The sequence below is a fragment of the Streptomyces sp. NBC_00237 genome, assembly GCF_026342435.1.
Lineage (GTDB): Bacteria > Actinomycetota > Actinomycetes > Streptomycetales > Streptomycetaceae > Streptomyces.
In genome coordinates this window covers 2,662,455-3,107,096 of sequence record NZ_JAPEMT010000001.1, presented here as the reverse complement: position 1 = coordinate 3,107,096, position 444,642 = coordinate 2,662,455, and the positions used below count along the sequence as shown (strand labels likewise).

Below are 444,642 nucleotides of genomic sequence, written 5' to 3'. Positions count from 1 at the left end.
CAGGCGTCCTCGGCGTTCTCGATGCCCCCGACCCCGACGAGGACGAGATCGTCGCCCACACGGGCGTACAGACGGCGCAGGACCTCCAGGGAGCGCGCCTTGACCGGTGCGCCGGAGAGGCCGCCCGTCTCGCCGTACAGCTCGGGGGAGGACTTCAGGCCCAGGCTCTCGCGGGCGATCGTCGTGTTGGTGGCGATGATGCCGTCCAGGCCGAGTTCCAGGGCCAGGTCGGCGACCGCGTCGACGTCCTCGTCCGCGAGGTCGGGGGCGATCTTGACCAGGAGCGGGACGCGGCGGTCCGTGACGGTGCGGTCGGCTGCTTCCCGTACGGCGGTCAGCAGCGGCCGCAGGGACTCCGTGGCCTGGAGGTTGCGCAGGCCGGGGGTGTTCGGGGAGGAGACGTTGACCACGAGGTAGTCGGCGTGGGCGGCGAGGCGCTCGGTGGAGGTGACGTAGTCCCCGACCGCTTCCTCCTCCGGGACGACCTTGGTCTTGCCGATGTTGACGCCGACCGTTCCCCTGAAGACGGGGTTACGGGCCGCCAGACGGGCGGCCACGGCCTCGGAGCCCTCGTTGTTGAAGCCCATGCGGTTGATGAGCGCACGGTCCGCGACGAGGCGGAAGAGGCGCTTCTTGGGGTTGCCGGGCTGCGGCTGGGCGGTGACGGTGCCGATCTCGATGTGGTCGAAGCCGAGCATCGTCATGCCGTCGATGGCCACGGCGTTCTTGTCGAACCCGGCGGCGAGACCGAACGGGCCGTGCATGCGCAGGCCGAGGGCCTCGGTGCGCAGCTCCTTGAAGCGCGGTGCGAGGACCGCCGCGACGAAGGTGCGCAGGACGGGGACGCGGGCGGCCAGGCGGATCCAGCGGAAGGCCAGGTGGTGGGCCTTCTCGGGGTCCATCCGCTGGAAGACGAGCTGGAAGAAGAACTTGTACATGGGTGCCTTCGCAGAAGTCTGAGTGGGGGGCTCGCGAGGAGGGGGACACCGAATGTCTCCGGTGTCCCCCTCAGTGGCGGCCAGGGCCTGTCCGGCGGACCAGGCCCTCAGTCCTCGCGGGCCGCGGTCAGATGTTCCGCGTGTTCCTGGAGGGAACGGACTCCGACCTCTCCCCGGTTGAGGGCGTCGATGCCCTGCACGGCGGCGGCGAGCGCCTGGACCGTGGTGAGGCAGGGGACGGAGCGGGCCACGGCCGCCGTACGGATCTCGTAGCCGTCGAGGCGGCCGCCCGTGCCGTACGGGGTGTTGATGATGAGGTCGACCTCGCCGTCGTGGATCAGCTGGACGATGGTCTTCTCGCCGTTGGGGCCCTCGCCCTCGCTGAGCTTGCGCACCACGGTGGCGTTGATGCCGTTGCGGCGCAGCACCTCGGCGGTGCCGGAGGTGGCCAGCAGCTCGAAGCCGTGGGCGACCAGCTCGCGGGCCGGGAAGATCATCGAGCGCTTGTCGCGGTTGGCGACCGAGATGAAGGTGCGGCCCTTGGTGGGCAGCGGGCCGTACGCTCCGGCCTGCGACTTGGCGTACGCCGTGCCGAAGACCGAGTCGATGCCCATGACCTCGCCGGTGGAGCGCATCTCCGGGCCCAGCACCGTGTCGACGCCGCGTCCGTGCATGTCGCGGAAGCGGCTCCACGGCATCACGGCCTCCTTGACGGAGATCGGCGCGTCGGGCGGCAGCGTGCCGCCGTCACCGGTCTTGGGCAGCATGCCCTCGGCGCGCAGCTCCGCGACGGTGGCGCCCAGCGAGATGCGGGCGGCGGCCTTCGCCAGCGGCACCGCGGTCGCCTTCGAGGTGAAGGGGACGGTGCGCGAGGCGCGCGGGTTGGCTTCGAGGACGTAGAGGATGTCCCCGGCCATGGCGAACTGGATGTTGATCAGTCCGCGTACGCCGACGCCCTTGGCGATGGCCTCGGTGGAGATCCGCAGACGCTTTATGTCGAAGCCGCCGAGGGTGATCGGGGGCAGCGCGCAGGCGGAGTCGCCGGAGTGGATGCCGGCCTCCTCGATGTGCTCCATGACGCCGCCGAGGTAGAGCTCGGTGCCGTCGTAGAGGGCGTCGACGTCGATCTCGATCGCGTCGTCGAGGAAGCGGTCGACCAGGACCGGACGGTCCGGGCTGATCTCGGTGGACTCCTCGATGTAGGAGGAGAGGCGGGTCTCGTCGTAGACGATCTCCATGCCGCGTCCGCCGAGCACGTACGACGGGCGTACCAGGACCGGGTAGCCGATCTCGTCGGCGATGGCCTTGGCCTCGGCGAAGGTGGTCGCGGTGCCGTGCTTGGGGGCCGGGAGACCGGCCTCGGCGAGCACGCGGCCGAACGCGCCCCGGTCCTCGGCGGCGTGGATGGCCTCCGGCGGGGTGCCGACGACGGGGACGCCGTTGTCCTTGAGCGCTTGGGCGAGACCGAGGGGGGTCTGGCCGCCGAGCTGGACGATGACACCGGCGATCGGGCCCGCGAGGGACTCCGCGTGGACGATCTCCAGCACGTCTTCGAGCGTGAGCGGCTCGAAGTACAGGCGGTCGGAGGTGTCGTAGTCGGTGGAGACGGTCTCCGGGTTGCAGTTGACCATCACGGTCTCGTAGCCCGCGTCGCTGAGCGCGAAGGAGGCGTGGACGCAGGAGTAGTCGAACTCGATGCCCTGGCCGATGCGGTTCGGGCCCGAGCCCAGGATGATCACTGCGGGCTTCTCGCGCGGCGCGACCTCGGACTCCTCGTCGTACGAGGAGTAGAAGTACGGGGTCTTCGCGGCGAACTCGGCGGCGCAGGTGTCGACCGTCTTGTAGACCGGGCGCACCCCCAGCGCGTGCCGGACTTCGCGGACGACGTCCTCGCGCAGGCCGCGGATCTCGGCGATCTGCACGTCGGAGAAGCCGTGGCGCTTGGCGTCGGCGAGCAGCTCGGGGTCGAGCTTGTCGGCCGCCGCGAGCTCGTCCGCGTACTCCTTGATCAGGAACAGCTGGTCGACGAACCAGGGGTCGATCTTCGTGGCGTCGAAGACCTCTTCCTGGGTTGCACCGGCGCGGATGGCCTGCATGACGGTGTTGATGCGGCCGTCGGTGGGGACCTTGGCGATCTCCAGGAGTTCGGCCTTGTCGCCGGGCTCGCCGACGAAGGTGAACTGCGAGCCCTTCTTCTCCAGCGAGCGCAGCGCCTTGTTGAGCGCCTCGGTGAAGTTGCGGCCGATGGCCATGGCCTCGCCCACCGACTTCATGGTGGTGGTGAGGGTGGCGTCGGCGGCCGGGAACTTCTCGAAGGCGAAGCGCGGGACCTTGACGACGACGTAGTCGAGGGTCGGCTCGAAGGAGGCCGGGGTCTTCTCGGTGATGTCGTTGGGGATCTCGTCCAGCGTGTAGCCGACGGCGAGACGGGCGGCGATCTTGGCGATCGGGAAGCCGGTCGCCTTCGACGCGAGCGCGGAGGAGCGGGAGACGCGCGGGTTCATCTCGATGACGATGATCCGGCCGTCGGTCGGGTCGATCGCGAACTGGATGTTGCAGCCGCCGGTGTCGACGCCGACCTCGCGGATGATCGCGATGCCGATGTCGCGGAGGCGCTGGTACTCGCGGTCGGTCAGCGTCATCGCCGGGGCGACGGTGATGGAGTCGCCGGTGTGGACGCCCATCGGGTCGAAGTTCTCGATGGAGCAGACGACCACGACGTTGTCGGCCTTGTCGCGCATCAGCTCCAGCTCGTACTCCTTCCAGCCGAGGATGGACTCCTCCAGGAGCACCTCGGTGGTCGGGGAGAGCGTGAGGCCCTGTCCTGCGATGCGGCGCAGCTCCTCCTCGTCGTGCGCGAAGCCGGAACCGGCGCCGCCCATGGTGAAGGAGGGGCGGACGACGACGGGGTAGCCGCCGAGGGTGTCGACGCCCTTGATGACGTCGTCCATCGTGTGGCAGATGACCGAGCGGGCGGACTCGCCGTACCCGATCTTCGCCTTGACGGCCTCGACGACGCCCTTGAAGAGGTCGCGGTCCTCGCCCTTGTTGATGGCCTCGACGTTGGCGCCGATCAGCTCCACGCCGTACTTCTCCAGCACGCCCTGCTCGTGCATGGAGATCGCGGTGTTCAGCGCGGTCTGGCCGCCGAGGGTCGGCAGGAGGGCGTCGGGGCGCTCCTTGGCGATGATCTTCTCGACGTACTCCGGGGTGATCGGCTCGACGTACGTGGCGTCGGCGATCTCCGGGTCGGTCATGATCGTCGCGGGGTTCGAGTTGACCAGGATGACCCGCAGGCCCTCGGCCTTGAGGATGCGGCATGCCTGGGTGCCGGAGTAGTCGAACTCCGCGGCCTGGCCGATGACGATCGGGCCGGAGCCGATGACCAGGACGGACTGGATATCGGTGCGCTTAGGCACGCTGGCCCTCCATGAGGTTCACGAAGCGGTCGAACAGGTAGGCCGCGTCGTGCGGTCCGGCTGCTGCCTCGGGGTGGTACTGGACGCTGAACGCGGGCTGGTCGAGCAGGTGCAGGCCCTCGACCACGTCGTCGTTGAGACAGACGTGGGAGACCTCGGCCCGGCCGTAGGGGGTGTCGGAGACCTTGTCGAGGGGCGCGTCGACGGCGAAGCCGTGGTTGTGCGCGGTGACCTCGACCTTGCCGGTGGTGCGGTCCTGCACCGGCTGGTTGATGCCCCGGTGGCCGTACTTCAGCTTGTACGTGCCGAAACCGAGCGCGCGGCCGAGGATCTGGTTGCCGAAGCAGATGCCGAACAGGGGGGTCTTCTTGGCGAGGACCTCCTTGATGACGGTCAGGTCGACGGTGGCCGGGTCGCCGGGGCCGTTGGACAGGAAGACGCCGTCGGGGTTCACGGCGTACAGGTCGTCGGCGGTGGCCGTGGCGGGCATCACGTGGACCTCGATGCCGCGCTCGGCCATCAGGCGCGGGGTCATGCCCTTGATGCCGAGGTCGATGGCGGCGACGGTGAACTTCTTCTCGCCGACCGCCGGGACGACGTACGTCTCCTTGGTGGCGACCTCGGCGGAGAGGTCGGCGCCCTTCATCTGGGGGGCCTGCTTGACCCGCTCCAGCAGGGTGGCCTCGTCGGCCAGGGCCTCGCCGGAGAAGATGCCGACGCGCATCGCGCCGCGCTCGCGCAGGTGGCGGGTGAGGGCGCGGGTGTCGATGCCGGAGATCCCGACGACGCCCTGCTTGACCAGCTCGTCGTCCAGGGAGCGCTGCGCGCGCCAGTTGGACGGGATGCGGGCGGGGTCGCGTACGACGTAACCCGCGACCCAGAACTTCGCCGACTCGTCGTCCTCGTCGTTGACGCCGGTGTTGCCCACGTGCGGGGCGGTCATCACGACGACCTGACGGTGGTACGAGGGGTCGGTGAGGGTCTCCTGGTAGCCGGTCATGCCGGTGTTGAACACCGCCTCGCCGAAGGTCTCCCCCACGGCCCCGTAGGCACGGCCGCGGAAGCTGCGGCCGTCCTCCAGGACGAGTACGGCGGGAGCCTGTCCGGCTCCCCGGGTGGAGATCGTCATCGTGCGGTGCCTTCCGTAGTACTGATCTTGGTGTCGTTGCTCATGGAGTTGATGGCCTCGACCCAGGCCGCGTGCTCCGCAGCTCTGTCGGAGCGGAAGCCGGAGTCGATCCGCTTGCCGCCGTGCTCCCAGGTGACGACCAGGAGGCCGCCCTCCGCGAGGACCTTGCCCGCGATGCCCTTGTCGAGGCGGGCCTCGACGAGCTGGGCGCGCGGGACGAAGAAGTCGTCCGCACCGGGTCGCACGACGTCGAGCCCCTGGTCGGTCAGGGTGAGCTCGACCCTGCTGCGGGTGCCGAGGCCCCGGGCCACGATCCGGTCGAGCCACTGCCCGGCGGTCGTGGAGCCGTGGTACCGGCCGTCCATCCTCAGCTTCGCCGCACCGGGCTCCAACGGCGATTCGGGGAGCTCGGGCAGGTCTGACTGGAGGGTGGCGCGCCACTTCCAGCCCTGGCGCATCAGCCAGTAGACGAGGACGACGAAGAGGGCGAGTCCGACGAGCCAGCCGATGCGTCCGGACCAGTTCGTCACCTCGGCCGACTTCTGCTCGGCCTCCGCTGCCAGGGTGATGAGGAGTGATGTCACGCGAGTTTCCCGTCCACGACCGTTGCCCGGCCCCGCAGGAAGGTGTGGGTGACGCGTCCCGGCAGCTCACGGCCCTCGTAGGGGGTGTTGCGGCTGCGGGAGGCGAAGCCCGCGGGGTCCACCTGTCCACGGTAAGCGGCGTCGACGAGGGTGAGGTTCGCGGGCTCCCCGGCGGCGATCGGGCGGCCGTGGCCCTCCAGGCGGCCGATGGCGGCGGGCTTGGCGGACATGCGCTCGGCGACGCCCGCCCAGTCCAGCAGGCCCGTCTCGACCATCGTCTGCTGGACGACGGACAGTGCGGTCTCCAGGCCCACCATGCCCATGGCGGCGGCGGCCCACTCGCAGTCCTTGTCCTCGTGCGGGTGCGGGGCGTGGTCGGTGGCGACGATGTCGATCGTGCCGTCGGCCAGCGCCTCGCGGAGCGCCAGGACGTCCTTCTCGGTGCGCAGCGGCGGGTTCACCTTGTAGACCGGGTTGTACGAGCGGACCAGCTCGTCGGTGAGCAGCAGGTGGTGCGGCGTGACCTCCGCCGTGACGTCGATGCCGCGCGACTTGGCCCACCGTACGATCTCCACCGAACCGGCGGTGGACAGGTGGCAGATGTGCACGCGGGAGCCGACGTGCTCGGCGAGCAGCACGTCGCGGGCGATGATCGACTCCTCGGCGACGGCGGGCCAGCCGCCGAGACCCAGCTCGGCCGAGACGACGCCCTCGTTCATCTGGGCGCCCTCGGTGAGGCGGGGCTCCTGGGCGTGCTGGGCGACGACGCCGCCGAACGCCTTCACGTACTCCAGGGCGCGGCGCATGATGACCGCGTCGTCGACGCACTTGCCGTCGTCGGAGAAGACCTTCACCCCGGCGGCCGAGTCGTGCATCGCGCCCAGCTCGGCGAGCTTCTTGCCCTCCAGGCCGACGGTGACGGCGCCGATGGGCTGCACGTCGCAGTAGCCGGACTCCTTGCCGAGCCGGTAGACCTGCTCGACGACACCGGCGGTGTCGGCGACCGGGAAGGTGTTGGCCATCGCGAAGACGGCGGTGAAACCACCGGAGGCGGCGGCCCGCGTGCCCGTCAGGACGGTCTCGGAGTCCTCGCGGCCCGGCTCGCGCAGGTGGGTGTGGAGGTCGACGAGGCCCGGCAGCAGGATCTTGCCCTCGGCCTCGACGACGGTCGCGTCGCCCGCGTCGATTCCGGTGCCGACCTGGACGATCGTCTCGCCGTCGATCAGGACGTCCTGGGCCTCGCCGCCCAGCACCTTCGCACCACGGATCAGGGTCTTGCTCATGTTTTCTGGCTCTCCTCGGTACGAGCGGAATTACTGGGCGGCGGCGGACTCGTTGCCGCCGAGAAGCAGATAAAGGACGGCCATCCGCACGGAGACGCCGTTGGCGACCTGCTCGACGACCGTGCAGCGGTCGGAGTCGGCGACCTCGGCGGTGATCTCCATGCCGCGGACCATCGGGCCGGGGTGCATGACGATGGCGTGCTCGGGCATCTTCGCCATCCGCTCGCCGTCCAGCCCGTACCTGCGCGAGTACTCGCGCTCGGTCGGGAAGAAGGCCGCGTTCATGCGCTCGCGCTGGACGCGGAGCATCATCACCGCGTCGGACTTGGCGAGGACGCTGTCGATGTCGTACGAGACCTCGGCGGGCCAGTTCTCGACGCCGATCGGCAGCAGCGTGGGCGGGGCGACGAGGGTGACCTCGGCGCCGAGGGTGTGCAGCAGGTCGACGTTCGACCGTGCGACCCGGCTGTGCAGGACGTCTCCGACCAGCGTGATGCGCTTGCCTTCGAGGTCCTGGCCGAGGCCCGCGTCCCGGCCGACCAGCCGCCGCCGCATGGTGAAGGCGTCGAGCAGGGCCTGGGTGGGGTGCTGGTGCGTCCCGTCACCGGCGTTGATGACGGTCGCGTCGATCCAGTCGGAGGTGGCGAGCCGGTAGGGGGCCCCGCTCGCGCCGTGCCGGATGACGACGGCGTCGACGCCCATCGCCTCCAGCGTCTGCGCGGTGTCCTTCAGCGACTCGCCCTTGCTGACGGACGACCCCTTCGCGGTGAAGTTGATGACGTCGGCCGACAGCCGCTTCTCGGCGGCCTCGAAGGAGATCCGGGTCCGCGTCGAGTCCTCGAAGAAGAGGTTGACGACGGTCCGCCCGCGCAGCGTGGGCAGCTTCTTGATCGGCCGGTCGGCGACCCGGGCCATCTCCTCGGCGGTGTCGAGGATCAGGACGGCGTCGTCGCGGGTGAGGTCGGCGGCCGAGATGAGGTGGCGCATCATCGGGGGTTCTCTCCAGGTGTACGGAGGAGGTGGGAAGGCATGACGGCAGGCGGCAGCGTCCCTGCGGCCCGGATCGCGGGCCGCACAGGAGGCAGGGGCTACTTGCTGTCGGCCGGGGCGGTCTGCTTGACGCCGAGCAGCACGGTGTCGCGACCGTCCTCCTCCGCGAGCAGGACCTTGACCGTCTCCCGCAGGGACGTGGGGAGGTTCTTGCCGACGTAGTCGGCGCGGATCGGCAGTTCGCGGTGGCCTCGGTCGACGAGGACCGCGAGCTGGACCGCGCGCGGACGGCCGAGGTCGCCCAGTGCGTCGAGGGCGGCGCGGATGGTGCGGCCGGAGAAGAGGACGTCGTCGACGAGGACCACCAGGCGGCCGTCGAGGCCGTCGCCGGGGATTTCCGTGCGAGCGAGGGCGCGCGCGGGGCGCATCCGCAGGTCGTCGCGGTACATGGTGATGTCGAGGGAGCCGACCGGCATCGGGCGGCCGGTGATCTCTTCGAGCTTGGCGGCGAGCCTGCGGGCGAGGAAGACACCGCGGGTCGGAATGCCGAGGAGAACCACGTCGTCGGCGCCCTTGGCGCGTTCGACGATTTCATGGGCGATACGGGTCAACACCCGGGCGATGTCGGGGCCTTCGAGAACGGGCCTGGCCGCATCGCCTTCGCCGGAAATTCCGGAATTGCTCTTGTTATTGCTGATGTCGCCGCTATTGCTGGTGTCCATATGAAACGGACCTCCTTCTCCGCCTCACGGGACGGTTCTTAAAGGACGTCGGATGTACGCGTTCCACGGTACCAGGGCTCTCGAACCCGCTTCTCCCCCGGGGTGGCGAACCCCTCGGATCCCTTCTCTCCCGGGGCTCCCACCCGTTCGGCTTGACGCATCCAAGTAACGCTGCGTAACCTCACAGTGAGTTACCAGCCACGCGGCGGAGCCGCAATGTTCCAGCGTCCGGGGAGCTTTATGTCCAGCGAATACGCCAAGCAGCTCGGGGCCAAGCTCCGGGCGATCCGCACCCAGCAGGGCCTTTCCCTCCACGGTGTCGAGGAGAAGTCCCAGGGCCGTTGGAAGGCGGTCGTGGTGGGTTCGTACGAGCGCGGCGACCGTGCCGTGACCGTGCAGCGCCTCGCCGAGCTGGCGGACTTCTACGGGGTCCCCGTCCAGGAGCTCCTGCCCGGCACGACCCCCGGCGGTGCCGCCGAGCCGCCGCCGAAGCTCCGTCTCGACCTGGAGCGTCTCGCGCACGTTCCGGCGGAGAAGGCCGGTCCGCTCCAGCGGTACGCGGCCACGATCCAGTCGCAGCGCGGCGACTACAACGGCAAGGTGCTGTCGATCCGTCAGGACGACCTGCGCACCCTGGCCGTGATCTACGACCAGTCGCCCTCGGTCCTGACCGAACAGCTCATCAGCTGGGGCGTCCTGGACGCGGACGCGCGTCGCGCCGTCGGCCACGAAGAGGTCTGAACCTCGACTCGTCGGCCCTGATGCCGCAAGAGAAGAAACGTACCGCCGGGGGCGGTGGGAGCCATCTGGTTCCTGCCGCCCCCGGCGGTTTTCGCGTACCTGTGTGACACGCCTCAGCCCCCTGGGCCCCCCCAGGGCCCGTACCTCGTGAGGCGGTGGCCCAGGGCCAAGGGACTCCGGACGCGGCGAAGGGCCTGCCGTACGGATGATCCGTACGGCAGGCCCTTCGTCAGCGGCGAAAACCCCGCGCCGAGAGCGTCAGCTCTCCTCGCGGCGCAGCTTCGGCTTCAAATCCTTGAAGCGGCCGAGGAGGCCGTTCACGAATGACGGGGACTCGTCGGTGGAGAACTCCTTGGCGAGCTGAACCGCCTCGTCGATCACCACGGCGTCCGGGGTCCCGTCCACCCACACCAGCTCGTACGTAGCGAGCCGGACGATGTTGCGGTCCACGACCGGCATCCGGTCGAGGTCCCAGCCCTCGGCATAGGTCTCGATGAGCTCGTCGATGCGGGGTGCGTACTGGGCGTACCCCTCGACGAGTTCCATCGTGTATTCGGTCACCGGCGGCTGTCGCTCGTCGCTCCGCGAGTGCCGGACCCAGTCCGCGAGGACATTCTGCACGGACGTACCGCGCTGATCGGCCTCGAAGAGGATCTGGAACGCGCGCTTGCGGGCGTTGTTGCGAGCGGCCACGGTTAGCTGTTCACCCGGCCGAGGTAGTCGCCCGTGCGGGTGTCGACCTTGATCTTCTCACCGGTCGAGATGAACAGCGGGACGCCGATCTCGTAGCCGGTCTCCAGGGTGGCGGGCTTGGTGCCACCGGTGGAGCGGTCGCCCTGCACGCCGGGGTCGGTGTGCTGGATGGTCAGCTCGACGGCGGCCGGGAGCTCGACGTAGAGCACCTCGCCGTCGTGCTGCGCGACGGAGGCGGTGAAGCCCTCGATCAGGAAGTTGGCGGTGTCGCCGACGGACTTGCGGTCGACCATGAGCTGGTCGTACGTGTTCATGTCCATGAAGACGAAGTAGTCGCCGTCCATGTACGAGAACTGCATGTCGCGACGGTCGATGGTGGCCGTGTCGACCTTGGTGCCGGCGTTGAACGTCTTGTCGACGACCTTGCCGGACATCACGCTCTTCAGCTTGGTGCGCACGAAGGCCGGGCCCTTGCCGGGCTTGACGTGCTGGAACTCGACGACGGACCAGAGCTGGCCTCCGTCGAGCTTGAGCACCATGCCGTTCTTGAGGTCGTTCGTGGAAGCCACGGTTGCGGAATCTCCTGGACTGGTGGAACGACCGACAGAACGCGCGCGGCCAGCTGAGACGCTAGAGCGCGAGCAGTTCCTTGGTCGTAATGGTGAGTAGCTCGGGTCCGCCGTCCGCCTCGGGGCGCACGACGAGAGTGTCGTCAATCCGGACTCCGCCCCGGCCAGGGAGGTGAACCCCCGGTTCGACGGTGACCGGCACACAAGCGTCCAGTTTACCCATGGCCGACGGTGCCAACTGCGGGTCCTCCACGATTTCGAGCCCCACGCCGTGTCCGGTGGCCGCCGGAAGCGCTTCCCCGTACCCTGCCGCCTCCAGTGACTGCCGTGCCGCTCGGTCCACTTCGCGGTACTCGACACCGGGCGCGAGGGCCTCCCTGCCCGCCCGCTGCGCGGCGAACACCAGGTCGTACAGCTCGATCTGCCACTCCGCAGGAGCCGTCCCGATCACGAACGTCCGCCCGATCTCGCACCGGTAGCCACGGAAATTCGCGCCGAGGCACACCGACAGGAAATCCCCCTCCTCCACACGCCGATCGGTCGGCCGGTGCCCGCCCCGCCCCGAATTCGGCCCCGTGCCCACGGACGTGGCGAACGCGGGCGAATCCGCCCCGTGATCGACGAGCCGCCGCTCCAGCTCCAGTGCCAGATGCCGCTCGGTCCGGCCCACGAGGATCGACTCCAGCAGCTCCCCCAGGGCCTGATCAGTGATCTCCGCCGCCGTCCGCAGACACGCGATCTCCTCCTGGTCCTTCACGATGCGCTGCTGCTCGACGGCGGACCCGAGCTCGGCCAGCCGCACCCGGGGCGCGACCGACTCCAGCGCCCGGTACCGCGCGACGGTCAGATGATGCTCCTCGACCGCCAGCGTCCCCGTCCCTGCCGCCGCCGCGAACCCCGCGGCCGCCACTGCCGCGTCCGCACCGGGCACGGGCAGCACACTCACCCGGAGCGCTTCGTCGGGCCGCCCCTCGACGGGAGTCCCCTCGGGCGTCCTCGGACACAGCAGCACGTCGCTCTGCGGCCCATCGGGCCCGATCAGGAGTACGGCGCCGGGCGGGGCACTGCCCGCGAGGTAGCGGACGTTGGCGGGCAGTGAGACGAGAACCGCCTCGCTCCCCGCGGCGGCCGCACGGTCGCGCAGCCGCCCACGACGAATTGCATGGGCATCGGACATGCTCCCCAACGTAGGTACGGCTCCCGTGCCCCGCCGTTTGTGCGCGTCCGACCGGGGCTGCGGACCTGCCCCCAGAGGGGCGGAGCCCACGGAAGCAGAGCCGGGCCTACCAGGTCGGCGGACTCGCCATCGCCCGGGCGAGCGTCTCGTCCAGCAGCCTCGCCGTCGTCGCCACATCGAACTGCGAGTTGTCGATGATGGGCAGCCCCGACCCGTACCACCCCGCCATCCGCCCGTGGATCCGAGCGACTTCCTCGTCGCTCAACCGCCGATTCCCACTCCGCTTCGCGTTCCGCTCCAGCACGACCTCCAGCCCGGGCAGCAGCACCACAGGCAGCAGCCCCGGTCCCACGTGCCGCTTCCACCCCCCGAGCCCCACCACCGGCCAGTCCGGAAAGACCGCGTCGTCCACGATGCAGGAGATGTTGTTCGCCAGGAAGTTCCGCGCCGCGAACCCACACGTCCGCCGGGCCAGCCGGTACTGCGCCTCGGAATGGTCGTTCCACCCGGACTGCGGGTCGGCGAACCCCGAGCAGACCCACTCGCGCACGTCGTCCAGGCTGATGTGCGCCGTCGGCACCCGCCGGCTCTGCGCCCAGTACTTGGCGACCGTCGTCTTGCCCGCCCCGGCCGGTCCTATCAGCAGCACGGCCAGCGTGGTGTTCCCCGTCCCGGCGTGCGCGGGAGCGGCGGCCCCCGGCGGCTGCGGCAACGGCACCGGTCCGCCCGGCGGCAGCTGGATGTGCCCCGTGGTGTCCCGCGCCCCCGACGGCACGGGCGCGTGCTGCGGCCCGGAATGCGGCTGCGGCGTCGGAATGTGCGGCTGCGGCGCCGGGGTGTGCGGCGGCGGCCCCTGAGGGGCGGGGGGCGGCCCGACGGGCGGGTGCGGCGCTCCGTGCGGGTGCGGGGCGGCGCTCGCCCACACCTGTCCAGAACCGTGCGGCGGTGGCAGTGGAGCCCCCACTACGTGCTGCATCCGGTGCCACTCCGTCTCGTACAGGCGACTGTTGCCGGGCTTACTCGGTACTCGGCGCATCGAAACCGCGAAGAATCGAACCCGTGTTGATGCTGACCCGAAAGGACCGGGTCGAACCCTCGAACGGTACCGCCCCCGGCCCTTCACCAGGTGAACGGCCAGGGGCGATGGTAAATGCCCGTACTGTCAGACGGCACGCCGGGCCGCCCCGTTGCTCCATGAGACGGAGCTCTCAGGCCCCGGGGCCCCCGAGCTCCTCCGCCAGCGCCCGCAGCGCCAGCCGGTACGACCCGATCCCGAAGCCAGCGATCGTGCCGCTCGCCACGGCGGCGACCACCGAGGTGTGCCGGAACTCCTCACGGGTGTACGGATTCGAGATGTGCACCTCGATCAACGGAGCCGTCCGCTGGGCCGCCGCGTCCCGCATCCCGTACGAGTAGTGGGTGAAGGCCCCCGGGTTGAGCACGACCGGAATCGAGCCGTCCGCCGCCTCGTGCAGCCAGCGGATCAGCTCGCCCTCGTCGTTGGTCTCCCGGACCTCGACGTCGAAGCCGAGCTCCTTCCCGAGCCCCCGGCACGCCTCGACCAGACCCGCGTACGAGGTCGCGCCGTACACGTCCGGCTCCCGCGACCCGAGCCGCCCGAGGTTCGGCCCGTTGAGCACGAACACCCGGCGGCTCACTTGGCGATCTCCGCGTGCGCCGCCAGCAGCATCGCCGGGTCGGGGCCCTCCAGCACGACCGGCTTGGCGAGCCCGTCCAGCACGATGAAGCGCAGCAGGTCGCCGCGCGACTTCTTGTCGACCTTCATGTTCTCGACGAGCTTGGGCCACTGGTCGCCCCGGTAGGTCAGCGGCAGCCCGACCGCCTCCAGGATGCTCCGGTGCCGGTCCGCGGTCGCGTCGTCCAACCGGCCCGCGATCCGGCCGAGTTCGGCCGCGAAGACCATGCCCACGGACACGGCCGCGCCGTGCCGCCAGTTGTACCGTTCGTTCTTCTCGATCGCGTGGCCGAGGGTGTGCCCGTAGTTGAGGATCTCGCGGCGTCCGGCCTCCTTGAGGTCCCCGGACACCACCTCCGCCTTGACCCGGATGGAACGCTCGATCAACTCGGCCGTGTGCGGCCCGGCGGGCGTCCGCGCCGCCTCCGGGTCCTCCTCGATCAGGTCCAGGATCACCGGGTCGACGATGAACCCCGCCTTGATGATCTCCGCGAGCCCCGACACGTAGTCGTTGACCGGCAGCGAGTCCAGCGCCGCGAGGTCGCACAGCACCCCGGCGGGCGGGTGGAAGGCGCCGACGAGGTTCTTGCCCTCGGCGGTGTTGATGCCGGTCTTGCCGCCGACCGCCGCGTCCACCATGCCGAGCACGGTCGTCGGCACGGCGATCCACCGCACGCCCCGCAGCCAGGTCGCCGCGACGAAGCCCGCGACATCGGTCGTGGCCCCTCCCCCGACGCCGACGATCACGTCGGTACGGGTGAAGTTGGTCTGCCCGAGCGCCTTCCAGCAGTACGCGGCGACCTCGACGGTCTTGGCCTCCTCGGCGTTCGGCAGCTGGATCGCGATGACCTCGTAGCCCTGGGCCGCCAGGTCCTCGCGCAGCGCCTCACCGGTCTCGGCGAGCGCCTCCGGGTGGAGCACGGCGACCCGCTTGGCCTTCTTCCCGATCAGCCCGGGAAGCTCGCCCAGCAACTGCCGCCCCACCAGCACCTCGTACGCCTGGGTGCCGTCCGTGCCACCGACGGTGATCCGCGTCGTTGCCGTTGCCTGCTCCGTCATGCGTCCTTCAACTCCAGTGCGTCGAGGACCGCCTGCGCGACCTCTTCGGGGGTGCGTCCGTCGGTGGCGACGACCACCCGGGCGACTTCGGTGTACAGGGTGCGGCGGGCCTCCATCAGCTCGCGCCACTGCTTGCGCGGATTGACGGCGAGCAGCGGACGGGCCTGGTTGAGACCGGTGCGCTTGACCGCCTCGTCGACGTCCATCGACAAATAGACGACGGGGTGCGCGGACAGCAGCTCCCGGGTCGACTCGTCGAGGATCGCCCCGCCGCCGAGCGCGAGCACACCCGTGTGCTCGGCGACGGCGACGCGCACGGCCTCCCGCTCAAGGTCCCGGAAGTACGGCTCGCCCTCGTCGACGAAGATGTCCGCGACCTCACGGCCCTGAGCAGCCACGATGTCCGCATCCGTATCCCGGTGCGGGACGCCGAGCCGCTCCGCGACCAGCGCGCCGACGGTGGTCTTCCCGACCCCCATCGGCCCCACCAGAACGACCTTGGGCCCGGTCACCGGATCTGGAGGTTGTCGAGGTACGACTGCACGTTGCGCCGCGTCTCGCCCACGCTGTCCCCGCCGAACTTCTCGGCGACCGCGTCCGCCAGCACCAGCGCCACCATGGCCTCGGCCACGATGCCCGCCGCCGGAACCGCGCACACGTCGGACCGCTGGTGGTGCGCCGCGGCGACCTCGCCGGTCGCCACGTCGATCGTCGCCAGCGCGCGCGGCACCGTCGCGATCGGCTTCATCGCGGCCCGTACGCGCAGCAGCTCACCGGTGGACATGCCGCCCTCGGTGCCACCGGCCCGGCCGGTGGTGCGCTTCACGCCGTCCGCCGTCGGCACGATCTCGTCGTGCGCCTTCGAGCCCGGCACCCGCGCCAGATCGAAGCCGTCGCCGACCTCGACGCCCTTAATCGCCTGGATACCCATGAGCGCACCCGCGAGCCGCGAGTCGAGCCGCCGGTCCCAGTGCGTGAACGAACCCAGCCCGACCGGCACGTTGTACCCCAGCACCTCGACCACCCCGCCGAGGGTGTCGCCGTCCTTGTGAGCCTGGTCGATCTCCGCGACCATCGCCTTCGACGCGTCCGCGTCCAGGCAGCGCACCGGGTCCTCGTCGAGCTTCGCCTCGTCCGAGGGGACGGGCAGCACACCGTACGGAGCCTTCGCCGCCGCCAGCTCCACCACGTGCGAAACGATCTCGATGCCGGTGGTCTGCTTGAGGTACGAACGGGCCACCGTGCCCAGCGCCACCCGCGCCGCGGTCTCCCGGGCGCTCGCGCGCTCCAGGACCGGACGGGCCTCGTCCAGGGCGTACTTCTGCATGCCTGCGAGGTCGGCGTGGCCGGGGCGGGGACGGGTCAGCGGCGCGTTGCGCGCCAGCTTGGCCAGTTCCTCCGGGTCCACGGGGTCGGCCGACATGACCTGTTCCCACTTGGGCCACTCGGTGTTGCCCACCATGATCGCGACGGGCCCGCCCATGGTGAGGCCGTGCCGCACGCCGCCGAGGAAGGTCACCTCGTCCTTCTCGAACTTCATCCGGGCGCCGCGCCCATAGCCGAGCCGCCGCCTGGCCAGCGCGTCCGCCACCATCTCCGTGGTGATCGGCACACCGGAGGGGAGGCCCTCCAGCGTCGCGACGAGTGCGGGTCCGTGGGATTCTCCCGCGGTCAGCCAGCGCAACCTGCTCAACGATGCTCCTCATGCTCGCGCCCGGAACTGCTACGACGCAGCCCGGATGCGCGGCCCGGACCCGCCGCCCCCGATCCTCCCACGTCCCGGCGTGCGCCCCCGCCCCCGGTCCAGCACTCGGACCCGACGGTCACCTTTCGGACAGCGCCCGCTCGCCCGCCGCCCGCATCGCGGCGAGCGGTGCGACGGGCACGCCCGTCATCTGCTCGACCTGCAACACCGCCTGGTGGACGAGGAGATCGAGCCCGCCGACCACCGCTCCCCCGCGCGCGGACCAGGCCGTCGCGAGGGGCGTGGGCCACGGCTCGTACAGCACGTCGAAAAGGGTCCCGGCGGCGTCCGGCACGTCCGCGGCCAGTGCGTCCGTCGTCCCGGCCGGTGTCGTCGCGATCACCAGGGGTGCCGCGAAGGCATCCCGGGCGTCGCTCCAGTCGGCCGTGCGTACGTCGACTTCCAGCCGCTCGCCCCAGGTCCGCATCTCGGCCGCGCGCGCTGCGCTGCGTACGTACGCGGTGACCGGTCCTGTGCAGATCCGGCCGAGCGCGGCGAGCGCGGAGGAGGCGGTGGCGCCGGCCCCGAGGACCGCCGCCGACCCGACCTTGTCCACGCCGCGCTCGCGCAGGGCGGAGACCATGCCGGGGATGTCGGTGTTGTCGCCCAGCTTCCGCCCGTCCTCGGTGAGGACGACGGTGTTGACCGCCTGCACGGAGGCCGCCGTCGCGCTGACCTCGTCGAGTAGCGGCATGATCGCGCGCTTGAGCGGCATGGTCAGCGAGAGCCCCGCCCACCCTCCGTCCAACTCCCTTACGAATGAAGGAAGTTGAGCCTCATCGACCTCGAAGCGGTCGTACGTCCAGCCGTCGAGCCCCAGCTCCGCGTAGGCGGCGCGGTGCAGGACGGGCGAGAGCGAGTGGGCGATGGGCTTGCCGAGGACGGCGGCCCGCCGCGCCTCAGCGGCCCTTCTGGCTCTCATTGAACTTTTCCTTCAGCTTGAGGAACTCGTCGTGCGTCTTGGCGAACTCGGTCTTGCTCTTGCCGTCGGTGGCCACGAAGTAGAGCCAACCGTCGCTCGTCGGGTTCACCGCAGCGCTGAGGGCGTCGTCGCTGGGGTTGTTGATGGGGCCGGGCGGCATACCGGTGTGCGAGTAGGTGTTGTAGGGGTGCTTGTCCTTCGTGATCGCGTCTTCGCCAATGTTGATGTTGCTCTGACCCTTGGCGTAGTTGTACGTCGAGTCGAACTGGAGCTTCCCCACGGTCTGCGGGTTGTACTTGAGGCGGTTGTAGATGACCTCGGAGATCTTGCGGTAGTCGTCGTGCGTCTTGCCCTCGGCCTCGACGAGGCTCGCCACGATGAGCAGTTCGAAGGGCTTGAGCTTCAGCTTCGACGCCTCGCCCGTGATGTTCTGCGCCTCGTAGTGCGAGGTCGCCCGCGAGACCATCTTCTTGAGCACGTCCTCGGGCTTGGTGCCCTTGGACATCGGATACGTACCGGGGTAGAGGAAGCCCTCCAGCCGGTCCATGATCTCCGGGTCCTTGGGCACCCAGGCGGGCAGGCCCAGCTCGTTCGCCTTCTCCTTGGCGACCTTCGTGGTGGTGCCCTTGGCGAGGTCGAGGCGCTTGTCGATGTCCGCGTAAACCGCGGCGTTGCGCTGGCCGGGTTTCACCATGAGGTTGCTGCGGCTCTTGGGATCGAGCATCAGCTCGACGGCGCTGGCCGCGGACATGCCCGAGCGCAGGACGTAGGCACCGGGCTGGAGGGTACGGCCCTTGGGGTTCTTCTCCGCCGCGGCCGTGAAGGCGTCGACGCTCTTGACGACACCGGCCTTCTTCAGCGCGTTGCCGATCTCGTTGAGACCCGCCTGGTCCTTGATCTCGACCGCGACCTGGCCCGAGCCCTCGCCGGAGAAGTCCTCGGCCGGGCCGAAGCGGGCCTTCCAGAAGTCGTAGCCGAAGTAGGCGATCCCGCCGAGTCCCCCCAGCAGGACCGCCGAAACCACCAGGCAGGCGACACCGTTGCGGCTCTTCTTCTTGCCTTTGCCGCCGCTCTTGCCGCCTTTGCCCCGGCGCGAGGCGGGCTCGTCGTACTCGTCCTCGTCGTCGCGGCCGCCGGAACCGGCCCGGTTGTCGTCGGTGCCGGTGAAGAAGGGGTGCTCCTCCTTGACCGGTGCGTCCGCGTCCCACTCGGTCTCCGGCTCGGGAGCGGCCCGGCGCTGGGAGGGGGGCTGCGGCGGCGGGTAGGCGTCGGCGGTGCCGTAGTGGTCCTGCTGCTCGCCGCCGTAGCCGGGCTGCTGGCCGCTGTAGGGGTCGGCCGCGTTCATCCCGTACGGAATGGCCTGGCCCTGGCCGGTGTCCCAGTCGGCCTGCTGCTGGCCGTACCCCTGCTGCTGGTACTGGCCGTTCTGCTGCTGGGCCTGCGCGTACTGACCGCTGTCGTACGCCTGGGGGTACTGGCCGCCGTTGTCGTGGCCCTGGCCGTACTGGCCGTTCTGCTGCTGGGCCTGCGGGTACTGGCCGCTGTCGTGCCCTTGGGCGTACTGGCCGTTCTGCTGCTGCGCCTGCGGGTACTGACCACTGTCGTAGTACGGCTGCTGGGGCTGCCCCTGCTGCGGCGGGTACTGCTGCTGCCCGGCGTAGGTCTGGTCATAGGGGGCCTGACCCTGTGCGGCCTGCTGCCCGCCCCAACCCTGGTCGCCCTGGTCCCCGTACTGTTGCTCACCGGGGGCCTGCGGGTACCACGGTTCGGAGCCTTGACCCCGGCCATACTCAGTCATCGGTCCCCTAGAGCCGCGAGGCGGCGGGTGTGGCGCGCGTGGGGCACGGCATCCGTCCCGCCTCAGATCCTGTGCGGCAGCTGTTCGAACGCCGCCACGGCGCGGAACGTTACCGTATCGCGATCAGACAACCACTTCGACGCCTTCGCCGGGGAGCTCTCCCGACACCCGTTCGGACTCAAGCGCGTTCTGAAGAATGACAATCGCGGCGGCCTGGTCGATGACGGACCGTCCCTTTTTGGACTTCACGCCCGAAGCGCGCAGCCCCTGGGCGGCCGTCACTGTGGTCATCCTCTCGTCGACGAGCCGTACGCCGATCGGGGCGATGCCCCGGGCGAGCTCCTGGGCGAAGGCGCGGACCTTGGCCGCGGCCGGGCCCTCGCCCCCGTTGAGGGAGCGAGGGAGACCGACCACGACTTCGAGGGGTTCGTACTCCTCGACGAGCTGGCGCAGCCGCCGGTGGGCGGCCGGGACGTCACGTCCCGGCACGGTCTCCACCGGCGTGGCGAGGACCCCGTCGGGGTCGCACGAGGCGACCCCGATCCGGGCGTCCCCGACGTCGATCGCGAGACGGCGTCCGCGTCGCATCAGGCCGTTTCCCCGACCATGCGCTCGACGGCGTCGATGGCGTCACCGATGGCCTCGACGCTGGTGCCGCCGCCTTGGGCGACGTCCGGCTTGCCGCCGCCGCCACCACCGAGGGTCTTGGCAGCGGTACGGACCAACTCACCGGCCTTGAGGCCGCGCTGACGGGCCGTCTCATTGGTGGCGATGACGGTCAGCGGGCGGCCGTTGGCCGTGGTGAACAGGGCCACGACGACGGCCCGGTCGCCCTGGATGCGACCGCGCACGTCGAGGACCAGCTTGCGCAGGTCGTCGGCGGACGTGCCGTCCGGCACCTGGCCGGTGACCAGCGCGACGCCCTTGACGTCCTTGGCACCGGCGACGAGTCCGGCGGCGGCCTGGAGCACCTTCTCCGCGCGGAACTTCTCGATCTCCTTCTCGGCGTCCTTCAGCTTGCCGAGCATGGAGGAGATCTTCTCCGGAAGCTCCTCGGCGCGGCCCTTCACCAGCTCCTGGAGCTGGGCGACGACCGTGTGCTCACGGGCCAGGAACTTGTACGCGTCGACGCCGACGAGGGCCTCGATACGTCGCACGCCCGAGCCGATGGACGACTCGCCGAGCAGCTTCACCAGGCCCAGCTGGGCGGTGTTGTGGACGTGCGTGCCGCCGCACAGCTCCTTGGAGAAGTCGCCGATGGTGACCACGCGGACGCGCTCGCCGTACTTCTCGCCGAACTCGGCGATGGCGCCCTGCTTCTTGGCCTCGTCGATCGACATGACCTCGGCGTGGACGTCCATCTCGTGCGAGAGGACCTCGTTGATCCGCTGCTCGACGTCGATCAGGACGTTGCCGGGCACGGCGGCCGGGGAGCCGAAGTCGAAGCGGAAGCGGCCGGGCTGGTTCTCGGAACCGGCCTGGGCGGCCGTCGGGCCGAGAGCGTCGCGCAGCGCCTGGTGGGTGAGGTGCGTGGCGCTGTGGGCGCGGGCGATGGCGTTGCGACGGTGTACGTCGATGATCGCCTGGGCCTGGGCGCCGACGGTGACCTCGCCGACCTGGACGACGCCCTTGTGGACGTACACGCCGGGTACGGGCTTCTGGCAGTCGCGGATCTCGACGATCGCGCCGCTGTCCAGCTTGATGCGGCCGGTGTCGCCGATCTGGCCGCCGCCCTCGGCGTAGAACGGGGTGCGGTCCAGGACGATCTCGACGTCGTCGCCCTCGGTGGCGACCGGGGAGGGCACGCCGTCGACGAGGATGCCGACGACGCGGGACTCGCCGACGGTGGAGGTGTAGCCGATGAAGTCGGTCTCGCCGGAGGCGTCCGCGATCTCACGGTAGCCGGACATGTCGGCGTGGCCGTGCTTCTTGGCCTGGGCGTCGGCCTTGGCGCGGTCCCGCTGCTCCTTCATGAGGCGGCGGAAGCCCTCCTCGTCCACCGAAAGGCCCTGCTCGGAGGCCATTTCGAGGGTGAGGTCGATCGGGAAGCCCCAGGTGTCGTGGAGCAGGAACGCCTTGTCGCCGGAGAGGACCTGGCCACCGGCGGCCTTGGTCTCGGTGACGGCGGTGTCCAGGATGTTGGTGCCGCCCTTGATGGCCTTGAGGAAGGCCGCCTCTTCGGCGAGGGCGACGCCCAGGATGCGCTGGCGGTCGGTGATGAGCTCGGGGTACTGCTGGCCCATCGTGTCGATGACCGTGTCCACGAGTTCCTGGACGACGGGTCCGGTGGCGCCCATGAGGCGCATGTTGCGGACGGCACGGCGCATGATGCGGCGCAGCACGTAGCCTCGGCCCTCGTTGCCGGGGGTGACGCCGTCGCCGATGAGCATGACGGAGGTGCGCATGTGGTCGGCGACCACGCGCATCGAGACGTCGCTGTTCTGGGCGGCGCCGTAGCGGACACCGGTCAGCTCGGTGGCCTTGTCCATGACGACGCGCAGGGTGTCGGTCTCGTACATGTTCTGTACGCCCTGGAGGATCATGGCGAGGCGCTCCAGGCCGAGGCCCGTGTCGATGTTCTTCGACGGGAGGTCGCCGAGGATCTCGAAGTCCTCCTTGCCGATGCCGGCGCCGCGCTCGTACTGCATGAAGACCAGGTTCCAGATCTCCACGTAGCGCTCGTCGTTGACGGCCGGGCCGCCCTCGACGCCGAACTCGGGACCGCGGTCGTAGTTGATCTCCGAGCACGGGCCGCAGGGTCCGGGGACGCCCATCGACCAGTAGTTGTCCTTCTTGCCCAGGCGCTGGATGCGCTCGGCGGGGACGCCGATCTTCTCGCGCCAGATCTCCTCGGCCTCGTCGTCGTCGAGGTAGACGGTGATCCAGAGCTTCTCGGGGTCGAGGCCGTAACCGCCGTCGTCGACGGACTTCGTCAGGATCTCCCAGGCGAAGCGGATGGCCCCTTCCTTGAAGTAGTCCCCGAAGGAGAAGTTGCCGCACATCTGGAAGAACGTGCCGTGCCGGGTGGTCTTGCCGACCTCTTCGATGTCCGGCGTGCGGACGCACTTCTGGACGCTGGTGGCGCGCTGCCAGGGGGCCTTGACCTCACCCAGGAAGTACGGCTTGAAGGGCACCATGCCCGCCGGGACCAGGAGCAGAGTCGGGTCGTCCGCGATGAGCGACGCCGAAGGGACAACGGTGTGACCGCGCTCCTCGAAGAAGCTCAGCCAGCGGCGACGAATTTCTGCCGACTCCATCAGTGGTCCTCATTCCGGTTGTACGAATTCCCGTTGTGGTACGGGGTCTTGGGGTTGTCGAGGGCAACGGCGTACCGCTGCGGGGGAAGCTCCCGTGCGTCGCCTGGCGCCGCGTCGAGGCCGAGCGCGTCGCCCAGTTCGGCCTCGCGCTGGACCATTCCGGCCCGGACGTCGAGCGCGAAGTCCTTGAGCTTGTGGCCCGCTTCGACCGCCTTGTCGGCGGCCTGCGCGGCGAGGCTCTCGGGGCTCAGCGCCTTGATCTTGCGGTTGACCTTCTGGGTGGCCCACACACCGGCTGCGGCGCCTGCGGTGAACCAGAATGTACGGCGGAACATCGCAGCCTCAGTTCTTGTTTCCGCGGAATCCCCGGCCACGGCGTGCGGCGGGCAGGGTCCGGCCGACGATCACGGTACGTTCCGGAGCCGGTGGCTCCGGCGACTTGCGGCGGCCGATCGCCCGGCGGACGCCGTACCCGAAGGCGGCGACCTTGACCAGGGGGCCGCCGAAGGTGGAGGCGACGGTGGTGGAGAGCGCCGAGGCGTTCGAGGTGACTTCCTGGACGTCGGACGCGATGGCGTCGACCCGGTCGAGCTGGGTCTGCGCGGAGCGGACGGTCGCGGAGGCGTCCGACAGCAGCGGAACCGCCTGGTCCGTCACCTCGGCCACCATGCGGGTGGTCGCCTTGAGCGTCTGCGCCAGCCTCACCAGCACCACGGCGAGGAAGGACACGAGGATCGCCCAGAAGACGGCCACCAGGATGCCGGCCACCTCTCCACCGGACACGATGCGCTCCCTGTTGGGTCGAGAAAAGTGCGAGAAATGTGCGTACGGAAAGTCGTTCCGCGAGCCTATCGCGCCGGGGCGGGCGGCCCGTACCGCATATCGCGGGTGCCGCACCGCGCCTCGTGGCGCGTCCTGCGCCGCGCCCCCACAACGCGCAAACCCGCCGCTCCCCGCTCCGGTGAGGGAGCGGGAAGACGACGGGCAGTGCACGCGAGTGCGTAAGTGCTGCGCCGAATCAGCGGGCGTAGTACTCGACGACCAGCTGCTCGTCGCAGATGACCGGGATTTCCTTGCGGTTCGGGTCGCGGTCCAGGCGGAAGGCCAGGGCCTTCAGGTTCACCTGGAGGTAGCGCGGGGTCTCGCCGTCCGTGTCGTAGCCACCCTCGCGGGCGACCTGGAACGGGACCTTCTCGCGGCTGCGCTCGCGGACCATCACGACGTCGTCGGGACGGACGCGGAACGACGGCTTGTCGACCTTGCCGCCGTTGACCTCGATGTGACCGTGCACGACCATCTGGCGGGCCTGGTAGATGGTGCGGGCGATGCCCGAACGCAGGACCAGGGCGTCGAGGCGACGCTCAAGCTCGACGACCAGCGCCTCGCCCGTCTTGCCTTCGGCCTTCTTGGCGCGGTCGTAGGCGCGCGCCATCTGGCGCTCGCTGATGTCGTACTGGGCGCGCAGACGCTGCTTCTCCAGCAGACGGACCTTGTAGTCCGAGTTCTGCTTGCGGCCACGGCCGTGCTCGCCCGGCGGGTAGGGGCGCGACTCGAAGTACTTGACGGCCTTCGGCGTCAGCGCAATGCCGAGCGCGCGGCTCTTCTTGACCTTGGGGCGGGACTGGTTCGGCACGAACCAACCTCTCTATCTGTGTGGAAAACGGCTTCACCAGGGTTAAGGGAGGTCGCATCCGCAGCCTGGGAAACCCCTCCATCGCTGGACGGGCAGCCGCTCCCTGGTCTGGGCACTATGTGCAGCACGCGAGTGGCCCACCGATCCGTGGGTTTCCCCGGGATGATGGGCTGCCCGCGACACCTTCAACGGTGCGCGACGCTCCTGGAACACTCCCCGAGGGGGGTTCCGGCTGCATGTCCCGTTCTGGTGATGCCGGTACGGGACCGGACACGGGACGCAGCGCTTCGGTCGATTGTACGGGGTCCCGCGCGATGGTGCGGACCGGGCCGGTCAGGGGCAGGTCCCGAGCATCTCGTACAGCGCGCCCTTCTCGGGCGGGGTCACCGTCAGCGCGTACGCGGTCTTGATGCCGGTCCAGCGGCGCGCGTACGCGCACCAGTACTCACGCCGCGGTTTCCACTTGTCGGGGGTCTTGCTGCTCTTCTCGTAGTTCGCCCGCTTGTCCACGGCGAGCAGCACGTCGAGGTCGTTGGCGTACGTCAGCCGCTTCTGGGGGGTCCATGCCCACGCTCCCGCCCGCCAGGCCGCGCCGAGCGGGACGACGTGGTCGGTCTGGATCTGTGAGGCGCGGCGGTAGGAGTAAGGCAGTTCCCTGCCGGTGTACGGGTCGTGGAGCACGCCGGACAGCGGGACGCAGGCGTCCGGGTCGCCCTGCTCGATCACGGTCAGGTCCCGGTGGAGGACGTCGTCGCGGGTGTCGCAGCCGTTGCGCCCGCCCAGGGCGTCGGTGTCGTCGGACCAGGTCTCGCCGAACTCGGCTCGCCGGTACGTCTCCCCCTTCTTGCCCCGGGCGACGGTGAGCCCGGCCAGCTCGCGGCGGGCGCGGTCGGCGTCCGGCGGGAAGCCGTGGCGGGTGAGCGGCACGGGCGAGGGCCGCTCGGGCGGGGTCCCGGCCTGGTGGCAGCCGGTCAGCAGGAGGGGGCAGAGCAGCAGAACCGGCAGTCCTCGGGCCATGCTCCGGAGCGTAACCGCGTGGGTGCGCCGGCGCCTGCTTCTGTCACCCCTTCCCGTTCAGCCTCTCCCGTACCTTCTCCACCACGTCCGCGTACCGTGCCTCGGCCCCGTACCGGGTGGGGCGGTAGTACTCCTTGTCCTTGATCTCGTCCGGGGCGTACTGCTGGGCGGCGATGCCCCCGGGGACGTCGTGCGGGTAGACGTACCCCTGGGCGTGGCCGAGCTTGGCCGCGCCCTTGTAGTGCCCGTCGCGCAGGTGCGCCGGGACGGCCCCGGCCAGGCCGTTGCGTACGTCTGCCTGGGCGGCCTGGATGGCGAGGGTCGCGGCGTTGGACTTGGGGGCCAGCGCGAGCGCGATGGTGGCGTGGCTGAGGGTCAGGGCCGCCTCGGGGAAGCCGATCATGGCGACGGCCTGGGCGGCGGCGACCGCCGTGGGCAGGGCGGTGGGGTCGGCGAGGCCGATGTCCTCACTGGCGGAGATCATCAGGCGCCGCGCGATGAAGCGGGGGTCCTCGCCCGCCTCGATCATGCGGGCCAGGTAGTGCAGGGCTGCGTCCACATCCGATCCGCGGATGGACTTGATGAGGGCGCTGGCGACGTCGTAGTGCTGGTCGCCGTCGCGGTCGTAGCGGACGGCTGCCCGGTCGACGGCCTCCTCGACCGTTTCGAGCGTGATCTCCGGCTCGCCCTTGGAGATCGCCGCTCCGGCCGCCGCTTCCAGGGCGGTCAGGGCGCGGCGGGCGTCGCCGCCCGCGATGCGCAGGATGTGGTCCTCGGCGTCCTTCGGCAGGGTGACCGCGCCGCCGAGGCCGCGCTCCTCGGTGAGGGCCCGGTGCAGCAGGCCGCGCAGGTCCTCGTCGGTGAGGGATTCGAGGGTGAGGAGCAGGGAGCGGGACAGCAGCGGCGAGATGATCGAGAAGTACGGGTTCTCGGTGGTGGCCGCGATGAGGGTGACCCAGCGGTTCTCCACGGCGGGCAGCAGGGAGTCCTGCTGGGCCTTGCTGAAGCGGTGGATCTCGTCGAGGAAGAGGACGGTCTCCTTGCCGTAGCCGCCGGAGGCGCGGCGGGCGCCCTCGATGACGGCCCGGACCTCCTTCACGCCCGCGGTGATCGCGGAGAGTTCGACGAACCGCTTCTGGGTGGCCTGGCTGACGACGTACGCGAGGGTCGTCTTTCCGATGCCGGGCGGCCCCCAGAGGATCACGGACGACGCCCCCGCGGGACCGCCGCCGCCTTCCCCGACGAGACGGCGCAGCGGCGATCCCGGCTTCAGGAGGTGCTTCTGTCCGAAGACCTCGTCGAGGGTGCGCGGGCGCATCCGGACGGCCAGGGGGCTGCTGGACGGGTCGCTCGCCTGGCGTTCTTCTGCTGCTGCGGTAAAGAGATCGGGCTCCACGCTCAGAAGCCTAGATCAGCCCTCTGACAAAGCCGTCGGCACAGAGGTCTCAGCTGGTCCAGAAGCTCCACCAGTTGGTGAGGATCAGGATGCCGATGACCCCGATCCACAGCACCGGAACCACCCAGTGGAACTCCACCAGGCCGTTGCGCAGGGCGCGCGGGGCCGGGAGGATGCGGTGCTTGAGGTTGTGGACCGTGACGTACCAGAACAGGAAGATCGTGGCGACCCAGGCCAGGCAGCACCACAGGCACAGCGAGCGGATCGTGTACAGCGACTGGTACTGGAGGTAGGTGCAGAAGACGACGCCGAAGAGCGTTCCTGCGTTGAGCCCGAGCCAGTACCAGCGCTTGTAGCGGGCCCCGGCGAGCAGGGCGACGCCGATGGCGACGACCATGCCGTACGTGACGAGGCCGAGCATCGGGTTGGGGAACCCGAAGAAGGCGGCCTGGTCGCTCTTCATGATGTTGCCGCAGGCGACGACGGGGTTGAGGCTGCACCCGGGGACGAAGTCCGGGTCCTCCAGCAGCTTGAACTTGTCGATGGTGATCACCCAGGCGGCGAGCAGTCCGGCCGCCCCGGTGATGATCAGCATCCAGGCGAGGGACTTGCCGGCACCGATGAGGCCGGTGCCGTCCCGCTCGTCCGTCTCCACGGACGCGCCCTCCGACGCGCCCTCTGACACGTCGTCAACCTCTGTCGTCGTCATATCGCCGTTCCGTCGTTGCCGTGGCCTTGCTGGGCAGCCTCATTCTGCCGCACGGGGGGCGACGGACGCCGTCGGGCGGGGATAAGGAAGCACTCCGGGGGGCGTGCGCCGGGGGCGTGTTTCTAGGGCCGCAGCACCTGGAGTAGCTCGCGGCACGCGGTCATGGCGTGCTGGGTGGCCTGGGCGGAGATGCGGCAGTGCTCGTGGTGCCGCGCGTGCTGGCTGCACAGCTCGTAACTCAGCTCGCAGGCGACGGCACTCGCTTCCAGCTGTACGTTCAGCAGCGCGTGATCCGCGTCCGTCCCGCGCGTCAGCACCCGCCGGGTGGCGGCCACCACGTCGGCGCAGTCCAGGTCGCGGTTGATGGCGAGGCGGAGTTCGTCGTTCTCCTTCTCCGCGAGCATTCCGGTCGCGCAGGCGGTGACCGCCTGTTCGCACTCCAAGAGGGCGTCGGCGGTCGTGGCGAGGAGCTGCGGGTCGAGGTGGTCGGTCCGGGAGGCCAGGCTGTCGAACAACTCACGTGTCTGGAGCATCGTTCCCCCCAACGGGGCGTATGCGGATACCTGGCCTTCGACGTTAGCCCCGGGCTCCGGGGCCGTGAAGGGCGCTCGCAGGCCATGTACGGGCTGGTCGCGGAGGGCGTTCCGGCGGGATCTGCGCGCCGGGTTCGGCACGTACGCCACGGTGGAACGGAGAAGGGGCCCGGAATCAGCGATTCCGGGCCCCTTCGGGAGACCGACTCAGCCCAGGCGGCGCTGGAGTTCCGCGACGACCGTGTCCAGGGCGGCGGGCTCCTGCTCGCCGGACTCCATGTCCTTGATCTGGACCTGGCCCTCGGCGAGGTCGCGCTCGCCCGCGATGATCACGTAGCGGGCGCCCGTGCGGTGGGCGTTCTTCATGGCCGACTTCAGACCGCGCCCCGTGAAGGAGAAGTCGGTCGCGACCCCCGCCTTCCGCAGCTCGACGACCTTGGCGAACAGCACCCGGCGGGCCTCCTCGCCGAGCGGCACCGCGTACACGGACGTCGCCGCCGGGATGTCGAGGACGACGCCCTCGGCCTCCAGCGCCAGGACCGTGCGGTCGACGCCGAGCGCCCAGCCGACGGACGGCAGCGCGGGGCCGCCGATCATCTCGGACAGGCCGTCGTAACGGCCGCCGCCGCCCACCGCGGACTGCGAGCCGAGACCGTCGTGGACGAACTCGAAGGTGGTGCGCGTGTAGTAGTCCAGGCCGCGCACCAGCTTCTCGTCGTCCTCGAAGACGACTCCGGCTGCCGTGATCAGCGCCCGTACCTCCTCGTGGTACGCCTTGCAGCCGTCGCACAGGTAGTCGCGCAGGACCGGCGCGCCGACGAGCTGCTTCTGCACGTCCGGGCGCTTGTCGTCGAGGACGCGCAGCGGATTGATCTCGGCCCGGCGGACGGTCTCCTCGTCGAGGTCCAGGCCGCGCAGGAACGACTGGAGGGCCTCCCGGTAGACGGGGCGGCACTCCTTGTCGCCGAGCGAGTTCAGCAGGATGCGGAAGTTCCGCAGGCCGAGCGAGCGGTATGCCTGGTCCGCCAGGATGATCATCTCGGCGTCGAGCGCCGGGTCCTCGGCACCGATGGCCTCGGCGCCGACCTGGGAGAAGTGGCGGTAGCGGCCCTTCTGCGGACGCTCGTAGCGGTAGTACGAGCCGGAGTACCAGAGCTTGACGGGCAGGTTGCCGACCTTGTGGAGGTTGGCCTCCAGGGCGGCGCGCAGCACGGAGGCGGTGCCCTCGGGACGCAGGGCGAGCTCGTCGCCGCCCTTCGTGGTGAGGGTGTACATCTCCTTGGTCACGATGTCGGTGGACTCGCCGACGCCGCGCGCGAACAGTTCGACGTTCTCGAAGCCGGGGGTCTCGATGTAGCCGTAGCCGGAGTTCTTCAGCGGCGCGGCGATGGCGTCGCGCACGGCGAGATACGTGGCGGAGACAGGCGGAAGCAGGTCGTACGTGCCCTTGGGGGCCTTGAAGGTGCTCACGGGAGGGGGTTCACATTCCTCGTCGAGGGGCGGGCGCGTCGTCCAGTCCCCGCAGGTACGGGTTGGTCGCGCGCTCCTGGCCGATGGTCGTCTGGGGGCCGTGCCCGGACAGCACCACGGTCGAGTCCTCAAGCGGCAGGCACACACGGGCCAGCGACTTCAGGAGATCGGCGTGGGAGCCGCCGGGAAAGTCGGTGCGTCCGACGGAGCCGGCGAACAGCAGGTCACCCGAGAAGAGAATGGGCGGAATGTCCGCCGCCTCGGGGAGCCCGAAGGTCACCGACCCCTTCGTATGGCCGGGCGCGTGCGACACGGACAGGTCCAGACCGGCGAGCTTCAGCTCGGCGCCGTCGTACAGCTCCTTGACGTCGTCCGGCTCCCCCACGGTCAGCTCGCCCATGAGCTGCGCGCCCAGGGAGCGGCCGAGGGCCTTCTCCGGGTCGCTCATCATGAAGCGGTCCTCGGGGTGGATCCAGGCGGGCACGTTCTTCGCGCCACACACGGGGACGACGGAGGCGACGTGGTCGATGTGGCCGTGGGTGAGCACGACGGCGACGGGCTTCAGCCGATGCTTCTTCAGCGTCTCCTCGACACCCTGCGTGGCCTGGTGGCCGGGGTCGATGATGACGCACTCCTCGCCTGCGGCGGGGGCGACCAGGTAGCAGTTGGTCCCCCAGGCCCCGGCGGGGAACCCGGCAATAAGCACGATCGTCCTCTTCGTGGTCGTCCAGCGGGGATGGAAGTACGGATTTGCAACAGGTCAGAGCCTACCGGCGCTCCTCGTCCCACAGGTAACCCGTATACGGTACGGGCAAGCTCGGGCCGATCGGACGCATGTCCGACATACGACGACACGTACGAGGAGAACATCCGGTGGTCACCAGCGATCAGCGGCGGCGGCAGCTCGCCAGGGAGAAGTTCGAGCGCCAGCAGCAGCGGCGTGCCGAGAGGCGGCGCAGGGCCAAGCGGCGCACCGCCGTCATCTCCGCGGCGGTGGCCGTGGTCGTCGCGGCCGGGGCGACGGCGTTCGCCACGGGCGTCTTCGACGGCAAGGACAAGGCAAAGGACGACGGGTCCAACGTCGCGGACGCCCCGGCGCCCAAGAAGAAGCCCGCCGATCCGTGCAAGAAGGCCGCCCCGGGGGAGATAGCCAAGCTCTCCTTCCCCAAGGAGCCGAAGCTCGACATCGACAAGTCGGCGACGTACAAGATGAAGCTGGCCACCACCTGCGGCGAGATCGACCTCGACCTGGACGCGAAGAACGCCCCGCGCACGGTCAACTCCTTCAACTTCCTCGCGAACAAGGGCTACTTCGACCACACGAAGTGCCACCGCCTCACCACCCAGGGCATCTACGTCCTGCAGTGCGGCGACCCGACGGCGGGCGGCAAGGGGAACCCGGGCTACAAACTGCCCGATGAGAACCTCCAGGACCCGAAGGTCAAGGGCGGCACCTACCCGGCAGGCACGGTCGCGATGGCCAACTCGGGCCCGAACACGGGCGGAAGCCAGTTCTTCCTCGTCTACAAGGACAGCCAGCTGGCGCCCAACTACACGCCCTTCGGCACCGTCAAGGGGGGTCAGGACGTGCTGGAGAAGATCGCTGGTGCGGGTGAGTCGGCCGGGACCGGAGACGGGGCACCGAACGCCACCGTGGTCATCGACAAGGCGACCGTCAGCAAGTAGCCCCCTGCGGGCAGTCGGCCAAACCCAGATGTGCGGGATGCGGACAGCCGCCCTGCGAGTCGCCTATGTTGGCGGTGTGCAGGGCGTCTTCGGCCCCGCGATCAGACTGTGGACGTTGAAAAACCGTGGACGATGCCCGGGGGCCGTGCGCCCTTGCGGACATCATGTGGAGGAGGCGCTGTGAGCAGCGACCCGTGGGGCCGTGTCGACGAGACGGGCACCGTGTACGTGCGTACGGCCGAGGGCGAGAAGGTCGTCGGTTCCTGGCAGGCGGGCTCTCCGGAGGAGGCCCTGGCCTACTTCGAGCGCAAGTACGAGGGCCTGGTCGTCGAGATCGGGCTCCTCGAACGCCGGGTGAAGACCACCGACCTGTCGGCGAAGGACGCCCAGACCGCGATCGACCACCTGCGGACGCAGGTCGACGAGCATCACGCGGTGGGCGACCTGGAGGCGCTGGCCAAGCGGCTCGACGCACTCGTCACGACGGTCGAGGCGCGCCGCGAGGAGCGCAAGGCCGAGAAGGCCAAGCAGGCCGACGAGGCGAAGGGCGCCAAGGAGAAGCTGGTCGCCGAGGCCGAGGAGCTGGCGCAGAGCGACCAGTGGCGGTCCGCGGGCGAGCGGCTGCGGGCCCTGGTGGACATCTGGAAGGGTCTCCCCCGGCTGGACCGCAAGGCGGACGACGAGCTGTGGCACCGCTTCTCGCACGCCCGCTCGGCGTTCTCCAAGCGTCGCAAGGCACACTTCGCCGCGCTGGACGCGCAGCGCGAGGAGGCCCGCAAGGCCAAGGAGAAGCTGGTCGCCGAGGCCGAGTCGCTGTCGAAGTCGACGGACTGGGGCGGCACGGCGGCGCGCTACCGCGACCTGATGACGGAGTGGAAGGCGGCGGGCCGCGCCCAGCGCGAGTTCGAGGACGACCTGTGGAACCGCTTCCGCGGCGCCCAGGACGTCTTCTTCGCGGCGCGCGGCGAGACCTTCGCCGAACGGGACGCGGAGCAGGGCGAGAACCTCAAGCTCAAGGAGGAGCTCGCCACCGAGGCCGAGAAGCTGGTGCCGGTGAAGGACCTGAAGAGCGCGCGTGCCGCGTTCCGGGCCCTGAACGAGCGCTGGGAGGCCATCGGCCACGTGCCGCGCGACGCCCGTCCGAAGGTCGAGGGGCGGATGCAGGCCGTCGAGCGCGTTCTCCAGGAGTCCGAGGAGAACGAGTGGAAGCGGACCAACCCGGAGGCGCGTGCGCGTGCCGCGGGCCTGACCGGTCAGCTCCAGGACGCCGTCGAGAAGCTCCAGAAGCAGATCGACGCGGCCCGCTCGTCCGGCAACAACGCCAAGGCCGACAAGCTGGCGCGTGAGCTGGAGGGCCGTCAGGCCCTGCTCGACCAGGCCATGAAGGGCCTGGAGGAGTTCGGCGGCTGAGCAGTTCCACCGCCCGTACGAGGAAGGGGCCCCCGGCATCGCGCCGGGGGCCCCTTCCTCGTATCGGCTGCTACGGCCTGCGCGCCGACGTCACGCGGTACACGTCGTACACGCCCTCCACTCCCCTGACCGCCTTCAGCACGTGCCCCAGGTGCTTGGGGTCGCCCATCTCGAAGGTGAAGCGCGAGGTGGCCACCCGGTCGCGGGACGTCTGGACGGCCGCCGACAGGATGTTGACGTGCTGGTCGGACAGGACGCGGGTGACGTCCGAGAGCAGCCGGGACCGGTCGAGGGCCTCGACCTGGATGGCGACCAGGAAGACCGACGACTGGGTGGGTGCCCACTCGACTTCGAGGATCCGCTCGGGCTGCTGGGACAGCGAGTCGACGTTCACGCAGTCCGCGCGGTGGACGGAGACTCCGCTGCCGCGCGTCACGAAGCCGATGATCGGGTCACCCGGGACCGGTGTGCAGCAGCGCGCCAGCTTGACCCACACGTCGTCGACGCCCTTGACGACCACGCCCGGGTCGGCGCTGGAGCGGCGCTTGCCCCGGCCGTGCGAGGGCGGCGAGCTCTCCGCGATGTCCTCGTTGGCGGCGTCCTCCCCGCCGAGCGCCTGCACCAGCTTCTGCACCACGGACTGCGCGGTGACGTGGCTCTCGCCGATCGCCGCGTACAGCGAGGAGATGTCCGGGTAGCGCATCTCGTGCGCGAGGGTGACCAGCGAGTCGCCGGTCAGGATGCGCTGGATCGGCAGGTTCTGCTTGCGCATGGCGCGCGCGATGGCGTCCTTGCCCTGCTCGATGGCCTCGTCGCGGCGCTCCTTGGAGAACCAGGCACGGATCTTGTTGCGGGCGCGCGGCGACTTCACGAAGCCGAGCCAGTCGCGGGAGGGTCCCGCGCCGTCCGCCTTCGAGGTGAAGACCTCGACCAGGTCGCCGTTGTCCAGGGTCGATTCGAGCGGTACGAGCCGCCCGTTGACCCGCGCTCCTATGGTCCGGTGCCCGACCTCGGTGTGCACCGCGTACGAGAAGTCGACCGGGGTGGCGCCCGCCGGGAGCGCGATGACGTCGCCCTTGGGCGTGAAGACGAAGACCTCGTTGCGGGACAGGTCGAAGCGCAGGGACTCCAGGAACTCGCTGGGGTCTTCGGTCTCCTTCTGCCAGTCCAGGAGCTGCCGCAGCCACGCCATGTCGTTGACGGCGTCGTCCTTGTGCCGGGGCACGTCGGTGCGGACCTTGGAGGCTCCGGCGACGGCCTCCTGCTTGTACTTCCAGTGCGCGGCGATGCCGTACTCGGCGCGGCGGTGCATGTCGAAGGTGCGGATCTGGAGCTCGACCGGCTTGCCGCTGGGCCCGATGACCGTCGTGTGCAGCGACTGGTACATGTTGAACTTGGGCATCGCGATGTAGTCCTTGAAGCGCCCCGGAACCGGGTTCCAGCGCGCGTGCACGGTGCCCAGGGCCGCGTAGCAGTCCCGCACCGTGTCGACAAGGACACGAATGCCCACCAGGTCGTAGATCTCCGCGAAGTCCCGGCCCCGCACGATCATCTTCTGGTAGACGCTGTAGTAGTGCTTCGGCCGCCCGGTGACGGTCGCCTTGATGCGTGCGGCCCGCAGGTCGCTCTGCACCTCGTCGGTCACTATGGCCAGGTACTCGTCACGCTTGGGCGCGCGCTCGGCGACCAGCCGCACGATCTCGTCGTACATCTTGGGGTAGAGGATCGCGAAGGCGAGGTCCTCCAGCTCCCACTTGATCGTGTTCATGCCCAAGCGGTGGGCGAGCGGCGCGTAGATCTCCAGGGTCTCGCGCGCCTTCTTCTCCTGCTTCTCGCGCTTGAGATAGCGCATGGTGCGCATGTTGTGCAGGCGGTCGGCGAGCTTGATCACCAGGACGCGCGGGTCCTTGGCCATCGCCACGACCATCTTGCGTACGGTCTCGGCCTGCGCGGCCTCGCCGAACTTGACCTTGTCGAGCTTGGTGACGCCGTCGACGAGCAGTGCGACCTGGTCGCCGAAGTCCCGGCGCAGGGTGTCGAGCCCGTACTCGGTGTCCTCGACGGTGTCGTGCAGCAGCCCGGCCATCAGCGTCGCCGGGTCCATGCCCAGCTCGGCGAGGATCGTCGTCACGGCGAGCGGGTGCGTGATGTACGGGTCGCCGCTCTTGCGCTTCTGGCCCCGGTGCCAGCGCTCGGCGACCTGGTAGGCCGTCTCGATCTGGCGCAGCGTCGCCGTCTCGATCTTGGGGTCGTTGCTGCGCACTATCCGCAGCAGCGGCTCCAGGACCGGGTTGTACGGGGACTGGCGCTGTACGCCGAGGCGGGCGAGCCGGGCGCGCACGCGGTTCGAGGAGCCTCCCGTGCGGGCCGTGGGGCCCGTGGGGGTCGCCGGGCGTACGGCGGGGGCCGGGGCGGGGCCGTTGGCGCGCTCCGGGGCCACGGGCGGCTTGGGCTTGTCGACCGGCGGCTTCGGGGGCGTGCCGCCCGCCGCGGCCTTGTCCGGCTGCGGGGTGGCGACTGGCTGGGCCTCGTCAGGCAAGGGCGCTCCTCGTACGGGCCTGGGCTGCGGGGCTCCCCTGCGTGGGGCGGCCCGGTTCAGGTTCTCTCCCGGTCGGGTCCGGAACGCCCATGGTATCGACCCTTGGCCGCCCGTTCTTCCTGGGCCAGGAGTCACAGGAGTCAAGGGACGGGAAAGGCGGGCCCCGGGTTGCCCCGGGACCCGCCTCACTCGGTGTCGTACGCCTCTCAGATCGCGATCAGGGCGTCCAGCGGGGCCCCGTGCAGCACGGGCTCCAGCTTGGCCCGGCCGCCCAGGAAGCCGATCTCCATGAGGACGGCGACTCCGGCGACCTCGGCCCCGGCCCGCCGGATCAGCTCCAGGGCCGCGCCCGCGGTGCCGCCGGTGGCGAGGACGTCGTCGATGACGATGACGCGGTCACCCGCGGCCAGGTCCTCGGCGTGCACCTCGATCTCGGCGGTGCCGTACTCCAGCTCGTACGCCTGCGAGAGCGTCGCACCGGGCAGCTTGCCCGCCTTGCGGACCGGGATGAACCCGATGCCCGCGCGGACCGCGACCGGGGCGGCCAGGATGAAGCCGCGTGCCTCCAGGCCGACGATCTTCGTGGCGCCGTGCTTCACGCACAGCTCCGCGAGGGCGTCGGTGAGGGCCGTGAAGGCCGCCGGGTCGGCGAGCAGCGGCGTGATGTCCTTGAAGACGACGCCGGGCTTCGGGTAGTCCTGCACGTCCCGGATGCGGCTCAGGAGCAGCTCGCGGGTGGTGTCGGTGTTCGTCATCGGCGCTTCCCCTGGGCGGGGCGGCTGCGGCTCGGACGCTGGCCGACGACGGGGGCGGCAGCGGCGGGAACGGCGTCGCCGTCCTGCGGTGCGTCACCGTCGGCGGCGTTCTTCGCCTCGGAGGCCCGCTTGGCGAGGATGCGCTTCTTCAGGGCCTTCATCTGCGGCTCGCGCTCCTTCAGGTCGGCGACCAGCGGAGTGGCGATGAAGATCGAGGAGTAGGCACCGGCCGCGAGGCCGACGAACAGCGACAGCGAGATGTCGTTGAGCATGCCCGCGCCCAGCACACCGCCACCGATGAACAGCAGTCCGGCGACCGGCAGCAGCGCGACGACCGTGGTGTTGATGGAACGCACCAGGGTGCCGTTGAGGCTGCGGTTGGCGATCTCGCTGTAGGTGAAGCGGGTCTGCTTGGTGATGTCCTTCGCGCCCTCCTTGAGACCGTCGAAGACGACGACGGTGTCGTAGAGGGAGTAACCGAGGATGGTCAGCAGACCGATCACGGTGCCCGGGGTGACCTCGAAGCCCACCAGGGCGTAGACGCCCACGGTGATCGTGAGGTCGTGGATGAGGGCGACGAGCGCGGCGACGGCCATCCGCCACTCGAAGGCGATGGCCAGATAGATCACCACCAGGACCATGAAGACCGCGAGACCGGTCCATGCCTTGTTGGCGATGTCCTCGCCCCAGCTGGGGCCGACCAGGTCGGTGTTGATCTTCTCTGCCGGGACCTTGAGTTCCTGGGCGAGCTTCTCGGTGACCGGGGTGGCACTCGTGGTGTCGAGGCCGCCGACCTGGATGCGCAGGGTGTCGTTGCCGAGCTTCTGGACGATCGCGTCGTGGCCGGAGACCTTTTCGGCGACCTCCTTCGCGTGCTCCACGGAGACCGAGGTGGCCGGCGTGGTGAAGAGCGCGCCGCCCTGGAACTCGATGCCCATGTTGAGGCCCTTGAACCCGAGGCCCGCGATGGCGATGACGGTGATCAGGACGGAGATCCCGTAGTAGATCATCCGCTTCCCGACGAAGTCGTAACCGACCTCGCCTCGGTACAGCCTGGCGCCGATGTTGCCGAGTCGCGACATCTCACGCCTCCTTCGGTTCGGTGGAAACGGAGACACGGCGGGAGCGGCGCAGCGGGGGCTGCACGCCGAGCCGCTTCGGGTCGAGGCCGGACCACTTGTGGCCGTTGCCGAAGAACTTGGTCTTCGAGGCGAGCAGTGTCATCAGCGGCTTGGTGAAGAGGAACACCACGACGACGTCGAGCAGGGTGGTCAGGCCGAGCGTGAACGCGAAGCCCTGCACCTTGCCGACGGTGACGGCGTACAGCACCACGGCGGACAGCAGCGACACGAAGTCGGACACCAGGATGGTGCGCCGGGCGCGCGGCCAGGCCCGCTCCACGGCGGGGCGCAGGGTGCGGCCGTCGCGGATCTCGTCCCGGATCCGTTCGAAGTACACGATGAACGAGTCGGCGGTGATGCCGATGGCGACGATGGCACCACAGACGGCCGGGAGGTTCAGCGCGAAGTTGATGGCCGGGCCGAGCAGGGTCATGATCGTGTACGTCAGGATGCCGGAGACCAGGAGGCTCAGGAGCGCCACGAAGGAGAGGCCGCGGTAGTACACGACCAGGTAGATCACGACGAGCGCGAGACCGATGGCACCGGCGATGAGACCGGCCTTCAGCTGGTCGCTGCCGAGGGCCGGGGTGACCGTGGTGGTGGCCTGTTCCTTGAAGGTCAGCGGCAGGGAGCCGTACGACAGGATGTTGCCGAGCTCCTGCGCGGACTCCTGGTTGAAGCTGCCGGTGATCTCGGCGTTGCCGCTGAGGACCGTGCTGACCGAGGGTGCCGAGACGACGTTGCCGTCGAGGACGATGCCGAACTGGTTCATCGGCTGCTGGAGCTTCATCAGCTTCGCGGTCGTCTTCGCGAACTTGTCGGAGCCCTCCTTGGTGAACTCCATGTCGACCTTCCACAGCGCGCGCTGGGTGTCGAACGTGCCGGATGCCTTCTTGACGTCGGTGCCTTCGAGCTCGGCGGGGCCGAGGACGAACTTGTCCCAGCTCTTCCCGTCCCAGACCTTGCCGGTGATGCTCTTGCCGCAGGCGATCGTCGGCTCGCTCGGCTTGATGCCGTCGCCCGCCTTCTCACGCTGGTCGGGCTTGGTGCAGTCGAGGGCCGCGAACGCCTTCTGGAGCTTCTCGGTGGCCGGGTCCGGGGCGGGCGGCGTCTGCTTCGGGTCCGGGGTCTTGGAGGCGCCGGGCGTCGGAGGGGGCGTCGGCGCCTTCAGGGCGTCGGTGACGGCGCGGCCCTGCGAGGTCTTGGCCGGGTCGGGGGTCGGCGTGGAGTTCTTGTCCTTGCCGTCCTTGCCGTCCTTGCCGTCCTTGTCCTTCGGGTCCTTGGCGGCGTCCGGCTTCTTCGTGGACGTCGGGTCCGGCTTCGGGGTCTTGCCGGGGTCGGGCAACGGCGTGCCCTGCGTCTGGGCCAGTACCTGCCGGAAGTAGAGCTTGGCGGTGGTGCCGACCTGCTCGCGGGCCTGCTTGGAGTTCGTGCCCTTGGGGATGTTGACGATGATGTTGTCCGTGCCCTGGGTCTGCACCTCGGACTCGGAGACACCCATGCCGTTGACGCGCCGCTCCATGATGGCGACGGCGGTGTCCATGTTCGTCTTGTTGATCGCGTTGGGCTGGCCCGGCTCGTTCTGCGCCTTGAGCGTGATGCTCGTACCGCCGGCAAGGTCGATGCCAAGGCGGGGGGTGGTGTGCCCGGACGCGAACATCCCGCCCGCGAGGGCGAGGATGACGATCGTGATCAGAGCCAGGGCGCGCCCCGGCCTGCCCGGGGCCCCCGAGACCTTGCGGCCCTTCTTCGGTGCTGCCACCTTCTCGTTTCTCCCTGTCCAACCGCACGCGCGGGAATGTGCGTCGATGCGGCCACGAAGTGTTGTGGGGGCCTGCCCCCGCAGAGGTATGCACGATCCGCGGACCGCAGCGCTGCCGGTGGGCTGCGCCGCAGTCCGCGGAGGTGGCTACTTCGCGTCGCCCTCGCCGTCGGCCTTCTTGTCCTTCGGCTCGACGCCGGCGTCCGCTGCGGCTTCGCCGTCGGCGGCCTCGGGCTTCTTGCCGAGGTCGATGCGCGGCGCGTCCGCGTCGTCGTCCGAGCCGGTCAGCGACGAGGCGTCGTCCGGGACGACGGGGGTGTCGGAGTCGAGCTCGGCGGCGTCCTCGCCGTGCACGATGCGGTTGTACTCCTCGTCGGAGAGGACCGCACCGATGGAGTTCTTCGCGTAAACGGCGTGGACGCCCGGGGCGACCTCAAGAAGCACCGTGTCGTCATGCACCTCCTTGACCGTGGCGTACATGCCGCCGATGGTGCGCACGCCGGTGCCGGGCTGCATTTCGTTGCGCATCTGCGCAGCGGCCTGCTGCTTCTTCTTGGCGGACCGGGTCATCAGGAACATGGCCCCGATGAGCACGATGAAAGGGAGGAGGGTCACGAGACTCACGGGACGGAACTTCCTTCGCACGGCCGCGGCGAAAAGGCGGCCTCTTATATACGGGGGTGGGCATGCCGGCACGGAAGGTCGGCATCGGCGGAGTCTAAGCGAGTCCGCGTCAATGGAACAACGCCCAGCATCGCACCGAGGTTCCTGACCCGGCGAGCCTCCACACCGTCACGCCCCGAACAGACCCGGTTGTCCGCCTTGAGCGGTGCCCTGCTGGGGCGGCACGAGCCCCAGGTGGGCCCACGCGGCGGGAGTGGCGACCCGTCCGCGCGGTGTTCTGGCCAGAAGACCTTCTCGTACGAGGAAGGGCTCGGCGACCTCCTCGACGGTCTCGCGCTCCTCCCCCACGGCGACGGCGAGGGTGGAGAGGCCGACGGGTCCGCCGCCGAAGAGCTTGAGGAGCGCCCCGAGGACGGCCCGGTCGAGGCGGTCCAGGCCGCGCGGGTCCACCTCGTACACCTTGAGGGCGGCGTTCGCGACGTCCTTGTCGATGATCGAGCCGTCGGTCTTGACCTGGGCGTAGTCGCGGACCCGGCGCAGCAGCCGGTTGGCGATGCGGGGGGTGCCCCGGGAGCGGCCGGCGATCTCGGCGGCCCCGTCGGCGCCGATCTCGACGTCGAGGAGGCGGGCGGAGCGGTGGATGACGCGCTCCAGCTCGGCGGGCTCGTAGAACTCCATGTGCCCGGTGAAGCCGAAGCGGTCGCGCAGCGGCGGCGGCAGGAGTCCGGCCCGGGTGGTCGCGCCGACCAGGGTGAAGGGCGGCAGTTCGAGCGGGATGGCGGTGGCGCCGGGGCCCTTGCCGACGATGACGTCGACGCGGAAGTCCTCCATCGCCATGTACAGCATTTCCTCGGCGGGGCGGGACATCCGGTGGATCTCGTCGAGGAAGAGGACCTCGCCCTCCTGGAGGGAGGAGAGGATCGCGGCGAGGTCGCCCGCGTGCTGGATGGCCGGGCCGCTGGTGATGCGGATCGGGGCGCCCATCTCAGCGGCAATGATCATGGAGAGGGTGGTCTTGCCGAGGCCGGGAGCGCCGGAGAGGAGCACGTGGTCGGCGGTGGCACCTCGGGCGCGGGCGGCCCGGAGCACCAGGTCGAGCTGCTCGCGGACCTTCTCCTGGCCGACGAACTCGTCCAGGTCCTTGGGGCGCAGCGCGGCCTCGACCGCCTGGTCCTCGCCGTCGGCGGAGGAGTCGACCAGCCTCGGGTCGGCGGCGGTGTCGGGTCCGGTCTCGTCCCAGTTCATGTGCGGATCTCTCGGGTCGGCTGTGGGCGCGTCGGGTGTTGCCGGGTCAGCGGGTGCGGTTGAGGGTCTGGAGGGCGGCCCGCAGCAACTGCGGCACGGGCGGCTGGGTGCCCCCGGCGAGCGCGGCCTCGGCCTGCGGGGTGACGGCCGCGACTGCTTCCTCGGCCTCGCGGGAGGCGTAGCCGAGACCGATGAGCGCGGCGTTCAGCTGCTCGGTCCAGGGGGCGGGGCCTGAGGCGACGCGCTGGGTGCCGAGTTGTGCGCCCGTGCCCAGCGGGGCGCCGAGCCGGTCCTTCAGTTCGAGGAGGAGCTTCTGCGCGCCCTTCTTGCCGATGCCGGGGACGGCGGTCAGCGCCTTCTCGTCGCCCGTGGACACCGCGAGGCGCAGCGCGTCGGGGCTGTGCACGGCGAGCATGGCCTGGGCGAGACGGGGGCCGACGCCGCTGGCGGTCTGGAGGAGCTCGAAGACCTGGCGCTCGTCGTCGTCCGCGAAGCCGTACAGCGTGAGCGAGTCCTCCCGTACGACGAGGGAGGTGGCGAGCTTGGCGTTCTGGCCCATGCGGAGCGTGGACAGCGTGTTCGGCGTGCACTGGACGGCCATGCCGATGCCACCGACCTCGATCACCGCGGTGGTGGGGGCGAGGGCGGCCACCGGGCCACTGACGAAGGCGATCATGAGGTGCGGCCTTTCTGAGCTGCTCTCTGAGCTGGACGAACGGGAGCGGTACGGGAGGTGTGCGCGGCGACGGCCTGCTGGAGCCGGTTCTGCGCGGGGGCCCGCCAGATGTGGCAGATGGCGAGGGCGAGGGCGTCGGCCGCGTCGGCGGGTTTCGGCGGGGCGTCGAGCCGCAGCAGCCGGGTCACCATCGCCCCGACCTGCGCCTTGTCGGCCCGGCCGCTGCCGCTGACGGCGGCCTTGACCTCGCTGGGGGTGTGCAGGGCGACCGGGATGCCGCGCCGGGACGCGCACAGCATGGCGACCGCGCTGGCCTGGGCGGTGCCCATTACCGTCGCCACGTTGTGCTGGCTGAACACCCTTTCCACGGCGACGACTTCGGGGCGGTAGTCGTCGAGCCACTGCTCGATGCCCTGCTCGATGGCGACCAGGCGCAGGCCCAACTCGGCGTCGGCGGGCGTCCGGACGACACCCACCCCGCACATGGTCAGCGGCCGTCCGGCCACTCCCTCGACCACGCCGACACCGCACCGGGTCAGCCCCGGGTCCACGCCCAGTACCCGCACCGCGCCCCCTCCTCCGCCTTCGTTCGCCTGTTTGTGCAGGCTATCGGCTCGCACTGACAATCAGGTCCCGGCAACGCGACGGGCCGACGGGGACTTCCCCGTCGGCCCGTCGTTCGCACCGTGACTGCTGACCGCTGTGCTGACCTGCTGACTACTCTTCGTCGAGCGCGGCCATGACCTTGTCGCTGACGTCGAAGTTGGCGAAGACGTTCTGCACGTCGTCGCTGTCCTCCAGCGCGTCGATCAGCTTGAAGATCTTGCGTGCGCCCTCTTCCTCCAGCTCGACCTGCATGGTCGGCACGAAGTTGGCGTCGGCGGAGTCGTAGTCGATGCCCGCCTCCTGGAGCGCGGTGCGTACCGCGACCAGGTCGGTGGCCTCGCTGATCACCTCGAAGGTGTCGCCGAGGTCGTTGACCTCTTCGGCACCCGCGTCGAGCACCGCGCCCAGCACGTCGTCCTCGGAGAGCTCGCCCTTGGGGACGATGACGACGCCCTTGCGGTTGAAGAGGTACGAGACGGAACCCGGGTCGGCCATCGAGCCGCCGTTGCGGGTCATGGCGACGCGCACGTCGGAGGCGGCACGGTTGCGGTTGTCGGTGAGGCACTCGATGAGCACCGCGACACCGTTCGGGCCGTAACCCTCGTACATGATCGTCTCGTAGTCGGCGCCGCCCGCCTCAAGACCGCCGCCGCGCTTGACCGCGGAGTCGATGTTCTTGTTGGGGACGGAGCTCTTCTTCGCCTTCTGGATGGCGTCGACCAGCGTGGGATTGCCCTCGGGGTCGATGCCGCCCGTGCGGGCCGCGACTTCGATGTTCTTGATCAGCTTCGCGAAGAGCTTGCCGCGCTTGGCGTCAATCACGGCCTTCTTGTGCTTCGTCGTAGCCCATTTAGAGTGGCCGGACATCTGCCTGTCTCCTTCGCGTAACCAATTCTGCTGCGTTCGGCAGAGATCCTACCGGGAGCGAGTCAGCCGGCGGTGCGCACCATCTCCACGAACATCGCGTGCACCCGGTGATCGCCGGTGAGTTCCGGGTGGAAGGACGTCGCGAGAGCGTTTTTCTGCCGTACGGCGACGATGTGACCGCCGTGCTCCGCGAGCACCTCGACGTCGACCCCGATCGACTCCACCCACGGCGCGCGAATGAAGACGCCCTCGACGGGGCCGCCCTCGATTCCGGTGACGTCGACGGTCGACTCGAAGGACTCGTTCTGCCGTCCGAAGGCGTTGCGGCGGACGATCATGTCGATGCCGCCGAGGGTCTCCTGGCCGGAGCGCGGGTCGAGGACCTTGTCGGCGAGGAGGATCATCCCGGCGCAGGTTCCGTACACCGGCATGCCGTCGGCGATGCGCTCGCGCAGCGGCTCCAGCAGGCCGAAGAGGGTGGCCAGCTTGGAGATGGTGGTGGACTCGCCGCCCGGGATCACCAGCCCGTCGACCTCGGCGAGCTCTTCGGGACGCCTGACCTCCCTGGCCGTGGCGTCGGCCACGGCCAGGGCGATCAAGTGCTCCCGTACGTCGCCCTGGAGAGCCAGGACGCCGACAACGGGGTTGGCCTTCATACGGGTTACCAGCCCCGGTTGGCGTAGCGCTCGGACTCGGGGAGGGTGTCGCAGTTGATGCCGACCATGGCCTCGCCCAGGTTGCGGGAGGCGTCCGCGATGATCTTCGGGTCGTCGAAGAAGGTAGTGGCGCGGACGATGGCGGCGGCACGCTTGGCCGGGTCGCCGGACTTGAAGATGCCGGAGCCGACGAAGACGCCCTCGGCACCGAGCTGGCGCATCAGCGCCGCGTCGGCGGGGGTGGCGACGCCACCGGCGGAGAACAGCACGACCGGGAGCTTGCCGAGCTCGGCGACCTCCTTGACCAGCTCGTACGGGGCGCGGAGCTCCTTGGCGGCGGCGAACAGCTCGTTGTTGTCGAAGCCGCGCAGCTTGGCGATCTCGTTCTTGATCTGGCGCAGGTGACGGACCGCCTCGACGACGTTGCCCGTACCGGCCTCGCCCTTGGAGCGGATCATGGCTGCGCCCTCGGCGATGCGGCGCAGGGCCTCGCCCAGGTTGGTGGCACCACAGACGAAGGGGGTGGTGAACGCCCACTTGTCGGAGTGGTTGACCTCGTCGGCCGGGGTGAGGACCTCGGACTCGTCGATGTAGTCGACACCGAGCGACTGGAGGACCTGGGCCTCGACGAAGTGGCCGATGCGGGACTTCGCCATGACCGGGATGGAGACGGCCTCGATGATCTCTTCGATCATGTTGGGGTCGGACATCCGGGCCACTCCGCCGTCCTTGCGGATGTCGGCGGGCACCCGCTCCAGCGCCATGACGGCGACGGCGCCCGCGTCCTCGGCGATCTTCGCCTGCTCGGCGTTGACGACGTCCATGATCACGCCGCCCTTGAGCTGCTCGGCCATGCCGCGCTTGACGCGGTCGGTGCCGGTGGCCGGGGACTGGGGGGTGGGGGTGCTGGACATGTTCGACCTCGCTCGATGACGAAAGACGGGCGTATGTGCGGTGCGAGCGCGCACGGCATGGCGCGCACTGCCCCGCACCGCCGAGGAAACGCCCTGCGACCAGTCCACTGCAAGGGCCAATGGACAGCCGGTGGATCGTTTTCGCCGTACGGAGTGGATACGAGGCGAAGCCGGGCGGGGCGCGGAGCCGGTCGGGACGCGGGGCCGAGCGGTGCGCGGGACCGAGCAGTGCGCGGGACCGAGCAGTGCGGCGTTACGTCCCTGGCCGGTCCGCCAGGGCCACCGGAGCCTCGTCGTCCATCTCGAAGGCCATCGGGAACGGGGCGTGCCCCGCCAGCCGGAACCAGCGCACCTTGCGGTGCCTGCGCAGCGCGCGGGCGGCCCGTACCGAATCGTTGTGGAACCGCCGTGCCATCGGCACCCGGCGCACGGCAGCCGCCAGTTCCCCGGCAGCCTCCTCCCCGCCCGGAGCCAGCTTCAGCGCCTCCACCTGCTCCGGCTCCCCGAACACGGCCCGCAGCGCCTGGCTGAGCTCGCTCTCGGCGACCTCCCGCTGCTCCTCCTCGGCCTGCCGGGCGTCGTGCGCCGCCTGGTAGAGCACGATCGACGACGCGGGGTCCAGCACCCCGGAGGTCGCCAGTTCCTGCGCCACGGACGCCCGCCGCAGCAACTGCGCGTCGAGGGCGGCGCGGGAGGCGTCGATGCGGGTGTGCAGGCGGTCGAGGCGGCCGGCGGTCCAGCTGAGGTAGAGGCCGATCGCGAACAGGGCGACGACGATCCAGATGAGGGTGGTCACGGCTCAGAAGGCTACCGGCGATGGAGGCTTCCTCCGGAACGGCGGCCCCTCGCCCCTCCTCCGGGGTGAAGGCCCGGCCCCGGGCCCGGTCCGCTCAGTCCCGCGCCAGCCTCAGCCGTCCCCGCCTGCCGGGCTTCTCGTCGTCCGCCGCCGCCACCGCGTTCGCGCCGTCCGTGACCGTCTCGTAGACCGAGAGGATGTCCGCTGCCACCGTCGACCAGTCGAAGCGCCGCACGTGCGCCGCCCCCCGCTCGCTCAGCCCGGCCCGACGCCCCGCGTCCCCCAGCAGCCGCACCGCGGCCTCCGCCAGCGCGTCCGCGTCCTCGTTGGCGAACAGGTCACCCGCCGCCCCCTGGTCCAGCACCTGCGCGAAGGCGTCCAGATCGCTCGCCAGCACCGGCGCACCGGCCGACATCGCCTCGACGAGGATGATCCCGAAGCTCTCGCCACCCGTGTTGGGCGCCACGTACACATCAACGCTGCGCAGCAGCCGCGCCTTGTCCTCGTCGCTGACCATGCCGAGGAACTCCACCCGGGAGCGCATCTCCTCCGGCAGGGACGCCACGGCCTCCTTCTCGTCGCCGCGCCCCGCGACCAGCAGCCTCGTCCCTGGCCGCTCGGCCAGGATCTTCGGCAGCGCCCTCATCAGCACGGGCAGCCCCTTGCGCGGCTCGTCGATCCGCCCGATGAACCCGAGCGTCTCGCCCTGCCACTCCTCCTTGGGCTCCGCCTTCGCGAAGAAGTCGACATCCACCCCGTTGGGAATGGTGACCGCGTCACCGCCCAGGTGCTCCACCAGCGTCCGCCGCGCGTACTCGCTCACCGCGATCCGCGCGCTGATCTTCTCCAGCGCCGGCTGGAGGATCGGGTACGCCGCCAGCATGACCCGCGACCGCGCCGTCGAGGTGTGGAACGTCGCGACGATCGGCCCCTGCGCCGCCCAGCAGGTCAGCAGCCCGAGCGACGGAGCGGCGGGCTCGTGGATGTGCACCACGTCGAAGGCCCCGTCGTGCAGCCACTTGCGCACCCGCGCCGCCGACAGGAATCCGAAGCTCAGCCTGGCCACCGACCCGTTGTACGGAACCGGAACCGCACGCCCCGCCGAGACCACGTACTCCGGCAGCGGCGTGTCGTCGTCCGCCGGAGCCAGCACCGACACCTCGTGCCCGAGCCCGATCAGGTGCTCGGCGAGGTCCCGGATGTGGAACTGGACGCCGCCCGGCACGTCCCAGGAGTACGGGCAGACGATCCCGACCTTCACTCCTGGCCCTCCCGCCGGGGCTCCAGATCCGCGGTCCACAGCCTCTGCAGCATGTGCCAGTCCTCCGGATGCTCGGCGATCCCGGTGGCGAAGGCATCGGCCAGCGCCTGTGTCATCGCGGACGTCTTCTCCCCGCGCGTACCTGTCTCGGGCACGTCGACGGGCGGATGAATGCGCCCCCGCATCATCTTCGGACCGTCGTACCACAGCGTCACCGGCAGCAGCAGCGCCCCCGTCTGCTGTGCCAGGATCGCGGGCCCGGCGGGCATCTTGGCGCTCTCGCCGAAGTACTTGACCTCCACGCCCGAAGCGGACAGGTCCCGGTCCGCGACCAGACAGACCAGGCCGCCGCCCCGCAGCCTGCGCGCCAGGGTCCCGAAGGCGGAGCCGCCCGTGTGCGGGAGGACCTCCATGCCGAGACTCTCGCGGTACGCGACGAACCGGTCGTACAGGGACTCCGGCTTCAGCCGCTCGGCCACGGTCGTGAACGGGTGCCCCAGGCAGCTGGTCACCCACACCCCGGCCAGGTCCCAGTTCCCCATGTGCGGCAGGGCGAGCACCACGCCCCGGCCGCTCTCCAGCGCCTCGGTTATCCGGTGGTTGTCGGCGATGCGGACATCGGCGGCGATACGTTCCGGCGTCCACGAGGGCAGCCGGAAGGACTCCATCCAGTACCGCATGTACGAGCGCATGCCCGCCTTGGACAGGGCCCGCAGCCTGGCCGGGCTCGCGTCCGGGACCACCCGGGCGAGGTTGGACTCCAGGCGCAGCACGCTCTTGCCGCGCCGCTTCCACACCTGGTCGGCGATGGTGCGGCCGAGCTTCACGACGACGGGTTCGGGGAGTTTCTTCACTCCGGCCCAGCCGAGCCCGTACAACCCGTCGACCAGTCGGTCCTTGACCGACGGACGCTCTTCCTCCGCGCTTTCGGAAGGCTTGCTCATGACGCGGCCCCGTTCCCCGTCGCCGCGTCCGCCTCGGCGGACTCCCGGCGTACCGTCACCACCCGTTGCCCCAGCGTCACCAGGGAACCCACCGCGACGACCCACAACGCGATCGGCAGCAGGATCTCCACACCCGGCAGCCCGAACGTGTGCAGCCCCGCGACACCGGCCGCGACCAGCGTGATGACCAGCCGCTCCGCCCGCTCGACGAGCCCGTTCACGGCGACCGGCAGTCCGATCGCCTCACCACGGGCCTTGGTGTACGAGACGACCTGGCCGCTCGCCAGGCAGAAGATGGACACCGCGCACAGCACGTTGTCGTTGCCGTCGCCCGCGTACCAGAGCGCGAGCCCGCCGAAGATGCCCGCGTCGGCCACCCGGTCCAGCGTCGAGTCGAGGAACGCGCCCCACCTGCTGGACACCCCCGCCTGCCGGGCCATGTTGCCGTCGACGAGGTCGGAGAAGACGAAGAGGGTGATGACGATGGTGCCCCAGAAGAACTCCCCGCGGGGGAAGAAGACCAGCGCACCCGCCATCACCCCGGCAGTACCGATGAGGGTGACCGCATCCGGACTGACTCCGCGGCGGAGCAGAAATGCGGCAAACGGTGTGAGGACACGCGTGAAGAATGCACGCGCGTACTTGTTCAGCATGGCCTTCCCGAGGGGTCGGATCGCCGAGCGGCCCCTATGGCCACCGGCTGGCCCATCGTAGCCACGACCTCCCCACCCCACCGCCGGGCACCCGTCCGAGGGCGCGCCACAGGAAGCAGCCCCGCCGGCGTTTGAGGCGCGGGGGTCCGGGGGCAGCGCCCCCGGCAGTAATCCCAGCCCCCCACACACCCGCACCCGCACACCGCCCCCCAACACACACCGGACCGGGGTATGGACGCACAGTGACGGGAGTGGAAAGCTCGAATGACCGCGGGCGTCACCGGTGCCGCCACGCCGCTGCGGCTCCTCATGTCCCGCGCCCTTCTCCTCACCGTGCACCTTTCCTCGGGAGGCCGGAAACCATGGGCGACAAGACACGCGCGAGCGCACATCCCGGAGCCGCCGGCAGGGCTCCAGGGGCCGACCACCCCGCATCCGTACGGAACGTGGTGCTGGTCGGCCACAGCGGATCGGGCAAGACCACCCTGGTGGAGGCCCTCGCGCTCGCCGCGGGGGCAGTGAACCGGGCGGGCCGCGTCGAGGACGGGACCACCGTCTCCGACCACGACGAGATCGAGCACCGCCAGCAACGCTCCGTACAACTCTCCCTCGTCCCCGTCGCATGGGACGGCATCAAGATCAACCTCCTCGACACACCCGGATACGCCGACTTCGTCGGGGAGCTGAGGGCCGGTCTGCGCGCCGCGGACGCGGCCCTCTTCGTCGTCTCCGCCTCCGACGGCGTCGACGGCGCGACCCGCATGGTGTGGGAGGAGTGCGCCGCCGTCGGCATGCCGCGCGCCATCGTGGTGACCCATCTGGAGGCCGCCCGCGCCAACTTCGAGTCGATGACCGACTTCTGCGCCTCCGCCTTCGGGGGCGACGACCCGGACGCCGTACTCCCGCTCTACCTCCCGCTGTACGGGGACCACGGGCCCGACGGGCACGCCCCCGTGGCCGGACTCCTCGGCCTGCTCTCGCAGAAGATCTACGACTACTCCTCCGGCGAACGCAAGGAACTCGAACCCGACCCCGCCCAACTCCCCCGCATCCAGGCGGCCCGCGACCGGCTCATCGAGGGCATCATCGCCGAGAGCGAGGACGAGTCCCTGATGGACCGCTACCTCGACGGCGAGGACATCGACCTCAAGACCCTCGTCGACGACCTCGAACGGGGCGTCGCCCGGGGCACGTTCCACCCCGTGCTCGCCGCCGCGCCCGCCCCTGAGGGCAGCCGCCAGGGCCTGGGCACGGTCGAGATCCTGGAGCTGATCACCGGCGGCTTCCCGACCCCCGCCGAACACGAACTGCCCGCCGTCACCACCCCCCAGGGCACGCCCGCACCCCCGCTGACCTGCGACCCGGCGGGCCCGCTCGTCGCCGAGGTGGTCAAGACCGCCTCCGACCCCTACGTCGGCCGGATCTCCCTCGTCCGCGTCTTCTCCGGCACCCTGCGCCCCGACGAGACCATCCACGTCTCCGGGCACGGCCTCGCCGACCGGGGCCACGAGGACCACGATGTCGACGAGCGGGTCGGCGCCCTCTCCTCACCCTTCGGCAAACAGCAGCGCACCCTCTCCCACTGCGTCGCGGGCGACCTCGCCTGCGTGGCGAAACTCACCCGCGCCGAAACCGGCGACACCCTCTCCGCCCGGGACAACCCGCTGCTCATGGAGCCGTGGCAGATGCCCGACCCGCTCCTCCCGCTCGCCATCCAGGCCCACAGCAAGGCCGACGAGGACAAGCTCTCCCAAGGACTCGCCCGGCTCGTCGCCGAGGACCCGACCATGCGCCTGGAGCAGAACCAGGCCACCCGCCAGCTCGTCCTGTGGTGCCTGGGCGAGGCGCACCGCGACGTCGCCCTGGAACGGCTGCGTTCCCGGTACGGGGTCCAGGTCGACGCCGTCGACCACAAAGTGTCGCTGCGCGAGACCTTCGGCGAACGGACCGCCGGACGCGGACGGCACGTCAAACAGTCCGGCGGCCACGGCCAGTACGCCATCTGCGAGATCGACGTGGAGCCGCTGCCGCCCGGCACGGGCATCGAATTCGTCGACAAGGTGGTCGGCGGCGCGGTGCCACGCCAGTTCATCCCCTCCGTCGAGAAGGGCGTACGCGCCCAGGCCGCCCGGGGCCTCGCCACCGGATACCCCCTGGTCGACGTACGGATCACGCTGCGGGACGGCAAGGCCCACTCGGTGGACTCCTCCGACGCCGCCTTCCAGACGGCGGGCGCCCTCGCGCTCAGGGAAGCGGCCGCCGACGCCCGCATCGACCTCCTCGAACCCGTCGCCGCCGTCACCGTCCTGGTCCCCGACGACTACGTGGGGCCCGTCATGAGCGACCTCTCCGGCAGGCGCGGCCGCGTCGTCGGCACCGAACAGGCGGGCCACGGCCGCACCCTGGTCCGGGCCGAGGTCCCCGAGATCGAGATCGGCCGGTACGCCGTCGACCTGCGGTCCGTCTCGCACGGCACCGGCCGCTTCCACCGAACGTACGCACGGCACGAACCCATGCCACCCCAGCTCGCGGGCAAATTCCGCGAACGGGAGCAAAACGGCGGCTAGTTGACCGATATGCGGCAATGCCGCCCCCTCAATTCCCTTGCGGCGGGCGGCATTCCGCGCTCCCATGACGAAGAGGACCTCACGTCGATACGCTGTGACCCCAGCTCAGAAGGTGTGCGGGGCGCGGTCGTTGGGAACAACGCCGCAGTGCGGCAACGACGCGGAGAGCACAGGGCTCCGCGGACGCGGACGGTCAATGGGGGCGGCAGTGGCGGACTCGGGATTCGACTTCTCACCCGGTGCACAGGTACCGCTCCACGGTGCGGCAGGACAGACCGCGGCGACCAACGCGCTCGCCTCGGCCGCGTACCGGGACAGCCCGGTGACCGTACTCCTCGACGCGAACAGCGACTGGCACAAGTCCGAGGTGAAGAAGGGCAAGCTCTCCCTCTTCGAGCCCAATCTCGGCGAGGCATTCGCCCGTGCCGTCCGGGTCCGCATGCTCGGCGGCGCCCGCGGCGCACTCGTCCAGTCCTTCGGCACGGAGCCGCAGACCGTCGTCGAGCACTGCCTCGCCGCCATCAACATCCGCAAGGCCCGGGACACCAGACTGACGATCGTCATGGTCGTCTTCGGCCTGCTGTTCCTGCCGGGGCTGCTGCTCTGGCTCGCCGTCTTCCAGCTCCGCCGCACCATCGCGGGTGCCAAGGACAAGAAGTCCGGCGCGCTCGGCACCGCCCTCCTGGTCGCCGTGGGCGGTCTCGTCGTGATCTTCCTGATCAAACTGCCCTTCACCGGAATCCTCGGCATCTACCTGCGCGCCATGGTCATCGCACCCGTCATCGGCTGGCTCTGGGCCAAGCAGATCTGCGAATCCACCGGCAAGGACCTGCGCGAGCACTGGTCCGCGCTCCTCTCCGGCGGCGGCATCGGTCCCAAGATCCCCGAGGCGGTCCCCCAGGACCCCGGCCAGAGCAACGCCGAAGAGCTCCGCCAGGGCCTCGCCCGCCTCACCGCCGAGCAGCAGTCCAACTCGGTCTTCTACGCGGGCCCCAAGGGCATACTCGGCATGGGCACCCGCTGGGGCAGCTGGCAGCTCGCCGAGGAGCTGGAGCGCGCGGACCCCGCCAAGGAGATCCACGGCTTCCGCAGCTGGGACGTGATCCGGGCCATCCACGACCAGCTCCGCATGCTGGAGCGCGGCCCGCTGCACACCGGCGGCTTCCCGCCGCCCTCCGTCAAGCACTGGATCGTCGCCCCGGTCGGCGAGAACGCGGGCTCCGTCAGCCGCCCCGAGGGCACCGACGTCGAGGCGTACCAGATCAAGACGCACGAGATACAGCGGATCTGCAACGAGCAGCAGTTCGGCGCCGGCAACCGGCACTACCTGGGCGTCCAGTTCACCCTGTGGGACGGCCAGTTGGTCATCACCATGCTCATCACGGTGACCGTGCTGCACGAGACGCTGCGCATCGAGGTCACCGGTCACGCACTGGGGCCGGTGCACTCCCTGTTCACGTCGAAGCCGTCGCCGAAGACGGTCACCGTCAGCAAGACGGTGAGGTTCTGGGAGACCAAGACCCGCGAACTGCCGCTGATGGACACCAACGAGGTGGTGCGTCTCAGCGTCCGCGCCCCGTTCACCTGGTTCCCGAACGTCCTGGACTTCCTCGGCGGCAAGCTCTCCCTGCCCGAGCCGTTCGGCCTGCGGCACGTCTGGGCGGAGAAGCCCTGGCGGCACCGCTTCATGGCCGACGACGCCATGCGCGCGGCGACTCCGGTACTGCGTGTCGTGCACACAGCCGCGATCAAGGTCCTGGAGGACCACGGAGTCGCCACCGAACGCTTCAGCGGCCGTTCCTCGATGCTCAGCGGCCTGGTCCAGGACCCGTCACCGCGCAAGGCGGACCTGTACGACGCGTAGGCGCTACACGCTCTCCGGCCACACGTCGGCCAGCATCTTCCGGGTGTCCGCGAGGAGCTGCGGCAGCACCTTGGTGTGCCCGACGACCGGCATGAAGTTGGTGTCCCCGCCCCAGCGGGGCACCACGTGCTGGTGCAGGTGCGCGGCGATCCCGGCACCGGCGGCGGCCCCTTGGTTCATCCCGAGATTGAACCCGTGCGCCCCGGACGCCTTCCGCAGCGCCGCCATCGCCTTCTTCGTGAAGAGGGCCACCTCGGCGGTCTCGGCGTCGTCCAGCTCGGTGTAGTCGGCGACGTGCCGGTACGGCATGACCATCATGTGGCCGCCGTTGTACGGGTACAGATTCATGATCGCGTACACGCTCGTGCCGCGCGCCACGATCAGCGACTCCTCGTCGCTGTGCGCCGGAGCCACGCAGAAGGGACAGCCGTCGTCGGACCCGGGTCCGGTCGGCTTGTTCTCACCCTGGATGTAGGCGATCCGGTGGGGCGTCCACAGCCGCCCGAACCCGTCCGGCTCACCCACCGGTCCACTCTGCTGCTCCGGCTCAGTCGTCATGCGGAAAGCATAGGCGTACGACCTGGGAGAACGGCAGAGAGGGCGGCCCCCCGAAGGGAACCGCCCTCGCCCGCGCTCTTAACCGTCAGACCTGGACGCGACGCTCCACCACGTCGAGCAGCTTCGCGAGGGCGTCAGCCTTCGGAATGCCGTTCTCCTGCGAACCGTCGCGGTAGCGGAAGGAGACCGTACCGGCGGCCATGTCCTCGTCACCGACGATGATCATGAACGGCGTCTTCTGCTTCTGGTGGTTCCTGATCTTCTTCTGCATGCGGTCGGACGACGCGTCCACCTCGACCCGCAGCCCCTTCTTCTTCGCCTCGGCGGCGAACTCCTGGAGGTACGGGATGTGCGCGTCGCCGATCGGAATGCCGACCGCCTGGACGGGCGCCAGCCACGCCGGGAACGCACCCGCGTAGTGCTCAAGCAGCACCGCGAAGAAGCGCTCGATCGAGCCGAACAGCGCGCGGTGGATCATGACCGGCTGCTGCTTCGAGCCGTCCGGACCGGTGTATTCCAAGCCGAACCGTTCAGGCAGGTTGAAGTCGAGCTGCACAGTCGACATCTGCCAGGTACGGCCGATCGCATCCTTGCACTGCACCGAGATCTTCGGCCCGTAGAACGCAGCCCCACCCGGGTCCGGAACCAGGGGCAGCCCCTGCTTCTCGGCGACCTGCTGAAGCGTCGCGGTCGCCTCTTCCCAGATCTCGTCCGAGCCGACGAACTTCTCCGGATCCTTGGTGGACAGCTCCAGGTAGAAGTCCGTCAGACCGTAGTCGCGCAGCAGCCCCAGCACGAAGGTGAGCGTCTTGTCGAGCTCCTCCGCCATCTGCTCCTTGGTGCAGTAGATGTGCGCGTCGTCCTGCGTGAAGCCGCGCGCACGGGTCAGACCGTGCACCACGCCCGACTTCTCGTACCGGTACACCGTGCCGAACTCGAAGAGCCGCAGCGGCAGTTCGCGGTACGAACGCCCCCGCGCATCGAAGATCAGGTTGTGCATCGGGCAGTTCATGGGCTTGAGGTAGTAGTCCGTGCCCTCGTCGAGCTGCATGGGCGGGTACATGCCGTCGGCGTACCAGTCCAGGTGACCCGACTGTTCGAAAAGCTTCCCCTTGGTGGCGTGCGGGGTATAGACGAACTCGTACCCCTCCTCCTCGTGCCGACGGCGCGAGTAGTCCTCCATGACCCGCCGGATGATCCCGCCCTTGGGGTGGAAGACCGCCAGACCCGACCCGATCTGCTCGGGGATCGAGAAGAGGTCCAGCTCGCTGCCGAGCTTGCGGTGGTCCCGCTTCTCGGCCTCGGCCAGGAACTCCAGGTGCGCCTTCAGCTCGTCCTTCGACGGCCACGCGGTGCCGTAGATGCGCTGGAGCATCGGGTTCTTCTCGCTGCCGCGCCAGTACGCAGCCGCGTTCCGCATCAGCTTGAAGGCGGGGACGTTACGGGTCGAGGGCAGGTGCGGGCCCCGGCAGAGGTCGCTCCAGCACACCTCGCCGGTCTTCGCGTCGAGGTTGTCGTAGATGGTCAGCTCGCTGCCGCCCACCTCGACGTCCGCCCCGTCGTCGGTCGAAGCGGAGCCCTTGATGCCGATGAGCTCCAGCTTGTACGGCTCGTTGGCCAGCTCCTCGCGGGCCGCCTCGTCGCTGACCACCCGGCGGGAGAACTTCTGCCCCCGCTTCTGGATGATCTGCATCTGCTTCTCGATCGCCTTGAGGTCCTCCGGGGTGAAGGGCTTCTCGACGTCGAAGTCGTAGTAGAAACCGTCCTTGACCGGCGGCCCGATACCGAGCTTCGCCTCCGGGAACAGCTCCTGCACGGCCTGCGCCATGACGTGCGCGGTGGAGTGCCGCAGGATGTTGAGGCCGTCCTCGGACGAGATCTCGACCGGCTCGACCTCCTCGCCGTCCTGCACCTCGTAGCTGAGGTCCTTCAGCTCACCGGCCACGCGGGCGGCGACGATCGAGCGCTCGCCGGCGAAGAGCTCGGCTGCCGTAGTGCCCGTCGTCACCACGCGCTCTTCCCGCTCGGAATCGCGTTGGATGAACACACGGACATCTGACACCGGTCTCTCCTGACTGAGGGGGGTGCGCGCCTGTGGAAGCGGCACGCCCCCGAATCGTACCGAGCCGGTGGCCTCCCTCGCTAAACGGTATTCCCCAAGCCCCTCACTCCTCCCCGGTGCACGCCTCCTCGAAGAAGTCCAGATTCTCGTGCAGCGCCTTCATCAGCCGGTCCCGTTCCGCCTCGTCGACCTGTACGGGAGCCACTCCGACCGCCCCTGTCAGCCGCCGGAAACCGCCCCTGCGCTCCAGCCTGCCGCCCACCTGGATCGGCAGCCCGACCAGATGCGCGTGCCCGGCGATCCGGTACGCCTCCTCGTCCAGCACCATCCGTACGTGCGGCACCTCGGCCCCCGCCAGCACCCTCAGCCGCACCGTCCCCCCGCCCCTCGGGTCCGACCTCCGCATCCGTACGACCGCACCCGTGATCCGTACCGGAACCGACGGCTCGTCCCGCAGGTACCGTGCTCCCGCCGACCGGAGCGCGGGCAGGTCTCCCGGCGAGAACTCCACGACCTCGGGCCGCGCCGCGCAGCCCGGCGGCGCGCCCGCCGACGGCGCCCAGTCCAGCGCGATCCGCGCGCCCTCGGCCCCCTGCACCAAGGCCACCACCGCCTCGGTCAGTTCATGGCTGACCCCCGCCTCGACGGCCGCGTCGAAGGCTTCCATCCCGCCCGTCGCCCGCTGGTAGTCCGTGGCCTCGCGCGCCGCGTGCAGCGCGTGGTGCAGCCGTACGACGGTGCTCCGCCCGCCCGCGACCGGTACGAAGGCCGTCAGCCTGCGCCCGCCGGTCCCCGCTCCCACCAGTACGCCTTCCAGCGACGTCTGCGCCTGCCGCCGGTGCCGCGCCCCGTAGTACCCGGCCCGTCCGCGTGCCGCGAGCGCCGCGGCGAGCAGCATCTGCCGGGCCGCCGCCCGCAGCTTCTCCTGGGCGGGCCAGGCGGCCGCTCCCGTCACGTCTTCCGGTACGTCCCGCGACCAGCGGATCTCGTCGCTGGGGACGGCGAGCTGGACCAGCACCTCGCGCGCGGACGGGGCGGGGCAGCGCTCCAGGGCGTACAGCGCCTCCCCGAGCAGGTCCTCACTGTCGGGGAACGCCCGCGATTCCGGGACGAGGAGGCTCGTGCCCCTGCCGGAAGGTCCCGGCGGCGTCCACCGCGCGTAGCGGCCCGCCGCTCCCCCGCGCCGCTGCCACCCGTGCCGGGCGAGGAGCGCGCCGAGTACGGCGGGGTCGACGTGGGCGGGTTCGGGTCCGCCGCCGCCCCAGCTGCCCGCCGGTTCCCCGGGGTGTTCTCGTCCGGACTCGTCGATGGGCCGGTACCGGTGCATCAGGGTCTCCCTCCCGCCCCGACGCGGGTCATGATCTCGCAGAGGGCTCGGTCGTCGAATATCCGCGAGGTGGGGACCCGCACGTTGGTCCTGTGCCTGCCCGTCACGGGGTGTCCGGCCAGGTTGATCCAGTAACAGCAGTGGCGCAGGTCGAGCCGTTCGTGTCCGGCCCGCAGCCAGTCGTCGCGGCTTCTGGGCACGAGCATCACGACCAGGATCTTGTGCACCGAGACGGGGGTGCGCGCCAGCTTCACCAGGTGGTCGTTGTCGAGGGTGAAGGAGAAGGCGTTGCCCGGGGGGTGCGGGGCGATCTGGTAGGTGCACTTGAGCTGGACCTTGATGGTCACTTCGTCGTCGATGGTGTGCACGGGCGATCCGTGGCTGACGTGCCAGTCGATTCCGTTGTCCGGAAACGGCTGTGAGAGCGAGCAGCCCGCGGCTGCCGCGACGGCGTGCAGATAGCCCACCTGGAGTGTCTCCATGCAGGCGGTGGTGGCGAGCGCGCCTCTGAGCGGGGTGGTCCGCTCGGGCAGCAGCCCGCCCGGTTCGGGCTGCGTGAGCGCCATGGCTGACGTGTGCCTTCCGGGCCGTGCCGAATCGTTTGCTCGTGTTCGCGCGGTCCCGGCCGTGGGTGCGCCGAAGTGCGCGGGATCGACGGAGCGTCAACTTCGCTCCCCGTCACCTGTGTTGTCTCCGTACGGCTTATGGCGTAAACGGCCCGGGTATCACCGCTTCGGGCAGAAAGCGCACCGGGTCCTTCCGTGGAGCACGCCGCCTGCCGTCGGGACATGAGGAGTTGGGGACATGACGTGCTGGTACGAGGGGCCGCTCGCGGCCTTCGACACGGAGACCACGGGCGTGGATGTGGAAGGTGACCGGATAGTTTCGGCCGCCCTGGTCGTGCAGGAAGCGCCGGGGTCGCGGTTTCGGTCCACCAAGTGGCTGGTGAATCCGGGCGTTCCGGTGCCCGCGGGGGCCACCGAGATCCACGGGCTGACGGACGAGCACCTCCAGCGCAACGGCCGGTGGCCGTCGCCGGTGATGGAGGAGATGGCGCGGGCGCTGGCCGAGCAGTGCGCGGCGGGGCGTCCGCTGGTCATCATGAACGCGCCGTTCGACCTGACCCTGCTCGACCGGGAGTTGCGCCGCCACCGGGCGTCGTCGCTGGGCCGGTACCTGGAGGCCGGGCCGCTGAACGTGCTGGACCCCCGGGTGCTGGACAAGCACCTGGACCGGTACCGCAAGGGCCGCCGCACCCTGACCGACCTGTGTGCGCACTACGGGGTGGAGCTGGCCGGGGCGCACGACGCGGTGGCGGACGCGACGGCTTCGCTGGAGCTGGTACGGGCGGTGGGCCGCCGGTTCGCGACCCGTCTGGAGCGCCTCTCCCCCGCCGAACTGCACACCCTTCAGGCGGTGTGGCACGCGGCGCAGGCGCGCGGTCTCCAGGCGTGGTTCGCCCGCAACGGTTCGGACGAGGCGGTCGATCCGGCGTGGCCGCTGCGCCCCGAGGTGCGGGCCCAGGCGGCCTGACCGGACCGTGTCCTCGGGGGTGTCAGCCGGAGGAGGCCCGCTTGAGGGCGACGAGCCCGGCGATGGCGGACAGTCCCACGATTCCGGCGACCACGCTGAGCAGGAGCTGGAAGGCTCCTTCCAGCTGGAAGCTGACGAGGGCGTTCGCCGCGACGGCGATCGCGAGCAGCAGCCACAGCATCGTCTTGGTCATGGTGGTGTCCATCGGGGCTTTTCTCCTGTCGGTACGGCGTTTCTTGTACCGACCACGCTAGGAAGACGGCCCTCGCCAGGACAGGGCGCCGCCCCCCGGACCGCTGGTGGTGCCAGCACCACCACGGCGCTTCGCCCTGCCCCCTGCTGAGGTGTGCTCCGGCATGCAGAAGGCCGGTCCGTCTGTGACGGACCGGCCTTTCCCAGGTGGGCGATACTGGGTTCGAACCAGTGACCCCTTCGGTGTGAACGAAGTGCTCTCCCACTGAGCTAATCGCCCGGGAACGGGTTGAACCATACAGCGCTTTTCGGGTTGGGTTCAAACCGCGTCCGTGCGGTCCTTCCGTCCCGCGGCCTCGGCGGCGAGTCCACGCCGTCCCGCGCGCATCATCAGGGCGTGGTTGGCGAGGAACACGGGCCGTCCCGGCACGGCGAGGCGGCGCAGCAACGGCTTGTTCACCCGCACTTCCTGCTCGTACCGGACGACGGTGCCGACGCCGTGCGGGCGCAGTGTCCAGCGCACCCAGCCCTCCAGATCCCCCGTCATGCGGACTTCGAGGAGTCCGGCGTCCGGGTCGCCGCGCCCTTCGTGCACGCCGACGACCAGGTCGTACGGGAGCAGGGAGCGGAAGCGGGCGGTGCCGCTGTGCTCGTCGACGCGGGCCGCTTCGCGCACTTGGGGCCACCAGCGCGGGTAGTCCTCGGCGTTCTCCAGCACGGCGTAGACGGCGGCGGGTCCGGCGGGCACTTTCCAGATGCTGAGGAAGCGGTAGTGGCTCCAGTCCATGTGTCCAGTGTGCCGCTGTGCGGGTGCGGGGGTGAGTACCCGTGTGAGTACGCGCACGTATCTGAGTATCCGCACCCATGACGGACGGTCGGCCCCCCTCCACACTCTGTCCATGACGAACGTTCCGCCGCTCGCACCCGCCGAGGAGTTGCGCCGGCTCGACCAGGAGTTGCTGCGGCTCGACGCGCACCGCGCCCAGTTGCTGCACCGCCGCGCCTGGCTCCTGAACCTCCTGAACACTCCGGTCGCGCCGCCGCCCCGGCCCGGCGTGCCCGGAGGGAACGCGACGCGGTCCGCCACGCCCACGCCCGGCCCGAGTGCGCAGAACGTGCTGCTCACCCTGGGCGGCGTCCTGCTCGCCGTTGCCGCGCTGGCGTTCACACTGGTCGGCTGGGGCCAGTTGGGGATCGCCGGGCGCTCGGCCGTGCTGGGCCTGGTGACCGTCGCGGTCCTCGCCGCTCCCGCGCTGCTGGTGCGGCGGGGTCTGGTGGCGACGGCGGAGTCGGTGGGGGTGCTCGGCCTCGTCCTGACGGTGCTGGACGTGTACGCGCTCCACCAGGTCGCCTTCGCGGGCGCGGACGGCACGGCGTACACCGCGGCTGCCGCGACCGCCCTCGCCCTGCTCTGGGCGTCGTACGGACTGCTCGTTCCCCGCTTGCGCACTCCTCTGCCTGCCGCGCTTCTCTCCGCCCAACTGCCGCTTCCGCTGGGGGCGTTGGCGTACTCCACCACGCCTACGCCCGTCCTCTGGGCCCTGTTGGCGACGGCCGCTCCGAACACGCTGCTCGCGGTGTGGAAGCTCCCGGCGAAGGCCCCTGCCACAGCCGCCCCAGCAGCGCCCACAGGCGCCCCGCGTCCCGTCCGCACCTCCGTCGCCGCCCTGCCCGTCCTGCCCGTCCTGGCCGCCGTACTCGCCTGGCTGACCGGGTCCGCCGTGCTCCTGGCCGCGCTGACGATGTCGCCGTTCGCGGATTCGTCCGCCGAGGCCCTGCGTCCCTCCGGTCTGCTTCTCGCGGGCGGGGCCCTCACTCTGGCCGCCTCGCTGCGTCGTCCGCAGGTCGCGACCGCCCTGGTCGCGGGCCTTGCCGTGGTCGCCGCCTTCGGCGGTGCCGTACGCCCCGCGCTGCCGCTCGCCTGGACGGTCCCGCTGTATCTGGGCTGCGCGCTCGCCCTGCTCGCCCTGTCCGTGCGCGCCCGGCGCCTGCCCCGGCCCGTCCGGCATGGTCTGGCCTGGTCCTCCGCCTCGGTGGGGACCGGTGCCGTGCTCTCGACGCTGCCCGTGCTGATGCTGGCCCTGACGTCGGGCCCGCTGTCCCGGCTCGCCGCCCCGTGGCAGGGCCTGCCCCCGACCTTCCGGGAGACCGTGGCAGGCGGCGAGAGCGGGGAGCTCCCCTGGCAGGCGATGTCGACGGCCCCACTGATCCTCCTGGTCGCGGCGGCCGCCCTCGCCCTGTTCCACCGCCGCCGCCCGCACCCCGCGTCGGCCGTCGGCACCGTCCTCCTCGCCGCCGCCGCACTCCTCGTGGTGCCGCTCTGCCTGAACCTCCCGTACGTCGCCGGGCTCGCCCTGTACGTCGTCGTGGCGGCGGGCTGCCTGGCCCCCTTGGCGCTGCCCGTCGCCACGCCCCCGACAGCCGTCCGCACCGCCTTCTCGACCGCGGCGCTGGTGACCGGTGCGGTGGCCTCGGCCGCGGTGTCCTTGCTGGCCGTCGCCACGCGCGGCACCACCTTCGCGGTGTTCGGCGCGCTGCTCCTGCTCTGGCTGGTCCTGGCCGTACGTACCCCGGCCCCGGTGGCGCGCGCCCTGGGTGCCGTCGTCTGTGTCGGGTACGCGATGGCTCTGGCCTGCGCGTCGGGTGCGGCTCTCGGTCTGCCGGTCCGGCACACGGCGCTCCTGGCCCTCGCCGTACCCGCCCTGGTGGCGCTCCTCGCGGCGCGGGTCCGCAGCGTTGCGATGGAGATCGCGGGTGCGGTCCTGGCGCTGGTGCCGTTGGGTCTGGCGGCGGGGCATCTGCCGACGCTGTCCCTGGTGCTGGCCCTGTCGGGCGTGATCGCGGCGGGGACGGCGGTGCGCCCCGAGCGCCGGGCGGTCGGCTGGGCGGCGGGCGGTCTGTTCGTCGCGGCGAGCTGGGCGCGGCTGGCGGCCTGGGACATCGGCGATCCCGAGGCGTACACCGTCCCCGCGAGCGTTCTGGCGCTGACGGTGGGCGTGCTGCGCCGCCGCCGCGACCCCGGGTCGTCGTCCTGGCTCGCGTACGGCCCCGGCCTGTCGATGACCCTGCTGCCGAGCCTGGTCGCCGCCTGGGCGGACGCCCACTGGCAGCGTCCGCTGCTGCTGGGGGTGGCCGCGCTGGTGATCACCCTGCTGGGGGCCAGGTACCGGCTCGGTGCCCCGCTCCTCCTCGGCGCGATCGTGCTGAGCCTGGTCTCGCTGCACGAGCTGGCTCCGTACGCCGTCCAGGTCGTCGGCGCGCTCCCCCGCTGGCTGCCCCCGGCACTGGCCGGTCTGCTGCTGCTGGCGGTGGGGGCGACGTACGAACAGCGTCTGCGGGACGCGCGCAGGCTGCGGGAGCGGATCGGCCGCCTCCGGTGAGGATCCGGCGGGGTTTCCACCGGCCCTCTTTCGGGAGGGCCGGTGGAAATGCCAGAGGCCCGAGAGACTTTGCAGTCTCTCGGGCCTCTGATCCCGGGTGGGCGATACTGGGTTCGAACCAGTGACCCCTTCGGTGTGAACGAAGTGCTCTCCCACTGAGCTAATCGCCCGGGCACAGACAGAACATTACCGCATGTCAGCGCGTGCCCCCGACCACTTTCCGGCTGTCTCGCAGCCGCTGGTCACTCGTTGATCTTCCACGGCATGACGATGCCGAACTTCCAGACGTAGATCCCGACCAGTACGGCGATGATCACCAGGCCGATCGTGGTCAGGATGATGTTCCGTCGCCGCACCTTCGGGTCGAGCGCCTTCTGGGCGGCCTCGGTGAGCTTGCGCTTGGTCCAGCGCATCACCAGCTGTGCCCAGACGAACTCGGTCGCCCAGATCGCCATGCCGCCGAAGATCACGACCCAGCCGGGTCCCGGCAGCGGAAGCATGATGATGCCCGCGATCACGACCGCGAGGCCAACGACGAAGACGCCGACCTGCCAGCTGAGGTGGAGCGTCTTGCGCGCCTGGATGTACTGCGGCGCACGCGATCCGAGCCCTCGCTCGTCGGTGGCGCCCCCCGTTTCGGGTTCGGCGGTCGCCGCGGCGACCCCGTCCCGCCCGTCACTCTCCGCATTCATGGAGCCCAACGTACCGGACTGATTGCCTTCACCGGAATGGTCGTACGAGTCAAGTCCGGACTCGGCCGTACGAGCGACATCAAGAGACTCAAAACACTCATAAGGGTTTACAACATCCCTGGAGGTGGCATGTCGATTTCGCCGACGTGCGAATCCCCGAGCGCACACTGAGCGAAAGGCCCTGGCGCTTATGAACACCACGGTCAGCTGCGAGCTGCACCTGCGCCTCGTTGTGTCGAGCGAGTCATCACTGCCTGTACCCGCGGGCCTGCGGTACGACACGGCCGATCCCTATGCCGTGCATGCCACCTTCCACACCGGAGCCGAGGAAACGGTCGAGTGGGTCTTCGCCCGCGATCTCCTCGCCGAGGGCCTGCACCGGCCCACCGGAACCGGCGACGTCCGAGTCTGGCCGTCCCGGAGCCACGGTCAGGGCGTCGTCTGCATCGCCCTGAGCTCACCGGAGGGCGAGGCCCTGCTCGAAGCCCCGGCGCGGGCGCTTGAGTCGTTCCTGAAGAGGACGGATGCCGCAGTGCCACCCGGCACTGAACACCGGCACTTCGACCTCGACACGGAGCTCTCTCACATCCTGGCCGAAAGCTGAGCCAGGTCGAGAGTCGTTCCTCGCCGTCCGACTCGGGGAGACGGCGCGGATCGGACAACCACATAGGGACAACTTCATAAGCCTGCCGACTGCGCCGTCGCCGCGGAATCCACCGCGGCGACGGCGCAGCCATGCCCGGTTCGGACCGCCCACGGGGCACTGTCCGTAGCGTTCTGGGTACGAGCGGCTAGAGTCGGCCAGCACCGGCGGGCAACGGCCCGCGTGCAGGCCAGGGAGCAAAGCGTGCTGATCCCCCACGACACCCGGCGAGCCCTCGACGTCGTCGTCGGCCTCGTGAACACCGCGCCGGAGAGCGAGCCCACGGACCGCCTCACCGATGTGGAGGCGCTGAACGACTTCGCGCTGCGCTACGACGTGAGCGACGTCGGCGAGCTCACCGAGGCCGACGTCCGGGCCGTACGAGAGGTACGGGGCCGCTTCGCGGAGGTCTTCGGGGCGCCCGACCCACGGGCCGCCGCCGACCTGATCAACCAGTTGGTGGCGGCGGCGGGCACCACGCCCCGCCTCACCGACCACGACGGCTACCACTGGCACGTGCACTACTTCGCGCCCGGCGCCTCGATGGCGGACCACCTCGCGGCGGACTGCGGGATGGCCCTGTCGTTCATCCTGGTGTCCGGGGAGCTGGAGCGGCTGCGGCGCTGCGAGGCCCCGGACTGCCGTCACGCGTTCGTGGACCTCTCGCGCAACCGCTCCCGGCGCTACTGCGACAGCCGGACCTGCGGGAACCGGCTGCACGTAGCGGCTTACCGGGCGCGTCGTAAGGAAGCCTCGGGCTGAGCCGATGCACGGCGTACCGACGCACGGCGCAACGACGCCCGGCGTACGGCGATCCGGGCCGGGTCGGTCAGGGCCGGGTCAGTCCAGGAACAGGTCATGGACCGCTCCCATCAGGAGCAGCGCGCCGATGAAGGCGAGGAAGATCATCAGCGGCGGCTGGGAGAGCGCGAAGAGGCACCCGCGCGCATCTTCGGCGGGCACGGGTGCCGGGGTCTCGTCGGGGGAGGTCTGGAGCATCTCGGGGCGATGATGACGCAGCCCGGTGGTACCGAATGACCAACACGCCCACTAACGGCGGTAGTTCACCGGATTCTGTGTAAATACACAATCGCTCCACTGTCCGAACGGCCAGGCCGACGGGGCACGACGGGATACGGAAACCGGCCCCGCACCCAGGAAGCCCGCAGCCCGTCAGATCCCGTGCTTCTTCAGGATCGCCTCGATGTCGGAGAAGTCCTCGTCGGAGTGGAGCCTGCGCGGGATTCGCCGGGATTTCCGATGGTGAGCCGCCCCACACTGCTGGGTTTCGCAGGGCTCAACGGGGTTCAACAGGACTGCGCGGGAGAGTCGATCTCCCAGATTTCTCCCAGGGAGGGGACGGCCGAGCGGGGCTGTCCCACGACTTCCGCTGGGGGCATCATGGGGACGAGCCCCCCTCCGCGTAGTGGAGGGGGGCTCGTCTGTGTCGGGACCGAAGAGAGGGCCACTCAATGGGGCCCGACACGTTCTTGGGTTGTACCCACCTGGTACCTAACCGCCCCCGGCCGGTCCATGACCCCGTTCACCTGAAAGGGTGAACAGACGTTCGAACCGGTCACGCTACCTCCGCCCCTCCGGCATATGCCAGACCAGAGGGTTGATCGAAGGGTGAGGGGGTCGAGGGGGATGTCGGCCGGAAGTAACCGACCAAGATCAAATAATGCCTCAATCCTGCTGCTGACATCTGGACATGATCATTCCAGCGTGAGGGGGTGCCAGGGGAACAGTGGATCATCGACGCCCGCAGGGCTATCGGTGACCGCGTCCGCGTCCGACGGCTCTACAAAGACATGACCCAGGAGCGGCTAGCCGAGCTCACCGGTATCGACCGGTCCACGATCCAGCGCATCGAGGGCGGTAAGAGTGACGCCAAGGTGAGCCACCTCCTCCTCATCGCGCGGGCACTCGACATGCTGCCGCGGGAGCTCTTGGACTAGCCGGCGGGGTCTGGGCTGGCTGGGGACGAATACACGAGTAAAGCCGCTGTTTGCTGGTTACACCAGGGGGCGGGCGGCATATTCATGTGCGCCTCGAACACACGGGGTGTGACCGGAAGGTCCCGCTACGGTTACGACCTTGGTTTCCGAGGACACACCCTGTGCCAGTACACGGTCACCGCCGCAGCCGACCCGCTGTCGATCGGCATCGTCCCGTACTCCTCGCCAGCCTTGATGCGCTGATCGCACCTGCCGCAGACCTTCATGACGCCCTTCCCCAGGAAGCGCTGCTCCGGAATGCCCGCCAACGGCGGTCGCCCTCCTGGCATGCCTCCTCCGCTTTGCACAGGGGGCAGCCCGATCCGTGGGCCATGAGTGCGTGGTAAGCCTCGTCACGTGCACCGATCTCGGCGGGGCTCGGCGTCGGCGGCTCGGGGAGCATGTGGGCCATCACGATGCACGCCCCTGGTGGCGGTCACACTCGCGAGGAAACCAGTCGCCGCACCCCGTCGGCAGGGGGCGCGGGCCGAGGTCGACGACATGACCGGCGATGAGGGCGACGCCGCACCGGACGCACGTTGCGCCGCGCAACTGGTCTTTGGAGAGCCCTTCTACTGCGGGTAGGTCCGTGGCCTGCATGGTCTCACCCCTGAGATTGTCCTTGATCGGATGTGAGACCAGCGTGGACCTGCCACAAGGGGTTAACTGTCACTCCTGAGTGACACTCTCGGGATGAGGTGTGACACCTCCTAAAGGCCGATCCAGGCGGCCATGCTGTCGAGGGTGTCGGGAGTGGTGCGCCGCATGTGGACAAGTCCCTTGATGGTCTCGCGCGCCCCAGGGTGGTAACGCGTCTGCTGCGGGGCCATGCGCCGGGCTGTCACCAGGTCCTGGAGTGCGGCGTCGGTGCGGCCGGTTTCCATCTCGGCGCGTGCGAGATCAATGTGGAAGTGGGCCCGCCGGGAGGTGGCCCACCCTGCAGGCATGTGCACGGTGTCGGCTTTGTCCAGAGCCTGCCCGTACTCACGCAGCTCGACTTGCGCCGACACCTCGTGCAGGTCGACATTGGTGGGCCCGAAGCTGAGCCAGTGCACGTGGCCGGCCTCGCCGGTCTCGTCAGCCAGCCGACGGGCCTCCGCCAGGTGGTCAGCGACCGTGTCCTCGTCCTGGGCTCGGGCGCCGATGACCGTAGCTCCCAGGTGGAGCTGCCCGCGGACAGCCTGCGCTTCCACGCCCCCGTCGGCCTGATCGAGGACGCGGTGGCCAGCAGCGATGAGCCGCAGCCCGATCGTGTGCTCGCCCTCGCGGAAATAGACGAGCGCCCGCATGTACTGACGGACCGCGGCGAGCAGCGGGTCGGACGCTAGCTGCGACGCCCAGTCCATCCTAGCCAGCGCCACCCCGGACAAGTCGAAGAAGCCGAGCTTGACGGTGACGTCATGGGCTGTGCGGTACGTCGAGCAGAGAGCCTGCCACAGCTCGGTCGACTGCGCCGCATGCGCTGCGCTGGTGAGTTCGGTGATCAGCCCTGGCAGGGCGGTGGCGGCCTTGTGCAGCTGTGTCGCCCGGACCTGAAGGCACAGATCGTCAGCTGCAGCGACGAGGTCGGCGGTGCTCCTCGGCCGCAGGTCCGGGTCGGCGCCGAGGTCATACAGGTCGAGGGATTCACGGATGGGCCGGATGAGTTCAGCGAGCCGGTCTTGCTGGAGCTCGGTCATGTAGGGCTGTCCTGTCAGGGCGGTGACGTCGATGTGCAGGGCCCTGGAGACGGCGGACACGAGGTCGGGGCTGGCGGGCTTGTGCCCGGCCTCTACCTGGTGCAGCAGGCTGTACGAGTAGGGGATGCGCTGGGCAAGTCCCCGTTGTGTCAGCCCGGCGAGTTTGCGTTGGGTGGCAATGCGGGCACCCGTGTGCTCGTCGTCCAGTCTGGGCATAATGGGCTCCGTTCCTGACTCGTCATCTGGAACGGTAGTGCCCGGATTCCCGGTTGGGGTCCCGCTTCTGCCCCTGATCCGTTGTGGGTTGGGGGCAGTTGCATGCCTGTCTGGCCTGGGGTGGGATGGCCGTATGACTCTCCTGTACCTGTTCTGTTCTGCTGCCCCGCCCGTGTTCGACGTGGCGCGGGTGATCGAGGATGCGCAGTCCCGCGGGTGGGGGGTCCGGCTCGGGTTGACGCCAACGGCGGCCCGGTGGCTGAAGCCGCAGCTGACGGAGCTGGAGCGTCTGACGGGCGGGCCGGTGCGGAGCGAGTACAAGCTGCCCGGTCAGCCGGATGTGTGGCCGAAGGCGGACGTAATCTTGTTCGCGCCGATGTCGTTCAACTCGGCGAACGCGTGGGCGCTCGGGCTGACTTCCTCATGGGTTACGGGGGTTGTCGCGGAGGGCATCGGTAAGGGGATCCCGCTGGTGGCGATGCCGTGCGTGAACGCGGCCTACGTGAAGCATCCGCAGTTCGAGCGGACTGTCGAGACGCTGCGGGACGCCGGGGTGCGGGTGTTGTACGGCGAGGGTGGCTTCATGCCGAACGAACCGGGCAAGGGCAAGCCTGGCACGTATCCGTGGGACGTGGCCCTGGCCGAGGCCGAGGCGATTGTCAGTGCCGACCCCTACGCTTGATCCATGCCCCCAACCTCTCCCCGCCGTACTCCCGCGCGCGCTGCTGCCGCGGTGAACGCGGAGATCCGCAGCCTGTGGCAGTACGCCTCCGACGGCTCCCTGTCGCCTGCGCAGGAGGCCCGGTATCAGGAGCTGCTGGTGGAGTGGGCGGACGCGGTGCGCGCGGAGCTGGTGGAGGCGGCTTAGCTCGGGCGCCACTCGGGCTGGTAATCCGGGTGGTCGGCGAAGGGGAGCGCGAGCAGGCGGAGCACATCCCAGGCGGTGAACATCCCGGTGATGTGTGCACCGTGCGGGTCAGCGTCGGCGATGCCGTCCACGATCCGCCGCTTGGCGTCGACGTCGGCGAGGACCTGCGGGTCGGCGGCAGATTCCCCGTACCGCTCGTAGAACTCGTCCACAGGCACGCGCTCGTCCTTGCCGATCAGGACGTAGTCATCGTCGCCGCCGTACTGGGTCCAGTCGAAGCCGAGGTTGCCGGAGATGGACCGCTGCCCCTCTTCGCGGCGTTGGATCGCGTCGAGGCGAGCCCTCAGGAAGTCCACCAGGTCGTCGCTCACGGGTCTCCTCAGTGTTCGTGTACGCGGACGAGCAGTGTCCCAGTCCAGCTGCGGAACTCGAGGACGTCCTCGTCGCGGCAGCCCTTCACCAGACAGACCTTCTCGGCGCGCATGGGTTGCTCATCGGACATGCCGAGCTCGCGCTCAAGCTGGAGGATCTTCGCGTAGTTAGGGCGCGGGAGGGGCTTTGCGGGCGGCGGACCGTATGCCATCCGGGCCCACACGATGAGCGGCCACCTCAGCCACATGGATGCCCCAGGTCGCGCACCGTAGAAGACGCAGATGATGGCGTAAGCGGTCTCGGCAACAAGGATCGGGATGAGCTGGATGGGCACGGCTCCTCCTTCTGCAACCGCCCCACCCAGGCGCAGTCCCGGGCAGGGCGGTCCAGCAGCAGCAATCCCCTGTACTAGGGAGTGTGTGCTGCCAGGGTATCGGCGGGCACTGACAGTCGACGGGGACTCGTCCGGGTGACCTGTCGGGGTGCCTCCGCGCACCGGTAATCGAACAGACGTATCATTCGAGCATGGCCTCCTTCACGTTCCCGCAGGACCTCCTCGACGCGCAGACCCGCCTCCACGAGACGACGGCTGAGCTGCAGGGGTACAGCCGCACCCTCCCCTGGTCCGTCGTCCCCGCCGAGGGCTACACCAGCAGGCAGCCCACGATCGACCCCGAAACCGGCGAGCGGCACAACAGGGAGTTCGAGACGACCGAGGGGTACACCGAGGAGCAGGTCGCCGAGGCCGCCCGCCTGCAGTCCCTGGTGCTGGAGCTGTCCGAGCAGGTGTACACCCACGACTACTGGCAGACGACCGACGTGTCCCAGCGGGTGGCCGCCCGGTCGGCGCTCAAGGACGTCACCCGGCCGAAAGCGGACGCCGCGTAGTCATGTCCGATCTGCCCCCTGACCTGCTGCGTCTCCGCACACTGGAGACCTGGCACGTCATGCAGCTGGAACGGATACGGACGGCGATCCACCGAGCCGAAGAGGCGGAGCTCTCCCGTCGGCGGGAGGACGAGCTCCTGCGGGAGCCGCCGCCGGAGTGGCTGGCCGAGCCGAGCCCGCACGGCGGCCCCGGGGCGATCCACCGGGGCGACTGCGGGCTGCACGGCGGACGGGTCAAGGGCATCGGCATCGACGCGGCCCGGCGGGCGATCGCCGAGGGGGCCGAGCCGTGTCCCGCATGCAGGCCGGACACGGCACTCGGGCTGCTGGACTAGCTCCGCGCGCTGAGCCAGTCGTCGATGTCCTGCCTCTCCCACAGGGGGGTGCGCCCCACGTGCCGTGACGGCCTGGGCGCTTGCTGCCGAGCCACGTACCCGGTCCAGGTGGATGCGCCGATGGGACGGCCTCGCTCGCGGAGGTAGGTCAGCACCATGTCGCGTGTCATGCCGGTGTCGGCGGCTCCGGCGTCCTTGGACGGGACGGCGTGGTCTGTGTCGGTGCCGAGGACGTGCCAGTCCGGAGGGATCTTCCGCGCTTCAGTCTCCAGATAGTCGTGCGGATCAACGGTTGAGGCTGCGGGATATCGTGCCCAGCCGCGCCACGGTCGACGCTCAGGAAGTGCGGCCTCCTCCTCCGTGTGCCACATCCCCCAGTCCGGGGTGGCGTCGCGGATGGGGGTGTCGTGCTCCAACCAGATGTTGGTGGCGGTACGCAGCGAGGTCTGCGCGATGGCCTCGGCCACACTGCGCGCGCGGGGGGTGAGCCGCGTCAAGTCGACGTCGTCGTAGGGTGCCTCGATATCGCCGTCGTTCCAGCGGAGCTTGATGTTCACGATGGTCATCAGTAGTCGCCCTTCAAGGAGCGGATGTACGTGGTCGCCTCAGCGCGGGTGAGGCGTTCGACGCCCTGGCGGTTGGTGGGGCCCTGGAAGAAGCCGCCGCCCTCGCCGGACCGCCTGCGCTGATCCAGCAGGCTGAGGATGTACGCGACCTGGCGTTCGGTGGCCATCTCGGTACTCGGTGTGGAGACCGGAGGCGTGACAGGTTCGACGCTCCCGGCCTGCTGGGCAACCGGGGTGTGGGCGCGGATACGGTCGCGGATCTGCGTGGCGATCGTGCGGCTCGGGGGGTTGCCGTTCGGGCTGGTGAGGGCGAATCGGTAGGCGCCCAGCTCCACGGTCCACTCTTCGATCGTGGCCTCGCTGATTCCTGCTGCGGTTGCTTCGTTGAGGATCTGCGTGGCTTCCGTGCGGCTGATGGCCATGAGTGTTGCCCCCTTCGGCCCGATTCACCTGACATCCATCAAGCTACAGCCTGAAGCTGTACAGCGTCAAGCTGTACCGGTGTGGATGGACAGACGAATACCCCCACCGCCAAGGCGGTGGGGGCTGTTCACTTCTTCGGGCCTGTTTCGTCCTTGTCCTTCTTCTGCTTCAGCCACGCCGCGACCGCGTCGACGTCCGCCGGGTCGAGCCGGGCCAGTACGTCAATGACGTGCTCGTCACGCCCGCCCTTGGACACCCCCGACTCCGACAGAGCGGCCTGAAGCCTGGCTTCGTTGGCGCGCTCCATGCCGGACTGGGCAGCATCCGGCAGCTCGTGGGCCGGTGGCGGGGCGGGTTCCGGTGGTGGGTCAGCAAGGCCAAGGCGCACCAGCGACCCCAGGTCACCGGCCGTCTCGTCCACGCGAGGGCGGGCGGGACGTTGAGGCATCATCACACTCCAGTTCGGTTGTAGTCATCCACCAGAGGGTGCGGCGGCTCCGGCTCGATGCCCGCGCGGTGCATCTGTGCCGCCCACCGGTCCGTCGTCCACGAGAACGCCCGCAGCAGCGACTCCACCCTGGACACCCGGCCACGCAGGGCTCCGTTCTCAACGTCGACACGGGTGACGGTCGCCTCCAGGATCCTCAGGTCTGCATCCCGTTGAGCCGGTCCGGCCGCCGCCTGAGCTGCCGCTCGGGTGGCCTCCGCCGTCGCCACCGCCGCAGCCCGGGTAGCCCGCGCCGCGAACAGACCGGCCGTGACGACGCCCAGCGCCCCGAGAGCCGCCACAACCACCGACCACACGCTCATCCAGCCACGCCCTTCCGGGCGCGCCGCGGCGGTGCGGGTACCGAATGCTCGGGCACCCCGGCGGCCCACATGATGACCCCGACGTGCGAGGTGAGATACCAGATCGCGACGATGCCGCCGCGGGGATAACTGCCGTCCAGGACGGCTGCGGTGTAGGCGACAGCCCATACCGAAGGAGGGATGAGCGCGGCGACGAAGCCCGCACCATCGCGGCCCACCTGCAGGAATGCCGAGCCAAGGGTGACAACACCGGCGATGATCCACAGCCAGGCCCACGACGTGAGCGGGCAGAAGTGCGTCAGGAGGGCGAGGCCCGGGGCAGGCTCCGGCGGCGGCTCGACGATGAAGCCGATCCCGAAGCTGGTCTTGCCGATGCCGAGGATCAGCAGAAACGTTCCCCTCAAGCCCAGGTGCGCGCGGACCTGCCGCAGCGCCCCCTTCACCTACACGGCCCGCGGTGTGCTCGCCGAGGTGATCAGCGAGTCCTGCGCCCTGGCACTGACCCCGGCGGGCTTCCACAGCCCGAAGTGGGACAGCACGCCGGTGGCGAAGGTGACGAGGGCGAGGATGACGGACGTACCGAAGTCGTAGCCGGGGCCCGGGGCCGCGAGCTCGACGAGGACGCCGTTCAGGCCGGACAGCGCCAGGAGCAGGACCGCTTTGGTTCCGGCGTGGGTGACTCGGGTAGTGACCAGGCCGACGAGCACGGGCAGCAGGACGCTGACGAGCAGGCCGATCCAGTAGACCTTGTCGAGATGTACTTCCATGGTCAGGACTCCCGTCCGTTGATGTTGACGTCCACGTCGATGACCGCCTCGGCGATGGCCGCGCGGACGGCAGCGACAACCTGTGCAGTGTCGACGTCGTCATTGCCGTCGCCGATGACCTTGGCGAGCGCGGCTACCGCAGCGGACAGGGCGTTGACCTTGATATCGAGAGCCTTCAGGGCGGCGACCTGGTTGCCGTGGACGGTGTCCATCCACCCGATGACCGCGCCGGTCCTGACCGGCTTACTGCCTGTGGGGCCGGTCTCGGTGTGTGACCAGACTGCGTGGGCTATCTCTGCCGCTGTGGGCATGTCGTCCTCCTCGGGGGGCTGGTGGCCGGTGGCGCGGGCGACGATGCCCGGGAACACCTGTTCCTTGAATTGCTTCACCCGGGCGTCCCCCGGGCAGGCGGTGCCGGATACCGCCCACGCGGCGTGGAGCCGGTGGTAGCCGTAGCCGGGGTCGTCGGCGGTGCGGCAGATCCGCAGCGGGATCCCGTGGCGCTGGTGCAGCCACACGCCGAGCCGAATCAGGCCCTCGACCTGCGCGTCGGTCCACGGGTCGGTGTGCTGGAGATTGCTGGCGGTCTCGATCGAGACGGCACCAGTGCCGTCGGGCCGCCGGTTCGCCTTGTAGCTGGCGTCCGCGCGGGTCTCGGTGCCGATGTACTGAGCGATCGAACCGTCAAAGGACTGGCCGAAGTGGCTCTCGAGGTTGGAATCGTCCCGCCAGTACTCGTAGATCCGCTCCTTCGTCCATGGGGCGGCGATCGAATGCACGATGAACTGCGTCGGCCGGATGGCGGGTTGGGCGTCCGACTCCGGCTGGAGTTCCATCTTCTTCGCGGCCGGATACCAGGCCATGACTCCTCCAGACATGCGAAAGGCCCCGACTTGACGGGGCGGCGCGGGAGTTGGTGCAGCTCAGAGGCTGTAGAAGAGGCCGTTCAACGAGACCCACGGGGGTGTGACGCGGTTAGCCGCATTACTGGCGGTGGTGCCGACGATCCGCAGGTAGCCGTCCGATTGGGCATCCACCTTGACGGTGTTGGAGGCGCTGGTGACCTGTGAGCAGGCGGCAGCGACGGAGCGGAGACCTGCGGGACGGGCAGCAGCGGGCAGTGGCGTCGAGTTGAGGATGCCGCCGTTGCCGATGGTGGCCGGGGATCCGGAGTACGGCACGTTGATGCCGCCCTGCAGCATCACCGTCAACTCGCCGAAGAGATTGACCACCCGGTACTGAGCGGTGCCGTTGTCGTTCCCGTTGTGGCTGTACCCGGACGCCGGAGAGATCGTCGACCACGTCGATGACCCCGCCGCGAGGACGACCCACGCGCTGCCGTCGTATCCGGTGAACAGCTTCTCCGTGGTCAGGAACGCGACCATCCCGGCGATCGGAGACGTCAGCGTGGCGTTGCGCTGCGAAGCTGACGTGAACCGCATGACCGACCGGGGCACCAGCCCGCTGCCGAGGGCCTGCGCGGTGGCGGGAATGTCGGGCGGGTCGGTCGGCGAGGTGATGCTGATGCCCTGCCCGTAGGCGTCAGTGGTCGGCATGAGACTCCTAGGGGGTGTACTGGACGCCGTGGAGGGAGACCCACGTCGTGAGGCCGCCCGCGGTCGTGTTGATGATCTGGAGCTGCCCGGCCGCCGTGGCGTCGAGCTTGACCACGGCGCCACCGGCCGCTATCGGCAAGGTCCGCTGCCCGGTCGGCCTGTATGCCACCGGTAGGGCGGCGGCCAGGATGTTGCCTGTCAGCGGCGGTGTGCCGGAGGTCGTCCACTGGACGCCGCCCCGCCACTGAATCCACGTCTGGCCTGCGATGACGACCATGCGGTACTGCGGGGTGCCGAGCAGGGCGGTGTACCCGGCACCCAGGGCTGGGGTGACCCACTCCCCTGTCGGTGCCGTTGTCGAGGCGAGTCGGCCGCGGGCGACCCAGCTGCCGGAGCCGGAGACCTCCAGGACGATGACGTCGGCGACGGCGGGCGCCTGGTATGCCTCGTCGCGGCGGGCGCTGATGCCGTCGGTGGTGGCGATCGTGCCGTCCGCAGCCACGGAGGCGACCGTGGCCATGCGGAAGTCGGCGCCGCGCACGGACGGCGTTGCCGAGCCGACATCGACAGCCTGCTGCTTCAACGCGCCAGCAAGAGCGCGCACTTGACTGTGCGCCGAGGTCGTCACGCATCCTCCTTCGCCGAGATCGTGGCGATCGGGAAGTCGCCGCCCTCGTCGAGCGGCACGCTAAATGACTGCACCTGGTGCAGCTCTCGGAGGCCGTCCGGGTGGGTGACACGGATGACGTCGCCGCACTCCAGGGCAGGGTTCGGCAGAGCCGAGAAGTCGCCCTTCGCGTTGGGTGCGCGGCCTGCCGCGAGCTTCAGGTTGGCCGCCGCTTGGCAGGCGTTCACCGACGTCAGGGTGCTGGAGCTGTAGAACATGGGTCGCCGCCCGAACGGCCCGCCCCAGTACGTAGGGCTGTCGGCGTCGGCGTCCGTGGCGAGCCACTGGACAGGCGCGGTGTTCGCCTCCGCGCCTTCCCCGCGGGCCAGGACCCCGTTGTAGACGCGGTCTGCGGACATCCCCCGGGAGCCCCGGACGTACACGCCTCCCTCGCTCGCCTCAACTGCCCAGGCCGGGTCGGTCGTCAGCAGGTCAGGCAGGGTAGCGATGGTGAAAATCCCGTCGGGATTCGCGAAGCAGACCGCTCCCACGGATGCGGCGATCTCCTGCACAGCCGCCCACGGGTCTGCCTCGACGTCCCAGGTTCGGGAGCCAATCGCAGCGTCGACGGCAGTCGCGATGACCGTGGCGTCGGGGAGACTGCGGAGTATGAGCGTCTCGATGGCGCCGACCGCTGTGGTGGTCGCCCGGTACGGCGCGGTGAAGCGGTCGTCCGTGACGCACACGCTGATGTCCTTGCCGGTCAGGGTGACGGGGCCGTCCGTCGGGTCACCCTCGACGGAATCCAGACGGAACACCCCGAGCGGCACCAACTCCTGTGATCCGTCGCCGTAGTCGACACCGCGCGAGATCCTCAACCGGGCCCCGTACATGGCCAGCTGGTCCGCTGGCGTCCTGGGGATCAGCGAGACGTCTGCGATGGTGACGGTGCAGGTCCGGCGGATGGCCTGGCCCCGGTCGGCACTGACGCTGCCGCCGGTGTGCTCCAGGGGGACGACCTCGCCATCGGTGCGGATCAGCAGGACCTCCGTGACCGGGCGGTGCGACTCGGCGAGACGCCGCAGGAAGCGGTCGCTGACCGGGTACATCGATCACCCCCCGATGCGGTGGTCGAGGAGGAGGTCTTCGCAGGTGGCGTAGGCGGCCAGCAGGTCAGTGCAGGTGTCGTACTCGGCGAGCACGTCGACCCAGGTTCGGCCCCCGCTGCCGTTGACGCCGGTGGTGACGGGCAAGTCGACCTCGGCGAGCGGCAGTTGCCAGGCCCGCCAGGGCTCCATCGCCGTGCCGCCGTTGCGGGACTCGGTGACCTGGCCGACGGAAACGTACATGTCGGCCACGCCCATGCCCGGAACCGCCTGCCACAGGAGCACCCGCCCGGAGTCGAGGAGCCAGTGCAGCCCCGCGCGCTCGTCGTCCGACTGGGTCCAGACAGCCAGTTCGCCCTCCAGGCCGCTGCGGACGCCGGACAGGACGACCGGGTTCCGGCGGCCCTTGACGTGGTATGTCGACTGCTCGACGGACCGCTGCCAGGCCGGAGCCTGCTGCACCATGACCTGCATGTTGCGCTGCGGATTACCGGGGTCTTTCAGCCAGGCCATGCTTGCGTCGCCTGCGGTGATGGTGACCGTGTCCGACGAACGGGTGCTCAGCAAGGCGTCGGTGAGCGCGTCGCGGACCTCGACGTAGTAGCTGACCGGCACCCCGAGCGGCGCCTCGTAGTCCTCGACGACCAAGAGGTCCGAGGCGAGCACCACACGCTCCATCAGCCCGGACGGCCCGCGGACCAGAGTGCGCGAGCCGTCGCCGAGGACCCGCCACACGGTGACCAGGTCACCGGCCGTCAGCTCGCGCAGGGTGAGCGTGATGGACGCCGTCGCATCAACGGCGGTCACGGCCACCAGAGGCAGCGCCTGCCACAGGGCCACGGATTCCATGCGCAGGACCGAGTTGATGGCGGTCGCCGTGACCGTCCACTCGATCGCCGCCTGCGTCGCCGTGGCCGGGGCCGTCAGGTCGTTGCTGAGGTACCACCAGCCGCTGCCCGGGATCGCACCAGATGCGGAGGCGGTCAGCCCCAGGTCGGTGTTCGCGGCGGTGTACCAGCGGACCCCCCTCGTGGCCGTCCAGCCGCCTGCGGTGACCTGGGTGCCCGCCATCAGGCGGAACCCCTTGCCGCCGGAGTCAGAGGGCAAGGGGAACTTCGCGGACCTGATCGTCGATGCCGTCGCGGTCGCCGACGTCACGGTCAGGGAGTACGCGCCGTCGAGGGAGTAGGTGCCCCACGGCGTCGAGCGGGCCAAAGTCGCGACCCCGGCGGTCTTGGTCCAGCCCGCGACGCCCTGCTCGAAGGACCCGTCCGCATACGGCACGACGGTGCCGTACTGCAGGACGTAGGCGGCCATGATGACGACCGTCTCCAGGCGGACCACCTGCGCGGCACTGGCCCCGTTGATTCCGACCGCGACGGAGCACGTTGCGGCGAGCGTCGGAGCGTAGGCGGACACTCGCTGCCGGTAGAGACCCGTTCCAGGGGCCGCCAGGGACGAGCGTGTGGCCTGGATCTGGTTGCCGTTGGAGTCGTAAAACCGCAGCTCAATCCAGGTGTCGGACGCCAGCGTGGGCGGACCGATGTACGCGTAGGCCAGGTACTCAGTGCCCGGGGTCACCGACGGGCGCTCTGTGCACAAAGCTGCGGCGTTGCCCGCGCCGGTCGCGGTGACCGTGAGGACGTGGCCGCCCCCCAGGTAGTTGTCGACAGACCAGGCGACGGCAGGGACGGACCGGCCGAGCGTCGCGTTGACCTCGGCCGCCCACTGCCCGGCGGAGACCTCCGTTGATTCGGCGGCGTAGCTGAGCAGATTGCCAGTGGTGCGGATCGGCAGCCCCAGGTAGATGTTTTCCGCGTAGGTCGTCACCAACGCGGCTGCGGGAGTCGACGAGATGACGACCTGCGCGCGGACCGCACCCACTGGGGCGGCACCGGCCACGCTGATCCGGTGCCAGCCCGCCATCGCTGTGGCTGTCGTCAGGGACCACAGGATGGAGAGCTCCGCATTCGATGCGGACAGCCAGCGGATACCGATCCTCTCCGGGACAGTCCCCCCGCCCGCATCGGCGAAGGCGAGGTAGACCGTGCCCGCCACGACCGGGTACGACGAGGCGGTCCGGGCCCGCATCTCCCCGGCGGCGACAGACTTGATGGCGAGGCAGCCGTCACCGCCGTTCCTCCCTCCAGTGCCCTTCGCCAGGGTGCAGTTGAGGAGCGGAGCCCAGCCTGAAGTGTTCGGGTCGATGGACTCCGTGACCTGCGACAACAGGTTGCCGGGGATCGCCATCAGCTACCCCCTCGCGCGTTGAGGACTTGGATCAGCTGGCCGTTGCTGGCGTGGACTTCAGCGCGAGCGATGTCGGTGATCTCCCGATCTCCGACGTAGACCTTGACGTTCAGGTCGCCGATGCCGCTGCCACCGGAGGCCGCCATGCCGATCAGCGCGTTCGCCTGTTGGGAGGTGAACACCGGCTCCGGCTTGCCGGTGCCGTTGTAGGCAAGGTTGAGGCCCGGCTGGAGGTAGCCGCCGGAGTCGTACCCGGCGGGCGGTCGGTTGGCGTTGGCCTGCTGGACGTTGGTGATGTTGCCGTACCTCGACACGATGTAGCGGACGGCGGCAGCAACGTTGGATACCGGGTCGAGGATGCCGCGCGACCGCAGCGAGGCGGGTACGTAGGCGCTCCAGGTCGGCGGGATCGTCTGAGCCAGGCCCTGGGAGGGGACGCCGTTCTTGGCGTTGATGTCCCAGTTGTTGCGTGCCCTGGGGTTCCATCCGGACTCGCGGGTGATCAGGGTGTTCATGCCCGCAAGCCACTGGCCCATGGTGCCGGGCGGCGGAACCCCTGCGGCGGCCAGCGCCTGGGTGATGATCGCCCTGCGCTGTCCGGTGGGGATGGTCCCGCCGATCGGACCCCCGCTACCGGCACCGAAGCTGGCTCCCTTGTCGTCGGCCTTCTTGGTGTATCCGAGGATCGCGTCGATCATCGTCGACGGGATCTTGTGGATCATCCTGCCGAACTCGCCGCCTCCCGAAGGGAAGAGGGCCATCAGCGGGTTGACCACGGCCTTCAGTCCTGCGCGGGCGGAGGATTCGAGCGTATCCGTCAACCAGCCAGCGGCGGACTTGACACCCTCCCACGCCTTCGAGCCGACCCCCTTGACCGCTGAAGCGGCGGAACCGATCCAGTCGAAGATGCCGCCGTCCTTGAAGCCGGGCAGGCCGAGGGCCCGCTGCACACCAGTGACACCACCGCCGCGGGCTGCGGCGTTCATGGCGTTCACGTATTCGGGTCCGACAGCCCGCGTCCACTCCGGGCGCATGACAGCCTCACCGCCGGAGAGGGCGGCCAGGTGAACGTCACGGCCCGGGGTGTATCCGGGCAGGACACCGCCGGTTGCCCAGCCCTTGATTTCCATGCGCGGGATCTTCGGGGCGCCGAACGCGGTGGCGATGGCGTTCCAGGTGGGGACGAGACCCCGGTTGTAGACCTGGTCGATGATGAAGCGCACAGGCGCCCGCGCGATCTCGCGCAGCTTGGACCAGGCTGTGTCGATGTTCCTCCGGGTGTCGTCGAAGCTCTTCGCCAGCCCCCTCAGTCCACCCCCGATCACGATGAAGGCTGGCTTCAGGGCGTTACGCCACAGCCAGCCCGCCTTGTCGCCGATGAACTCCAAGGCGGGCTTGGCGTAGTCCCGCCAGAGCTGCATCAGCCGGTCGCCGAGCGCCTTCAGGCCGGGCTTGATGGCGTCCAGTGAGGGCTTGATCTTCTGCTGCCACAACCAGGTGAACTTCTCGGCCAGCCAGTCCATGACCGGCCGCCCGTACCGGTCCCACAGTTCCTTGAGTTTCGCGCCGAGCTGCGCCAGGCCGACCTTCACCTGGTCCCATACAGGCTTCAGATGCTGCTGCCAGAGCCACCGGGCCTTCTCGGCGATCCACGTGAAGACCGGGCTGAAGATGTTCGTCCAGAGCCAGGAGACCACGGCCCCGATGACCTCAAACGCGGTCTTGAGCGGGGTGATCAGGACGGTGAAGACGACCGTGAACAGCACCTTCGCCGCGTTCGCGATGAAGGTGAAGACGGGCCCGATGATGTTCTCCCACAGCCACGTCGCCACCGTCGCCACCGCCCGGAAGGCTGCGGCGAACGCGGCGAAGATGGGCTTGAGGACCGTATTCCACGCCCACATTGCTGCCGCGCTGATTGCTGACCAGACCGTGTCGACGACGTTCCGGAAGCTCTCCCAGTTCTTGTACGCGTAGACCACCGCAGCGACGAGGGCGACGATCAGCGTGATGATGCGGACGATGGGGTTGGCGTTCATGGCGAGGTTGAACGCGATCACGGCCAAGGTCCAGAGCTTCGTTGCGACCCAGACCGCGTAGATGAGCTGGATCAGCCACGGCAGGTTCGATGCGATCGAGGCGATGGCACGCGCGACCGCACCGAGAGCCGTCAGGACGGGACCGGACAGGGGTGCCGTCGCCTTGGCCATCTGGTAGAAGGCGCTGCTGATGTCGCCGATGGCCTTGGCGAGGACCGGGCCCATCCGCGCGGCGTAGGCCAGGAAGCGCTCGAACTCCGGCGACCCCTTCAGCCCAGTCGCCCACTTCGCCCACCGGCCGGTGATGGCCTGCATGCGCTCGCTGATGGAGTCCATGTGCGGCAGGAACGCGTCGACGATCCCACCGATGGTCTTGAAGACGTTGCCCACGGCGGAGCCCAGGCCAACGATCGCCGGGACGACCGCCCCGGCGAGATCCTTCTTGAACGACTTCCACCAGGGCGACTTGAACCCGGCGGACACCTTGTCCTGCAGGATGCCGATGCCCTTGGCCGCAGCCAGGACGAACGGGGTCAGCCCCGGCAGCGAGTTCTTCAGGCCGACGAGTGCGCGGGTGAAGAGCGGCATCACCGCAGGCTGCAACGACTCCGACCACGACTTGAACGCCGTCCGGAGCGCGATGAACGCGTCGAACGTTGCACGCGCCGTCGGCGTCAACTTAGCCAGTGCCGCTTGGTACTTGGCCTGCGCGACGGCAGCCTGATCAATGCCCCCGGCCGCAGTCGATGCAGCCGACTGCTGAGCGGAGGCGATCTGACGCTGCGCGGAGGCGATGGAGTCGGCGGCGGACGCCTGCGCTGCCGCGAGGCTGTCCTGGGCGCGGGCGACGGAACGGGCACCGTCCTCCTGGACGCGTGTGACGTTGCGCTGGGACTCGGCGACCTTCTCCTGCGCCGCCGCGATGTCGCGCTGGGACTGCACTTGCTGCCGTGCCGCCTCGGTACGCGCCTTACCGAGAGCCTTCTGCTGCTCGGCGACGCCGCGCTCGGCGGACGCCACACGCTCCTGAGCGGCCTTGACCGTCTCCGAGCCCTCGACACCGGCCTTGTCAGCCGCGGCCTTCTCGGAGGTCAGGTTCTTGGTTTCGGCCTGCTGTTCCTTGAGCCGCTGCACTGCCTGGTCGTAGGCGAGCTGGGCACGCTGCCGCTCGATGGCGGTCGCCTTGCTGCCGGTGACCTGGGTGGCGCGAAGCCGGACCTCCGCCTCCTGTACCGAGAGCGCCGCGTCCCGTTCGGACAGCCGCGCATTGGTGAGGCGATCGCCCATCTCAGCGAGCTCCGCCGTAGCGTCCTTGCGGGCCCGAGTCAGATCCTGCTGAGCCTGACGGGCCGTGCGCTGCGCGTCCGCGAGGGACTGCTCCGCCTGCGCCACCCGCTCGGCGGCATCCCGCTGGCGATCCGCGGCCTGCTGTACGGCATCCGCGAGCCCCTGTCGGGCGGCCTTGACCTGCTGAGCCGCCTGGGCGTCGGCCTCAGCGGCGGAGCGGACGGCGTCGCCCACGCCCTGCTCGGCCTGCTTGATCTGCCGGGCGGCATTACGGTGCGCGGTCGCCAGGGACTGCTGGGCACCGGCGAGTTGGAGGGCCTTAGAGGCCCCTTGGCCAGCCGCTTGGCCACCGCGGGCCGTAGCGTTCGTAGCGGCGTCCTGTGCGGCCTTCTGCGCCTGCAGGGCCCCGCCGATGCTCATGAAGGCGGGGGCCGCCACGGCGGCGAGGGCGCCTACACCCACACCCGCGGCGACCGCAGCGGAGCCGACCGCGCCGATGCCCGCCGCCAGGATCGGAACGGCCGGGATCGCCGCCAGCCCGCCGATGGCGATGGCGAGCTGCATGACGGCCGACAAAGCGCCCGAAGTATCGACGTCGATGCGGGCACGCTTACCGTCGACGGCATCGATCTGCGCGCGGACGGCAGCGAGCTCGGCACGGGCGGCGGCCGTGTCCGCACGGACCTGGACGTTCGGGTGCGAGGCGCCGAGCCGGGTGAGCTCGGCCTCGATTTCCTTGATCTCGGTCTTCGCGAGGGCGGCGTCGATGTCGATGCCGATCCGCTTGTTGGCGAGGGTCTCCATCCGGACCCGGAGCGCCTGTAGATCGGCGTCGGCCTCACTGGTATTGGCATCAATGTTGATCTTAGGGAGGGAGCGGAACGCCGCTTCCAGCCGCGTCTTCAGGGCACGGCTGAACGCGCCGCCCGTGTCGTCGCCCTGCCGGACGGCGGACGGGCGGGCCGCAGCCCCACCCTGGGTGATGCCGTTGCGCATCGCGTTGCGGATCTCGGCGGTGATGCGGGCGGCGATCTGGCTGCCGATCTGCTGGCCGATCCGCAGGCCGACGTCGCCCACCTGTGCCTGCATGGCGGGGCCGAACGATCGGCCTGCTGCCGAACCCGCGTCGTCACCGGCGCGGGTGGCGGCGGGGACGAGCGCCGAACGCAACTGCGCGTAGATGCCCCGGGTGTTGGGGACGACGTCGACCTCGACAGACCCGACCTGGATCGCCACGGGAGCCTCCTCCCGCGCGTCAGGCCGCGCCGCCGTTGATCAGGGTGAAGAGGAACTCCGAGCCTTGCTCGGTGAGCTGCTCCCGCTCGCGCGGAGCACTGACGCCCGGCCGCCGCATGGGAATCGGGCGCTTGGGCTTGCGGCCCTTCCCGCTGGAATTGGCCAGGATGAGGATGTACTCCAGCTGCTGGAGCGAATCCGAGATGCCCGCGAGGAGCTGTTCCGCCATGGACCAGCGCCCTTCTTCGGGCTTGCCGTTGCGGGCCTGCTCCTCGTACTCCGCAGGTTCCAGGGCGTTCCGCAGGGCGGTCATGGTGGACGACTCGGGGGGCAGATGCTGGATCAGCACCCGGACCTGCCGCCAGGTCATCGCCCCGCGGTGCACGTCGAGCAGGTCCCGCTGGTAGTAGCGCCAGAGGTCGGCTTCTACCGCCTCCGCGTGGTCCTCGACGACGCCCTGGGTCCACTGGACTTTCCCAGGCTCTCCCCGCCTGCCTCGCTGGCGACCTCCATGAACTCGTTGACCTCGTCGTTCGTGGGATCAAGGTCGAGGTAGATGTCGTAGGAGTCGGGGCTGAGGATGTCCTCCATGAAGGCGTCGAAGTCGCCAACGCGCAGCTTGCGCATCGTCGACTGACGCCACGTGGGCGCAGGCGAGAACTCGACCTGCTTGCCGCAGAGCGGTGCTGTCACGTAGTGCCCGGCAGCCTCTGCCTCCTGGGCTCGGGCCTCTGCAGTCTCTGTGGGCTGGGTCTTCGTGCGACTGCGCGTGTTTGCAGCCATGGGCGCGGGCCTCCTTGGTGATGGCGCGGGCAGTGGGGATGAAGGACGGGCGGGCCGGGCCCGCGCCAGCAGAGAAGGCCCGCCCGTCCAGCTCAGGACGCCGGGTCGGTCGGCGTCAGCGGCAGCTTGTCCACGTGGTAGACGGTGTTGCCCGCCGCGTCCGGGTAGGTGGTGATGGTCCACTCGAAGCCGCTCATTTCGTCCTGCTTGTACGTGACGTCGGAGCGGTCGGAAATCTCCCCCTGCGGCACGTAGAAGCCGCGGGCGCTGCCACCGTCGAGAACGATGAACCAGAACGCACGGCGGTCAGGCACCGGGGACGCGGTCTCGGCGAACTTGGTGATGCCGTCGCCGTCGGGGGTCAGGTCGGCGTCGTCGAGCCGGTAGTGCAGCGACATGACCGGCTTGCGGCTGGTTTCCCAGACCGTGAGGCCGAACGTGCGGACGCTCTTGGTGATCTGGGTGCGGAACGGGCTGGTCAGACCCCACGGGGTGAACTCCTGGGAGTCCTCGTCCCAGCCGTTGACCAGGCCGTCGTCCGAGATCGCTCCCAGCGCCTGCCACGGGGACTGCGGCTGAGCGAGCGGCGAGGCTAGAGCCGGGGTGCCCACGGGGCTGACCCAGCCACCGCCGTTGGCGCCGACCATCGTGAGGTCCGCGGCGCGGGTGATGTTGACCATGATGTCTCCAGACATGGAAGAGCCCGCGCACGGGCGGGACGAAGGGCTGGCGCGGGCCCCACCGGTCAGGAGACCGGGTGACTGAAGAGCTCGTAGGTGCCGCCCACCCTGCGAAGGGCGGTGTTCTCGTAGGGGCGGGCGGCAGGGCGCGACACGGTGCCGAGCCGGCCGACCACGGCGGTGCTCGTCGTGCTGCCTCGCAGCTCTCCGAGCAGGGCGCCGTGGATCGTTGCTGCCAGCGCGATGGCCTGCGCGCGGGTGGAGTGATAGACGTCGATGTCGACGAGCGCACGGTCCAGCCGGAGCCCGTCGTCATCCCCGCCAACCACCGTCACCTGCACGGTGGGTAGCTCCGCCAAGAGGTTGTTGTCGAGCTCGTCGCGGACGACGACCCCGTCGCCGAGGCGCTGCTGCAGCCAGCCGATGACGAGGAGCTCGACGTCGACCGACCCGACCGCCGCCATCAGCGGCCACCCGCACGGGCCGCACGCAGCAGCACGTGATGGGCAGGGACGCGCTCGGTGCCGTACTCCACCCAGCGGGCGTAGTACGCGGTGTTCCGCACGACGGCAGTCGCACGGTCCCGGCGTCGGCCGCCACGAGCAGTCGAGGACACCTCGAAGCTGGCCTTGTAGTGCCCCGGGCTGCCACCCCAAGTGCCCGCGTACACAGGTGCGATGGCTACCGCGGTCGAGCGAATGACCTCCGCCCGGCGCACCATCTCCGCCTGAATCATGGGGCTCTTGAGGAGCTGCCCGACACCCCTCTTGGACATCCGGAATCGCGCGGGCATCATGGACCCCTTTCCACTCAAGGGGGACGTATGGACGTCAAGGGCGTAGTCGGCACCGTGAGCTTCGACGGCGAGTGGGTGACCATCACCAAGAAGCCCGTCGGCATGCAGGGGCGGGAGTATCGAATCCGTGCCGCCGACGTCACTGGCACCCGGCTGAAGCCCGCCACCAGGCTGATGCACGGCTACGTGCAGTTCGTGCTGCCCGGATCAGTGGCAGCCGGAGAGCAGAGCGGCTTCCTCCAGGGCGGAAGGCCGCACTACGACGACCCGCATAGCCTGTCCATCCCTCACCGGAGCAACGACGAGGCGGCCAAGCTCGTCGCCGCCGTCGAACAGGCACGGTCTACCCGGTAACCATGTCCGCCGCGAACTGCACTGGCCCCCGGGTCCCAGTGAATGGTGACTGACGCCAGTCGCCTGGCTCCCCGGTCACCTGGCACACCACGCCCCGGATCCGGGCCCGGTCGGTGGTGCGGACCACGCTGCCCGGCGGGGCGTACACGGTCCAACCCACGATGACCGTGTCTCGCTCCTGCTGCTGCGAGCCACCCACCGTGAGCGACTCCGCCCGCGGAGTGACCACGCAGCCGGGCAAGTCGAAGGACTGGTCCGGGCCCGGAAGCGGCTGCCCGCGCGGATCGCGCCCCGGGGAGGGGCCGGTCCGCAGGATGCGCACCGTCTCCCCGTACACGTAAGGGGCAGGCACTCAGACCCACCCCCAGCCGGGCTCGTACTGCAGCCCCGCACCGTAGGTGTCGTCGACCGGCCAGGTCGGTGACGGGTCGGCGGTCGCGGGTGTCGGATCAACCGTGAAGGCACCGCCCCGGCCAGCCAGCGACTTCAGGGCCGCCTTGTCGGCCTTGGTCAGGTACAGGCCACCGGACCCCGACGGCCGCTGGACGGACATCGGGCCGATCGTCTCGTAACTGACCTGCTGAGGGTTGACGTAGGCCCGCCCGGCAACGGACAGGACGACTGCGGTCGCCTGCTCCGGCAAGGGCTTGACCACGGACTGCGCGAGGGCGACAGCCTGCTGGATGAGCAGATCGGCGCGATCCCCCTGGATCTCCTCGGTCCCCAAGTACAGGGCGAGTTGCTCAGCGGTTGGAGCGATGAATGCCACGGCGTCCTCCTCAACTGACCAGGGACTCCACGGCGTCGCACCAGGCGGCGAGGTCGGCGGTCGGGTCGAGCTCCGCCGAGCGGGCCTTCGCCCGTTTCGCCGCGAGCCGGTACTCCGAGGGGGTCAGCAGCTTGCGGATGATCGTCTCGTAGCCATCGACGTCGTGGCGGTCGACGAAAACCCCCGCCTCCCCGAGCGACTCGCACAGCCCCGGGGTGGGGTGTGCGACCACGGGGATACCGGACGCCAGCGCCTCGACACCCACGCGCCCCCACGACTCGTAGGACGACGGCATCAACAGGACTTTCGTCCTGCTGTAAACGGCGTCCCGCATCTCGTGACCGCACATGTGGCCCACGACCTCGACGTTCGGCAAGCCAGGCACGACCTGCTCGCCGTAAGCGCCTAGCACTGCGAGGAACCGCACGTCAGGCATGCGAGCGGCGAGCTTCGAGAAGAGCTGGCCGCCCTTCTCTTCGTTGAGGTTGACCAGTGTGATGTGGGTGCCTGGCTTCGTCCGGTACTCGTCGGCGAACACCGGTGGCCGCACGACCACGTCCAGCCTGGGTTTCACGCCCTTGGGGTACTCGGCGAAGAACAGCTCCGCTTCCCGCTTCATCCACTGCGAGTTGTAGACCGCCAGGTCCGCGCCCTGTGCCATCTCCCGGAAGCTCTGCCTGTGGGTGTTGTGGCAGACCACGATGTGCGGTCTGCCGTACCCGCGGGCGAGTGCTCCTGCGGAGGGGACGTTCTCCAGGTGCGAGACCACGACGTCGCAGTTGCGGATCGCACTCCCCGCGTCGAGGCGGGCCTCCAGGGGAATGACCTTGACTCCGTCGAGTTCGTACTCGGCGGTGTCGGCGGTGTACCGCGACAGCCACACAGTGACCTCGTGCCCGCGCTCGACCAGGGCCCGGAACTGGCTGTGGACCATCCACTCGGCGCCGGCGTTATGGCGCGGCGGGTAGCCGTGCAGCCGGGCGACGATCCGCAGCGGTGCACGGCCATCCCCCACGCCCGGCATCAGGAGGAGCCGCCCGCAGCCAGGTACTTGACGAAGGCTTCGTCGTCACCGAGGACGAACCCGTAGTACGCCTCTGCGAGCAGGAGAACAAGGTTCTCCTGGAATGCCGAATGCACGCCGCCGTCCTCGTCGATGTACGTCGCCTCGGAGGAGATCTTGATGGTGATGTCCATGCCGACGCCGAACGCGGTCTGGGACCAGTCGCCGCCGATACCCCGCAGGCCAGTGTCGATGGTGCCTGTCTGGCGGCGCAGCTTTCCGGAGACCGACCGGGAGTAGGCCACCGGCTCACCAACGAGCGTGCCCGCGAGGGCCGCCCCGGTGCCCGGGGTCGTGGTGTCGACGAAGATCGGGCGGCCGGTGGTGTCGGTCGCGCCGAGCAGGGAGGGCTTCATCCGGTAGTCGAGGACGGTGCCGGTGTAGTCCCAGTCGTCGTCGATGATTTCCTTCTGGCCCTTGACCAGGTCGCCCCAGATGCCGCCAAGGCCCTGGGTGGTGGTGCCGATGGTCACGGACTTGGAGGTGTGCGCCAGGTAGTCCGGGAACGGGCCGGTAGCTCCCTTCATGCTCTTGCCGTGGATCGTCGCCCGGTCGAAGGCGCGGGCGAAAGCTGTAGGCAGGTCCTTCTGGAGCTGGGTCCACAGGCCGGCGGCGTTGGAGCGGGCGACCTCCATGGCCACCGGGATCAGAACGGCGATCTTCTTGCCGCTCATCGTCTTGACTTCCATACCGCCCGTGCTGAGCGGCTTGCGCCCGGCCTGCTCGACCCAGTCGGCGGTCGGCACATCCAGCGGGACAGGCACGGCGGTCTGGGCCGTCATGGACAGCGGGACGCGCCTGGCCAGCGACATCACCGCAGACTGCTCGACCGACTTTTCGAAGATCGGGCCGATCATGTCCGGCGGGAGGAAGATCGAGTTGAGGTCGGATGTCTTGATCGGATTCGTGTGAGCCATGGAGGGTTACCTCTCTCAGCGGCCCTTCAGGGCCTGTTCCATGATCGCGGCGAACTTCACGCCGGGATCGGATGACGAACGGTTGCCATTGCCCGAGGAACCCTGAGTGCGGTCCGGCCTCGGCGAGCGCGGACCTTCGTCCGGGAGAGCCCAGTGCGGCTTTCGCTTTAACAGAGCTGCCAGATCGGCCTTGATCGCGTCGACGTCGATCGCCCCGGCCTCGTCCACGTAGATGGATGGATCCAGAGCCCCGGCGGCGTCCGAGGGATCAGCAAACGAAGTGGCGGCGAGAGCCTCGACCTTCGCGGCCACCGCAGTGCGCACCGCCTTCGCGGCGCGCTCCTCGGCCGCGTTCAGCTGCTCGCTGAGCCGCTCCTGCTCGGACTTCTGCGCGTCCTCCAGCTCCTTCGCCTTACGGGCGAGGGGCTCCAGTTCCTTCAGGCGCTCACGCAGGCTCTTGGCCTCCGAGTTCGCCTTCTTGATCTTGGCTTCGGCGCGCGCCCGGTCGAACGGCTCCTCGGTGACCTCCGCCTCCGGGGCGGAATCGGTCTCCTGCGACTGCTCGTCGACCTGCTCGGTCTCTGTCTCTTCGGGCATGACGGTGTCGCCCTCCAGGGGCTGAGAAAGGCCACCACCAGGGCGGCCATGGGTGGGTCAGGAAGAGGACGGCAGCGGGTTGCTGTCGTGCTCGGCGAGAGCCCGCCGGAAGCGGCGGAGCTGGTCGCCCGAGTGGCCCTGCGCGTACTCGCGGTACAGGCGGTCCCACTCAGCTGCGTGCGGGGAAAGCTCAAACTGCTGCCCCCGGAAAACCGGGATGATCGCGCAATGGCAGTTGTCGTGGAACTTCACGACCGAAGCGTCACCGGTGAACCGCTCGTCGGCGTCCCTGCCTGCGGTACGGGCGCTCTTATAGACGGCGCCACGGGTGGCCATCAACTTGCAGAAAGAGCAGGCCCCCAGAGCTGCTGCCCGCGCATAGGCGACCGCCTCACGGTCCCGCGCGACGGCCTTACGCATGGTCGCTCGGCCCTGATCGGCCACCAGTTTCTGCACGGCAGCCTCGGCGCGGACCTGCGCCTGGCCGACCCGAAGGTCGAGTGGCACCTCCGAGTCGGTCTGCCACAGGTCCGCCACCGCCCACCGCAGGCTCTTGTCCACCTGCTCGTCCGGCAGCGGGTCGGAGGGATGGGGGTCGAAAACGCCCCGCACGCCCGAGGCATCGCGCTCGCGGGAGTACGACTCCGACGCCACCGACGCTGACGCCGCCCCGTACTGGTCCACCAAGGCCCGCACCGCCGTCATCCACAACGGCACCGAATCCTGCAGCCGTTCCGGGTCAATCAGACGACGCAGCCCTCGCAGATCCCGCACAAGGAGCCGCGTCAGCAGAGACTGCCGTGCCCGAAGCCGAGCAGCGACAGGCGACGCGTCAGAGATCCGCGTCGGCATCGTCGGCCTCCGGCTCCTCGGCGGGCGGCGCCTCCTGGGCTCCCGCCTGCGTCAACTGAGCCAGCAGAGCGGCGCCCTGCGCCCTCCGGCGGTCTGCGGCAACCCGGCGGCGCTGGTCCTCCGACAGGCCAGCCATCTCCAGGAGCACGTCACTGTCGGCCGGGACGATGCCCGCCTGCGCCAGCTTCACCGCAGCGTCCGTCTGAGCGGCCAGCGTCGGCGTCGCCGGATTGCGCCACACCGTCTCGATGCGACGCGCCTTATCCGGAGGGGTGCCGTCGCGCACCCACAGCGCCAGCCGCATCGCGTCCCGGTGCGTGGCACCGAAGCGCTTGATACGGCGCTCCGCCTTCTTCACCAGCATCGCCTCGGAGCTGCGGATTGCGTCCGCCGAGGCGGGGTTGTCGCTGGTGTAGCCGAGCATGTGCGGCGGCAGCCCGAGCTGAGTGGCCATGATCCGGGCGTACAGATCGATGATTTTCGTCTGACCGGACGGGTCATGGGCGGTGAACTGGCCAACCGTCGGAACCTGGCCGTCCTCGTCCCGCTCCAGAGCCAGGACACGGCCGATGTACGTCTCCCAGGCGCTCTTGGTATTCCCCTCCGCGTCCTGGAACGCCGACTCGGAAGCACCCAGGATGTACCTCTGCGGCGCACCGTAGAACTCGGCCGCCACCTCGATACCCATCAGACGTCGGCACGCCGCATCCGTGATGGACATGACCTCGGGAGTGATCTCCGACTTGCCGATCCGGTCCGCAGTTCGCTGCCGGTTCGCCATCCGCAGCACCGGCACCATACCCATACGGTGGACGTCACGGTCTACGATCTCCCAGCCGTTGTTCGCCTCGACGGCCAGGACCGTCTGATCCGGCAGGTACAGAGTCACCAGACGCTCGTCAGGGCCGAGACCGTAGCCGAACCGGTCCTGGGACTCCCGCAGCGCCGACGTCGCCATCCGCAGCCGCGCATCCCACGACAGAGTCATGTCCTGGGGCGACTCATAGGTGATGAGCGGAGGCGAGTCGCCCTCGCTGGAGCCCACCGTCACGTACTCGCGGCCATAGGTCAGCGCATCCAAGTGGGCCAGAGACGACTCGTCGTAGAGGTCGTTCGCCTCCGCGATCTCGTCGAGGTCAGAGCCGTCAGAGCCGTCCGCCCACCGGAACGCCTCCAGGTCAAGGCGCTGCTCCAGAGCCTCCACGCCGATCCGCGGCCAGCCGATGACCGTATGCAAGCCCTTCAACTGGGGAGGGATCGAGATCCCCAAATCCCGGACCAGCTGCTCGCCGTTGAAGTAGGCATCCAGCAGGTCCAACTTGAAGCGCTGCTCCAGCAGGTCGGTGCGGAGCATGGTCAGGAGCTGCAGCTCATCGTCCGACAGGCCGATCAGCGGGAGGGTGGGAGTCGTCATCGGAGGACCACCACCCTTCCGGAGCTGCGCTTCTTCTTGCCGAGGCCCTTGGATACTGCGTCGACCCGGCACTGCCAGGCCAGAACTGCGGCCACAGCCGCGTCGATCTTGCGGGGTGACTCGGGATGATCCTTGGCGATCTGGATGCCCGAACGCGACTCCCGACGGCGGGCGTTGAGAACGTGCCGGGTGAGGACACTCGATCCGTCGTGCGACAGTTCGCCGTCGACGACCGAGGAGCGGAACTTCTCCAGCGCGCGCACGATCAAGTTGGACCGCCCGCCCGTCATCCACCACTCGATCGGATGCTGCAAGGTCGACTTCACTCTCAGCCGGCGACCGTGCTTCGCCTCCCACGTGGCAATGTGTGACTCCCACTTCGCGGGGTCCGCGTACATCCCCACCACCCGGTAGCGCTTGAAGGCATCCTCGACAGCCGCGAGTACCTCGAACGTCGGAACTTGCCAGTCCTTCCCGAACAAGCCCTCCGGCTGCTCCCAGCAGCCGAGAAGGAACAGATGGCCGTCCGAGACCCGGCAGCCGACCAGGGCGGTCGCGTCAGTGACGCTGTGCGAACGGCGGCGGGACCCGTCGAAGCCGAGAACGATCTCGTCGCGATCGCCGACCACCACATCCGCGGCGGCGACCGACGCCCACTCGGGCTGGCTGATCCAGCCGTCCGTCGCATGCGTCACCTGATTCAGGTAGTAGCGGCGGGCGTCCTGGGGGTCGGTGTCGGGATCCCAGTACTCGGCCAGGAGGCGGCGCAGGTTGACCCAGCCGCCGTTGACGTCGGCCGATCCCCCGTATACCTCCGCAAGCCCGGCGAGGAGGGACTGCTCGTCCGCCGGGTCGGTCTCCGGCGGCGCCTCCCGGTGGTCGAACAGCAGGCCCTCGTCGAGCTTCAACTTGCCCTGCTGCTGCTTCGTCCAGGCTTCGAAGGACCGCTCCGCCACCGAGCCCTCGCCCGGAATGAAGGCGTTGGGAGTCTCGACGGAACAGCCGTTGACCTTGCCGAGGTTGCGGCGGATCGTCGCGGCGAGCTTTCGGCCCCCGTTGGTCGGGATCCACGACTCGGTCTGGTCCATGGCTGAGAAAACCGGACGGAAGCCCTCGCGGGACGTCCCGGAGCTGGTGACGAACTCGACCCGCCCGCGCGGCACGTCGACGAAGGACTCCATCGGCAGGATGTCGTAGTTCTCGCCGACAGGCCCGTTGCGGGCCATCTCCAGAAGCGGATCCCAGGTGTTCGCGGTCTGATCCTCGGAAACCGCGACGATCTGGACCTTGGCCTTGAAGCCCAGCGTCGTCCACTCGCGGCCGACAGGCTCGCCCTCCGCGTCCCAGCCGTCAGGGACCACAGGTGCGAGGGCCTCGGCGAGACACAAGGCGGCAACCAGGGGGCTCTTGGCTTGCCCCAGCCTTTCGGCCGGGAGAGCACCGCCCTCCTGATGCGGCGCCCGTTGTTCAGGGCCCGCCCGTCGATCGCAGGGCCCCGGAACCGCGGGTCGATCGCATACAGCTGCAGGACGAACATCGCCTGCTCGTCGGTGAACTCCAGAGGGTCGCCGGCCGCCGGACCGTCCGGGACGATCAGGTTTTCATAGATCCACCCGAGCACCTGATGGCCGAGGGTCGGGATCTCACCGGGGTAGGAAGGGCCACGCCAGGGCATGTGATCACCCCTCGGCCTCGTCATCCGTACCGGGCTTGATCACCCGAAGCTTCGCGTACCGTGCGCGGGCCGCGTCGGCACCCGACGAACCCTTGCCGCCATCCGCCTCGTCAGCCTCGGCGAACGCCATGCGCAGGCGGGCCCGGTCCTCCATCGTCGCCCCGTGCTTCGCCACGCGAAGCCGAAGTTCCGCGGCCTGCGAGGTGTCACCCCGCCAGTAGCGGGCGTGGATCAGTGCGGTGTCCAGGAGGAAGTCCCAGTCGGTACTGGAGAAGTGCTCCGCCTGCGGCGAGCGCTTCCACATCTCCCACCAGTCGGCCGTGCGGGACGGCCAGCGGAACTCAACGAGTTCCCCGTCGACTTCGACCTGGAAGTCCGGCAGTTCCGGCGCCTCGGCGCGCTCGAACCGCAGAACGGTGTGCGGCACGGGTTCCTTGTTCGCACGCGCCCGCCTCGACGGGTCCTTCGGCTGGGGGCCTCGGCCGGCCACGGCCATCACCCCCTTCCAGAGCTACGTCAGCGTGAGGAGTACCTCGGAGAGGTCAGCCAGTCCGCTCGGGGCGTTGCCCCAGGTGTTTCCGGTCACGGCGATGTACCTGCGGTCTCCGTAGACCTCCAGGCCGGTGCCGCCCGGCATCTTGATGCGGCGGCCCTGCTGGAGGCTGCCGTGCCCCCAGATGTGGAGCCCTGTTCCGGACTGGCTCACCTCGATGAACGTGTCCGGCAGGGTGGCGACGAACTCGGCGGCCCATGGGGTGAGCGTCCCGTTCTGGTCGAGGACGTGGTCCAAGTCGATGCACAGGACGTTGTCGGCGACGGTGAGGACGTAGCCCAGACCGACGCCGGCCGAACTGCGGGCCGCCGATGCGTAGTCGGACCAGGACGAGGGGTCGGTGACGGATGCGAACCGTGAGTCCGTGCGCAGAGGAACCTTCCGAGCGCTCCAGCGCACCCACCGGTCCCGCACCCGCAGTTCGGCCGGGATCGGGTCAACGTCAGCGCGTTGACGGCGGCGAGCCCGGTACGCCTTGGCCTCGCAGGACCGCGAGCAGTGCCGCCGGTCGGACCGGTGGATCACCGGGAGCGGGCTGGCGCAGACGGCGCAGGTCAGTGTGGGCATGCACCCCATTCTAGGGGGTGGGTGTGTAGGCTACAAGGCTTTGACCTGCGAGAACGAGCGATCTGACGGATGTGAACTGCATGAGTGGTCTAGACCGGGAGTGCATCGCCGCAGGTCAGCGGATCCCCAGACCCGTAGGTCTCCTTGGCGCCTATACGTCCCCGATCCGCATAACCGCAGGTCAGGGCTATATCCCCAGGTCAGGCCACTGCTGACCAGCCCTCGACAAGATCGCGCTTGACGCTGTTGCAGTAGAAGTGAGCGGTCTTCAAGTTACCCTCGCTGTGCGGTCCACCTCGCGCAAGCGGCATAACGTGATCAAGGACTGGTGCTGCAAGGTCTGGTACGACAGCGTCGCGATCGACTGGGTCACCGCATATATGGCATGTCCACGCATCCCGCTCATACACCCGCCAACGGGACACGCTACCGACCGCAGCGCCAGCTATGCGGGCCCGTCGGCGATCCTCCTGAGCCCTGCTGCTGCATCGGTGCGAGCAGTACGAAGCGCCCATGCCTGCCCTTTTGGCGATGTACCAGTCACCGCACCTCAGACACTTCCCGCTGATCCATACACGCGCAATGGCTGGCGTGCGGTCAGCACCATAACGAGCGTCATAGAAGCAGGCGTGCGAACAGTAGCGGGCTGTGCCCTTAGCGGCGTTCGCTTCCTCCCCGCAGTGAGCACAAGTGATCCGGTGCCCCTTGGGTCGGGGCTTGTCGTACTGCCGACTGTGATAGCTGCCATGCTCGGCCTTGTAGCGCCTCTGAAACTCACGCTGCCGCTCGTTGACGTACTGCCGCTTGCACTCGGGGTCTCCGCACTGAACGCGGCGCGGGTTGGTCATGAGCGTGCCGCAGTAGGGGCAGGGGTTCATGTCTGTCTCCAGGGCATGCGAAAGGCCCGATGCCTGGAGACATCGGGCCCTTCTTCCTGCGGGAGCTACCCGCAGGCGTCTTCGGTTGTGGTGTTCGGCACTGCCGTCAATCGGCGGCGTCGGCCTCGTCGATGCGGGTGATGGTCGCGCCTGCGTGGGAGGGCAGTGCGACGCATGCTCCGTGCTGGTCGGTGAGCACTGCCCAGCCCTGCGCGATGGTGAGCTCCAGCTGCTCGTCCTCGACGAGTACGTCCTCGCCCTGCCCCTTGGGGTAGGTGATCAGGTAGCGGGTCATGGCCTACTCCCTCAGCCCGGGGTGCTGCTCGGCCGGCCGTGCGCGTCCAGGCCGCGGGTTCGCGCGCTGGGCTGCGTTCCCCTCGGCGCTGCTCTTCTGATCGTGGCAGGGGCCACACACGCCTTGAAGGCCAGCCTCGCTGTGGTCATCGGCCTTGGCCACAATGTGGTCGCAGAACCTGGACGGCCTCACGTTGCAGATCTTGCACACCGGATCGCGCGCCAGGATTCGGGCCCGGATCTTTGACCAGCCCGACGGCAGCCGGGCCTTGCGGTCCGAGCCTTTCCATCCGCCACTCAAGACGGGTGCTCTCGCCCAGTGGCGCCGATGAGCGCGTCCATCATGGCGTCCCAGTTCTTCTCAACCTGGCGGGCAACCTGGTCATTGACCGCACCGAGCATGTACGCCTCGACCGCAGCAGCTTGGTCGCGTATCTCAATGGGCACCAGGTCGAGGGCTGGCTGGAGACACCCTGATTCGGAGGAGTGCTCGTCCTCGTGGCGTCGAAGGACGATGAGTAGATCCCATACCCAGTTGGGCAGTTCGGCGGCAGCCATGGCGCGGGCTCCTTGTCTCAGTCGTTGAGCGCCCGCCGGATCCCCTCTTCGAGGGTGACCTGCGGGTCGTAGAACGCGAGCATCCGCTTCGGGTCGCACACCCTGTGGTGCACGCCTTGCGGTGCGGCGCTGAGGTGCTGGATGCGCGGGCTGTATCCGGCGGCCTGGGTGACGTAGCCGGCCAGCTCGTCGAAGCTGGTCGCCCTGCCCCAGCCGAGATTCACCGGCCCGGTGACTTCCTGCTCAACGGCCGCGAGCGTGGCGCCGACGAGGTCGTCGATGTGGATCCAGTCCCGCGTCGAACTGCCGTCGCCCCACACCTCGAAAGGGTCCTGCCTCGCCTTGGCACGGGCGATGAACGCCGGGAACGGGTAGCAATCCGCCTGGTCGCTGCCGTACCCGGAGAACGGCCGCAGCACCGTCATCTTCGTGCCCTCGGCCTCTACGTACTGACAGAGCTGCTCACCTGTCAGCTTGGCGAGTCCGTAGGTCGCGTCAGGCCGACCAGGCTGCTCGTAGTCGATGTCGCCCTCGACGAGCCGGTGAACCTCACCAGGCTGCTGGAGGGCGACCGGGTAGGCGGCCGAGGAACTGAAGTACACGGCGCGCGGAATGTAGCTGCGCGCCAGCCACCGCATGTACCAGGAGTCGAGCGCCAGGTTCGTGGCGACGCCGAGCGGGCTGCCGTCGATGGAGGCCCGGCCCCCGACAATCGCAGCGCAGTGAATGGCGAGGTCGTAGACGTCGGTGCTGTAGCGGAAGAGGTCAAGGGCGTCGGAGTGCAGGGGATCGAGCTCTATGCCGTGGACGTCCCAACCACGCGCCTCCATCGCGGCCTGTAGATGCCTGCCGACGAATCCACGGTTGCCTGTGAGGAGAACGTCCATCACGCCTCCTCGTCCGCGTCAGAGTCCGACCCGCACGGGCAGGGTTCGAAGCTGGGGCATTCGCAGGGCAGTCCGTAGCTGTCGAGCCCGCCGCAGCCGCCTGCTTGATGGTCATCGACGTCGTGGTGACAGGTGCACCTGGTGGACGTCACGTCCTGACCGCCCTGTACACGCCCCACGGCAGTTCGCTGTCGACCGGCTCCAGGCCGAGGTCTCGACAGACGTCGGCCTGCTGCTCGCGGGACCAGGTGGTGACGCCAATCCACGAGTCGGCTTCAGCCGGCTGATCGGAGACGGGCCAGTCGAGGACAAGAACGCCGCCGAGCTTGGTCGCGGCCCGCAGCTTCCCGACGGTGTCGAGGCAGTCCGCGTAGCTGTGGTGGATAAGGACGGCCAGGCAGTAGACGGCGTCCATGCGCCGGCGGCCGAGGTGGGCGGCGATGCCGTCTGCCGCAGCGTGTACGGCGGTGACGCCGGTGGTGCGTTCGATGAGCCTGTCCAGCATGCGCTGCGACGAATCGACCGCGGTGACCTCGTAGCCGAGTCCGGCCATGGGGATGGCGACGCGGCCGTCCCCGCACCCGAAGTCCAGCACCTTGGCGCCAGCCGGGATGACCGTGGCGAGCATCGCCGCCTGCTCTTCCCCGGAACCCCAGTAGGCGCGCTCGGAGACGCCGCGCAGCGGATGGATCGCTTCGGGGCTGGCCTGATCCCAGGCTGCGATCACCGATTCGGCGGTCACACTGCCTCCTCGACGAGCTGTCGCAGCTTGGCGAGGTCGGCTTCGAGTGCCCCGCCGTCCCGGTATTCGTAGTAGGCGGCGGAGTCGGCGGTGACCATGGCGTCTCCGTTGACCTCTTCGTATCCGGCGTCCAGTTCGGCCTTGCCATTCGCCGGGTGGAGGTGCTCGATCACCATGTCGTCCAGGTACGTGATGCGCCCCATGCCCCTGCCCCAGTCGACCCAGCACAGATCAACGCAGAGATGGACCATGCTGGGTGGCGCCATGTAGCCGAGCGTGGCGACGATGTCGGACGTCATGGCGACGGCGGTGGCCATGGCTTCGCCCTGCAGCAGGTCGTTGCCGTAGACGATGCCGGGCCCGCCGGAGAGGCAGATGCGGATGCGCTCGTCCCAGCCAGCCGAGCGGGGCCGGTGGTCGTCACCCATGAACGCCAGGAAGCGGTAGCCCTTGGCCGCCTTGGCCGCCTGCTGGTTGAGGGTGCCGACGAGCCGCCGACGCTTGCCGTAGGTAAACCGGAAGCGGTCGTCGCCCTTTAGTGCCGCCTGGTGCTTCTTGTACTCGGCGAGCTCGGGGTCGTCGGTGTCGACGGCGAACAGCAGGTCGGCGGTAGCTCCTGTGTCGTCCCACGCCTGAACGAGGGCGGGAACACTGGCGGGCCTGCCGCGGGTGGGGATGATGACGAGCAGGTCGTCGGCCATGGCGCGGGCTCCGATGTGATCAGTAGACGGTGACGGTGCCGGCCCGGTAGATGGGCGTCTCGGTTCCGGCTGCGAACTGAATCCACACGCTGTACTCGCCCGCGGCGAGCGTGACGACGCCGCCTACGGGTCCGATGAGGATGCGGGCTCGTGGTGTCGCCCACTCACCGGTGAGCCAGTCACCTGGTGCGGGATTGGCGGCAGTGAGAAGGAACGCGAACTTCGGCGGCGTGGGCGTGGGAACGCTGGCGCCGGCCACCTTCGCGACGGCGGTGACGTGCACGAACTCGGTGGATGTAGCTGCTATTTCCACGGCGTGCTCACCGCCCATCCGCTCCGCGGGGCGCCGACGTGTACGTCAACGTCGCTCAGGTCGGCACCCGCAGCAACCGCGTTGGCATCGACCTCGCCGAGTGCCGATGCTGTCGCTGTGGCGACAACTCGGGAAGTCGCGGCGGCGTCGGACTCCGCGACGGCCGCTGCGCTGCCTACGGCCACGTAAATGCCGGTCGCCGTCGCCGCACTTTCTGCCGTCGCCGCTGCGGTTCCCGTGTAGACCGCCCCGTTCGACAACGTATTCACGTTGTCGTATTCAGCGAAGTCCGAGGTCCCAGCGTCGCGGTGGCAGAAGAGGTCGAGCGCGAGCGTATCGACCGCGCTGGCGACCCAGGCTGGTGTTGCCAGCGTCCGCCGGTTGGTCCACGTCGTTCCGTCGGGGCTGGTGTCCCACAGGATGTTCCCGGCGGTTTCCGTGATCCGCAGCCACTTGTGGGTGGTCCCGTTGTACGTGATGTCAACGGACGCGGGGTCGTAGTAGCCGACCTCGCTCTTGCATCGGAGCAACCCGCCAACAGCATTGATCACGAACCCGAGCCGTGTACCAGCCGTCCCGGAGAGGATCATCATGCAGGCGATGGCCTCGGTCGTCGCCGTGGACAGGGCGGGGACAATAGGGATCTGTAGGTAGACGCTGCTGCTGGCGAGCGTGTACGCGTACCCGGTCTGGTAGCCCGCGTACCCGGTGGTGCACGGGACGCGGGCCCGGCCTCCCGTTTCGGTGACTCCGCCGTAGGCGTTGCCCCAGTCCGGACCCGTGATGTTGTCGTTGAAGTTGTCGATCAAGGCCCCGATGAGCGGCATACATCAACCTCCTAGGAGATCGCGATCGTCAGCCCGCCCGCGAGGATCTTGAACTCATCGCCCACCAGCATCGTTCGGCTGGCGGCCAGGGTCACGTAGACGGATCGCACGGGCGACCCTGCTGAGTCCCAGATCTCGGCTCCGACGACGGTGCAGGCTGGCATGCCTGTCCAGACCAGGTCGGCGCTGTTCGAGGTCGCCCCATTCACCGCGGCCGGCGAGGTGAGGTTCTTGCGGACGTAGCTGCCGCCAGTCACTTCAGTCCCTGCTGCGGAGTCGGATCCGACAGCGGTGACGAGGGCTACCTTGAGCGGCGTCGTCGGGGCGGTGGTTGCGTTACCCATGAGGAAGTCGAGGGCACGGTTCTCGGCAGTGTTCGTGAGGTTGTCGGCCATGGACGCCTCCCTACGTCGTGGTGCTGTCGGTGATCAGCCCCAGTGTGTGGAGCGCGGTCAGGAGGCTGGCGAGTGCGCTGCCGTCGGTGCGGCTGCCGGTGACGGTCTGCCGGGAGACGGTGGGCATGCCGTGGAAGCCGAGCTTGTCGCCAGTGCCGTCGAGGGTGTGCTTGTACGCCACGTTGACGCTGCTGGTCTGCACGGCCGTGAGGAACGCGGTGCCCTGCTCGACGGCGGCGAGACGGGTGAGGAGATCGCCGAGGTAGCCGTCGAGTGCGGTCACGTTGCCGTTCGTCGCGGCGAGCGCGGCAAGGGTGGCGAACACGCTGTTCGCCCATGCCCGGTCGCCGTGCGGGTCCGCAGCGCCCGAGTGGGTGGTGATGGCGGCGTCGGTGTAATCCTCGGCCTCAGCGTTACTGCCGTCCGCTCCTGCAGGCCCTGTGGGACCTTGGGGTCCGGTAGCCCCGGTCGGTCCCGCCGGCCCTGCGGGACCGGCTGATCCCGTCTCGCCAGTGGGCCCTTGTGGTCCCTGGCTGCCGGTGTCGCCCTTAGGCCCTGCGGCTCCGGTGGCACCGGTCGCACCTACGGGCCCGGTTGCACCGGTCGCTCCGACCTGGCCTGTTGTACCCGCCGGGCCGGGTTCGCCGGTGTCGCCCTTGGGCCCTGCAGGGCCTGTTGCGCCTGCGGGTCCGGTCGCACCGGGCGGGCCCTGGGAGCCGGTCGCGCCGGTGGGGCCTTGCGGTCCGGGCGGGCCTGCCGCGACGAGGTACTCGCCGGTCTTGGGTTCGGTGGGCGCCAGGTCGGTCAGCTCGACCGTCGAGTTCCCGGCGGGCAGTTCGATCGGGTAGCTGCGGCCGGGGGTGTCGTACCAGCGCTCGGTGACCCGGTACGTCCAGCCGACGGGCTGGATGTCGGGGTCGTCGGTGGCGAGCAGGGTGACAGTCAGGGCTCCGTCGACGAGTTGGGCGTCGACGTCGCCGAGGACGATCGTGCCGTGCGTCGCCGAGGTCAGCACCCGCGGCTCAGGCTTGAAGGTGATCCGGCCGACGTAGGGGCGCCCATCCGGATACCGGTATGTGCAGGTGACGGTGACGGTCGACAGGCCAGCGGGCAGCGGCATCGTCACCTCCGCCAGGGTGTGGGGTCCGCTCCGGCCCGAGGAGCCATGGGTGCCGGGCCGGAGCGGTTCCTGCGGCCGGATGAGCCACCGGCGGCAGGAGTGTTCAGGGAGCGCCGCCGTTCCGGATTCGAACCGGTACTGGCCAGCTGTGGATGACGGCCTTCATCTGCCGGCGACGTCCCCGTCTGTAGGTGTCCGCCGCCTGACCCCGGGCAGGGGGGCGGCGGACGTCGGGGCTGTCCTGGGGGACGGGAACCCCGAGTCGGGGGGTCAGGCGGCGCGGGCGCCTTCGGGAAGTGGCGGCGGTTCGGCGAGCATGACTTCGCCGGTCCATTCGTCGGTGGCCTTGCCCTGCATCTCGCGCAGGTCGTAACGGACTTGCTTGCCGGTGCCGTACCTGCTGATGCGGCCTTCGGAGGCCCACCGCCAGATGGTCCCGACGGACCGGCCCGTGTAGGCAGCAGCGTCGGACGCAGTGACGAGCTGAGGGTTCGGCACGCGATCACCCCCGGAAACGACAAAAGGCCACCCGGTTGCGGGTGGCCCTAGCGACAGAAGTTCCAGATGAGCAGATCATGACTTCGGTGCTGGTGGACTGTCAAGCCAGCCTGGAAGATTCAGAGCAAACCATTCAGCATTCATTCACGAAGTAACTGGCAGCCTTCCCGCCAGGTCCCGCGCCAACTGTCCCGCCAGAAAGGCGTCCTCACCGTCGCTCCCCCCAAGGACCAGCAGCAGCCGGACCGCCTCCCGCGCCTCCTCGATGGTGACCAGCGGCAACCGATCCTCCACCCCGGGGATCGCGTAGTCAGGGGCGTCCACTTCAAAGAGGTCATCCATGCCGTGGACAACGGCGTGCGCGGCGACCCGGTTACGATCACAGCGGTGCCCCTGACCGCTTACCTCGGCCAGGGGCACCTTGCATGCAGGGCCGGTCAGGCGTCGACGATGTCGTTGACGAGGCCGGTGGCGGAAATCGAGACGACGCTGCTGCACTCGGGGCATGTGTAGTCACGCCCTCCTCGAACGCCGTCCGTGGCCTCCATGTCGTCGCAGCAGACCGGGGTGTCGTTGATGTCGGTGTCGTCGCCGGGCGACAGTTCGTGTCCGTAGCTGGTGGTGGGCACGGCTTCTCCTTCTACCGGTAGGCGGGGCCGTCGTACTCGACGGCGTAGATCTGTGCGGCGGGGTTTTCCTGCTGTGTGCGGAGTACGTCGGTGACGAGTGCGTCGATGCTGTTCGTTGAGTTGAAGCTGAGGAGCTTCCTGGTGCGGCGGTCGAACAGCCGGTAGTGGATCTCGGTGTGAGTCCTTTCGCGCACGGACAGGGGCTTGCCGTTCCAGATGTCGGGTGTTGGCATAGCTGGTCCTCCTCGGTCGACGATGACGTCAGCGCTTGGCGAGCGGCACGGTCCGGTTCGCTTCGTACAGCGCGACCCCTTCGCTGCCGTCGGTGGTCCTCGTCGCGAACCGCTCCATGACCTCGGCGGTAATCTCGCGGCATCGCTCGTCGTCTCCAGCCTGACGAGCCTCGATGTAGGCGTCGACGCTCTTGTACTTGCTCATGGTGGTTCCCTTTCTCGGGAGGTCAGTTGGGATTATTGTTGGTCTTGGCCCACACGCCACTGATCGGCATGTGGACAGTGCGCAGGCCGATCACCCTCGGCGCTTCACCTGGGTTTCCAGTAAGTGCCAGGGGAACGGCTCGCGCTCCATGTGCACGCCGAAGGTCCTGATCCAGTACCAACGGAACGGGAACTCTCGGACGCTCGCGCCGAGCTGCATAAGTGCGACCGCCCGGTGGTGCCCGTCGGCGACATACAGGTCGTGGTAGCGGTCGTCGACGCCCACGATGATTGGCTCCTTCAGTCCGTGCGCGGGGATGGACTCGACGAGTTCCGCAATGAGTTCCCGATCACGGGGGCGGCGGGCGAACCGGGCGTGCGCGTCACGCCACCGGCGGTACTCGGTCGGCTGGATGCAGTGGTCACCGAGGTGCCTGGTGGGCATACGGCCGGTCCACGGGCTCACGGCTATACCTCCCTGTTGTCGGTCTTCGCCCACACGCCGCGGGTGCTGGTGTGGACGGTGCGCTGGTCGACATGCCCGTTGTAGTGGTGGTGCACCTCCGGATCCGGCTTCGCTCCCCGCAGCAGCTTGGCGACGGCCAGGATCGGTACGGCGAGCGCGGCCGGCGCCGCGACGACCATCCCGATGACCGTCGGGTCCGCCTGCCCCGACGCCAGCATCAGCAGCGCGGCCACCAGCCCCGGCGGCACCGTCGCCACCCCGCAGTACAGGGCGGTCCGCCCGATGTCCGTCTGCTGCTGCGACATCGGCGGATGGCCGGGCTGCGGGACGGGCGGGGCGCTGCCGACGGCGGGCAGGGGGCTGTCGTCCCGGTGGGACGTCGGGGTCGCCATCGCCTCCTCGATAGCGGCCAGCAGCTTGCGGGCGGACTCGTCGGCCTGGGCTGTCCGCTGCCCGTCGGGGGCGGCGGGGTGCTGGGACCGCTCGGGCAGCGGACTGGGCATGGTGCAGGCTCCTCGATGGACGTGGTCAGGGATAGATGACGCCGGTGTTGTCGCAGGCGTCGCAGCCTTCGCCGCCGCACCTGCACTGGGTGATCCCGGCCGTGGGGCTGGTATTGGTCGACGGGGCGGCGGGCAGGTGATCGCGCATCCACTCGGGGTGATTCGGGTTCCAGTCGGGACGTTCGTTGTTCGGCATGAAGGTCTCCCTTTTGTTGTTGTTTGTCCCGACTGACAGTTGGTGGTGTCAGGACGGGGTGTCAGCGGGGGTGTCAGCTCGCGTGCGCGCACGCGTTGACCTAAGGCGGGGAGGGGTGTCAGCGGTTCTGACACCCCCGCTGACACCTTGAGCGGGTGTCAGCAAGCGTCAGCCTGGTGTCAGTGCAGGTCAGGCAGGTGTCAGCGTCGGGTACAGCAGCTTGTACACGCCGGGGTCGTCGGTTTCCTCCAGGTGTACGGCCTCGTCGGAGAGCTCGGTGAGCTTGGTGGAGATCCAGGCCCGCGACCGGCCGATCCGGGTGCCCTTCCCGAAGGGCGCGAAGTCCTTCGGGCCGACCTTCTCCCGCTTCTCGTCGCGCAGTTCGTCGAGCATGGTCAGGAGTTCGGCGTGGGCCTCCTCCGGGGTGCGTTCGATGTGCTGGACGGGCTGCCCGCCGAAGTGCCACGGCGTCGCGACCGGCGGGATCTCCCGGTCGGGGTCGACGTCCGGCTCCGGGGCGCCTTCGTCGTCGGGAACGAGGGCGTTGACCTCGCGCATCACCTGCCGCTCCAACAGCGCTTCCTCCTCGCGCTCTTCGTCTGCCTTGGTCATGACGGTGTCCTTCGCATCGACAGCGGTCAGGGACTGGCCGGGCAGGTAGATCGTGCGGTTGGCGTATGCCTCACCCGCAGCAGTCGTAGTGGTCGGACCCGCCGGGGTGGGAACGAAGTGGTCCTCCAGCACGGCGCGGATTTCGTCGTCGGGAATCGGGTTCCAGGTGCGGGCCTTCATCGCGTACCGCTCCTCGTCGACCCCCGGTGCGACGAGGTAGTTGTAGCCAGGCTTGCGGTTCTCCCACGCCTCCGGCCGGGCCCCGGCGTCGCGCACCTCGTCGGGCAGGGCCATGTCGGCAGTGGTGGAGCCCTTCACACCGAAGCAGAACGCTCCGCCGAGCTGTTCCCGCACGTCAGTGGGCATGGACGTGGCCGAGGGGCGCTGCTGGCTGACGATGACGCTGCCACCTGCGGAGCGCAGGGCCTCGACGACCGGCTCCAGTTCAGCGCCGTCACGGAAGAGCTTCGCCGACTCCTCGATCCACACGATCAGGTACGGCATGCCCAGCTTGGCGAAGGCTTCCGGGGTCCAGTTCTTGAAACCGTGCCGCCCGAGTTCGTCGGCGCGGGCGGTGATGACCTGCGGCAGTGCATCGATCATGGCGTTGCCGCCTGCCATCGTCATCTCGACCCAGTCGAGGTAGGGCAGCAGAGGCCCGAAGGTCTGCATGCCCTTGGCGGGGTCGACCGCCCACACAATGGCGTCGCGCCTGCTCAGCGCCTCGATGATGCTCCACGTCACGCCGGTGGACTTCGCCGATCCGTTCATCCCGGAGACGGAGAAGTGGGTGGCGTTGCGCCTCGCTTTCTCGTCGGCGGGGAACCAGAACTTCTCGATCTCCCCGTCCTCGTAGATGCCGACCTCAACCGGCTCGGTGATGGACTGGCCCGAAGCGGACGGCCCCGGGTAGTCGGCGCCAGCCGTGAGCATGTCCTTCGGCACGAACACGAATTCGCCCTCGGCCGCGTTGTCCGGGTTGGGCACGATGCGGATGCTGGTCGGGGAAATCCCCAGCTCGCTCGCGATACTGCCGATGCGGTTGCCGAGGTCGTCGTTCGTCATCTCCCCACCAGCCAGCCGATACGGGGCGGTGACCTTGTTCGGCTCGACCTTCGGCTCGCCCCGCAGCGTGGCCTTGGCCTTGCCGAGCGCCTTGACCAGCAGGCCGGTCTCCGACGCGACCGCCTCCGATGCCCTCACCTCCGGGTTGGCGCGCATCACCTGTCGGATGTTCCAGCTACCGGCGGCCACAGCCCCGCCGATCGCCCACGTCGACGCCAGGTAGGGGTTGAACGGGTCGGTGACGGTGGCCAGCACCATGTAGCTGGTGCCCGCGGCGGTCGACAGCGTCGCGTGAATCCTGCGGGGGCCGGTGGTGCTCTGCCCGGCCCACCAGGTGGCACAGGTCAGGGCCCCCGACGCGACGGTCAGTCCGACCCCGGCGAGCGGGGACTGCCCCCAGAGGGCGTTGGTGCCGACGCTGGCGGGCATCGCTGCGGCGACCGCTAGCCAGGGCCGCATGCGGACGTGTTTCACGATCGTCCGCAGGTCGGATTTGAGGGTGTCAGCCACGGTGTCAGCTCCGATGTCAGTGCAGGTGGGAGGGTATTAGCCGTCGGCGCGCATGGCCTGGTTCAGGACCGAAATCTCGGATGCCTCCGCCAGGTCAAGGGCGAGGGTCAGGCGGACGGGGGTGTCTTCGAGGAGGTCGCTGTGGACGAACTTCGCGCCGGGCGCCAACAGCTTCATGTGCGCGTCGAGGAGGTCCAGGGCAGCGTTCAGGAGGTTCTTGGCCTCCAGGCCGTTCGCGGCGGTGTACTCGTAGCGGTGTGCCCTCATCACGTTCTCCTTGCAGGTGAGATGGGGTGTCAGCGGACTTGGGCCGCAACGACGATGTAGATCACGAACAGGACGACTGCGGCCCCGAGTCCGTCGACGAGGAGCACGGCGTACCGGGCCCGCAGCCACAGCGCGAACAGCGCTGCGGCCACGGCAGCAACAAGCAGGTCGATCACCGGGGCTTCCAGATCCCCGAACGCCGCTGCTGCACCCGACCACGGCTGACCTGGGCAAGTTCCGCCTCGAACTCCCGGGAGAACGTCGCGTACATCGCCGCCGCCTGCTTCGCGATGAGCTTCTCCGCCGCAGCGATTCGCTTCAGATGCCGCGATACACGCCGTGCCCTAGCCCGCGCCCCGGACAGCGAGCCCGCCATATCCGGGATCGCCCGCAGCACCGACTCCAGCGTCTCCGCATCCAGCGCCCGCTCCACAGCCCGCGGACGGGCATCCTTGCGCAGCGCCTCGGAGAACGCACGGATGTCCTCGTCAGAGGTGAATCCACTGCCGGGCAGGGCCTTGCCATGTGCGGCCTGACCTCCGTTGCCGTTCACCACGGTCTTATGGAACGACAGAGACACGGGCGGCAGGCTGGGCAGGTCCCCCAGCAGGTTCAGCTTGTTCACGCTGATCTTCGTGTTGCGGTTGGGTCGGAGAGCGGGCTGCCGCTGGCCGTTCGTCGGCGGATGAGCGGGCCGAGGAGGAAGCGCCCTGCCACCCCTCTGAGCAGCCCTCGCCTGAGCATTCGCCCGTGCAGCCCTATCCCTCTCGTCACCCCGCAGGAACGCCCGGTCCGCCGGAGAATCAGTGTTCCGCCACGCGGTTCCGTCGCGCCGGACAGTCCCTCCCGTACTGCCGTTGCTGCTGTCACTGCCAGGGGTGCCGTTGACGGCCATAACAACCTCCAAGTAGGTGCGCGCGGCCAACTGCCGCAGAAGCGGGGGCGGGCTAGTTGAGGGCGGCGACGGCGGCAGCATCGAAGAGGTGACTGCCGTTCGAGGGGTCCGTTGCCACGGGCTTCAGGCGGCCCCGTGTCACCCAGCTCCGGACCGTGGCAGGGTCCTTGCCCAGCCGGGCAGCCACCTCCGCAGTCGTCAGGTGCTTGCCACGTCGGGTGTCACGCCCGTCCGTGAGTTCCCGCAGCGGCGTGGCAGCTGCCACGATCGGCAGGAAGCGAGCGTTGGGCGGCACCGCGGCCTCCCAGCCGAGGCGCTGGACCTCAACCCGCGCCGACGCAGACTCAACCGCACTCGGAGCGAGGGGCGTTGCACCCTGCGTGGCAGATCGCAGTGCTGCCACGGCTCCCGCCACGCGCCCCCATGTCAAAGCGGCAAGGTGCGCGCCGAGCCCGATGCAGATCGTCGGGGCAGCCGAGGCGAGAATGACGTGCCCCCAGGTCGTGGCATCGCTGGCCCCCGTCACACCCCCCGCTGCACTGCCGTGGGCCACGTTGAGGGTGAGGCTGATCGCCGTCAGGCCGATGACCGTGCCGATCGCCCACCGGTAGCCGGGCGTCCCGTACAGGGCGATCGAGGCGACGATCGCGAGACCGTCGAGGAGGTCGATGACGAGCGGGTAGTACTGGCGGACCTCGCTCAGGCCGATCGTGTCAGCCGTGTCACGCAGGGGCACCCAGCTGACACGCATACCGACAACGGCGACCAGGGCGAGGGCACCGAGGATGACCGCGAACCCGATGATGGTGACCCACAGGTTCCAGCGTTCACCGGTCCCTGCAACGGGGGGTGTGACAGGTGCCACGGGGGGCGTGGCAGCCGTTGCAGCAAGAGTTTTCCGGCGTAGTCGACGGAACTTCATGCCGCCCACCTCAACCCGGCACTCGACGCCGGGCGAGCCGCACACCACAGGAGTGACACGGCCAGTGCCACGCCGAGCGCAACGGGCTGCCCCAGCGACCAGACAGCCACCGCGAGAACCGCGACGATGGTCTGCGGGCAGGACACCAGCAGGGCCACGAACAGCACCCACGCGACAACAGCAGCGGGACGCATCACGCCACCTCCTTCACCAGCTGGTCGGCCAGGAACTCCATGTCGCGGGCTTCCTGCTCATCACGGGCCGTCTCACGGTTGGCTTTGCGAACCTCACGCCTACCGATGCGGATCAGCCCGTAGTCATCGCCCAGATAGCGCACCGCCAACTCGCGGGCACCCGGCCGGGCGAACTGCACCGCGTGGGCGAACTCGTGCACCACAGTCGGCGGCAACTCACCCGGCTGCCTGGCCAAACGCACCGCATCAAGAAGCACCAGAGACTCCGACGCCGAGAACGTGGTGTGCCCGAAGACAGCGCCGTGCTCCCACCGGTGCGTCGGAAGATTCCTTGTACCGAGCAGCTCCTGGTGCACCGCGACGAGCAGGTCGTGAGAGCACCCCAGGTCCATCACCATGACCTCGACTCGGCCAGCCGACCGGCCCATGTAGCCCTCGACCAGGCTCAGTGCCCGCGGGGCGAGCGCCCGCACCTCATCCAGCACCGGCCGCTGCTTGACGGACAGGCCACGACCAGACACACGCACACCCATCACGCCACCCCCGGCCTGGGCAGCGCCCGGCACGCGGCGGCGTGGGACATCGCCCACTCCGACACCGACGGCTTCTCGTACTGGTTGTGGCTGTCCCCGCACCCCCGGCAGACCGCCCTGCGGAGGTCGTCCTCGCTGATGTCGACGGTCAGGCTGTGGTCGCCGAGGTGTGCGCCCGCCCACGTCAGATGCCGGGCGAACACACCCTCCGGCCAGGGCTCAACAGCGCATTCACGACTCACGGTTGCACTCATCGAGCCACCCCCACGGCACGGGCGATGATCTCTGCGTGGTCGAACGCCAGCGGCGGCAGTGCCTCCAACGGCCACCACCAGGCACTGGTCGCGTCGTCGCCCGCCTCGATGGGCAGACCGGAATGGACGGTCAGGTGATACGCGACGGTGACGTACCGGCCGCGCGGGTCACGGTCGGGGGCATCGAACACACCGACCTGGACCAGCTCCTCCGGCGACGCGTACACCCCGGCCTCCTCAGCGAGCTCACGGGCAGCGGCAGCACGGCTCGTCTCACCGGGATCAACGTGTCCGCCAGGCAGCGCCCACTGGCCCTTGTGCGGGTCCCAGCCGCGCTCGATCAGCAGGACGCGCCCGTCGGTCGTGGTGACGACGACGTCGGCGGTGTAACGGATCGCGAGGAGAGACTCTTCGGCGCTCATCGGGCTACCTCCTGTACGGGGATCTCGCGGCACTGCGGGGCGTGCTCGTCAGCCCAGCGGCGGGCTTGGCGCTCGGCGTTCTCGGCGGCGGTAGCGATGGGCAGCGGCTCGTCGTCGCCGCGCCCGTAGACGTACAGGTCCCAGTGGACGGTCTCGACCGTTGCGCATCCGGAGCAGGCCGCCACCGTCGACAGGGCCTGCTCGGAATCCCGCGGCCCCATCTCGGTGATGGTGACGGCGATGTCCTCGCGGCCGAGGGACTGGCCGACCAGGGTGAGGTAGCGGGCCAGGACGCGGGGGGCCTTGCGGGCTTCCTCCGCCTTGCGCGCCTTCTCGGCTTCCGACCAGGCGGTGTAGCGGTCCCAGTTGGCCTTGGCCTCAGGAGTCATGCCGCTCATCGGGCCACTCCCACCGCTTCGGCGATCACGAGGAAGTCGTCGGTGTCGAGGTCCTGCACCACCGTGCCGCCCAACCGGGAGGCGACCTCCTCGGCGGGCCAGGACCCACGCGGGTGACCGGCCGGGATACGGGCCAGAACCTCGCGCGGGCTGCGAACGTAGGAGGCGGACTCGTGCGCGGCACGGTCAGCGGCAGACAAGGCGCTCACGCCGCCACCGCCTTCACGGACAGACCACGCAGCTCATCCATCAGCCGGGGCTCGGACGGGTGGGCCAAGTCGTGCTCAAACGCCGCCAAGGCGATCTCAAGGGCACGGTCGAAGTCGCTGGCCGCACGGACAAACAGGTACTCGGCGAGAAACGCCGCACGCGACTGCAAGGACATGGGCATCACGCCACCTCCTGGGTGGACGAGTTGGAGCGGATCGCTCGGATTCGGCAGCGCTGCTTGTACGCCACGAGATCGGCGTGCTCCACGCGCTTCGCCCCTGAGCCTTCTCCGATCGCCAGGGCCGGGAGCCTGCCTGTGGCGATCTCTTCGTAGACGGTGGCCAGGGAAACGCCCAGGATGCGGGCCACTTCCTTGACGCGATACGGGGGCCGCTCTGCGGCGGCCGTCGGGTTCTCCGCAGCTTCCATGACGCCCACGATGCAACCTAGCCGCCTAGGCGTCAACCCCTTCTAGGCAATAAGAAAGGGGGCCCACCGCAGTGGGCCCCCGCGCCGACCTATCGACTACCCGTGCACGGGGAGCCGGTAGTTCAGCTCGATGCGCTCCGAGTTGATCGCCATGAAGCAGACCTCCACAGCCAGGCCGTCCTTGTCGAAGTAGGTCCGCGCAATTCGAAGCAGCGGCACACCCGCCGGGAGGGACAACTCCTTACTCTCGTGAGACGTGGGCACCGTGGCCTTCACCTTCTCCTCGTACTCAACGGCTCGATGGCCGATCGCAACGAGGGCCGCAGGCGATCCACCCTTGATCCGCTCTTGCCGTTCCAGGGGTGTTCCTCGCGCAATCGTCGCTGGGTAGTAGGAGTCAACGAGCTCCACCGGCTCCCCGTCCAGCAACATGACCCGCGCACGAAGGATCACGGGCTCGCCGACGGCGATATCGAGTCGGTCTGCCACATCCTCCGAGGCGGGCAGTTCGCGAACAGGGCGCATCCGCTGACTCCCGGTCATGCCATGACGTTCAGCCTCTTCCCCCCAGGCCCAACGACCGCTCTCCGTAGGTGCGGTATAGGAGGAGCTATGGACGAACATGCGTCGCTTCTCGCGCACGAAGGTCCCTTTACCGACACGCCCCTCGACGAGCCCGTCTTCCTTCAGCTCGCGCAGCGCACGCTGCGCTGTTGTCACCGAGACCTCAAAACGGTCTCTCAACTCAGCAAACGACGGCAGTTTGCCGCCCGGAGGCAGCGCGCCACTGGCGATGTCGTGGCGCAGCGCGTCAGCGACCTGGGCGAACGGCGGCCGTGGGTCCTGACTGCTGACCATGCGGATCTCCTCGCGGCTAGGTGTCTAGGTCCGAGAGTAGGTGATCCCAATAAGCCCAGGTAAGAGCAATCACGTTCAAGTCCTTGACGCCTAGGCGGCTAGGTGCTGCCATGGAACCTATGGAAACGGCAGAACCTGCCGGACGGTATGCACGAGATGGAGGCACAATGCCCGAACTTCCCGAGCGCACCGCGCTCTACCGCCTATACGACGCCGAGAGTGATCTCCTGTACATCGGCATCAGCCGAGCCCCCGAGACCCGCTTCAAGGTGCACGCCCGCTATCAGCCGTGGTGGCACCTGGTCGAGTACGTGGACCTGACTTGGTTCGCCGACTATCCCCTGGCACGGGCAGCCGAGCTTGCGCGCCAGCGCGCCGAGCGACCGCCGTTCAACGCCATGGCCCACATGCAGTCCCGCCTGAGTTGGGACATGCCTGCGGTCAGGTACGACGCCGAAGCTGAGGCTGCAGCCGCGGTGGCCAAAATCCGAGACGCGCTGCACTCCGGCTCCTGGCGGCCTGGTCAGCGACTGGCACCTCACTACGTCAGCCGAATCCTCGGGCTGCCGATCTACCTCGCAGCCTGCGCCCTGGAGCAGCTACGCGGCGAGGGATACCTGTGGTCGCTCTGCAAGACCTACGCCGTCGTAGCGCGAGTGGCACCCCGCATGGAGACCTCGACGGCGCCTTGAAGCTGTTCTCTACCGGTGGCCGGTCTGATCTGATGGCTCTTGCCGGACGCCTGGGTGGTGGTTTTCGGTCATCCCCGTGGGCTGCCGTCTGCCCGATATGAGGGGGAGTGACTGAACGACAAGAGTGCCCGGGAAGAACGGGGCGCCCGCCGGGGCCGTAGACAGTTGGGGGGTCCGATGCAGGCTGTCGGGCGGCCACCGTAGACAGATCAGCCGGTCAGCCGAATTACAAGCGTCCGAGCTCGGAGGACCTGCCCTAAGCGCGTCCGCCAGGACAGGCAGCCGGAAGCGATCGCAAACCTTGTGTCTCATAGGCACCGTTCGCATACCGTCCTGAACAACGCGAAAGCCGGGTGGTCTTCACCCACCCGGCCTTCGGGATCTTCGGGTCTTCACTCCCGTCGATCAGTTTGACCAGCGGGTCTTCACCCCGCCGATCCGGAAACCCCATCCGCGAAGAAGGAGAGTTCCATGTCCAAGAGCTTAGCCCCGTCGCGCCAGCCCGCCCAAGGTTCGACCCGAGCGACGCCTCTCACCCCGTCCCGTCTCCTCTCGACCCCGTTGCCCGATCTCCTCGCCGAGTTGGGTGTGGTCTCGTGCCCGTCGTCGATCACTGACGCCGGTTTCTTCGGCGCCCTGCACGAGCTCGCTGACGGCCGCCTGACGTTGCTGCTGCCTGGTCGTGATCCGGTGGTGGAGGACACGGTGGCCCGCGCGATGCTGGGCGAGGTGTTCGGTGTCCCGTTGGCGCCGTTGCCCGATTCGGTGGAACTCTCGGTTCTGGACTCTTCGGCGGCTGCGATGGGGGCATGCTGATGAGCGACAACGGGCAGCAGAAGAAGCCGTGTTCGTCGTGCAACGGCTCAGGTATGTCGGCCTAGGAGGAACGATGCGCACGATCTATGTCTGTCTCGGCTGTGCTGGCCAGTACCTTCCGCCGGAGTCGATGACGTACCCGTCGCTGGAGAAGACGGCGAGTCCGGTGCACTGCGGGAATCCGTCCTGCGAGGCCGTAGTCGAGGACTCGCTGGCCATGATGGGCGTCCCCGAAGACGTGGTCGCGAAGTGGGCGCGCAGGGCTGCCGGGTTGGATGGTGAGGTGCGTCGCCCGCGGTCGGGTCGTCGCTCGCGAGGGCGGCGGCCTGGTGCGGCTCCGGCATCGGCGAGGTCGAAGCTGCTGTAGGTCGTGACCGCATGGATAGCGCCCCAGCCCACGTCCGGGCTGGGGCGCTCTTTGTGTGTGGTCAGCTGACTTCGGGCATCGCTTTGCGTACTGCTTCGACGAGCGCTTCCAGGTGGCCGTGGGCCAGGCCGCCCGTGTAGGCGAGTCGTTCTTCCGGGGTTGCATTGGTGGAGAACCCGGCATCCCCGGCTGGGTCTGCCAGGAACGCTTCGGCGTCAGCGAGGGCTTTGTCGAGCGCGGTGTCAGTCATGGGTTTCACTCTGACAGCAGAGCTCGGGATGGCGGTAGGGCGCATTCTCCGGTGAGGTGCGCCTCGCTGCGCTCCGGGTGCGCTGACCGCCTTGTCGTCGCAGGCTGGTGGCATGTCCCCTGCTCCGATCGTCGTGCACCCGCCTCGCGGCGAGGGTGGCCGCCGGGTGACTGCGGACGGCGTGATCCTCGGCATGGCGTACTCCGACGGTGACCTGGTCGAGCTGTTGCGGCTGGCCGGGGTGGAGGATGCCGAGGATCTGGTGGCGGCGGACACGGCGCTGATCGAGTGGCGGGGGCTGGTGGCCCACGATTACGGGTGGGGGCCGGGTGAGCGGGGGTACCGGCCGCCGCCCGCCCGGTAGCGTCGGCCGTCGATGAGGTCCCGGAGGAGATCGGCCAGGGCGACGCCGATTGCGTAGCCGACCGGGGCGGCCAGGAAGCAGAGCAGCAGGTTGATCACGCCGCCGCCCTCTCCGCGATGGGCAGACGCTTGACGTCGACGGGCCCGTACTCCGTCCCGCACCCGCGGCACTCCTCGCCGGGGGTGTCGAGTGCGACCCAGAGGATGCCTCCACAAGGGCACTGCACGGGGACCTTCCGGGGCTGCCGTTCGCCGGTGATGAGCGCCTCGCACCGGCGGATAGCCTGACCCACCTCGGCCGCGAATTCATCCAGCGCCGGGTGCGCCGAGCAGGCCCGTCCCAGGTTGAGGTGCAGTGTCGCCACCGCCCGGTCGAGCCGGTACTGGAGCCGGCCGCCGATGCCGACGGTGCCGAGCCCGTAGGTTGCCCAGTCCTCGACCCAGGTCTCCAGGGTGGACACGATCCCGCCGCCCGCGGTCAGGGACAGAACCTCCGCATTGAGCGGCATACTGCGGCCCGGCGTCCCGGATACGGCACCTCCGTCACCGCTGCGGCCGGGGTGGATGCGCAGGCACAGCCGGGCGTACAGGCCGCCGGGTCCGGCGAGCGCGGTGAGGTCGCGGCTGATGCGCTGTTCGCAGATGCGGCACACGTACCGCCCGGCTTCGTCGTCAAACAGGTCGCGGGGGCAGATCACACAGCGGGGGCGAGGGTTGTCGTCGATCACGGCGTGCTCCTTGCGGGCGTGCGGGGTGGTCAGGCGGTGGTGGGCATGTGCTCGACGAGGTGGTCCATGTACGCGGCCAGGGCGCGGCCGATGACCGCACCCCAGCGGGCGGGGTCGTTGGGTCGGCCTTCCGCGTCCCATTCGGCGCCGAGGTCTTGCAGGACGGACCAGTAGGCGTGGCAAGAGGGGCAGTTGCTGGCGATGCCCTGCCGCACCCAGGTCACTGGTCCTCCGTGCTGTCGGTCCGGGCTATCTGTTCCCGCCCGGCCTGGGTGATCGTGTACTTGCGGCGGCGCCCCCACGGGCCGACGGGGCCTTCCTCGCAGGTGGCCCACCCTTCGCGGACGAGGCGGTCGAGGGCGCGGCGGATGGTGGGGCCGGTGATGCAGGTGGCCTCGACGAGCTCGAACGCGGTGGCGGGCTGCTTGGCCAGCACGCGGAGGACTGTCGGGACGCCGACCTGGGGCGGGGTGTCGGTCATGACTCCCGCTCCTCGTCACCGTGGATGGCCGCATAGCCGTTGGCGGGCCCGGGGAGCCCCCAGAGCGTCCCGTAAGGCTTCTGCCGGGCGACGAGGCCGACGCTGGCGGGGTCGTTGCAGCGCATGCCGCGGCGGTGGCGTTCGAAGGCGGTGAGGCTGCTGAACGTCTCGTGGCAGCAGGAAGCGTGGGAGCGCTCGGCGCCGGACCACCACTTTCCGCAGGCACCGTGCTGGATGGCGTTGTTAGGTATCGGGGTGGGCGTCTGGATGGCGGGGGTGGATTCTTGGGTCTGCACTGAGATGCCCTTTCCTGCGGTCGCATTTTGGGTCAGGAGCGCCTGGGATCCCTTTCGGATCCCCGGGGAGGGTCGGGGGCCTGTGGCGGCCGTCACGCGTCCTCCCGCTGCACCGGGAACGGCAGCCGGATGTCGTCGACGCCGAACTCGCCCAACTTCAGCGCGAGGGCGACTGCCTGACCGCGGTCGTGGGCACCGAGAGTCCGGTAGGCGCGGTTGAGGATCTCGCCGACGGTTCCGGAGGAGACCCCGAGCCAGCGGGCGATCTGCGCGTTGGTGTTGCCGTTGGCCGCCAGCAGGAGCACGTCCCGCTGGCGGCGGGTCAGGACGCGGGTCATGCCCTCTCCCGCCGCTTGAGCCGCCCACCCGCATCGAGGTGCCCGTCGGCAGTGGCGAGCATCCGTACCGCCCGCGCCAGCACGTCCGTGGGCGGCTCGCCCCGGTACGCCAGACGCACGATGCGGTCGGTGGCCTCGTCGAGGGCGATCCGGCGGGCCGACGGGGACGACGGGCGGGTCATGACGCGACCTCCTGCTCCAGCACGTAGCCGGTGCGCCGCTGCTGCCCCGCCTTCGTGATCGGACTGGCATGCAGGCTGGCGACGAGGAGTTGGCGGAACCGCTTGCCCGTCGCTGCGTCGACGACGTGGGCTCGCGCGTCGCCCGGGGTGTACGCGGTGATGCGGATGCGGATCGGAGGTTCGTCGCGCGGGTCGCACGACTGGTAGGTCTGGCCGGGCTCGATGGCGGTCATCGCTGGCCCCCGTCCGCGGCCGGGTCGACCTCGGGGTGCGTGAACCTGATCGGCTTGCCGAGGCTGCGCGCGTATGCGATCTCCGACCGGGTTGAGTCCCCGATGTACGACCCGACGACAACCACCTCGTCGGCGAGCCGGATCTTCGCCCGGTGCAATTCGTCGAGGCGCTGCTTGCCCGCCTCGGCTTCGGCCTCGTCGGCCCACAGCGGGTGCAGCGTCTTCATGTCGCAGCCGGGCTTGACGACGATGCAGCCCGCCCACGTCAGGTCGCGGTCAGCGTCGGCCATCTCCGCCATGAAGCGGGTGGAGCCGCAGATGGCGATGACGGCGGGAATCTTGAGCTGGCGCTTGCCGTCGGCGAGCTTCTCTTCCGGGGTGAGCAACTGCGGGTCGGTCATCAGCGGTTCTCCTGTCGGGTTGGGTGGAGGGCCGCCCCGCACGTCACGGGGCGGCCTCGGGCGGGTCAGTCCTGGATGAGCTGGCCGTCGTCGTCGCGGGGGCAGTCGCATCCGCAGGCGTGGTCGTAGTGGTCGGAGCCCACGCCGTAGCAGCGGCAGTGGCCCTCGCCGCAGGGCTGGGGGCGGTCGTCGTCGGCGGTGAAGTCGGGCTGGTTGTCAGTCATCAGCGGTTCTCCTGTCGTTCGAGGTGCCATCCGCCGCACGTCTGGCAGGTGGCGGGCTGGTGGGCGGTGCGGGTGCTGTAGCCGGTGATGGAGTCGGCGGTGAGGGCAAGGTGCGCGGTGGCGTACCGGTCCGCGCTGGTCGGGCAGGCGGCCGGGGTGCGGATCGTGCGGGCGGGGTGGCGGAGCCAGGGGCGGGGCATCAGGTGTCCGCCTCGTCGTCGGGGTGGCACCTGCGGGCGCTGATCGCGGCGAGGAGGGCTTCCCGGTGGGCGGCCTGCTCCTCGCGGGTCCAGCGGCGGGGCTTGGTCCGGGTGTTGGGCCAGGGTCGTGATCCGCCGAACGTGCCGTCGGGGATGGCCTCGGCTAGTCGGGAGTCGACGAAGAGCTTCATGACGTGATCTCCCAGGCGAGTTGCCCAGATGCCTCGATCGCGGCACGCCGTGTAGCTGCGGCGGTTTCACGGTGGTGGTCTCGGTCGTAGTGCAGGTGGCAGCCCTGGCACATGGCGCGAAGGTTGTTGTCGTCGCAGTTCTCTGGGGTGTGGTCGAGGTGGGCAACGGTGAGCACGACCTTGGACTCGGTGCCGTAGGCGGGCTGCCCGTTGCGGTTGGGGCAGCGCCCTTCGTGGGTGCCGCGCCCGCATTCGCCGTGGCATTCGCAGCGGCTGGCGGCACGCTCGTTGCGGATGCGGAGGCTGATCGTCGGCCAATCCCTGGGGTACCGCTTGCGGTTCTCGGTCCGGATGGGGCTCATGCCGCGGTCCTTTCGGCTTCGGTGTACCGCTCGGCGTGGACGGCTTCGCCTGCGAGGGGCATGCCGTCGAGGTGGCAGGGGACGGTGGGGGTGACCTGGCAGCGCGGGCAGCAGGCGGTCAGCCGGGCCCATGCGTACCGCCGGCCGGGGTGCGGCTCGGTGAGGATGCGGCGCCCACTGATCGTGGTGCAGGGCTTGTGCTCGTGGGCCCCGCAGTGGGGGCAGGCGACGGAGCGAGCCGGGTGGGCTTTGGCGCGCATGAAGTGCCGGAGGTTCTCGGGCATCGGGGCGGCGTTGCGGAGGGTCATGTCTGGCTCCTCGGGGTGCAGGCGGGGCAGTCGCATCGGGTGGTGATCTCGGGCCGGTCGGCGACGATCCAGTTGCGGTGTTCGGTGAGGGCGGCGTCGACGATGTGCGCGGGCGGTGCCGGGACGGGCTGCGGCGGGCAGGTGCCGGGCGGCCACGCTCCGAGCCGTCGCCGTCTTGGCGGCTGCGGCGGGGGTTCGGGCGCGGCGGGCTGGCGGCGGGTTCGGCCGGCGGCTATCTGCTGGCGGAGGAACGAACTCAGGTCGCCCTGCCGCCGCATGGCCTTGATGTCGTCGGGGTCGATGTCGGTCATGACGCCTCGTCGACGATGTCGGCGTCAGGGATGTTCTCGTCGGCGGCGAGCCGGGCGAGGGCGCGGGCGGACGCTTCGCGGATCCGCTGTTCCTGCGCGGCCCGCTCCTCCGGCGGGAGCTCTGTACGGCCTTCTGCGGCTCTGCGGCGGGCGCTGTGCGGGTTGGCGCGCGGTTTGCCCATCGGCTGCTTCTCGTTGCCGCCTGGGGTCTTGCACGGGCGGCCTATCGCGGCGGAGCAGGTGGGGCACTCGATGCCGAGGGGCCCGGATCGGCGGACGGTGTCGATGAGTTCGGCCTCGACGGTGGTCTCGTCCGCGTCGTCGACGGGGCGGCCGACCTGCCAGCCGCGGGCTTCCAGCTCGTTGGTGAACTGCTTCGACGGGCCGCCGTCCAGGGCGAGCCGGCCGGTGGGCGGTGCAACGCGCCCCGAGGCGATGGCGGTGAGCTGGCCGCGGTAGCGGGCGAGGTACTCGGCGGTGGTCTCCTCGGGCAGCGGCTGGTACTGGAAGTTCTCCAGACGCTGGCTGCGAATCTTCGTGCGGAGGGTGCGGACGTGGTGCGGCAGGATCCACAGGCGCTCGCTCGGGTTCTGCGGCGGGGTCGAGTAGTAGCTGGCCACAGCGTCCCGGGCGTCCTGGTCGAACGGCACGTCGTGCAGGGCAGATGCCCAGGACTTGGCAGCGGCGACGGACGGCTGGCGGTTGTCGAACCCGGAGCAGTGCGCGAGGAGCGCAGCGGCCTCTTCGGCGTTCATGCGGAGTCTCCTTCTTGGCGGAGTTGCTCGGAGATGGCCAGCCATCCGGCGACCTTGGCGTCGGTGCCGGTGAGGGTCTGGCCGGAGGGCAGGGCGATGACGTTGTTCGGCTTGCGGAGTTCTGAGAACGCGAACTGGAGGGTTCCGCCCGTGACGGGCTTTGAGAGGTCACCGAGGCGGACGAGGGCCTGCCAGAGTTCGGCGGCTTCAACTCCGTTGCGGAGGGTGTCGTCGATGGCCCGTCGGATGGCGCGCTTGCTCTGCGCCGTGGTCCGCCCGTACTGCTCCCACCACTTGTCCGCGATCTGCTCGCCGAGGGATGCATCGCCGCGGGGGGTTGGGGGGTGGTTCCCCTGACGGTTCTCTGACGGTTCTAGTGGGGGTTCGGGTGAACTATTGACGGGGTTACCGGGAGTATTGTTCGGGGTTTCTGTCGCAAAGTTCGGGGTTTCTGTCGCAGAGTTCGGGGTTTCTTGGCCCGTTACCCCGTCAGATGTGCGGGGTTTTCCGTCGGTAACCCCGTCGATTGTTCGGGGTTTCGGGATGATCTGGTAGCGGTTGGAACGGTGCCTTCCGCCCCCGTTGTCGACCTTCAACTCGCCGATTTCAACGAGACTGTTGATCCCCTTCTGCACCGCTCGCGGGGACAGCTTCGTGCGCTCCGAAAGGTCGTCGATCGACGGCCAGGCGCACCCGTTGTCGTCCGCGCGGTCGGCGATGGCGAGCATGACCAGCCGGGCCCCGTTGCGGGACTCGGATCGGCCCCACACCCAATTGCTGACCTTGATGCTCACGAAGTTCTCTTCTCGGTACGCGGTGCGGATAGAGGTGTCAGCGGCGGGGTGCGGCTCGGGCTACGTGGTGAAGTCGAGGACCCCTTGGGCGAACCGGCCTTCTGCGAGCTGGTGGTAGTCGGCGTTGATGTCGATCCCCACGTAGTTACATCCCAGGTCACGCGCAGCGGCGCCCGTGGTGCCGCTGCCGGAGAACGGATCGAGCACAGTGCCGCCCGGGATGCACCCGGCCGCAATGCAGCGCATCGGCAGATCGACCGGGAACGTCGCGAAGTGGGCTTGCGGGTTGGGCCGGGTGGAGATCGACCACACATCACCCGGGTTGCGCCCCTTCGCGTCGACCTTGTCCAAGCCCCATGCGCCGGTCGCGGTGTTGGGTTTGTTGGCGGTGGTGTGAACTCGCCGGGAGGCAGCCCGGTCGCCGGTGTACTTCTCGCGGATGGCGTCGAGGTCGAACGTGTACGAGTCGCTCTTCGTCAGGAGGAAGAGGAGCTCGTGCCGGTTGCTGAGCCGGTCGGCGCAGGACTCCGGCATGGCGTTGGGCTTGTTCCACACGATGGCGTTACGGACGATCCAGCCGTCGTCCTGCAGGGCGAACGCCACCCGCCATGGGATGCCGAGCAGGTTCTTCGGTGCCACACCTTTGGCCTGCTTGGTCTGGTACGAGTCGCCGATGTTGAGCCACAGCGTCCCGTCGTCGGCGAGAACCCGCCGTGTGTCGGCGAACACCCCGCGGAGCGTCTCGGCGTACTCGGCCGGGGTGGCTTCCTGCCCGTACTGGCCATCGTGGCTGTAGTCCCGCAGCCGGTAGTACGGGGGCGAGGTGACAATGCAGTTGACGGACTGGGAGCCCAGCGTCGCCAGTTGTTCCCGGGCGTCCCCGAGCAGCAGGGTCACCGTGTCGTCCTGGAAGTAGACGCTCATGCTGCCGCCTCCTTGCGCATGTCGCGGATGAGGTCGTGGACGTAGGCGGTGGCCATGCCGAGGCGTGCGGCGATCTCGTGCTCGGGGATGCCGTAGGCGGCGAGGTGGGCGATCTCGGCGTGGCGGAGACGGCTGAGCTCGCGAGCACTCGGCGAGGACTTCGTACCGGTGTCGGGTGCCGATGCCGGGTCGTCGATGTCGTCCCAGGCGGCTGGCGGCGCCCAACCTTCGCGTTGTGCACGGTTGAGGCTCCGTGTGGAGTTCCCTCGGCTTGTGCACAGGGCGCGGTACCCGTTGTCGATACGCTGCGCGAGTCCGTGGTGGATGGTCGCTACGCGCCCGTTGAGGAGGTAGCTGGCCGTGGAGAGCTCGACGGAGGATGCTGCAGCTACGTCGCCGAGCTTGTGCCCGAGGGCAAGCAGGGCGCGAAGGCGGCGGGTCGTTCCGAGGGCGGGCACTGACCGGTTCCTCGCGGCGGCCTTCCCCGGCGGGAGGGCGAGGATGGTGGCTGCAGTAGTTGCTCGGACGCGGCGCCGCCGGCCGAGGGCGATGGCGTCCACGGTGCTGGCCCGGAGGCCGGTGATGTCGGCGATGTGGGTGTAGGCGTCTCCGGCGGCGCGCAGGTGGTGCAGGTGCTTCTGTACGGGTGCGGCGTCGACGAGGAGCGGTCGGCCGGTGGAGGCCAGGTAGTTGCGGCGCTTGGTGTAGGCGGCCTCGGCGTCGCGGCACGGCTTGCAGTGGCAGCGGTTCGTTCCGCTGCGGTGGCCTCCCCGGGCGCGTTCGTAGGTGCCGTGCGCGGGCAGACTGCGGGTCGCGGTGGTCACTGGTTCTCCTCCGTCCTGGCGGGCTTCGTGTCCCAGATGGCGGTGCAGGTGTCGAGTGCGGCCTGGTTGGTGCCGGGCTGGGTGTCGTGCTGCGGCGGGTCCTCGATGTACGAGGCGAACCGGCGGATCGTGGCGAGGTCGTCGGCGTGCTCGTAGCCGTCGGGGACACCGTCGCCGATCGCGGTATCGACGACGGGCTCCTGCAGCAGGGCGGCCAGCCGGTGCGAGGCGTTGACGAGGGCCCGGTACGCGCGGCGGGCCACCAGGACGGTGAGGAACAGCCCGGATCCGATGACCAGGTAGGGGGCGGCGACCGCGACCCAGAGGAGGACGTCGGCGAGGATCCAGAGGTTCACGTCCGCCTCCCGACCCACTGGCGGCAGAGACTGCGGTGAACCGTGGCTCGCTTCGACGGCACGACCCCGGCTTCCTGGATGACGCCGTGGCGGGCGGCGATCCCGAAGCGGGGTCCCCATTGGGAGGGGTGGTCGGGTTCGTCGACGAGGCCCTCGGCGATGAGATCGGCGGCCTGGAACGGGACCCCGCGGCGGGCCATCACCTGGATCGCGGCGTCGCAGGCGGTCGCCCACTCAACGGTCGTCGAGGCTTCGGCGGCGGCCATGCCGTCCGCCTTCGCCGCATCGCCCGCGGCCGGGTTCACGGTGCCGGGGGTGGGGAGGGGGAACTGGAGTTGGGTGGTCATGACGTCACCGCCCGGTCGGCAGCGATGCGGTACAGCCGGGTGAATTCGTCGCTGAGCCCTTCGTGGATGCACTCCGCAAGCTCGTCGCGGCGCATCTCGGCGACGGGCACGTTGTCGAAGTAGATGTTGATGAGGTTCTCGATGGCCTCGCGCGCCTGGCGCAGATCGTCGGTGATGTTGGGCTGCTGCGTCATGGTCATCGCCACCCTTCCGGGGTGTCTCCGTCGCGGAGAATTTCGGCTTCGGCCCGGGCGTTAGCGGCCTCTTCGCGGTGGTGGCGGCTGAGTGCCGCCCCCTGGTCTCGCTGGAGGTCGTCGCCCGCGTTGGTTCGGTAGCGGTCGGCGTCTCGGGCTGCTTCGTCAGAGCGCGCGGCGTCGCGTTCGCGCCGGTCGGCGAGGTCGTTCTTCTGCTGTCGTGTCCAGCGGGTCATGACGCGTCCTCCTCATCGGCAGGGACGGCTTCGATCCGCAGTCCGGGCTGTTCGGCGCGCACGGTGTGGGTACGCCCGTCCGGCGAGGTGACGATGAAACCGAGGCCGCGAAGAGCGCCGCCGGACCACTGCCAGGCGTCGGTAATCTCGCCTTCGAAGGTGACGCGGACCTTCGTGCCCTTGCGTGCTAGCGCCCGGAGGCGGGCTTCCTCGTCGCTGAGGGCGTGCATGGGGCGCCGCTTCGGGGTGTGCATGAGCGTGACCTTGGTGGGGCGCAAGCCGGGAACGGGGCTCTCGCAACGGCAAGCGACGTGCTCAGGGGTGTGCGGTTGCGCCTTGCAGGACTTGCGGCATCGCTTGCAGTACCAGATCAGGACTGTCGTTTCGGGAAGAGTCGTCATCGCCCGGCCTCCTCGTCGACGAACTCGGCGTCGATGGGGCCCTCGTCGTCCGGGTCGGCTTCGTCGAGGCCGTTCACCGGCTGCGGCATGGGCGGCGGTGCCGGGAGTTCGCCGGAGACTTCCGCCTGTGCGCGGAGCTGTTCCCGCATGTACTCGGCAGAGGTCGGCACCCACTTGGCGAGCTGCCTCACGCAGCTCTTGAGCCACATGGATTCCTCGTTGGTGTTCCACGGGCTGTACTCGGAGTTCTTGGAATCCGACTTCGCCTTGATCTCCATAACGCGCTGCCGGTTGAGGACGACGACCTTGGAGACGGCTCCGTCCTTCATGACGGCGTAGGCGTACACCCCGACGAGGGGGCCGCGGTCGGGACCGAACCAGTCGATCTCGTGGACGGGGCGGTCGTCGCGGCCGGGCACGTAGCGGAAGGTGTCGTTGGCGCGAACCGATTCGACGATGACCGTGGACGCGGCCCCGGCCCGGTAGATGAGCTCGACGATGCCCTGGTAGCCGACGATGCCCTGGATGACCTTCCGCCCGCCCTTCTTGCGCGGGGTCAGGTAAAACTGCTCCGTTCCGGGCTCAAGTCCCAGGCGGGCAGCGGTCTTCAGCTCCCGCAGGAAGACGCCCACGTCGTTCGCGGCGGCCTGTTCCAGGTCCTTGTTGCCGCGAATGGCGCCGACGGCGAGCCGAATCCACTGGTCGGCGTTGACGTGCGAGGGGACCAGGGCGGCGTACTCGCTGCGGTAGGTCTCGATTTGGGCGGCCGGTCCGCTGTCGCGGGTGGCGATGGCGTTGCTGATCTGGCTCATCAGTGGCTCCGGTAGGGCTGGAGGGCGAGGGTGGTGCCGTCTTCGCGGACGGTGCGGTAGGCGATGCGGCGGCCGTCGTGGACGGCGCGGTAGCCGGTGCCGATGGCGTCGAGGACGTGTCCGCGGGCCCGGGTCAGCTCCGTTTCGGCTGCCTTGTAGCCGAGTTGGGCGATCTCGTAGTCGGCGGCGATCTGGTCGCTGATTTCCACGTCGGCGTCTTCGCGGCCTTCGTGCTGGACGCGGATCGTCTGGTAGGTGGCGTCGGCTCCGTCGATCGGCGGGCGCTCACCGTTGCGCACGGAGTTGAGGAACTCCTCGGCGGCGGTGCGCATGAGCTTGGCGTCGTCCGGGTCGTACTCAACGACGTATTCGCGGTAGTCGTGGCCGGAGATGAGGACGGCGACGTGGCAGACCTGGAGGCCGAGGGTGTCGAGCTGCCACTGGATCTGGCACTGGTAGTGCAGCGGAATCTCGTCCGTGCCGGCCGGGCCCCAGCCGTCGCCGAACGGGGACGTCTTGACTTCCAGGAGGCGGGGCAGTTCCCCGGGTGCGATCTCCCAGCCGGTCAGCGGCATGAAGATCCGGTCGGGGGTAGCGCGCTGCCAGTCCCGATCCCGGTGGTGCCAGGTTCCCGCCTGGGTGGCCTCGGTGGTGTTCTGGTGCTCGTCGACCCACTTCTGCGCGACGGCGTCTTCGAGCCGGTTGCCCCACTCGATCGCGGGCGTCATCTCGAAGGGGGGCGTCGACAGCCCGGCCTTCTTGTGCCACAGGGAGAACAGGGATTGCCAGGGGCTGAGGCCCATGACGGCGGCGATCTCGGTGGCGGTGATGGTGAGGCCGGCGCGGGCTTGGTCCCATTCCAGGGTGCCGGGGGTGAACTCACCAAGGAGGACACCGGTCGGGGTGGTGAGGGTGCTCATCAGAACGGCTCCTCTGCGGTGGTACGGGCGCCGGGCCACAGGGGCAGGCGCCAGGTGCGCAGCTGGTCGAGGCAGGGACACTCGTCCCACTCGGCGTCGTCGCCGTAGGGGATCCATCCGCCCCGGCTTCCAGCACAGTTGGGGCAGTGTGGGTCGGGTTCGCGGGTGACGTGGATGGCCCGCTGGTACAGCTCGGCCGTCCAGCGGCCAAAGGTGATTTTGAGGTTCAAGGGGTCCTGCTTTCGGGTGTGAGGTGCCAGGCCAGCCCCGCCGCTGGGGGTGTCAGGGGCTGGCCTGGCGGCGGCCGGAGCAAGGGGGGAAGTGCTCGACGGCCGCGTCTGTGGGGTTGTGGTTTGGGTGCCGGGCCGCGGGCCGGTCACATCCGGCGGCCCGGCACGATCTAGGCGGCGTCCGACTGCGCGACGACCGGCAGTTCCTCGGTCTCCGCCCACGACGGGACGTGCCCCGGGCTGGTGGCGTCGACGACGGGCCCGGCGATATTGAGCGCGTCCCACAGCGGCCGGACGTCGATGGGGTCGGTGGCCTGGTCCTCGAAGGCGCTGGTGTCGCGCACCATCGGCGGGACGGTGATGGCCTCGTCGTTCGCCCTGGCCGCCAGGTACGGGGCCAGCTGGGCACGCAGGCGCAGCACCTCGTCGTGGAGTTCCTGGCAGTCCAAGCGGACGGCGGAGACCTCGATGCCTGCCGCGTCGAGCTGCGCCTCGACGGTGTTGCGCTCGGCCCTGAGCTCGTCGTTCTCGGTGGCCAGCGCGACCAGTTGGCACGTCCGGTCGTCGGCTGCCCGCTCCAGGCGGCCGATCTTCTGGATGAGCTGGAAGGCCGTCATGCCGCGGTGGCGGCCACGGGTGCGGAGATCCTGGATGACGCTCATGCCGCCCCTCCCCGCAGGAAGTACGACGAGGGACCGGACTCGGCGACGAAACCGACGAGAGCAGCGCGCCGCATCTCTGCGGTGACGGGCACCTTCACGGGCAGCAGCGCGCCGTGGTCCCGGTAGAGGTCGGGGAGCGGGACCGGGGTGTCACGGTCGAAGCGGCCGCGGTATGTGGACTGCATCAGCGGCTCCGGGAATTCCCCGTCCGTCCACTGGCCTGTCCACGCCCACTCGATGCCCGCCGCGTCGCAGTAGCTGCGGCCCAGGTCGTAGGGGTGTCCGTCATGCCGGTAGTGGGCCATCACGCGGCCTCCTTGCGGTGGTTGTACGGGTAGCGGGCGGCGATGCTTGCGAGGGTGTCGAGGTAGCCGCTGACGGCGTGCTCGGGCCAGATGTCCTCGTCGGGGCCGTAGAGGCGGTGGGCCAGGCGGTCGGCCTCGGCGATCTCGGACTCCTCGCGGTCCGCGATACGGCGGTAGCGGCTCATGACGTCCTCCCGGGCCGGTCGATCGGGACGATGCGGATGGTGGCGAACACGGAGGTCAGGGCAGGGTGCCCGTGGTAGGGCGGGGTCTCGGACTCCTCCCACTCCCACCTCGTGCCAGGGGCGGGCTGGTAGCCGAACTCGGCAAGGGCCGCGGCCCGTTCGTCCGGGGTAGGGATGGTGTCGCGGTGGGAGACCGGCCAGTAGTGGGCCGGCCAGTCGCCGGGCCCGTAGACCACGACGTGCAGCTGCCAGCGGGCGCGGCGCGGATCGCCGACCGTGACGCCCGGTCCGAGGTCGCAGCACAGGCGGCTCATCTGCGCAGTTGTCGGCGTACTCATGACGTCCTCCGGGGCTTCTTGACGAGGCTGACGCGGCCCCAGTTGATGGCGATGTGCTGGAACGCGGCGTCGCCGTATGCGTCGAGGTCGTGGGCCTGAACCAGGCGCAGTTCCTCGTCGAGCCGCTGCTGCCGCTGCCGGGCGATCAGGGCCGCCATGTCGGAGGCGACCTGTGCGGCCGGGACGTCGAGGCGGTCGATGCTCATGACGTCGCCTCCGTGTCTCGGACGGCACCCCGGCTGAGCTTGTCGGCCATGCGCCCGACGGCCTCGGCCTTCGCCCGGTTCTCGCGGTTGTTGTCGCCGTACTCGCGGGCCTTCTTCTCCAGCCACGCGATGATCTGGGCGTCGCGCTCGGCGATGACCTCTGTGCGGAAGGCGTCGGCCAGCTCCTCGCACTTCGTGAAGGATGGCTCGTTGGGCAGCGCCGCCAGCGCGAACCCGATCAAGCTCTCGCGGGCGCTCATGCCGCCACCTGCTTCCGGGCGAACCGGGCGGCGATGTCGGGGTAGTCGGTCATGACGCACCGCCCGTCGTGTCCGAACGCAGCGCCCTGGCGGCCTCGATGAGACCGGGTACAAGGTCGGCACGCGGTCCGCCCGTGAGGATCTTGGCCGCGCCGTCCATCTGGTCGGCGGCGTCCCGCAGGATCGCGTCACGGACGGCCGTGCCGTCGATCTCGGTGACCGTGCCACCGGTCCGGCCGGTCGGGGCGTCCGTGTCGGAGTGGGTCCACACCTGCACCCACTCGCCCTCCAGCTCGATCCAGTCCCAGGAGCGGCCCGCCGCATCAGGGGCGGCCAGCTCGTCACAGAGCCCCTGAGCCGTGGCCGGCGTCGGATACAGCCAGGGGCCGTCGACGGCGCCCGCGTAGTCGGCGAGGTAGAAGGTGTGCGTCATCGGGTGCCTCCCGCTGCCGTGACGGGCAGGTGGAGAAGTGCGCTGTCCCAGCCTTCTGGCAGATGCTCCGCGAGCTCTGCGGTCAGCCACTCGGGTCGCTCGCCACCGAGGTCGCTCAGGTGGCGCCGAACCCTGTCGTGGTTCCAGTGGAAGGAGCTGATCTCCGCGCCCAACTTCCCCGACTTCAACCGCCGAGGGCCGAACACCGCCACGAAGGCGGACTCTCGGACGCCGCGCTCGGGTGTCTCATGGCGGAGCAGTTCGAGGTCTACGCGGACCGGAGAAAGGGACCGGCCGGTGATCGGGTCGTGCAGGTCGGGGGCGTCGGCAGGTGCCAAGAAGGACATTTGGACCTTGACCGAATGGCTCAGGAACGGCACGGATGCGCTCATCGGGCACCTCCCGCGGTCACGACGAGCCCCGGGTTGTACGCGGCCAACGTCTTGTTTGCGCGGGCCAGTTCGGCGAGCGCACGCTCGCGGGCCTCGGCGGTGAACGGGGTGCGGCATCGGGTGTAGGAGACGTAGGCATCCGACGCGGCACGGCGGGCGACAACGATGCGGTCCGGGAGGTGGGAGCCGATCAACCGGAGCACACGGTCCGGGATCGGGCGGTTGGTACGCGGGCTGGCAATCATGCGGCACCGTCCAACGCGATCGGGTTCTGCACGTTGTAGTGACGCGCGATCTCCACCCACGCCGTGTCGAACAGATCCAGATCCCGATGCGTGTAAACCGCGACCTCACGGTGCACACCGTGGATCGGCCGCTGGATCTTCTGCGGGTCCTTCAGGTAGCGGGCCCTATACAGTCCGGCCACCGTGCGACCCAGCCGCGTCCGCGCCGACGCCACATCAGCCTTCGCGATGCGGCCATCCAGGAACTCGTCGCACGTGATGGTCATGTCCGCAGGGTCGATGTCCGGCTCCTCGCCGTTCATCCGCGCCAGCTCAGTGCGGGCCATCGCCTCCACATAGGAGGGATTCACCAGCCCGAACTGCTTCGCGACACCCATCGCACCCAGGCGGGCGCTGGCGAGCTGAGCCCGCTCCACCGCCTCCAGGCGCTTCTCCGGGGCGGTCGTCTCCTCGACGTCCAGGAGGTAGGTGCGGACCTGCTTCGCGACGTTCGACTCCCGCAGAAGCTGCCCGACGTTGAGCAGGGTCCGCCGGGAGAAGACAGCAAGCGAGCGGGCCTTCGACTCGATTCCACAGAGGTCCTTGAAGGACCTCAGTTCCTCGCCGGCCAGGACGCTGTAGTCGTTGCTCTCCAGCTCGGCACGGTTGTCCTTCACGAGGCTCTTGATGGCCTCGATGTCCACCTCGAAGTACGAGGCGACGATGTCGGTGGTGGCGTGCACACCGTCCGGCAGCAGGGCCAGCGCCTTCACCTTGTCGAGGACATCGACGCGGTCGGCGGTCTGGGCGCGCATGGTGCGGGACTCGGTGAGGACCAGCTCATTGGGCAGGTCGGGCATGATGGGGAGCACGTGGCTCCCTCCTTTCACAGTGGTGAGGGATGCTGCGGAGGCCCTGCTGCCGGTGTGTGAAGGCCCGGCGGTGGGGCCGATTTGCCGGTTAGGCGGCGGTGGAGAGCGGCATGAGCTCGCCGCTCTCAAGGACCCAGCGGATGTGCTTGGGCGTGAAACGCGGCGACTTGCCGACGTAGGTGAACGGGATGCGGCGGTCTTGGACCGCCTCCTTCACCCAGTTCTCGGTCTTCTGGAACAGCACGGCCGCTTCGGCTGGCGTGAAAACCTGGAGCTCGGGGTCTACGTTGCGCATCTGGACGGACAACCCCTCGACGGCGGCGATGAGTCGCGAGATGAGCCGGGCGTCGACGGCTACGGCCGGAACCACGTCCGAGATGGGACCGTCCTGGGTGGCGGGCGCCCGGGTGGGGGCGATGGCCAGGTCATTCCTGGTCACTGGGCTTCTCCCTTGTGATGGCTTCGATCGGCACTTGCAGCTCCTCGGCGATGTGGGTGAGCGTGTCGTCCCCCGCTCCCTGCCGGTTCGTCTCGATGCGCGAGAGGAATCCGGGGTCGCAGCCGATGAGCCGTGCGAGCCGCCTCAGGCTCAGTCCGCGCAACTCACGGAAGGACCTAATTGCGGCTCCGTTCGGTGTCACAACACCCAACGTAAGTGCCAACCTCGGGGTCCGCAAGGTGTTTCGTAGGTTTTCTTGGGTGTATCGCTGGCTTCTTTGGGTGTCGATGGGTGCCTTGAGTGTCGAGAGATGGGCGCGAAGCGTGCGCCGCGTGCGCCGGAGGGCGCTTTATGAGGCAACAAAAGTGAGCCCCCTGCACCGATCGATACAGGTCATTTGGGGGAATCGATGGGTGCGTGTTGCCTACCGCTCGGGCATGATGAACCCATGAGTAGGGACTGGGTGCGGCTGGCGAAGGCCATCGAGGCAGCCCGAGAAGCCAATGGGTACACGCAGGTGACGCTTGCCGAGGCGGCCGGCGTCAGTGAATCGACGATTCAGAACCTGGAGTCCGGCGTCGAGCGCAAGCGCATCCCGCCCTCGCTCGCCAAGGTCGAGCGGGCGCTGCGGTGGCGGGGCGGCTCAGGCGAGTCCGTGCTCAACGGTGGCGAGCCGACCCCTGCCATCGACGGGCAATCCATTCCGCCTACAGAGCTGTCGGGTTCAGGGCTTCCTCTCCGCATCATCCACGAGCTGACGTCCGGTCCTCTTCTGGACACCACGGTTATCCAGTTGGGCACGGACTCGCGCATGGTCATCGTGGTCAAGGGCCAACCGGACGCTTCTCCGGACCAACTCCGGGCGGACGTGATCGCGTGGGCTAAGGCGCAGGAGCTACTAGAGGGCATCGGCGGCGCGGAGGGATCTGCCGGTTCTGTCAACTAGATGCAACAAAACGTTCGTTGAGTCCCATCAACCCCTCCACAACGGAGCATTGGGTGTGGTGTCATGTCCTGATACCGACGAGAGGGCCACACTCGGATGGTTATGGGGGACCGATGCGAGTCCTGGTTCTTCGCGTGTCAGGCATGCCGCACGACATTCAGGCGTGGGCTAACCAGCAGGACGACCGCGTGACGGTGTACATCAACGAAGCGCTGGTCAGCGAGGTCGAGGCGAGGAAACTCGAAGCGGCCTACAACGAGAAAAGCTCTCAATAGAATTGGGCCACTCAGCCTCACCGATCCTCCGCACCCAAGCGGCGGCAACGAGTGACGGCACACCCCTCCCTGGCTGTCCGCCCCTCCCCCACTGACGGGCAGCCAGGTGAAGACCGACGGGAGTGCACCGTGGCCTACAGCGAGAAACGCAGCTACGACAAAACCCTCCGGAAGTGGCGCTACCGCGGCAAGTACAAGCTGCCCAACGGCCGTTACGGCTCGGTGTCGCGCGATGACGAAGGCAAACCGTTCTACACCGGGAATGCCGCCAAGTCCTTCGCCGCCGGCCTGGAGACCGATGTCGCCCGGAAGACCTTCGTCAACCCGCGCGACGGGCGGATCACAGTTGCTGAGTGGGCAGATCTCTGGATCGAGTCCATCGACGTCGGGCCGCTGACCGACGAGAAGTACCGAGGCCGTTTGAGGTCCGTGATTCTCCCTCGCTGGGGCCCGGTAGCCATGGGCGATGTGACGGCGCTGGCGTACAACACTTGGGAGAACGAGCTGCGGGAGCAGGGCTACAAGCGCAACTCCATCCAGGGCTACCGCAGCGTGCTGCGACTGATGATGACCGACGCCGTGGCGTCGAAGGTCCGCAGCGACAACCCCGTGCCGTCACGTCAGGGCAGCCGTCGCGGCAAATTCGTCCCCAAGCCCAAGGAGGACGAACGCACGATCGGGACCCCCCGGCAAGCCCTTCTCATGGCCCGCAACGCACTGGAGGTTCGCGGCTTCTCGCACTTCGTCCTCATCCTCACCGTCGCCTACACGGGGATGCGTATCGCCGAGATCTCCGGCCTGGAGCGCGACAGACTGATCCTCCCCGTGCGTCGCCCGGATGTGGAGGTGCCCGACGTGCCTCTCGCGCAGTCGGGGTTCGCCATGCCTGACACGCGGCGTTGGAAGCAATGGCCAGGAGGCTCGCGGATCCTGCTGACGTCTCAGTCGCAGTATGTCGACAGCAAGCCCACACTGATCCCTGCGAAGTACGGCTCGGCACGCAGCCTGATCCTGCCACCGTTCTTGGCCGACCTGCTCGTCCAGCTGACGGAATCGCACGACGGTACGTTCGTCTTCCGGGCCCCTCGCGGCGGACGCCTCTTGATTGAAAAGTTCTTCTACTCAGACTCCTGGCATCCAGCTGCGGCAGGCCGACCGCCAAAGGAGCGCAGCAGGGGCAAGCGCGCGAAGCCGGGCGTGCGACCGGTCCTGGGGATCGAAGACATCGAGCCGCATGACTGGCGGCACTCTCACAAGGTCTGGCTCGACGAGGCCGGACACCCTAGGGTTGCGGTAGAAGCGCGCATGGGCCACGACCTCCCCGGAGTGGAAGGCACGTACTCCCACACGACGCTGGCAATGGAACTCAAGATCGCCGAGTCGCTGCAGTCCCTCTGGGAAGACTCGCTCAGGCCGGTCATTGATCGCCGCGAGTACGGCCCCATCCCCCGCGAAAACCCCTAAACTGCAAGTTGATCTCCCAGATTTCTCCCAGTAGATCGTTTAGGCGGGTTCCCACGACTCGTTTCACATCAAAACGGAACCCACGTGCACCCGCGCTTGCCAGCGGAATCCATAAGGAAACGGAGTCCACTGGCAACCTGGGTGACACCCTCAGATCCCGTGCTTCTTCAGGATCGCCTCGATGTCGGAGAAGTCCTCGTCGGCCTTCTTGCCCTTGGCCTGCGCGGGAGCCGGTGCCGGTGCGGCCTGGGCCCGGGGCGCGCTCGCGGGGCTGCCCGCGCCGAGCGAGGGCGCGGACGCCGCCGGAGCGACGGCCTCGCGCTGTGCCGCCTTCGCGGCCTTGCGCTCCTTGCGGGTACCGCCGGTACGGCGTTCGACGAAGCGGGTGGTGGTGAAGAGCAGCCAGGCCAGGCCCAGGACGCCGAGTCCCGCCCAGACGACCGGCTTGAAGACGATGTCGGACAGCCAGCCGACGGCCCCGGTCATCACCAGGCCGACGGGCACCAGCGAGTAGGCCGCCAGCCGGGTCGCGGTGAGGAACCGCTTGCGGTACGCGGTGATCGCGGCGATGCCCAGTCCTGCGGCGGACACCGCGGAACAGACGGTCTCAACCAGCAGCATCGGTCCTCCAGCGGTGGAAAGTACGGTCCCTTCCATCCTGCACCGCCCGGCGCGCGTGCGGCCATCCCCGGCCCCGGTCTCAGGGAGATCTCCGGGACGCGGCTCCTCCCCAGGTCCCGGTTGGGGCCGCCGCCCTACGACTGGGAGACTGGCCCCATGAGCAACACTCCTCCCTCCGCCCCCGAAGCTCCCGCCTCCCCCGTCGTCCTGGACGTCTGGTGCGAGCTCCAGTGCCCCGACTGCCGCACCGCGCTCGCCGACCTGGACGCGCTGCGGGCCCGCTACGGCGACCGGATCGACATCCGGCTGCGGCACTTCCCGCTGGAGAAGCACGCCCACGCGTACGACGCGGCGCAGGCCGTCGAGGAGGCGTACGAGCAGGGGAAGGGCTGGGAGTACGTGACGGCGGTGCTGGCCCGCACCGAGGAGCTGGGCAAGCGCGGCAAGCCGCTCCTGATCGAGGTGGCGGGCGAACTCGGTCTGGACGCCGAGGAGTTCGACACCGCCCTGATCGACGGGCGGCACATGCTGATCGTGGACGCCGACCAGGCGGAGGGCAAGGCGATCAAGGTGACGGGCACGCCGACGTACGAGATCGGCGGGCAGCTCCTCGACGGCAGCAAGGACCAGACGGGCCTGCGGGAGCGCATCGAGGAGATCGCGGACGGGCTGCTGGCCGGGCGTGACCGACGCGACTAGAGCAGTCGCTTGAAGCTGTTCACGTTCGTCGTGCGGTAGCCGAGGGACTCGTAGAGGCGCAGGGCCGGGGTGTTTCCGGCGAAGACGTGCAGGCCGATGCGGGTCTCGTCGGCCTGGAGGGCGATCCGCTCGGCCAGCGTCATCAGGGCCCGGCCGTATCCCCGGCCCCGGTGCTGCTCGTCGACCTCGACGTCGTACACGAAGGCGGTCCGCTCACCGGGGGCGATCTCGTGACGGCCGAGCCAGAGCAGGCCGACCGGTGTGCCGTCGCACAGGAGGTGGCTGATCCAGGTGTGGGGGGAGGCCAGTCCCCCGGGAAGGAACCGGCGCTGGCTGGCCTCGGCCTTGGCGCGGGCCTGTGCGGCGGTCAGCCCCCGGTCGACCCAGCTCTGCGCGAAGTGCGCCACGTCCTTCTCGCGCCAGGCGTCGAACTCGGCCTGCGTCACGGGACGGAACGTCACGCCCCCGGGAAGCGGCGGCGGGGCGGCGGGGAGGTCCTTGAGCATGTTGCGGCTGCGTTCGACGTAGCCGAGGGCCGTCGCCATGCGCCGTGCGGGCCCGGCGTCCGCGGGCACCGCGACCGTGATCTGGTCGCAGCCCCAGCCGCGCAGGACCTCCTCGGCGGCGAGGGCGGCGACCGTGCCGCGGCCCCGGCGGCGGTCCGGCTCGTCGATGTGCAGCGCGGTGATCCGGCCGACTGTGGTGCCGAAGTCGGGCACGGTCTCGATGTGCGCGGTGCCGACGGGGCGGCTGTTCACGCACACTTCGTAGTGGCGCGAGCGCGCGCCGTCGTCACTGGTCCGGAGCGGCCCGGTCGGCCGTAGGGTCGTCGTCATCACGGGAGTTGTACCCCTGCCGGGCCCGCTCGTCATCACGTTTTGCGCGACGGCCCCCGGAGCCCTACGGGTCGAGGTCGTCCCCGGCGCGCTCGTCGAAGACGCGCATTGCCTTGGCGGTCACCGGCCCGGGCGCACCCGGCAGCTCCCGCCCGTCGACGCGGTGGACGGCCTGCACGTCGCGCAGGGTCGAGGTCAGGAAGACCTCCTCGGCGCGCTCCAGTACGTCCAGGGGCAGGTCGGCCTCCCGCGCTCCGGTCCACTCCACGGCGAGGGCGCGGGTGATGCCCGCCAGGCAGCCGGAGGCGACGGGCGGGGTGAGGAGTTGCCCGTCGAGGACGACGAAGACGTTCGACCCGGTGCCTTCGCAGAGCTGCCCGACGGTGTTGGCGAAGAGGGCCTCGGAGGCGCCGTTCTCGCGCGCTCGGGCGAGGGCCACGACGTTCTCGGCGTACGAGGTGGTCTTGAGCCCGGCCAGCGCGCTGCGCTCGTTGCGCGTCCAGGGGACGGTGATCACGGCGGTGGAGTCGGGGCGGCGCGTGGACTCGCCGAGCGCGACGACCAGCGTGGCGGGGGCGTCCCCCCGGTCGGAGCCGAGCGGCGAGACGCCTGCGGTGTACGTGACGCGGAGCCGGCCCAGCGGCATCGGGTTGGCGGCCAGGACGGCGGCGCAGGCCCGGCGGACCTCGTCGTGGTCGGGGTCGGGCAGGCCGAGGCCGCGGGCGGAGGAGGTGAGCCGGTCCAGGTGGCGGGTGAGCGCGAAGGCCGTCCCGTCGACGGCCTTCATGGTCTCGAAGACGCCGTCGCCCACGGTGATCCCGTGGTCGAGGACGGAAACCCGGGCCGCGTCGGCGTCGACCAGCCCTCCGTTGACCCAGATTTTCATGCCGTCGCTCATGCCATGGCCTTCTCTCTCAACCGTTCATCCGCAACTCGTACGCACTGTGACCTCGTACGCACCCGACGCTACCGCGAGCAGGCGGGCGGCCTTCAGCTCGGTCTCCGCCCACTCCCTTTCGGGGTCGGAGCCCCAGGTGATGCCCGCTCCGGTGCCGAACCGCAGGAGCGGGCCGCCGGGAGCGGTGCGGTCGATCCAGAAGGTGCGGATGCCGACGGCCAGCTCGCCCGTCCGCCGGTCGGCGTCGACCCAGCCGATGCCACCGCAGTAGGGGCCGCGCGGCGCGGTCTCCAGCGCCTTGATGATCTCCAGGGCGCTGGCCTTGGGCGCCCCGGTGACGGAGCCGGGCGGGAAGGTGGCGGCCAGGAGCCCCGCCCAGCCCTCCCCCGGGCCCAGCTCGGCGCGCACGGTGGAGACGAGGTGGACCAGGCCCGGGTGCGGTTCGACCTCGCAGAGCTGCGGGACGGTGACGGAGCCGGTGACGGCGACGCGGCCGAGGTCGTTGCGGACCAGGTCGACGATCATCACGTTCTCCGCGTGGTCCTTCTCCAGGAGGTCCGCCTCGGTCTTCCCGGTGCCCTTGATGGGCCCGGACTCCACGGTGCGCCCCGCGCGGCGCAGATAGAGCTCCGGGGACGCGGTGGCGATCTCCACGCCGTACGCGGGCAGCCGGATCGTTCCTGCATAGGGGGCCGGGTTGCCGCGCGCGAGGAGGGCGGTGAGGGCGTCGACGTCGGCACCGGGGTCGACGGGCGCGCTCAGTACGCGGCAGAGGTTGGCCTGGTAGACCTCCCCCTTCGCGATGTGCTCGCGGATCCGGCGGACTCCGGCGGTGTAGGCGGCGCGGTCCAGGGAAGACGTCCAGCCGGTGGCGCCGGGGCCCCGCCAGGCGCCGGGGACGGGGGCGGGCACGGGCTCCGTACGGACGTCTCCGAAGCGGGCACAGACGAGCCGGCCTTCGAAGTCGGCAGCGACGGCCCAGAAGCCGGACGAGTCGAGGGCCGCCGGATCACTGGTGACATCGCGCAGATCGGAGGCGACAAGGCCGCCGAAGCGGGCCAAAGAGGGGAGGTCGGACACACCGTCGAGTCTATGGCGGGGGTGCGCACCTCTCCTGGCGGCGAGGACCCCGCAGCACGCTGCACAAACGCGTTTTTGTGCTGGCCCAGGAATCCGCTAGAGTTCAACACGTCGCCGGGACACGCAAGTGAAACGGAACAGACAAGCGGACGTAGCTCAGTTGGTAGAGCACCACCTTGCCAAGGTGGATGTCGCGAGTTCGAGTCTCGTCGTCCGCTCGATAGTGGGGGATCATCCCGATACCCTTACTGCACTCCTGGTGGAGTGGCCGAGAGGCGAGGCAACGGCCTGCAAAGCCGTCTACACGGGTTCAAATCCCGTCTCCACCTCCAAGCGCGATTAGCTCAGCGGGAGAGCGCTTCCCTGACACGGAAGAGGTCACTGGTTCAATCCCAGTATCGCGCACGCAGAACAACTGAACAGATACGGTCCGCTTGGACCGTCCCGCGCGATTAGCTCAGCGGGAGAGCGCTTCCCTGACACGGAAGAGGTCACTGGTTCAATCCCAGTATCGCGCACGCAGCACCAGCAGTACGGTGCAAGATCAGGTTCGCAAGGACCGTCCCGCGCGATTAGCTCAGCGGGAGAGCGCTTCCCTGACACGGAAGAGGTCACTGGTTCAATCCCAGTATCGCGCACAGCAGTTGAAGCCCCCGACCGGTTCTCGGTCGGGGGCTTCTTCGTGTCCGCTCCCCCGGTCAGCCGGTGAAGAGCTGGGTGGCCTTGCGGATGAGTTCGTACAGGCCGTACGCGAAGGGCAGCAGGACCCAGAGCCAGACGGCGACGGCGAGTGCGCGGGGGCTACTGCTGCGGGGCCGCATGGGCGGGCCCTCCTTCCATGGCAAGGCTGCCTTCGGGGACGGTCGGGCGGGGCTCGTGGAAGCGGGGGGCGACCGGGCGGACGAGCTCGTTGGCGACGAAGCCCACCAGGAGCAGGCCGATCATGATGTACATCGAGGTCGTGTAGAGGCTGGGACCGCTGTGGCCCGCCTGTTCCTGGCTGTCGGCGACCCGGTTGACGATCAGCGGGCCGAGGACGCCCGCGGTGGACCAGGCGGTGAGCAGACGGCCGTGGATGGCGCCGACCTGGTAGGTGCCGAAGAGGTCCTTGAGGTAGGCGGGGACGGTGGCGAAGCCTCCGCCGTAGAAGGACAGGATCACCAGGGCGCAGACGATGAAGAGGGGTTTGGAGTCGTTGCCGAAGCGGGCGAGGGCGAGATACGTCAGCGCGCCGGCGCCGAGGTAGATCCGGTACATGGACTTGCGGCCGATGAGGTCGGAGGTGGAGGCCCACAGGAGGCGGCCGGTCATGTTGGCGAGGGAGAGCAGGGCGACGAATCCGGCGGCGGCGGAGACCGAGACGGGGGCCGGGGTGTCCGCGAAGTAGTCCTTGATCATCGGGGCGGCCTTTTCGAGGATGCCGATGCCGGCGGTGACGTTGAGGCACAGGACCACCCACAGGCACCAGAACTGCGGGGTGCGCAGGGCGTTGCGGGCGGAGACGTCGGCGGTGGTGATCAGGGCACTCGCCTTCCGGAGGTCGGGCTGCCGGCCGTCCGGTTTCCAGCCCGGGGGCGGTACCCGGACGAGGAGGACGCCGAGCGCCATGAAGACGGCGTACGCGAGGCCCATCACCAGGAAGGTGAGGGCGATGCCTCCGTCGCCTTCCGGCTTCAGGCCGCCGAAGGACTCCAGCATCTGCGACGACCAGGGCGAGGCGATGAGCGCTCCCCCGCCGAAGCCCATGATGGCGATGCCGGTGGCCATGCCGGGCCTGTCCGGGAACCACTTCATGAGGGTGGAGACCGGCGAGATGTAGCCGATGCCCAGGCCGATGCCGCCGACGAAGCCGTAACCGAGGACGATCAGCCAGAACTGGTGGGTGGCGGCGCCCAGGGCGGAGATCAGGAAGCCGGAGGAGAAGCAGACGAGGGAGACGAACATGGCCCAGCGGGGCCCGTTGCGCTCGACGAGGGTGCCGCCGAACGCGGCGGACAGGCCGAGCATGACGATGCCGAGCTGGAAGGGGAGGGCGCTGGCGGTGCCGGAGAGGCCGAGGGAGGTTTCGAGCGGGGGCTTGAAGACGCTCCAGGCGTACGCCTGGCCGATGGAGAGGTGGACGGCGAGGGCCGCGGGCGGCACCAGCCAGCGGCTCCAGCCGGGCGGGGCGACGGTCCGGGACCTGTCGAGGAAGGTCATGGGGCCGAACCCTAGGTTCCGGATGGGGGGTTGGGCCAGGCGGTGGGCCGACCGGCGGGGGCGCGACCGGCACCGGAAGGGTGAGCCCCCGGGCCGGAACCGGGGGCCCTGCGGCCGGGGCCGGGGCCGATGGGGCAGGGGCGGCGGCCCCGGTCGGCGCGGGTCAGGAGGAGAAGAGCATGCGGCCGAAGCCCTTTTGGCGGTGGTGGCCGTGGTGGGCGCCGTGGCCGCCGTGCTGGGGGGCGCCCCATGCGGGAGCGGCGGGGTACGCCTGCGGGGGCGGGCCCGCGGGCGGCATGGACTGCTGGGACCACTGGGACTCCAGGCGGGTCAGCGACTCCAGTTCGCCGTAGTCCAGGAATATGCCGCGGCAGTTGCCGCACTGCTCGATCTGGACGCCGTTGCGGTTGAAGGTGTGCATGGGGGCGTGGCATTTGGGACAGTGCATGAGGTTCGCTCCGGTTTCCGATCGGTGTGGTCTCGTACGGGGCGTACGTCGTCGGGATGCATGCCCGGTGGGCCGGAATTCACCCTACGGCGGAGGGGATCCGTCCAACTCCGGTCGGAGCGAGGCGATGCGGGCGCAGGAGTCGATCATCAGGTGCTCCACCTCGTCGAGGGGGCGGGCCTCGGTGGTGGACTTGGCGAGGGCGAGGGCCGCCGTCTGGACCGTCAGGGCGCGGGCTGCGACGTCGAGTTCGGGCCACGGATCGCCGTGGGGACGTACGGCCGGGCCGTCGGCCGCCCGGTAGGCGGTGAGGAAGCGCTGCCAGACGTCGGGGTCCAGCAGACCTGCGGCGTACCAGGCGGCGGGGCGGGCCAGGTCCCAGGCGGGGTCGCCGAGGCCGAGGTCGTCCACGTCGATGAGGTGCCAGGGGCCTGAGGGGGCGGGGTGGCGGACGAGTTGGCCGAGGTGGAGGTCGCCGTGGCAGAGGGCGGCTGTGGGGCGGACGTGGTCTTGGTCGGGTTCGTCGGGTTCGTCGCGTTCGTCGCGGGCCCACGCGGGGAGGCCGTGCCAGGCGGCGAGGACGGTGCGGTGGGCGTCGGGGGCCGCCGGGTGCGGGGCGGTGGCGTGCATACGGGCGAGGGCGCGGGCTGCTTTGGCGGGGCCGCGCATGGGAGGGAGAGGGGCCGGGAGGGCCTCCGGCGGGGTGCGGTGGAGGCGGGCGAGGAGGGTCGCGGTCTCTTCCCAGGGGGCGGCGTCGGGGTCTTCCGGGTCGACCGGGGTGCCGTAGGGCCAGGCGGAGAGGGAGCGGTCGGGGTGGGCGGGGGTCGCTGCGGCGGGGATGGGGAGCGGGGGCAGGAGGATGCCGGTGAGGAGGGGGTGGGCGGCGACGGCGATGCGGGTGGCGAGGGCGGTGGGGTCGGAGTCGGGGGCGTGGGTCTTGAGGACGAGGGGGCCTTGGCGGATGACGGTGGCGTCGTCGGGGCGGGTGGCGAGGAGTTCCGGGGCGGGGGTGGGTTCGGGGGTGGGTGGGGGCATGGTCTCCGGCCGGGGTTGGGGGCGGGGGGCGAGCCTATGGGGCGGGGGGCTCGGAGGGGGTGGGGCTGGGCGGGGCTGGGTGGGGCCCTCTCGGGCGGTGCGCCGGTAGTGGGGCTGGGCGGGGGCGCTCCGGGGTGGGCCCGGAGCGAGAGGGGCCGCCCCCGCGCGCCCGTCCCGCCCCCCGGGGGGGCGGGACGGGCGGGCAAGGAGGCGAGGGAGGCGGAGGGGGCTGGCCCCGCCGCCCAAGGAGGCTAGGCGAGCGGCCCCGCCGCCCAACCCAAGGGGGCTGGGCCAGGCGGAGCCCAAGGGGGCTGGGGAAGGGGCGTTGAGGGGCGCGGGGGGCTGCGCGATCAGCCATGGCGCGCCCGCGCGTGCGAACGCCAAGCGTGGAGGGGCTCGGAGGGAATCGACTCCGAGAGGGTCCGGACGCACGTTTGCCCGGACAGCTCCCCAGCTGTCCGGGCAAACTCAGCCGTCCGCCGCACCCCCGTCCCCACGGGGCTGATGGGCAAGATGTTGTTCCGATCCGGACCGCTCTTCCGGATCGGCGGCGCCGCTCAGCGCCCCAGCAACATGCCCACGGACGACGCTTGCGTGACCACCGCTTCCCAGCCTCCGAAGAGGAAGAGGAGCAGGGCCGCCAGAGGAAGGACCATGGCCGTTGCCACCAGGGGGTGGCGCGGGCCCGAACTGCGACCGCCGAACGCGGCGAAGGCGCGGCGTCCGTGGACGCGGATCGCGTGCGTGCGGATCATCGTCCTCGATGCCGTGTCCGCCATGGTCCTCTCCCTGTCGTCTTGGCAAGCGGCGGGTGTCTGACCTCGGGGGACGAGTGCTGCACCCACCGCTTGAGTTCAAGATTAGGGGCGGGTGCGGGCCCGGTCGTCATGCCCTCGTACCTATTGGCTGGCCTCCCGGAGGATGAGCCACCGGGTGATGGCGTACTCCCCTGGGTGGAGAGGCGGGTGGAGGTCTCGGGGACATCCCCGAGGGGCCGGCGGGGGGTTCACCGGACGACTGGCGGGCGGTGTCCCCCCGTTCACTCCCGCGTGCCGGGCGGAGTGGGGCGGCGCTCGGACGCGTCTTCCCTGGGTACCGGCTGTTCGACCAGGGCCAGGACGCGGGTGGCCATGAAGCGTGCCGTACGCACGACGCTGCCGTTGCGGGTGACTTCACTCACTTCCACCACCCCCCTGCGGACCGCAGTCTCGACCCTTCGGCCCGCCCTGCTGGCCACCATTTCGTACGTTCGGGTGGTGTCTCCGGCGTCCACCACTATCTCGACTCGATCACCCTTCATTGATCCAATACCCCTTCCGCTGTTGCCCGTTGGAAATGAGCAGGGGTCAGGAAGATGGGAACGTACGTTCCCTGACCACTCCTCAAGTTTCGCACCCAGCACTGACAATCGATCGATTCGAGCGGGTGTGGCCTATGAGCACACCGCGCCAGGGATACGTAAGCTGTGCCACGTCGAACGGACCGGTCAGCAGTGGGGTGGGGGAGGCTCCACCGGAGGTAGGGGACGGACATGGCGATGATGCGGCTCCGGCGCGAGGACCCGCGTGTCGTCGGATCGTTCAGGATTCACCGGCGGCTCGGTGCGGGCGGCATGGGTGTCGTCTACCTGGGATCGGACCGGCGGGGCCAGCGGGTCGCGCTGAAGGTGATCCGGCCCGACCTGGCGGAGGATCAGGAGTTCCGGTCGCGGTTCGCGCGTGAGGTCTCTGCCGCGCGGCGGATCAGAGGTGGGTGCACGGCGCGGCTGGTGGCCGCCGATCTGGATGCCGACCGGCCGTGGTTCGCGACGCAGTACGTTCCCGGGCCCTCGCTGCACGACCGGGTGGCCGAGGAGGGCTCCCTGATCGCCGCCGAGGTCGCCGCGATCGGGGCCGCGCTGGCCGAGGGGCTGGTGGCGGTTCATGAGGCGGGGGTCGTTCACCGGGATCTGAAGCCGTCCAACATCCTGCTGTCGCCCAAGGGGCCTCGGATCATCGACTTCGGGATCGCGTGGGCCACGGGCGCGAGCACGCTGACCCATGTGGGCACCGCTGTGGGTTCGCCCGGATTCCTCGCGCCGGAACAGGTGCGGGGGGCGGCTGTGACGCCCGCGACGGATGTGTTCGCGCTGGGCGCGACGCTGGCGTACGCGGCGACGGCGGACTCTCCCTTCGGGCAGGGCAGTTCCGAGGTCATGCTGTACCGGGTGGTGCACGAGGAGCCGTTGCTGGACGGGGTGCCCGACGCTCTGGCGCCGCTGGTACGGGCCTGTCTGGCGAAGGAGCAGGAGGAACGTCCCAGCACGTTGCAGCTGTCGATGCGGTTGAAGGAGATCGCGGCGCGGGAGGCGCAAGGGGGGGCGGGGCCCGGTGGCTCCGGCTCCGAGAAGCGACCGCCTGTGCAGCGGGGGGCGGCTGTTGACTCGTACGCCGATCAGCGGACGCAGCGCAGTACGCAGCCGAGAGGGGAGACGGGGGGCGGGCAGGGGTCGCGAGGGGCTTCCGGTGCCCCGTCCGACTCCTCGGCGCAGGCTCCGTCGTCCCGGGGAGGTGCGGGGGCACGGCGTACGGGGTCCTCGTCCGGGCCCGGCCGGAATGGGGCGGTGCGGAACACGACGCGGTCGGGGGCTGCTCGGAAGGGGACGCGGCCCGGGGGGCGGGCTACTTCCGGGGGGAAGTTGCGGCCCGCGAATCCGCGGTTGTTGCGGCAGCGGTTGGTGGTTTTCGTGGTGGTGACGTTGTTGGTGGCGTTGGGGATTGCTGCTGCGCAGGGGTGTCAGGGGCCGAAGGAGTCGCGGGGGGTGGGGGTTGTCGCTCCCGTTCTCGGTGCGGGAAGTGGGGTGTGCCCGCCTTCGGCGGGAGAGTGCCCCTCCCCGCCCCTTCCCACGTAACACGCTGCGGCTCCGCCGCGTGGCGCTCGCCGCGCGGCTGGGTCCTTTGGTTGCGGTTCAGGCCGGGGGCGCTGCCCCCGGACCCCCGCTCCTCAAACGCCGGAGGGGCTAGAGGGTGCGGAGGGGTTAGAGGGTGCGGAGGGGCTAAGTGGGGCGGCCTGTTGTCACCGCGTAGAAGGAGACCGCCGCTGCCGCGCCCACGTTCAGGGAGTCCACGCCGTGGGCCATCGGGATGCGGACCCATTCGTCGGCCGCGACCAGGGCGCGACGGGACAGTCCTTCGCCCTCGGCGCCCAGCATGAGGGCCACCCGGTCCATCGTGTGCGGGGCGACCTCGTCCAGGGAGCGGGCCTTGTCGGCCGGGGTCAGGGCGAGGAGCGTGAAGCCCGCCTGGCGGACCGTTTCCAGGTCGCCCGGCCATGATGCGAGGCGTGCGTACGGTACGGAGAAGACCGCGCCCATCGAGACCTTGACGGAGCGTCGGTAGAGGGGGTCGGCGCAGTCCGGGGAGAGCAGGACGGCGTCCATGCCCAGGGCCGCCGCACTGCGGAAGATCGCGCCGATGTTGGTGTGGTCGTTGACCGATTCCATGACCACGACTCGGCGGGCGGTCGTGAGGAGGTCTTCGGGGGCGGGGAGGGGCTTGCGTTGCATCGAGGCGAGGGCGCCTCGGTGCACGTGGTAGCCCGTGACCTGTTCGGCGAGGTCCGGGCTGACCGCGTACACCGGGGCCGGGACCTCGTCGATGACGTCGCGCATGACGTCGACCCACTTGGCGGAGAGCAGCATGGAGCGCATCTCGTAACCGGCTTGGCGGGCCCTGCGGATGACCTTCTCGCCCTCGGCGATGAACAGTCCCTCGGCGGGCTCGCGGCGGCGCCGGAGTTCGACGTCGGTCAGCCCCGTGTAGTCGCGCAGGCGCGGGTCGTCGGGGTCGTCGATGGTGAGGAGTTCGGCCACAGGGTGATCCTGCCTTGTCGTGGGTGCGGTGCCCAAGGGGCGGGAAGGGACGTTATCCCTGGGGGGCGGGGCGGTTGAGTGAGACTACGTCGCCGATGACGATCACGGCGGGCGGTCGTACGTTCTCGGACTTGGCCTTCGCCCCGACCGTGGCCAGGGTCGCGTCGACGCGGCGCTGGGTCGCCATCGTGCCCTCCTGGATGATCGCCACCGGGGTTTCCGGCGAGCGGCCGTACGTGACGAGGGCTTCGGCGATCGAGCCGATGCGCTCGACGGCCATCAGGAGGACGAGCGTTCCACGGAGCTTGGCGAGGGACTGCCAGTCGACGAGGGAGCGCGGGTCGTCGGGGGCGACGTGGCCGCTGACCACCGTGAACTCGTGGGCGACGCCCCGGTGCGTGACCGGGATGCCCGCCGCGCCGGGGACGCTGATCGTGGAGGAGATGCCGGGGACGATCGTGCAGGGGATTCCCTCGGCGGCCAGGGCCTGGGCCTCTTCCATGCCTCGGCCGAAGACGAAGGGGTCGCCGCCCTTGAGGCGTACGACCGTCTTGCCCTGCTTGGCGTGGTCGATGAGGGCCTGGTTGATGGCTTCCTGGGCCATGAAGCGGCCGTAGGGGATCTTCGCGGCGTCGATGACCTCGACGTGCGGGGGGAGTTCGTCCAGGAGGTCGCGGGGGCCGAGGCGGTCGGCGATGACGACGTCCGCCTCGGCGAGGAGGCGGCGACCGCGCACGGTGATCAGGTCGGGGTCGCCGGGGCCGCCGCCCACCAGGTGCACGCGCGGGGCGTCGGCGGCGGTGCGGGGGCGGTGGTGCGGGGCGGCGAGGCTGCCGTCGCGCAGGCCCTCGACGATCGCGTCGCGCACGGCGGCGGAGCGGCGGGGGTCGTGGCCGGTGAGGACCGCGACGGTGACGCCGTCGGAGCGGCCGGTGGCCGGGGTCCAGGCGGTGGCCGCCTCCGCATCGTCGGAACGTACGCACCAGATGCGGTTGCGCTCGGCCTCGGCGGAGGCCGTGGTGTTGGCGGTGGGGTCGCTGGAGGAGATCAGGACGTACCAGGCGTCGGCGAGGTCGCCCTTCTGGTACGGGCGCTGCTGCCAGGTGATCTCGCCGGACTCGGCCATCGCCTCGACGGAGGGGGTCGCGGAGGGGGAGATCAGGGTGATGTCCGCCCCCGCCGCTATGAGGGCGGGCAGACGGCGCTGGGCGACCTGGCCGCCGCCGAGGACGATCGTGCGGCGGCCGGAGAGGCGGAGGCCCACGGGGTAGGCGGGGGGCTCGGGGGGCGTTTCCTGGCCCTGCGTCGCTCCGGCCTGGTGCGGGTCGCCTGCGGCGTGCGCGGTCATGGGTGCGGCTCCTCGGGAGGGTGGGGCTTGGCGGGCCCCTCCGAGGGAGGGGGTGCCGGGGCCGGGTGAGCCGCTGCGGCGGTGGAGCGGCGCTGGTGGGGAGGGGTTTTCGGGTGTGGGGCTTACTTTACGGGGCTGGGGGGTGAGGGGGCGTTTCGGGGGCCCGGCTCCTGGCCCTCCGTGGAGGGCGGTGTTCGTTGCGCCCTCCCGAAGGCGGGGGCCCGGCCCCCGCCTCGGAGGGGCGGTGTCCAGATGGCCTCTCCGAGGGCGGGGGGGGTGCTCGTCCGAGCGGTTGGGCGGGAGTGGGGTGCGCCTGCGGCGGGCTGCCCCAGCCCCTTCCCCAAGCTCTCAACTCCGTTCGAGCAGGGGGACCCCCTCGACGGGCTGGATTTGCCCGGCGGGCTGTGGGCGCCCGCCGGGTGGGGGCCCTACTTCTCCGTGACTCCCGCCGAGTCGAACGTCGCCACCTCGTGCATCGCCCGTGCCGCGCTCTGCACCACCGGGAGGGCGAGCAGGGCGCCCGTTCCCTCGCCGAGGCGCAGGTCCAGGTCGACCAGGGGGCGCAGGCCCAGCTTGTTGAGGGCGGCGACGTGGCCCGGTTCCGCGCTGCGGTGGCCCGCGATGCAGGCTGCCAGCGCCTCCGGGGCGACCGCGCGGGCCACCAGGGCGGCGGCTCCCGCGCTCACGCCGTCCAGGATCACCGGCGTACGCAGGGATGCTCCGCCGAGGAGGAAGCCGACGAGGGCCGCGTGCTCCAGGCCGCCGACCGCCGCGAGGACGCCGATCGGGTCGGCCGGGTCCGGCTGGTGCAGGTCCAGGGCGCGACGGACCACGTCCACCTTGCGGGCGTGCATCTCGTCGTTGATGCCCGTGCCGCGACCCGTCACCTCGGCCGGGTCCTGGCCCGTGTAGACGCAGATCAGGGCGGCGGAGACCGTCGTGTTGGCGATGCCCATCTCACCGGTGAGGAGGGCCTTGTTGCCTGCTGCCACCAGGTCGCGGGCGGTTTCGATGCCGACCTCGATCGCGGCGAGGACTTCCTCGCGGGACAGGGCGGGGCCGGTCGTGAAGTCGGCCGTGCCCGCACGGACCTTGCGGGGCAGGAGGCCGGGAGTCGCCGGGAGGTCGCCCGCGACGCCCACGTCGATCACGCAGACCTCCGCGCCGACCTGGTTGGCGAACGCGTTGCAGACCGCTCCCCCGCCCAGGAAGTTGGCCACCATCTGCGTGGTGACCTCCTGGGGCCACGCCGTGACGCCCTGCGCGTGCACACCGTGGTCGCCCGCGAAGATCGCGACGGCCGCGGGCTCGGGGATGGGCGGCGGGCAGACCCGGGCCAGGCCGCTGAGCTGCGCGGAGATGATCTCCAGCATGCCCAGGGCACCGGCGGGCTTGGTCATCCGCTTCTGCCGCTCCCACGCCTCGCCGAGCGCCTTCGCGTCCAGCGGGCGGATGTTGGAGATTGTCTCCTGGAGGAGGTCGTGCGGCTCCTCGCCCGGGAGGGCGCGGCGGCCGTAGGTCTCCTCGTGGACGACCCAGGAGAGCGGGCGGCGCTTCGACCAGCCCGCCTGGAGGAGTTCGGGCTCCTCAGGGAACTCGTCGACGTAACCGACGCAGAGGTAGGCGACCACTTCGAGGTGCTCGGGCAGGCCCAGCGCGCGGACCATCTCGCGCTCGTCGAAGAAGCTGACCCAGCCGACGCCCAGGCCCTCGGCGCGTGCCGCCAGCCAGAGGTTCTCGACGGCGAGCGCCGAGGAGTACGGGGCCATCTGCGGCTGTGTGTGGCGGCCGAGGGTGTGGCGGCCGCCACGGGTCGGGTCGGCGGTGACGACGATGTTCACCGGGGTGTCGAGGATGGCCTCGATCTTCAGTTCCTTGAACTGCTTGGCGCGGCCCTTGGGCAGCGACTTCGCGTACGCGTCGCGCTGGCGGGCGGCCAGTTCGTGCATCGCGCGGCGCGTCTCGGCGGAGCGGATGACGACGAAGTCCCAGGGCTGGGAGTGGCCGACGCTGGGGGCCGTGTGGGCGGCCTCCAGGACGCGGAGGAGGACCTCGTGCGGGATGGGGTCGCTGCGGAAGCCGTTGCGGATGTCGCGGCGCTCGCGCATCACGCGCAGGACCGCTTCGCGCTCGGCGTCGTCGTAGCCGGAGGCGGGGGGCGTCGCCGGGAGTTCGGGAGCGTCGTCCGGTGTGACGGGCTCGGGTGCGGCAACCTCCGGCGCGATGGCCTCCGGCTCGGCGGACCCCGGCTCGGCGGACTCCGGTGCGGCGGACTCCGGTGCGGCGGGGTCCGTGGCCGTGGCCTCAGGGGATTCCGAGGTTTCGGGGACCTCGGACGCCTCGATGATCTGAGGGGCCTCGGAGGGCTGCGAGGGCTCGGGGGCCTGCGTGGCTTCCGGGGTCTGGGAGGGCTCCGGGGGCTGTGCGGGTTCCTGCGACGGCTGCGGTGCTTCGTGCCCGGCGTGGGCGGCGGGCTCCGGCTGTACGGACAGCACGGATTCCTCCTGTAGGGGCTGCGCGGGCTGTACGGGTTCCGGCTGCGTGACGGGCCGGGGCTGTACGGATTCCTGCGGTACGGACGGGGCGGGCTGGGCGGGCTCCGGCTGCGCGGCGGCCTCGGGCAGGACGACCGCCTCGGGCTGGACGTCGGCCTCGGCAGGGGCGGCCTGTGCCTCGGTGGCCTCCGGTACGGACTCCTGCGCCACGGGCACCTCGGGCGCCACCGGGGCCTCGGGCGCCACCGGAGCCTCGGGCGTCACCGGAGCCTCGGGCGCCACCGGAGCCTCGGGCGCCACCGGAGCCTCGGGCGTCACGGGCTGGACCTGCTCGGCTTGCGCCGCCTCGGCCGGGGCCGCCAGCGGCTGGGCGCCCTCGTCCGCCGCCTGGGCCGGGACCTCCGTGGGCTCTGGGTCGGGCTGCGCAGCCAGCCGGGTGACCGGGCCGCCGTCGCGCGGTGCGGGCACCGTCGCGGACTGCTCCGCCGGTACGTCCCCGGGCTGCTTGGCCGAAGCCGCCGCCTCGGGCTGCGCCGCGACCGGTGCGGTCTGCTCCGCTTCCTGCGGTACGGCCACGGGCACGGCTTCCGCGTTCGTGGCGGGCGCCTCCGGAGCCTCCGGCGCATGCTGCTGCGGTACCGGCACGGCCGCCTGCGCGGACTCCGGCTCCGTCTCCGCTTCCGGAGCCACCGGCCGCCCGGAGGCTGCGGGAGTGCCGTCCGCCGGAGTTTCCTGGGCGGGGGCCGGGGCGACCGGGACGGCCGCCGTCGGCGTCGGGGCGAGGTGAGCACCGTCCGGTACCGAACCCTCGACCTGGACGAACTGGCCCTGCGGCGGCGTCGCGTGAACCGCCGTCGGGCCCTGGGCCGGAATCGGGACCATCGGCGTGGCGTGCGCGGGGCCCGGCTGGAACCCGGGCTGCGACGCGGCGTCGGCAGTCGGCTCCGTACCCTCCGGGGCGGTGGGAGCTTCCGGGGTCACGGGCGGGACGGCCTCCAGAGGTGCCGGGACCTCTTCGGGCGCGGCACCGGCGGCGGGCTCGGGGGCCGTGCCTTCCGCGACGGCTTCCGGAATGGACTGTTCCGGAACGACCGTTTCTGCTGCGTTGTCCTGGGGCTCCTGAGGCTCCTGGGACGACTGGGGTTCAGCGGGCTGAGGGAGCGGCTGGGGCGTCTCCGTCCCGGCCTGCGCAAGGCCCTGCACCAGCTCGGCCTGCACCGGCTCGACCTGCACCGGCTCGGCCGTCGCAGTAGCCGGAACCCGCACCTGGACGTGCGTCTGGGCCGCCTCGGGCGGGACCGGTACGGCCGTCCGAGGCGGCGTCGCGAGCCCGTCCGCCCGGGTGGCCTGCGCGGGCACCGGCACGGATGCCGTCTGCACGTGCTGCGTCACCGGCTGCGCGGCCTGCGGCTGCGACGCCCACGGCGTCGGGCCCTGCGCCGGGATCTCGCCCAGCTGCGGGCCGGGCAGCAGCGCGGCCTCGTCGCGCGGGATGTCGAGGTACTCGGGGCCCGTCGTCGGCGGACCCGCGTGCCGCATCGGCGCCGCGACCGGAGTCGAGGCCGGGGTCGCGGTCGGAGTCGCGGTCGGGAACTGTCCCGGAACGGCCCCCGCGGGCACGCCCGTCGGAGTCCCCAGCGGCGTGGCCGGTGCCGCGGCCGGTGCCATGCCCTGCGCGGGCAGCGGCGGAGTCTGCGCGGCCGGGCCCCGGTCGGCCAGCGAGCGTACGACACCGCCCGAGGCGTCCGGCACGGGCGGGCCCATGTGCAGCGGGCGGCGGGACGGGGGCGGCGTCATCGACGCGGGCTGCGGGGGCATCCGTACGCCGGAGAGGTCCACGGAGCCGGAGTCCCGGCCACCGGCCTCGTGCGCGCCCGTCTCGGGCTGCGGCACGTGCGGCGGCTGCGCGGGGACCACCTGCGGGTCGCTCCACGCGCCCTGCGCGGCGGGCATCAGCAGGAGGTCGTCGTCGTCCATCCCGGAATCCCCGGAGTGGACCGCTGAGTCGGAGGGGTCGAGGAAGGTGTAGACGCCTGGGGCGGGGACGCCCGGCTGCTCCACCATGCCTGCGTTCTCCGGCAGTCCCTCGCCCGGGACCTGGCCGGTGTCCGTCATGCGTACCCCTCGCCCATCTGTAGCACCAACGCTTCCTCGGCCGCACCGCCTTCCGCCGGCAGGGCCCCGTCCCCCGGAACGACCGCCCGACACGGCCGCGCCCGTCCATGGATGAACGAGCGGGGGTGTCGTGCGGCACGAAAGGTTCCGCGGACACCAAGCATTGTCGCGGCCCTTCGGGGCCGGGGCAGGGAGATCCGCCACGGCCCACTGTGGGCTGCGCCACGTCGCGCACGTCCCGGGTCCGCCGTATCGCACAAGGTCCCAAAGAGGGCCCTGTTTCAGGACATTGGCGAACGATCCACCAACCGCCCATCTGCGGTACAACGATCGGCCAGCCTACCTCGCGCCACCGACAGCGCTCGCCCTGGGGAGCGATCGGTAGAACATCCGCGCGAAGAAGGGGACATGGTCCCGCCGGATCAGTTACGAGGGTCTCGCGTGGTCCGTTCCTGGCGGCGGCCGGTGAGCAGGAAGACCACGGAGCGCCTGCGCTCCTCCCACTCCCCCGCCGCGTGCAGGTCGACGGTCTGGAACAGGGAGCACTCCACCGCGTATCCGCCCTCCTCCAGCGTGCGGCCGATCAGTTCGGCGGCGTCCCGGGTCTGGGCGTGCGTGACGATCCGCTCCGGGCGGCGGTCCACGCACGCCTCGACGACGGGGACGCCGCCGCCTCCGACGCGTACGACATCCGGCTCGGGAAGGTCCTCCAGGACGTGCGGGGCGGTGCCGCGCACCACCTGGAGCTGTACGCCGAACCGGCGCGCGGCGGCCGCCGTCCGTACGCACGCGTCCGCGCTCTCGTCGACGGCGATGACCGCCGCGCCGAAGCGGGTGGCCTCCACGGCGAGCGCGCCGCAGCCGGTGCCGATGTCCCAGACGAGGTCGCCGGTGCGCGGGCCGAGCCGGGCGAGCTGGGCGGCCCGCAGGCCCGGGGTCTCGCCGTCGGCCAGGTCCTCCCCGTACTCCTCGGAGCCCAGGGCCCAGCCGCGCAGGCCCTCGGGGTACGCGCTGTCGTGGCCGAACAGCCAGCCGCCGCGCTGGGCGGGGGGCGCGCTGCCGCCGATGGCGATGACGACGTTGGGGTCGCGCCAGGAGTGGTCGGCGACCCGGTCGGAGGTGAGGACGGTGATGCGTTCGCGGTCGGAGCCGAGCTCCTCGCAGATGACGAAGGTGCGGTGCACGCCGTCGAGGAGGAGGGCGAGTTCGGCGGGTCCTGCCCCCGGGGAGGTGAGGACGGCGACCTTGGTGTGGGCGCGGATCACGTTGACGGCACGGCGCAGGGTGCGGCGGTGCGCGACGACGACCTGGGCGTCGTCCCAGGGCATTCCGGCGCGGGCGAAGGCGGAGGCGACGGCGGAGACGGCCGGTACGACCTCGACCTCCAGGCCGTGTTCGGGGGCGCGCAGGGTGCGCACGACGCCGAAGAACCCGGGGTCGCCGTCCGCCATGACGACGGCGGTGCCCCGGTGGCCCGCGATCCGGCGGGCGGCGAGGTCGACGCTGCCGAGCCGGATGCGTTCGGCGCCCGCCGGGACCTCGGGGAGGGCGAGGTGGTGCGCGGCGCCCGCGACGAGGGTGGCGGCCGCGAGGGCGGAGGTGGCCGCGGCGGTGAGGGGTGAGCCGTCCCAGCCGATCACCGTGACGCGGTCGGCCATCGTGGTCAGTCTCCTGGAGGTCAAGGGGGGTGCCGCGTGCGGGGTGGGAACCCGGCACGCGGAGGGATGCCGCACAGGTGGTCGGGGCAGGCTGAGAGTACCTGGTCCAGACCACTGCCGACGCGTGCGGCGGGGCGTCGGTTCCCGTCCGGAGCGCCGGCTCCGGTCCGGGCGTCAGTTCCAGTCGGTGTACGCCGACGCGTAGCCGCCCGCGTCCGCCATCTGGTCACCCACGCCTTCGAGGTCCTCGGGCAGCAGGCTCCACACGATGAGGTCGGTACGGATGTCCGTCCAGCCTTCGGCGGTGCCGTTCTCCGTGCGCGTACGCGCTATCCAGGCGTTGCGCAGGACGCCCTCGCTGATGCAGCCGACCCGCTGGGCGACCTGCTGGGCGGCGGTGTTGTCGGCCGGGGTGCGCAGTTCGATGCGCTCGAAGCGCTGGTCGCGGAAGAGCCACTGGGCGACCGCGAGGACGGCCTCGGTGGCGTACCCCTCGCCACGGGCCCAGGGGGCTGTGACGTAACGGAGCTCGGCGGCCTGGATGCGCCAGTCGGTGGCCGAGAGGTGGATGAGGCCGACGAGGCGCTGGGTGAGGAACTCGGTGACGGCGAAGACGATGCCCCGGCCCTGGGTGCGCTCGGTGGGCGCGATGCGGCGCACCCACCGTTCGGCGTCGCGCGCGGTGTAGGGGTGGGGGGCGGTGGTCCAGGCGGTCACCGCCTCGTCGTTCATCATCTCGACGTGCGCCGGGATGTCCGCCTCCTCGTAGGGGCGCAGCACCAGCCGGTCCGTGCTGATGGAGACGTCCGGGAAGGTGGTTGTCATGCGCTGCTCCATACCGAAGAGGCGTCGGGCCGAGGTCGTACGGGAAACGGTTCAGCAGTCGTACGGGCGTGAAGGCACAGCATGCCGCACGGGCCGGGCGGAACGCATGGCCGGGTCGGTGGTGGGGGTGACGCCCGGTCACATGCCCGAAGCCCCGCACTCCACGCGGGAGTACGGGGCTCGGCGGTCACATGCCGTACGGGGACGGCGGCTTGACCGGCGCCGTGGTGGGTCAGGGGTTACTTGACCGCGCCGAAGGACGGGACGACCAGGCCGGTGTACTTCTTCTCGATGTACTGCTTGACCTCGTCGGAGTTGAGGAGCTTGGCGAGCTTCTCGACGCGCGGGTCCTTCTCGTTGCCCTTCTTGACGGCGAGGAAGTTCGCGTACGGGTTGCCGTCGGCCTTCTCGGAGGCGAGGGCGTCCTTGGCGGGGGACAGCTTGGCCTGGATGGCGTAGTTGCCGTTGATGACGGCGGCGTCGACCTGGTCCAGGGCGCGGGGCAGCGTGGCGGCCTCCAGCTCCTTGAACTCCAGGCCCTTCTTGTCCTTGATGTCGGACAGCTTGGCGTCGGTGCCCACGCCGTCCTTGAGGACGATGACGCCGTTGTCGGCGAGCAGGTGGAGGGCGCGGCCCTCGTTGGTGGTGTCGTTGGGGACGGCGACGGTCTGGCCGGACTTCAGCTCCTTGAGGTCCTTGACCTTCTTGGAGTACAGGGCCAGCGGCTCCAGCTCGACGTTGACGACCGGGACGATGTCCGTGCCGCGCTTCTTGTTGAAGTCGTCGAGGTAGGGCTTGTGCTGGAAGAAGTTGGCGTCGACCTCGCCGGACTGGGTGGCGGTGTTCGGCAGGACGTAGTCCGAGAACTCCTTCACCGTCAGCTTCAGTCCGGCCTTCTCCGCCAGGTTCTTCTGGACGAAGTTGAGGATGTCGGCGTGCGGCGTCGGGGACGCGGCGACGACGAGCGCCTTGGACGCGTCGACCTTGCCGCCCTCGTCCTTCTTGGCGGCGGCCGGGTCGGAGGCCGTGCCGCAGGCGGAGACGCCCAGGGCGAGGGCGGTGACAGCGGCGGCGGCGAGGGAGATCTTGATGTTCTTACGCACGAAAAGTGCCTCTTTCTTGATCTTGCGGATGGAACGCCCGGACAAGGAGTGCGGGCTCGGGGAAGAGAAGTTCGGGAAGGACGCGGGGTCCTAGGCGGTGCGGCCCCGGCGGGCGAGCAGGCGCACGGCGCCGTCGCCGATCAGCTGGACGACCGTGACCAGGGCGACCAGCACCACGACGGTGATGAGCATGAAGTTGGTCTCGAAGCGGTTGTAGCCGTAGTTGACGGCCACGCTGCCGAGTCCGCCGCCGCCGACCGCTCCGGCCATCGCCGAGTAGCCGACGAGGACGATCACCGTGGTGGTGACGGCGGAGATCAGGGTCGGCAGGGCCTGCGGGAGGAGCACCTTGAAGACGACCGTCGGCACGCCGCCGCCCATCGCCTGGGCGGCTTCGACCAGCCCGTGGTCGACCTCGCGGACGGCCGTCTCGACAAGCCGGGCGAAGAAGGGGATGGCGCCGATGGCCAGCGGTACGACCATGGCGCTGGGGCCGATGAACGTACCGACCACGAAGGTCGTGAAGGGGATCAGCGCGATCAGCAGCACGATGAAGGGCAGCGAGCGGCCGATGTTGACGATGACGCCGACGACCTTGTTCACGACCGTGTTCTGGAGCAGACCGCCCTTGTCGGTGAGGACGAGGAGCAGACCCAGCGGGAGGCCGCCGAGTACGGAGACGATCGTGGCCCACAGGACCATGTAGAGCGTGTCGATGATGCCCTGCTCCAGCAGGGGCTGCATCTCTGACCAGGTCACTTGGCACTCTCCTTGGCCAGGGCGGGGATCGGGGCCGGTACGTCGGCTGGCTCGTCGGCGTCGTCTTCGTCCTCGACGACGTCGACCTGAAGGCCCTGCTCGCGCAGGAAGCCGACCGGGACGACGTTCTCCTCGTACTGGCCGGGAAGCTCGATCCGCATCCGGCCGATCTGCTTGCCGCCGACGGTGTCCATGGCGGCGCCCAGGATCGAGATGTCGATGTTGTACGTGCGGGAGAGCTGCGAGATGACCGGCTGGGTGGCGGCCTCGCCCTGGAAGGTGACGTCGACGACGGTGCGGCCGGGTCCCGTCGCGTGGCCGGTCACCGGGAACAGCTCGGAGGCCAGCTCGGAGCCGGGGGTGGCCAGCAGTTCCGCGACGGTTCCGGTCTCGACGACACGTCCGCGCTTCATCAGGGCCGCCGAGTCGCAGATCGTCTTGACGACGTCCATCTCGTGCGTGATGAGCAGGACGGTCAGGCCGAGCTGCTGGTTGAGGTCGCGCAGGAGCTGGAGGATCGAGCGGGTCGTCTCGGGGTCGAGCGCGCTCGTCGCCTCGTCGGAGAGCAGCACCTTGGGGTCACCGGCGAGGGCGCGGGCGATGCCGACGCGCTGCTTCTGACCGCCGGAGAGCTGACCGGGGTAGGACTTCGCCTTGTCGGCCAGTCCTACGAGGTCGAGGAGTTCGAGGGCCTTGCGGCTGCGCTCCTTGCCGGAGACGCCGAGGATTTCGAGGGGCAGTTCGATGTTGCCCTGCACGGTGCGCGAGGACAGCAGGTTGAAGTGCTGGAAGACCATGCCGATGCGGGAGCGGGCGGCGCGCAGTTCCTTGCTGGCGCGCTGGCCTCGTCCGGCGAGTGCGGTGAGGTCGACGCCGTCGACGGTCACGGTGCCGGAGGTGGGGCGTTCCAGCAGGTTGACGCAGCGGATGAGCGAGGATTTACCGGCGCCGCTCTGACCGATCACGCCGAACACCTCGCCCTCGCGGACGTGCAGGTCGACGCCGTCGAGGGCGGTGACCTCTCGGCCGCGCGAGGCGTAGACCTTGGTCAGGCCAGTAGTGGTGATCACAGGGTTTCCATCACTGTTGTCGAGTGCGCGGCGGTTTCGTTCCGCCGGACGCACGGGGCAGGTGTCCGGGGGCGCGGCACAGCTCGGCTCGGTCGGGCTGAAAGGGAGCCGAGGGCGCGCGGGGGCCGGCGGCGCGGTCGTGTACGCGGTGCGGGGACGCGGTGCGTACGGACGCGCGGCCGGAATGGGTCTCGCTTCGGGGCGCGAGGCTCAGGCGGGGGCCCTCAGAAGTCGCACATTCGACACATACAACGAGCACCGGGCGTCATCATCGCCTCGGTCGCAAGGGTGCGGCTGCTCGTCGTGGTCATGGGAACGAGTAAACCAGACGGGTGTCCGGGCGAAGGACTCCTGTCCGAATAGCGGACAGATGATGTCCAGGGGTGGACACCTGAAGGGCCGCCGCCCTGATGTCAGAGGGTGCGCGGGCACGGGCGTGTGGCCAACGCCACGCCGGGCGCGGGGGTGGGGGTCCGGGGGCAGGACGTCCGGAAGCGCCCAGTACGCTCCATCCCATGCTTGACGCCCTGACGGTCGCGGTCGCCGTGACCGCGCTCGCCCTCGCCGCGTGGTGCGGTTACGCCGCCTTCCGCGACCAGCCCACCAAGGACTGGCACTTCATCGGCATGGCCGTGGTGTCGGTCCTCGCCCTGGCCCAGCTGGTGGTCGGGATCGTGCAGCTGGCGCGGGGGGAGAAGCCCGCGGAAGGGAACGTCATCTTCGTGTCGTACTTGGTCGGGTCGTTCGCGGCCGTGCCCGCGGCGGGGTTCATGTCGCTCGCGGAGCGGACCAAGTGGGGCTCGATCACGGTGGCGGCGGGTGCGGTGGTGCTCGCCGTGCTGGAAGTACGGCTGTACGACATCTGGAGTGGCTGAGATGGCTGCGGAGACTGCGCCCCGGGCACCCCGGGGCGGTGATGAGCGGAAGCGACTGGTCAAGGGGCCGGGGCTGCTGCTCGTGTGGTTGTACGGAGTGATGTCCGTCGGAGCGGTGTCGCGGTCGGCGTACCAGATCGCGACGGAGTTCGACCGGGCGCCGCTGGCGTACTCGCTGTCGGCGGTGGCGGCGGCGGTGTACGCCTTCATCACGTACACGTTGGTGCGGGGCGGGGAGACGGCGCGGCGGGTCGCGTTCGGGTGTTGCGCGGTGGAGCTTCTGGGGGTGCTCGTGGTGGGGACGTGGACGCTGGTGGCGCCGGGGGCGTTTCCGGACGCGACGGTGTGGTCGAAGTTCGGGTTGGGGTACCTCCTGATCCCGGTGATCCTCCCGGTGACGGGCCTGCTGTGGCTGCGGGGGCGGCGGTAGCTCCTCGAGGGCGGGGCGGGGGCGGTCCGTCCGGGTCCCCGCCCCGTCCTCTCAGGAGCTACGCGCTCGCCGCGTACGACTCCGCGTCTTTCTCCAGGGTGATCAGGGTCAGCTGGGGGCCGACCGGTTTCCGGGACACCGTCGCGTAGCCCCTGCTTCGGTAGAGGCGCAGATTCGTTTCGCTGCGGTGGCCCGTGAAGAGGCGGAAGCGCTTCGCGTCGAGGGACGTGGCCAAGTGGGCCTCCACCGCTCCGAGCAGGCGGCCGCCCAAGCCGTGGCGGCGCATGCGCGGGTGCACGACGAGTTTCTCGATGCGGGCCGTGCCGTCCTCGTCGACCACCGCCCTGACGGAGCCGACGACCTCCTCCCCCAGCCGTGCCACCAGCGCGTAGCCCCGGCCGAGTTCGGCCGTCAGGTCCGCGAGGGACTGGGTGAGGGGTTCGAGGGTGTAGTCGTCGTACAGCTCCGCCTCGCTCTGGTAGCAGAGGTACTGGAGTTTGAGGATCTGCTCGGCGTCCCGTTCGTCCGCCACCGCAGAGATGATCACGCTCGTGCCCATGTGCTGCCTCCTGCTCGCCCGCTCCACCGGCCGGTTCTACGGCTCCATTCCCCTGCGCGCAGGGGGCGCAACCTCCGCCGCGAGCATTCTGCGCAGGCATCCCAGGCAACGGGAACGCATGGGCCCCAAACTCCCTTGTGACATTCCCAACTCCCCTGCGATTTCCCGGTAGGTGGGGTCGGACGGGGACAACAACAGAGCCAGGAGCGGGCGGCAGCGGGCCGGGAGGCGGCGGACCGCCGCGCGCAGGGCCCGGCGGCGCTCGGCGGCCAGGACGGCCGGTTCCGGGCCCGCGTCGTACGCCGCCGGAGGCTCGGCGGCGTACGACGTCTCCCGCCCGACCCGGCGGCGGGCCAGCCGCGCCTCCGCGCGGACCGCGCCGCGCAGCCAGCCCGCGGGCTCCTGCGGAACTCCGCCCGGCTGCTCCAACAGCCTTACCCAGACGGCCTGTTCGAGGTCGGCTGCGTCGACGCCCGCACCCATCGCCTCCGCTGCGGCCTCGGCGGCGAGGAGCGGGGCCAGGGCCTGTACCTCTTGCGGCTGTAGATCCATGCCCGGCGGGACGCGGCCGGGGGCGGCGGCGGTTGCCGGTCCGGCCGGGTCTCACTCGTACGGGTAACGGATTGATCACGGGGGAGACGCGGCTACGGGCGGTGGTCGGCCGCCGCGAGCAGTGCCGTGTCCGGGTTGTCGGAGAAGATGCCGTCGATGCCCGTGGCGAAGTAGGTGCGGAAGGCCGCGAAGGCGTCACCGTAGGCGGCCGGGTCCGTCCCCTTGCGGAAGTCGGCGGGCAGGAAGGCGTTCTCGTTGCGGGCCGTGTAGGGGTGCAGGACCAGGTTCTTCGCGTGGGCGTCGCGGACCAGGGTGGTCGGCTTGCCGAGCTTGCCGGAGGCGTCGCGCGGGATGACCAGGTCCAGGCTGGGGCCGATGCCCTGGGCGTACGTGGAGATCCACTTCAGGCCCTCGGGCTTGACCAGGTCGGCCACGGTGCGCGGGTCGCCGGACTGGACGAAGTCCCAGGGGCGGTCGGTGGCGGCGCCGAGGAGGACGACGCGGGGGCCTGAGACGAGCTTGGCCATGCGCTGCATGCTGCTGGGCTCGAAGGACTGGAGGAACGTCGGGGAGTTGGTTTTGTGGCGGCCGTACTTGCGGAGGAGACGGGCGAGGGGCTCTTCGAGGCCGAGGCCCAAGCCGCGGAAGTAGGTGGGGTGCTTCGTCTCGACGTGCAGCCACACCGGGCGGTCGCGCTTGCGGCTCTCCTTCTCGGCCCAGCGCAGCACCTCCTCGAAGGTGGGTATCTGCCAGCGGCCGTCGTAGAGGGTGTTGCGCTGACGGACGGCCGGGATGCGCTCCTTGGTGCGGAGGGTCTTCAGCTCGGCGAGGGTGAAGTCCTCCGTGAACCAGCCCGTGAGTTTCGTCCCGTCGACCGTCTTGGTGGTCTTGCGGGCGGCGAACTCGGGGTGGTCGGCGACGTCGGTGGTGCCGGTGATGTCGTTCTCGTGGCGGCAGACCAGGTGACCGTCCTTGGTGGGGACGAGGTCCTGCTCGATCACGTGCGCGCCCATGTCGAGGGCGAGCTGGTACGAGCCGAGGGTGTGCTCGGGGCGGTAGCCGCTGGCCCCCCGGTGGGCCACGACCGTGGGGACGGGCAGGCGCTTGTACGCCGGTCCGCCGTGACCGTCGCCACGTCTCGCGGACTCGGCGGCGTGTGCCGTACCGGAGATTCCGAGGGCGGCACCGGACGCTCCGAGGACCGCCGCGCCCAGCAACATCCGTCGCCCGGGGCCGAATTCCGCACCGTGTGTCATGAAATCTCCTTGTTGTTCTGGCGGGTTCTTGACCCGGACTTGACCGGCCCATGCCCCGATGGGGGCCTGATCGTAGACGCGTACGCATGAAGGAGGGGAGACACTGGACGGAACGCACTGCAAACACACGTCAACACTGCGTATCCACTGGGTGAACCCGATGTGCGATCAACAGTGACCCGCGAGTATCGTCCTCACCTGCGCCGTCCCGCGTAAACCCGATTCCGTACCCCGGAATCCCACGACTTCGGAGGAACCGTTGTCCCGTCTCGGGCTCATCAAGGCAGTGCTCGGACCGATCCTGCGGCTGATGTTCCGCCCCCAGGTGGAAGGCGCGGAGAACATCCCGGGGACGGGTCCGGTGATCCTCGCCGGGAATCACCTCACCTTCATCGACTCGATGATCATGCCGATCTGCCTGGACCGCCCCGTCCACTACATCGGCAAGGACGAGTACGTCACGGGCAAGGGCCTCAAGGGCCGCCTCATGGCGTGGTTCTTCACCAGCTGCGGCATGATCCCGGTCGACCGGGACGGCGGGCGCGGGGGCGTCGCGGCGCTGATGACCGGCCGCCGGGTGCTGGAGGAGGGCAAGATGTTCTCGATCTACCCCGAGGGCACCCGCTCCCCCGACGGCCGCCTGTACCGGGGCCGCACCGGCATCGCCCGACTGACGCTCATGACGGGCGCCCCGGTGATCCCGTTCGCGATGATCGGCACCGACAAGATCCAGCCGGGCGGCGCGGGCCTGCCGCGCCCCGGCAAGGTGACGGTGCGCTTCGGCAAGCCGATGGAGTTCTCGCGCTACGAGGGCATGGACCGCGACCGGTACGTGCTGCGGGCGGTGACCGACTCGGTGATGTCGGAGGTCATGCAGCTGTCGGGTCAGGAGTACGTCGACATGTACGCCACGAAGGCCAAGGCCGCCTGACCGCAGCCGATTCGATACGGGAGAGGGCCCGCCGGAACCGTCCGGCGGGCCCTCTCCCGTGTCCATGTGTGCGTGCCATTCGCGTTTCCCGCGTACGTCAGTGCTCGGTGTTTCCCGCGTACGTCAGTGCTCGATGCCCTCTTCGAGCTTCTGGCCGCGCAGCATGAACCACGCCGCGCACGCCGTCGCGAGCAGCACCAGCGCGCCGATGAGGGCGGCGGTCTGGAAGCCGTCGGTGAAGGAGTCCCGGGCGGCCGTCAGCAGGGCGGCGGACTGGTCCTGCGGCAGCCGGGTGGCCGCCTCCACGGCCCCGCCGAGCGAGTCGTGCGCCGCCGCCGAGACGTCGGCCGGAACCCCGTCCGGGACCGGGAAGCCCCGGTAGATGCCGGTGACGATGGAGCCGAGCAGGGCGATGCCGAGGGCCGCGCCGAGTTCGTAGGCGGTCTCCGAGACGGCGGACGCGGCACCCGCCTGTTCCTTGGGCACGCTGGAGAGGATGACGTCGGCGGTGACCGTGAAGGCGAGGCCCGCGCCGAGGCCGCCGAGGAAGAGCGCGCAGCCGAGCGCCACCACTCCGGTGTCGGAGGTCATCAGCGTGCACGCGGCGAGGGAGAGGCCGACGGCGGTCAGGCCGCCCGACACCGCGAGGCGTACGGACGTACGGCGGGCCAGGAATCCGGCGGTCAGGCCGGCGCCCACCGCGCCGACGGCGGCCGGGAGTTCGATGAGTCCGGCATTCAACGGGGAGCGTTCCTGGACCAGTTGGAGGAACTGGGAGAGGAAGAAGACCAGACCGGACAGGCCGAGGATGGTCAGCAGGTCGGCGAGCACCGCACCGGAGAAGCCTCGGTGCTGGAAGAGCCGCATGTCCAGGAGCGGTGATTCCAAGGTGCGTTGGCGGCGTACGAACCAGTACAGCGCGCCGAGGCCGACGACGGCCGCGACGGCGATGTCCCAGCGGAAGCCGTGTACCGCGGCCTCCTTGATGGCGTACACGACGGCGACCATGCCGACCAGCGAGAGCAGCACGCTGAGTACGTCCCACGGCCCGGGCGAGGGGTCCTTGGACTCGGGCAGCAGCTTGATGCCGACGACGACGAGGACGGCCATGACCGGGAGGTTGATGAGGAAGACCGACCCCCACCAGAAGTGTTCGAGGAGGAATCCGCCGACGACCGGGCCGACGGCCGCACCGGCGGAGGCGGCGGCACCCCAGATGCCGACCGCGAGGCTGCGTTCCTTGGGGTCGTGGAAGATGTTGCGGATCAGCGCGAGGGTGGACGGCATGAGGGTCGCACCGGCGACGCCGAGCAGCGCGCGGGCGACGATCATCATCTCGGGGCTGGTGGCGTACGCGTTGAGCACGGACACCGCACCGAACGCGACGGCACCCGTGAGCAGCAGTTTCTTGCGGCCGATCCGGTCGCCGAGGCTGCCCATGGACACGAGCAGGCCCGCGATGACGAACGAGTAGACGTCGCCGATCCACAGGAGCTGGGTGCCGGAAGGTTTCAGGTCCTCGCTCAGGAACGGGGTCGCGAGGCCGAGGACCGTGGCGTCGACGGCCACCAGGAGCACGGCGAAGACGAGCACCGCGAGGGCGAGCCAGCGTCCGGGGCTGGCTGTCCCCCCGGAGCCCTGTTCCTGGTGCCGCTGTTCGGTGCTTGTCATTTCTCCACGCTCCGTCGTACACCGCCGAGCAGCAACTCGACGATCATGTGCTGGTAGTCCTTGCCGGCGCTGCGGCCGTCCTGGATCGACCAGGCGGCGGAGGTGACGAGCCCGTACAGGGCGTCGGTCAGCCAGGCCGGGCCGAGGTCGATCCGGAATTCGCCGCTCTCCTGGCCGCGCCGGAAGAGGGCGGCGATGCGGGCGTCGATGCGGTCCCAGCCCTGGTTCTGCTCGCCCTCGAAGAGCTGGTTCTCGGTGATGAGGAAGGCGAAGAGCCCGGCGGCGGGTTCGGATCCGGCGATGAGGCGGCGCAGGGCCTCGGTCGCGGTGTCCTCGTCGAGGCGGGCCGCGTCGAGAGCCGCGTCGAGCTCGCGGAGCCCGAGGTCTTCGAGTGCCTTGATGAGGGCGTCACGACCGGCGAAGTGCCGGTGCAGGGTGGCGCGTCCGATGCCTGCGGCCCTGGCGACCTCGTCCATGGTCGCGGTGGCCTTGCGGGTGAGGAGGGCGGCGGCGGAGCGGAGGACGCGGTCGCGGTCGACTGTCATGAGACGAGGATAGCCCGAATGAGACGTTGACGTCTCACGCGGGCCGGACGGGCGGAATGCCGGGCCTGCGGAAGTGACGCACGACGCGCCGCAGGGCCCGGACGAGGCGTCCGGGCCCTGCGGCGTTCATGACTACTTCCCGGCCTCGGCCCACGCGTGCTGGGTCACCAGGTCCGCCTTGAGTTCGGCCAGTTGTACGGCGACGGCCGAGGGGGCCGTGCCGCCCCGGCCGTTGCGCGAGGCGAGTGCGCCCGGGACGTTGAGGACCGTGCGCACCTCCGGCTTCAGGTGCTCGGAGATCTTGGCGAACTGGGCGTCCGTCAGCTGGTCGAGTTCGATGCCCTCGCCCTCGCAGACCTTGACGCACTCGCCCGCGACCTCGTGCGCGACGCGGAACGGCACGCCCTGCTTGACCAGCCACTCCGCGATGTCCGTGGCGAGCGAGAAGCCCGCCGGGGCCAGCTCCTCCATCCGCTCGCGGTTGACGGTGAGGGTGGCCATCATTCCGGTGAAGGCGGGGAGCAGGACTTCCAGCGTCTCGCAGGAGTCGAAGACGGGCTCCTTGTCCTCCTGGAGGTCCCGGTTGTACGCGAGGGGAAGCGCCTTCAGGGTGGCCATCAGGCCGGTGAGGTTGCCGATGAGCCGCCCCGACTTGCCGCGCGCCAGCTCCGCGATGTCGGGGTTCTTCTTCTGCGGCATGATCGAGGAGCCGGTGGAGAAGGCGTCGTGGAGGGTGACGAAGGAGAACTCCTTCGTGTTCCAGATGATGATCTCCTCGGCGATCCGCGAGAGGTTCACGCCGATCATCGCGGTGATGAACGCGAACTCGGCGACGAAGTCGCGGGAGGCCGTGCCGTCGATGGAGTTGCCGACCGAGCCGTTCTCGAAGCCGAGGTCGGCGGCGACCGCCTCGGGGTCCAGGCCGAGCGAGGAACCGGCCAACGCCCCTGATCCGTAGGGGGAAACCGCCGTGCGGGAGTCCCACTGCCGCAGCCGTTCCGCGTCGCGGGCCAGCGGCTGGACGTGGGCCAGGACGTGGTGCGCGAAGAGGACGGGCTGCGCGTGCTGGAGGTGGGTGCGGCCGGGCATCGCCACGTCCGGGTGCGCCTCGGCCAACCCGACCAGGGCGTCCTGGAGTTCGGCGAGCAGGCCGCCGATGACGCGGGCGTGGTCGCGGAGGTACATCCGGAAGAGAGTGGCGACCTGGTCGTTGCGGGACCGGCCCGCGCGGAGCTTGCCGCCGAGGTCGGCGCCGAGGCGTTCGATGAGGCCCCGCTCCAGGGCGGAGTGGACGTCCTCGTCGGCGACCGTACCGACGAATGCGCCGGACGCGACGTCCGCTTCGAGCAGGTCGAGGCCCGCGAGCATACGGGTCAGCTCGTCGGCGGTGAGCAGTCGGGCCTTGTGCAGAACACGGGCGTGGGCGCGGGATCCGGCGATGTCGTACGGGGCGAGGACCCAGTCGAAGTGGACGGACGCGGACAGCTTGGCCAGGGCCTCGGCCGGACCGTCGGCGAACCGGCCGCCCCAGAGCCGGCCTTCACCGGTGTTGCTGCTCACAGCTGGAACTCCTCATGAGGTGTCGATGTACTGCCTCCTCCCCACGCGGAGGATGGGCATAACTATGCAGAGGTCCGTATGTTTTGTCAAAGCTCCGGGTCACCCGTGTGGGGGAACCCGCGGCTCCCTGCGATCTCCCCCGGATGCCCCGCGAATCCCCCGCCAACGAGCGGGCAGGCGAGTGAGCGCCGATGCTGGAGACGATTTCCGCGATTCCCGCCGGAGCGAAGGAGCAGTGGACACGATGACGCGACCGAGGATTGTGGTGGTCGGCGCAGGCTTCGTCGGGATCGAGTGCCTGCACCGCCTGGAGCGCAAGCTCTCCCCGCGCGACGCCGAACTGATCCTGATCTCCCCACAGGACTACCAGCTCTACCTCCCCCTGCTGCCGCACGTGGCGGCGGGCGTCCTGACCCCCCAGTCCGTCGCGGTCTCGCTCCGTCGGCGGCTGCGCCGTACGAAGATCGTGCCCGGGGTCTGCATCGGCATCGACGCCGCCGCCAAGGCGTGCGTCGTCCGCCGCACGACGGGCGAGGTGACGGTCAAGCCGTACGACCACCTGGTCATCGCCGCCGGGTCCACCACCCGCACCTTCGACATCCCGGGGCTCACGGACCACGCGCTCGGCGTGAAGACCCTCGGGCAGGCCGCGTACATCCGCGACCACGTGATCGCCCAGCTCGACCTGGCGGCAGCCGCCGTCGACGAGGAGGAGCGCAGGGCGCGGCTCCAGTTCGTGGTGGTCGGCGGCGGCTACGCGGGCGTGGAGACCGCCGCCTGCCTGCAACGCCTCACCACCAACGCCCTCAAGCGGTACCCCCGTCTGGACCCCTCGCTGGTCCGCTGGCACCTGGTGGACGTGGCCCCCCGGCTCCTCCCGGAGCTGGGCGAGCGGCTCGGCATCAAGGCGATGGCGATGCTGCGGGAGCGGGGGATCGAGTTCTCGCTGGGCACGTCGGTGGCGTCCGTCGACGAGACCACCATCAAGCTCACGGACGGCCGCACCCTGCCCTCCCGCACCCTGATCTGGACGGCGGGCGTCGCCGCGTCGCCGCTGGTCACCACGCTGGGCGCGGAGACCGTCCGGGGCCGGATCATCTCCTCCGACCACCTGAAGGTGCCGGGTTACGACGGCCTCTACGCGGCCGGGGACGTGGCGGCGGTGCCCGACGTCGCGAAGGGCGGCGACGCGATCTGCCCGCCGACCGCGCAGCACGCGCAGCGGCAGGGGAAGGTGCTCGCGGACAACATCGTGGCGAGCATGTCGGGCACCCCGCTCAAGCCGTACATCCACAAGGACCTCGGCCTGGTCGTGGACCTGGGCGGCGCGGACGCCGTCTCCAAGCCGCTCGGCATCGAACTCCACGGCCTGCCCGCCCAGGTGGTGGCGCGCGGCTACCACGTGATGGCGCTGCCGACGCTGACGGCTCGGGCGCGGGTGGTGGTCAACTGGGGGCTCAACGCGGTGGCGGGCGACGACTTCGTCCGTACCGGCTTCCAGGACAACAAGCCGAAGACGCTCCAGGACTTCGAGCAGACGAAGGCGTATCTGTCGCCGGACGAGGTGAAGAAGTACAGCGAGCAGTTGCGGGCCGGGGTGTAGACGGCGACCGGCCGACGCCCCCGAGGGGCTCAAGGGGCCGTGGCGTTGCCGCTTCCGCCGCTGAAGGCTTCGTAACGTCGGGGCATGATCCTCACGCGCGTCGCCGCCGGTTGTGCCGTCCTGGTGTCCCTCCTGCTCGCCCCGGACACTCCGGCGGCTCCGCTTCCGGAGCGGATGGCCGACACCGGCGGCGGGCGGCAGCTCGTCACCGCCGTCGCCGACGACGTGCGGGCCACCACGGGGACCGTGACCTGGTGGGAGCTCCGGGGGCGGAAGTGGACCGAGGTGGGGAGTGCCCCGGCGCGGTTCGGGGCGAAGGGGCTCGTCGAGGGGGCGGTGCGTGTGCAGAGCACGAACACGACGCCGACGGGGCTGTACGGGCTGCCGTACGGGTTCGGGACCGAGAGCGCGCCCCGGGGGACGGATGTCGCGTACCGGCGGATCGGGGCGCGGTCGTGGTGGTGTCAGGACAACCTCTCGCGCTCGTACAACCGGTGGGTGGAGGGGCTCCCGAAGGACTGCCGGGCGGGCGAGGCCGAGAAGCTGGACGCGTACGGGGTGCAGTACGCGCACGCGCTGCTCATCGACTTCAACTACGCCAAGCCCGTACGCGGGCGGGGCGCGGGCATCTTCCTGCACGTCAACGGGGACGGGGCGACGGCCGGTTGCGTGTCCGTGCCGAAGGAGGCGATGCGGCGGATCCTGCGCTGGGCGGATCCGGCGCGTAAGCCCCATATCGCCATCGGGACGGTGCGCGGGGAGACGGCCGTCACCCGCTACTGACGCGTACGTGCGGCGACCGCACCAGCCCCGATGCCTCAGACCGGACAGCCAGGCCGACGGCTGACGAACGCTCCCTCTACCGCTCCTTCTACCGCTCCTTCTGCGCGAGGCGCAGCAGGTGGTCGGCCAGGGCCTGGCCGCCCGCCGGGTCGCGGCTGATCAGCATCAGCGTGTCGTCGCCCGCGATGGTGCCGAGGATCGCGCGCAGCTCCGCCTGGTCGATGGCCGAGGCCAGGAACTGGGCGGCGCCGGGCGGGGTGCGCAGCACGACGAGGTTGGCCGAGGCTTCGGCGGAGATCAGGAGTTCTGCGGCGAGGCGGCTCATCCGCTCCTCCTTCGCGGACTCCCCGAGCGGTGCCTGCGGGGTGCGGAAGCCGCCCTCGCTGGGGACCGCGTAGATCAACTCGCCGCCGGTGTTGCGGATCTTCACCGCGCCGAGCTCGTCGAGGTCGCGGCTGAGCGTCGCCTGGGTGACGCTCAGCCCGTCGTCGCTGAGGAGCCTGGCGAGCTGGCTCTGCGAGCGCACCGGCTGCCGGTTGAGGATGTCCACGATCCGGCGGTGGCGCGCGGTCCGGGTCTGGGGTACGGCGGGACCGCCGTTGCCCCCGTTGCCGCCGTGTTCGTTGTCCCGCGCCTGCGCCTCGGTCATCTGCGTCATTCTCCGGATCGTTGGTCCCCGTGTGCCGTGTCGAGAACGCCGGGAAGGGCCTGGAGGAACGCGTCCACCACGTCGTCGCCCATGGTCAGGGCGGGCATGAGCCGTACGACATCGGGGGCGGGCGCGTTCACCAGGAAACCGGCGTCCTGAGCCGCCTGCTGCACCTGGGGAGCGAGGGACTCGGACAAGACGATACCCAGGAGCAGGCCCGCACCCCTGACGTGGGAGACCAACGGGTGTCCGAGTGACTGGATTCCGTCACGCAGCTTCTCGCCCTTGCGCTTGGTCGCGTCGAGGAGACCGTCGGCGGCGATGGTCTCCAGGACGGCGAGTCCGGCGGCGCACGCTACGGGGTTGCCGCCGAAGGTGGAGCCGTGGTGGCCGGGCATCAGGAGGTCGGCGGCCGGTCCGTACGCGACGGTCGCGCCGAGCGGGAGGCCGCCGCCGAGGCCCTTGGCGAGGGTGACGAGGTCCGGGTCGATGCCCTCTTCGGCCTGGTGGGCGAGGAAGTGGCCGGTGCGTCCCGTGCCGGTCTGGATCTCGTCGAGGACGAGGAGGGTGCCGGTGGCGCGGGTGATCTCGCGGGCCGCCACGAGGTAGCCGGGCGGGGGCACGACGACGCCGAGCTCGCCCTGGATCGGCTCGATGATCAGGAGCGCGGTGTCCTCGGTGACGGCCTCGCGGAGGGCTTCCACGTCTCCGTACGGTACGTGGGTGACGTCGCCGGGGAGCGGGAGGAAGGGCGTGCGCTTGCCCTCCTGGCCGGTGAGGGCCAGGGCACCCATGGTGCGGCCGTGGAAGCCACCGGTGGTGGCGACCATGTGGGTGCGGCCGGTGAGGCGGCCGATCTTGAAGGCGGCCTCGTTGGCCTCGGCGCCGGAGTTGCAGAAGTACACCTTGCCGGGACGACCGGAGAGCTCGATGATCCGCTCGGCGAGGGCGACGGGGGGCTCGGCGACGAAGAGGTTGGAGACGTGGCCGAGGGAGCCGATCTGGCGGGAGACCGCCTCGACGATCGCGGGGTGGGCGTGGCCGAGGGCGTTGACCGCGATGCCGCCGACGAAATCGGCGTATTCCTTGCCGTCGGCGTCCCAGAGGGTGGAGCCTTCGCCTCGGACGAGGGCGAGCTTCGGGGTGCCGTAGTTGTCGGTGAGGGCGTTCTGCCACCGTCCGGTGAGGTCGGCGTTGCTCATGACTGGGGCTCCCCCTGCGCGTCGTGTGCGTCTGCTGCGTCCGGCTGGTCGGCCACGACCATCGTGCCGATTCCTTCGTCCGTGAAGATCTCCAGCAGGATCGAGTGCTGGACCCGCCCGTCGATGACGCGGGCGGTGGTGACGCCGCCCCGCACCGCGTGCAGGCAGCCCTGCATCTTGGGCACCATGCCGCTGGCCAGCTCCGGGAGGAGCTTCTCCAGTTCGGTGGCGGTGAGGCGGCTGATGACGTCGTCGCTGTTCGGCCAGTCCTCGTAGAGGCCCTCGACGTCGGTCAGGACCATCAGCGTTTCGGCGCCCAGCGCCGCAGCGAGTGCCGCAGCCGCCGTATCAGCATTGACGTTGTAGACATGGCCGCCCTCCGAGGCGTCCTGGGCGCGCGCGATCGACGAGACGACCGGAATGCGGCCGTCCGCAAGGAGCGCCTCGATGGCACCGGTGTCGATCGAGGTGATCTCGCCGACCCGGCCGATGTCGACGGCTTCTCCGTCGATCTGCGGGAAGTGCTGGGTGGCGCTGATGGTGTGGGCGTCCTCGCCGGTCAGGCCGACGGCGAGGGGGCCGTGCTGGTTGAGCAGGCCGACCAGTTCGCGCTGCACCTGTCCCGCCAGGACCATGCGTACGACGTCCATGGCTTCGGGCGTGGTGACCCGCAGCCCGGCCTTGAACTCGCTGACGATGCCCGCCGCGTCGAGCTGTTTGCTGATCTGGGGGCCGCCGCCGTGCACGACGACGGGCTTGAGACCGGCGTGGTGGAGGAAGACGACGTCCTGGGCGAAGGCCGCCTTCAGGTCCTCGTCGATCATGGCGTTGCCGCCGAACTTGATCACGACGGTCTTGCCCTGGTGGCGGGTCAGCCAGGGCAGCGCCTCGATGAGGATCTGCGCCTTGGGGAGGGCGGTGTGTTTGCGCGCGGTCGTGGGAGTGCCCTTGTCGGTACTCATGAGGAGTACGCGCTGTTCTCGTGGACGTAGTCGGCGGTGAGGTCGTTCGCCCAGATCACGGCGGACTCGGAGCCCTCGGCGAGGTCGGCGGTGATCTTGATCTCCCGGTACCGCATGTCGACCAGGTCGCGGTCGTCGCCGAACGAGCCCTTCTTGCAGACCCAGACCCCGTTGATGGCGACGTTGAGCGCGTCGGGGTCGAAGGCGGCCTGCGTCGTGCCGATCGCGGAGAGCACCCGGCCCCAGTTGGGGTCCTCGCCGTGCAGGGCGCACTTGAGGAGGTTGTTGCGGGCGATGGACCGGCCGACCTCGACGGCGTCGTCCTCGGTCGCCGCGTTGATCACCTCGATCCGGATGTCCTTGCTCGCGCCCTCGGCGTCGCCGATGAGCTGGCGGGCGAGGTCGTCGCAGACGGTACGTACGGCGGCCGCGAACTCCTCGTCGCCCGGGGTGACTTCGGACGCGCCCGAGGCGAGGAGCAGCACCGTGTCGTTGGTGGACATGCAGCCGTCGGAGTCGACCCGGTCGAAGGTCTGCCGGGTGGCGTCGCGCAGGGCCCGGTCGAGCGCGGGGGCGTCGAGGTCGGCGTCGGTGGTGAGGACGACGAGCATGGTGGCGAGGCCCGGGGCGAGCATGCCCGCGCCCTTGGCCATGCCGCCGACGGTCCAGCCCGCCTCGCTGGTGTGCACGGACGTCTTGTGCACGGAGTCGGTGGTCTTGATGGCGATGGCGGCCTTCTCGCCGCCGTGCACGGAGAGCTCGGCGGCGGCCTTGTCGATGCCGGGGAGCAGCTTGTCCATGGGGAGCAGGACGCCGATGAGACCGGTCGACGCGACGGCGACCTCGCCCGCGCCGACACCGAGGACGTCCGCCGCCTTCTCGGCCGTGGCGTGCGTGTCCTGGAAGCCCTGCGGGCCGGTACAGGCGTTGGCACCGCCGGAGTTGAGGACGACGGCGGCGATCTCGCCGCTCTTGACGACCTGCTCGGACCAGAGGACGGGGGCGGCCTTGACGCGGTTGGAGGTGAAGACGCCCGCGGCGGCTCGGCGCGGCCCGGTGTTGACCACGAGGGCCAGGTCCGGGTTGCCGTTCTCCTTGATTCCCGCGGCGATGCCCGCCGCGGTGAACCCCTGTGCTGCCGTGACGCTCACGGTGCTACTCCGATCGAGGTGAGGCCGGTGGACTCGTCGAGCCCGAGGGCGATGTTCATGCTCTGCACCGCGCCGCCCGCGGTGCCCTTGGCGAGGTTGTCGATGGCGCTGACGACGACGATGCGCCGGGCGGCCCCGTCGTACGCGACCTGGATCTGCGCGGCGTTGGACCCGTACACGGAGGCGGTGGCGGGCCACTGCCCCTCGGGCAGGAGCCGCACGAACGGCTCGTCCCCGTAAGCCTTCTCGTACGCGGCCCGTACGTCCTGCTCCGTCACCCCCGGCTTCGCCTTCGCGCTGCTGGTGGCGAGGATGCCGCGCGGCATCGGGGCCAGCGTCGGCGTGAAGGAGACGGTGACCCGCTCCCCCGCGACGGCGCTGAGGTTCTGGATCATCTCGGGGGTGTGCCGGTGGCCGCCGCCCACGCCGTACGGCGACATGGAGCCCATCACCTCGGAGCCGAGGAGGTGCGGCTTGGCGGCCTTGCCCGCGCCGGAGGTGCCGGACGCGGCGACGATGACCGCCTCGGGCTCGGCGAGACCGGCGGCGTACGCCGGTACGAGCCCCAGGGACACGGCCGTCGGGTAGCAACCGGGCACCGCGATGCGCTTGGACCCCTCCAGCGCGGCGCGCGCACCCGGCAGTTCGGGCAGACCGTAGGGCCAGGTGCCGGCGTGCGGGGAGCCGTAGAACTTCTCCCAGTCGGCGGCGTCGGCGAGCCGGAAGTCGGCCCCCATGTCGACGACGAGCACGTCGTCGCCGAGTTGCTCGGCGACGGCGGCGGACTGGCCGTGCGGCAGGGCGAGGAAGACGACATCGTGCCCGGCCAGCACCTCTGCGGTGGTCGGCTCCAGGACGCGGCTCGTGAGCGGCGCGAGGTGGGGCTGAACGCTGCCGAGCGTCTGCCCGGCGTTGGAGTGGCCCGTCAGGGCGCCGATCTCCACGTCGGGGTGCACGAGGAGGAAACGCAGCAGTTCCCCGCCCGCGTATCCACTCGCTCCCGCCACTGCTGCCCTGACCACCATCGGACCCTCCTCGTCGATGGCATGACTATACGTACTCACGCAGTTTTATGCAAAGAGTGAATGCGGCGTACGACATCGCACCCACCCCCGACGGAGTGGGCACGGGAAGCCGGGGGCTCAGCGCCAGTAGCCGGTGAAGGTCACCGCGTCCTTGGGGAAGCCTCGGTCGGTGACCAGGTGGCGGCGGATTCCGGTGGCGAGGCGCTGGCCGCCCGCCGTCCACGCGTAGCCGGGGCCGTCCGGGAGGGTGGCGGCGCGGACGGCGGCGAGGGCCGTGTCGCCGACGGGGGTACCGGGGGGCCGGGTCAGCCAGTGGAGGGTGGTGTTCGGGCGGGTGTCGACGGGCTGGGCGTCCCGGGCGTCGGGGAGTTCGACGTACGCCTCGGTCGGGACGTCGTCGGGGGACGAGGCGAGGATGCCGAGGACGGCGGGGAGCGCGCTTTCGTCGCCGACGAGGAGGTGCCAGGTCGCGCGGGGCGGGGGGAGGAAGGTGACGCCCTCGTCGAAGATGCCGATCTCGTCGCCGGGCGAGGCGTCGCGGGCCCAGGCGGAGGCGGGGCCGAGTGTGCCGTCGGCGTCCTCGTGGAGGACGAAGTCGACGTCGAGTTCGGGGCCTTCGCCGTAGAGGCCCTCGGTGCGGTGGTGACGGACGGTGTAGTTGCGGCCGATGGGGCGGGTGTCCTTGGACATGAGCAGGTACTCGGCGACCCAGAGGCCGTTGGTCCGCCGGGGAAGGCGGAGTACGCCATCGGCGGTGGGGAGGAAGACGCGGAACCACTGGTCGTAGCCCATGGGGACGAAGGACTTCAGGGCCTCGCCGCCGAGGGTGACGCGGACGAAGTGGGGGCTGATCTGCTTGCGGGCCACCACGTGCGGGACGAGGAACTCCCGCCGCTCGGGCTTGCGGTACTTACCGTCCTTGGCCATGTCGCCCACTCCCCCGGTTCATTTAGGTTAGGCAAACCTAACATTGCTGGTGGTGGGCGGGTACTGGGTCAACGAAGGCCGGAGGGGTTCTTGTTGACGGAAAGATGCCTGTTGCGTGTGGGGCGCATGAGATTAGATGGCGGCTGCCGAATTGCCGGGGGAAGTGAGGTCGGCCTGTGGAATACGTCGTGCTGGCGTGCCGCGTACTGGTCGGGACGATGTTCGTCGCCTCGGCGGCGAGCAAGCTGCTCTCGGCCGCGTCGTTCCGGTCGTTCGTGACCGCGACCCGTGACATGGGGGTTCCCGCCGCGATCGCTCCCGGCGTCGCGGTGGGTGTGGTGGCGGGCGAGTGCGCCTCCGCGGTGCTGCTGGCGCTGTGGCCGGGCGGTGTGGCGGGCTTCGTCGTGGCGGGAGTGCTGCTGGTGGGCTTCACCGCCGGGATCGCGGGGGTCCTGCTGCGGGGGAAGGACCAGTCCTGCAACTGCTTCGGGTCCACCACCGCTCCGATCGGCCCGCGTCATGTGGTGCGCAATGCGGCGCTGCTGGCAGTGGTCGCGGCCGGGCTGCTCTGCCGGACCGGCGGGCCGGGGCAGACGCACTGGGCGGGCGTGCTGGGGGCCGTTCTCGCGGGACTGGTCGGGGCGGCGCTGGTGCTGTCCACCGACAACCTGGCCGAGCTCTTCACCAAGGGGACGGCCGAGGTCCCCGAGCAGCGGCCTGCGGCCGCTTCGTAGGACTGCGGCCGCACGGCCGGGGCAGTGACCACCAGGACCGTCACTGCCGGGACCGCAACCGGCGGGACCGCAACTGCCGGGACCGTACTGCCCGAGGAGCAGGAGGGCTGCCTCCTCGGGTACGACGCCCGTCGGGCCGCGCCCGCCGAAGCTGTACGTCATGACGACGACCCTCGCTCCCCGCGCCCGCACCCTGCGTCCCGTCGAGCGCGCCTGCCTCCTGGTCGGCCTGCTGCTCCTCGCGTCCGGCCTGCTGCACCTGGCGGTCTTCGCGGTGGACGGCGGGCCGTGGAACGGGCCCGTTTCCTGGCGCAAGCCCGTGACCTTCGGCCTGTCCTTCGGGCTGACGCTGATGGCCGTGGCGTGGGTGGCGTCGTACCTGCGGATCGGCGAGCGGACGCGGACGGTGGTACTCGGCCTCTTCGCGGCGGACTGCGTGCTGGAGGTCGGCGGGATCACGCTTCAGGCGTGGCGGCACCGGCCCTCGCACCTCAACATGGAGACCGGCTTCGACACGGTCGTGTCCATGGGGCTCGCGGTGGGCGGGGTGGTCCTGGTGCTGTTGCTGACCGTGCTGGCGGTGGCGGCGTTCCGGCGGCGGCCGGGCGGGCCCGCCGGGATGCCGCTCGCGCTGCGGGCCGGGTTCGCGATCCTGCTGGTGGGGCTGGCGTCGGGGGCGGCGATGATCGCGCGCGGAGTGGTCCTGACGCGTACGGGGCATCAGCTGGACGCGTACGCCTCGACGGGCGTGCTGAAGCCGTTGCACGGGGTCAGCCTGCACGCGGTGCTGGTGCTGCCCGTCCTGGCGTGGCTGCCGGCGGCCCGTACGGCATGGAGCGAGGACGTACGGGAGCGAGTCGTGCGGGGTGGCGTGTGGGCGTACGGGGTGGCGGTGGCGGGGGCCCTCGCCTGGAGTCTCGCGGCCTGAACGCGGGACTGCCCCGTCCGGTGAAGTACCGTCCGGGGCAGTCCTGTTGACGCAGCGTCAGACACTGAGCCGGAGACTCAGGCGAGGGTCGCCAGGGCCTCGTTCAGCGTCTTCGACGGACGCATGACGGCCGCGGCCTTCTTGGCGTCCGGCTGGTAGTAGCCGCCGATGTCGACCGGCGAGCCCTGCACGGCGATCAGCTCGGAGACGATGGTCTCCTCCTGCTCGGCCAGCGTCGCGGCCAGCGGGCCGAACGCCTCGGCGAGCGCCGCGTCGTCGGTCTGGTTGGCCAGCTCCTGGGCCCAGTACAGGGCCAGGTAGAAGTGGCTGCCCCGGTTGTCGATGCCGCCGAGCTTGCGGCTCGGGGACTTGTCCTCGTTGAGGAAGGTGCCCGTGGCGCGGTCCAGGGTGTCGGCGAGCACCTGGGCGCGCGCGTTGCCCGTGGTGGTGGCGAGGTGCTCGAAGGAGACGGCCAGCGCCAGGAACTCACCGAGGGAGTCCCAGCGGAGGTAGTTCTCCTTGACGAGCTGCTGGACGTGCTTGGGGGCGGAGCCGCCCGCGCCCGTCTCGAAGAGGCCGCCGCCGTTCATGAGCGGGACGACGGAGAGCATCTTGGCGCTGGTGCCCAGCTCCAGGATCGGGAAGAGGTCCGTGAGGTAGTCACGGAGCACGTTGCCGGTCACCGAGATGGTGTCCTCGCCCCGGCGGATGCGCTCCAGGGAGTACGCGATGGCCTTGACCGGCGACATGATCTCGATCGTCAGACCGTCGGTGTCGTGGTCGCCGAGGTACTTCTTGACCTTGGTGATGAGCTGCGCGTCGTGGGCGCGCTCCTCGTCCAGCCAGAACACGGCCGGGACGCCGGTGGCGCGGGCACGCGTGACGGCCAGCTTGACCCAGTCCTGGATCGGGAGGTCCTTGGTCTGGCACATCCGGAAGATGTCGCCCGCACCCACGACCTGCTCCAGGACGGCGGTGCCGTTGGCGTCGACGACGCGCACCGTGCCCGTGGTCTGGATCTCGAAGGTCTTGTCGTGGCTGCCGTACTCCTCGGCCTTCTGCGCCATCAGACCGACGTTGGGCACGGAGCCCATGGTCGACGGGTCGTAGGCGCCGTTGGCGCGGCAGTCGTCGATGACGACCTGGTAGATGCCCGCGTACGAGGAGTCCGGGAGGACCGCGAGGGTGTCGGCCTCGTTGCCGTCCGGGCCCCACATGTGGCCGGAGGTGCGGATCATGGCGGGCATCGAGGCGTCGACGATGACGTCGGACGGCACGTGCAGGTTGGTGATGCCCTTGTCGGAGTCGACCATGGCCAGCTCCGGGCCCTCGGCGAGCTCGGCGTCGAAGGACGCCTTGATCTCGGCGCCCTGCGGGAGCGACTCCAGACCCTTGTAGATGCCGCCGAGGCCGTCGTTGGGGGTCAGACCCGCCGTGGCCAGGACGTCGCCGTACTGGGCGAAGGTCTTCGGGAAGAAGGCGCGGACCACGTGGCCGAAGATGATCGGGTCGGAGACCTTCATCATCGTGGCCTTGAGGTGCACGGAGAAGAGCACGCCCTCGGACTTGGCGCGGGCGAGCTGCGCGGTGAAGAACTCGCGCAGCGCGGCGACACGCATCACAGAGGCGTCGACGACCTCACCGGCGAGTACGGGTACGGACTCGCGCAGGACGGTGGTGGAGCCGTCGTCGCCGACGAGCTCGATACGGAGCGATCCGGCCTCGGCGATCACGGCGGACTTCTCGGTGGAGCGGAAGTCGTCGGCGCCCATGGTGGCGACGTTGGTCTTGGACTCCGGGGTCCACTTGCCCATGCGGTGGGGGTGGGCCTTGGCGTAGTTCTTGACCGAGGCGGGGGCGCGGCGGTCGGAGTTGCCCTCGCGCAGGACCGGGTTGACGGCGCTGCCCTTGATCTTGTCGTAACGGGCGCGGACGTCCTTGTCCTGGTCGGTCTTCGCCTCGTCCGGGTAGTCCGGAAGCGCGTAGCCCTGGGCCTGGAGCTCGGCGACCGCGGCCTTCAGCTGCGGGATCGAGGCCGAGACGTTGGGCAGCTTGATGATGTTCGCGCCGGGCGTCTTGGCCAGCTCGCCGAGCTCGGCGAGCGCGTCATCGATCCGCTGCTCCTCCTTCAGGAACTCGGGGAAGCTCGCGATGATGCGGCCCGCCAGGGAGATGTCGCGGCTTTCGACCGTGACACCGGCCGTGGAGGCGTACGCCTCGACGACGGGCAGGAACGAATACGTCGCGAGGGCCGGGGCCTCGTCGGTGTGCGTATAGATGATGGTCGAGTCAGTCACCGGGTACTCCGCTCCACGTCTGCAACATTGCTTGACGTCAAGATATCTCGTGAGGGGGAGTGGGGGTGAAGTGGGGCTCCCGGCCTCGCGACCTCCCGGGTCGACGGGCTGCGACTTGTGCGGCTCTGCGGCGGGGGCGCTCCCTGCCCCTTGAGGGGCGCGGGACTGTGTCACTGTGCGGCTCCGCCGCGGGGGCGCTCCCGGCTTCGCTGGGTCTGGGAGGGGGTGCGCCCCTTTAGGGGCGCGGGGAACTGCGCGCCCAGCCCCAACGCGCCCGCACGTGTGCGGGACAGCCGCGCGGCGAGCGCTTGAGGTGAAGGGGTGGGGAGGGGCGGCCCGCCGCAGGCGCACCCGGGCGCGGCGGCACCCATCGGCGGAGGCCAAGCGGACGGCACCGGGGTGGGGCCCTCTCAGGCGGTGCGGCCGCATCGGGGCAGGTCGGGGGCGCTCCGGGGTGGGCCCGGAGCGAGGGGGGCCGCCCCCTTGCCCGCCCGTCCCGCCCCCGGGGGGCGGCCCCGCCGCCCAAGGAGGCGAGGGAAGCGGAGGGCGGAGCCCAAGGGGGCGAGGCGGAAGCGGAGAGAGGTGGGAGGAGCCAGGAGGGAGCGGCCCCCGCTGGCCAAAGGGGGATGGGGCAGCGGGGAGAGGTGGGAGGAGTGAGGTGGGGGTGGGGGATTAGAGGGTGGATACGTCCAGGGTGGAGAGGCGGTCGGGATCGGCGAGGATGTTCAGTTCGAGGATCTTGTCGTTGACGATCGTGAAGGCCATGACCCCCATCACCTTTCCGTTGATCACGGTGACCAGCCCCGGCGCCCCGTTGACCAGCGCCGGCCGGGCGAACCGCGCCCCCCGCGAGAACATGAGCGCGTTCGACACGACCTCCCTCGCCCCCCGCACCACCTTCGACAGCCCCGGCGTCCCCGCCCCCGCGTCCGCGCGCAGCAGGCACTGCGGGTCGAGGAGGGAGAGCAGGCCGTCGAAGTCGCCGCCCCGGGAGGCGGCGAGGAACGCCGCGACCACCTCGCGCTGGCGGGACGCGTTCGTGTCGGGCGCGGGGGCCGTGCCCTGCACCCGGCGCCTGGCCCGGCTGGCGAGCTGGCGGGTCGCCGCCGGGGTCCGGTCGACGAGCGGCGCGATCTCCTCGAAGGGCACCGCGAACATGTCGTGCAGGACGAAGGCGAGCCGTTCGGCGGGGCCCAGGGTTTCCAGTACGACCAGGAGTGCGAGGCCCACCGAGTCCGCGAGCAGCGCCTGCTGCTCCGGGTCCGCCTCGTCGTCGCGGCGCACGATCGGGTCGGGGACGTGGGTGTCGGAGAGCGGGTCGAGGGGGTCCTCGCGGCGGGAGGTGCGCGAGCGCAGCTGGTCGAGGCAGACCCGGGCGACGACCGTGGTCAGCCAGCCGGGAAGGTTGTCGATGGTGGCGGCGTCCTGGCGGCCGAGGCGCAGCCATGCCTCCTGGACCGCGTCCTCGGCCTCCGCGGCGGAGCCGAGCATCCGGTAGGCGACACCGCGCAGCCGGTCCCGGTTGGCCTCGAACTGGCCTGCCAGGAAGTCGGGCCCGGCCGCGCCCGCCGCGCCGCTGCCTTCGGTGCCGTTGCCTGCCCTGCGTATCGGTTCCATGGGTGAGGGCCCCGTGTCTCTCGTCGTAGGGTCGCGGCCCTGTCTCGTACGGCCGCACCTGCTTGACGATCGCCGCACGGAGAATGTGACGGGCCGGACCAACAACGGCCCCGTCGCCCCTACTTGGCGCCCACCAGCCGCACCGTCCCGACGATCTTGCGTACCGTAGCGTCCGGAACCTCCTGGGGCACGCCCTTCGCCCCGACGAAGCTCCAGGAGACGAGCGTGCCCCGGGAGCCGGTGAAGGCGAAGGTCGTGACCTTGCCGTCGGTGGAGCACTTGCCCTTCTTGGGCACGCCCGAGGATGCGGCGCTCGCCAGGCTGCCCTTGATGCCGGACGAGGTGGTGAAGGGTTCGGCCGGGGTCGCGTTCGCCCGGCTGCGGTCGGGCTGGGTGTAGGCCCCGTACAGCCACAGCCGCGCGGTCTCGCGGGCCGCGTCGGCGGCGGACGCGGCCTTGCGTTCGCCCCGGGAACCGGCCGAGGCGAGGGCGGTCTCCTCGCGGTTGCCGTCCTTGTCGTCGTCGGACGTGCACCACTTCTCCTGGAGGACCCCGGGTGCGGTGAAGCCGACGAGGGGCGTTTCGGTCTCGTCCTTCGCGTCGGCGACGTAACTGACCCAGCTGCTCGCCTTGCGGTCCCACTCCTGCGGCACGTCGAAGGCGATGCCCAGCTGGGGGTTGACGACGGTCTTCCAGCCGGGGACGACCGGCGTCGGCTCGGCCGCCGGGCCCCGGTCGGTGCCGGGCCGCGCGTCCGCCGACGGGGTCCGTCCGGGGGTGGCGGTGGCGGTGGGCTTCGTGACGACCTTGTCGTCGCCGTCGCCGCCGAGGACCAGGAACCCGGTCACGGCGCACCCGACGACGGCCACGGCTGCCGCTCCGACGACGAGCTGGGTGGCGAGGCTCCAGCCGCTCCCGTCTCCGCCGCCGCCCGGGGGCGGGAGCGGCGACCGCGACTGCGACTGCGTCTGCTGCTGCGCGTACGGCTGGTACCCCTGCGGTTGCGTGGGGTGCTGCTGGTACGGGTTGCTCTGCGGGTGCGGCGGGTGCTGTCCTGCCCCCGACGACTGCTCTCCTGGCCACATGGGGAGCAACCATAGACTTCCGCCCCGCCAGCCCCACGGGCCCCACCTGCCCCCGGGTGCACGCGCCTCCCCGCTCAGGCCCCCGGAACCCGGTCCAGGAAGCCCTTCACCGAAGAGACCCGCCCGTCCTCCTCGACGGTCGCGACGTCGAAGCCCGCGACGGGGGCGGACCCGTCGGCCAGCGAGACCAGCTCCCAGCCGAAGCGGACGATGTCGTGGTGACCGTCGGGCTCGCCGTGCAGCCGGAACTCGAAGCCGGGGAACTGGGCGTGCGCCCCGGCGATCATCTCCGCGACCTCCGCGTGGCCGCGCACCTCGGTGCCCGGGTCGGTGTAGGCGACATCCTCGGTGAAGGCGACCGCGACGGCCTTGGCGAGGTCGTCGGGGCCCGTGCTGGCGTTCCAGGCGGCGAAGTAGTGCTGGAGGGCGGTGCGGAAGTCGACGCTCATGGCGGTGTCCTCTGATCGGCGTGTGTGAACTGCTGGCGAGTGCTTCTGGCTGTCCGCCGGGCTTGTCCCCCGGCGACGACCTCACGATCTCGCAACCCCGCCCGACCGTCGATTACTCCCCAGGTAACGAGGTAACGCCCGCCCCCGGTCAGGGGCGTTCGAGCCCGGAGGCCACCTCGCGCCACGCCTCGCGCGGCGGCCCTTCCGCCGCGACCGCGCCCCAGATCCGTACGGCACCCGCGTCCGAACCGTCGTACGGCTCCCAGCCAGGATCACCCGTCGTCGCGAACTCGGCCCAGGCACGCACCAGTTGGCGGGACAGGGCGTCGTCCGCCTCGTCCGGGGGCCCGCCGATGAGGAATTCCAGGGCGGGATCGTGGTGGCTGCCGAAGGCGAAGGGCACGTCCGCGCAGTGCCAGGCGCGCACCCGGGGCGTGCCGTCGGCGTCGGTACGCCGACGGGCGAAGCGGGACAGGAAGGTGCGGCCCCCGGCGCGGACGTGGGCGTCGGCGACGCGATGGCTGTACTCGGCGAACATCCGGTCGCCCAGGAGCGCGAGGTACACGTCCAGGACGGGGGCGCCGGGCATGCGGTCCCGGTAGGCGGCGACGAGGGATTGCGGAAGTTTGAAGTCGGCGCAGAAAACGGCGAGTTCGGCCTCCGTGGTCACCTTGGCGCTGCTCCCGACCGCATCCAGCAGCCAGTACTCCTCGGTGGTGTGGCAGACCAGCAGGTCCACTCCGGCGAGCGGGGCTCCGGCGTGCACGGCGAGGGGGTCGGCGGGCAGGAGCCCGTCACCGGGGACCGGACCGTCCGCGACCGGACCGTAGAGGACCGGGTCGTAGTACCTCCGCCCCACCCCCGCGTCCCGCCTCCAGACCCCGGCCACCCGGTCCGAAGCCGCCGTCAGCTCCTGCGGCGACGCGCCGAGAAGCCCCTGGACGGTGGCCGGAACACCGGCTTCCGCAGCCACCGCACGGGTGATGTCCTCGGCCAGCTCCCGGGAGAAGCACGGCCCGACCGCGCTGTGCGCGATGACCCGCCGAACCAGCCCGCGCGTCTCCTCGCCCAGCAGCAGACTCACGGCGGCGGTGGCCCCGGAGGACTGCCCTGCGACGGTGACGCGGTCGGGGTCGCCGCCGAAGGCCGCGATGTTCGCATGGACCCAGCGGAGGGCGGCGACCTGGTCGAGCAGGCCCCGGTTCTCCGGGTACCCGGCCTCGTCGCCGCCCGGCAGGTGCCCGAACCCCTCGAAGCCGAGCCGGTAGTTGAGCGTCACGACCACCAGTCCGGCGCGCGCCAGGACCGTACCGTCGTGGTCGGGCTGGGCGGAGGAACCGAAGCTGTACGCGCCGCCGTGCAGCCAGACGAGCACCGGCAGAGCCGAACTCCCCTCCGGGGCCCAGAGGTTGAGGGTGAGGACGTCCTCGTCGCCGGGCTTCCAGGAGGGAGCGCCCGGCAGTTCGGCCGACTGCGGGGCGACGGGGCCGTACGAGATGCAGTCGCGGACGCCGCCCCAGGATGCGGGCGACTGCGGGGCACGGAAGCGGTTCGGCCCGAACGGCGGTGCGGCGTAAGGGATTCCGAGGTGGGAGACGATGCCGGGAGCGGCGTGCGCACCCCGCACGAGTCCCGCCTCCACACGTACGGCGGGCGGGCGGTCCGCGTCCTCTCCGCCCGGACGGACGGTACGCACCCAGCGCACCTCTCCGTCCTGCCGCACGTCCGTCGGCAGGAGTCCGGCGGCGCGGGCGACGCTCTGGGACGCGCGGTGCTCGGGGTGCACGTGCGCCCGCAGTTCGGTGACGCCCGGACGGGCGGCGAGCCAGGCGGCCAGCGCGCGGGCCGCCTCGCCCGCGATGCCCCGTCCCTGCCAGGCCGTGCCGGTCACCCAGGCGATCTCCGCGACGCCGCCCTCGACGGTGGCCTGGACCGTGCCGGTCAGGCGGTCCTCGTCGCGCAGCCGCACCACCCAGTTGAGCCAGCCGACGGCGGGGTCGGGTGCGCCGCGTTCCAGCCGCTCGTACCGGGCGAGGAGCGCGTCGGCGGTGAGCGGGGCCCCGCCGATGAAGGCGTGCAGGGCGGGGTCGTCGAGGACCTCGGCCATGTCCGGGGCGTGGGCGGCGGCGAGGGGGATCAGGTCGAGGCGGTCGGTGGCGATGACCTCGGCCGGGTGGGGCGGGGTGTGCGGCATGCGGTGGCGTCTCTCCGTCTGCTGGGCGAGCCGTCACCGTAACCTCTGCCTCGTTTACGATCACTGGGATTTCGCCTCCAGCGAGCACTGCACGATGTGTGCGGCTGGGTGGGGCTCGGCCGGATCTCGTACGCCAGCCCTTCCGAGCAACTCATTGGCCGACTCGGTGAGTTGAACGCACCCGAGCCGCCGCTGACGGCCCTGTCGGTGCAGCAGGTGGTGCCGGGCATCCTCGTCGAGGGCCCCGCGCCGGAGCTGACGGAGGAGATCAGGGGACTGTTCCGGAAGATGCTGGGAGCGCAGGCGTGACGAAGGGCCGCCGGGGACTCCGCTCACGCCCAACCCCACTCCCCTGCACCCGACTTGACCGTTTCGTTGTGGTACGAGGTCTTCTGGCGGGGACGTTCCGGTCGTAGGCTCCGGGCCGTGTACGACAAGGGCGAGCCCCTCTCCGCGTCCCGCGCGCTCCACTCCTTCGCCACCGTTCCCGTCGCCGCCGTGTGCGTCGCCGTGGCGGGGCTCCTCACCGCCCTGTCGGGACGGTACGGCTACCACCGCGACGAGCTGTACTTCCTGGTCGCCGGGGACCGTCCGGACTGGGGGTACGTCGACCAGCCGCCCCTGACCCCGCTGCTGACCCGGGCGTTCAGCTCCGTCTTCGGCGACAGCCCGGCGGGACTGCGGGTCGCCGGGACGCTCGCCTGCGTGATCCTGGTGCTGCTGGTCGCCTCCGTGGTCCGGGAGCTGGGCGGCGACCGGCGGGCGCAGATCCTGGCCGCCGGGTGCGCGGCGACGTCGACGTTCGTGCTGGCCGTGGGGCACATCGTGACCACGGCGACGTACGACCTGGTGGCGTGGCTGGCGATCGGCTGGCTGTTCCTGCGGCTGCTGCGCACCGGGAACCCGCGCTGGTGGGCGCCGATGGGGGCCGCCGTCGGGATCGGCGTGCAGAACAAGTACCTGGTGGCGATGCTGGTCGCCGCGCTGCTCGGCGGCCTCGCGGTGGCCGGGCCCCGGCGGCTGCTGCGCAGCGGGTGGCTGGGGGTGGGGGTGGCGCTGGCGGTGCTGATCGCCTGGCCCAACCTGTGGTGGCAGGAGCAGCACGGCTGGCCCCAGCTCACCGTGGCGGGCGGCATCGTGGCCGACGACGGCACCGAGAACCGGCTCCTCTTCGTACCGCAGCAGCTGCTGTTCCTGTCGCCGTTGTACGCGCCGGTGTGCGCGGCGGGGTGGCTGCGGCTGTGGCGGGACGCGCGGGTGGGGTGGGCGCGGGCGGTGGCGTGGGCGTATCCGCTGCTGTGCCTCCAGGTGATCGGCACGGGCGGCAAGCCGTACTACGCGCTGCCGCTGCTGCTGGTGCTGCTGGCGGCGGGGTGCCCGCCCTCGGTGGCGTGGCTGGCGGGTGGGGCGCGGCGGGTGCGGCGCTCCGTGCTGGTGGGGGCGGTGACGGTGACGGCGGCGATGAGTCTGACGGTGGGACTGCCGGTGTTGCCCCCGAGCCAGCTGGAGTGGGTGAACGGCATCAACCCGGAGCAGGGCGAGCAGGTGGGCTGGCCGGAGTTCGCGGACGCGGTGGCGGCGGGCTGGCGGAGGGTGCCGCCGGGTGAGCGGGCCACGTCGGTGGTCTTCACGCAGAACTACGGGCAGGCGGGGGCGCTCGTACGGTACGGGCCCGCGCGGGGGCTGCCCGCGCCGTACTCGGGGCACATGAGCTTCGCGGACTGGGGGCCGCCGCCGGATTCCGCGACGGGGCGGGTGGTGCTGGTGCGGCAGCGGGGCAGCGGGGGTGGGGCGTCGCGGTTCTTCCGGGGGTGCCAGGACGTGGGGCGGGTGGACAACGGGGCGGGGGTGGAGAACGAGGAGCAGGGGACGGCGGTGGTGGTGTGCGCGGGAACGGTGTCGCGGTGGTCGGAGCTGTGGCCCCGGTTGCGGCACTTCTACTGAGGGCGGGGCAAGGGGAGAGGTAGGGCTGTGAGCGGGGGCGGGGGTTCAGGCCGCCGGGCGGGGCGGGTTCCCCCCTCCCCGCCCCTTCCCCTCAAGTGCTGGCCGCGCGGCTGGTCTACGGCCGTTCGCGGGGCCGTACCACTGTGTCCGGGCCTGGGGACATGACTGTCTCGTGTCCGTCCTCGAAGCGCACCCGGTACGGAGGGAGTCCGTTCGTGCCGAGTACCTCCACGACTTCCGCGACCCGGTCCCGCTGACCCACGATCCTGCCGTGCATCAACAACCGGTCACCCACGCTGGCTCGCATCGCCACTGACCTCCAGAGGTCGGGTTCGAGCGGCCAAGTCTAGTTGCGGACAAGGGAGTTGAACCCACCACGCATCAGACATGTCAGCTGCGCACCCGCTGCGTCACCGCGATGCACACCAGCACCGCCACCGCCGCCACCGGTGCCGCCACCGGCAGTACCTCGCCGAGCAGCAGCACGGACCACACGAGCGTCAACAGCGGCTGTGCGAGCTGGAGTTGACTTGCGCGGGCGACTCCGATCTCGGCCATTCCCCGGTACCAGACCACCAGGCCCAGGAACTGCGACCCGACCGCCACCCACAGCAGCCCGGCCACCGCCGTGCCCGTCAGGTGCAGCGGCTCCACGGCGAGCGCGACCGCGGCCGTCGGCACCGCCACCGGCAGGCACAGGATCAGCGCCCAGCCGATGACCTGCCAGCCCGGCATCTCCCTGGCCAGCCGCCCGCCCTCGGTGTACCCGGCCGCGCAGACGAGCAGCGCCCCGAACAGGTAGAGGTCTCCGCCGGACAGCGCGCCCCCGCTCTGCTGCACGGTGAAGGCGATGACGACCGCCGCCCCGACGAGCGCCGCCGCCCAGAAGGCGCGCGACGGCCGGTGCCCGGTGCGTACGGCGGCGAACACCGCCGTGGTCAGCGGCAGCAGGCCCACCACCACGGCCGCGTGGGACGTCGTGGACGTCTGGAGCGCCAGGGTCGTCAGCATCGGGAAGCCGAGCACGACGCCGATGCCGACGACGGCGAGGCCGCCCCAGTGCCGCCGGTCGGGCACGGGTATCCGCAGGGCGAGCAGCGCGCCGCCCGCGACGAGGGCGGCCAGGATGCTGCGTACGGAGACCAGCGTCCAGGGCCCGAAGCCCTCAAGGCCCCAGGCGGTGGCGGGGAAGGTGAGGGAGAAGGCGACCACGCCGAGGGCGGCGAGCAGGGTGCCGCTGCGGGCCGTTCCTCCGCGGACGCGCACAGGGACGGGCACACGGACGCGCACACGGGCGGGCACACCGACGGGAACACGCCCAGGAGCAAGGCCAGAAGCGTGGTCAGGAGCCTCCGGCGAGCCGCCAACTGCTATCGCCTTGCCGCCAGTAGCGCTATTCTCTACGTTCATGCATGAGCGTAGCAGCGTCGCTGAACTGGCATCAGCCCTTCGCGCGGATCTTCACCGCTACTCCCCCGGTGGAAAGCTGCCGTCAAGTCGGGCCCTGGTCGAGCAGTACCGGGTCAGCCCCGTCACCGTCTCCCGGGCCCTGGCCCAGCTCGCCTCGGAGGGGCTCGTGGTGACCCGGCCCGGTGCGGGCGCGTTCCGCGTCGAGGACCGCCGTGCGGAGGCCCGTACCCCCGGGGACACCTCCTGGCAGGAGGTGACGCTCAGCGCCGAGGGCTGCACCGACCGCACGCCGCGCACGGTCGACGCGTCGGGCCTCCTGGCCACCCTCTCCGCGCCCGCCTCCGGCGTGATCGAGTTCAACGGCGGCTACCTGCACGCCTCCCTCCAGCCCGAGCAGGCCATGGCCGCCGCCCTCGCCCGGGCCGGCAGGCGGCCGGGTGCCTGGGGGCGGCCGCCCGTGGACGGCATTCCCGAGCTGCGGGAATGGTTCGCCCGGGGCGTCGGAGGGGCGATCACCGCCGCCGACGTCCTGATCGCGGCCGGTGGCCAGAGCGCGCTGACCACGACCCTGCGCGCCCTCGCGCCGCCCGGCTCCCCGGTGCTGGTCGAGTCGCCGACGTACCCGGGGATGCTCGCGATCGCGCGGGCCGCCGGGCTCCGCCCGGTTCCGGTGCCCGTGGATGCCGACGGCGTACGTCCCGACCTCCTGGAGGCCGCCTTCCGGGCCACCGGCGCGCGCGTCTTCGTCTGCCAGCCCCTCTTCCAGAACCCGACCGGCGCGGTGCTCTCCGCCGAACGCCGCCCGGAGGTCCTGCGGATCGCGCGGGCGGCGGGGGCCTTCGTCGTCGAGGACGACTTCGTACGGCGTCTGGTCCACGCGGACGCGGGGCCGCTGCCCCGCCCGCTCGCCTCCGACGACTCCGACGGCGTCGTCGTCCACGTCTGTTCGCTCACCAAGGCCACCTCGCCGAGCTTCCGCGTCTGCGCGCTCGCGGCCCGGGGCCCGGTCCTGGAACGCCTCCGCGCCATCCAGGTGGTGGAGAACTTCTTCGTCCCCCGCCCCCTCCAGGAGGCGGCGATCGAACTGGTCGGCTCCCCCGCCTGGCCCCGCCATCTGCGCACGGTCTCCGCCGAGTTGCAGGGCCGCCGCGACACCATGGTCTCCGCGCTGCGCCTGCACCTGCCCGGGCTGGCTCTCCCCCACGTGCCGTCCGGCGGTTACCAGCTGTGGCTGCGCCTGCCCGACGGCGTGGAGGAGCCTGCCCTGACGTCCGCCGCGCTCCGCGCCGGGGTGTCGATCGCCCCTGGCCGCCCGTACTTCAGCGCGGAGCCCCCGGCGGACCACGTACGGCTGAGCTTCGCCGCGGTGTCGAGCACGGCCGAACTCACCGAGGGAGTAAGGAGGTTGCGCACCGCGTACGACGCCCTGACGGCCTCGGGAGCTACCTGAGCCGCACCTCCACCGCATGCTCGCGCAGGACGTCGAGGGCGGAGTCGAAGTACGCGACGAGGTGGGTGCGGGCGACGTCGGAGTGCCCCCACTCCAGGACGAAGGGAGCGGTGACGCCGAAGCCGCCGCTGAGACAGTCACTGAGGGCGTCGAGGTTGCCCCCGAAGTAGCCTCCTGGGCCGTTGACGGCCTCCCCGAGGGCGAGGAAGAGGGCGGAGCGGTCGGTGATGTGACGCCCGTCGAGGGCGTAGGTCCTCCCGGCTTCCTTGTCGGCCCCCGCCCCACCGGGCCGCGCGAAGTACCGCGCCTGTACGTCGGCGAGCCGGGTGCGGCGCTCCTCGGGGCTGAGTTCGGTCCAGGGGCCGGGAAGGGTGTCGTCGCTCATGGGGGCATTCTGCGGGGGAACCGGCCCGTCGGCGCGTGGGGGGGCGACCCGACCGGGGCGTGGGGCCGTGTCCCTGCGCGGCGCGCGCCCGGCCACGCCCTCAGTAGTGGTCCGCCACCACCCTCCCCATCGCCCCGACCCGATCCGCCCCCACCTCTCGGGCGGAGAAGAAGACATGCCCCCCGACCTCCGGATACGCCCCCGCCAGCGTCAGGTGCCGCGACAGCTCCGCCGGGTCCTGCCACGGCGCGAACTGCGCCGGGTCACCCGCCTTGTACAGGGCCTCGCCCACGTACAGGGCGACCCCCGTCCCCCGCACCGCCCCCGCCCACCACCGCACCAGCTCCGCGTAGTCCGCCACCTCGTACCCCACGTGCCAGTACAGCTGCGGGCAGACATAGTCCACCCAGCCCTCCCGCACCCACTTCCGCGTGTCCGCGTACAGGTCGTCGTAGGTTCCCACGCCCGCCCGGGTCGCGGACCCCTCCGGGTCGGCCGCCGCGTTCCGCCACACGCCGAAGGGGCTGACCCCGAACCGCACCCCCGCCCGCACCCCCCGGATCCGCTCCCCCATCTCCTTCACCAGCACGTCCGTCGTGTGCCGCCGCCAGTCCCCCACGGAGGCGAACCCGCTCCCGTACCGTGCGAAGGCGTCGGCATCGGGGAAGACCTCCCCCGCCACCGGGTACGGATAGAAGTAGTCGTCCCAGTGCACGGCGTCCACCGCGTACCGCCGCACCGCGTCCAGCATCGCGTCCTGCACGAAGCGGCGGACCTCCGGCAGCCCCGGGTGGTAGTACAGCTTTCCGCCGTAGGGAACCACCCATCCCGGGTGCAGTCGCGCCGGATGGGTCGCCGCGAGCCTTGTGGGGTCTGTGTGATTCGCCACCCGGTACGGGTTGAACCAGGCGTGCAGCTCCAGACCCCGTCGGTGGGCCTCCTCGACGGCCGTGCCGAGGGGGTCCCAGCCGGGGTCCTCGCCCTGCCGCCCGGTGAGGCATTCGGCCCAGGGTTCGTACGGGGAGGGCCACAGCGCATCGGCCGTCGGCCGGACCTGGAAGATGACCGCGCTGAGCCGCATCTCCACCGCCCGGTCCAGGTGAACCAGCAGCTCAGCGCGCTGCCGCGCCGCACTCAGCCCCTTCTTCGACGGCCAGTCCCGGTTCGCCACGGTGGCCAGCCACATCCCCCGCATCGCCCTCTCCCCCGCGCCCGTGCCGCCCACCGCGCCGGCGGTCACCGGGACGGCCGCCGACCCCCTGCCGAGCGCCAGCGCCGACAGGGCTCCGGCCGCGCCCGCCACAAGCCTCCTTCGTGCGACATGTCCCACAAAACCACCCCTCACCACTCCGGTACGGACCCGCTTCCGGGCCCAGCATGCCCGCCCTCCCGGCCCCGGCCCGGCAGGCGCGGAGTAACGTCGGGGGTTCGTGGCGGGCCTCGTCGGAGACACCGGCCGGGCCCCCGGGACACCGATACGTTGACCAACGTTGACCAAAAGCGTGAACCAAGAACGCGACCGTAGAGCGAAAGGCACGATGTGACCGACATCGAACGCGTCGGAGTGGTGGGCTGCGGCCAGATGGGCGCCGGCATCGCGGAGGTGTGCGCCCGCAGCGGCCTTGAGGTCAAGGTCGCCGAGACCACGGGCGAGGCCCTGGAGATCGGCCGTACACGGCTCTACAACTCCCTCTCGAAGGCCGCCGAGCGCGGCAAGATCACCGAGGAGGAGCGCGACGCGACGCTGGCGCGCCTGAGCTTCACCACCGACCTCGGCGAGTTCGCCGACCGTGACCTCGTGATCGAGGCCGTCGTCGAGAACGAGCAGGTCAAGACGGAGATCTTCCAGGTCCTGGACCAGGTCGTGACCCGCCCGGACGCGATCCTGGCCTCCAACACCTCCTCCATCCCGCTGGTGAAGCTGGCCGTCGCGACGTCCCGCCCGGACGCCGTGATCGGCATCCACTTCTTCAACCCGGCCCCGGTGCAGAAGCTCGTCGAGCTGATCCCGGCCCTCACCACGTCCGAGGGCACCATCAGCCGGGCGCACGCCATGGTGGAGAAGATCCTCGGCAAGCACGCCATCCGCGCCCAGGACCGCTCGGGCTTCGTGGTGAACGCGCTGCTGATCCCGTACCTGCTGTCGGCGATCCGGATGTTCGAGTCGGGCATCGCGTCCCGCGAGGACATCGACAACGGCATGGAACTGGGCTGCGCCCACCCGATGGGTCCGCTGAAGCTGGCCGACCTGATCGGCCTGGACACGGTCGCCTCGGTGGCGGACTCGATGTACGACGAGTTCAAGGAGCCGCTGTACGCGGCCCCGCCGCTGCTCCAGCGCATGGTCGACGCGGGCCGCCTCGGCCGCAAGACGGGCTCGGGCTTCTACCCGTACGGATAGGCACGGACACGCCGCGCGCCTACCCCGTACGGCTGGCCACCCAGCGTCACCCGCCGCGTCCGCGCCCCCGCACTCTCCTGATTCGCACGGAGTGTGCGGGGGCGCGCGCGGTGTGCGGGGCGTGCTCGCATATGCCCCGAACACACGCTCCCGCCCTGCCCGCAAAGGGAGTTGACTCACCGTCACAACCCGTGAATCGACTCTCCCGTGAAGGAGCGGACATCGTGACCACCGACCCCGAACAGAGCGTGGTCGTAGAGGACATCGCCGAAATGCGCCGTCGCCTCGACGTGGGTCTCACCCACATCGAGGGACGGCTGGCCCTGCACACGCTGCGCGACGACCAGAACGACAAGGACCTCGCCGATCTGATCGCCCGCGTCAGCGTGCTGGAACACTCCCGGTGGCCGTTGCCCGCGGTGGCGGCGCTCACCGCACTCGGTGCGCTCGCCGTCGCCGTGTGGCAGGCCATCGGTCGCTAGACACCGTACGCACGACACCCGTACGCACTGCGCCGTACGTACTACCTGCTGGAGCCGGAGGCCAACTCCCCCTGGCCCAGCCTGAGGTGATGCAGCATCAGCAGCCCGGCCGCCATGTTGGCGGCCGGGACCTCACCCCGGGCGATCATGTCGGGGATCAGCTTCAGCGGTATCCACTCACGGCGCGAGGACTCGAAGTCGTCCTCGGGGTAGCCGATGTACGTGGCCCCCTGGGCCCAGTACAGGTGGTGCCGGGCGTCGGTGAGGCCGTTGGACGGCTCGACGGTGAGCAGGTGGCGCAGCGGCCCCGGCCGCCACCCCGTCTCCTCCTCCATCTCGCGCGCCGCTGCCGCTTCGACCTCCTCGCCGTCCTCGACGACGCCCGCGGCCAGTTCCCAGCCCCAGCTGTCGGTGATGAAGCGGTGGCGCCAGAGCATCAGCACCTCGTTCGCCTCGTTGACGGCCGTCGCGACGGCGACCGCGCGCAGGCGGATGAGGAAGTGGTCCAGATGACGGCCGTTGGGGAGTTCGACGTCCGCGAGATTCACCCGGAACCACGGGTTCTCATACACAGTTTGTTCGTTTAGGTTCGTCCACTGCACAGTTCTGCCACCTTCCGGCATGTAGATGCACGTAGATGGCAACATCGCAGTAGCGCAGCGCTGGGGGAACCAGCGCCCGACGGCCCTTTGCAGGTGCCTTACAGGGGAATGCGCAGTGCCCCGTCGATCATTTCGGCCGCCTCGTCGGCCTCGGCACAGCCACTGGCCGCCAGATGTTCGCGCACGGCCCGCAGCCGGTCTCTCAGCCGCTGGGACTCCATGCCCCGCGCCTGCTCGGCCATCTCGACCGCGGTGGCCACGGCTCGGTCGGCCTCCCCCTGCCGCAGTTCGACGTGGGTGAGGATCGCGAGCCGGTGCACCCGGCCGCGGTCGTGTGCGCGGGTGTCGACCGCCGCCGCCGCATGCTCCCGCGCGGTGGTGAGGTCCCCCATGCTGAGCAGCGCCTCCGCCACCTGCACGTTGACCAGGCCCGGTTGTACGTACCCGGTCTCGTCCGGCTCGCTGCCGGGGCGGATGCGGTCGGCGGCCTTCTCGGCCCGCCGGATGCAGGCGAGCGCGCTCGCCCCGTCCCCGAGGTGGGCGTACGACTTGGCCTGCATCGCGTAGAGGTCCGCGGCGAGCGCCGGGGTGACTTCACGCCCGGCCGTCCGCAGCGCCGCCTCGGCGAAGGCGACCGCCTGGCGGTACTCCCGCATGAACAGCGACTGGTTGACGAGCAGAGCGATGACGTACGCGCCGAGCCCCCGGTCGCAGCTGGCCTTGGCGAGCCGCAGTGCCTGGTGGAAGTACCGCTGGGCGAGCCCCTGGGCGTCGGAGTCGTACGCGCAGATGCCCGCGATGGCCACCAACCCGCCGGTGGCGCGGTGGAGTTGACGACCCGTCGCGTCGTTGTAGCCGCCGCGCAGCAGGGGCGCGGTCTCGGAGTTGAGGAAGCCGACGACACGGGTGCGGGTCGCGATGCCACCGGCCTTGCGGTACATCAGCTCGTAGTGCGCGCGGGCACCCTTGAGGGTCTCGATGTCCGCGAGGTTCACCTGGGCGAGACCGGACCTCGACACGTCGCTGTCCTCGGGCGGGTTCTCCCACTCCCAGACCGGCATCACGGCGGGCGTGCCCGTGACGGCGGGTGCGCCCAGGACGTGCGGGCGCTGCTGTTCGTCGGAGCGCCACAGCGCGGTGGCCCGTTCCACGAATCCGGAGAGGGTGGAGCTGGAACCTCCGTCGGGGGAGACCGACTCCCCCGGCATCCCGCCCAGTCCGATGTCGTCGAGGGCGACCTGCCGGTGCAGCCGGGAACTGAGCACCTCGCAGATCAGGTCGGGTGCCTGGCCGCGCGGTCGCTGCCCCTTGAGCCACCGGCGGACCGCCGTGTGGTCGTACCGGAGCGCCAACCCCCGTTTCCCGCCCGCATGGTTGACGCGGGCCGCGAGACCCGCTTGGGAGATCCCCGCTTCGTCGAGCAGGGCGTCGAGGAGTGCATTGGGCTGCATGGGAGCGCCTCCGGCTGACTCGGTCCTGACCAGCGTAGTACCGGGGCATTCACACGGGGGGTGAACGGAATACCCGCATCCACAGCCTTCACCCACTCCCGCCGCACCCCACGAATCGGTTGACTGAACTGCCTCGCAAGAGGCGGCCGGGCCGTCGGCTCCCCCCTCCATCAGTGCGGCGGCCCGATCCCCACCCCCGCCCGTCCCGCCCGGCCGACCTGCACCCCCGTGGCGGGGCGGGCGGACGCCGTGACACCCTCCCAGTCGCCGTGACATCCCCTCTGCTGTCGGGCAGTTCAGTTGCGCGAGGGTTCGGGGCACTGCTGCCGGGCGGCCGTCCCGCCCTGGGTCGGCACCCGCAGCCGGTCGTTGCGCAGCACCACCAGCGCCACGTCGTCGAAGACCTGGCCGCCGGTGTGCCGCAGCAGGGCGTGCTGGACCCGTTCGACCACCGTGGACGGCGAGGCCGGGAGTACGGCCGCCGCCCCGGCGAGGGCGTCCCTCAGCGAGAAGAACCTGCCCTGCGCGTCGCGGGCGTCCTCCGCGCCGTCCGTGTGCAGCACCAGCAGTTCCCCGGGCAGCAGCCTGACGCAGCGTCGTACGGGCAGGTCGGCGGGGAGCGGAAAGGGGCCCAGCGGCGGCAGCGGGTCACCGCCCGCCACCTGCTCGGCGGTCCTGCGCAGCCGATAGGGCCACGGATGGCCGCAGTTGAGCGCCAGCACCTCGCCGTCCTCCTGGATTTCGAGGAGCAGGACGGTGACGAACTCCTCCACCAGGTCGCTGTCGGGCTCGACCCCGCCCGTCTCCGGGTGTTCCTCGCGGGAGCGCTCCCGCAGATGACGCCCGAGGGCGCGCTCCAACCGCCGCATCACACCGCCGAGTTCGGGCTCGTCGTGCGCGGCCTCCCGGAAGCTGCCGAGGAGGGCCGCGACCGCCGCGATCGCGGGCAGCCCGTGCCCCCGTACGTCTCCGACGACCACCCGCACGCCGTGCACCGTCGACATCACCTCGTACAGGTCACCGCCGACGGCCGCCCCCTCACTGGCGGACAACTGCCCTGCGGCGAGGGCGAGTCCGTCGAGCCGGGCGGGCAGCGGGCGGAGCAGCACCTGCTGGGCGGCGCGCGCCACCTCCTTCGCCCGGCGCAGGTCCCGCAGCGGTCCGATCCGCATCCGCAGTATCAGGACGGCCCCGGCCAGCAGGAAGCCGAGGCAGGTGACGAGGTCGGGCAGGACGCCGGGACGGTCGGAGAGCGGGCAGAACAGTTCCCACAGGACGACGACGGCGACCCACAGGCCGAGCAGCGTGGCCAGGCACGCGGACCGCGCCCAGGCGACGGCCCGGCGCACCGCCCGGTGTCCGAAGCCTTCTCCGTACCGCCTGCGCGCTCCGCCCCCGCACCGCCGCGCCACCCGGTGCCACGCGTTCCGATGCACCGTGCGCGCCGGGCTGTCGCCGTACCGGGGTTCCGTCCTGTGTCGGATCATTTCCGGACGGCCCCCTCGGAGCGATGCGCAACGGTACGGCCGGTCGGCCGGAACGATTGTGTCTAGCGTTCGTTCCCCTATGCGTACATCGCCCCCACATCTCACCCAAATGAGTGAGGGGCACACCCGTGTCCCGGATGTGCCCCTCGGTAACGCCCTCAACGGGCGTCACTCATGCGGGTACGGCCCCGCCGTCTGCGCGTGTCACGCGCCGCGCAGCACGGCTCCCGTGTGCTCGGCCGCCAGCGCCACCGCCGCGTCGCGGGCGGCCGTGGCCTCTTCGACGGTGAGCGTGCGGTCGGCGGCGCGGAAGCGCAGCGCGTACGCGAGGGACTTCTTGCCCTCGCCGAGCTGCTCGCCGGTGAAGACGTCGAACAGGCGGATGTCCTCCAGGAGTTCACCCGCACCCTGACGCAGCCAGTCCTCGACCACGACGGTGGGCACGCCCGCGTCGACGACCAGGGCGACGTCCTGGGTGGCGACGGGGAAGGTGGAGATCCGGGGCGCCTGGAGCGCACCCTGACCGGCCTTCTCCAGCACGTCCAGGTCCAGCTCCATCGCGCAGGTGCGCTCGGGCAGGTTCATCGCCTTGTTGACGCGCGGGTGCAGCTCACCGGCGTATCCGATGACCTTCTCCTCGCCGTCCACGACGACGGAGAGCGCGGCGCACCGGCCCGGGTGCCACGGCTCCGTGGCGCCCTTGGCGACGATCAGCTCGGCACCGGCCTCGCGGGCCAGCGTGCGGGCGGACTCGATCGCGTCGGCCCAGGTCGCCGGGCGGCCCTTGCCCCACCAGCCGGACTGCTCGCGGGCGCCCGCGAGGACGACGGCGGCGTGCCGGGGCTGGGCGGGCAGCGAGGCGTTGAGCTGCGCGATCTCCTCGTCGGTCGGACGGCGGTCGACCGGCAGGCGCACGGCCCGGGTCTCCTCGCCCGACGGCAGGAAGACCAGACCGGTCTCGAAGAGCGCCAGGTCGTGGCTGCCGCGCCCGTCGTTGCGGCGCAGCGCGCCGAGCAGGCCCGGGAGCAGCGTCGTACGGAGCGCGGGCTCCGTGTCGGCGAGGGGGTTGACCAGCTTGACGGTGGAGCGGCGCTCGTCGTCGGCGGCCAGCTGGAGCTGGTCGAAGGCGGCGTCCCCGACGAACGGGTAGTTCAGCGCCTCGACGTAACCGGCACCCGCCAGCGCGCGGCCGACGCGGCGGTGCAGGCGCTGACGCTCGGTGAGGCCACGGCCCGACGGCGGGGTCGGCAGCGTGGAAGGCAGGTTCTCGTACCCCTCCAGCCGGATGACCTCTTCGGCCAGGTCGTTGGGGAACGCCAGGTCGGGACGCCAGGACGGCACGGTCACGACGAGCTCGTCGGAGCCGTAGACGTCGCAGCCGACCTCCTGGAGGCGGCGCACGACGGTCTCGCGGCCGTACGCGACGCCCGCGACGCGGTCCGGGTGGTCCGCCCTCATGGAGATCGAGCGGGGCGCGGAGGGCGCGATGACCTCGGTGACCCCGGCCTCGGCGGTGCCGCCCGCGAGCAGCACCAGCAGGTCGACGGTGCGCTGCACGGCGGCGGGGCCGGCCTGCGGGTCGACGCCGCGCTCGAAGCGCTTGGACGCCTCGGAGGTCAGCTTGTGACGGCGCGAGGCCCGCGCGATGGTCAGCGCGTCGAAGTGCGCGGCCTCGATGACGACGTCGGTCGTCCCCTTGGCCTCACCGGTTTCGGCGTCGATCTCGACGTCGGCGACCTCGGTGTTCGCACCGCCCATGACACCGGCCAGGCCGATCGGCCCCCGGTCGTCGGTGATGACGAGGTCCTCGGCGTCCAGGACGCGCCGGGCGCCGTCGAGCGTCGTGAACTTCTCGCCCTGCTCCGCGCGGCGGACGCCGATGGTGCCCTGGATGCGCGAGCGGTCGTACGCGTGCAGCGGCTGACCCAGCTCCAGCATCACGTAGTTGGTGATGTCGACGGCGAGCGAGATCGGGCGCATGCCCGCCTTCTGGAGGCGTCGCTGCATCCAGATCGGCGAACGGGCCTCGGGGTCGAGCCCGGTGACCGTACGCGCGGTGAAGCGGTCGCAGCCCTGCGGGTCGCTGATCTTCACCGGGTAGCCGTACGCGTTCGGCGCGGGGACGTCGAGGAGCGCCGGGTCGCGCAGCGGCAGCCCGTACGCGGTGGCCGCCTCGCGGGCGATGCCGCGCATCGACAGCGCGTAGCCCCGGTCGGGGGTGACCGCGATGTCGAGCACCTCGTCCACGAGCTCAAGGAGCTCGATGGCATCCGTACCGGGCTCGTACTCCATCGGCAGCACGATGATGCCGTGCGTGCCGTCGTCGCCCATGCCCAGCTCGTCGCCGGAGCAGATCATGCCGTGCGAGGTCCTGCCGTACGTCTTGCGCGCGGCGATCGCGAAGTCGCCGGGCAGCACGGCGCCCGGGAGGACCACGACGACCTTGTCGCCGACGGCGAAGTTGCGCGCGCCGCAGACGATCTCCTGCGGCTCGCCGGTGCCGTTGGCGGAGCCCACGTCCACCGTGCAGAAGCGGATCGGCTTCTTGAAGCCCTCCAGCTCCTCGATGGTGAGGACCTGGCCGACGACCAGCGGGCCCTTGATGCCGCCGCCGGTCTGCTCGACCGTCTCGACCTCAAGTCCTGCGGACACCAGCTTGGCCTGCACGTCACGGCCGGTCTCGGTGGCGGGGAGGTCTACGTACTCCCGCAGCCAGGAAAGCGGGACCCGCATCAGATCTCCATCCCGAAGGGCCGAGTGAAACGCACGTCACCCTCGACCATGTCTCGCATGTCTTCCACGTTGTGCCGGAACATCAGCATCCGCTCGATGCCGAAGCCGAAGGCGAACCCGCTGTACTTCTGGGGGTCGACGCCGCAGGCCGTGAGGACCTTCGGGTTGACCATGCCGCAGCCGCCGAGCTCGATCCAGCCCTCGCTGCCGCAGGTGCGGCAGGGACGGTCCGGGTTGCCGACGGACTCGCCCCGGCAGACGTAGCAGACCATGTCCATCTCGGCGGACGGCTCGGTGAAGGGGAAGTAGTTCGGGCGCAGCCGGGTCTTCATGCCCTCGCCGAAGAGTGCCTGGACCATGTGGTCGAGAGTGCCCTTCAGGTCGGCCATGGTGAGGCCCTCGTCGACGGCCAGCAGCTCGATCTGGTGGAAGACCGGGGTGTGCGTGGCGTCGAGCTCGTCGGTGCGGTAGACGCGGCCGGGGCACACGACGTACACGGGCGGCTCGCGGCGCTCAAGGAGCGCGCGGGCCTGCACGGGCGAGGTGTGCGTGCGCAGCACGACACCGGACTCGTCGTTCTTCCTGCCGTCGGCACCCTGCACGAAGAAGGTGTCCTGCATCTGCCGCGCCGGGTGGTCCGGCACGAAGTTCAGGGCGTCGAAGTTGAACCACTCGGCCTCGACCTCGGGGCCCTCGGCGACCTCGTAGCCCATCGCCACGAAGACGTCGGCGACGCGCTCCATGAACGTGGTCAGCGGGTGCCGGGCGCCGGCCGGGACGCGGTCGTACGGCAGCGTGACGTCGACGGCCTCCTCGACCAGCACGCGCTCGTCGCGCTCGGCCTCCAGGACCGTCAGCCGGGCCGCGAGGGCCTTGTTGACGGCGCCGCGCGCCATGCCGACGCGCTTGCCCGCCTCGGCCTTGGCCTGGGGCGGGAGCGCGCCGATCTCGCGGTTGGCGAGGGACAGCGGCGAGGTGGGCCCGGTGTGCGCGGTCTTGGCGTGCGTCAGCGCGTCGAGGTCGGCGGCGGCCTCGAAGGCGGCCAGCGCCTCGTCCCGCATGCGCTCGATCTCTTCGGGTTTCAGCGCCTCGACCTCGACAGGGTCGTACGACTTATTGGGTGCGGACATCTCTTCCCGTACTTCCGATGGCTGGTGGGCGGCCCCGCTCGACACGTGTGAGGACGCAAAGGTGCCAAAGGTCGAGTCTAAAGGGCCGTGGGACGCGAAGGAGCCCGTGGGGCGCTCAGGCCAGATAGGCGGGAGCCCCGACGGGCAGGATAAATCGGAATTCGGCGCCGCCGCCGGGCCCTCGGCCGACCGTGATCGTGCCGCCGTGCGCCTCGACGATGCCCTTGACGATGTACAGGCCAAGACCGGTTCCGCCGCGCTTGCTGCCCCGCCAGAAACGGGTGAAGACACGGCTCAGCGACTCCTCGGGAATTCCCGGGCCTTCGTCGCTGACGGTCACGGCCGTTCCCTTCTCGTCGTCCTTGGCTGTGGCGGGCGCCACCTCAATGGTGACCATTCCTTCGCCGTGGCGCACCGCATTTTCCAGCAGGTTCCCGAGCACCTGGTCGATCTTGTCGGGGTCGGCCCACAGGTCGGGCAGCGGCTGCTCGATCCGCACGAGAAAACGATCCGCGTTCTGACCTGCGGAAATACGCGCGTGAACATGGCGTCCCACGGCGGTGGCGACATCGACGGGCTGCCTGCGCAGTTCCAGCCGCCCGGTGTCGATCCGCGCGATGTCCAGCAGCTCGGCGATCAGCCGGGCGATGCGGTCGGCGTCGTTGTCGACGGTCTCCAGCATCATCAGCTTCTGGTCGTCGGTGAAGCGCTCCCACTTCCTCAGCAGGGTGCGCGTGAACCCCTTCACCGAGGTCAGCGGCGAGCGCAGCTCATGGGCGACGGTCGCGATCAGCTCGGCGTGACTGCGTTCGGTTCGCCGCCGCGCCTCGGTCCCGCGCAGCGACACCACGACCCGCCGTACGGGTCCGCGCGGCCGCTCCCGTACGTACCGCGCGGAGACCAGCACCTCGCGCCCGCCGGGCAGCAGCAGGTTCCGCTCGGGCTGCCCGCCTCGGATGGCGAGCCCTTCGTAGGGATCGGTGAGCGTCCACCAGCGGCGCCCCTTTAAGTCCTCCAGCGGGAGGACGTCGACGAGGGCGCGCCCGAGCGCTAAGTCGGCCGGGACGGCGGTGATGCGGGAGGCGGCGGCGTTGAAGCAGATGACGCGGCCACTCTCGTCGGCGACGACGAGACCGTCGGGAAGGTCGTCGGGGCCGATCCCCGACATGCCCAACTCCCTTGCCACAGCGGCCTGTTCAGTGACTTCCGCGACCATCCCCGTACCCCGCCTCATCAGTAGAGCGCAGTAGGCCCCCGAGCCCGTCACCCTACTCCGACCGGAGGCCCCTCAGGCAGGGTTGCGTACCCGCTGTGCCCGCGCGGACGCATAGAGGCACACGGCGGCTGCCGTAGCGAGGTTCAGGCTCTCGGCCTTGCCGTGGATCGGGACGCGGACCACGGCGTCGGCGAGCGCGCGGGTCTCCTCGGGCAGGCCCCATGCCTCGTTGCCGAAGACCCAGGCGGTGGGGCCGCCCATGGTGCCCGCGTCCAGCTCGTCGTCGAGGTCGTTGTCGCCCGCGCCGTCGGCGGCCAGGATGCGTACGCCTGCCGCCTGGAGCTTCGCGACGGCCTGCTCCACCGGCACCCCGACGGCGACCGGGAGGTGGAAGTGCGAGCCGACGGACGCGCGCACCGACTTCGGGTTGTAGAGGTCCACGGAGGCGTCCGTCAGCACGACGGCGTCGGCGCCCGCCGCGTCCGCGCAGCGCAGCACCGTACCGGCGTTCCCGGGGTCGCGGACGTGCGCGAGGACGGCGACCAGCTTGGGCTTCGCGGCGAGGATGTCCTCGAACGGGGAGTCCAGGAAGTGGCAGACGCCGACGATGCCCTGCGGGGTGATGGTCTGCGAGATCTCGGCGAGGACGTCGTCCCCGGCCAGGTGCACCCGGGCCCCGGTCTGCTGGGCGGCCTCGACGATGTCGGCGTACCGCTCGGCGGTCTCCACGGTGGCGAACAGCTCGATCAGCGTCGGCTGCCCGTCCGGGCCCCGGTGCCCGACGGCCTCGCGTACGGCCTGCGGCCCCTCGGCGATGAACCGGCGCTCCTTGCCCCGGAAACTGCGCTTGGCCAGCCGCTTGGCGGCGGTGACGCGGGGGGAACGCGGGGAGATCAGCTCGGGGGTGCCCATGGGTGTGCGGCTCACTTCTTCTGCGTACGTACGAAAGGGGCGGGCTGTGCCCTCCCGGGAAACGAACCGGACCCGCAGGCACGGCGTGCGTGCGGCTGCGGGTCCGGCTTCAATGCCTGAAGGGGCGTGGCGCCTGGAATTAGGCGGCGGCCTTCGGGGCGTTGACGTCGCTGGGGAGCGCCTTCTGGGCGACCTCGACGAGCGCGGCGAACGCGTTCGGGTCGTTGACGGCCAGCTCGGCGAGGATCTTGCGGTCCACCTCGATGTTGGCGGCGTTCAGACCCTGGATGAGGCGGTTGTACGTCATGCCGTTCTCGCGGGCAGCGGCGTTGATGCGCTGGATCCACAGACGGCGGAAGTCGCCCTTGCGCTTCTTGCGGTCGTTGTAGTTGTAGACCAGGGAGTGGGTGACCTGCTCCTTGGCCTTGCGGTACAGGCGCGAACGCTGACCGCGGTAACCCTTGGCGGCTTCGAGGATTGCCCGGCGCTTCTTGTGGGCGTTTACTGCGCGCTTGACGCGTGCCACTTTGACTCCTTGTAGCGGGGTCGTGGGGGGTGTTCACACGACCCGGAAATGAATTGGTCCCGGTCTCGATCCAGCGCCTCCGGTACGGGGACCGAAGGCAGCGGGATCACTTGCCGAGAAGCTTCTTGATCTTCGCGGCGTCGCCCGGGGCCAGCTCAACGGTGCCGGTGAGGCGGCGCGTCACGCGGGACGACTTGTGCTCAAGCAGGTGGCGCTTGCCGGCGCGCTCGCGGAGCACCTTGCCGGAGCCGGTGATCTTGAAGCGCTTCTTGGAACCGCTGTGCGTCTTGTTCTTCGGCATCGCGCCGTATCTCCTCGTCAGTGCCGCTCCCCCGGTCCCCGGTGCGGGCACCGGACTGCGGGAGCGTCAGATCTTTGATGGGGGTTTCCGGTCGGAAATCCTGGGGCCGCCTGGATGGCGGCCCCGTGGATCACACCTCGGAAGGCGCCTCGGCCGGAGCCTCGGCAGCTGCTTCGGCGACGTCGTCCGCGGGCTCGTCGTCGTGGGCGGTGACGCCCTGACGCTCCGCCTTGCGGGCGGCCTGGGCCTCGCGGGCCTCGGCCATCGCTTCGGTCTTCTTCTTGTGCGGGCCGAGAACCATGATCATGTTCCGGCCGTCCTGCTTCGGGTTGGACTCGATGAAGCCCAGGTCCTCCACGTCGGAGGCGAGTCGCTGAAGCAGCCGGAAGCCAAGCTCGGGACGGGACTGCTCACGACCACGGAACATGATCGTGATCTTGACCTTGTCACCCTGCTTGAGGAACCGGACGACGTGACCCTTCTTGGTGTCATAGTCGTGCGGGTCGATCTTCGGGCGGAGCTTCATTTCCTTGATGACCGTGTGCGCCTGGTTCTTGCGCGCCTCACGGGCCTTCATGGCCGACTCGTACTTGAACTTGCCGTAGTCCATGAGCTTGCACACGGGCGGACGGGCGGTCGCCGCGACCTCGACGAGGTCGAGGTCGTACTCCTGCGCCAGTTCCAGGGCCTTCGCGAGCGGGACGATGCCCACCTGCTCACCGCTGGGTCCGACGAGGCGTACCTCGGGAACGCGAATCCGGTCGTTAATGCGGGGCTCGGCGCTGATGGATCCTCCTCAGTAGCACCACACGACTGTCTGGCAGACAGCCGCGAGACGTCTTATTTCTTCGGACCAACCGCATCGGGACACAAAAAATGCCCCGGACGGGACACAGGCAGGGCTCCTGGAAATACCGGAGCACCGCCGCGTCTGAAACCGCGGGGCGCGCACATCGGACAGTTCCATCGTCCGTACGGAACGATGGGGACCGTCTTCTGACCGGTGACCCGCCGTCCGTGAGGACAGCCAGGTGGGAGATCGGAGCCTCCACTTGTGGGCCGGGCACAGATGTGTCCGGCCGGTCGCTTGACCAGCCTACCAGGGGGAGGCGGAACGGGCGAACCGGTCCGGTGTGCGGAGGCCCGTACGCCGGGACCTATCGTTGACGGCATGAACGACGCGACCAGCACCACCGGCACCACCGAAGACAGCAGCCCCGGCTTCGATGACATCACCCGCGACATCGCGGACGTTCCCGCCGTCGAGGTGATCACCACGGTCGCCGTGCACCTGATGAGCGCCGCCGCGGTGAACCTCGGTCTCGCCGAGAACGGCGAGGAGCAGAAGGACCTGGACGAGGCCCGCAAGCTGATCCAGGCGCTGGCCGGTCTGATCACGGCCAGCGCCACGGAGATCAGCTCGTTCCACGCGGCTCCGCTGCGGGACGGTCTGAAGTCCCTCCAGCTCGCCTTCCGCGAAGCCTCCGTCGTACCGGACGAGCCGGGCCAGGGTCCGGGCGAGAAGTACACGGGCCCCGTCTACGGCTGAGCCGTCACGTCTACGGCTGAGGCGTCACGTCCTCGCGCCGTCAGGTGACAACGGGGTTCCTCCGCTCCGCGGCCGTCGCGTCCGCGTGGACGCGGTCACTGTTGGCGGGGTGCGTCAGCCGGTGCACGAGCGCCGCGAGCACCCCGCCGACCAGCGGGGCAACGAGGAACAGCCACAGCTGGGAGAGCGCCGCGCCCCCGGCGAAGAGGGCCGGGCCGAGGCTGCGGGCCGGGTTCACGGACGTACCCGTGAGCGGGATCCCGACCAGGTGGATGACGGCGAGGGCGAGGCCGATCGGCAGCCCGTCGAAGCCGAGGACGGCCACCTTGTGCGTGACCGCGAGCACCACGAACACCAGCAGGAACGTCAGCACCACCTCGGCGAGGAACGCACCGCCCATGGTGAGGTTCACGGCCGACCGGTCGGCGAACCCGTTCGATCCGAAGGCCCCGCTGGTCTTGAGACCCGGGACCTGCTTGGCGAGCAGGAAGAGGAGCGCCGCTCCGGCGATGCCGCCGAGGAGCTGGGCGGCCCAGTAGCCCATCGCCGTACGGGCGTTGATCCGCCCGGCCGTCAGCATGCCGAGCGTGACCGCCGGATTGACGTGGCAGCCGGAGATCGGGCCGAGCGCGTACGCCAGGGCGAGCAGCGTGAAGCCGAAGGCCAGCGCGATGCCGAGGGTCCCGATGTAGGCGCCCGCCAGGACGGCCGAGCCGACGGCGAAGAAGACCAGAAGCAGTGTCCCGAGGAATTCGGAGACCAGTGTCCGTCTGTCCATGACACACCTCGCGAAGATCGAAGACTGTCTTCGCATTGTCTGCCGGTGGGCGCTGCCCCGCCTGTTCAGCGGGATCAGCGGGATCAGCGGGAGAGGAGCGGCTCTCCCGGGGGTGTGCTGCCGGGCGGGAGCAGCGCCAGGTCCAGTCCCTGTACGAGGCGGGCGCGCAGGACGTCGTCGGAGGCGAGGGCGTTCGCGATGCGGCGGGCGGCGTCGGCGGGGGCGGCGTCCGGGGCGAGGACCAGGGCGAGGGTACCGTCGGCCTCGCCGGGGCCGAGGTGCGCGCGGAGCACGGCGGGCTCGGCGGTGACGAGTGCGCGGACCGCTTCGACGACGGCCGGGTCGTCGAGGGGCCGGATGCTGGTGCGGCCCTCGGCGAGGGCGCGCAGGGAGGGCCCCGTCAGCTGGAAGGGAACGGGGCCCGCGAGGTCGAGGACGACGGTGTCGGCCTGCTCGTGGGCGGCGGCCTGGAGGGCCTGGTGCAGGGGGACGGCGACGGGGCGGGCGGCGGGGTCCCAGAGGGCGAGGGCCTCGGTGGACGTGAAGGCCGGGAGGGCCTTGCGGTCCCCCGCGCGGAGGGTCGGCACGGCCATGTCACTGGTCTTCTCGCGCTGGAGGCCGGTCTCCGGGTCGGTTTCGACCTCGCCGAGCACGGCGACGACGGGGACCAGGAGGCGGGCCTCGGGGAGGGCGTCGATGACGCGCTGATGGGTCTGCGCGTCCTGCGGGCCCTTCGCCCAGGCGGAGAGGGCGGAGGTGAGGGCGGGGTGGGCGGTGCCGTCGTCTTCGGAGAAGCCGGGGTCCGGGATGTTCTTGAGCTGCACCCGGTTGAGGGTAGTCGGTGGGGGTGGTGGTTCCGCTGCGTGGGGCGGTGGGGACGTTTCAGGCTCACCGGCGTTCCCATCGGCGTTTGAGGCACGGGGGTGCGGGAGTGCGGGGGCGGAGCCCCCGTTAGTGACGTCGGCCCGACCAAGCCCCGTCAGGGTTGAGGCGAAGGGGCGGGCTGGAGTGCCCGCCGCGGGCGTACCGGGGTGCCGCGCCACAGGATGAGGCCCGCGCCCAGCAGCGCGACCCCCGCCCCGCCCGCGGCGAGGGCCCAGGCTTCCGGGCCCGCCGGGTCCGGAGTGGCAGGGGTGGGGCCGGGGCCGAAGTAGCGGGGGGCGGGGCCCTCGGCGGCGGAGCGGATGGCGTCGCGGCCCCGGCCCGCCGCCGCGATGGCCGCCGCGGGGTCCACGATTCCGTGGCCCCGGGAGTCGTCGCGGCCGCCGGAGGGAGCGTCCCGGGCGGTGCGGGCGAGGAGGCGTTTGATCTCCGCCGGGGGGAGGTCGGGGTGGGCGGCCCGGACCAGGGCGACCGCCCCGGACACGAAGGCGGAGGCGGCGCTCGTACCCCAGCCCTCGTAGTAGCTGCGGTCGGGATCGGCGATCACGACGTCGACGCCGGGCGCGGCCACCGTCGCGTACCAGCGGCGGGTGGAGAAGGAGGCGTGGGTGCCCACGGAGTTGACCGCCGTGACGGCGATGACGCCGGGGTAGGCGGCGGGGTAGGAGATGTGGTCGCCCTTCTCGCCGCCGTTCCCGGCGGAGGCGACGACCACCGCGCCCTTCTTCAGGGCGTACTGGACGGCCGCGTCCTCCGCCGCCTCCGGGTGCGCGGACTCGCTGTCGTCGCCGAGGGAGAGGTTGATGACGTCCGCGCCCTGGTCGACGGCCCAACGGATGCCCTTGGCAAGGGCGTTGCCCCGGGACTCGCGGGCCTTGTCCCGGGCCGGGTCGGTGCCTTCGAGGATGACCCGTACGGGCAGGATCTTCGCCTCGGGGGCGATGCCGAGCACTCCCTCGCCCCGGCCGGGGCCGTGTCCGTGGCCCGCGATGATGGACGCCATCGCGGTGCCGTGCCGGGCCCAGGAGCGGTCGCCGCTCTTCGCGCCGAAGCCGACGAGGTCGTGTCCTGGAAGGACGTTCCCCGCCAGGTCGGGGTGGCGGTCGTCGACGCCCGTGTCGAGGACGGCGACCGTCACGCCCCGGCCCTTGGTCGTGCGCCATGCCTCCTGCGTGTGCATCGCCGCCAGGCCCCACTGCTTGTCGCGGATGGTGTCCGCGTACGCGGGGGCCGAGGGCAGCGCGACCAGCAGGGCGGCGGCACCGAGCGCGCAGGCGGTGGCGGGGCGGCGGGGCATCCGGGGCTTCCGGGTCATCCAGGAGTCTCCGTGGGCTTCTTGACGGTCGTGCGCAGGCCGCGTTCGACCCGGTCGGCGATGCCCTGGGCCTCGTGGCCGAGGCCGGACTCGGCGGGGGCGGTCGTCGCGCCGTCGGCCGTCGCGGCGGGGGCGGGCTGGGGGTCGGTGACGGTGCGTCCGTCGGCGAAGCCGGACACCGCGTACACCACCGCCGGTACGTCCTTCAGTACGCGGACCGTCCAGCTGGCCCGCTGGGCGTCGCCGAATCCGGCGGCGACGGTGCCGGGCACCGGGAACGCACGCGGCATCAAGTCGGCGCGCTCCGCGAGCTTTTCGCGGGTGAAGCGGGTGCGCAGGGTGTCGGTCGCCGCCCGGTCGGCCTGGGTGAAGACCATGCCGACGGTGGTGACGCTGCTGGTGGTGGCGTCGGTGTAGGTGGCGCGCACGAGTCGGGAGCAGCCGACGGGCCCGAGCGCCTTCACGAGGAGCGGGTCGAGGGCGTTCGCGCAGGTGCCGTCGGGGGCGACCGCCACCCGGGTCCACTCGCGGTCCGCGCCGCCGGGTCCCGCGCCCCGGCCCTTGAGCGAGCGGGGGAAGAGGGTGTCGACGGGGAGGCTGTGCCAGGCGGCGCGGGCGTCCTGGAAGCGGCTCTCGGGCGTGGCCTCGCCGGGTTCGTCGGAGGCGAGCAGGCTCCCGGCGACGGCCCCGCCGAGAAGTCCGGCGCCGAGCACCACGCAGGCGGCGACCGCCGCGATACGGGCGGGACTCCGGGCCCCGACGGGCCGCAGCCGGGTGGTGCGCTCGGCGGGGGTCTCCTCGTCGTCGCGGGCCCAGTGCTGCGGCGGCGCGAAGACGATCGGCTCGGCGCCGTCGGTACGGGGCGTCAGGTCGACGGCTCCGACACCGCGCCGGGCGGGGCCGCGCGAGGCCCCCGGGGCGACCGCCTGCGGGAACTCCCGCTCCGGCTCTCCGCCGCCCGACGCGGACACGGACGCGGGCACGGGTGCCCGTACCGGTGCCGGTGGGCGGGAGTCGCCTTCGACGGACGTCGGGGTGGCGGCGGAGCTGCCGGGTGCGGGGTGCGGTGACGGGGAGAAGGAGGGCCGGGGCGGGATGTGGGGGCGGTGTGGTTCGGTGGTCATCCGGCCCCCAGGTCCGTCTCTTCTCGTACTCCCGGCTCGTGCCCCGCCGCAGCCCCGGCACCCGGGGCTTCCAGCGGATTTCCGTCACTCTACGGGTTGGCCGCGCCCGGACGGGAACCGATGCGCGGCGTGGGGCGGATCTGACCGGAACGTCCCTGCGGGACCTGTTCGCGAGGGCGGGCGGCGAGCGTGTCCCGCAGGATCGGTCGAACAGGCCCTACCGGGCGGTAATCGACTCTGGCAAGCTGCGCCCATGAATCCCCGTGCTGCTGACACCCAGGCTTCCCGTCCGGCCCCCCGGGCCGCCGACCGTGCCCGCTACGACCGGGCGACCGCGCATCTGGACGGTCCGCTCGCCGTGGTCGACCTGGAGGCGTTCGACGACAACGCGGCCGATCTCGTACGGCGGGCGGGCGGCAAGCCCGTGCGGGTGGCGAGCAAGTCGGTGCGGTGCCGGGCGCTGCTGGAACGGGTGCTGGCGCGGGAGGGGTTCGAGGGCGTGATGTCGTACACGCTGGCCGAGTCGCTGTGGCTGGCCAGGTACGGGTTCGAGGACGTACTGCTGGCGTATCCGTCGGCCGACCGGGCGGGGTACGCGGAGCTGGCGGCCGATCCGAAGCTGGCGGCGGCGGTGACCGTGATGGTGGACGACGTCGCGCAGCTGGAGCTGATCGAGCGGGCGCGGGACGGCGGGACGGAGGAGATCCGGGTCTGTCTGGAGCTGGACACCTCGCTGCGGATGCTCGGCGGGAAGGTGCGGATAGGGGCGTTGCGGTCGCCGCTCAGGGAGCCGGGGCAGCTGGCCGGGCTGGCGCGGTCGATCGACCGGCGGCCGGGGTTCCGGCTGGTCGGGATCATGGCGTACGAGGGGCATGTGGCCGGGGTCGGCGACCGGATCGCGGGCCGGCCGGTGCGTTCGCGGATGGTGCGGATGATGCAGGGTGCGGCGCGCCGGGAGCTGGCGGTGCGGCGGGCGGCCGTGGTGCGGGCCGTGCGGGGCGTCGTACCGGACCTGGAGTTCGTGAACGGCGGCGGGACCGGGAGTGTGGAGAGCACGGTCGCGGAGGACTGTGTGACGGAGGTGGCCGCCGGGTCGGGGCTGTACGTGCCCCGGCTGTTCGACAACTACCGGTCGTTCAGCGGGCGTCCGGCGGCGCTGTTCGCGATGCCGGTGGTACGGCGTCCGGGCATGGGGGTCGTGACGGTGCTCGGCGGCGGGTATCCCGCGTCGGGCGTCGCCGGGCCCGACCGCTCCCCCGTGCCGTACCTGCCGGAGGGCTTGCGGTACGACGCGCAGGAGGGGGCGGGCGAGGTGCAGACGCCGCTGCGGGGGGCTGCTGCGGACGATCTGCTGATCGGCGACAAGGTGTGGTTCCGGCACGCCAAGGCGGGCGAACTGTGCGAGCGGTTCGCGACCTTGCAGCTCGTCGAGGGCGACCGGGTGACGGGCACCGCGCCGACGTACCGGGGTGAGGGGCACACCTTCCTGTAGCCCCGGCTCAGTTGGTGGTGCGGATGCCCTGGGTGATCGTGTCCATGCCGTCGACGGGCGGTCCTTCGGGGCCCGCGTCGAAGGCGAACCGGACGAGGACGATCGAGGAGGGGCCCATGCTGCTGGGGAAGGCCAGCGACTGGACGTACCCGCCGGGGCCCTTCCCCGTGACGACCTTCCAGCGGACCAGGTAGCCCTGCTTGCCCGCGACGGTGACCGCCTCGGCCTTGACCACCTGGTGGGACTTGACGCCGTCGTGCTTCTCGCGGTCCAGGAAGTCCTTGCCGTAGGCGAGCTCGGTGGCCTTGGGGATGTCCGCCTTCGCCACGGCCTCGGGAGTGGTCTGGTCGGCCGGGGCGGTGCGCGAGCTGACCGTGCCGTGGTAGCAGAAGCCGCCGCCGGACGGGCAGTCGTACGACTCCTTCATCTGCATGCTCGCGGCTTCGCGGTCGCCGCCGAACTCGGGGATCTCCCAGCCGCTGAGGAGGGGCAGCGTGATGCCGTTGAGCTTGTCGGAGAGGACGCCTGCGTCCCCCGAGGGGGCGGTGGTGGCGGGCGGCGGGGTCGCGACGTCGCCGCCGCCGGGGAGGACGGGCTGGGTGGTCCGGGCGACCGGCGGGGACTTGGGTTCGTCGTCCTCGCCGCCGAGGACGACGACGCCGGTGACGATCGCGGCGACCAGGACGACTCCGGCGGTGATCACCGCGATGAGCCCGCCCTTGCTGAGCCCGCCGCCGCTGCCACCGGGGGCCGGGGGCGCGGCGGGGGGCGGCGGGGCGTTGAACTGGGGCTGGGCGGGCGGGAATCCGTACCCCTGGGGCTGCTGGGGGTAGCCGTACTGCGGCGTCTGCGGCGGCTGTGCCGGGGGCTGCTGCGGCTGGCCGGGGGGCCGGGTGTGCGCGCTCCAGGCTTGGCCGTCCCACCAGCGCTCCTGGGTGGGAGCGCTGGGGTCCTGGTACCAGCCGGGCGGGGTCGTCATGCTCATGCGGCACACCTTAGACGGCGGGCCGGACGGGGCCGGGGGCTGTGCGGCGGGCCGTCCCGGTTGTCCCGGGACCTCCTGCCGCACGGTGCCCGGGGCCCTGGCCGTGGCCCTGCCCGCGGGCCTGCCCTCGGTCCTGCCCGCGACCGGGCCTAGAGCGGGGTGACGTACGCGCCCGAGATGCCTCCGTCGACCAGGAAGTCCGTCGCGTTGACGAAGGACGAGTCGTCGCTGGCGAGGAAGGCGACGGCTGCCGCGATCTCCTTCGCCTCGGCGAACCGGCCGAGCGGGATGTGCACGAGGCGGCGGGCGGCCCGCTCCGGGTCGGAGGCGAACAGCTCCTGGAGGAGCGGGGTGTTGACGGGCCCGGGGCACAGCGCGTTGACGCGGATGCCCTCGCGGGCGAACTGCACGCCCAGCTCGCGGGACATCGCCAGGACGCCGCCCTTGGAGGCGGTGTACGAGATCTGGGAGGTGGCGGCCCCCATGATCGCGACGAACGAAGCGGTGTTGATGATCGAGCCTCGGCCCTGGCGCTGCATGTAGGGCAGCGCGGCCTTGCAGCACAGGTAGACGGAGGTGAGGTTGACGTCCTGGACCCGCTTCCACGCCTCCAGGCCCGTGGTGAGGATGGAGTCGTCGTCGGGCGGCGAGATGCCCGCGTTGTTGAAGGCGATGTCGACGCTTCCGTATGTGTCGTAAGCGGTCTTGAAGAGGGCGTCGACCTGTTCGGCGTCGGTGACGTCGACCTTGACGAAGGTGCCGCCGACGGCTGCGGCGGCGGCCTTGCCCGCGGTCTCGTCGATGTCGCCGCAGACGACGTTCGCCCCTTCGGAGGCGAGGCGCTGGGCGGTGGCGAGGCCGATGCCGCTGCCGGCGCCGGTGATGACGGCGGTGCGGCCGACGAGGCGACGGCAGACGATCTCTTCGGTTCCTGAGGTGGTCATGTGGTTCACGCCTCCGTGCTGATGAAGATGTTCTTGGTCTCGGTGAAAGCGGTCAGGGCGTCGGGGCCGAGCTCGCGGCCCAGTCCCGACTGGCGGTAGCCGCCGAAGGGCGTCCAGTAGCGGACGCTGCTGTGGGAGTTGACGGACAGGTTGCCCGCCCGTACGGCCTGCGAGACGCGCAGGGCGCGGCCGACGTCGCGGGTCCAGATCGAGCCGGAGAGCCCGTACTCGGTGGCGTTGGCGAGCCGGATCGCGTCGGCCTCGTCGTCGAAGGGGAGGACGACGGCGACGGGGCCGAAGATCTCCTCGACGGCGGCGGGGGCGTCGGGGGCGAGGCCGGTGAGGACGGTCGGCGGGAACCAGAAGCCGGGGCCGTCGGGGGCCTTGCCCCGGATGCCGGGGGCGTCGTCGGGGACGTACGCACGGACCCTGTCGACCTGGACCTGCGAGATCAGCGGGCCCATCTGGGTCTTCTCGTCGGAGGGGTCGCCGACGACGACCCCCTCGATGAGGGGGGCCAGCAGCTCCAGGAACCGGTCGTGGACGCTGCGCTCCACGAGGATGCGGGTGCGGGCGCAGCAGTCCTGCCCCGAGTTGTCGAGGAACGACATGGGGGTGGCGGCGACGGCGGCTTCCAGATCCGCGTCGGCGAAGACGATGTTGGGGCTCTTGCCGCCGAGTTCGAGGGTGACGCGCTTCACCTGGTCGGCGCACGTGGCCATGATCTGCTTGCCGACGCGGGTGGAGCCGGTGAAGACGATCTTGGCGACGCCGGGGTGCTCGACGAGGGCGTTGCCCGCGACGGCGCCCTCGCCGGGGAGGACCTGGAAGAGGTGCTCGGGGAGGCCGGACTCCAGGGCGAGTTCGGCGAGGCGGAGGGCCGTGAGGGGGGTGGTCTCGGCGGGCTTGAGGAGGACGGCGTTGCCCGCGGCGAGGGCGGGGGCGGTGGCCCAGGCGGCGATCGGCATGGGGAAGTTCCAGGGGGCGATCACGCCGATGACGCCGAGGGGTTCGTGGATCGTGACGTCGAGGCCGCCGGGGGTGGGGATCTGGCGGCCGTTCAGCCGCTCGGCGCCACCGGCGGAGTAGGTGAGGAGGTCGCGGACGTTGCCCGCTTCCCAGCGGGCGTTGCCGAGGGTGTGGCCCGCTTCGGCGACTTCGAGCCGGGCGAGCTCTTCGATGTGGGCGTCGACGGTGGCGGCGAAGCGGTGGAGGTGGTGGGCGCGGGCGGCGGGGGCCGTGGCGGCCCATGCGCGCTGGGCCTCTGTCGCACGGGCGACGGCGGTGTGGACATCGGCCTCGGTGGAGGCGGGGACGGTGGTGAGGGTTTGGCCGGTGGCGGGGTTGAGGATGCGCACGGTTCGGTCCTTGTCGGGGGTTTGGCAGGGGCTCTGGGTGGGCGGAAGGGGGAGGCTGCGAAGCACGCCTCCAGGGGCGCGGGGAACTGCGCGCCCAGCCACGACGCACCCGCACGGAACGGGACAGCCGCGCGGCAAGCGCTCTAGGTGAAGGGGCGGGGCAGGGGCCAGAACCCGCCGAAGGCGGGCCGGGGTCCGGGGGCGGAGCCCCCGGGGTGGGCCGCAGCCCCGGGGAGCGGGGGCGGAGCCCCCGGGCAGTGACCCCGGGCAGTGACCCCGGCCGCCCACCGGGCCGCACCGCCCCCGCCCCGCCCCACCCCACCCCCTACATCCGCTCGAAGGAGCGCCTCAGCTCCCAATCCGTGACCGCCGCGTCGAACGCGCTCAGTTCGACCCGCGCCATGTTCGCGTAGTGAGCGACCACTTCCTCCCCGAAGGCCGCCCGCGCGATCGGACTCGCCCCCCACAGTTCGGCGGCCTCCCGCAGCGTCGTCGGCACGTGCTCGTACTCACCCGCGTAGGCGTTCCCGGCACAGGGCTCAGGAAGTTCGAGCTTCTGCTCGACCCCGTACAGCCCCGCCGCGATCAGCCCCGCCACCGCCAGGTACGGGTTCACATCACCCCCCGGCAGCCGGTTCTCGAACCGCATCGACGCCCCGTGCCCGACGACCCGCAGCGAACACGTCCGGTTGTCGTGCCCCCACGCCACGGCGGTCGGCGCGAAGGACCCCGGCTGGAAGCGCTTGTAGGAGTTGATGTTGGGCGCGTACAGCAGCGAGAAGTCCCGCAGCGCGGCCAGCTGCCCCGCGAGGAAGTGCCGCATCAGGGGCGACATCCCGTCAGGGCTGTCCGTGTCGGAAGGGTCCGCCGCCATCACGCTCCGCCCCTCCGCGTCCCGCAGCGACAGATGGATGTGGCAGGAGTTCCCCTCACGCTCGTTGTACTTCGCCATGAAGGTGAGCGAGACGCCCTCCTGCGCGGCGATCTCCTTCGCGCCGTTCTTGTAGATGGCGTGCTGGTCGCACGTCGTCAGGACCTCGTCGTACTTGAAGGCGATCTCGTGCTGCCCGGGGTTGCACTCCCCCTTGGCGGACTCGACGACGAGCCCGGCCGAGGCCATCTCGTTGCGGATGCGGCGCAGCAGCGGCTCGACGCGTCCGGTGCCGAGGATCGAGTAGTCGACGTTGTACTGGTTGACCGGGGTCAGGTCCCGGTACCCGGCGTCCCATGCCTGCTCGTACGTGTCCTTGAAGACGATGAACTCGAGTTCGGTGCCCGCGTGGGCGGTCAGCCCCAGCTCGGCCAGCCGCTCCATCTGCCGCCGCAGGATCTGCCGGGGCGCGGCGACGACGGGCGACCCGTCGTGCCAGGTCAGATCGGCCATGAGCATCGCGGTGCCGTCGTTCCAGGGCACCCGGCGCAGGGTGCTCAGGTCAGGGCGCATCCCGAAGTCGCCGTAGCCGCTCTCCCAGGAGGACATGGCGTAGCCGTCGACGGTGTTGAGGTCGACGTCGACGGCGAGGAGGTAGTTGCAGCCCTCCGCGCCGTGCTCCAGGACGTCGTCGAGGAAGAAGGGGGCGGCGAACCGCTTTCCCGTCAGCCGGCCCTGCATGTCGGGGAAGGCCAGGACGACGGTGTCGATCTCTCCGCTCGCCACCAGGGCACGCAGCTCTTCGAGCGGGAGCGGGGGTGTGCGGTCTGCCACGGGAAGTTCCTCCTTGGGTCAGCCGGAAGCCACCGGGAGCCCTAAGGTATGGCCCAAGACCATTGATTGGGAAGGGGGTTCGGGCGCGTGTCGGACAACGAGGAGAACGACGGGCAGGACGGGGGCGGCCAGCAGGACAGGCTGACGGCGGTACTCCGCCCCGTACGGGCGGGCAACGGCTTCGAGGAGGCACTGGAGCAGGTCCTGCAGGTCCTGCGCCTGGGCCTGGTCCCGGCCGGTGAACGCCTGCCCGCCGAGCGGGAGTTGGCGGACCGCCTGCGGATAAGCCGGGTCACGCTGCGCGAAGTGCTGAAGGTCCTCCAGGAGCAGGGCCTGGTGGAGAGCAGGCGCGGACGGTACGGCGGCACGTTCGTGCGCCGCCGCCCCGAGAGCCCCGGCGAGGCGGAACTGCGCCGCAGGGTGGGCGAGTTGGATGTCGAGGACGCCCTGCGCTTCCGGGAGGTCCTGGAGGTGGGGGCGGCGGGCCTGTGTGCCGTACGCGGACTGGACGGCATCCACGCGGCCCGGCTGCGGGACGCCCTGGCCGCCACGCACGACGCCCCGCTCGCGGACTACCGCAGGCGGGACACCCTGCTGCACCTGACGCTCGCCGAGCTGTCGGGGTCGCCCCGGCTGGCCGCACAGTACGCGGCGGTACGGGCCGAGGTGAACGAACTCCTCGACTGCATCCCGCTGTTGGTGCGCAACCTGGAGCACTCCCAGTCCCAGCACACCGCCCTGGTGGAGGCCGTACTGACCGGGGACGCGGAGGCGGCGCGCGAGGTGATGCGCGAGCACTGCTCGGGCACGGCGGCGCTGCTGCGGGGATTCCTGACCTGAGCCGACGCCGTAACTCCCCCGTAACGGCAGGGGGGTTGCTAACCGCGCCCCCGCCCGCAATGGTGTGGAGCCACACCATTGCCAGGCGACGGCGGGAGCGGCCCATGGCCACGGACGGACCGGACAGCGACTACCTCAAGCGGCGCGCCCTGCGCCGGGGCAGCGCGGGCTGGCTGCTGCTCACCGGCCTCGGCGTCGCGTACGTCGTCTCCGGGGACTTCTCCGGCTGGAACGTGGGCCTGTCCAAGGGCGGTTTCGGCGGTCTCGCCGTCGCCACCCTCCTGATGGGCGTGATGTACGCCTGTCTGGTCTTCGCGCTCGCCGAACTCTCCGCGATCCTGCCCACGGCGGGCGGCGGCTACGGCTTCGCCCGCCGCGCGCTCGGCACCTGGGGCGGCTTCCTCACCGGCACGGCGATCCTCATCGAGTACATCCTCGCCCCGGCCGCGATCTCCATCTTCATCGGCGACTACGTCGAGTCGCTCGACCTCTTCGGGCTGACCTCCGGCTGGCCGGTCTACCTCGCCTGCTTCGTGATCTTCATCGGCATCCACCTGTGGGGCGTCGGCGAGGCGCTGCGCTTCAGCCTGATCGTCACGGCCATCGCGGTGGCCGCGCTGCTGATCTTCGCGGTGGGCGCGTTCGCCGAGTTCACCGCGGACAGCCTCAACGACATCCCGGTCGACGAGGACGCGTTCGGCGCGAACTCCTGGCTGCCGTTCGGGCTGATCGGGATCTGGTCGGCGTTCCCGTTCGGCATGTGGTTCTTCCTGGGCGTGGAGGGGGTGCCGCTGGCCGCGGAGGAGGCGAAGGACCCGGTGCGGTCGATGCCCCGCGCACTGGCCGTCTCCCTGGGCATCCTGGTCCTCCTCGCCATGCTGACGTTCCTCGCGGCGACGGGGGCGCGCGGCTCGGCCGCCGTCCAGGACGCGGGGAACCCCCTGGTCGTGGCGCTCCAGGGGGCGGGCGACAACGCGCAGCCGACCGGCCTGAGCCGCTTCGTCAACTACGCGGGCCTCGCCGGGCTCGTCGCCTCCTTCTTCTCCCTCATCTACGCGGGCTCCCGTCAGCTCTTCGCGCTCTCCCGGGCCGGGTACCTGCCCCGCTTCCTCTCCCTCACCAGCCGCCGCAAGGCCCCCTACCTGGGTCTCCTCATCCCCGGCGCGATCGGCTTCGCCCTCGCCGCTTCGACGGGCGACGGCGCGCGCATGCTGAACATCGCCGTCTTCGGCGCGACGATCTCGTACGCCCTGATGGCCCTCTCGCACATGGTGCTGCGCCGCCGGGAGCCCGAACTCCCGCGCCCCTATCGCACGCCCGGCGGCATCGCGACGTCGTCGACGGCGTTCGTGCTGGCGCTGTTCGCGCTGGTGGCGACGTTCTTGGTGGACATCACGGCGGCGATCATCGCGCTCGTCGTGTACGTCGTCGCACTCGGCTACTTCGCCCTCTACTCTCGGCACCGTCTCGTCGCGTCCGCACCGGAGGAGGAGTTCGCGGCGCTGGCCGAGGCCGAGGCCGAACTCGAACGCGACGAGCGCCCGCACACCCACAAGCCCTGACGTCCGCCCCCCTGATGTCCTTCTGGAGGAACCGCCCGTGCCCCGCAAGCCCCTCATCGGTGTCAGCTCGTATCTGGAACAGTCCGTGAAGTGGCGGGTCTGGGACCTCCCCGCCACCCTCGTCCCGGCCGGGTATCCGAGCCTGGTGCAGGCGTCGGGCGGCACCGCCGTCCTGCTGCCGCCCGACGATCCGGCGTACGCGGCCGAGCTGGTGGCCCGCCTGGACGCCGTGGTGATCGCGGGCGGGCAGGACGTGGAGCCCGTACGGTACGGAGCCGAGCCCGACCCCCGCACCGGGCCGCCCGCGCGGGAGCGGGACGCGTGGGAACTCGCCCTGATCGGGGCGGCGTTGGAGTCCGGCACGCCACTCCTCGGAATCTGCCGGGGCATGCAGCTGCTGAACGTGGCGCTCGGCGGCACGCTCGTCCAGCACGTGGACGGGCACGGGGACACCCCGGGCGTCTTCGGCGAGCACCCGGTGAAACCTGTCCCCGGCACCCGGTACGCGGGCATCGTGCCCGAGGAGGACACGGTCCCCGCCTACCACCACCAGGCCGTGGACCGGCTCGGCGAGGGCCTGCGGGCGTCGGCGCACACGGCGGACGGCACCGTGGAGGCCATTGAACTCCCTGGCCCGGCGTGGGTGTTGGGGGTCCAGTGGCATCCGGAGATGGGCCGGGACCTCCGGGTGATGCGGGCCTTGGTGGAGGCGGCGGGACACGACGGGAGTACGGCGGGGGTACGGGGCGTACGCGAGGCCCTTCAGGGGGCGGTCGCGGGGAGCTAGGGCGCCCCGTCAGGGGCGCGGGGCTGTCTCACTGTGCGGCTCCGCCGCGCGGGGTGCGCCCCGTCAGGGGCGCGGGGAACTGCGCGCCCAGCCCCCACGCACCCGCACATACCCGAGACAGCCGCGCGGCAAGCGCTTTAGGTGAAGGGGCGGGGAGGGGCAGCCCGCCGCAGGCGCACCCGGGCGCGGCGCACCCATAGGCGGAGGTAACAACGGGCGGCACCGGGGCGGGCCCGGAGCGAGAGGGGCCGCCCCCTCGCCCGCCCGTTCCGCCCCCCGGGGGGCGGCCCCGCCGCCCAAGGAGGCTCGGCGGAAGCGGAGGGCGGAGCCCAAAGGGGGCGAGGCAGGGCGGAGCCAAAGGAGGCTAGGCAAAAGCGGAGGGGGCGGGCCCCGCAGCGCAAGGAGGCGAGGCGGAAGCGGAGCCCAAGGGGGGCGAGGGGAGCGGCGCCCAAGGGGGCGAGGGAAGGCGGGGCCCAAGGGGGCTAGACGAAGGCCCCGCCGCTCAAGGGGCTGGGGAAGCGGAGGGCGGGGCCCAGGGAGGTTGGGCGAAGGCCCCGATGCCCGAGGGGGCTCGGGAAGGCCAAACCGAGAACTCCCCGTGCCCCCGCGCCCGCGGGCTAGGCGGTCTTGAACCGCCAGACGAAGGGCTCGCCGGAGTCCTCGTCCGCCGCCCAGCGCACCTCGATCTCCTTGGCCCCCACGGGAACCATGTACGTCTCGCAGATGACGTGGCTCTGGCCCGGCTTCCAGTTCTCGATGTCGCTGTCGGACTCGCAGCCCGGAGCGTCGTCCGAGGCCCCGATCAGCAGGGCGCCGCGACGGCCGTCGGCGTGGATCTCCACGTTGTCGCCGACGTCCGGGTAGTCCGTGACGGTCTTGCCGGTCTTGTGGGTGTACTTCACGTGCGCGACGACCGGCACCAGGCCCTTCGCCTTCGCCGGGTCACTGACCAGCTTCTTCGCGTCGGCCTCGGTGCCGACGTCGACCTTCTGGGCGGCGATCTCGTAGGTGACCTGCCCGGCCTCCTTCTCCTGGAAGGGGCTCGTGACGGCCTCGCCCTCGGCCAGCGCCTTCTTCTTCTCGGGCTCCTCGGGCACGGCCTCGCCCGCGCCCTTGCCGCCGTCCTGCTGGGCGGGGCCCGCGCCGGTCCTGGCGCCGCCGTCCGCCGTGTCCTTTCCGCAGCCGGTGAGGGTGAGCGCCAGGACGGCGACGGGGACGGCGGCACGCAGCGCGAGCTTCTTCCGGTGGGACACGCGAACTCCTCGACAAAGTGACGGTGAAGATGCCCTGGACATGACACGACCTCGGGCATCGCGCACCCAACGAAGCGGACGGATGCCCTCCGACCCCGCCCCCCGTCACTGTCCGTATCTCACCGAGGACCCACCGCACGGTCACCCGATCCCCGCGCGCTCCTCACTCCCCCTCCCCCAGCCTGCGCCGCAGCCATGCGACGGCGGCTGCTCCCTGGGCGGCCTGGAAGGGACGGACGGTGGGCAGGCCCGGCGGGGCGGGCAGCAGGGAGTGATGGACGAAGTAGCCCGCGAGCGCCGCGAGTACGCAGGTGACGCCCGCCGGATCGGCGTCCGCCGCGGAGGGGTGGGCGGCGAACAGTTCCTCGGGGTCGCCCCCGCCCTGCGCCGCCACGCTCGGCAGCATCACCAGCAGCTCGAACCAGGCGACGGCACGCACCGCGTGCGGCCAGTCGACGAAGACGGCCCCGCCGTCGGCGGTGAGGAGGATGTTGTCGGCCCGGAGGTCGCCGTGACAGAGGGTGTCGCCGTGGGCGAACTCGGCCCAGGGCGCGGCCAGTTCCACGAGGCGGGTGAGGTTGGCGGCCACCCACGGGTCGAGCCCTTCCGTCTCCCCGGACTCCAGGCGCTGCTGCCACCCCCGGAACGTCTTCGCGTCGGCGTCCTCCGTGCGGGGGGCGTCGTACGGGGCGGGCGTGAGAGCGGCGCTCAGGTCGGCGAGCGCTGCCAGGACCCGGTCGAGTTCGTCGCGCCGCCAGGGGACGCGGGGCTGGACGCCGTCGACGTCCTCCAGTACGAGGACGACCCAGTGCCCGTCGTCGTACGTGCCGAGGAGGCGGGGGGCGGGGACTCCGGGCGGGAGGGCGGCGGTGTTGCGGGCCTCGCGGCGGTGGAGCTTCGGGGAGTGCGGATTGGCGTCGGCGCTGACCGCCTTCACGAAGGCACGGGTGCCGTCGGCGCACGTCAGCCTGGCGGCGACACCCGGGGAGAATCCGCCGGGCTGGGTGGTCGCCCCGACGACCTGCGAACCGAGGATGTCGGCCTCGACGTGGGCCCGGACGGCGTCCGGCAGGGCGTGCCATGCGAGGCGTACGCCCCTGGCGGGTGGGGCGCTGAGCTGCGACGACGGGGTTTCCATGGCTCATGGTCGGGGGCGGACGGTGTCACCTGCAAGAGGTTTCGGCCGGGACCGGACGGCAGGAAGGTGGTGCGGCGGGCTGAATGGGGAGACTGCGTCCACAGTGGGAGTACCGCACGAGTGAGGGAGATGCCTGTATGCGATGCCTGGTCACCGGAGCGAGCGGTTACATCGGGGGCCGCCTCGTGCCCGAGCTCCTCGACGCCGGTCACTCCGTCCACTGCCTGGCCCGCACCCCCGCCAAGCTCCGCGACTTCCCCTGGTCCGGGCAGGTCAGGACCGTGCAGGGCGATGTCACCGACCCGGCTTCGACCCGGCGGGCCATGGAGGGCGTCGAGGTGGCGTACTACCTCGTCCACGCCCTCGGCACCGGTACCCGTTTCGAGGAGACCGACCGCCGCGCCGCCCGTGTCTTCGGCGAGGAGGCCCGCCGTGCCGGGGTCCGCCGGATCGTCTACCTCGGCGGCCTCACCCCGTCCGGTGTGCCGGAGCGCGAACTCTCGCCCCACCTCCGCTCGCGCGCGGAGGTCGGCCGCATCCTGATGGACTCCGGCGTGCCGACCGCCGTACTGCGCGCGGCGGTCATCATCGGCTCGGGTTCGGCCTCGTTCGAGATGCTGCGGTACCTGACGGAGCGGCTGCCGCTCATGGTGACGCCGAGCTGGGTCCGTACCCGCATCCAGCCCGTCGCCGTACGCGACGTGCTCCGGCTCCTCGTCGGCTGCGCGGACCTCCCCGCCGACGTCAGCCGCACCTTCGACGTCGGCGGCCCCGACATCCTCACCTACCGCGACATGATGCAGCGCTACGCCCGTGTGGCGGGTCTCCCCCAGCGGCTGATCCTGCCGGTTCCGGTGCTCACTCCCCGGCTGTCCAGCCACTGGGTCGGGCTGATCACTCCGGTGCCCGCCTCGCTCGCCCGGCCCCTTTCGGAGTCGCTGCGCCACGAGGTGGTGTGCGCGGAACACGACATCGACGCGTACGTGCCCGCCCCGCCCGGCGCTCCGCTCGGCTTCGAGCGGGCGGTGGAGCTGGCGCTGCGCCGTGTACAGGACGCGAACGTCACCACCCGGTGGTCGTCCGCTTCGGTGCCGGGTGCGCCGAGCGACCCGTTGCCCACGGACCCCGACTGGGCGGGCGGCAGCCTGTACACGGACGTGCGGGAGGCGGTCGTGGACGCCTCGCCCGAACGGCTGTGGCGGGTGGTGGAGGGCATCGGCGGCGAGAACGGCTGGTACTCGTTCCCGCTGGCCTGGGCGGTACGGGGCTGGATGGACCGCCTCGTGGGAGGGGTGGGGCTGCGGCGCGGGCGGCGGGACAGGGCGCGGCTGCGGGTCGGGGACTCGCTGGACTTCTGGCGGGTCGAGGAGATCGAGGCGGGGAAGCTGCTGCGGCTGCGGGCGGAGATGAGGGTGCCGGGGCTGGCGTGGCTGGAGCTGGGGGTCCGGCGGGACGGGGAGGGGCGGACGGTCTATCACCAGCGGGCGGTGTTCCATCCGAGGGGGCTGGCGGGGCATGCGTACTGGTGGAGTGTGGCTCCGTTCCACGGGGTGGTGTTCGGGGGGATGGTGCGGAACATCGCTGCGGCTGCGGAGGGTGGGTGAGGCTTTTTCAGCCCGTCCGGCGCTTGAAGGCGCGCGGGCGGAGACGGAAAACCAGCCCGTCCGGCGCTTGAAGACGCGCGGGCGGAGCCCGGGCAGGGGGCAGGGGGCGGAGCCCCAGGCAGCGACGGCAACCAGGGCCGGGGCGAACGCCACGCCCCCCGCCCCCCGTCTCCCCGCGCGGAGCGCCCCGCTCAGAGCCTGGTGCCTGCGAGGAGCTTCGTCAGGGGGCCCTGGCTGTGCTGTTCCACCTTGCGGCCCATCGCGAAGGAGACCGCGCCGATGGCGACCACTCCCGCACCCGCTCCGGCGACGATCGCCTTGCGGTGCTGGAGGGCGGTCCACGCGGTGGTCGCCGTCGAGACGACCTTGCCGGAAGCGGACTCCAGGGCCTGCTTACCGGCCTGGACTCCCTTGAGCCCGGCGGTGGTCGCGGTCTGGGCCGCGCCGCTCGCCTTCGTCGCGGCGTCCTTCGCCGTGCCGGTGGCCTTCGTCGTGGCGGTCGCCTCCTTGGCCTGGTCGGTGGCGCTCGCCGCGGTCTTCTTCGCCGCGGCGGCAGTGGACTTGGCGTTCGCATTCTGTGCAGTCATGGCCATCGGGTAACCGCAAGTGAGCCCACCAAACAACACCCGCCGAACAACATCCACGGGACGACATCACCTGAACGACGCCCCCCCCCCCGCTTCTTCGGAGCGGCGGGTCCGCCCAGCCCCCCCTACCCCCGCCTCGTCAGCGCCAGCAGATCGCGTCCCGGTCCCGCCGGGGCAGGCCCCGTCGGCCACACCGCGCGGAGGTCACGCGAGAGGGGGACGCCCGCCACCTCGACCCGGACCAGCCGCCGCGCCCCCATCTCCTCCCCCACCGCCAGCTCACTGAGCACGCTCGCCCCCGCCCCGCTCACCGCCGCCGCCTTCACCGCCGTGGTCGACGACAGCTCCAGGAGCGGGGTCGCCAGGCCCCCGTAGGCGGCCAGCGCGGCATCGAGCACCTGCCGCGTCCCGGACCCCTCCTCCCGCAGGATCAGAGGCGTCGCCGCCAGCTCGCCCGCCGTCACGACCCGCCCGCGCCGCGCCCACGCGTGCCCCGGCGCGACGACGACGATCAGCCGGTCCCGCGCGACGACGACGCCGTCCAGCCCCTCCGGCACCGCGAGCCCCTCCACGAACCCCAGGTCCGCCGCCCCCTCCAGCAACTGCCGTGCCACGGTCGCCGAGTTCCCGGCGAGCAGCGACACCGCCGTCCCGGGCCGCTCCGCCTGGAGGGCGACGAGCCACCCGGGCAGCAGGTACTCCGCGATCGTCATGCTCGCCGCCACCCGCAGCCGCGAGTCCCGCCGTCCGCGCAGCGCCCGCGCCCCCGCGTCGAACGCCTCCGCCGCCTCCACGATCCGCCCTGCCCAGTCCGTGACCAGCGCACCGGCGGCGGTCAGCCGCGACCCGCGCGGCGAACGCTCGACCAACGTCACCCCGAGCTGCCGCTCCATCGACCGGACCCGGCCGCTCGCGGCGGGCTGTGTGATGCCCAGTTCCCTGGCGGCCCGCCCCAGGCTCCCCAGCCGGGCCACGGCGAGCAGCAGTTCCAGCGCCCCAAGATCGGGGACCCGGTGGGACAGCGGCACCTGCGGCTCCTGGCTCATAAGTCCAGCTTATGCCCCCATCGAAAGTCCGTCCCTACCAGGTCGAACCCGCCCGGAGCAGGCTGGAGACATGGCCACCACCGCACTGCTCACCACCCCCCGCGCCAGCACCGCGAAGACCCGCCACCTCGGCCCCAACTGGTACGCCGCCGTCATGGGCACCGCGATCCTGGCGACCGCCGGAAGCTCCCTCCCGGCCCCCTTCACCCCGCCGCGCGCGCTCCTCGCCGCCGCCTGGGCACTGTCCGCCGTACTGCTGCTCGCCCTCCTGACGGCCCGCAGCGTCCACTGGCGCAACCACTCCGACCAGGCCCGCGCGCACCTCCTCGACCCCTCCGTCGCCCCCTTCTACGGCTGCTTCGCGATGGGCGTGCTGGCCGTCGGCGGTGCGACCATGGCCGTCGGGCGAGACGTCGTCGGGGAGAGCGCCGCGCTGGCCGTCGCCTCCGTCCTCTGGACCGCGGGCACGGTCCTCGCGCTGCTGGCCGCACTGGCGGTCCCGTACCTGATGGTCGTACGACACCGGATAGAGGGCCCCGGCAGCGCGTCGCCCGTGTGGCTGCTGCCGGTGGTCGCGCCCATGGTGTCGGCGGCCCTGGGCCCCCAGCTGATCCCGCACCTGCCCGAGGGCCAGGCCCGCACGGCGATGCTGCTGAGCTGCTACGCCCTGTTCGGTCTCAGCCTGCTCGCCACGCTGCTCCTGCTGCCGATGATCTTCGCCAGGCTGCTCCTGCACGGCCCGCTGCCCCTCGCCCTCACTCCCACCCTCTTCCTGGTGCTGGGCCCCCTCGGCCAGTCGACCACCGCCGTCAACCAGCTCGCGGACGTCGCCCCCGGCGCGATCGGCCCCGCGTACGCCCACGGCTTCCAGGCGTTCGCCGTCGTCTACGGGGTGCCGGTACTGGGCTTCGCCCTGCTGTGGCTGGCCCTCTCGGCGGCCCTGGTGGTGCGGGCCGCCCGTGCGGGGATGCCCTTCGCGATGACCTGGTGGGGCTTCACCTTCCCCGTCGGTACGTGCGTCACGGGTGCGGCGGGCCTGGCCCGGCACACCGGGCTCGACGCGCTGGGGTGGCTGGCGGCGGCGCTGTTCGTGCTGCTCGCCTCGGCCTGGGCCGTGACCGCGTTCCGTACCGTACGGGGCCTGCTCAGCGGCGTGCTGCTCGCAGCGCCTCGCCCAGCACGGTAGGGGCCTCGGCGAGCGAAGGCCCGTACCAGGTGAGCATCCGGCCGTCGACGAGCGCGGAGGGCATGCCGGGGAACGCCTCGGGCCCGTCGTCGGCGGTGAAGCGGTAGGGCTCGTCGGGCAGGACCGCCAACTCGGCCCCGCAGGACAGCAGTTCACCGACCGGCACCCTCGGATACCGCTCCTCGTGCCCGGCGTACGCGTTCTCCACGCCGAGCCGCCGCAGGAGGTCCCCGGCGAAGGTGTCCCTTCCGAGCACCATCCAGGGCCTGCGCCAGATCGGCACCACGGCCCGCCGCACCTCGACGGGGGCGGGCAGGCCGTCCCACGCGGCACGGGCCGCCTCCAGCCACTGCGGGCTGCCGTTCGCGCCGCACGCGCGCAGTACCCGCTCCAGCTCCGCGAAGGCGTGCTCCAGCGTCCGTACCTCCGTCACCAGGACGTCGAGGCCCCCGGCGCGCAGGGCGGCGAGGTCGGGCTCGCGGTTCTCCTCCTCGTTGGCGACGACGAGATCGGGGCGCAGCGCGAGGATCGCGGGCACGTCGGGGTTCTTGGTGCCCCGGACCCGGACGACGCCGGGGCCGAGGTCGGCCGGACGGGTGCACCAGTCGGTCGCGCCGACGAGCGCGCCGGGGACGGTGACCGCGACGGCCTCGGTCAGCGAGGGGACGAGCGAGACCACCCTGACCGCCACGTCACCGCCGCGATTCGTCGGCCGCGTCGATGTGCTCGGCGACCGCCACCACCAGGATCCTGGTGTCCGGCTCGGTGGCCCGCCACCGGTGCCGCACCCCGCCCGACAGGTGCAGCGCGTCACCGCGCGAGAGCCGGTAGGCGCGCCCCTCGGCCTCGACCTCGACCGCGCCGTCGGCGACGTACATCAGCTCGTCGTTGCGGTGCTGGTACTCGCGTCCGGCGTCCTGCATGCCGGTGAACTCCAGCGCGTGCAGCTGGTGGTGTCCGCGCACCAACGACCGTACGCCCACGCCGAGTTCGAGCCCGGGATCGTCTTCGGCGCGGACCAGGCCGACGGAGAGCGCCGAGTCGGCGGCGGCGAGCAGCTGGTCGGTGGTGGTCTCCAGGGCCTCCGCGACCCGCTGGAGGGAACGCATGCTGGGGCGGGCCCGCTCGTTCTCTATCTGGCTGAGGAAGGGCACCGAGAGGCCGCTGCGCTCGGCCACCACCGCGAGGGTCAGCTCCAGGGCGCGGCGCCGCCTCCGGACGGCGGTGCCGACCCGGAGGACTTCCTTGTCGTCCTTCTTGTCGCTCTTGTGGCCCTCGGGCATCGACACGGCTCGTCTCCCTTCCCCATCTCGTTCTTTCCACCGACGCACAGCAGACTACGCAGCTTCACCCCATGGTTTCGTACACATGTCACACCTGAGTTACGGAACCGGCCAGGCAGCACCACCACTCGGCCGCAAAGGCGCCCCGCGCCGACGGGAGAAGGCCACTCCGGACACACCGAAGGGCCCCGCCGTTCGAAAGGAACGACGGGGCCCGGCAGTGCGATCGGGACGATCGGGGAACGTGGAGCGTCAGGCCGCCGGGGCCATCTTCTCCGCGATGCCCGGGTTCTGCTCCATCCAGACCTTCACGGCCTCCGGCTCGTGACCCGTGCCGCGCTTCTGGATCTCGTTCTCCAGGCTGGCGAGCTGCTTCTCGTCCAGCTTGAAGTCCTTGAACCAACGGGTCAGCTGCGGGTAGTTCTCGCCGAAGTCCTTGTTGCCGATGATGTGCAGGCGGTCGCCCTCACCGAAGAGCTTCTTGGAGTCGGTGAGCTTGTTCATCTCGTACGCGTTGTACGCCCAGTGCGGCGTCCACAGCAGAACGGCGACCGGCTCCTTCTTGGCGTACGCGCGCTTCAGCTCGGCCAGCATCGCGGGCGTCGAGCCCTCGACGAGCTTGTACTCCTCGTCCAGGCCGTAGCCGGGAAGGACGTTGTCCTGGACGTTCTTCATGGCGGCCGCGCCGGGCTCGATGCCGATGATCTTGCCCTTGAACTGCTCGCCCTTGCCCTTGAGGTCCTCCAGGGACTTCACGTCCTTGACGTAGGACGGCACGGCGATCTCGACGGAGGTGGGCCCGTACCAGGAGCCGACGTCGGTCAGCTTGTCCTTGTACTTGTCCCAGTAGTTCTTCTGCGTGTACGGCAGCCAGCCGTCGAGCTGGACGTCGATGTCACCTGCGGCGAGGCCCGCGTACATCGGGCCGACCTCGAACTGCTTGAGGTTGACCTGGTAGCCGCGCTCCTCCAGGACGTTCTTCCACAGGTAGGTGGCGGCGATGTCCTCCTCCCAGGGGAACCAGCCCATCTCGACCGCACGGTCCCGCTCGTCCTTGCCGTCGGCGTCCTTCGCGGTCTTGGCGACCGGGGCGAGCTTGTCGACCAGGCCCGGCTGGGTGCCCAGCCAGGTGCGGACGGCCTCCTGCTCCTTGCCCTTGCCGGACTTCACGATCTGCGCCTCAAGGCTGGTGAGCTGCTTCTCGTCCAGCTTGAAGTCCTTGATCCACTTGCCGACCTCGGGGTTGTCCTTCGAGAACCCCTTGCGGGCCAGCGTGTGCACGCCGTCGCCCTCGCCCCAGGCGCCCTTGGGGTCCTTGAGCTTCTTGAGCTTGTACTCGTTGTACGCCCAGTGCGGCGACCAGAGCGGAACCACGATCGGCTCCTTCTTGGCGTACGCGCGCTTCAGCTCGGCCAGCATGCCGGGCGTGGAGCCCTCGACGAGCTTGTACTCCTTGTCGATCCCGTACGCGGCGAGGACCTTGTCCTTGAGCAGGCCCATCTCACCGGCGCTGGGCTCGATGCCGATGATCTTGCCGCCGAAGGTGTCGGCCTTCCCCTTGAGGTCGTCCATCGTGTTGATGTCCGTCATGTACGCGGGGACGGACAGCTCCAGGGAGGTCGGGCCGTACCAGGCGCCCATGTCCTCCAGCTTGTCCTGGTACTTCGCCCAGTACTGCGCGTGCGTGGTGGGCAGCCAGGCGTCGGTGTTCAGGTCGATCTGGCCGGTCGACTGACCGGTGTAGAGGGCGCCTGCCTCGTACTGCTTGGCGTCGACGGTGAAGCCGCGCTGCTCCAGGATCTCCTTCCAGAGGAAGGTGGAGGCGATGCCCTCGTCCCACGGGATGTATCCCATGGAGATCTTCTTGCCCTTGCCGATCTGCGCGGGGTCGGATGCGGTGTCGGCGCTCTTGCCGCCGAAGACGCTCATGCTGCCCGCGACGAGCGCCAGGACGACGATCCCGGCCATCGCCACGACGGGCTGCGGACGGTACGCCCAGATCTTGGTGCCGCCGCTCGCCATGGCGCGGGCCTTGGCGAGGGAGCGGCGGCCCAGCGGGGAGACGGCGGTGCCGAAGGCGCTGGTGATGCGGTCCAGGTACATCGCCAGGATGACGATGGAGATGCCCGCCTCGAAGCCGAGGCCGATGTCGACGTTGCCGATCGCGCGGTAGACCGCGCCACCGAGACCGCCCGCGCCGACCATGCCCGCGATGACGACCATCGAGAGGCACAGCATGATCTTCTGGTTGACGCCCGCCATGATCGTCGGCAGGGCCAGCGGCAGCTGGATGCGCTTGAGGATGTCCTTGGGCCTGGTGCCGAACGCCTCGGCCGCCTCGACCAGTTCGGCGTCGACCTGCCGGATGCCCAGCTCGGTCATGCGCACGCCCGGGGGCAGCGAGAAGATGATCGTGGCGATGATGCCGGGGACGGCGCCGACGCCGAAGAAGAGGATGCCGGGGATCAGGTAGACCATGGCGGGCATGGTCTGCATGAAGTCCATGACCGGCCGGGTCAGCGCGCTGACGCGGTCCGAGCGCGCGGCCCAGATGCCCAGCGGGATCGCGATGACCATCGTGATGATGGTCGCGACGAGGACCAGCGAGAGGGTCGACATGGCGTCGTCCCACAGCTCGATGGAGTCGATCACCGCGAAGCCGACGAAGGACAGCACACCGGCGGTCAGCCCGCGCAGCCAGAACGCGATGACGGCGAGGATGCCCGCCATCAGCAGCGCGTTCGGCGCGCCGAGCACGGCGTAGATGCCCTCCTGCATCCCGCCGACGACGGTGGAGACGAAGTCGAAGAGCCACGCGAGGTTCTGGGTCAGCCAGTCGACCGCGGAGTCGACCCACTGCCCGAGGGGGAGCCTAGGCACCGGCGGACACCTTCTTCACGTCCGGCGTGCGGCCTTCCGGCTGCTGCGCGTCCTCGTCCCGCACGGGCAGGCCCTGGGCCGGCTGCATCGGCTCGCCGAGCACGGCGAGCAGCCGGGCACGCGGCACGACGCCGATCAGGGAGCCCTTCGCGTCGGTCACGGCGACGGCGGCGCCGCTCGTCGAGCACGGCGTGAACAGCTCGATGATCGGGGTGTCCGCGCCGACCGTGGCGGGTGCCGCGGCGATGACGTCCTGCGGGGTGCGCAGTTCCCTGCCCGTGTCGTCCTTGGTCCCGATCGCGGTGTGCGGCTCGGCCATGATGGCCCCGGCCGTCAGCACGCGGGAGCGGTCGACGTCCTGGGTGAAGGAGGCGACGTAGTCGTTGGCGGGCGTGACGAGGATGTCCTCGGCAGTGCCGAGCTGGACGATACGGCCGTCCCGCATCACGGCGATGCTGTCGCCCAGGCGCATGGCCTCGTTGAGGTCGTGGGTGATGAAGACGATGGTCTTCTTCAGGGTCTTCTGGAGTTCGAGCAGCTGGTCCTGCATGTCGCGGCGGATCAGCGGGTCGAGCGCCGAGAAGGACTCGTCCATGAGGAGCACGTCGGCGTCGGTGGCCAGTGCCCGGGCCAGGCCCACGCGCTGCTGCATGCCGCCGGACAGCTCGTCGGGCCAGGACTTCTCCCAGCCCTTCAGACCGGCCATCTCCAGTGCCTCGTGCGCGCGCTTCTCGCGCTCCTCGCGCGCGACGCCCTGCACTTCGAGGCCGTAGGCGGCGTTCTCCAGCACACTGCGGTGCGGGAACAGGGCGAAGTGCTGGAAGACCATGGATATCTTCCTGGCCCGTACGTCGCGCAGCTCCTTCGGGGACAGGGCGGTGACGTCCTGGCCGTCGAACAGGACGCGGCCCGAGGTCGGCTCCAGCAGTCCGTTGAGCATGCGCAGCAACGTGGACTTGCCGGATCCGGAGAGGCCCATCACGACGAAGATCTGGCCGGGCTCGACGCTGAACGAGGCGTCGATCACCGCGGCGGTCGTCCCGTCGGCGCGCAGCTCCTCGCGGTCCGCACCGCCTTCGAGTTTCCGGACCGCCTCGCTGGGTCGTCTGCCGAACACCTTGTACAGGTTTTCGGCCTGAAGCCTGGACACATACACCTCACGCGTTGAACCGATGACGACCCGCCACCCCCGTGGGCGGGTCGTGGAGCGGCGCGGATTCGGCCCGCTTCGCCCGCCCGGAAGCCGCACTCCACCAGATGCACTTCGCATCAAGAAGTTGAACTCCGGACGAGGTCCGCTCCGAAGGCGCTGCTGCCCGAGGTGACACGCGCCAAACGGAAGGTGATCCAGTTCACTCCAAGGGTGACGTTTGGCCCTGTTTTGTCCTCTGTTCAACCGGGCACGGGACGTGCTTGGGTCGCGCGAGGGGCGCGCCGGGCCCTGCTCTCGGCCCACGCCCGGCCTGCTCTCGGCCCACGCCCCGCCTGCTCGCGGCCCGGCTCCCGGCCCGCCTCCTGCCTGCTGGCGGCCCGGTCGTCGCGGCTTCCCGGGCCGGTGTCAGTGGCGTACGGCATCATCGGGAACGTGACGACCCGACGCCTGATGCTCCTGGACACCGCCTCCCTCTACTACCGGGCCTACTTCGGGGTCCCGGACTCGGTCCGCGCGCCCGACGGCACCCCTATCAACGCGGTGCGCGGCCTGCTCGACTTCATCGCCCGGCTGGTCCAGGACCACCGCCCCGACGACCTGGTGGCCTGCTGGGACAACGACTGGCGGCCCCAGTGGCGGGTCGATCTCATCCCGTCCTACAAGGCGCACCGCGTCGCCGAGGAGATCGAGGGCGCCCCCGACGCCGAGGAGACCCCGGACACGCTCTCCCCGCAGGTCCCGGTGATCGCGGAGGTCCTCGCCGCGCTGGGCATCGCCCGGATCGGGGCCGACGGGTACGAGGCGGACGACGTGATCGGCACCCTGACGGCCCGCGCCACGGGCCCGGTCGACGTCGTCACGGGCGACCGCGACCTCTTCCAGCTCGTCGACGACGCCCGCGAGCGCCGCATCCTCTACCCGATCAAGGGCGTCGGCACGCTCCAGATCACCGACGAGGCGTGGCTGCGCGAGCGGTACGGCGTGGACGGCCCGGGGTACGTTGACCTGGCGCTGCTGCGCGGCGACCCCAGCGACGGCCTGCCGGGCGTTCCCGGCATCGGCGAGAAGACCGCCGCCAAGCTGCTCGAAGCGTACGGGGACCTGGCCGGGATCATGGCCGCCGTCGACGACCCCGCCGCCAAGCTGACCCCCTCGCAGCGCAAGAAGCTGGACGAGGCCCGGCCGTACGTCGCGGTCGCACCGAAGGTCGTACGGGTCGCGGACGACGTCCCGGTGCCGGACTTCGACGCGTCGCTGCCGCGCGCGCCGCGCGATCCGGCGGCGCTCCACGCTCTTGCGGAGCGGTGGGGCTTGGGCGGATCTTTGCAGCGGCTGCTCTCGGTGCTCCAGGACTGAGCTGTTAGCTTAGGTATACCTAAGTAGAGTCATTGAGCGTTTTGGGGAGAGCACTGTGGCAGAGCGACCGGCCCGCAAAGCACCGCGGGCCCACGAGGCCAAGGTGGTGCGCACCGAGCGGATCACCCCGCACATGGTGCGCGTCGTCCTGGGCGGCGAGGCCCTCGCGGGCCTCGCCGCCGACGAGTTCACCGACCACTACGTCAAGGTGCTCTTCCCGGCGCCCGGCGTGACCTACCCGGAGCCCTTCGACATGGCCCGCATCCGGGAGGAGTTCCCCGCGGAGCAGTGGCCGACGAACCGGACCTACACGATCCGCAGCTGGGACGCCGAGGCGCGCGAGCTGGCCATCGACTTCGTGGTGCACGGCGACGAGGGCCTGGCAGGACCGTGGGCGGCCCGCGCCCAGGTCGGCGAGACGGTCCGCTTCCTGGGACCCGGCGGCGGGTACGCCCCGGACCCCACCGCCGACTGGCACCTGCTGGTCGGTGACGAGAGCGCCCTGCCCGCGATCGCCGCCGCGCTGGAGCGGATGCCGGAGGGCGCGGTCGTGCACGCCTTCGTGGAGGTCCCGGACGCGGCCGAGGAGCAGAAGATCGAGGCTCCGGCGGGCGTCGCGGTGACGTGGCTGCACCGGGGCGCGGCCCCGGTCGGCGAGCAACTGGTCGAAGCCGTACGGAACCTGGCCTTCCCCGCCGGGGACGTCCAGGCTTTCGTGCACGGCGAGGCGGGCTTCGTGAAGGAGCTGCGGCGGCTGCTGCGGGTGGAGCGCGAGATCCCGCGCGAGCGCCTCTCCATCTCCGGCTACTGGCGCCTGGGCCAGGACGACGACGCGTGGCGCGCGGTCAAGCGCGAGTGGAACGAGCAGGTCGAACGCGAGCAGGAGCCCGCGGCGACCGCCTAGTCCGCACGGCGGGACGCCGACGGTGACGGGGGGCGGGGTCCTACGGGGCCCCGCCCCCGCTGCGTCCCCCTCCGCCCCCCACCCCGTCACTCGGCGGAGAGGCTCGACCCGTCCGCGCCCCGGCCGTAGATCCGCCCCGTCTCCTCCGCCTGCGCGATCCTCCGCAGCGAGCCGAACATCGCGTCTCCCAGCACCATCCCGATCACCACCCCCTCCAGCACGTCGTCCCGCGCCCCCAGCCCCCGCACATAGGCCAGGTCGGCTCCCGCCGCCTTCTCCGCCGCCTCCGCGTACGCGTCGAGCGCCACCGCGAAGTCCTCGTGGCCGAGCCGCTCCGCCTCCGTGAGCGTGCGGGCCAGGGCCTCGCCGTCGGGGTGTCCCGGCGGGACGTGCCAGCCCCTGCGCCCGGCCAGTCCGGCCACCGAGGCACGGGCGGCCTCCGACGGTTCCCCGCTGCCGACCAGGCTCGGCGCCGCGACCGCCCCGGCCACCTCCCCCATCAGCTTGAACACCGGCTGCGACGTGTCGTCCACCACCGCGAGGATCTCGCCGATCCGCGACAGCGAAAGACCTCCCACGCCCAGCAGTGAGCGGATCAGGCGCAGCCGCCGCTCGTGCCCGTCCCCGTACGTCGCCTGATTCGGGCTGGTCAACTCCCCGGCGGGGAGCAGCCCTTCACGGACGTAGTACTTGATCGTGGGGACCGGGACGCCGGTCCTGCGGCTCAACTCGCCTATGCGCACTGCCTGTTCACCTCTCGCTTCAAGGAAGGGCCTTGCCAACTCCCTTTCCCGGATGGATAGTTTAGCTATCCGATAGCGGCAAGTGCCACTATCCATTCTCCGTAGGGGGTCTCCCATGCCTGCCTGGCGTACCTGGCACCGTCCTCTGGTGGTCTTCTCCGCCCTGATGATCGCCTCCACCGTAGTGACCGGCATAGGGCTGGTGGTCGACGACCGCACGGTGGTGAACTCCCCGGTGTGGTTCAAGCCGTTCAAGTTCTCGGTGTCGTTCGCCGCGTACGGGCTGTCGCTCGCCTGGATGCTGTCGCTGTTACCCGAGAAGGGGCGGGCGGTCCGGGTCGGCAGGTGGGCCGGGATCGTCGTCGCTGTGGCGAGCACCCTGGAGATGGTCCTGATAGTGGGCCAGGCCGCCCGGGGCAAGCGCAGCCACTTCAACCTCGAAACGGGCTTCGACTCCGCCGTGTTCGCCGCGATGGGCCTGACCGTGGTCGTGCTGTGGCTGGGCAGCCTCGTCATCGCCGTGCTCCTGCTGCGGGCCAGGATCCTCGACCGGGCGACCTCCCTGGCCGTGAAGGCCGGTGCGGTGCTCGCCCTCGCCGGGACCGGGCTCGGCTTCCTGATGACGCAGCCCACCGCCGCCCAGCGCGCGGCCGGGATCACCGACACGGCCGGGGCGCACGGGGTGGGCGTCGCCGACGGCGGCCCGTCCATGGCCGTGACCGGCTGGGCGACCACCGGCGGCGACCTGCGCATACCGCACTTCGTCGGCATGCACTCCCTCCAGCTCCTGCCCCTGTTCACCCTGTTGCTGATCGCCCTGGCCCCGCGCATCGCCCGCCTCGCCGACCCCGTGGTCCGGCTGCGGCTCACCGTCGTCGCCAGCGCCTCGTACGCGGCACTGCTCGCCCTGGTGACCTGGCAGGCACTGCGCGGGCAGGCCCTGGTCGCGCCGGACGCGACCACCCTGATCGCGGCGGGCGCGCTCGCTGCGGCCACGCTCGCCGGAGTCCTGCTCTCGTTGCGCACCCGCCCCGCGCACCACCCGCGCCCCGGCCGCCACGATCACGACAAGGAGCTCGCGGCATGACCGCCTTCCTCTTCGACCTGAGCTTCTTCCTGGCCGCCCCCTTCTGGCTCCTGATGATCCTCGCGCCGCGCTGGCACCGGACCGTACGGATCGCGCGCTCACCCCTGACGGTGCTGCCGATCCTGGTCGTGTACCTGGCACTGGCGATCCCGGTCCTCCCCGAGCTGTGGGCGACGGTCAGCAGCCCCAGCCTGGACGGATTCCGCGGGCTGACGGCCCTGGCGAACGGCGCCGGGGCGATCTGGGCACAGGTGATCGCCTGGGACCTCCTGATCGGCCAGTGGATGTTCCTCGAAGCACGGCGGATGAGCCTGCACCCCCTGCTGATGGGCCCGTTGCTGCTGTTCACGATCCTGCTGTCGCCGATCGGGATGCTCGTCTTCCTCGCCGTCCGCGCGGTGCACACCGCACGCACGGCACGCACCGCGAAAGCGACACCAATCCCGGGGTCCGACGTCTCCGAATATCCGGTGGGACCGTAGGGGAGTCGATCGCCCGCCCCACCGCCAGCGAAGGAAACCCGCGTGAAAGAAGCCGTCCACGTCCCAGGGGCACCCGCTCCCGGACCCGATGGCCTCCAGGACCTCATCGTCCGGGTGGCCCGGGGCGACCAGGAGGCATTCGGCCGGGTGTACGACCTGGTCAGCGGCCCGATCCTGGGCCTGGTCCGCAGCGTTCTGCGCGATCCGGCCCAGTCCGAGGAGGTCGCCCAGGAGGTGCTGGTCGAGGTGTGGCGCACCGCCGCCCGCTTCCAGCCCTCCCGGGGCAGCGGCATGACCTGGGTGCTCACCCTGGCGCACCGCCGCGCCGTCGACCGGGTGCGCTCCGCGCAGGCCGCCGCCGACCGCGAGCGGCGGGCCGCCCTCCTGGAGCGCACGCCCGCCTACGACGAGGTGACCGAGCAGGTCGAGGCCCGCCTGGAGCGCGAGCAGGTCCGCCGCTGTCTGCGCACCCTCACCGAACTGCAACGCGAGTCGGTGACCCTCGCCTACTACCGGGGCCTCGCCTACCGTGAGGTGGCCGAACTCCTCTCCGTACCCCTGGGAACGGTGAAGACCCGCATGCGCGACGGACTGATCCGGCTGCGCGACTGCCTGGGGGTGGGCGCATGAGCACCGCCGAACTGCACACGCTGACGGGCGCGTACGCGCTCCACGCACTCCCCGACGACGAACGCCTCGCCTTCGAACGCCACCTCGCCGACTGCCCCTCCTGCGCCCAGGAGGTCGCCGAACTCACCTCCACGGCGGCCAGGTTGGGCCGCGCCATGACCGAGACGCCGCCGGACCGCATGAAGGCCGAGGTGCTGCGGCGCATCACCACCGAACGCCAGGAAGCACCTCTGACGGTACGCCAGGGACGCGTGCGGGGCCGCTACGGGCGGGCCGCGACCCGCTTCACCCTCGCCGCGTGCCTGGCGGCGGCCGCCGCGTTCGGCGGGATCGCCGCCTGGCAGCACCAGGTCGCACAGGACGCCCAGCAGCAGGCGCAGGCCGCGCAGCAGCAGGCCGAGGCACTGGCGACGGTCCTGGCCGCACCGGACGCGAAGGCGGCCACGGGCAAGGTCGCGGACGGGGCGACGGCGACGGTCGTCGTCTCGCGCAGCCGCGACCGGGCCGCTTTCGTGGCCTCGGGCATGCCCGCTCCCCCGCCGGGCAAGGTCTACCAGCTCTGGTTCAACGACGCGGGCACGATGCGCTCGGCGGGCCTGATGGACCCGGCGGCGACGTCCAGCACGGTCCTCATGAACGGCCCCGTGGGCAAAGCCTCCGGCATGGGCATCACCGTGGAACCGTCCGGCGGCTCGCCCGCACCCACCTCCGACCCGCTCGCCCTGATGGAGTTCCCCGCATGACCCGCACCCCTGACCGCACTCCTGCCCGCACCCCTCGTACGACGTCCCCCGGCACCCCCCGCATCGCCGTCGCCCTCTTCACCTCCGACCTGCGCGTCCACGACCAGCCCGTACTGCGGGCGGCGCTGCGCGGGGCGGACGAGGTGGTCCCGCTGTTCGTGCGCGACGACGGGGTACGGCGCGCGGGCTTCACCGCGCCGAACCGGCGCGCGTTCCTCGCCGACTGTCTGGCCGACCTGGACGCGGCCCTGCGCGAACGGGGCGGACGCCTGATCGTCCGTACCGGAGAAGTCGTCGACGAGGTCGCCCGCCTGGTCACCGAGACGGGCGCGGCCCAGGTCCACGTGGCGGGCGGCGCGAGCGGCTACGCCCTGCGCCGCGAGGAACGCCTGCGCACCGCGCTCGCATCCCGGGGCTGCGAACTGACCGTGCACGAGTCCGTCATCACGGTCGTCCCGCCCGGCGCGGAGACCCCGTCCGGCTCCGGCAGCGACCACTTCGCCGTGTTCACCCCGTACCACCGCAGGTGGGAGGCGGCACCGCTGCGTGCGGTGCTGGGGGCCCCACGGGTGGTGCGGGTCCCGGAGTGGGTGGCGGGCGACCCGCTCCCGGCGCGCGACGAGGTCCACGGCACCTCTCCCGGCCTGCTCCGGGGCGGTGAAACCGCGGCCCGCAAACAGCTCTCCTCCTGGCTGGCGAACGGCGTCTCCGCCTATGAGGACCGCCACGACGACCTCCCCGGCGACGCCACCTCCAAGCTCTCCCCCTTCCTCCACTTCGGCGCACTGTCTCCGGTGGAGGCAGTGCACCGGGCCCGGCAGAAGGGAGAAGCGGGCGCGGACGCTTTCGTACGGCAGCTGGCCTGGCGGGACTTCCACCACCAGGTCCTCGCCGCCCGCCCGGCCGCCTCCTGGTCCAACTACCGCGAGCGGAACGACCGTTGGCGCACCGACCCCAGCGAAGTGAAGGCATGGAAGGAGGGCCTGACCGGCTACCCGGTGGTCGACGCCGCGATGCGGCAGCTCGCGCACGAGGGCTGGATGCACAACCGGGGCCGCCTCCTGGTCGCCAGCTTCCTGACCAAGACCCTGTACGTGGACTGGCGGATCGGCGCGCGCCACTTCCTCTCGCTCCTCGTCGACGGGGACGTGGCGAACAACCAGCTCAACTGGCAGTGGGCGGCGGGCACGGGCACCGACACCCGCCCCAACCGCATCCTCAACCCTCTCGCCCAGGCCAAGCGCTTCGACCCGCACGGCGACTACGTACGCCGCTGGCTCCCGGAACTCGCCGACCTCCCCGGCTCGGCCGTCCACCAGCCCTGGCGCCTGGAGGGCCTGGACCGCGCCCGCTTCGACTACCCCGACCCGATCGTCGACCTGGCGGAGGGCCGAGCACGCTTCGAACGAGCACGGTCTTAGGGGCGCGGGGAACTGCGCACCCAGCCACGACGAACCCGCACATCAAAACCCCTCGCCCCGCAGGGTTTAGGTGAAGGGGCGGGGCCGGGGACTCCTCCGCCGAAGGCGGCCCACTCGCCGCACGTGCCAACGGCGAGCACCCCACCCCATCCGGGGCGGCCCGGGAGCCGGACTCAACGGCCCCCGGGCGGCCCCGGGAAGAACCCGTTCGTCCGCGCCGCGTATTCGGCGAACCCCTCCCGCCCCGCCATGCTCCGCTCCAGCAACCGCTTCCCGCTCCCCCAGATCAGCAGGTAGCTCATCACCACCGGCCCGGCCACCGTCACCGCCGCCACCGGCCAGCTCCCGGCCGCCACCAGGAAGATCCCCCACCAGACGCAGAAGTCACCGAAGTAGTTCGGGTGCCGGGTCAGGGACCAGAGCCCCCGGTCCATGATCTTCCCCTTGTTCGCCGGGTCCGCCTTGAAGCGGGCCATCTGCCGGTCTCCCACGGCCTCGAAGTACAGCCCGACAGCCCATACGGCGCATCCGGCCCAGCCGATCCAGCCCACGCCCCCGGACACGTACATCCCCGCCTGCACCGGCAGCGACACCAGCCACACCAGTGCCCCCTGGAGCAGATACACCATCCGCAACGCGTACAGATTCCGCCGTCCCCCGGGGGCCTTGGCCAGCATCGCCTCGTACCGAGGGTCCTCCCCGTGCCCACGCCCGCGCCACGCGATGTGGAAGGCGAGCCGCAGCCCCCACACGCAGGTCAGCACCAGCAGAAGCAGCCGCCGCCCGTCGTCACCGCCCGAAGCCCCGGACACCGCGTACGACACGCCCGCGACCGCCGCGAACCCGACGCCCCACGCCACATCCACCACCCGGTGCATCCCCACCCGTACCGCCACCGCGAAGGTCACCAGCATCACGGCGAGCGCCGCACCCGCCGCCCACCCGAGCCCCACCGCCCACTCCCCCCACGGAAACCCGCTCACCAGGACTCCTCCTCATCGACTCCGCTGCTTCCCCGCGCGTCCGGCCGCACCGCCAGGATCTGGTCGACGCCCATCCGCCCCTCCGCGAACGCCAGAGCGCCGCCGACCAGGTACAGCCGCCACACCCGGGCGACCTCCTCCCCGACCAGCGCGGTGAAGTCCGCCCAGCGGTCCTCCAGGGTCCGGTGCCACGCCCCGACGGTGCGGACGTAGTGCTCCCGCATCGACTGCACGTGCCGCACCTCAAGCCCCGCGCCCTCCAGCAGCCCGACGGTCTCGCCGAGCGGCCGCATGTGCATGTCGGGCGCGATGTACGACTCGATGAACGCGCCGCCGCCGGGCGCCACCCGCCCCCGCGACATCTGCTGTACGAGCAGCCTTCCCCTCGGCCGCAGCATGACCGCCAACTGGCCCGCGAATCCCGGGTATTCGGCGTCGCCGACGTGTTCGCCCATCTCGACGGTGGCCACCGCGTCGTACGATCCCCGCCCGCCCTCGATGTCCCGGTAGTGGCAGCACCGCACGTCGACGCGGTCGCCGAGCCCGCGCGCCGCGACCTGTTCCCTCACGTACGCGGCCTGTTCGGCGGCGAGGGTGACGGCCGTGACGTGCACGCCGTACCGCTCGGCGGCGTGCAGCGTCAGCGAACCCCATCCGCACCCCACGTCCAACAGCCGTGCCCCCGGCTCCAGCCGGAGCTTCCGGCAGATCAGTTCCAGCTTGTCCCGCTGGGCTTCGACCGCCCCGTACCCGTCCTCCTTCGGACGGGTCCAGTAGCCGCACGAGTACGCCATGGTCTCGTCGAGGAGCAGGGAGTAGAAGGCGTTCGACAGGTCGTAGTGGTGGCTGATCGCATCCCGGTCGCGGCTCCTGCTGTGCAACGCGCCGCCGAGCCTGGCCTCGGAGGCGGGCACGGGCGGGCGCGGCCCCACCGCCCCCACGCGCAGTGCGGTGCGGGCCAAGCGCGCCCGGTCGCGGGCGGTGAGCCGGGGCGGGGCCAGGCGCTGCGCCCGGAAGGCGTCCCAGACCTGGCCGAGCCCGTCCGCGAGGTCGCCCTCCACGTCGAGCGCCCCGGTGACGTACGCACGGGCGAGCCCGAGTTCACCGGGCTGCCACAGCAGGTGCCGCAGCGCCCGCCGTGACCTGAGCACCACGACGGGCCCCTCGCCCTTCGGACCGGCCTCGCTGCCGTCCCAGGCGCGCAGCCGCAGCGGCAGTGGCCCGCCCAGCAGCCGCCCGGCCTCCTCCGCGAGCCGTCCCGCGATCCCCTGACCCGTCATGGCGTGCCCCTCCCCGTTTCCGTGCGTCCCGTGAGCTGAAACTGCCGTACGTCGAGGTACCCGGAGCGGAATCCGGCCTCCGAGTAGGCCAGGTAGAACGACCACATCCGCCGGAACGTCGCGTCGAACCCGAGCGCCTCCACCTCCTCCGCGCGCGCCTCGAACCGGGCCCGCCACAGCCGCAGCGTCTCCGCGTAGTGCACGCCGAAGCCGTCGTCGCGGGTGACGGCGAGTCCGGTGTGCGCGGCGCAGGTGTTCTCCACGGCCGTCACCGAGGGGATGAGCCCCCCGGGGAAGACGTACTTCTGGATCCAGGTGTACGTGTTCCTGCTGGCCCACAGCCGGTCGTGCGGCATGGTGATCGCCTGGAGCGCGATCCTGCCGCCGGGTACGAGCCGCCGTTCCAGGGTGGCGAAGTACTCCGGCCAGAACTCCTCCCCGACGGCTTCGATCATCTCGACGCTGACGACGGCGTCGTACGTGCCTTCGACCTTGCGGTAGTCGCGCAGCAGGACCGTCACCCGGTCCTGGAACCCGGCGTCCGCGATCCGCCGCATCGCCAGTTCGCGCTGCTCGACGGAGAGCGTGACGGTGGTGACGCGGGCACCGCGCGCGGCGGCCCGTATCGCCAACTCGCCCCAGCCGGTGCCGATTTCCAGGACCTCGCTGCCCTCCCTCACCTCGGCGAGGTCGAGCAGCCGGTCGATCTTGCGGTGCTGGGCGGCGGGCAGCAGGTCGTAGGTGGCGGGGAAGCCCCGGAAGACGGCGGAGGAGTAGGTGAGGGTGTCGTCGAGGAAGAGGGAGAAGAGGTCGTTGGAGAGGTCGTAGTGGTGGCTGATGTTGTCGCGGGAGCCCTCGACGGTGTTGCGCCGGGCGTGCGGCTGCTTCACCTCCCACACCCCGCGCAGGCGTTGGAGCGCGGGCGGCACCAGGGTCGCCGCGTTGCCGGCCAGCACGGTGAGCACCCCGACGAGGTCCTCGGCCGTCCACTCTCCCGCCATGTACGACTCGCCGAACCCGATCAGCCCACCGGCCCCGACCCGTCGGTACAGGGCCGCCGGGTCGTGCACCCGCAGGACGGGCCCGCCGGTGCCGAGCCGTCGGCCGTCCCGGAACGTCACGGTCAGCGGCAGCCCGGCCAGCGCGTGCCGGACGATGCCCCGGGCGACGGCGGTACGCACCGGGGACGCCTTCGGCAGCCGGGCGACGTCGGGCCAGCGGGCCGCGTCCACGGGGTGGGTCACCGCGGAAAGCGGGGAGCCACCGGCGGGACGGGCCGACGGGGAGATGGACACGCTCATTCGACACCCTCCTGGGGTTGGTGACGGGGCCGGGGCAGCACCGGCAGTCCGCGCAGGAACAGCCATGCGCCGTGCGCCCGGATCGCGGCGGAGACCGCGAGGGTGGACAGGGGGTGACGGACCGCCGTGCGCAGCAGCGCGCCCGTGGTGGCGGCCGTGCGCTCGCCGCGCACGGTCGCGGTGAAGGGGCGGCCGCCGTCCCGTTCGAGTTGGACGGTCAGGCCCAGCCGCTCCCCGGGTTCGGGCAGCCGCATCCGGTAGCGGCCGTCGACGGGGAAGAACGGCGAGACGTACAACTCCTTTTCCACGTGCGCCAGTTGACCTTCTCCGAGGTCGCTCGGCAGCAGATAGCAGTGGCGCTCGCCGTACGTGTTGTGGACCTCGGCGACGACGCAGCGCAGGGTGCCCGCACGGTCGTGGCACCAGTACAGGGTGAGCGGATTGAAGACGTGTCCGAGGACGCGGGCGTGCGCCAGCATCGTGACGGGCCCGCCGTGGAGGTCGATGCCGCGTGCGGCGAGGAACCTCTCCAGTCCGGCACGGATGGTGGGCGCGGTGCCGCCGAAGTGGTCGCGGGCGTCGAAGCGCGCCAACGGCCGCAGGGGGCGCGGGAGTCGGGGAGGCCGGTCCGGGTCGACGTACCACAGGTAGGTGCGGTGGCGGACGGTGTGGCGCAGGGGTGCGGTGCGGGCGTGGGCGACGGTGCACCGGTAGAGGGCGGGGGCTCGCAGGCCCGGAGCGGTGTCCTGTCCGGTTCCGGTACGCATCACCAGTCCACCCCCAGCGCGGCGGCGGCCATGACGCCGGAGCGGCAGCCGTCCTCGTGGAAACCCCAGCCGTGGTAGGCCCCCGCGTAGGCGGTGGTGGCGGAGTTGAGGGCGGGCAGCTCGGCCTGGGCCGCCACCGACTCGGGTGTGTAGACGGGGTGTTCGTACGTCATCCGCGCCACCACCCGGCCCTGGTCGACGGTTTCCTCTCCGCCCAGCGTGACGACGTACCGCTCGGGGGCGTCGAGGCGCTGGAGGCGGTTCATGTCGTAGCTGACGTGGACCCGGTCGGCGCCCGAAGTGCAGGACGGCATCAGGTAGTTCCAGGACGCCCGGGCGCGAGGGCTGCGCGGCAGGACGCTGGTGTCGGTGTGCAGCAGGGTCGGGTTGCGCGAGTACCGGAACGCGCCGAGCACACGCCGTTCGGCCTCGGTCGCGTCGGCGAGCAGCCGCAGCGCCTGGTCCGGGTGGACGGCCACGACCACCCGGTCGTACGGGAGCGTGGTGCCGTCCTCGGTGGTCACCTCCACCCCGTCGGCGTGCCGCCTCAGCGCCCGCACGGGGGTGGCGGTGTGCACGGCGTCGAGCTGCTTGGCGGCCCGCTCGACGTACTCCCTCGACCCGCCGACGACGGTCCGCCAGGCGGGCGAGCCGCCGACGGAGAGCATCCCGTGGTGGGCGAGGAAGCGGAAGAGGTACCGGGCGGGGTAGCGCAGCGAAGTCGCCGGGTCGCACGACCAGACGGCGGAGACGAGCGGCGTGAGGAAGTGCGCGACGAAGTACGCGGAAAACTTCCCCCTCCGCACGAACTCCCCCAGCGTCAAACCGTCGTGGGCGCCGTGTTCCATCAACTGCCGTGCCCTGCGGTGGAAGAGCGGCACCTCGGCGAGCATCCGCAGATAGGCGGGCCGCACGGCGTTGCGCGGCTGCGCGAACAGCCCTCCCGGTCCGCGCGCCCCCGCGTACTCCAGGCCGCACCCCTCGCACCGTACGGACATGCTCATCTCGGACTCCTGGGTCTCCACGCCGAGTTCCCCGAAGAGCCGCAGCAGATGCGGGTACGTACGCCTGTTGTGGACGATGAAGCCCGAGTCGACGCGGTGCACACGCCCGTCGGCGGACGGCACGTCGTGGGTGTGGGCGTGCCCGCCGAGGCGGGGTTCGGCGTCGTACAGGGTCACGTGGTGGGCGCGGGAGAGCACGTGCGCGGCGGTGAGCCCGGCCACTCCGCCGCCGACGACAGCCGTACGGATGGCGGTGCCCGCCCCCCGGTCCCCGGCCCGCGATCTCATGCCGGTGCCTGACATATGTCCTCCCGCTGTATACGGTTCACAGCCACCATTCGGAGCGGCGGGCCGTGCGGATTGGCCGACGCCCCGAACGAAGGAAGAAGTCATTCCGACCAATCCACGGGCCCCTCCCGCGCCGAACCTCTTGCGTGAGCGGAAAACGCGGAAAGCTACGCACCATCGCCAGCGCGACCAGCGGCCTGATCGCCGCCTTCGCGTCGCTGTGCGCCGCCGAGCTGGCGGCTGTGGCCGTACGCCCCGAGGCCGGACCGGTTCCGGCGGTGGGCGGTGCGGTCGTGGACCGTACGCCCGCAGCGGTGAAGGACTTCGCGGTCCGCACCTTCGGCACGGCCGACAAGCTGGTCCTCCAGCTGGGCATCCTCGCCCTGCTGGCCCTCTTCGCCGTGGCCGTCGGCCTCCTCGCCACCCGCCACCGCCGCACGGCGGCCCTCCTCGTGTTCGCCTTCGGCGCGCTGGGCGCGTGGGCGGCGGTGTCCCGCCCGGAGGGCCGCCCGCTGGACGCTCTGCCGTCGCTGCTGGGCGGGGCGGCGGGCGCGGCGGTGCTGCTCCTGCTCACGTCGAAGCTGGGCGCCGGGACGGATGCGGCGCCCGGGACCGGACCGGCCACCGGCACGGGGAACGTGGGCTCCCCGGACTCCGGCCCGGTCGGGTCCGAGGCGGCCGGAAGCACGTCGGAGGAACACCTCCCGGCCGCCTCGCCCGGGCGGGGGCGGGCACCTGCGGAATCCGCCCCCGCTCCTGCCTCTGCCCCCGCCCCCGCCTCTGCCCCTGCTCCTGCTCCTGCTCCTGCGGAGGCCACCCCGGGCACGGCCCCGGAACTCCCCCGGAACATGTTCCCGAACGGCTCCCGCACCGATCCCCCGCTCCCCACCGACGCTCCCGAGCACCCGACCGGCGGCACGGCGGACCCGGCCGCCACCGATCCCGCGCACCCGGCCGACGATCCCGCGGGCCCCGCCGCCCCCGGCACCCCCCGCCCCTTCGACCGGCGCGCCTTCGTCCTCACCGCCACCGCGGCCGTCGCCGCATCGGCCGGTGCGGGGCTCATCGGCCGTCGCCTCAACTCCGACCGGCAGGCGGGCGCCGCCACGGCCCGCTCCCGGATCACCCTCCCCGAGCCCACCGACCTCGCCCGCCCCCTCCCCCCGGGAGCCGACCTCCGCCTCCCCGGCCTGAGCCCCTTCACCACGCCCAACCGGGACTTCTACCGAGTCGACACCGCCCTCGTCGTCCCCCGCGTCGACGCGACCCGGTGGCGGCTCACCCTCCACGGCAGGGGCCTCTCCACGCCCCTCACGTACACGTACGCGGATCTCCTCCGCCGCCCCCTGATCGAGCGCGACATCACCCTGACCTGCGTCTCCAACCAGGTCGGCGGCCCGTACGTCGGAACCGCCCGCTGGATCGGCGTGCGCCTGGCCGACCTCCTGCGCGAAGCCGGTGTACGGCCGCCCTCCTCCGGCGGTCCCGCCGACCAGCTCGTCGCCCGCTCGGTCGACGGCATGACGCTCGGCTCACCCGTCGAGACGGTGATGGACGGACGCGACGCCCTCCTCGCCCTCGGCATGAACGGCGAGCCGCTCCCCTTCGACCACGGCTTCCCGGTCCGGATGCTGGTGCCCGGCCTGTACGGCTACGTCTCGGCCTGCAAGTGGCTCCAGGACCTCGAACTGACCACCTTCGACGACTTCGACGCGTACTGGGTGCGCAGGAGCTGGGCCCGCGAGGCCCCGATCAAGACCCAGTCGCGCATCGACACCCCGCGCCCCTTCGCCTCACCGAAGGCGGGCCGGGTCGTGGTCGCCGGGGTGGCGTGGGCCCAGCACCGGGGCATCGCCCGGGTCGAGGTGCGGGTCGACGGCGGCCCCTGGCAGGACGCCGCACTCGCCGCCGAGACGAGCCGCGACACCTGGCGGCAGTGGAGCTGGCCCTGGCAGGCCACTCCCGGCAACCACTCCCTCGAAGTCCGCGCGACGGACCGTGCGGGCGACACCCAGACGGAACGCCGTACGGGAACCGTTCCCGACGGCGCGACCGGCCTGCACTCGGTGGTGGTCACCGTGCCCTGACCCCACCGCCCCCGGACCACACACCACACCCTTCATATCCATCAACTCACGCACCATCCAAGGAGAACGCCATGAGCACCACCCGCACCCCCCTCGCCCGCCGCGCAGCCCTCACCGTGTCCGCGGTCGCCCTCCTGCCCCTCGCCCTCACCGCCTGCTCGACCTCCGAGAAGTCCACGGACGCCGCGGGCTCCTCGTCCTCCCCCACCAAGGAGGCGAGCATGGGTTCCACCCCGTCCGACACGACCGCGATGAGCGGCCCGTTCGGTCCGGGCTGCGCGGGCGTCCCCAAGGAGGGCGCGGGCAGCTTCGACGGGATGGCCAAGGACCCGGTGGCCACCGCCGCGTCGAACAACCCGGCCCTGTCCACCCTGGTCACCGCCGTGAAGAAGGCGGGCCTGGTCGACACCCTCAACAACGCCGAGAACATCACCGTGTTCGCCCCCACCAACGACGCCTTCGCCAAGCTGCCCAAGGCCGACCTGGACGCCGTCCTCGCCGACAAGGCCAAGCTCACCAGCATCCTCACCTACCACGTGGTCGGCCAGAAGCTGACCCCGAAGCAGCTGGAGACGGGCACCTACCCGACACTCCAGAAGTCCACCCTGACCACCGCGGGCTCGGGCGAGTCCTACAAGGTCAACGACACCTCGTCCGTGGTCTGCGGCAACGTCCCCACCGCCAACGCCACGGTCTACATCGTCGACACCGTCCTGATGCCGAAGAGCTGAATCACCGCCCGTACGCTCGCCCCAGGGAAGAGGAGCGCACGACTCCCGGGGCGAGCAGGGCGATCGGCACGGTCGTCGGCTCGGCCGTCGGCGACGCACTGGGCGCGCCCTTCGAGTTCCAGCTCGGGGGCGCGTTCCGCGTGCGCTGCGGACCGGGTACGGGCGCGACGTGCGGGGCGGCGGCTGGGACCCGGGCCCGGCCACGGAGTTCAACGGCGCGCTCCGGCCCTGCCTGGGCTCGGCACTCTGGGCCCTGCGTACGACGACCACCGTCGAGGACGCGCTGCGCGAGGCGATCGACCTGGGCGGCGACACGGACACAGTCGCGGCACTGACCGGCACGCTCGCAGGCGCGGCCTACGGCGCATCCGCCCTCCCCGCCCGCTGGACGGACCCCCTCCACGCCCCCTCCCGGGCTTCGGCGACCGGGTCCCCCACACCCCCGGACCTCCGCCGCCTGGCCCTCGCCCGGTGGCAGCACGCCCCGTGTGGGGGCGCGGGGCGGTGTCGGTGTGCGGGCCCGCCCGGCCACGATCAATCGGCACGTACGAACCCCCCATACCCTTGACCCCACCATGCCCCGCAGACCCCGCCGCCCCACCACAGCCGTCTCCCCCCTCCCTCAGCGCCTCGGCATCGACGCTCTCCACCTCACGCTCCCGCCCGTCGGCGACGACTCCCCGCCCACCGTCCGCGAGCACCTCATCGCCCGTCTCGCCGCCGCGGGCCCCGGCACCGTCGACCGCATGCTCGACGAGGGCGCGTTCGTCACCGCCGACGGCACCTCCCTCGCCGCGGACGCCCCGTACGCCCCCGGCCTGCACCTCTGGTTCCACCGCGTCCTCGCCCCGGAGCCCCCCGTCCCGTTCCCGATCGAGGTCCTCCACCGGGACGCCCGCATCCTGATCGCCGACAAGCCCCACTTCCTCGCCACCACCCCCCGTGGCGCCCACATCACCCAGACCGCCCTCGCCCGCCTCCGCCACGACCTGGACCTCCCCACGCTCAGCCCGGCCCACCGTCTAGACCGCCTCACCGCCGGGGTGCTCCTCCTCGTCATCGACCCGACCGCCCGGGGCGCGTACCAGAACCTCTTCCGCGACCGCCACGTCACCAAGCGGTACGAGGCGCTGGCCGCGCACAGACCCGCTCTCCCCCTCCCCCGCACCGTCCGCAGCCGCATCGAGAAGACACCCGGCATCGTCGCCGCCCGCGAAGTCCCCGGCGAACCCAACAGCGAAAGCCGCATCGAACTCCTCGACCACCGGGGCGACATGGCCCGTTACCGCCTCACCCCCCACACCGGCCGCACCCACCAGCTCCGCGTCCACATGAACGCCCTGGGCCTCCCGATCCTCGGCGACCCCTACTTCCCCACCCTCACCGACCCCGCCCCCCACGACTTCACCAGGCCCCTCCAACTCCTCGCCCGCACCCTGGAGTTCACCGACCCGATCACGGGCACCCACCACCGCTTCGAAAGCCGCCGCACCCTCCAGGCATGGACCGACCCCGAGGGCTGGGCCACCGGCACATAGCAGAGGGCCCCGGCCGGAATTCCCGACCGGGGCCCCGCACGACGATCCGCGCTAACCCACCGAGCTAACCCACCGAGCTGTACGCCACCACGCCCCGCAGCACCGCGTCCACGGCCTTGCGCGCGTTCTTGCCGACCGTGCTGTCCTCCCGGGGAGCCGCGGCCGCGACCTGCCCGAGCACGTCGATCACCTGCTTGCACCACCGTACGAAGTCCCCGGCAGGCATCTCCGCCTCCCGCAGCACCTCGTCGAGCCCCTTGCCCGAGGCCCACATGAACACCGCCCACGCGAACCCCAGATCGGGTTCCCGCTGGCCGACGCCCTCGGTCTGGTTGATCCGGTGGTCCTCCTCCAGGGCGTCGAGGCGCCCCCAGATGCGGACCATCTCACCGAGTGCCTCCTTGGCCGCCCCACCGGGCACCTTCGGCGCCACCGCGTCGTCGGACTGCCGTGCCTCGTACACCAACGCCGAGACGCACGCGGCGAGTTCGGCCGGGCTCAGGCCCTCCCAGACCCCGTCCCGCAGACACTCCGAAGCGAGCAGGTCCAGCTCCCCGTACAGCCGGGCCAGCCGCTTGCCGTGCTCCGTCGCCTCGTCGCCGCGCAGGTAGTCCAGCTCGGTCAGCAGTGCGTAGATCCGGTCGAAGGTGCGGGCGATCGTGTTCGTCCGCCCCTCGATCCGCTGCTCCAGCTGCCGGGTGTCGCGCTGGAGCCGGTAGTACCGCTCCGCCCACCGGGCGTGGTCCTCGCGCTCGTCGCAGCCGTGGCAGGGGTGGGCGCGCAGGGCCGTCCGCAGCCGGGCGATCTCCCGGTCGTCGGCCGCCGCCGCCCGCCCCTTGCGGTGCCGGTCGGGCGCGATGTGCCCCGCCTTGGTCCGCAGCTGCGAGGCCAGGTCCCGCCGCGACTGCGGCGAGCGGGGGTTGAAGGACTTCGGGATGCGCATCCGCTCCAGCGCCTCCACCGGCACCGGGAAGTCGATCTCCGCGAGCCGCTTGACCTGCCGCTCGGCGGTCAGCACCAGCGGGCGCGGCCCGTCGTGATGCTCGAAGCCCCGCCGGTGCCCGTTGGTGCGGCCCGCCGGAACCCCCGGGTCCAGCACCAGGGCGAGCCCCGCGAACTTCCCCGTCGGTACGTGGATGACGTCGCCGACCCTCAGCTTCTCCAGCGACTCGGCCGCCGCCACCCGCCGCTGGGCAGCGCCCTGCTTGGCGAGTTCCGTCTCCCGGTCCTTGAGGTCGCGGCGCATCCCCGCGTACTCCTGGAAGTCCCCGAGGTGGCAGGTCATGCCCTGCTCGTATCCCTCAAGTCCCTCTTCGTTGCGCTGCACCTGCTTCGAGATGCCGACGACCGACTTGTCCGCCTGGAACTGCGCGAACGACGTCTCCAGGAGCTCCCGCGAGCGGTGCCGCCCGAACTGCTGGACCAGGTTCACGGCCATGTTGTACGACGGCTTGAAGCTGGACCGCAGCGGATACGTGCGGGTGCCCGCGAGCCCGGCCAGGGCGCTCGGGTCCATGCCGCGCTGCCACAGCACCGCCGCGTGTCCCTCGACGTCGATGCCGCGCCGCCCGGCCCGCCCGGTGAGCTGCGTGTACTCGCCGGGGGTGATGTCGGCGTGCTGCTCGCCGTTCCACTTGACGAGCTTCTCCAGGACGACGGACCTGGCGGGCATGTTGATGCCGAGCGCCAGGGTCTCCGTCGCGAAGACCGCCTTGACCAGCCCCTTCACGAACAGTTCCTCGACGACCTCCTTGAAGGTCGGCAGCATGCCCGCGTGGTGCGCGGCGATGCCCCGCTCCAGGCCCTCCAGCCACTCGTAGTAGCCGAGTACGTGGAGGTCCTCGCCGGGAATGGAAGCCGTCCGCTCCTCGACGATCTCGCGGACCCGCTGCCGGGCGTCCTCGTCGTTGAGCCGCAGGCCCGCGTACATGCACTGCTGGACGGCGGCCTCACAGCCCGCCCGGCTGAAGATGAACGTGATCGCGGGCAGCAGACCCGCGGAGTCGAGCCGCTCGATGACCTCGGCCCGGCTCGGCGTCCAGATCCGCGTCCTGGACCGGCGCTCCCGCTCCCGGTCGGCCTCGCGGACCATCTTGCCCTTGCGGCGGTCGCGCGGGTTGTACGTCTTCTGGTTCTCCAGGCGGGCCATCCGCAGCAGATCGGGGTTGACCTCGCGGCGGCCCCCGCGCCCGTCGTCGGACTCCTCGAAGAGGTCGTACATCTTCCGCCCGGCCAGCACGTGCTGCCAGAGCGGCACGGGCCGGTGCTCGGAGACGATGACGGCGGTGTCGCCGCGCACGGTGTCCAGCCAGTCGCCGAACTCCTCCGCGTTGGACACGGTCGCCGACAGCGACACCAGCGTCACGGACTCCGGAAGGTGAATGATCACCTCTTCCCACACCGCGCCCCGGAAGCGGTCGGAGAGGTAGTGCACCTCGTCCATGACCACGTACGCGAGGCCGAGCAGCGACTGCGAGCCCGCGTAGAGCATGTTGCGGAGCACCTCGGTGGTCATGACGACCACCGGCGCGTCCGCGTTGACGCTGTTGTCACCCGTCAGCAGCCCGACCTTGTCCGCGCCGTAACGCTTCACGAGGTCCTGGTACTTCTGGTTGGACAGCGCCTTGATGGGCGTGGTGTAGAAGCACTTGCCGCCCTGCGTGAGGGCGAGGTGCACGGCGAACTCGCCGACGATCGTCTTGCCCGAGCCGGTGGGTGCCGCGACCAGCACGCCCTTGCCCGACTCCAGCGCCTGGCATGCCTCGATCTGGAAGGGGTCCAGGTCGAATTCGTACAGGGCGCGGAAGGGGGCGAGCGCGGTGGCGTCCTCGGCGGCGCGGATCCGGGACGCGGCGTATCGCTCGGCTGGTGAGAGGTCCTCTGTCATCTTGTCTTCGAGCCTACCCGCCACCTGTGACACTCAGCCCGATCTTTATTCACCCGTGGAATCCGGCCGCCCGCCGCGTGCGGGAACGGCCTCCGGGACCAGCACCCGCACGGCCCCGGCACGCACACGGCGGTCAGCGGCAGCGCCCCGGTCAGGTGATGTCGTCGTAACCGTTGAGCTGCTTCGGGCTGCGGCCGTTCGCCTGCTCCGGCAACGCGCGCCGTCCACCGGAGGCCACCGGCTCGATCTCCCCCACCGCCTCAGGTGTGAGGTCGAGCGCGGACGCCTCGTCGTCGTCCAGCAGGGCGTCCGGGTTGTTCCGCTCCCGGCGCTTGTCGTTGAGCAACGCGATGCCCACCGCGATGAAGTACAGGACGATGATCGGCCCGGACAGGGCCAGCATGCCGACCGGGTCGGTCGAGGGGGTCGCGAGCGCGCCGAAGACGAAGACGCCCATCAGGACCGCCCGCCACCAGCGGACCATCTGCTTGCCGGTGACGACCTTCGCGAAGTTCAGCATGATCATGACGAGCGGCACCTCGAAGGCGACGCCGAAGACCAGGACCATGCGGACGGAGAAGTCGAGGATCGTGTCCAGGGACAGCAGGTTCTCGAAGCCGTCCGGCGTGATGCCCAGCAGCACCTTGAAGCTCACCGGCAGCACCACGTACGCCGTGTACGCGCCGGCGACGAACAGCGGAGCCGCCACAGCCACGAACCAGTACGTGTACTTCTTCTCGTTCCGGTGCAGACCGGGGGCGATGAACGCCCACAGCTGGTAGAGCCAGACCGGCGCGGAGACGACCACACCGGTCAGGAAACTGACCTTCACCGTGGTGGAGAAGGGGGACAGGATGTCCATGTAGGTGAGGTTGGCGCAGGAACCGCCGGTCCTGATCCCGCCCGGCGTGCACTTGGGCACCGGGTCGGTCAGGAACGCGATGATCTCGTTGCTCCAGAAAAGGGCGACGATGCCGATCACGACGACCGCGAGGACCGCCACGGCAAGCCGGTTGCGAAGCTCACGCAGGTGCTCCCCGAGCGGCATCCGCCCCTCGGGATCCTTTTCCTTCACCTGCTTGCGGGCAAACTTGAGCAACCCACGTCCTCATCTCGTGTAACAGGCAGCCGTCACCTTGCGGACTGCCCGCATCGGCCCGGTGTCAGCGCTTGACGTCGGTCGGCTCGGTCACCGGACGGGAGGTCACGTCCCCCGGAGCGGCCTTGATGGTGCGCGGAGCGTCGTCCTCCGGCTTGGCGTCCTTCGACGGCGGGTCCGCGGGGGCGCTCGCCTGCTGGCCGCCCTCGGACTTCATCGCCTTGGCCTCGCTCTTGAGGATGCGGGCGGACTTGCCGAGCGAACGCGCCATGTCGGGAAGCTTCTTCGCACCGAACAGCAGCAGGATCAGCAGGGCAATGATGATCAGTTCGGGGGCGCCGATCTGACGGAACATAGTGGGACCTTCTCACCGAGGCGGCGGGGTGGGAGTGGAGCGTGTGGCCGGACAGGTGTCCGGCCCTTCGTACTGTCAGCGATCGTAACCCCCCGGAGTAAACACAGGGCAATGCCCGTGCGTACTCCGGATTGCGGCCCGTGCCTCGCTCCCGGCACCGCAGTCACTGAGCGTACCGCTCCCGCAGACAGGCACGGAGGACGCGGTTCCGCCACCGCCCGGGCCTCTACCGCAGCGCCTCGCCGGTCCGCGCCAGGCCCTCGGCCGACCGCTCCAGATCCTCGGCCGCGACCGTGATCCGCCGCGAGGACTCGGCGACCTGCCGCCCGAGGCGGCGGACTTCGACGAAGACCCGGACCGCCAGCACGCCGAGCACGGCGAGTCCGAGGAATCCGAGGGCGATGGCGAGCATGGGCCAGAACATGAGAAGGAGCCTAAGGGGTCGGGCGGGTCTTCAGAGCGCGGAGTGGAGGCGCAGCGTCCGGACACCGCCGCGCGTGAGAAGTTCCACGATCCGCTCCCCCGCCGGCTTGCGGACCGCGTCGCCGCACTCGGGGCAGGTGAAGGAGTAGAAGGTCGTACGGCGGCTGCCGCCGATCGCGAGGCGCAGCCCGCCCGCGTCCAGCTCGAAACGGGCCCGGCAGTGCGGGCAGGCCGCCTTGAAGAGGACCGCCCCGACGGGGGCGGCCGCACTGACAGGACCAGACATCACTGACATGTCCCAGCTCTTCTCTGTGGTTGCGTCACACCAGGGCGGACCCGCCGGACTCCGCCCGGCCGCACCCGCCCGCACCTTCCCTAAACGAGTGAACCCGGCCCGTCGTACGCCGTGAGCGCGTCCCGCGCCGCCTCCCGGGCACTGACGGCGAGCCCGACCGGCGACACGATCCGCCCGTCCCTGCCCAACCGCAGCGCCAACCGCCTGAGCGAGGTCGGGTCGGGGGTGCGCAGCGTGACCCGCAGCCCCCCGTCGGGCAGCTCCTCGGCACTGTCGTGCGGGTAGTACTCGGCGACCCAGCGCCCGCCGGGCCCCACCTCGACCACCACCTCCGGATCCTCCGCGGCGGGCTGCACGAGCCCCTCCGAAAGGTCCCGCAGCTCGATCTCCGGCGGCGCGGACGGCTCGTCGAGCAGCTTGATCTCGGCGACCCGGTCCAGCCGGAAGGTGCGCCGCGCCTCCGACAGACGGCACCACGCCTCCATGTACGTGTGACCCACCGCGAACAGGCGGATCGGGTCCACCTCGCGCTCGGTCAGCTCGTCCCGGGCAGGCGAGTAGTACCGCAGCCACAGCCGCCGCCGCTCCGAGATCGCGCGGTCGACGTCCGCGAAGACCCCGCCCTCCGACTCGAACGTCACCGACAGACGGGAACTCGCCCCGGCCGCCTCACCGGCCGCCGCCTCCAGCTTCGCGGTCGCCCGCAACAGAGCCTGCCGGTCGCCCTCGCGCAGCCCGGGCAGCGTGGAGACCGCACGCGCCGCCACCAGCAACGCCGTCGCCTCGTCCGCCGCGAGACGCAGCGGCTCCGCCACGTCGTCCGGGTTGTGCCACCAGATGCGCTCGCCGTCGGTGTCGATGTCCAGGAGGTCCCCGCCCCGGAAGCTGGTCCCGCACATCGGCAGCACGTCCAGGTCCGAGATCAGCTCGTCCTGCGTGATCCCGAACGCCCGCGCCACATCCTCGATGTGCGCGCCGGGCCGCTCCCGCAGATACGTCACCAGCGACAGCATCCGCCGCGTCTGGTCAATCGCGTTCGTCGCCATGAAAAACCGCTCCGCCCCTCAGCCCTTGGCCACGGCACGCAGCCGGTCCACGACGTCCGCCCGCAGATCCGCGGGCTCCAGCACCACCACGTCAGGACCGAACTCCACCAGCCACGCGTCCAGACCGTGACCGTACGGAATCGCCAGCTCGTCCCACCCGTCACCCAGCTCCCGCACCGCGGTCGCCCGAGCACGCAACGGATACCCGGATCCGGCACGCAGCTTGATCAGCGCACTGCGCGTCGCGGTCTCCCCCGCCCAGCTCTCCACCGTCTCGCGCACCGTCACCACGTCCGGCACCTCGGCGGTGAACTTCCCCGCCCGCGAACGCACCTTCCCGGTGATCCGCGACAGCCGGAACACCCGCTCCGCACCCCGGTCGCGGTCCCAGCCCGCCAGGTACCAGTGACCCCGCCAGCACTCCAGCGTCCACGGCTCCACCTGCCGGGGCTCCGGCCGGGCCGCCGTCGCCTTGCGGTAGTCGAAGACCACGGGCCGCCGGTCCCGGCACGCCAGCATCAAAGGTTCGAACGCCGCCTCGTGTACCGGAATCCTCGGCTCCAGCGCACTGTGCTGCTGCGTCGCGTACGGATCGTCCGCCTCCGGCATCCCGGCGGCACGCAGCTTCTGGAGCGCGCCCGACGCCGCACCCGCGAGCCGGGCCTGCTGCCACACCTTCGCGGCGAGCCCCAGCGCGGCGGCCTCCTCGGCGTCGAGCTGGATCGCGGGCAGCCGGTTGCTGTCCCGGCGGGCCAGGTACCCGGCGTCACCGTCCAGGTTCTCCACCGTGTCGATGACCAGCCCGAGCTCGCGCAGATCGTCCTTGTCGCGCTCGAACATCCGGTTGAAGGACTCCTCGTTGCCCGCCTCCAGGTAAGCCTCGATGGACTCCTTCAACTCACGCTTGCTGAGCGGGCGCCGCGTCCCCAGCAGGCACAGCGCCAGGTTCATCAAACGCTCGGCCTTGGCAATCGCCATCGACGCCCTCTCTCCCCGGAAGCGCGCCACGAACCATCCGGACGCTACGACCGTCGACCGTACCGCCCCGGGGTGTCGCCGCAAAAGCCGAGGGCTCATCTGGTACGGCCGCGAGCCCCCCGCCCCGGCACACGACGAGGGCCCCCGCCCACCAGGCGGAGGCCCTCGAACCGCGTCACGCCACACGCCCGGCGGCGTACCACCGCGCTCAGCGCTCAGCCGCGTACGAACACGGCGATCAGACGGACACCAGGTCGCAGACGAAGATCAGCGTCTCGCCCGGAGCGATCACACCGCCGCCCGCACCACGGTCGCCGTAGCCCAGGTGCGCCGGGATGGTCAGCCGACGACGGCCGCCGACCTTCATGCCCTGCACGCCCTGGTCCCAGCCCTTGATGACCTGACCGGCACCGAGCTGGAACTCCAGCGGGTTGCCGCGGTTCCACGAGGCGTCGAACTCCTCACCGGTCGAGAACGCCACGCCCACGTAGTGAACCTTGACGTAGGCACCGGCCTTGGCCTCGGGGCCGTCGCCCTCCCAGATGTCCACGATCTGAAGTTCCGTGGGAACGGGACCCTCGGGGAAGTCGATCTCGGGCTTCTCGATGCTCACAGCTCTGCTCCTACTTCGCACATGTCGGACAACGCGACAGTCTCGCACGGCCCCCGAGAGAGCCGCATGCCCGGCCGCGTCGGACCGCCGGACAACGGACATCCGTCCGTCAGACGGTGCCGACGATGTCGATGACGAAGACCAGGTTGTTCTTGGCCAGCTCGTGCCCCTGAGACTTCCCGTACGCCTGGTCCACCGGAATGCTCAGCAGCACCCGGTCCCCGACGTGCTTGCCGACCAGACCCTTGTCCCAGCCCGGAATGACACCGCCGACACCGATCGGGAACGCCGTCGCACCGCCGTGGTCCCAGGAGGAGTCGAACTTCTTGCCGTCCTCCCACTTCACACCGGTGTACTGGGCGACCAGACCCTCACCGGCCTTCACCTCGGCACCCGACCCCTTGATCAGGATCTGCTCCTTGAGCTCCTTCGGGGCCTTCTCACCCTTCGGGACGGTGATCGTCGCGGCCTTCTGGCCCGCCGCCTTCACCTCGGGCATGCCCTCGGCGGGAGCCGCCTGCTCACCCTTCGCCTCGGCCTTCTTGTCGAACGTCTTCGCACCCACGATGTCGACGACCCACACCAGACCGTCCTGCGGAGTGATCCCCGACTGCGGGTTCAGCTGCTCGCCGATGAGCGCCTTCGCCGTGCCCTCGATCTCCACCCGGCTGCCGACCTTCTTGCCCGCCAGCGACTCCATCACCTTGGACGGCAGCATCTGACCGGGCTGCGAGATGTCCTGCACCACCTGCATGCGCGCCGCCTTCGGGTCCGCACCCGGCTGCTTCATCCAGGTCGAACCCAGCGTCTGGCCCTTCATCGTCTTGCCCGCGAAGTCCAGCCGCACGATGTCGGTCTTCGTCACCGCGGCACCCGTGCCCTCGGACACCGTCTTCACGACGACCTTGTCCGGCGCCTTCGCGTCCTTCGCCACATCGATCTTCGGCTCGTCACCGAACTTCCCGGAAACCTTCGCCACGGCCTCGGCGGACACGGTCTTCGACCCGTCGTCCTTGCCGTCCTTGGTGTCGGACCCACAGGCAGCGGTCAGGAACAGAGCGGGCACCGCCAGTGCGACAGCGGCACGACGGGCAGTCTTCTTGAGGATCATCAGTCCAACTCGCGGTAGGGGGTCCGGGCAGTCCCGCCACTCTACGACCTGGCCCCAGCGCCACCACGAGCACCGACACGGCCGAGGACCGGAGCGATTGCGCTCCGGCCCCCGGCCGTGTCCTTCCGGCTCCCGCCGGCCTGTCCCGTCCCGCCGCTACATCCCGGCGATCAACTTCTCCACCCGGTCGTCCACCGACCGGAACGGGTCCTTGCACAACACCGTGCGCTGCGCCTGGTCGTTCAGCTTCAGATGCACCCAGTCGACCGTGAAGTCCCGGCGCTGCTCCTGCGCCCGCCGGATGAAGTCACCCCGAAGGCGCGCCCGCGTCGTCTGCGGCGGCACCGACTTGCCCTCGAAGATCTTCAGGTCGTTGCAGATCCGCGCCGCCTGCCCCTTCTTCTCCAGCAGGTAGTACAGACCCCGACGCCGGTGGATGTCGTGGTAGGCGAGGTCGATCTGCGCGACCCGCGGATGCGACATCGTCATGTTGTGCTTCGCCCGGTACCGCTCGATCAGCTTGTACTTCATGACCCAGTCGATCTCGGTGCCGATCCGGTCCAGGTCCTCCGCCTCGATCGCGTCGAGCGCCCGGCCCCACAGCTCCAGAACCTTGGCCACGTTGCCCTCGCGGATACCGCGACGGTCCACGAAGTCCACGGCCTTCTCGTAGTACTCGCGCTGCACCTCCAGCGCGGACGCCTCCCGCCCGCTCGCCAGACGCACCTTCCGCTGACCCGTGATGTCGTGCGAAACCTCACGGATCGCCCGGATCGGGTTCTCCAGCGTCAGGTCCCGCATCACCGTGCCCGCCTCGATCATCCGCAGCACGAGATCCGTCGCGCCGACCTTCAGCAGCATCGTCGTCTCGGACATGTTCGAGTCGCCCACGATGACGTGCAGCCTGCGGTAGCGCTCCGCGTCCGCGTGCGGCTCGTCACGCGTATTGATGATCGGCCTCGAACGCGTCGTCGCGGAACTGACACCCTCCCAGATGTGCTCCGCCCGCTGACTCACGCAGTACACCGCACCACGCGGCGTCTGCAGCACCTTCCCCGCGCCACAGATCAGCTGACGCGTCACCAGGAACGGAATCAGAATGTCCGCGAGCCGGGAGAACTCGCCGTGCCGCGCCACCAGGTAATTCTCGTGGCAGCCGTAAGAGTTCCCGGCGGAATCGGTGTTGTTCTTGAACAGGTAGACGTCGCCCGCGATTCCCTCCTCGTGCAGGCGGCGTTCGGCGTCGACGAGCAAGCCTTCGAGAATGCGCTCACCGGCCTTGTCGTGAGTGACCAGCTCGGTCAGGTTGTCGCACTCGGGAGTTGCGTATTCCGGATGCGATCCCACGTCGAGGTACAGGCGGGCGCCGTTCCGCAGGAAGACGTTGCTGCTGCGGCCCCATGACACAACACGGCGGAAGAGGTAGCGCGCCACTTCGTCAGGAGACAGTCGGCGCTGTCCCCTGAACGTGCACGTGACGCCGTACTCGTTCTCCAGCCCGAAAATGCGGCGGTCCATGTCTGAACATTACGCCTGATGGCCTGAGCTGAAACCGGGTTCGACCTCACCGATTCGATCATTTTCAGAAGCCCCGGCGATGTTTACGAGGGTCGCACCGCCCTCACGAACCTGAGGAACCGTCAACACCCGGCGCGTCGACACCAGAACCAGCAGCGCCAGCACCCCGCCGACCGCCGCCACACCGAAACTCGCCGCCGTCCCCCCGAGCTCCACCGCGGGCCCCGCGACACCCGTACCCACCGCCGAACCCACACCGAACGTCGTCACCAGCCACGAGAACGCCTCCGTCACCGTCCCCCGCGGCGCATGACGGTCCACCACGATGAACGCACACGCCAACGCCGGCGCCAGGAACACCCCCGCCACCCCCGCCAGCACACTCATCGCCACGATCCCCGGCGTCAGCATCAACGGCACGTACCCCGCCGCCAACAACGCCACGATCACCAGCAACCGCGGCTCCGGAACCCCCGCCCACTGCCGCGCCCCGTACACCAGACCACCCACCAGCGCACCAAGACCCAACGCCGCCATCAGCACCCCGTACACCCACGTCTTCCCGTGGTCGTCCCCGTACGCCACCCCCGCCACGGTGATCGAACCCAGCGCCGTCCCCACGAAGAAGAACGACCCCAGCAGCGCCAGCAACCCCGGCGAACGCAACGCCCCCAGCCAGTGCGCCTCACGCGGCGCCGACCGCCACGTCCGCGACGGCTCCGACACCACCACCGACAACGCGCCCAGCACACCGATCCCGTTGATCACCAACAGCGCCGCCGCCGGAGACCACAGCGACACCAGCACCGTCACCAGCAGCGGACCGACCGTGAACATGATCTCCTGCGCCACCGCGTCCATCGCGTACGCCCGGTGCACCTTGTCGCCGTCGCCCAGCACGCCCGGCCACAGCGCCCGCAGCCCGCCCTCCAGCGGCGGCGTGAACAGCCCCGCCACCACCACCGCCGCGTACGCGAACACCGGGTGACCGATCCCCGACACGCACAGCAGCAGCACGCCCAGCGCCGACAGGAACGCCGCCGGAAGCTGCACCCTCGGCTGCCCCTTCAGGTCCACCGCCCGCCCCAGCAGCGGCTGCCCGATCGCGTTCGACACCCCGTACACCGCCGCGAGCGCACCGCCCAGCGTGTAGCTGCCGCCCTCCGCCCGCGTGAACAGCATGATCGCGATCGGCGCCGTCGCATTCGGCAACCGCCCCACCAAGGTGCCCGCCAGCAGACGCGCGGCATGCCGCGTCCGGAGGAGTTCGCCGTATCCCGCGGCCATCCGTACCACCCTTCACCACCCCGGAACCGCCCGCCCGGACGAAGGGGTTTTACGTATAACTACCGCCGTCATACGTACCATGTACCCACTCCACAGGTCCACCCAGAACCCCCGCCCAACAGCCCCCGCACCACCGCCCCGCCCACCCGCCGCAACCCACGGCACCCGCCCGACGGGACCACCGTCGCCCCACCCGTCCGAACCAGCACCACCTCGCAGCACCACATGCACCCCCGCTCCGCCCACCCGCCACAACCCCGCCGCACCCGCACGACGGGACCACCGTCGCCCCACCCGTCCGAACCAGCACCACCTCGCAGCACCACATGCACCACCCCACGGCACCCGCCACCACCCCCAGCCCCACCCACGACGCCCGCCTCCACCTCCGGCACCCGCCCGGCGGAACCCCGCGCCCGGCACCACCCCCGTCCTACAGCCCCGCCAGTCCCACCCGCCCCACAGCCCCACCCGGCGAAGCCCGCACCGCCCCGTGGCACCTTCCCGAGCACCCGGTGACCACCCCGCCTCACCCACCCGTCAAGACCCGCGCCAGCCCCGCCCCGCCCAGCAGAACCAGCCCCGCCACCCCGTACGGAGAACCCCGGTGACCACCCCCGCACGCCCCACCCGCACCGTCCCCACCAGCAGGGACGTCGCCAGGGCCGCCGGCGTCTCCCAGGCCACCGTCTCCCTCGTACTCGGCGACAAGTGGCAGGGCCGCGTCTCCCCCGGCACCGCCGCCCTCGTCCGCGACGCCGCCGCCGAACTCGGCTACCGCCCCAACCAGGCCGCCCGCAGTCTCCGCCTCGGCAACACCCGCACCGCCCTCCTCGTCGTCCCCGCCCTCACCAACGAATTCTTCGCCCGCGTGTACACCGGAGCCGCCGCCACCGCGGCGGAACAGGGCTTCGGCGTCGTCCTCTACCCCTCCCCCGACGGCACCGGCCCCGCCCGCGACCCCTTCGCCTCCGCCCGCACCACCCTCGACGGCGTCATCGCCTCCTCCATGGCCACCCACGCCCTCGGCGCCCTGCACACCGCCGGCCTCCCCCTCGTCATGCTCGACAGCGACCCCGCCGACGCCACAGGACCCGCCCCCGGAGCCGCCGCCCACGTCAACCTCGCCCTCGCCGACGGCACGCACCAGGTCGCCCGCCACCTCCTCGGCCTCGGCCACCGCCGCTTCGTCCACCTCGCCTCCGCCGTCGACACCTGGACCTTCCACGTCCGCGCCCGCGCCCTCGCCACAGCACTCCCACCCGGCACCACCCTGCACACCGTCCACTCCGCCCTCGACGTCCACAGCGCCCGCGCAGCCCTGGAGACCCTGGAAACCACCCTCACCTCCCCCACCGACCGCCCCACCGCCGTCATCTGCGACGACGACATCCTCGCCGCCGGAGCCTGCAAGGCCCTGCGCCGCCTGAACCTCCGCGTCCCCGACGACGTCTCCGTCACCGGCTTCGACGACCTCGCCCTCGCCACCGCCGTCGAACCCGAACTCACCACCGTCCGCCTCCCCGCCGAACAGGTCGGCCAACGCGGCATGGCCGCCCTCCTCGCCGTCCTCGACGGCCGCACCCCCGACAGCACCGACCTCCCCGTCGAACTCGTCGTACGCGGCTCCACGGCACCACCGCCCGCCCCCTGACACACGTATGGCCCCGGACCGCAGTTCCCCGGTCCGGGGCCACACACAGCACGCTCGCGGGCCTACTCCTCCTCGGTGTCCGAAGGCACCTCGGTCGGCGCCGACGCATCACCGTCGGCCTCCAGCAGACGCGACAACTGCCGCCCCACGATCCGCTTGAACTTCCGCTGCTGCGGCCGCGTACGGTCCAGCACCGCCACCTCAAGCCGCTCCGCCGGAATCTCCCGCTCCGTACCGTTGGTGTCCCGCGACAACGCCTGCACGGCCAGCTTCAACGCCTCCGCCAGACCCATGTCGTCACGGTGCCGCTGATCCAGATAACTACTGATCTGCTCCGCGTTGCCACCGACCGCGACCGAACCGTGCTCGTCCACGATCGACCCGTCGTGCGGCAACCGGTAGATCTGGTCACCCTCGGGCTCGGCCCCGACCTCGGCGACCACCAACTCCACCTCGTACGGCTTCTCCGCATTGCTGGAGAAGATCGCACCGAGCGACTGCGCGTACACATTCGCCAGACCGCGCGCCGTCACATCGTCACGGTCGTACGTGTACCCCCGCAGATCGGCGTACCTGACACCACCGATCCGCAGATTCTCGTACTCGTTGTACTTACCGGCGGCCGCGAAGCCGATCCGGTCGTAGATCTCGCTGAACTTGTGCAGCGCACGGGACGGGTTCTCGCCGACGAAGACGATGCCGTCGGCAAACTGCAGCACAACCAGGCTGCGTCCACGGGCGATGCCCTTCCGGGCGTATTCCGCCCGGTCGGCCATGGCCTGCTGGGGTGAGACATAGAACGGCGTCGACACCGGCTATCCGTCCCTTTCTGTCAGAGGCGAAAACATGAAAGAAGCTCGGGAAACTCAGAGGAGCGCGGCACGCGGGCCGTCGGGCTGCTCCATACGCTTCTCCAGAATCACCCGCGCCAACTCGGCGCACTCGTCGTCCGTCAAGCGCCGGAAACCGTCCTCCGTGATGACCGTCACGATCGGATAGATACGCCGCGCCACATCGGGACCACCGGTCGCCGAATCGTCGTCCGCCGCGTCATAGAGCGCCTGAACGACCAGAGTGGTCGCCTCCTGCTCCGACAGGTCCTTCCGGTACAGCTTCTTCATCGAGCCGCGCGCGAACACGGAACCCGACCCGGTGGCCGCGTACCCGAGCTCTTCCGAACGGCCGCCCGTGACGTCGTACGAGAAGATCCGGCCCTTCTCACGGTCGACGTCGTAACCCGCGAAGAGCGGCACAACGGCCAGCCCCTGCATGGCCATTCCGAGATTCGACCGGATCATGGTCGAGAGGCGGTTCGCCTTGCCTTCGAGCGAGAGCTGCGCGCCCTCGACCTTCTCGAAGTGCTCCAGCTCCAGCTGGAAGAGCTTCACCATCTCGACGGCCAGACCGGCCGTGCCCGCGATCCCGACCGCCGAGTACTCGTCGGCGGGGAAGACCTTCTCGATGTCGCGCTGAGCGATCATGTTCCCCATGGTCGCGCGCCGGTCACCGGCGAGGACCACCCCGCCGGGGAACGCGGCGGCCACGATGGTCGTCCCGTGCGGGGCTTCGATGACGCCCTGCAGGGGCGGCAGCACCCGGTTGCCGGGGAGCATCTCGGGCGAGTGCTCGTTCAGGAAGTCCATGAACGAGGACGACCCGGGCGTCAGGAAGGCAGCTGGTAGACGCCCGGTGCTACGAGTGTTGGCTTCCACGCGTTTCCCTCCAGGTATGCGATGGCCCGACGAATAGTGTCGGGATCATCCCCCAACTTGCCGATGGCCACGTTGCAGTTGAAGCACAGTACGCCTCGGACCCTACCCGTCTTATGGCAGTGATCCACATGGACGGCAGGGGCCTTCAGACAGATCGTGCAGACCCCCGCCTGCGAGGCGATCATTTCGTCGCGCTGAGCTTCGGTGATGCCGTACGAGCGCATCAGGTGGCTCGCTCGACCTTCGGCAGCCCTGCACGCCTTGCAGCGCGTCGCCAGGCCGTCGGAGGTTTTGGCGCTGCGGTGCCATTCACTGTGCGGCTTTACCTCACCGCATTGTCGGCACCGTTTATGACCGGGCTCCACGGGTGGATACTTGAGCTCCCGACGTTCTTGCCGTTTCCGCTTATCCCAGTCCTTGGCATATTGCCGCATGCAGGGTTTGCAATAGTCCTGGAGCCCATCATCCCTGCCGGAATGCCGCCCGAACTGATCACACGACAGTGCAGAATGACAACGCGCGCAGCGCTTCAGCTGGAAAGATTCGGACATTGTCCGTTTTGTCCTACTCTCCGCCCTTTTGCACGAATCCCCGAACGAACTCCTCTGCGTTCTCCTCGAGCACATCATCGATTTCGTCGAGAACAGAGTCCACGTCGTCCGAAAGCTTTTCCTGCCGCTCCTTGAGGTCTTCCGAGCCCTGCGCCTCCGCAGTCTGCTCCTCGGTCTCCTCGGTGGAACGCGTCGCCTTCTGCTGTCCGCCGCCAGTGTCCTTGGTCGCCATCTCTACCTCACCCCGCTCGGTTAGACGCTTTTGATTCCGGTGGTTAACCGGTCCCTTGATCCGACCCTATAACCAGGGTCTGACATTCGCCTCGTACTTGTCTGATTCCCACTTGGGCCGCATTTCAGCCGCCCGAGAGCACCCGGACCAGTTCCTCCGCCGTACGGCAGCGGTCCAGCAGCTCCTTGACGTGGTTCCTCGTGCCCCGCAGCGGTTCCAGGGTCGGGACCCGCTGGAGCGAGTCGCGCCCCGGCAGGTCGAAGATGACCGAGTCCCAGGAGGCCGCCGCGACGTCGTCCGCGTACTGCTCCAGGCAGCGGCCGCGGAAGTACGCCCTGGTGTCCTCGGGGGGCTTCGTCTCGGACCTGGTGACCGCGTCCTCGTCCAGCAGCCGCTTCATCCTGCCGCGGGCCGCCAGGCGGTTGTACAGGCCCTTGTCGGGCCGTACGTCCGCGTACTGGAGGTCGACCAGGTGGAGCCTGGCCGCGTCCCAGTCGAGGTTGTCGCGTCGGCGGTAGCCCTCCAGGAGCTCCCGCTTGGCGATCCAGTCCAGTTCCCCGGACAGGCTCATCGGGTCGTTCTCCAGGCGGTTCAGCACGTCCTCCCACCGAGTGAGGACGTCCTTGGTCTGGTCGTCGGCGTCCGCCCCGAACCTCTCCTCCACGTACTTCCTGGCGAGCTCGAAGTACTCCATCTGGAGCTGCACGGCGGTCAGTGACCGGCCGCTGCGCAGTGTGACCAGGTGCTGGAGGTCGGGGTCGTGGGAGACCTGGTGGAGAGTGCGCACGGGCTGGTCGACGGCGAGGTCGACGTTGATGAAGCCGTCCTCGATCATCGACAGGACCAGAGCCGTCGTGCCGAGCTTCAGGTACGTCGAGATCTCGGAGAGGTTGGCGTCTCCGATGATGACGTGCAGCCTGCGGTACTTCTCGGCGTCGGAGTGGGGTTCGTCGCGGGTGTTGATGATGGGGCGCTTGAGGGTGGTCTCCAGGCCCACTTCGACCTCGAAGTAGTCGGCTCGCTGGCTGATCTGGAAGCCGTGTTCGTGTCCGTCCTGGCCGATGCCGACGCGTCCCGCTCCGGTGATGACCTGGCGGGAGACGAAGAACGGGGTGAGGTGGCGCACGATGTCCGAGAAGGGGGTCTCCCGCTTCATCAGGTAGTTCTCGTGCGTGCCGTAGGAGGCGCCCTTGTTGTCGGTGTTGTTCTTGTAGAGCAGGATCGGCTGGGCGCCGGGGAGTTGGGCGGCGCGTTCGGCGGCCTCGGCCATGATGCGCTCGCCCGCCTTGTCCCAGAGGACGGCGTCCATCGGGTTGGTGATCTCCGGGGAGCTGTACTCGGGGTGTGCGTGGTCGACGTAGAGCCGTGCGCCGTTCGTCAGGATGACGTTGGCGAGGCCGATGTCCTCGTCGGTGAGCTGGCTGGAGTCTGCTGCTTCGCGGGCGAGGTCGAAGCCCCGGGCGTCGCGCAGGGGGTTCTCTTCTTCGAAGTCCCAGCGGGCGCGGCGCGCCCTGTGCATCGCGGCCGCGTAGGCGTTGACGATCTGGGACGAGGTGAGCATGGCATTGGCGTTGGGGTGGCCGGGGACGGAGATCCCGTATTCCGTCTCGATGCCCATTACTCGACGTACGGTCATGCGGCCCTCCTTGCCCGGCGCCGCCCCCGTCCTGGGGCGGTGCTCATGTACCGCTGTCTGGGGTACGTGTGCGGTGTCCGTCCCCGCACTGTGCGACCGGCGGTGGCGGTACGCCAAGAGCCTAGAACGCCTTTGCGCTGGTGGGGAGATCGATTGCGTGTTTGCTCCACAATGGCTTCCACATTGGCTGTGAAGTTGTGGGAGCGGTGGGGGAATGCGTCGGCTGCGGATACCGGGCGGGGTGTCCGCTGGTATCCGCAGCCGGGTTGCGTATTACAGGTACTGACCGGTGTTTGCCACCGTGTCGATGGAGCGTCCGGTGTCTGCGCCCTGCTTTCCGGTGACGAGCGTGCGGATGAACACGATCCGTTCGCCCTTCTTGCCGGAGATGCGGGCCCAGTCGTCGGGGTTGGTGGTGTTGGGCAGGTCCTCGTTCTCCTTGAACTCGTCCACGCACGCCTGGATCAGGTGGGCGATCCTGAGGCCCTTCTGGTTGTGGTCGAGGAATGCCTTGATCGCCATTTTCTTGGCCCGGTCGACGATGTTCTGGATCATCGCGCCGGAGTTGAAGTCCTTGAAGTAGAGGACTTCCTTGTCGCCGTTGGCGTACGTGACTTCGAGGAAGCGGTTTTCCTCGGTTTCGGCGTACATCTGCTCGACGACGGTTTGGATCATGCTGTGTACGGCGACGTCCTTGGAGCCGGTGTGCTCCGCGAGGTCGTCGGCGTGCAGGGGCAGGGTCGCCTTGAGGTACTTGGCGAAGATGTCCTTGGCGGCTTCGGCGTCGGGGCGTTCGATCTTGATTTTGACGTCGAGTCGTCCGGGTCGCAGGATCGCGGGGTCGATCATGTCTTCGCGGTTGGAGGCGCCGATGACGATGACGTTCTCCAGCCCTTCCACGCCGTCGATCTCGGCGAGCAGCTGGGGGACGATGGTGTTCTCCACGTCCGAGCTGACGCCGGATCCGCGGGTGCGGAAGAGGGATTCCATCTCGTCGAAGAAGACGATGACGGGGGTTCCCTCGCTGGCCTTTTCGCGTGCGCGTTGGAAGACGAGCCGGATGTGGCGCTCGGTCTCGCCGACGTACTTGTTGAGGAGTTCGGGGCCCTTGATGTTGAGGAAGTAGGACTTCCCCTGGGGCTGGCCGGTGACTTCGGCGACCTTCTTGGCAAGGGAGTTGGCGACGGCCTTGGCGATGAGGGTCTTGCCGCAGCCGGGCGGGCCGTAGAGCAGGATGCCCTTCGGTGGCCGCAGTTCGTGCTCCTTGAAGAGGTCGGGGTAGAGGTAGGGGAGTTCGACGGCGTCTCGGATCAGTTCGATCTGGTCGCCCAGGCCGCCGATCTTCTCGTAGTCGACGTCCGGTACCTCTTCGAGGACGAGGTCCTCGACCTCGCTCTTGGGGATGATTTCGTAGACGTAGCCGGAGCGGGGTTCGAGGAGCAGGGCATCGCCGGGGCGGATGGTGACGTCCAGCAGCGGCTCGGCGAGCCTGACCACCCGTTCCTCGTCGGTGTGCCCGGTGACCAGGGCGCGTTCGCCGTCCTCAAGGATTTCCTTGAGGGTGACGATGTCCCCGGCGCGCTCGAACTCCATGGCTTCGACCACGTTGAGTGCTTCGTTGAGCATTACTTCCTGGCCGCGTCGGAGCTCTTCGAGCTCGACGCCGGGGCTGACGTTCACCCGGAGTTTGCGGCCCCCGGTGAAGATGTCGGCCGTGCCGTCCTCGTTGGCTTCCAGGAACACTCCGAAGCCGGCCGGCGGCTGTGCGAGCCGGTCCACTTCTTCTTTGAGGGCCACGATCTGGTCGCGGGCCTCGCGGAGTGTGTTGGCGAGCCGCTCGTTCTGGGCGGACACGCCTGCCAGGTTGGTCTGCAGCTCGACGATCCGCTCTTCGAGAATCCTCGTGTGACGCGGAGAGTCGGCGAGCTTGCGTCGCAGGACGGCGATTTCCTGCTCTAGATAGGCAACCTGTCCGGCGGGGTCCTCGGACCCTCGCGCGGGCCGGATGCCGCGGTTGATGTCGTCGTCGTGGGCTGCCACGGTCCTCACCTCCTCCAAGGGGAGCTGGACGCTTCCTGACCCTACCTGGGTGGGTGCTGGTTGAAACCCCTAGATCACAAACAGGATCGCGGAGTGTCTGATCTTCACCCTTGCGTACTCCCTCACACTGGGGGGATACCCACCCAGCAACATCGGAAAGCGGGCGGTTGTATCGTCGAAGTGTTCAACACCCGTCAGGGCTGGCTTCAATTGGTGCATACCGCGCAGGGAACGGCAGGAGATATGACCGTGCAGGAAGAGGCTCCCACCGCAGACGGTGCCCAGGTCGGGGACCCTCTTGAGGTGTGGATCGACCAGGACCTCTGCACCGGCGACGGGATCTGTGCGCAGTACGCGCCGGAGGTTTTCGAGCTCGACATCGACGGGCTCGCGTATGTGAAGAGTGGTGACGACGAGTTGCTGCAGTCGCCCGGTGCGACGACGCCGGTCCCGTTGCCGTTGTTGCAGGACGTGGTGGACTCGGCGAAGGAGTGCCCGGGCGACTGCATTCATGTGCGTCGGGTTTCGGACAGGGTCGAGGTGTTCGGGCCGGACGCGGAGTAGGCGTCGTCGGCGTCCTCGGGGGTTTTCAGACGCTGCGGGCGTCTGTGGTGGCGGAGCGGAGGAACTTTCCGTTCCGCCACTTCCATGTCGTGTGCTGCCGGGTGTCGGGGCAGCAGCGGGCGACGGTGTCGGAGGAGTAGCCGAGGAGGGTCGCGGTGACGGTTTCGCCGGTGATCGTGAGGTCGGTGACGTTCTGCTTCTCGGTGGGGTCGAGGAGGGTCGCGATGACGCGGTTCGGTCGGGTGAGTACGTAGATTCCGCCGGCGGGCGTGCCGATGCCGCTGTCGCAGCGGACGGCGGCGACGGTTTCGGGGTTCTTGTCGCCGTCGAGGTCGCCGGTGGCCTTCTTGACGACGACGGGTTTTCCGGCGCGGCAGGTCAGGGGGTAGGTGGCGGTTGCCGCGTCGGGGGCGGGGCCGACCGCTGCCGGGGCCTGGGGGGCGTTGCGCGGTGCCGTCTGGGAGGCGGTGGCCGGTGCTGGCTGGAGCAGTCCGGCCAGGGCTACGACCGCTGCGGTGGCGGCTGCGGTGGCGAGCCAGTGCATCGCGCGGGGCCGGGTGTGTGCGAGGTCCGGGAGCGCGGTGTTCTGCACGCGGGGGTCTCCTGTGGGGCTGTGCCGGGAGGGGCGCCGGCGACGGGAGGGGTGCCGGAATCGTGCCACACGGGGTGGTGGGAGGGAACGCCGGGGTGGGGGCTTCGTACAAAGAATCCGTCAGTGCGGGCGGGGCAAGGCAAAGGCGCCGCCGTCCAGTTCTCGTGTCGGTCCGGGAACTGGACGGCGGCGCCGGTCTGTTGGGGCGGCCTGCCGGGTGGTTTTTACGCCTCCGTGCTGTTGCCGCGCTCCTTGTTGGGGCCTTCGTAGTCGTCGCCGTAGGAGCCCTTGGAGGGGCGGCGGCGGCGCATGGGGGGCTCGACGCCGTCGGCGAGGCGCCGGGCGGTGACGAGGAAGCCGGTGTGGCCGATCATGCGGTGGTCCGGGCGGACGGCGAGGCCCTCGACGTGCCAGTTGCGGACCATGGATTCCCACGGCTGGGGTTCGGCGAAGCAGCCGATCTCGCGGATGGACTCGACGGTCCTGGCGAGCTGGGTGGTGGTGGCGACGTAGGCGCACATGATGCCGCCGGGTACGAGCGCCTTGGAGACGGCTTCGAGCGTTTCCCAGGGGGCGAGCATGTCGAGTACGACGCGGTCGACCTCGGTGTCGGAGAGGTTGTCCTGGAGGTCGCCGACGGTGAGGGTCCACGCGGGGTGGGGTCCGCCGAAGTAGCGTTCGACGTTGCCCTGGGCGATGTCCGCGAAGTCCTGGCGGCGCTCGTAGGAGTGCAGCATTCCGTGGTCGCCGACGGCGCGCAGGAGGAAGGCGCTGAGCGCTCCGGAGCCCACTCCCGCTTCGACGACGCGGGCGCCGGCGAAGATGTCGGCGAAGGCCAGGATCTGCCCCGCGTCCTTGGGGTAGACCACGGCTGCGCCGCGGGGCATGGACAGGACGTAGTCGGGGAGCAGGGGGCGGAGTGCCAGGTAGGCGACGTTCCCCGTGGTACGGACAACACTGCCCTCGGACGCCCCGATCAGCTCGTCGTGCGAGAAGGCACCCTTGTGGGTGTGGAACTGCTTCCCGGCTTCGAGCGTGAACGTGTAGTGGCGGCCCTTGGGGTCAGTCAGCTGGACCTGGTCCCCGACCTTGAAGGGCCCGCGTCGGCGGGCGGCACCGGTCGGTTCGGACATGTGACCAGCCTACCGGCTGTTTGGATGCCTTCTCGCCGCGCCTGTTTCCGGCGGGGGCTCTAGCGGGGGCGGGCCATGGCCTTGACGAAGGCGCGCTCGACGTCGGCGGTGGAGAGGACTCCGTAGATCTCGCCGGTGTCCTCGATGACGAGGTATTCGGTGGCGGGGGCTGCGCGGAGGCGGTCGAGGAGGGCTTCGCCGGCGAGTTCGGCGGGGATGCGCATGTCGTCGGTGAGGTCGGCGGCGAGGCCGCTGACGGCGACCCAGGGGCGTCGGTGTTCGGGGACGTTGCCGATGGCGGTTTCGCGGACGACGGCGGTGGGGGTGCCGTGTCCGTCGACGACGACGAGGGCGCGGGCGCCTGCTTCGTTGGCGCGGCGGAGGGCTTCGGAGAGGGGGGTGGCGGATTCGACGGGGACGGCGCGGCGGGTGAGGGTGCGGGCGCGGAGGTCGGGGAGGTGCTGGCGCAGGCGGGCCATGCGGAGGCTGTTTCCGGCGCCGGTCCAGATGATGGCGGCGAGGATCGCGGCGAGGAGTGCGTCGAGGACGGTGTCGAAGCCGGTGATGTCTTGCGTCTTGTTGCCGAGGGCGCCGGTGTGGGTGAGGAGGGGGAGGCCGATGAGGACGGCGACGGCGAGGGCGCGGCCGACCCAGGCGGCGGCGACGGTGCCGGTCATGGGGTTGCCGGTGATCTTCCAGACGACTGCGCGGAGCATGCGTCCGCCGTCGAGGGGCAGGCCGGGGAGGAGGTTGAAGACGGCGACGATGAGGTTGGAGATCATCAGGCCGGCGAGGAGGACGCCGGGGACGGTGCCTGCTTCGACGAGGTCCATGGCCCAGTAGAAGAGTCCGGCGAGGGCGAGGGAGAGGAGGGGGCCGACGAAGGCGAGGACGAATTCGCGGCCCGGGGTCTCGGTCTCCTTCTCGATTTCGGAGACGCCGCCGAAGAACTGGAGCTGGATGCGCCGTACGGGGAGTTTGAAGCGGAGGGCTGCGACGGTGTGGGCGAGTTCGTGGACCAGTACGGAGGCGTAGAAGGCGACGGCGAAGAAGAGCGAGACGAGGTAGCGGGCCGCGCCGAGCTCGGGCAGGACGAGGTCGAGCTGGCCGCCGAAGACCCAGGTGATGAGGGCGGCGACGAGGAACCAGCTGGGGGCGACGTAGACGGGGACGCCGAAGGGGCGGCCCATGAGGAGGCCGCCGCCGGGGTTGCCGGGGCGTTCGGTGGGGGTCTGCGTGTCCTTGCCGGTGGGGGTGGAGTCCGTGCCGGTGGCGCGGGTGCCGTCCGTGCGGATGCCGTCCGTGCGGGAGTCGTCCGTGCGGGTTTTGTCCGTGCCGGGTTGGGGGCGTCCGCTGTCGCCGCTCTCGTCGCGCTCGTCCACGGGTTCCCTTCGTTGGGCTTGCGTCTCGTCGGTGGTGCTGTGCTGTCGGTCGTGCTGGGTAAACAGTTGTTGAAGCCTGTGTCGCTCTGGTGCCGTTGTGCGGGGCATTGCCCCGATCATGCAGTGCGAGGGGGTCTGCCGTCGATGGTAGGCGGGGTGTTGTCAGTGGCGGGCCGTAGGGTCTGAGTCATGAATACGAGTACCGGTCCTGCGGATGCGGCGAGGCGGCCCGCGTCGTTGTCCCCGTCGCGTGCGAGCGACTTCATGCAGTGTCCGCTGCTGTACCGGTTCCGGGTGATCGACAAGCTGCCGGAGAAGCCGAGTGAGGCGGCTACCCGGGGCACGCTGGTCCATGCCGTGCTGGAGAAGCTGTTCGACGATCCGGCGGTGGAGCGGACGGCTCCGAGGGCGCGGGCGATGGTGCCGGGGCAGTGGGACCGGCTGCTGGAGTCGAAGCCGGAGCTGGCGGAGCTGTTCGCGGGTGACGCGGAGGGTGAGCGGCTGACGCGGTGGCTGGGGCAGGCGGAGGACCTGGTCGAGAAGTGGTTCACGCTGGAGGACCCGACGCGTCTTGAGCCTGCGGAGCGGGAGCTCTTCGTGGAGACGGAGCTGGAGTCGGGGCTGCGGCTGCGCGGGGTGATCGACCGGGTGGATGTCGCGCCGACGGGTGAGGTGCGGATCGTCGACTACAAGACGGGGAAGGCGCCGCGTCCGGAGTACGCGGAGGGTGCGCTGTTCCAGATGAAGTTCTACGCGCTGGTGATCTGGCGGTGGAAGCGGGTCGTGCCGCGCAGGCTTCAGCTGGTGTATCTGGGCAGTGGGGACGTGCTGACGTACGACCCGAACGAGGCGGACCTGGAGCGGATGGAGCGGAAGCTGCATGCGTTGTGGGAGGCGATCGTGGAGGCGACGGAGACGGGGGAATGGCGGCCTCGGCCGACGAAGCTGTGCGGGTGGTGTGATCACCAGGCGGTGTGCCCGGAGTTCGGGGGCACTCCCCCGGTGTATCCGCTGCCGGTGGTGCCGAGGCAGTCGGGGGCGGATGCTCCCCGTTAGGCACGGGGGGCCGTGTCCCTTGTGCGGCTCCGCCGCGGCTGGCCAGTACGCGCCCGTTAGGGGCGCGGGGAACTGCGCGGCCAGCCCCCACGCACCCGCACGTCTCCGGGACTGCCGCGCGGCGAGCGCTTTAGGTGAAGGGGCGGGGAGGGGCAGCCCGCCGCAGGCGCACCCGGGTGCGGCGCACCCGATGGCGGAGGTAACGGCGGGCGGCTCCGGGGTGGGCCCCTTGCGAGGGGTGCGCCGGTGGCGGGGCTGGTCGGGGGTGCTCCGGGGTGGGCCCGGAGCGAGGGGTGCCGCCCCCTTGCCCGCCCGTTCCGCCCCCGGGGGGCGGCCCCGCCGCCCAAGGGGGCGAGGCGGAAGCGGAGAGGGGCTGGCCCCGCCGTCCAAGGGGGCGAGGCGGGGGCGGAGCCCAAGGGGGCGAGGGAGGCGGAGAAGGGCTGGCCCCGTCGTCCAAGGGGGCTCGGCGGAAGCGGAGGGGGCTCGGCGGAGGCGGAGAGGGCTTCAGGGTGGCGGGGGACTGTGCGACCGGCCGTCCGCAGACCCGCACGGGCACCCGTCGAGTCACGGCGCGTCCGCGCGTGCGGGCCCCGGGGTCGGCGGGAGTGGGGGCAGGGCAGAATGGGGCGGGTCTAGCGAAGGAGTACCTGTGGCTATCCGCGTCCTACTGGTCGACGACCAGCCCCTGCTGCGTACCGGTTTCCGGATGATTCTGGAGGCCGAGCAGGACCTTGCGGTCGTCGGCGAGGCCGGTGACGGTTTGCAGGCGCTCGATCAGGTGCGGGCGTTGCAGCCCGATGTGGTGCTGATGGACATCCGGATGCCGCGGATGGACGGGGTGGAGGCGACTCGGCAGATCACGGGTCCGGGGCGTGACGGTCCGGCGAAGGTGCTGGTGCTGACGACGTTCGACCTGGACGAGTACGTGGTGGAGGCGCTGCGGGCGGGGGCCAGCGGGTTCCTGCTGAAGGATGCTCCGGCGCACGAGTTGGTGCAGGCGATCCGGGTGGTCGCCGCGGGTGAGGCGATGCTGGCGCCGAGCATCACGCGCCGTCTGCTGGACAAGTACGCGGATCATCTGCCGTCGGGCGAGGACGAGATGCCGGACACTCTGCACACGCTGACCGAGCGTGAGGTGGAGGTGCTGAAGCTGGTGGCGCGCGGGTTGTCGAACGCGGAGATCGCGGCGGACCTGTTCGTGAGCGAGACGACCGTCAAGACGCATGTGGGCCATGTGCTGACGAAGCTGGGGCTGCGCGACCGGGTGCAGGCCGCGGTGTACGCGTACGAGAGCGGTCTGGTGCGGCCGGGCGCGCAGTAGTCGGGGCGTGGGCGGTACGGGAGCGGGGCCGCGCGGAATTGTTCCGCGCGGCCCCGTTCTCGTACCGTGCGGTACGTCAGTGGGGCCCGCCGGAGAGGATTCCGGCGGGCCCCACTGGCGTACGGGTGGCGTGCTCAGCTCTTGCTGATCTCCCAGAAGCGGAAGACCGTCGAGGTGTCGAGGGTCCACTCCAGGCCGGAGACGTTCGACCGGGCGACGGCGTACTGCTTGCCCTGCCAGAGCGGGAGGAGGGGGACGTCCTCGGCGACGAGGTTCTGGAGGCGGTTGAACTCCTCGGAGGTGGCGCCTCGGTCGGCGGCGGCCGCGCTGGCGGGGAGGAGCTTGTTGGTGATCTCGGTGTTCTCGTAGTTGTTGGAGATCACGTTGCCCTCGCCGAAGAACGGCTGGGTGAAGTTCTCCGGGTCCGGGTAGTCGGGGACCCAGCCCTTGACGTAGGCGCCGTACTTTCCGGCGGCGATGTCCTTCTCGTACTGGCCCTGTTCGACGGACTTGACGTCGGCGTCGAAGAGGCCGCTGCGGTTGAGCTGCTTGGCGAGGGTCTTGAACTCCTCGACGGTGGCGGGGCCGTAGCGGCTGGGGGTGGCCCAGAGGGTGAGCTTGACCTTGCCCTTGATGCCTTCGCCGCGCAGGGCCTCGCGGGCCTTGGCGGGCTGGGGGCGGCTGCCGTACCGGTTGAAGAAGGCGGTGTTGTGGCCGTTGATGCCCGCGGGGACGATCGAGTAGAGCGGGGTGGCGGTCGACTGGTAGACGTCGCGGACGAGCGCTTCGCGGTCGACGAGGTAGGCGATGGCGCGGCGGACGCCGGGCTTGCCGACGACGGGGTCCTTGGCGTTGAAGACGAGGTGGTGGACTTCGGCGCTGCTGCCTTCGACGGGGTCCAGGCGCTGGTCGCCGCTGACGGCTTCGGCTTCGGTGGCGGCGGTGTCCTTGGCGGTGAGACCTCGGTAGGCGAAGTCGATGTCGCCCTTCTTGAGCGCTTGCGCGAGGGCCTTGCGGTCGTCGTGGAAGAGCTTGAGGGTCATGCCGGTGTTCTTGATCTTGGCGGTGCCTCGGTAGCCGTTGTTGACGGTGAAGGCGGCCTGGCCCTTGCCGAAGGAGTCGAGCCGGTAGGGGCCGGAGCCGTCGGCCTTGCCGTCGGTGCGGAGCTTGTCTGCGGGGTAGGCGCGGTGGTCGACGATGGACCCGGCGCCGGAGGCGATCTTGCTGGGGAAGGTCGCGTCGGGGACCTTGAGGTGGAAGACGACCTTGCTGTCGTCGGGGGTGTCGATGCTCTTGATGGTGGAGAGCATGACGGCCGGCCCGGCGGGGTCGTTGATCTTCAGGGTGCGCTCGAAGGAGTACTTGACGTCCTGGGAGGTGAGCGGGTTGCCGTTGCTGAAGGTGAGGCCCTCGCGCAGGGTGCAGCGGTAGACGGTGCTGCCCGTGTCGAAGGCGCAGTTCTGGGCGGCCTCGGGCTGGGGCTCGGAGCCGCCCTTGGGGAAGGCGAGCAAGGACTGGAAGACGTTGTTGAAGAGCAGCCAGGAGCCGGGGTCGTAGCCGGAGGCCGGGTCGGTGGCCTTGATCTCGTCGGACATGCCCATGGTGACGGGCTGTCCGGTGCCGCTCGTGCTGCCGCCACCGCTGCTGCTGGTGGTTCCGCAGCCGGTGAGGAGGCCGGCCGACAGCCCTGCTGTGAGGAGGGCCGTCGGCCACTTACGTATCTGCACCGCGTGTCTCAGACTTTCGTGGGGGTGTGGTCGTGCGTGCGTACCGGTGGTACGTCGTGCGGGAAGGGCGATGGGGGTGGGGGTGGGGGTCAGGCGACGCCTCGGCCGAGTTCCCAGAGCTGGAGGTCGGCGGCGAAGTTGACGGCCCATTCGGTGCCGGTGATGTCGCTGCGGGCGGCGATGTACTGCTTGCCCTGCCAGAGCGGGAGGATCGGGACGTCGTCGGCGACGATGTCCTGGATCTTCTCGAAGGTGCCGGTGGCGGCGCCTCGGTCCTGCTCGCGGCGGGACTGCGGGATGAGCTGGGTGCGGATCTGGTCGTTGACGTAGGGGCTGTTGAGGAAGTTCGACTTGTCGAGGAACGGTGCGACGTAGTTGTCGGCGTCGGTGAAGTCGGGGAACCAGCCCATGCCGTAGACGGCGTACTTTCCGGCCTTCTGCGACTCGCTGAAGGTGCTCCACGGGACGCCCTGGAGGGTCACGTCGAAGAGCTTGGAGCCGTTGAGCTGCTTCTGCAGGATCTCGAACTCCTTCTTCGTGGCGGAGCCGTAGTGGTCGGTGGTGTACGTCAGGGTCAGCTTGACGGGGGTGGTGATGCGCGCGCCGCGCAGCAGGTCCCCGGCCTTCTTCACGTCACCCGCGGTGTACTTGTTGAAGAAGGAGTTCTTGTGGCCGGAGATGCTCGTGGGGATGATCGAGTAGAGCGGTTCGGCGCTGTCTCCGTACACGGCCCGGGCGAGGGCGGTGCGGTCGATGACGGTGGCCATGGCCTGGCGAACGGCCTTGTTCTTGACGGCGGGGTCCTCGGTGTCGAAGCCGAGGTAGCGGATCTCCAGTCCGGGGAGTTCGACGAGCTTGATGCCCTGGTCGCGCTTGCCGGACAGGTCGGTGATCTGCTGGGGGGTGATGGTGCGCGACATCATGTCGATCTCGCCGCTCTTCAGCGCCTTCTCCATGGACTCGGAGTCCTTGTAGGAGCGGATCTCGACCTTGTCGTTGTTGAACGTGACGCCGCCCTTGTACTTCGGGTTCTTGGTGAAGACGGCCTTGGTGAAGTTCGCGCCGTCCTTGTCGACCTTGACGGTGTACGGTCCGGAGCCGGTGACCTCGAAGCCCGCGCGCACCTTGTCGGCGGCGTAGGTCTGGTCGTCGACGATGGAGGCGGCGGGGGTGGCCAGCTTGTACGGGAAGGTGGCGTCGGGGGTCTTGAGGTGGAAGACCACCTCGTTCTCGCCCTTGGCCTCGACGATGTCGATGTTGGTGAGGAGGGAGACCGGGCCGTTCCGGTCCTTGATCTTCAGGGAGCGCTCGATGGAGAACTTCACGTCGGCGGCGTTGAGGGCCTTGCCGTCGGAGAAGGTGAGTCCGCTGCGCAGCTTGCAGCGGTAGCTGGTGTTCTTGGTGTCGGTGAACTGGCAGCTCTCGGCGGCCTCGGTGACGGGTTCGCCGCCGCCGCGCGGGACGCGCATGAGGGTCTGGAGGGTCTGCCGCAGGACGTTCCAGGCGCCGACGTCGTAGGAGTGGGCCGGGTCGAAGGGGGCGGGGGCGGCCTTCGTGGCGACGAAGCTGTCCGTGGTGCCCACGACGATGGGCTTGCCGGCGCCTTCGGCGGTGTCCGTGCCGCCGCAGGCGGCCAGTACGGGGGTGATCAGTACGGCTATCGCCGGCAGCACCAGAGTCTTGCGGTTCATCCTGGACGTTCTCCCTCGACCGGCGCTGCAATGCCTGTAATGCAGCTATGTACGAACACTTCGCCTTTTTCCGCTTGTTGGGGCGGGCGGACCGGGCCGGCTGCCGAACCGCAATGGCGTGCGGCGAAGTTCTCGCGTCGAGATTAGTGGTGCGGGGGCGCCGGGCCGACCGCTTCGGCCTGCGGCGGTGGGGCGTTCCGGTGGAGGCGGGGCCGGGGAATCTTTCGTACACAAATCCACGAATCCGGACACAAGGGCACGCGAAACGGCCCGCCGACGGGGGTTCTCGGGTGGTGGAACCCTTACCGGCGGGCCGTCTCGTGACCAAGCTCACCCCATGAATACATTTACGGAGGAGTGAATTCCTCCTAGCGAATCTCACTCATGCCGCACGGTCCGCTCCCCTGCGTTTCCGCATTCCGGTCAATGCACGCTGCGTGCCCGGATCAGTGCATTCCCGTGAACAGCGTACGGAGAAATGCGAGGTTCACTTCTTCGAGCGAGCCGACCACGACGCGCCCTTGGGCCGGGGCGATCGGTGCGACCGAGGGGACGGCGACGACCCGGCAGCCCGCCGCTTCGGCGGAGGCCACTCCGGTCGCGGTGTCCTCGACGACCGCGCAGCGGGCGGGGTCCGCGCCGAGGCTGCCGGCGGCGTGGAGGTAGGGGTCGGGGTGGGGCTTCGTACGGGCGATCTCGTCGCCCGCGACGGTCAGGTCGAAGGAGGCGTGCGGGCCGACCGATTCCAGGATGCGGTCGATGATGCGCCGGTGGGAGGCCGAGACGAGGGCCGTGGGGACGGCGTGTGCGCGCAGCTCGGCCAGCAGGGCGGCGGCTCCCGGCATCATGGGTACGCCGCGGGTGATGCGGGCCTCGAAGCTGTCGTTGAGGGCGACGGTCAGTTCGGGGAGGGTGATGTCGGCACCGGTGGACTCGATGAGGAATCCGGCGCTGCGGGTCATGGGGCCGCCGACGACCACGTCCCGCCAGGATTCGTCCAGTTGGTGTCCGAGGGCGGCGAAGACGTCTCTCTCGGCCTCCCACCAGAGGCCCTCGGTGTCGACGAGGGTGCCGTCCATGTCCAGGAAGACCGCCTGGAGGGTGGAACCTTCGGCCGTACTGGTCATCGGCGCGGGAACCGTACTGGTCATTCGGGCACACCTCCTGAGGGACGAGAAGGCCGGTCGCCCTCCGAGTGGGAGGGGCGACCGGCCTGCACTGGGCCGACCAGTGTACGTCCGGGGCGGTGAACGCGCCGTTCCTTGTTCCTGCGTACCGCTTAACGCGCGTTGAAGTATTTCGCCTCGGGGTGGTGGATGACGATCGCGTCGGTGGACTGCTCGGGGTGGAGCTGGAACTCCTCGGAGAGGTGGACGCCGATGCGCTCGGGTTCCAGGAGTTCGGCGATCTTGGCGCGGTCCTCCAGGTTGGGGCAGGCGCCGTAGCCCAGCGAGAAGCGGGCGCCTCGGTACTTGAGGTCGAACATGTCCTTCACGTCGGAGGGGTCCTCCCCCGCGAAGCCGAGCTCGGAGCGGACCCGGGCGTGCCAGTACTCGGCCATGGCCTCGGCGAGCTGGACGGAGAGGCCGTGGAGTTCGAGGTAGTCGCGGTAGGCGTTGGCCTCGAAGAGCTTGGCGGTCTCCTCGCCGATGCGGGAGCCGACGGTGACGACCTGGAGGCCGACGACGTCGACTTCGCCGCTCTCCTCGGGGCGGAAGAAGTCCGCGAGGCACAGGCGGCGGCCCCGGCGCTGGCGGGGGAAGGAGAAGCGGGTGCGCTCGGAGCCGTCCTCGTTGAGGAGGATCAGGTCGTCGCCCTTGGAGACGCAGGGGAAGTAGCCGTAGACGACTGCTGCTTCCAGGAGGCCCTCGGTGTGGAGCTTGTCGAGCCAGCCGCGCAGGTGCGGGCGGCCTTCGGTCTCCACCAGCTCCTCGTACGTCGGTCCGCCCTTGCGGGCTTCCTTCAGGCCCCACTGGCCCTTGAAGAGGGCGCCCTCGTCGAGCCAGGAGGCGTACTCCTTGAGCGGGATTCCCTTGATGACGCGGGTGCCCCAGAACGGCGGGGTGGGGATCTTGTTGTCGGTGGAGGTGTCGGAGCGGACCTGGCCCTCGGGCTGTTCCTCGACCTCCAGGACGGGGGTGTCCCGCTTGGGGACGCGGCGCTGCTTGAGCTCGGGGAGCTTGGCTCCGGGGACGCCGCGCTTGACGCCGATGAGGGCGTCCATGAGGCGCAGGCCCTCGAACGCGTCGCGGGCGTAGCGGACTTCGCCCTCGTAGATCTCGTGGAGGTCCTGTTCGACGTACGCACGGGTGAGGGCCGCGCCGCCGAGGATGACGGGGAAGTCGGCGGCCATCTTGCGCTGGTTGAGCTCCTCCAGGTTCTCCTTCATGATCACCGTGGACTTGACCAGGAGGCCCGACATGCCGATGACGTCGGCCTTGTGCTCTTCGGCGGCTTCCAGGATCGCGGAGACGGGCTGCTTGATGCCGAGGTTGACGACGTTGTAGCCGTTGTTGGAGAGGATGATGTCGACGAGGTTCTTGCCGATGTCGTGGACGTCGCCCCGGACGGTGGCGAGCACGATGGTGCCCTTGCCCTCGTCGTCGGACTTCTCCATGTGGGGCTCCAGGTGGGCGACCGCGGTCTTCATGACCTCGGCGGACTGGAGCACGAACGGCAGCTGCATCTGGCCGGAGCCGAAGAGCTCGCCGACCACCTTCATGCCTTCGAGCAGGGTGTTGTTGACGATGTCGAGGGCGGGCGCGCCCAGGAGGGCTTCGTCGAGGTCGGCTTCGAGGCCGTTCTTCTCGCCGTCGATGATGCGGCGCTGGAGGCGCTCGTCGAGCGGGAGTGCCATCAGCTCTTCGGCGCGTCCGGCCTTCATGGACTTCATGTTGACGCCGTCGAAGAGCTCCATGAGCTTCTGGAGCGGGTCGTAGCCTTCGGAGCGGCGGTCGTACACGAGGTCGAGGGCGACCTTGACCTGCTCCTCCTCCAGCCGGGCGATGGGCAGGATCTTGGAGGCGTGGACGATCGCGGAGTCGAGGCCCGCCTTGACGCACTCGTCGAGGAAGACGGAGTTGAGGACGACGCGGGCGGCCGGGTTGAGGCCGAAGGAGATGTTGGACAGGCCCAGGGTGGTCTGGACGTCGGGGTGGCGCTTCTTGAGTTCGCGGATGGCGCCGATGGTGGCGATGCCGTCGCCCCGGGACTCCTCCTGGCCGGTGCAGATGGTGAAGGTGAGGACGTCGATGAGGATGTCGGACTCCTGCACCCCCCAGTTGCCGGTCAGGTCCTCGATGAGGCGCTCGGCGATGGCGACCTTGTGCTCGACGGTGCGGGCCTGGCCCTCTTCGTCGATGGTGAGGGCGATGAGGGCCGCGCCGTGCTCGACGGCCAGCTTCGTCACCTGCTGGAAGCGGGACTCGGGGCCGTCGCCGTCCTCGTAGTTGACGGAGTTGATGACGGCTCGGCCGCCGAGCATCTCCAGTCCGGCCCGGAGCACCGGGAGTTCGGTGGAGTCCAGGACGATGGGGAGGGTGGAGGCGGTGGCGAAGCGTCCGGCGAGTTCCTTCATGTCGGCGACGCCGTCGCGGCCCACGTAGTCGACGCAGAGGTCGAGCATGTGGGCGCCTTCGCGGATCTGGTCGCGGGCCATCTCCACGCAGTCGTCCCAGCGGGCCTCCAGCATGGCCTCGCGGAACTTCTTCGATCCGTTGGCGTTCGTACGTTCCCCGATGGCGAGGTACGAGGTGTCCTGGCGGAACGGCATCGTCTGGTAGAGCGAGGCGGCGCCGGGCTCGGGGCGGGGGTCGCGGACGGCGGGGGTCAGGCCGCGGGCGCGGTCGACGACCTGGCGCAGGTGCTCGGGGGTGGTGCCGCAGCAGCCGCCGATGAGGGAGAGGCCGTAGTCGTTGACGAAGGCTTCCTGGGCGTCGGCGAGGCCCTCGGGGCCGAGCGGGAAGTGTGCGCCGTTCTTGGTCAGGACGGGCAGACCGGCGTTCGGCATGCACATCAGCGGGGTCCGCGAGTGGCGGGCCAGGTAGCGCAGGTGCTCGCTCATCTCCTCGGGGCCGGTGGAGCAGTTGAGGCCGATGAGGTCGATGCCGAGGGGTTCCAGGGCGGTGAGGGCCGCGCCGATCTCGGAGCCCAGCAGCATGACGCCGGTGGTCTCGAAGGCGAGTGAGCAGATCAGCGGGACCTCAAGGCCGAGGGCGTCCATGGCGCGGCGGGCGCCGATGAGGGACGACTTGGTCTGGAGGAGGTCCTGCGTGGTCTCGACGATGAGGGCGTCGGCGCCGCCCGCGAGGAGGCCCTCGGCGTTCTGCTGGTAGCCGTCGCGCAGGACGTCGTACGTGGTGTGGCCCAGCGAGGGCAGCTTGGTGCCGGGGCCGATGGAGCCCAGCACCCAGCGCTGGCGGCCGTCGGCGGCGGTGAACTCGTCGGCGACCTCGCGGGCGATGCGGGCGCCGGACTCGGAGAGTTCGACGATGCGGTCGGCGATCTCGTACTCGTTGGCGGCGGAGTGGTTGGCGCCGAAGGTGTTGGTCTCGACGCAGTCGACGCCGACGGCGAAGTACTCCTTGTGGACGTTGCGGACGATGTCCGGGCGCGTCAGGTTGAGGATCTCGTTGCAGCCTTCGAGGTCCTGGAAGTCCTCAAGGGTGGGGTCCTGTGCCTGGAGCATCGTGCCCATCGCTCCGTCGGCGACCACTACACGGGAGGCGAGTGCCTCCCGGAGGGCTTCTGCTCGGCTGCGGGCGTCAAGCGTCGGGTTCGGCAACGAGGCCATGGATGAGCTCCCAGGGTTGCGACGGCTGTCGGCTTTGCACCTGCCCAGGCGGCGGGCGCACCGGGTCAGGGTAGCGGGGACGGTCCGTGGAATGTGCAGGTGTTCCGGTCGGCGGACAGGTGCGGTACGGGACGGGGAGGTGGGGGCGGGTCGTTGGTCCCGGTGGCGGGGGTCGACGTCCCGGTGACAGGGGTCGGTAACGGCCGATACTGTTCGGCATTGACGAACATCGGCACATGTCGACAGTGGGACCGCCGAATCCCAGTGGAGGTGATCGGGCGATGGCTCGCCATATCCAGTCGCTGGAGCGGGCCGCGGCGATGCTGCGGCTGCTGGCCGGCGGTGAGCGGCGGCTGGGCCTGACGGAGGTGGCGGCGGCCCTGGGGCTCGCCAAGGGCACCGCGCACGGCATTCTGCGCACGCTCCAGCACGAGGGCTTCGTGGAGCAGGATCCGGCGTCGGGCCGCTATCAGCTGGGCGCGGAGCTGCTGCGCCTGGGCAACAGCTATCTGGACGTGCACGAGCTGCGGGCGCGGGCCCTGGTGTGGACGGACGACCTGGCCCGGTCCAGCGGCGAGAGCGTCTATCTGGGGGTGCTGCACCAGCAGGGTGTGCTGATCGTGCACCACGTGTTCCGCCCGGACGACAGCCGTCAGGTGCTGGAGGTGGGGGCGATGCATCCGCTGCACAGCACGGCGCTGGGCAAGGTGCTGTCCGCGTACGACCCGGTGGCGCAGGCCGAGGCGGTGGGGGTGGAGCGGGAGGCGTTCACCGCGCGCACGCTCACCTCGACGGAGGACTTCGACCACGTGCTGGACCTCACGCGGGCGCGCGGCTGGGCCGGTGACGTGGAGGAGACCTGGGAGGGCGTGGCGTCGATCGCGGCCCCCATTCACGACCGGCGGCGGATGCCGGTGGGTGCGGTCGGCATCACGGGTGCGGTCGAACGGGTGTGTCCCGGGGGCGAGTTGAAGCCCGAGCTGGTGGCTGCCGTACGGGACTGCGCGCGTGCGGTGTCACGGGATCTGGGTGCCGGACGGTTCTGAGCGGGGTGGGGTGGGGGCGCGGGGCGTCGCGTCCGGCCCTGATCCGCCGTCCGGCCCTGATCCGTGTCCGCATGGGACGGACCTCACAGAACCCTTGACTGGCCGGTAACAGAGGTGAAAACTGCCGTTCATCGGTCGGCATTGTCGAACACCTAACGGCATAAGAGTTAGAGTGGGGACAAGCCAGGCACCGACTGGGCCCTCATCGAGGGTCTGAACCTGGACGAAGGACAAAGGAGTCGCGGGTGTCCAGCCTCGACATCTTCACCGGCGAGACCATCGGTACCGCCGTGCTCATCCTGCTGGGCGGCGGCGTCTGCGCGGCCGTCACGCTCAAGCGCTCGAAGGCGTTCAACGCCGGCTGGGTCGCCATCACCTTCGGGTGGGGCTTCGCGGTGCTGACCGGTGCGTACATCTCCGCCGGTCTCTCCGGAGCACACCTGAACCCGGCCGTCACGGTCGGCCTCGCGATCAAGGGCGCGACCCCCTGGGGCGACCTGCCGGTCTACTTCGCCGGTCAGCTGCTGGGCGCGATGATCGGCGCACTGCTGGTCTGGGCGACGTACGCGGGCCAGTTCCGCGACCACCTGACCTCCGCCGAGGCGGCAGGACAGAAGAGCGCGAACCCGGGACAGGTGCACGGGGTGTTCTTCACCTCGCCCGAGATCCGCAACAGCGTGCAGAACCTGGTCACCGAGGTCATCGCGACCGTCGTGCTCGTCCTGGCGATCCTCACCCAGTCGACGATCCCCGGCGTGTCCGCGGACAGCCCCAAGGGTCCGGGCGTCCTGGGCGCGATGATCACGGCGTTCGTCGTCGTCGGCATCGGTCTGTCCCTCGGTGGTCCGACCGGGTACGCCATCAACCCGGTCCGCGACCTCGGTCCCCGCATAGTGCACGCGCTGCTCCCGCTGCCCAACAAGGGCGGCTCGGACTGGGGGTACGCATGGATTCCGGTGGTCGGCCCGCTGCTCGGCGGCGCGATCGCGGGCGGGATCTACCAGCTCGCCTTCGCCTGACCGTCCTGCCGACCCGTCGAGCCGTACGACACAAGACTTCGAGGAGCACACCGTGACCGACGCACACACCGCAGGCCCCTTCATCGCCGCGATCGACCAGGGCACCACGTCCAGCCGCTGCATCGTCTTCGACAAGGACGGCCGCATCGTCGCGGTCGACCAGAAGGAGCACGAGCAGATCTTCCCGAAGCCGGGCTGGGTGGAGCACGACGCCAACGAGATCTGGGAGAACGTCCAGGAGGTCGTCGCCGGGGCCGTCGTGAAGGCGGGAATCTCCGCCGCCGACGTCAAGGCGATCGGCATCACCAATCAGCGCGAGACCACGCTGATGTGGGACAAGAACACCGGTGAGCCCGTCCACAACGCCATCGTCTGGCAGGACACCCGCACCGACGCCCTCTGCAAGGAGCTCGGCCGCAACGTCGGCCAGGACCGCTTCCGCCGCGAGACCGGTCTGCCGCTGGCCTCGTACTTCGCCGGTCCCAAGGTCCGCTGGCTCCTCGACAACGTCGAGGGCCTGCGCGAGAAGGCCGAGGCGGGCGACATCCTCTTCGGCACCATGGACTCCTGGGTCATCTGGAACCTCACCGGCGGCGTGAACGGCGGCGTCCACGTCACCGACGTCACCAACGCCTCGCGCACCCTCCTGATGAACCTGCACAAGATGGCGTGGGACGACAAGATCCTGCAGTCCATGGACATCCCGGCCGCCGTCCTGCCGGAGATCCGTTCGTCCGCCGAGGTGTACGGAACGGCCGCCTCCGGCGTGCTCCAGGGCGTCCCGGTCGCCTCCGCGCTCGGTGACCAGCAGGCGGCCCTCTTCGGCCAGACCTGCTTCTCCGAGGGCGAGGCCAAGTCGACGTACGGCACCGGCACGTTCATGCTGATGAACACCGGCGAGGAGCCCGTCAACTCCTACAACGGGTTGCTGACGACCGTCGGCTACCAGATCGGCGACCAGAAGCCGGTCTACGCGCTGGAAGGCTCCATCGCGGTCACCGGTTCGCTGGTGCAGTGGATGCGCGACCAGATGGGCATGATCAAGACCGCCGCGGAGATCGAGACGCTGGCCTCCAGCGTCGACGACAACGGCGGTGCGTACTTCGTGCCCGCGTTCTCCGGTCTGTTCGCACCGTACTGGCGCTCCGACGCCCGCGGTGTGATCGCCGGTCTCACCCGGTACGTCACCAAGGCGCACATCGCGCGCGCCGTCCTGGAGGCGACCGCGTGGCAGACCCGTGAGATCACCGACGCCATGACCAAGGACTCGGGCGTCGAGCTGACCGCGCTCAAGGTCGACGGCGGCATGACCTCCAACAACCTGCTGATGCAGACCCTGTCGGACTTCCTGGACGCGCCCGTCGTCCGTCCGATGGTCGCCGAGACCACGTGTCTGGGCGCCGCGTACGCGGCCGGTCTCGCGGTCGGCTTCTGGTCCTCCACCGACGAGCTGCGGGCCAACTGGCGCCGGGCCGCCGAGTGGACGCCGCGCATGGAGGCGGACGTCCGGGACCGCGAGTACAAGAACTGGCTCAAGGCCGTCGAGCGGACCATGGGCTGGCTCGAAGAAGACGAGAACTGACTCATCGGCGCAGGTCGGGCGTGAGCGCGGCGGATCGACAGGGATCCGCCGCGGTCCGCGGAACAAGATCTGAAGCTGAGTTTTCGAAGAGGAGCAAGTGACATGACCACCCTGCACAGCGGCCCGACCCACGGGGCGCGACCGGACGACGGTTCCACCGCGAGCCGCGCCGAGACCCGGGAGCGGCTTTCCAAGGCGACGTACGACCTCCTGGTGATCGGCGGTGGCATCCTGGGCATCTCGACCGCCTGGCACGCCGCTCAGTCCGGGCTGCGGGTGGCTCTGGTGGACGCCGGTGACTTCGCCGGCGCCACCTCCTCGGCCTCCTCCAAGCTGCTGCACGGAGGGCTGCGCTACCTCCAGACCGGCGCGGTGAAGCTGGTCGCGGAGAACCACTTCGAGCGGCGTGCCGTCTCGCGCGACGTGGCCCCGCACCTGGCCAACCCGCTGACCTTCTACCTGCCCGTCTACAAGGGCGGTCCGCACGGCGCGGCCAAGCTGGGCGCGGGCGTCTTCGCCTACTCGGCGCTGTCCGCGTTCGGCGACGGCGTCGGTCACGTGATCTCGCCGTCGCGTGCGGCCAAGGACGTGCCGGAGCTGCGTACGGACAACCTGAAGGCCGTCGCGGTCTACGGCGACGACCAGATGAACGACTCCCGGATGGCGCTCATGACGGTGCGCGCCGCCGTCGAGTCGGGGGCGACCGTCCTCAACCACGCCGAGGTCACGGGGCTGCGCTTCACGCACGGCCGGGTGACGGGCGCGGAGCTCAAGGACCGCATGGACGGCACCGAGTTCGGTGTCGACGCCCGGCTGGTGCTGAACGCGACCGGCCCGTGGGTGGACCACCTGCGCAAGCTGGAGGACCCCAACTCCGCTCCCTCGATCCGTCTCTCCAAGGGCGCGCACCTGGTCCTGAAGCGGACGTCGCCGTGGAGGGCCGCGCTGGCGACCCCGATCGACAAGTACCGGATCACCTTCGCGCTGCCGTGGGAGGACCAGCTCCTCCTCGGCACCACCGACGAGGAGTACGAGGGCGACCCGGCGGACGTGGCGGTCAACGACAAGGACGTCACGCAGATCCTCGACGAGGCCGCGTTCTCGATCCGCGACCAGCAGCTGTCGCGGGACCTGATCACGTACTCCTTCGCGGGTCTGCGGGTGCTGCCGGGCGGGCCCGGCGACACGTCGAAGGCCAAGCGCGAGACGGTCGTCACCGAGGGCCGCGGCGGCATGCTGTCGGTGGCGGGCGGCAAGTGGACGACCTTCCGCCACATCGGCCGCACCGTCATGAACAAGCTGGCGGCGCTCCCCGGCCACCCGCTGGGCGAGGACATGGAGCCGATCTCGCGGCTGCCGAAGAAGCTCCCGCTGCCGGGCATCTCGAACCCGAACGCGGTCGCGCACCGGCTGCTCGTGGACGGCGGGACGCCCGGTCCGCGGATGTCCCCGGAGACCGCCCGTCACCTGGCCACGCACTACGGGTCGCTGTCCTTCGACATCGCGCGTCTGGCGGCCGACGACCCGGCGCTGGCCGAGCGCATCCACCCGGACGCCCCGGAGATCTGGGCGCAGGTCGTGTACGCGCGCGACCACGAGTGGGCGGAGACGGCGGACGACGTGCTGCGCCGCCGGACCACGCTGACGATCCGGGGTCTGGCGACGGACGACGTACGGGCGAAGGTGGAGCGGGTGCTGCGCCGCGAGGCATAGGTGTTGCGGGGCTCCCGGTGGGGGCCCGGCGGTGGCGGGCGGGCTCCTTCGGGGGTCCGCCCGCCGCCGTGTCAGCGCCCGTAGCCTTATGGGCTTCGGGGTCGCCCCCGCCGTGCGAACATAGGTCGGATGTCTGGCGGTGGGCCGGGCGGGGAAGAGGAGGTCGGGTCATGGCCGTCACCGACGAGGCCATCGAACGCATCAAGGCCATGATCGTCTCGGGGACGCTGCGCCCCGGCGACCGACTGCCCAAGGAGAGCGAACTCGCCGCCGAACTGGGACTCTCGCGCAACTCTCTGCGCGAGGCGGTACGGGCGCTGTCCCTGATCCGCATCCTGGACGTCCGGCAGGGCGACGGCACGTACGTGACCAGCCTCGATCCGCAGCTGCTGCTGGAGGCGGTGAGCTTCGTCGTGGACTTCCACCGCGACAGCGCGGTGCTGGAGTTCCTCGCCGTACGGAGGATCCTGGAGCCCGCCGCGACGGCGCTGGCGTGCGGGCTGCTCGGCGACGAGGAGCTGGACGCCCTGGAGGAGCAGCTCAGCGCGCTCGGCGAGGAGCCGTCGGTGGAGGAACTGGTCGCCGCCGACCTGGAGTTCCACCGGACCATCGTGCGGGGGTCGGGGAACTCGGTGCTCTGCTCGCTGCTCGACGGTCTTTCGGGGCCGACCACCCGGGCGCGGGTCTGGCGGGGGCTGACGCAGGAGGACGCGATCAGCCGGACCCTGCAGGAGCACCGGGCGATCCTGGGGGCGCTGCGGGCGCGGGACGCGGAGGCGGCGCGGTCGTGGGCGACGGTGCACATCGCGAGCGTGGAGCAGTGGCTGCGGTCGACGCTGTAGGGCCGGAGAGGGGCGTCCGCATCCGGCACGGAAGATCGGACGTCTCCAATCTGGCCGATTTCGATTGATTCAGTGCCCGGAGGGCACTCTTCCCGCATGCGTAAGGTGGGGGGATTCGGACCGGGGAAACGCCGTAGGGGGCGTATGAAGACGGATGAAGGAGGCGCTGGGTGATCGAGCTCGACGGAGTTCCCGAGCTGGTCGACCCGGTCATGGTGGCCGCGTTCGAGGGCTGGAACGACGCGGGGGACGCCGCCTCGGCGGCGGTCTCCCATCTCGACCGGGAGTGGAAGGGCGAGGTGTTCGCGGCGCTCGACGCCGAGGACTACTACGACTTCCAGGTCAACCGGCCGACCGTCTTTCTGGAGAACGGCGTACGCAAGATCACCTGGCCGACGACCCGGCTCTCCGTGGTGCGCACCGGCGGCGACAAGCCGCGCGACCTGGTGCTGGTGCGGGGCATCGAGCCGTCCATGCGGTGGCGCTCGTTCTGCAACGAGATCCTGGGCTTCGCGCACGAACTCGGTGTGGAGATGGTGGTGATCCTGGGTGCACTGCTCGGTGACACCCCGCACACCCGTCCGGTTCCGGTCAGTGGAGTGACCTCCGATCCGGACCTGGCGCGGACCATGGACCTGGAGGAGACGCGGTACGAGGGCCCCACGGGCATCGTCGGCATCCTCCAGGAGGCGTGCACGCATGCGGGGGTGCCCGCGGTGAGCCTGTGGGCGGCGGTGCCGCACTACGTGTCGCAGCCGCCGAACCCGAAGGCGACGCTGGCGCTGCTGAACCGTCTCGAAGACCTCATCGGGCTGCGCATCCCGCTCGGCGAGCTGGCGGAGGACTCGCGGGCCTGGCAGGTGGGCGTGGACCAGCTGGCCGCCGAGGACAGCGAGGTCGCGGAGTACGTGCAGTCGCTGGAGGAGGCGCGGGACACCGCGGACCTCCCGGAGGCGTCCGGCGAGGCCATCGCCCGGGAGTTCGAGCGGTATCTGCGGCGGCGCGATCCGGGCGCGGGTCCCGGCGGCGGCAGCAGCGGCCCCGGTCACGCCACGGAAGGCGGCGATACGGGGACGGGCGGGGCGGCGTACCTCCGCGACGCCTCCGGCGGCCGGACCAGGCCGCCGAAGAAGCCCCGTACGGGCACGGAGGACGGGCCGGACGGCGGTGGCGGGGACGACGGCGGCGACGGCTCGTCGGCAGGGTCGGACTCCGGGGGCTCGGGAGGCTCCGGGGAGTGATCCGACGGTGGACGTGCGTAAGGGGCGGCATCCTGGATGCCGCCCCTTACGTGTGCCCTGGCGCGTGCCCCTGCGCATGCTCTTGCACGTGCCGTGACGCGTGCCCCGGCGCTTGCTGTGACGCGAGCGGTGCGAGCGGTGGTCAGACCGCGCGGACCGCCACCGCGTCGTACTCCGTGTCCGGGGTCGGCTCCACGTCGAAGCGGGCGTTCGGCAGGTAGATCCGGTCACCCCAGGCGGCTGCCGTGGTGGGGATGCGGAAGCGCGGGTCGGTGATCCGGGTGACGGCGGTGCCCCGGGTGCCGGAGGAGTCCAGGCGGACCACGTCGATCGCGTTCTGCCGCTGCTGGACGACGTACAGGAGGTGCCCGCGCAGCAGCAGGCCGTCGGCGTGCGGGAAGCGGGCAGCGCCGACGTCGATACGGCGGGCGACTCCGGTGCGCGGGTCGACCCGCATCAGCGCACCGCCGTCGGCGACGGTGTCGGCCACGATCAGGGCCCGGCCGTCGGGGGTGCGCTCGATGCCGTTGGCGGTGAAGTCGTCGCCCTGCACCCAGTCGCCGGACAGCGGGAGTTCGCGCAGGTCGCGCACGGCGGGCAGGCTGCCGTGGCGGCCGAGCGGAACGCCGTACAGGACGGGCCGGTAGGAGTCGGTGAACCAGGCGGCGGTGGGGTGCAGCACCACGTCGTTGACCATGACGGCACCGGGCACGTCGTACACGGCGAGGTGGCGGCCGGTGCGCGGGTCGGCCACCCGGATCTGCCGGGACACCCCGCCCGCCAGGAACAGCCGTCCCCGGTCGTCGGTCTTCAGCCCGACCGTGGAGCCGCCGAGGCCCGTCACGACGACGCGGCCCCGGCCGGTGGCCAGGTCGGCCGCGTACACCGAGCCGTCGCCCAGCGAGCCGAAGAAGGCGTACGGGCGGTCGCCGATGGCGATGCCCTCGGGGCGGAAGCCGTCGGGCAGGGAGAAGCGGGTGGGCCACCGGGCGGCCCCGCCCCGCTCCGCGGCACCTGCGGCGGCGGTGCCGACGGCGGCCAGGAGTGCTGCCCCGCCCAGGCCCGCGCCCGCGGTGAGGAGTCTTCGACGTGCAAAGGAGTCGCTCATGGAACGTCCTCTCGACGAATGAGCGGACGACCTGCCCCCTTCCCTTTTCGTTCAAACACAGTTGGCGTGATTCGTGTGGACGCAGCGGCACGGCGGTAGCAGGGTGGGCCACCTGAGAGTGGCAACGCAGCGCACGGCACCCGAGGGGAGCGGTGGAAGCGATGACCGATCAGGTACACCCCGGCGAGGGCCCAGGCACCACGGGCCCGGGACCCGGCGGCGCGGGATTCACCTACCAGAACGCCGAGCAGGAGCTGATCGTCGTCGCACGCGGCGAGGCCCGGCTGCGGGCGGGCGCCGAGGGCGTCAGGTCGGCGGCGGGCTCCGACGTCTCGGCCCTGAACATGTTCCTCAGCGACGAACAGCTCGCCCTGGAGCCCCTGTTCGGTCACGAGGAGCGGTACGAGGGCTCCGCCTCCCACGAGGAGCAGGAGCTGTCGCTCTACTACCGTGTCCGGGGCGGCGAGGACCGGGCCCGCGAGCTGACGGCACGCCTGGCGGCGCTGCCGGGCGTGGAGACGGCGTACGTGAAGCCGGGCGCGGTCCCGGCGTCGTATCCGCGGCAGTCGTTCCCGTACCAGCAGCAGTCGTCGCCGTTCCGGCAGGGCGGCGAGGCGCAGCACCAGAGCGGTGAGGAGGGCAAGCGCCTCAAAGAAGGTGCTCCCGTCACCCCCGACTTCACCGGGCGTCAGGGTTATCTGCGGCCCGCACCCGAGGGTGTCGACGCGCCGTGGGCGTGGGCGCGTCCCGGCGGGTCCGGCGAGGGCGTCACGGTCATCGACATCGAGGGCGCCTGGCAGTTGGGGCACGAGGACCTGGCGGACAAACTGTCCGGTGTCGTGGTCGGCACCCCCGTGCAGGACCTGGCCTGGCGCAACCACGGCACCGCCGTCCTGGGCGTCATCGGCGGCGACCCGGGCGAGCGCGGCATCACCGGCATCGCCCCGCAGGCGCTCACGGCGGCGGCGTCCTTCCGCCCGCTGGGCACCGCGGCCACCATCCGGTTGGCCGCCGCCCGCCTCTCCCCCGGTGACGTCGTCCTGATCGAACTGCACCGTCCTGGGCCCCGGTTCGACTTCGCCGAGCGCGACGACCAGCGCGGGTACATCGCGCTGGAGTGGTGGCCCGACGACCTGGCGGCGATCCGCTGGGCGACCTCGCGCGGGGTGCTCGTGGTGGAGCCCGCGGGCAACGGCGCGGAGAGCCTGGACGACGCCCTGTACGAGCGCAGGCCGGACGAGTTCCCGGAGCGGTGGCGCAACCCCTTCAACCCGTCGCACGGGTCCTCGGGGGCCGTTCTGGTGGGTGCGGGCGCTCCCCCGCCCGGGACGCACGGCCGCGATCACGGCCCTGACCGCTCGCGGCTCGCGTTCTCCAACTACGGCGCCCGCGTGGACGCCCAGGGCTGGGGCCGGGAGACCACCACCACGGGTGGCTCCTGGGACCGTCCCGGCGACCTCCAGGGCGGTGCGGAGGAGATCGCCTGGTACACCGACACCTTCGCCGGTACGTCGTCGGCGTCGCCGGTGGTGGTGGGTGCGCTCGCCTGCCTCCAGGGCATCCTCAAGGCGGCGAACCTCCCGCCGATGGATCCGCAGCGGGCCCGCGAGGTGCTGCGCGCCTCGGGCTCCCCGCAGCAGGACGCGCCGGGCAGGCCGTCCTCGCAGCGGATCGGCAACCGGCCCGACATCCGGGCGGCGGCGATGCGGCTGCTGCCGTCGTCGGTGGGCACGGGTCAGGCCGAACGGTACTGGGACGAGCTGCTCCCGTACCCCAGGGAACTCCCGCCGCGGCTGCGGCTGTTCGTGGCGGGTGCGTGGCGCAACCTGAACGACCCGGCTCCCGACATCCGCCAGGCGGTGCACGCCGCCTTCGCGGGGGGCCGGCCGGACGTACGCGTGTGGTTCTCGGACGAGGAGATCGTCGGCCTCGTCGTCACCGGCTGAGCACGGGCCAGACAGAGCAACGACGCAACGAACGGAAGGTGGCACGGCATGAGCACCACCCCGCAGACGCAGGGCCAGATGTACGGGCAGGGCTTCGGCCAGCAGCAGTACGGGCAGGGGCAGCAGCAGGGCCAGCAGGGTTCCGACAGCACCGCGCCGCCGCCCCCGCAGCAGTTCGGCCAGCAGCAGGGCCAGGGGCAGCAGTACGGGCCCGGCGGCGGCCTCGGCCAGCAGCTCCAGCAGCTCGGCCAGCAGCAGCCGTACCAGCAGCTGCTCCAGCAGCTCGGCCAGGGCCAGCAGAGCCAGCAGCAGTACGGGCAGGCCCAGCAGGGCTACGGCCAGCAGCCGCAGGGCCTGGAGTCCCAGGCCATCAAGAGCAACACCGCCACGCAGTACTGGGACGTCGTGCAGCCCCTCCCGGGCCAGCCGCCGATCCTGTACCTGCTGGTCGACGGTGCCTGGCGGCAGCTGGTCAACCCGAGCCAGATCGTGCACGACGCGGTGCAGCGCGCGTTCGGGTTCGGGCACCGGGTGATCGGCTTCTACGACGACCAGAGCCCAACCCTGCTGAAGGCGATCGTCGTCACCAAGTGAGCGTGTGAGCGAGCGACCCGCACGGCCCCCTGGCCAGGTGGCAGGCAGGGTCGGCAGACCGGCGGCACCGGGCGGCGGAAACTCCCCCGCCCGGTGCCGCCCCAGGTCGGCGGGCAGGTCAGGCGCAGGTGAAGCGGGCCGCCGCCCAGTCGCCGTGGTCGCCCGACTTGGCGTTGTTGGTGTCGGTGACCTTCAGGCGCACGTGCCGCGCCCCGTCCAGCTTCACGTCCACCGGGACGGTGGCGGACGCCCCCGTCACCTTGGGCGAGGTCCACAGCACCTTGCCGTCGGCCTCCACGGAGAAGGCGACCTCGCCGTAGCCGTTGATCTCGTCGTCGATGCCGACGTCGGCGGTGAACGCGGTGCACCGGCCGCCCGTGTAGACCTCGATGCCGGAGTCGGCGTGGGTGCCGATGCCCTTGTCGTACGTCTTCCCGGCGAGGGTGAGCATCCTTCCGTCCGTGGCACCGGACTCGCCGTTGCTGCGGTCGCGTTCGGCCGGGCCGTAGCCGTTGGACGACGTCAGCCACACCAGCTCGCTCGCCCAGGTGTCGGCGGTCGGCGGCGGTGGCATCACGGAGACGCCGAAGCGCTGTACGGCGGTGCGCTGCTCCCCTGCCGCTGTGTAGTGCGCCGCCGCGGTGAGGGTGGTGTCGCCCGCCTTGGCGTCAGCGGCGGGGGTGACGGCGACCTCGACCCTCTTGGTGGTGCCCGCGGGGATGCGCGGCACGGTGGCCGCGGGGGTGACCTGCCATCCGGCGGGGGCGTTCAGTCCGACGGTGACGGCGGTGGCGTCGCGCTTGCCCGCGGTGACGTCGACGGCGACCGTGCCGGTGACGCCCGCACCGAGCTCCTGGCCCGGTGCTGCGGTCACCACGGCGGTGGCCCGTGCGTCCTTGCCGCCGACCGCGCTGGTGTCCTCCAGCTCCAGGGTGAAGGAGCGGTCGGTGCGCAGCGGTGCGGTCTTCACCTTGACGACACCCCCTTGGGTGTCGTGGTCGTACCACCAGCCCTGGAGGGCCGTTTCGAACGCCTGCTTGCTCTTCAGCCGAGGCAGTTCGCGTCCTGAGAGTTCGACCTCGTCGGGGACGGAGTTGGTGTGCACGGTGAAGCTGTACGGGCGCTGGGCCTGCTTGCCCCGGAAGTCGCCCTTGCTGGTACCGATGCGGATGCTCACGTCGCCCTCGCCCCTGCGGGGTGCGTCGACGTCGGCCTGCTGGGTGGCGTACTCGCCCGCCCGGTGCCGGCGGGTGACGCCGTCGTCCTCGTAGAGGGTGAAGGACGACTTCCCCTGCGGGTAGACGTCCCAGGCGAGCGGGGATTCGGCGGTGCGGTCGGCGTAGGAGCGGATGCCCGGCCACAGGGGCACGGTCGCGCCCGCCTTCACGAACAGGGGGAGGGTGTCGAGGGGTGCGCTGTAGTTGTCGACGGTGGTCGGGCCCTCGTGGGTGCGGCCGGTCCAGTAGTCGATCCAGGTGCCCCGGGGGAGGTAGATCCCGTCGCGCTTGGCGCTGTCCTGGTAGACGGGTGCGACGAGGAAGTCCTCGCCGGACAGGAACTCGTACTTCGCGGCGTCGGTGCCCGCCTTGGGGTCGTCCGGGTATTCGAGGGCCAGCGGACGCACCATGCCGACACCGGTTTGGGTGGCCTCGTGCGCGTAGGAGTACTGGTAGGGCAGCAGCGACTCCTTGAGCTTCAGGTAGTCGCGGTTGATGGCGGTGTACGGCTCCCCGTAGCGGAAGGGCTGCTTGTCGTTGGCGGCCCAGCCGTCCATGGTCATGGTCGTGCCGAGGAACATCTTCCACTGGAGGTCGCGGGTGTACGTCTTGGCGCTGCCGCCGAAGATCCCGTCGACGTCACCCGTGGTGTACGCGAGGCCGGACATCGTGGAGCCCGCGTAGGTGGGTATCTGCCAGCGGATGTACTCCCAGCTGCCCGACTGGTCGCCGGACCACTGCACACCGCAGCGCTGGGCGCCCGCCCAGCTCTCCGGGGCCCAGGTGAAGCCTCGGGCGTCGCTGTTGTCCTCGATGCCCCGGTAGGCGTCCTTGCAGCCGTCGAGGGCGAACTTGTAGCCCTCGCCGACCCAGGCGACGTCCAGCTTGGCGACGCGCTGGCCCGCCTTGACCTGCTCGGCGAGTTTGCCGATGCCGTCCTCGGTCCACAGGCCGAGCTGCATCTTGCGGTCCTGAAGGCCCTTGGCGGTCTCGGCGAGGTCCTCGTAGCCGCAGCCGTAGCCGTCGTTGACGAGCATCCAGCCGTTGGGCATGTCGTTGGCGACGTAGCCGTCGGCGACCTTGAGGGAGTCCAGGGTGCGGCGCTCGCCGCGGTTGGCGTTGTGGAGGTAGCAGTCGGCGTCGCCGATCTCCATGCCGTAGACCGGCGGGAGGAAGGGCTTGCCGGTGAGCTTCGTGTACTGGCCGATGACGTCCTTGGCCGCGTCCTTGCCGTCGCCCGCGAAGTAGTACGCGTCGAAACGGTTCTCCTTGGCGGCGGTGGTGACGGCGGGCCCGGACGTGCCGAAGTCGTAGGTGTTGGGGGCGTACGTGTTGCGGTAGACGCCGTAACCGGCCGTGGAGAGGTAGAAGGGGACGGAGTTGGGGTGGCCGCCGTCGTTCCAGTTGTAGTCGACGCCCACTTCGACGGTCTTGCCCCGGTGGGAGGTGTTGCCCCGGCCGTTCTGCATGCCCGCGCCGTAGAACTGCTCGTCGGAGCGGGGGGCGAGGGTCTGGGTGGTGGTGTCCTTGCCGGTCTCGTCCTTGCTCCAGGTGATGCCCCGGGACTCGGACCAGAGCCGGGTGCCGTCGGCGCGGTGGAGGGCGAAGCGGAGGGGGGCCTTGTAGGCGCGGAGGGTGAGCTTGTCGGTGCTCAGCTCGTAGCGGTCGCCCCTGTCGCGCCAGCGGGTTCTCGGCGCCTTGCCCTGGGGCAGGACGATGTCCTTGCCGGTCGGGTCGGTGAACTTCCCGTCGGGGGCGAGTTCGATGCGGAAGGTCTCCTCGGAGACGAAGCTGACGCGGGCCTCGGTGCTTCCCGCGTGGAGGTCGTACGAGGCTGCGCTCGTGGTGCTGGGCTCGAAGCCGGTGAGGTCGCCGACGGTGGTGGCGGGGGGCGGAGGGTCTGCCTGGGCGGCGGCGCCCGGTCCGGCGAGGCCGACCGTCAGGCCCAGCAGGGCCGTGACGGCCGCTGCTCTGAGGCGAGTTGAGGATCTCATTCCGCGTGTGTAGCGGGCGAGGGGGCGGCCTGCCCATGGACTCGCGCATCCGACTCGTGGACTTCCGGGCGGGGGCTTCCGGGCGTGGGCTCCGGGGCGTGGGCTTCCGGTCGTGGGCCTCAGGGCGGGGCAGAGCTTCCCCCTCGGGCTCCGGGCCCGTCCGGCCCCCTCGCCCGCCCAACGCGGTGCGGGCCGGGCCCCCGAAGAGGACCCGGCCCGCACCCGTACCGCTGTCCGCTACAGGGCCACGCCCAGCAGCGCGTCCACCGCACGCGAGACGACGCCGGGAGCGCCTTCCTCCGTGCCGCCGGACGAGGTCTGGAGCTCCGCCCAGCGGTCCACCGCCGCGAGGGCGGCCGGGGCGTCCAGGTCGTTCGCGAGAGCCTCCCGCATCGACTCCACGAGCGCGTCCGCCGACGGACCGTCCGGGCGGGAGACCGCCGCGCGCCAGCGGCCCAGTCGGGCCACCGCGTCCGCGAGGACCTGGTCGGTCCACTCCCAGTCGGCGCGGTAGTGGTGGGAGAGGAGGGCGAGGCGGATCGCGGCGGGGTCGACGCCATCGCGGCGGAGGGTGGAGACGAAGACCAGGTTGCCGCGCGACTTGGACATCTTCTGGCCGTCGAGAGCGACCATGCCCGCGTGCACGTACGCCTTCGCGAAGGGGTGCTCGCCGGTCAGGGCCTGGGCGTGCGATGCGCCCATCTCGTGGTGCGGGAAGGCGAGGTCGGAGCCGCCGCCCTGCACGTCGAAGCCCATGCCCAGGTGTTCCAGGGCGATGGCCACGCACTCGATGTGCCAGCCGGGCCGGCCGGGGCCCAGCGAGGCCCCGTCCCAGCTCGGCTCGCCCTCGCGGGCGGCCATCCACAGCATCGGGTCGAGAGGGTTCTTCTTGCCGGGGCGGTCCGGGTCGCCGCCGCGTTCGGCGGAGAGCAGGCGCATCGCCTCCGCGTCGAGCCCGGAGACCCCGCCGAAGTGCGGGTCGGCGGCGACGGAGAAGTAGATGTCGCCTTCGAGGTCGTAGGCGGCGCCCGCGTCGCGGAGGCGTTCCACCAGGGGCACGATGCCCGGGATGGCCTCGACCGCACCCACGTACTGCTGCGGGGGCAGCATGCGCAGGGCGGTCATGTCCTCGCGGAACAGGGCGGTCTCACGCTCGGCGAGACCGGTCCAGTCGATGCCGTCGCGGATCGCGCGCTCCAGGAGCGGGTCGTCGACGTCCGTCACGTTCTGGACGTAGTGGACCTGCCTCTTGGTGTCGAGCCACACGCGTTGCACGAGGTCGAACGCGTTGTAGGTCGCCGCGTGACCCATGTGGGTCGCGTCGTACGGCGTGATGCCGCACACGTAGATACGGGCGACGGGACCGGGGTCGAGGGTGATCAACCCGTTGGTCGCGGTGTCGTGGATCTGGAGGTCGCGGCCCTTGCCGGGCAGGGCGGGGACCTCAGAAGCGGGCCAGGCATGCATGCCACGAGCGTAACCGGACGCATGTTCCGGTTACGAACCGGACCGGGATCTTGACCGATTACGCCGTCTTGCGCAGTCCTGTGCCCATGAGGCAGGCGCTCACACGGGGGGCCACGGGATCGCGGGCCACTGTCCGCTCGGGGAGGGGTGGACGCCGGACGCGCGCAGGGACGCCACCCGCTCGCGCAGGGCGGCCAGCTCCGCCGCCGTGATCAGTTCGGCCAGTCGGGTGGCGAGGGGGGTGCCGTCGGCGAGCCCGGCGGCCAGGGTGTCCAGCACCTCGGTGGCCTCGGCCGTCAGGGGCTCGCCCGCCCAGCCCCACAGGAGGGTGCGGAGCTTGTCCTCGACGTGGAAGGAGACCCCGTGGTCGATGCCGTAGAGGCGGCCGTCGCCCGAGGGCAGCAGGTGGCCGCCCTTGCGGTCGCCGTTGTTGATGACCGCGTCGAGTACGGAGAGGCGGCGCAGACGGGCGTCGTCGGCGTGGACGAGGAGGGCGGTGCGGCCCTCCGCCACCTCGGCGAGGACCACCGGTTTCCAGCCGTCGGCCGGTTCCTCGTCCTCCACCAGGGCCAGGAGGGCACCACCGGCCTCGGCGTCGCCCTCGATCCAGAGCTGGCACATGCCCTCGCCGTACGGTCCGTCGCGCAGGACGGTCGGCGGGATCAGGCTCCAGCCGGTCGCTTCGGAGATCTCGTACGAGGCGACCTCGCGGCGGGCGAGGTTGCCGTCGGGGAAGTCCCACAGGGGCTGCTCGCCCGCGACCGGCTTGTAGACGCAGGCAGCGGTCTCGCCCTCGTAGGTGATCTCGCAGTACAGGACCGCGTTGGATGCCTCCCGGACCTGGCCGAGTACCTTGAGCTCCCCCTTGGCGAGGAGGGTCGTCAGGTCCGTCACAGGCCCCGCCGGTATCCGTTCTGGCGCGGGCATACGTGTCCCTCCGGGTCGAGCGGCAGGCTGCACAGCGGGCACGGCGGGCGGCCCGCGTTGACGACGTCCAGGGCGCGCTTGGCGAAGGCTCGGGCCTGTGCGCCGCTGAGGCGCACGCGCAGCATGGGCGGGCCGTTCTCCTCGTCCTGGAGCATGCGCTCCTCGGCCTCGGCGAGGTCCTCGTCGGTGTCGACGTCCAGCTCGACGAGGGCCTGCGCCTCGACGATCATCCGCTGGTCCTCGCCGTCCCAGGCGAGCGCCATGGTGCCGACCCGGAACTCCTCCTCGACGGGGGCGTCCAGGGGTGCGGTGTCGTGCACGTCGGCGGGGGCGACCGCCGGGACGGGGGCGTTGCCGCCGGTGCGGCGCACGACCTCGTCGAGGAGTTCGTCGATGCGTTCGGCCAGGGCCTCCACCTGAGTCTTCTCCAGGGAGACGCTGGTGACGCGACCGGCCGCCGATGCCTGGAGGAAGAAGGTACGGCGGCCAGGCAGCCCGACCGTACCGGCCACGAAACGCTCCGGCGGGTCGTAGAGGAACACCTGACGGGACACGTCCTGATCTCCATGGGCTCGGGGGGCTGGGGATGTCAGGCGCCGCGAAGGCTGACGCGAACGGCTGACGCAAGCGGTTGACGGACAAGGGTTGACGTAAAGGGTTTACGGCGCGACCACCCTACTGTGCGCGGCGATCACGCTGCTCCCGCTCCGCCTCCCACCGCTGCGTCGCCGCTGTCGCCTGTGCTGGTGCTCGCGTCGCCGGGTACGGGAGCCAGGCCGGAGAGGTCGCCGGTGTCGCCGAGTCGTACGACGAAGGGCCGCAGCCTGGTGTAACGGATCACCGTCAGGGAACACGGATCGACGTGAATGCGCTGGAAGAGGTCGAGATGCATGCCGAGCGCGTCCGCGACGAGGGACTTGATGATGTCGCCGTGCGAGCACATCACGTAGAGGGCGTCGGGGCCGTGCTCGGCGTCGATGCGCTCGTTCCAGTCGCGTACGGCGTCGACGGCGCGCGCCTGCATGGTGCGCATCGACTCGCCTCCGGGGAAGGCGGCGGAGGAGGCGTGCCGTTGCACGACCTCCATCAGGGGATGGTCGTTGAGTTCGCCGAGCTTGCGCCCCGACCAGTCGCCGTAGTCGCACTCGTTGATGCGTTCCTCGGTGTGCAGGGGGAGCTCGGGGCGGGCCTCCAGGAGAGGGCGCAGCGTCTCGTTGCAGCGCTGGAGGGGACTGGTGACGGCGGCGGCGAGGGGCAGTGCGGCGAGGCGCCCGGGCAGCGCGGCGGCCTGCTCGGCGCCGCGCTCGTCGAGGGCGACCCCGGGAGTGCGCCCGGCGAGCAGCCCGGCGGTGTTGGCGGTGGAACGTCCGTGCCGTACGAGGATCAGCGTGGCCATGCGCATCAGCCTAGGCCGACGGGCGCCCACAGGTGCGCCGGGCTCCGTACACCGGGAGAATGCACGCCGTGATCGTCGACTGCGCCATCTACCGCGAGGGCCACCGCACCGAGGGCCCCTCCGACCTCTCCGACGCGCTCGCCGAGGCGCGGGCCACCGGGGACGCGTTCCTGTGGATCGGGCTGCACGAGCCCACGGAGAAGGAGTTCGGCCTGGTCACCTCCGAGTTCGGGCTGCATCCGCTGGCCGTGGAGGACTCCCTTTCGGCGCATCAGCGGCCGAAGCTGGAGGTGTACGAGGACTCCCTGTTCGCCGTACTGAAGCCGGTCGTGTACGAGCCGGAGAGCGACACCGTCAGCACGGACGAGCTGATGGTCTTCGTCGGCGACTCCTTCGTGGTGACCGTGCGGCACGGCGCGAGCACCCCGCTGGCGGCGGTGCGCAAGCGCATGGAGTCCAGTCCGCATCTGCTGGCGCACGGGCCGACGTCGGTGCTGTACGCGATCAGTGACGTCGTCGTGGACCACTACCTGGAGGTCGCGGCGGAGCTCCAGACCGACCTGGAGGAGCTGGAGGCGGAGGTCTTCTCCCCGCAGGGCGGCAGCAGTTCGAAGGGCACCGCGGGACGCATCTACACCTTCAAGCGGCAGGTGCTGGAGTTCCGGCGGGCGAGCGGGCCGCTGACGCAGCCGATGCTGCGTCTTTCGAGCCCGGGGCTGCCGTTCGTGCACGACGAGGCGCAGCCCTTCTTCCGGGACGTCAGCGACCACCTGACCCGGGTGAACGAGCAGGTGGACGGCCTGGACCGGCTGCTGTCGGACATCCTGTCGGCGCACCTTGCCCAGATGGGCGTACGGCAGAACGACGACATGCGGAAGATCTCGGCGTGGGCGGCGATGGCGGCCGTTCCGACGATGGTCGCGGGCGTCTACGGCATGAACTTCGACAACATGCCGGAGCTGAAGTGGGAGTGGGGGTACTACGCCGTGCTGGTCGTGATGGTGCTCGCGGAAGTGGGCCTGTACCGGCTGTTCAAACGGCGCGGCTGGCTGTGAGACCCCCTCGCACCCGGAGAGGCCCCCTCACACCCGTGAGAGGCCCTCTCACACCCCCGGGCCGTCCATCGCTCCCCTGCGCTCGGGCATCGTCAGGGTGACCATCTTGCGCCAGCCGACGAGGCGTTCGTACAGGTACAGGGCGTGGATGCCCGCGGCGAGCAGCAGCGACTTGGGGCGGGGCCAGCCGAGGAGGGCGCCCATGCGGCCCATGACGGCGAGGCTGACGTCGCGGTAGACGCCGATCTCCACGCGTACGCACGCGCGCAGGACGCGCTGGATGGTGCGGCCGTGGCCGAGGGCGGCGAGGCGCAGCAACTCCTCGTGGCAGTAGGCGAGGTGGTTCTCCTCGTCGTGGCAGATCATCCTGATCGGCTTGCCCGCCTCGGGGTGGTCGCCGAAGTAGGTGACGAGCATGTCCATCTGGTCGGCGGCCCGCTGTTCGGTGACGCGGCTGTGCGAGAGGTAGACGACGATGTCCTCCTCGGTGAGGGTCGTGTCCGCGCGCAGCCTGCTGTGCGCGAGGCCGATGCCCGCGTGCTCCAGGAGGAGCGTGTAGTCGAGGGCGAGGGGCACGTCGATCTCTTCGAGGTTGCGCTTGCTCAGCAGCGCGCGGAAGAGGCGTCCGTGCTTGTCCTCGTCGGCGCCGTGCCGGGTGATCTTGGGGGCGAGGTCGCGCATGGTGTCGGGGACGAGGGCGGCGATCCGGCCGTTCTCCCAGCCGCCCTGGGACTCTCCGCTGGCCGCCACCGAGCAGAACAGCTGGAACGTGTCGTCGTTGTCGATGATCTCCTGGAAGAGAGACCGAGCAGAGAGCATCACTGCCACCTCCATGCGCGTGTCACGCGCGCGCCTGTCCGCACCGCACTCCATCGCACTCGCTGAGACGAGTGAAGTGCGGTGCGGACCAGGAGGCAACAGGTATGACGGACAAGTCGCCCGCATGAGGGAGCGTGCAATCCCTTCGCGGGGCGTAACCGACCGGCCGCTGGCGCGTTGTGCTCCGTGACGGCCGTGGCGGGGAAGACCCCCGAGCCCCCACCACGGCCGCGGACTTCAACTCCCTTACTGGCTAGGCCAGTCCGGCGCGTTCCAGGGCCTCGGTGCCCGCCCGCAGTGCGGTGATCCGCTCGTCGAGCGTGAACCCTGCGGGGGCCAGCGTCAGCGTGGTGACTCCGGCGGCGGCGTACGCCTGCATCCGCTCGGCGATCCGCTCGACCGGGCCGAGCAGCGTCGTCTGGTCGATGAGCCGGTGCGGCACGGCGGCGGCAGCGCCGTTCTTGTCGCCGCCCAGGTACTTGTCCTGGATCTCGGCGGCTTCCTTCTCGTAACCCATGCGCTGGGCGAGGCTGTTGTAGAAGTTCTGCTTGCGGCTGCCCATGCCGCCGACGTACAGGGCGGTGTACGGGCGGAACATGTCGGCCAGGGCGTTCACGTCGTCGCCGACGGCGAGCGGCAGGGTCGGGCAGACGTCGAAGCCCTCCATGGTCTTCCCGGCCTTCTCGCGGCCCGCGCGCAGCGGGGCGACGGCGGTCTCCTCCAGGTGCTCGGCGGAGGGGAAGATCAGCAGCGCGCCGTCGGCGATCTCGCCGGTCTGCTCCAGGTTCTTGGGGCCGATGGCGGCGATGTAGAGCGGGATGGTCTCGCGCTCGGGGTGCACGGTGAGCTTGAGGGGCTTGCCGGGGCCGTCCGGCAGCGGGAGGGTCCAGTGCTGTCCTTCGTACGACAGGCGCTCGCGGGACATGGCCTTGCGGACGATCTCGACGTACTCGCGGGTGCGGGCGAGCGGCTTGTCGAACTTGACGCCGTACCAGCCCTCGGAGACCTGCGGTCCCGACACGCCGAGGCCCAGCCGGAAGCGGCCGCCGGAGAGCGAGTCGAGGGTGGCGGCGGTCATCGCCGTCATGGCGGGCTGGCGGGCCGGGATCTGCATGATCGCGGAGCCGATGTCGATGCGCTCGGTCTGGGCGGCGACCCAGGAGAGCACGGTGGGGGCGTCCGAGCCGTACGCCTCGGCGGCCCAGCAGACCGCGTAGCCCAGCCGGTCGGCCTCCTTGGCGACGGCGAGGTTGTCGCCGTCCATGCCCGCTCCCCAGTAGCCGAGGTTGATCCCGAGCCGCATGCGTCGCTCCCTTACCCAAAAGTCTTACTCGTCGGTAACGTCCTGGTGCGGCGGACTCTAGCGCGCCGGGACGCGATCCGTCAGCGGTGGGTTGTCCACAGGCTCCGGCGGCGTGTCAGCGGCGGGTTGTCCACAGCCCTCCTTCGAGCGGGCATCCGGACCAGTAATCTCGCGGCCATGGAGCAGAGGCACCTCGGCCGCACGGGCCTGCGCGTATCGAGAATCGGGCTCGGCACCCTCACCTGGGGCCGGGACACCGACGAGCACGACGCCGCCGATCTGTTGAAGGTCTTCTGGGAGGCGGGCGGCACGCTCGTCGACACCGCGGACGTGTACGGGGACGGCGACGCCGAGTACGTACTCGGGCAGCTCGTGGAGCGGCTCATTCCGCGCCGGGACCTGGTGATCGCGACCAAGGCGGGCAGCGTGCCCGACCCGGACCGCCGCTTCGACTGCTCGCGCGGCCACCTGCTGGCCGCCCTGGACGCCTCCCTGGAGCGGCTGGGCACGGACTACGTGGACGTCTGGCAGGTCCACGCCTTCGACCCCCACACCCCGCTCGACGAGACCCTCCAGGCCCTGGACCTCGCGGTCTCCAGCGGCCGCGCCCGCTACGCGGGGGTCTCCAACTTCTGCGGCTGGCAGCTCGCCAAGGCGGCCACCTGGCAGTTGGCGGCTCCGGGGGTACGGACCCGGCTGGCGAGCACCCAGATGGAATACTCCCTGCTCCAGCGGGGCGTGGAACGCGAGGTGCTTCCGGCGGCGCTGGACCTGGGCATCGGGCTGCTGCCCTCGTCACCCCTGGGCCGGGGCGTCCTGACCGGCAAGTACCGGCACGGCCTGCCGCCCGGCTCGCGCGGCGCCTCCGACCACCTCTCGCCCTTCGTCGCCCCGTACCTGGACGACCCGGCGGACCGCATCGTCGACGCCGTGGCCATCGCCGCCGACGGCCTCGCCACGACCTCGCTCCAGGTGGCCCTGGCCTGGGTCAGGGACCGCCCCGGAGTGGCCGCCCCGATCATCGGACCGCGCAACGCGCAGCAGCTCGCGGCGGCATTGTCAGTGGAGGCGCTTAGTCTTCCTGACGAGATCTGCCGAGCGCTGGACGACGTGTCCGCGCCTCTGCACCGCTATCCCGACCAGGACTGGAGCACGCTGTGACCGCGCATCCCCGGGGGGAGACCCCCGTCCCCCCGGCCGACCCCGCCGCCGCCGACCCGGCGGCCGGGACACCGGACGACGACACAGCCACCGCGACACCGGCCGCGGAGGTCGCGGAGACCTCGGCGACCGCGGAGCACGAGGACACCGGGACGGTGGAGCAGATGGACACGGATACGGCTACGGCTACCGCTACGGCTGCGGAGACCGACGGCAGGCAGGACGCACCGGAGGCGGAAGCCCCGGACGGCACCGAATCCGAGGCGGGACCGGAGGCCGAAGCAGGACCGGAGGCCGAGGCTTCGGACGCCGAAGCCGACACGGAGGACGCCCCCGGGACGGACACCGGAGCCGAAACCGCCGAGGACGGTGCCGACGTCACCGCCGCCGATGCCCCCGCCGCCGGTGACGCCACCGCCGCCGTCCCCCAGCTCTCCGAGGCCGAGGCCGAGTTGGCCGCGCAGCGGGAGCTGCGGGCGAAGATCGCGCAGCGCAAGGCCGCGAAGGCGGAGATCTCCGCCGGAGCCAAGCTGAGCGGCGCCGCCGCCGACCTGATGGCCGCCGTGAAGGCGGTGGAAAGCGGTGCGAAGCCCGCCAGCGCGTTCGTGCCGGAGCCCGCGCCGGCGCCCGCACCGCCGCGTGCCGGTTCCGCGCCGGTCGTCGCCCCCGCACCGGCCGCCCCCGCCGCCGTACCGGCGCAGACCTCCGCGACGCCCGCCCCGACGGCCCCCGTCGCACCCGGGACGGTCGCGGACGTACGGGAAGTCCTGGTTGCGGGCGGAGCGCCCGACGGCCTGGCGGGCGAGGTCGCCCGGGTGCTCGGGGAGCAGGCCGCCCAGGTGCTGCGGGCCGACCCCTGGCAGCTGCTGTCCGTGCCGGGGACGCTCCCCGAGCAGGCCGACGGGTTCGCCCGCGCGCTGCTCGGCGCGGAGTGCGGGCCCGCCGACGGGCGGCGGGCCGCCGCGCTCGTCGGCTGGCTGCTGGAGCGGGCCGCCCTCAAGGGGCACACGGCCGTCGCGACGGAGCAGGTGTGCAAGGCGCTCGCCGGGCTCTCGGTGCCGGACCCCGAGGAGGCGGTGGCGTACGCGCTCGCCGAGGGCGTCGCCCTGCCCCTCCAGGACGGGGCCGAGGAAGAGCAGGAGGCCGAGGCCGAGTACGACGAAGCGGGCGAAGAGAGCGCAGAGGGCGAGGACGCCGCGGAGCCGGAGGAGGCGGAGGAGCCCGCTCCGGCCCTGCTCGGTCTCGATCGTTACGCGATGGCCGAGGAGAGCCTCGCCGAGGGCCTGGCCCGGCTGGTGAACTCCCCCGTGGAGGACGCCGGGGAGTGGGAGCAGGTGCCCGGCTCCGCCGGCGACCTGATCCGTGCGGTGGCGGGCAACGGCCTGGTCGCCCACACCGGCGGCGAGGCGTCCCGCGCCGAGCCCGCCGCCCTGCTGAGCGCCGCCCACCGCCTGGGCCTGCGCGCGTACGCCGCCGCCCACAGCGGGGACGGCCGCGACCGGGTGGCCGCCGCCCTGCACGCCCGCGAGGCGGCCGGGGGCACGGACGCCGCCTGGGCGGTGACCCTCACCGGTCTGCTGTCCGGCGCCGAGGGGCCCGGCAGGGACGGCGACGGAGCGCTCGACCTCGATCTGCTGGTCGTGCTCGACGCGCCCCAGCTCGACGTGGAGACCGGTGCGGTGCTCGTCGAGGCGCTGCCCGACGGTGCCCGCCTCGTCCTCAGCGGCGACCCGGGCGTGCTGCCGTCGGCCGGTGCCGGGCAGGTCTTCGCTGACGTGCTGAGCGCCCGCGCCTGCCCGCAGATCGCCTCCCGCACCCCCGACCCGGGGCCGATCGGCGAGCTGGTCTCCGGCATCGGCATCGGCGAGCTGAACCAGGTGGAGGCCCCCGGCAAGGAGGTCGTGATCGTGCCCGTACGGGACGCGGGCGAGGCCGTGCACCGCACCGTGCAGCTGGTCGCGGACTCGGTGCCGCGCGCCTTCGGGATCGATGCCGGGCACACCCAGGTGATCACTCCGGGCCATGGCGGCTCGGCCGGTACGCGGGCGCTGAACGCGGCGCTCAAGCAGCGCCTCAACCCCGGCCCCGGCCGCTTCGGCGGCTTCGACGCGGGCGACCGGATCGCCTACGTCCCGGTCCCGGGCCGTACGGTTCCGGGCACGGTGAAGGGCGCGGACGCGGAGGGGCTGCACCTGGACTGTGCCGGTGAGCCCGTCGTCGTACCGAAGGAGCGGGTGGAGGCGTGCGTGCGGCACGCGTGGGCGCTGACCGCGCACCAGGCGGCCGGGATGCGCTGGCCCGCGGTGGTCGTGGTGCTGCCGGGCGACGCGGCGCAGGCGCTGAGCAGGCCGTGGGTGTACACGGCGTTCGGGCGGGCCGAGCGGCACCTGTCCGTGGTGCACGGCGTCGACGCGGCGCTGCCGCGTGCCGTCGCGGAGGTCGTGCCCCCGCCGCGCACGACCCGGCTGGCGGAGCTGCTGCGCCCGGTGCCGGTCGAGGCGACGGCGTAACGGAAACGGCTGAGGGGGCGGACCCGTGCGGTCCGCCCCCTCAGCCGTGCCTCACCGGACTCAGACCTCTTCGAAGTCGTCCATCTCGTCGTCGTCGAAGACCGAGCTGACGTCGAAGCGGCACACGACATCGCGCTGATCGGCGCTGTCGAAGGGGGCGGCCAGCCACTCCCCCGGCTCGGGCAGTTCCTCGACGGCGGCCACCCACAGGGTGGAGTCGCCCTCCTCCAGGCCGAACTCCTTGTGCCGGGAGGCGATTTCATCGGGTTCGTACTCGCCGAAGAGGACGCCCAGGGCGGCCTGCACGCTGCTGCCGACGACTCCGGCAGAGGCGGGCAGTCCGTTCGACGCGACGTCCGGGTCGAGGTCGGCGAGGCGCTGCGCCTGGGCGAGGAGGCGCTGCGGCTGGGCCACGGCGTAGTCCCGGCGGATCAGCACGCTGAGCGCGTCGACGGGGCCCTTGTGGCCGGGCGGGGCGTCCTCGGGGCTGGGGATCTCGAAGGGGGTGACCTCGTCGTAGCGCTCGTAGAGCAGCTCGTCGTAGTCCTCCGCGGCTGCGGCCAGTTCGTTGAAGGCGTCGTAGACGGCGGGGTCGTCGTCTCCGGAACGGCGCTCGACCGCCTCAAGGTGGCGGTCCAGCGCGGCTTTTACCGCCTCGGCGGCGGCGCGTACCTCGGCAGCGGTGGGCTGAGCGGCATCAGACATAGTGCAGACGCTATCCGTAGACGACCTCTGCCCGCACAATAGATGCGATGCCGGAATACGAATTTGTCGACGTGTACGTTCCGCGCGGGGTGTCCCGCAAGGAAGCGACCCGTTTACTGACCGACCACGCCGAGTACGGGCACTGGGAGCTGGACCGACTGAGCCTGCGCCGCGACGGCAGTCGTCGGGTGCGGCTGCGCAGGCGGATCATCCGTCAACTGCGTGCCACGTGGTGAGCCGGGCAGGTTGAAGAGCACGGTGCGAGCGCGTCGCGCACGCCGTTCGCGGGCGCGCGTCCACTGGCGGAGCGGGCCCCGTGACCACAGGCCCCGCTCCGCTGTCGTACAGCCGCGGGACTACGCCTGGGAGCGCGACCTGCGGTAGAGAATCGCGCCCGCGAGGAGCAGGCCCGCACTCGCCGGGATCACCGTGCCGAGCGAGCCGGAGGCTCCGGTCTGCGCCAGCGCCTCGATGGCCCTGGGCTGCGCGACGTTCCGCGTCTCGGGGGTGTTCGGAACGGCCGGGGTGTGCGGCTGGCCCGGGGTGTGCGGCTGGCCGGGCGTGCCCGGCGTCTGCGGCTCGTCGGGGGTGGGAGGCACGACCGGGGCGACGGGCTTCTCCGGGGTGACGGGCCCGGACTCGTTGGCGCAGTCGTTGCCGAAGACCGGGTTGAGAAGCCCGATGACGCTGACTCCGTTGCCGCACGCGTTCACCGGGACGTGCACCGGCACCTTGATGTTGTTGCCGGAGCCGACACCGGGCGAATCGCTCGTGTCGCCGTGGGCGGTCGCGCCGCCCACGGTGTGCGTGCCGGGCTTGCCGGGCCCGGGGAGGCCGGGCTTGCCGGGCGCGGCCGGGCGGGACTCGTTGGCGCAGGCGTTGCCGAGCGCGGGGTTGAGGACACCCACGACGCTGACGGTGTTGCCGCACGCGTTGACCGGGACGTGCACGGGGATCTGCACCGAGTTGCCGGACAGCACGCCCGGGGAGTTCGATGCGTTCCCCTCCGCACCCGAGTCGGCGTGCGCGGAACCGCCGCTCAGAGCGAGCACGCCACCGGCGGCCGCCATGGTGATCAGACCTTTTTTGGTGACCTGACGCATTGGATCGTTTCCTTGCCTCTGCCTACCGAAGAGCCCGCGGGCGTGATTGCCCGCGGGCCGAAAGCCCAAGCGGCCCCGGAGTGCATGGCGCGCACTCCGGGGCCGCCCGGGAATTTCAGACCCTCAAAGGGTCGTGCAGCTCAACGTCAGCTGTTGGAGCAGGTGTTGCCGAAGGTGGGGTTCAGCAGACCGATCACGGAGACCGTGTTGCCGCACGCGTTCACCGGGATGTGGATCGGGGCCTGAACGACGTTGCCCGAGAGGACACCGGGGGACTGCAGCGCAGCGCCCTGGGCACCCGAGTCGGCGACAGCCATGCCCGCACCCGCGAGAACGAGGCCACCCGTAGCAGCCGCAGCGGCGACGATCTTCTTGATCATTGTTGTTCCTCCTAGTTGAAAGGTGCGATCCCAGCCGCGGACCGCATCACCTGTAACGAAGAGAAACCGGCTGGGCTACGACCCAATGACTCCATTCACTCTTTTCATTCACGTAGCACGTACGGGCGAATAGCTGGGCAATACGTTTCAGCAACCGCCACAGGGGGCAACAGATGTCACCCCCCCTGGGCCTCAGCAGTTGTCGATGAAACGGTCCAGGACCCGTGCGCCGAACTTCAGCCCGTCGACCGGCACCCGCTCGTCGACCCCGTGGAACATGCCCGCGAAGTCCAGTTCCGGCGGCAGCTGGAGCGGCGCGAAGCCGAAGCAGCGGATGCCGAGGTCGTCGAAGTGCTTGGCGTCGGTGCCGCCGGAGAGCATGTACGGGATGGCGCGGGCGATGGGGTCCTCGGCACGCAGCGCGACCTGCATCGCGTCCACGAGCTTGCCGTCGAAGTCGGTCTCCAGGGCCTTGTCGCGGTGCGAGCGCTCCTCGTCGATCTTCACCCGGGGGCCGAGGATGCGGGCGAGGTCGGCGTGGAACTCCTCCTCGTACCCGGGCAGGAAGCGGCCGTCGACGTGGGCGCTGGCCTGCCCCGGGATGACGTTCACCTTGTACCCGGCGTCGAGCATGGTCGGGGCGGCCGAGTTGCGCAGGGTGGCCCCCACCATCTTGGCGATGCCGCCGAGCTTGGCCAGGGTCTCGTCCATGTTCTCCGGGTCGAGCTCGGTGCCGAGCGCGTCGGAGAGCTCGTCGAGGAAGGACCGTACGGTCTTGGTGACCCTGACCGGCCACTCGTAGCGGCCCAGCCGTCCCACCGCCTCGCAGAGCTCGGTGATGGCGTTGTCCTTGTTGGTCATGGAACCGTGGCCGGCGGTGCCGTCCACGGTGAGCCGCATCCAGTTCATGCCCTTCTGGGCGGTCTCCACCAGATACAGGCGCAGGTTCTCGTTCACGGTGAAGGAGAAGCCGCCGACCTCGCCGATGGCCTCCGTGACGCCCTCGAAGAGGTCCGGGTGCTTGTCGACCAGGTGCCTGGCCCCGTACGTGCCGCCCGCCTCCTCGTCGGCGAGGAAGGCCAGCACGATGTCGCGCGGGGGCTTGCGGCCGCTGCGCAGCCTGTCCCGTACGACCGCGAGGGTCATCGCGTCCATGTCCTTCATGTCGACCGCGCCGCGGCCCCACACGCAGCCGTCGGCGATCTCGCCGGAGAACGGGTCGTGGGTCCAGTCCGCCGCGTTGGCCGGTACGACGTCGGTGTGGCCGTGGATGAGGAGCGCGGGCCGTGACGGGTCCTCGCCCTCGATGCGGGCCACGGTGGAGGCCCGCCCCTGGTGCGACTCGAAGATCTTCGGCTCCAGGCCGACCTCCGCGAGCTTCTCGGCGACGTACTCGGCGGCCTTGCGCTCGCCCGGCCCGGAGTGGTCGCCGTAGTTGCTGGTGTCGATGCGGATGAGATCCCGGCAGAGGTCGACGACCTCGTCCTCGCCGGTCACCTTCCGGGTCGTGTTCGACTCACTCACGCTGGTTCCTCCCACTGCGTTGCTGGTGGTCCCTCTCATCCTCCCGCCCCCGGCTCCCGCACCCAAGGGGGGTCCTCTCCCGCAATGTGCCGTTCATGCAGGTGGGAGGGCACGGAGAGGGTGGTGATCGAGCACTCGAAACCCCTGGTATTGTTTTCCACGTCGGAACGGGAAAGCGCAGAACAGCCCCGAACGACAGACACCTTGTCCGGGTGGCGGAATGGCAGACGCGCTAGCTTGAGGTGCTAGTGCCCTTTATCGGGCGTGGGGGTTCAAGTCCCCCCTCGGACACCGAGTGAAAGACCCCCAGAGCTTCTGGGGGTCTTTCGCGTTCCCGGGAGCGCGGCCCCGGATCGGCGAAAGCCTGTGGCTGAGCCTTCCGGGTCAGGCCGATATCCTGAAGAAATGATGGAGAACCTCCCCCCTTGCCTCAAATGTTCCTGTGAGTACACCTACGAGATGGACGCCCTCGTGGTGTGCCCGGAATGCGGGCACGAGTGGGTGCCGCAGGAGGCGGGGGACGAGGCGGACGGCGAGCGGGTCGTACGGGATTCCGTGGGGAACGTGCTGACCGATGGGGATGCCGTGACCGTCGTGAAGGCGCTCAAGGTGAAGGGCAGCACGTCCGGAATCAAGGCGGGCACCAAGGTGCGCGGCATCCGGCTGATCGAGCCTGTCGACGGGCACGACATCGACTGCAAGGTGGACGGCTTCGGGGCGCTGCGGCTGAAGTCGAGCCTGGTGAAGAAGGTCTGAGAGGTACGGGAAGGGGGCTGCCCGGTGCGGGCGGCCCCCTTCGTCGTGCCTGCCCCCGGCGGGGCTCTCGTCGTGCGCTTCCGTCAGCGGCCGGGGGTGCGCGGCCGTCAGCGGCCGTGGGTGCGCTGGCGCCGGTGGCGTCAGTGGCCTCGGGTGATCCACGCGTCGAGGTGCGGGGCTTCCGCGCCGATGGTGGTGGGGTCGCCGTGGCCGGTGCGCACGGAGGTCCCCGCGGGGAGCGTCAGCAGGCGGTCGCGGATCGAGTCGACGATCGTCGGGAAGTGCGAGAAGGACCGGCCGGTGGCTCCCGGGCCGCCCTGGAAGAGGGTGTCGCCGGTGAAGACCGTGGCCAGGGCTTCGGCGTAGAGGCAGACCGCGCCCGGGGCGTGGCCCGGGGTGTGCAGGACGGCGAGGGTGGTGCCCGCGACGGTCAGCTCCTGGCCGTCGGTGAGGGTGCCGTCCGGGGTGCGGTCCGGGTGGGTCTGCTTCCAGAGGGGCAGGTCGTCCTCGTGGAGCAGGATCGGGGCGCCGGTGGCCTCGGCGAGGGCCGGGGCGGCGTCGATGTGGTCGTTGTGGGCGTGGGTGCAGACGATGGCGCGCAGGGTGCGGCCGTCGAGGGCGGTGAGGATCGCGTCCGCGTCGTGGGCGGCGTCGATGACGATCGCCTCGGTGTCGTCGCCGACGATCCAGACGTTGTTGTCGACGTCCCAGGTGCCGCCGTCGAGGGAGAACGTGCCGGAGGTGGTGAGGTGGTCGATGCGGGCCGCCATCAGAAGGTCACCACCGAACGCAGGACGTCGCCCTCGTGCATGCGCGCGAACGCCTTCTCGACGTCGCCCAGGCCGATGGTCTCCGTGACGAAGGCGGCGAGGTCGATGCGGCCCTGCTGGTGCAGGTCGATCAGCATCGGGAAGTCGCGGGACGGCAGGCAGTCGCCGTACCAGGAGGACTTGAGCGCGCCGCCCCGGCCGAAGACGTCGAGGAGGGGCAGTTCGAGCCGCATCTCGGGGGTGGGGACGCCGACGAGGACGACCGTTCCGGCGAGGTCGCGGGCGTAGAAAGCCTGCTTGTACGTCTCCGGGCGGCCGACGGCCTCGATGACGACGTCGGCGCCGTTCCCGCCGGTGAGGGCCTGGATGGCTTCGACGGGGTCCGAGGAGCGGGAGTTGACCGTGTGGGTGGCGCCCATGGACTTGGCGGTTGCGAGCTTGCGGTCGTCGATGTCGACGGCGATGATCTTCGACGCTCCGGCGAGGCGGGCCCCGACGATCGCGGCGTCGCCCACGCCCCCGCAGCCGATGACGGCGACCGAGTCGCCCCGGCCGACCTGGCCGGTGTTGATGGCGGCGCCGATGCCCGCCATGACGCCGCAGCCCAGGAGGCCCGCGACGGCCGGGGAGACCTCGGGGTCGACCTTGGTGCACTGGCCCGCGGCGACGAGGGTCTTCTCGGCGAAGGCGCCGATGCCCAGTGCCGGGGACAGCTCGGTGCCGTCGAGCAGGGTCATCTTCTGCCGCGCGTTGTGGGTGTCGAAACAGTACTGGGGGCGTCCGCGCAGACAGGCGCGGCACTGGCCGCAGACGGCACGCCAGTTGAGGATGACGAAGTCGCCGGGGACGACGTCGGTGACGCCTTCGCCCACGGACTCGACGATGCCCGCCGCCTCGTGGCCGAGGAGGAAGGGGAAGTCGTCGTTGATGCCGCCCTGCTTGTAGTGGAGGTCCGTGTGGCAGACGCCACAAGCCTGGATCTTCACCACGGCCTCACCGGGACCGGGGTCCGGCACCACGATCGTTTCCACGCGGACCGGCTCGTTCTTGCCCGGGGCGATCACTCCGCGTACCTGCTGTGCCATCTGGGGGTTCTCCCTGACCTCGATGGGTGTCTGACCTCGTAATACGTCCGACCATACGCCGGTCGGCCGCCTCCCCGGGGGGAGACGGCCGACCGTGGCGCACGGGTGCGGGTCAGGACTTCTCGGCGCGCTCCGCCGCGATGAGGTTCACCCGGCGGCGTACGACGAACCAGCCGCCGACGAGCATCGCGGCGATCACGGGAAGGCAGTAGACGGTCTTGCGGCCGTCGCCTCCGCCGTACCACATCAGGAAGACCACGGTCGCGAGGAAGACGAGCGTGACGATCTGGGTGTACGGAGCCCAGGGCAGTTTGTAGGAGGGCCTCTCGACCAGGCCCTCCTTCGAGCGGCGGTAGAACAGCAGCGAGCAGATCATGATCATCGCCCAGGTGCCGAGGATGCCGATCGAGGCGACGTTGATGACGATCTCGAAGGCGCTCTTGGGAACGAGGAAGTTGAGGCAGACACCGAGGGCGCCGAAGCCCGCCGTGAGCAGGATGCCGCCGTAGGGGACCTGGCCCTTGTTCATCAGACCGGTGAACTTCGGGGCGGAACCGGAGAGCGACATCGAGCGCAGGATGCGGCCGGTGGAGTACAGGCCGGAGTTCAGGCTGGAGAGGGCGGCCGTGAGCACGACGAGGTTCATGATGCTCGCGGCGCCCGGAATGCCGATCTTGTCCATGACGGTGACGAACGGGCTCTGGTCGGCGCTGTAGGCCGTGTAGGGCAGCAGCAGCGCGAGCAGGACGACCGAGCCGACGTAGAAGATGCCGACGCGCCACATGATCGAGTTGATCGCCTTGGGCAGGATCTTCGCCGGGTTCTCGGTCTCGCCGGCGGCGACGCCGCACAGTTCCACCGAGGCGTACGCGAAGACGACACCCTGGATGACCAGCAGCATCGGCAGCATGCCCAGGGGGAAGATGCCGTCGTTGTCGGCGATCGTGGAGAAGCCGGGGACGTGGCCGTCGACCGGGGTCTGGGTGGCCACCAGGTAGATGCTGATCAGCATGAAGACCACGAGGGCGGCGACCTTGATGATCGCGAACCAGAACTCCATCTCGCCGAAGTACTTCACCGAGATCAGGTTTCCGGCGAGGACCACGGCCAGGGCCGCGAGGGCGAGAACGCCCTGGGGTATGTCGCTGAACGCGGACCAGAACTGGGCGAACAGGGCGGCGGCCGTGATGTCGGCCATGGCGGTGGTCGACCAGTTCAGGAAGTACAGCCAGCCCGCCGCGAAGGCGCCCTTCTCGCCCATGAACTCACGGGCGTAGGAAACGAACGCGCCGGAGGACGGCCGGTACAGCACCAGCTCGCCGAGGGCGCGGACGACGAAGAACGCGAAGACGCCGCAGACGGCGTACGCGATGGCCAGGGAGGGGCCCGCGCCCGCCATCCGGCCGCCGGCGCCCAGGAAGAGGCCGGTGCCGATGGCGCCGCCGATGGCGATCATGTTGATGTGGCGGGACTTGAGGTCCTTGCTGTAACCCTCGTCACCCGCGTCGACGTGCTGGGACGTCGAGGGCGGGGACGGCGGGGCGGTGTCGACGGCCGCAGTGCGGGTGCGGTCACTCATGTATCGCTTCGCCTTCGTGTGGGGGATGTGCGGTACCGGGGCGCACGATCGAGTTGAGGGCGGTCTCGACGCGTTCGAGGTGGGCGGCCATGGCGTGCACGGCTGCCCCCTCGGACCCTTCGACGATCGCTTCGACCAGGACCCGGTGCTCGGTGTCCGACTGGCGTCGTCGGTCCCCGAGTTGGTTCAGGAAGCTGGATTGCCGCGCGAGGGCGTCCCGGATCTCTTCGATGACCTTCTGGAAGACGGGATTGCCCGATGCCCCGGCGACGGTGAGGTGGAAGAGCGTGTCCAGCGCCACCCAGGCGGTGGGGTCGGTCTCGCGTTCCATGCTCTCGATCAGTGTCAACAGGTGATCGATGTCGTCCTGGGTGCGGCGCTGAGCAGCGTACCCCGCCGCGGGGATCTCCACGTGACGGCGTACTTCCAGCAGGTCACGGGCCGAGTACGAGCCGAAGACCGGGTTGTGGTTCGGCCCTTGCGACGCGACGTACGTACCCTTGCCCGCGCGGGAGACCGTCAGGCCGAGGGCCTGGAGGGTGCGCAGGGCTTCACGGACGACGGACCGGCTGACGGCGAACCGCCGGCCGAGCTCCGCCTCGGTGGGGAGCTTGTCGCCCACGGTCAGTTCGCCGGACTCGATGGCGGTGCGCAGGTGCGCGAGGACGACGTCGGTGGCGCTGACGCGTCGGGGCACGGGCCCGTCGAGGTCGCCGAGCGGGTCGCCGCCGGGAACGGCGGGGTCGCTCGCGGGGGCATCGCCGGGGGTTGTCCGGCTGTCTGACAAGACCATGCGGAGAATGCTCGGGCGTTGTTACTGGTGCGTCAAGAGTGAACAGAGAGGATCGGGCTCGCTGATGAATTTCTCACACGCGGTAATTGTCATGGGTGTTGCGGGTACGGGGAAATCCACAATCGGGGCATTGCTGGCGGAAAGGGTGAGCGTCGCGTACGCGGAGGGTGATGACTTCCACCCGGCCGCGAACGTCGCGAAGATGGCCGCCGGAGTGCCCTTGGAGGACGCGGACCGCTGGCCCTGGCTCGATTCCGTGGGGGCCTGGGCGCGGGAGCGGGGCGAGGCGGGCGGCGTGGCGAGCTGCTCGGCGCTGAAGCGGGCGTACCGGGACCGGTTGCGGGAGGCGGCACCGGGGGTGGCCTTCGTGCATCTGGCCGGGTCGCGGGAGCTGATCGAGTCGCGGATGCGGGAACGGAAGGGCCACTTCATGCCGGTGGCGCTGCTGGATTCGCAGTTCGCGGCGCTGGAGGGGCTCGGCGACGACGAGTACGGGGTGACCGTGGACGTGGAGGGGACGCCGGAGGAGATCGTGGAGCGGGCGGTGGGGGCGCTCGCAAGGCTCTAGGGCGGGAGCGCTCCACGCCTCCACGCCTGCACGCCTGCACGCCTCCACGCCTCCACGGCTTTTTCCAGGGCTATGGGGCTCTAGGGCTTCCAGTGGGGGTGTTCGTCCCTGGCCCACTCCCTGTCGACCTCGCCCGTGCGCATGCCGCGTCGGGCTTCCGGGTGGGTCAGGGCCATCCACAGGTGTCCGGCGACGACGACGCCCGCCGCGAGGGCGAGCCAGTCGTGGACGAAGGTCGCTCCCGTGCGCCAGCTCAGCGGTGCCAGGTTCGTGAACCACATCAGCAGGCCGGTTCCGAGCATCACGAGCGCCGCGCCCGCGATCCACCCCGCGTAGAGCTTCTGGCCCGCGTTGAACTTGCCCGCCGGGCGGTCCGGGCGGCGTCGGCGGACCGCCCGCAGCCACTCCTTGTCGTACGACGTGAGGCGGGCCAGCAGCGCGAGGTCGGCCCGGAACGCGCGCGAGGCCAGGCCCAGCAGGTACGGGGCCGGGAGCAGGATGCCGGTCCAGATGTGGACGGTGACGACAAGGTGCCGGCGGCCGACGAGTTCCGCGAGCGCGGGGACGTACAGGCAGGCGGCGGTGGCGACGCACAGGAGCGTCAGGGTCGCGGTCGCGCGGTGGACGAGGCGTTCGGCGCGGGTGAACCGGCTCACCCGGGCGGGTAGTTCAGACGGTCGGGGTGTCGGTGCGTCCGTTGGACCTGCCGACCCAGGCGTCGACGTCATAGCCCAGCTCCTCCCAGTAGCCGGGGCGCACCCGGTCGGTGACGGTGATGCCGGAGAGCCATTTCGCCGACTTGTAGAAGTACATGGGCGCGACGTAGAGGCGGACCGGGCCGCCGTGCTGGTGGGGAAGGTCCTTGTCCTGCATCCTCAGGGCCACCAGTACGTCGTCGCGGCGTGCCTGCGGGAGGGTGAGGCTCTCGCTGTACGTGCCGTCGAAGCAGGTGAAGCGGATCGCGCGGGCGGTGTCCTTGACTCCGGCGAGGTCGAGCAGCCGGGAGAGCGTCACACCTTCGAAGGGGGTCCCGGGGACCCGCCAGCCGGTGACGCACTGGACGTCGCGGACGATCCGGGTCTGCGGCAGGGCGCGCAGGTCGGCCAGGGTGTAGGCGGTGGGCCGGTCCACCAGGCCGTCGACGGTGAGGCGGTAGGTGTCCGGGGTCTTCCGGGGCACCGACGCGGCCACGGAGTAGTAGCGGAAGCCACTGCTGTTGGGGAGGAGACCGGTGATGCCGGTGGGGTCCTTGCCCGCTGCGGCGCCGAGGAAGGAGTCGATGCCGTTCTGGAGGTACGGGGCGGCGGCCACGCCCACGGCCCCCACGCCGAGCATGCCGAGGACGAGGCGGCGGGCCACGGGGGCGCCCCGGGGTTCGGGGGACGGCCCGGGGTCGGGGCGTGGGGAGGGGGCGGTCCCGTCCGGTGGTTGAGGGGTCACGCCTCGATTCGAGCATCTGCGGGGCCCGGGGGCAAAGGTCCTCGCGTTCTCGTCAGACTTTCGTCATGAATCCCCGGCGGGGAGGGGACGCGCGCGCCTCCCCTCCCCCGGAGTGCTCAGCGGCCTGCGCTCTCCGCCTCCGCACCTGCGGCCTTGTCCAGTTGGAACGCCTCGTTGCCGAGGCCGATCCGGGCGTGCACCGCGGGCTTCTTCGCCTTGAGGACCGCGCCGTAGATCACTCCGCCGACCGCGGCGACGCCGATGATGCCGGGCAGGATCCAGCTCAGGGCCGAGCCGGACTCCGCCCCGACCAGCATGGCGAAGTCCTTGACGGTGTACACGGCGATGCCGAGCAGGGCGATCCCGGCGAGGCCCGAGCAGAGCAGCCGCCACTTCTGGGCCGCGCCCGCTCCGCGCCGTACGAAGAAGGCGATCACGGCGAACGACGCGACGGCCATCAGCAGGATGACGCCGAGCGCGCCGACGTTGCCCATCCAGGTGAACAGGTGCAGCACCGGGGTGGTGGGGTCGTCGACGGGCTTGTCGTCGGTGAGCGCGAAGGCCAGGACGACGATCAGGGAGACGACCGTCTGGAGGGCGGAGCCGGTGGCGGGGGCGCCGCTGACCTTGTTCGTACGGCCGAAGGCGGCGGGCAGGAGGCCCTCGCGGCCCATCGCGAAGGAGTAGCGGGCGACGACGTTGTGGAAGCTGAGCAGCGCGGCGAACATGCCGGTCACGAAGAGGATGTGCAGGACGTCGGTGAAGGTGGTCCCGAGGCGTTCCTCGACGAGCGTGAAGAGCATGCCGGGGCCCTGGTCGGTGGCCAGCTTGGCGACCTTGTCGGGTCCGGCGGCGATGCTGACGGCCCAGGAGCTGAGGGCCAGGAAGATCGCCGAGTAGGCGACGCCGAGGAACATCACGCGGGAGACGATCACGTGCGGGCGCTGGGTCTCCTCCGCGTACACCGGGGCCTGCTCGAAGCCGACGAACGCGGCGATGGAGAAGCAGAGGGCGGTGCCGAGCGCGACGCCGGGGCCGGAGAGGGTGGCGGGGTCGAACGCGGCGAAGGAGAGACCGGTGGCCTTGGCGGGTTCGGCGACGGCCGAGACGTCGAAGATGACGACGAGCACGCACTCGATGAGCAGCAGGACGCCGAGGACCTTGGCGTTGAGGTCGATCTTCAGCCAGCCGAGGACGCCGACGAGGACGACGCAGACCAGCGCGAAGACCCACCAGGTGATCTTGAGGCCGAGGTAGTTGGCGAAGATCCCCGACAGCTCGAACCCGAGGATGCCGAAGATGCCGACCTGCATCGCGCTGTACGCGACGAGGGCGACCAGGGAGGCGCCGGCGCCGGCGGTGGCGCCGAGGCCGCGGGCTATGTAGGCGTAGAAGGCGCCGGCGTTGTGGACGTGGCGGCTCATCTCGGCGTACCCGACGCTGAACAGGAGCAGGACCGCGCCCAGGATGAGGAAGAGGAGCGGCTGGCCGACCACTCCCATCACGCCGAAGATCGTGGGCATGACACCGGCGACGACCATGAGGGGGGCGCTGGCGGCGAGGACGGACAGCAGGAGGCCGAGGGTACCGAGACGGCCGGCGCGCAGGGCGCCCTCCTCGCCCTTGTAGGTGTTGATGCCGGCGTCGCCGCTGCTCGTCTCTGGGGTCGTGCGGGTGGGTGAACTGCCCGTGGCCATCGCGGGGTGGTCCCTTCGGTGTGTGTGGCGGGGAGGGGTGCGGTGGTGCTGGACTTGCGTCGTGCGGGGCTTGCGTGGTGCGGGCTTGCGTGGTGCGGGCTTGCGTCGGGGTCAGGCGTCTTCGCGTCAGGCGTCTCCGAGTACGACGCCTCGGGCGGCGCGGAATGCCTGGTGGGAGTCTCGGTCGGGGTAGGACCAGGGGGCGGCCGTGCGGTGCGGGCCGATCCGGTGGAACAGGGCGGCGGCCTCGGCGTACCGGCCCTCGCAGAACTTCGCGTGGGCGAGGAAGTTGAGGTCGACGCGCGAACGGGGGTGGTCCTCGCGTTCCCACTCCAGCCACCAGTCGAAGGCGGCCTTCATGGTCTGCCGGGCGCGGCGGCCCGCCCAGTGCCCGGAGGACTCCGGGTCGGGCGGCACCTGTCCGGCGACGGCGAGCGCACGGTAGCGCTCGGCGTGCGCGACGACGGGGAGCACGGCCAACGGGGAGTCTGCGGGGGCCTGTTCGGCGGCCCAGGCGGCGAAGTCGTACACCTCGTGGAGGGGGTCCTGCCCTATGTCGGGGCGGCGCTCGGCGAGGCGGGCGATGATCAGGTGGTGGGCGTGGTGGTGCTCGGGGTGCCGCAGCCTGACCTGGTCGTACAGCTGGGTGACCTCGTCCTCGGTGCCGAGGTGGCGGGCGAGGAGGAGCAGCGCGAGCCAGGGCGTGGGGTCCTCGGGGACCAGCCCCGCGACCTTGCGGCAGGACTGCCGGGCGCGGTCCGGGCTGCCCTTGCCGAGGAGGGCGCTGCTTACTTCGGCGCAGGCCAACAGGGCTGCGGCGTCCGCGCTTTCGGGTTCGGCGAGGAGCCAGTCCTTGGCCCAGGCGAGGGTGCCCTTGGGGGCGGCGAGGACGAGGAGGCGGTGGCCCCGGCGGTCCCAGTCGTCTCCCGTGCGGGCCAGCAGCGACCGGGCCCTGGTCCAGCGACCCTGGCCCAACTGTTCGCGCACCTCGACGAGTTCGGCGTCGTCGAGGGCAGGGTCGGGCGGCTGTTCGCCGCGGCGGCGGCGGAGAAGCGGCGGAGGAGGGGCCATCCGCGGGTACCTCCACGACGCGCGACGAGCAGGCTTTTGATCACGCACAGCAAACCGGTACGGGTGGCTCCGCGTCAAGCTCGTTCGGCGGGGAGTGAGGAGTCAACTGGAGTCGAGTGTTTGGCGGTTGGGTGGCGGGACTGCGCATCGCGGCAGGCGGGGGCCGTCGTGGCTAGGGTGGCCGGATGGACGACCACGTGAATTCCGCCGGAACCGCTCCCGTACGCATGCCGCTTCCGCCGTACTTGCTGGCATATCCGGGGCCGCTGCGGGACCGGTTGGTCGCGGCGGTGCTGACGGGGGAGAAGGTCTCGACGACCGGCCTGCTGTGCGAGTACGAGGCGGAGGACGAGGAGTTGCCGCCGGTGGGCGAGCGGTCGGCGCTGATCGACTCGGCGGGGCGGGAGGTGGCGGTGCTGGAGATCACCGAGGTACGGGTGCTGAGGCTGGGGGACGTGGATCTTCAGCACGCGCTGGACGAGGGGGAGGGGTACGGGTCGGTGGCGGAGTGGCGGGTGGGGCACGAGGCGTTCTGGCACGGGGAGGAGATGCGGGAGGCGCTGGGGGATCCGGGGTTCGTGGTGGACGACTCGACGATGGTGGTGGCGGAGAGGTTCCGGGTGGTGGAGGTGTTCTAGCCCGTCCGGGGTGGGGCTCCTGGTGGGGGTGGGGCTCCTTGGGGGGGGTGGGGCGGCAGCGGGGTGGGGCGGGGGCGCTCCGGGGTGGGCCCGGGGCGAGAGGGGCCGCCCCCTTGCCCGCCCGTTCCGCCCCCGGGGGCGGCCCCGCCGCCCAAGGAGGCTCGGCGAGGCGGCGCCGCCCGAGGGGGCGAGGCAGGGCGGAGCCCAAGGGGGCTGGGCGGAGGGGGCTGGGCTGGCGCGGCCTACCTGACCTCGCGTGCGGCGGCGCGGCCTGCGGCGCGGCCGGAGAAGATGCAGCCGCCCAGGAAGGTGCCTTCCAGGGAGCGGTAGCCGTGGACGCCTCCCCCGCCGAAGCCCGCCGCCTCTCCCGCCGCGTACACGCCGGGCAACGGAGTGCCGTCCGGGGTGAGGACGCGGGAGGAGAGGTCGGTCTCCAGGCCGCCGAGTGACTTGCGGGTCAGGATGTGCAGGCGTACGGCGATCAGCGGGCCCGCCTTCGGGTCCAGGATGCGGTGCGGGGTCGCAGTGCGGATCAGCTTGTCGCCGAGGTACTTGCGGGCCCCGTGGATCGCCGTGACCTGGAGGTCCTTGGTGAACGGGTTCGCCATCTCCCGGTCCCGGGCGACGATCTGGCCGCGCAGGTCGGCCTCGTCGATGAGGGGCTCCTTGGTGAGGGCGTTCATGCCGCGCACGAGGGAGGCCAGGTCCTTCTCGACGACGAAGTCCGCGCCGTTGTCCATGAACGCCTTCACCGGGGCGGGGACGGCGGCGCGGGCCCGGTCGAAGACACCGCGGACCGACTTGCCCGTCAGGTCGGGGTTCTGCTCGGACCCCGAGAGGGCGAACTCCTTGCCGATGATCTGCTGGTCCAGCACGAACCACGTGTAGTCGAACCCGGTCTTCATGATGTGGTCCAGCGTCCCGAGCGTGTCGAAGCCGGGGAAGAGGGGGACGGGGAGGCGACGCCCCCGCGCGTCCAGCCACAGCGACGAAGGGCCGGGCAGGATGCGGATGCCGTGCCTGGCCCAGATGGGGTTCCAGTTCTGGATGCCCTCGGTGTAGTGCCACATGCGGTCGCGGTTGATGTGGCTGGCACCGGCCGCCTCCGTGATGCCGAGCATGAGGCCGTCGACGTGCGCGGGGACGCCGGAGAGCATGTGCGCGGGCGGGGTGCCGAGGCGCTCGGGCCACTGGGCGCGCACCAGGTCGTGGTTGCCGCCGATGCCGCCGGAGGTGACGATCACCGCCTGGGCGCGGAGCGAGAAGTCGCCGGTGACGGTGCGGCTGCTGGCGGTGCCGCGTTCGGCGGACGAGGGTTCGAGCATCTCGCCGGTGACGGTGTCGACCGTTCCGCCGGTACGCTCCAGGCCGGTCACCCGGTGCCGGAAGCGGAACGTGACGAGACCTCGGGCGACGCCCTCGCGGACCTTGCGCTCGAAGGGGGCCACGAGGCCGGGACCCGTGCCCCAGGTGATGTGGAAGCGGGGTACGGAGTTGCCGTGGCCGTTGGCGTCGTAGCCACCGCGCTCCGCCCAGCCGACGACAGGGAAGAAGCGGACGCCCTGCTGGTGCAGCCAGGAGCGCTTCTCCCCCGCCGCGAAGTCGACGTACGCCTCAGCCCACTTGCGGGGCCAGGCATCCTCGTCGCGGTCGAATCCGGCGGTGCCCATCCAGTCCTGGAGAGCGAGGTCGCGGCTGTCCTTGACCCGCATCCGGCGCTGTTCGGGCGAGTCGACGAGGAAGAGACCGCCGAAGGACCAGTGGGCCTGGCCGCCGAGGGACTGCTCGGGCTCCTGGTCCAGGAGGATCACCTTGCGCCCGGCATCGACCAGTTCGGCGGTCGCGACGAGGCCCGCGAGGCCCGCGCCGACGACGATGACGTCCGCGTCGTAGCCGCTGCGGCCGGTGTCACGTCCGGAGTCACGGCCCGCGCCCTCGCTGCCGGTGCCGTCGTGGCCGGTGCCCTCGCTGCCGGTGACGTCGTGACCGGTGGCGTCGTTCCCCTTGGCGTCCATGGCCCGATCTTCGGTACGCGGGAGTAACTAGTCAACCGTTCGACCGACCGCTTTCGGTGCCCTCCCGGGGGTATCCGTGACGGAGGACGCCCTTCCCCGCCGCTCCGGCGATCACACCCCGTGTGACGCTATGGTCGGCCAAGTCCACCGATTCCCCCCGTACTTGAGGTTTCCCCGGTGTCGCTGACCGTTCTCGTACTGGCCCTGAGCGCCGCGTGCTGCATTGGTTTCGGTTTTGTACTCCAGCAGGATGCCGCCCGACGGGCGCCACTCGGCGACTTCCTGTCGCTGCGGCTCCTGCTCGACCTGGTGCGGGTGCCGCGCTGGCTGGCCGGGATCGGCTGCATGGTGGCGGGCATGGTGCTGGGCGCGCTGGCGCTGTCGTACGGCGAGGTGTCGGTGGTCGAACCCCTGCTGGCGACGAACCTCCTCTTCGCCATGGCGCTGTCGCGACGGCTCACGGGGCGCAGGCTCGGCCGTCGGGGCTGGGCGGGACTGTGGCTGCTCGCGGGCGGAGTGGCGGCCTTCCTGCTGGCGGGGCAGCCGCACGGCGGGCGGGCCGGGGTCGGTCCGCTGCGGCACTGGCTGGTCGTCGGCGTCGTCGTGGGCCTCGCGCTGCTGTTGACCGCGCACGCCAAGCGGTACCGGATGAGCTCGGGTCCTGCGCTCCTCGCGCTCGCGGCCGGGCTGCTCTACGGCTTGCAGGACGCGCTGACCCGGGCGAGCGGGCAGCGCTTCACCGAGGGCGGGTGGGACGCGCTGCTCGGGAGCTGGCAGCCGTACGCCGTGCTGGCGCTCGGTCTCGTCGGGCTCGTCCTGGTCCAGAGCGCGTTCGAGACGGGCACGCTGCGCGGTTCGCTGCCCGCGCTCACGGCGGCGCAGCCGCTCTCCGGAGTGGCGTGCGGGATCGGCTTCCTGGGCGACCAGCTCCGTACGACGCCGGGGGCACTGGCCGGGGAGGCGGCGGGGCTGGTGGCGATCGTGGCGGGCATCGTGCTGCTGAGTCGGCATCCGGCGATGCCGGGCGGGGTGAAGGCGGCAGCGGAGAAGGTGCTCGCCACCAGCCGCTGACATGGCACCTGAGCAGCGGCTTCAGACCCACTAATGCCCGGGCTAATGCCCGGGCTAATGCCCGAGCTAATGTCCGGCATTGCCATTTAATAATGGCCAGTATTACAGTGGTCGCATGGCAAGGACGTCAGGACCCGAGACCCGGGAGAAGCTGATCCGTGCGGCCGAGGAGGTCTTCTCCGCGCAGGGAGTGGACGGGGCGCAGCTACGGGACGTGGTGAGGCTGGCCGGGCAGGGAAATCCGTCGGCCGTGCAGTACCACTTCGGCTCGCGCACCGGTCTCCTCGACGCCGTCATGGCGGGACGCCAGGCGCGCACCGAGCAGGTGCTCGCACCGTTGCTGTCCCAGCTGCCCGAAGCCGCCTCCGTACGGGAGCTGGTCACGGTCCTCGTCGCGGCGGAGGCCACCGAACTGGCCGACGCGCGCGGGCTGCGCTGTCTGCGCATCTCGGCGCAGCTCAGCCACGAGAGCGGCGTACGGTCCCGGACCCCGCACCCGACGCTGGCGGGCACCGCGTACTGGCGGCTGATCGAACGGGTCGAGTCCGCCCTCGTGCGGGACGCACTGCCCGAGGCGCTGCGGCTGGAGCGCCTGGACCTGGCGCTCACGCTGATCGGGGCCGCCCTCGCGGACCGCGCCCGTCAGGTGCTCGCCGGGGTTACCCCGCTGACCACCCCGAACGTGTTCCTCGCCGATCTCGTGGAGACGACGACGGCCCTGCTCGGCGCGCCCCACACCCACGTACCAGAGAACCCTCCTGAGCATCTGCCGCACGTCTCGTGAACCGCCCACTCGTGAGAGAAGAACGCACCATGAACAACAACGACCTCACCGGCAAGACCGTCATCATCACGGGCGGCGCCCGGGGTCTGGGCGCGGAGGCCGCCAGGCAGGCGGTCGCCGCCGGGGCCAACGTCGTCATCACCGACGTGCTCGACGAGGAGGGCGCGGCCACGGCCGCCGAGCTGGGCGAGCGGGCCCGTTTCCAGCACCACGACGTGACGTCGGAGGAGGACTGGGCGCGGGTCGCGGCGTACGCGGTCGCGGAGTTCGGCTCCCTGGACGGCCTGGTGAACAACGCGGGCATATCCACCGGCCAGTTCCTCGCGGAGGAGTCGGTCGAGCACTTCCGCAAGGTCCTCGACATCAACCTGACCGGCGTCTTCATCGGGATGAAGGCCGTCATCCCCGCGATGAAGGAGACCGGCGGCGGTTCGATCGTCAACATCTCCTCGGCCGCGGGGCTGATGGGTCTGGCGCTGACCGCCGGGTACGGCGCGTCCAAGTGGGGCGTGCGCGGCCTGACGAAGATCGGTGCGGTCGAGCTGGGCACGGCGAAGATCCGCGTGAACTCGGTGCACCCGGGCATGACGTACACCCCGATGACGGCGGCCGTCGGCATCCAGCAGGGTGAGGGCAACTACCCGAACACGCCGATGGGCCGGGTGGGCGAGGCGGACGAGATCGCGGGCGCGGTCGTCTTCCTGCTGTCGGACTCGGCGTCGTACATCACGGGCGCGGAGCTCGCGGTGGACGGCGGCTGGACGGCCGGCCCGACCGTGAAGTACGTCATGGGTCAGTGATCCTCGGGTTGTTGTTGGATGGGGACCATGAACCCCAGTGACCCGAGCAGCCCCGGCAGCCCCGGCAATCCCGACAGCCCCGGCAATCCCAGTGAAGAGATGCTGGACGTCGTCGACGAGAACGACGAGGTCGTAGGGCAGGCCCCGCGCGGTGAGGTGTACGCGCGGGGCCTTCGCCATCGCTGCACCTTCATCCGGGTGCGGGACGCCGAGGGGCGGATCTTCGTGCACCGGCGGACGGCGACGAAGCTGGTGTACCCCTCGCTGTACGACATGTTCGTCGGCGGTGTGGTCGGCGCGGGCGAGTCCTACGACGCGGCGGCGCTGCGCGAGGCGGAGGAGGAGCTGGGGGTCTCCGGGCTGGCGCGGCCCACGCCGGTGCTGAAGTTCCTCTACGAAGGCGCCGACGGGCAGAGCTGGTGGAGCCAGGTGTACGAGGTGCGGTGCGAAATGCCGGTGGACCCGCAGGTCGAGGAGGTCGCCTGGCACACCTTCCTGACGGAGGAGGAGCTGGCGCGGCGGACCGGTGCGGGCGCGGAGGGCTGGGAGTGGGTTCCGGACGGGCTGGCGGCGTACACCCTGCTGAAGAGCCGGTGAGCCGCCTGTCGGAGGGCCTGCGGCTGTGGGTCGCGCCGCGGCGGGTGCAGGAGGAGGGCGAGACGCCGGACTATCGGTTCTCGCTGGCCAACGAGCGGACCTTCCTGGCCTGGGTGCGCACCGCGCTGGCACTGGTGGGGGCCGGGTTCGCGGTGGACCAGTTCCTGCCGGAGCTGCGGTGGGGGGTGCGGGTCGGGATGGCGCTGGCCCTGCTGGCGGCGGGGGCGCTGTGCGCGCTGCGGGCGGTGAACCACTGGGTGCGGTGCGAGCGGGCGATGCGGCGGGGCGAGGACCTGCCGGTGACGCGGTTCCCGACCGTGCTGAGTCTGGTGGTGGGGGTGGTCGCGGTGGCGATGGTGGTGGTCGTGGTGTTCGGGTGGGCGGGGTGATCCCGTGAGTGCGGGCGTGAGTGCGGGCGGGACTTCGGCCGGGCCCTCGGAAGGCCCTTCGGCGGCGCGGGATCCGGGGTTGCAGCCGGAACGGACCAGGCTGGCGTGGCGGCGTACGACGCTGTCGGCGACGGTGGTGGCGGTGCTGGCGGGAAAGCAGGCGGTGCGTGACGGGGTGTCGGGGGTGGGGGTCGTCGGGGCGGCTCTGAGCGCGCTGGTGTGGGTGGGGTTTCTGGTGGTCGCGCATGGGCGGATGCGGGAGTTGGATCGGGTGCGGCCGGTGGGGCTGGGGGTGGGGAGGGCTTGGGTGCTGGTGGGGTGCGGGGTGGCGTTGGCGGGGTTCGGGGCGGCGGTGGTGTGGTGAGAGGCTCCTCTTCCGGGGCGGGGCGGGGACAACGGGGGGTGGACGGCATACCGACTGGTCGGCATCATGGGCGGGACCGTTAGCCGCACGTGCCGGAGGTACCGCCCATGAGCACCGTCCCCCCACCCGGCCCCCCGACCGGCTCCGCGCCCCCGGGCCTCGATCCGGAGCGCCTGCGGGAGTACCTGGACAGGGAACGGCCGGGGCTGGCGGGCGGCGAGCTGACCGCGCGCCTCATCGAGGGCGGTCGGTCCAACCTGACGTACGACGTCACGGACGGACGGAACCGGTGGGTGGTGCGCCGCCCGCCGCTCGGCCACGTACTGGCGACGGCGCACGACATGAAGCGCGAGTTCCGGGTGATCAGCGGGCTGCATCCGACGCCGGTGCCGGTGCCCGCTCCGGTGCTGCTGTGCGAGGACGAGTCCGTGCTCGGAGCGCCGTTCTACGTGATGGAGTTCGTGGAGGGGACCCCGTACCGGACGGCGGAAGATCTGGCTCCGCTCGGGCCCGAACGGACGCGTGCGGCGGCGCTCGGGCTGGTGGACACCCTGGTGGAGTTGCACGCCGTGGACCCGGCGGAGGCCGGGCTCGGGGACTTCGGGCGGCCCGACGGCTTCCTCGACCGCCAACTGAGGCGCTGGGGAAAGCAGTTGGACGCCTCGCGCAACCGCGACCTGCCGGGCATCGACGAGCTGCACGCCGCACTCGGGCGGGAGCTGCCCGGCTCCCCCGCGCCGACCGTCGTACATGGTGACTATCGCCTCGACAACGTCCTGATCGGCGGCCCGGACGACGGGATCCGGGCGATCCTGGACTGGGAGATGTCCACGCTGGGCGACCCGTTGACGGACCTCGGGCTGCTCGTGATGTACGGGACGAAGCTGGACCTGCCCGACTCCCCGATCTCCACGACCGCTTCGGCGGCCGGGCATCCGACGGCGGACGAGATCGTCGCGCGGTACGCGGCGGCGTCCGGGCGGGACGTGTCGGCGGTGCACTGGTACACGGCGTTCGCCTGGTTCAAGCTCGCGGTGATCCTCGAAGGCATCCACTACCGCTACACGCTCGGGCAGACGGTCGGCGCCGGTTTCGACCGGATCGGCGAGCTCGTCCCCGTCTTCATCCAGCACGGCCTGACGACCCTTCGGAAGGGCTGAGGAACCATGGACTTCGCTTACGACGCACGGACCGAAGAACTGCGCGGCAGGCTGCTCGCCTTCATGGACGAGCACGTGTACCCGGCGGAGGCGGTGGCGCACGAGCAGCGGGCGCTGCTCGACTCGCCGTGGGACACGCCCGCGGTGGTGGCGGAGCTGAAGGCGGAGGCGCGGCGGCAGGGGTTGTGGAACCTTTTCCTGCCCGACGCCGCGTACGGGGCGGGGCTGACGAACCTCCAGTACGCGCCGCTCGCCGAAATCACCGGCCGGTCCCCGCAGTTGGCCCCGACCGCGCTGAACTGCGCGGCGCCCGACACCGGGAACATGGAGCTGCTGTTCCAGTTCGCCACCGAGCAGCAGAAGAAGCAGTGGCTGGAGCCGCTGCTCGCCGGGGAGATCCGCTCGGCGTTCGCGATGACGGAGCCGGAGGTGGCGTCGTCGGACGCGACGAACATCGAGACGCGGATCGAGCGGTCCGCCGACGGGTCCGAGTACGTCGTCACCGGACGCAAGTGGTACATCTCCGGGGCGATGAACCCGGACTGCAAGGTCTTCATCGTGATGGGCAAGACCGACCCGGACGGCGACGACGTGCGCCGCCAGCAGTCGATGATCCTGGTGCCGCGCGACACGCCCGGCGTGGAGATCCGCCGGGCGATGCAGGTGTACGGGTACGAGGACCACTCCCACGGGGGGCATGCGGAGGTGGTCTTCGACGGTGTACGGGTGCCCGCCGCGAACCTGGTCGGCGAGGAGGGCGGCGGCTTCGCCATCGCGCAGGCGCGGCTCGGCCCCGGGCGCATCCACCACTGCATGCGGCTGATCGGGATGGCGGAGCGGGCCGTCGAGCTGATGTGCCGGAGGGCGGTGGCGCGCACCGCCTTCGGGAAGCCCCTCGCCCAGCAGGGTGTCGTACAGAACTGGATCGCGGACGCGCGGGTGACCGTGGAGCAGCTGCGGCTGCTGGTGCTGAAGACGGCCTGGCTGATGGACACGGCCGGCAACCGGGGTGCGCACACGGAGATCCAGGCGATCAAGATCGCGACACCTCGGGCGGTGCTCGGGATCATCGATGACGCGGTGCAGCTGTACGGGGCGGGGGGCGTGAGCCAGGACTATCCGCTGGCGGAGCTGTGGGCGGCGGCGCGGACGCTGCGGCTGGCGGACGGGCCGGACGAGGTGCATCAGAGGTCGCTGGCGCGGCGGGAACTGAAGAAGTACGTGTAGGGCCTCGGCAGGGCCTTTCGGGGCGGCGGTAGGGCCGAGTGGCCCCTGTGGCCGGGACTGAGATCCCGGCCACAGGGGCCACTTTTCGTCAGGTTACGACCGAATCGCCCGGTAAGTTCGATGGGTCACACCTCGTTCGGCCTTGCATTCGAAGCCGAAGTTGAGGCCGTCCATGCGAAAGTGCCGCCCCATGTCTCACGCCCCCGCAGCTCCCGCCGCGTCTGCCGCGCCCGCCGCGTCTGCCGCACCCGCCGCACCCGCCGCACCCGCGATTGTCAAGATCGCCAACCCCGGTCCGCTCGGGCTGGCCGCGTTCGCGCTGACCACGTTCGTGCTCAGCATGTTCAACTCGGGCCTGGTCTCGAACGCCGCGCTGAGCGCGGTCGTGCTGCCGCTGGCGCTGTTCTACGGCGGGCTGGCGCAGTTCGCGGCGGGGCTCTTCGAGTTCCGGCGGGGGAACACGTTCGGGGCGACGGCGTTCGTGTCGTACGGGTCCTTCTGGATGGCCTTCGCCGGGTACGTGAAGTTCGTCGTGCCGGGGCTGCCGAAGGAGGACGCGCACCTGGCGACGGGGCTGTTCCTGATCGCGTGGTTCGTGTTCACGCTGTACATGACGGTGGCGGCGCTGAAGCTGGACGTGGCGCACCGGCTGATCTTCGCCACGCTGACGCTGACGTTCTTGTTCCTGGCGCTCGGGGACTTCGCGCAGAACCCGACGCTGGGGCACATCGGTGGCTGGCTGGGACTGCTGACCGCGGGCTTCGCCTGGTACACCTCCTTCGCGACGGTGACCAACGAGACGTGGGGGCGGAAGGTCCTGCCGCTCGGCTGAGGCGCACAGGAGCAGAAGCGGGGCGCGGGGCCGGCACGGCTCCGCGCCCCTGTCGTGCCGGGGGGCTACGGGCGCAGCGCCCTCAGCAGGAGGTCGGCCAGGTGACCGGCGACCTGCTGGGGGGTGAGCGGGCCGTCCGGGCGGTACCACGTCGACAGGTGGTGGACCGAGCCGAAGTGGTAGTCGACGACCAGGTCGGCGGGGGTGGCCGTGGAGAAGACGCCGCTGCGTTGCCCCTCCTCCACCAGGGCGCGGAAGCGTTCGTGGTAGCGGCGGCGTTCGGAGCGGACCTGCTTGTCCTTCTCGGGGCTCAGGTGGTGCATGGAGCGGAAGAAGATCGACGCGTCGTCGAGGTTCTCGATGGTCGTGACGACGACGTCGGCGGCGGCGTCCCGGAGCCGGTCCTCGACGGGTGCGTCCGCGTCGGCGAAGGCGTCGAGGCGTTCCTGCTGGAGGCGCAGCACCCTCCCGTACACCTCGTGCAGCAGGTCGTCCTTGGAGCCGAAGTAGTGGTAGAGGGCGCCCTTGGTGACGCCCGCCGCCTCCACGATCTCCTGGACCGACGTCCTGTCGTAGCCGCGTTCGGCGAAGAGCCGGGTGGCGGCGGCCAGCAGCCGCTGCGGGACGGGAGTGCCGCCGGGTTCGGTCGTCCTGGCCATGTGCCGCTACCTGCCTTGCCTGTGCGCATGATGCGTGAAGAGTGGTCGTACATGTGCGAGCCGCTAGTGCTACTGCTGGTTCTGAGAACGCAGTTCCCGCCGGAGGATCTTCCCACTCGCGGTCTTGGGGAGCTCCGGCAGGACCACCACCTCGCGCGGATATGTGACGGCGTCGGACAGGGCCTCCGTCATTTCCCCGTCCCTTCCCACTTCTGCTGAAGTTGGTTCATCCCGGTCAGCCACCGGTCCGGGTCTCCCGCACGCGCCGCGTAGTAGTCCGCCACTTCGGGGTGCGGCAGGATCAGGAAGCGGTCGGCCTCCATGCCCGCGAAGAGGGCGTCGGCGACGTCCTCGGGCTCGATGGCGGTCGGGGCGAGCACCAGGTCGCCCGCCGATCCGGCGGAGGTCAGCATGTCCGTCCGTACCCCTTGGGGGCAGATCGCATGGACCTTCAGACCCTTGTGGCGGTACGTCAGCGACAGCCACTCGGCGAAGGCCAGTGCCCCGTGCTTGGTCACGCTGTAGGGGGCCGCCCCGATCATCGTCAGCAGCCCGGCGGCGGACACCGTGGACACGAACCGGCCGCTCCCGCGCTCCACCCACTCCGGGATCAGCGCACGGGCGGCGCGGACGTGCGCCATCACGTTGACGTCCCAGGCGAGTTCCCAGAGGTCTTCCGCGAACGGGTCGCCGCCGCAGCCGACTCCCGCGTTGGCGCAGTACACGTCGATCCGGCCGCCCAGTGCCTCGCGGGCCTCCTCGATGATTCCGGAGGCGTCTCCGGGGACGGCGACCGCGCCGATCTCCTCGGCGACCGCCTTGGCCTTGCCCGCGTCCAGGTCGTTGACCACGACCCGGGCACCCTCGGCCGTGAACCTGCGGGCCAGGGCGGCTCCGATGCCGCCTCCCGCACCCGTGACCACGACCGTCGCGCCCTGCACCGCATCCATCCGGGGCCTGCCTCTCCATGCCGACTTCCCCAGCAGACTAACCAGTCGGTATGAAGCGGGGAAAGGGGTGTACGCACAAGATCCGGGGCGCGCTGCGTTCCGCGGGGAGCACACAGGGGCTAGCGTGCGCGGACGTGCCGCAGGGCAGGCGCGGCGCACAGGAGGGTCCGGGAGACGTCCGGTGCGAGTCCGGGCGTCCGAGCGCGGAGGTGGCACGGATGGGCTTGTCCAGAAGAGGGCTGCTGGCGGCGGGCGGCGGCACGGTGGGGGCGCTCGCCGCCGGGAGCGGTTCGGCGCAGGCGCGGGAACGGGCGTACCAGGAGCCGCGTCACGGGGACGGCTCCCGGGTCCGTACCGGATTCGACCGGCTCGCCGCCGACGGGTACCGGCTGCTGCGCGGCCGCGAGGTCGGCATCGTCACCAACCCCACCGGCGTCACGGCCGACGTCCGGCACGTCGTCGACGTCATGCACGCGGACGACCGGGTGAACCTCACCGCCGTGTTCGGCCCCGAGCACGGCTTCCGGGGCACCGCGCAGGCGGGCGGCAGCGAGGGGCGCTACGACGATCCGGCGACCGGGCTGCCCGTGTACGACACGTACCTCAAGAGCGGGCAGGCACTGGCGGACGTCTTCACGGCGTCCGGCGTGGACACCGTCGTCTTCGACATCCAGGACGCGGGCGCACGCTTCTACACGTACATCTGGACGCTGTACGACTGCATGGTGGCGGCCTCCCTCGCGGGCAAGCGCTTCGTGGTGCTCGACCGGCCGAATCCGGTGACGGGGCGGGCGGCGCTCGGGCCGGTCCTCGACCGGGCGTTCGCGACGTTCGTCGGGCGGGAGCCGATCGCGCAGGCGCACGGGATGACGGTGGCGGAGCTGGCCCTGTTGTTCAACGCGGAGTTCCTGGCGAAGCCGGTGCCGCTGGAGGTGGTGCGGATGTCGGGGTGGCGGCGCGGCGACTTCTTCGACGCGACGGGGCTGCCGTGGGTGCCGCCGAGCCCCAACATGCCGACGGCGGACACCGCGTTGGTGTACTCCGGCACGTGCCTCTTCGAGGGGACGAACCTGTCGGAGGGGCGTGGCACGACCCGCCCGTTCGAGCTGCTGGGCGCGGAGGGCGTCGACCGGCGGTGGGCACAGGCGGCGAACGCGGAGCGGCTGGCGGGGGTGCGGTTCCGGGAGGCGTACTTCGCGCCGACGTTCTCGAAGTTCCAGGGGAAGACGGTCGGGGGCGTCCAACTGCACGTCCACGACCGGGAGTCGTTCGATCCCGTGCGCACCGGCATCGCCCTGCTGGTGACGGCGAAGAAGTCGTGGAGCGGCTTCGCCTGGCGGCCGGACAACTGGATCGACAAGCTCACCGGCAACACCCGCGTACGGACCATGATCGACGCGGGAGCGGGGACGGACGAGGTGGTGGGCGCCTGGCAGGCGGACCTGGCGGCGTTCCGCAAGATCCGGCGGGAGCACCTCCTGTACCGCTGACCTCATACGTCTCACGGGATGTCCCACGTCGCGGCATCAGCCACCCCGCCCATGGGCTGCCTCATGCACCGACCGAGAGCCTGCCGGTCGTGAACGACGGACCACGCGAGCAAGGAGCCGTGGACCTCGCGTGACGGAGGGGTGGACAGCGACGGGAGAGATGCGTGCGAATCGGGACCAATTGATCCCTGATGGGGCCCATCGGATTTTCGATGGAGCCGAAACGGGCACCCGTACGTCCATTCATCGACGCCGAAGTACCAGCGACGGAGGTGGCAGTGCGATGGCCGGTTTTCGGAGTCTCGCGAGACAGGTACGTGACCCGAGGTGTGATCTTGCGTTGCGGCGCTATTCGCTGCGCAAGTGCTTGGAGAGGTTCGCCCCTTACGGGCACCGGGCGACCTGGGACCACCTGTGCACCCGGCACGGGTTCGGTCCCGAGGACAGAGCGCCCGACCCGGTGCGGCTGGTGGCCGCGCTGGAGGAACTGGAGGAAGCGCGGGCCGTCTGGCTCGCGTACGAGGTGGAGTTCGCCGCGCGCCGCAAGCGCGAGAAGCACGAAGGGCTGCGGCGGCCGGGCTCCTTCGACGACTGGCACCGGCGGACCTGGGGCGGTTTCGGGGTCGCGTGGTGCGACGATCCGGCGGCCCATCCGGCGGCGTCGCTGGCAGAGGTGCTGCGCGGGCTGATCTCCGCTCTGGAGTCGGAGCCCGGTGAGCACTGTCCGGTGTGCGCGTCGAGCCGGATCGTCTGGAAGCAGGACCTGGTCCACGAGCCGTGGTTCGGGCCGGTCTGCACGGGATGCGGAATTCTGGTGCCGCAGCCCGTCCTGACGCCCGAGGCGCTGGCACGGGCCAAGAGGGTGCGGCGCAAGGAACTGGCGTCAGTGGCGTGAGCACGCGGGGCGCGGCGGATTTCCCTGGGGCGCCGCGCCCTCCGTGTCACCCGCGTCCTCTGTGCCCCCCGCGCCCTCCGTGCTACCGGTGCCATCCGCGCCCTCCGTGTCACCCGTAAGGGTCATGAATGCGGGCCCTGCGAGCACCACGCGCGCGCGTGCCGCGTGCGCGCCGCGTCGCGGGTGTCCTGCGTGCGGCCTGCGGGTGTCCCGCAGGCGGCCGAATCCGTAGGTTTCCCCGCGACAACCGTGCGAATGCTCAGTGCATGGCTGAATGTCAGTGGCGGGTGTCACCATCGAATGCATGGTCGAGCCCTTGATTCAGGTCTGTGTGAACGGTCAGCGCGGTCCCGGCGACGGAGCGGCCGTTCCCGTGTCGCCGGACGCCATGGCCCGGTCCGCTGCCGCCGCCGTGGCCGCTGGGGCCCGTGAGGTGCATGTGCACCCGAAGACGCCGTGCGGCGACGACACCCTCTCGCCCCACGTGCTGGCGACCACCCTCGCGGCGATACGGAACGTGGTGGACGTCCCCGTCGGCGTGACGACCGGCGCGTGGACGGAGCCCGAGCCGCAGCGCCGCGTCGAGCGCATCGCGTCCTGGACGGCGCTGCCCGACCACGCCTCGGTGAACTGGCACGAGCCAGGCGCCGAGGAGGTCGCCGAAGCCCTGCTCGCGCGCGGCGTGGCCGTCGAGTCCGGGCTGTGGTCCGGCACGGACGGGGTGCAGCGCTTCCTCGCGTCACCGGTGGCGAAACGCTCGCTCAGGGTGCTGGTGGAGGTCACCGACCCCGATCCGCTCACCGCTGAGGACTCCGCGCTCCAGTTCCTGGCCGAGCTCTCCCGCCGGGGTGCGGTCGGGGACCGGGGCGAGGTGCGCGGGGCGCCGATGCTGCTGCACGGCGAGGGCGGCGGGGCGTGGCCGGTGCTCGCCCTCGCGAGACGTCTGGGGCTGGCCACCCGCATCGGCCTGGAGGACACGCTGCTGCTCCCGGACGGGCGGCACGCGGAGTCCAACGCCCAACTGGTGAGCGCCGCCCGGGACATTCGGTGGCCGGTGGAGGTGGGCTGACCACCCCGTGCTGACCGGCCCCGTGCCGTCAGCTCTTCTTCTCGCCCATCAGGCGCGAGCCCGACAGCTGTTCGCCGATGACGTCGTCCGGGTTGGACAGCACACAGGTCTCCAGGGACAGACAACCGCAGCCGATGCAGTCGGTGAGGTGGTCGCGGAGCCTGCCCAACTGTGTGATGCGGGCGTCGAGTTCCGCGCGCCAGTTCTCGGAGAGGCGGGCCCAGTCCTCGCGGGTGGGCGTGCGCTCCTCGGGGAGTTCGGCCAGCGCGTCGCGGATGGTGGCGAGCGGAATGCCGACCCGTTGGGCGGCGCGCACGAAGGCGACCCGGCGCAACGCGTCGCGCTCGTACCGGCGTTGGTTGCCGGAGGTGCGACGGCTGCTGATCAGGCCCTTGGCCTCGTAGAAGTGCAGGGCGGACACGGCGGCCCCGCTGCGTGCGGACAGCTGGCCGACGGTGAGTTCATGGATCTTCACTGGAATCTGCGGCACTCCGTGAACCCTAGTGGACTTCCGTTGACACGGACACAGGGACCCAACCATGCTGAGCAAACGCTTAATCAAGTGATGTGAGCAGCGAGGGAGCGCAGGGATGACCGAGCCGAGGATCTTCACGTCCGCAGCGGAGCTGACCGCCGGAGTCGGTGAGGAGCTGGGTCACAGCGAGTGGCTGGAGATCGACCAGAAGCGGATCGACCTGTTCGCCGACGCGACCGGCGACCACCAGTGGATCCACGTGGACCCGGAGCGGGCGGCCCGGGGCCCGTTCGGGAAGACGATCGCGCACGGCTATCTGACGCTGTCGCTGCTGCCGTTGTTCGTGCCGCAGGTGATGCGGGTCGAGGGCATGAAGATGGGCATCAACTACGGGACGGGCAAGGTCCGTTTCCCCTCGCCGGTACCGGTGGGCTCGCGGCTGCGCGCCACGGCCGTGCTGACCGACGTGTCCGAGGCGGGCGGCGGCGTGCAGGTCACGGCGAAGGTGACGGTCGAGATCGAAGGCGGCGCGAAGCCCGCGTGCGTGGCCGAGTCGATCTCGCGCTACTACTTCTGAGCCCCGCGCACTTCTAGGACGCGGCCACCATCCGCAGCACGAGGTCGGCGTAGAGCGCGCCGACCTCGTCGGGCGTGCGCCGCCCCTCCGCGTTGAACCAGCGGGCCACGTCGATGCACAGCGACAGCACGGCGAGCGTGGTGCCCGGCACGTCGGGGACGTCGAACTCCCCCGCCTTCACCCCGTCGTTGATGATGCGCCGCACGGCCGCATCGCTGCGGCGGCGCAGTTCCACTATCTCGGCGCGGTGCTCCTCGCCGAGAGCGTCCAGCTCGTACTGGACGACGCGCGCCGTGGTGTGGTGCGCGGCGTGCCACCGTACGAAGGTGACGACGGCGTCCGAGAGGCGTTCGGCGGCGCTGCCGTCGCCGTCGGCGGCGGTCTCCAGGATGCGCAGGGCCTTGTCGTGGCCGATGCGGCTGATCCGGTGGAGCAGTTCTTCCTTGGTCTTGTAGTGGATGTAGAGCGCGGCCGGGCTCATGCCCGCCCGTCCGGCGATGTCGCGGGTGGTGGTGGCGTGGTAGCCGCGCTCGGCGAAGGCGCCGACGGCGGCGACGAGCAGCCTCCGGGCGGCTTCCGGGGCGACCTCGCCCCAGGCGGTTGCCTCGTTCGACCCGCCGTCGGCGGAGTCCTCAGCGTCCCGCGCCGTGTCCATCGCGCACCTCTTCCGTCCGTACCACCAGGACGCACACCATACCCCGCACGTCTGAGCAAGCGCTTAGCGTGCGGGGCGCCCGGTGCTACAGCCTGGTGAACCGGTGCTACAGCTTGGTGAAGGGGTCGTGCTCGGCGAGCATCTTCTCCAGCCGCGCCTGGTCGACCCGGCTGACGATCTGCCCGGCCTCCTGCTTGTCGCGGATCACCTTGGCGAGGGTGAAGCAGGAGGTGGTGAGGTAGAGGACGGAGATCGCCATGAAGGCCCGCACCCAGCCGCTGGCCTCGATGTAGAAGATGCCGACGGCGGTCGCGGAGATGGCGACGACGAACGATGCGACGGCCTGACCGTAGTAGGCCCCGGTGTTCTGCTGCTTGACCTGTGGATCGCTCATGCGGACAGGGTGACCCACGTCACTGCGGCCGGATATCCGTACCCGTACTCAGATACGTACTCAGAAGGCCGAAACCCCGGTCAGCGCACGGCCGATGACGAGTTTCTGAATCTGGCTGGTGCCTTCGTAGAGGGTCATCACGCGGGCGTCGCGCAGGAGTTTGCCCGCCGGGTACTCGTCGATGTAGCCGTAACCGCCGTACACCTGGAGGGCGTTGTTCGCCGCGCGGACGGCGGCCTCGGAGGCGAAGAGCTTGGCCTGGGACGCGGCGGTGGCGAAGGGCTCGCCACGGTCGATCAGATCGGCGACGCGCCAGGTCAGCAGGCGCGCGGCGTCGACGTCGACCGCGATGTCGCAGAGCAGCTCCTGGACGAGCTGGTGGTGGGCGATGGTCTTGCCGAACTGCTCGCGCTCCCCGGCGTACGAGAGCGCCGCGTCCAGCGCCGCCTGCGCGATCCCCACGCAGCCCGCCGCGACCGACATGCGGCCCTTGGCCAGTGCCGACATGGCGACGGAGAAGCCCTTGCCCTCGGGGCCGAGCATCGCGGAGGCGGGCACGCGGACGTCGTCGAGGACGAGTTCGGCGGTGGCCTGGCCGCGCAGTCCGAGCTTGCCGTGCAGGGTGCGGCGGCTGAGGCCGGGGGCGCTCGTGGGGACGAGGAAGGCGGTGACGCCCTGGTGGCCGGGGGCGTCGGTGGAGCGGGCGAAGAGGAGGACGACGTCGGCCCAGGTGCCGTTGGTGATGAACGTCTTGGTGCCGCTGATGACGTAGTCGGCGCCGTCCCGGACCGCCCGCGTGATCAGGTTGCCCGCGTCGGAGCCGGTGCCGGGCTCGGTGAGGCCGAAGCAGCCGATCGCGTCGCCTGAGGTGAGCCTCGGCAGCCACTCCCGCTTCTGCTCCTCGCTCCCCCACGCGGCGACCGTCTTGGCGACCAGTCCGAGCGACACGGAGACGATGCCGCGCACCGAGGAGTCGCCACGGCCGAGTTCCTCGGTGACGAGGCAGTAGGCGAGGTGGTCGCCGCCCGAGCCGCCGTACTCCTCGGGGACCGTGAGGCCGAGGAAGCCGAGCGCGCCCAGCTTCTTCACGATCGACTTGTCGACGTTCTCGGTACGGTCCCACTCCACGGCGTGCGGGGCGATCTCGCGCGCCACGAAGTCCCGGGCGAGCCGCTGGACGGCCCTCTGCTCCTCGCTGAGCTCCAGGTTCACGGCACCGACCCCATTCGTCGAGGAATTAATTAGCACTGCTAGTTTCGGTTTTCCGGGCCTACTATGTGCCGCATGGCCCGACCGCGCAAGCCCCTGTTGAGCAGAGACCGCATCGTCGACACGGCGCGCGCACTCGTGGACTCCGAGGGCCTGGCGGCGGTCTCCACCCGGCGGCTCGCGGCGGAACTCGGGGTCAGCGGACCGTCCCTCTACAACCACTTCCGCACCAAGGACGAGATCCTGGAGGCGGTCGCCGACACGGTGTCCGCGAAGGTCGACCTGTCGATGTTCGACGCGGACGACGTCCGCGACTGGCGGGCGGCGCTGCACGACTGGGCGCTCTCGTACCGCGCGGCGCTCACCGAGCACCCGCACGTCGTGCCGGTGCTGGCCCGGGGTCCCGGCCGCCGCCCGTCCGGACTGCGGGTCGCCGACGCGGTGTTCGGGGCGATGGTGCGGGCCGGGTGGCCACCCGCCCAGGCGACGTACATCGGTGCGCTGATGCGGTACTTCGTGACGGGCTCGGCGCTCGGTTCCTTCGCGCGCGGTTTCGTGGACGACGAGGCGGCGTACGACCCGGCGGACTACCCGCACCTCGGCCAGGCGCACCTGCTCGCGGACCACCAGGAGAAGGTGGACGAGGGGGCGTTCGAGACGGGACTGCGGGCGCTGCTGGACGGCCTGGGCTGCCAGTACGAGGCGGGGGGCTACGCGGGGCGGCGGGCGGGCTGACCGCACCCCCCCCCTGGAAGCACCTCCGGACACACCCCTGGAAGCACCTCCGGCAACACCCCCGGATGCGCCCGCCCCTGGCGCGCCCCTGGACGCAGCCCGGCGCACGCCAGTACCCGACCCCGACGGTTCGGCCGACGCCGAACCCTCCGTAGGGCACCCTGGAGGAATGCCGAAATCCTCCGCCCCCGCGTCCGACACGGCCGGGACCCCCGCGGCCCGGCTCGCCGCCCTCGCCTCCCTGCTGTCCGACGAGACCCGGGCCGTCTTCCTGCTCTCCCTCCTGGACGGCCGCGCCTGGACCGCCAGCGAACTCGCCCGGCAGGCGGGCGTCGCGGCCTCCACCGCCAGCGAGCACCTGGGCCGTCTGGTCTCCGCCGGGCTGCTCGCCGAGGAGCGGCAGGGCCGTCACCGGTACGTACGCCTCGCGGACGCGGACGCCGCGCAGTTGGTCGAGTCGGTGGCCTCGTACGCGATTCCCGGCCGCGACGCCCCGCACACCTTGCGCGCGGCGAGCGCGGGTGCCGCGATGGCGCGTGGCCGCACCTGTTACGACCATCTGGCGGGCCGCCTCGGCATCGCGATCACGGAGGCGATGGAGCGGCGCGGCCTGCTCCTGACGGGCAACGGCTTCGCGCTCACGGACGAGGGTCTGGCCTGGTTCGACGACCTGGGCACCGATCTCTCCGCCGTCACGTCCCGCCGCCCGAGGGTGAGTTCGTGCCTGGACTGGACGGAACGCAAACGCCACCTGGCGGGCGTCGCGGGTGCGGAGCTGTGCCGTCAGGCGCTGGAGCGGAAGTGGTGCGTACGGATCGGGAGCGAGCGCGCGGTCAAGGTGACACCGGAGGGCGAGCGGGCCTTCGCCGGGCTGCTCGGCATCGAGTCGTCAATACTTCGGTGACAACCGAAGTATCCGTGCCCTAGCATCGCGGCATGAGCAACTCCTCCTCCCCTTCGGGCCGTTCCGAGCCCCTGGCGCTGGTCGCGGCCGCCGTCACGGTCGTGCTGTGGGCCTCGGCCTTCGTGTCCATCCGCAGCGCGGGCGCGTCCTACGAGCCGGGCGCTCTGGCGCTGGGACGGCTGCTGACCGCCTCGCTCGTCCTGGTGGTCATCCTGCTGGTGCGCCGCGAGGGCCTGCCGCCCCGGGCGGCCTGGCCCGGCATCATCGTGTCGGGCCTGCTGTGGTTCGGCGCGTACGCGGTGGCCCTCAACTGGGGCGAGCAGCTGGTCGACGCGGGCACGGCGTCGCTCGTCGTGAACGTGGCTCCGATCCTGATGGCCCTGCTCGCCAGCCGGTTCCTGGGCGAGGGCCTGCCGCCGCGCCTCGTCGCCGGAATGGTGGTCTCCTTCGCGGGCGCGGTGATCGTGGGCGTCTCGATGTCGGGCGGTGGCGGAACGTCCCTGCTGGGCGTGGCCCTGTGCCTCGCGGCCGCCGTGACGTACGCGATAGGGGTCGTCGCCCAGAAGCCCGCCCTGACCCACGCCACGCCGCTCCAGGCCACCACGTACGGCTGCCTGATCGGTGCGGTGGCCTGTCTCCCCTTCAGCGGCCAACTGGTGGACGGTCTGTCCCACGCCCCGCTCTCGGCCACCCTCAACATGGTCTACCTGGGCGTCTTCCCCAGCGCGCTCGCCTTCACGACGTGGGCGTACGCGCTGAAGCGCACGACGGCCGGGAAGATGGGTGCGACGACGTACGCCGTGCCCGCGATCGTGGTCCTGATGTCGTGGCTGCTGCTGGACGAGGTGCCGGGTTGGATCACGCTGCTCGGCGGGGCGGTGTGCCTGGCGGGCGTCGCGGTGTCCCGGTCGCGGTCGCGGCGGGCCGAGGTGCCGCTCGCGGAGACCCCGGCCGCCCCGGAGAAGGTCTGACCCCCTAGAACACCACCAGCGCCCGGCCGCCCTTGCCCGCGAGCATCGTGTCGAAGGCGGCCGGAATGCCGTCGAGGGTGATGCGCTCGGTGACCATGGACGCGAGGTCGAGGCGGCCCGCCCGGATGTGCTCGGCGAGGACGGGCAGGTCACGGGCCGGGTCGCTGTTGCCGTACACGCAGCCGGTCAGCGTCCTTCCCCAGTGGAAGATCTCCAGGGCGTTGAAGGTGACCTGCTGGTCCTTGCCGCCGATGCCGACGACGGTGGTGCGGCCTCCCCTGCGGGTGGACTCCCAGGCGGTACGGATGGTGGCGGCGCGGCCCACGCACTCGACGGCGACGTCGGCGCCGTGCCCGCCGGTGAGCCTGCGGACGTCCTTGGCGGTGGCGTCGGAGGCGACGAGGTAGTCGGTGGCACCGGCCTGCCGCGCGAGCTCCTCCTTGGCGGGGGAGACGTCGACGGCGATGACCTGGCCCGCTTTCGCCAGGCGGGCGGACTGGATCGCGGCGAGTCCGACCCCTCCCACCCCGTACACGACGACGGTCTCGCCCTCCCGCACCCGGGCGCTGTGGTGCACCGCTCCGTACCCGGTGAGCACGGCGCACCCGAGCAGGGCGGCGTCGGTGAGCGGAATTCCCTGCGGGGCGGGCAGGACGCAGTTGGCGGCGACGACGGTCTCTTCGGCGAAGGCCGCGACGTTGAGGCCGGGGTGGAGTGCGGTGCCGTCGTCGGCCGTACGGGCATAGACATCACCGGCGCCGGTGAGTGCGTCGGCACAGAGCCAGACCTCGCCGAGTCCGCAGGAGTGGCAGGTGCCGCAGGAGGGCGCCCAGTTGAGGACGACGGGGTCGCCGGGGGCGAGGTGGGCCACCCCCTCGCCGACCTCCGTCACGGTCCCGGCTCCCTCGTGTCCGAGGACGGCGGGGAGGGGGACACGCATGGTGCCGTTGGTGAGGGAGAGGTCGGAGTGACAGACCCCGGCGGCGGCCAGCTTGACACGAACCTGGCCGGGGGCCGGGGCGGGGAGGGTGATGTCGGTGACCTGGAGGGCGGTGTGCGGGGCACGAAGGACGGCGGCACGGGTCATCTCAAGGCTCCTGGAGTTCGTACGGCGGCACGGGGCGGAGGAGGAGGCTGCGAAGCAGTCCTCCAGGGGCGCGGGGCTGTGGCGGTGTGCGGCTGGGCCGCGTGGGCGCGCCCAGCCACGGCGCACCGCACGGGCCTGAGGACCGCACGGGTCTCAGAACTGGAGGGACTTCGTCTGGAGGTACTCCGCCAGCCCGTGGGAACCCAGCTCCCGCCCGACCCCGGACTGCTTGTACCCCCCGAAGGGAGCCAGCGGATTGAACCGCCCCCCGTTGATGTCCACCTGCCCGGTGTCCATCCGCCGCGCGAATCCCACCGCCGCCTCCCGGTCCGCGCCCCAGACCGCCCCGGCCAACCCGTACACCGTCCCGTTCGCGATCCTCAGCGCGTCGTCCTCGTCCTCGTAGCGCAGCATCGAGATCACCGGACCGAAGATCTCCTCCTGCGCGATCGTCATCTCCGGCGTGACATCGGCGAACACGGTCGGCGAGACGTAGTAGCCCGTGTCCAGCGGAGCCTCGGCCCCGCCCGCGACGATCCGGGCGCCCTCCTGGACCCCCTTCTCGATGTACCCCCGCACCCGCTCCAGCTGCTTCGCGTTGACGAGCGGCCCCACCCGTTCCCCCGGCGCGTACTTGGCCACCGCGTCCGCGGCCAGCGTGACAGCCGCCTCGTAGTCGTCCCGGTGCACCAGCATCCGCGTCCACGCACTGCACGTCTGCCCGGAGTTGGCCATCACATTGGCCACCCCCACGTTGACCGCCTTCGCCAGATCGGCCCCGGGCAGGATCACGTTCGCCGACTTGCCGCCCAGCTCCAGCGCGACCCGCTTCACGGCCGCACCCGCGACCGCCCCGATCCGCCGCCCCACGGCCGTCGACCCGGTGAACGACACCAGGTCCACACCCGCGTGCTCCGCGAGCGCCTGCCCCGCGACCGGCCCGAGCCCCGTCACGAGGTTGAACACCCCACCGGGCAGCCCGGCTTCGTGCACCACCTGGGCGAAGAGCTGCGCGGTCAGCGGGGTGTCCTCGGCGGGCTTGAGGACGACCGTGCAGCCCGCCGCCAGAGCGGGAGCCACTTTGGCAACGATCTGGTGCAGCGGATAGTTCCACGGCGTGATCGCCCCGACGACCCCCACCGGCTCCGCGTAGACGGTCGAGTTGCCCACCTTCTCCTCGAAGGCGTACGTGGCGGCCAGTTCGGCGTACGAACCCGCGACCATGATCGGCAGTCCGGCGTGCACGGCCTCGGCCATGGCGGGCGGTGCGCCCAGCTCCGCCGTCACGGTCGCCGCGATCTCGTCCTTGCGGGCGGCGAGCCCGTCGCGCAGCGCGCCGATCAGTGCGGCCCGTTCGGCGGGCGGTGTGGCGGCCCACGCGGGGAACGCCTCCCGTGCCGCGGCCACCGCCGCGTCCACGTCGGCGGCCGTTCCCGCCGGAACGTGCGCGATGACCTGCTCGTCGGCGGGGTTCACGACGGCGATCGTGTCCTCGCCGAGAGCGGGACGCCATGCGCCGCCGATGTACATGCCGCTCTGCGCCTGCACCGTCATCGAAGTTCCTCCACCGGTCCGGTCCGTCGGTCCTGCCTGCTCGTACCCGCCCCAAACTAGCGGCGTTAGTTTTTCGGCGCCAGGGGCCTTCCGGCCTCCGGGCGGGGCCGGAGACGGCGGGGCCTCACCCCGTGGGCCCTCACCCGGCGGGGCCGGAGACGGGCACGTCGATACGGCTCCGTGCCCCTAGAGGGGCGATGGGGTGAGCGTCACCTCGAAGCCGTTCAGGACCGCCGTTCCCGACAAGGGGTCCAGGAGGGTGCCGTCCAGGAGTTGGTTGACGTTGGCGCCGGGGCGGGCCGAGGCCACCGAGAGGCGCGTTCCCGACCGGTCGTGGCCCCAGCCGTGGGGCAGGCTCACCACCCCTGCCCGGAGCGTCTCCGTCAGCTCCGCCGGGGCCTCGATCTCGCCGCCCGCGCCCCGGATGCGCACGGGGGAGCCGTCCGTCACGCCCAGGCGTGCGGCGTCCTGCGGGTGGAGTTGGAGGGTGCAGCGGTTGGAGCCGCCGTTCAGGGCGGGCAGGTTGTGCATCCAGCTGTTGTTGGAGCGCAGGTGCCTGCGGCCGACCAGGAGCAGGGTGTTGTCCGGACGTCGCACGTCCAGCGCCGCGCGCAGCCGGGGCAGGTCGGCGGCGATCGGGGGCGGGAGGAGTTCGACGCGGCCGCTGCGGGTGCGCAGGACCTGGTCCAGGCGGGGCCGCAGCGGACCCAGGTCGATGCCGTGCGGGGCGGCGCGGAGAGCGGCCAGGGTGAGGCCGTCGTAGGGGCCCAGGCGCAGCATGAGGTCCAGGACGCGTTCGGGGCCCGTGTCGCCCGTGAGGCGGTCGGGAAGGCCGGTGGGGGCTCCCGCCTTCGTGAGGAGGCGGTCGATGATCAGGTCGTCCACGGCGGACGGGTCCGCCCCGTGCATGCCGCTGACGGCGAGGACCAGTCGGGCGTGGATCTCGCACTCGTCCATCGCACCCGTCTCCAGGGCGACGGGTGCGGGCGTGTAGCGGACCTGGTTGCGGACGGCGAAGCCGTTGAACACGAAGTCGAAGTGGGCGCTGCGCGACGGCGGCGGGGGCGGCAGGATCACGTCCGCGTGCCGCGAGGTCTCGTTGAGGTAGGGGTCGACGGAGATCATCAGTTCGAGGTCGTCGGCGAGGGCGCGGTCGAGGCGGTCGCCGTCCGGGGCGGAGAGTACGGGGTTGGCGGCGATGGTGATCAGCGCCCGGACGCGGCCCTCGCCCGGTGTCGCGATCTCCTGGGCGAGGGCGGCGAGCGGCAGTTCGCCCTTGGCCTCGGGGTGCCCGCCGACCCGGCTGTGCCACCGCCCGAGGGCGAAGCCCCTGCGCGAGGGCGGGCCCACGGACGACGTCGCGGAGAGCGGGAAGAGCGCGCCGCCCGGCCGGTCCAGGTTTCCGGTCAGAACGTTGAGTACGTCGACGAGCCAGTTGGCCAGCGTCCCGAAGGCGACGGTGGAACCGCCCACGCGGACGTACACGGCCGCGGTGGGGGCAGAGGCGAGCTCGCGGGCCACCTCGCGGATCTCCTCCGCCGGTACCTCGCACACGGCGGCGACGGCCTCCGGGGTGAACTCCCTTACGGCCTCCTCGACTTCGGCGAGACCGTCGAGGCGGTCCGCCAGGTGCGGGCCGGGGTCGGCGAGCTTCTCCGCGAAGAGCACGTGCGCGAGGGCGGCCAGCAGGGCGGCGTCCGCGCCCGGACGGATCGCGAGGTGCCGGTCGGCCAGTCCGGCGGTGCGGGTGCGGCGCGGGTCGACGACGGTGAGCGTGCCGCCGCGCGCCTTGAGCGCCTTGAGCTTGCCGGGGAAGTCGGGGGCGGTGCACAGACTCCCGTTGGAGTCCAGGGGGTTGGCGCCGATGAGGAGGAGATGGTCGGTGCGGTCCAGATCGGGGACGGGGATCGCGAAGGGGTCACCGAAGAGCAGGCCGCTGGAGACGTGTTTCGGCATCTGGTCGACGGTCGACGCGGTGAAGAGGCTGCGGGTGCGGAGCGCGCCGAGGAGTACGGGCGGGTAGAGCGCTCCGGCCATGGTGTGCACGTTGGGGTTGCCGAGGACGACTCCGACGGCGTTCGGCCCGTGCTCGTCGACGACGGGGCGGATGCGGGCGGCGATCAGGTCGAAGGCTTCCGCCCAACTCGCCTTCTCCAGTTGCCCGTTCACCCGGATCAGTGGAGCGGTCAGCCGGTCCGGGTCGCCGTCCAGCTCACCGAACGCGGCACCCTTGGGGCAGATGAAGCCCCGGCTGAACACGTCGTCGGCGTCACCGCGCGCACCCGTGACGCGGGCCCCCTCGACGGTGAGGGTCAGTCCGCACGTGGCTTCGCAGAGCGGGCAGATGCGCAGAGCGGTGCGGGACACGGGGCCCTCCGGAGGCACGGCGGCGTACATGCGGACACCGCGAGCATACCGACCGGTACGCATGGAGGGAACGGGCGGGCGCCCGCCGCCGAGGCCCCGGGGCTCCCCAGGCTCCCGCCCCAGACCCCCGCCGCCCCCTCAGTCCAGCACCCGCGCCAGATACGCCCGCAACAGCTCCCGCGCCTCCCGCACCACCGCCGCGTCCCCCGACGGGTCGGTCCGGAAGGCGAGTTGGAGCACCGCGTCGGCCGCCTCCACGGCCACCAGGAAGGTACGGCGCAGCGCCACGTCGGGGGTGCGTCCGATCTGGGCGGCCAGGAGTTCGGCGAGGCGGTCGGCGAGGCGGCTGTTGGAGTCGTCCGCCGGGCGGCCCAGCGGGATCTGCATGCCGAAGTCGACCAGGGTGAAGCCGGGGACCGTACGGCGCATGGCCAGGTACTCGTCGAGTACGACGTCGATCGCGCCGCGCCAGTCACCCCCCGCGAGCCCCACCACCCCCGCGCCGACGCGTTCCGCGTAGTGGTCGAGGTTGCGCAGGGCGAGGGCGTCGGCCATGGCGCGTTTGTTGCCGAAGAAGCGGTAGACGGAGCCGATGGGCACGTGGGCGCGGGCGGCGACCGCCCGGGTGCTCAGTTCCTCGTAGCCGACCTCGTCGAGGAGGGCCGCGCAGGCGTCGAGGATCCGGGTCAGCCGCTCGGCGCTGCGCTGCTGGACGGGGGCGCGACGCAGCGCGGCGGCGGCCGGGGGGACGTCGGGCTCGTATCCGTGGGTCACGGGCCCATCATGCCGCTCCGCGGGTCACGGGCCCCATCGTGCCGCCCGCATCCGCAGGGGCACGGGAACACCCCGGCGCCCCCCGGTCCGCATTCCCGCCCCCGCGCGCCCACCCCACCCGTTTCAGCCCACTCCTTTGCCCACCGTTGACGTTCCGGGCGCGCAATCCTACTGTCACGCATAGGATTGCTTTACGGGTCCCACCTTCCCCTGACGAGCCTTACCTCTTTCCAGGAGCGGACGATGAGCGGCAACGGCACGGACCGGCACGTCGAGGCAGCACGCAAGGCCGCGGAGGGCCTGGCGTACTCCTCGGGCTTCGGCAACGAACACAGCTCCGAGGCCGTTCCCGGCGCGCTCCCCGATGGCCGGAACTCGCCCCAGCGCGCGCCGCTGGGCCTGTACGCCGAGCAGCTCAGCGGCAGCGCCTTCACCGAGCCCCGCGCGCACAACCGCCGCTCCTGGCTGTACCGCATCCGCCCCTCCGCCGCGCACCCCGCGTTCGCGCGCGTCGACAACGGCGGCCTGCGCAGCGCCCCCTTCGCCGAGACCGTCCCCGACCCCAACCGGCTGCGCTGGAACCCGCTGCCCGACCCCGCCCCCGGCACCGACTTCCTGGCCGGTCTCTGGACGCTCGGCGGCAACGGCGACGCCACGCAGCGCACGGGCATGGCGATCCACCTGTACCACGCCGACTCCCCCATGCTCGACCGGGTGTTCAGCGACTCCGACGGCGAGCTGCTGATCGTCCCCGAGCGCGGCGGGCTCCTGCTGCGCACCGAGTTCGGCCTGCTGCGCGCCGAGCCCGGCGAGGTCGCGCTGATCCCGCGCGGCGTCCGCTTCCGCGTGGAGCTCCTCGACGCCACCGCCCGAGGTTACGTCTGCGAGAACTACGGCGCGCCCTTCCAGCTCCCCGACCTCGGCCCCATCGGCGCCAACGGCCTCGCCAACGCCCGCGACTTCCGGGCCCCGGTCGCCGCGTACGAGGAGGTCGAAGGCCCGGTCGAGGTCGTCAACAAGTTCTGCGGCAACCTCTGGTCGGCCCCCTACGACCACTCCCCGCTCGACGTCGTCGCCTGGCACGGCAACCACGTCCCGTACGTCTACGACCTGCACCGCTTCAACGCCATCGGCTCCATCTCGTACGACCACCCGGACCCGTCGATCTTCACGGTCCTCACCTCCCCCTCCGACACCCCCGGCCTCGCGGGCGTCGACTTCGTCGTCTTCGCGCCGCGCTGGCTGGTCGGCGAGGACACGTTCCGGCCGCCGTACTTCCACCGCAACGTCATGAGCGAGTACATGGGCCTCATCGAGGGCGCGTACGACGCGAAGGCCGCCGGAAAGGGGGGCTTCGTGCCCGGCGGCGGCTCGCTGCACAACATGATGTCGGCGCACGGCCCCGACCGGGAGACCTTCGACAGGGCGAGTGCCGCCGAGCTGAAGCCGCAGAAGATCGACGACGGTCTGGCGTTCATGTTCGAGACGCGCTGGCCGGTGACCGCGACCGGGCAGGCCGCGAACGCCGATCACCTTCAGTCCTCCTACGACGGGGTGTGGCAGGGTCTTCAGCGACACTTCCGCCCGTAGCCCGTACCCGCAGGACCGACGGAGACCCCGTGACCGCCTTCGCCCCCGACTCCCTCGTCCTGAACCGGAAGCTCCCCCTCTGGTACCAGGTCTCCCAGTCGTTGCGCGCCTCGATACTGGGCCGCACGCCCGACGCCTCGCTGCGGCTGCCCACCGAGGAGCAGCTCGCCGCGCACTACGGCGTCAGCGTGCTGACCATGCGCCAGGCGCTCAAGGAGCTGGAGTCGGAGGGCCTGATCAGCAGGCACCGCAGGCGGGGCACGTTCATCGAGCCGGGGGCCAGGCGGGGCGCGCCGCGCCGCCTCATCGGCTCGATCGACGCGATCGTGGCCCAGCAGTCGGGCGAGCCGACGACGCTGCTGAGCCACGGCCCGGTGGCGGTGCCCGGGGACCTCGCCGAGCACTTCCCCGACGTGGACCGGGTGATGACGTACCGGCGGCTGCGCCGCGACGCGGACACCGGCGAGCCCACCAACTGGGCCGAGAACGCGGTGCGTCCGGAGATCGGCGACCGGCTGAAGGCCGACGACCTGGAGCGCTGGCCGATGACGAAGGTGCTGCGCGACGTCGTCGGCGTACGCATCAGCCGCATCACCGACACCATCGAGGCCCGACTCGCCGACCCGGAGACGGCCGGGCTCCTCGGGGTGCCGCTGTGCTCGCCGATCCTGCACTACACGGGCGTCACGTACGACGTCGAGGGGCGCGTGGTGGACGTGGCGCGCATCCGCTACCGGGGCGACCGGTTCTCCTTCTCGGTGACCGTGGAGTCGCCGACGCAGTAAAGGCGTCGCGGGTCTGTGCCTACGATGCGGGGCGTGAGCGATGTTTCCGGTACCGCGCAGAGGCCCCTGCCGCCCGCCGCCCCACCGATCGACGACGTGCTGCTCGACGACCTGATGCCGTGGTCCGTGCCGCCGCTGCGGCTGGGCCGGGGCTGGGTGCGCGGCCCCGACCCCGCGTCCCTGCGGGCCCGCTGGGACGCGGTGATACGGGCGAAGACGCCCGAGGCCCGGCGCGATCTCTTCGCGCCGACCCGCCTGCGCACCCCGCAGACCTCGGTGGCGGCCCTGCCGGGGCAGCGCACCGCCACCACCCTTCCCCTGGCTCTCAGCTGCGTTCGGGCAGGGGACACCCCGCCCGCCGCCGAGTCGGTCCGCTGCCCGGAGCCGGTGCGCGTCCTGCACGGCCCCTTCGACGAGCACTGGCTGATCCCCGACCACCGCCTCATCGACGTCGCCCGCCCGGAGCTGTGGCGGGTGCTGGACACCACGCATCAGCTCTTCACCGTCGAACAGGGTTACGTTCCCGGGTCGTCGGGGCCCGCCCTGCTGGCCACCGCGCTCCTGCCCGACGGCCACTCCCCCGCCGGCCGGCCCGGCCGCATCCGGCCCCTGTACCGCAGGCCGGGCGGTCGGGAGCCCAACCTGACACCGGGCCTGACCGCCTTCCTCGGCGAGCGGTACGGCCGCGAGGTCGCCCCCGAGGACGTCCTCGCCTGGGCCCTGGCCACCGCCCGCCCCTCCCCCCGGGGCGCGGTCGTGCCGCTCCCCCGGGATCCCGAGGTGTGGCAGCACGGACTGGAGCGGGGGCACCGGCTGCGTGCCCTCCTGCTGCGCGGTGCGCGGGGTGGCGAGCGCCCGCGGCTCCCCGGCGGGCGGCGTCCCTATGTGCGGGCGGCCGTCCCGGCGCGGCCCGGCTCGATCGCGTACGACCGCGCGGAATCGTCCCTGATCATCGGCGGTACGGGACGGATCTCGCCGGTGCCGGAGGCGGCCTGGACCTTCGAGACGGGCGGGGTGCGGGTGCTGGAGCGGTGGTTCGAGGTGCGGACCGGCGAGGCGGCGGGCCCGCTGGAGGCGCTGCGGCCCTCGGCGTGGCCCAAGGAGTGGTCGTCGGAGCTGCTGGAGCTGGTGACGGTACTGGGGCTGTACGCGGAACTGGCCCACGGGGCTCCGGAGTTCTCCGACGTGCTCACCCGGGAGGAGCTCACCGGGGCGGGCGTCCTGCCCGTCCCGGCGTCCGTACGGCGGCCCGCTTCGGTGCTCGACCACCACGAGGAGGGGCCCGGCGGCCAGTTCGCCCTGCTGTAGCGGACGGGTCCGGCCGGGCAGCACGAAGCCGCCCCACTGCCCCGGGAATGACGGATGGACAGGCAGTCGGGCGGCTCTTCGTATGACGCGGGACAAGCCCGCTCGGTGCGGGACGGGCCCGCTGGTGTGCCGGGGTCGGCCGCCGCGTCTAGCCGCGGTTGCCGAACAAGGACCGGCGGAGCCGCTTGAGCGGCGCGAACAGCGAGACGCGGGAGATCCGCATGCCCCTGCTGGTGTTGCGTGTGCGCGGCACCTCACGCGAGGTCAGTTCACGCATCAGCATCGTCGCCTCGGCCGTCTCGCGCTGCGGGACGGCAGGGCCGCCGAGCACCGCGAGGTGGCGGTCGAGCCGCGAACTGGTCGCACTGCTCCCGCATGTGATGGCAGGCACCCGGGGCCTGCTGCGCACCGTTATCTGTTCCATGTCACTCCCCACCCGTACGAGGGCACCCGTCACCGGGCAGGTTAACCCTATCTCCCCGTCATGACACGCGTGTATCCCGCCCACGGGATTCATCACAGGGGTATCGATGTTGACGGACCGTAATTGTTCAAGGGGGCGGCAGGGAGGCTGAGTTGAGCTAACTTGGAGTGGTTTCGACCATGATGCCGCTCTGTCGCGGATCGGGGGATGCGTCCTGTGACTGAAGTGCCTGACGAGAACCGGGTGGTGACGGGCCGATACCGCCTTCTGGCCCCCTTGGGCCAGGGCGGAATGGGCGTCGTCTGGCGGGCCCGCGACGAGGTGCTGGGGCGTGAGGTCGCCGTGAAGGAGGTCCGGGCGCCGTCCGGTCTCGGGGGCTCCGACCAGCAGCGTCTGTACCAGCGACTGGAGCGGGAGGCGTGGGCGGCGGCCCGGATCTCGCACCGGAACGTCGTCACCGTGTACGACGTGGCGACCGAGGACGGCCGCCCGTGGATCGTGATGGAGCTCGTACGGGGCCTGAGCCTGTCGGACGTGCTGGACGCGGAGGGCTCGCTCACCCCGCAGCGGGCCGCGCACATCGGGGCCGAGGTGCTGGCCGCGCTGCGGGCCGCGCACGAGGCGGGCGTGCTGCACCGGGACGTCAAGCCGGGCAACGTACTCATCGGGAACGACGGGCGGGTGGTGCTGACCGACTTCGGCATCGCGATGGTCGAGGGGACCTCCGCCCTGACGATGACGGGTGAGCTGATCGGCTCGCCGGAGTTCCTGGCGCCGGAGCGGGCGCTGGGGCGGGCCGCGGGGCCCGAGTCGGACCTGTGGTCGCTCGGGGTGCTGCTCTACGCGGCGGTGGAGGGGAATTCGCCGTTCCGGCTGGACACGCCGCTCTCCACGCTGCGGGCGGTGGTGGACGAGGAACTGCCGCCGCCGACCCGGTCGGGGGCGCTGCGCCCGGTGCTGGAGGGACTGCTGCGCAAGGACCCGGCGGAGCGGATGTCGGGCGCCGAGGCGGACCGGATGCTGCGGATCGTCGCGGCGGGCGGCACGGCGGCCGTCACCGGCGGGGTGTACGGCAGCCCCACCGTCACGGGGTCGACGCCGTACCGTCCGACGCCGACGCCGACGCCGCCGCCTCGGCCGGTGCCCGTGCCCGTGCCGTCGGCCGGGTCGGGCAGCGGTGCGTACGGTCCGGCGGGCGGGCAGACGGCGACCACCACCAGCGGGGAACAGCCCCGGCGCGGGGTCGCGGCCCTCGCGCTCGGCATCGCGGTGCTGCTGCTCGCGGTCGCGGGGCTGGTGTACGTACTGACCAGGAAGGACGATCCGGGCGCCACCGCCGGGACCGCCGGGCAGAACGGCTCGGGAGGCACGGACAGCAGTACCGGCTCCTCGGGCGGCACCGGCACCACGACCGAGGGGAACGACGGCACCGGCAGCGGCAGTGGCTCCACCGGGAGCAGTGACGCCGGCGGCACCGGCAGCACCACCGACGGCACCACCGGAGGCAAGACGACCCCGCCGCCCCGGCAGACGGTCCGGGTGAGCGTCCATGCGGTGCGCGACAGTTACTCGGGCCCGTGTCCGGCGCCGGAGGGCGAGGCGCCCGCGTTCTCCGCGACGATCACCATCGACCGCTCGCCCGAGAAGGTCGAGTACCAGTGGACGACCAGCAGCGGGGAGACCTCGGGCGGCGACTGGAAGACGCTGGACTTCCCCACCGGAACGACGAATCGGCAGGTCGACCACATCGAGCTGACGCACCGGGCGGGCGGGACCTGGCAGGACTCGGTCCTGCTGAAGGTCCGCAGCCCCCGCTCGGTGACCTCCGCCCCGGCCGCGTTCTCGGTGACGTGCGACAAGGCGACCCCCACCCCCACGGGCGGGGTCACCTCGCCGCCGGTCTCCACGAGCCCGGTCGAGCCTTACGCGATCGGGCCCCGGACGGTCAGGCCGTGGAGGTCATGACCGGGAGGTAGCCGCCGGACTGTCCGGCGGCGGTGGGGTGGTAGGACTCGCCGATGTTGCCCCAGTTGAGGCTGTGCAGCCACGGGGACGGGGTGCAGATCTCGTGGCCCGAGAAGGCGGAGGCGACGCCGGCGAAGGTGAAGCCGTGGTCGGCGGCGCGCTTGGCGGTGGCGGCGTTGAGGTAGTCGGCCGCGTTGTTGATGGCGGTGCGGGACTTCTCGCTGAGGCCGACCGAACAGCTGCCGCCGATCTTGTAGAAGCGGGGGTAGCCGAGGACGACGACGCGGGCGGCGGGGGCCTTGGCCCTGATGCCGTCGTAGACGGAGTCGAGCTTGCCGGGGAGCGTGGAGTCGACGTACGCGCGGGCCGTCTCGACGCGTCTGATGCACGCGGACTCGCCCTGGAGGACGCAGGTGGTCATGACGTCGGCGAATCCGGCGTCGTTGCCGCCGACGGTGACGCTGACGAGGTCGGTGGCCGCGCTCAGCGAACTCAGCTGGCCCGAGACGACATCACCCGTACGGGCGCCGCTGCACGCGGCGAACGCGAAGGTGGCGGGTGCGTTCGCAGCCGCCCACAGGGCGGGGAACGCCTTGGAGCTGCGCTTGCAGCTGGAGCCGTCGTAACTGCCCGCGCCCACCCCCGACGAGTAGGAGTCGCCGAGCGCCACATAGTCGACGGCCTGCGACTTCTGGGCCGCGCCCGCCGCCGACGCCCCGGTGAGGGCCAGTATTCCGGCGAGCGCGAACGAGGACGAGAATGCCGCGAAACGGGTCAGTTTCATGGAACCTCCCTGAGCTGGCCGCACCACGGTGAGCAGCCGCCCCATAGTTGTACCCACCCCCGGTACTCACCGGTAGTGTTCATGCCAAGAACATTCGACGCGGATCTTCTTCACGTGCTCTCCGCATCCTTGACGCCACGGAGCCGCCTGCGCGACATTGAAGCCCGGCATCCGGCGCGTCGGGGGGCAAAGTCGCCAATGCAGACCATGCAGAACATCAGTGACAAGACGTCAGCGGACGGCGGAGCGGGCCGCGAACTCGTTCCGCTGGCCGCCGGGGCCGCGCTGGCCGTGGCCGCCGCGGGCGCCTTTCTGGTCCTCGTGGACATGCCGTCGCCGCTGCGCGCGCCGTCCGCACTCGTGTTCATGGTCGTGACCCCCGGCCTCGCCGTCGCACATGGGCTGCGCGGACTGGAACCGCTGGGGCGTGCGGTGGCGTCGTCAGCAGCGGCACTTGCGCTCAATCTGCTCGTCGCGCAGGCGATGCTGGCCATGCACCTGTGGTCGATCAGGGGCGGGGTCGCGGCGGTCGCCGGGATCAGCGCCCTCCTCTTCCTGCTCACACTGGTACGCCGTCCAGGCGGCCGTACGGCGAGAAGGCAGGCATCCTGACGTGGACAAGCCCCACGGGAAGACCCCCGGCGTCACGCCGCGCGGGGTCGCGCCCGGCATCCCCGACATCCCCGACATCACGGTCCACCGCCCCGGTGAGCTCACGGCGGCGGACCGGGCGGCCTGGACGGCCATGCAGTCCAAGGCGCATCTGCACGGTTCGCCGGAGCTGGCGAACCCCTTTCTGTCCCCCGAGTTCGCGCTGGCGCTGGGCAGATGCCGGCGCGGGGTGCGGATCGGGGTCGTACGGGAGGACGGCGAGGCGGCCGCGTTCTTCGCGTACCAGAGATCCGTGACCGGCGTCGGCCGGGCACTGGGCCTCGGCGTCTCCGACAGCCAGGGCATCGTGCACAGACCCGGATTCACCTGGGACGCACAGCGGTTGCTGCGCGCCTGCGGGCTCGCGGTCTGGGAGTTCGACCACCTCGCGCAGGGGCAGGCGGGGTTCGAGAGCGGGGCGACGGGCAGGTTCGCCTCGCCGGTGATAGACACGCTGGACGGGTACGACGCGTACCTGGACCATCTGCGCGTGCACGCGCCGAAGTTCCTCAAGACGACGCTGGCCAAGGAGCGCAGGCTCCGGCGCCGGGTCGGCGAGGTCCGGTACGTGCACGACGAGCGGGACCCGGAGATGCTGGCGACACTGATGCGGTGGAAGTCCGCCCAGTACCGCAGGACGGGCCGCTCGGACCGCTTCGCGCAGGACTGGATCACCCGCCTCGTGGAGCAGCTCTTCCACACCCGCACGGAGTCCTTCACGGGGCTCCTGTCGGTGCTGTACGCCGACGGGCGGCCCATCGCGGCGCACTTCGGCCCGAGGTCGGAGAGGATCATCGCGAATTGGTTTCCGGCCTACGACCCGGAGTTCGCGAAGTACTCACCGGGTCTGCTCATGCAGCTCAAGATCGCGGAGTCGGCGGCCTCGGAGGGCATCGCCTACATCGATCTGGGGCGCGGCCAGAAAGAGTACAAGGATTCCCTCAAAACCCGGGAGATCCAGGTTTGTGAGGGTTGGGTGATGCGCCGTCACCCGGTCGCATTCGGCCACCGTGCCCATCGCGCGCCTGTCAGGGCGTTGCGGAATACGGTGGTGGAACGGCCTGAACTGTTCGAACCGGCGGACAAGTTACTCAAACGGATCGGAGAGATCCGATCGGGACGGTTCCGTATGTGACCGTCGAAGAACGGCCAAAGTCACAAAAAAGCGAGGCTACGTTCCAGGTCTTGCCATAAGGTCCTCATCATCAATACCGTCGTACATCCACCCGCACCGGTACATCGAGCAAAGCGGCTCTAGGGGAGGGCTCAAGCGTCGCGGGCAAGGCCGGAGCGGGAGCGCGGTAGGGGGGTGCCGTGCTCGGCGAGGATTTCCTCTGCCCGGGCGCGATCCGCGCAGAGCAATAGCCAGCTCACCCAGCCAGTACGGAATGCACGAAGCACGCAGTACGGAGTTCTCTTCCGTCCTGGCCGGGGTGAAACCCCCCTTCAAACCGGAAACTCATCCGGACCGCCCGGGGGCGGGCGGTCCACCGGTGGAGAGGGAAAAGACTCATGAGCTCATTTCTCCGACCTGCGGTACCGGGACAAGATCCGCTCGGCGAACCGTCCACGAACGGAAACAGCCGCAACAGCGCGATCAAGAAAAGTCTGAAGTACCGGCCCATCTCTTCGCATCTCGCCATCACCCCGCCGGTCAGCGTGGTGATCCCCGCCATGAACGAGGCGGAAAACCTTCCGTACGTCTTCAAGACGCTGCCGGAATGGATTCACGAAGTCGTCCTCGTCGACGGGAATTCCACCGACGACACCGTCGCGGTCGCCCGGGAACTCCGCCCGGACGTGGTCGTCGTCAAGCAGACCGGAAAGGGCAAGGGCGACGCGCTCATCGCGGGATTCGCCGCGTGCACGGGCGACATCATCGTGATGGTCGACGCGGACGGTTCCGCGGACGGCCACGAGATAGTCAGCTACGTCTCCGCACTCGTCTCCGGCGCCGATTTCGCGAAGGGCTCGCGCTTCGCGAACGGAGGCGGCACCGACGACATGACGCCCATCCGCAAGCTGGGCAACTGGGTGCTGTGCACGGTCGTCAACAAGAAGTTCGGCGCCCGGTACACCGACCTCTGCTACGGCTACAACGCCTTCTGGCGGCACTGCCTCGACAAGATCGACCTCGACTGCACCGGGTTCGAGGTGGAGACCCTGATGAACATCCGGGTCGTCAAGGCCGGGCTGCGCGTGCAGGAGATTCCCAGCCACGAGTTCGAGCGCATCCACGGCATGAGCAACCTCAGCGCGGTGCGCGACGGGCTGCGCGTGCTCAAGGTGATCCTCAAGGAGCGCGGCAAGCGGCACACCGCGTTTCCCGTGGTGGCGCCGCGCAGGATCATCGGCCGGGGAGAGGTGTCTTGAGAGCACGGACCGCCTCGGGCTTCTCCGTGGTGATCTGCGTGTACACCGAGGACCGCTGGGAGGACATCCTCGCGGCGGTCTCCTCGGTGCACGCGCAGTCCCTCCCGGCAGTGGAGACACTTCTGGTCGTGGACCACAACCACGCGCTGCTGGAGCGACTGGAGAAGGAGTACAAGGACTGCGCCGAGCCGGTGCGGGTGCTCGCCAACGCGGGTCCCCGCGGCCTGTCCGCGGGCCGCAACACGGGGATCGCCGCCGCCCGGGGCGACCTCGTCGCCTTCCTCGACGACGACGCGGTGGCCGAGCGGGACTGGCTGCACCACTTCGCCGCCGGGTACGCCGACCCCCGCGTCATGGCGGTCGGCGGGCGCACCATGCCCGCGTGGGCGTCGGGCGGCCGCCCGCACTGGTTCCCGGAGGAGTTCGACTGGGTCGTCGGCTGTACGTACAAGGGCATCCCGGCGGGGAAGGTGCGGGTGCGCAACGTGCTGGGCGGCAACGCCTCCTTCCGCAGGACGGCCTTCGACGCGGCGGGCGGCTTCGCCACCGGCATCGGCAGGGACGGCGACAAACGGCCGCTGGGCTGCGAGGAGACCGAGCTGTGCATCCGGCTCGGCAAGGCTCTGCCGGATGCGGTGCTGTTGATCGACGACCGTGCGGTGATCCACCACAAGGTGCCCGTGGTGCGGGAAAGGTTCGGCTATTTCCGCACCCGTACGTACGCGGAGGGGTTGTCGAAAGCGCTCGTGGCGCGGAGCGTGGGTGCGGGCAAGGGGCTGGAGTCCGAACGCCGGTACACCACGCGGGTACTCCCCCGGGGCGTGCTGCGCGGACTGCGCGACGCGGCGCTGCTGCGGCCGGGCGGGGCGGGCCGGGCGGGGGCCATCGTGTACGGAGTGGCGGCGGCGGCAGGCGGGTACGTACTCGGCAGCGTCCGGGCCCGCAGGGGAGGCGGGGGCTTCACGGTCGCGCCGATCGCACCACTGCCGGACACGGGCCCGGACACGGGCCCGGACGGGCACGAGCACCGGCACGTACGGGAGAACGGCGCGGGCGGGGAGAGCGAGGGACGCGAGGGGGCGACGCAGGCATGACGACGAGCGGCAGCAGAGCGACGACCGGAACGGGAACGGCCTCGGCTTCGGCTTCGGCTTCGGCTTCGGCGGCACGGGTGCCGGTCCTGATGTACCACGCCGTCGGGCACCGGCCCGCGGAGGCCGCGTACGGGCTCTCCGTCTCGCCGGAGTCCTTCGACCAGCAGCTGGACGTGCTCGAAGCGAACGGCTTCACCCCGGTCACCACACGGGAGTTGGGGGACTCCTGGCGGTCGGGGCGCGTCGTGCTGCCGCCGAAGCCCGTGCTGATCACCTTCGACGACGGGTACGAGGGCGTGCACCGGCACGCCCTGCCGTCGCTCGTCAAACACGGCTTCCGCAGCAGCCTGTTCGTCACGACGGGCTGGCTGAAGGGACGGTACGACGAGGGCGGCGCGCTGGACACCATGCTGGACTGGGACCAGGTGCGGGCCCTCGCCGACGCGGGGGCGGAGATCGGCGGGCACAGCCACACCCACCCGCAGCTCGACCAACTCCCCGACGAGCGGCTGCGGTTCGAGCTGCTGCGCTGCCGGGAGCTGGTCGCCGACGAGCTGGGCAGCGGTCCCGACTCGCTGGCCTACCCGTACGGCTACTCCAGCCGCCGGGTGCGCCGGGCGGTGCGCGACGCGGGGTTCGCCCAGGCACTCGCGGTCAACAACGACCTCGCGATGCGCGCGCAGGGGCCGTACGCACTGCGCCGGATCACCGTGCGGCGCGGTACGCCGCTGGACCGGTTCGAGCGGATGGTCGAAAACGCGGGCACCTTCCGCGACTTCGCCAGGGAACGGGCGCTGACCCGGGGGTACGCGGTGGTGCGCAGATCCCGCTCCGCCCTTCGGCTGGTACGAGAAGCAGGTGCGCGGGAAGCGGGTGCCGACCGCCGTGTCTGACACGACCACCGCTCAGGCCGAGAACGGCACCGGGGAGAACAGGACGGTGACCGCGCCGGCCACCGCCGGGAAGCGGCTGCGGCTGCCCGGCAGCGAGAAGGGCGACGGCGGGAAGAAGGGGCCGCGCAACAGCAGCCCCCTCTTCCGCAACGCCTACGCGCTGATGCTCAACACGGGCGTCAGCGCGCTCCTCGGCCTGAGCTTCTGGCTGGCCGCCGCGCGGTACTACGCGCCCGAAGCGGTCGGTCAGGGGTCGGCTGCCATCGCCGCGATGAAGCTGCTCGCCGGGCTGACCGCGCTCACCCTCACGGGGGCGATGGCGCGGTTCATCCCGGTCTCCGGCAGACGCACCGGGCGGCTGGTCCTCCGAACGTACGCGGGAAGTTCGCTGGTCGTCGCGGTGGCGGCCGGGACCTTCCTGCTCACGCTGGACTTCTGGGGGCCCTCGTACAGATTCCTGCACGGGCCGCTGAACGGGCTCGGGTTCGTGCTCGCGGTCGTCCTGTGGTCGCTGCTGACGCTCCAGGACGGGGTGCTGACCGGGCTGCGGAGCGCGCTGTGGGTGCCGGTTGGCAACACCGTGTTCTCGGCGGTGAAGCTGCTGCTGCTGGTGCTGATCGCGACGTCGGTGCCGACGGCGGGCGTGTTCGTCTCGTGGGTCGCGGCGATCTCGGTGTCCGTGATTCCGCTGGGCGTCCTGGTGTTCCGCAAACTGGTGCCCCGGCACGTGGCCGCCACCGAGGGGCTCACGGAGCCGCCGACGATGCGGCAGATGGGGCGGTTCCTGGCCGGTGACTACACGGGCTCCCTCTTCTCGCTGGCCGTGGTCTACCTGGTGCCGGTGATCGTCGCCTCGCAGGTCAGCTCGTCGGACAACGCGTACTTCTACATCACGACCACCATCGGCGGCACGGTCAACCTGCTCGCGATCAACATGGGCGCCTCGCTGACCGTGGAGGGCGCGCACGATCCCGCGTCGCTGGCGCGCAACTGCCGGGCCTCGCTGAAGAAGATGGCGAAGCTGATGGTGCCGGTGGCGGCGGTGCTGTTCTTCGGCGCGCCGTACATCCTGCGCGTCTTCGGTGCCGGGTACGCGGAGGCGGCGACGCCGCTGCTGCGCTGGTTCGCGGTGGGCGCGCTGCTGCGGGTGGTCATAGAGGTGTACTTCGCGGTACTGCGCGCGCAGAGCCGCACCAGTGGACTGGCCTACCTCCAGGGCGCGTTGTGCGTGCTGGTGCTGGGGCTGACGCTGCTCCTGCTGCCCCGGATGGGGCTGACGGGCGCGGGCGTCGCCGAGGTGTCGAGCCTCGCGTTGATCGCGGCCGTAGCGGCTTTCAAGCTGTACGGAGTGGTGCGCGGGCCGGTGACGGCGGAGCCGGTCGACGAGCCCGGCGAAACGGTGGCGGAGGCCGAGGAGGGACCCGCGCGCGAGGCGGACCCCCCAGCGGCGGAACCGGTCCGCGAGGGCCCGCGCTGGGCGCTGCGGAACGCCATCGGGGACGCCGCCACGCTGTCCCTGGGCATCAGCGCGGACTTCGACCACCAGGAGCGCAGGCCCGACGTGCGGAGGGGGCCGGAGACTCCGGCGGGTGGGGTGCAGAAGGCCGAGCACCGGCCGACGTGGGCGCTGAAGGTGCCCGTGCCCACCGGGGAGAAGTCCGTCGTCACGCCTCAGGAGCGGGGGGAGAGGTCTGCGGAGGCCGATGCCGAGGCCGCCTCCTCGGCCGCCTCCGCCTCCTCCCCCGCTTCCTCCTCCCCCGCTTCCACGTCCTCCGCTTCCACGTCCTCGACCCCCGTGGCCGAGCCGTCCGGGGACGCGAGTGCCGAGCCCGCCCCGGCGGAGCCCGTCGCCGAGGCCCCTGGGGCGGCTGCGGACGCTCCCCCGGTCCGGTTCACGCTGCCGTCCCTGCGCGGGCGCGTGCCGGAACTCGTCCTGGGCGGACTCTTGTTGGCCGCCCTGCTGCTGTACTGGCTGCCCGTGCGGGGCATCGGCGAGGCGGACCTCGACCGGGTCGGCGGGCTCGGGCTGATCTCCGTACTGCCGCTGGCCACTCTGATCGGGGCGGCGCTGCTCGCGGTGTCGTTCGCGTCGCTCCTGTGGTTCGAGCGGCCCAAGACCGTGCTGCTCGCGGCGGGGCTGCTGGCGACGGTGGTGTCGCTGCACGCGCTGCCCGCCGTCCTGGAGGCCGCGCCGCGCTTCCCGACGGCCTGGCAGCACCTCGGGTTCATGGACTACATCGACCGCACGGGCACGGCGGTGCCGGACCTGGACGCGCGGTGGAGCTGGCCGGGCTTCTTCGCGGCGGCGACGTTCGTGGCCGAGGCGTGCGGGATCTCCGACATGACGGAGGTCATCCGCTGGTGGCCGCTCGTCATGCAACTCCTCTACCTGGCGCCGCTGTTCCTGCTCATGAAGTCGATGCGGGCGAGCTGGAAGGCGAAGTGGGCGGGCGCCTGGTTCTTCGTGCTGAGCGGCTGGGTCGGCCAGGACTACTTCTCGCCGCAGGGCTACACGTACCTCCTCTATCTGGCCTTCGTGGCGATCCTGCTGGTGTGGTTCCGCGAGCCGCGCGTCATCTGGACGAGGCGGCGGCCGGGCGAGGCGGAGGTGACCGAGTCCGGGCGGCGCGAGAAGGCGACGCTGCTGGTGGTGCTGATCGCCCTGTTCGCGGGGACCGTACCGGCGCACCAGATCACGCCGTTCATGATGCTGGGCGTGCTGCTGGTGCTGGTGATGTGCCGCAGGTCCACGCTGCGCGGGCTGCCGATCCTCTTCACGGTGCTGGTGGCGGTCTGGATCGGGTTCTTCGCCGAGCCGTACTGGTCGGGTCACTTCGAGGAACTCTTCGGCGGGATCGGCGGGTTGGGCGACAACGTGTCGTCGTCCGTCGCGGGCCGGATCGAGGGCGGCAGCTCCACGCACAAGCTGGTGCTGTACGTCCGGGTCGCCCTGGCGGGCGGGATGATGGCGCTGGCCTGCTGGGGCATCTCGCGGCGGCGCTTCGCGGGCTACGCCGAGCGCTCGCTGATCGTGCTGGCCTTCGTCCCCTTCCTGATGCTGGCCATGCAGTCGTACGGCGGGGAGATGGCCCTGCGCGTCTTCATGTTCGCGCTGCCGGGCGCGGCCCTGCTCGCGGGCCTCGCCTTCTTCCCCCGTACCGGAGTCAGCCGGGAGGAACGGGAGGCCGACCGCACCAGCCTCGCCCCGCTCGCCGTGCTGATGGCGGGACTCGTCATGATGGGCGGGTTCCTGGTGGCGCGGTGGGGCAACGAGGCGTTCGAACGGGTGCGGGCGGGTGAGGTCACCGCGATGGAGTACGTGTACGCGCACGACGATCCGACGGCGCGGCTGCTGTGGATGAGCCACGACGTCAAGGACAACGTGACGCCCGCACTCCCGTGGGGCGCGAGGGACATGGAGAAGGTCCAGTACGAGCCGACGGAGGCCCCGCGCGACCCGGTCCTGGTGGCGTCGCTGGTCAAGGCGCTGAAGGACGCGGGCCCGAACTCGTACCTCCTGATCAACCGCAGCCAGACCATCTACCTCCAGATGGACTCGGGGTACGCGACGAGCTGGGAGCGGCGGCTGCTGGCCAACCTCGACGCGCGGCCGGAGCTGACGAAGGTCCTGTCGAACCCGGACGCCACCCTGTACGCGATGAGGAAGCAGGCCGACGGGCCGGTGGCCACGGCGGATCCGGGGCCGATCGGGCCGCAGGTGACGTGGACGCCCTGGTCGGTGGTGGGCGCGATGGCCGCGCTGGCGCTGATCCTGCTGCTGTCGGTGCGCGAGGTGGTGCGCGTGGGGCGGCGGGAGAGCGTGCGGAAGCTCCAGTGGATGCAGTCGACGTACTGGTTCGCGCTGCCGCTGATGGCGGTGCTGCTGGCGGCGCTGGTGATCAGGCTGCTGACGTTGTCGGGGGTGTGGGGCTGACGGCCGGGCGGTGCCGCCCGGCTCTCCGCCTGGCTGTCCGCCCGGCTGGCCGCCCGACTGTCCGCCCGGCTGGCCGTCCGGCTGTCAGCGGGTGAGCCAGCGGATCTCGTACGGGTTCATGTCGAAGGACTGGCCGTCGACCTCGGCCTCGATGGCGCGGTCGAGGGTGTTCACGACGAGGACCGTCGCGCCGCTGGCGAGGACGCGGACGTTGGGCACGTCGTCGGCGGCGACCTTGACCTTGTCGTCGTAACGGGTGCCGGGCGGGAACTCCTTCGCGAACCGCGAGATCAGCTCCATCATGGGCAACTCGCGGCCGCCGTCGGCGAGTTCGGTGGACGTCCACAGACAGCCCGCGCACTTCGTGCCCTCGTTCTGCGGGTTCCAGTAGAAGGCGGTGCCGGTGCCGCCCTTGACGAGGGCGATCATTCCGGCGGCCTGGACGGCGGCCCGGTGGGGTTCGCTCCAGCCGTCGCGCTCGTCCTCGGCGTCGCCGGGTTCGACGTAGTACTCCGCCCACCAGAGCGGCAGTTTCCCGCCGGTCTGCCGGCGCACCCAGCGGCTGACGGCCGTGAACTTGTCGGTGGCGCGGACGTCGGACGGGAGGAGCTCGTCGTCCTTGGAGTAGCTGGAGCCGTCGACGACGGCGAAGTCGGCGCCGGTCTTGTTCTCGTTCCAGTACGTGAAGGCGTCGAGGGAGCGCTGGTCGATGGTGCCCCAGGGGCCCCTGAGGGCGGAGGCGTTCTCGGTGGCGCGGGGGTCGAGGCTGTCCATGACGAGGTAGGGGCCGCCGACGAGGATGTCCTTGTCGACCTTCTTCAGCTCGGCGTACACCAGGTTGTAGAGCTTGGTGTAGCCCTCGTAGTTCCAGCGTTTGGCGCTGTCGTCGAAGAAGCCCTTGAACTCGTTCCACACGATGAAGTGCTTCACGTCCGGGTAGCGGCGGGCCACCACCCCGGCGAGCTTGGCGAAGTCGGCGTAGTGCTCGGGGCTGGGCGCGGTCTCCAGGGATTGCTGGGACCAGTCGGTGTTCGCCGCGCCCTCCTTGCCGCCCTTCATCCAGTCGGGGGCGCAGCACAGGGTGACGACGGGTGTCCCGCCGGACCTGCGGACCAGGTCGATGCGGCTGTCCATCTCGCCGAACTGGTAGCGGCCCGGGGTGGGTTCGGGGTTGTTGGAACCCCAGCCCATGAGGTGCTGGATCTGCGGGAGCCGGGAGGCGGAGAGGAGCTTCTCGGCCCTCCGGCGGGCGTCCGCGTCGCCCGCGTCGACGCTGTACTGAGTGTGCGTGAAGCCCCAGCCCAGCTCCGCCTTCGGGGTGCCGGGAACGGGCGGTGGGGTGCCGTGCACCTTCGCCCCGTCGGTGGTCGTGCCGCCGCTGTCGCCTCTGCCGGAGTCGCCCGGCCAGACCGTGCACATGGTCAGTACGAGCGCGAGTGCGGCCACACCGACACCGATCAGCGCGGTGAGTCGCCACCGCCGTGCCCCCGAGTTCCACCCATGACGTCCCATCACCTTTCAGGGTAGCGGCGGGAGTTGGCATTGCGGGGGTGCGTGCGTTGACGTGATGCGTCGCGTGGGGTGCGGGGCGTGATGGGGGAAAAGTCCGTGCGCGGGGCGTGCGGGTGCCGGATCATGTGCGGCATGTCTGCGAACCGTGCACACGAGGGGCCGCCCGGCAGTACCGCTGCGGCGGCTCCGGCGGCTCCGGTGACTCCGGAGTCCGCGCTTCCGATCCGGTTGAACGTCGACGACTCGGATTCGCCGTCGGACGTGGTGGACGCCCTGTTCCTGGGGCGGTTCGCGACGGGCGAGCAGCCGTACTCGCACAGCCGCTCCATCGACCGCGTACGGTCCGGGGCCGTGCTCCTGCCGTCCGGCGCGACGGTGCTGCGTGCGGCCAGGGACGACGACCGGAGTGCGACCCTCGCGCAGGGCGACGGGTGGACGCTGCTGGTGTCCCGGTGGAACCGGGGGGCCGATGTCACGGTGACCGCCACCTCCCCCGAGCTGGCCGCGAAGGTCCTCGACGAGACGGCGGACGGGGCCCAGGACGAGCCGGAGCCGCAGCCGGAGGCCGTGACCATGGGCTTCTGGTACGTGTCCCCCAGGCGCGGCCCGCACCGGACGACCCGGCAGATCTCGGCCGGAACGTGGGAGGAGGTCCGGCCCAACTACACGGCACCGGTGGCCGATGCGATGGACCGGCTGATGAAGGTGACGCCGGACGACATCGCGGGGCGGCTGCTGCTTCTGCACGGGCCGCCGGGGACGGGGAAGACGTCGGCGCTGCGGACGCTGGCCAGGTCGTGGCGGGACTGGTGCCAGGTGGACTGCGTGCTCGACCCGGAGCGGCTCTTCAACGACGTGGGCTACCTGATGGACATCGCCATCGGCGAGGACGACGGGGTGACGGGGAAGTCGCGGTGGCGGCTGCTGTTGCTGGAGGACTGCGACGAGCTGATCAGGGGGGAGGCGAAGCACACGGCGGGGCAGGCGCTGTCGCGGTTGCTGAACCTGACGGACGGGTTGTTGGGGCAGGGGCGGAACGTGCTGGTCGGGGTCACGACCAATGAGGACCTGGAACGGCTCCATCCGGCGGTGGTACGGCCGGGGCGCTGCTTGGCCCGGATCGAGGTGGGACCGCTGACGCGGGCGGAGTCGGTCGCGTGGCTGGGGACTGAGGAGGGGGTGGGGCGGGAGGGGACGACTCTGGCCGAGCTGTACGCGGTGCGGCGGGGCGGGAGTTCGACAGGGGTGTCGGGGCCGCACGACCCCCCGGAGGCGGGGCTCTACCTCTGAGTGCGGCCCGCCTCCGGGTGCGCCTGCGGCGGGCTGCCCCAGCCCTCGACGGGGCCCCCGGCCCCCGACGGGGCCCTCAGCCCTCGTACGCCGCCCGCACCGCATCCTCCGCCGCCCCGAGCGCCGCCTCCCGGCTCAGGCCGAGCCTGCGTACCCGCTTCGCGAACTCCCGTGCCGCCGCAGCGGCCTCCCGCTCCGCCGCGTCCCCAGCCGCCGCCACGAACGTCCCGTTGCGGCCCCGGGTCTCGATCACCCCGTCGCCCTCCAGCGCCCGGTACGCCTTCGCGACCGTGTTCGCGGCGAGGCCCAGGTCGGCGGCCAGCCCGCGCACGGTCGGCAGTTTGTAGCCCACCGGCAGGGCCCCGGAGCGGGCCTGCTCCGAGATCTGCGCGCGAAGCTGCTCGTACGGGGCTGCGGAATCTTCGAAGTCCACGACAATCTTCAAGGTCACAAAAGGAATTGTGACTCATCGGGCCCCCGGATACCCTCACCGGCAATGCACATGATCATTCGCGATTACCGCCCCGACTCCACCGACGCCGAGTCCGTCGTCCGGCTCCGCCGGGCCACCGCCCCCTTCGTCGTCACCGTCCCCGCCGCCGTCTCCCTCGGCATGGCCACCGCCAACCCGGCGGGCAAGTACCGGCTCCTCCTCGCCGAGGACCCCGGCACCCACGAGGTCGTCGGCTCCCTGCACGCAGGTCTGCACTACACGAGCGCCGAGCCGGGCCACGCCTTCGGCGTTCCGCACGTGCACCCCGCGTACCGGGGGCGCGGCATAGGTTCCGAGCTCCTGCGCCGGGCCGAGGCGTATCTGACCGGTCTCGGCGTGAGCACCCTGCACGCCTGGGCGGTGGCCGAGCGGGACCGGGCCTTCGCCGAGAAGCGCGGCTGGTCCCCCGGGCACTCCGTGCACCACCAGCGCCTCGACCTGGCGCACGCGACGCTTCCGGAACCCCCGCCGCTGCCCGCCGGGTTCAGCCTGTGCAGCGCCGCCGACATCAGCGACGACCCGCGCCCCCTCTTCGAGGCCGACGCGGCGGCCGCCCTCGACGAGCCGGGCTCGGTGACGTCGGTGCTCGACGACTACGAGGACTGGCTCAACGGCGCCTGGCGCGCCCCGCTCCTCGACCACGGCCTCACCTCCCTCGTCCGCACCGAGGACGGCCGCGTCGCCGCCTTCGCGCTGGCAGACACGGATCGCGGGACGCGCTACTCCTCGAACTTCACCGGGGTCCGGAAGGAGTTCCAGGGGCTCGGGCTCGCGAAGACCGTCAAGTCCGACTCCCTGCGCAGGGCCCGAGCGGCGGGCTACGAGGAGGCGTTCACCACCAACGACCAGGAGAACGCGCCGATGCTCGCCGTCAACACCTGGTTCGGGTACGAGCACTTCGCCACGGATGTCGAGTACACCCGCACGCTCGGCGGCCCTCCGGGCGGCGCTGCCCGGCAGGCCGACGCCGCCCGGTAGACCCGGTAAAGGGGAGGCGCCCGGGGGCTCCCGTGCGTACCCTCTCCGGTCGTGAGCGCCGAAACGATCATCCGCGAGTACCGTCCCGGCACCTCCGACGCCGAGAGCGTGCTCCGGGTCCGCCGACTTCTCCTCCCCTTCAACCTGACCACCGCCGAATCCGTCGAGACCGGCGTGACCCGCGCCCATCCGGACTCGGAGTACCGGCTCGTGCTCGCGGAGGACGGCGGGAGCGGGGAGGTGGCCGGGGTGTTGCGGGTCGGGATCGACCATCAGGCCACCGAGCCCGGTCATGCCTTCGCCGGTGTGCTCGTGCCTCCCGGCCACCGGCGGCGCGGCATCGGTTCGGCACTGCTGCGGTACGCGGAGGAGTACGTGAGCGGGCTGGGGGCGGTCACCCTGCGCGTCTGGGCGCTGGACGAGCAGGGGCGTGCCTTCGCGAAGAAGCGCGGGTGGGCGCTCACCGGGCACTCGCTCCACTTCCTGGGACTCGACCTGACGGCGGGCGGGCTGCCCGGACCGCCGCCGCTGCCCGCGGGGTTCGTGCTCCGCGACACGGTGTCTCTCGGTGACGACCCGCGTGCCCTGTACGAAGCGGATGCCGAAGTCGTCCAGGACGAGCCGAACTCCGTGCAGGTCGTCCTCGACGACTACGAGGACTGGCTGGCCCACGACTGGAACGATCCGCTCCATGTACCGGGGCTCTCCACCGTCGCCGTCGCCCCCGACGGACGGATCGCCGCCTTCACCACGGCCCACGCGGACGACGACTCCCGCTACAAGTCCGGGATGACCGGCGTCCGCCGGGACTTCCGGGGGCTGGGCCTGGCCAAGGCCGTGAAGGTGCACTCGCTGCGCAAGGCCCGCGCGGCGGGGTTCCGGTTGGCCATCACCAGCAACGACGACGCGAACGGGCCCATGCGGGCCGTCAACACCTGGTTCGGATACGAACACGGCACCACGGAGGTCGAATATGTCCGCTCCCTCGGGTGAGCAGCCCGCTCAGCAGACGCACATCGCGCTCACCAAGGCGGGCAGGCTCAAGATCCGTTACCCGGCGGAGCTGCTGTCCGACGACGGCACCCACCTCGTGGTCCGGGCTTCCTGGGCGCGGGACACCGTCAAGGACTTCGGCTTCGTGCGGTTCGCGCCCGGCGACGTCTTCGTCGAGCACTACTGGCGGGACCGTTGGTACGCGGTGAAGGAGGTCAGGTCGGGGGACGGCACGCTGAAGGGGTGGTACTGCGACGTGGCCCGGCCCGCCGTCGTGCACCCCGACGGAACGGTCGAGGTGGAAGACCTGGACCTCGACCTGTGGCGTTCGGCGGACGGCTCCAGCGTGCTACGGCTGGACGAGGACGAGTTCGCCGAGAGCGGTCTCGACGCGCGCGACCCCGAGGCGGCGGCCGAGGCGTCCCGCACCCTCGACGCTCTCGAACTGGCCGCCCGGACGCCGGAGTTCACCGACCTGCTGGTCAGCCGCTGACGCCCACGTCGTTGCGGGGAGCCCCGTCGCCGTTCGGCGGCAGGTCTCCCCGCTCGACGACGGCCCCGCCCGCCGGGCGCGCCTCGGGCAGTACGGCGTCCATCTCCTCCGGGCTCGCGTGGTGGGCCTTCTCGGCGGCGGTCCTGAGGGTGGCCCGGTCGGCCCCGTCCGAGCCGACGAGGCGCACGACGTGTCCGTCCTCGGCCCGCTGGTACACGCTCTCGCCGCCGGTGGAGCTGTACCAGTGGTCGCCGTCCTTCACGCAGCCTTCGCAGCCGTTCTCCGGCAGCTTTCCGCGATCGACGGAGAGCTGGACCCGCGCGCCCCGCTGCGACACGTACGTCCCCGAGAAGCCGTCGTGGCCGATGACGTTGACGGACTGCTCGGCGAGCGTGAACCCGGGTATCTCGGTGACGTAGACGTGTTCCAGCGCGGACTCCCCCGCCCGCTTCTTCAGCTCGGCCGGGTCCGCCTGCGCCCCGCCGAACACCTCCGACCCGCACGCGGTCAGCAGCAGGGGAAGCAGCAGCACCGCGGACGCTCTCCGCGCTCCGTGTCTCATGCGGCCCATCCAACCGCATACCCGTTCCCCTACCGGTCGTTGTCGGCCACGATCTCCACCTCGTATCCGTATCGGTCCTCCAGGTATGCCGCGCGGTGACCACTCCCTCCGGCGTGCGGGTGCCGGTCCGGGAAGAGCAGGGTCCAGCCGTGCTCCGGGGCGGCGGTCACCAGCGCGTCCAGCGCCGCCGCGTCGCGGATGCGGAAGGCGAGGTGGTTGAGGCCGGGGGCGCGGCGTTCGTGCCGGTCCCCGAGCAGGGCGGGCGACTGCTCCAGGACGACGTACGTGTTCCCGAGCCGCCAGCTCCGCCCGTCCGGCCAGTTCTGGTACGGCACGTGGTCCAGCTCGCCGAGCAGCCAGCCCCAACTGTGCTCCGCCGCCGCCAGGTCCGGCACCCAGAGCTCGACGTGGTGCAGCGAGCCGGAGGTTCCGGACTCGCGCAGTGGCACCTTGCGGTCCCTCACCGCTTCCTCGTACGCGATCGGGTCGTCGCCGTACGCACGTCCTCACCGTCCTCTACGTGCCCGGACGGGCTGTTCAACAGCCCGTCCGCGTATCCCGTGTTGGCGCGCCTGGCCAGCAGCACGTCCGCGCCCCGGCGCAGGATCAGGTGGACGTCGACCCCCTCGGTGTGCCGGGGTGGGGGCGCGGAATGCCGGTTTTCGAGCTTCATGCCCTAATGGTGGCATCCGGCACTGACAGCCGGTCCTGAGCGGTTGGGACGCGGGGCTGTGTCACTGTGCGGCTCCACCGCGCGTATGCACCCGGCTCCGCTGGGGCTGGGAGGGTGCGCCCCTTTAGGGGCGCGGGGAACTGCGCGCCCAGCCCCAACGCGCCCGTACGCACGGACCCCCAAGCCTCGCGAGTTTAGGTGAAGGGGTGGGTCTGGGGCAGCCCGCCGCAGGCGCACCCGGGTGCGGCGCACCCATCGGGTGAGGTAAAGGCGGGCGGCTCCGGGGTGGGCCCGGAGCGGAGGGGGCCGCCTCCTTGCCCGCCCGTTCCGCCCCCGGGGGCGGAACGGGCGGGCAAGGAGGCTAGGCGGAAGCGGAGAGGGAAGGCTCCGCCTCCCAGGGGGCTGGGTGAGCGGCCCCGCCGCCCAAGGGGGCGAAGCGAAGCAACCGCCCCGCCGCCCAAGGGGGCGAGGCAAAGGCCCCGCCGCCCCAGGGCGCGAGGCGGAGGAGGGAAGGGTCCGCTCAGCGGTGGCGTGGGGAGGGGAGTTTTCGCAGCAACGGCCAGGCCAGGAGCAGCAGCACGATCGCGTACACGGTGATCGAGAAGGGCGTGTTGACCAGGCCCGTCACACTGCCGTCGCTGATCTGGAGGGCTCGGCGCAACTGCTGTTCGGCGGCCGGGCCGAGGATGACGCCGATGACCGCGGGCAGGACCGGGAGTCCGTACCGCCGCATCCCGAAGCCGATCAGGCCGATGATCAGCAGGACGACGAGGTCGAGGGCTTCGCCGCCGACCGCGTACGCGCCGACCGAGGCGAAGAAGAGGATGCCCGCGTAGAGGTACGGGCGCGGGATGCGCAGCAGCTTGGCCCAGAGCGGGGCGAGGGGGAGGTTCAGCGCCAGGAGCAGGACCATGCCGACGAAGAGGGACGCGATGAGGCCCCAGACCAGCTCGGGTTCCCGCTCGAAGAGGAGCGGGCCCGGCTGGATTCCGTACTGCTGGAAGGCGGCCAGCATGACCGCGGCGACGGCGGTGGTCGGCAGGCCCAGGGTGAGCATGGAGACCAGGGTTCCGGCGGCGGACGCGGAGGCGGCCGACTCCGGGCCCGCGACGCCCTCGATGGCGCCCTTGCCGAACTCGTCCTTGTGCTTCGAGAGGCGCTTCTCCGTCACGTACGAGAGGAAGGTGGGGATCTCCGCGCCGCCCGCCGGGATCGCGCCGAACGGGAAGCCGATCAGCGGGCCGCGCAGCCAGGACTTCCAGGTGCGCTTGACGTCCGCCTTGCCGAGCCACGGACGGCCGACCGGAATCGCTTCCGCGCCGCCGCGCCGGAGGTGGGCGGCGACCCAGAGGGCCTCGCCGATCGCGAAGAGGCCGACCGCGACGATGACGACGTCCACGCCGTCGGCGAGTTCGAGGGAGCCGAAGGTGAGACGGGACTGCCCCGTCATCTGGTCGAGGCCGACGAGCCCGATGGTGAGGCCGATGAGGAGGGAGGCGATGCCTCGGATGCGGGAGGAGCCGAGGACGGAGGTGACCGCGATGAAGGCGAGCACCATGATCGCGAAGTAGTCGGGTGCGCCGATGTCGACGGCGAGGGCCGCGACCGCGGGGGCGAGGGCGACCAGCAGGATCGTGCCGATCATGCCGCCCGCGAAGTGGCCGATGGCGGCGGCGGCGAGGGCTTGCGCGCCGCGTCCCGCCTTGGCCATCGGGTGGCCCTCCATGGCGGCGACGACCGCCGCGCTCTCGCCGGGGGTGTTGAGGAGGATCGAGGTGGTCGAGCCGCCGAACATCGCGCCGTAGTAGATGCCCGCGAACATGATGAACGCGCCGGTGGGTTCGAGCCCGTACGTCACGGGGAGCAGCAGCGCCACCGCCATCGCGGGGCCGATGCCGGGGAGCACGCCGATGGCGGTGCCGAGGAGGACACCGAGGGCGGCCCACAGGAGGTTGATCGGGGTGAGGGCGGTTCCGAAACCGTCCATCAGGGAACTGAGGGAGTCCATGAGGTTTACAGCACTCCCATCAGGGGGCCGCCGGGGAGCGGGACGCCCAGCAGGTTGTTGAAGACGAAGTAGGTGAAGAGGGCGAGACCGGCGGCGATCAGCGGGTCCCGGCTGTGGTGGCGGCTGCCGAGCGCGTACGCGGAGCCCCAGAAGAGGAGCGCGCCGGAGATCGGGAAGCCGAGCGGGCCGATGAGTGCGGCGTTGCCGAGGAAGACCCCGGCGAGGAGCAGGACCGTACGCCAGTCGGCGGGCTCGGAGAGGTCGATGTCCTCGCCGCCCTCGGCCTCGCCGCGTCCGCCGCGCAGGACGTCCACGGCGAGCAGTACGGCGACCAGGAGCAGGGCGCCGCCGACGACGACCGGCACGGTGGTCGGGCCGACCGGGCCGCGCTGGGCGATTTCGACGTGCAGGGTGAGGGCGTCGGTGAGGACGAGCACGCCGATGCCGAACAGCAGGACGCTGACGCCGAGTTCGGAGTGCTCGCGCAGCCAGGCGGCGCGTCCGGCGGGGGGCGCCGGAGGCTTCGACGTGTCCATCGAACTGGGGGATTTCTCCAGGGAGTTCACAGCCCGAGCTCCTTCAGGACGGAGTCGACGCGCTTGTCTTCCTTGTCGAGGAAGTCGCCGAACTCGTCCCCGGTGAGGAAGGCGTCGTCCCAGCCGTTCTTCTTCAAGGAGTCCTGCCATCCCTTCGAGGCGTGCAGCTTCTCGAACAGGCCGATCAGCTTGGTGCGTTCGGCGTCGGTGAGGCCGGGCGGTGCGACGATCCCGCGCCAGTTGGTGAACGCGGTGTCGATGCCGGACTCGCGCAGCGTCGGCGCGTCGAGGCCGGGGACCCGCTTGGCCCCGGTGACCGCGAGGAGGCGCAGCTCACCGGCCTTGATCTGGTCGAGGTACTCGCCCACGCCGGAGACGCCGAAGGCGACCTTGTTGCCGAGGACGGAGGCGAGGAGTTCGCCGCCGCCGTCGAAGGGGACGTAGTTGACGTCCTTCGGCTTGATCCCGGCGGCGCGCGCCATCAGCATCGGCGCGAGGTGGTCGGGGCCGCCGGGCGAGGACCCGCCGCCGACCGGGACCTTCGCCGGGTGCGCCTTCCAGGCAGCCACGAGGTCCTTGATCGACTTGTACGGGGAGTCCTTGCCGACCACCACGATGTCCTGCTCCTCGGTGAGCCGGGCGATGGGGGTGGTGTCGGCGAGGGTCTTGGGGGCCTTGTTGGAGTGGACGGCCCCCACGACGCCCAGGCCCATCGACATCACGGACCTGCCGTTGCCGTGGTCGGCGACGAGCCGGGCGAGGCCGACGGTGCCGCCCGCGCCGGGGAGGTTGAAGACCTCGACGCCGTCGGCGAGCTCGTGCTCCTCGGCGTTCTTGACGGCGGTGCGGGCGGTGACGTCGTATCCGCTGCCGGGGGCGTTGGGGACCATGAAGCGCAGGCCGGGGATCTTGGTGCCGGTGTCGGAGCCGCTGCCCGTGGTGAGCAGCGGTGGCCCCACGAGCACCAGGAGTGCCGCCCCGGCCAGGGCGAGGGGGGTGCGCAATCGCACGGGCGCCGCCTTTCTTCAGTTCTTCGGGGGTTGTTCTACGGGGTCTTTACGGGGAGGGGGTGCGCTCATGTTGCCGGTGCGTTAAGGAGCTGTCGCCGTTCCGGAACCAACGGACGTTGTGGTCCTTGTGGTCGCGCGCCTAGCCTTCGCCGGGTGACGAATGTGCTGGTCGTGGACGACGACTTCATGGTGGCGAAGGTCCACAGCCGCTGCGTGTCCGCGATGGACGGTTTTACGGTGGTCGGCGTGGCCCACTCCGGCGGCGACGCCCTGCGCGCGGCCGAGCGGCTGCGCCCCGATCTCGTACTCCTGGACGTGTATCTGCCCGACATGGACGGCCTCGACGTGCTGCGTGAGCTGCGGGCCGCGGAGGCGCTGGACGCGGGGCGGCCGACGGCCGACGCCCTGTTCATCACGGCGGCGCGGGACGCGGGGATCGTACGGGCGGCGCTGCGGGCCGGGGCGCTGCACTACCTGATCAAACCGTTCCACCAGGCGGCGCTGCGCGAGCAGTTGCGGCACGTGGCCTCGCTGCGCACCCGGTTCGACGCCCTCTCCGTGCACGGGCAGGCCCGGCAGGAGGACGTGGACCAGCTGTTCGGGACGCGCCCGCCGGGGTCGCGGGAGCTGCCGAAGGGCCTGGCCGCGCACACGGCGGAGCTGGTGGAGCGGACGCTGCGGGCGCATCCGGAGGGCTTGTCGGCGACGGAGTGCGCCGAGGGCGGGGCGCTGTCGCGGGTGAGCGCGCGCCGGTATCTGGAGTACTTCACGACGACCGGGCGGGCCGAGGTGACGCTGCGGTACGGGGGGACGGGGCGGCCGGAGCGCCGGTACCGGTGGGTGGTGTGACGGTACCGGCGGGTGTGACGGTACCGGTGGGTGGTGTGACGGTACCGGTGGGTGGTGTGACGGTACCGGCGGCCGGAGCGGCGGCACCAGTGAGTGTGACGGTCCCGACGAGTGGTGTGACGCAGCATCAGCATGGCCGGAACTGCCCATTCCGGGCGCCTTCTTAACCGTCGATGAGCGCTTCCTTAAGCGGGCCATAAAGATCACCATCACCCGCTCCTCGCAAGGAATTCCGCGGATTCCGGGGTCTAGCGTGCTGTTGCGCCGGGGGAGATCTCCCCCCTCTCCTCCAGCCACGCACACGTCCCCTGCCAAGGAGTTCCGCACCATGACCGCTGCTCGTCGGACCGCTGCCCGCCGCAAAGCCGCCACCGTCGCCGCCCTGGGCCTCGCGCCGCTCGCGCTGACCGGGCTCGCCGCTTCCCCGGCCGCCGCGCACGGCTCCATGACGGACCCGGTCAGCCGGGTCTCCGCCTGCTACGCGGAAGGCCCCGAGAGCCCGAAGTCGGCGGCCTGCAAGGCGGCCGTCGCCGCCAGCGGCGCCCAGGCGTTCTACGACTGGAACGCGGTGAACATCGCGAACGCGGCGGGCAACCACAAGGCCCTCATCCCCGACGGCAAGCTGTGCTCCGCGGGCAACGACAAGTACAAGGGCCTGGACCTGCCGCGCGCCGACTGGCCGTCCTCGAAGCTCGCGGCGGGCAAGCACACCTTCCGCTACAAGGGCACCGCCCCGCACAAGGGCTCCTTCTACCTGTACGTCACCAAGGACGGCTACGACCCGGCGAAGCCCCTGAAGTGGTCCGACCTGGAGGCCAAGCCCTTCGCCTCGGTCACCGACCCGAAGATGGAGGCCGGTGACTACGTCTTCGAGGGCAACGTGCCCCAGAAGTCGGGCCGCCACCTGGTCTACAGCGTGTGGCAGCGCTCGGACAGCCCGGAGGCGTTCTACACCTGCTCCGACGTGGTCTTCGGCAAGGACACCGGCGGCAAGGGCCCGGAGGCGGGCGCGGGCACCACGCCCCCGGCCCCCGTCGCCTCCGCGCCGTCCGACCAGGACATAGCCGCGGGCGCCGGCAAGTCGACGGTCGAGCACAAGGGCCACGGCGACAGCGACCACAAGACGGGCGCGGGCGTGCGGACCGCCGCCCCGCAGACCCCGTCCGCCGGTACGGACGCCAACGCCCCGGCCCCGCAGGGCGGCGCCGCCACCCCGGCGAAGCCCGACGAGAACCTCGCCGAGACCGGTGGCGACTCCACCACCCCGTACATCGCGGTCGGCGGCGCGGCGGTGTTGGCGCTCGGCGCCGCGGTGATGTTCGGCTCGGTGCGCAAGCGCTCTGCCGCAGGCGGGCGGCACGGTCGCTGACCTGTGAGCTCGCGGGGAACTGTGCGGGTCGGTCGCGGCCGGTCGCGCAGTTCCCCGCGTCCCTGACGGGTCGCCCTACTTCCAGTGCGGCATGATCTCGTCGTGGATCAGCCGGAGTTGGGCGTCCACGTCCGCCACGCCCGCCAGCTCCCGCCCGGTGAACGCCTTCACCAGCCCACTGTCGGTGATCGCACAGATCATGTGGTTGACCCCGGCGGGCTCGATCTCGGTGCGGATCTTCTCCAGGCACTCCTCGGGCGTCCCCGACACCGACAGCTTCTCGGCGACCTCCGGCGAGGTCAGCTCGATGCCCTTCGCCAGGTCTCCCGCCGCGATCGCCTCGATGACCGGCTTGAGTTCGGCCGGGTCCACGCCGTTGCGGCGCAGTTGTTCCTCCGGCATGGAGGAGGCGTAGATGCCGACCATGGAGCGGGCCGCCTCCTTCGCCTTCGCGGAGTCCCGGTCGGTCGCGAAGACCACCCACGCCCCGATGTCGAGGCTCCGCCAGTCCTTCCCGGCACGCTCCGCACCGATCCTGAGGTGCTTGACGGCGTAGTCGTACGCCTCCCGCGTGTAGCTGAGCGCGTGGTGGCAGCCGTCCGACAGCTCGCCCGCCGCCTCGAAGGACTTCGGCCCGCGCATCGCGCCGAGCAGCACCGGCAGGTGCTCCTGCACGGGCCGCGCGAAGGTGAAGAGCCCGTCGTACGAGAAGAACTCGCCGTCGTACGTGATCGTGCCCTCGTCCAGCAGGGTCCGTACGACGTGCAGCGCCTCCTTCGTGCGCGACAGCGGCTTCGTCCTCGCCCAGTCGATGCCGTACTGGGCGAGCAGCCCGAAGTTCCCGCACGACAGCACGCCCTCGGCGCGCCCTCCGGAAAGCTCGTCGAGGGTGGCCAGCGACTGGGCGATCAGGGTCGGCTCGCGCAGCACGACAGACGACAGGCTCGGCCCGAAGCGGATGTTCCGGGTCTGCCCCGCGGCGGCGGCGAACAGTAACCACATGTCCTTGTGCCAGGTCTCGTCGGCGGCGTAACAGGCGTGGAAGCCGAGTTCGTCGGCGAGCCGGATCGAGGCGAGGGAGTCCTGGAGCGGGTAGTCAGGCAGCATCACGTAGCTGAACTTCATCGGAGATCCTCCATCGGCCGGCAGGTCCATGTCCTGGATCACGCTGCTGGGTCGTCCCTCGCCACGAGCCGTGTCACCGCACACCGGCACGTACTCCGCACAACCGGAATCACCCCTCCCCCTTCACCCGTACGGCCCACCCCACCTGCGGGAAGCGGCCTGCCCCAGCAGCGTGGGGACATGAGATTCGCCGACGAGTTGAAGCACGCCGTGACCCCGCGAGCCGCACTGCTCGTCATCGGCTGCCTGGCCCTGCAACTGCTGTTCATCACCTCGTACGTGGGCGCTCTGCACCATCCCAAGCCCCGGGACATCAAGGTGGCCGTGGTCGCGCCGGGCGGGGCGGCGGAGCAGTTCACGGAGCAGCTGCGCAAGCTGCCCGGCTCCCCCCTGGACCCGCGCCCCCTGGCCTCCGAGGCGGCGGCCCGCGACGAGATGCTGAACCGCGACATCGACGCGACGCTCCTGGTGGACCCGAGGGGCGGCACCCAGGACACCCTCCTGGTCGCCTCCGGCCAGGGCGGTTCCGAGACCCGCGCACTGGAGCAGATCTTCACCGAGGTCGCGACGTCGCAGCGGCGGACGGTCACCTTCAAGGACATCGCCCCGGCCTCGGCGCAGGACGCGAACGGGCTCAGCTCCTTCTACCTCGTGGTCGGCTGGTGCGTCGGCGGCTACCTGTGCGCGGCGATCCTGGCGATCAGTGCGGGCGCCCGCCCGGCGAACCGCAAGCGGGCCGCCATCCGGCTCGGCGCGATGGCCCTGTACTCCGTCGTCTCCGGCCTCCTCGGCGCGGTGATCGCCGGTCCGGTCCTCGGTGCGCTGCCCGGCAGCATGTGGGGTTTGTGGGGTCTGGGCGCGCTCACGGTCTTCGCGGTCGGCGCCCTCACGCTCGCCCTCCAGGGCATCTTCGGCGTGGTCGGCATCGGCCTGGCCATCCTGATCATCGTGATCGGCGGCAACCCGAGTGCGGGCGGCGCGTTCCCCGGCCCGATGCTGCCGGGCTTCTGGCGCTCCATCGGGCCCGCGCTGCCGCCGGGCGCGGCGACGTGGGTGGCGCGCTCGATCGCGTACTTCAAGGGCAACAACGTCACGGGTCCGCTGCTCGTCCTCTCCGCCTGGGCGGTCGTGGGCGCGGCCCTGACCATGGCGGTGGCGTCGCTGCGCAGGCCCTCGCCCGAGGAGGTCCTGCTGGACACCGACCCGGACGACCGCGCGGACGGCACCGGCGGGGCGACCCTGGACACCGGGCACCGCGCGTGAACCTGGGGCTGGGGCACCGTTCGGGGCCCGCGGCCCAGGCGGTCTCCGTCAAACGGATGGAGCCGACGGCACAGGCCCAGCTCGGCCCGCTGGGCCTGACCGGCTTCATCGTGGTCACGATCATCGCCACCGGCATCGACGCGGGCGTCTTCCCGGAGAAGCTCGCCCACTCCGTCCTCCCGGTCGTCGGCTTCTTCGTCGGCGGCCTCGCCCAGCTCCTCGCCGGTCTCTTCCAGGCGCAGCGCGGCGACACCTGGCACGCCACGGTCTTCGGCGGCTTCGGCCTCTTCTGGTGCGCCAAGGCGGTCCTGATCCAGTGGGTGCTCCCTGCCACGGACCCGGCCCTGCGCGGCGACGTGAACGGCCTCTTCGCCCTCCCCTGGGTCTTCGTCGTCTTCGTCCTGTGGCTCGCCTGCTTCCGCATCCACCTGGCCCTGCTCCTCACCTTCACCTGCGTCCTGGTCGTCTTCATCGGGATGACCTGCTTCGGCTTCACCGGCATCGTCGGCTGGAACCGGATCGCTGGCTGGGCGGGGCTGTGCGCGGCGGCAGGGGCGACGTACCTGCTGGCCGGGCAGGTCCTCGCCAGCACCTGGGGCCGCCCGGTCCTCCCCATGGGCCGCTTCCTGGCCCCCGAGGACCACCCGGAGTCCTGACCGGCATCGCCCTGGCCGACCCGGCCCGAACCGCCCCGGCCCGAACGGAGCAGACTCGCCCCATGCTCACCACCCTCGCGGTCGAGAACTACCGCTCCCTGCGCAAACTGATCGTCGAACTCGGCCGGGTCAACGTCGTCACCGGCGCGAACGGAACCGGCAAGTCCAGCCTCTACCGCGCCCTGCGCCTGCTCGCCGACTCCTCCCGCAACGGAGCGGTCGCCGCCCTGGCCCGCGAGGGCGGTCTGAACTCCACCCTCTGGGCGGGCCCGGAGAAGATCGGCCGCGCGGTCCGCGAGGGCCTGTACCCCGTGCAGGGGACGGCCCCCCAGGGCCCGGTGAACCTGCGCCTGGGCTTCGCGGGCGACGAGTTCGGGTACGCGATCGACTTCGGCCAGCAGCCGCCCGACGCCCACTCGATGTTCGGCGCGGACCCGGAGATCAAGCGGGAGTGCACCTGGGCGGGCCCGGTGCTGCGCCCGGCGGCGCTCCTCTCGGAACGCTCGGGCCCTGCCGTACGGGTGCGGACGGCGTCCGGCGACTGGCACCGCTCGCAGGGGCAGATCCGTCCGTACGACAGCATGCTGAGCGAGGTCGCGGACCCCCAGCTCGCCCCGGACCTGCTCCTCCTGCGCGAACGCATCCGCAACTGGCGCTTCTACGACCATGTCAGGACCGACGCCCACGCCCCGGCCCGCTCCGCCCAGATCGGCACCCGCACCCCGGTCCTGAGCGCCGACGGCTCCGACCTCGCGGCGGCCCTCCAGACGATCCGCGAGATCGGCGACCACGCCGCGATGGACGAGGCGATCGACTCCGCGTTCCCCGGCAGCCGGGTCTCCGTCGCCTCGCACGGCGGCCGCTTCGAACTGGAACTCCACCAGCACGGCCTGCTCCGCCCGCTGGGCGCCCCGGAACTCTCCGACGGCACCCTGCGCTACTTGCTCTGGGTGGCGGCGCTCCTCACCCCCCGCCCGCCCACCCTCCTCGTCCTCAACGAGCCGGAGACCAGCCTCCACCCGGACCTGCTCCGCCCGCTCGCGGACCTGATCCTGACGGCGGGCCGCACGGTCCAGCTGGTGGTGGTCACCCACGCCCGCCCGCTCGCGGACGCCCTGCTGGAGGGCACCCGCCGGGCCCGGATCGACCTCAACACGATCGAGCTGACCAAGGACTTCGGCCAGACAACGGTCTCCGGCCGCGAGGGCCCCCTCGACGAACCCCTCTGGTACTGGCCGAAGAGGTAGAACCGAGCAGGAGCCGGGGGGAGAGGCTGCGAAGCAGTCCTCTCCCCCCGGCTCCCCCAACACCGACGGGTCGGCCGACCCGCCCAGCGGGGCTCGGGCTATTTCCCGTAGTAGGCCCGAGTCATGAGGTTCTTCATGTCCGCGATCATCGGCATCCGCGGGTTGGCCGGTGCGCACTGGTCGGCGTAGGCGTTGAGGGCCTGCTGCGGGAGCGCCGCCAAGAACGCCTTCTCATCGACGCCCTCCTCCTGGAAGCTCGCCGGAATCCCGCACCGGGCCCGCAGCTCCTCCACCGCGCGAGCGTACGACTCCACGCCCTCCGCCGGAGTCGAGGCCGGCAGCCCCAGCGCCTTCGCGATGGCCTGGAAGCGCTCCGGCGCCTGGTAGACCTCGGCCTTCGGCCACGGCGTGGCCTTCGCCGCCACCTGCCCGTTGTGCCGGATCACGTGCGGCAGCAGCAGCGCGTTCGTACGCCCGTGCGCCACATAGAAGGTGTTCCCCAGCGTGTGCGCCATCGCGTGCACCAGCCCCAGGAAGGCATTGGCGAAGGCCATCCCCGCCACGGTCGACGCGTTGTGCATCTTCTCGCGCGCCTCGGGGTCGTTCGCCCCGTCGACGACACACCGCTCCAGGTTCTCGAAGATCAGCTTGATCGCCTGCAGGCAGAGCCCATCGGTGTAGTCGTTCGCGTACACCGACACATACGCCTCAGTGGCGTGCGTCAGAGCGTCGAAGCCCGAGTCCGCGGTGACCTTCGCCGGAAGCCCCATCGGCAGCGTGGGGTCGACGATCGCCACGTTCGGAGTGAGCGCATAGTCCGCCAGCGGGTACTTCTGCGCCGCCTTCGGATCGGAGATCACCGCGAACGGCGTCACCTCCGACCCCGTCCCCGAGGTCGTCGGAATCGCCACCAGCTGCGCCTTCTCCCCCAGCGCCGGGAACTTGTAGGCCCGCTTCCGCACGTCGAAGAACTTCTCCTTCGTGTCCGCGAACTCGACCTCGGGCCGCTCGTACATCAGCCACATGATCTTCGCCGCGTCCATCGGCGACCCACCGCCGAGCGCGATGATCGTGTCCGGCCTGAAGTCCCGCATCAGCGCGGCACCGGCCTTAACGGTCTCCAGCTCGGGGTTGGGCTCGACGGTGTCGATGACCTGGAGGACGACGCGGTCCTCACGGCCGCCCAGGATGTCGGTGACCTTCTGGACGAACCCCAGCGCACTCATCGTCTTGTCCGTCACGATCGTGACGCGCTTCATCCCGGCCATCTCACCGAGGTAGCGCAGCGAGTTGCGCTCGAAGTAGATCTTGGGCGGAACCTTGAACCACTGCATGTTGGTGTTGCGCCGTCCGATCCGCTTGATGTTGAGGAGGTTCACCGCGGTCACGTTGTTGGAGACCGAGTTGTGTCCGTACGAGCCGCAGCCGAGGGTCAGCGAGGGCAGGAAGGCGTTGTAGACGTCGCCGATGCCGCCGAAGGTGGAGGGCGCGTTGACGATGACGCGGACCGCCTTGACGCGCCTGCCGAACTCCTCGGCGAGCTCCTCGTCCTCGGTGTGGATGGCGGCGCTGTGCCCGAGCCCGTCGAACTCGACCATCTGGGCCGACAGTCGCAGCCCGTGCTCGGTGTCGTCGGCCTTCAGGGCGGCCAGGATCGGGGACAGCTTCTCCCTCGTGAGCGGCTCGGCCGGACCGACCTCCGCGCACTCGGCGAGGAGAATCGAAGCGTCCTCGGGAACCTCGAACCCGGCCTGCTCGGCGATCCACTGGGGCGACTTGCCGACAACAGCCGCATTCAGCTTCGCGCCGCCGCAGTTCGTGGCGTACGCCGTCGTCCCGAAGACGAACTCCTCGACCTTGGTCTTCTCGGCGGCGCTCAGGACGTACGCGTGCAGCCGCTCGAACTCCGCGATGCCCGCCTCGTAGATCTCGGCATCGAGGATGACGGCCTGCTCGGAGGCGCAGATCATCCCGTTGTCGAATGCCTTCGACAGCACGACGTCGTGCACGGCCCGCTGGAGCTTTCCGCTCCTGGCGATGTACGCGGGAACGTTGCCCGCACCGACGCCGAGGGCGGGCTTGCCGCAGGAGTAGGCCGACGTGACCATGGCGTTGCCGCCGGTGGCGAGGATGGTGGAGACACCGTCGTGGTTCATCAGCAGCCCCGTCGCCTCCATCGAGGGGGCGTCGATCCACTGCACGCAGTCCTCGGGTGCTCCGGCGGCGACGGCGGCGTCGCGGACGATGCGGGCGGCCTCGGACGAGCACTTCTGCGCGGAGGGGTGGAAGGCGAAGACGATCGGGTTGCGGGTCTTCAGGGCGATGAGGGCCTTGAAGATCGTGGTCGAGGTCGGGTTGGTGACCGGGGTCATCGCGCAGACCACGCCGACCGGCTCGGCGATCTCGGTGATGCCGTTCAGCTCGTCGCGGTGGACGACGCCGACGGTCCTGAGACCGGCCATCGAGTTCGTGACGTGCTCGCAGGCGAAGAGGTTCTTGACGGCCTTGTCCTCGAAGACGCCGCGACCGGTCTCCTCGACGGCCTGCCGGGCCAGGTCTCCGTGGGCGGCGAGCGCCGCGAGGGAGGACTTCTTGACGATGTGGTCGACCTGCTCCTGATCGAGCCCCTCGAACGCGGCGAGCGCTTCGAGTGCCCCCTGGACGAGTCCGTCAACCATCTCCTGGGCCTGCATGACAGGTACTCCTTCGCTGCGGCCTTCTTGCTGACGAGTCCATTCCACTCCTGTCACGGCCCGGAAATGATCGACGAATGCCCTCAACCGGCAGGCCGAAGGTCCTTACGAATTGCCGACTTCCTCCACTCAACCCCCTGTGACCTGCGCGAACACCCAGGGACTAAAGCCCCTTGAGGGCTTGTGAAAGATTTCACAAGTTTTGTCCCCACGCTAGCCTGGTGACCCGGGACCGCCCGGCGGGCACCTTCGACCGGGTTGCCGTCCCTACCTGGGGCTACGCCCCTCGCCCCCTGCATGGCTTCGCCGCGCGTCCTCAGACGCCGGACGGACTGAAGATGCCCCCCGCCAACAACTCCCGTGTGTACGCGTGCCGAGGCCCCCCGAACACCTCCTCCCGCGTCCCGCTCTCCACCACCTCACCCTGGTGCATGACCGCGACGTGGTCGCAGAAGTGCCGTACGACGGCCAGGTCGTGGGACACGAACAGCAGCGACAGCCCGAACTCGTCCCGCAGGTCCATCAGCAGATTCAGCACCTGCGCCTGCACCGACACGTCCAGCGCCGACACCGGCTCGTCCGCCACGATCAGCTTCGGCCGCACCGCCAGCGCCCGCGCGATCCCGATCCGCTGCCGTTGCCCGCCACTGAACTCATGCGGGTAGCGCGGCAGTTGGTCAGGGCTCAGTCCGACCTGCGTCAACAGCTCCGCCGCCCGCTCCCGCCGCTCGGAAGCGTCCAACGAGGTGTGAACCGTCAGCGGCGTGGTGACGATCTGCTCCACCGTCCGGCGCGGATTCAACGAGGCGTACGGGTCCTGGAAGACCAACTGCACCTCCCGGCTCAACTCCCTCCGCAGGGAAGCTGAATCAGCCGCCCCGGAGATGTCCCGCCCCGCCACCCGCACCGTGCCCGCGGTCGGCCGCTGCAACCCCGCCAGCACCCGAGCGGTGGTCGACTTCCCCGACCCCGACTCGCCGACCAGCCCCAGCGTCTCCCCCTCGGCGATGCGCAACGACACGTCCCGGACCGCCACCCGAGGCTCGGGCCGACGCCCGAACAGCCGCCTGGCCACGGGGAACTCCACTCGCAGCCCCTTCACCTCGGCGAGCACCGCCCCCGCGTCGGGCCCCGCCCCCCGCACCGGCACCGCCGACGGCGACGGCTCGTCCACCGTCGCCAACCGCGTGCCCGGCACCGACTCCATCGTCGGCGCCGCCCCGATCAACGCCCTCGTGTACGGATGCTTCGCGTCCGCAAGGAGCTTCCCCGTCGGCCCCTCCTCCAGGAGCACCCCGCCCCGCATGACCAGCATCCGGTCCGCGCGCTCCGCGACGACACCCACATCGTGGGTCACCAGCAGCACAGCGGTACCACTGTCGGCCACCAACTCCCCCAGCACATCCATCACTTGGCGCTGCACCCGCACATCGAGCGCGGTCGTCGGCTCGTCCGCCACGACCACCGCGGGGTCGTTCACCAACGCCATGGCGATCATCACCCGCTGCCGCATCCCGCCCGAGAAGAGATGGGGATACTCGCGCGCCCGCGCCGCCGGAATCCCGACCCGCTCCAGCATCGCTCCCGCCCGCTCCCGCGCCTCGGCTCGGGAAGCCGCCGGATGGTGCAGCCGGTACGCCTCCGCGACCTGCTCCCCCACCGGATGGAACGGCGAGAGCGCGGCCAGGGCATCCTGGAAGACCATGGAGATCCGATCGCCCCGCAGCGCCCGCACCCGCGCCTCCGGAGCACCCACGACCTGTGTGCCGCACACCGTCAGGCTTCCGCCGATCCGGGTCCTTACGGGATCGTGCAGCCCCAGCGCGGCGAGCCCGACGGTCGACTTCCCCGAGCCCGACTCCCCCACCAGGCCCAGGACTTCCCCGGGCATCAGCTCGAAGGAGACCCGGTCGACGGCCGTCACTTCGCCCTCCCTCCCGGTGAAGGCGACGGACAGGTCCCGGGCAGCCAGTACGGCGGTCATGCGAGCCTCACCCTCGGGTCGAGACGGGCCACCACCAGGTCGGCGACGGCGACGAACACCACCACGAAGAACGCGGCGAGCAGGACGGTGCCGACGACGGTCGGCAGGTCGTTCTGGAGGACGGAGTCGACGGCGAGCCGCCCCACCCCACTGATCCCGAACACGGTCTCGGTGATGAAGGCCCCGCCGAACAGCACCCCCACCTCCAGCCCCAGGAGCTGCACCAGCGGCCCGGACGCGCCCCGCGCCGTGTACTTCAGGTGGGCGCGGACCGCACTCATCCCCTTGGCGCGCGCGGTCCTCACGTACCCCTCGTGCATGGTCTCCAGGAGCTGGGACCGGGAGAGGCGGGCGAAGACGGCCGCGTTGACGAAGCCCAGGACCAGCCACGGCAGCAGCAGCCCGGTGAGCCAGGCGGCCGGGTCCTCGCCGAGGGGCGTGTAGCCGGGGACCGGCAGGAGGCCCGTCGTGTAGACGAGGAGGTACTGGAGCACGTAGCCCAGGAAGTAGATCTGCACGCTCGCACCGACCAGGGTGAAGCCGGACAGCAGCCGGTCGGTGGCGCTCCCCCGGCGCAGCGCGGCGGTGAAGCCGACGCCGACGCCGAGCACGACGATCACCACGAGGGCTCCGGCGGCCAGCGACAGGGTGGCCGGAAGGTGCTCCAGCACCGCTTCGAGGACGGGCTGTTGGAGGACGTACGAGTAGCCGAGGCAGGGGGCCGCGCAGTCCAGGACCGTGCCGTCGAGGTCGCGGATGGAGCGACCGAGGAAGAGTCCGCGCAGGTAGTCCGCGAACTGGGCGAGGATCGGCTGGTCGAGGCCCATCGAGATGCGGAGTTCGGCGACCTGGGCGCTGTCGCACTGCGGGCCGCAGGCGGTGAGGGCGGGGTCGGAGGGGGCTGCGTGGAAGAGCCCGAAGGTGACGGCGGTGATCACGAGGAGCACCGCCGCCGCCTGGAGCGCACGTCGCAGGACGTAGCCGGTCATGGAATCAGGTCTCCGGAGAGGTCGCGGATCACTTCTTCAGGTACAGCCAGGCCGGGGAGACCGTGCCGTAGATCGGGTGGATGGCCGCGCCGCCGACGTCCTTGCCGTGCACCTGGCTGGTGGCGGAGTTGAGGAAGGGGACGACCGGGACGTCCTTCATCACGGTCCGCTCCAGGGCGACGAGCGCCTTGGTCTTCTCCTCGATGCCGGGGATGGTGCGGATGCGGTCGATCTCCTTGTCGACTTCCGGGTTGTCGTAGCGGATGGAGTTCTCCAGGGCGTCGAGCTTCCCGTAGTAGCCCTCCGGGAGGAGCGTGGAGAGGGTCGGCCAGTTCACCGAGTTGGTCTGGAGCCACAGGTCGTACGGGGCGGGGCCGCGGAAGACCTGCTCGGTGAAGGCGGCGTCGGTCATCGGCTTGGTGACGAGCTTGATCCCGGCCTTGCCGAACGCCTCGACGAGGACCTGGGCGACGCGGTCGTACACCGGGTTCGACTCGTACGCGTACGTCAGGGTGGTGACCTTCTGCTTCGCCTTGGCGAGGTGCTCCTTGGCCTTGGCGATGTCGCCCTGCGGGGCGACCGGGTAGAGGTCGTACTTCTCCCAGCCCGCGACGGCGGGCGAGGAGAGGGTGGTGGCGATCTCGCCGAGGCGCGGGCCGCCCATCACCTGGCGGGCCTGCTCGCGGGGGAAGAGGTAGTGGATGGCCTTGCGGACCTCGGGGTCGGTGACCCGGCTGTTCTTGATGGCGAGGGACGCGGTGTACGCGCCTCGGCGGCCCTCGACGAGGAGTTCCTTCTTCTTCGGGTCGCGGTCGACGACGCTGAAGAGTTCGGGGGCGGTGCCGTCGCGGTCGGTGGAGGCGGTGCGGGCGCCGTCCCCGTTCCCGGAGAGGATCTCCTGCCCTGAGTTGACGGCCTTCTTGCCGAAGCCGAACTCGTAGCCGTCGACGTACTGGTGACGGATCGGGTCGGTCTCCGCCTTCCAGTGCGGGTTGCGCTCCAGCGTCAGCGACTGGTTCTTCCTGTGCTCGACGATCTTGTACGGGCCCGAGGCGAACGGCTTGATGTCGTAGCCGGAGCCGGTGTCCTTGTCGGGGCGGACCGGGGACGACGAGGACTGGGTGGCCATGAAGGACACGTCGGCCTGCGGCTGCGGGAAGCGGAAGACGATCGTCTTGTCGTCGGGGGTCTCGATGGCCTTGAGGTCGCCGTCCTGGGGGCCGCCGTACACCGTGCGGGCGGCGGTGAGGTCGGGGGTGCCGGTGAGCCAGGTGGGCCAGTAGGAGGGGCCCGCCTCGAAGCCGGGGGCGAAGGTGCGCTGGATGCCGTACTTCACGTGCTTCGAGGTGATCGGCTGCCCGTCCTCCCAGGCCACGCCGTCCTTCAGGGTGAAGGTCCAGGTCCTGCCGCCGTCGGAGGACCTCCCGATGTCGGTGGCGAGGTCGCCGACCAGCTTGGGCTTGCCGTCCACGACCTGGTACTGGGTGAGCTGGCGGCCCCAGAGGAGCGAGGTGTTGTAGGTCTCGCCGCTGTAGATCTTCTGCGGGTCGAGGTGCGTGTAGTCGTTGACGTTGAGGACCTTGAGGGTGCCGCCCTTCTGGGCGCCGGGGACCTCGGGGGCGGGGCCCGCGCTCTCCTTCGCCGTACCGATGATGGCGGCGAGCTTGGACTCCTTCTTCGCGGCGCCGTCGGTCTTCGCCTGCTGCCCCGCGCCCGCTCCTGCCGAGCAGGAGCAGAGCAGCAGGGCGGCGACGGTGGCGGCGACCGGGACGGCTGCGGTGCGGACGCTGATTCTGGGCATGACGAACTCCGGTACGTGCTCGGGGGGGGTGAGGAGAGGGGCTCAGCGGGCGGTGCGCGGGTCGAGTGCGTCCCGTACCGCGTCGCCGAAGAGGTTGAAGGCGAGGACGAACACGAGGATCGCGGCGCCCGGGAAGGCCATGTAGGTCGGGTCGTCGTAGAAGACCTCGGCGCCGCGCGAGATCATCCGCCCCCAGTCGGGAACGGGTTCGCTGATGCCGACGCCGAGGAAGGACAGGGCGGCCTCGGCGGTGACGACGGCGGGCAGGGCGAGGCTGATGTGCACGAGGACGGGGGCCCAGACGTTGGGCAGCAGCTCGCGGAACACGAGGTGGCGGCGGCTGACGCCGAGCGCGCGGGCCGCCTCGACGAACTCCCGCTCCCGCAGGGACTTCACGGTCGTACGCAGGACGAGGGCCAGCGGCACCCACCCGAACGCGGCGAACACCAGGATGAGGACGGTGAACTGCATCCACACGGGCTCGTTCTCGCCCGGGTCCACGAACCGGGTCTGGATCACCGGCCCGAGCGCCAGCAGCAGCAACAGCGTCGGAAAGGCGAGCAGCACATCACACAGGAAGGTGAAGGCCCGGTCGGCGAGCCCGCCGAGGTATCCGACGGTCACGCCGAGGACGATGCCGAGTACGGCGATGACGAGGGTGGAGGCCCCGGCGACCAGGAGCGAGGTCCGCATGCCGTAGAGGAGTTGGGCGAGCACGTCCCGCCCGAGCCCCGGTTCGAGGCCGAACCAGAACTCCCCCGAGATGCCCCCGTTGGGCAGCATCGGCAGGCCCTCCGCGCTGAGCAGACCCGGGGTGTTCTGCCCGTAGTGCTCGGTCGGATTCCTGCCGTACCAGGCAGTGAGGAGCGGCGCGAGCACGGCGAGCAGCACACAGCCGACGACCACGGCGAGGGCGACCATGCCGGTGCGGTCGCGCCGGAAGGCACGGACCGCGTCGGCGAAGGGGCCACGGGGTGGTGGCGTCGTACGGGCTTCGGGCATGGCTGCCGTGCTCCTGAAGTGCGGTGACGGGCCCACGGGCCGGGGTCTCCGCCGTGGGTCGGCAGCCATCACAGCAAGCGAACTCCCGCCCGGCAAATCGGAAATGGGCGCGGTGCGTGGATTGCGAAGGGAGTGTTGCGGGGGTGCTGCGGCGGGCCACGCGCCCGCAATCTTCCGGACAGCCTTTACGGCACGAACCCGGGCAAGCTACCTCACGGCGGAGCCGGTTCGCTGGAACAGTGAGACCTCAGCCACAAATTGAGCCCCTCCGGCGATTGAGGAGCGGGGGTCCGGGGGCAGAGCCCCCGGCAGTGACCCCAGCCACCCACCCGCACAGCGATGAGCCCCGGCCCACCGTGTGGTGGACCGGGGCTCATCGTTCACCCGTCAAGCTCCGGATCAGCCGATCTGCGTACCCGTCGCGGCCAGAGCAGCAGGCACGGGCTGGAAGAAGGTCTCGCCCCCCGCGGAGCAGTCCCCACTTCCCCCCGACGTCAGCCCCAGCGCCGTGTCGCCCGCGAACAGCGCACCGCCGCTGTCACCGGGCTCCGCGCAGACCGTGGTCTGGATGAGCCCGTTGACGACCTGGCCGTTGCCGTAGTTCACGGTGGCGTCGAGGCCGGTGACCTCGCCGTCGTGAACCTGGGTGGTGGAGCCGCTGCGCTGCACCTTCTGGCCGACGGTGGCGTCCCCGGCCTTGGTGATGGCCTGGGTGCTGCCGTTGTAGAGGTTGACCTCGCTGGGGTGCGGGGTGTCGCCCGTGTACTTCACCAGGCCGTAGTCATTGCCGGGGAACTTGGAGTCGGCGGTGGTGCCGATCGCCGACCCGCCCTGCTTGTCCGACCAGCTCTGGATCTCGGCGGTGCAGTGCCCGGCCGTCAGGAAGTGCGGCTCGCCGCCCTTGGTGACGTTGAAGCCGAGCGAGCAGCGGGAGCTGCCCCCGTAGATGGCGTCGCCGCCCGCGACGAGGGGCTTGAACTCCCCCTTCGAGTGCTTGAGCAGCGCCTTCGAGCCGAGCGCCTTGACCGCCTTGTCGAGCTTGGCGAGGCTGGCGCCCTTCACCGTGCGGTCGGCCGTGACGACGATCTTGTTGCTGACCGGGTCGGTCGCCCAGGACGTACCCGGGATGGACGCCTTGCCCGCCAACGCCGTACGCGCCGACTTCAGCTCGGCCAGCGTGTGCTGGACGATTCTGGCCTGCCCGCCCGCCGCCTTGACGGCCTCCGCCGCCGCCTTGTCGGTGACGTTGACGACGAGGGCCTTGGCCTTCGCGTCGTAGAACGACCCGGCGGCGTCCGCGCCGAGCTTCTTGGTGAGCGAGGTCGCGAGCTGGTTGGCGCTCGCCACGGAGAGGGTCTTCAGCGTCGGCGTGGGGGCCGCGCCTTCGCTGGCGTTCGCGGTCTGGAAGGTGATGCCCGTGGCGACCAGGGCGACGACGGCGGTTCCTACCGCCGCCGCGCGCCGCTTGGGTATGCGTCGGTGCTTCACAGATGACCTCCTGTGGGGGGTCCCGAGCCCGGAATTGTGGGGGTGGGCCCGGGTGTGGCCCCACTATTCACAGGCTCACAGGGAGCACACAAGGTCGACTTCCAGACGCGCACACGACAACTACCGCACGCCCCCATTCTGTTGACATGCCGTCGCGGTGCCCGTTTTGCGAACGCCCGGTCACAGTTGCGAACACCCCGTGCAATCGGTGCCCGCCCCTGGGTGAGGTCTACGCCTGTCCGGTACCGGTCACCCCCGGACCGGAATCCGCCACCCCGGTAGGCGGCTCCGGCGGCTCCGGCGGCATCTCGGGCACGCCCGGTGGCAGCCGCGTCGCGTCGTCGAAGTGGTACGCGGGCAGGGCGAGTTCCTCGATGGGTACGACGATCGGCTCCGCCCACGGCTCGGCGTCCGGACCGCTGTCGGGTTCCGGCTCGGGTTCGGGCTCCGGCCACAGCTCCGACGGGGACGGCGGCGCCGGGGCGGGAGCCGGTGCGGGAGCCGGAGCCGCCCGCTCCAGGAACCGCAGCAGCTCCACCGGGAACGGCAGCACCAGCGTCGAGTTCTTCTCCGCCGCGACCGCCACCACCGTCTGGAGCAGCCTCAGTTGGAGCGCGGCGGGCTGGTCGGACATGACTTCCGCCGCCTCCGCCAGCTTCTTCGACGCCTGGAGTTCGGCGTCCGCGTTGATCACGCGCGCCCGGCGCTCCCGGTCGGCCTCCGCCTGCCGGGCCATCGACCGCTTCATGGTCTCCGGCAGCGACACGTCCTTGATCTCGACGCGGTCGATCTGCACGCCCCAGCCCACCGCCGGGCTGTCGATCATCAACTCAAGACCCTGGTTGAGCTGTTCGCGATTGGACAGCAGATCGTCCAGCTCGCTCTTGCCGATGATGGAGCGCAGCGAGGTCTGCGCCATCTGCGCGACGGCGAACCGGTAGTCCTCGACCCGCACCAGGGCTTCCGCCGCGTCGACGACCTTGAAGTAGATGACGGCGTCGACGCGCACCGTCACGTTGTCGCGCGTGATGCCGTCCTGGGCGGGCACGGGCATCGTGACGATCTGCATGTTCACCTTGGCGAGCCGGTCGATGAACGGCACCACCATGGTGAACCCCGGCCCCCGCACGGTGTCCTTGAGCCGCCCGAGGCGGAACACCACCCCCCGCTCGTACTGCTTGACCACGCGGGCCGCCGCCATCACGTACACCACGCCGGCGCTCACCACCCCGGCCCCCGCCAACACCAACTCCTCGACCATCACGGCCCCCTGGAGTCCCAGTAGTCACAAGGTCCCGGTATCTCCGGACTTGTCCTGAGAAGAAGGTAACCCCGCGGGACGGCAGTCGACAGGCCCCCGTCCGGAGCAGTCCGGAACGGGGGCCTGTCTGCTGCTGGCTGCAGTCTTCGGAGCCCGGTCGGCGACCGGGCGGAGCCGGGGAGACCTAGAAGATCGTGACCCCGTACGCGCTGAGCGCCTCGGTGACGGGCTGGAAGAAGGTCGTGCCGCCGGACGAGCAGTTGCCGCTGCCGCCGGAGGTCAGACCGATTGCCGTGGTGCCGGAGTACAGCGGGCCGCCGCTGTCGCCGGGCTCGGCGCACACGTTGGTGCGGATCATGCCGTAGACGACGTCGCCGCCGCCGTAGTTGACGGTGGCGTTCAGGCCGGTGACCCGGCCGCTGTGGATGCCGGTGGTGGAGCCGCGCCGGGTGACGCTCATGTTGAGGGTGGCGTTGCCCGCGCCGGTGATGTCGACGCTGCCGACCGTGCCCGGGTGGGGGACGTTCGCGTTGTCGTAGCGCAGGATGCCGTAGTCGTTGACCGGGAAGCTGGAACCGGTGGTCGGGCCGATCTTCGTCGTACGGGCCGCATTGGCGTACCAGGTCGGGTTGCCGTCGGTGCAGTGGCCCGCGGTCAGCGCGTAGTAGGTGGTGCCCTTGCGGACGTTGAACCCGAGCGAGCAGCGCCAGGAGGGCGCGTAGATGGCGTCGCCGCCCGACAGGAGCTTGGAGAACTTGCCCGGGGTGCGCTCGATGCGCAGGGCGTGCGCGTTCTCGCCGGCGGCCGCCCTGATCCGCGCGAGCTCCGCGCGGGAGACGGTGCTGTCGGCGGTCACGACCAGCGTGTTGGTCGCTTTGTCGACGTGCCAGGCGGTGCCCGCGACGTCGGCGCGCAGCACGGCGGTTCCGACGGTGGCGAGCTGGGCCGCGCTCACGGCGGCGTTCGAGGTGTGCGGCTGTGCGGTGGCGCTCGGTACGGCGACGGCGGCGGTGGCGGCGAGTCCTGCCGCCACGGCCATGAAGCGGAAGCGTCTCGCCATTCCGCTGCGGTGTGGGGTGGTGCGCTCATTCCTCACTTGTCGTTCCTCCCGAGGGGAATCGGGGGCCCGGTGCGGTGTGGGGAATCTCCCGGGGCCCGTGAGGCGCAGCCGGGGCGTGCGGCGGGTCCCTGTGGCCACTGAAGGTCCCGCAATGCCCCTGACAAGCGCTGTCTCGGGAGTATTCGGGCGCCCGCCGGGGCGCGCAAGGGCGTGTTTCGGCCGTGTGCGGGCGTACGGGTGCACGGCGCGCGGCAGCCCCGGTGCCACGGGGGCCACCGGGGCTGCCGCGCCGCGTCCGCCGGCCCGGCGGACGCCAACTCGCCTACTTGGTCAATGTGTTGAGTTCTCCGACCGGCACCGCGAACGGCAGCGTGTTGCCCGGCGGCGGGAACGGGCAGATGAAGTGGTCGGCGAACGCGCACGGCGGCAGCAGCGTCCGGTTGAAGTCGACGCTCACCACCCCGTCGGCGTCCGGCGCTGCGGGCCGCAGGAAGCGGAACCGGTAGCTGCTTTCCCCGCTGCCCGCGTCCGCGAGGACCGCCCACAGCGAGCCGTCGTCCTCCACGGCGACGTGCAGCGCGTGCTCGGTCCCGTCGTGCGCGAAGACGACCTCGCCCGCGAGCCCGAGGCCCCGCGAGCGCCCGTCGGCGTTCTCCACCTGCACGGTCCGGCTCTTCTCGTACGGGACGAACCGGCCGGGCAGCACCCACGCGGGGTCGTACGCCCCGGCCTCGATGCCCGCGAAGGCCCGCCGCGCCCCGGAGGCGGGGTCGAAGTCGCGCACCGCCCACAGCCCCTCCCGGCTGAGGACCACGAGCCGCCGCTCCCCCGCCGAGACCCGGGACTCGGGAATCGGCCCCCGGTCCGCGCCGAGACTCACCTCTCCCACCAGCGGTTTCCCGTCGACACTGATGCCGTCGGCCGCCTCGGCGCTCAGCACGACCTCCGTACCGGCGTCCTTCCACCGCCCCGGCACGCCGTCGATGCGGCCGTCCGGGTGGTCGGCGAGCCAGTGGGTGCCGGTCAGGGTGAGGGGCCCGTAGGGGGAGGAGACCGTCTCGACGCGGTGCTCGTGCCAGCGCTGCCAGTCCTGCCGCGCGGTCTCGTACGCTCCCGGGGTCTGCGGAGTTCGATCACTGCTGCTCATGGGTTCAACCTTTCCATACGGCGGATTGTTCGGCCGGTGTGGGACGAGCGCCCTGTCACGCCCGGCTCCCGGCGGCGCACCGGGCGGGAGCCGGGCCGGGCAGCCCGAGGTGGTCGCGGAGGGCGGAGCCCGCGTAGAAGTGCCGCAGCAGACAGCGGTGCTGGAGGAGCGTGACGGTGCCGTTGACCAGGCGTTCCAGGTCACGGTCGGGCGAGACGGGAGTGATGTGGAACCCGTCCACCACCTCCGCCGCCTGCCACCGGGTGAGCACCTCGGCGAGCCCGACGGGCCCCCCGGTGTAGCGGGCGACCCCGTCCTGCCCGATCCGCACCGCCTCCGCGTCCAGGGACGGCGGCACTTCGAGGTGCGGCTCGCCCGCGAGGTCGACGGAGAGGGCGGCGAGGATGCGCAGCGCGTCGGGGTCGCGCCCGGCAGCCGCGGCCCGTCTGCGCAGGTCGGCGCGCATCACCCCGGCCTCACCCGGGCTGTAGGCGCGCACGACGACGACGTCCGCGCAGTACGCGGCCACGGCCAGCCCGCCCGTGCCGCACACGGTCACGTCCACGACGGTCACCGGCCGCTCCCCCGCCCCGCCGGTCAGCCCGAGGAGTACCGCCTCCGCGCCCGGAGTCGACACGTCGACTCCCCACCCCGCGCGCCCCCGGCCGTCCCGGTCGAGAACCGCCAGAGCCTCTCGTGCGGAGCTGGGCCCGCCCCGCGGTACACCGACCGTGGGCACGAGCCCGATCCGGGACGTCTCCGGCGCGACCTCGGCCAAGACGTCGAGGGCGGCGGAACCTCCGTCCGCGCGCACCACCCCGGAGAGGGTCACGAAGTCGAGCACCCCGCTCTCCGCCAGCCGCGCCCGGGCGGCCACCGCCCCGGCTCCCGCGCTCCCCCCGCCGCCGATCTCCGCCCCCAGATGCAGCGGCCTGCTGACTGCCGAACCCATGCTCAATCCCCCTTCAGTCGTTTCGATTCCCGTACGGGGGACGGCCCGGACCGCACCCCCACCCCGGCCGGGTCCCCCGGCCCTCCCACCCGCGCCCCGAGCGGCCCGGACCCCGGCCCCGGCCCCGGCCCCGGGGTGGGCTCCCTTTCCCCGCCCCACGAGCCCCACGAGCCCCGCGCGTCCCGCAGCTCGCCCAGCAACCGCAGCAGTTCCCGTGCCGCCGCGTCGTTCTGCCGGAAGGCCGGGGCGTTGCCGTGCGGACGGCTGAACGCCGCGCCCGTGCGGTCCGTCGTGAACGGGCCCAGCGCGAAGCGCCGCCGGTGCGTCCCCGCTCCCGCGCCGCCCCCGGCCCGTACCCGTACGCGTCCGTCGTGCGGGTCCACCTTCAGCAGCCCGCTCCCGTCGGCGGCCTCGGCCCCGTCCTCGTACAGCCCCCGCAGCAGGGGGCTCGACGGCCGCGCGGTGCCCGGGACCCGGGCCTCGACGAGCGCCTTCGCCTCCACCCACGCGCCGGGCACGCTCTCGCTCCCCGCCCGGAAGACCCCGCGCCGCTCGTCGGCGACGATCCGCACGCCTGCTCCGAGGAACCGCACGACCCCGGCCCTGGACAGCGCCAGCAGCTGCCGCAGCCGGGGTCCCGGCGGGCCCGATCCCAGGTAGCTGAAGAAGCCGTGCCACCACTCGCCGCCCTCCCCCAGGTCCCCGAGCGCGACGACCTGCCCGTAGACGGAGAGAAGTGCGCCGAACACGGCCGCGTCGGGGCTGTGCAGCGGATCATGACGTCGCGTCAGGTCGTCTCGTACGTGATCCCGCAGCGCGGCCTGGAGCGCGTCGTACGAGCCGAAGCGCCGCCCCTCCAGCGGCCGGTCCAGCGCGCCGAGGTCGAGCCGGTCCGCCGGATCGGGCACGGCCGAGGCCAGGAGCGCCTGCTCCTCCGCGCTGCCGGGCGCGGCGGCGGCGTACCTCTCCTCGAAGTCGGCCCTGGTGAGCGCGGTGCGTTCGGGGTGGGCGGTGAAGAGGCGGTGGTAGTGGGCGTACCCGAGCTCCTTCCCGATCAGGGGCCAGACGTCGCGCCGGAAGTCGATCGCGCCGCCGCGCGCCCGGAGCGCGGCGACCTGCTCGGGGCCGAAGAAGCGCGGCAGCACCGGCTGTTCGCCGCCCGGCCAGCCGTAACCGAGCTTGGAGCGGTACGGGACCCCGCGCCGCGACCCGACGTGCAGCACCGGCTCCCGTCCGGACGGCAGGTACGTCAACTCGCCCCGCCCGTCGCTCTCGTAGCGCCCGCCGCGCCCTTCGGTGAGCAGGACCATGAGGTCCACGAAGGCGAGACCGAAGCCGCGCACGAGCACGGGCTCCCCGCCGCGCAGGGCGGTCAGGTCCGCGTCGGCGGTGAAGGCGGGCGGCAGGTGGGTCAGCCCGCGCCGCCGCGCGAACTCCTCCAACGCGCCGCGTATCGGGGCTGGTTCGGTGTCCAGGTGGCCGAGCGCGAGCACCACCGCGTCCGCGTGCAGCGGCTCCGTGCGGCCTTCGAGCCAGACGCGCTGGCGTCCGTCGCGCGGCCCGGTGACCCGCCGCGCCCGGGTGCGGTGCTCGTGCACCCGGACCCCTTCCGGCAGTGCGGCGACCGCCTCGGCGTACGCCCAGGCCAGATAGGCGCTCTGCACCCTGCGCCCGACGAAGTCGCGCGGCCCCAACCGCCCTGCCTCCGCCCGCACTTCGGGATCGGAGACACTCGGAAGCGCGCCGTCCCTCACGAGGGCGACCCACTCGGCGAGCGTCGGGCCGGTGCGGACCGGGCCCGCCATCCGCACGGAGTCGTCGGTGAAGAGCGTGGTGTCCTCGGCGCGGGAGTTCATCCACAGGAGCGGCGACTGGTCGCGCCGCCAGATGCGCCCGCCGCCGGGCGGGTACGGGTCGACGAGGTGGATGTCGAGGCGTGAACTGCCCCACAGGGAAGGCAGGTTGGCGGCGACGCGTTCCAGCAGTCCGGTGCCGCGCGGGCCCGCGCCGATGAGGACGAGGCTCGGGACATCGGTGCGCGGCAGCGGTGCGGAGGGAGGGAAGACGGCGGATGCAGGCATGCGGGGGCTCCGTGAACGCAGGGTTCAGACAAGGGAGTCCACGCTCACCGGAGACCACACGGAACACGAGCGGGTACGCACACGCATCGGCCCGAGCCCCTCAGCACGGTCCTGGGCCGCGCCTTGGGCACGGTCCTGGGGCGAGAGTACGGCGGCCGGTCCGCGCACTGTCAAGCATGTCCACACTGTGGGCAGCCCGTCTCACGGCGGTTGACGCCTCACCGAAACGCCTGTTCTATGGCGCTCATGCATTCGCAGCAGTGGCTGGTCACGCGCTCCCACATCGACTTCGGTCGAGTGTGGTCCGCGTCCTGTTGAGCTTCCGACTCCACCACCCACTGTCCGCTGCCCACCGGCCACCGCCGCGTCCGGGCGCACCCGCAGCCGTACCCGCGTCACTGTTGTACGCCCCCCTCACCCACCGGCGTCAGCAGCTGCAGTCGCAGCACCCACACCCTTCGCAGCACTCGCACCCTTCGCAGCAGTCACAGCACGAGCAGTCGCAGTTGCTGCAACAGCCCTCGCGCCTCTGCCGCGACCACGGACCTTCGTACTCGCCCGCACAGCACACCTGGCAGGTGCAGAACAGTCCGATCGCCACCATGCACCCGGCCAGCAGCCCCCGCGGATCGCGCGGCGGCGGAGGCGGGGTCGGCGGCGTCGGTCCGCCGGGCGCCCCGGGCGTGCCCGGCGCATGGGGGCCACCCGGAGGGGCGTACGGATTGCCGTGCGCCTCGACGGACGCGGGCCCGTGTCCGTCGTGCCCGCACGCGTTCGTGCCGAACGCCCGGTGCACCGACTGCTGAAGCTCGTGCGCGAGCAGCACGTGCACCAGTTTGCCGTCGACGAACTCGGCCTCCTTGAGCGCGAGCCGCACCCCGTGCACCGCGTCGTCGCACAGCCGACGGGCCTCGGCGAGGGAGGTGCCGGTGGCGGTCAGCGGGTTCCAGGCCCCCGACGCGTCGTCAGCCGCCTTGTCCTCCACGGCGTCCAGCAGGTGCGCGAGCCGCCCGAAGAGGCGACCGGCCTCGGCGAGCGGAGCCGCGTTCGACGGCCGCCCCGCGAGCACGGCCGTGTGCGCGAAGGCCGCCGCCGTCGCGGTCTCCGTCGGCTCGGTGACGAAGAGCAGCGGCGTGCCGATCCCGGCGACGGCCTCGATACCGGTCTGCCGGTCGACAGCGTCGACCAGCACCGCCGTGTCGAAGCCGAGCGACCCGCCGATCCGCGCCCCCGCCCTGTCCCAGCCCCTGGCCACCCGGCGGGCGGCCAGCGCGACCGGGCGGCGGCCCAACAGCCCGTCCCGGTCGGCCACGTGGTCCCGTACCTTCGCGGACGCCAGCACCAGCGAGACCGCGGCGGCGAGCCGCGCACCCTCGCCCTGCGCGACCGGAGCCGTACGCATCGCGCGCAGCGGACAGGGGCCCGCCGTGCGCCGCCAGTCCGTGGACCGTACGGACTGAGCCTCCGTCAGCACCGAGACGATCAGGCCGTCGTAGTTGGTGACGATCCGTGAGAACTGGCCGTGGTCACTGCGCAGCGCCAGACAGAGGCCGCACAGATGTGCCATCCACTCCGTCTTGAGCCCCTGACTGAGCCGATGCGTGCATGGTCTGACGATGCCGAACAAAACGCGCCCCCGAAATGCCGTCCGGCCGCCTCCACCGGGCCGCCGGACACCTACTGAACTGTCCGTCAGGGATCGTACCGACGACGTAGGTTCACCCGTCCGTCGCCCTGCTCACCCATCTGGCCCGATGGTGGGATTTACACTCTCCCGGCGGCCCCCGCAACGACTGAACCCTGGGAAATCACCACAACTTCTGCACCAGTACCGTCACGAAAACCCTGCGCGCCGACTATCCACTTGGCGCGCAATCCGCATGATGGACGACCATAGGGGGAGCGGAACACAAGCAGACCGCGGTGAAAGGAGGCGTTCATGGGATCGGTTCGCAAGGCGAGTGCCTGGCTCGGACTCGTCGAGGACAACGACGACGACCGCTACTACGACGACGAGTACGCCGAGGGGAACAACGAGACACCCGAGCCCTGGGTCACGGATCCCCGGGTCCGTGTCGTCTCCGAGAAGGCCGAGGACCACGGCCGCCGCATCGCGACCGTGACGCCCGACGGCTTCCGGGACGCGCGCGGGATCGGCGAGCTGTTCCGGGACGGCGTCCCGGTGATCGTGAACCTGACGTCCATGGAGCCCGGCGACGCCAAGCGCGTCGTGGACTTCGCGGCCGGTCTGACCTTCGGTCTGCGCGGCTCCATCGAGCGCGTGGCCACCCGGGTCTTCCTGCTGACCCCCGCCGACACGAACATCGTGAGCGGCGAGGCCGCCGGCCGGCAGACCGGCGGCTTCTTCAATCAGAGCTGAGCGGGGCGCTCACCGGGGATCGGAGATCCCTGTGGTTACCGGAACGCGTCGAGTCCGGTGAGCGCCTTGCCCAGCACCAGCTGGTGCATTTCCACGGTGCCCTCGTACGTGAGCACCGATTCCAGGTTCGTGGCGTGCCGCATCACGGGGTATTCGAGCGAGATCCCGTTGGCGCCGAGGATCGTCCGGCTGGTCCGGCAGATCTCGATCGCCTCCCGTACGTTGTTGAGCTTGCCGAAGCTGACCTGTTCCGGGCGCAGCTTCCCGGCGTCCATGCGCGTTCCCAGGTGGTGGGCGAGCAGGATGCCCTTGTGCAGCTCGACCGCCATGTCGGCGAGCTTGGCCTGGGTGAGCTGGAAGCCGCCGATGGGCCTGCCGAACTGTTCGCGGGTCTTCGCGTAGTCGAGCGCCGCCTCGAAGCTGGCGCGCGCCGCTCCCATCGCGCCCCAGACGATTCCGTACCGCGCGTGGCTCAGGCAGCTCAGCGGCCCCTTGAGGCCCGTCACCTCAGGAAGCACGGCATCGGCGGGCAGCCGTACCTCGTCCAGTACCAGCTCGCTGGTGACGGACGCGCGCAGCGACCACTTGTGGTGGATCTCGGGGGCGGAGAAGCCGGGGCGGTCGGTGGGGACGACGAAGCCTCGGATGCCCTGGTCGGTCTGCGCCCAGACGACGGCGACCCCGGCGACGGACCCGTTGGTGATCCACATCTTGCGGCCGCTGAGCACCCAGTCGGTGCCGTCCTTCTTCGCGTACGTCCGCATGCCCGCCGGGTCGGACCCGTGGTCGGGCTCGGTCAGGCCGAAGCAGCCGATGGTCTCGCCGGACGCCATGGACGGCAGCCACCGCTGCTTCTGCTCCTCGGAGCCGAAGCGCCAGATCGCGTACATCGCGAGCGACCCCTGTACGGAGACGAGGGAGCGGATCCCGGAGTCGGCGGCCTCCAGCTCCAGGCAGGCCAGGCCGTACTGGACGGCGCTGGCGCCCGCGCAGCCGTAACCGGTCAGGGACATGCCCAGCGCGCCGATCGCACCGAGCTCGCGGGCGAGGTCGCGGATGCCCGGGAGCTCTCCGCGCTCGTACCAGTCGGCGATGTGCGGCAGGACGCGGTCGGCGGCCCAGCCGCGGACCGTGTCGCGGATCGCGAGGTCCTCGGGGGCGAGCAGGTCGTCGACGCCGAGCGGGTCGGCGGGGTCGAACGGCGGAAGCTTGGCGGGACGTGCGGACATCGGGCCCTCCGGCGGCTCTCTTAACTAGCAGCGTTAGTTAAAGCTCCGGAGAGACGTTACGGGCCGGGGCCCGGCCACGTCCAGGGCCCCTCACCCGGGTCGCCGAAGGACGCGGACGCGGCCCTCGGCAACCCTCGCGGCCCTTGCGGCCCTCGCGGTCAGTCCCGGCTCGCCGTCGCCTCGGCGGGCTCGCGGGCCGCAGGCAGCTGCGGGGACGCGGGCTTTTCGAGCGAGTGGACCGTCTGCGCCTCGGGAGCCCCGGGAACCCCGGGAGTCCCGGGTCCGGCGGGAACGTCGTCCTCCGCGTCCGGGGCCGCCTGGTCCATGCCGCGCGGCAGCCGCAGCGCGGCGACCGCGCCGATCAGGAGCAGGGCCGCGCTGGTCACCAGCGTGACGTGCAGCCCGTGCACGAAGGCGACCCGGGCGGCGTCGTACAGGGCCTGCCCGGCCTTGCCGCCCAGCTCCTTGGCCACCTCGTACGCCTCGCCGAGCGAGTTCGACGCGTGCGTGGAGTCGGCCGCCGCCACACCCTCGACGTGCTTGAGGCCGGGGGCGTACGCGGCGTTCATCACGCTGCCGAGCAGGGCGATGCCCATGCCCGCGCCGAGCTGGTAGGAGGTCTCGCCGATGGCCGCGGCGCCGCCCGCCGCGTCCGCCGGAGCCTCGCTGAGCATGGACTCGTAACTGCCGAAGAGGGTGGCCTGGAGGCCGAAGCCGAGCAGGACGAAGCCGCCCGCCAGCAGCCAGGGCTGGTCCTCCTGGCCCATCATCGTCAGCAGCAGCACCGAGGCCGCCGTGAGCGAGAAGCCGAAGGCGACCATGGCCCGGGGGCCGACCTTCTGCAGGACGTAGGAGCCGAGACCGCCCGCCACCATCGCGGCGAAGGTCAGCGGCAGCAGCCGCATGCCGGTCTCCAGCGGGCTGAGGTGCAGCACCAGCTGGAGGTACTGGACCGCGATCAGCTCCAGGCCGACCAGCGCCAGCATGCCCAGCACGATGCAGCCCACCGAGGCGGTGAAGGCCGGGCGGGAGAAGAGCTTCATGTCGATGAGCGGGTGCTCGCGGCGCCGCTGGCGGCGCACGAAGAGCACCAGGAGCACCGCACCGGCCAGCAGCGGGCCCAGCGTCATGACGTCGAGCGCCGGATCGCCGCTGCCCGCCCGCTTCACCCCGTACACGACGCCGAGCACACCGGCGGAGGCCATCAGCGCGCCGACCACGTCCCACGGGCCCTCGCCGCTGCCCTTGGACTCGGGGAGCAGCAGACGGCCGAGCGGGATGATCACGATCATCAGCGGGATGTTGATCAGGAAGACCGAACCCCACCAGAAGTTCTCGACCAGGAAGCCGCCGAGCACGGGGCCCGCCGCGGCTCCGATGCCGGTGACCGCGGACCAGATGCCGATCGCCATGGAGCGCTCGCGCCGGTCGGGGAAGACCGCCCGGACGATGGAGAGCGTCGCGGGCATGATCATCGCGCCGCCGACGCCCAGCAGGGCGCGGGCCGCGATGAGCAGTTCCGGAGTCTGCGCGAGGGCGGCCATCGCCGAGGCGACGGTGAACAGCCCGTAACCGAGCATCAGGATGCGCCGTCGTCCGACGCGGTCGCCCAGCGTGCCGAAGAGGATCAGCAGCGAGGCGCAGATGAGGGGGTACGAGTCGACGATCCACAGCAGCTCCACGGAGCCGGGACGCAGGTCCTCGGTGACCGAGGGGACCGCGATGTGCAGGATCGTCGAGTCGAGCGCGACCAGGATGAGGCTCAGGCACAGGACGACGAGCACGACCCAGCGGTTGGCTCCCCCGTTCAGGAGCCGTCGCCAAGGACCTCCCGCAGTCAGCTCTTTGCCGGCCGTGGTTGTCCCTGCCATGTACGTAACCTCCCAGTGAATCCCTCGCGCTCGGTGGGCCGCCTGGGGACGTGTCTGTCTGATACGTCCAGGTGGGCCCGGCATCGACGGGCGAGTGAGCCGTCAGCGTACGCGAGTTCACCCCCGTGGTGCGTGGCCCATCTCTCACGGAAACGTCCCAGCCTGTGTGGCGTACGCCACGCACGCGCGCCGCGCCGAACGCCCGCGCACCGTGCGCCGTTCACCAAGCACGACCACGCGCGACACCCTGTGGGTGGTTCCCGCGGGGACGGCGGTCTACGCGTGCGGACCTCGCGACGGGCCTCCCGATCAACCTGCCGACGAGCCCGTCGGCCGAGGGAATTACCCGTGGAAATGATCATCCGGCTGAATTCATCGTTTTCTCAGGAAGTCACGGGAACCGCCCGCATTGAATAGAGCACAAGGTCCCGGCTAATTCCCGGACAACGGGGAATAAGCCCCGGCGTGAGACACACCCCACATCACATCGTCATCACAAAGAGGCAGGACCGGCCGGGCCCGTCACTCACTCGCTGTAATGTCGATTGGGTGCGTATCGACAGAATCTTTGCCCGGCTGGACCGGGAACCGGAGCCGCCGGAGATTGAGGTTCCCGGCATGAGCCGGACCCGCAAGGTTCTCCTCGGGTCGACGGTGGCGTTCTACGTCGCCATCGTCTGGGGCGTGCTGGTCTCCTCCTGGCTCGTGCTGCTCGACTGGAAGGTCATGCTCTTCCGGCCGTACGAGCAGTGGCCGGAGGTGCACGCGTTCCTGGACTACTTCGTGGTGCTGGGCCAGCGCGGCCCCACCGCGGTGATGATCGCGGCCTGGCTCGGCTGGCGCTCCTGGCGGCAGCACACGCTGCGCCCGCTGCTGGCCATGGCTGCCGCGCTGCTGCTGCTCAACATCACGGTCGGCGCGGTGAAGATCGGCTTCGGCCGCCTGGGACCGCACTACGCGACCGAGATCGGTTCCGCCGAGATGTTCCTCGGCGGCGACATATTCCCCTCGGGTCACACCGCCAACGCGGTCGTGACCTGGGGCATCCTCGCGTACCTGGCGACCACCCCACGGGCCAGGCGCTGGCTTTCGGTCATCTCGGCGACGGTCGCCCTGAGTGTCGGGGCGACCACGGTGTACCTGGGCACGCACTGGCTGAGCGACGTACTGCTCGGCTGGGCCGCGGGCCTGCTGGTCCTGCTGGCGCTGCCCTGGGTCGAGCCGACGATCGGGCGCACGGAGGCGTTCATCTTCGCCGCCCGCGACCGGTGGCGGGCCCGCGGCGCGCTCACAGCCCGCCCGACCGGCACGGTGGAGCCGGTGTCCCCGGTGGCCGTTCCCTCGATACGGACCGGCCCGGACGCCGCACCCGCCCGCGAGACGGTCGGCTCGGGCGGCGGACGGTACGCCGGCACCCGCCCCGCCCAGCACCTGCCCGCCCCGGCGGCGCACCTGGCACCCCGGCCGCACGCGGTCCGCTCGGAGCGCGCTCCGGTCACCCAGGCGGGCAGCCGCAGGCCCCCGCAGTCCCGCGGGGGCAACGGGTCGCACGCTCCGCATCCGGCGCGCTGAGGCTCCGTCACCGCATCCCGTACGCACAGGGAAGGCCCCGTACCGCATCGAGCGGTACGGGGCCTTCGCCGTGACCGGGACCCGCCTTCGTCGTGAGTCGTGACCGGAGCCCGCCTTCGTCGCCGTGACCGGGACCGCACGGGGCGGCGGGGCGGGGCGGTCAGCCGATCCAGCAGCGGGTGACCCTGCCGTCCTTCGCCTCGAAGTTGAGGCGGCCGTGGAGGAACTCCATGGTGATGATCGCGCCCGGAGCGAGCGTCCTGACGGTGCTCCAGCCGTGTTCCGTCGCGGTGCGTTCGGCCTCGTCGGACGTGAGGCCGACGTAGCTCTCGGGGTTGTCGTCGGGCTGGGCGGGAGGTTTCGGTAGAGATGCCATGGGGGCCACCGTAGGGGCCGGGCACCGTCCCGGTCACGCTTGTGTTACAAGATCACGACAGAAGTTTGCCGGAGTCCCTTTCACCCGATGGGGCACTTTATCTCTCCCTGAATTCCACCCATACACCGGGGAATTGACACGCTCGACGCATTCTTCAATTTCCGACCGGAAGGAATCGCGCCGCAGGTCACGCCCATTCGGAAGAACGCCGGAACGATATCCGCGGACGGGCGCGCATCGGCGGAATTCTTGATTCCGCATCAACTCCCTTCCGTCGAACACCCATCCACACCCCTTACGCGCCCCCTTCCCCGCCCCTCCCGCCCTCCCCCGCGCTCCGCGCGTCCCGCATCCGATCGCGTACGCCCCCTGTCGGATCCGGGCCCCGCGCGCGCATCATGAGTCGGGTGGGGCCCGGTCCGCGGACGGCGAGGGGGCACGATGGGTACGGAGACCGTGGAAGCGCCTGCCGCTCCACCTGCACGGGACCGGCGACCGGGGCGGGTGGTCGTGGACTGGCTGACCACCACCGACCACAAGAAGATCGGGCACCTCTACCTGATCACGTCGTTCGGCTTCTTCCTGGTCGCCGGTGTCATGGCCCTGCTGATGCGGGCCGAGCTGGCCAGGCCCGGCATGCAGCTCATGTCCAACGAGCAGTACAACCAGGCGTTCACGCTGCACGGCACGATCATGCTGCTGCTGTTCGCGACGCCGACCTTCGCGGGATTCGCCAACGCGATCATGCCGCTCCAGATCGGGTCGCCCGACGTGGCGTTCCCCCGGCTGAACATGTTCTCGTACTGGCTGTTCCTCTTCGGCGGGCTGATCGTGCTCGGGTCGCTGCTGGCGACGAACGGCCCGGCGGACTTCGGCTGGACCTCCTACACCCCGCTCAGCCGACTGGAGCGCTCGCCGAACATCGGGGCGGACCTGTGGATCCTGGGGCTCGCCCTGTCCGGCTTCGGCACGATCCTCGGCGCGGTGAACTTCCTGACCACCATCATCGGGATGCGCGCCCCGGGCATGACGATGTTCCGGATGCCGATCTTCACCTGGAACGTGCTGTTCACGTCGATCCTGATCCTGGTCGCGTTCCCCGTGCTCGCGGCGGCACTGCTGGTGCTGGAGTCGGACCGGCGGTTCGGCTCGACGGTCTTCGCCGCGGAGAACGGCGGAACGCTGCTCTGGCAGCACCTCTTCTGGTTCTTCGGCCACCCGGAGGTCTACATCATCGCGCTGCCGTTCTTCGGCATCGTCACGGAGATCATCCCGGTCTTCTCCCGCAAGCCGATCTTCGGTTATGTGATGCTCATCGGCGCGACGATGGCCATCACCGGCCTTTCGCTGGTGGTGTGGGCGCACCACATGTTCGCCACGGGTGCGGTGCTGCTGCCGTTCTTCTCGTTCATGTCGTTCCTGATCGCGGTACCGACCGGGGTGAAGTTCTTCAACTGGACGGGGACGATGCTCAAGGGCTCCCTGTCCTTCGAAACGCCGATGCTGTGGTCCGTCGGCTTCCTGGTGACCTTCCTGTTCGGCGGTCTCACCGGAGTGCTGCTGGCCTCGCCGCCGATGGACTTCCACGTCACGGACACGTACTTCGTCGTGGCGCACTTCCATTACGTGGTGTTCGGCACGGTGGTGTTCGCGATGTTCGCCGGGTTCTACTTCTGGTGGCCGAAGTTCACCGGAAAGATGCTGGACGAGCGGCTGGGCAAGGTCCACTTCTGGACCCTGTTCGTCGGCTTCCACACCACCTTCCTGGTGCAGCACTGGCTGGGCGCGGAGGGAATGCCACGCCGGTACGCGGACTATCTCGACGCCGACGGGTTCACCGCGCTCAACATGATCTCCACCGGCGGGGCGTTCCTGCTCGGACTCTCGACACTGCCGTTCCTGTACAACATCTGGAAGACCGCCAAGTACGGGGTGAAGACCGACCGGAACGACCCCTGGGGCTACGGGCGTTCCCTGGAGTGGGCGACGTCCTGTCCGCCGCCCCGGCACAACTTCGTCACGCTGCCCAAGATCCGCTCGGAGTCCCCCGCGTTCGACCTGCACCACCCGGAGATCGCCGCGCTCCAGCAGGAGTCGCAGGTCACTCCGGCACCGCTCGATCCAGAGCGCGCCCGAGGAGATCACGGGCCGCAGTGATCCGTGCGGTCAGTTCCACCGGCTCGACCACCTCGAACTCCATCCCCATCAGGAGGACGTGGATCACCAGGACGTCCATGCTGTGCGCCCCGGTGCGCAGCAGACATGCGTCCGGGCCTTCGGCCTCCAGCACGCCGTCGTCGGGGCCGACGACCTCGCGTGCCGTCTCGACGGGAACGAGCAGGCGCAGCACGGCGGTCGCCGCGTACGCGGAGGTGGAGATGCCCTTCGAGACGTACGCGGCGAGGTCGTCGGCCGGGGCCTCGCGGGGCGCGAAGCGGGGTCCGTGCGGTGGCTTCGGGGTGATCCGGTCGGCCCGGAACGTACGCCAGTCGGCGCGGTCGACGTCCCAGGCGACGAGGTACCAGCGGCGCTCGGTGCACACCAGGCGGTGCGGCTCGACGGTGCGCCGGGTGGTGTTGCCGGAGTGGTCGCGGTACGCGAAGCGCAGTCGCTCGAAGTCCCGGCATGCGGTGGCGAGTTCGGTGAGGACGGCGGGCTCGACCGAGGCGGAGCTGCGGCCGTGCAGCAGGGGGACGGTGAAGGCGTTCAGCGCGCCGACACGGCGGCGCAGCCGGTCCGGGAGGACCTGCTCCAGCTTGGCCAGGGCGCGTACGGAGCTCTCGCCGATGCCCTCGACCCCCTGACCGGCCGAGGTGCGCAGGCCGACCGCGACGGCGACGGCCTCGTCGTCGTCGAGGAGCAGGGGCGGCAGCTGGGCGCCGACGCCCAGCTGGTAGCCGCCGCCGGTGCCGGGGCTGGCGTTCACGGGGTAGCCGAGCTCGCGGAGCCGGTCGACGTCCCGCCGCACGGTGCGCGCGGTGACGCCGAGACGGTCCGCCAGGTCGGGTCCTGTCCATTCGCGGTGGGCCTGGAGCAGCGAGAGCAGACGCAGCAGCCGGGCCGAGGTCTCCAACATGCGGTGGAGTCTGCCAGGCGTCGCGGACAGGTACGGTCCGCGTCTCCTCTTGCCTCACGGTGTGCTGATCTGCACCGCGAGGTCGTTGTCCAGCGTGTAGTACGGGAACGCGACGGTCTTGGGGTCGTCGCCGACCGGCAGCGCCGGGTACGTGAAGACGCGCTGCTTCTCGGCGATGTCGTCCAGCAGCCGCGACACCCGTATCGGCGCGGTGTCCGTGGCCGCGACCAGCCACAGGTCCCAGACCCGGCCGGCCCCGTCGCGCCCCTCGGCCAGCGGCCTGACGGGCAGCGTGCAGACGAAGTCGTGCTCCTGCCCCTCGGCCGGCTCCCGGTGCACCCGCCCCTCCCCGCCGCGCAGCCGCGCCTCGACGGCCGCGCCCGGGCCGAGCTCCGTTCCGTACAGCCGCCCCTTGACGGTGATCGCGGTGCCGTCGTCCGCGAAAACGATGTCACCGGCCTCGGCATGGGGCGCACGCCGCCAACTGCGCACCGCGAGAAGGCCGTCGGAGGTGGCGTACGGGATGCGTACGGCGATGGCCTCCGTGCGCGGGTCGGGGGTGCGGTCCACGAGGGCGCGCAGGTCCCGCAGGCCCGGCAGCACCGTCAGGTGCGCGCCCGCGCCGTGCACCCGGGTCTCCCAGCGCCCCTCGGGCAAGTCGACGGTGCTCGGCAGCACGGCGCGCAGGCGGCCCTGTCCGACAGGCGTCAGCGGCAGCCGTACGTCGTCGCTCCTGGACCCGCCGGTGCGGCGCAGCACCAGCGCGGCGTCGGGCGCGCCGGAGGCCGCCACGTCGAAGGTGAGGCCCCCCGCCGAGTCCGCCGTGCAGTCGGCGCACGGGGCTCCGGGGGCAGGAGCGGAGGAGGGTGCTGCGGCGGGTGCGGGGACGGAGGCGGCGGCACCCGTGGAGGAGGCCGTCGCGTCCGTCGCCGCCGTCGCGGACCGGGAGGAGGGTGAGCTGCTCATGCGGTACGCCCTTTCCGGAGCGTGGAGAGGACCTTGCGGCGCAGGGTGAAGGCTTCGTCGACGAGCACTCCCGGTGCCCGGTGCAGGGCGTCCCGCAGCGCACTGCGGGAGCGGGAGCTGGAGCCCTGGGCAACGAGTTCGGCGTACAGCACGGCGTGCCGCTCGGCGATCTCGGCGGGGTCGAAGCGCGCCGTGTCGGCGAGGGCGGCACGGCCCATGCGGTGGCGCAGACCGTCGTCCTGGATGAGGTCCAGGAGAGCGCGGGCGACCGCGTTCGCGTCGCCCACCGGGACCAGGCGACCGTCGACGCCGTCGCGGATGATCTCGCGAGGACCGTGCGGGCAGTCCGTGGAGACGACGGGCAGTCCGCAGCGCATCGCCTCGACGATGGTCATCCCGAACGCTTCGAGGTCGGAGGTGACGGCGGCGATGGAGCCCTTGGGCCACTCCGCCTCCAGGGGGTTGGCGACACCCATCAGGAACACGTGGTTGTGCAGGCGCAGTTCGTGCACCAGGGCGCGCAGTTTCGGGGCGCCGTCGCCGCCGCCGTAGATGCGCAGCCGCCAGTCCGGGCGGGCGGCGACGACCTGGGCGAAGGCGCGCACCAGGAGGTCGTACCGCTTGCCGGGGGTGAGCCGTCCGGCGGCGATCACCCACTTGCCGCTTCCGTCGGAGGGCGGCAGCCGTGCGGCCGGGACGCTGTTGGCCATGGCCTCGATGCGTACGCCGGGGAGCTTCAGCCGTTCCCGGTACGACAGGGCGTCGGCCTGCGTGACGGTGGTGACGGCGTCCAGGAGGGCGTACCGGTAGCGCAGTTCGCGGCGCAGCCGGAACCGGTGGCTGTCCAGGGTGAGATGCTCCTGACCGACCCGTACGGTGTCGTGGCGGGCCTGCCGGGCGAGGTGCACGTTGAGCCCGGGCCGGGTGCCGACGACGACGTCGGTCTTCAACTCGCTCAGGTGCGCGCCGATCCGCCGGTCGGTGAGGCGGCTGTACTGGTGGTGGCGGCTGTCACCGGCGGGGAAGACCACGGCCGGGCGCTGGTGGTCGGGGTGGTCGCCGTCGTAGTGCGGGCTCTTCTCGCGCAGGTCCACGAGGTGTTCCAGGCGCACTCCGGCGGGGGCGCTCAGGGACGGCTCGTCGCGGTGCCTGAACACGGAGGTGATCTCCACGTCGTGCTGCTCGGCCAGCGTCTGGGCGAGGTTGAACGTCGTGCGGATGGTGCCTCCGACGGCGTACGCGTTGTGGAGCAGGAATGAGATGTGCATGCGTCCGCGCGTCTCCCCGGTCTGCGGCGGATCGCTCGCGGTGTCCGCCGTGATGCCTTCCGCAAGGGACTGTACTGGTCCCTCCCCCGCCACGGGCGGGGCTGAGCGTTTTGGTGCACATCGGTAAGTTTCAAGGTTTGTACGGCAGTTGGGGCACGGTGAAACAGTTGCGGCTCATGTCTCTCTGGGTCACCCAGCCGGTGCCGTCCCGCCAGCGCGCCACCGAGACACAGGTGTGCCGCTCGGCGGGCGGCACGGTCGTGGGGGCGTACCGGACGGGGAGCAGCAGTCCGCGCGCCGTGTACGGCTCCTCACGGTCGAGGTAGCGCTCCACGCACGCGCGCGTGAGGGCGCCGGACGGGCAGGAGGAGGCCGCGTCGGTGAACCACATGGCGGCGGCCCACCCTTCGAGCTGCCACTGCGACAGGGCGTCGGGATTCCGCCCGTTCCTCGTGAGGCTGTTCTGCAGGGCGGTGCGGAATTCGCGCACCTGGGGGTCGTCCTTGTCGTCGTAGTTGCGGCTGCCGCCGGTCACCCACAGGGCGTTGCGGCAGCGTGGTGCGTCCGCGTAGTCGGCGGGGACGGTCGAGGACCAGTTCTGGACGTTGGTCACCTTCGCGGTGACGCTCGCGCCGACGGCGTCCATCGCCTTGCACAGCTGGGCGTTGCCGTGGGTGTCGAGGGCGTCCAGGACGAGGTCGGCGCCGCGCTCCTTCAGGTCGGCGGCGACGGCACGGAAGTTGGGCAGGGCGAAGTCGACCTGCTCCTCGACGACGGTGTAGCCCTCCTCGCGCAGCCCCTGGGCGGTGAGGCGGGCGTACGCGGCGGAGGACGCCTGGTTGTAGGACACGACGGCGGCGGTGCTCGCGCCGTGCTCGCGCTTGAAGTACCGGTAGGTCTCGGTGCCGCCGTACAGAGTGCCGTCCCAGCCCGGTTTGCCGCCCTTCCTCGGCGCGAGGCTGCCGTAAATCCCGTACAGGTGGGGGTACGTCTCGTACGCGTTGCCCAGGGGCTGGCCGCCGATGTCGGGAGCACCGGCGGCGGAGACCAGGGAGGCACCCGCGTAGTCGAGCGCCGTCGTGGCGACGAGCGCGAACACCTTCTTCTCGTCGAGGAGTTCGTGCACGCACGCGGTGTTGCCGATGCCGCTGCCACCGTCGTCGCAGGTCTCCACCTGAACGCGGCGGCCGCCGATGCCGCCGCGCGTGTTCAGCACGTCGAAGTAGGCGCGGGCGCCGTCCCCGGGGCCGGTGAAGGCGTCGCCGCCGATCGGGCTGGTGGCGCTGACGAGGATCCCGACGCGCAGGGGCGGCGCGTCCGTCGGCGCACCGGCCGTCGGCCGCTCGAAGTCGCTCTCGGGCAGGCGGCTGCCGCAGGCGGCGGCGCACAGCACCAGGAGCGCCGTCAGGGCGGCGTACAGCGGTCGTTCAGCAGCCCGGGGCCGCTGCATTGCCGCTCAGCTTCACCAGGGCGCACAGGGACTTCACGGAGACCTTCCACCGCTGGTCCTGGAGGACCGAGGTGCCTTTGGAGTTCGGCAGCACCGGGGCGCCGTTGAGCAGGAGGTCGTACGTCACCGTCGCCTCGGTGGCCGAGTTGAACCGCACGTCCTTGACGCGGGTCGAGGTCTGGCCGCCGCGCTCGTCGCCCGTGAAGGCCAGAAGCAGGGGTTTCAAGGTCTCACCGTTCTCCAGGAGCTTCACCTTCTGGTCGGTCTTCACCTTGGGGTCGAAGAACGCCTGCCAGTTCTTCGTGACCTCCTTCTTCGCACCCTCGGTCTCGGCGGGGCCGCTCGCGGACGCGGAGTCGGAGGGCTGCGGGTCGATGCCCGTGGACGCCGGGGCCGACGTGCCCGGCGGCGTCTTCTCCGGCTCGCCGCCTTCACCGCACGCGGTTGCGGTGGCCGCCAGCGCGAGCACGGCCGCGGCCGTCCACACCGCCGTCCGGGACTTCCTGCCGATGCGCATCGCGCCCACCACCTTCTGAGTCGGCCCCACACAGGGCATAGTGCAAGGAATCGTCCGTGTTGGACAGGGGGCGCGATGCGCAGAGCACCCTACGTCTGGGCCGCGCTGGCCGCCGTCGCCTGCGGCGTGCTGCTGTGCGTCCTGGGCTGGTACGGGGCCTCGGGCGAACGGTTCACCGCCCGCCAGGTCCCCTACCTCGCCTCGTGCACGGTGCCGGGGGCCGCGCTGATCGTCGCGGGGGCCGTGGCGGCGGCCGTACTGCTGTCCGGAGCAATGCCCGAGGTACGGCAGGAGTACGCCGCACCGGACGCCGAGGCTCCACCCGTCTCCCGGCTCCCGCACGCCGAAGGCCCGTTGACGCACCTCCCCGGCGGGACGCTGGCGCACCGCCAGGACTGCCCGCTGGTGCTCGGCAAACCGGAAGCCGAACCGGCCGCAGGCGTCCGGGACTTGGCCCCCTGCCCGATCTGCGAACCGGACTTCCCCTCACGCGGCCCGGAGCCGGCGGAGCGCCCCGCGCACGGCCCAGAGTCGGCGGAGCGCCCCGCGCACGGCCCGGAGTCGGCGGACTGACTCGCCGTGGCCTCACTGACGTACGAACTCGTCCTGGCCGGTCTGGCGATCGGCAGCGCCGCCGCCCTCTCCGGCATCGGCCTGATCGTCACGCACCGCGCGACGGGCGTGCTGAACCTCGCGCACGGTGCGGTCGCCATGCTCTGCGCGTACGTCCTGCGCCAGTTGGCGGTCGACTGGCACTGGCCGCTCCCCCTCGCCGCCGCCACCACGCTGCTGCTGTTCGCCCCCGCCGTCGGCCTCCTCCTCGACCGCGCCGTCTTCCGCCCGCTCTCCGCCCTCGGTACGGATCCCGCGCGGACCCTGGTGGCGTCCATCGCCGTGTTCGTCCTACTGGTCGGCGGAGCGGCGCTGGTGTGGGGCGAGGGAGCACGCGCCGACGCCCCGGAGGTCTTCGGCGACTCCCCCTGGCCGCCGCTCGCCGCCGTACTGCTCCTCGCCCTGACCGTGGGCGCCGTCACCCGCCGCACCCGCTTCGGGCGCTCGCTGCGCGCCGTGGTGGACAACCGCCCGCTGGCCGTGCTGGGCGGCATCGACGCGAACCGGGTGGCGGCGGCGGGCTGGGCCTTCGGCTCCTTCACCGCGGGCCTGACGGGCGTCCTCCTCGCCCCGTACGTACGCCTGGACCCGTACGGTCTGCCCCTCCTGGTCGTCGAGGTGATCGCCGTCGCGGCCCTGGCCCGGATGCGCAGCCTGCCGGTGGCGATCGGCGCGGCCCTGCTTCTGGGCATCGCCCAGTCCCAGCTGACCCGCCTCCACCCGGAAGGCTGGGCGGGCCCCCTGCTCCAGTCCCTGAGCGCCAACCTCTTCGTGGTGGCCCTGCTGGCTGCGGCACTGCTGTACCCGTCGCCGGGGCCGGGAGTGAATGTTCACTCACCGACGCCCCGCGCGCTGGGGGATGCTCACTCACCGGCACCTCGCACGCTGGTGAGCGCTCACTCACCCCGGCCGCGCCCGGGGGTGAATGTTCACTCACCCGGGCCGCAGGCGAGGGGAAGCGATCACTCTCCCGGGCGCCCCCTGTCCTGGCGCGTCCGCCCCCTCCCCCTCCTGGTCGCGGCCCTGCTCCTCCTCCCGCTCCTGCTCACCGGCAACGAACTGCGAGCGGCCCTCCCCGTGCCCGCCACGGCCGTCGTCCTCCTGTCCCTGGTCGTCGTCAGCGGCCGGAGCGGGCAGATCGCGCTGGGCCAGGCCGCGTACGCGGGCCTCGGCGCACTCTTCACCGCCCTCCTCGCCGACGGCCGCCTCCCCTGGCTCCCGCCTCTCCCCGTGCTCCCCTCCCTCCTCCTCGCCGTGGCACTCACCGCACCCCTCGGCCTCCTCACCGGCTGGCCCGCCATCCGCCGCCACGGCCTCGCGCTGGCCCTCACCACGCTCGCCTTCGGGGTGGCCGTGAGCCGCTTCGTCCTGAACCAGCCGTACGCGACGGCGGGCCTCGGGGTGGCGCGCCCGGCGGCCTTCACTTCCGACCGGGCCTACTACGCGCTGGCGCTGGGCCTCCTCCTGCTCTGCCTCCTCCTGGTCGCCCGACTCCGCGGGGGCCGCTCGGGCAGGGCCCTGGCCGCGCTGCGCGACCACGAGGAGGGTGCGTCGGCGGCGGGCGTGCGCGTCCCGCTCTGGAAGGTCCTCAGCTTCGTCGTCGGGGCCGCCCTGGCGGCCCTGGGCGGAGGTCTGCTCTCGATGTCGGCCCAGGCGTTCACCCCGACGGCCTTCGACCCGGTGCGGGGCCTGCTGTGGTTCGCGGTGGTGATGCTGCTGGGCGCGGACCGCCTGCTGACGGCCTGCACCGGCGCCCTCCTCCTGGTCCTCCTGGACGCAGGCTCCTCCACCAGCCTCGCCGCCATCCTCACAGGCACCCTTCTCCTCCTCCCCGGCCTCCTCGGGCAGCGAAACCGCACACCGAGCCCCCTAAGGCGATACCGCACGCCGAGCCTCCTTGGGCGGCGGGGCCGCCCCCCGGGGGCGAGTGGGGCATCCCCTGCTCGAACGGAGTTGAGAGCTTGGGGAAGGGCGGGCAAGGGGGCGGCCCCCTCGCTGCGGGCCCACCCCGCTGCCGCCCCGCCCAGCCCCGACACCGCACCTCCGTCCAGCGTGGCCCCGCCCCACCCCCGTACCGCCCAAGCCAGCTCCGAGGCCCCGCCCCACCCTCGGACCAACCAAGCCAACTCCGAGGCCCCGCCCCACCCCCGTACCGCTCCCGCCTCCCCCGGAGCCTCCCTCCAAGCCCACCACCTCACCCTCACCTACGGCCCCTTCACCGCCCTCAACACCGTCACCCTCCCCGTCCCCCCAAGCCGCATCACGGCCCTGATCGGCCCCAACGGCGCCGGAAAGTCCACCCTCTTCCACCTCCTCTGCGGCACCCTCCGCCCCACCTCCGGCCGCATCACCCTCAACTCCGTCGACATCACCCGCCACCCCGCCCACACCCGCACCCGCCTCGGCATCGCCCGCACCTTCCAGCAACTCGCCGTCTTCCCCTCCCTCACCGTCGAGGAGAACGTCCTCCTGGGCGCCGAGCAGGGCCACCGCCGCGACCTGCCTCCAGCAGAGGCGACCGAATCCGCCCTCCGCCTCCTCTCCCTCGACGGCTCCGTCCGCCACCACCCCGCCGCGAACCTCCCCACCGGCACCCTCCGCCGGGTCGAACTCGCCCGCGCCCTCGCGGGCCGCCCGCACACCCTCCTCCTCGACGAGCCGGCAGCGGGCCTGGACGCCGCCGAGACCGCCGCACTGGCACGCGTCCTCGCCGCCCTCGCCGCCGACGGCACAGCGATCCTCGTCGTCGAACACGACCTCGACCTCGTCGCGGACATCGCCCACACGGTCCACGTGCTCACAGCCGGCGCCCTCGTCGCCGAACCCACCCCGCAGGAGCCGCCCCCATGACCGTCGAGCTGGCCCTCCACGCCGCCCGCGTCCGCTACGGCCCCCTGGAAGCCCTGCACGGCCTCGACCTGCCCCTCCCCCCGGCCTCCCTGACCGTGCTCCTCGGCCGCAACGGTTCCGGCCGCACCACCGCCCTGCGCGCCCTCGCGGGCACCGTTGCGCTCAGTGCGGGCAGCGTGCGCTGGCGGGGCAAGGACGTCACGCGGCTGCCCGCCCACGCCCGGTCCCGCCGCGGCCTCTGCTACGTACCGGATCTGCGGGCGGTGTACCCGGGCCTGACGGTCGCCGACAACCTCGCCCTCAACACCCCGCCGGGCGCCCCACCGGGAGAATCCACTTCGCCCGGCCCGGAAGAGCTGGAGCCCCTGGAGGCTTACCCGGAACTCCGCCCCCTCCTCCCCCGCCAGGCGGGCACCCTGTCCGGCGGCGAGCAGCGCATGCTCGCACTCTCCCGCGCCCTCGTCGCCCGCGCGCGCGTCGTGCTCGTCGACGAACCCACCCTCGGCATGTCACCACCCGTCGCGGCCCGTACGTACGCGCTCCTGACCGCACTCAGCACGACGGCAGCCGTCGTCCTCGCGGAACAACGGCTGCCGCACCTGCCCTCACCCGGCCCGGTGTTCGTTCACGAACTGGACCGGGGCCGGATCACCTTCACAGGAGAAGCAACGGAGCACTCGCGGGCGGCACGCTCTGCGACCGCACCGCGAGCGCCCTCCCCGCTCCCTCCGGAAGGACCAGCCACGTCCCCGGATTGAGGCGGTCGGGACGCGGGCCGACCATGTCCTTGTTGGCCTGGTAGAGGGCCTTCCAGCCGCCCTTGACCTTGTACTTGGCGGCGATCGACGCCAGCGTGTCGCCCTTCTTCACGATGTGGACGCGCCGGTCGCCCAGCCGGTACTGCCGCGAGCACTGCGGCCACGCCCCCCACCCCTGGGTGGTCAGGACCTTCTCGGCGACCGCGATCTGCTCGGCCCGGGTGGCGAGGTCGGCGCGCGGCGCGTGCGCCAGTCCGCCGTGCTCCTCCCAGGTGGGCTGCTCGAACTGGAGCCCCCCGTAGTAGCCGTTCCCGGTGTTGGTCGCCCAGTCGCCGTCGCTCTCGCACGCGGCGAGGCAACTCCAGGGCCACTGGCTCGCGGCACATCCGTGCGACCCGAACCCCCTTGTGGTGGGAGGTGGTTCGACGACCCCCGCACCGGGGGCTTCGGCAACGGACGCGGCGACCGCTCCGGACAGCGGAGAGAGGGCGAGCAACGCGCCGAGCACGGCACAGGACAGGAGACGGAATCGAGGCTTCAACACCCGCCCCACCCCATCACCGCGAAGCCCACGCGCCCGCGCGGCGCGCAGAGGGGCGTCGGGCCCCACCCGGTCGGGCGACCGGACGGGGCCCTCGCGCCGAGACGCTCACCGGCGGGCGGCGGCAGGGCTCACAGCTTCAGCCGCAGCCCCGGCAGGATGACGTTCGGGTCCGCCCCCACGGCGGCCCGGTTCACCGCGTACAGCTTCCGCCAGCTCACGCCGTGGTCCTGCGCGATGCCGCCCAGGGTGTCTCCGGAGCGCACCACGTAGCCGCGCCCGCTCACCGCGGGGGCCCTCCGCTCGCCCCGGTCGGCCCGCGGAGCCACCCGGTCCTTCTTCGCGGGCTTCGCGGCCTTCGCAGGCTGCACGCTCTTGGCGACGGCCGCCGCGCCCGGTGCCCCGCCCGACGCCCCGGCCCGGCGCGAACAGGCGGGCCAGGCCCCCCAGCCCTGCTTGCGCTGGACCTTGGTGGCGACGGCTATCTGCTCGGACTTGCTGGCCCGGTCGGCGCGCGAGGCGTACGCCCCGCCGCCGTACGCCCGCCAGGTCCCGGCGGTGAACTGAAGCCCGCCGTAGTAGCCGTTGCCGGTGTTGATGTGCCAGTTGCCACCGCTCTCGCACTGGGCGATGCGGTCCCACACTCCGCGGTCGGCCGCGGCGGCCGGCTGGCCGGTGGCGGCGATCAGGGCCAGTGGGGCCACCAGGGCGGCCCCGACGAGCGCTGCGGTCTCACGACGACGACCACCGCGGCGTATCGCACTGGAACATACGGTCATGGAGTCCCTCTCGCAGGACCCGGACTCCCCCGGACGGTACGGTCACGAGCGCGTCCGGCGCTGTGGTCCGTACCGCCCCGCCCCTGCCGGGAAGTTCACGGTCGTACGGTCGGCGGGGGCGCATCCGGGCGGTGCTCGATGCACACGGCGGTGGAATCTATGGACCCGCACGCCCCCAATCAACCGCGCCCTTGTCATTCCAGGCCAGTTGCCCACTACCGCCGGTAACGGCCACTTCCGGACACCCATTTGATCCCCCGATGTCGGGATCTTTCCCCCACGCCCTTGCGTGATCTGTGACTCAGCTCACCGCCCCAACTTCCATGCATTCAGCAGACGTTGACATGGAGTGAAGCCTTCCGCACTCCGGCTCACCCTCCGCGTCGGATGAGTCGATTCCGTTCCCCGTCCGGCGTGACCCTGGCCACAGATCGCCCGTTGTCTTCTTGACGCTCCGGGAACCGCCCGGTGCCAGCACCCAGTTCGAGGAGCCACCCGTGTCGCGCATGCTCGACGTCAGCGACGACGTACGCGCCGAGATCGGCGACGTAGAAGCCGACCGGCTGCTCGCCGGCGAGAACACCCCCGGCAGTTACGACTGCACCTCCTGCCGCACCCCCGGCGACTCGGGGCAGGAGGCCACCTCCACGGTGCTGTTCGTCGGCGAGGAGACGGCCGTCCTCGCCTTCGCCCACGCCACCTGCATCCCCTCCCAGGTCGTCCCGGTCTCCGAGGAGCAGCTCCAGGGCGCCGTCCGGTCCATCACCGCGAGCCAGGACGGCTCCGGCGGCGCCACGGACGGGCTGCCCGAGCAGGCCGTGCTCGGCGTCACCAGCGGTCTCGTCCTCATCGACGGCGAGCTGCGGCCCGCCCTGGTGGTCGAGCCGACCGCCGCCGTCGCCCGCCCCGGCTCGCAGGACGGCGACGAGTTCCTGCCGCTCCTGATCGAGCAGGGCTTCCAGCCGGTCGCCGACCTCAAGTCGGTGCCCGCCGTCCTGCCCGGCTGGTCGGTGCTGCTCGCCGCGGGCCAGCTGCACGCCGTACTCCAGCCCGGTCCGAACGGCAGCAGCCCGGTCGCCTGGTGGCAGGCGCACCGCCCGCTCCAGGTCACCGACGGCTGGCGGGCCGCGGCCAACAAGTCGCAGAAGATCCTGGTGCTGGCCGCCCCGGTCGGCTCCATCGGTCGGCAGCCGCGCGAGGACGTGCTGCGCGGCGCCCTCGACAAGGCGGCGGCGAACGGCCTTCTGGTGGCCGCGACGATGCCTCTCGCGGGCACCTGAGCCCACCCCGGGGCTCCGGCCCCGACGCGGGCGGACGAATACGCTGCGTATCCGAATTCGGGCCGTTCCGTACGCTCCGTACCCGCATCCGACGGGCGGTGGGGTCGTTGGCACGTACGTGCACTCATACGACCCCACTCGCCCGTACCAGAGCCAGATCCCTGCCATGCGGCCCGCGCAGGAGACGCCGCCGCACTCCGCCTTCACGACGCTCACGCCGATCTACGACTCGCTGTACTCGGAGTACCGCCGCTCGTTCCGGGCCCTGCCGGGCGACCGGAGCGGCGAGGAGGACCTCGGCTTCACGGCCTTCGGCGCGGGGATGGGCATGTTCCCCGGTGCGGTCACCGGCCACTACGGCCACGGCGGCTATCAGGGACACCACCAGATCGCACACGTCCCGCAGGCGGCCCAGCCGTCGCACCTGAGCACCTGGCACAACCTGCACACCCAGCACAACCAAGGGCGGCAGCACACCGGGAACCACTTCCCCGCCGCACTGCCGCCCGGCCCCCGCAGGGGCTACTAGCTCGTCACCCCGAAGGGGCGTTACTTGTTACGGCCGCGCTTCTCGCGCACCCGCACCGACAGGTGGATCGGCGTTCCCTCGAAGCCGAACTCCTCGCGCAGGCGGCGCTCCACGAAGCGCCGGTAGCCCGCCTCCAGGAAGCCCGAGGCGAACAGCACGAACCGCGGCGGCTTGGCGCCCGCCTGCGTCCCGAAGAGGATGCGCGGCTGCTTGCCGCCGCGGACGGGGTGCGGGTGGGCGGCCACGAGCTCGCCGAGGAAGGCGTTGAGGCGGCCGGTGGGCACGCGGGTCTCCCAGCCCTCCAGCGACGTCTCGATCGCCGGGACCAGCTTCTCCATGTGGCGGCCGGTCAGGGCGGAGACGTTGACGCGCGGGGCCCAGGCGACCTGGGCCAGCTCGGTCTCGATCTCGCGCTCCAGGTAGTAGCGGCGCTCCTCGTCGAGGGTGTCCCACTTGTTGAACGCGAGCACGATCGCACGACCGGCCTCGACGGCCATCGTGACGATCCGCTGGTCCTGCACGGAGATCGACTCGCTGGAGTCGATCAGGATGACGGCGACCTCGGCCTTCTCCACGGCGGCTGCCGTACGGAGCGAGGCGTAGTAGTCCGCACCTTCCTGCATGTGCACGCGGCGGCGGATACCGGCCGTGTCGATGAACTTCCACGTGACGCCACCGAGCTGGATCAGCTCGTCGACCGGGTCGCGGGTGGTCCCGGCCAGCTCGTTGACGACGACGCGGTCCTCCTTCGCCACCTTGTTCAGCAGCGAGGACTTGCCGACGTTCGGACGGCCGATGAGGGCGATCCGGCGCGGGCCGCCCATCGGGGCGCCGTTGGGGAAGGTCTGCTCGGGGGCGTCCGGCAGGGCCTCCAGGACCGCGTCGAGCATGTCGCCCGTACCTCGGCCGTGCAGGGAGGAGACCGGGTGCGGCTCGCCGAGGCCCAGCGACCACAGGGCGGTGGCGTCGGCCTCGCCGGACAGGCCGTCGACCTTGTTGGCGCACAGCACGACCGGCTTCCCGGCCTTGCGGAGCAGCCGTACGACGGCCTCGTCGGTGTCGGTGGCGCCCACCGTGGAGTCCACCACGAAGACGACCGCGTCGGCTGTCTGGATCGCGTACTCGGCCTGGGCGGCGACCGAGGCGTCGAGCCCCAGCACGTCCTGCTCCCAGCCGCCGGTGTCCATCACCTTGAAGCGACGGCCCGCCCACTCGGCCTCGTAGGAGACGCGGTCGCGGGTGACGCCGGGCTTGTCCTGCACGACGGCCTCGCGGCGGCCGATGATGCGGTTCACCAAGGTCGACTTGCCGACATTGGGGCGGCCGACGACGGCGAGTACGGGGAGCGGTCCGGCGTTCGCCTCGTCGAGGGCGCCCTCGATGTCGGCGAGGTCGAAGCCCTCCTGCGCGGCGAGCTCCATGAACTCCGCGTACTCGGCGTCACCGAGCGCACCGTGGGCGGCGCCCTGCTCGGGTCCGTGCTCGTCGCCGGAGTGGATCTGGTCGTTCATGAAGTCCGTTCCTCATTCATCATCGATGGGCCGCATCCCGCGACCCACTACTCAAGTCTCGCCCACCATCGGGCGCGGCGCTAACGCCTATCGCCCGGTGAGCCGTCTGGCCCCGGCCAGGTGGGCGGTCAGCCGTTCCTGGATGCGCACCGTGGCCTCGTCCAGCGCCTTCCTCGTACGCCGTCCGCTGCCGTCCCCGGCCTCGAAGGCGTCGCCGAAGACGACGTCGACCCTGCTGCGCAGCGGCGGCAGGCCGGGAACCAGCCGCCCCTTGCGTTCCGTACTGCCGAGTACGGCGACGGGGACGATGGGCGCCCCCGACCGTACGGCGAAGTACGCGAGTCCGGCGCGCAGCGACGCGAAGTCGCCCTCGCCCCGGCTGCCCTCGGGGAAGATCCCCAGCACACCGCCGCCGCCGAGGACGTCCAGGGCGTCGGTGACGGCGTTCCGGTCGACGCTGCCGCGGTCGACCCGCAGCTGTCCGATGCCCCGCAGGAACGGGTCGAGGGGGCCGACGAACGCCTCCTTCTTGATGAGGAAGTGCACCGGTCGGGGTGCCGTTCCCATCAGCATCGGGCCGTCGATGTTGTGCGCGTGGTTCACCGCGAGTATGACCGGTCCTGCGGCCGGGACGCGCCAGGAGCCGAGCACGCGGGGCTTGAACAGGCCGTACATCAGGCCGATGCCGATGCCCCGGCCGACGGCGGCACCCCTGGGGCTGCCGGTGTTCCGGCCCTTCTCGCCGTCCTTCACTTCCCGGCCCGCTTCTCCTCGACCAGGGTGACGACGCACTCGATGACCTGGTCGAGGGTGAGGTCGGTGGTGTCGACCTCGACCGCGTCGGCCGCCTTGGCGAGCGGGGAGGTCTTGCGGCCGGAGTCGGCCGCGTCCCGCTTGATCAGGGCTTCCTTGGTGGCGGCGACGTCGGCGCCCTTGGTCTCGCCGCTGCGGCGGGCCGCGCGGGCCTCGGCGGAGGCGGTGAGGAAGATCTTCAGGTCGGCGTCGGGCAGCACGGTGGTGCCGATGTCGCGGCCCTCGACGACGATGCCGCCCTCGGCCCGGCGGGCGATCTCGCGCTGGAGCTCGGTGATCCGGGTGCGCACCTCGGGGACGGCGCTGACGGCGCTGACCTTGGAGGTGACGTCCTGCGTACGGATCGGTCCCGACGCGTCGACGCCGTCGACCGTGATGGTCGGGGCGGACGGGTCGGTGCCGGACACGATCGCGGGCTTGGCCGAGGCGGTGGCCATGGCCGCCGCGTCGGCGGTGTCCACACCGTTGGTCAGCATCCACCAGGTGATCGCCCGGTACTGGGCGCCGGTGTCCAGGTAGCGGAGTCCGAGCTTGGCGGCGACGGCCTTGGACGTGCTGGACTTGCCCGTGCCGGAGGGGCCGTCGATGGCGACGATCACGGCGGCCGGGGCGGTCCGGGCGGCGGTTTCCACGGTGTCGGACACCTTCCTGGTACACGGGGCGGGGTGGCGGGCGGCAGTACCGCCCCCGGCCGGGGGCGCATCACTGCCAACCATCTACGGTACCGGCTGAATGGCGTACCCCTGACGGGCGGCACCGGCACCCCCGGCCCCGGCCCGGTCGCTCGCCCCGTCGCGGACCCCGCCACTAGGGCCGCAGCGACCACCCCCGCTCCACCAGCGTGCGCGTCAGCCCGTCCACCGCCGAGGGCTGCACGGTCAGCTGGACATGACCGGCCTGCTGCCCGGTCGCGTGCTCGATCCGCACGTCCTCGACGTTGACCCCGGCCGCTCCGGCGTCGGCGAAGATCCGGGCCAACTGCCCCGGCTGGTCGCTGATCAGCACGGCGACCGTCTCGTACGCGGTCGGGGCCGAGCCGTGCTTTCCGGGCACCCGCACCCGTCCGGCGTTGCCCCGGCGCAGGACGTCCGCGATGCCGTCCGCGCCGTCCTGCCGCTTGGCCTCGTCGGCGGACTGGAGGGCGCGCAGCGACTGCACGGTCTCGTCCAGGTCGGAGGCGACCGAGGCGAGGACGTCGGCGACCGGGCCCGGGTTGGCGGAGAGGATCTCCACCCACATCCGGGGGTCGGACGCGGCGATCCGCGTGACGTCGCGGATGCCCTGGCCACACAGCCGTACCGCCGTCTCGTCGGCCTCCTCCAGCCGGGCGGCGACCATCGAGGAGACGAGCTGCGGGGTGTGCGAGACGAGGGCGACCGCGCGGTCGTGGGCGTCGGCGTCCATGACGACGGGGACCGCCCGGCACAGGGCGATCAGTTCGAGCGCCAGGTTGAAGACCTCGGTGTCGCTGTCGCGGGTGGGCGTGAGCACCCAGGGCCGTCCTTCGAAGAGGTCGGCGGTCCCGGCCAGCGGGCCCGACTTCTCCTTGCCTGCCATCGGATGCGTACCGATGTACGTCGTCAGGTCGCAGCCCAGCGCCTCCAGCTCGCGGCGCGGTCCGCCCTTGACGCTGGCGACGTCGATGTAGCCGCGGGCGGCCCCGCGTCGCATGGCGTCGGCCAGGGTCGCGGCGACGTGCGTGGGCGGCACGGCGACGATCGCCAGGTCGACGGGGCCTGCGGGGGCCTCGTCGGTCCCGGCGCCGAGCGCGGCGGCGGTGCTCGCCCGGTCGGGGTCGTGGTCGGCGAGGTGGACGGTGACGCCCCGGGCGGCCAGGGCGAGGGCTGCCGAGGTGCCGATCAGACCGGTGCCGATGACGAGTGCGGTTCTCACAGGGCGATGTCCTTGCGCAGGGCGGCGGTGGCACCGAGGTGGACGTTCCGGCCGTCCGACTTCGAGAACCAGATGCTGATCGGCTCAGCGTAATGGGACCCACCGACAACGACTCAGGCCGCCCGCACCGTCGTACGTACACGGGTGCGGGCAGCCGGGGAGCCGTGCGTGCAGCAAGGCCGGTCAGAGGCCCCGCTGCTGGGTTCAGAGGCCCTGCTGCCTGATGAGGTCCTCCAGCGACGCGGCCTGCGGAAGCTGGCCCTCCGGGGTCAGCTTGTCGACGGCCTGCGGAAGGGCCTGCGCGAGGGTGTCGGCGGCCTCCTGCGGGGTCACACCGGCCTGCTCGGCGGCCTTGGCCAGGGCTTCGTCGGGGAGCGCCTGGGCGACCTCCGCGCCGCTGACCGGCTGGTTGTCGCCGGTGCCGATCCAGGACTGCGCCTGGTCGGCGAGGCCGGACTTCTGGAGCATCTCCATCAGGCCGCCCAGCGGGTTGGAGCCGTCCTTGGCGCCGCCGCCCAGCGCGCCGAGGAGGGACCCGAGGATGTTGCCCGCTCCGCCGCCGGAACCGGAGTTTCCGCCGCCCAGGAGGCCGCCGAGGAGACTGCCGAGGTCGTTGCCCGCCATGGTCCTGCCTTTCGGAAAGGTCGAGAGAGCCGAATCGGTCGAGTCCGGTCGCAGACGCTCAATCTGAGCGCCCATAGGTTCATCGGACTCATCGGACCCGTTCAATCTCGCCCAGATGGCGTCATGCTGCCACTCGGGCCGTTCCGTCCCGTCTTCCGCCTCGCGCGCCCCGCCCCGAACGATCCGCGCGCCCCTCCCCGGAGAACAGTCGCGCCCCCTCTGTCCTGACTATGGACGCCGGGCCCCGGGGTCCGCTTGCATGGTGGGTCCGACACCGCCTACCCGGTGTCGCGGGGAGGCCCCCAATGAAGCGTTCCGGTCCCCTCTACACACTGCTCGCGGGGCTGCTCCTGGCCGCCGTGATGCTGTCGCTCAACGCGACGACGGGCACGAAGAGTTCGGGGTACGGAGGCGGCGGCGCGGCGCCCGTCCCCCCGCCGTCCCCTGCGGCGTCCCCTGCGACGTCGAAGACCCCACCCGCCTCGTCCGCGCCGCCTTCCCCGTCCGCACCTCCCTCATCCGCCGCTCCCTCGCCCACCGCGGCGGGCCCGGAGACCGTCTACGCGGGCCGCACCGACGACGACACCGCCGCCGTGTCCATCTCCGTACGGGACGGAAGGGCCGTGGCCTACTACTGCGACGGCCGCACCCGCGAGTCCTGGCTCAAGGGCAACGTCGAGGACGACGGCAGCATGCGCCTGACCGGCCGCAACGGTGCCAAGCTCGAAGCGACCAGCCGCAACGGGAAGGTCGAGGGCGAGGTCGAGGTGACGGACCGCAAGCAGGACTTCTCCGCGGCGAAGGCGGTCAAGCCCTCCGGCCTCTACCGCGCGACGAACGAGGTGCGCGGCACCACGATCGACGGCGGCTGGATCGTGCTCCAGGACGGCCGCCAGGTCGGCATCTTCACCCGCGATGGCAAACCGTCGGCCGCCCCGAGGATCGACCCGGCCACCGGCGCTGTGGTCATCGACAACGCCTGGCTCACCGCCCGCCCGGTCACCCCGTAGGACCCGCTCGACCCCTTTCGGGTGCCTCCGGGCGCCTCGGACCGTCCCCAGGGAGTGATCCCGACATGAGCAACGTCCCCAGGGAGTGACCCCGCCATGAGCAACGTCGACCCCAACGCCCCGACCGCGTCGTTCCCCTCCCCCGCCTCCGGCCACGCCCGCCCGGGCCCCGCCCGCTGGCTCGTCCCCGTGCTGGTGGCGGCGGCGGTCGCGGTCGGCCTCGGGGCGTACGGGAAGATCCACGACCCGGCGGGCACGGCGTTCAACCTCGCCGGATTCAGCAGCACGGGCGCGGTGAAGTCCTGGCTGGCGACCGGTGCCTTCGCCTTCGCGCTCGTCCAGGTGCTGTCCGCGCTGGCGATGTACGGACGCCTGCCGGGCGTGCGCAGCGCCCCGTGGATGTCGCCCGTGCACCGCTGGTCGGGCCGGACCGCCTTCCTGCTCGCCGTCCCGGTGGCCGTGCACTGCCTGTACGGTCTCGGCTTCCAGACCTTCGGCGGCCGGGTGATGTGGCACTCTCTGGCGGGCTGCTTCTTCTTCGGCGCGTTCAGCGCCAAGATGCTGCTGCTGCGGACGGAACGGCTGCCGGGGTGGCTGCTGCCGGTCGTCGGCGGCCTGGTCTTCACCGTGCTGACGGTGGTCTGGCTGACCTCGGCCCTCTGGTTCTTCCGCACCTTCGGCCTCACCACGTAGCGAAGCGTCCCGCCCCGAACGTAACGAAGCGTCCCGCCCCCGTAGCGAAGTGTCCCGCCCCGACCCCAAGGGAGCACACCCCATGCACGCACCCACGACCCGCCGGGCGGTCCTCGCGGCGGCTGCCGGAACAGCGGCCCTGCTCGCCGCCGCCGGATGCAGCAAGTACGGCGAGAGCGAAGGCAGCACCGACACCGAGCCCCCGCCCGCGAACGACCCCTCCGCCCCACCCGCATCGAACGGCCAGAGCGCCCCCAAACCCGCTCCCTTGACGGCGACGTCGGACATCCCGGTGGGCGGCGGCAAGGTCTTCCAGAACGAGAAGGTCGTCGTCACCCAGCCCGAGGCGGGCAGCTTCAAGGCGTTCTCCTCCACCTGCACCCACGCGGGCTGTACGGTCGCCGACGTCGCGGGCGGCACCATCAACTGCCCCTGCCACGGCAGCAAGTACCGCATCGCCGACGCCTCCGTCGCGGGCGGCCCGGCCCCCCGCCCCCTCCCGCCCCGCGCCATCACCGTGGAAAACGGCTCGATCCGCCTCGCCTGACCGCCGACAATCCCCTCTATGACCGCACCTCCGTCACCTTCACCCCCACCCCACGCTCTCGTCCGCGACCACACGATCTACTCCTGCGTCATGGGCTCGCGCGCGTTCGGACTGGCGACGGAGGACAGCGACACGGACGTCCGGGGCGTCTTCCTCGCCCCCACCCCCCTCTTCTGGCGCTTCGCCAAGCCCCCCACCCACGTCGAAGGACCGGCGGACGAACACTTCTCCTGGGAGCTGGAACGCTTCTGCGACCTCGCCCTGCGCGCCAACCCCAACATCCTCGAATGCCTGCACTCCCCGCTCCCCCTCCACGTGGACGCACGCGGCGAGGAACTCCTCTCCCTGCGCTCCGCCTTCCTCTCCCGCCAGGTGCACACCACCTTCGTCGGGTACGCGGACAGTCAGCGCCGCAAGATCGACGCGGACGTACGCCAGTACGGCGCACCGCGCTGGAAGCACGCCATGCACCTCCTGCGCCTCCTCACGAGCTGCCTCGACCTTCTCCGTACGGGTGAACTGTCGGTCGGCGTCGGCGACGCCCGCGAGCCCCTCCTCGCGGTCAAACGCGGCGAAGTCCCCTGGCCAGAGATCGAAGAGCGCCTGAACCGCCTGGTGGAAGCGGCCTCCCTGGCCGTCCTCACCAGCCCGCTCCCACCCCTCCCCGACCACGCCCGGGTGGAAGACTTTTTGATCCGTACGCGCCGCGCGTCGGCCCTCGCGCACGAGGAGCCGAGGTAGCACGCACCTGGGGAGGAACCGGCCCGTGGCCCGGAACGAGTGGCAGCACCTGAAGCCCGCCCCGGGCCCCCGGCCCGACCTCGTCGCCCACCAGGACGACCTGGGCGCGGTGGGCCGCGAGGCACAGCGCACCCTTGTTGGCCCTTCTCGCGGTTGCGCTCCTCGCAGCAGGGTGCTCAGCTCCCGCTCGCAGCAGCTCGTCGGCGGGCAAGAGATCTGCGGATCGCTTATCGATCCAGCCAATGTGGACGCCGTCGCCAGTTCCATGGGCGGCAGGGAAGTCACGTACGCCAACACGGCCATTCCGCTGAGGAAGCTGGTGGCTGAACTATCAGCGAGGGCACGCGAATGGCAGCCGGGCGACGACGACTTCGACCCCGGTGCGACACCCTGCGTCTTCGGCCCAGTGGGATCGAGCGACTCCCTCACCGTACGGGTGGGACGGCTCGGTTGGCCGCTCTCCACCGCAGCACGCGCAGGCTGGCACAGGGCAGGTGGTGGCGTCCTCTCCGGCTGGTGGCTCCACGAGGACGACTCCCGCTACGCCTTCCCCTGCAAGGTCACCGGTTCGCACTCCGCCCAACAGGAGCAGATCCCCCTTTCGGTGCGCCTCAACGCCAAGAACCTCGACGGCTTCACCCCCGAGCTCCGCAACCGGGTCGCCGCCGCCCTCGCCCGCACCATGGCCACCCAGCTCCACTGCGCCAACAGGCCCGCCGCCCCGGCCCGCCTCACCACCCCTCCCTACAACCCCGTCCGCTCCACCCCGTCCCACTCCTCCCCCAACCCCACCAATTCCCCCCGGTACTCCACCCGCTCCACCCACTCCCCCGGCCAGGCCCCCACCCCCAGATGAGCCCCCGCGAACGCCCCCGCCAGGCACGCGATCGAGTCCGAGTCCCCCTTCGTGCACGCCGCCCGGCGCAGCGCCAGCAGCGGTTCCTCCGGGAACATCAAGAAGCACAGCAGCGCCGTCACCAGCGCCTCCTCCGCCACCCACCCCTCCCCCGTGACCAGACACGGATCCGTCTCCACCAGCGACGCACGCGCCGAGCGGTCCCGCAGGGCCGCCTCCAGCCCCTCCAGCGCCCCCAGGCACTCGTCCCACCCCCGCGCCATGAAGTGCGACGGCGTCGGATCCTGGGCGTACGTCCACAGATCCCCGAGCCACAACGCGTCGTACCGCTCACGGCTCTCCAGCGCGTACGACCGCAACTGCCCCACCAGTCCCGTCGGTTCCACCCCCTGCGCCAGCAAGTACACCGCCCTGGCGGTCAGGTCACTCGCCGCGAGACCCGTCGGATGCCCGTGCGTCAGCGCCGCCTGCAACTGCGCCGCCCCCGCCCGCTCCCTCTCGCCGAGGCCCGGCACCAGCCCCACCGGCGCCACCCGCATGTTCGCCCCGCACCCCTTGGAGTCGATCTGCGACGCCTTCTGCCACGGCAGGTCGCTGTCCAGCAACCGGCAGGCGACCATGCAGGTCCGCCCGGGTGCCCGGTTGTTCTCCGGGGAGTGGTACCAGTCCACGAACTCCTCCCGCACCGGCCGCTCCGTCCGCCTCGGCCCGAGCGGCCCCCGCGCCAGAGCGGTACGCAGTCCCCGCCCCAGCGCCAGCGTCATCTGCGTGTCGTCCGAGACGATCGCCTTCTTCGGCAGCTCCATCTCCCGCCACGGCCCGCACTTCGCCAGAATCGACGGTACGTCGTTGAACTCGGTCGGGAAGCCCAGCGCGTCCCCGAGCGCGAGCCCCACCATCGCCCCGGTGGCGGCCCTCTTCGCCTGTGCAGCAGTCATCGCTGAATCCCTTCCCCTGAAGAATCGACAACGGGCCTCAGCAGCGCCGGATGCAGAGCAGCCGCGCCCCCCGCCCGGTACAGGGCGGCCGGTTTCCCCCGCCCCCCGGTCCGCCTCGGCGCCGCCCCGCCCACCGGCTCCACGAACCCGGGCGTCGCCAGCACCTTCCGCCGGAAGTTGGGCCGGTCCAGCGCGACCCCCCACACCGTCTCGTACACCTGCTGGAGCTCTCCGAGCGTGAACTCCGGCGGGCAGAAGCCCATCGCGAGGGACGTGTACTCCAGCTTGTCCCCGATCCGCCGCCGCGCGTCCGCGAGGATGCGCCCGTGGTCGAAGGCGAGCGGCGCCTCGAACTCGCCCTCCAGCGGCACCCATTGGGCCTCCGCCGCGTCCCCGCCGCCGCGCGGCTCCGGCAGGTCGGGCACCAGCGCGGCGAAGGCCACCGACACCACCCTCATCCGAGGATCGCGCCCCGGATCGCTGTACGTACGCAACTGCTCCAGGTGCAGCCCCGACGCCCGCGCCTCCGAGAGCCCGGTCTCCTCGGCGAGTTCCCGCAGCGCCGCCCGCTCGGCGGACTCGTCCGGCAGGACGAACCCCCCGGGCAGCGCCCACGCCCCCGCGTAGGGAGCCTGCCCGCGCCGGATCAGCAGTACGTGCAGGACGGCGTCGCGCACGGTGAAGACCGCGAGGTCGACCGTGACCGCGAAGGGCTCGAACTCCTTCGGGTCGTACCCCTCGGGCACGCCCCCGCCCGCCGGAACGTCTCTTCGCCTCATGCTCCCGCCTCCGTACGGATCATCCGCTCCCGCCCTCGCAGATCCTGCCGCCACTGCCGCAGCCCTGCCACCGAGAGACCCCCCAGCACCACGTACAGCAGCGCCGTCAGCCACAGTCCCTTCGACGCGTACAGGGGCACGTGGACCGCGTCCACCGCCAGCCACAGCCACCAGGACTCGACGAGCTTCCTGCACTGTCCGTACGTCGCGAGCAGCGACAGCACGGCGGTCGCCGCGTCCCAGAACGGCACCGTCGAGTCGGTGGCGCGGTGCAGCAGCACGGCGACCAGGGCCGTCCCCACCGTCCACGCCCCGCACAGCAGCAGCCACTCGGAGCGGCGCGTGCGCCGGACCGGCAGCCCCGGGCCTGGTCCACCCCCGTGGGTCCAGGCCCACCAGCCGTACGCGGCGAGGGCGGTGAAGACGAGCTGGAGTCCCGCGTCGGCGTACAGCCCGGCACGGGAGAAGAGGACGGCGAACAGGAGGTTGGCCGCCATTCCCAGAGGCCAGTTGGCGATGTGCTGGCGTCCGATCAGCCAGACGCACAGCGCACCGGCGACGAACCCGACGATCTCCGTCCCGTTCATCGCCGCACCTCTCACCATCAATGGTCAGGTTGACTATAAATGGTGCTCGCCCACCCCGCAAGGGCAGCGAAAAGCCCGGGGCCGGTACCCGCATGCAGCAGGTACCGGCCCCGGGCTCTCAGCCGAAAGGCGGAAGGCGGAAGCGGGTCGGCCTACAGGCCGACCTCCTTCATCAGCATGCCGACCTCGGTGTTGGTGAGGCGGCGCAGCCAGCCGGACTTCTGGTCGCCCAGCGCGATCGGCCCGAACGACGTGCGCACCAGGCGCTCGACGGGGAAGCCCGCCTCCGCCAGCATGCGGCGGACGATGTGCTTGCGGCCCTCGTGGAGGGTCACCTCGACCAGGTAGTTCTTGCCGGTGTTCTCGACGACGCGGAAGTGGTCGGCGCGGGCGTACCCGTCCTCCAGCTCGATGCCGTCCTTGAGGCGCTTGCCCAGCTCGCGCGGGAGCGGGCCCTGGATGGCGGCCAGGTAGGTCTTCTTCACGCCGTACTTCGGGTGCGTCAGACGGTGCGCCAGCTCGCCGTGGTTGGTGAGCAGGATGATGCCCTCGGTCTCGGTGTCGAGACGGCCCACGTGGAACAGCCGCGTCTCGCGGTTGTTCACGTAGTCGTTGAGGTTCTGGCGGCCGTCCGGGTCGCCCATCGTCGCGACGACGCCCGCGGGCTTGTTCAGCGCGAAGAACAGGTGGGACTGGGCGGCGACGGTCAGACCGTCGACCTTGATCTCGTCCTTGTGCGGGTCGACGCGCATGCCCTGCTCGACCACGATCTGGCCGTTGACCTCGACGCGGGACTGCTCGATGAGCTCCTCGCACGCACGCCGCGAGCCCATGCCGGCACGGGCGAGGATCTTCTGCAGGCGCTCGCCCTCGGCCTCGGCACCCGGGAAGGTCTTCTCGATCTTGATGTCGGGCTTGCCCGCGTAGCGGTCCCGGTTGCGCTGCTCGATCTTGGCGTCGAGTTCGCGCGGGCGGGAGGCACCGGCGTTGTAGTTGCCGCGACGGCCCGGCTTCTGCGGGGTCTTCGGGGCCTTCGGGCCGCCCTTGGCGCCGCCGCGCGCGGAATCGCCCCGGCCGCTGCGGGGACCCTCGTGGGTGGCGGAGGGGCCTACGTCGTAGCGCCGCTCCTCGGGACGGGGACGGCGCGCCCGCTGCTCGCGGTCGCCGTCACGGGAGTCGCGGGAGTCACGAGTATCGCGGGAATCGCGGAAGTCCCGGGAGTCACGGCCGCCGCCGGACGTACCACGGCCACCGCCGAAGCCCTGGCCGGCGCCCGAGCCACCGCGGCCGCCGCCGGAGCCGCCTCGGCCGCCGGAGCCCTGGCCGCCACCCGAGCGGGAGCCGCCGCCCGAGCCGCCCCGGCCGCCGCTCGCGCCGCCGCGCCCGCCGCCCGCCGAGCCCGAACCGGAGCCCGCGCCCCGCCCGCCGCCGGCGCCGCGCCCGCCACCAGCAGGGCCGCGTCCGTTACCCGCACCCCGCTGGTTCCGGTCGTTGCCGCCGCTGCTGTTCCTGTCGTTGCTTCGCATCAAAAATCCGTCTTGTCGTCGTCTGCTGCATGAGTGCCCGGGGCGTACGGTGCGTCCGGATCGAACGACGGCACACCCTCCAGCGTCTCAGCCTCGATCGCATCTGCCTCGGGGAGGAAGGGCGCGAGTTCCGGGAGCTCGTCCAGGCCCCGCAGGCCCATCCGCTCCAGAAAGTAGTTCGTCGTCCTGTACAGGATCGCACCTGTTTCGGGTTCCGTGCCCGCCTCCCCGACCAGACCCCGCTGGAGGAGGGTCCGCATGACCCCGTCGCAGTTGACTCCCCGTACGGCGGAAACCCGCGAGCGGGACACCGGCTGCCGGTACGCGACGACCGCCAGGGTCTCCAGAGCCGCCTGGGTGAGCCGGGCCTGCTGCCCGTCCAGGACGAACGCCTCCACGGCCTCCGCGTACCGGGCGCGCGAGTAGAACCGCCAGCCGCCCGCCACGAGCCGCAGCTCGAAGCCCCGGCCCTGCACGGTGTACTCGTCGGCCAGCTCCCGCAGCGCGTCCGTCACGTCGCGCTCCTTGACGTCCAGGACCTTCGCCAGGTGCTCGGCCGTCGCGGGCTCGTCGACGACCATCAGCACGGCCTCCAGCGCCCCGCGCAGCTCCCGCTCGCTCACTCCTTCACTCCTTCTGCTCCACCACGAGATCGAATTCCCCCGTCACCACCACAGGTGCGCCCGTCTCCCCGCCCACCCAGGTCACCGTCAGGCCCCCCAGCGCCTGCTCCTGGTCCAGCTCGACGGCCTTCTCCCGGTAGAGCTCCAGGAGGGCCAGGAAGCGGGCGACGACGGTGAGGGTGTCCGGGGCGTCCCCGATCAGCTCCTGGAAGCTCGCCGTGCCGCGCTCCCGCAGCAGCTCCACCACCACACCCGCCTGCTCCTGCACGGACACCAGGGGCGCGTGGATGTGGTCGACGTACACCTCGGGCTTCGGCTTCGGCTGCATCGCCTTGACCGCCAGCCCGGCGAATCCTTGTGCCCCGATGCTGATGACCACCTCGGGCAGCAGCTCCGCGAGCTGCTCCTCCAGCCCGACAGTGCGCGGATACCGCCGCCCCTCGGCCTCCCAGCGCTCCTCGAAGATGCCCGCGATCCTCTTGTACGCCCGGTACTGGAGCAGTCGTGCGAACAGCAGGTCGCGCGCCTCAAGAAGGGCGAGGTCCGCCTCGTCCTCCACCTCGGCGGCGGGCAGCAGGCGGGCGGCCTTCAGATCGAGCAGGGTGGCCGCGACGACCAGGAACTCCGTCGTCTGGTCCAGGTCCCAGTCCGGCCCCATCGCCCGGATGTGCGCCATGAACTCGTCCGTGACCTTGGACAGGGCCACTTCCGTGACGTCCAGCTTGTGCTTGGAGATCAGCTGGAGGAGGAGGTCGAAGGGCCCCTCGAAGTTCGCCAGCCGCACGGTGAACTTCCCGTCGGCGGCAGCCTCGGCCACGCCCCCTTCCAAAGCGGGTGCCGGATCCGCCACGACCACCGCCTCCGGCTCGTCCACCGCCTCCGCAAACGGCTCCGCCCCCGCACCGCGCCCCAGTGGGCGGCGGCGCGAGGGGCGGCCGGATACGTCGTCGGGCAGGGCGGGCGGCATCAAAGACGGTCCTGGGTGCGGGCGGAACACGGTGGAGGGGAGGCAGCCGAGGCTACCTCCGCACCACTCAGCGCCCGCGCAGGCGCCGTACGAGGATGCTCGCGTCGCCCCGGGACTCCAGGTCGGCGAGGACGACCGCGACCGCCTCGCGGACGATCCGCCCCCGGTCGACGGCGAGCCCATGCTCACCGCGGAGCACCAGCCGTGCGTGCTCCAGGTCCATGAGCTCCTCGGCGGAGACGTAGACCGTGATCTTCTCGTCGTGCCGCTCGCGGCCGCTGGGACGCCGGTTGGCGCCCCTTCCGCCGCGTCGGCGGGGCTGGGCCCCCGTGGCGCCCGGTGCGGTGCCACGGGGGGCTCCAGGGGCTTCCTGGGCACGATTGGCGGCGGGCTGGGGGGCCGACTGGGGTGCGGCTTCCGCCCCGCGGGTCCGCTGCTGCCCGGCGGCGTCGGCCGCGACACCGTGCTCCGGGCCGTCGCCGGTCTCCACCGGTACGGGCTCGGCGGGCGCGCTCTCCCCAGCGGGCGCCGGGACCCGGGCCGCCTCGCCGTTGGCCCCCGACCTGCGGCCCGCGGACTGGAGGCCCATGCCACCGGTCGTACGGAACAGCTCGTCGGCCCCCGGCAGACTCACTCGGCGTGACACCGGGCGAGCACCTCCCTGGCGAGCTGGCGGTAGGCGGCGGCGCCGACGGAGTTCGAGGCGTACGTCGTGATGGGCTCACCGGCGACCGTGGTCTCCGGGAAGCGCACCGTACGGCCGATCACCGTGTGGTACACGTGATCGTCGAACGCCTCCACCACGCGGGCGAGCACCTCACGGCTGTGCACCGTGCGGGAGTCGTACATCGTGGCGAGGATGCCGTCGAGCTCCAGGTCGGGGTTGAGCCGCTCCTGGACCTTCTCGATCGTCTCGGTCAGCAGGGCCACACCGCGCAGTGCGAAGAACTCGCACTCCAGCGGCACGATCACCTTGTGAGCGGCCGTCAGGGCGTTCACGGTGAGCAGGCCGAGCGAGGGCTGACAGTCGATCACGATGTAGTCGTAGTCGGCCATCAGAGGCTTGAGGGCCCGCTGAAGAGTCGACTCTCGGGCGACTTCGCTGACGAGCTGCACCTCGGCCGCCGACAGGTCGATGTTGCTGGGCAGCAGATCCATGTTCGGAACGGCCGTCTTCAGCAGCACCTCGTCGGCCGACATGCCCCGCTCCATGAGCAGGTTGTAGACCGTGAGGTCGAGCTCCATCGGGTTCACACCGAGACCGACCGACAGGGCTCCCTGCGGGTCGAAGTCGACGAGCAGGACGCGGCGTCCGTACTCGGCGAGCGCGGCGCCCAGATTGATGGTCGAGGTCGTCTTGCCGACCCCGCCCTTCTGGTTGCACATCGCGATGATCTTGGCCGGGCCGTGATCGGTCAGCGGTCCGGGGATCGGGAAGTACGGCAGCGGCCGTCCGGTCGGGCCGATCCGCTCGCGGCGCTGACGGGCAGCGTCGGGGGCGAGGGTGGCCGCGTACTCGGGGTCGGGCTCGTACTCGGCGTCGGGATCGTAGAAGTGCCCCTGGGGGACCTCGTCGAAGTCGGCGAAGCCGGTGGTGGACTTATCGCCACTCTGGTCGCCGGCCATGGCGTTCACGTGTAGGCCGTCCATGCTCTGGTGGGATGTCGTCATGTGCTGATGGGTGGCGAAGGTGCGGACCGCTACCGAGCCGACAGCTTCGAGCCCTGTAGGGCCCTGGCCCTGCGCAGGCGTTCCCGATCGACCACCCCCGGGAGTAAATGTCGACTCATTCACAAGTCGTCTTACCTCCTTGGGACGTGACCAGGAAACTTATCGATAGGTCAGCGTGGCACCATGCCGACGGTGGCCGACTCTATGGCGTGTCACCGCTCCGCAGCAACACAATCCACCGGACCCGGGTCGATGTGTCGGCAACGGAACACCTCTCTGTCAAGGGTGCGCGAGCACCCGAGCACGGTGCGACCGACACGTTTCACAGGGGTGCGAAACGGTGAAAAGGTTGCGTTCGCGACGAGTTGAGCGAGTGTCGCAAAGCGGCCGGACACGCGTCCGGCCGGACCTCGCGTGGGCAAGGTCCGGCCGGGCGCGCGATGTTGACGACGCCTGTTGACGGGTCAGCCGAGGAGGGTGCTCAGCTCCACGTGCGGCAGCTCGTGCGCCTCGGCCACCTCGCGGTAAACGACCTGGCCGTCATGGGTGTTGAGGCCCTTGGCGAGCGCGGCGTCGCGGCGCAGCGCCTCGACCCAGCCGCGGTTCGCGAGCTCGACGATGTACGGCAGCGTGGCGTTGGTCAGCGCGTACGTCGAGGTGTTCGGAACGGCGCCCGGCATGTTGGCCACGCAGTAGAAGACCGAGTCGTGGACCTTGAAGGTCGGCTCGGCGTGCGTGGTCGGGTGCGAGTCCTCGAAGCAACCGCCCTGATCAATTGCAATGTCGACAAGTACACTTCCGGGCTTCATCTTGGCGACGAGCTCGTTGGTGACCAGCTTCGGGGCCTTGGCGCCCGGGATCAGCACGGCGCCGATGACGAGGTCGGCCTCGACGACGGCCTTCTCCAGCTCGAAGGAGTTGGAGACGATCGTCTGCACCTGGGTGCCGAAGATCTTGTCGGCCTCGCGCAGCTTGTTGATGTCGCGGTCGAGCAGGGTCACGTGGAAGCCCATGCCGACGGCGATCTGGGTGGCGTTCCAGCCGGAGACGCCGCCGCCGATGACGACGGCCTTGCCCGCCGCCGTACCCGGGACGCCGCCCGGGAGCACGCCGCGGCCGCCGACCTGGCGCATCAGGTGGTACGCGCCGACCTGCGGGGCGATGCGGCCCGCGACCTCGGACATCGGGGCGAGCAGCGGGAGCGCGCGGTTCGCGGTCTCGACCGTCTCGTACGCGATGGCGGTGGTGCCGGACTCAAGGAGTGCGTCCGTGCACTCGCGGGAGGCCGCGAGGTGCAGGTAGGTGAAGAGCGTCTGGTCCTTGCGGAGGCGGTGGTACTCCTCGGCGATCGGCTCCTTGACCTTCAGGAGCAGGTCGGCGGTGGCCCAGACCTCGTCGGCGGTGTCCAGGATGCGGGCACCGGCCGAGACGTACTCGCCGTCCGTGATCGAGGAGCCGATGCCGGCGTCCTTCTCGATGACGACCTGGTGGCCGTGGCGCACGAGCTCGTGCACGCCGGCCGGGGTGATGGCCACCCGGAACTCGTTGTTCTTGACCTCGCGGGGGATGCCGACCTTCACGTCGATCACGGTCCTTGACTTAAGTGGGGTACGAGACGGGAGTACGGAACAAGTACCCGAAAACGGGCACTCAACGCGTACGACCAGACACAGAGGGCATGCCTGGGGAACGCCGCGAACGGATGCGGCAAAGTCAGTCTAATGAAGGATTTCCAGCTGTCTAGCCTTACAAAGCATCAACTTCACGCGGATGCGCTACGGATTTCGTAGGCTGGAACCTCATCTTCCATTAGTCTCTGGGCCGCCCCCCTGTGCAGCCTGGCCGAAGCGGGGTCGCCGAGCCGGTCCAGCGTGTCGGCCAGCCGCAGCTGAAGAGCCGCCTGAAGTCGTACGTCCTCGGCTTGGCGCGCCCACTCCACCGCCTCCTGGCAGGTCCGCAGGCACTCCTCGGGCCGTCCGGCGTACTCCTGCACCCGGGCCATCTCGCTCAACGCCCGTGCGTAGCCCGGGAGATCGCCGATCCTGCGCAGCGCGGCGGCGGCGGCGCGCCACTCCCGCAGCGCCTCCCCGTACCGGCCCGCGTAGGTGTGCGCCGCGCCGAGCCGCCCGTAGAGCCGGGCCCCGTCCTCGTGCTCGCCGCGCGCGAGGCGCTGGGCGAGCGCCCGCCCGTACCAGTCGGAGGCGCGTGAGAAATCCCCCATTTCCTGGTACGTCCCTCCTACGGATTCCATCGCGCGGGTGGTGGCGTAGGGGTCCTGGGCCGTCCGCGCGGCGTCCAGGGCCGCCCGGTAGCGGGCCAGTGCCTCGCCCGTGCGCCCGGTCCCGGCGTCCAGGTCGGCCAGATTGAGCAGGGCCGCCGCCTTCTCCCGGTGCAGGTTCCGCCGCTCGGCGACGTCCAGGACGAGCCGGTGCAGCCCGTACAGCTCGGGGGCCGCCTGCTCGGTGCCCCGGTGCGCGACCAGGGCCCGTACGAGAGCGGCGACCAGTCGGCGGGCGAGGGTGTCGAGACCGCCGTCCTCGACTGCCGCGCGGGCGGCGGCGAGCAGTGCGGGCTGCCGGGCGCGCAGCCACTCGGCGGCGGCGCGCTCGTGGGAGAACCGCAGCGAGCGCGGCAGCCCGGCGAGCTTCTTGCGGGCCGGGGAGCCCTCGGGCTCGGTGACCGCCCGGCACGAGTGGAGCTGGCGCACCGTCCGCTCCAGCATCCTGGCCCGCGCCAACTGCCGTTCGCCGGGCCGGTCCTGAGTTTCCGTCAAGCCCATCAGCAGCGGGGCCAGACACCCCGGCACCAGATACTGCGGCACCGGTCCGTGCACCGGGTGCAGCAGTCCCTGCACCGCGAAGTCGTCCAGCGTGGTCTGCGCCGCCGACACCGAGCACCCGGCCAGCGCGGACGCGGTGTGCGCGTCGGCGAGTCCGGCCGGAGCGAGGGCGAGCAGTCGCAGTATCCGGGCCGCGGGCTGCGGCAGCGATTCGTACACCAGCCGCAGCGTCCGCGCCAACGGGCCCGCGCCCTGCGGCTGCTCCGGGTCCTCGGGAAGTTCGTGGAGGTGCTTGGTGACGTCCGCCACGGAGGACTTGGGGCGGGCGGCGAGCCAGCCGCCGACCAGGACGAGTGCGGCGGGCTGTCCGCCGCACTCCTCGGCGAGCGCGTCGGCGGCCGTCGGGTCGACGGTGATGCGGACCTTGCCGGTGTAGTGGGCGAGGAGGGCGACGGCGGACGCCGTGTCGAGGCCGCCCAGCGTGCACGGCCGCACGTCCACGATGCCGGTCAGCGGACCTTGCGAGGTGGCCACGACCAGGCACTCGGGATTGTCCGGAAGCAGCGGGTCCACCTGTTCGGCGTCCGCCGCGTCGTCCAGGACGAGGAGCGCCCTGCGCACGGCGAGGGCCTCGCGCACCATCTCCGCGAGGGTGTCCCCGTCGGCTCCGGCGGGGGCCGCGATGCCCAGGTCGTCCAGGAGGCCCCGGGCGGTCTCCTCCGTCGGAATCCGCGCCCCGCCGGACGCGGTGAGGCGGGCCCGCAGCGCCCCGTCGGGGTAGGCGTCGGCGAGGCCGCGGGCGAGTTCCTCGGCGAGTGCGGTGCGGCCGGAACCGGGGCGTCCGGCGATCAGCAGGACGCGTGCTCTGGGCACCTTGCGGCCGGTGAGGGTGTCCAGGCCCGTGCGCGCGATGTCGGCGCGCAGTTCCTTCAACTCCCTTTTCCGGCCGAAGAATTCGCCGGTCGCCCAGTCATGGGCCGAGGCCGCCGAGGGGCCGGTCGCCGTGACCGCCGCCGCGCCGCCGATGTCCACCGCCTGGTCCGTCACGGGCCACGCTCCCGTCCGCCTGCGCACGATCCCCGGCGGCGACTGCGGCCGGGGATTCGAGCCTAGTTCACGCTCTGCTACCGATCCGGGGGAGCGTGGCGGAGAGGTCCCCCGATCGGATCAGCAGTTTTTACGATCAACGCCGATCCGTGGGGATCAAGGCCGGTCGCCCCCTGCCGATCGAGACCCATCGATACCGACCGAGGCCGTCGCGTGCGGTCCCGAACCTCAGAAGGGCCTCGCGGGCCACGCCGCCTCCGCCGGGCGCAGCGCGTCCAGGCCCTCCCCCGCCATCGCGGACGTCAGCGCGAGCACGCCGACGACCAGGCAGTTGTTGTGCAGCTCCCCGCCCAGGACCCCCTGCACCAGCTCCGCGAGGGGGACGCGGGCGTGCTCCATGTCGGCCTCCTCGTCAGAGACCTCGTACCGCTCGCCCTCCGCCTCGGAGAGGTCCCTGGCGAGGAAGATCCGTACCGCTTCGTCGGAACCGCCCGGCGAGGTGTACACGTCCGTGAGCACCCGCCAGTCCCCCGCCTTGATGTGCGCCTCCTCGTACAGTTCGCGCTGGGCGGCGTGCAGCGGGTTCTCCCCGGGTACGTCGAGGAGCCCGGCCGGGATCTCCCACAGCTTCTGGCGCACCGGGTGGCGGTACTGGGAGAGGACGGCGACCCGCCCGGCGTCGTCGAGCGCCAGGACGGCGACCGAGCCCGGGTGCACCTGGTAGTCACGGCCCGCGACGGAACCGTCCGGCATGACCACGCTGTCGGTACGGACACTGGTCTTGGCCCCCTCGAACGGGGTCACCGTCTTGGTGACCTGCCACTCCTGGGGGGTGTCCTTGATCGCCACGTACGCCTCCATGCAACGAGAAAACCGGGGCAGGAGCCTGGAAGCGGCTCCCACCCCGGTCAACCGTAGTGCCTGGGACCTACTTGCCCTGCTGGCGCGCTTCCTGCTGCCGCGCGACGGCCGCCTTCACCAGACCGGCGAACAGCGGGTGCGGGCGCGTCGGGCGCGAGCGCAGCTCCGGGTGCGCCTGGGTGGCGACCAGGTAGGGGTGGACCTCGCGCGGGTACTCGACGTACTCGACGAGCTTGTTGTCCGGGGAGGTGCCGGAGAAGACGATGCCCGCCTTCTTCTCCAGCTCCGCGCGGTAGGCGTTGTTGACCTCGTAGCGGTGGCGGTGGCGCTCGTCGACGTACTGCTCGTCGCCGTAGACCTCGCGCACGATGGAGCCCTCGGCGAGCTTCGCCGGGTAGAGGCCCAGGCGCATGGTGCCGCCCAGGTCGCCCGCGCCCTCGACGTACGCGAGCTGCTCCTCCATGGTGGAGATCACCGGGTGGGGGGTGGCGGCGTCGAACTCGGTGGAGTTCGCGTCCTCGATGCCGGCCAGGTTGCGGGCCGCCTCGATGACGATGCACTGGAGACCGAGACACAGGCCCAGGAGCGGGACCTTGTTCTCGCGGGCGTACTGGATCGCGCCGACCTTGCCGTTGACGCCGCGCTCGCCGAAGCCGCCGGGGATGCAGATCGCGTCGACGTCGCCGAGCTGCTTCTGCGCCTCGGCCGGGGTCTTGCAGTCGTCGGAGGTGACCCACTTGACCTTGACGCGGGCCTTGTTGGCGAAGCCGCCCGCGCGGATGGCCTCGGTCACCGAGAGGTAGGCGTCCGGCAGGTCGATGTACTTGCCGACGAGCGCGACCGTGACCTCGTGGTTCGGGTTGTGGACGCGGTCCAGGAGGTCCTCCCAGACGGTCCAGTCCACGTCGCGGAACGGCAGGTCCAGCTTGCGGACGACGTACGCGTCCAGGCCCTCGGTGTGCAGCACCTTGGGGATGTCGTAGATCGACGGGGCGTCGATGGCGGCGACCACGGCGCCCTCGTCGACGTCGCACATCAGCGAGATCTTGCGCTTGATGGCGTCCGGGACCTCGCGGTCGGCGCGCAGCACGATCGCGTCGGGCTGGATGCCGATGGAGCGCAGGGCGGCGACCGAGTGCTGGGTCGGCTTGGTCTTCAGCTCGCCCGAGGGGCCGATGTAGGGGAGCAGCGAGATGTGCACGACGAAGACGTTGTCGCGGCCGACCTCGTGACGGACCTGGCGGACGGTCTCCAGGAACGGCAGCGACTCGATGTCGCCGACCGTGCCGCCGACCTCGGTGATGACGACGTCGACCTCGTCGGTCGCCATGCGCCGGATGCGGTGCTTGATCTCGTTGGTGATGTGCGGGATGACCTGCACGGTGTCACCGAGGTACTCGCCACGGCGCTCCTTGGCGATGACGGTGTTGTAGACCTGGCCGGTGGTGACGTTGGCCGAGCCGTCGAGGTCGACGTCGAGGAAGCGCTCGTAGTGGCCGATGTCCAGGTCGGTCTCGGCGCCGTCGTTGGTGACGAACACCTCGCCGTGCTGGAAGGGGTTCATCGTGCCGGGGTCGACGTTCAGGTACGGGTCGAGCTTCTGCATGGTGACGCGAAGACCGCGGGCCTTCAGGAGCGCACCCAGGCTGGAGGCAGTCAGACCCTTGCCGAGGGAAGAGGCGACACCCCCGGTGACGAAGATGTGCTTGGTCGTCGAGGATTTTGGCTGCATGGCCAAGACGGGGCTCCCGTGGTCGCGAGGTGAGGGTGCGTTTCCGGCCTCCCCGACGGTGCACATCGGTGGATTCACCGGATGTTTTCGGGGGGTGCCGTCGCTGCGGTTCGGGGGGTTTTGCTCCCACCGCCCACGGGCTACCAGGGTAACAGTGACTCCGGGAGGCTGCTTCCGGCGTCCGCCCCGACGGGGGCCCGGGATGCTCCGTGGCGGGATCCCGGGGCATCCCGCGACGGGGACCCGGGGTGCTCCGCCAGACCGTTTCCGATCAGTTTTCGGTCGTCTTCGTCTACGTACCTGTGAAGACGCCCGTGGACGCGCGGAACCCCTGCGGGCAACGCTCCGGCCACCCGTTCGAGCCGCCTTCACCGTACGAGCACACTGGCGTCACCTGCACCTCACCCGTTCGGCCCACTCACCTTGCGATGACCTCCCGCAGATGAGCTTCCTGCGTCGTATCCTTCACGGAACATCGCTGCGAGCCGGCCGGCGAAGGCACCCATCCCGCCCGCTCCCGGCCCCTGAAGCTCGCCGTCGAAGATCCCCTGACCGCAGACCGCCTCCTCCCGTGGGGGGCGATTGTGGCCGTTCGACTGGAGATTGCACGTGGCCGGGCGCATCGAGGACTACGCACTCATCGGAGACATGCAGACAGCGGCGCTGGTCTGCCGGGACGGCTCAGTCGACTGGCTGTGCCTGCCCCGCTTCGACTCCCATGCCGTCTTCGCCGGGCTTCTCGGAACCGAGGAGCACGGCTTCTGGCGGATCGGACCCTCCTACCCGGAAGGCACCGAGGCCCCCGCGGCCTCCCGCCGCCGCTACCGGGGGGACTCCCTCGTCCTGGAACAGGAGTGGGACACCCCAAGGGGCACGGTCCGGGTGACGGACTTCATGCCGCCGCGCGACGGCGCACCACAGCTCACCAGAATCGTGGAGGGGGTCAGCGGCCGGGTGCCGATGCACTCGGCGCTGCGCATGCGGTTCAGCTACGGCCGGATCGTGCCGTGGGTGCACCGGGTGGACGGCCGCACGGTGGCGGTGGCGGGTCCCGACTCCGTATGGCTGGACACGGACGTCGAGACGCACGGCCAGGACCTCACCACGCACTCCGACTTCACTGTCGCGCCCGGTGAGCGGCTCGCCTTCACCATCCAGTGGCAGCCCTCGCACAAGGAGGCGCCGCCGCTGCCCGACCCGGAGGGCGCGCTCGACCTCACCCTCGACTTCTGGCGCGAGTGGGTCGAACACTGTACGTACCACGGGCCTTACCGCGAGGCGGTGGTCCGCTCGCTGATCACGCTGAAGGCGCTGACGTACGCCCCCACCGGCGGCATCGTCGCCGCACCGACCACCTCTCTTCCGGAGGACATCGGCGGCTCCCGGAACTGGGACTACCGCTACACCTGGCTGCGCGACGCCGCCATCACGCTCTCCTCGCTGCTGCGCACCGGCTACCGCGAGGAGGCCCGCGCCTGGCGCGAGTGGCTGCTGCGCGCGGTCGCGGGCGACCCCGAGAACCTCCAGATCATGTACGGGATCGCGGGCGAGCGGGAGCTCGGCGAGGCGGAGCTGGACTGGCTGCCGGGCTACGAGAACTCCGGGCCGGTACGGGTCGGGAACGGCGCGGCCCACCAGCTCCAGCTCGACGTGTACGGCGAGGTCACCGAGGCCCTGCACCTGGCGCACATGACGGGCCTGGCCCGCAACGACTACGCGTCCCTCCTCCAGCTCAAGCTGATCCGCTACCTGGAGGACCACTGGAACCAGCCGGACGAGGGCATCTGGGAGGTGCGCGGCCCGCGCCGCCACTTCGTGCACTCCAAGGTGATGGCGTGGGTCGCCGTCGACCGCACGATCAAGCTGATCGAGGGCGGCGACGCGGACGGCCCCCTGGAGCGCTGGCGCGAACTGCGCGAGGAAATCCACCGCGACGTCTGCGAGAAGGGCTACGACCCCGAGCGCAACACCTTCACGCAGTCCTACGGCTCCAAGGAGCTGGACGCCTCCCTGCTGCTCATCCCGCAGATGGGCTTCCTGCCGCCCGACGACAAGCGCGTCATCGGCACCATCGAGGCCATCCAGCGCGAACTGTCGACGCCGGACGGCTTCGTGCTGCGCTACCCGACCTCGGGCGACGACGCGGGCGTGGACGGTCTGGAGGGCGACGAGGGGGCGTTCCTGGCCTGCTCGTTCTGGCTGGCGGACGACCTGGCGATGATCGGCCGGGTCGACGAGGCCCGCAAGCTCTTCGAGAAGCTCCTGTCGCTCCGTAACGACCTGGGGCTGTTGGCGGAGGAGTGGGACTCCCGCCTCCAGCGCCAGGTCGGCAACTTCCCGCAGGCGTTCAGCCACGTGCCGCTGATCGACACGGCACTGCGGCTGACGGCCTCAGGGGCGTACGGGGGCTGACTCGTCGGGGGTGTCCGTGCGCTCGGTGGCGTCCTCCAGGACGATCCGGCCGATCACCGCGTACCGGTCGGGGCGCTTGGCCTTGAGGTAGAAGCCGAGGCCGAGCCCCCCGAAGAAGACGACCCCGACGATCCACGGGATCAGCGTGAAGAAGACGGAATCGGCGGCCAGACCGGCCGCCGTTTCCATGTTCATGATCAGCAGTACGACGACGGCGATCATGCCGATGCCACCGAGCAGCGGCGCGGTGAAGGTCCGGAACCAGTGCCGGTCCTCGGGGTGGTTCCTGCGGAAGTACCCGATCACCGCGAACGAGCACAGCGTCTGGACGATGAGGATCGCCATCGTGCCGAGGATCGCGAGCAGCGTGTAGAGGTGGATGTACGGGTCATCGCCCGCCAGCCAGAACGCGCCGACCAGCACCACCGCGATCGCCGACTGCACGAAGGAGGCGACGTACGGGGAGCCGTGCGAGGCGTGCGTGCGGCCCAGCGCCGGGTGCAGGAAGCCCTCGCGCCCGACGGCGTACAGATAGCGCGAGGCGCACTGGTGGAAGGCCATCCCGCAGGCGAAGGACCCGGTGAGCAGCAGCCACTGGAAGGCGTTCACGGCCCAGCCGCCGATGAAGGTGCGGGCCGGGTCGAAGAACAGGTCGAGCGGGCTGGCGGAGGACGAGACCTTCACCGCGCCCGCCAGGCCGTTGCCCGCGATGGTCATCCAGGACACGTAGATGTAGAAGAGGCCGACGCCGACCACCGAGATCAGGGTGGCGCGCGGGATGACCTTCTTGGGGTTGCGGGACTCCTCCCCGTACATCGCCGTGGACTCGAAGCCCACCCACGACCAGAAGGCGAAGAAGAGGCCGAGCCCGGCGGAGGTCCCGGTGAAGGCGTTGACCGGGTTGATCGGCTCGACGGGGATGCCGTCGGGGCCGCCGCCCGCCAGGAGGACGGCGGTGGCGACCGCGAAGAGGACGGCGATCTCGCCGACCAGCATCACGCCGAGCGCCTTCGCGGTCAGGTTGATGTCGAAGTACGAGAGGGCCGCCGTCACGGCGAGCATGAGGGCCGCGTACAGGATCCAGGGGAGGTCGACGCCGAGCTGCGCCTCCATCGTGGTCTGCGCGAAGTAGGCGAAGATCCCGACGATGGACGCCTCGAAGACGACGTACGCGAGGATCGCGAGCATCCCCGAGGCCATGCCCGCGATGCGGCCGAGGCCGTGCGAGATGTACCCGTAGAAGGCTCCGGCGGCGGTGATGCGCTTGGCCATGGCGACGTAGCCGACCGAGAAGACGGTCAGGACGAGGGTGGCGAAGAGGTAACCGGCGGGGGCGCCCGTGCCGTTGCCGAAACCGACGGCGATGGGGAGGTTGCCGGTCATCGCGGTGATCGGGGCGGCGGTGGCGACCGCCATGAAGACGACGCCGACGAGACCGACGGAGTTGGCCTTGAGGCGGTTGACCTGGGGCGTGGTGCCCTCGGGCCGGGAGGTGCTCGCGGGCGGTGGTGCGCTCTCGGGCATGGGTCGCTCTCTCTTCGGGTGAAGGGGCGTGGGAGGGGCGGTGGAGCAGTCTCCACGCGAGTGACGTACGCCACAACGGACACCGGGTCGCTCAAATGGCCCTTTCACGCGACGAGTTGTCGGGGCGAGGAGCCCGGGAACCCGCCCTGTGACCGGCGGGTGATGTTCCTGGAACATCCGCCCGGGTACCGTCCCGATCCATGGACACGCAGGGCGGAATCACCGTGCAAAGGGCGCTTGAACTGCCGGGACTCCGCAGCGGACTCCCGGAGGTCGTGGCGGGCGCCGACCGGCTCAACAGGACCGTGCGCTGGGTGCACGCCGGGGAGGTCCCCAACATCGCCTCCCTGCTCAAGGGCGGCGAACTGCTGCTGACCACCGGGCTCGGTCTCGGCACCCGCCCGGCGGAACAGCGCGCCTTCGTGCGCAGGCTGGCCGACCGGGGCATCGCGGCGCTCGTCGTGGAGCTGGGGCCGCGCTTCAGCCGACTGCCGTCCACCCTCGTGGAGACCGCGCGGGCGGCCGGACTTCCGCTGGTGCAGCTGCACCGCGAGGTGCCGTTCGTGTCCGTCACCGAAGAGGTGCACACGGAGATCGTCAACGGGCACTACACCCTGCTGCGCCAGGCCGAAGAGGTGCACAGGCGCTGCACGGAGGCGCTGCTCGGCGGTGGCGGGGTGCCGCAGGTGCTGGGCATCCTCGCGGACTTCACCGCCAACCCCGTCTTCCTGGAGACCGCCGACGGGCAGTTGCTGTACGCCGCCGGGCCGTCGGCCGGGGACTCCGGCGCGGACCCGCTCCAGGTGTGGGAGGGACTGCGCGGGCAGCGGGAGGCCCGCGAGTCGGGGCCTCCCGCGAACGGGGTGCTGGTGGACGTGCCAGGGGGCGGACACGGGGCGGGCTCGGTGCGGGCCCGCCTGGTGCTGCTGGGCGTGGCCCGTCCGCTGCTGCCGGTGCACCGGATGGCGGCCGAGCGGGCCGCGGACATCCTCGCCGTCGTACTGATGCAGGCGCGCCAGGAGGAGGAGCTGGCGGCGCGCGGTCGCGGCGACTTCCTCACCGACCTCGCGCAGGGCCGCATCTCGGCGGATGAGGCGCCCGGGCAGGCCCGCGTGCTGGGCTTCAAGCCGGGCGAAGGACCGCTGCTGCCGGTGGTGATGCGGCTGGCCGCCGAACTGTCGCCGTCGGGGAACTGGGCGGTCCTCGCGCGGGCCGTACTGGAGGAGCTGGCGTCGGTGGGCGTACCGGTCCTCCTCGGTGTGCGTCCCGTGGAGGGGCGGGTGCCGCTGCTCCTGGGACTCCGTACGGAATCGGAACGCACTGCCGTGGCCGACCGGGTCGCCGCCGCACTGCGGGCGGGCGTCGAGCGCGCCGGGCTCGGCAGGGCGGGCGCGCACCCTCCTGTGGTGGTGGTCGGCGTCGCGGGCGGCTGGGCCGCGGCCTCTGCCGGACTGCGGCACGCGGCGGAGACGGCGACGGCGGCCCAGGGCCTGCACGACCAGCCCTGGTACGACGCCCGCCGTCTCGACATCGACCTCCTGCTGTGGCGGCTGCGCGACCATCCTGACCTGGCGGCGTTCGTGGACCGGGCGATCGGCCCGCTGCGCGACCACGACAGGACGTCGCGCCCGCCGCTGCTGCCCACCCTGGAGACGTACCTGGCGCACGCGGGCCGCAAGGCGGAGACCGCCCGCGAACTGCACCTCAACCGGCAGACGCTCTACAACCGCCTCGCCCGCATCTCGGAGCTCCTGGGCACCGACCTGGACGACCCGCAGACGGTGCTGGCACTGAGCCTGGCGCTGCGGGCCCGGCGGCACACCTCCTGACCCGGACGGGTCAGTTCTGGCCCGTCAGCCCTGGCCCGTCAGCTCTGGCCCATCAGCTCTGCCCCGTCAGCTCGTCGTAGACGCTGAGCACCTGCGCCACCGTCTCGTCCTCCGTCGGCCAGGTGGCCGCCTGCCGCCTGCCCTCCTCGGCGAGCACCGCACGCCGGTCCGGGTCGGCGAGCAGCCCGAGCACGGTGTGCGCGAGCGCCTGCGGATCCCCGTACGGTACGAACTCGGCGGCCTCGCCGACCAGTTCGGGGATGCCGCCCACCCGGGTGGCCACCAGCGGCACCCCGGCGCGCAGCGCCTCCTGGGCGAGCACCGAGCGGGCCTCCCAGCGGCTGGGCAGCACGGCGACGTCGGCGGCGGCGAGGAGTTCGGCGATGTCGTCGCGGCGGCCGAGCAGGCGCACCGGAAGGTCCTCCGACTCGATGCGGCGCTGGAGCGCGGCCCTCTCGCGGCCCTCTCCGGCGATGGTGACCAGGGGGGCGGGGTCGAGGTCCCGCCAGGCGCGGGAGGCGTCCAGGAGGACGTCGTAGCCCCGGTACGGCACCAGACTGCCGACGGCCATCAGTAACGGCCGCTCCACCGCACCCAGGTCGGCCCGCGCCTTGCTCTCCCGGAAGTCGTCCGGCGGGCGGGGCGCGGGCACCGTGACGGGGGTGAGGCGGGCGTCCCTGGCGCCCCGGCTGCGGGCCCGGTCGACGAGGTCGGACGAGGTGCCCAGGACGACGGCCGCGGCCCGTGCGGCACTGCGCTCCATGAGCCGTACGACGTGACTGCGGGGGCCCTCCGCGTGGGCCCGGGTGTGCCAGGTGACGACGAGCGGGACCCGGCCGCCGCCGTGTCCGGCGCGCGGGCCCTGCGCCCCGCCCCGGGGTGCCCGCCCGCCGAGGGCGAACGCGGTCCGTACGGCCGCGTGCAGGCCGTGCGCGTGGACAATGTCCGCACCGGTACAGGCGGCCCGCAGCGCCGCCACCGACACCGGGTCGCTGCGCCGGGGAACGGTCACCACGTCGGCGCCCACCTCCGCGAAGTCGTACGCGCTCTCCAGCTCGGCGGGGGCGCACACGGTGACCCGTACGCCCCGTGCGACGAGCCCTGCGGTCAACGACCTGACGTGCGCGCTGCTGCCCGCACTGCCGCCGCCGAGCACCTGGACGGCGCTCAGCTGCGACTGTCCGTACGGCGGTGGCGAGGTGCTGCTCACGGTGGTGGGTGCTCCTGAAGTGGGGTCCTCGTGCTGGGGCCGTACCGCGCCAAGGATGCCAGCCCGCAGGGCTGTTGGGGCACCACAAGCGCCCCGGCCCTTTCACTTCGTGCCCGGCACCACCCACACGAGTGATCGCCCGATCAGGACGCACCCGCCGCACGGCTGACCCGGTCGCCGCAGGCCGCCGCCGCGACCAGGGCGGCGGCGTGCAGGGCGAGCCCGGTGCGGCCGTTCCCGGCCACGATCGCCGCACCGATTCCGGCGCCGAGCGCGTGCGCCCCCGTGTCGCCGATCATCGTGCGCCTCTTGAGGTCGTCCTCCAGCACTGTCGCGGCGGCCCCCACGGGTGCTGCGGCGAGTGCTCCCGCCGCACCCTTCCTGAGGAGCCCGGGAGCGCCCAGCGCGAGCACTGTCCCGACGGCCCGCCCCGGACGCACGTCCACCAGATTCACGACGTGTGCGGTGCCCGCGACGACCACTGCCGCGAGCACCCTGTCGACGACGCCCTCTGTGAGGAGTGCCCCCGCCGCCAGTCCTGCCGCGCCGATGCCCAGCAGCTTGACGGCACCGCTGGTGACCTCGCCCTGACGCAGCGCCCCGAGATGCGCCCCGAAGCCACGCCGGGGGTCGTCCTTGCCGACCATGTCGTCGTACGCCCCGCAGCCCCCGGCGACGAGCACCGCGAGCACGGTGGCGGCCTTCGCCCGTGCGGGCACCGCAGGGGACGCGGCGACGGAGGCCGCGACGCCCAGTGCGGTGGCGGGCCCGGCGTACAGGTCGACGACCGCGCCCTCGAAGTTCTTCCGCTCCCACAGGGCGGCCTCGCCCGGCGGCCACCGCCGCAACCCGCTCCGTACGGCCAGAGCCGCCCCCACGGCGCCCAGCACACCCGCCGCGCGCCCGCCCGTGCCCCGCTTCACCTACGCGTCCGCCCTCGCCGTCGCCAGCAGCTCTTCCGCGTGCGCCCGCGCCGTCTCGGAGTCCTCCTGGCCCGCGAGCATCCGCGACAGCTCCCGCACCCGGTCCTCGCCCTCCAGGACGGTGACACCACTCCTGGTGACCGATCCGTCGTTCGTCTTCTCCACCAGCAGCTGCCGGTCCGCGAACGCCGCCACCTGCGGCAGGTGCGTCACCACCACCACCTGTGCCGACTTCGCCAGCTTCGCGAGCCGCCGCCCGACCTCGACGGCCGCCTTGCCGCCGACTCCGGCGTCGACCTCGTCGAAGAGGTACGTCGGAACGGGGTCCGACCCGGCGAAGACGACCTCCACCGCGAGCATCACGCGCGACAGCTCACCGCCGGACGCGCCCTTGCCGATGGGCCTCGGGTGCGCGCCGGGGTGCGGGGCGAGCAGCAGCTCGACCTCGTCCGCGCCCGAGGAGCCGTACTGGACCGCACGGCCGCCGACCTCGATGCCGTTGACGGGGTCCTCGGTCTGCCGGATGTCGATGGACACCCGGGCGTGCGGCATCGCGAGGGACGCCAGTTCCTCGGTCACCGCGTCGGCGAACCGCGCCGCGGCCTCCGTACGGGCGTCGGTCAACGCCTGCGCCAGCAGCGACAGCTCGCCGCGCAGGATGTCGCGCTCGCCCGTCAGCTCGCCGATCCGGTCGTCGTCGCCGTCCAGCTCGGTGAGCCGCTCCGCGCCGTCCTGCGCCCAGGCGAGCACCGCGTCGATGTCCGTCCCGTACTTGCGCGTGAGCTGCGTCAGCGCCGCCCTGCGCTCCTCGACGGCGGCCAGCCGCAGCGGGTCGGCGTCCAGGTTGTCGGCGTACCCGGCGAGTTCGCCCGCCACGTCGCCGAGCAGGATGCCGATCTCGCCGATCCGCTCGGCGAGGGCGGCCAGCGTCGCGTCGTGCGACCGTACGGCGTCCACGGCCCGCTGGGCGCCCGCGACGAGGGTGCTCGCGTCGACGCCCTCGGGGTCCTCCGGGTTGCCCGCCAGCGCGGCGTGCGCGACGGCGGCGGCGGAGGCGAGCGCCTCCGCGTGGCCGAGCCGCTCCGCCTCGGCGGCGAGTTCGGCGTCCTCCCCCGCGAGGGGTTCGACGGCGGCGATCTCCTCCAGACCGAAACGCAGCAGATCGGCCTCCTGGGCGCGTTCGCGCGCCCGCGTGGTGATCTCGTCGAGCTCCAGGGAGACGGCCTTGAGACGGCGGTACGCGGTCACGTACTTGGCGTGCGGCACGGAGACGGCGTCGCCCGCGTACCGGTCGAGGGCCTGCCGCTGCCGGGACGGCCGCAGCAGCCCCTGCTGGTCGGTCTGCCCGTGCACGGCCACCAGGTCGTCGGCGAGCTCCGCGAGGACGCCCACCGGCACCGAACGCCCGCCGAGGTGGGCGCGCGAACGCCCCTCCGCGGAAACCGTCCTGCTGACGATCAGCGCCCCGTCCTCGATCTCCGCCCCGGCCTCTTCGGCACGCAGCGCGGCGGGGTCGCCGGGGCGCACCGTGAGCCGCCCCTCCACCACCGCCGCCTTGGCCCCGAGCCGCACCAGGGCAGGGTCGGCCCGGCCTCCGAGCAGCAGCCCGAGACTGGTGACGACCATGGTCTTGCCCGCTCCGGTCTCGCCGGTCACCGCCGTGAAACCGGGTGACAGCTCGACGACAGCGTCGTCGATGACTCCGAGCGACCGTATCCGCATCTCCTCCAACACGGACACGACCTTACGAGGTCCCGAGCCCCCCGTGCGACGGCCCCCGTCCGCCGCCCTCCT

At 70.9% G+C, this 444,642-nt stretch carries 455 protein-coding genes, 8 tRNA genes and 2 pseudogenes (1 of these 465 cut by a window edge); 131 read left to right on the top strand and 334 right to left on the bottom strand.

What is annotated here, in order from left to right; translation table 11 throughout:
* The 7 genes from OG897_RS14100 to pyrR form a co-directional block, all read right to left on the bottom strand.
* A protein-coding gene (locus OG897_RS14100; RefSeq protein WP_266656286.1) for a quinone-dependent dihydroorotate dehydrogenase crosses the window boundary here: on the bottom strand, window positions 1–938 show its 5' portion. 175 nt of this gene lie to the left of the window's left edge; 938 of the gene's 1,113 nt are visible here — the first part of the coding sequence; it begins with the start codon at window positions 936–938; its stop codon lies beyond the left edge, outside the window.
* A gap of 107 nt (window positions 939–1,045) precedes the next feature.
* Window positions 1,046–4,357 (bottom strand): carbamoyl-phosphate synthase large subunit, encoded by a 3,312-nt coding sequence (carB, locus tag OG897_RS14095; protein WP_266656284.1) that lies wholly within the window; start codon window positions 4,355–4,357, stop codon window positions 1,046–1,048.
* Window positions 4,350–5,486, bottom strand: coding sequence for a glutamine-hydrolyzing carbamoyl-phosphate synthase small subunit (gene carA / locus OG897_RS14090; protein ID WP_266656282.1), 1,137 nt, complete (start codon window positions 5,484–5,486; stop codon window positions 4,350–4,352). Before carA ends, carB begins: the two co-directional genes overlap by 8 nt.
* Window positions 5,483–6,070: a hypothetical protein gene (locus OG897_RS14085; RefSeq protein ID WP_266656280.1), complete on the bottom strand. Its 588-nt coding sequence runs from the start codon at window positions 6,068–6,070 to the stop codon at window positions 5,483–5,485. The genes carA and OG897_RS14085 overlap by 4 nt, the downstream gene beginning before the upstream one ends.
* Window positions 6,067–7,353, bottom strand: coding sequence for a dihydroorotase (locus OG897_RS14080; protein ID WP_266656278.1), 1,287 nt, complete (start codon window positions 7,351–7,353; stop codon window positions 6,067–6,069). Before OG897_RS14080 ends, OG897_RS14085 begins: the two co-directional genes overlap by 4 nt.
* Before the next feature lie 30 nt (window positions 7,354–7,383).
* Window positions 7,384–8,343, bottom strand: coding sequence for an aspartate carbamoyltransferase catalytic subunit (locus OG897_RS14075; protein WP_189827348.1), 960 nt, complete (start codon window positions 8,341–8,343; stop codon window positions 7,384–7,386).
* A 98-nt stretch (window positions 8,344–8,441) separates the two neighbouring features.
* Window positions 8,442–9,065: a bifunctional pyr operon transcriptional regulator/uracil phosphoribosyltransferase PyrR gene (pyrR, locus tag OG897_RS14070; RefSeq protein ID WP_266656275.1), complete on the bottom strand. Its 624-nt coding sequence runs from the start codon at window positions 9,063–9,065 to the stop codon at window positions 8,442–8,444.
* Window positions 9,066–9,305: 240 nt separating this feature from the next.
* Between pyrR and bldD the strand changes: the two genes are divergently transcribed.
* Window positions 9,306–9,806 carry a transcriptional regulator BldD gene (gene bldD / locus OG897_RS14065; RefSeq protein WP_185030598.1) on the top strand — a complete coding sequence of 167 codons (501 nt, stop codon included), beginning with the start codon at window positions 9,306–9,308 and terminating at the stop codon, window positions 9,804–9,806.
* Between the two features lie 258 nt (window positions 9,807–10,064).
* Here bldD and nusB read toward each other — a convergent pair whose 3' ends face one another.
* The 21 genes from nusB to OG897_RS13960 form a co-directional block, all read right to left on the bottom strand.
* Window positions 10,065–10,499, bottom strand: a complete 435-nt coding sequence (nusB, locus tag OG897_RS14060; protein WP_266656273.1) for a transcription antitermination factor NusB — start codon at window positions 10,497–10,499, stop codon at window positions 10,065–10,067.
* A gap of 2 nt (window positions 10,500–10,501) precedes the next feature.
* Window positions 10,502–11,068, bottom strand: a complete 567-nt coding sequence (gene efp / locus OG897_RS14055) for an elongation factor P (RefSeq protein WP_266656271.1) — start codon at window positions 11,066–11,068, stop codon at window positions 10,502–10,504.
* Window positions 11,069–11,129: 61 nt separating this feature from the next.
* Complete coding sequence (locus tag OG897_RS14050; RefSeq protein WP_266656269.1) at window positions 11,130–12,245, bottom strand: aminopeptidase P family protein; 1,116 nt, start codon at window positions 12,243–12,245, stop codon at window positions 11,130–11,132.
* A 106-nt stretch (window positions 12,246–12,351) separates the two neighbouring features.
* Complete coding sequence (locus OG897_RS14045; RefSeq protein WP_266656267.1) at window positions 12,352–13,221, bottom strand: Pro-rich N-terminal domain-containing protein; 870 nt, start codon at window positions 13,219–13,221, stop codon at window positions 12,352–12,354.
* A gap of 232 nt (window positions 13,222–13,453) precedes the next feature.
* Window positions 13,454–13,903 carry a type II 3-dehydroquinate dehydratase gene (aroQ, locus tag OG897_RS14040; protein WP_266656265.1) on the bottom strand — a complete coding sequence of 150 codons (450 nt, stop codon included), beginning with the start codon at window positions 13,901–13,903 and terminating at the stop codon, window positions 13,454–13,456.
* The gene (gene aroB, locus OG897_RS14035; protein WP_266656263.1) at window positions 13,900–15,000 is read right to left on the bottom strand and encodes a 3-dehydroquinate synthase; all 1,101 of its coding nucleotides are present in this window, start codon (window positions 14,998–15,000) and stop codon (window positions 13,900–13,902) included. The genes aroQ and aroB overlap by 4 nt, the downstream gene beginning before the upstream one ends.
* Window positions 14,997–15,512 carry a shikimate kinase gene (locus tag OG897_RS14030; RefSeq protein WP_266656261.1) on the bottom strand — a complete coding sequence of 172 codons (516 nt, stop codon included), beginning with the start codon at window positions 15,510–15,512 and terminating at the stop codon, window positions 14,997–14,999. Before OG897_RS14030 ends, aroB begins: the two co-directional genes overlap by 4 nt.
* Window positions 15,509–16,693, bottom strand: a complete 1,185-nt coding sequence (aroC, locus tag OG897_RS14025; RefSeq protein ID WP_266656259.1) for a chorismate synthase — start codon at window positions 16,691–16,693, stop codon at window positions 15,509–15,511. The genes OG897_RS14030 and aroC overlap by 4 nt, the downstream gene beginning before the upstream one ends.
* Window positions 16,694–16,823: 130 nt before the next feature.
* A complete protein-coding gene (locus tag OG897_RS14020) occupies window positions 16,824–17,666 on the bottom strand; it encodes a shikimate dehydrogenase (protein WP_266656257.1) in 843 nt (280 codons plus the stop codon).
* The gene (gene mltG / locus OG897_RS14015) at window positions 17,644–19,464 is read right to left on the bottom strand and encodes an endolytic transglycosylase MltG (RefSeq protein ID WP_266656255.1); all 1,821 of its coding nucleotides are present in this window, start codon (window positions 19,462–19,464) and stop codon (window positions 17,644–17,646) included. Before mltG ends, OG897_RS14020 begins: the two co-directional genes overlap by 23 nt.
* Before the next feature lie 123 nt (window positions 19,465–19,587).
* Window positions 19,588–20,052, bottom strand: coding sequence for a Holliday junction resolvase RuvX (gene ruvX, locus OG897_RS14010; RefSeq protein ID WP_266656253.1), 465 nt, complete (start codon window positions 20,050–20,052; stop codon window positions 19,588–19,590).
* Window positions 20,052–22,721 carry an alanine--tRNA ligase gene (alaS, locus tag OG897_RS14005; protein WP_266656251.1) on the bottom strand — a complete coding sequence of 890 codons (2,670 nt, stop codon included), beginning with the start codon at window positions 22,719–22,721 and terminating at the stop codon, window positions 20,052–20,054. The genes ruvX and alaS overlap by 1 nt, the downstream gene beginning before the upstream one ends.
* The gene (locus OG897_RS14000; protein WP_266656250.1) at window positions 22,721–23,056 is read right to left on the bottom strand and encodes a DUF6167 family protein; all 336 of its coding nucleotides are present in this window, start codon (window positions 23,054–23,056) and stop codon (window positions 22,721–22,723) included. Before OG897_RS14000 ends, alaS begins: the two co-directional genes overlap by 1 nt.
* A gap of 7 nt (window positions 23,057–23,063) precedes the next feature.
* Window positions 23,064–23,504: a DUF948 domain-containing protein gene (locus tag OG897_RS13995; protein ID WP_266656249.1), complete on the bottom strand. Its 441-nt coding sequence runs from the start codon at window positions 23,502–23,504 to the stop codon at window positions 23,064–23,066.
* Between the two features lie 235 nt (window positions 23,505–23,739).
* The gene (gene rpsD, locus OG897_RS13990; RefSeq protein ID WP_185030621.1) at window positions 23,740–24,354 is read right to left on the bottom strand and encodes a 30S ribosomal protein S4; all 615 of its coding nucleotides are present in this window, start codon (window positions 24,352–24,354) and stop codon (window positions 23,740–23,742) included.
* A gap of 333 nt (window positions 24,355–24,687) precedes the next feature.
* Window positions 24,688–25,371, bottom strand: a complete 684-nt coding sequence (locus tag OG897_RS13985; protein WP_266656246.1) for an HNH endonuclease family protein — start codon at window positions 25,369–25,371, stop codon at window positions 24,688–24,690.
* A gap of 43 nt (window positions 25,372–25,414) precedes the next feature.
* Window positions 25,415–26,767, bottom strand: coding sequence for a replication-associated recombination protein A (locus tag OG897_RS13980; RefSeq protein WP_266656244.1), 1,353 nt, complete (start codon window positions 26,765–26,767; stop codon window positions 25,415–25,417).
* 49 nt (window positions 26,768–26,816) lie between these two features.
* On the bottom strand, window positions 26,817–27,476 hold the full coding sequence (locus tag OG897_RS13975) for a vitamin K epoxide reductase family protein (protein WP_266656242.1): 660 nt from the start codon (window positions 27,474–27,476) through the stop codon (window positions 26,817–26,819).
* Between the two features lie 122 nt (window positions 27,477–27,598).
* On the bottom strand, window positions 27,599–28,009 hold the full coding sequence (locus OG897_RS13970) for a hypothetical protein (RefSeq protein WP_266656240.1): 411 nt from the start codon (window positions 28,007–28,009) through the stop codon (window positions 27,599–27,601).
* Window positions 28,010–28,216: 207 nt separating this feature from the next.
* Window positions 28,217–29,479 (bottom strand): histidine--tRNA ligase, encoded by a 1,263-nt coding sequence (gene hisS / locus OG897_RS13965; protein WP_266656238.1) that lies wholly within the window; start codon window positions 29,477–29,479, stop codon window positions 28,217–28,219.
* A gap of 10 nt (window positions 29,480–29,489) precedes the next feature.
* Window positions 29,490–30,185 carry an MBL fold metallo-hydrolase gene (locus tag OG897_RS13960; RefSeq protein WP_266656236.1) on the bottom strand — a complete coding sequence of 232 codons (696 nt, stop codon included), beginning with the start codon at window positions 30,183–30,185 and terminating at the stop codon, window positions 29,490–29,492.
* A 167-nt stretch (window positions 30,186–30,352) separates the two neighbouring features.
* Here OG897_RS13960 and OG897_RS13955 point away from each other — a divergent pair, with 167 nt between their 5' ends.
* Window positions 30,353–31,165: a peptidylprolyl isomerase gene (locus tag OG897_RS13955; protein WP_266656234.1), complete on the top strand. Its 813-nt coding sequence runs from the start codon at window positions 30,353–30,355 to the stop codon at window positions 31,163–31,165.
* A 180-nt stretch (window positions 31,166–31,345) separates the two neighbouring features.
* Window positions 31,346–32,575, top strand: coding sequence for a DUF349 domain-containing protein (locus OG897_RS13950; RefSeq protein WP_266656232.1), 1,230 nt, complete (start codon window positions 31,346–31,348; stop codon window positions 32,573–32,575).
* A gap of 70 nt (window positions 32,576–32,645) precedes the next feature.
* Here OG897_RS13950 and OG897_RS13945 read toward each other — a convergent pair whose 3' ends face one another.
* The 15 genes from OG897_RS13945 to pgsA form a co-directional block, all read right to left on the bottom strand.
* Window positions 32,646–35,114, bottom strand: coding sequence for a bifunctional (p)ppGpp synthetase/guanosine-3',5'-bis(diphosphate) 3'-pyrophosphohydrolase (locus OG897_RS13945; RefSeq protein ID WP_266656230.1), 2,469 nt, complete (start codon window positions 35,112–35,114; stop codon window positions 32,646–32,648).
* 206 nt (window positions 35,115–35,320) lie between these two features.
* On the bottom strand, window positions 35,321–35,869 hold the full coding sequence (locus OG897_RS13940) for an adenine phosphoribosyltransferase (protein ID WP_266656228.1): 549 nt from the start codon (window positions 35,867–35,869) through the stop codon (window positions 35,321–35,323).
* Window positions 35,866–36,951 carry a protein translocase subunit SecF gene (secF, locus tag OG897_RS13935; protein WP_266656226.1) on the bottom strand — a complete coding sequence of 362 codons (1,086 nt, stop codon included), beginning with the start codon at window positions 36,949–36,951 and terminating at the stop codon, window positions 35,866–35,868. Before secF ends, OG897_RS13940 begins: the two co-directional genes overlap by 4 nt.
* Window position 36,952: 1 nt before the next feature.
* Entirely contained in the window at window positions 36,953–38,752 is a 1,800-nt protein-coding gene (gene secD / locus OG897_RS13930; protein ID WP_266656224.1) for a protein translocase subunit SecD, read from the bottom strand.
* A 147-nt stretch (window positions 38,753–38,899) separates the two neighbouring features.
* Window positions 38,900–39,376 carry a preprotein translocase subunit YajC gene (yajC, locus tag OG897_RS13925; protein WP_266656222.1) on the bottom strand — a complete coding sequence of 159 codons (477 nt, stop codon included), beginning with the start codon at window positions 39,374–39,376 and terminating at the stop codon, window positions 38,900–38,902.
* 168 nt (window positions 39,377–39,544) lie between these two features.
* Window positions 39,545–40,621, bottom strand: coding sequence for a Holliday junction branch migration DNA helicase RuvB (ruvB, locus tag OG897_RS13920; protein WP_266656220.1), 1,077 nt, complete (start codon window positions 40,619–40,621; stop codon window positions 39,545–39,547).
* A 46-nt stretch (window positions 40,622–40,667) separates the two neighbouring features.
* Window positions 40,668–41,297, bottom strand: a complete 630-nt coding sequence (gene ruvA, locus OG897_RS13915; RefSeq protein WP_266656218.1) for a Holliday junction branch migration protein RuvA — start codon at window positions 41,295–41,297, stop codon at window positions 40,668–40,670.
* Window positions 41,294–41,863: a crossover junction endodeoxyribonuclease RuvC gene (ruvC, locus tag OG897_RS13910; RefSeq protein WP_266656216.1), complete on the bottom strand. Its 570-nt coding sequence runs from the start codon at window positions 41,861–41,863 to the stop codon at window positions 41,294–41,296. The genes ruvA and ruvC overlap by 4 nt, the downstream gene beginning before the upstream one ends.
* 151 nt (window positions 41,864–42,014) lie before the next feature.
* Window positions 42,015–42,770 (bottom strand): YebC/PmpR family DNA-binding transcriptional regulator, encoded by a 756-nt coding sequence (locus tag OG897_RS13905; RefSeq protein ID WP_266656214.1) that lies wholly within the window; start codon window positions 42,768–42,770, stop codon window positions 42,015–42,017.
* Between the two features lie 62 nt (window positions 42,771–42,832).
* Window positions 42,833–43,426, bottom strand: a complete 594-nt coding sequence (gene pdxT / locus OG897_RS13900) for a pyridoxal 5'-phosphate synthase glutaminase subunit PdxT (RefSeq protein WP_266656212.1) — start codon at window positions 43,424–43,426, stop codon at window positions 42,833–42,835.
* Between the two features lie 5 nt (window positions 43,427–43,431).
* Window positions 43,432–44,340, bottom strand: a complete 909-nt coding sequence (pdxS, locus tag OG897_RS13895) for a pyridoxal 5'-phosphate synthase lyase subunit PdxS (RefSeq protein ID WP_189827381.1) — start codon at window positions 44,338–44,340, stop codon at window positions 43,432–43,434.
* A 253-nt stretch (window positions 44,341–44,593) separates the two neighbouring features.
* Window positions 44,594–45,136 carry a hypothetical protein gene (locus OG897_RS13890; RefSeq protein WP_266656209.1) on the bottom strand — a complete coding sequence of 181 codons (543 nt, stop codon included), beginning with the start codon at window positions 45,134–45,136 and terminating at the stop codon, window positions 44,594–44,596.
* Window positions 45,137–45,230: 94 nt separating this feature from the next.
* Entirely contained in the window at window positions 45,231–46,397 is a 1,167-nt protein-coding gene (locus tag OG897_RS13885; protein WP_266656207.1) for a glycosyltransferase family 4 protein, read from the bottom strand.
* Window positions 46,394–47,341: a phosphatidylinositol mannoside acyltransferase gene (locus OG897_RS13880; protein ID WP_266656205.1), complete on the bottom strand. Its 948-nt coding sequence runs from the start codon at window positions 47,339–47,341 to the stop codon at window positions 46,394–46,396. Before OG897_RS13880 ends, OG897_RS13885 begins: the two co-directional genes overlap by 4 nt.
* Window positions 47,338–47,994: a phosphatidylinositol phosphate synthase gene (pgsA, locus tag OG897_RS13875; protein ID WP_266656203.1), complete on the bottom strand. Its 657-nt coding sequence runs from the start codon at window positions 47,992–47,994 to the stop codon at window positions 47,338–47,340. Before pgsA ends, OG897_RS13880 begins: the two co-directional genes overlap by 4 nt.
* A 362-nt stretch (window positions 47,995–48,356) precedes the next feature.
* On the opposite strand from pgsA, the gene OG897_RS13870 reads away from it, so the two are divergent.
* The gene (locus tag OG897_RS13870; protein ID WP_266656201.1) at window positions 48,357–50,561 is read left to right on the top strand and encodes an elongation factor G-like protein EF-G2; all 2,205 of its coding nucleotides are present in this window, start codon (window positions 48,357–48,359) and stop codon (window positions 50,559–50,561) included.
* Between the two features lie 208 nt (window positions 50,562–50,769).
* Window positions 50,770–52,425: a hypothetical protein gene (locus tag OG897_RS13865; RefSeq protein ID WP_266656199.1), complete on the top strand. Its 1,656-nt coding sequence runs from the start codon at window positions 50,770–50,772 to the stop codon at window positions 52,423–52,425.
* A gap of 3 nt (window positions 52,426–52,428) precedes the next feature.
* Here OG897_RS13865 and OG897_RS13860 read toward each other — a convergent pair whose 3' ends face one another.
* The 4 genes from OG897_RS13860 to OG897_RS13845 all read right to left on the bottom strand — a co-directional run bounded on the left by OG897_RS13860 (window position 52,429) and on the right by OG897_RS13845 (window position 56,938).
* Window positions 52,429–52,983: an HIT domain-containing protein gene (locus tag OG897_RS13860; protein WP_266656197.1), complete on the bottom strand. Its 555-nt coding sequence runs from the start codon at window positions 52,981–52,983 to the stop codon at window positions 52,429–52,431.
* 85 nt (window positions 52,984–53,068) lie between these two features.
* Window positions 53,069–55,045, bottom strand: coding sequence for a threonine--tRNA ligase (gene thrS / locus OG897_RS13855; RefSeq protein ID WP_266656195.1), 1,977 nt, complete (start codon window positions 55,043–55,045; stop codon window positions 53,069–53,071).
* Window positions 55,046–55,148: 103 nt separating this feature from the next.
* Window positions 55,149–56,372, bottom strand: a complete 1,224-nt coding sequence (locus OG897_RS13850) for a hypothetical protein (RefSeq protein ID WP_266656193.1) — start codon at window positions 56,370–56,372, stop codon at window positions 55,149–55,151.
* Window positions 56,372–56,938, bottom strand: a complete 567-nt coding sequence (locus OG897_RS13845) for a DUF4365 domain-containing protein (RefSeq protein ID WP_266656191.1) — start codon at window positions 56,936–56,938, stop codon at window positions 56,372–56,374. Before OG897_RS13845 ends, OG897_RS13850 begins: the two co-directional genes overlap by 1 nt.
* A gap of 238 nt (window positions 56,939–57,176) precedes the next feature.
* On the opposite strand from OG897_RS13845, the gene OG897_RS13840 reads away from it, so the two are divergent.
* Complete coding sequence (locus OG897_RS13840; protein ID WP_266656189.1) at window positions 57,177–57,905, top strand: 3'-5' exonuclease; 729 nt, start codon at window positions 57,177–57,179, stop codon at window positions 57,903–57,905.
* A gap of 22 nt (window positions 57,906–57,927) precedes the next feature.
* On the opposite strand, the gene OG897_RS13835 is transcribed toward OG897_RS13840, so the two are convergent.
* The 3 genes from OG897_RS13835 to OG897_RS13825 form a co-directional block, all read right to left on the bottom strand.
* The gene (locus OG897_RS13835; protein WP_266656187.1) at window positions 57,928–58,110 is read right to left on the bottom strand and encodes a hypothetical protein; all 183 of its coding nucleotides are present in this window, start codon (window positions 58,108–58,110) and stop codon (window positions 57,928–57,930) included.
* Between the two features lie 195 nt (window positions 58,111–58,305).
* Window positions 58,306–58,377, bottom strand: a tRNA-Val gene (locus tag OG897_RS13830).
* 39 nt (window positions 58,378–58,416) lie between these two features.
* Entirely contained in the window at window positions 58,417–58,884 is a 468-nt protein-coding gene (locus tag OG897_RS13825; protein ID WP_266656185.1) for an SRPBCC family protein, read from the bottom strand.
* A 112-nt stretch (window positions 58,885–58,996) separates the two neighbouring features.
* Here OG897_RS13825 and OG897_RS13820 point away from each other — a divergent pair, with 112 nt between their 5' ends.
* The gene (locus OG897_RS13820) at window positions 58,997–61,477 is read left to right on the top strand and encodes an SCO7613 C-terminal domain-containing membrane protein (RefSeq protein ID WP_266656183.1); all 2,481 of its coding nucleotides are present in this window, start codon (window positions 58,997–58,999) and stop codon (window positions 61,475–61,477) included.
* A 98-nt stretch (window positions 61,478–61,575) separates the two neighbouring features.
* Here the strand turns inward: OG897_RS13820 and OG897_RS13815 are convergent.
* Window positions 61,576–61,647, bottom strand: a tRNA-Val gene (locus OG897_RS13815).
* Window positions 61,648–61,719: 72 nt separating this feature from the next.
* The gene (locus OG897_RS13810; protein WP_266656181.1) at window positions 61,720–62,169 is read right to left on the bottom strand and encodes a TIGR02611 family protein; all 450 of its coding nucleotides are present in this window, start codon (window positions 62,167–62,169) and stop codon (window positions 61,720–61,722) included.
* A 190-nt stretch (window positions 62,170–62,359) separates the two neighbouring features.
* On the opposite strand from OG897_RS13810, the gene OG897_RS13805 reads away from it, so the two are divergent.
* Together OG897_RS13805 and OG897_RS13800 are read left to right on the top strand one after the other, a co-directional pair.
* The gene (locus OG897_RS13805) at window positions 62,360–62,773 is read left to right on the top strand and encodes an SsgA family sporulation/cell division regulator (protein WP_003959770.1); all 414 of its coding nucleotides are present in this window, start codon (window positions 62,360–62,362) and stop codon (window positions 62,771–62,773) included.
* Between the two features lie 243 nt (window positions 62,774–63,016).
* Complete coding sequence (locus OG897_RS13800; RefSeq protein WP_266656179.1) at window positions 63,017–63,574, top strand: CGNR zinc finger domain-containing protein; 558 nt, start codon at window positions 63,017–63,019, stop codon at window positions 63,572–63,574.
* Window positions 63,575–63,652: 78 nt separating this feature from the next.
* Here the strand turns inward: OG897_RS13800 and OG897_RS13795 are convergent, their stop codons facing one another.
* Window positions 63,653–63,811: a hypothetical protein gene (locus tag OG897_RS13795; RefSeq protein WP_266656177.1), complete on the bottom strand. Its 159-nt coding sequence runs from the start codon at window positions 63,809–63,811 to the stop codon at window positions 63,653–63,655.
* Window positions 63,812–64,545: 734 nt separating this feature from the next.
* Between OG897_RS13795 and OG897_RS13790 the strand changes: the two genes are divergently transcribed.
* Both OG897_RS13790 and OG897_RS13785 read left to right on the top strand, forming a co-directional pair.
* Window positions 64,546–64,770 carry a helix-turn-helix domain-containing protein gene (locus tag OG897_RS13790; RefSeq protein WP_266656175.1) on the top strand — a complete coding sequence of 75 codons (225 nt, stop codon included), beginning with the start codon at window positions 64,546–64,548 and terminating at the stop codon, window positions 64,768–64,770.
* Between the two features lie 108 nt (window positions 64,771–64,878).
* On the top strand, window positions 64,879–65,013 hold the full coding sequence (locus tag OG897_RS13785) for a hypothetical protein (protein ID WP_266656173.1): 135 nt from the start codon (window positions 64,879–64,881) through the stop codon (window positions 65,011–65,013).
* A 506-nt stretch (window positions 65,014–65,519) separates the two neighbouring features.
* Here the strand turns inward: OG897_RS13785 and OG897_RS13780 are convergent.
* Complete coding sequence (locus OG897_RS13780) at window positions 65,520–66,704, bottom strand: helix-turn-helix domain-containing protein (protein WP_266656171.1); 1,185 nt, start codon at window positions 66,702–66,704, stop codon at window positions 65,520–65,522.
* A gap of 133 nt (window positions 66,705–66,837) precedes the next feature.
* Between OG897_RS13780 and OG897_RS13775 the strand changes: the two genes are divergently transcribed.
* Window positions 66,838–67,386: a flavoprotein gene (locus OG897_RS13775; RefSeq protein ID WP_266656169.1), complete on the top strand. Its 549-nt coding sequence runs from the start codon at window positions 66,838–66,840 to the stop codon at window positions 67,384–67,386.
* Between the two features lie 3 nt (window positions 67,387–67,389).
* The gene (locus tag OG897_RS13770; RefSeq protein WP_266656167.1) at window positions 67,390–67,572 is read left to right on the top strand and encodes a hypothetical protein; all 183 of its coding nucleotides are present in this window, start codon (window positions 67,390–67,392) and stop codon (window positions 67,570–67,572) included.
* Here the strand turns inward: OG897_RS13770 and OG897_RS13765 are convergent.
* Together OG897_RS13765 and OG897_RS13760 are read right to left on the bottom strand one after the other, a co-directional pair.
* The gene (locus OG897_RS13765; RefSeq protein ID WP_266656165.1) at window positions 67,569–67,943 is read right to left on the bottom strand and encodes a DUF6221 family protein; all 375 of its coding nucleotides are present in this window, start codon (window positions 67,941–67,943) and stop codon (window positions 67,569–67,571) included. The genes OG897_RS13770 and OG897_RS13765 overlap by 4 nt on opposite strands.
* Window positions 67,944–67,951: 8 nt before the next feature.
* Entirely contained in the window at window positions 67,952–68,278 is a 327-nt protein-coding gene (locus OG897_RS13760; RefSeq protein WP_266656163.1) for a hypothetical protein, read from the bottom strand.
* 191 nt (window positions 68,279–68,469) lie between these two features.
* Here OG897_RS13760 and OG897_RS13755 point away from each other — a divergent pair, with 191 nt between their 5' ends.
* Both OG897_RS13755 and OG897_RS13750 read left to right on the top strand, forming a co-directional pair.
* On the top strand, window positions 68,470–68,832 hold the full coding sequence (locus OG897_RS13755) for a hypothetical protein (protein ID WP_266656161.1): 363 nt from the start codon (window positions 68,470–68,472) through the stop codon (window positions 68,830–68,832).
* A gap of 2 nt (window positions 68,833–68,834) precedes the next feature.
* Window positions 68,835–69,167: a DUF6233 domain-containing protein gene (locus OG897_RS13750; protein WP_266656159.1), complete on the top strand. Its 333-nt coding sequence runs from the start codon at window positions 68,835–68,837 to the stop codon at window positions 69,165–69,167.
* Here OG897_RS13750 and OG897_RS13745 read toward each other — a convergent pair.
* From OG897_RS13745 to OG897_RS13665, 17 genes are all read right to left on the bottom strand, one after another.
* On the bottom strand, window positions 69,164–69,733 hold the full coding sequence (locus tag OG897_RS13745; protein ID WP_266656157.1) for a hypothetical protein: 570 nt from the start codon (window positions 69,731–69,733) through the stop codon (window positions 69,164–69,166). The two genes, OG897_RS13750 and OG897_RS13745, sit on opposite strands and share 4 nt — an antisense overlap.
* On the bottom strand, window positions 69,733–70,155 hold the full coding sequence (locus tag OG897_RS13740) for a hypothetical protein (RefSeq protein WP_266656155.1): 423 nt from the start codon (window positions 70,153–70,155) through the stop codon (window positions 69,733–69,735). The genes OG897_RS13745 and OG897_RS13740 overlap by 1 nt, the downstream gene beginning before the upstream one ends.
* 128 nt (window positions 70,156–70,283) lie before the next feature.
* Window positions 70,284–70,604, bottom strand: a complete 321-nt coding sequence (locus OG897_RS13735; protein ID WP_266656153.1) for a hypothetical protein — start codon at window positions 70,602–70,604, stop codon at window positions 70,284–70,286.
* A gap of 2 nt (window positions 70,605–70,606) precedes the next feature.
* Window positions 70,607–70,966 (bottom strand): hypothetical protein, encoded by a 360-nt coding sequence (locus OG897_RS13730; RefSeq protein ID WP_266656151.1) that lies wholly within the window; start codon window positions 70,964–70,966, stop codon window positions 70,607–70,609.
* Window positions 70,963–71,409, bottom strand: a complete 447-nt coding sequence (locus tag OG897_RS13725) for a hypothetical protein (protein WP_266656149.1) — start codon at window positions 71,407–71,409, stop codon at window positions 70,963–70,965. The genes OG897_RS13730 and OG897_RS13725 overlap by 4 nt, the downstream gene beginning before the upstream one ends.
* A complete protein-coding gene (locus tag OG897_RS13720) occupies window positions 71,410–71,733 on the bottom strand; it encodes a hypothetical protein (protein WP_266656147.1) in 324 nt (107 codons plus the stop codon). It lies immediately after the preceding gene.
* A 2-nt stretch (window positions 71,734–71,735) separates the two neighbouring features.
* The gene (locus OG897_RS13715; RefSeq protein WP_266656145.1) at window positions 71,736–72,596 is read right to left on the bottom strand and encodes an N-acetylmuramoyl-L-alanine amidase; all 861 of its coding nucleotides are present in this window, start codon (window positions 72,594–72,596) and stop codon (window positions 71,736–71,738) included.
* A 60-nt stretch (window positions 72,597–72,656) separates the two neighbouring features.
* Entirely contained in the window at window positions 72,657–73,289 is a 633-nt protein-coding gene (locus OG897_RS13710) for a hypothetical protein (protein WP_266656143.1), read from the bottom strand.
* Between the two features lie 7 nt (window positions 73,290–73,296).
* Window positions 73,297–73,917 (bottom strand): hypothetical protein, encoded by a 621-nt coding sequence (locus OG897_RS13705; RefSeq protein ID WP_266656141.1) that lies wholly within the window; start codon window positions 73,915–73,917, stop codon window positions 73,297–73,299.
* Window positions 73,914–75,005: a DUF5047 domain-containing protein gene (locus OG897_RS13700; RefSeq protein ID WP_266656139.1), complete on the bottom strand. Its 1,092-nt coding sequence runs from the start codon at window positions 75,003–75,005 to the stop codon at window positions 73,914–73,916. The genes OG897_RS13705 and OG897_RS13700 overlap by 4 nt, the downstream gene beginning before the upstream one ends.
* A gap of 3 nt (window positions 75,006–75,008) precedes the next feature.
* Window positions 75,009–77,252: a hypothetical protein gene (locus OG897_RS13695; RefSeq protein WP_266656137.1), complete on the bottom strand. Its 2,244-nt coding sequence runs from the start codon at window positions 77,250–77,252 to the stop codon at window positions 75,009–75,011.
* Entirely contained in the window at window positions 77,252–81,814 is a 4,563-nt protein-coding gene (locus OG897_RS13690) for a transglycosylase SLT domain-containing protein (protein WP_266656135.1), read from the bottom strand. Before OG897_RS13690 ends, OG897_RS13695 begins: the two co-directional genes overlap by 1 nt.
* A gap of 19 nt (window positions 81,815–81,833) precedes the next feature.
* Entirely contained in the window at window positions 81,834–82,184 is a 351-nt protein-coding gene (locus tag OG897_RS13685) for a hypothetical protein (protein ID WP_266656133.1), read from the bottom strand.
* Between the two features lie 56 nt (window positions 82,185–82,240).
* Window positions 82,241–82,507 (bottom strand): hypothetical protein, encoded by a 267-nt coding sequence (locus OG897_RS13680; protein ID WP_266656131.1) that lies wholly within the window; start codon window positions 82,505–82,507, stop codon window positions 82,241–82,243.
* Between the two features lie 182 nt (window positions 82,508–82,689).
* Complete coding sequence (locus OG897_RS13675) at window positions 82,690–83,292, bottom strand: phage tail protein (protein ID WP_266656129.1); 603 nt, start codon at window positions 83,290–83,292, stop codon at window positions 82,690–82,692.
* A gap of 50 nt (window positions 83,293–83,342) precedes the next feature.
* Window positions 83,343–83,741, bottom strand: coding sequence for a hypothetical protein (locus OG897_RS13670; RefSeq protein ID WP_266656127.1), 399 nt, complete (start codon window positions 83,739–83,741; stop codon window positions 83,343–83,345).
* Window positions 83,741–84,073, bottom strand: a complete 333-nt coding sequence (locus OG897_RS13665) for an HK97 gp10 family phage protein (RefSeq protein WP_266656125.1) — start codon at window positions 84,071–84,073, stop codon at window positions 83,741–83,743. The genes OG897_RS13670 and OG897_RS13665 overlap by 1 nt, the downstream gene beginning before the upstream one ends.
* Window positions 84,074–84,100: 27 nt before the next feature.
* Here OG897_RS13665 and OG897_RS13660 point away from each other — a divergent pair, with 27 nt between their 5' ends.
* Both OG897_RS13660 and OG897_RS13655 read left to right on the top strand, forming a co-directional pair.
* Window positions 84,101–84,427 (top strand): DUF4429 domain-containing protein, encoded by a 327-nt coding sequence (locus OG897_RS13660; protein WP_266656123.1) that lies wholly within the window; start codon window positions 84,101–84,103, stop codon window positions 84,425–84,427.
* Window positions 84,428–84,627: 200 nt separating this feature from the next.
* A complete protein-coding gene (locus tag OG897_RS13655) occupies window positions 84,628–84,768 on the top strand; it encodes a hypothetical protein (protein WP_266656121.1) in 141 nt (46 codons plus the stop codon).
* Window positions 84,769–84,779: 11 nt separating this feature from the next.
* Here the strand turns inward: OG897_RS13655 and OG897_RS13650 are convergent, their stop codons facing one another.
* From OG897_RS13650 to OG897_RS13455, 41 genes are all read right to left on the bottom strand, one after another.
* The gene (locus OG897_RS13650; protein ID WP_266656119.1) at window positions 84,780–85,196 is read right to left on the bottom strand and encodes a hypothetical protein; all 417 of its coding nucleotides are present in this window, start codon (window positions 85,194–85,196) and stop codon (window positions 84,780–84,782) included.
* Window positions 85,197–85,206: 10 nt separating this feature from the next.
* The gene (locus tag OG897_RS13645) at window positions 85,207–86,220 is read right to left on the bottom strand and encodes a glycosyltransferase family 4 protein (RefSeq protein ID WP_266656117.1); all 1,014 of its coding nucleotides are present in this window, start codon (window positions 86,218–86,220) and stop codon (window positions 85,207–85,209) included.
* Entirely contained in the window at window positions 86,220–87,176 is a 957-nt protein-coding gene (locus OG897_RS13640; protein WP_266656115.1) for a phage major capsid protein, read from the bottom strand. Before OG897_RS13640 ends, OG897_RS13645 begins: the two co-directional genes overlap by 1 nt.
* A gap of 15 nt (window positions 87,177–87,191) precedes the next feature.
* Window positions 87,192–87,773 (bottom strand): hypothetical protein, encoded by a 582-nt coding sequence (locus OG897_RS13635; protein ID WP_266656113.1) that lies wholly within the window; start codon window positions 87,771–87,773, stop codon window positions 87,192–87,194.
* 57 nt (window positions 87,774–87,830) lie between these two features.
* On the bottom strand, window positions 87,831–88,625 hold the full coding sequence (locus OG897_RS13630) for a hypothetical protein (RefSeq protein ID WP_266656111.1): 795 nt from the start codon (window positions 88,623–88,625) through the stop codon (window positions 87,831–87,833).
* Entirely contained in the window at window positions 88,606–90,039 is a 1,434-nt protein-coding gene (locus OG897_RS13625; RefSeq protein WP_266656109.1) for a phage portal protein, read from the bottom strand. Before OG897_RS13625 ends, OG897_RS13630 begins: the two co-directional genes overlap by 20 nt.
* Window positions 90,036–91,400 carry a terminase gene (locus OG897_RS13620; RefSeq protein ID WP_266656107.1) on the bottom strand — a complete coding sequence of 455 codons (1,365 nt, stop codon included), beginning with the start codon at window positions 91,398–91,400 and terminating at the stop codon, window positions 90,036–90,038. The genes OG897_RS13625 and OG897_RS13620 overlap by 4 nt, the downstream gene beginning before the upstream one ends.
* 318 nt (window positions 91,401–91,718) lie before the next feature.
* Window positions 91,719–92,141 carry a hypothetical protein gene (locus tag OG897_RS13615; RefSeq protein WP_266656105.1) on the bottom strand — a complete coding sequence of 141 codons (423 nt, stop codon included), beginning with the start codon at window positions 92,139–92,141 and terminating at the stop codon, window positions 91,719–91,721.
* An 84-nt stretch (window positions 92,142–92,225) separates the two neighbouring features.
* A complete protein-coding gene (locus OG897_RS13610; protein ID WP_266656104.1) occupies window positions 92,226–92,834 on the bottom strand; it encodes a DNA primase in 609 nt (202 codons plus the stop codon).
* A gap of 200 nt (window positions 92,835–93,034) precedes the next feature.
* Window positions 93,035–93,349, bottom strand: a complete 315-nt coding sequence (locus tag OG897_RS41015) for an HNH endonuclease signature motif containing protein (protein WP_353963754.1) — start codon at window positions 93,347–93,349, stop codon at window positions 93,035–93,037.
* Between the two features lie 469 nt (window positions 93,350–93,818).
* Window positions 93,819–94,007: a hypothetical protein gene (locus tag OG897_RS13605; protein ID WP_266656103.1), complete on the bottom strand. Its 189-nt coding sequence runs from the start codon at window positions 94,005–94,007 to the stop codon at window positions 93,819–93,821.
* A 296-nt stretch (window positions 94,008–94,303) separates the two neighbouring features.
* Entirely contained in the window at window positions 94,304–94,564 is a 261-nt protein-coding gene (locus OG897_RS13600; RefSeq protein WP_266656102.1) for a hypothetical protein, read from the bottom strand.
* Window positions 94,565–94,581: 17 nt separating this feature from the next.
* Window positions 94,582–95,451 (bottom strand): NAD-dependent epimerase/dehydratase family protein, encoded by an 870-nt coding sequence (locus tag OG897_RS13595; protein WP_266656101.1) that lies wholly within the window; start codon window positions 95,449–95,451, stop codon window positions 94,582–94,584.
* Window positions 95,452–95,599: 148 nt separating this feature from the next.
* Window positions 95,600–96,193 (bottom strand): bifunctional 2-polyprenyl-6-hydroxyphenol methylase/3-demethylubiquinol 3-O-methyltransferase UbiG, encoded by a 594-nt coding sequence (locus OG897_RS13590; protein WP_266656100.1) that lies wholly within the window; start codon window positions 96,191–96,193, stop codon window positions 95,600–95,602.
* Window positions 96,190–96,894 (bottom strand): glycosyltransferase family 2 protein, encoded by a 705-nt coding sequence (locus OG897_RS13585; protein WP_266656099.1) that lies wholly within the window; start codon window positions 96,892–96,894, stop codon window positions 96,190–96,192. The genes OG897_RS13590 and OG897_RS13585 overlap by 4 nt, the downstream gene beginning before the upstream one ends.
* A gap of 19 nt (window positions 96,895–96,913) precedes the next feature.
* Window positions 96,914–97,207, bottom strand: coding sequence for a hypothetical protein (locus tag OG897_RS13580; RefSeq protein ID WP_266656098.1), 294 nt, complete (start codon window positions 97,205–97,207; stop codon window positions 96,914–96,916).
* A complete protein-coding gene (locus OG897_RS13575) occupies window positions 97,198–98,034 on the bottom strand; it encodes a hypothetical protein (RefSeq protein WP_266656097.1) in 837 nt (278 codons plus the stop codon). The genes OG897_RS13580 and OG897_RS13575 overlap by 10 nt, the downstream gene beginning before the upstream one ends.
* 11 nt (window positions 98,035–98,045) lie before the next feature.
* Window positions 98,046–98,429, bottom strand: a complete 384-nt coding sequence (locus OG897_RS13570; protein ID WP_266656096.1) for a hypothetical protein — start codon at window positions 98,427–98,429, stop codon at window positions 98,046–98,048.
* 10 nt (window positions 98,430–98,439) lie between these two features.
* Window positions 98,440–99,549 carry a hypothetical protein gene (locus tag OG897_RS40815; RefSeq protein ID WP_323188040.1) on the bottom strand — a complete coding sequence of 370 codons (1,110 nt, stop codon included), beginning with the start codon at window positions 99,547–99,549 and terminating at the stop codon, window positions 98,440–98,442.
* A gap of 270 nt (window positions 99,550–99,819) precedes the next feature.
* On the bottom strand, window positions 99,820–100,047 hold the full coding sequence (locus OG897_RS13560) for a helix-turn-helix domain-containing protein (RefSeq protein WP_266656095.1): 228 nt from the start codon (window positions 100,045–100,047) through the stop codon (window positions 99,820–99,822).
* Between the two features lie 144 nt (window positions 100,048–100,191).
* The gene (locus tag OG897_RS13555) at window positions 100,192–100,389 is read right to left on the bottom strand and encodes a hypothetical protein (protein WP_266656094.1); all 198 of its coding nucleotides are present in this window, start codon (window positions 100,387–100,389) and stop codon (window positions 100,192–100,194) included.
* 95 nt (window positions 100,390–100,484) lie between these two features.
* Window positions 100,485–100,676 carry a hypothetical protein gene (locus tag OG897_RS13550; RefSeq protein ID WP_266656092.1) on the bottom strand — a complete coding sequence of 64 codons (192 nt, stop codon included), beginning with the start codon at window positions 100,674–100,676 and terminating at the stop codon, window positions 100,485–100,487.
* A gap of 11 nt (window positions 100,677–100,687) precedes the next feature.
* Window positions 100,688–100,909: a hypothetical protein gene (locus tag OG897_RS13545; protein ID WP_266656091.1), complete on the bottom strand. Its 222-nt coding sequence runs from the start codon at window positions 100,907–100,909 to the stop codon at window positions 100,688–100,690.
* A gap of 28 nt (window positions 100,910–100,937) precedes the next feature.
* On the bottom strand, window positions 100,938–101,114 hold the full coding sequence (locus OG897_RS13540) for a hypothetical protein (RefSeq protein WP_266656090.1): 177 nt from the start codon (window positions 101,112–101,114) through the stop codon (window positions 100,938–100,940).
* 90 nt (window positions 101,115–101,204) lie between these two features.
* Window positions 101,205–101,579 (bottom strand): ParB/RepB/Spo0J family partition protein, encoded by a 375-nt coding sequence (locus OG897_RS13535; protein WP_266656089.1) that lies wholly within the window; start codon window positions 101,577–101,579, stop codon window positions 101,205–101,207.
* A gap of 2 nt (window positions 101,580–101,581) precedes the next feature.
* Window positions 101,582–102,082: a hypothetical protein gene (locus tag OG897_RS13530; protein ID WP_266656088.1), complete on the bottom strand. Its 501-nt coding sequence runs from the start codon at window positions 102,080–102,082 to the stop codon at window positions 101,582–101,584.
* A 25-nt stretch (window positions 102,083–102,107) separates the two neighbouring features.
* Window positions 102,108–102,278, bottom strand: coding sequence for a hypothetical protein (locus OG897_RS13525; RefSeq protein ID WP_266656086.1), 171 nt, complete (start codon window positions 102,276–102,278; stop codon window positions 102,108–102,110).
* 189 nt (window positions 102,279–102,467) lie between these two features.
* Window positions 102,468–104,465 carry a conjugal transfer protein TraB gene (locus tag OG897_RS13520; RefSeq protein ID WP_266656084.1) on the bottom strand — a complete coding sequence of 666 codons (1,998 nt, stop codon included), beginning with the start codon at window positions 104,463–104,465 and terminating at the stop codon, window positions 102,468–102,470.
* A 36-nt stretch (window positions 104,466–104,501) separates the two neighbouring features.
* Entirely contained in the window at window positions 104,502–104,732 is a 231-nt protein-coding gene (locus tag OG897_RS13515) for a hypothetical protein (protein ID WP_266656082.1), read from the bottom strand.
* Window positions 104,733–104,761: 29 nt separating this feature from the next.
* Window positions 104,762–104,908, bottom strand: a complete 147-nt coding sequence (locus OG897_RS13510; RefSeq protein WP_266656080.1) for a hypothetical protein — start codon at window positions 104,906–104,908, stop codon at window positions 104,762–104,764.
* A complete protein-coding gene (gene traA / locus OG897_RS13505; protein ID WP_266656078.1) occupies window positions 104,905–105,357 on the bottom strand; it encodes a plasmid transfer protein TraA in 453 nt (150 codons plus the stop codon). Before traA ends, OG897_RS13510 begins: the two co-directional genes overlap by 4 nt.
* Window positions 105,358–105,679: 322 nt before the next feature.
* Complete coding sequence (locus OG897_RS13500) at window positions 105,680–106,492, bottom strand: helix-turn-helix domain-containing protein (RefSeq protein WP_266656076.1); 813 nt, start codon at window positions 106,490–106,492, stop codon at window positions 105,680–105,682.
* Window positions 106,493–106,545: 53 nt separating this feature from the next.
* Window positions 106,546–106,746: a hypothetical protein gene (locus OG897_RS13495; RefSeq protein ID WP_266656075.1), complete on the bottom strand. Its 201-nt coding sequence runs from the start codon at window positions 106,744–106,746 to the stop codon at window positions 106,546–106,548.
* A complete protein-coding gene (locus tag OG897_RS13490) occupies window positions 106,743–107,276 on the bottom strand; it encodes a hypothetical protein (protein WP_266656074.1) in 534 nt (177 codons plus the stop codon). The genes OG897_RS13495 and OG897_RS13490 overlap by 4 nt, the downstream gene beginning before the upstream one ends.
* Window positions 107,276–107,530: a hypothetical protein gene (locus tag OG897_RS13485; RefSeq protein ID WP_266656073.1), complete on the bottom strand. Its 255-nt coding sequence runs from the start codon at window positions 107,528–107,530 to the stop codon at window positions 107,276–107,278. Before OG897_RS13485 ends, OG897_RS13490 begins: the two co-directional genes overlap by 1 nt.
* On the bottom strand, window positions 107,527–107,952 hold the full coding sequence (locus OG897_RS13480) for an NUDIX hydrolase (protein WP_266656072.1): 426 nt from the start codon (window positions 107,950–107,952) through the stop codon (window positions 107,527–107,529). Before OG897_RS13480 ends, OG897_RS13485 begins: the two co-directional genes overlap by 4 nt.
* A complete protein-coding gene (locus OG897_RS13475; RefSeq protein ID WP_266656071.1) occupies window positions 107,949–108,350 on the bottom strand; it encodes a hypothetical protein in 402 nt (133 codons plus the stop codon). Before OG897_RS13475 ends, OG897_RS13480 begins: the two co-directional genes overlap by 4 nt.
* The gene (locus OG897_RS13470) at window positions 108,347–108,559 is read right to left on the bottom strand and encodes a hypothetical protein (RefSeq protein ID WP_266656831.1); all 213 of its coding nucleotides are present in this window, start codon (window positions 108,557–108,559) and stop codon (window positions 108,347–108,349) included. Before OG897_RS13470 ends, OG897_RS13475 begins: the two co-directional genes overlap by 4 nt.
* The gene (locus OG897_RS13465) at window positions 108,556–108,735 is read right to left on the bottom strand and encodes a hypothetical protein (protein WP_266656070.1); all 180 of its coding nucleotides are present in this window, start codon (window positions 108,733–108,735) and stop codon (window positions 108,556–108,558) included. The genes OG897_RS13470 and OG897_RS13465 overlap by 4 nt, the downstream gene beginning before the upstream one ends.
* Window positions 108,736–108,740: 5 nt before the next feature.
* Window positions 108,741–108,989: a helix-turn-helix domain-containing protein gene (locus OG897_RS13460; protein WP_266656069.1), complete on the bottom strand. Its 249-nt coding sequence runs from the start codon at window positions 108,987–108,989 to the stop codon at window positions 108,741–108,743.
* A gap of 96 nt (window positions 108,990–109,085) precedes the next feature.
* Window positions 109,086–109,847 (bottom strand): GntR family transcriptional regulator, encoded by a 762-nt coding sequence (locus OG897_RS13455; protein WP_266656068.1) that lies wholly within the window; start codon window positions 109,845–109,847, stop codon window positions 109,086–109,088.
* Window positions 109,848–110,014: 167 nt separating this feature from the next.
* Here OG897_RS13455 and OG897_RS13450 point away from each other — a divergent pair, with 167 nt between their 5' ends.
* The 3 genes from OG897_RS13450 to OG897_RS13440 all read left to right on the top strand — a co-directional run bounded on the left by OG897_RS13450 (window position 110,015) and on the right by OG897_RS13440 (window position 111,722).
* Complete coding sequence (locus OG897_RS13450) at window positions 110,015–110,539, top strand: hypothetical protein (protein ID WP_266656067.1); 525 nt, start codon at window positions 110,015–110,017, stop codon at window positions 110,537–110,539.
* A 471-nt stretch (window positions 110,540–111,010) separates the two neighbouring features.
* Entirely contained in the window at window positions 111,011–111,355 is a 345-nt protein-coding gene (locus tag OG897_RS13445; protein WP_266656066.1) for a hypothetical protein, read from the top strand.
* A gap of 73 nt (window positions 111,356–111,428) precedes the next feature.
* A complete protein-coding gene (locus OG897_RS13440; protein ID WP_266656065.1) occupies window positions 111,429–111,722 on the top strand; it encodes a hypothetical protein in 294 nt (97 codons plus the stop codon).
* 61 nt (window positions 111,723–111,783) lie between these two features.
* On the opposite strand, the gene OG897_RS13435 is transcribed toward OG897_RS13440, so the two are convergent.
* A complete protein-coding gene (locus OG897_RS13435; RefSeq protein WP_266656063.1) occupies window positions 111,784–111,972 on the bottom strand; it encodes a hypothetical protein in 189 nt (62 codons plus the stop codon).
* 112 nt (window positions 111,973–112,084) lie between these two features.
* Here OG897_RS13435 and OG897_RS13430 point away from each other — a divergent pair, with 112 nt between their 5' ends.
* A complete protein-coding gene (locus OG897_RS13430) occupies window positions 112,085–112,336 on the top strand; it encodes a hypothetical protein (protein WP_266656061.1) in 252 nt (83 codons plus the stop codon).
* 94 nt (window positions 112,337–112,430) lie between these two features.
* Here the strand turns inward: OG897_RS13430 and OG897_RS13425 are convergent, their stop codons facing one another.
* From OG897_RS13425 to OG897_RS13240, 38 genes are all read right to left on the bottom strand, one after another.
* Entirely contained in the window at window positions 112,431–113,063 is a 633-nt protein-coding gene (locus tag OG897_RS13425; RefSeq protein ID WP_266656059.1) for a hypothetical protein, read from the bottom strand.
* A 29-nt stretch (window positions 113,064–113,092) separates the two neighbouring features.
* On the bottom strand, window positions 113,093–113,287 hold the full coding sequence (locus tag OG897_RS13420) for a hypothetical protein (protein ID WP_266656057.1): 195 nt from the start codon (window positions 113,285–113,287) through the stop codon (window positions 113,093–113,095).
* Window positions 113,284–113,544, bottom strand: a complete 261-nt coding sequence (locus OG897_RS13415) for a PadR family transcriptional regulator (RefSeq protein ID WP_266656055.1) — start codon at window positions 113,542–113,544, stop codon at window positions 113,284–113,286. The genes OG897_RS13420 and OG897_RS13415 overlap by 4 nt, the downstream gene beginning before the upstream one ends.
* Complete coding sequence (locus OG897_RS13410; RefSeq protein ID WP_266656053.1) at window positions 113,541–113,840, bottom strand: hypothetical protein; 300 nt, start codon at window positions 113,838–113,840, stop codon at window positions 113,541–113,543. Before OG897_RS13410 ends, OG897_RS13415 begins: the two co-directional genes overlap by 4 nt.
* Before the next feature lie 92 nt (window positions 113,841–113,932).
* Entirely contained in the window at window positions 113,933–114,178 is a 246-nt protein-coding gene (locus OG897_RS13405) for a response regulator transcription factor (protein ID WP_266656051.1), read from the bottom strand.
* On the bottom strand, window positions 114,175–114,360 hold the full coding sequence (locus OG897_RS13400; RefSeq protein ID WP_266656049.1) for a hypothetical protein: 186 nt from the start codon (window positions 114,358–114,360) through the stop codon (window positions 114,175–114,177). Before OG897_RS13400 ends, OG897_RS13405 begins: the two co-directional genes overlap by 4 nt.
* Window positions 114,357–114,593: a hypothetical protein gene (locus tag OG897_RS13395; protein ID WP_266656047.1), complete on the bottom strand. Its 237-nt coding sequence runs from the start codon at window positions 114,591–114,593 to the stop codon at window positions 114,357–114,359. The genes OG897_RS13400 and OG897_RS13395 overlap by 4 nt, the downstream gene beginning before the upstream one ends.
* Window positions 114,590–114,994, bottom strand: coding sequence for a hypothetical protein (locus OG897_RS13390; protein ID WP_266656045.1), 405 nt, complete (start codon window positions 114,992–114,994; stop codon window positions 114,590–114,592). Before OG897_RS13390 ends, OG897_RS13395 begins: the two co-directional genes overlap by 4 nt.
* Window positions 114,995–115,059: 65 nt before the next feature.
* Window positions 115,060–115,218, bottom strand: a complete 159-nt coding sequence (locus tag OG897_RS13385) for a hypothetical protein (protein ID WP_266656043.1) — start codon at window positions 115,216–115,218, stop codon at window positions 115,060–115,062.
* The gene (locus OG897_RS13380) at window positions 115,218–115,418 is read right to left on the bottom strand and encodes a hypothetical protein (RefSeq protein WP_266656041.1); all 201 of its coding nucleotides are present in this window, start codon (window positions 115,416–115,418) and stop codon (window positions 115,218–115,220) included. The genes OG897_RS13385 and OG897_RS13380 overlap by 1 nt, the downstream gene beginning before the upstream one ends.
* On the bottom strand, window positions 115,418–115,609 hold the full coding sequence (locus OG897_RS13375; RefSeq protein WP_266656039.1) for a hypothetical protein: 192 nt from the start codon (window positions 115,607–115,609) through the stop codon (window positions 115,418–115,420). The genes OG897_RS13380 and OG897_RS13375 overlap by 1 nt, the downstream gene beginning before the upstream one ends.
* Complete coding sequence (locus OG897_RS13370; protein ID WP_266656037.1) at window positions 115,606–115,971, bottom strand: hypothetical protein; 366 nt, start codon at window positions 115,969–115,971, stop codon at window positions 115,606–115,608. Before OG897_RS13370 ends, OG897_RS13375 begins: the two co-directional genes overlap by 4 nt.
* Window positions 115,968–116,279 carry a hypothetical protein gene (locus OG897_RS13365; RefSeq protein ID WP_266656035.1) on the bottom strand — a complete coding sequence of 104 codons (312 nt, stop codon included), beginning with the start codon at window positions 116,277–116,279 and terminating at the stop codon, window positions 115,968–115,970. The genes OG897_RS13370 and OG897_RS13365 overlap by 4 nt, the downstream gene beginning before the upstream one ends.
* The gene (locus OG897_RS13360) at window positions 116,276–116,590 is read right to left on the bottom strand and encodes a hypothetical protein (protein ID WP_266656033.1); all 315 of its coding nucleotides are present in this window, start codon (window positions 116,588–116,590) and stop codon (window positions 116,276–116,278) included. The genes OG897_RS13365 and OG897_RS13360 overlap by 4 nt, the downstream gene beginning before the upstream one ends.
* The gene (locus OG897_RS13355; RefSeq protein WP_266656031.1) at window positions 116,587–117,345 is read right to left on the bottom strand and encodes a hypothetical protein; all 759 of its coding nucleotides are present in this window, start codon (window positions 117,343–117,345) and stop codon (window positions 116,587–116,589) included. The genes OG897_RS13360 and OG897_RS13355 overlap by 4 nt, the downstream gene beginning before the upstream one ends.
* Window positions 117,342–118,073 (bottom strand): helix-turn-helix domain-containing protein, encoded by a 732-nt coding sequence (locus OG897_RS13350; RefSeq protein ID WP_266656029.1) that lies wholly within the window; start codon window positions 118,071–118,073, stop codon window positions 117,342–117,344. Before OG897_RS13350 ends, OG897_RS13355 begins: the two co-directional genes overlap by 4 nt.
* Window positions 118,074–118,199: 126 nt before the next feature.
* On the bottom strand, window positions 118,200–119,063 hold the full coding sequence (locus OG897_RS13345; protein WP_266656027.1) for a site-specific DNA-methyltransferase: 864 nt from the start codon (window positions 119,061–119,063) through the stop codon (window positions 118,200–118,202).
* Window positions 119,060–119,887, bottom strand: a complete 828-nt coding sequence (locus tag OG897_RS13340; protein WP_266656025.1) for a hypothetical protein — start codon at window positions 119,885–119,887, stop codon at window positions 119,060–119,062. The genes OG897_RS13345 and OG897_RS13340 overlap by 4 nt, the downstream gene beginning before the upstream one ends.
* Complete coding sequence (locus tag OG897_RS13335) at window positions 119,884–120,243, bottom strand: hypothetical protein (RefSeq protein WP_266656023.1); 360 nt, start codon at window positions 120,241–120,243, stop codon at window positions 119,884–119,886. Before OG897_RS13335 ends, OG897_RS13340 begins: the two co-directional genes overlap by 4 nt.
* Window positions 120,240–120,590 (bottom strand): hypothetical protein, encoded by a 351-nt coding sequence (locus tag OG897_RS13330; protein WP_266656021.1) that lies wholly within the window; start codon window positions 120,588–120,590, stop codon window positions 120,240–120,242. Before OG897_RS13330 ends, OG897_RS13335 begins: the two co-directional genes overlap by 4 nt.
* Window positions 120,587–120,784, bottom strand: coding sequence for a hypothetical protein (locus OG897_RS13325; RefSeq protein WP_266656019.1), 198 nt, complete (start codon window positions 120,782–120,784; stop codon window positions 120,587–120,589). The genes OG897_RS13330 and OG897_RS13325 overlap by 4 nt, the downstream gene beginning before the upstream one ends.
* A gap of 2 nt (window positions 120,785–120,786) precedes the next feature.
* Complete coding sequence (locus OG897_RS13320) at window positions 120,787–121,020, bottom strand: hypothetical protein (protein ID WP_266656017.1); 234 nt, start codon at window positions 121,018–121,020, stop codon at window positions 120,787–120,789.
* Window positions 121,017–121,274 carry a hypothetical protein gene (locus OG897_RS13315; protein ID WP_266656015.1) on the bottom strand — a complete coding sequence of 86 codons (258 nt, stop codon included), beginning with the start codon at window positions 121,272–121,274 and terminating at the stop codon, window positions 121,017–121,019. Before OG897_RS13315 ends, OG897_RS13320 begins: the two co-directional genes overlap by 4 nt.
* 143 nt (window positions 121,275–121,417) lie before the next feature.
* A complete protein-coding gene (locus OG897_RS13310) occupies window positions 121,418–122,233 on the bottom strand; it encodes a recombinase RecT (RefSeq protein WP_266656013.1) in 816 nt (271 codons plus the stop codon).
* Window positions 122,233–123,153, bottom strand: a complete 921-nt coding sequence (locus tag OG897_RS13305; protein WP_266656011.1) for a YqaJ viral recombinase family protein — start codon at window positions 123,151–123,153, stop codon at window positions 122,233–122,235. Before OG897_RS13305 ends, OG897_RS13310 begins: the two co-directional genes overlap by 1 nt.
* Window positions 123,153–123,383, bottom strand: a complete 231-nt coding sequence (locus OG897_RS13300) for a hypothetical protein (protein ID WP_266656009.1) — start codon at window positions 123,381–123,383, stop codon at window positions 123,153–123,155. Before OG897_RS13300 ends, OG897_RS13305 begins: the two co-directional genes overlap by 1 nt.
* Window positions 123,384–123,553: 170 nt before the next feature.
* Window positions 123,554–124,045: a hypothetical protein gene (locus OG897_RS13295; RefSeq protein ID WP_266656008.1), complete on the bottom strand. Its 492-nt coding sequence runs from the start codon at window positions 124,043–124,045 to the stop codon at window positions 123,554–123,556.
* On the bottom strand, window positions 124,042–124,350 hold the full coding sequence (locus OG897_RS13290) for a phiSA1p31-related protein (protein WP_266656006.1): 309 nt from the start codon (window positions 124,348–124,350) through the stop codon (window positions 124,042–124,044). The genes OG897_RS13295 and OG897_RS13290 overlap by 4 nt, the downstream gene beginning before the upstream one ends.
* Window positions 124,350–124,535: a hypothetical protein gene (locus OG897_RS13285; RefSeq protein ID WP_266656004.1), complete on the bottom strand. Its 186-nt coding sequence runs from the start codon at window positions 124,533–124,535 to the stop codon at window positions 124,350–124,352. Before OG897_RS13285 ends, OG897_RS13290 begins: the two co-directional genes overlap by 1 nt.
* Window positions 124,532–124,873 (bottom strand): DUF6303 family protein, encoded by a 342-nt coding sequence (locus OG897_RS13280; RefSeq protein ID WP_266656002.1) that lies wholly within the window; start codon window positions 124,871–124,873, stop codon window positions 124,532–124,534. Before OG897_RS13280 ends, OG897_RS13285 begins: the two co-directional genes overlap by 4 nt.
* Window positions 124,870–125,079 (bottom strand): hypothetical protein, encoded by a 210-nt coding sequence (locus OG897_RS13275; protein WP_266656000.1) that lies wholly within the window; start codon window positions 125,077–125,079, stop codon window positions 124,870–124,872. Before OG897_RS13275 ends, OG897_RS13280 begins: the two co-directional genes overlap by 4 nt.
* On the bottom strand, window positions 125,076–125,339 hold the full coding sequence (locus OG897_RS13270; RefSeq protein WP_266655998.1) for a hypothetical protein: 264 nt from the start codon (window positions 125,337–125,339) through the stop codon (window positions 125,076–125,078). Before OG897_RS13270 ends, OG897_RS13275 begins: the two co-directional genes overlap by 4 nt.
* Window positions 125,340–125,388: 49 nt before the next feature.
* Window positions 125,389–125,772 carry a hypothetical protein gene (locus OG897_RS13265; RefSeq protein ID WP_266655996.1) on the bottom strand — a complete coding sequence of 128 codons (384 nt, stop codon included), beginning with the start codon at window positions 125,770–125,772 and terminating at the stop codon, window positions 125,389–125,391.
* Window positions 125,769–126,164: a hypothetical protein gene (locus tag OG897_RS13260; RefSeq protein WP_266655994.1), complete on the bottom strand. Its 396-nt coding sequence runs from the start codon at window positions 126,162–126,164 to the stop codon at window positions 125,769–125,771. The genes OG897_RS13265 and OG897_RS13260 overlap by 4 nt, the downstream gene beginning before the upstream one ends.
* Window positions 126,161–126,409 (bottom strand): hypothetical protein, encoded by a 249-nt coding sequence (locus tag OG897_RS13255; RefSeq protein WP_266655992.1) that lies wholly within the window; start codon window positions 126,407–126,409, stop codon window positions 126,161–126,163. The genes OG897_RS13260 and OG897_RS13255 overlap by 4 nt, the downstream gene beginning before the upstream one ends.
* Window positions 126,406–127,260, bottom strand: coding sequence for a hypothetical protein (locus tag OG897_RS13250; protein ID WP_266655990.1), 855 nt, complete (start codon window positions 127,258–127,260; stop codon window positions 126,406–126,408). Before OG897_RS13250 ends, OG897_RS13255 begins: the two co-directional genes overlap by 4 nt.
* An 88-nt stretch (window positions 127,261–127,348) precedes the next feature.
* The gene (locus tag OG897_RS13245; RefSeq protein ID WP_266655988.1) at window positions 127,349–127,699 is read right to left on the bottom strand and encodes a hypothetical protein; all 351 of its coding nucleotides are present in this window, start codon (window positions 127,697–127,699) and stop codon (window positions 127,349–127,351) included.
* Window positions 127,686–127,901, bottom strand: coding sequence for a helix-turn-helix domain-containing protein (locus tag OG897_RS13240; protein ID WP_266655986.1), 216 nt, complete (start codon window positions 127,899–127,901; stop codon window positions 127,686–127,688). Before OG897_RS13240 ends, OG897_RS13245 begins: the two co-directional genes overlap by 14 nt.
* 246 nt (window positions 127,902–128,147) lie before the next feature.
* Here OG897_RS13240 and OG897_RS13235 point away from each other — a divergent pair, with 246 nt between their 5' ends.
* From OG897_RS13235 to OG897_RS13225, 3 genes are all read left to right on the top strand, one after another.
* A complete protein-coding gene (locus OG897_RS13235; protein WP_266655984.1) occupies window positions 128,148–128,645 on the top strand; it encodes a helix-turn-helix domain-containing protein in 498 nt (165 codons plus the stop codon).
* A 143-nt stretch (window positions 128,646–128,788) separates the two neighbouring features.
* On the top strand, window positions 128,789–128,920 hold the full coding sequence (locus tag OG897_RS13230; RefSeq protein WP_266655982.1) for a hypothetical protein: 132 nt from the start codon (window positions 128,789–128,791) through the stop codon (window positions 128,918–128,920).
* Between the two features lie 129 nt (window positions 128,921–129,049).
* Window positions 129,050–130,384, top strand: coding sequence for a hypothetical protein (locus OG897_RS13225; RefSeq protein ID WP_266655980.1), 1,335 nt, complete (start codon window positions 129,050–129,052; stop codon window positions 130,382–130,384).
* Window positions 130,385–130,534: 150 nt separating this feature from the next.
* Here the strand turns inward: OG897_RS13225 and OG897_RS13220 are convergent, their stop codons facing one another.
* Window positions 130,535–131,002, bottom strand: a complete 468-nt coding sequence (locus OG897_RS13220) for a hypothetical protein (RefSeq protein WP_266656814.1) — start codon at window positions 131,000–131,002, stop codon at window positions 130,535–130,537.
* Between the two features lie 159 nt (window positions 131,003–131,161).
* Between OG897_RS13220 and OG897_RS13215 the strand changes: the two genes are divergently transcribed.
* Window positions 131,162–131,704 (top strand): DsbA family protein, encoded by a 543-nt coding sequence (locus tag OG897_RS13215; protein ID WP_266655978.1) that lies wholly within the window; start codon window positions 131,162–131,164, stop codon window positions 131,702–131,704.
* On the opposite strand, the gene OG897_RS13210 is transcribed toward OG897_RS13215, so the two are convergent.
* The 3 genes from OG897_RS13210 to OG897_RS13200 form a co-directional block, all read right to left on the bottom strand.
* Window positions 131,701–132,540 (bottom strand): GNAT family N-acetyltransferase, encoded by an 840-nt coding sequence (locus tag OG897_RS13210; RefSeq protein WP_266655976.1) that lies wholly within the window; start codon window positions 132,538–132,540, stop codon window positions 131,701–131,703. The two genes, OG897_RS13215 and OG897_RS13210, sit on opposite strands and share 4 nt — an antisense overlap.
* Window positions 132,541–132,604: 64 nt before the next feature.
* Entirely contained in the window at window positions 132,605–133,426 is an 822-nt protein-coding gene (locus OG897_RS13205) for an aminotransferase class IV (RefSeq protein WP_266656813.1), read from the bottom strand.
* Window positions 133,427–133,462: 36 nt separating this feature from the next.
* Entirely contained in the window at window positions 133,463–134,518 is a 1,056-nt protein-coding gene (locus OG897_RS13200; protein ID WP_266655974.1) for a chorismate-binding protein, read from the bottom strand.
* Window positions 134,519–134,663: 145 nt separating this feature from the next.
* On the opposite strand from OG897_RS13200, the gene OG897_RS13195 reads away from it, so the two are divergent.
* From OG897_RS13195 to OG897_RS13175, 5 genes are all read left to right on the top strand, one after another.
* A tRNA-Gly gene (locus OG897_RS13195) sits at window positions 134,664–134,736 on the top strand.
* Between the two features lie 40 nt (window positions 134,737–134,776).
* Window positions 134,777–134,850, top strand: a tRNA-Cys gene (locus OG897_RS13190).
* Between the two features lies 1 nt (window position 134,851).
* Window positions 134,852–134,923, top strand: a tRNA-Val gene (locus OG897_RS13185).
* Window positions 134,924–134,964: 41 nt separating this feature from the next.
* Window positions 134,965–135,036 (top strand) — tRNA-Val (locus tag OG897_RS13180).
* Window positions 135,037–135,084: 48 nt separating this feature from the next.
* Window positions 135,085–135,156: transfer RNA gene (locus OG897_RS13175), tRNA-Val, on the top strand.
* Between the two features lie 60 nt (window positions 135,157–135,216).
* Here the strand turns inward: OG897_RS13175 and OG897_RS13170 are convergent.
* From OG897_RS13170 to OG897_RS13145, 6 genes are all read right to left on the bottom strand, one after another.
* Window positions 135,217–135,339, bottom strand: coding sequence for a hypothetical protein (locus tag OG897_RS13170; RefSeq protein ID WP_266655972.1), 123 nt, complete (start codon window positions 135,337–135,339; stop codon window positions 135,217–135,219).
* Window positions 135,320–136,717, bottom strand: coding sequence for an OFA family MFS transporter (locus tag OG897_RS13165; RefSeq protein ID WP_266655970.1), 1,398 nt, complete (start codon window positions 136,715–136,717; stop codon window positions 135,320–135,322). Before OG897_RS13165 ends, OG897_RS13170 begins: the two co-directional genes overlap by 20 nt.
* 163 nt (window positions 136,718–136,880) lie before the next feature.
* Window positions 136,881–137,165: a zf-TFIIB domain-containing protein gene (locus OG897_RS13160; RefSeq protein WP_266655968.1), complete on the bottom strand. Its 285-nt coding sequence runs from the start codon at window positions 137,163–137,165 to the stop codon at window positions 136,881–136,883.
* Between the two features lie 84 nt (window positions 137,166–137,249).
* The gene (locus tag OG897_RS13155) at window positions 137,250–138,200 is read right to left on the bottom strand and encodes a phosphotransferase family protein (RefSeq protein WP_266655966.1); all 951 of its coding nucleotides are present in this window, start codon (window positions 138,198–138,200) and stop codon (window positions 137,250–137,252) included.
* 557 nt (window positions 138,201–138,757) lie between these two features.
* Window positions 138,758–138,979 (bottom strand): hypothetical protein, encoded by a 222-nt coding sequence (locus OG897_RS13150; RefSeq protein ID WP_266655964.1) that lies wholly within the window; start codon window positions 138,977–138,979, stop codon window positions 138,758–138,760.
* 260 nt (window positions 138,980–139,239) lie between these two features.
* On the bottom strand, window positions 139,240–139,500 hold the full coding sequence (locus OG897_RS13145) for a hypothetical protein (protein ID WP_266655962.1): 261 nt from the start codon (window positions 139,498–139,500) through the stop codon (window positions 139,240–139,242).
* A 231-nt stretch (window positions 139,501–139,731) separates the two neighbouring features.
* Between OG897_RS13145 and OG897_RS13140 the strand changes: the two genes are divergently transcribed.
* A complete protein-coding gene (locus OG897_RS13140) occupies window positions 139,732–141,090 on the top strand; it encodes a serine/threonine-protein kinase (protein WP_266655961.1) in 1,359 nt (452 codons plus the stop codon).
* Window positions 141,091–141,234: 144 nt separating this feature from the next.
* Here the strand turns inward: OG897_RS13140 and OG897_RS13135 are convergent, their stop codons facing one another.
* The 8 genes from OG897_RS13135 to OG897_RS13100 all read right to left on the bottom strand — a co-directional run bounded on the left by OG897_RS13135 (window position 141,235) and on the right by OG897_RS13100 (window position 153,423).
* On the bottom strand, window positions 141,235–142,050 hold the full coding sequence (locus OG897_RS13135) for an RNA methyltransferase (RefSeq protein WP_266655960.1): 816 nt from the start codon (window positions 142,048–142,050) through the stop codon (window positions 141,235–141,237).
* A gap of 52 nt (window positions 142,051–142,102) precedes the next feature.
* Window positions 142,103–143,398 (bottom strand): uroporphyrinogen-III C-methyltransferase, encoded by a 1,296-nt coding sequence (gene cobA, locus OG897_RS13130; RefSeq protein WP_266655959.1) that lies wholly within the window; start codon window positions 143,396–143,398, stop codon window positions 142,103–142,105.
* Window positions 143,399–143,826: 428 nt separating this feature from the next.
* Complete coding sequence (cobT, locus tag OG897_RS13125; RefSeq protein WP_266655957.1) at window positions 143,827–148,008, bottom strand: nicotinate-nucleotide--dimethylbenzimidazole phosphoribosyltransferase; 4,182 nt, start codon at window positions 148,006–148,008, stop codon at window positions 143,827–143,829.
* 422 nt (window positions 148,009–148,430) lie between these two features.
* Window positions 148,431–149,666 carry a precorrin-6y C5,15-methyltransferase (decarboxylating) subunit CbiE gene (gene cbiE / locus OG897_RS13120; RefSeq protein ID WP_266655955.1) on the bottom strand — a complete coding sequence of 412 codons (1,236 nt, stop codon included), beginning with the start codon at window positions 149,664–149,666 and terminating at the stop codon, window positions 148,431–148,433.
* A 174-nt stretch (window positions 149,667–149,840) separates the two neighbouring features.
* Window positions 149,841–150,491, bottom strand: coding sequence for a GNAT family N-acetyltransferase (locus OG897_RS13115; RefSeq protein ID WP_266655937.1), 651 nt, complete (start codon window positions 150,489–150,491; stop codon window positions 149,841–149,843).
* A gap of 239 nt (window positions 150,492–150,730) precedes the next feature.
* Entirely contained in the window at window positions 150,731–151,594 is an 864-nt protein-coding gene (locus tag OG897_RS13110; protein WP_266655935.1) for a MetQ/NlpA family ABC transporter substrate-binding protein, read from the bottom strand.
* A gap of 90 nt (window positions 151,595–151,684) precedes the next feature.
* Window positions 151,685–152,353, bottom strand: coding sequence for a methionine ABC transporter permease (locus OG897_RS13105; RefSeq protein WP_266655933.1), 669 nt, complete (start codon window positions 152,351–152,353; stop codon window positions 151,685–151,687).
* Entirely contained in the window at window positions 152,350–153,423 is a 1,074-nt protein-coding gene (locus OG897_RS13100) for a methionine ABC transporter ATP-binding protein (protein WP_266655931.1), read from the bottom strand. The genes OG897_RS13105 and OG897_RS13100 overlap by 4 nt, the downstream gene beginning before the upstream one ends.
* A gap of 515 nt (window positions 153,424–153,938) precedes the next feature.
* Here OG897_RS13100 and OG897_RS13095 point away from each other — a divergent pair.
* Window positions 153,939–154,298 carry a hypothetical protein gene (locus tag OG897_RS13095; RefSeq protein ID WP_266655929.1) on the top strand — a complete coding sequence of 120 codons (360 nt, stop codon included), beginning with the start codon at window positions 153,939–153,941 and terminating at the stop codon, window positions 154,296–154,298.
* Window position 154,299: 1 nt separating this feature from the next.
* Window positions 154,300–154,728 (top strand): hypothetical protein, encoded by a 429-nt coding sequence (locus OG897_RS13090; protein ID WP_266655927.1) that lies wholly within the window; start codon window positions 154,300–154,302, stop codon window positions 154,726–154,728.
* A gap of 58 nt (window positions 154,729–154,786) precedes the next feature.
* Here OG897_RS13090 and OG897_RS13085 read toward each other — a convergent pair whose 3' ends face one another.
* The 3 genes from OG897_RS13085 to OG897_RS13075 all read right to left on the bottom strand — a co-directional run bounded on the left by OG897_RS13085 (window position 154,787) and on the right by OG897_RS13075 (window position 157,095).
* Window positions 154,787–155,287, bottom strand: coding sequence for a GNAT family N-acetyltransferase (locus OG897_RS13085; protein WP_266655925.1), 501 nt, complete (start codon window positions 155,285–155,287; stop codon window positions 154,787–154,789).
* A gap of 36 nt (window positions 155,288–155,323) precedes the next feature.
* Entirely contained in the window at window positions 155,324–155,839 is a 516-nt protein-coding gene (locus tag OG897_RS13080; RefSeq protein ID WP_266655923.1) for a sigma-70 family RNA polymerase sigma factor, read from the bottom strand.
* Between the two features lie 92 nt (window positions 155,840–155,931).
* Entirely contained in the window at window positions 155,932–157,095 is a 1,164-nt protein-coding gene (locus tag OG897_RS13075) for a glycerophosphodiester phosphodiesterase (protein WP_266655921.1), read from the bottom strand.
* 259 nt (window positions 157,096–157,354) lie between these two features.
* Here OG897_RS13075 and OG897_RS13070 point away from each other — a divergent pair, with 259 nt between their 5' ends.
* Window positions 157,355–158,026, top strand: coding sequence for a 1-acyl-sn-glycerol-3-phosphate acyltransferase (locus OG897_RS13070; protein ID WP_266655919.1), 672 nt, complete (start codon window positions 157,355–157,357; stop codon window positions 158,024–158,026).
* Window positions 158,027–158,149: 123 nt separating this feature from the next.
* On the opposite strand, the gene OG897_RS13065 is transcribed toward OG897_RS13070, so the two are convergent.
* The 3 genes from OG897_RS13065 to argH all read right to left on the bottom strand — a co-directional run bounded on the left by OG897_RS13065 (window position 158,150) and on the right by argH (window position 161,802).
* Window positions 158,150–159,697, bottom strand: coding sequence for an MFS transporter (locus OG897_RS13065; RefSeq protein WP_266655917.1), 1,548 nt, complete (start codon window positions 159,695–159,697; stop codon window positions 158,150–158,152).
* Window positions 159,694–160,242 carry a TetR/AcrR family transcriptional regulator gene (locus OG897_RS13060; protein WP_266655915.1) on the bottom strand — a complete coding sequence of 183 codons (549 nt, stop codon included), beginning with the start codon at window positions 160,240–160,242 and terminating at the stop codon, window positions 159,694–159,696. Before OG897_RS13060 ends, OG897_RS13065 begins: the two co-directional genes overlap by 4 nt.
* Window positions 160,243–160,374: 132 nt before the next feature.
* The gene (gene argH, locus OG897_RS13055) at window positions 160,375–161,802 is read right to left on the bottom strand and encodes an argininosuccinate lyase (RefSeq protein ID WP_266655913.1); all 1,428 of its coding nucleotides are present in this window, start codon (window positions 161,800–161,802) and stop codon (window positions 160,375–160,377) included.
* A 244-nt stretch (window positions 161,803–162,046) separates the two neighbouring features.
* Between argH and OG897_RS13050 the strand changes: the two genes are divergently transcribed.
* Window positions 162,047–163,405, top strand: coding sequence for an NAD(P)/FAD-dependent oxidoreductase (locus OG897_RS13050; RefSeq protein ID WP_266655911.1), 1,359 nt, complete (start codon window positions 162,047–162,049; stop codon window positions 163,403–163,405).
* A gap of 84 nt (window positions 163,406–163,489) precedes the next feature.
* Window positions 163,490–164,188 (top strand): L,D-transpeptidase, encoded by a 699-nt coding sequence (locus OG897_RS13045; protein ID WP_266655909.1) that lies wholly within the window; start codon window positions 163,490–163,492, stop codon window positions 164,186–164,188.
* A gap of 88 nt (window positions 164,189–164,276) precedes the next feature.
* On the opposite strand, the gene OG897_RS13040 is transcribed toward OG897_RS13045, so the two are convergent.
* The 6 genes from OG897_RS13040 to OG897_RS13015 all read right to left on the bottom strand — a co-directional run bounded on the left by OG897_RS13040 (window position 164,277) and on the right by OG897_RS13015 (window position 170,104).
* Window positions 164,277–164,837 carry an arginine repressor gene (locus OG897_RS13040; RefSeq protein ID WP_266656812.1) on the bottom strand — a complete coding sequence of 187 codons (561 nt, stop codon included), beginning with the start codon at window positions 164,835–164,837 and terminating at the stop codon, window positions 164,277–164,279.
* Between the two features lie 5 nt (window positions 164,838–164,842).
* Window positions 164,843–166,039, bottom strand: a complete 1,197-nt coding sequence (locus tag OG897_RS13035; protein ID WP_266655907.1) for an acetylornithine transaminase — start codon at window positions 166,037–166,039, stop codon at window positions 164,843–164,845.
* Window positions 166,036–167,001 (bottom strand): acetylglutamate kinase, encoded by a 966-nt coding sequence (gene argB, locus OG897_RS13030; protein ID WP_266655905.1) that lies wholly within the window; start codon window positions 166,999–167,001, stop codon window positions 166,036–166,038. Before argB ends, OG897_RS13035 begins: the two co-directional genes overlap by 4 nt.
* A complete protein-coding gene (gene argJ / locus OG897_RS13025; protein WP_266655903.1) occupies window positions 166,998–168,152 on the bottom strand; it encodes a bifunctional glutamate N-acetyltransferase/amino-acid acetyltransferase ArgJ in 1,155 nt (384 codons plus the stop codon). Before argJ ends, argB begins: the two co-directional genes overlap by 4 nt.
* Window positions 168,149–169,177 carry an N-acetyl-gamma-glutamyl-phosphate reductase gene (gene argC, locus OG897_RS13020; protein WP_266656811.1) on the bottom strand — a complete coding sequence of 343 codons (1,029 nt, stop codon included), beginning with the start codon at window positions 169,175–169,177 and terminating at the stop codon, window positions 168,149–168,151. Before argC ends, argJ begins: the two co-directional genes overlap by 4 nt.
* 117 nt (window positions 169,178–169,294) lie before the next feature.
* Entirely contained in the window at window positions 169,295–170,104 is an 810-nt protein-coding gene (locus OG897_RS13015) for a siderophore-interacting protein (RefSeq protein WP_266655901.1), read from the bottom strand.
* 176 nt (window positions 170,105–170,280) lie between these two features.
* Between OG897_RS13015 and OG897_RS13010 the strand changes: the two genes are divergently transcribed.
* Both OG897_RS13010 and OG897_RS13005 read left to right on the top strand, forming a co-directional pair.
* A complete protein-coding gene (locus tag OG897_RS13010) occupies window positions 170,281–170,838 on the top strand; it encodes a MauE/DoxX family redox-associated membrane protein (RefSeq protein ID WP_266655899.1) in 558 nt (185 codons plus the stop codon).
* Between the two features lie 160 nt (window positions 170,839–170,998).
* Window positions 170,999–171,766, top strand: coding sequence for a hypothetical protein (locus OG897_RS13005; protein WP_266655897.1), 768 nt, complete (start codon window positions 170,999–171,001; stop codon window positions 171,764–171,766).
* A gap of 77 nt (window positions 171,767–171,843) precedes the next feature.
* Here OG897_RS13005 and OG897_RS13000 read toward each other — a convergent pair whose 3' ends face one another.
* From OG897_RS13000 to OG897_RS12975, 6 genes and pseudogenes are all read right to left on the bottom strand, one after another.
* The gene (locus OG897_RS13000) at window positions 171,844–174,063 is read right to left on the bottom strand and encodes an NADP-dependent isocitrate dehydrogenase (RefSeq protein ID WP_266655896.1); all 2,220 of its coding nucleotides are present in this window, start codon (window positions 174,061–174,063) and stop codon (window positions 171,844–171,846) included.
* 672 nt (window positions 174,064–174,735) lie between these two features.
* Window positions 174,736–175,680 carry an RNA polymerase sigma factor SigJ gene (sigJ, locus tag OG897_RS12995; RefSeq protein ID WP_266655894.1) on the bottom strand — a complete coding sequence of 315 codons (945 nt, stop codon included), beginning with the start codon at window positions 175,678–175,680 and terminating at the stop codon, window positions 174,736–174,738.
* A gap of 119 nt (window positions 175,681–175,799) precedes the next feature.
* Entirely contained in the window at window positions 175,800–176,765 is a 966-nt protein-coding gene (locus tag OG897_RS12990; RefSeq protein ID WP_266655892.1) for a hypothetical protein, read from the bottom strand.
* A 74-nt stretch (window positions 176,766–176,839) separates the two neighbouring features.
* A complete protein-coding gene (locus OG897_RS12985) occupies window positions 176,840–177,214 on the bottom strand; it encodes a nuclear transport factor 2 family protein (RefSeq protein WP_266655890.1) in 375 nt (124 codons plus the stop codon).
* Between the two features lie 148 nt (window positions 177,215–177,362).
* Window positions 177,363–178,910, bottom strand: coding sequence for a carboxylesterase family protein (locus OG897_RS12980; RefSeq protein ID WP_323188061.1), 1,548 nt, complete (start codon window positions 178,908–178,910; stop codon window positions 177,363–177,365).
* A 51-nt stretch (window positions 178,911–178,961) separates the two neighbouring features.
* Window positions 178,962–179,408: pseudogene (locus tag OG897_RS12975) on the bottom strand (GNAT family N-acetyltransferase); the annotation flags it as partial.
* Window positions 179,409–179,579: 171 nt separating this feature from the next.
* On the opposite strand from OG897_RS12975, the gene OG897_RS12970 reads away from it, so the two are divergent.
* Window positions 179,580–179,717: a hypothetical protein gene (locus OG897_RS12970; RefSeq protein ID WP_266655888.1), complete on the top strand. Its 138-nt coding sequence runs from the start codon at window positions 179,580–179,582 to the stop codon at window positions 179,715–179,717.
* A 117-nt stretch (window positions 179,718–179,834) separates the two neighbouring features.
* Entirely contained in the window at window positions 179,835–181,352 is a 1,518-nt protein-coding gene (locus tag OG897_RS12965) for a glycosyltransferase family 39 protein (protein ID WP_266655886.1), read from the top strand.
* Between the two features lie 115 nt (window positions 181,353–181,467).
* Here the strand turns inward: OG897_RS12965 and OG897_RS12960 are convergent, their stop codons facing one another.
* Together OG897_RS12960 and OG897_RS12955 are read right to left on the bottom strand one after the other, a co-directional pair.
* Complete coding sequence (locus OG897_RS12960; protein ID WP_266655884.1) at window positions 181,468–181,659, bottom strand: DUF1918 domain-containing protein; 192 nt, start codon at window positions 181,657–181,659, stop codon at window positions 181,468–181,470.
* 83 nt (window positions 181,660–181,742) lie between these two features.
* On the bottom strand, window positions 181,743–182,762 hold the full coding sequence (locus OG897_RS12955; protein WP_266655882.1) for a DMT family transporter: 1,020 nt from the start codon (window positions 182,760–182,762) through the stop codon (window positions 181,743–181,745).
* Here OG897_RS12955 and OG897_RS12950 point away from each other — a divergent pair.
* Window positions 182,761–184,212, top strand: coding sequence for a PLP-dependent aminotransferase family protein (locus OG897_RS12950; protein ID WP_266655880.1), 1,452 nt, complete (start codon window positions 182,761–182,763; stop codon window positions 184,210–184,212). The two genes, OG897_RS12955 and OG897_RS12950, sit on opposite strands and share 2 nt — an antisense overlap.
* On the opposite strand, the gene OG897_RS12945 is transcribed toward OG897_RS12950, so the two are convergent.
* Both OG897_RS12945 and OG897_RS12940 read right to left on the bottom strand, forming a co-directional pair.
* Window positions 184,205–184,597: a barstar family protein gene (locus OG897_RS12945; RefSeq protein ID WP_323188037.1), complete on the bottom strand. Its 393-nt coding sequence runs from the start codon at window positions 184,595–184,597 to the stop codon at window positions 184,205–184,207. The genes OG897_RS12950 and OG897_RS12945 overlap by 8 nt on opposite strands.
* A gap of 100 nt (window positions 184,598–184,697) precedes the next feature.
* Complete coding sequence (locus OG897_RS12940; protein ID WP_266656809.1) at window positions 184,698–185,837, bottom strand: glycoside hydrolase family 10 protein; 1,140 nt, start codon at window positions 185,835–185,837, stop codon at window positions 184,698–184,700.
* A 300-nt stretch (window positions 185,838–186,137) separates the two neighbouring features.
* Between OG897_RS12940 and OG897_RS12935 the strand changes: the two genes are divergently transcribed.
* On the top strand, window positions 186,138–186,998 hold the full coding sequence (locus tag OG897_RS12935; protein WP_266655878.1) for a 3-hydroxybutyryl-CoA dehydrogenase: 861 nt from the start codon (window positions 186,138–186,140) through the stop codon (window positions 186,996–186,998).
* A 224-nt stretch (window positions 186,999–187,222) separates the two neighbouring features.
* On the top strand, window positions 187,223–187,480 hold the full coding sequence (locus tag OG897_RS12930; protein WP_266655876.1) for a hypothetical protein: 258 nt from the start codon (window positions 187,223–187,225) through the stop codon (window positions 187,478–187,480).
* 41 nt (window positions 187,481–187,521) lie between these two features.
* On the opposite strand, the gene OG897_RS12925 is transcribed toward OG897_RS12930, so the two are convergent.
* The 10 genes from OG897_RS12925 to infC all read right to left on the bottom strand — a co-directional run bounded on the left by OG897_RS12925 (window position 187,522) and on the right by infC (window position 198,625).
* Window positions 187,522–188,082, bottom strand: a complete 561-nt coding sequence (locus OG897_RS12925; protein WP_266655874.1) for an NUDIX domain-containing protein — start codon at window positions 188,080–188,082, stop codon at window positions 187,522–187,524.
* Between the two features lie 98 nt (window positions 188,083–188,180).
* Window positions 188,181–189,533 (bottom strand): transcriptional regulator, encoded by a 1,353-nt coding sequence (locus OG897_RS12920; RefSeq protein ID WP_266655872.1) that lies wholly within the window; start codon window positions 189,531–189,533, stop codon window positions 188,181–188,183.
* Window positions 189,534–189,829: 296 nt separating this feature from the next.
* Window positions 189,830–191,020 (bottom strand): PP2C family protein-serine/threonine phosphatase, encoded by a 1,191-nt coding sequence (locus OG897_RS12915; RefSeq protein ID WP_266655870.1) that lies wholly within the window; start codon window positions 191,018–191,020, stop codon window positions 189,830–189,832.
* A 204-nt stretch (window positions 191,021–191,224) separates the two neighbouring features.
* The gene (gene pheT / locus OG897_RS12910; RefSeq protein ID WP_266655868.1) at window positions 191,225–193,753 is read right to left on the bottom strand and encodes a phenylalanine--tRNA ligase subunit beta; all 2,529 of its coding nucleotides are present in this window, start codon (window positions 193,751–193,753) and stop codon (window positions 191,225–191,227) included.
* The gene (gene pheS / locus OG897_RS12905; RefSeq protein WP_266655866.1) at window positions 193,753–194,883 is read right to left on the bottom strand and encodes a phenylalanine--tRNA ligase subunit alpha; all 1,131 of its coding nucleotides are present in this window, start codon (window positions 194,881–194,883) and stop codon (window positions 193,753–193,755) included. Before pheS ends, pheT begins: the two co-directional genes overlap by 1 nt.
* Window positions 194,884–194,998: 115 nt before the next feature.
* Complete coding sequence (locus OG897_RS12900; protein WP_266656808.1) at window positions 194,999–196,099, bottom strand: ATP-binding protein; 1,101 nt, start codon at window positions 196,097–196,099, stop codon at window positions 194,999–195,001.
* A gap of 72 nt (window positions 196,100–196,171) precedes the next feature.
* Entirely contained in the window at window positions 196,172–197,011 is an 840-nt protein-coding gene (locus tag OG897_RS12895; protein WP_266656807.1) for an RNA methyltransferase, read from the bottom strand.
* Window positions 197,012–197,150: 139 nt separating this feature from the next.
* Window positions 197,151–197,537 carry a 50S ribosomal protein L20 gene (rplT, locus tag OG897_RS12890; RefSeq protein ID WP_266655864.1) on the bottom strand — a complete coding sequence of 129 codons (387 nt, stop codon included), beginning with the start codon at window positions 197,535–197,537 and terminating at the stop codon, window positions 197,151–197,153.
* A 106-nt stretch (window positions 197,538–197,643) separates the two neighbouring features.
* Window positions 197,644–197,838 (bottom strand): 50S ribosomal protein L35, encoded by a 195-nt coding sequence (gene rpmI / locus OG897_RS12885; RefSeq protein WP_189827454.1) that lies wholly within the window; start codon window positions 197,836–197,838, stop codon window positions 197,644–197,646.
* A gap of 130 nt (window positions 197,839–197,968) precedes the next feature.
* Window positions 197,969–198,625 carry a translation initiation factor IF-3 gene (infC, locus tag OG897_RS12880; RefSeq protein WP_266656806.1) on the bottom strand — a complete coding sequence of 219 codons (657 nt, stop codon included), beginning with the start codon at window positions 198,623–198,625 and terminating at the stop codon, window positions 197,969–197,971.
* Between the two features lie 384 nt (window positions 198,626–199,009).
* On the opposite strand from infC, the gene OG897_RS12875 reads away from it, so the two are divergent.
* A complete protein-coding gene (locus tag OG897_RS12875) occupies window positions 199,010–199,387 on the top strand; it encodes a DUF1844 domain-containing protein (protein ID WP_266655861.1) in 378 nt (125 codons plus the stop codon).
* Between the two features lie 40 nt (window positions 199,388–199,427).
* On the opposite strand, the gene OG897_RS12870 is transcribed toward OG897_RS12875, so the two are convergent.
* From OG897_RS12870 to OG897_RS12855, 4 genes are all read right to left on the bottom strand, one after another.
* A complete protein-coding gene (locus OG897_RS12870; RefSeq protein WP_266655859.1) occupies window positions 199,428–200,165 on the bottom strand; it encodes an MIP family channel protein in 738 nt (245 codons plus the stop codon).
* A gap of 83 nt (window positions 200,166–200,248) precedes the next feature.
* Window positions 200,249–200,989, bottom strand: coding sequence for an SseB family protein (locus tag OG897_RS12865; RefSeq protein WP_266655857.1), 741 nt, complete (start codon window positions 200,987–200,989; stop codon window positions 200,249–200,251).
* Between the two features lie 155 nt (window positions 200,990–201,144).
* Window positions 201,145–202,362: a type VII secretion-associated serine protease mycosin gene (gene mycP / locus OG897_RS12860; protein ID WP_266655855.1), complete on the bottom strand. Its 1,218-nt coding sequence runs from the start codon at window positions 202,360–202,362 to the stop codon at window positions 201,145–201,147.
* A complete protein-coding gene (locus tag OG897_RS12855; protein WP_323188035.1) occupies window positions 202,359–203,486 on the bottom strand; it encodes a hypothetical protein in 1,128 nt (375 codons plus the stop codon). Before OG897_RS12855 ends, mycP begins: the two co-directional genes overlap by 4 nt.
* Before the next feature lie 253 nt (window positions 203,487–203,739).
* On the opposite strand from OG897_RS12855, the gene OG897_RS12850 reads away from it, so the two are divergent.
* Window positions 203,740–204,978: an amino acid deaminase/aldolase gene (locus OG897_RS12850; protein ID WP_266655853.1), complete on the top strand. Its 1,239-nt coding sequence runs from the start codon at window positions 203,740–203,742 to the stop codon at window positions 204,976–204,978.
* A gap of 7 nt (window positions 204,979–204,985) precedes the next feature.
* Here OG897_RS12850 and OG897_RS12845 read toward each other — a convergent pair whose 3' ends face one another.
* The 4 genes from OG897_RS12845 to OG897_RS12830 all read right to left on the bottom strand — a co-directional run bounded on the left by OG897_RS12845 (window position 204,986) and on the right by OG897_RS12830 (window position 209,970).
* Window positions 204,986–205,963, bottom strand: coding sequence for a DUF2510 domain-containing protein (locus tag OG897_RS12845; RefSeq protein WP_266655851.1), 978 nt, complete (start codon window positions 205,961–205,963; stop codon window positions 204,986–204,988).
* Between the two features lie 149 nt (window positions 205,964–206,112).
* Entirely contained in the window at window positions 206,113–206,907 is a 795-nt protein-coding gene (locus tag OG897_RS12840; protein WP_266655849.1) for a 3-oxoacyl-ACP reductase, read from the bottom strand.
* A gap of 5 nt (window positions 206,908–206,912) precedes the next feature.
* A complete protein-coding gene (locus OG897_RS12835; RefSeq protein ID WP_266655847.1) occupies window positions 206,913–208,265 on the bottom strand; it encodes an aldehyde dehydrogenase in 1,353 nt (450 codons plus the stop codon).
* A gap of 325 nt (window positions 208,266–208,590) precedes the next feature.
* Window positions 208,591–209,970 (bottom strand): glutamine synthetase family protein, encoded by a 1,380-nt coding sequence (locus tag OG897_RS12830; protein ID WP_266655845.1) that lies wholly within the window; start codon window positions 209,968–209,970, stop codon window positions 208,591–208,593.
* 87 nt (window positions 209,971–210,057) lie between these two features.
* Here OG897_RS12830 and OG897_RS12825 point away from each other — a divergent pair, with 87 nt between their 5' ends.
* From OG897_RS12825 to OG897_RS12815, 3 genes are all read left to right on the top strand, one after another.
* Window positions 210,058–210,810 (top strand): FadR/GntR family transcriptional regulator, encoded by a 753-nt coding sequence (locus OG897_RS12825; protein WP_266655843.1) that lies wholly within the window; start codon window positions 210,058–210,060, stop codon window positions 210,808–210,810.
* A 104-nt stretch (window positions 210,811–210,914) separates the two neighbouring features.
* Window positions 210,915–212,372: an ethanolamine permease gene (eat, locus tag OG897_RS12820; protein WP_266655841.1), complete on the top strand. Its 1,458-nt coding sequence runs from the start codon at window positions 210,915–210,917 to the stop codon at window positions 212,370–212,372.
* Between the two features lie 37 nt (window positions 212,373–212,409).
* Window positions 212,410–213,159, top strand: a complete 750-nt coding sequence (locus tag OG897_RS12815) for a gamma-glutamyl-gamma-aminobutyrate hydrolase family protein (RefSeq protein ID WP_266655839.1) — start codon at window positions 212,410–212,412, stop codon at window positions 213,157–213,159.
* 617 nt (window positions 213,160–213,776) lie between these two features.
* On the opposite strand, the gene OG897_RS12810 is transcribed toward OG897_RS12815, so the two are convergent.
* Both OG897_RS12810 and OG897_RS12805 read right to left on the bottom strand, forming a co-directional pair.
* Window positions 213,777–214,412 (bottom strand): hypothetical protein, encoded by a 636-nt coding sequence (locus OG897_RS12810; protein WP_266655837.1) that lies wholly within the window; start codon window positions 214,410–214,412, stop codon window positions 213,777–213,779.
* Window positions 214,413–214,575: 163 nt separating this feature from the next.
* Window positions 214,576–215,550: a phosphotransferase gene (locus OG897_RS12805; protein WP_266655835.1), complete on the bottom strand. Its 975-nt coding sequence runs from the start codon at window positions 215,548–215,550 to the stop codon at window positions 214,576–214,578.
* Between the two features lie 137 nt (window positions 215,551–215,687).
* Between OG897_RS12805 and OG897_RS12800 the strand changes: the two genes are divergently transcribed.
* Window positions 215,688–217,154, top strand: a complete 1,467-nt coding sequence (locus OG897_RS12800) for an SDR family oxidoreductase (RefSeq protein ID WP_266655833.1) — start codon at window positions 215,688–215,690, stop codon at window positions 217,152–217,154.
* Window positions 217,155–217,345: 191 nt separating this feature from the next.
* On the opposite strand, the gene OG897_RS12795 is transcribed toward OG897_RS12800, so the two are convergent.
* Window positions 217,346–217,741 (bottom strand): hypothetical protein, encoded by a 396-nt coding sequence (locus tag OG897_RS12795; protein WP_266655831.1) that lies wholly within the window; start codon window positions 217,739–217,741, stop codon window positions 217,346–217,348.
* Window positions 217,742–217,866: 125 nt separating this feature from the next.
* A complete protein-coding gene (locus OG897_RS12790) occupies window positions 217,867–218,787 on the bottom strand; it encodes a LysR family transcriptional regulator (RefSeq protein ID WP_266655829.1) in 921 nt (306 codons plus the stop codon).
* Window positions 218,788–218,857: 70 nt separating this feature from the next.
* On the opposite strand from OG897_RS12790, the gene OG897_RS12785 reads away from it, so the two are divergent.
* Window positions 218,858–219,973 (top strand): TDT family transporter, encoded by a 1,116-nt coding sequence (locus tag OG897_RS12785; protein ID WP_266655828.1) that lies wholly within the window; start codon window positions 218,858–218,860, stop codon window positions 219,971–219,973.
* Here the strand turns inward: OG897_RS12785 and OG897_RS12780 are convergent.
* The 4 genes from OG897_RS12780 to OG897_RS12765 form a co-directional block, all read right to left on the bottom strand.
* Window positions 219,933–220,664: a helical backbone metal receptor gene (locus OG897_RS12780; RefSeq protein ID WP_266655827.1), complete on the bottom strand. Its 732-nt coding sequence runs from the start codon at window positions 220,662–220,664 to the stop codon at window positions 219,933–219,935. The two genes, OG897_RS12785 and OG897_RS12780, sit on opposite strands and share 41 nt — an antisense overlap.
* Window position 220,665: 1 nt before the next feature.
* Entirely contained in the window at window positions 220,666–221,256 is a 591-nt protein-coding gene (locus tag OG897_RS12775) for a helix-turn-helix domain-containing protein (RefSeq protein WP_266656804.1), read from the bottom strand.
* Between the two features lie 252 nt (window positions 221,257–221,508).
* Window positions 221,509–224,136, bottom strand: coding sequence for an ABC transporter permease/substrate binding protein (locus tag OG897_RS12770; RefSeq protein ID WP_266655826.1), 2,628 nt, complete (start codon window positions 224,134–224,136; stop codon window positions 221,509–221,511).
* Entirely contained in the window at window positions 224,129–225,286 is a 1,158-nt protein-coding gene (locus OG897_RS12765) for a glycine betaine/L-proline ABC transporter ATP-binding protein (RefSeq protein ID WP_266655825.1), read from the bottom strand. The genes OG897_RS12770 and OG897_RS12765 overlap by 8 nt, the downstream gene beginning before the upstream one ends.
* 453 nt (window positions 225,287–225,739) lie before the next feature.
* Here OG897_RS12765 and OG897_RS12760 point away from each other — a divergent pair, with 453 nt between their 5' ends.
* Both OG897_RS12760 and OG897_RS12755 read left to right on the top strand, forming a co-directional pair.
* The gene (locus tag OG897_RS12760; protein ID WP_266656803.1) at window positions 225,740–226,645 is read left to right on the top strand and encodes a 5'-3' exonuclease; all 906 of its coding nucleotides are present in this window, start codon (window positions 225,740–225,742) and stop codon (window positions 226,643–226,645) included.
* 55 nt (window positions 226,646–226,700) lie between these two features.
* Window positions 226,701–227,549, top strand: coding sequence for a siderophore-interacting protein (locus tag OG897_RS12755; RefSeq protein WP_266655823.1), 849 nt, complete (start codon window positions 226,701–226,703; stop codon window positions 227,547–227,549).
* 86 nt (window positions 227,550–227,635) lie between these two features.
* On the opposite strand, the gene OG897_RS12750 is transcribed toward OG897_RS12755, so the two are convergent.
* On the bottom strand, window positions 227,636–228,292 hold the full coding sequence (locus tag OG897_RS12750) for a MerR family transcriptional regulator (RefSeq protein ID WP_266655821.1): 657 nt from the start codon (window positions 228,290–228,292) through the stop codon (window positions 227,636–227,638).
* Window positions 228,293–228,407: 115 nt separating this feature from the next.
* Here OG897_RS12750 and OG897_RS12745 point away from each other — a divergent pair, with 115 nt between their 5' ends.
* The 5 genes from OG897_RS12745 to OG897_RS12725 are packed head-to-tail and all read left to right on the top strand — an operon-like array spanning window position 228,408 to window position 232,655.
* Window positions 228,408–229,379 carry a hypothetical protein gene (locus OG897_RS12745; RefSeq protein ID WP_266655819.1) on the top strand — a complete coding sequence of 324 codons (972 nt, stop codon included), beginning with the start codon at window positions 228,408–228,410 and terminating at the stop codon, window positions 229,377–229,379.
* The gene (locus tag OG897_RS12740) at window positions 229,376–229,861 is read left to right on the top strand and encodes an ABA4-like family protein (protein WP_266655817.1); all 486 of its coding nucleotides are present in this window, start codon (window positions 229,376–229,378) and stop codon (window positions 229,859–229,861) included. Before OG897_RS12745 ends, OG897_RS12740 begins: the two co-directional genes overlap by 4 nt.
* Before the next feature lie 42 nt (window positions 229,862–229,903).
* Window positions 229,904–230,491 carry a sigma-70 family RNA polymerase sigma factor gene (locus OG897_RS12735; RefSeq protein ID WP_266655815.1) on the top strand — a complete coding sequence of 196 codons (588 nt, stop codon included), beginning with the start codon at window positions 229,904–229,906 and terminating at the stop codon, window positions 230,489–230,491.
* Window positions 230,488–231,234, top strand: a complete 747-nt coding sequence (locus OG897_RS12730) for an anti-sigma factor (RefSeq protein WP_266655813.1) — start codon at window positions 230,488–230,490, stop codon at window positions 231,232–231,234. The genes OG897_RS12735 and OG897_RS12730 overlap by 4 nt, the downstream gene beginning before the upstream one ends.
* Window positions 231,231–232,655, top strand: a complete 1,425-nt coding sequence (locus OG897_RS12725; RefSeq protein ID WP_266655812.1) for a deoxyribodipyrimidine photo-lyase — start codon at window positions 231,231–231,233, stop codon at window positions 232,653–232,655. The genes OG897_RS12730 and OG897_RS12725 overlap by 4 nt, the downstream gene beginning before the upstream one ends.
* 173 nt (window positions 232,656–232,828) lie before the next feature.
* Here the strand turns inward: OG897_RS12725 and OG897_RS12720 are convergent, their stop codons facing one another.
* From OG897_RS12720 to OG897_RS12700, 5 genes are read right to left on the bottom strand one after another with little or no spacing between them, the layout of a single operon-like run.
* Window positions 232,829–233,638, bottom strand: a complete 810-nt coding sequence (locus OG897_RS12720; RefSeq protein WP_266655810.1) for a DUF1295 domain-containing protein — start codon at window positions 233,636–233,638, stop codon at window positions 232,829–232,831.
* Complete coding sequence (locus OG897_RS12715; RefSeq protein WP_266655808.1) at window positions 233,635–234,918, bottom strand: cyclopropane-fatty-acyl-phospholipid synthase family protein; 1,284 nt, start codon at window positions 234,916–234,918, stop codon at window positions 233,635–233,637. The genes OG897_RS12720 and OG897_RS12715 overlap by 4 nt, the downstream gene beginning before the upstream one ends.
* Window positions 234,915–236,219, bottom strand: a complete 1,305-nt coding sequence (locus tag OG897_RS12710; RefSeq protein ID WP_266655806.1) for a cyclopropane-fatty-acyl-phospholipid synthase family protein — start codon at window positions 236,217–236,219, stop codon at window positions 234,915–234,917. Before OG897_RS12710 ends, OG897_RS12715 begins: the two co-directional genes overlap by 4 nt.
* On the bottom strand, window positions 236,216–236,986 hold the full coding sequence (locus OG897_RS12705) for a DUF1365 domain-containing protein (protein ID WP_266655804.1): 771 nt from the start codon (window positions 236,984–236,986) through the stop codon (window positions 236,216–236,218). Before OG897_RS12705 ends, OG897_RS12710 begins: the two co-directional genes overlap by 4 nt.
* Window positions 236,986–238,293: an NAD(P)/FAD-dependent oxidoreductase gene (locus OG897_RS12700; RefSeq protein ID WP_266655802.1), complete on the bottom strand. Its 1,308-nt coding sequence runs from the start codon at window positions 238,291–238,293 to the stop codon at window positions 236,986–236,988. Before OG897_RS12700 ends, OG897_RS12705 begins: the two co-directional genes overlap by 1 nt.
* Before the next feature lie 131 nt (window positions 238,294–238,424).
* On the opposite strand from OG897_RS12700, the gene OG897_RS12695 reads away from it, so the two are divergent.
* The 4 genes from OG897_RS12695 (at window position 238,425) to OG897_RS12680 (ending at window position 242,634) form a co-directional block, all read left to right on the top strand.
* On the top strand, window positions 238,425–240,365 hold the full coding sequence (locus tag OG897_RS12695; protein ID WP_266655800.1) for a molybdopterin-dependent oxidoreductase: 1,941 nt from the start codon (window positions 238,425–238,427) through the stop codon (window positions 240,363–240,365).
* Between the two features lie 71 nt (window positions 240,366–240,436).
* Window positions 240,437–241,096, top strand: a complete 660-nt coding sequence (locus OG897_RS12690) for a fasciclin domain-containing protein (RefSeq protein ID WP_266655798.1) — start codon at window positions 240,437–240,439, stop codon at window positions 241,094–241,096.
* Window positions 241,097–241,265: 169 nt separating this feature from the next.
* Window positions 241,266–241,664 carry an ADP-ribosylglycohydrolase family protein gene (locus OG897_RS12685; protein WP_266655796.1) on the top strand — a complete coding sequence of 133 codons (399 nt, stop codon included), beginning with the start codon at window positions 241,266–241,268 and terminating at the stop codon, window positions 241,662–241,664.
* A 7-nt stretch (window positions 241,665–241,671) separates the two neighbouring features.
* On the top strand, window positions 241,672–242,634 hold the full coding sequence (locus OG897_RS12680) for a pseudouridine synthase (protein WP_266655794.1): 963 nt from the start codon (window positions 241,672–241,674) through the stop codon (window positions 242,632–242,634).
* Between the two features lie 64 nt (window positions 242,635–242,698).
* Here the strand turns inward: OG897_RS12680 and OG897_RS12675 are convergent, their stop codons facing one another.
* The 11 genes from OG897_RS12675 to OG897_RS12625 all read right to left on the bottom strand — a co-directional run bounded on the left by OG897_RS12675 (window position 242,699) and on the right by OG897_RS12625 (window position 254,246).
* Window positions 242,699–245,521, bottom strand: a complete 2,823-nt coding sequence (locus OG897_RS12675) for an RNA helicase (protein ID WP_266655792.1) — start codon at window positions 245,519–245,521, stop codon at window positions 242,699–242,701.
* A gap of 151 nt (window positions 245,522–245,672) precedes the next feature.
* A complete protein-coding gene (gene tatC, locus OG897_RS12670) occupies window positions 245,673–246,620 on the bottom strand; it encodes a twin-arginine translocase subunit TatC (RefSeq protein ID WP_266655790.1) in 948 nt (315 codons plus the stop codon).
* A gap of 64 nt (window positions 246,621–246,684) precedes the next feature.
* Window positions 246,685–246,975 carry a Sec-independent protein translocase subunit TatA gene (gene tatA / locus OG897_RS12665; RefSeq protein WP_266655788.1) on the bottom strand — a complete coding sequence of 97 codons (291 nt, stop codon included), beginning with the start codon at window positions 246,973–246,975 and terminating at the stop codon, window positions 246,685–246,687.
* Between the two features lie 226 nt (window positions 246,976–247,201).
* On the bottom strand, window positions 247,202–247,399 hold the full coding sequence (locus OG897_RS12660) for a hypothetical protein (protein ID WP_266655786.1): 198 nt from the start codon (window positions 247,397–247,399) through the stop codon (window positions 247,202–247,204).
* A gap of 30 nt (window positions 247,400–247,429) precedes the next feature.
* Complete coding sequence (locus OG897_RS12655) at window positions 247,430–247,693, bottom strand: hypothetical protein (protein WP_266655784.1); 264 nt, start codon at window positions 247,691–247,693, stop codon at window positions 247,430–247,432.
* A gap of 80 nt (window positions 247,694–247,773) precedes the next feature.
* Window positions 247,774–248,739 carry a YafY family protein gene (locus OG897_RS12650; RefSeq protein WP_266655782.1) on the bottom strand — a complete coding sequence of 322 codons (966 nt, stop codon included), beginning with the start codon at window positions 248,737–248,739 and terminating at the stop codon, window positions 247,774–247,776.
* Between the two features lie 18 nt (window positions 248,740–248,757).
* Window positions 248,758–249,717: a YafY family protein gene (locus OG897_RS12645; protein WP_266655780.1), complete on the bottom strand. Its 960-nt coding sequence runs from the start codon at window positions 249,715–249,717 to the stop codon at window positions 248,758–248,760.
* A 238-nt stretch (window positions 249,718–249,955) separates the two neighbouring features.
* Window positions 249,956–250,330 carry an FKBP-type peptidyl-prolyl cis-trans isomerase gene (locus tag OG897_RS12640; RefSeq protein WP_266655778.1) on the bottom strand — a complete coding sequence of 125 codons (375 nt, stop codon included), beginning with the start codon at window positions 250,328–250,330 and terminating at the stop codon, window positions 249,956–249,958.
* A gap of 109 nt (window positions 250,331–250,439) precedes the next feature.
* On the bottom strand, window positions 250,440–251,441 hold the full coding sequence (locus OG897_RS12635; RefSeq protein WP_266655776.1) for an FKBP-type peptidyl-prolyl cis-trans isomerase: 1,002 nt from the start codon (window positions 251,439–251,441) through the stop codon (window positions 250,440–250,442).
* Window positions 251,442–251,597: 156 nt separating this feature from the next.
* On the bottom strand, window positions 251,598–252,959 hold the full coding sequence (pafA, locus tag OG897_RS12630; RefSeq protein WP_189828438.1) for a Pup--protein ligase: 1,362 nt from the start codon (window positions 252,957–252,959) through the stop codon (window positions 251,598–251,600).
* A 9-nt stretch (window positions 252,960–252,968) separates the two neighbouring features.
* Window positions 252,969–254,246, bottom strand: a complete 1,278-nt coding sequence (locus OG897_RS12625; RefSeq protein ID WP_266655774.1) for an MFS transporter — start codon at window positions 254,244–254,246, stop codon at window positions 252,969–252,971.
* 607 nt (window positions 254,247–254,853) lie between these two features.
* Between OG897_RS12625 and OG897_RS12620 the strand changes: the two genes are divergently transcribed.
* Entirely contained in the window at window positions 254,854–255,900 is a 1,047-nt protein-coding gene (locus tag OG897_RS12620; protein ID WP_266655773.1) for a LacI family DNA-binding transcriptional regulator, read from the top strand.
* Between the two features lie 62 nt (window positions 255,901–255,962).
* Here OG897_RS12620 and prcA read toward each other — a convergent pair whose 3' ends face one another.
* The 6 genes from prcA to arc all read right to left on the bottom strand — a co-directional run bounded on the left by prcA (window position 255,963) and on the right by arc (window position 262,071).
* A complete protein-coding gene (prcA, locus tag OG897_RS12615; RefSeq protein WP_266655771.1) occupies window positions 255,963–256,712 on the bottom strand; it encodes a proteasome subunit alpha in 750 nt (249 codons plus the stop codon).
* 54 nt (window positions 256,713–256,766) lie between these two features.
* Window positions 256,767–257,612 carry a proteasome subunit beta gene (prcB, locus tag OG897_RS12610; protein ID WP_266655769.1) on the bottom strand — a complete coding sequence of 282 codons (846 nt, stop codon included), beginning with the start codon at window positions 257,610–257,612 and terminating at the stop codon, window positions 256,767–256,769.
* Complete coding sequence (locus OG897_RS12605; RefSeq protein WP_266656802.1) at window positions 257,564–258,046, bottom strand: endonuclease VII domain-containing protein; 483 nt, start codon at window positions 258,044–258,046, stop codon at window positions 257,564–257,566. The genes prcB and OG897_RS12605 overlap by 49 nt, the downstream gene beginning before the upstream one ends.
* Window positions 258,047–258,176: 130 nt before the next feature.
* Entirely contained in the window at window positions 258,177–258,395 is a 219-nt protein-coding gene (locus tag OG897_RS12600) for a ubiquitin-like protein Pup (RefSeq protein ID WP_189828432.1), read from the bottom strand.
* A 124-nt stretch (window positions 258,396–258,519) separates the two neighbouring features.
* Window positions 258,520–260,031 carry a depupylase/deamidase Dop gene (dop, locus tag OG897_RS12595; protein ID WP_353963750.1) on the bottom strand — a complete coding sequence of 504 codons (1,512 nt, stop codon included), beginning with the start codon at window positions 260,029–260,031 and terminating at the stop codon, window positions 258,520–258,522.
* Window positions 260,032–260,304: 273 nt separating this feature from the next.
* Window positions 260,305–262,071 (bottom strand): proteasome ATPase, encoded by a 1,767-nt coding sequence (arc, locus tag OG897_RS12590; protein ID WP_266655765.1) that lies wholly within the window; start codon window positions 262,069–262,071, stop codon window positions 260,305–260,307.
* A gap of 243 nt (window positions 262,072–262,314) precedes the next feature.
* On the opposite strand from arc, the gene OG897_RS12585 reads away from it, so the two are divergent.
* The gene (locus tag OG897_RS12585; protein WP_266655763.1) at window positions 262,315–262,635 is read left to right on the top strand and encodes a ferredoxin; all 321 of its coding nucleotides are present in this window, start codon (window positions 262,315–262,317) and stop codon (window positions 262,633–262,635) included.
* Between the two features lie 25 nt (window positions 262,636–262,660).
* Here the strand turns inward: OG897_RS12585 and OG897_RS12580 are convergent, their stop codons facing one another.
* The 3 genes from OG897_RS12580 to OG897_RS12570 form a co-directional block, all read right to left on the bottom strand.
* The gene (locus OG897_RS12580; RefSeq protein ID WP_266655761.1) at window positions 262,661–263,227 is read right to left on the bottom strand and encodes a hypothetical protein; all 567 of its coding nucleotides are present in this window, start codon (window positions 263,225–263,227) and stop codon (window positions 262,661–262,663) included.
* A 224-nt stretch (window positions 263,228–263,451) separates the two neighbouring features.
* Window positions 263,452–264,360 carry a tRNA (adenine-N1)-methyltransferase gene (locus OG897_RS12575; protein ID WP_266655759.1) on the bottom strand — a complete coding sequence of 303 codons (909 nt, stop codon included), beginning with the start codon at window positions 264,358–264,360 and terminating at the stop codon, window positions 263,452–263,454.
* 59 nt (window positions 264,361–264,419) lie between these two features.
* Window positions 264,420–265,742, bottom strand: a complete 1,323-nt coding sequence (locus tag OG897_RS12570; RefSeq protein ID WP_266655757.1) for a site-2 protease family protein — start codon at window positions 265,740–265,742, stop codon at window positions 264,420–264,422.
* Between the two features lie 189 nt (window positions 265,743–265,931).
* On the opposite strand from OG897_RS12570, the gene OG897_RS12565 reads away from it, so the two are divergent.
* Together OG897_RS12565 and OG897_RS12560 are read left to right on the top strand one after the other, a co-directional pair.
* Window positions 265,932–266,798: a PD-(D/E)XK nuclease family protein gene (locus OG897_RS12565; protein WP_266655755.1), complete on the top strand. Its 867-nt coding sequence runs from the start codon at window positions 265,932–265,934 to the stop codon at window positions 266,796–266,798.
* A gap of 649 nt (window positions 266,799–267,447) precedes the next feature.
* Window positions 267,448–268,119 carry a response regulator transcription factor gene (locus tag OG897_RS12560; protein ID WP_266655753.1) on the top strand — a complete coding sequence of 224 codons (672 nt, stop codon included), beginning with the start codon at window positions 267,448–267,450 and terminating at the stop codon, window positions 268,117–268,119.
* Window positions 268,120–268,253: 134 nt separating this feature from the next.
* On the opposite strand, the gene OG897_RS12555 is transcribed toward OG897_RS12560, so the two are convergent.
* From OG897_RS12555 to metH, 4 genes are all read right to left on the bottom strand, one after another.
* The gene (locus OG897_RS12555) at window positions 268,254–269,846 is read right to left on the bottom strand and encodes an ABC transporter substrate-binding protein (protein ID WP_266655751.1); all 1,593 of its coding nucleotides are present in this window, start codon (window positions 269,844–269,846) and stop codon (window positions 268,254–268,256) included.
* A gap of 89 nt (window positions 269,847–269,935) precedes the next feature.
* The gene (locus OG897_RS12550) at window positions 269,936–271,537 is read right to left on the bottom strand and encodes an ABC transporter substrate-binding protein (RefSeq protein WP_266655749.1); all 1,602 of its coding nucleotides are present in this window, start codon (window positions 271,535–271,537) and stop codon (window positions 269,936–269,938) included.
* Window positions 271,538–271,983: 446 nt separating this feature from the next.
* Window positions 271,984–272,688 carry an HAD family phosphatase gene (locus OG897_RS12545; RefSeq protein WP_266655747.1) on the bottom strand — a complete coding sequence of 235 codons (705 nt, stop codon included), beginning with the start codon at window positions 272,686–272,688 and terminating at the stop codon, window positions 271,984–271,986.
* Between the two features lie 128 nt (window positions 272,689–272,816).
* Window positions 272,817–276,329, bottom strand: coding sequence for a methionine synthase (gene metH, locus OG897_RS12540; RefSeq protein WP_266655745.1), 3,513 nt, complete (start codon window positions 276,327–276,329; stop codon window positions 272,817–272,819).
* 281 nt (window positions 276,330–276,610) lie between these two features.
* Between metH and OG897_RS12535 the strand changes: the two genes are divergently transcribed.
* The 6 genes from OG897_RS12535 to OG897_RS12510 all read left to right on the top strand — a co-directional run bounded on the left by OG897_RS12535 (window position 276,611) and on the right by OG897_RS12510 (window position 283,772).
* Window positions 276,611–277,375: an IclR family transcriptional regulator gene (locus OG897_RS12535; protein WP_266655743.1), complete on the top strand. Its 765-nt coding sequence runs from the start codon at window positions 276,611–276,613 to the stop codon at window positions 277,373–277,375.
* 245 nt (window positions 277,376–277,620) lie between these two features.
* A complete protein-coding gene (locus OG897_RS12530; protein WP_266655741.1) occupies window positions 277,621–278,394 on the top strand; it encodes an MIP/aquaporin family protein in 774 nt (257 codons plus the stop codon).
* A 52-nt stretch (window positions 278,395–278,446) separates the two neighbouring features.
* Window positions 278,447–279,976, top strand: a complete 1,530-nt coding sequence (gene glpK / locus OG897_RS12525; RefSeq protein ID WP_266655739.1) for a glycerol kinase GlpK — start codon at window positions 278,447–278,449, stop codon at window positions 279,974–279,976.
* Window positions 279,977–280,078: 102 nt separating this feature from the next.
* Window positions 280,079–281,689, top strand: a complete 1,611-nt coding sequence (locus tag OG897_RS12520) for a glycerol-3-phosphate dehydrogenase/oxidase (RefSeq protein ID WP_266655737.1) — start codon at window positions 280,079–280,081, stop codon at window positions 281,687–281,689.
* Between the two features lie 170 nt (window positions 281,690–281,859).
* The gene (locus OG897_RS12515) at window positions 281,860–282,531 is read left to right on the top strand and encodes a FadR/GntR family transcriptional regulator (protein WP_266655735.1); all 672 of its coding nucleotides are present in this window, start codon (window positions 281,860–281,862) and stop codon (window positions 282,529–282,531) included.
* Between the two features lie 170 nt (window positions 282,532–282,701).
* Window positions 282,702–283,772: a PAC2 family protein gene (locus OG897_RS12510; RefSeq protein ID WP_266655734.1), complete on the top strand. Its 1,071-nt coding sequence runs from the start codon at window positions 282,702–282,704 to the stop codon at window positions 283,770–283,772.
* A gap of 142 nt (window positions 283,773–283,914) precedes the next feature.
* Here the strand turns inward: OG897_RS12510 and OG897_RS12505 are convergent, their stop codons facing one another.
* Complete coding sequence (locus OG897_RS12505; protein WP_266655733.1) at window positions 283,915–284,880, bottom strand: superoxide dismutase; 966 nt, start codon at window positions 284,878–284,880, stop codon at window positions 283,915–283,917.
* Between the two features lie 161 nt (window positions 284,881–285,041).
* Between OG897_RS12505 and OG897_RS12500 the strand changes: the two genes are divergently transcribed.
* Window positions 285,042–286,826 (top strand): S8 family peptidase, encoded by a 1,785-nt coding sequence (locus tag OG897_RS12500; protein WP_266655731.1) that lies wholly within the window; start codon window positions 285,042–285,044, stop codon window positions 286,824–286,826.
* Between the two features lie 48 nt (window positions 286,827–286,874).
* Window positions 286,875–287,420: a hypothetical protein gene (locus tag OG897_RS12495; protein ID WP_266655729.1), complete on the top strand. Its 546-nt coding sequence runs from the start codon at window positions 286,875–286,877 to the stop codon at window positions 287,418–287,420.
* A 118-nt stretch (window positions 287,421–287,538) separates the two neighbouring features.
* Here OG897_RS12495 and OG897_RS12490 read toward each other — a convergent pair whose 3' ends face one another.
* The 5 genes from OG897_RS12490 to OG897_RS12470 form a co-directional block, all read right to left on the bottom strand.
* Complete coding sequence (locus OG897_RS12490; protein WP_266655727.1) at window positions 287,539–290,631, bottom strand: NPCBM/NEW2 domain-containing protein; 3,093 nt, start codon at window positions 290,629–290,631, stop codon at window positions 287,539–287,541.
* Between the two features lie 237 nt (window positions 290,632–290,868).
* Window positions 290,869–292,098 (bottom strand): cysteine--1-D-myo-inosityl 2-amino-2-deoxy-alpha-D-glucopyranoside ligase, encoded by a 1,230-nt coding sequence (mshC, locus tag OG897_RS12485; protein WP_266655725.1) that lies wholly within the window; start codon window positions 292,096–292,098, stop codon window positions 290,869–290,871.
* 99 nt (window positions 292,099–292,197) lie between these two features.
* Entirely contained in the window at window positions 292,198–293,025 is an 828-nt protein-coding gene (locus OG897_RS12480) for an SCO1664 family protein (protein ID WP_266655724.1), read from the bottom strand.
* A complete protein-coding gene (locus OG897_RS12475; protein WP_266655722.1) occupies window positions 292,989–293,579 on the bottom strand; it encodes a DUF3090 domain-containing protein in 591 nt (196 codons plus the stop codon). The genes OG897_RS12480 and OG897_RS12475 overlap by 37 nt, the downstream gene beginning before the upstream one ends.
* A gap of 137 nt (window positions 293,580–293,716) precedes the next feature.
* Window positions 293,717–294,421 carry a histidine phosphatase family protein gene (locus OG897_RS12470; protein WP_266655720.1) on the bottom strand — a complete coding sequence of 235 codons (705 nt, stop codon included), beginning with the start codon at window positions 294,419–294,421 and terminating at the stop codon, window positions 293,717–293,719.
* A gap of 59 nt (window positions 294,422–294,480) precedes the next feature.
* Between OG897_RS12470 and corA the strand changes: the two genes are divergently transcribed.
* Window positions 294,481–295,476 (top strand): magnesium/cobalt transporter CorA, encoded by a 996-nt coding sequence (gene corA, locus OG897_RS12465; protein WP_266655718.1) that lies wholly within the window; start codon window positions 294,481–294,483, stop codon window positions 295,474–295,476.
* Window positions 295,477–295,524: 48 nt separating this feature from the next.
* Here the strand turns inward: corA and OG897_RS12460 are convergent, their stop codons facing one another.
* Together OG897_RS12460 and OG897_RS12455 are read right to left on the bottom strand one after the other, a co-directional pair.
* A complete protein-coding gene (locus OG897_RS12460) occupies window positions 295,525–296,295 on the bottom strand; it encodes a ferritin-like domain-containing protein (protein ID WP_266655716.1) in 771 nt (256 codons plus the stop codon).
* Between the two features lie 253 nt (window positions 296,296–296,548).
* Complete coding sequence (locus OG897_RS12455) at window positions 296,549–297,598, bottom strand: LLM class F420-dependent oxidoreductase (protein WP_266655714.1); 1,050 nt, start codon at window positions 297,596–297,598, stop codon at window positions 296,549–296,551.
* 177 nt (window positions 297,599–297,775) lie between these two features.
* Here OG897_RS12455 and OG897_RS12450 point away from each other — a divergent pair, with 177 nt between their 5' ends.
* Both OG897_RS12450 and OG897_RS12445 read left to right on the top strand, forming a co-directional pair.
* Window positions 297,776–298,759 (top strand): aldo/keto reductase, encoded by a 984-nt coding sequence (locus tag OG897_RS12450; RefSeq protein WP_266655712.1) that lies wholly within the window; start codon window positions 297,776–297,778, stop codon window positions 298,757–298,759.
* A gap of 164 nt (window positions 298,760–298,923) precedes the next feature.
* Window positions 298,924–301,269 (top strand): ATP-binding domain-containing protein, encoded by a 2,346-nt coding sequence (locus OG897_RS12445; RefSeq protein ID WP_266656798.1) that lies wholly within the window; start codon window positions 298,924–298,926, stop codon window positions 301,267–301,269.
* A 60-nt stretch (window positions 301,270–301,329) separates the two neighbouring features.
* Here OG897_RS12445 and OG897_RS12440 read toward each other — a convergent pair whose 3' ends face one another.
* The gene (locus OG897_RS12440; protein ID WP_266655710.1) at window positions 301,330–301,974 is read right to left on the bottom strand and encodes a hypothetical protein; all 645 of its coding nucleotides are present in this window, start codon (window positions 301,972–301,974) and stop codon (window positions 301,330–301,332) included.
* A 47-nt stretch (window positions 301,975–302,021) separates the two neighbouring features.
* On the opposite strand from OG897_RS12440, the gene OG897_RS12435 reads away from it, so the two are divergent.
* Entirely contained in the window at window positions 302,022–302,210 is a 189-nt protein-coding gene (locus tag OG897_RS12435; RefSeq protein ID WP_189827295.1) for a DUF5703 family protein, read from the top strand.
* Window positions 302,211–302,330: 120 nt separating this feature from the next.
* On the opposite strand, the gene OG897_RS40810 is transcribed toward OG897_RS12435, so the two are convergent.
* From OG897_RS40810 to OG897_RS12415, 3 genes are all read right to left on the bottom strand, one after another.
* On the bottom strand, window positions 302,331–303,077 hold the full coding sequence (locus tag OG897_RS40810; protein ID WP_323188034.1) for a chaplin: 747 nt from the start codon (window positions 303,075–303,077) through the stop codon (window positions 302,331–302,333).
* A 146-nt stretch (window positions 303,078–303,223) separates the two neighbouring features.
* The gene (locus OG897_RS12420) at window positions 303,224–303,457 is read right to left on the bottom strand and encodes a chaplin (RefSeq protein WP_266655706.1); all 234 of its coding nucleotides are present in this window, start codon (window positions 303,455–303,457) and stop codon (window positions 303,224–303,226) included.
* 192 nt (window positions 303,458–303,649) lie between these two features.
* A complete protein-coding gene (locus OG897_RS12415; RefSeq protein WP_266655704.1) occupies window positions 303,650–304,981 on the bottom strand; it encodes a M20/M25/M40 family metallo-hydrolase in 1,332 nt (443 codons plus the stop codon).
* A 206-nt stretch (window positions 304,982–305,187) separates the two neighbouring features.
* On the opposite strand from OG897_RS12415, the gene OG897_RS12410 reads away from it, so the two are divergent.
* Window positions 305,188–305,272 (top strand) — tRNA-Leu (locus OG897_RS12410).
* Between the two features lie 114 nt (window positions 305,273–305,386).
* Complete coding sequence (locus OG897_RS12405) at window positions 305,387–305,737, top strand: zinc ribbon domain-containing protein YjdM (protein ID WP_323188033.1); 351 nt, start codon at window positions 305,387–305,389, stop codon at window positions 305,735–305,737.
* Window positions 305,738–305,877: 140 nt separating this feature from the next.
* On the opposite strand, the gene OG897_RS12400 is transcribed toward OG897_RS12405, so the two are convergent.
* The 4 genes from OG897_RS12400 to OG897_RS12385 form a co-directional block, all read right to left on the bottom strand.
* Window positions 305,878–306,507, bottom strand: coding sequence for an MBL fold metallo-hydrolase (locus OG897_RS12400; protein WP_266655702.1), 630 nt, complete (start codon window positions 306,505–306,507; stop codon window positions 305,878–305,880).
* Window positions 306,507–307,592, bottom strand: a complete 1,086-nt coding sequence (locus OG897_RS12395) for an S-(hydroxymethyl)mycothiol dehydrogenase (protein ID WP_266655700.1) — start codon at window positions 307,590–307,592, stop codon at window positions 306,507–306,509. The genes OG897_RS12400 and OG897_RS12395 overlap by 1 nt, the downstream gene beginning before the upstream one ends.
* A gap of 112 nt (window positions 307,593–307,704) precedes the next feature.
* Complete coding sequence (locus OG897_RS12390; RefSeq protein WP_266655698.1) at window positions 307,705–309,171, bottom strand: amino acid permease; 1,467 nt, start codon at window positions 309,169–309,171, stop codon at window positions 307,705–307,707.
* Window positions 309,164–309,964: a FadR/GntR family transcriptional regulator gene (locus OG897_RS12385; protein WP_266655696.1), complete on the bottom strand. Its 801-nt coding sequence runs from the start codon at window positions 309,962–309,964 to the stop codon at window positions 309,164–309,166. Before OG897_RS12385 ends, OG897_RS12390 begins: the two co-directional genes overlap by 8 nt.
* 64 nt (window positions 309,965–310,028) lie before the next feature.
* Between OG897_RS12385 and OG897_RS12380 the strand changes: the two genes are divergently transcribed.
* On the top strand, window positions 310,029–310,532 hold the full coding sequence (locus tag OG897_RS12380; protein WP_266655694.1) for a gluconokinase: 504 nt from the start codon (window positions 310,029–310,031) through the stop codon (window positions 310,530–310,532).
* Window positions 310,533–310,612: 80 nt separating this feature from the next.
* Here OG897_RS12380 and OG897_RS12375 read toward each other — a convergent pair whose 3' ends face one another.
* The 4 genes from OG897_RS12375 to OG897_RS12360 form a co-directional block, all read right to left on the bottom strand.
* Window positions 310,613–311,260: a cytochrome b/b6 domain-containing protein gene (locus tag OG897_RS12375; protein WP_266655692.1), complete on the bottom strand. Its 648-nt coding sequence runs from the start codon at window positions 311,258–311,260 to the stop codon at window positions 310,613–310,615.
* Window positions 311,202–311,867, bottom strand: coding sequence for a molybdopterin-dependent oxidoreductase (locus tag OG897_RS12370; protein WP_266656794.1), 666 nt, complete (start codon window positions 311,865–311,867; stop codon window positions 311,202–311,204). Before OG897_RS12370 ends, OG897_RS12375 begins: the two co-directional genes overlap by 59 nt.
* Window positions 311,868–312,088: 221 nt before the next feature.
* Entirely contained in the window at window positions 312,089–313,669 is a 1,581-nt protein-coding gene (locus OG897_RS12365; protein WP_266655690.1) for an APC family permease, read from the bottom strand.
* A 126-nt stretch (window positions 313,670–313,795) separates the two neighbouring features.
* The gene (locus tag OG897_RS12360) at window positions 313,796–314,740 is read right to left on the bottom strand and encodes a hypothetical protein (protein WP_266655688.1); all 945 of its coding nucleotides are present in this window, start codon (window positions 314,738–314,740) and stop codon (window positions 313,796–313,798) included.
* A gap of 185 nt (window positions 314,741–314,925) precedes the next feature.
* Between OG897_RS12360 and OG897_RS12355 the strand changes: the two genes are divergently transcribed.
* Window positions 314,926–315,378: an ASCH domain-containing protein gene (locus OG897_RS12355; RefSeq protein ID WP_266655686.1), complete on the top strand. Its 453-nt coding sequence runs from the start codon at window positions 314,926–314,928 to the stop codon at window positions 315,376–315,378.
* Between the two features lie 242 nt (window positions 315,379–315,620).
* Here the strand turns inward: OG897_RS12355 and OG897_RS12350 are convergent, their stop codons facing one another.
* The gene (locus OG897_RS12350) at window positions 315,621–317,393 is read right to left on the bottom strand and encodes an FAD-binding dehydrogenase (RefSeq protein ID WP_266655684.1); all 1,773 of its coding nucleotides are present in this window, start codon (window positions 317,391–317,393) and stop codon (window positions 315,621–315,623) included.
* Between the two features lie 177 nt (window positions 317,394–317,570).
* Here OG897_RS12350 and OG897_RS12345 point away from each other — a divergent pair, with 177 nt between their 5' ends.
* From OG897_RS12345 to OG897_RS12305, 9 genes are all read left to right on the top strand, one after another.
* Complete coding sequence (locus OG897_RS12345) at window positions 317,571–318,464, top strand: DMT family transporter (RefSeq protein ID WP_266655682.1); 894 nt, start codon at window positions 317,571–317,573, stop codon at window positions 318,462–318,464.
* A 115-nt stretch (window positions 318,465–318,579) separates the two neighbouring features.
* Entirely contained in the window at window positions 318,580–319,248 is a 669-nt protein-coding gene (locus OG897_RS12340) for a TetR/AcrR family transcriptional regulator (protein ID WP_266655680.1), read from the top strand.
* A 29-nt stretch (window positions 319,249–319,277) separates the two neighbouring features.
* Window positions 319,278–320,048, top strand: a complete 771-nt coding sequence (locus OG897_RS12335) for a glucose 1-dehydrogenase (protein WP_266655678.1) — start codon at window positions 319,278–319,280, stop codon at window positions 320,046–320,048.
* 27 nt (window positions 320,049–320,075) lie between these two features.
* Window positions 320,076–320,645, top strand: coding sequence for an NUDIX hydrolase (locus OG897_RS12330; protein WP_266655676.1), 570 nt, complete (start codon window positions 320,076–320,078; stop codon window positions 320,643–320,645).
* Window positions 320,642–321,034 (top strand): YidH family protein, encoded by a 393-nt coding sequence (locus tag OG897_RS12325; protein ID WP_266655674.1) that lies wholly within the window; start codon window positions 320,642–320,644, stop codon window positions 321,032–321,034. Before OG897_RS12330 ends, OG897_RS12325 begins: the two co-directional genes overlap by 4 nt.
* 79 nt (window positions 321,035–321,113) lie before the next feature.
* Window positions 321,114–321,398 carry a DUF202 domain-containing protein gene (locus tag OG897_RS12320; RefSeq protein ID WP_323188031.1) on the top strand — a complete coding sequence of 95 codons (285 nt, stop codon included), beginning with the start codon at window positions 321,114–321,116 and terminating at the stop codon, window positions 321,396–321,398.
* Between the two features lie 107 nt (window positions 321,399–321,505).
* The gene (locus OG897_RS12315; RefSeq protein ID WP_266655672.1) at window positions 321,506–322,558 is read left to right on the top strand and encodes a phosphotransferase family protein; all 1,053 of its coding nucleotides are present in this window, start codon (window positions 321,506–321,508) and stop codon (window positions 322,556–322,558) included.
* Between the two features lie 6 nt (window positions 322,559–322,564).
* Window positions 322,565–323,785: an acyl-CoA dehydrogenase family protein gene (locus OG897_RS12310; RefSeq protein WP_266655670.1), complete on the top strand. Its 1,221-nt coding sequence runs from the start codon at window positions 322,565–322,567 to the stop codon at window positions 323,783–323,785.
* A 190-nt stretch (window positions 323,786–323,975) separates the two neighbouring features.
* A complete protein-coding gene (locus OG897_RS12305; RefSeq protein WP_266655668.1) occupies window positions 323,976–324,617 on the top strand; it encodes an acetate uptake transporter in 642 nt (213 codons plus the stop codon).
* 65 nt (window positions 324,618–324,682) lie between these two features.
* Here OG897_RS12305 and OG897_RS12300 read toward each other — a convergent pair whose 3' ends face one another.
* The 3 genes from OG897_RS12300 to OG897_RS12290 all read right to left on the bottom strand — a co-directional run bounded on the left by OG897_RS12300 (window position 324,683) and on the right by OG897_RS12290 (window position 326,226).
* Window positions 324,683–325,276, bottom strand: coding sequence for a TetR/AcrR family transcriptional regulator (locus OG897_RS12300; RefSeq protein ID WP_266655666.1), 594 nt, complete (start codon window positions 325,274–325,276; stop codon window positions 324,683–324,685).
* 69 nt (window positions 325,277–325,345) lie between these two features.
* A complete protein-coding gene (locus OG897_RS12295; protein WP_266656829.1) occupies window positions 325,346–325,468 on the bottom strand; it encodes a hypothetical protein in 123 nt (40 codons plus the stop codon).
* Window positions 325,465–326,226: an SDR family oxidoreductase gene (locus OG897_RS12290; protein ID WP_266655664.1), complete on the bottom strand. Its 762-nt coding sequence runs from the start codon at window positions 326,224–326,226 to the stop codon at window positions 325,465–325,467. Before OG897_RS12290 ends, OG897_RS12295 begins: the two co-directional genes overlap by 4 nt.
* 218 nt (window positions 326,227–326,444) lie before the next feature.
* Between OG897_RS12290 and OG897_RS12285 the strand changes: the two genes are divergently transcribed.
* From OG897_RS12285 to OG897_RS12275, 3 genes are all read left to right on the top strand, one after another.
* Window positions 326,445–327,716, top strand: coding sequence for a DUF1343 domain-containing protein (locus OG897_RS12285; protein WP_266655662.1), 1,272 nt, complete (start codon window positions 326,445–326,447; stop codon window positions 327,714–327,716).
* Between the two features lie 283 nt (window positions 327,717–327,999).
* Window positions 328,000–328,611 (top strand): hypothetical protein, encoded by a 612-nt coding sequence (locus OG897_RS12280; protein ID WP_266655661.1) that lies wholly within the window; start codon window positions 328,000–328,002, stop codon window positions 328,609–328,611.
* A 304-nt stretch (window positions 328,612–328,915) separates the two neighbouring features.
* Window positions 328,916–329,680, top strand: a complete 765-nt coding sequence (locus OG897_RS12275; protein WP_266655660.1) for a 3-keto-5-aminohexanoate cleavage protein — start codon at window positions 328,916–328,918, stop codon at window positions 329,678–329,680.
* A gap of 28 nt (window positions 329,681–329,708) precedes the next feature.
* On the opposite strand, the gene soxR is transcribed toward OG897_RS12275, so the two are convergent.
* Window positions 329,709–330,170: a redox-sensitive transcriptional activator SoxR gene (soxR, locus tag OG897_RS12270; protein WP_266655659.1), complete on the bottom strand. Its 462-nt coding sequence runs from the start codon at window positions 330,168–330,170 to the stop codon at window positions 329,709–329,711.
* 100 nt (window positions 330,171–330,270) lie between these two features.
* Here soxR and OG897_RS12265 point away from each other — a divergent pair, with 100 nt between their 5' ends.
* The gene (locus OG897_RS12265) at window positions 330,271–330,732 is read left to right on the top strand and encodes a MaoC family dehydratase (RefSeq protein WP_266655658.1); all 462 of its coding nucleotides are present in this window, start codon (window positions 330,271–330,273) and stop codon (window positions 330,730–330,732) included.
* A gap of 13 nt (window positions 330,733–330,745) precedes the next feature.
* Here the strand turns inward: OG897_RS12265 and OG897_RS12260 are convergent, their stop codons facing one another.
* From OG897_RS12260 to OG897_RS12250, 3 genes are all read right to left on the bottom strand, one after another.
* Window positions 330,746–331,387 carry a TetR/AcrR family transcriptional regulator gene (locus OG897_RS12260; protein WP_266655657.1) on the bottom strand — a complete coding sequence of 214 codons (642 nt, stop codon included), beginning with the start codon at window positions 331,385–331,387 and terminating at the stop codon, window positions 330,746–330,748.
* Between the two features lie 106 nt (window positions 331,388–331,493).
* A complete protein-coding gene (locus OG897_RS12255) occupies window positions 331,494–331,781 on the bottom strand; it encodes a YiaA/YiaB family inner membrane protein (protein ID WP_266655655.1) in 288 nt (95 codons plus the stop codon).
* Between the two features lie 60 nt (window positions 331,782–331,841).
* Window positions 331,842–332,993: an acyl-CoA dehydrogenase family protein gene (locus tag OG897_RS12250; protein ID WP_266655654.1), complete on the bottom strand. Its 1,152-nt coding sequence runs from the start codon at window positions 332,991–332,993 to the stop codon at window positions 331,842–331,844.
* Window positions 332,994–333,056: 63 nt separating this feature from the next.
* Here OG897_RS12250 and OG897_RS12245 point away from each other — a divergent pair, with 63 nt between their 5' ends.
* The 3 genes from OG897_RS12245 to OG897_RS12235 all read left to right on the top strand — a co-directional run bounded on the left by OG897_RS12245 (window position 333,057) and on the right by OG897_RS12235 (window position 335,600).
* Window positions 333,057–333,725 carry a TetR/AcrR family transcriptional regulator gene (locus OG897_RS12245; protein WP_266655653.1) on the top strand — a complete coding sequence of 223 codons (669 nt, stop codon included), beginning with the start codon at window positions 333,057–333,059 and terminating at the stop codon, window positions 333,723–333,725.
* A 169-nt stretch (window positions 333,726–333,894) separates the two neighbouring features.
* Window positions 333,895–334,629: a helix-turn-helix transcriptional regulator gene (locus OG897_RS12240; RefSeq protein WP_266655652.1), complete on the top strand. Its 735-nt coding sequence runs from the start codon at window positions 333,895–333,897 to the stop codon at window positions 334,627–334,629.
* A 32-nt stretch (window positions 334,630–334,661) separates the two neighbouring features.
* Window positions 334,662–335,600, top strand: a complete 939-nt coding sequence (locus tag OG897_RS12235) for a DMT family transporter (RefSeq protein ID WP_266655651.1) — start codon at window positions 334,662–334,664, stop codon at window positions 335,598–335,600.
* A 4-nt stretch (window positions 335,601–335,604) separates the two neighbouring features.
* Here the strand turns inward: OG897_RS12235 and OG897_RS12230 are convergent, their stop codons facing one another.
* The 4 genes from OG897_RS12230 to OG897_RS12215 form a co-directional block, all read right to left on the bottom strand.
* Window positions 335,605–336,687: a Zn-dependent alcohol dehydrogenase gene (locus OG897_RS12230; RefSeq protein WP_266655650.1), complete on the bottom strand. Its 1,083-nt coding sequence runs from the start codon at window positions 336,685–336,687 to the stop codon at window positions 335,605–335,607.
* Window positions 336,688–336,840: 153 nt separating this feature from the next.
* Entirely contained in the window at window positions 336,841–338,235 is a 1,395-nt protein-coding gene (locus OG897_RS12225; RefSeq protein ID WP_266656790.1) for an aldehyde dehydrogenase family protein, read from the bottom strand.
* Window positions 338,236–338,427: 192 nt separating this feature from the next.
* Entirely contained in the window at window positions 338,428–340,638 is a 2,211-nt protein-coding gene (locus tag OG897_RS12220) for a molybdopterin-dependent oxidoreductase (protein ID WP_266655649.1), read from the bottom strand.
* Window positions 340,639–340,746: 108 nt separating this feature from the next.
* Entirely contained in the window at window positions 340,747–341,382 is a 636-nt protein-coding gene (locus OG897_RS12215; protein WP_266655648.1) for a TetR/AcrR family transcriptional regulator, read from the bottom strand.
* Between the two features lie 243 nt (window positions 341,383–341,625).
* On the opposite strand from OG897_RS12215, the gene hmgA reads away from it, so the two are divergent.
* From hmgA to OG897_RS12200, 3 genes are all read left to right on the top strand, one after another.
* Window positions 341,626–342,972 (top strand): homogentisate 1,2-dioxygenase, encoded by a 1,347-nt coding sequence (gene hmgA / locus OG897_RS12210; RefSeq protein WP_266655647.1) that lies wholly within the window; start codon window positions 341,626–341,628, stop codon window positions 342,970–342,972.
* A 29-nt stretch (window positions 342,973–343,001) separates the two neighbouring features.
* Window positions 343,002–343,757 carry a GntR family transcriptional regulator gene (locus tag OG897_RS12205; protein WP_266655646.1) on the top strand — a complete coding sequence of 252 codons (756 nt, stop codon included), beginning with the start codon at window positions 343,002–343,004 and terminating at the stop codon, window positions 343,755–343,757.
* A 114-nt stretch (window positions 343,758–343,871) separates the two neighbouring features.
* Window positions 343,872–345,065 carry a type ISP restriction/modification enzyme gene (locus tag OG897_RS12200; protein WP_266656788.1) on the top strand — a complete coding sequence of 398 codons (1,194 nt, stop codon included), beginning with the start codon at window positions 343,872–343,874 and terminating at the stop codon, window positions 345,063–345,065.
* A gap of 148 nt (window positions 345,066–345,213) precedes the next feature.
* On the opposite strand, the gene OG897_RS12195 is transcribed toward OG897_RS12200, so the two are convergent.
* Window positions 345,214–345,489, bottom strand: a complete 276-nt coding sequence (locus OG897_RS12195; RefSeq protein ID WP_266655645.1) for a hypothetical protein — start codon at window positions 345,487–345,489, stop codon at window positions 345,214–345,216.
* Window positions 345,490–345,696: 207 nt separating this feature from the next.
* On the opposite strand from OG897_RS12195, the gene OG897_RS12190 reads away from it, so the two are divergent.
* The gene (locus OG897_RS12190; protein ID WP_266655644.1) at window positions 345,697–347,454 is read left to right on the top strand and encodes a serine/threonine-protein kinase; all 1,758 of its coding nucleotides are present in this window, start codon (window positions 345,697–345,699) and stop codon (window positions 347,452–347,454) included.
* On the opposite strand, the gene OG897_RS12185 is transcribed toward OG897_RS12190, so the two are convergent.
* The gene (locus tag OG897_RS12185; RefSeq protein ID WP_266655643.1) at window positions 347,435–348,238 is read right to left on the bottom strand and encodes an SGNH/GDSL hydrolase family protein; all 804 of its coding nucleotides are present in this window, start codon (window positions 348,236–348,238) and stop codon (window positions 347,435–347,437) included. The two genes, OG897_RS12190 and OG897_RS12185, sit on opposite strands and share 20 nt — an antisense overlap.
* Window positions 348,239–348,445: 207 nt before the next feature.
* On the opposite strand from OG897_RS12185, the gene OG897_RS12180 reads away from it, so the two are divergent.
* From OG897_RS12180 to OG897_RS12155, 6 genes are all read left to right on the top strand, one after another.
* Window positions 348,446–348,850 carry a hypothetical protein gene (locus tag OG897_RS12180; protein ID WP_266655642.1) on the top strand — a complete coding sequence of 135 codons (405 nt, stop codon included), beginning with the start codon at window positions 348,446–348,448 and terminating at the stop codon, window positions 348,848–348,850.
* Window positions 348,851–348,917: 67 nt separating this feature from the next.
* Complete coding sequence (locus OG897_RS12175; RefSeq protein WP_266656786.1) at window positions 348,918–350,024, top strand: GNAT family N-acetyltransferase; 1,107 nt, start codon at window positions 348,918–348,920, stop codon at window positions 350,022–350,024.
* A 377-nt stretch (window positions 350,025–350,401) separates the two neighbouring features.
* Entirely contained in the window at window positions 350,402–351,262 is an 861-nt protein-coding gene (locus OG897_RS12170; RefSeq protein WP_266655640.1) for a glycosyltransferase family 2 protein, read from the top strand.
* Complete coding sequence (locus OG897_RS12165) at window positions 351,259–352,356, top strand: glycosyltransferase family 2 protein (RefSeq protein ID WP_266655638.1); 1,098 nt, start codon at window positions 351,259–351,261, stop codon at window positions 352,354–352,356. Before OG897_RS12170 ends, OG897_RS12165 begins: the two co-directional genes overlap by 4 nt.
* An 89-nt stretch (window positions 352,357–352,445) precedes the next feature.
* Complete coding sequence (locus OG897_RS12160) at window positions 352,446–353,249, top strand: polysaccharide deacetylase family protein (RefSeq protein ID WP_266656784.1); 804 nt, start codon at window positions 352,446–352,448, stop codon at window positions 353,247–353,249.
* Window positions 353,250–353,412: 163 nt separating this feature from the next.
* Entirely contained in the window at window positions 353,413–357,183 is a 3,771-nt protein-coding gene (locus OG897_RS12155) for a lipopolysaccharide biosynthesis protein (RefSeq protein WP_266656782.1), read from the top strand.
* An 84-nt stretch (window positions 357,184–357,267) separates the two neighbouring features.
* On the opposite strand, the gene OG897_RS12150 is transcribed toward OG897_RS12155, so the two are convergent.
* A complete protein-coding gene (locus OG897_RS12150) occupies window positions 357,268–358,695 on the bottom strand; it encodes a xylan 1,4-beta-xylosidase (RefSeq protein WP_266655636.1) in 1,428 nt (475 codons plus the stop codon).
* A 96-nt stretch (window positions 358,696–358,791) separates the two neighbouring features.
* On the opposite strand from OG897_RS12150, the gene OG897_RS12145 reads away from it, so the two are divergent.
* On the top strand, window positions 358,792–359,985 hold the full coding sequence (locus tag OG897_RS12145) for a DUF5925 domain-containing protein (protein ID WP_266656780.1): 1,194 nt from the start codon (window positions 358,792–358,794) through the stop codon (window positions 359,983–359,985).
* 76 nt (window positions 359,986–360,061) lie between these two features.
* On the opposite strand, the gene OG897_RS12140 is transcribed toward OG897_RS12145, so the two are convergent.
* Window positions 360,062–360,436, bottom strand: a complete 375-nt coding sequence (locus OG897_RS12140; protein ID WP_266655634.1) for a GntR family transcriptional regulator — start codon at window positions 360,434–360,436, stop codon at window positions 360,062–360,064.
* A gap of 45 nt (window positions 360,437–360,481) precedes the next feature.
* Between OG897_RS12140 and OG897_RS12135 the strand changes: the two genes are divergently transcribed.
* The 3 genes from OG897_RS12135 to OG897_RS12125 are packed head-to-tail and all read left to right on the top strand — an operon-like array spanning window position 360,482 to window position 362,942.
* Window positions 360,482–361,456 (top strand): GNAT family N-acetyltransferase, encoded by a 975-nt coding sequence (locus tag OG897_RS12135; protein WP_266655632.1) that lies wholly within the window; start codon window positions 360,482–360,484, stop codon window positions 361,454–361,456.
* A gap of 51 nt (window positions 361,457–361,507) precedes the next feature.
* Window positions 361,508–362,449: a GNAT family N-acetyltransferase gene (locus tag OG897_RS12130; protein ID WP_266655630.1), complete on the top strand. Its 942-nt coding sequence runs from the start codon at window positions 361,508–361,510 to the stop codon at window positions 362,447–362,449.
* Entirely contained in the window at window positions 362,430–362,942 is a 513-nt protein-coding gene (locus tag OG897_RS12125) for a DUF402 domain-containing protein (RefSeq protein ID WP_266655628.1), read from the top strand. Before OG897_RS12130 ends, OG897_RS12125 begins: the two co-directional genes overlap by 20 nt.
* Here OG897_RS12125 and OG897_RS12120 read toward each other — a convergent pair.
* From OG897_RS12120 to OG897_RS12100, 5 genes and pseudogenes are all read right to left on the bottom strand, one after another.
* Window positions 362,932–363,474, bottom strand: coding sequence for a hypothetical protein (locus OG897_RS12120; protein WP_266655626.1), 543 nt, complete (start codon window positions 363,472–363,474; stop codon window positions 362,932–362,934). The two genes, OG897_RS12125 and OG897_RS12120, sit on opposite strands and share 11 nt — an antisense overlap.
* Window positions 363,475–363,533: 59 nt before the next feature.
* Window positions 363,534–364,153: pseudogene (locus tag OG897_RS12115) on the bottom strand (VOC family protein); the annotation flags it as partial.
* Between the two features lie 544 nt (window positions 364,154–364,697).
* Window positions 364,698–366,185, bottom strand: coding sequence for a tripartite tricarboxylate transporter permease (locus OG897_RS12110; protein ID WP_266655624.1), 1,488 nt, complete (start codon window positions 366,183–366,185; stop codon window positions 364,698–364,700).
* A gap of 5 nt (window positions 366,186–366,190) precedes the next feature.
* A complete protein-coding gene (locus tag OG897_RS12105; RefSeq protein ID WP_266656778.1) occupies window positions 366,191–366,721 on the bottom strand; it encodes a tripartite tricarboxylate transporter TctB family protein in 531 nt (176 codons plus the stop codon).
* Window positions 366,722–366,747: 26 nt separating this feature from the next.
* The gene (locus OG897_RS12100; protein WP_266655622.1) at window positions 366,748–367,731 is read right to left on the bottom strand and encodes a tripartite tricarboxylate transporter substrate binding protein; all 984 of its coding nucleotides are present in this window, start codon (window positions 367,729–367,731) and stop codon (window positions 366,748–366,750) included.
* 186 nt (window positions 367,732–367,917) lie between these two features.
* Between OG897_RS12100 and OG897_RS12095 the strand changes: the two genes are divergently transcribed.
* Both OG897_RS12095 and OG897_RS12090 read left to right on the top strand, forming a co-directional pair.
* The gene (locus tag OG897_RS12095; protein WP_266656776.1) at window positions 367,918–368,580 is read left to right on the top strand and encodes a response regulator; all 663 of its coding nucleotides are present in this window, start codon (window positions 367,918–367,920) and stop codon (window positions 368,578–368,580) included.
* Between the two features lie 328 nt (window positions 368,581–368,908).
* Complete coding sequence (locus OG897_RS12090; RefSeq protein ID WP_266655620.1) at window positions 368,909–369,949, top strand: lytic polysaccharide monooxygenase; 1,041 nt, start codon at window positions 368,909–368,911, stop codon at window positions 369,947–369,949.
* 75 nt (window positions 369,950–370,024) lie between these two features.
* Here OG897_RS12090 and OG897_RS12085 read toward each other — a convergent pair whose 3' ends face one another.
* Window positions 370,025–371,074 carry an LLM class flavin-dependent oxidoreductase gene (locus OG897_RS12085; protein ID WP_266655618.1) on the bottom strand — a complete coding sequence of 350 codons (1,050 nt, stop codon included), beginning with the start codon at window positions 371,072–371,074 and terminating at the stop codon, window positions 370,025–370,027.
* A gap of 180 nt (window positions 371,075–371,254) precedes the next feature.
* Between OG897_RS12085 and OG897_RS12080 the strand changes: the two genes are divergently transcribed.
* From OG897_RS12080 to OG897_RS12070, 3 genes are all read left to right on the top strand, one after another.
* Complete coding sequence (locus OG897_RS12080; protein WP_266655616.1) at window positions 371,255–372,337, top strand: DUF3533 domain-containing protein; 1,083 nt, start codon at window positions 371,255–371,257, stop codon at window positions 372,335–372,337.
* A 56-nt stretch (window positions 372,338–372,393) separates the two neighbouring features.
* Entirely contained in the window at window positions 372,394–372,993 is a 600-nt protein-coding gene (locus OG897_RS12075) for an acetate uptake transporter (RefSeq protein ID WP_266655615.1), read from the top strand.
* A 62-nt stretch (window positions 372,994–373,055) separates the two neighbouring features.
* Entirely contained in the window at window positions 373,056–374,240 is a 1,185-nt protein-coding gene (locus OG897_RS12070) for an AAA family ATPase (RefSeq protein ID WP_266655614.1), read from the top strand.
* Between the two features lie 98 nt (window positions 374,241–374,338).
* Here OG897_RS12070 and adhE read toward each other — a convergent pair whose 3' ends face one another.
* From adhE to OG897_RS12010, 12 genes are all read right to left on the bottom strand, one after another.
* Entirely contained in the window at window positions 374,339–376,933 is a 2,595-nt protein-coding gene (gene adhE / locus OG897_RS12065; protein WP_266655613.1) for a bifunctional acetaldehyde-CoA/alcohol dehydrogenase, read from the bottom strand.
* A gap of 316 nt (window positions 376,934–377,249) precedes the next feature.
* Window positions 377,250–378,917 (bottom strand): ABC transporter ATP-binding protein, encoded by a 1,668-nt coding sequence (locus OG897_RS12060; RefSeq protein WP_266655612.1) that lies wholly within the window; start codon window positions 378,915–378,917, stop codon window positions 377,250–377,252.
* Entirely contained in the window at window positions 378,914–379,906 is a 993-nt protein-coding gene (locus tag OG897_RS12055; protein ID WP_266655610.1) for an ABC transporter permease, read from the bottom strand. The genes OG897_RS12060 and OG897_RS12055 overlap by 4 nt, the downstream gene beginning before the upstream one ends.
* Before the next feature lie 28 nt (window positions 379,907–379,934).
* Complete coding sequence (locus OG897_RS12050) at window positions 379,935–381,707, bottom strand: ABC transporter substrate-binding protein (protein ID WP_266655608.1); 1,773 nt, start codon at window positions 381,705–381,707, stop codon at window positions 379,935–379,937.
* Window positions 381,708–381,749: 42 nt separating this feature from the next.
* Complete coding sequence (locus OG897_RS12045) at window positions 381,750–382,709, bottom strand: ABC transporter permease (RefSeq protein WP_266655606.1); 960 nt, start codon at window positions 382,707–382,709, stop codon at window positions 381,750–381,752.
* A 399-nt stretch (window positions 382,710–383,108) separates the two neighbouring features.
* A complete protein-coding gene (locus OG897_RS12040) occupies window positions 383,109–384,197 on the bottom strand; it encodes a S1 family peptidase (protein ID WP_266655604.1) in 1,089 nt (362 codons plus the stop codon).
* A gap of 229 nt (window positions 384,198–384,426) precedes the next feature.
* A complete protein-coding gene (locus OG897_RS12035; protein ID WP_266655602.1) occupies window positions 384,427–385,458 on the bottom strand; it encodes a slipin family protein in 1,032 nt (343 codons plus the stop codon).
* Between the two features lie 184 nt (window positions 385,459–385,642).
* Window positions 385,643–386,554: a S1 family peptidase gene (locus tag OG897_RS12030; protein WP_266655600.1), complete on the bottom strand. Its 912-nt coding sequence runs from the start codon at window positions 386,552–386,554 to the stop codon at window positions 385,643–385,645.
* A 286-nt stretch (window positions 386,555–386,840) separates the two neighbouring features.
* Entirely contained in the window at window positions 386,841–387,665 is an 825-nt protein-coding gene (locus OG897_RS12025; protein WP_266655598.1) for a DUF1684 domain-containing protein, read from the bottom strand.
* 55 nt (window positions 387,666–387,720) lie between these two features.
* On the bottom strand, window positions 387,721–388,617 hold the full coding sequence (locus OG897_RS12020; RefSeq protein WP_266655596.1) for an FMNH2-dependent monooxygenase: 897 nt from the start codon (window positions 388,615–388,617) through the stop codon (window positions 387,721–387,723).
* Between the two features lie 2 nt (window positions 388,618–388,619).
* Window positions 388,620–390,698 (bottom strand): FAD/NAD(P)-binding domain-containing protein, encoded by a 2,079-nt coding sequence (locus tag OG897_RS12015; RefSeq protein WP_266655594.1) that lies wholly within the window; start codon window positions 390,696–390,698, stop codon window positions 388,620–388,622.
* A 427-nt stretch (window positions 390,699–391,125) separates the two neighbouring features.
* A complete protein-coding gene (locus OG897_RS12010; protein WP_266655592.1) occupies window positions 391,126–392,325 on the bottom strand; it encodes a DUF5685 family protein in 1,200 nt (399 codons plus the stop codon).
* A gap of 312 nt (window positions 392,326–392,637) precedes the next feature.
* On the opposite strand from OG897_RS12010, the gene OG897_RS12005 reads away from it, so the two are divergent.
* Entirely contained in the window at window positions 392,638–393,078 is a 441-nt protein-coding gene (locus OG897_RS12005; RefSeq protein WP_266655590.1) for a cell division protein SepF, read from the top strand.
* Between the two features lie 35 nt (window positions 393,079–393,113).
* On the opposite strand, the gene OG897_RS12000 is transcribed toward OG897_RS12005, so the two are convergent.
* Both OG897_RS12000 and OG897_RS11995 read right to left on the bottom strand, forming a co-directional pair.
* Window positions 393,114–394,307, bottom strand: a complete 1,194-nt coding sequence (locus OG897_RS12000) for an acyl-CoA dehydrogenase family protein (protein ID WP_266655588.1) — start codon at window positions 394,305–394,307, stop codon at window positions 393,114–393,116.
* A gap of 158 nt (window positions 394,308–394,465) precedes the next feature.
* Window positions 394,466–396,178, bottom strand: a complete 1,713-nt coding sequence (locus OG897_RS11995; protein ID WP_266655586.1) for an MFS transporter — start codon at window positions 396,176–396,178, stop codon at window positions 394,466–394,468.
* Between the two features lie 549 nt (window positions 396,179–396,727).
* Here OG897_RS11995 and OG897_RS11990 point away from each other — a divergent pair.
* Window positions 396,728–397,750 (top strand): phosphatase PAP2 family protein, encoded by a 1,023-nt coding sequence (locus OG897_RS11990; protein ID WP_266655584.1) that lies wholly within the window; start codon window positions 396,728–396,730, stop codon window positions 397,748–397,750.
* Window positions 397,751–397,910: 160 nt separating this feature from the next.
* Here OG897_RS11990 and OG897_RS11985 read toward each other — a convergent pair whose 3' ends face one another.
* Window positions 397,911–398,126: an I78 family peptidase inhibitor gene (locus tag OG897_RS11985; protein WP_266655582.1), complete on the bottom strand. Its 216-nt coding sequence runs from the start codon at window positions 398,124–398,126 to the stop codon at window positions 397,911–397,913.
* Between the two features lie 441 nt (window positions 398,127–398,567).
* Here OG897_RS11985 and ctaD point away from each other — a divergent pair, with 441 nt between their 5' ends.
* Window positions 398,568–400,283 (top strand): cytochrome c oxidase subunit I, encoded by a 1,716-nt coding sequence (gene ctaD, locus OG897_RS11980; RefSeq protein ID WP_266655580.1) that lies wholly within the window; start codon window positions 398,568–398,570, stop codon window positions 400,281–400,283.
* On the opposite strand, the gene OG897_RS11975 is transcribed toward ctaD, so the two are convergent.
* The 5 genes from OG897_RS11975 to OG897_RS11955 all read right to left on the bottom strand — a co-directional run bounded on the left by OG897_RS11975 (window position 400,228) and on the right by OG897_RS11955 (window position 405,433).
* On the bottom strand, window positions 400,228–401,202 hold the full coding sequence (locus OG897_RS11975; protein WP_266655578.1) for a YafY family protein: 975 nt from the start codon (window positions 401,200–401,202) through the stop codon (window positions 400,228–400,230). The two genes, ctaD and OG897_RS11975, sit on opposite strands and share 56 nt — an antisense overlap.
* A gap of 54 nt (window positions 401,203–401,256) precedes the next feature.
* Entirely contained in the window at window positions 401,257–402,168 is a 912-nt protein-coding gene (locus OG897_RS11970) for a transferase (protein ID WP_266655576.1), read from the bottom strand.
* On the bottom strand, window positions 402,165–403,436 hold the full coding sequence (locus tag OG897_RS11965) for a glycosyltransferase family 4 protein (RefSeq protein ID WP_266655574.1): 1,272 nt from the start codon (window positions 403,434–403,436) through the stop codon (window positions 402,165–402,167). Before OG897_RS11965 ends, OG897_RS11970 begins: the two co-directional genes overlap by 4 nt.
* 130 nt (window positions 403,437–403,566) lie before the next feature.
* The gene (locus OG897_RS11960) at window positions 403,567–404,886 is read right to left on the bottom strand and encodes an ABC transporter substrate-binding protein (protein ID WP_266655572.1); all 1,320 of its coding nucleotides are present in this window, start codon (window positions 404,884–404,886) and stop codon (window positions 403,567–403,569) included.
* The gene (locus OG897_RS11955) at window positions 404,864–405,433 is read right to left on the bottom strand and encodes a hypothetical protein (RefSeq protein WP_266655570.1); all 570 of its coding nucleotides are present in this window, start codon (window positions 405,431–405,433) and stop codon (window positions 404,864–404,866) included. Before OG897_RS11955 ends, OG897_RS11960 begins: the two co-directional genes overlap by 23 nt.
* Before the next feature lie 45 nt (window positions 405,434–405,478).
* On the opposite strand from OG897_RS11955, the gene OG897_RS11950 reads away from it, so the two are divergent.
* From OG897_RS11950 to OG897_RS11940, 3 genes are read left to right on the top strand one after another with little or no spacing between them, the layout of a single operon-like run.
* On the top strand, window positions 405,479–405,976 hold the full coding sequence (locus OG897_RS11950) for a hypothetical protein (protein WP_266655568.1): 498 nt from the start codon (window positions 405,479–405,481) through the stop codon (window positions 405,974–405,976).
* A gap of 6 nt (window positions 405,977–405,982) precedes the next feature.
* A complete protein-coding gene (locus OG897_RS11945; RefSeq protein ID WP_266655565.1) occupies window positions 405,983–408,865 on the top strand; it encodes an ATP-binding cassette domain-containing protein in 2,883 nt (960 codons plus the stop codon).
* A complete protein-coding gene (locus OG897_RS11940) occupies window positions 408,862–409,623 on the top strand; it encodes an ABC transporter ATP-binding protein (protein ID WP_266655563.1) in 762 nt (253 codons plus the stop codon). Before OG897_RS11945 ends, OG897_RS11940 begins: the two co-directional genes overlap by 4 nt.
* On the opposite strand, the gene OG897_RS11935 is transcribed toward OG897_RS11940, so the two are convergent.
* Both OG897_RS11935 and OG897_RS11930 read right to left on the bottom strand, forming a co-directional pair.
* On the bottom strand, window positions 409,520–410,167 hold the full coding sequence (locus OG897_RS11935) for a transglycosylase family protein (protein WP_266655561.1): 648 nt from the start codon (window positions 410,165–410,167) through the stop codon (window positions 409,520–409,522). The two genes, OG897_RS11940 and OG897_RS11935, sit on opposite strands and share 104 nt — an antisense overlap.
* Before the next feature lie 128 nt (window positions 410,168–410,295).
* Window positions 410,296–410,943: a transglycosylase family protein gene (locus tag OG897_RS11930; protein ID WP_266655559.1), complete on the bottom strand. Its 648-nt coding sequence runs from the start codon at window positions 410,941–410,943 to the stop codon at window positions 410,296–410,298.
* A 497-nt stretch (window positions 410,944–411,440) separates the two neighbouring features.
* On the opposite strand from OG897_RS11930, the gene OG897_RS11925 reads away from it, so the two are divergent.
* Both OG897_RS11925 and OG897_RS11920 read left to right on the top strand, forming a co-directional pair.
* Window positions 411,441–412,223: a hypothetical protein gene (locus tag OG897_RS11925; RefSeq protein ID WP_266655557.1), complete on the top strand. Its 783-nt coding sequence runs from the start codon at window positions 411,441–411,443 to the stop codon at window positions 412,221–412,223.
* Window positions 412,224–412,341: 118 nt separating this feature from the next.
* Window positions 412,342–412,752 carry a hypothetical protein gene (locus OG897_RS11920; protein WP_266655555.1) on the top strand — a complete coding sequence of 137 codons (411 nt, stop codon included), beginning with the start codon at window positions 412,342–412,344 and terminating at the stop codon, window positions 412,750–412,752.
* A 20-nt stretch (window positions 412,753–412,772) separates the two neighbouring features.
* Here the strand turns inward: OG897_RS11920 and der are convergent, their stop codons facing one another.
* The 5 genes from der to OG897_RS11895 all read right to left on the bottom strand — a co-directional run bounded on the left by der (window position 412,773) and on the right by OG897_RS11895 (window position 417,593).
* Window positions 412,773–414,263: a ribosome biogenesis GTPase Der gene (gene der / locus OG897_RS11915; RefSeq protein ID WP_266655553.1), complete on the bottom strand. Its 1,491-nt coding sequence runs from the start codon at window positions 414,261–414,263 to the stop codon at window positions 412,773–412,775.
* 87 nt (window positions 414,264–414,350) lie between these two features.
* Window positions 414,351–414,938 carry a 1-acyl-sn-glycerol-3-phosphate acyltransferase gene (locus OG897_RS11910; RefSeq protein ID WP_266656774.1) on the bottom strand — a complete coding sequence of 196 codons (588 nt, stop codon included), beginning with the start codon at window positions 414,936–414,938 and terminating at the stop codon, window positions 414,351–414,353.
* A gap of 74 nt (window positions 414,939–415,012) precedes the next feature.
* A complete protein-coding gene (cmk, locus tag OG897_RS11905) occupies window positions 415,013–415,720 on the bottom strand; it encodes a (d)CMP kinase (RefSeq protein WP_266655552.1) in 708 nt (235 codons plus the stop codon).
* Window positions 415,721–415,883: 163 nt separating this feature from the next.
* Window positions 415,884–416,969: a prephenate dehydrogenase gene (locus tag OG897_RS11900; RefSeq protein ID WP_266655551.1), complete on the bottom strand. Its 1,086-nt coding sequence runs from the start codon at window positions 416,967–416,969 to the stop codon at window positions 415,884–415,886.
* Window positions 416,970–417,173: 204 nt separating this feature from the next.
* Window positions 417,174–417,593: a YidB family protein gene (locus OG897_RS11895; RefSeq protein WP_266655550.1), complete on the bottom strand. Its 420-nt coding sequence runs from the start codon at window positions 417,591–417,593 to the stop codon at window positions 417,174–417,176.
* 305 nt (window positions 417,594–417,898) lie between these two features.
* Here OG897_RS11895 and OG897_RS11890 point away from each other — a divergent pair, with 305 nt between their 5' ends.
* The 5 genes from OG897_RS11890 (at window position 417,899) to OG897_RS11870 (ending at window position 421,440) form a co-directional block, all read left to right on the top strand.
* The gene (locus OG897_RS11890) at window positions 417,899–418,603 is read left to right on the top strand and encodes a hypothetical protein (RefSeq protein ID WP_266655549.1); all 705 of its coding nucleotides are present in this window, start codon (window positions 417,899–417,901) and stop codon (window positions 418,601–418,603) included.
* 96 nt (window positions 418,604–418,699) lie between these two features.
* Window positions 418,700–419,296, top strand: a complete 597-nt coding sequence (locus OG897_RS11885) for a DUF6529 family protein (protein WP_266655547.1) — start codon at window positions 418,700–418,702, stop codon at window positions 419,294–419,296.
* 82 nt (window positions 419,297–419,378) lie between these two features.
* A complete protein-coding gene (locus OG897_RS11880) occupies window positions 419,379–419,843 on the top strand; it encodes a Rieske (2Fe-2S) protein (RefSeq protein ID WP_266655545.1) in 465 nt (154 codons plus the stop codon).
* 18 nt (window positions 419,844–419,861) lie between these two features.
* Window positions 419,862–420,584: a nucleotidyltransferase domain-containing protein gene (locus OG897_RS11875; RefSeq protein WP_266655543.1), complete on the top strand. Its 723-nt coding sequence runs from the start codon at window positions 419,862–419,864 to the stop codon at window positions 420,582–420,584.
* A gap of 319 nt (window positions 420,585–420,903) precedes the next feature.
* Complete coding sequence (locus OG897_RS11870; protein ID WP_266655541.1) at window positions 420,904–421,440, top strand: hypothetical protein; 537 nt, start codon at window positions 420,904–420,906, stop codon at window positions 421,438–421,440.
* Here the strand turns inward: OG897_RS11870 and OG897_RS11865 are convergent.
* From OG897_RS11865 to OG897_RS11810, 12 genes are all read right to left on the bottom strand, one after another.
* Window positions 421,329–422,378, bottom strand: a complete 1,050-nt coding sequence (locus tag OG897_RS11865) for an ADP-ribosylglycohydrolase family protein (RefSeq protein ID WP_266655539.1) — start codon at window positions 422,376–422,378, stop codon at window positions 421,329–421,331. The two genes, OG897_RS11870 and OG897_RS11865, sit on opposite strands and share 112 nt — an antisense overlap.
* Complete coding sequence (locus tag OG897_RS11860) at window positions 422,375–423,157, bottom strand: NUDIX domain-containing protein (RefSeq protein ID WP_266655537.1); 783 nt, start codon at window positions 423,155–423,157, stop codon at window positions 422,375–422,377. Before OG897_RS11860 ends, OG897_RS11865 begins: the two co-directional genes overlap by 4 nt.
* Window positions 423,154–423,744: a nicotinamide riboside transporter PnuC gene (gene pnuC, locus OG897_RS11855; RefSeq protein WP_266655535.1), complete on the bottom strand. Its 591-nt coding sequence runs from the start codon at window positions 423,742–423,744 to the stop codon at window positions 423,154–423,156. The genes OG897_RS11860 and pnuC overlap by 4 nt, the downstream gene beginning before the upstream one ends.
* A gap of 152 nt (window positions 423,745–423,896) precedes the next feature.
* On the bottom strand, window positions 423,897–425,270 hold the full coding sequence (locus OG897_RS11850; RefSeq protein ID WP_266655533.1) for a pseudouridine synthase: 1,374 nt from the start codon (window positions 425,268–425,270) through the stop codon (window positions 423,897–423,899).
* Entirely contained in the window at window positions 425,270–425,923 is a 654-nt protein-coding gene (gene scpB / locus OG897_RS11845) for an SMC-Scp complex subunit ScpB (protein WP_266656772.1), read from the bottom strand. Before scpB ends, OG897_RS11850 begins: the two co-directional genes overlap by 1 nt.
* Complete coding sequence (locus tag OG897_RS11840) at window positions 425,898–426,860, bottom strand: ScpA family protein (protein WP_266655531.1); 963 nt, start codon at window positions 426,858–426,860, stop codon at window positions 425,898–425,900. The genes scpB and OG897_RS11840 overlap by 26 nt, the downstream gene beginning before the upstream one ends.
* Before the next feature lie 67 nt (window positions 426,861–426,927).
* Window positions 426,928–427,494, bottom strand: coding sequence for a hypothetical protein (locus tag OG897_RS11835; RefSeq protein ID WP_266656770.1), 567 nt, complete (start codon window positions 427,492–427,494; stop codon window positions 426,928–426,930).
* Window positions 427,491–428,654: a ParA family protein gene (locus OG897_RS11830; RefSeq protein ID WP_266655529.1), complete on the bottom strand. Its 1,164-nt coding sequence runs from the start codon at window positions 428,652–428,654 to the stop codon at window positions 427,491–427,493. Before OG897_RS11830 ends, OG897_RS11835 begins: the two co-directional genes overlap by 4 nt.
* A 341-nt stretch (window positions 428,655–428,995) precedes the next feature.
* The gene (gene ald, locus OG897_RS11825; RefSeq protein WP_266656768.1) at window positions 428,996–430,111 is read right to left on the bottom strand and encodes an alanine dehydrogenase; all 1,116 of its coding nucleotides are present in this window, start codon (window positions 430,109–430,111) and stop codon (window positions 428,996–428,998) included.
* A gap of 182 nt (window positions 430,112–430,293) precedes the next feature.
* Window positions 430,294–432,357 carry a tetratricopeptide repeat protein gene (locus OG897_RS11820; RefSeq protein ID WP_266655527.1) on the bottom strand — a complete coding sequence of 688 codons (2,064 nt, stop codon included), beginning with the start codon at window positions 432,355–432,357 and terminating at the stop codon, window positions 430,294–430,296.
* A 228-nt stretch (window positions 432,358–432,585) separates the two neighbouring features.
* Window positions 432,586–433,206 (bottom strand): NUDIX hydrolase, encoded by a 621-nt coding sequence (locus OG897_RS11815; RefSeq protein WP_266655525.1) that lies wholly within the window; start codon window positions 433,204–433,206, stop codon window positions 432,586–432,588.
* A 79-nt stretch (window positions 433,207–433,285) separates the two neighbouring features.
* On the bottom strand, window positions 433,286–434,950 hold the full coding sequence (locus tag OG897_RS11810) for a CTP synthase (protein ID WP_266655523.1): 1,665 nt from the start codon (window positions 434,948–434,950) through the stop codon (window positions 433,286–433,288).
* A 609-nt stretch (window positions 434,951–435,559) separates the two neighbouring features.
* Between OG897_RS11810 and OG897_RS11805 the strand changes: the two genes are divergently transcribed.
* Entirely contained in the window at window positions 435,560–437,362 is a 1,803-nt protein-coding gene (locus OG897_RS11805) for a glycoside hydrolase family 15 protein (RefSeq protein ID WP_266655521.1), read from the top strand.
* Here OG897_RS11805 and OG897_RS11800 read toward each other — a convergent pair.
* Window positions 437,342–438,886 (bottom strand): APC family permease, encoded by a 1,545-nt coding sequence (locus OG897_RS11800; protein ID WP_266655519.1) that lies wholly within the window; start codon window positions 438,884–438,886, stop codon window positions 437,342–437,344. The genes OG897_RS11805 and OG897_RS11800 overlap by 21 nt on opposite strands.
* Window positions 438,887–439,086: 200 nt before the next feature.
* Between OG897_RS11800 and OG897_RS11795 the strand changes: the two genes are divergently transcribed.
* Window positions 439,087–440,715: a PucR family transcriptional regulator gene (locus OG897_RS11795; protein WP_266655517.1), complete on the top strand. Its 1,629-nt coding sequence runs from the start codon at window positions 439,087–439,089 to the stop codon at window positions 440,713–440,715.
* A gap of 52 nt (window positions 440,716–440,767) precedes the next feature.
* Here the strand turns inward: OG897_RS11795 and OG897_RS11790 are convergent, their stop codons facing one another.
* The 3 genes from OG897_RS11790 to recN form a co-directional block, all read right to left on the bottom strand.
* Complete coding sequence (locus OG897_RS11790; RefSeq protein ID WP_266655515.1) at window positions 440,768–441,925, bottom strand: glycosyltransferase family 4 protein; 1,158 nt, start codon at window positions 441,923–441,925, stop codon at window positions 440,768–440,770.
* A 143-nt stretch (window positions 441,926–442,068) separates the two neighbouring features.
* Window positions 442,069–442,791 (bottom strand): hypothetical protein, encoded by a 723-nt coding sequence (locus tag OG897_RS11785; RefSeq protein WP_266656766.1) that lies wholly within the window; start codon window positions 442,789–442,791, stop codon window positions 442,069–442,071.
* A gap of 57 nt (window positions 442,792–442,848) precedes the next feature.
* Window positions 442,849–444,588, bottom strand: coding sequence for a DNA repair protein RecN (recN, locus tag OG897_RS11780; protein ID WP_266655513.1), 1,740 nt, complete (start codon window positions 444,586–444,588; stop codon window positions 442,849–442,851).
* Window positions 444,589–444,642 lie beyond the last annotated feature (54 nt).

Coding starts and splice junctions, on each gene's coding strand:
- carA (WP_266656282.1), bottom strand. CDS start 5,486: ATGACGATCTCCACCCGGGGAGCCGGACAGGCTCCCGCCGTACTCGTC.
- OG897_RS14080 (WP_266656278.1), bottom strand. CDS start 7,353: ATGAGCAAGACCCTGATCCGTGGTGCGAAGGTGCTGGGCGGCGAGGCC.
- OG897_RS14075 (WP_189827348.1), bottom strand. CDS start 8,343: ATGATGCGCCACCTCATCTCGGCCGCCGACCTCACCCGCGACGACGCC.
- pyrR (WP_266656275.1), bottom strand. CDS start 9,065: ATGGACACCAGCAATAGCGGCGACATCAGCAATAACAAGAGCAATTCC.
- bldD (WP_185030598.1), top strand. CDS start 9,306: ATGTCCAGCGAATACGCCAAGCAGCTCGGGGCCAAGCTCCGGGCGATC.
- OG897_RS14050 (WP_266656269.1), bottom strand. CDS start 12,245: ATGTCCGATGCCCATGCAATTCGTCGTGGGCGGCTGCGCGACCGTGCG.
- OG897_RS14045 (WP_266656267.1), bottom strand. CDS start 13,221: ATGCAGCACGTAGTGGGGGCTCCACTGCCACCGCCGCACGGTTCTGGA.
- aroB (WP_266656263.1), bottom strand. CDS start 15,000: ATGACGGAGCAGGCAACGGCAACGACGCGGATCACCGTCGGTGGCACG.
- OG897_RS14020 (WP_266656257.1), bottom strand. CDS start 17,666: ATGAGAGCCAGAAGGGCCGCTGAGGCGCGGCGGGCCGCCGTCCTCGGC.
- mltG (WP_266656255.1), bottom strand. CDS start 19,464: ATGACTGAGTATGGCCGGGGTCAAGGCTCCGAACCGTGGTACCCGCAG.
- ruvX (WP_266656253.1), bottom strand. CDS start 20,052: ATGCGACGCGGACGCCGTCTCGCGATCGACGTCGGGGACGCCCGGATC.
- alaS (WP_266656251.1), bottom strand. CDS start 22,721: ATGGAGTCGGCAGAAATTCGTCGCCGCTGGCTGAGCTTCTTCGAGGAG.
- OG897_RS14000 (WP_266656250.1), bottom strand. CDS start 23,056: ATGTTCCGCCGTACATTCTGGTTCACCGCAGGCGCCGCAGCCGGTGTG.
- OG897_RS13985 (WP_266656246.1), bottom strand. CDS start 25,371: ATGGCCCGAGGACTGCCGGTTCTGCTGCTCTGCCCCCTCCTGCTGACC.
- OG897_RS13975 (WP_266656242.1), bottom strand. CDS start 27,476: ATGACGACGACAGAGGTTGACGACGTGTCAGAGGGCGCGTCGGAGGGC.
- OG897_RS13970 (WP_266656240.1), bottom strand. CDS start 28,009: ATGCTCCAGACACGTGAGTTGTTCGACAGCCTGGCCTCCCGGACCGAC.
- OG897_RS13940 (WP_266656228.1), bottom strand. CDS start 35,869: ATGACGAACACCGACACCACCCGCGAGCTGCTCCTGAGCCGCATCCGG.
- secF (WP_266656226.1), bottom strand. CDS start 36,951: ATGTCGCGACTCGGCAACATCGGCGCCAGGCTGTACCGAGGCGAGGTC.
- ruvB (WP_266656220.1), bottom strand. CDS start 40,621: ATGAACTGGGACGAGACCGGACCCGACACCGCCGCCGACCCGAGGCTG.
- ruvA (WP_266656218.1), bottom strand. CDS start 41,297: ATGATCGCCTTCGTCAGTGGCCCGGTGGCCGCCCTCGCCCCCACCACC.
- OG897_RS13905 (WP_266656214.1), bottom strand. CDS start 42,770: ATGTCCGGCCACTCTAAATGGGCTACGACGAAGCACAAGAAGGCCGTG.
- pdxT (WP_266656212.1), bottom strand. CDS start 43,426: ATGAAGGCCAACCCCGTTGTCGGCGTCCTGGCTCTCCAGGGCGACGTA.
- pdxS (WP_189827381.1), bottom strand. CDS start 44,340: ATGTCCAGCACCCCCACCCCCCAGTCCCCGGCCACCGGCACCGACCGC.
- OG897_RS13880 (WP_266656205.1), bottom strand. CDS start 47,341: ATGAGCAAGCCTTCCGAAAGCGCGGAGGAAGAGCGTCCGTCGGTCAAG.
- pgsA (WP_266656203.1), bottom strand. CDS start 47,994: ATGCTGAACAAGTACGCGCGTGCATTCTTCACGCGTGTCCTCACACCG.
- OG897_RS13870 (WP_266656201.1), top strand. CDS start 48,357: ATGGGCGACAAGACACGCGCGAGCGCACATCCCGGAGCCGCCGGCAGG.
- OG897_RS13860 (WP_266656197.1), bottom strand. CDS start 52,983: ATGACGACTGAGCCGGAGCAGCAGAGTGGACCGGTGGGTGAGCCGGAC.
- OG897_RS13850 (WP_266656193.1), bottom strand. CDS start 56,372: ATGCACCGGTACCGGCCCATCGACGAGTCCGGACGAGAACACCCCGGG.
- OG897_RS13845 (WP_266656191.1), bottom strand. CDS start 56,938: ATGGCGCTCACGCAGCCCGAACCGGGCGGGCTGCTGCCCGAGCGGACC.
- OG897_RS13840 (WP_266656189.1), top strand. CDS start 57,177: ATGACGTGCTGGTACGAGGGGCCGCTCGCGGCCTTCGACACGGAGACC.
- OG897_RS13835 (WP_266656187.1), bottom strand. CDS start 58,110: ATGGACACCACCATGACCAAGACGATGCTGTGGCTGCTGCTCGCGATC.
- OG897_RS13825 (WP_266656185.1), bottom strand. CDS start 58,884: ATGGACTGGAGCCACTACCGCTTCCTCAGCATCTGGAAAGTGCCCGCC.
- OG897_RS13820 (WP_266656183.1), top strand. CDS start 58,997: ATGACGAACGTTCCGCCGCTCGCACCCGCCGAGGAGTTGCGCCGGCTC.
- OG897_RS13810 (WP_266656181.1), bottom strand. CDS start 62,169: ATGAATGCGGAGAGTGACGGGCGGGACGGGGTCGCCGCGGCGACCGCC.
- OG897_RS13805 (WP_003959770.1), top strand. CDS start 62,360: ATGAACACCACGGTCAGCTGCGAGCTGCACCTGCGCCTCGTTGTGTCG.
- OG897_RS13795 (WP_266656177.1), bottom strand. CDS start 63,811: ATGCTCCAGACCTCCCCCGACGAGACCCCGGCACCCGTGCCCGCCGAA.
- OG897_RS13780 (WP_266656171.1), bottom strand. CDS start 66,704: ATGCCCAGACTGGACGACGAGCACACGGGTGCCCGCATTGCCACCCAA.
- OG897_RS13775 (WP_266656169.1), top strand. CDS start 66,838: ATGACTCTCCTGTACCTGTTCTGTTCTGCTGCCCCGCCCGTGTTCGAC.
- OG897_RS13770 (WP_266656167.1), top strand. CDS start 67,390: ATGCCCCCAACCTCTCCCCGCCGTACTCCCGCGCGCGCTGCTGCCGCG.
- OG897_RS13755 (WP_266656161.1), top strand. CDS start 68,470: ATGGCCTCCTTCACGTTCCCGCAGGACCTCCTCGACGCGCAGACCCGC.
- OG897_RS13750 (WP_266656159.1), top strand. CDS start 68,835: ATGTCCGATCTGCCCCCTGACCTGCTGCGTCTCCGCACACTGGAGACC.
- OG897_RS13745 (WP_266656157.1), bottom strand. CDS start 69,733: ATGACCATCGTGAACATCAAGCTCCGCTGGAACGACGGCGATATCGAG.
- OG897_RS13740 (WP_266656155.1), bottom strand. CDS start 70,155: ATGGCCATCAGCCGCACGGAAGCCACGCAGATCCTCAACGAAGCAACC.
- OG897_RS13735 (WP_266656153.1), bottom strand. CDS start 70,604: ATGCCTCAACGTCCCGCCCGCCCTCGCGTGGACGAGACGGCCGGTGAC.
- OG897_RS13730 (WP_266656151.1), bottom strand. CDS start 70,966: ATGAGCGTGTGGTCGGTGGTTGTGGCGGCTCTCGGGGCGCTGGGCGTC.
- OG897_RS13720 (WP_266656147.1), bottom strand. CDS start 71,733: ATGGAAGTACATCTCGACAAGGTCTACTGGATCGGCCTGCTCGTCAGC.
- OG897_RS13715 (WP_266656145.1), bottom strand. CDS start 72,596: ATGGCCTGGTATCCGGCCGCGAAGAAGATGGAACTCCAGCCGGAGTCG.
- OG897_RS13710 (WP_266656143.1), bottom strand. CDS start 73,289: ATGCCGACCACTGACGCCTACGGGCAGGGCATCAGCATCACCTCGCCG.
- OG897_RS13700 (WP_266656139.1), bottom strand. CDS start 75,005: ATGTACCCGGTCAGCGACCGCTTCCTGCGGCGTCTCGCCGAGTCGCAC.
- OG897_RS13695 (WP_266656137.1), bottom strand. CDS start 77,252: ATGGCGATCCCCGGCAACCTGTTGTCGCAGGTCACGGAGTCCATCGAC.
- OG897_RS13685 (WP_266656133.1), bottom strand. CDS start 82,184: ATGACCTGGCGGCAGGTCCGGGTGCTGATCCAGCATCTGCCCCCCGAG.
- OG897_RS13675 (WP_266656129.1), bottom strand. CDS start 83,292: ATGTCTGGAGACATCATGGTCAACATCACCCGCGCCGCGGACCTCACG.
- OG897_RS13670 (WP_266656127.1), bottom strand. CDS start 83,741: ATGGCGGCGGTCGGGTCGGTCGACGTCGAGCTCCTCGTCATCGGCTGG.
- OG897_RS13665 (WP_266656125.1), bottom strand. CDS start 84,073: ATGATGCCCGCGCGATTCCGGATGTCCAAGAGGGGTGTCGGGCAGCTC.
- OG897_RS13660 (WP_266656123.1), top strand. CDS start 84,101: ATGGACGTCAAGGGCGTAGTCGGCACCGTGAGCTTCGACGGCGAGTGG.
- OG897_RS13645 (WP_266656117.1), bottom strand. CDS start 86,220: ATGCCGGGCGTGGGGGATGGCCGTGCACCGCTGCGGATCGTCGCCCGG.
- OG897_RS13640 (WP_266656115.1), bottom strand. CDS start 87,176: ATGGCTCACACGAATCCGATCAAGACATCCGACCTCAACTCGATCTTC.
- OG897_RS13635 (WP_266656113.1), bottom strand. CDS start 87,773: ATGCCCGAAGAGACAGAGACCGAGCAGGTCGACGAGCAGTCGCAGGAG.
- OG897_RS13630 (WP_266656111.1), bottom strand. CDS start 88,625: ATGCCGACGCGGATCTCTGACGCGTCGCCTGTCGCTGCTCGGCTTCGG.
- OG897_RS13625 (WP_266656109.1), bottom strand. CDS start 90,039: ATGACGACTCCCACCCTCCCGCTGATCGGCCTGTCGGACGATGAGCTG.
- OG897_RS13610 (WP_266656104.1), bottom strand. CDS start 92,834: ATGCCCACACTGACCTGCGCCGTCTGCGCCAGCCCGCTCCCGGTGATC.
- OG897_RS41015 (WP_353963754.1), bottom strand. CDS start 93,349: ATGGGCGCTTCGTACTGCTCGCACCGATGCAGCAGCAGGGCTCAGGAG.
- OG897_RS13605 (WP_266656103.1), bottom strand. CDS start 94,007: ATGACCCGCTACCTGATCACCTACCCCAAGGGGCAGGGCGAGGACGTA.
- OG897_RS13600 (WP_266656102.1), bottom strand. CDS start 94,564: ATGGCTGCCGCCGAACTGCCCAACTGGGTATGGGATCTACTCATCGTC.
- OG897_RS13595 (WP_266656101.1), bottom strand. CDS start 95,451: ATGGACGTTCTCCTCACAGGCAACCGTGGATTCGTCGGCAGGCATCTA.
- OG897_RS13585 (WP_266656099.1), bottom strand. CDS start 96,894: ATGGCCGACGACCTGCTCGTCATCATCCCCACCCGCGGCAGGCCCGCC.
- OG897_RS13575 (WP_266656097.1), bottom strand. CDS start 98,034: ATGCCGCTCATCGGGGCCTTGATCGACAACTTCAACGACAACATCACG.
- OG897_RS13570 (WP_266656096.1), bottom strand. CDS start 98,429: ATGGCCGACAACCTCACGAACACTGCCGAGAACCGTGCCCTCGACTTC.
- OG897_RS40815 (WP_323188040.1), bottom strand. CDS start 99,549: ATGCCGCTGCCCGCTGGCCTGTCGACCGTCACCGTCACCTGCACATAC.
- OG897_RS13555 (WP_266656094.1), bottom strand. CDS start 100,389: ATGGATGACCTCTTTGAAGTGGACGCCCCTGACTACGCGATCCCCGGG.
- OG897_RS13545 (WP_266656091.1), bottom strand. CDS start 100,909: ATGCCAACACCCGACATCTGGAACGGCAAGCCCCTGTCCGTGCGCGAA.
- OG897_RS13540 (WP_266656090.1), bottom strand. CDS start 101,114: ATGAGCAAGTACAAGAGCGTCGACGCCTACATCGAGGCTCGTCAGGCT.
- OG897_RS13530 (WP_266656088.1), bottom strand. CDS start 102,082: ATGCCCAGTCCGCTGCCCGAGCGGTCCCAGCACCCCGCCGCCCCCGAC.
- OG897_RS13525 (WP_266656086.1), bottom strand. CDS start 102,278: ATGCCGAACAACGAACGTCCCGACTGGAACCCGAATCACCCCGAGTGG.
- OG897_RS13515 (WP_266656082.1), bottom strand. CDS start 104,732: ATGAGGGCACACCGCTACGAGTACACCGCCGCGAACGGCCTGGAGGCC.
- OG897_RS13490 (WP_266656074.1), bottom strand. CDS start 107,276: ATGGGTGTGCGTGTGTCTGGTCGTGGCCTGTCCGTCAAGCAGCGGCCG.
- OG897_RS13485 (WP_266656073.1), bottom strand. CDS start 107,530: ATGAGTGCAACCGTGAGTCGTGAATGCGCTGTTGAGCCCTGGCCGGAG.
- OG897_RS13480 (WP_266656072.1), bottom strand. CDS start 107,952: ATGAGCGCCGAAGAGTCTCTCCTCGCGATCCGTTACACCGCCGACGTC.
- OG897_RS13475 (WP_266656071.1), bottom strand. CDS start 108,350: ATGAGCGGCATGACTCCTGAGGCCAAGGCCAACTGGGACCGCTACACC.
- OG897_RS13465 (WP_266656070.1), bottom strand. CDS start 108,735: ATGTCCTTGCAGTCGCGTGCGGCGTTTCTCGCCGAGTACCTGTTTGTC.
- OG897_RS13460 (WP_266656069.1), bottom strand. CDS start 108,989: ATGGAAGCTGCGGAGAACCCGACGGCCGCCGCAGAGCGGCCCCCGTAT.
- OG897_RS13455 (WP_266656068.1), bottom strand. CDS start 109,847: ATGGTCAGCAGTCAGGACCCACGGCCGCCGTTCGCCCAGGTCGCTGAC.
- OG897_RS13450 (WP_266656067.1), top strand. CDS start 110,015: ATGCCCGAACTTCCCGAGCGCACCGCGCTCTACCGCCTATACGACGCC.
- OG897_RS13445 (WP_266656066.1), top strand. CDS start 111,011: ATGTCCAAGAGCTTAGCCCCGTCGCGCCAGCCCGCCCAAGGTTCGACC.
- OG897_RS13440 (WP_266656065.1), top strand. CDS start 111,429: ATGCGCACGATCTATGTCTGTCTCGGCTGTGCTGGCCAGTACCTTCCG.
- OG897_RS13435 (WP_266656063.1), bottom strand. CDS start 111,972: ATGACTGACACCGCGCTCGACAAAGCCCTCGCTGACGCCGAAGCGTTC.
- OG897_RS13430 (WP_266656061.1), top strand. CDS start 112,085: ATGTCCCCTGCTCCGATCGTCGTGCACCCGCCTCGCGGCGAGGGTGGC.
- OG897_RS13415 (WP_266656055.1), bottom strand. CDS start 113,544: ATGACCGACACCCCGCCCCAGGTCGGCGTCCCGACAGTCCTCCGCGTG.
- OG897_RS13405 (WP_266656051.1), bottom strand. CDS start 114,178: ATGACCCGCGTCCTGACCCGCCGCCAGCGGGACGTGCTCCTGCTGGCG.
- OG897_RS13400 (WP_266656049.1), bottom strand. CDS start 114,360: ATGACCCGCCCGTCGTCCCCGTCGGCCCGCCGGATCGCCCTCGACGAG.
- OG897_RS13395 (WP_266656047.1), bottom strand. CDS start 114,593: ATGACCGCCATCGAGCCCGGCCAGACCTACCAGTCGTGCGACCCGCGC.
- OG897_RS13390 (WP_266656045.1), bottom strand. CDS start 114,994: ATGACCGACCCGCAGTTGCTCACCCCGGAAGAGAAGCTCGCCGACGGC.
- OG897_RS13385 (WP_266656043.1), bottom strand. CDS start 115,218: ATGACTGACAACCAGCCCGACTTCACCGCCGACGACGACCGCCCCCAG.
- OG897_RS13380 (WP_266656041.1), bottom strand. CDS start 115,418: ATGCCCCGCCCCTGGCTCCGCCACCCCGCCCGCACGATCCGCACCCCG.
- OG897_RS13375 (WP_266656039.1), bottom strand. CDS start 115,609: ATGAAGCTCTTCGTCGACTCCCGACTAGCCGAGGCCATCCCCGACGGC.
- OG897_RS13370 (WP_266656037.1), bottom strand. CDS start 115,971: ATGAGCCCCATCCGGACCGAGAACCGCAAGCGGTACCCCAGGGATTGG.
- OG897_RS13365 (WP_266656035.1), bottom strand. CDS start 116,279: ATGACCCTCCGCAACGCCGCCCCGATGCCCGAGAACCTCCGGCACTTC.
- OG897_RS13360 (WP_266656033.1), bottom strand. CDS start 116,590: ATGACCGACATCGACCCCGACGACATCAAGGCCATGCGGCGGCAGGGC.
- OG897_RS13355 (WP_266656031.1), bottom strand. CDS start 117,345: ATGAACGCCGAAGAGGCCGCTGCGCTCCTCGCGCACTGCTCCGGGTTC.
- OG897_RS13350 (WP_266656029.1), bottom strand. CDS start 118,073: ATGCTCGCCATCGCCGACCGCGCGGACGACAACGGGTGCGCCTGGCCG.
- OG897_RS13345 (WP_266656027.1), bottom strand. CDS start 119,063: ATGAGCGTCTACTTCCAGGACGACACGGTGACCCTGCTGCTCGGGGAC.
- OG897_RS13330 (WP_266656021.1), bottom strand. CDS start 120,590: ATGACCACCCAACTCCAGTTCCCCCTCCCCACCCCCGGCACCGTGAAC.
- OG897_RS13325 (WP_266656019.1), bottom strand. CDS start 120,784: ATGACGCAGCAGCCCAACATCACCGACGATCTGCGCCAGGCGCGCGAG.
- OG897_RS13320 (WP_266656017.1), bottom strand. CDS start 121,020: ATGACCCGCTGGACACGACAGCAGAAGAACGACCTCGCCGACCGGCGC.
- OG897_RS13315 (WP_266656015.1), bottom strand. CDS start 121,274: ATGCACACCCCGAAGCGGCGCCCCATGCACGCCCTCAGCGACGAGGAA.
- OG897_RS13310 (WP_266656013.1), bottom strand. CDS start 122,233: ATGAGCCAGATCAGCAACGCCATCGCCACCCGCGACAGCGGACCGGCC.
- OG897_RS13305 (WP_266656011.1), bottom strand. CDS start 123,153: ATGAGCACCCTCACCACCCCGACCGGTGTCCTCCTTGGTGAGTTCACC.
- OG897_RS13295 (WP_266656008.1), bottom strand. CDS start 124,045: ATGAGCGTCATCCAGGATCTCCGCACCCGTGGCCGCCACCGCGGCATG.
- OG897_RS13290 (WP_266656006.1), bottom strand. CDS start 124,350: ATGGCCCACTACCGGCATGACGGACACCCCTACGACCTGGGCCGCAGC.
- OG897_RS13285 (WP_266656004.1), bottom strand. CDS start 124,535: ATGAGCCGCTACCGCCGTATCGCGGACCGCGAGGAGTCCGAGATCGCC.
- OG897_RS13280 (WP_266656002.1), bottom strand. CDS start 124,873: ATGAGTACGCCGACAACTGCGCAGATGAGCCGCCTGTGCTGCGACCTC.
- OG897_RS13275 (WP_266656000.1), bottom strand. CDS start 125,079: ATGAGCATCGACCGCCTCGACGTCCCGGCCGCACAGGTCGCCTCCGAC.
- OG897_RS13270 (WP_266655998.1), bottom strand. CDS start 125,339: ATGAGCGCCCGCGAGAGCTTGATCGGGTTCGCGCTGGCGGCGCTGCCC.
- OG897_RS13265 (WP_266655996.1), bottom strand. CDS start 125,772: ATGACGCACACCTTCTACCTCGCCGACTACGCGGGCGCCGTCGACGGC.
- OG897_RS13260 (WP_266655994.1), bottom strand. CDS start 126,164: ATGAGCGCATCCGTGCCGTTCCTGAGCCATTCGGTCAAGGTCCAAATG.
- OG897_RS13255 (WP_266655992.1), bottom strand. CDS start 126,409: ATGATTGCCAGCCCGCGTACCAACCGCCCGATCCCGGACCGTGTGCTC.
- OG897_RS13235 (WP_266655984.1), top strand. CDS start 128,148: ATGAGTAGGGACTGGGTGCGGCTGGCGAAGGCCATCGAGGCAGCCCGA.
- OG897_RS13230 (WP_266655982.1), top strand. CDS start 128,789: ATGCCGCACGACATTCAGGCGTGGGCTAACCAGCAGGACGACCGCGTG.
- OG897_RS13215 (WP_266655978.1), top strand. CDS start 131,162: ATGAGCAACACTCCTCCCTCCGCCCCCGAAGCTCCCGCCTCCCCCGTC.
- OG897_RS13210 (WP_266655976.1), bottom strand. CDS start 132,540: ATGACGACGACCCTACGGCCGACCGGGCCGCTCCGGACCAGTGACGAC.
- OG897_RS13205 (WP_266656813.1), bottom strand. CDS start 133,426: ATGAAAATCTGGGTCAACGGAGGGCTGGTCGACGCCGACGCGGCCCGG.
- OG897_RS13170 (WP_266655972.1), bottom strand. CDS start 135,339: ATGCGGCCCCGCAGCAGTAGCCCCCGCGCACTCGCCGTCGCCGTCTGG.
- OG897_RS13165 (WP_266655970.1), bottom strand. CDS start 136,717: ATGACCTTCCTCGACAGGTCCCGGACCGTCGCCCCGCCCGGCTGGAGC.
- OG897_RS13160 (WP_266655968.1), bottom strand. CDS start 137,165: ATGCACTGTCCCAAATGCCACGCCCCCATGCACACCTTCAACCGCAAC.
- OG897_RS13155 (WP_266655966.1), bottom strand. CDS start 138,200: ATGCCCCCACCCACCCCCGAACCCACCCCCGCCCCGGAACTCCTCGCC.
- OG897_RS13150 (WP_266655964.1), bottom strand. CDS start 138,979: ATGGCGGACACGGCATCGAGGACGATGATCCGCACGCACGCGATCCGC.
- OG897_RS13145 (WP_266655962.1), bottom strand. CDS start 139,500: ATGAAGGGTGATCGAGTCGAGATAGTGGTGGACGCCGGAGACACCACC.
- OG897_RS13140 (WP_266655961.1), top strand. CDS start 139,732: ATGGCGATGATGCGGCTCCGGCGCGAGGACCCGCGTGTCGTCGGATCG.
- cobA (WP_266655959.1), bottom strand. CDS start 143,398: ATGACCGCGCACGCCGCAGGCGACCCGCACCAGGCCGGAGCGACGCAG.
- cobT (WP_266655957.1), bottom strand. CDS start 148,008: ATGACGGACACCGGCCAGGTCCCGGGCGAGGGACTGCCGGAGAACGCA.
- cbiE (WP_266655955.1), bottom strand. CDS start 149,666: ATGGCCGACCGCGTCACGGTGATCGGCTGGGACGGCTCACCCCTCACC.
- OG897_RS13115 (WP_266655937.1), bottom strand. CDS start 150,491: ATGACAACCACCTTCCCGGACGTCTCCATCAGCACGGACCGGCTGGTG.
- OG897_RS13095 (WP_266655929.1), top strand. CDS start 153,939: ATGCTTGACGCCCTGACGGTCGCGGTCGCCGTGACCGCGCTCGCCCTC.
- OG897_RS13090 (WP_266655927.1), top strand. CDS start 154,300: ATGGCTGCGGAGACTGCGCCCCGGGCACCCCGGGGCGGTGATGAGCGG.
- OG897_RS13085 (WP_266655925.1), bottom strand. CDS start 155,287: ATGGGCACGAGCGTGATCATCTCTGCGGTGGCGGACGAACGGGACGCC.
- OG897_RS13080 (WP_266655923.1), bottom strand. CDS start 155,839: ATGGATCTACAGCCGCAAGAGGTACAGGCCCTGGCCCCGCTCCTCGCC.
- OG897_RS13075 (WP_266655921.1), bottom strand. CDS start 157,095: ATGACACACGGTGCGGAATTCGGCCCCGGGCGACGGATGTTGCTGGGC.
- OG897_RS13065 (WP_266655917.1), bottom strand. CDS start 159,697: ATGACAAGCACCGAACAGCGGCACCAGGAACAGGGCTCCGGGGGGACA.
- OG897_RS13060 (WP_266655915.1), bottom strand. CDS start 160,242: ATGACAGTCGACCGCGACCGCGTCCTCCGCTCCGCCGCCGCCCTCCTC.
- OG897_RS13050 (WP_266655911.1), top strand. CDS start 162,047: ATGACGCGACCGAGGATTGTGGTGGTCGGCGCAGGCTTCGTCGGGATC.
- OG897_RS13045 (WP_266655909.1), top strand. CDS start 163,490: ATGATCCTCACGCGCGTCGCCGCCGGTTGTGCCGTCCTGGTGTCCCTC.
- OG897_RS13040 (WP_266656812.1), bottom strand. CDS start 164,837: ATGACCGAGGCGCAGGCGCGGGACAACGAACACGGCGGCAACGGGGGC.
- OG897_RS13035 (WP_266655907.1), bottom strand. CDS start 166,039: ATGAGCAACGCCGACCTCACCGGACGGTGGCAGAACGCCCTCACCGAC.
- argB (WP_266655905.1), bottom strand. CDS start 167,001: ATGAGTACCGACAAGGGCACTCCCACGACCGCGCGCAAACACACCGCC.
- argC (WP_266656811.1), bottom strand. CDS start 169,177: ATGGTGGTCAGGGCAGCAGTGGCGGGAGCGAGTGGATACGCGGGCGGG.
- OG897_RS13015 (WP_266655901.1), bottom strand. CDS start 170,104: ATGGCCAAGGACGGTAAGTACCGCAAGCCCGAGCGGCGGGAGTTCCTC.
- OG897_RS13005 (WP_266655897.1), top strand. CDS start 170,999: ATGACGACGACCCTCGCTCCCCGCGCCCGCACCCTGCGTCCCGTCGAG.
- sigJ (WP_266655894.1), bottom strand. CDS start 175,680: ATGGAACCGATACGCAGGGCAGGCAACGGCACCGAAGGCAGCGGCGCG.
- OG897_RS12990 (WP_266655892.1), bottom strand. CDS start 176,765: ATGTGGCCAGGAGAGCAGTCGTCGGGGGCAGGACAGCACCCGCCGCAC.
- OG897_RS12985 (WP_266655890.1), bottom strand. CDS start 177,214: ATGAGCGTCGACTTCCGCACCGCCCTCCAGCACTACTTCGCCGCCTGG.
- OG897_RS12960 (WP_266655884.1), bottom strand. CDS start 181,659: ATGCGAGCCAGCGTGGGTGACCGGTTGTTGATGCACGGCAGGATCGTG.
- OG897_RS12950 (WP_266655880.1), top strand. CDS start 182,761: ATGCATGAGCGTAGCAGCGTCGCTGAACTGGCATCAGCCCTTCGCGCG.
- OG897_RS12955 (WP_266655882.1), bottom strand. CDS start 182,762: ATGAACGTAGAGAATAGCGCTACTGGCGGCAAGGCGATAGCAGTTGGC.
- OG897_RS12945 (WP_323188037.1), bottom strand. CDS start 184,597: ATGAGCGACGACACCCTTCCCGGCCCCTGGACCGAACTCAGCCCCGAG.
- OG897_RS12920 (WP_266655872.1), bottom strand. CDS start 189,533: ATGCAGCCCAATGCACTCCTCGACGCCCTGCTCGACGAAGCGGGGATC.
- OG897_RS12915 (WP_266655870.1), bottom strand. CDS start 191,020: ATGATCCGACACAGGACGGAACCCCGGTACGGCGACAGCCCGGCGCGC.
- pheT (WP_266655868.1), bottom strand. CDS start 193,753: ATGCGGGTCCCGCTTTCCTGGCTGCGGGAGTACGTAGACCTCCCCGCC.
- pheS (WP_266655866.1), bottom strand. CDS start 194,883: ATGTCCGCACCCAATAAGTCGTACGACCCTGTCGAGGTCGAGGCGCTG.
- OG897_RS12900 (WP_266656808.1), bottom strand. CDS start 196,099: ATGGTCGCGGAAGTCACTGAACAGGCCGCTGTGGCAAGGGAGTTGGGC.
- OG897_RS12895 (WP_266656807.1), bottom strand. CDS start 197,011: ATGGGCACCCCCGAGCTGATCTCCCCGCGTTCCCCCCGCGTCACCGCC.
- rpmI (WP_189827454.1), bottom strand. CDS start 197,838: ATGCCGAAGAACAAGACGCACAGCGGTTCCAAGAAGCGCTTCAAGATC.
- OG897_RS12875 (WP_266655861.1), top strand. CDS start 199,010: ATGAACGACGCGACCAGCACCACCGGCACCACCGAAGACAGCAGCCCC.
- OG897_RS12870 (WP_266655859.1), bottom strand. CDS start 200,165: ATGGACAGACGGACACTGGTCTCCGAATTCCTCGGGACACTGCTTCTG.
- mycP (WP_266655855.1), bottom strand. CDS start 202,362: ATGACCCGGAAGCCCCGGATGCCCCGCCGCCCCGCCACCGCCTGCGCG.
- OG897_RS12855 (WP_323188035.1), bottom strand. CDS start 203,486: ATGACCACCGAACCACACCGCCCCCACATCCCGCCCCGGCCCTCCTTC.
- OG897_RS12850 (WP_266655853.1), top strand. CDS start 203,740: ATGAATCCCCGTGCTGCTGACACCCAGGCTTCCCGTCCGGCCCCCCGG.
- OG897_RS12845 (WP_266655851.1), bottom strand. CDS start 205,963: ATGAGCATGACGACCCCGCCCGGCTGGTACCAGGACCCCAGCGCTCCC.
- OG897_RS12840 (WP_266655849.1), bottom strand. CDS start 206,907: ATGACCACCTCAGGAACCGAAGAGATCGTCTGCCGTCGCCTCGTCGGC.
- eat (WP_266655841.1), top strand. CDS start 210,915: ATGGCCACGGACGGACCGGACAGCGACTACCTCAAGCGGCGCGCCCTG.
- OG897_RS12805 (WP_266655835.1), bottom strand. CDS start 215,550: ATGGAAACCCCGTCGTCGCAGCTCAGCGCCCCACCCGCCAGGGGCGTA.
- OG897_RS12800 (WP_266655833.1), top strand. CDS start 215,688: ATGCGATGCCTGGTCACCGGAGCGAGCGGTTACATCGGGGGCCGCCTC.
- OG897_RS12795 (WP_266655831.1), bottom strand. CDS start 217,741: ATGACTGCACAGAATGCGAACGCCAAGTCCACTGCCGCCGCGGCGAAG.
- OG897_RS12790 (WP_266655829.1), bottom strand. CDS start 218,787: ATGAGCCAGGAGCCGCAGGTGCCGCTGTCCCACCGGGTCCCCGATCTT.
- OG897_RS12785 (WP_266655828.1), top strand. CDS start 218,858: ATGGCCACCACCGCACTGCTCACCACCCCCCGCGCCAGCACCGCGAAG.
- OG897_RS12775 (WP_266656804.1), bottom strand. CDS start 221,256: ATGCCCGAGGGCCACAAGAGCGACAAGAAGGACGACAAGGAAGTCCTC.
- OG897_RS12760 (WP_266656803.1), top strand. CDS start 225,740: ATGCTCCTGGACACCGCCTCCCTCTACTACCGGGCCTACTTCGGGGTC.
- OG897_RS12745 (WP_266655819.1), top strand. CDS start 228,408: ATGCCTGCCTGGCGTACCTGGCACCGTCCTCTGGTGGTCTTCTCCGCC.
- OG897_RS12740 (WP_266655817.1), top strand. CDS start 229,376: ATGACCGCCTTCCTCTTCGACCTGAGCTTCTTCCTGGCCGCCCCCTTC.
- OG897_RS12730 (WP_266655813.1), top strand. CDS start 230,488: ATGAGCACCGCCGAACTGCACACGCTGACGGGCGCGTACGCGCTCCAC.
- OG897_RS12725 (WP_266655812.1), top strand. CDS start 231,231: ATGACCCGCACCCCTGACCGCACTCCTGCCCGCACCCCTCGTACGACG.
- OG897_RS12715 (WP_266655808.1), bottom strand. CDS start 234,918: ATGACGGGTCAGGGGATCGCGGGACGGCTCGCGGAGGAGGCCGGGCGG.
- OG897_RS12710 (WP_266655806.1), bottom strand. CDS start 236,219: ATGAGCGTGTCCATCTCCCCGTCGGCCCGTCCCGCCGGTGGCTCCCCG.
- OG897_RS12705 (WP_266655804.1), bottom strand. CDS start 236,986: ATGCGTACCGGAACCGGACAGGACACCGCTCCGGGCCTGCGAGCCCCC.
- OG897_RS12700 (WP_266655802.1), bottom strand. CDS start 238,293: ATGTCAGGCACCGGCATGAGATCGCGGGCCGGGGACCGGGGGGCGGGC.
- OG897_RS12690 (WP_266655798.1), top strand. CDS start 240,437: ATGAGCACCACCCGCACCCCCCTCGCCCGCCGCGCAGCCCTCACCGTG.
- OG897_RS12680 (WP_266655794.1), top strand. CDS start 241,672: ATGCCCCGCAGACCCCGCCGCCCCACCACAGCCGTCTCCCCCCTCCCT.
- OG897_RS12675 (WP_266655792.1), bottom strand. CDS start 245,521: ATGACAGAGGACCTCTCACCAGCCGAGCGATACGCCGCGTCCCGGATC.
- tatA (WP_266655788.1), bottom strand. CDS start 246,975: ATGTTCCGTCAGATCGGCGCCCCCGAACTGATCATCATTGCCCTGCTG.
- OG897_RS12660 (WP_266655786.1), bottom strand. CDS start 247,399: ATGTTCTGGCCCATGCTCGCCATCGCCCTCGGATTCCTCGGACTCGCC.
- OG897_RS12655 (WP_266655784.1), bottom strand. CDS start 247,693: ATGTCAGTGATGTCTGGTCCTGTCAGTGCGGCCGCCCCCGTCGGGGCG.
- OG897_RS12650 (WP_266655782.1), bottom strand. CDS start 248,739: ATGGCGACGAACGCGATTGACCAGACGCGGCGGATGCTGTCGCTGGTG.
- OG897_RS12645 (WP_266655780.1), bottom strand. CDS start 249,717: ATGGCGATTGCCAAGGCCGAGCGTTTGATGAACCTGGCGCTGTGCCTG.
- OG897_RS12635 (WP_266655776.1), bottom strand. CDS start 251,441: ATGATCCTCAAGAAGACTGCCCGTCGTGCCGCTGTCGCACTGGCGGTG.
- pafA (WP_189828438.1), bottom strand. CDS start 252,959: ATGGACCGCCGCATTTTCGGGCTGGAGAACGAGTACGGCGTCACGTGC.
- OG897_RS12625 (WP_266655774.1), bottom strand. CDS start 254,246: ATGGCCGCGGGATACGGCGAACTCCTCCGGACGCGGCATGCCGCGCGT.
- OG897_RS12605 (WP_266656802.1), bottom strand. CDS start 258,046: ATGCGGCAATATGCCAAGGACTGGGATAAGCGGAAACGGCAAGAACGT.
- OG897_RS12600 (WP_189828432.1), bottom strand. CDS start 258,395: ATGGCGACCAAGGACACTGGCGGCGGACAGCAGAAGGCGACGCGTTCC.
- dop (WP_353963750.1), bottom strand. CDS start 260,031: ATGACCGTACGTCGAGTAATGGGCATCGAGACGGAATACGGGATCTCC.
- OG897_RS12585 (WP_266655763.1), top strand. CDS start 262,315: ATGACCGTGCAGGAAGAGGCTCCCACCGCAGACGGTGCCCAGGTCGGG.
- OG897_RS12575 (WP_266655759.1), bottom strand. CDS start 264,360: ATGTCCGAACCGACCGGTGCCGCCCGCCGACGCGGGCCCTTCAAGGTC.
- OG897_RS12565 (WP_266655755.1), top strand. CDS start 265,932: ATGAATACGAGTACCGGTCCTGCGGATGCGGCGAGGCGGCCCGCGTCG.
- OG897_RS12550 (WP_266655749.1), bottom strand. CDS start 271,537: ATGAACCGCAAGACTCTGGTGCTGCCGGCGATAGCCGTACTGATCACC.
- OG897_RS12545 (WP_266655747.1), bottom strand. CDS start 272,688: ATGACCAGTACGGTTCCCGCGCCGATGACCAGTACGGCCGAAGGTTCC.
- metH (WP_266655745.1), bottom strand. CDS start 276,329: ATGGCCTCGTTGCCGAACCCGACGCTTGACGCCCGCAGCCGAGCAGAA.
- OG897_RS12535 (WP_266655743.1), top strand. CDS start 276,611: ATGGCTCGCCATATCCAGTCGCTGGAGCGGGCCGCGGCGATGCTGCGG.
- OG897_RS12520 (WP_266655737.1), top strand. CDS start 280,079: ATGACCACCCTGCACAGCGGCCCGACCCACGGGGCGCGACCGGACGAC.
- OG897_RS12515 (WP_266655735.1), top strand. CDS start 281,860: ATGGCCGTCACCGACGAGGCCATCGAACGCATCAAGGCCATGATCGTC.
- OG897_RS12505 (WP_266655733.1), bottom strand. CDS start 284,880: ATGAGCGACTCCTTTGCACGTCGAAGACTCCTCACCGCGGGCGCGGGC.
- OG897_RS12500 (WP_266655731.1), top strand. CDS start 285,042: ATGACCGATCAGGTACACCCCGGCGAGGGCCCAGGCACCACGGGCCCG.
- OG897_RS12495 (WP_266655729.1), top strand. CDS start 286,875: ATGAGCACCACCCCGCAGACGCAGGGCCAGATGTACGGGCAGGGCTTC.
- OG897_RS12490 (WP_266655727.1), bottom strand. CDS start 290,631: ATGAGATCCTCAACTCGCCTCAGAGCAGCGGCCGTCACGGCCCTGCTG.
- mshC (WP_266655725.1), bottom strand. CDS start 292,098: ATGCATGCCTGGCCCGCTTCTGAGGTCCCCGCCCTGCCCGGCAAGGGC.
- OG897_RS12480 (WP_266655724.1), bottom strand. CDS start 293,025: ATGCCCGCGCCAGAACGGATACCGGCGGGGCCTGTGACGGACCTGACG.
- OG897_RS12470 (WP_266655720.1), bottom strand. CDS start 294,421: ATGGCCACGCTGATCCTCGTACGGCACGGACGTTCCACCGCCAACACC.
- corA (WP_266655718.1), top strand. CDS start 294,481: ATGCACGCCGTGATCGTCGACTGCGCCATCTACCGCGAGGGCCACCGC.
- OG897_RS12460 (WP_266655716.1), bottom strand. CDS start 296,295: ATGCTCTCTGCTCGGTCTCTCTTCCAGGAGATCATCGACAACGACGAC.
- OG897_RS12455 (WP_266655714.1), bottom strand. CDS start 297,598: ATGCGGCTCGGGATCAACCTCGGCTACTGGGGAGCGGGCATGGACGGC.
- OG897_RS12450 (WP_266655712.1), top strand. CDS start 297,776: ATGGAGCAGAGGCACCTCGGCCGCACGGGCCTGCGCGTATCGAGAATC.
- OG897_RS12445 (WP_266656798.1), top strand. CDS start 298,924: ATGGACACGGATACGGCTACGGCTACCGCTACGGCTGCGGAGACCGAC.
- OG897_RS12440 (WP_266655710.1), bottom strand. CDS start 301,974: ATGTCTGATGCCGCTCAGCCCACCGCTGCCGAGGTACGCGCCGCCGCC.
- OG897_RS12435 (WP_189827295.1), top strand. CDS start 302,022: ATGCCGGAATACGAATTTGTCGACGTGTACGTTCCGCGCGGGGTGTCC.
- OG897_RS40810 (WP_323188034.1), bottom strand. CDS start 303,077: ATGCGTCAGGTCACCAAAAAAGGTCTGATCACCATGGCGGCCGCCGGT.
- OG897_RS12420 (WP_266655706.1), bottom strand. CDS start 303,457: ATGATCAAGAAGATCGTCGCCGCTGCGGCTGCTACGGGTGGCCTCGTT.
- OG897_RS12405 (WP_323188033.1), top strand. CDS start 305,387: ATGATGGAGAACCTCCCCCCTTGCCTCAAATGTTCCTGTGAGTACACC.
- OG897_RS12400 (WP_266655702.1), bottom strand. CDS start 306,507: ATGGCGGCCCGCATCGACCACCTCACCACCTCCGGCACGTTCTCCCTC.
- OG897_RS12395 (WP_266655700.1), bottom strand. CDS start 307,592: ATGGCACAGCAGGTACGCGGAGTGATCGCCCCGGGCAAGAACGAGCCG.
- OG897_RS12390 (WP_266655698.1), bottom strand. CDS start 309,171: ATGAGTGACCGCACCCGCACTGCGGCCGTCGACACCGCCCCGCCGTCC.
- OG897_RS12385 (WP_266655696.1), bottom strand. CDS start 309,964: ATGGTCTTGTCAGACAGCCGGACAACCCCCGGCGATGCCCCCGCGAGC.
- OG897_RS12380 (WP_266655694.1), top strand. CDS start 310,029: ATGAATTTCTCACACGCGGTAATTGTCATGGGTGTTGCGGGTACGGGG.
- OG897_RS12375 (WP_266655692.1), bottom strand. CDS start 311,260: ATGACGTCGACGCCTGGGTCGGCAGGTCCAACGGACGCACCGACACCC.
- OG897_RS12370 (WP_266656794.1), bottom strand. CDS start 311,867: ATGCTCGGCGTGGGGGCCGTGGGCGTGGCCGCCGCCCCGTACCTCCAG.
- OG897_RS12365 (WP_266655690.1), bottom strand. CDS start 313,669: ATGGCCACGGGCAGTTCACCCACCCGCACGACCCCAGAGACGAGCAGC.
- OG897_RS12360 (WP_266655688.1), bottom strand. CDS start 314,740: ATGGCCCCTCCTCCGCCGCTTCTCCGCCGCCGCCGCGGCGAACAGCCG.
- OG897_RS12355 (WP_266655686.1), top strand. CDS start 314,926: ATGGACGACCACGTGAATTCCGCCGGAACCGCTCCCGTACGCATGCCG.
- OG897_RS12350 (WP_266655684.1), bottom strand. CDS start 317,393: ATGGACGCCAAGGGGAACGACGCCACCGGTCACGACGTCACCGGCAGC.
- OG897_RS12340 (WP_266655680.1), top strand. CDS start 318,580: ATGGCAAGGACGTCAGGACCCGAGACCCGGGAGAAGCTGATCCGTGCG.
- OG897_RS12335 (WP_266655678.1), top strand. CDS start 319,278: ATGAACAACAACGACCTCACCGGCAAGACCGTCATCATCACGGGCGGC.
- OG897_RS12330 (WP_266655676.1), top strand. CDS start 320,076: ATGAACCCCAGTGACCCGAGCAGCCCCGGCAGCCCCGGCAATCCCGAC.
- OG897_RS12315 (WP_266655672.1), top strand. CDS start 321,506: ATGAGCACCGTCCCCCCACCCGGCCCCCCGACCGGCTCCGCGCCCCCG.
- OG897_RS12310 (WP_266655670.1), top strand. CDS start 322,565: ATGGACTTCGCTTACGACGCACGGACCGAAGAACTGCGCGGCAGGCTG.
- OG897_RS12305 (WP_266655668.1), top strand. CDS start 323,976: ATGTCTCACGCCCCCGCAGCTCCCGCCGCGTCTGCCGCGCCCGCCGCG.
- OG897_RS12300 (WP_266655666.1), bottom strand. CDS start 325,276: ATGGCCAGGACGACCGAACCCGGCGGCACTCCCGTCCCGCAGCGGCTG.
- OG897_RS12295 (WP_266656829.1), bottom strand. CDS start 325,468: ATGACGGAGGCCCTGTCCGACGCCGTCACATATCCGCGCGAGGTGGTG.
- OG897_RS12290 (WP_266655664.1), bottom strand. CDS start 326,226: ATGGATGCGGTGCAGGGCGCGACGGTCGTGGTCACGGGTGCGGGAGGC.
- OG897_RS12285 (WP_266655662.1), top strand. CDS start 326,445: ATGGGCTTGTCCAGAAGAGGGCTGCTGGCGGCGGGCGGCGGCACGGTG.
- OG897_RS12280 (WP_266655661.1), top strand. CDS start 328,000: ATGGCCGGTTTTCGGAGTCTCGCGAGACAGGTACGTGACCCGAGGTGT.
- OG897_RS12275 (WP_266655660.1), top strand. CDS start 328,916: ATGGTCGAGCCCTTGATTCAGGTCTGTGTGAACGGTCAGCGCGGTCCC.
- OG897_RS12265 (WP_266655658.1), top strand. CDS start 330,271: ATGACCGAGCCGAGGATCTTCACGTCCGCAGCGGAGCTGACCGCCGGA.
- OG897_RS12260 (WP_266655657.1), bottom strand. CDS start 331,387: ATGGACACGGCGCGGGACGCTGAGGACTCCGCCGACGGCGGGTCGAAC.
- OG897_RS12255 (WP_266655655.1), bottom strand. CDS start 331,781: ATGAGCGATCCACAGGTCAAGCAGCAGAACACCGGGGCCTACTACGGT.
- OG897_RS12245 (WP_266655653.1), top strand. CDS start 333,057: ATGTGCCGCATGGCCCGACCGCGCAAGCCCCTGTTGAGCAGAGACCGC.
- OG897_RS12240 (WP_266655652.1), top strand. CDS start 333,895: ATGCCGAAATCCTCCGCCCCCGCGTCCGACACGGCCGGGACCCCCGCG.
- OG897_RS12235 (WP_266655651.1), top strand. CDS start 334,662: ATGAGCAACTCCTCCTCCCCTTCGGGCCGTTCCGAGCCCCTGGCGCTG.
- OG897_RS12230 (WP_266655650.1), bottom strand. CDS start 336,687: ATGACCCGTGCCGCCGTCCTTCGTGCCCCGCACACCGCCCTCCAGGTC.
- OG897_RS12220 (WP_266655649.1), bottom strand. CDS start 340,638: ATGTACGCCGCCGTGCCTCCGGAGGGCCCCGTGTCCCGCACCGCTCTG.
- hmgA (WP_266655647.1), top strand. CDS start 341,626: ATGAGCGGCAACGGCACGGACCGGCACGTCGAGGCAGCACGCAAGGCC.
- OG897_RS12200 (WP_266656788.1), top strand. CDS start 343,872: ATGCCGTGGTCCGTGCCGCCGCTGCGGCTGGGCCGGGGCTGGGTGCGC.
- OG897_RS12195 (WP_266655645.1), bottom strand. CDS start 345,489: ATGGAACAGATAACGGTGCGCAGCAGGCCCCGGGTGCCTGCCATCACA.
- OG897_RS12190 (WP_266655644.1), top strand. CDS start 345,697: ATGCGTCCTGTGACTGAAGTGCCTGACGAGAACCGGGTGGTGACGGGC.
- OG897_RS12185 (WP_266655643.1), bottom strand. CDS start 348,238: ATGAAACTGACCCGTTTCGCGGCATTCTCGTCCTCGTTCGCGCTCGCC.
- OG897_RS12180 (WP_266655642.1), top strand. CDS start 348,446: ATGCAGAACATCAGTGACAAGACGTCAGCGGACGGCGGAGCGGGCCGC.
- OG897_RS12170 (WP_266655640.1), top strand. CDS start 350,402: ATGAGCTCATTTCTCCGACCTGCGGTACCGGGACAAGATCCGCTCGGC.
- OG897_RS12160 (WP_266656784.1), top strand. CDS start 352,446: ATGTACCACGCCGTCGGGCACCGGCCCGCGGAGGCCGCGTACGGGCTC.
- OG897_RS12155 (WP_266656782.1), top strand. CDS start 353,413: ATGCTCAACACGGGCGTCAGCGCGCTCCTCGGCCTGAGCTTCTGGCTG.
- OG897_RS12150 (WP_266655636.1), bottom strand. CDS start 358,695: ATGGGACGTCATGGGTGGAACTCGGGGGCACGGCGGTGGCGACTCACC.
- OG897_RS12135 (WP_266655632.1), top strand. CDS start 360,482: ATGCACATGATCATTCGCGATTACCGCCCCGACTCCACCGACGCCGAG.
- OG897_RS12125 (WP_266655628.1), top strand. CDS start 362,430: ATGTCCGCTCCCTCGGGTGAGCAGCCCGCTCAGCAGACGCACATCGCG.
- OG897_RS12110 (WP_266655624.1), bottom strand. CDS start 366,185: ATGGACTCCCTCAGTTCCCTGATGGACGGTTTCGGAACCGCCCTCACC.
- OG897_RS12105 (WP_266656778.1), bottom strand. CDS start 366,721: ATGGACACGTCGAAGCCTCCGGCGCCCCCCGCCGGACGCGCCGCCTGG.
- OG897_RS12095 (WP_266656776.1), top strand. CDS start 367,918: ATGGTGGCGAAGGTCCACAGCCGCTGCGTGTCCGCGATGGACGGTTTT.
- OG897_RS12090 (WP_266655620.1), top strand. CDS start 368,909: ATGACCGCTGCTCGTCGGACCGCTGCCCGCCGCAAAGCCGCCACCGTC.
- OG897_RS12085 (WP_266655618.1), bottom strand. CDS start 371,074: ATGAAGTTCAGCTACGTGATGCTGCCTGACTACCCGCTCCAGGACTCC.
- OG897_RS12080 (WP_266655616.1), top strand. CDS start 371,255: ATGAGATTCGCCGACGAGTTGAAGCACGCCGTGACCCCGCGAGCCGCA.
- OG897_RS12075 (WP_266655615.1), top strand. CDS start 372,394: ATGGAGCCGACGGCACAGGCCCAGCTCGGCCCGCTGGGCCTGACCGGC.
- OG897_RS12070 (WP_266655614.1), top strand. CDS start 373,056: ATGCTCACCACCCTCGCGGTCGAGAACTACCGCTCCCTGCGCAAACTG.
- adhE (WP_266655613.1), bottom strand. CDS start 376,933: ATGCAGGCCCAGGAGATGGTTGACGGACTCGTCCAGGGGGCACTCGAA.
- OG897_RS12060 (WP_266655612.1), bottom strand. CDS start 378,917: ATGACCGCCGTACTGGCTGCCCGGGACCTGTCCGTCGCCTTCACCGGG.
- OG897_RS12055 (WP_266655610.1), bottom strand. CDS start 379,906: ATGACCGGCTACGTCCTGCGACGTGCGCTCCAGGCGGCGGCGGTGCTC.
- OG897_RS12050 (WP_266655608.1), bottom strand. CDS start 381,707: ATGCCCAGAATCAGCGTCCGCACCGCAGCCGTCCCGGTCGCCGCCACC.
- OG897_RS12045 (WP_266655606.1), bottom strand. CDS start 382,709: ATGCCCGAAGCCCGTACGACGCCACCACCCCGTGGCCCCTTCGCCGAC.
- OG897_RS12035 (WP_266655602.1), bottom strand. CDS start 385,458: ATGGTCGAGGAGTTGGTGTTGGCGGGGGCCGGGGTGGTGAGCGCCGGC.
- OG897_RS12025 (WP_266655598.1), bottom strand. CDS start 387,665: ATGAGCAGCAGTGATCGAACTCCGCAGACCCCGGGAGCGTACGAGACC.
- OG897_RS12020 (WP_266655596.1), bottom strand. CDS start 388,617: ATGGGTTCGGCAGTCAGCAGGCCGCTGCATCTGGGGGCGGAGATCGGC.
- OG897_RS12015 (WP_266655594.1), bottom strand. CDS start 390,698: ATGCCTGCATCCGCCGTCTTCCCTCCCTCCGCACCGCTGCCGCGCACC.
- OG897_RS12005 (WP_266655590.1), top strand. CDS start 392,638: ATGGGATCGGTTCGCAAGGCGAGTGCCTGGCTCGGACTCGTCGAGGAC.
- OG897_RS12000 (WP_266655588.1), bottom strand. CDS start 394,307: ATGTCCGCACGTCCCGCCAAGCTTCCGCCGTTCGACCCCGCCGACCCG.
- OG897_RS11995 (WP_266655586.1), bottom strand. CDS start 396,178: ATGGCAGGGACAACCACGGCCGGCAAAGAGCTGACTGCGGGAGGTCCT.
- OG897_RS11985 (WP_266655582.1), bottom strand. CDS start 398,126: ATGGCATCTCTACCGAAACCTCCCGCCCAGCCCGACGACAACCCCGAG.
- ctaD (WP_266655580.1), top strand. CDS start 398,568: ATGGGTACGGAGACCGTGGAAGCGCCTGCCGCTCCACCTGCACGGGAC.
- OG897_RS11975 (WP_266655578.1), bottom strand. CDS start 401,202: ATGTTGGAGACCTCGGCCCGGCTGCTGCGTCTGCTCTCGCTGCTCCAG.
- OG897_RS11970 (WP_266655576.1), bottom strand. CDS start 402,168: ATGAGCAGCTCACCCTCCTCCCGGTCCGCGACGGCGGCGACGGACGCG.
- OG897_RS11965 (WP_266655574.1), bottom strand. CDS start 403,436: ATGCACATCTCATTCCTGCTCCACAACGCGTACGCCGTCGGAGGCACC.
- OG897_RS11960 (WP_266655572.1), bottom strand. CDS start 404,886: ATGCAGCGGCCCCGGGCTGCTGAACGACCGCTGTACGCCGCCCTGACG.
- OG897_RS11950 (WP_266655568.1), top strand. CDS start 405,479: ATGCGCAGAGCACCCTACGTCTGGGCCGCGCTGGCCGCCGTCGCCTGC.
- OG897_RS11940 (WP_266655563.1), top strand. CDS start 408,862: ATGACCGTCGAGCTGGCCCTCCACGCCGCCCGCGTCCGCTACGGCCCC.
- OG897_RS11930 (WP_266655559.1), bottom strand. CDS start 410,943: ATGACCGTATGTTCCAGTGCGATACGCCGCGGTGGTCGTCGTCGTGAG.
- der (WP_266655553.1), bottom strand. CDS start 414,263: ATGAACGACCAGATCCACTCCGGCGACGAGCACGGACCCGAGCAGGGC.
- OG897_RS11910 (WP_266656774.1), bottom strand. CDS start 414,938: ATGTACGGCCTGTTCAAGCCCCGCGTGCTCGGCTCCTGGCGCGTCCCG.
- OG897_RS11895 (WP_266655550.1), bottom strand. CDS start 417,593: ATGGCGGGCAACGACCTCGGCAGTCTCCTCGGCGGCCTCCTGGGCGGC.
- OG897_RS11890 (WP_266655549.1), top strand. CDS start 417,899: ATGAAGCGTTCCGGTCCCCTCTACACACTGCTCGCGGGGCTGCTCCTG.
- OG897_RS11885 (WP_266655547.1), top strand. CDS start 418,700: ATGAGCAACGTCGACCCCAACGCCCCGACCGCGTCGTTCCCCTCCCCC.
- OG897_RS11880 (WP_266655545.1), top strand. CDS start 419,379: ATGCACGCACCCACGACCCGCCGGGCGGTCCTCGCGGCGGCTGCCGGA.
- OG897_RS11875 (WP_266655543.1), top strand. CDS start 419,862: ATGACCGCACCTCCGTCACCTTCACCCCCACCCCACGCTCTCGTCCGC.
- OG897_RS11865 (WP_266655539.1), bottom strand. CDS start 422,378: ATGACTGCTGCACAGGCGAAGAGGGCCGCCACCGGGGCGATGGTGGGG.
- OG897_RS11860 (WP_266655537.1), bottom strand. CDS start 423,157: ATGAGGCGAAGAGACGTTCCGGCGGGCGGGGGCGTGCCCGAGGGGTAC.
- pnuC (WP_266655535.1), bottom strand. CDS start 423,744: ATGAACGGGACGGAGATCGTCGGGTTCGTCGCCGGTGCGCTGTGCGTC.
- OG897_RS11850 (WP_266655533.1), bottom strand. CDS start 425,270: ATGCGAAGCAACGACAGGAACAGCAGCGGCGGCAACGACCGGAACCAG.
- OG897_RS11840 (WP_266655531.1), bottom strand. CDS start 426,860: ATGCCGCCCGCCCTGCCCGACGACGTATCCGGCCGCCCCTCGCGCCGC.
- OG897_RS11810 (WP_266655523.1), bottom strand. CDS start 434,950: ATGCAGCCAAAATCCTCGACGACCAAGCACATCTTCGTCACCGGGGGT.
- OG897_RS11800 (WP_266655519.1), bottom strand. CDS start 438,886: ATGCCCGAGAGCGCACCACCGCCCGCGAGCACCTCCCGGCCCGAGGGC.
- OG897_RS11795 (WP_266655517.1), top strand. CDS start 439,087: ATGGACACGCAGGGCGGAATCACCGTGCAAAGGGCGCTTGAACTGCCG.